This is a genomic window from Pelosinus fermentans DSM 17108 (assembly GCF_000271485.2).
Classification (GTDB): domain Bacteria; phylum Bacillota; class Negativicutes; order DSM-13327; family DSM-13327; genus Pelosinus; species Pelosinus fermentans.
Map to the genome: position 1 here is coordinate 420,686 of NZ_AKVN02000001.1, position 461,373 is coordinate 882,058.

General features: G+C 40.5%; 409 protein-coding genes, 2 tRNA genes, 1 riboswitch and 1 other annotated feature (1 of these 413 running past the window's edge). Of the genes, 355 read left to right on the forward strand and 56 right to left on the reverse strand.

Annotation, left to right across the window (positions count from 1 at the left end; genetic code table 11):
* Positions 1–43 precede the first annotated feature (43 nt).
* The gene (locus FR7_RS01970; RefSeq protein ID WP_007938279.1) at positions 44–391 is read right to left on the reverse strand and encodes a helix-turn-helix domain-containing protein; all 348 of its coding nucleotides are present in this window, start codon (positions 389–391) and stop codon (positions 44–46) included.
* Between the two features lie 304 nt (positions 392–695).
* Here FR7_RS01970 and FR7_RS01975 point away from each other — a divergent pair, with 304 nt between their 5' ends.
* Positions 696–1,244: a CBO0543 family protein gene (locus tag FR7_RS01975; protein ID WP_007951759.1), complete on the forward strand. Its 549-nt coding sequence runs from the start codon at positions 696–698 to the stop codon at positions 1,242–1,244.
* A gap of 61 nt (positions 1,245–1,305) precedes the next feature.
* Here the strand turns inward: FR7_RS01975 and FR7_RS01980 are convergent, their stop codons facing one another.
* Positions 1,306–2,205, reverse strand: coding sequence for an MYG1 family protein (locus FR7_RS01980; RefSeq protein ID WP_007951761.1), 900 nt, complete (start codon positions 2,203–2,205; stop codon positions 1,306–1,308).
* A 714-nt stretch (positions 2,206–2,919) separates the two neighbouring features.
* Between FR7_RS01980 and FR7_RS01985 the strand changes: the two genes are divergently transcribed.
* On the forward strand, positions 2,920–3,342 hold the full coding sequence (locus tag FR7_RS01985; protein WP_007938284.1) for a nucleoside triphosphate pyrophosphohydrolase family protein: 423 nt from the start codon (positions 2,920–2,922) through the stop codon (positions 3,340–3,342).
* A 200-nt stretch (positions 3,343–3,542) separates the two neighbouring features.
* Here the strand turns inward: FR7_RS01985 and FR7_RS01990 are convergent, their stop codons facing one another.
* Positions 3,543–4,130 (reverse strand): LOG family protein, encoded by a 588-nt coding sequence (locus FR7_RS01990; protein WP_007938290.1) that lies wholly within the window; start codon positions 4,128–4,130, stop codon positions 3,543–3,545.
* A gap of 47 nt (positions 4,131–4,177) precedes the next feature.
* Positions 4,178–5,035, reverse strand: coding sequence for a radical SAM protein (locus tag FR7_RS01995; RefSeq protein WP_007938291.1), 858 nt, complete (start codon positions 5,033–5,035; stop codon positions 4,178–4,180).
* A 476-nt stretch (positions 5,036–5,511) separates the two neighbouring features.
* Here FR7_RS01995 and FR7_RS02000 point away from each other — a divergent pair, with 476 nt between their 5' ends.
* The 5 genes from FR7_RS02000 (at position 5,512) to FR7_RS02020 (ending at position 20,161) form a co-directional block, all read left to right on the forward strand.
* Positions 5,512–13,863: a glycoside hydrolase family 94 protein gene (locus FR7_RS02000; protein ID WP_007951763.1), complete on the forward strand. Its 8,352-nt coding sequence runs from the start codon at positions 5,512–5,514 to the stop codon at positions 13,861–13,863.
* A gap of 431 nt (positions 13,864–14,294) precedes the next feature.
* On the forward strand, positions 14,295–14,696 hold the full coding sequence (locus FR7_RS02005; protein ID WP_007938306.1) for a hypothetical protein: 402 nt from the start codon (positions 14,295–14,297) through the stop codon (positions 14,694–14,696).
* A 245-nt stretch (positions 14,697–14,941) separates the two neighbouring features.
* A riboswitch (cyclic di-GMP riboswitch) is annotated at positions 14,942–15,027 on the forward strand.
* Positions 15,028–15,171: 144 nt separating this feature from the next.
* Positions 15,172–17,193, forward strand: a complete 2,022-nt coding sequence (locus FR7_RS02010; RefSeq protein WP_007951765.1) for a methyl-accepting chemotaxis protein — start codon at positions 15,172–15,174, stop codon at positions 17,191–17,193.
* A gap of 362 nt (positions 17,194–17,555) precedes the next feature.
* Positions 17,556–18,809: a C4-dicarboxylate transporter DcuC gene (dcuC, locus tag FR7_RS02015; protein WP_007951767.1), complete on the forward strand. Its 1,254-nt coding sequence runs from the start codon at positions 17,556–17,558 to the stop codon at positions 18,807–18,809.
* 53 nt (positions 18,810–18,862) lie between these two features.
* A complete protein-coding gene (locus tag FR7_RS02020) occupies positions 18,863–20,161 on the forward strand; it encodes a CapA family protein (protein ID WP_007951769.1) in 1,299 nt (432 codons plus the stop codon).
* Positions 20,162–20,319: 158 nt separating this feature from the next.
* Here FR7_RS02020 and FR7_RS02025 read toward each other — a convergent pair whose 3' ends face one another.
* Entirely contained in the window at positions 20,320–20,733 is a 414-nt protein-coding gene (locus FR7_RS02025; protein ID WP_007938310.1) for a hypothetical protein, read from the reverse strand.
* Positions 20,734–21,032: 299 nt separating this feature from the next.
* On the opposite strand from FR7_RS02025, the gene FR7_RS02030 reads away from it, so the two are divergent.
* From FR7_RS02030 to FR7_RS02040, 3 genes are all read left to right on the forward strand, one after another.
* Positions 21,033–21,497, forward strand: a complete 465-nt coding sequence (locus FR7_RS02030; protein WP_007938313.1) for a MarR family winged helix-turn-helix transcriptional regulator — start codon at positions 21,033–21,035, stop codon at positions 21,495–21,497.
* A gap of 11 nt (positions 21,498–21,508) precedes the next feature.
* A complete protein-coding gene (locus FR7_RS02035; protein ID WP_007951770.1) occupies positions 21,509–22,087 on the forward strand; it encodes a cyclase family protein in 579 nt (192 codons plus the stop codon).
* A 106-nt stretch (positions 22,088–22,193) separates the two neighbouring features.
* A complete protein-coding gene (locus FR7_RS02040) occupies positions 22,194–22,715 on the forward strand; it encodes a peptide deformylase (protein ID WP_007938320.1) in 522 nt (173 codons plus the stop codon).
* A gap of 325 nt (positions 22,716–23,040) precedes the next feature.
* On the opposite strand, the gene FR7_RS02045 is transcribed toward FR7_RS02040, so the two are convergent.
* The 3 genes from FR7_RS02045 to FR7_RS02055 form a co-directional block, all read right to left on the reverse strand.
* Positions 23,041–23,937 (reverse strand): dihydrodipicolinate synthase family protein, encoded by an 897-nt coding sequence (locus FR7_RS02045; RefSeq protein ID WP_007938321.1) that lies wholly within the window; start codon positions 23,935–23,937, stop codon positions 23,041–23,043.
* A gap of 75 nt (positions 23,938–24,012) precedes the next feature.
* Positions 24,013–25,356 (reverse strand): GntP family permease, encoded by a 1,344-nt coding sequence (locus tag FR7_RS02050; protein ID WP_007938324.1) that lies wholly within the window; start codon positions 25,354–25,356, stop codon positions 24,013–24,015.
* 34 nt (positions 25,357–25,390) lie between these two features.
* Complete coding sequence (locus FR7_RS02055) at positions 25,391–27,364, reverse strand: YjhG/YagF family D-xylonate dehydratase (protein WP_007938326.1); 1,974 nt, start codon at positions 27,362–27,364, stop codon at positions 25,391–25,393.
* A 335-nt stretch (positions 27,365–27,699) separates the two neighbouring features.
* On the opposite strand from FR7_RS02055, the gene FR7_RS02060 reads away from it, so the two are divergent.
* From FR7_RS02060 to arsA, 4 genes are all read left to right on the forward strand, one after another.
* The gene (locus tag FR7_RS02060; protein ID WP_007938327.1) at positions 27,700–28,449 is read left to right on the forward strand and encodes an IclR family transcriptional regulator; all 750 of its coding nucleotides are present in this window, start codon (positions 27,700–27,702) and stop codon (positions 28,447–28,449) included.
* A gap of 229 nt (positions 28,450–28,678) precedes the next feature.
* Positions 28,679–29,038: an ArsR/SmtB family transcription factor gene (locus tag FR7_RS02065; protein WP_007938329.1), complete on the forward strand. Its 360-nt coding sequence runs from the start codon at positions 28,679–28,681 to the stop codon at positions 29,036–29,038.
* A gap of 94 nt (positions 29,039–29,132) precedes the next feature.
* Positions 29,133–29,507 (forward strand): arsenite efflux transporter metallochaperone ArsD, encoded by a 375-nt coding sequence (arsD, locus tag FR7_RS02070; protein ID WP_007938331.1) that lies wholly within the window; start codon positions 29,133–29,135, stop codon positions 29,505–29,507.
* Between the two features lie 20 nt (positions 29,508–29,527).
* Entirely contained in the window at positions 29,528–31,279 is a 1,752-nt protein-coding gene (arsA, locus tag FR7_RS02075; protein WP_007938334.1) for an arsenical pump-driving ATPase, read from the forward strand.
* 54 nt (positions 31,280–31,333) lie between these two features.
* Here arsA and scpB read toward each other — a convergent pair whose 3' ends face one another.
* On the reverse strand, positions 31,334–32,113 hold the full coding sequence (gene scpB, locus FR7_RS02080; RefSeq protein ID WP_007938336.1) for a methylmalonyl-CoA decarboxylase: 780 nt from the start codon (positions 32,111–32,113) through the stop codon (positions 31,334–31,336).
* 643 nt (positions 32,114–32,756) lie between these two features.
* Between scpB and FR7_RS02090 the strand changes: the two genes are divergently transcribed.
* The 5 genes from FR7_RS02090 (at position 32,757) to FR7_RS02110 (ending at position 37,947) form a co-directional block, all read left to right on the forward strand.
* Complete coding sequence (locus FR7_RS02090; protein ID WP_007938340.1) at positions 32,757–34,361, forward strand: ABC transporter substrate-binding protein; 1,605 nt, start codon at positions 32,757–32,759, stop codon at positions 34,359–34,361.
* A 97-nt stretch (positions 34,362–34,458) separates the two neighbouring features.
* Positions 34,459–35,466 (forward strand): ABC transporter permease, encoded by a 1,008-nt coding sequence (locus FR7_RS02095; protein ID WP_007938341.1) that lies wholly within the window; start codon positions 34,459–34,461, stop codon positions 35,464–35,466.
* The gene (locus tag FR7_RS02100) at positions 35,459–36,325 is read left to right on the forward strand and encodes an ABC transporter permease (protein ID WP_007938343.1); all 867 of its coding nucleotides are present in this window, start codon (positions 35,459–35,461) and stop codon (positions 36,323–36,325) included. The genes FR7_RS02095 and FR7_RS02100 overlap by 8 nt, the downstream gene beginning before the upstream one ends.
* Before the next feature lie 13 nt (positions 36,326–36,338).
* Complete coding sequence (locus FR7_RS02105; protein WP_007938344.1) at positions 36,339–37,274, forward strand: ABC transporter ATP-binding protein; 936 nt, start codon at positions 36,339–36,341, stop codon at positions 37,272–37,274.
* Between the two features lie 13 nt (positions 37,275–37,287).
* Positions 37,288–37,947, forward strand: a complete 660-nt coding sequence (locus FR7_RS02110) for an ABC transporter ATP-binding protein (protein WP_007938345.1) — start codon at positions 37,288–37,290, stop codon at positions 37,945–37,947.
* Between the two features lie 331 nt (positions 37,948–38,278).
* Here the strand turns inward: FR7_RS02110 and FR7_RS02115 are convergent, their stop codons facing one another.
* The 3 genes from FR7_RS02115 to FR7_RS23765 all read right to left on the reverse strand — a co-directional run bounded on the left by FR7_RS02115 (position 38,279) and on the right by FR7_RS23765 (position 40,716).
* Complete coding sequence (locus tag FR7_RS02115; protein WP_007938346.1) at positions 38,279–39,079, reverse strand: SDR family oxidoreductase; 801 nt, start codon at positions 39,077–39,079, stop codon at positions 38,279–38,281.
* A 208-nt stretch (positions 39,080–39,287) separates the two neighbouring features.
* Positions 39,288–40,130 (reverse strand): nitroreductase family protein, encoded by an 843-nt coding sequence (locus FR7_RS02120; RefSeq protein WP_007938347.1) that lies wholly within the window; start codon positions 40,128–40,130, stop codon positions 39,288–39,290.
* 409 nt (positions 40,131–40,539) lie between these two features.
* Entirely contained in the window at positions 40,540–40,716 is a 177-nt protein-coding gene (locus FR7_RS23765) for a hypothetical protein (protein WP_007938348.1), read from the reverse strand.
* 656 nt (positions 40,717–41,372) lie between these two features.
* Between FR7_RS23765 and FR7_RS02125 the strand changes: the two genes are divergently transcribed.
* The 8 genes from FR7_RS02125 (at position 41,373) to FR7_RS02160 (ending at position 48,580) form a co-directional block, all read left to right on the forward strand.
* Positions 41,373–42,155 carry a hypothetical protein gene (locus FR7_RS02125; protein ID WP_017531502.1) on the forward strand — a complete coding sequence of 261 codons (783 nt, stop codon included), beginning with the start codon at positions 41,373–41,375 and terminating at the stop codon, positions 42,153–42,155.
* Positions 42,156–42,173: 18 nt separating this feature from the next.
* A complete protein-coding gene (locus tag FR7_RS02130; protein ID WP_007938350.1) occupies positions 42,174–42,710 on the forward strand; it encodes a hypothetical protein in 537 nt (178 codons plus the stop codon).
* Positions 42,691–43,488, forward strand: coding sequence for a hypothetical protein (locus FR7_RS02135; protein WP_007938351.1), 798 nt, complete (start codon positions 42,691–42,693; stop codon positions 43,486–43,488). The genes FR7_RS02130 and FR7_RS02135 overlap by 20 nt, the downstream gene beginning before the upstream one ends.
* A 319-nt stretch (positions 43,489–43,807) precedes the next feature.
* On the forward strand, positions 43,808–43,984 hold the full coding sequence (locus FR7_RS23440; RefSeq protein ID WP_139181554.1) for an efflux RND transporter permease subunit: 177 nt from the start codon (positions 43,808–43,810) through the stop codon (positions 43,982–43,984).
* 152 nt (positions 43,985–44,136) lie between these two features.
* Positions 44,137–45,561, forward strand: a complete 1,425-nt coding sequence (locus FR7_RS02140; protein WP_007938352.1) for a DHA2 family efflux MFS transporter permease subunit — start codon at positions 44,137–44,139, stop codon at positions 45,559–45,561.
* A gap of 867 nt (positions 45,562–46,428) precedes the next feature.
* The gene (locus FR7_RS02150) at positions 46,429–47,130 is read left to right on the forward strand and encodes a hypothetical protein (protein ID WP_007938355.1); all 702 of its coding nucleotides are present in this window, start codon (positions 46,429–46,431) and stop codon (positions 47,128–47,130) included.
* Positions 47,131–47,234: 104 nt separating this feature from the next.
* Complete coding sequence (locus tag FR7_RS02155) at positions 47,235–47,819, forward strand: nitroreductase family protein (RefSeq protein ID WP_007938356.1); 585 nt, start codon at positions 47,235–47,237, stop codon at positions 47,817–47,819.
* 14 nt (positions 47,820–47,833) lie between these two features.
* A complete protein-coding gene (locus tag FR7_RS02160; RefSeq protein WP_007938357.1) occupies positions 47,834–48,580 on the forward strand; it encodes an SDR family oxidoreductase in 747 nt (248 codons plus the stop codon).
* 21 nt (positions 48,581–48,601) lie between these two features.
* Here the strand turns inward: FR7_RS02160 and FR7_RS02165 are convergent, their stop codons facing one another.
* Entirely contained in the window at positions 48,602–49,309 is a 708-nt protein-coding gene (locus tag FR7_RS02165) for a DUF421 domain-containing protein (RefSeq protein ID WP_007938358.1), read from the reverse strand.
* A gap of 135 nt (positions 49,310–49,444) precedes the next feature.
* Positions 49,445–50,038, reverse strand: a complete 594-nt coding sequence (locus tag FR7_RS02170) for a rubrerythrin family protein (RefSeq protein WP_007938359.1) — start codon at positions 50,036–50,038, stop codon at positions 49,445–49,447.
* A gap of 258 nt (positions 50,039–50,296) precedes the next feature.
* On the opposite strand from FR7_RS02170, the gene FR7_RS02175 reads away from it, so the two are divergent.
* The 21 genes from FR7_RS02175 (at position 50,297) to FR7_RS02275 (ending at position 74,285) form a co-directional block, all read left to right on the forward strand.
* Positions 50,297–50,812: a GNAT family N-acetyltransferase gene (locus FR7_RS02175; RefSeq protein WP_007938360.1), complete on the forward strand. Its 516-nt coding sequence runs from the start codon at positions 50,297–50,299 to the stop codon at positions 50,810–50,812.
* A gap of 294 nt (positions 50,813–51,106) precedes the next feature.
* Positions 51,107–51,499 carry a LysR family substrate-binding domain-containing protein gene (locus tag FR7_RS02180; RefSeq protein WP_255348811.1) on the forward strand — a complete coding sequence of 131 codons (393 nt, stop codon included), beginning with the start codon at positions 51,107–51,109 and terminating at the stop codon, positions 51,497–51,499.
* Positions 51,496–52,860: a hemolysin family protein gene (locus tag FR7_RS02185; RefSeq protein ID WP_007938362.1), complete on the forward strand. Its 1,365-nt coding sequence runs from the start codon at positions 51,496–51,498 to the stop codon at positions 52,858–52,860. Before FR7_RS02180 ends, FR7_RS02185 begins: the two co-directional genes overlap by 4 nt.
* 344 nt (positions 52,861–53,204) lie before the next feature.
* Positions 53,205–53,801 carry a LysE family translocator gene (locus FR7_RS02190; RefSeq protein WP_007938363.1) on the forward strand — a complete coding sequence of 199 codons (597 nt, stop codon included), beginning with the start codon at positions 53,205–53,207 and terminating at the stop codon, positions 53,799–53,801.
* A gap of 5 nt (positions 53,802–53,806) precedes the next feature.
* On the forward strand, positions 53,807–54,583 hold the full coding sequence (locus FR7_RS02195; RefSeq protein WP_007938364.1) for an AraC family transcriptional regulator: 777 nt from the start codon (positions 53,807–53,809) through the stop codon (positions 54,581–54,583).
* Between the two features lie 514 nt (positions 54,584–55,097).
* Positions 55,098–56,387 carry an ArsB/NhaD family transporter gene (locus FR7_RS02200; protein WP_007938365.1) on the forward strand — a complete coding sequence of 430 codons (1,290 nt, stop codon included), beginning with the start codon at positions 55,098–55,100 and terminating at the stop codon, positions 56,385–56,387.
* 530 nt (positions 56,388–56,917) lie between these two features.
* Complete coding sequence (locus FR7_RS02205) at positions 56,918–57,763, forward strand: NADH:flavin oxidoreductase (protein WP_255348812.1); 846 nt, start codon at positions 56,918–56,920, stop codon at positions 57,761–57,763.
* Positions 57,764–58,316: 553 nt separating this feature from the next.
* On the forward strand, positions 58,317–59,666 hold the full coding sequence (locus FR7_RS24535; RefSeq protein WP_007938369.1) for a YadA-like family protein: 1,350 nt from the start codon (positions 58,317–58,319) through the stop codon (positions 59,664–59,666).
* Positions 59,667–60,176: 510 nt separating this feature from the next.
* The gene (locus tag FR7_RS02215) at positions 60,177–61,094 is read left to right on the forward strand and encodes an MBL fold metallo-hydrolase (protein WP_007938370.1); all 918 of its coding nucleotides are present in this window, start codon (positions 60,177–60,179) and stop codon (positions 61,092–61,094) included.
* A gap of 825 nt (positions 61,095–61,919) precedes the next feature.
* Positions 61,920–63,275, forward strand: a complete 1,356-nt coding sequence (brnQ, locus tag FR7_RS02220; protein WP_007938371.1) for a branched-chain amino acid transport system II carrier protein — start codon at positions 61,920–61,922, stop codon at positions 63,273–63,275.
* An 826-nt stretch (positions 63,276–64,101) separates the two neighbouring features.
* Entirely contained in the window at positions 64,102–65,295 is a 1,194-nt protein-coding gene (locus FR7_RS02225; protein ID WP_007938372.1) for an arabinose transporter, read from the forward strand.
* A gap of 656 nt (positions 65,296–65,951) precedes the next feature.
* Positions 65,952–67,235, forward strand: a complete 1,284-nt coding sequence (locus FR7_RS02235; RefSeq protein ID WP_007938373.1) for a glycosyltransferase — start codon at positions 65,952–65,954, stop codon at positions 67,233–67,235.
* A complete protein-coding gene (locus tag FR7_RS02240; RefSeq protein ID WP_007938374.1) occupies positions 67,193–67,948 on the forward strand; it encodes an HAD-IIB family hydrolase in 756 nt (251 codons plus the stop codon). The genes FR7_RS02235 and FR7_RS02240 overlap by 43 nt, the downstream gene beginning before the upstream one ends.
* A gap of 107 nt (positions 67,949–68,055) precedes the next feature.
* Entirely contained in the window at positions 68,056–68,193 is a 138-nt protein-coding gene (locus tag FR7_RS24605; protein ID WP_081489996.1) for a reverse transcriptase N-terminal domain-containing protein, read from the forward strand.
* A gap of 400 nt (positions 68,194–68,593) precedes the next feature.
* On the forward strand, positions 68,594–69,778 hold the full coding sequence (locus tag FR7_RS02245; RefSeq protein ID WP_007938375.1) for a quaternary amine ABC transporter ATP-binding protein: 1,185 nt from the start codon (positions 68,594–68,596) through the stop codon (positions 69,776–69,778).
* A gap of 1 nt (position 69,779) precedes the next feature.
* Positions 69,780–70,616, forward strand: coding sequence for an ABC transporter permease (locus FR7_RS02250; RefSeq protein WP_007938376.1), 837 nt, complete (start codon positions 69,780–69,782; stop codon positions 70,614–70,616).
* A gap of 15 nt (positions 70,617–70,631) precedes the next feature.
* Positions 70,632–71,525: a glycine betaine ABC transporter substrate-binding protein gene (locus FR7_RS02255; protein WP_007938378.1), complete on the forward strand. Its 894-nt coding sequence runs from the start codon at positions 70,632–70,634 to the stop codon at positions 71,523–71,525.
* Between the two features lie 276 nt (positions 71,526–71,801).
* Positions 71,802–72,083, forward strand: coding sequence for a hypothetical protein (locus FR7_RS24090; RefSeq protein WP_237769479.1), 282 nt, complete (start codon positions 71,802–71,804; stop codon positions 72,081–72,083).
* 64 nt (positions 72,084–72,147) lie between these two features.
* Positions 72,148–72,498, forward strand: coding sequence for a hypothetical protein (locus FR7_RS02265; RefSeq protein ID WP_007938380.1), 351 nt, complete (start codon positions 72,148–72,150; stop codon positions 72,496–72,498).
* Positions 72,499–73,150: 652 nt separating this feature from the next.
* Positions 73,151–73,426: a CD3324 family protein gene (locus FR7_RS02270; protein ID WP_007938381.1), complete on the forward strand. Its 276-nt coding sequence runs from the start codon at positions 73,151–73,153 to the stop codon at positions 73,424–73,426.
* 133 nt (positions 73,427–73,559) lie between these two features.
* Positions 73,560–74,285 carry an SAM-dependent methyltransferase gene (locus FR7_RS02275; RefSeq protein ID WP_007951776.1) on the forward strand — a complete coding sequence of 242 codons (726 nt, stop codon included), beginning with the start codon at positions 73,560–73,562 and terminating at the stop codon, positions 74,283–74,285.
* 284 nt (positions 74,286–74,569) lie between these two features.
* On the opposite strand, the gene FR7_RS02280 is transcribed toward FR7_RS02275, so the two are convergent.
* On the reverse strand, positions 74,570–75,484 hold the full coding sequence (locus FR7_RS02280) for an AraC family transcriptional regulator (protein ID WP_007951779.1): 915 nt from the start codon (positions 75,482–75,484) through the stop codon (positions 74,570–74,572).
* A 125-nt stretch (positions 75,485–75,609) separates the two neighbouring features.
* Here FR7_RS02280 and FR7_RS02285 point away from each other — a divergent pair, with 125 nt between their 5' ends.
* The 7 genes from FR7_RS02285 (at position 75,610) to FR7_RS02315 (ending at position 80,977) form a co-directional block, all read left to right on the forward strand.
* Entirely contained in the window at positions 75,610–75,912 is a 303-nt protein-coding gene (locus FR7_RS02285; protein ID WP_007951781.1) for a hypothetical protein, read from the forward strand.
* A 21-nt stretch (positions 75,913–75,933) separates the two neighbouring features.
* Positions 75,934–76,608 (forward strand): HAD family hydrolase, encoded by a 675-nt coding sequence (locus FR7_RS02290; protein WP_007951782.1) that lies wholly within the window; start codon positions 75,934–75,936, stop codon positions 76,606–76,608.
* A 40-nt stretch (positions 76,609–76,648) separates the two neighbouring features.
* Positions 76,649–76,765: a DUF2992 family protein gene (locus tag FR7_RS23445; protein WP_139181555.1), complete on the forward strand. Its 117-nt coding sequence runs from the start codon at positions 76,649–76,651 to the stop codon at positions 76,763–76,765.
* 252 nt (positions 76,766–77,017) lie between these two features.
* Positions 77,018–77,194 (forward strand): hypothetical protein, encoded by a 177-nt coding sequence (locus FR7_RS02295; RefSeq protein ID WP_237769480.1) that lies wholly within the window; start codon positions 77,018–77,020, stop codon positions 77,192–77,194.
* 255 nt (positions 77,195–77,449) lie between these two features.
* Positions 77,450–77,884 carry a MarR family winged helix-turn-helix transcriptional regulator gene (locus FR7_RS02300; protein WP_007951786.1) on the forward strand — a complete coding sequence of 145 codons (435 nt, stop codon included), beginning with the start codon at positions 77,450–77,452 and terminating at the stop codon, positions 77,882–77,884.
* A gap of 148 nt (positions 77,885–78,032) precedes the next feature.
* Positions 78,033–78,653, forward strand: a complete 621-nt coding sequence (locus FR7_RS02305; RefSeq protein ID WP_007951788.1) for an HXXEE domain-containing protein — start codon at positions 78,033–78,035, stop codon at positions 78,651–78,653.
* A 965-nt stretch (positions 78,654–79,618) separates the two neighbouring features.
* Complete coding sequence (locus FR7_RS02315) at positions 79,619–80,977, forward strand: MATE family efflux transporter (RefSeq protein WP_007951790.1); 1,359 nt, start codon at positions 79,619–79,621, stop codon at positions 80,975–80,977.
* 439 nt (positions 80,978–81,416) lie between these two features.
* On the opposite strand, the gene FR7_RS02320 is transcribed toward FR7_RS02315, so the two are convergent.
* Positions 81,417–82,256, reverse strand: coding sequence for a 4Fe-4S binding protein (locus FR7_RS02320; RefSeq protein ID WP_007951792.1), 840 nt, complete (start codon positions 82,254–82,256; stop codon positions 81,417–81,419).
* Positions 82,257–82,274: 18 nt separating this feature from the next.
* On the opposite strand from FR7_RS02320, the gene FR7_RS23075 reads away from it, so the two are divergent.
* The 13 genes from FR7_RS23075 (at position 82,275) to istB (ending at position 98,763) form a co-directional block, all read left to right on the forward strand.
* Complete coding sequence (locus FR7_RS23075; RefSeq protein WP_082918266.1) at positions 82,275–82,418, forward strand: helix-turn-helix domain-containing protein; 144 nt, start codon at positions 82,275–82,277, stop codon at positions 82,416–82,418.
* Positions 82,396–82,722: a LysR family transcriptional regulator substrate-binding protein gene (locus FR7_RS02325; RefSeq protein ID WP_007951794.1), complete on the forward strand. Its 327-nt coding sequence runs from the start codon at positions 82,396–82,398 to the stop codon at positions 82,720–82,722. The genes FR7_RS23075 and FR7_RS02325 overlap by 23 nt, the downstream gene beginning before the upstream one ends.
* A gap of 617 nt (positions 82,723–83,339) precedes the next feature.
* The gene (locus tag FR7_RS02330) at positions 83,340–83,735 is read left to right on the forward strand and encodes a hypothetical protein (protein ID WP_007951797.1); all 396 of its coding nucleotides are present in this window, start codon (positions 83,340–83,342) and stop codon (positions 83,733–83,735) included.
* Between the two features lie 305 nt (positions 83,736–84,040).
* A complete protein-coding gene (locus FR7_RS02335; protein ID WP_007951798.1) occupies positions 84,041–85,150 on the forward strand; it encodes a pyridoxal phosphate-dependent aminotransferase in 1,110 nt (369 codons plus the stop codon).
* A gap of 563 nt (positions 85,151–85,713) precedes the next feature.
* A complete protein-coding gene (locus FR7_RS02340; protein WP_007951800.1) occupies positions 85,714–86,901 on the forward strand; it encodes a hypothetical protein in 1,188 nt (395 codons plus the stop codon).
* A 557-nt stretch (positions 86,902–87,458) separates the two neighbouring features.
* Positions 87,459–87,707, forward strand: a complete 249-nt coding sequence (locus FR7_RS02345) for a hypothetical protein (RefSeq protein ID WP_139181556.1) — start codon at positions 87,459–87,461, stop codon at positions 87,705–87,707.
* A gap of 1,035 nt (positions 87,708–88,742) precedes the next feature.
* Positions 88,743–89,969, forward strand: coding sequence for an SIR2 family protein (locus FR7_RS02350; RefSeq protein ID WP_007951805.1), 1,227 nt, complete (start codon positions 88,743–88,745; stop codon positions 89,967–89,969).
* A complete protein-coding gene (locus tag FR7_RS02355) occupies positions 89,959–91,779 on the forward strand; it encodes an ATP-binding protein (RefSeq protein WP_007951807.1) in 1,821 nt (606 codons plus the stop codon). Before FR7_RS02350 ends, FR7_RS02355 begins: the two co-directional genes overlap by 11 nt.
* Entirely contained in the window at positions 91,772–91,987 is a 216-nt protein-coding gene (locus tag FR7_RS02360) for a KTSC domain-containing protein (RefSeq protein ID WP_007951815.1), read from the forward strand. Before FR7_RS02355 ends, FR7_RS02360 begins: the two co-directional genes overlap by 8 nt.
* A 558-nt stretch (positions 91,988–92,545) precedes the next feature.
* A complete protein-coding gene (locus FR7_RS02365; protein WP_139181557.1) occupies positions 92,546–93,391 on the forward strand; it encodes a hypothetical protein in 846 nt (281 codons plus the stop codon).
* Between the two features lie 594 nt (positions 93,392–93,985).
* Positions 93,986–96,298: an nSTAND3 domain-containing NTPase gene (locus FR7_RS02370; RefSeq protein ID WP_064448898.1), complete on the forward strand. Its 2,313-nt coding sequence runs from the start codon at positions 93,986–93,988 to the stop codon at positions 96,296–96,298.
* A 148-nt stretch (positions 96,299–96,446) separates the two neighbouring features.
* A complete protein-coding gene (gene istA / locus FR7_RS02375) occupies positions 96,447–97,997 on the forward strand; it encodes an IS21 family transposase (RefSeq protein ID WP_007951521.1) in 1,551 nt (516 codons plus the stop codon).
* On the forward strand, positions 97,987–98,763 hold the full coding sequence (istB, locus tag FR7_RS02380) for an IS21-like element helper ATPase IstB (protein ID WP_007951519.1): 777 nt from the start codon (positions 97,987–97,989) through the stop codon (positions 98,761–98,763). Before istA ends, istB begins: the two co-directional genes overlap by 11 nt.
* A 209-nt stretch (positions 98,764–98,972) precedes the next feature.
* On the opposite strand, the gene FR7_RS02385 is transcribed toward istB, so the two are convergent.
* On the reverse strand, positions 98,973–99,362 hold the full coding sequence (locus tag FR7_RS02385; protein ID WP_007951826.1) for a helix-turn-helix domain-containing protein: 390 nt from the start codon (positions 99,360–99,362) through the stop codon (positions 98,973–98,975).
* A gap of 149 nt (positions 99,363–99,511) precedes the next feature.
* On the opposite strand from FR7_RS02385, the gene FR7_RS02390 reads away from it, so the two are divergent.
* From FR7_RS02390 to FR7_RS02415, 6 genes are all read left to right on the forward strand, one after another.
* A complete protein-coding gene (locus FR7_RS02390; RefSeq protein ID WP_007951827.1) occupies positions 99,512–99,706 on the forward strand; it encodes a helix-turn-helix transcriptional regulator in 195 nt (64 codons plus the stop codon).
* Between the two features lie 269 nt (positions 99,707–99,975).
* Positions 99,976–100,992, forward strand: a complete 1,017-nt coding sequence (locus FR7_RS02395) for a zinc-binding alcohol dehydrogenase family protein (protein ID WP_007951829.1) — start codon at positions 99,976–99,978, stop codon at positions 100,990–100,992.
* 86 nt (positions 100,993–101,078) lie between these two features.
* Entirely contained in the window at positions 101,079–102,134 is a 1,056-nt protein-coding gene (gene iolC, locus FR7_RS02400) for a 5-dehydro-2-deoxygluconokinase (RefSeq protein ID WP_064448899.1), read from the forward strand.
* Complete coding sequence (locus FR7_RS02405) at positions 102,125–103,444, forward strand: gluconate:H+ symporter (protein ID WP_064448900.1); 1,320 nt, start codon at positions 102,125–102,127, stop codon at positions 103,442–103,444. The genes iolC and FR7_RS02405 overlap by 10 nt, the downstream gene beginning before the upstream one ends.
* Before the next feature lie 85 nt (positions 103,445–103,529).
* The gene (locus tag FR7_RS02410) at positions 103,530–104,384 is read left to right on the forward strand and encodes an SDR family oxidoreductase (RefSeq protein ID WP_007951849.1); all 855 of its coding nucleotides are present in this window, start codon (positions 103,530–103,532) and stop codon (positions 104,382–104,384) included.
* Between the two features lie 329 nt (positions 104,385–104,713).
* Positions 104,714–105,901 (forward strand): arabinose transporter, encoded by a 1,188-nt coding sequence (locus FR7_RS02415; protein ID WP_007951852.1) that lies wholly within the window; start codon positions 104,714–104,716, stop codon positions 105,899–105,901.
* A gap of 110 nt (positions 105,902–106,011) precedes the next feature.
* Here FR7_RS02415 and FR7_RS02420 read toward each other — a convergent pair whose 3' ends face one another.
* From FR7_RS02420 to FR7_RS02430, 3 genes are read right to left on the reverse strand one after another with little or no spacing between them, the layout of a single operon-like run.
* Entirely contained in the window at positions 106,012–106,521 is a 510-nt protein-coding gene (locus FR7_RS02420; protein ID WP_007951854.1) for an ECF transporter S component, read from the reverse strand.
* Between the two features lie 60 nt (positions 106,522–106,581).
* Entirely contained in the window at positions 106,582–108,522 is a 1,941-nt protein-coding gene (locus FR7_RS02425; RefSeq protein ID WP_007951856.1) for a TonB-dependent receptor plug domain-containing protein, read from the reverse strand.
* Positions 108,523–108,552: 30 nt separating this feature from the next.
* A complete protein-coding gene (locus tag FR7_RS02430) occupies positions 108,553–109,569 on the reverse strand; it encodes a methyltransferase (RefSeq protein ID WP_007951859.1) in 1,017 nt (338 codons plus the stop codon).
* 188 nt (positions 109,570–109,757) lie between these two features.
* Here FR7_RS02430 and FR7_RS02435 point away from each other — a divergent pair, with 188 nt between their 5' ends.
* Both FR7_RS02435 and FR7_RS02440 read left to right on the forward strand, forming a co-directional pair.
* A complete protein-coding gene (locus tag FR7_RS02435) occupies positions 109,758–110,303 on the forward strand; it encodes a MarR family winged helix-turn-helix transcriptional regulator (protein WP_237769482.1) in 546 nt (181 codons plus the stop codon).
* A 13-nt stretch (positions 110,304–110,316) separates the two neighbouring features.
* A complete protein-coding gene (locus tag FR7_RS02440; protein ID WP_007951862.1) occupies positions 110,317–111,750 on the forward strand; it encodes an ATP-dependent DNA helicase in 1,434 nt (477 codons plus the stop codon).
* A gap of 91 nt (positions 111,751–111,841) precedes the next feature.
* On the opposite strand, the gene FR7_RS24095 is transcribed toward FR7_RS02440, so the two are convergent.
* Positions 111,842–112,006 carry a hypothetical protein gene (locus FR7_RS24095; protein WP_237769483.1) on the reverse strand — a complete coding sequence of 55 codons (165 nt, stop codon included), beginning with the start codon at positions 112,004–112,006 and terminating at the stop codon, positions 111,842–111,844.
* 226 nt (positions 112,007–112,232) lie between these two features.
* Between FR7_RS24095 and FR7_RS02445 the strand changes: the two genes are divergently transcribed.
* The 11 genes from FR7_RS02445 (at position 112,233) to FR7_RS02495 (ending at position 121,615) form a co-directional block, all read left to right on the forward strand.
* A complete protein-coding gene (locus FR7_RS02445; protein WP_007951864.1) occupies positions 112,233–113,753 on the forward strand; it encodes a sigma-54-dependent transcriptional regulator in 1,521 nt (506 codons plus the stop codon).
* A gap of 327 nt (positions 113,754–114,080) precedes the next feature.
* Positions 114,081–115,325 carry an ATP-binding protein gene (locus FR7_RS02450; protein WP_007951866.1) on the forward strand — a complete coding sequence of 415 codons (1,245 nt, stop codon included), beginning with the start codon at positions 114,081–114,083 and terminating at the stop codon, positions 115,323–115,325.
* A gap of 353 nt (positions 115,326–115,678) precedes the next feature.
* A complete protein-coding gene (locus tag FR7_RS02455) occupies positions 115,679–116,251 on the forward strand; it encodes a YSC84-related protein (RefSeq protein WP_007951868.1) in 573 nt (190 codons plus the stop codon).
* 31 nt (positions 116,252–116,282) lie between these two features.
* Entirely contained in the window at positions 116,283–116,576 is a 294-nt protein-coding gene (locus FR7_RS02460) for a YtxH domain-containing protein (protein ID WP_007951870.1), read from the forward strand.
* Between the two features lie 100 nt (positions 116,577–116,676).
* Positions 116,677–117,585 carry a hypothetical protein gene (locus FR7_RS02465; RefSeq protein WP_007951871.1) on the forward strand — a complete coding sequence of 303 codons (909 nt, stop codon included), beginning with the start codon at positions 116,677–116,679 and terminating at the stop codon, positions 117,583–117,585.
* Positions 117,586–117,646: 61 nt separating this feature from the next.
* Entirely contained in the window at positions 117,647–117,934 is a 288-nt protein-coding gene (locus tag FR7_RS02470; RefSeq protein WP_007951873.1) for a sll1863 family stress response protein, read from the forward strand.
* A 52-nt stretch (positions 117,935–117,986) separates the two neighbouring features.
* Positions 117,987–118,451, forward strand: coding sequence for a hypothetical protein (locus tag FR7_RS02475; RefSeq protein ID WP_007951876.1), 465 nt, complete (start codon positions 117,987–117,989; stop codon positions 118,449–118,451).
* A gap of 48 nt (positions 118,452–118,499) precedes the next feature.
* The gene (locus FR7_RS02480) at positions 118,500–118,730 is read left to right on the forward strand and encodes a GlsB/YeaQ/YmgE family stress response membrane protein (protein WP_007951878.1); all 231 of its coding nucleotides are present in this window, start codon (positions 118,500–118,502) and stop codon (positions 118,728–118,730) included.
* Between the two features lie 176 nt (positions 118,731–118,906).
* A complete protein-coding gene (locus tag FR7_RS02485; protein ID WP_007951880.1) occupies positions 118,907–120,061 on the forward strand; it encodes an ABC transporter ATP-binding protein in 1,155 nt (384 codons plus the stop codon).
* Positions 120,058–120,687: an ABC transporter permease gene (locus FR7_RS02490; protein ID WP_007951882.1), complete on the forward strand. Its 630-nt coding sequence runs from the start codon at positions 120,058–120,060 to the stop codon at positions 120,685–120,687. Before FR7_RS02485 ends, FR7_RS02490 begins: the two co-directional genes overlap by 4 nt.
* Positions 120,688–120,718: 31 nt before the next feature.
* The gene (locus FR7_RS02495; RefSeq protein ID WP_007951884.1) at positions 120,719–121,615 is read left to right on the forward strand and encodes a glycine betaine ABC transporter substrate-binding protein; all 897 of its coding nucleotides are present in this window, start codon (positions 120,719–120,721) and stop codon (positions 121,613–121,615) included.
* Between the two features lie 238 nt (positions 121,616–121,853).
* On the opposite strand, the gene FR7_RS02500 is transcribed toward FR7_RS02495, so the two are convergent.
* Positions 121,854–122,438: a cyclase family protein gene (locus FR7_RS02500; protein WP_007951890.1), complete on the reverse strand. Its 585-nt coding sequence runs from the start codon at positions 122,436–122,438 to the stop codon at positions 121,854–121,856.
* A 124-nt stretch (positions 122,439–122,562) separates the two neighbouring features.
* Here FR7_RS02500 and FR7_RS02505 point away from each other — a divergent pair, with 124 nt between their 5' ends.
* A complete protein-coding gene (locus FR7_RS02505; RefSeq protein WP_007951892.1) occupies positions 122,563–123,039 on the forward strand; it encodes a MarR family winged helix-turn-helix transcriptional regulator in 477 nt (158 codons plus the stop codon).
* Between the two features lie 248 nt (positions 123,040–123,287).
* Complete coding sequence (locus FR7_RS02510) at positions 123,288–123,779, forward strand: hypothetical protein (protein WP_007951893.1); 492 nt, start codon at positions 123,288–123,290, stop codon at positions 123,777–123,779.
* A gap of 203 nt (positions 123,780–123,982) precedes the next feature.
* Here the strand turns inward: FR7_RS02510 and FR7_RS02515 are convergent, their stop codons facing one another.
* The gene (locus FR7_RS02515) at positions 123,983–124,798 is read right to left on the reverse strand and encodes a nitroreductase family protein (protein WP_007951895.1); all 816 of its coding nucleotides are present in this window, start codon (positions 124,796–124,798) and stop codon (positions 123,983–123,985) included.
* Between the two features lie 281 nt (positions 124,799–125,079).
* Here FR7_RS02515 and FR7_RS02520 point away from each other — a divergent pair, with 281 nt between their 5' ends.
* From FR7_RS02520 to FR7_RS24540, 11 genes are all read left to right on the forward strand, one after another.
* Positions 125,080–125,967 carry a LysR family transcriptional regulator gene (locus FR7_RS02520; protein ID WP_007951896.1) on the forward strand — a complete coding sequence of 296 codons (888 nt, stop codon included), beginning with the start codon at positions 125,080–125,082 and terminating at the stop codon, positions 125,965–125,967.
* A gap of 247 nt (positions 125,968–126,214) precedes the next feature.
* On the forward strand, positions 126,215–126,958 hold the full coding sequence (gene pxpB / locus FR7_RS02525; protein ID WP_064448901.1) for a 5-oxoprolinase subunit PxpB: 744 nt from the start codon (positions 126,215–126,217) through the stop codon (positions 126,956–126,958).
* 15 nt (positions 126,959–126,973) lie between these two features.
* A complete protein-coding gene (locus tag FR7_RS02530; protein WP_237769485.1) occupies positions 126,974–127,894 on the forward strand; it encodes a 5-oxoprolinase subunit C family protein in 921 nt (306 codons plus the stop codon).
* Positions 127,895–128,150: 256 nt separating this feature from the next.
* Complete coding sequence (locus FR7_RS02535; RefSeq protein ID WP_007951903.1) at positions 128,151–128,915, forward strand: LamB/YcsF family protein; 765 nt, start codon at positions 128,151–128,153, stop codon at positions 128,913–128,915.
* Between the two features lie 23 nt (positions 128,916–128,938).
* Positions 128,939–130,174 (forward strand): NRAMP family divalent metal transporter, encoded by a 1,236-nt coding sequence (locus tag FR7_RS02540; RefSeq protein WP_007938511.1) that lies wholly within the window; start codon positions 128,939–128,941, stop codon positions 130,172–130,174.
* A gap of 29 nt (positions 130,175–130,203) precedes the next feature.
* Positions 130,204–130,995, forward strand: coding sequence for a putative hydro-lyase (locus tag FR7_RS02545; RefSeq protein ID WP_007938512.1), 792 nt, complete (start codon positions 130,204–130,206; stop codon positions 130,993–130,995).
* Positions 130,996–131,064: 69 nt separating this feature from the next.
* Entirely contained in the window at positions 131,065–131,799 is a 735-nt protein-coding gene (gene pxpB / locus FR7_RS02550; RefSeq protein ID WP_171904332.1) for a 5-oxoprolinase subunit PxpB, read from the forward strand.
* Positions 131,796–132,800 carry a 5-oxoprolinase subunit C family protein gene (locus tag FR7_RS02555; protein ID WP_007938517.1) on the forward strand — a complete coding sequence of 335 codons (1,005 nt, stop codon included), beginning with the start codon at positions 131,796–131,798 and terminating at the stop codon, positions 132,798–132,800. The genes pxpB (FR7_RS02550) and FR7_RS02555 overlap by 4 nt, the downstream gene beginning before the upstream one ends.
* A 124-nt stretch (positions 132,801–132,924) precedes the next feature.
* Complete coding sequence (gene accB / locus FR7_RS02560; protein ID WP_007938519.1) at positions 132,925–133,398, forward strand: acetyl-CoA carboxylase biotin carboxyl carrier protein; 474 nt, start codon at positions 132,925–132,927, stop codon at positions 133,396–133,398.
* A 48-nt stretch (positions 133,399–133,446) separates the two neighbouring features.
* Positions 133,447–134,808 carry an acetyl-CoA carboxylase biotin carboxylase subunit gene (gene accC, locus FR7_RS02565; RefSeq protein ID WP_007938521.1) on the forward strand — a complete coding sequence of 454 codons (1,362 nt, stop codon included), beginning with the start codon at positions 133,447–133,449 and terminating at the stop codon, positions 134,806–134,808.
* A 42-nt stretch (positions 134,809–134,850) separates the two neighbouring features.
* Positions 134,851–135,699 carry a methyl-accepting chemotaxis protein gene (locus FR7_RS24540; protein ID WP_007938523.1) on the forward strand — a complete coding sequence of 283 codons (849 nt, stop codon included), beginning with the start codon at positions 134,851–134,853 and terminating at the stop codon, positions 135,697–135,699.
* Positions 135,700–135,993: 294 nt separating this feature from the next.
* On the opposite strand, the gene ilvD is transcribed toward FR7_RS24540, so the two are convergent.
* A complete protein-coding gene (gene ilvD / locus FR7_RS02575; protein WP_007938525.1) occupies positions 135,994–137,646 on the reverse strand; it encodes a dihydroxy-acid dehydratase in 1,653 nt (550 codons plus the stop codon).
* 51 nt (positions 137,647–137,697) lie between these two features.
* Positions 137,698–137,956 (reverse strand) — a binding site (T-box leader).
* 287 nt (positions 137,957–138,243) lie between these two features.
* Here ilvD and FR7_RS02580 point away from each other — a divergent pair.
* The 5 genes from FR7_RS02580 to FR7_RS02600 all read left to right on the forward strand — a co-directional run bounded on the left by FR7_RS02580 (position 138,244) and on the right by FR7_RS02600 (position 145,018).
* Positions 138,244–139,530 carry a methyl-accepting chemotaxis protein gene (locus tag FR7_RS02580; protein WP_007938529.1) on the forward strand — a complete coding sequence of 429 codons (1,287 nt, stop codon included), beginning with the start codon at positions 138,244–138,246 and terminating at the stop codon, positions 139,528–139,530.
* A gap of 247 nt (positions 139,531–139,777) precedes the next feature.
* Entirely contained in the window at positions 139,778–140,734 is a 957-nt protein-coding gene (locus FR7_RS02585) for a DUF1858 domain-containing protein (RefSeq protein ID WP_007938539.1), read from the forward strand.
* Between the two features lie 10 nt (positions 140,735–140,744).
* Entirely contained in the window at positions 140,745–141,416 is a 672-nt protein-coding gene (locus FR7_RS02590; protein WP_007938540.1) for a hypothetical protein, read from the forward strand.
* Between the two features lie 320 nt (positions 141,417–141,736).
* Positions 141,737–143,341 carry a peptide chain release factor 3 gene (locus FR7_RS02595; RefSeq protein WP_007945111.1) on the forward strand — a complete coding sequence of 535 codons (1,605 nt, stop codon included), beginning with the start codon at positions 141,737–141,739 and terminating at the stop codon, positions 143,339–143,341.
* A 138-nt stretch (positions 143,342–143,479) separates the two neighbouring features.
* Positions 143,480–145,018, forward strand: a complete 1,539-nt coding sequence (locus FR7_RS02600) for a CYTH and CHAD domain-containing protein (RefSeq protein WP_237714936.1) — start codon at positions 143,480–143,482, stop codon at positions 145,016–145,018.
* Between the two features lie 147 nt (positions 145,019–145,165).
* On the opposite strand, the gene ppdK is transcribed toward FR7_RS02600, so the two are convergent.
* The 3 genes from ppdK to ccpN are packed head-to-tail and all read right to left on the reverse strand — an operon-like array spanning position 145,166 to position 149,323.
* Positions 145,166–147,823 (reverse strand): pyruvate, phosphate dikinase, encoded by a 2,658-nt coding sequence (gene ppdK / locus FR7_RS02605; protein ID WP_007938546.1) that lies wholly within the window; start codon positions 147,821–147,823, stop codon positions 145,166–145,168.
* Entirely contained in the window at positions 147,820–148,653 is an 834-nt protein-coding gene (locus FR7_RS02610) for a pyruvate, water dikinase regulatory protein (RefSeq protein ID WP_007938548.1), read from the reverse strand. Before FR7_RS02610 ends, ppdK begins: the two co-directional genes overlap by 4 nt.
* Before the next feature lie 37 nt (positions 148,654–148,690).
* The gene (ccpN, locus tag FR7_RS02615; RefSeq protein ID WP_007951906.1) at positions 148,691–149,323 is read right to left on the reverse strand and encodes a transcriptional regulator CcpN; all 633 of its coding nucleotides are present in this window, start codon (positions 149,321–149,323) and stop codon (positions 148,691–148,693) included.
* Positions 149,324–149,607: 284 nt separating this feature from the next.
* On the opposite strand from ccpN, the gene FR7_RS02620 reads away from it, so the two are divergent.
* From FR7_RS02620 to FR7_RS02670, 11 genes are all read left to right on the forward strand, one after another.
* Positions 149,608–150,246 (forward strand): ABC transporter permease, encoded by a 639-nt coding sequence (locus tag FR7_RS02620; protein WP_007951907.1) that lies wholly within the window; start codon positions 149,608–149,610, stop codon positions 150,244–150,246.
* A 19-nt stretch (positions 150,247–150,265) separates the two neighbouring features.
* A complete protein-coding gene (locus FR7_RS02625; RefSeq protein ID WP_007951908.1) occupies positions 150,266–151,186 on the forward strand; it encodes a glycine betaine ABC transporter substrate-binding protein in 921 nt (306 codons plus the stop codon).
* 47 nt (positions 151,187–151,233) lie between these two features.
* Positions 151,234–152,211 carry an ABC transporter ATP-binding protein gene (locus FR7_RS02630; RefSeq protein WP_007951909.1) on the forward strand — a complete coding sequence of 326 codons (978 nt, stop codon included), beginning with the start codon at positions 151,234–151,236 and terminating at the stop codon, positions 152,209–152,211.
* Between the two features lie 18 nt (positions 152,212–152,229).
* Positions 152,230–152,712: an ABC transporter permease gene (locus FR7_RS02635; protein ID WP_237769486.1), complete on the forward strand. Its 483-nt coding sequence runs from the start codon at positions 152,230–152,232 to the stop codon at positions 152,710–152,712.
* 260 nt (positions 152,713–152,972) lie between these two features.
* On the forward strand, positions 152,973–154,025 hold the full coding sequence (locus FR7_RS02640; RefSeq protein ID WP_007951912.1) for a M48 family metallopeptidase: 1,053 nt from the start codon (positions 152,973–152,975) through the stop codon (positions 154,023–154,025).
* A gap of 280 nt (positions 154,026–154,305) precedes the next feature.
* Positions 154,306–154,569, forward strand: a complete 264-nt coding sequence (locus FR7_RS02645; protein ID WP_237769487.1) for a DUF554 family protein — start codon at positions 154,306–154,308, stop codon at positions 154,567–154,569.
* Positions 154,570–154,718: 149 nt separating this feature from the next.
* On the forward strand, positions 154,719–156,080 hold the full coding sequence (gene brnQ / locus FR7_RS02650) for a branched-chain amino acid transport system II carrier protein (protein WP_007951915.1): 1,362 nt from the start codon (positions 154,719–154,721) through the stop codon (positions 156,078–156,080).
* An 8-nt stretch (positions 156,081–156,088) separates the two neighbouring features.
* Positions 156,089–156,952, forward strand: coding sequence for an MBL fold metallo-hydrolase (locus FR7_RS02655; RefSeq protein WP_007951916.1), 864 nt, complete (start codon positions 156,089–156,091; stop codon positions 156,950–156,952).
* Positions 156,953–157,227: 275 nt separating this feature from the next.
* A tRNA-Thr gene (locus FR7_RS02660) sits at positions 157,228–157,303 on the forward strand.
* A 245-nt stretch (positions 157,304–157,548) separates the two neighbouring features.
* Entirely contained in the window at positions 157,549–157,764 is a 216-nt protein-coding gene (locus tag FR7_RS02665) for a hypothetical protein (RefSeq protein WP_007951917.1), read from the forward strand.
* Positions 157,765–157,874: 110 nt separating this feature from the next.
* The gene (locus FR7_RS02670; protein WP_007951918.1) at positions 157,875–158,114 is read left to right on the forward strand and encodes a hypothetical protein; all 240 of its coding nucleotides are present in this window, start codon (positions 157,875–157,877) and stop codon (positions 158,112–158,114) included.
* Positions 158,115–158,220: 106 nt separating this feature from the next.
* On the opposite strand, the gene FR7_RS02675 is transcribed toward FR7_RS02670, so the two are convergent.
* The 7 genes from FR7_RS02675 to FR7_RS02705 form a co-directional block, all read right to left on the reverse strand.
* Positions 158,221–158,697, reverse strand: a complete 477-nt coding sequence (locus FR7_RS02675) for a manganese catalase family protein (protein WP_007951919.1) — start codon at positions 158,695–158,697, stop codon at positions 158,221–158,223.
* 319 nt (positions 158,698–159,016) lie between these two features.
* Positions 159,017–159,319: a spore coat protein gene (locus tag FR7_RS02680; protein ID WP_007951920.1), complete on the reverse strand. Its 303-nt coding sequence runs from the start codon at positions 159,317–159,319 to the stop codon at positions 159,017–159,019.
* A 15-nt stretch (positions 159,320–159,334) separates the two neighbouring features.
* Positions 159,335–159,565: a hypothetical protein gene (locus FR7_RS02685; protein ID WP_007951921.1), complete on the reverse strand. Its 231-nt coding sequence runs from the start codon at positions 159,563–159,565 to the stop codon at positions 159,335–159,337.
* Positions 159,566–160,231: 666 nt separating this feature from the next.
* Positions 160,232–161,704, reverse strand: a complete 1,473-nt coding sequence (locus FR7_RS02690) for a rhamnulokinase (protein WP_007951922.1) — start codon at positions 161,702–161,704, stop codon at positions 160,232–160,234.
* 31 nt (positions 161,705–161,735) lie between these two features.
* On the reverse strand, positions 161,736–162,521 hold the full coding sequence (locus FR7_RS02695) for a DeoR/GlpR family DNA-binding transcription regulator (RefSeq protein WP_007951923.1): 786 nt from the start codon (positions 162,519–162,521) through the stop codon (positions 161,736–161,738).
* A gap of 201 nt (positions 162,522–162,722) precedes the next feature.
* On the reverse strand, positions 162,723–163,328 hold the full coding sequence (locus tag FR7_RS02700) for a class II aldolase/adducin family protein (protein ID WP_007951924.1): 606 nt from the start codon (positions 163,326–163,328) through the stop codon (positions 162,723–162,725).
* A 36-nt stretch (positions 163,329–163,364) separates the two neighbouring features.
* A complete protein-coding gene (locus FR7_RS02705; protein ID WP_007951925.1) occupies positions 163,365–164,300 on the reverse strand; it encodes a 1-phosphofructokinase family hexose kinase in 936 nt (311 codons plus the stop codon).
* 283 nt (positions 164,301–164,583) lie between these two features.
* Here FR7_RS02705 and FR7_RS02710 point away from each other — a divergent pair, with 283 nt between their 5' ends.
* From FR7_RS02710 to serC, 42 genes are all read left to right on the forward strand, one after another.
* Positions 164,584–165,564 (forward strand): sugar phosphate isomerase/epimerase family protein, encoded by a 981-nt coding sequence (locus FR7_RS02710; protein ID WP_007951926.1) that lies wholly within the window; start codon positions 164,584–164,586, stop codon positions 165,562–165,564.
* Between the two features lie 118 nt (positions 165,565–165,682).
* Positions 165,683–166,750 (forward strand): zinc-dependent alcohol dehydrogenase, encoded by a 1,068-nt coding sequence (locus FR7_RS02715; protein WP_007951927.1) that lies wholly within the window; start codon positions 165,683–165,685, stop codon positions 166,748–166,750.
* A gap of 29 nt (positions 166,751–166,779) precedes the next feature.
* Positions 166,780–168,021 (forward strand): oxidoreductase, encoded by a 1,242-nt coding sequence (locus tag FR7_RS02720; protein ID WP_007951928.1) that lies wholly within the window; start codon positions 166,780–166,782, stop codon positions 168,019–168,021.
* 248 nt (positions 168,022–168,269) lie between these two features.
* Positions 168,270–169,241: an ABC transporter substrate-binding protein gene (locus FR7_RS02725; RefSeq protein ID WP_007951929.1), complete on the forward strand. Its 972-nt coding sequence runs from the start codon at positions 168,270–168,272 to the stop codon at positions 169,239–169,241.
* Positions 169,242–169,360: 119 nt separating this feature from the next.
* Positions 169,361–170,860, forward strand: a complete 1,500-nt coding sequence (locus FR7_RS02730; protein ID WP_007951930.1) for a sugar ABC transporter ATP-binding protein — start codon at positions 169,361–169,363, stop codon at positions 170,858–170,860.
* A 39-nt stretch (positions 170,861–170,899) separates the two neighbouring features.
* Complete coding sequence (locus tag FR7_RS02735) at positions 170,900–171,841, forward strand: ABC transporter permease (RefSeq protein WP_007951931.1); 942 nt, start codon at positions 170,900–170,902, stop codon at positions 171,839–171,841.
* A gap of 88 nt (positions 171,842–171,929) precedes the next feature.
* Positions 171,930–172,844, forward strand: a complete 915-nt coding sequence (locus tag FR7_RS02740) for a sugar phosphate isomerase/epimerase family protein (protein WP_007951933.1) — start codon at positions 171,930–171,932, stop codon at positions 172,842–172,844.
* A gap of 41 nt (positions 172,845–172,885) precedes the next feature.
* Positions 172,886–173,275, forward strand: a complete 390-nt coding sequence (locus FR7_RS24015) for a Gfo/Idh/MocA family protein (RefSeq protein WP_007951934.1) — start codon at positions 172,886–172,888, stop codon at positions 173,273–173,275.
* Positions 173,275–174,042: a Gfo/Idh/MocA family protein gene (locus FR7_RS24020; RefSeq protein WP_007951936.1), complete on the forward strand. Its 768-nt coding sequence runs from the start codon at positions 173,275–173,277 to the stop codon at positions 174,040–174,042. Before FR7_RS24015 ends, FR7_RS24020 begins: the two co-directional genes overlap by 1 nt.
* Positions 174,043–174,246: 204 nt before the next feature.
* Positions 174,247–175,107: a PHP domain-containing protein gene (locus FR7_RS02750; RefSeq protein ID WP_007951937.1), complete on the forward strand. Its 861-nt coding sequence runs from the start codon at positions 174,247–174,249 to the stop codon at positions 175,105–175,107.
* Positions 175,108–176,423: 1,316 nt separating this feature from the next.
* A complete protein-coding gene (locus FR7_RS02755; protein WP_007951940.1) occupies positions 176,424–176,948 on the forward strand; it encodes an N-acetylmuramoyl-L-alanine amidase family protein in 525 nt (174 codons plus the stop codon).
* 147 nt (positions 176,949–177,095) lie between these two features.
* On the forward strand, positions 177,096–177,812 hold the full coding sequence (locus FR7_RS02760; protein ID WP_007951941.1) for a L,D-transpeptidase family protein: 717 nt from the start codon (positions 177,096–177,098) through the stop codon (positions 177,810–177,812).
* A 394-nt stretch (positions 177,813–178,206) separates the two neighbouring features.
* Positions 178,207–179,505, forward strand: coding sequence for a CitMHS family transporter (locus tag FR7_RS02765; RefSeq protein ID WP_007951943.1), 1,299 nt, complete (start codon positions 178,207–178,209; stop codon positions 179,503–179,505).
* Between the two features lie 33 nt (positions 179,506–179,538).
* Complete coding sequence (locus FR7_RS02770) at positions 179,539–180,879, forward strand: acyclic terpene utilization AtuA family protein (RefSeq protein ID WP_007951945.1); 1,341 nt, start codon at positions 179,539–179,541, stop codon at positions 180,877–180,879.
* A 1-nt stretch (position 180,880) separates the two neighbouring features.
* Positions 180,881–181,192 (forward strand): AtuA-related protein, encoded by a 312-nt coding sequence (locus tag FR7_RS02775; RefSeq protein ID WP_007938578.1) that lies wholly within the window; start codon positions 180,881–180,883, stop codon positions 181,190–181,192.
* Positions 181,193–181,353: 161 nt separating this feature from the next.
* Complete coding sequence (locus tag FR7_RS02780; RefSeq protein WP_007951947.1) at positions 181,354–183,333, forward strand: methyl-accepting chemotaxis protein; 1,980 nt, start codon at positions 181,354–181,356, stop codon at positions 183,331–183,333.
* An 89-nt stretch (positions 183,334–183,422) separates the two neighbouring features.
* Positions 183,423–184,838 (forward strand): sigma-54 interaction domain-containing protein, encoded by a 1,416-nt coding sequence (locus tag FR7_RS02785; RefSeq protein WP_007938581.1) that lies wholly within the window; start codon positions 183,423–183,425, stop codon positions 184,836–184,838.
* Between the two features lie 314 nt (positions 184,839–185,152).
* Entirely contained in the window at positions 185,153–185,812 is a 660-nt protein-coding gene (atoD, locus tag FR7_RS02790; RefSeq protein WP_007938592.1) for an acetate CoA-transferase subunit alpha, read from the forward strand.
* Positions 185,812–186,486, forward strand: a complete 675-nt coding sequence (locus FR7_RS02795; protein ID WP_007938594.1) for a 3-oxoacid CoA-transferase subunit B — start codon at positions 185,812–185,814, stop codon at positions 186,484–186,486. The genes atoD (FR7_RS02790) and FR7_RS02795 overlap by 1 nt, the downstream gene beginning before the upstream one ends.
* A 78-nt stretch (positions 186,487–186,564) precedes the next feature.
* Entirely contained in the window at positions 186,565–187,746 is a 1,182-nt protein-coding gene (locus FR7_RS02800; RefSeq protein WP_007938597.1) for an acetyl-CoA C-acetyltransferase, read from the forward strand.
* 283 nt (positions 187,747–188,029) lie between these two features.
* Positions 188,030–188,443: a VOC family protein gene (locus FR7_RS02805; RefSeq protein WP_007938599.1), complete on the forward strand. Its 414-nt coding sequence runs from the start codon at positions 188,030–188,032 to the stop codon at positions 188,441–188,443.
* Positions 188,444–188,798: 355 nt separating this feature from the next.
* On the forward strand, positions 188,799–191,417 hold the full coding sequence (locus FR7_RS02810) for a diguanylate cyclase domain-containing protein (RefSeq protein ID WP_007938601.1): 2,619 nt from the start codon (positions 188,799–188,801) through the stop codon (positions 191,415–191,417).
* A gap of 434 nt (positions 191,418–191,851) precedes the next feature.
* Positions 191,852–193,039: a glucose-1-phosphate adenylyltransferase gene (locus tag FR7_RS02815; RefSeq protein ID WP_007938603.1), complete on the forward strand. Its 1,188-nt coding sequence runs from the start codon at positions 191,852–191,854 to the stop codon at positions 193,037–193,039.
* 1 nt (position 193,040) lies between these two features.
* On the forward strand, positions 193,041–194,156 hold the full coding sequence (gene glgD, locus FR7_RS02820) for a glucose-1-phosphate adenylyltransferase subunit GlgD (RefSeq protein ID WP_007938605.1): 1,116 nt from the start codon (positions 193,041–193,043) through the stop codon (positions 194,154–194,156).
* 65 nt (positions 194,157–194,221) lie between these two features.
* Positions 194,222–196,651: a glycogen/starch/alpha-glucan phosphorylase gene (locus FR7_RS02825; protein ID WP_007938607.1), complete on the forward strand. Its 2,430-nt coding sequence runs from the start codon at positions 194,222–194,224 to the stop codon at positions 196,649–196,651.
* 249 nt (positions 196,652–196,900) lie between these two features.
* Positions 196,901–199,336, forward strand: coding sequence for a glycogen/starch/alpha-glucan phosphorylase (locus FR7_RS02830; protein ID WP_007938614.1), 2,436 nt, complete (start codon positions 196,901–196,903; stop codon positions 199,334–199,336).
* A gap of 29 nt (positions 199,337–199,365) precedes the next feature.
* Entirely contained in the window at positions 199,366–201,264 is a 1,899-nt protein-coding gene (glgB, locus tag FR7_RS02835; protein ID WP_007938616.1) for a 1,4-alpha-glucan branching protein GlgB, read from the forward strand.
* A 78-nt stretch (positions 201,265–201,342) separates the two neighbouring features.
* The gene (locus tag FR7_RS02840; RefSeq protein WP_007938618.1) at positions 201,343–202,554 is read left to right on the forward strand and encodes a glucose-1-phosphate adenylyltransferase; all 1,212 of its coding nucleotides are present in this window, start codon (positions 201,343–201,345) and stop codon (positions 202,552–202,554) included.
* 3 nt (positions 202,555–202,557) lie between these two features.
* A complete protein-coding gene (gene glgD / locus FR7_RS02845) occupies positions 202,558–203,676 on the forward strand; it encodes a glucose-1-phosphate adenylyltransferase subunit GlgD (RefSeq protein ID WP_007938619.1) in 1,119 nt (372 codons plus the stop codon).
* Between the two features lie 2 nt (positions 203,677–203,678).
* The gene (gene glgA, locus FR7_RS02850) at positions 203,679–205,145 is read left to right on the forward strand and encodes a glycogen synthase GlgA (RefSeq protein ID WP_007951955.1); all 1,467 of its coding nucleotides are present in this window, start codon (positions 203,679–203,681) and stop codon (positions 205,143–205,145) included.
* A gap of 81 nt (positions 205,146–205,226) precedes the next feature.
* Positions 205,227–208,694, forward strand: coding sequence for a bifunctional glycogen debranching protein GlgX/4-alpha-glucanotransferase (locus tag FR7_RS02855; RefSeq protein ID WP_007951957.1), 3,468 nt, complete (start codon positions 205,227–205,229; stop codon positions 208,692–208,694).
* Between the two features lie 247 nt (positions 208,695–208,941).
* Entirely contained in the window at positions 208,942–209,364 is a 423-nt protein-coding gene (locus FR7_RS02860; RefSeq protein WP_007938622.1) for an RrF2 family transcriptional regulator, read from the forward strand.
* Between the two features lie 9 nt (positions 209,365–209,373).
* Entirely contained in the window at positions 209,374–210,762 is a 1,389-nt protein-coding gene (locus FR7_RS02865) for a cytochrome ubiquinol oxidase subunit I (RefSeq protein ID WP_007938623.1), read from the forward strand.
* A complete protein-coding gene (gene cydB / locus FR7_RS02870) occupies positions 210,753–211,757 on the forward strand; it encodes a cytochrome d ubiquinol oxidase subunit II (RefSeq protein WP_007938625.1) in 1,005 nt (334 codons plus the stop codon). Before FR7_RS02865 ends, cydB begins: the two co-directional genes overlap by 10 nt.
* Before the next feature lie 143 nt (positions 211,758–211,900).
* Positions 211,901–214,765, forward strand: coding sequence for an FAD-binding and (Fe-S)-binding domain-containing protein (locus tag FR7_RS02875; RefSeq protein ID WP_007938627.1), 2,865 nt, complete (start codon positions 211,901–211,903; stop codon positions 214,763–214,765).
* 548 nt (positions 214,766–215,313) lie between these two features.
* Complete coding sequence (locus tag FR7_RS02880) at positions 215,314–216,504, forward strand: L,D-transpeptidase (RefSeq protein WP_007938629.1); 1,191 nt, start codon at positions 215,314–215,316, stop codon at positions 216,502–216,504.
* Positions 216,505–216,861: 357 nt separating this feature from the next.
* Positions 216,862–218,592, forward strand: a complete 1,731-nt coding sequence (gene cydD / locus FR7_RS02885) for a thiol reductant ABC exporter subunit CydD (protein WP_007951963.1) — start codon at positions 216,862–216,864, stop codon at positions 218,590–218,592.
* Positions 218,589–220,316, forward strand: coding sequence for a thiol reductant ABC exporter subunit CydC (gene cydC, locus FR7_RS02890; protein ID WP_007938633.1), 1,728 nt, complete (start codon positions 218,589–218,591; stop codon positions 220,314–220,316). Before cydD ends, cydC begins: the two co-directional genes overlap by 4 nt.
* A 101-nt stretch (positions 220,317–220,417) precedes the next feature.
* Positions 220,418–221,128 carry a DUF2225 domain-containing protein gene (locus tag FR7_RS02895; protein ID WP_237715497.1) on the forward strand — a complete coding sequence of 237 codons (711 nt, stop codon included), beginning with the start codon at positions 220,418–220,420 and terminating at the stop codon, positions 221,126–221,128.
* 469 nt (positions 221,129–221,597) lie between these two features.
* A complete protein-coding gene (serA, locus tag FR7_RS02900) occupies positions 221,598–223,184 on the forward strand; it encodes a phosphoglycerate dehydrogenase (RefSeq protein WP_007938637.1) in 1,587 nt (528 codons plus the stop codon).
* An 11-nt stretch (positions 223,185–223,195) separates the two neighbouring features.
* Positions 223,196–224,449, forward strand: a complete 1,254-nt coding sequence (locus FR7_RS02905; RefSeq protein ID WP_007938640.1) for a DUF1015 domain-containing protein — start codon at positions 223,196–223,198, stop codon at positions 224,447–224,449.
* Positions 224,450–224,451: 2 nt separating this feature from the next.
* The gene (gene serC, locus FR7_RS02910) at positions 224,452–225,540 is read left to right on the forward strand and encodes a 3-phosphoserine/phosphohydroxythreonine transaminase (protein ID WP_007938641.1); all 1,089 of its coding nucleotides are present in this window, start codon (positions 224,452–224,454) and stop codon (positions 225,538–225,540) included.
* Between the two features lie 221 nt (positions 225,541–225,761).
* Here the strand turns inward: serC and FR7_RS02915 are convergent, their stop codons facing one another.
* The gene (locus FR7_RS02915; protein WP_007938643.1) at positions 225,762–226,073 is read right to left on the reverse strand and encodes a hypothetical protein; all 312 of its coding nucleotides are present in this window, start codon (positions 226,071–226,073) and stop codon (positions 225,762–225,764) included.
* A gap of 63 nt (positions 226,074–226,136) precedes the next feature.
* Between FR7_RS02915 and FR7_RS02920 the strand changes: the two genes are divergently transcribed.
* On the forward strand, positions 226,137–227,003 hold the full coding sequence (locus FR7_RS02920) for an NAD(P)/FAD-dependent oxidoreductase (protein WP_007938645.1): 867 nt from the start codon (positions 226,137–226,139) through the stop codon (positions 227,001–227,003).
* Here the strand turns inward: FR7_RS02920 and FR7_RS02925 are convergent.
* Positions 226,979–228,031, reverse strand: a complete 1,053-nt coding sequence (locus FR7_RS02925; RefSeq protein WP_007938647.1) for a YkvI family membrane protein — start codon at positions 228,029–228,031, stop codon at positions 226,979–226,981. The two genes, FR7_RS02920 and FR7_RS02925, sit on opposite strands and share 25 nt — an antisense overlap.
* A gap of 168 nt (positions 228,032–228,199) precedes the next feature.
* On the opposite strand from FR7_RS02925, the gene FR7_RS02930 reads away from it, so the two are divergent.
* From FR7_RS02930 to FR7_RS02945, 4 genes are all read left to right on the forward strand, one after another.
* Positions 228,200–229,198 carry an HD domain-containing phosphohydrolase gene (locus FR7_RS02930; RefSeq protein WP_007951964.1) on the forward strand — a complete coding sequence of 333 codons (999 nt, stop codon included), beginning with the start codon at positions 228,200–228,202 and terminating at the stop codon, positions 229,196–229,198.
* Between the two features lie 206 nt (positions 229,199–229,404).
* Entirely contained in the window at positions 229,405–230,679 is a 1,275-nt protein-coding gene (gene serS, locus FR7_RS02935) for a serine--tRNA ligase (protein WP_007951966.1), read from the forward strand.
* Between the two features lie 563 nt (positions 230,680–231,242).
* Complete coding sequence (locus tag FR7_RS02940) at positions 231,243–231,542, forward strand: hypothetical protein (protein ID WP_007951969.1); 300 nt, start codon at positions 231,243–231,245, stop codon at positions 231,540–231,542.
* A gap of 166 nt (positions 231,543–231,708) precedes the next feature.
* Positions 231,709–233,781: a putative bifunctional diguanylate cyclase/phosphodiesterase gene (locus FR7_RS02945; protein ID WP_007951971.1), complete on the forward strand. Its 2,073-nt coding sequence runs from the start codon at positions 231,709–231,711 to the stop codon at positions 233,779–233,781.
* 262 nt (positions 233,782–234,043) lie between these two features.
* Here the strand turns inward: FR7_RS02945 and FR7_RS02950 are convergent.
* Positions 234,044–234,119, reverse strand: a tRNA-Gln gene (locus tag FR7_RS02950).
* 249 nt (positions 234,120–234,368) lie between these two features.
* Between FR7_RS02950 and FR7_RS02955 the strand changes: the two genes are divergently transcribed.
* The 4 genes from FR7_RS02955 (at position 234,369) to FR7_RS02970 (ending at position 240,362) form a co-directional block, all read left to right on the forward strand.
* On the forward strand, positions 234,369–236,348 hold the full coding sequence (locus FR7_RS02955) for a DNA topoisomerase 3 (RefSeq protein ID WP_007938669.1): 1,980 nt from the start codon (positions 234,369–234,371) through the stop codon (positions 236,346–236,348).
* A gap of 111 nt (positions 236,349–236,459) precedes the next feature.
* On the forward strand, positions 236,460–236,909 hold the full coding sequence (locus FR7_RS02960; RefSeq protein WP_007938670.1) for a hypothetical protein: 450 nt from the start codon (positions 236,460–236,462) through the stop codon (positions 236,907–236,909).
* Between the two features lie 98 nt (positions 236,910–237,007).
* Complete coding sequence (locus FR7_RS02965) at positions 237,008–237,616, forward strand: response regulator transcription factor (RefSeq protein ID WP_007938671.1); 609 nt, start codon at positions 237,008–237,010, stop codon at positions 237,614–237,616.
* 178 nt (positions 237,617–237,794) lie between these two features.
* Positions 237,795–240,362 (forward strand): ATP-binding protein, encoded by a 2,568-nt coding sequence (locus FR7_RS02970; RefSeq protein WP_007938672.1) that lies wholly within the window; start codon positions 237,795–237,797, stop codon positions 240,360–240,362.
* Between the two features lie 40 nt (positions 240,363–240,402).
* On the opposite strand, the gene FR7_RS02975 is transcribed toward FR7_RS02970, so the two are convergent.
* The 4 genes from FR7_RS02975 to FR7_RS02990 all read right to left on the reverse strand — a co-directional run bounded on the left by FR7_RS02975 (position 240,403) and on the right by FR7_RS02990 (position 243,323).
* Positions 240,403–240,657, reverse strand: a complete 255-nt coding sequence (locus tag FR7_RS02975) for a hypothetical protein (protein ID WP_007938673.1) — start codon at positions 240,655–240,657, stop codon at positions 240,403–240,405.
* A 90-nt stretch (positions 240,658–240,747) separates the two neighbouring features.
* A complete protein-coding gene (locus FR7_RS02980) occupies positions 240,748–241,116 on the reverse strand; it encodes a P-II family nitrogen regulator (RefSeq protein WP_007938674.1) in 369 nt (122 codons plus the stop codon).
* A gap of 382 nt (positions 241,117–241,498) precedes the next feature.
* Positions 241,499–241,870 (reverse strand): P-II family nitrogen regulator, encoded by a 372-nt coding sequence (locus FR7_RS02985; RefSeq protein WP_007938675.1) that lies wholly within the window; start codon positions 241,868–241,870, stop codon positions 241,499–241,501.
* Positions 241,871–241,892: 22 nt separating this feature from the next.
* The gene (locus FR7_RS02990; RefSeq protein ID WP_007938678.1) at positions 241,893–243,323 is read right to left on the reverse strand and encodes an ammonium transporter; all 1,431 of its coding nucleotides are present in this window, start codon (positions 243,321–243,323) and stop codon (positions 241,893–241,895) included.
* Between the two features lie 605 nt (positions 243,324–243,928).
* Here FR7_RS02990 and FR7_RS02995 point away from each other — a divergent pair.
* The 10 genes from FR7_RS02995 (at position 243,929) to FR7_RS03040 (ending at position 257,509) form a co-directional block, all read left to right on the forward strand.
* A complete protein-coding gene (locus tag FR7_RS02995; RefSeq protein WP_007938679.1) occupies positions 243,929–245,320 on the forward strand; it encodes an NAD(P)/FAD-dependent oxidoreductase in 1,392 nt (463 codons plus the stop codon).
* Positions 245,321–245,700: 380 nt separating this feature from the next.
* A complete protein-coding gene (locus tag FR7_RS03000; protein ID WP_007938681.1) occupies positions 245,701–246,963 on the forward strand; it encodes an NAD(P)/FAD-dependent oxidoreductase in 1,263 nt (420 codons plus the stop codon).
* 351 nt (positions 246,964–247,314) lie between these two features.
* Complete coding sequence (locus FR7_RS03005) at positions 247,315–249,117, forward strand: carbon starvation CstA family protein (protein ID WP_007938683.1); 1,803 nt, start codon at positions 247,315–247,317, stop codon at positions 249,115–249,117.
* Positions 249,118–249,483: 366 nt separating this feature from the next.
* Positions 249,484–250,161 (forward strand): hypothetical protein, encoded by a 678-nt coding sequence (locus FR7_RS03010; protein WP_007938685.1) that lies wholly within the window; start codon positions 249,484–249,486, stop codon positions 250,159–250,161.
* Between the two features lie 33 nt (positions 250,162–250,194).
* Positions 250,195–252,039, forward strand: coding sequence for a two-component system sensor histidine kinase AtoS (gene atoS, locus FR7_RS03015; RefSeq protein ID WP_007938687.1), 1,845 nt, complete (start codon positions 250,195–250,197; stop codon positions 252,037–252,039).
* Positions 252,026–253,405 carry a sigma 54-interacting transcriptional regulator gene (locus tag FR7_RS03020; protein WP_007938688.1) on the forward strand — a complete coding sequence of 460 codons (1,380 nt, stop codon included), beginning with the start codon at positions 252,026–252,028 and terminating at the stop codon, positions 253,403–253,405. Before atoS ends, FR7_RS03020 begins: the two co-directional genes overlap by 14 nt.
* A gap of 205 nt (positions 253,406–253,610) precedes the next feature.
* Positions 253,611–254,270: an acetate CoA-transferase subunit alpha gene (gene atoD, locus FR7_RS03025; RefSeq protein WP_369794439.1), complete on the forward strand. Its 660-nt coding sequence runs from the start codon at positions 253,611–253,613 to the stop codon at positions 254,268–254,270.
* Positions 254,270–254,932 carry a 3-oxoacid CoA-transferase subunit B gene (locus FR7_RS03030; RefSeq protein WP_007938690.1) on the forward strand — a complete coding sequence of 221 codons (663 nt, stop codon included), beginning with the start codon at positions 254,270–254,272 and terminating at the stop codon, positions 254,930–254,932. The genes atoD (FR7_RS03025) and FR7_RS03030 overlap by 1 nt, the downstream gene beginning before the upstream one ends.
* A gap of 20 nt (positions 254,933–254,952) precedes the next feature.
* Positions 254,953–256,275, forward strand: coding sequence for a TIGR00366 family protein (locus FR7_RS03035; RefSeq protein WP_007938691.1), 1,323 nt, complete (start codon positions 254,953–254,955; stop codon positions 256,273–256,275).
* A 52-nt stretch (positions 256,276–256,327) separates the two neighbouring features.
* Positions 256,328–257,509, forward strand: coding sequence for an acetyl-CoA C-acetyltransferase (locus FR7_RS03040; RefSeq protein WP_007938692.1), 1,182 nt, complete (start codon positions 256,328–256,330; stop codon positions 257,507–257,509).
* A gap of 82 nt (positions 257,510–257,591) precedes the next feature.
* On the opposite strand, the gene FR7_RS03045 is transcribed toward FR7_RS03040, so the two are convergent.
* Positions 257,592–258,650, reverse strand: a complete 1,059-nt coding sequence (locus FR7_RS03045; RefSeq protein ID WP_017531247.1) for an HD-GYP domain-containing protein — start codon at positions 258,648–258,650, stop codon at positions 257,592–257,594.
* A 380-nt stretch (positions 258,651–259,030) separates the two neighbouring features.
* Here FR7_RS03045 and FR7_RS03050 point away from each other — a divergent pair, with 380 nt between their 5' ends.
* From FR7_RS03050 to rsmI, 18 genes are all read left to right on the forward strand, one after another.
* Positions 259,031–259,645: a YdcF family protein gene (locus FR7_RS03050; protein WP_237714927.1), complete on the forward strand. Its 615-nt coding sequence runs from the start codon at positions 259,031–259,033 to the stop codon at positions 259,643–259,645.
* 465 nt (positions 259,646–260,110) lie between these two features.
* Positions 260,111–261,280 (forward strand): putative heme d1 biosynthesis radical SAM protein NirJ1, encoded by a 1,170-nt coding sequence (gene nirJ1, locus FR7_RS03055; RefSeq protein ID WP_026084512.1) that lies wholly within the window; start codon positions 260,111–260,113, stop codon positions 261,278–261,280.
* A gap of 207 nt (positions 261,281–261,487) precedes the next feature.
* On the forward strand, positions 261,488–262,315 hold the full coding sequence (locus tag FR7_RS03060) for a GNAT family N-acetyltransferase (protein ID WP_237769488.1): 828 nt from the start codon (positions 261,488–261,490) through the stop codon (positions 262,313–262,315).
* Between the two features lie 138 nt (positions 262,316–262,453).
* Positions 262,454–264,127 (forward strand): methyl-accepting chemotaxis protein, encoded by a 1,674-nt coding sequence (locus FR7_RS03065; protein WP_007938699.1) that lies wholly within the window; start codon positions 262,454–262,456, stop codon positions 264,125–264,127.
* Positions 264,128–264,330: 203 nt separating this feature from the next.
* Positions 264,331–265,344, forward strand: coding sequence for an alpha-hydroxy-acid oxidizing protein (locus FR7_RS03070; RefSeq protein ID WP_237769574.1), 1,014 nt, complete (start codon positions 264,331–264,333; stop codon positions 265,342–265,344).
* 262 nt (positions 265,345–265,606) lie between these two features.
* Positions 265,607–266,758, forward strand: coding sequence for a type III PLP-dependent enzyme (locus tag FR7_RS03075; protein ID WP_007938703.1), 1,152 nt, complete (start codon positions 265,607–265,609; stop codon positions 266,756–266,758).
* Positions 266,759–266,910: 152 nt separating this feature from the next.
* The gene (locus FR7_RS03080) at positions 266,911–267,771 is read left to right on the forward strand and encodes a YitT family protein (RefSeq protein WP_007938705.1); all 861 of its coding nucleotides are present in this window, start codon (positions 266,911–266,913) and stop codon (positions 267,769–267,771) included.
* Between the two features lie 260 nt (positions 267,772–268,031).
* Positions 268,032–269,162, forward strand: coding sequence for a sensor histidine kinase (locus FR7_RS03085; RefSeq protein ID WP_007938707.1), 1,131 nt, complete (start codon positions 268,032–268,034; stop codon positions 269,160–269,162).
* Between the two features lie 298 nt (positions 269,163–269,460).
* Positions 269,461–271,245, forward strand: coding sequence for a diguanylate cyclase domain-containing protein (locus FR7_RS03090; protein ID WP_007938708.1), 1,785 nt, complete (start codon positions 269,461–269,463; stop codon positions 271,243–271,245).
* A gap of 98 nt (positions 271,246–271,343) precedes the next feature.
* Positions 271,344–272,813 carry an aminotransferase class I/II-fold pyridoxal phosphate-dependent enzyme gene (locus FR7_RS03095; protein WP_007938710.1) on the forward strand — a complete coding sequence of 490 codons (1,470 nt, stop codon included), beginning with the start codon at positions 271,344–271,346 and terminating at the stop codon, positions 272,811–272,813.
* Positions 272,814–273,497, forward strand: coding sequence for a dTMP kinase (locus FR7_RS03100; protein ID WP_007951981.1), 684 nt, complete (start codon positions 272,814–272,816; stop codon positions 273,495–273,497).
* Between the two features lie 300 nt (positions 273,498–273,797).
* Entirely contained in the window at positions 273,798–274,322 is a 525-nt protein-coding gene (locus FR7_RS03105; RefSeq protein WP_007938714.1) for a guanylate kinase, read from the forward strand.
* A gap of 206 nt (positions 274,323–274,528) precedes the next feature.
* Complete coding sequence (locus FR7_RS03110) at positions 274,529–275,887, forward strand: MATE family efflux transporter (RefSeq protein ID WP_237769489.1); 1,359 nt, start codon at positions 274,529–274,531, stop codon at positions 275,885–275,887.
* A 259-nt stretch (positions 275,888–276,146) separates the two neighbouring features.
* The gene (locus tag FR7_RS03115; protein WP_007938717.1) at positions 276,147–276,593 is read left to right on the forward strand and encodes a YaaR family protein; all 447 of its coding nucleotides are present in this window, start codon (positions 276,147–276,149) and stop codon (positions 276,591–276,593) included.
* A gap of 10 nt (positions 276,594–276,603) precedes the next feature.
* The gene (gene holB, locus FR7_RS03120; protein WP_007938719.1) at positions 276,604–277,593 is read left to right on the forward strand and encodes a DNA polymerase III subunit delta'; all 990 of its coding nucleotides are present in this window, start codon (positions 276,604–276,606) and stop codon (positions 277,591–277,593) included.
* A gap of 2 nt (positions 277,594–277,595) precedes the next feature.
* A complete protein-coding gene (locus tag FR7_RS03125; RefSeq protein ID WP_007938721.1) occupies positions 277,596–278,411 on the forward strand; it encodes a PSP1 domain-containing protein in 816 nt (271 codons plus the stop codon).
* Positions 278,404–279,153 carry a tRNA1(Val) (adenine(37)-N6)-methyltransferase gene (locus FR7_RS03130; RefSeq protein ID WP_007938723.1) on the forward strand — a complete coding sequence of 250 codons (750 nt, stop codon included), beginning with the start codon at positions 278,404–278,406 and terminating at the stop codon, positions 279,151–279,153. Before FR7_RS03125 ends, FR7_RS03130 begins: the two co-directional genes overlap by 8 nt.
* A 227-nt stretch (positions 279,154–279,380) precedes the next feature.
* Positions 279,381–280,271, forward strand: coding sequence for a 16S rRNA (cytidine(1402)-2'-O)-methyltransferase (gene rsmI / locus FR7_RS03135; protein WP_007938725.1), 891 nt, complete (start codon positions 279,381–279,383; stop codon positions 280,269–280,271).
* 196 nt (positions 280,272–280,467) lie between these two features.
* On the opposite strand, the gene FR7_RS03140 is transcribed toward rsmI, so the two are convergent.
* Positions 280,468–280,722 (reverse strand): AbrB/MazE/SpoVT family DNA-binding domain-containing protein, encoded by a 255-nt coding sequence (locus FR7_RS03140; RefSeq protein WP_007938727.1) that lies wholly within the window; start codon positions 280,720–280,722, stop codon positions 280,468–280,470.
* 346 nt (positions 280,723–281,068) lie between these two features.
* Here FR7_RS03140 and metG point away from each other — a divergent pair, with 346 nt between their 5' ends.
* The 5 genes from metG (at position 281,069) to rsmA (ending at position 286,737) form a co-directional block, all read left to right on the forward strand.
* Positions 281,069–282,988, forward strand: coding sequence for a methionine--tRNA ligase (gene metG / locus FR7_RS03145; protein WP_007951989.1), 1,920 nt, complete (start codon positions 281,069–281,071; stop codon positions 282,986–282,988).
* 245 nt (positions 282,989–283,233) lie between these two features.
* Positions 283,234–283,998, forward strand: coding sequence for a TatD family hydrolase (locus tag FR7_RS03150; protein ID WP_007938730.1), 765 nt, complete (start codon positions 283,234–283,236; stop codon positions 283,996–283,998).
* 277 nt (positions 283,999–284,275) lie between these two features.
* Positions 284,276–285,262 (forward strand): 3D domain-containing protein, encoded by a 987-nt coding sequence (locus FR7_RS03155; RefSeq protein ID WP_007938732.1) that lies wholly within the window; start codon positions 284,276–284,278, stop codon positions 285,260–285,262.
* A gap of 91 nt (positions 285,263–285,353) precedes the next feature.
* Positions 285,354–285,878, forward strand: coding sequence for a ribonuclease M5 (gene rnmV / locus FR7_RS03160; protein WP_017531244.1), 525 nt, complete (start codon positions 285,354–285,356; stop codon positions 285,876–285,878).
* A 16-nt stretch (positions 285,879–285,894) separates the two neighbouring features.
* Positions 285,895–286,737: a 16S rRNA (adenine(1518)-N(6)/adenine(1519)-N(6))-dimethyltransferase RsmA gene (gene rsmA, locus FR7_RS03165; RefSeq protein ID WP_007938743.1), complete on the forward strand. Its 843-nt coding sequence runs from the start codon at positions 285,895–285,897 to the stop codon at positions 286,735–286,737.
* A 56-nt stretch (positions 286,738–286,793) separates the two neighbouring features.
* On the opposite strand, the gene FR7_RS03170 is transcribed toward rsmA, so the two are convergent.
* Positions 286,794–287,579, reverse strand: a complete 786-nt coding sequence (locus FR7_RS03170; RefSeq protein ID WP_007938751.1) for a glycosyltransferase family 2 protein — start codon at positions 287,577–287,579, stop codon at positions 286,794–286,796.
* Between the two features lie 195 nt (positions 287,580–287,774).
* Between FR7_RS03170 and yabG the strand changes: the two genes are divergently transcribed.
* Entirely contained in the window at positions 287,775–288,650 is an 876-nt protein-coding gene (yabG, locus tag FR7_RS03175; RefSeq protein ID WP_007951993.1) for a sporulation peptidase YabG, read from the forward strand.
* 230 nt (positions 288,651–288,880) lie between these two features.
* Here the strand turns inward: yabG and FR7_RS03180 are convergent, their stop codons facing one another.
* A complete protein-coding gene (locus FR7_RS03180) occupies positions 288,881–289,489 on the reverse strand; it encodes a DUF1836 domain-containing protein (protein ID WP_007938753.1) in 609 nt (202 codons plus the stop codon).
* A gap of 279 nt (positions 289,490–289,768) precedes the next feature.
* Between FR7_RS03180 and FR7_RS03185 the strand changes: the two genes are divergently transcribed.
* The 11 genes from FR7_RS03185 to FR7_RS03235 all read left to right on the forward strand — a co-directional run bounded on the left by FR7_RS03185 (position 289,769) and on the right by FR7_RS03235 (position 299,723).
* Entirely contained in the window at positions 289,769–290,377 is a 609-nt protein-coding gene (locus FR7_RS03185) for a TerD family protein (protein WP_007938754.1), read from the forward strand.
* A 22-nt stretch (positions 290,378–290,399) separates the two neighbouring features.
* Complete coding sequence (locus tag FR7_RS03190) at positions 290,400–290,981, forward strand: TerD family protein (RefSeq protein WP_007938755.1); 582 nt, start codon at positions 290,400–290,402, stop codon at positions 290,979–290,981.
* Positions 290,982–291,012: 31 nt separating this feature from the next.
* Positions 291,013–291,588: a TerD family protein gene (locus FR7_RS03195; protein WP_007938756.1), complete on the forward strand. Its 576-nt coding sequence runs from the start codon at positions 291,013–291,015 to the stop codon at positions 291,586–291,588.
* A gap of 176 nt (positions 291,589–291,764) precedes the next feature.
* Complete coding sequence (locus FR7_RS03200; RefSeq protein ID WP_007938757.1) at positions 291,765–292,400, forward strand: hypothetical protein; 636 nt, start codon at positions 291,765–291,767, stop codon at positions 292,398–292,400.
* 44 nt (positions 292,401–292,444) lie between these two features.
* Positions 292,445–293,122: a TIGR00266 family protein gene (locus FR7_RS03205; protein WP_007938758.1), complete on the forward strand. Its 678-nt coding sequence runs from the start codon at positions 292,445–292,447 to the stop codon at positions 293,120–293,122.
* 37 nt (positions 293,123–293,159) lie between these two features.
* A complete protein-coding gene (locus tag FR7_RS03210; protein ID WP_007938759.1) occupies positions 293,160–293,885 on the forward strand; it encodes a TerC family protein in 726 nt (241 codons plus the stop codon).
* Positions 293,886–293,947: 62 nt separating this feature from the next.
* Complete coding sequence (locus tag FR7_RS03215) at positions 293,948–295,054, forward strand: HpcH/HpaI aldolase/citrate lyase family protein (RefSeq protein WP_017531297.1); 1,107 nt, start codon at positions 293,948–293,950, stop codon at positions 295,052–295,054.
* On the forward strand, positions 295,020–297,527 hold the full coding sequence (locus tag FR7_RS03220) for a phosphoribosyltransferase (RefSeq protein WP_007938762.1): 2,508 nt from the start codon (positions 295,020–295,022) through the stop codon (positions 297,525–297,527). Before FR7_RS03215 ends, FR7_RS03220 begins: the two co-directional genes overlap by 35 nt.
* Positions 297,527–298,354, forward strand: a complete 828-nt coding sequence (locus FR7_RS03225; RefSeq protein ID WP_007951996.1) for an HAD family hydrolase — start codon at positions 297,527–297,529, stop codon at positions 298,352–298,354. Before FR7_RS03220 ends, FR7_RS03225 begins: the two co-directional genes overlap by 1 nt.
* A 104-nt stretch (positions 298,355–298,458) precedes the next feature.
* On the forward strand, positions 298,459–298,692 hold the full coding sequence (locus FR7_RS03230) for a hypothetical protein (protein ID WP_007938787.1): 234 nt from the start codon (positions 298,459–298,461) through the stop codon (positions 298,690–298,692).
* 371 nt (positions 298,693–299,063) lie between these two features.
* Complete coding sequence (locus FR7_RS03235; RefSeq protein ID WP_237769490.1) at positions 299,064–299,723, forward strand: CAP domain-containing protein; 660 nt, start codon at positions 299,064–299,066, stop codon at positions 299,721–299,723.
* A 282-nt stretch (positions 299,724–300,005) separates the two neighbouring features.
* On the opposite strand, the gene FR7_RS03240 is transcribed toward FR7_RS03235, so the two are convergent.
* On the reverse strand, positions 300,006–300,320 hold the full coding sequence (locus tag FR7_RS03240; RefSeq protein WP_007938791.1) for a hypothetical protein: 315 nt from the start codon (positions 300,318–300,320) through the stop codon (positions 300,006–300,008).
* A gap of 205 nt (positions 300,321–300,525) precedes the next feature.
* Between FR7_RS03240 and FR7_RS03245 the strand changes: the two genes are divergently transcribed.
* From FR7_RS03245 to FR7_RS03255, 3 genes are all read left to right on the forward strand, one after another.
* Entirely contained in the window at positions 300,526–301,215 is a 690-nt protein-coding gene (locus FR7_RS03245) for a DUF3794 domain-containing protein (protein WP_007938798.1), read from the forward strand.
* A gap of 38 nt (positions 301,216–301,253) precedes the next feature.
* Positions 301,254–302,201: an SPOCS domain-containing protein gene (locus FR7_RS03250; protein ID WP_007938800.1), complete on the forward strand. Its 948-nt coding sequence runs from the start codon at positions 301,254–301,256 to the stop codon at positions 302,199–302,201.
* Positions 302,202–302,515: 314 nt separating this feature from the next.
* Positions 302,516–303,307, forward strand: coding sequence for a HipA family kinase (locus FR7_RS03255; protein ID WP_007951997.1), 792 nt, complete (start codon positions 302,516–302,518; stop codon positions 303,305–303,307).
* Here FR7_RS03255 and FR7_RS23080 read toward each other — a convergent pair.
* On the reverse strand, positions 303,269–303,904 hold the full coding sequence (locus FR7_RS23080) for a L,D-transpeptidase family protein (protein ID WP_007952000.1): 636 nt from the start codon (positions 303,902–303,904) through the stop codon (positions 303,269–303,271). The two genes, FR7_RS03255 and FR7_RS23080, sit on opposite strands and share 39 nt — an antisense overlap.
* Before the next feature lie 230 nt (positions 303,905–304,134).
* Between FR7_RS23080 and FR7_RS03265 the strand changes: the two genes are divergently transcribed.
* From FR7_RS03265 to pth, 11 genes are all read left to right on the forward strand, one after another.
* Positions 304,135–304,605 (forward strand): chemotaxis protein CheW, encoded by a 471-nt coding sequence (locus FR7_RS03265; protein WP_007938810.1) that lies wholly within the window; start codon positions 304,135–304,137, stop codon positions 304,603–304,605.
* Between the two features lie 6 nt (positions 304,606–304,611).
* Positions 304,612–305,481 (forward strand): 4-(cytidine 5'-diphospho)-2-C-methyl-D-erythritol kinase, encoded by an 870-nt coding sequence (gene ispE / locus FR7_RS03270; protein ID WP_007952002.1) that lies wholly within the window; start codon positions 304,612–304,614, stop codon positions 305,479–305,481.
* The gene (locus FR7_RS03275; RefSeq protein ID WP_007938812.1) at positions 305,481–306,176 is read left to right on the forward strand and encodes a GntR family transcriptional regulator; all 696 of its coding nucleotides are present in this window, start codon (positions 305,481–305,483) and stop codon (positions 306,174–306,176) included. Before ispE ends, FR7_RS03275 begins: the two co-directional genes overlap by 1 nt.
* A gap of 98 nt (positions 306,177–306,274) precedes the next feature.
* Positions 306,275–307,033: a nucleotidyltransferase family protein gene (locus FR7_RS03280; protein WP_007938813.1), complete on the forward strand. Its 759-nt coding sequence runs from the start codon at positions 306,275–306,277 to the stop codon at positions 307,031–307,033.
* A gap of 331 nt (positions 307,034–307,364) precedes the next feature.
* Positions 307,365–308,174, forward strand: a complete 810-nt coding sequence (gene purR, locus FR7_RS03285) for a pur operon repressor (RefSeq protein WP_007938814.1) — start codon at positions 307,365–307,367, stop codon at positions 308,172–308,174.
* A gap of 79 nt (positions 308,175–308,253) precedes the next feature.
* Positions 308,254–309,465 carry a threonine ammonia-lyase gene (ilvA, locus tag FR7_RS03290; RefSeq protein WP_007938815.1) on the forward strand — a complete coding sequence of 404 codons (1,212 nt, stop codon included), beginning with the start codon at positions 308,254–308,256 and terminating at the stop codon, positions 309,463–309,465.
* A gap of 422 nt (positions 309,466–309,887) precedes the next feature.
* The gene (gene glmU, locus FR7_RS03295; protein WP_007952005.1) at positions 309,888–311,249 is read left to right on the forward strand and encodes a bifunctional UDP-N-acetylglucosamine diphosphorylase/glucosamine-1-phosphate N-acetyltransferase GlmU; all 1,362 of its coding nucleotides are present in this window, start codon (positions 309,888–309,890) and stop codon (positions 311,247–311,249) included.
* Positions 311,250–311,362: 113 nt separating this feature from the next.
* A complete protein-coding gene (locus FR7_RS03300) occupies positions 311,363–312,310 on the forward strand; it encodes a ribose-phosphate diphosphokinase (RefSeq protein WP_007938817.1) in 948 nt (315 codons plus the stop codon).
* A gap of 282 nt (positions 312,311–312,592) precedes the next feature.
* Positions 312,593–313,255, forward strand: coding sequence for a GNAT family N-acetyltransferase (locus FR7_RS03305; RefSeq protein ID WP_017531299.1), 663 nt, complete (start codon positions 312,593–312,595; stop codon positions 313,253–313,255).
* Positions 313,248–314,075, forward strand: coding sequence for a polysaccharide deacetylase family protein (locus tag FR7_RS03310; RefSeq protein WP_007952007.1), 828 nt, complete (start codon positions 313,248–313,250; stop codon positions 314,073–314,075). The genes FR7_RS03305 and FR7_RS03310 overlap by 8 nt, the downstream gene beginning before the upstream one ends.
* Entirely contained in the window at positions 314,072–314,629 is a 558-nt protein-coding gene (gene pth, locus FR7_RS03315; protein ID WP_007952009.1) for an aminoacyl-tRNA hydrolase, read from the forward strand. Before FR7_RS03310 ends, pth begins: the two co-directional genes overlap by 4 nt.
* A gap of 152 nt (positions 314,630–314,781) precedes the next feature.
* Here pth and FR7_RS03320 read toward each other — a convergent pair whose 3' ends face one another.
* The 5 genes from FR7_RS03320 to FR7_RS03340 all read right to left on the reverse strand — a co-directional run bounded on the left by FR7_RS03320 (position 314,782) and on the right by FR7_RS03340 (position 319,123).
* On the reverse strand, positions 314,782–315,210 hold the full coding sequence (locus tag FR7_RS03320; protein WP_007938827.1) for a universal stress protein: 429 nt from the start codon (positions 315,208–315,210) through the stop codon (positions 314,782–314,784).
* A 263-nt stretch (positions 315,211–315,473) separates the two neighbouring features.
* Entirely contained in the window at positions 315,474–316,838 is a 1,365-nt protein-coding gene (locus FR7_RS03325; RefSeq protein ID WP_007938829.1) for a fructose-specific PTS transporter subunit EIIC, read from the reverse strand.
* Positions 316,839–316,938: 100 nt separating this feature from the next.
* Positions 316,939–317,385, reverse strand: coding sequence for a PTS sugar transporter subunit IIA (locus tag FR7_RS03330; protein WP_007938830.1), 447 nt, complete (start codon positions 317,383–317,385; stop codon positions 316,939–316,941).
* Between the two features lie 6 nt (positions 317,386–317,391).
* Positions 317,392–318,339, reverse strand: coding sequence for a 1-phosphofructokinase (gene pfkB, locus FR7_RS03335; RefSeq protein ID WP_007938832.1), 948 nt, complete (start codon positions 318,337–318,339; stop codon positions 317,392–317,394).
* Complete coding sequence (locus FR7_RS03340) at positions 318,332–319,123, reverse strand: DeoR/GlpR family DNA-binding transcription regulator (RefSeq protein ID WP_007938837.1); 792 nt, start codon at positions 319,121–319,123, stop codon at positions 318,332–318,334. The genes pfkB and FR7_RS03340 overlap by 8 nt, the downstream gene beginning before the upstream one ends.
* 419 nt (positions 319,124–319,542) lie before the next feature.
* Here FR7_RS03340 and rpmE point away from each other — a divergent pair, with 419 nt between their 5' ends.
* From rpmE to glyA, 10 genes are all read left to right on the forward strand, one after another.
* The gene (gene rpmE / locus FR7_RS03345) at positions 319,543–319,746 is read left to right on the forward strand and encodes a 50S ribosomal protein L31 (protein WP_007938839.1); all 204 of its coding nucleotides are present in this window, start codon (positions 319,543–319,545) and stop codon (positions 319,744–319,746) included.
* A 150-nt stretch (positions 319,747–319,896) separates the two neighbouring features.
* Positions 319,897–320,763: a DUF1385 domain-containing protein gene (locus FR7_RS03350; RefSeq protein ID WP_007938841.1), complete on the forward strand. Its 867-nt coding sequence runs from the start codon at positions 319,897–319,899 to the stop codon at positions 320,761–320,763.
* Between the two features lie 90 nt (positions 320,764–320,853).
* Complete coding sequence (gene prfA / locus FR7_RS03355; protein ID WP_007938843.1) at positions 320,854–321,921, forward strand: peptide chain release factor 1; 1,068 nt, start codon at positions 320,854–320,856, stop codon at positions 321,919–321,921.
* 1 nt (position 321,922) lies between these two features.
* Positions 321,923–322,789, forward strand: a complete 867-nt coding sequence (gene prmC / locus FR7_RS03360) for a peptide chain release factor N(5)-glutamine methyltransferase (protein ID WP_007952011.1) — start codon at positions 321,923–321,925, stop codon at positions 322,787–322,789.
* Between the two features lie 185 nt (positions 322,790–322,974).
* The gene (locus FR7_RS03365) at positions 322,975–324,024 is read left to right on the forward strand and encodes an L-threonylcarbamoyladenylate synthase (protein WP_007952012.1); all 1,050 of its coding nucleotides are present in this window, start codon (positions 322,975–322,977) and stop codon (positions 324,022–324,024) included.
* Between the two features lie 51 nt (positions 324,025–324,075).
* Positions 324,076–324,675 (forward strand): manganese efflux pump MntP, encoded by a 600-nt coding sequence (locus FR7_RS03370; RefSeq protein ID WP_007938865.1) that lies wholly within the window; start codon positions 324,076–324,078, stop codon positions 324,673–324,675.
* 60 nt (positions 324,676–324,735) lie between these two features.
* Positions 324,736–325,206: a low molecular weight protein arginine phosphatase gene (locus tag FR7_RS03375; RefSeq protein ID WP_007952013.1), complete on the forward strand. Its 471-nt coding sequence runs from the start codon at positions 324,736–324,738 to the stop codon at positions 325,204–325,206.
* A gap of 75 nt (positions 325,207–325,281) precedes the next feature.
* The gene (rpiB, locus tag FR7_RS03380; protein WP_007938869.1) at positions 325,282–325,719 is read left to right on the forward strand and encodes a ribose 5-phosphate isomerase B; all 438 of its coding nucleotides are present in this window, start codon (positions 325,282–325,284) and stop codon (positions 325,717–325,719) included.
* Positions 325,720–325,739: 20 nt separating this feature from the next.
* On the forward strand, positions 325,740–326,288 hold the full coding sequence (locus FR7_RS03385; protein WP_007952014.1) for a TIGR01440 family protein: 549 nt from the start codon (positions 325,740–325,742) through the stop codon (positions 326,286–326,288).
* Between the two features lie 18 nt (positions 326,289–326,306).
* On the forward strand, positions 326,307–327,542 hold the full coding sequence (glyA, locus tag FR7_RS03390) for a serine hydroxymethyltransferase (protein WP_007952015.1): 1,236 nt from the start codon (positions 326,307–326,309) through the stop codon (positions 327,540–327,542).
* 260 nt (positions 327,543–327,802) lie between these two features.
* Here glyA and FR7_RS03395 read toward each other — a convergent pair whose 3' ends face one another.
* A complete protein-coding gene (locus tag FR7_RS03395; protein WP_007938873.1) occupies positions 327,803–328,669 on the reverse strand; it encodes a MurR/RpiR family transcriptional regulator in 867 nt (288 codons plus the stop codon).
* 883 nt (positions 328,670–329,552) lie between these two features.
* Here FR7_RS03395 and FR7_RS03400 point away from each other — a divergent pair.
* The 14 genes from FR7_RS03400 to ilvB all read left to right on the forward strand — a co-directional run bounded on the left by FR7_RS03400 (position 329,553) and on the right by ilvB (position 348,046).
* Positions 329,553–330,887 carry a GntP family permease gene (locus FR7_RS03400; protein WP_007938874.1) on the forward strand — a complete coding sequence of 445 codons (1,335 nt, stop codon included), beginning with the start codon at positions 329,553–329,555 and terminating at the stop codon, positions 330,885–330,887.
* Between the two features lie 181 nt (positions 330,888–331,068).
* Positions 331,069–332,163, forward strand: coding sequence for a zinc-dependent dehydrogenase (locus FR7_RS03405; RefSeq protein ID WP_007938882.1), 1,095 nt, complete (start codon positions 331,069–331,071; stop codon positions 332,161–332,163).
* A 112-nt stretch (positions 332,164–332,275) separates the two neighbouring features.
* Positions 332,276–333,793: an FGGY-family carbohydrate kinase gene (locus FR7_RS03410; protein ID WP_007938884.1), complete on the forward strand. Its 1,518-nt coding sequence runs from the start codon at positions 332,276–332,278 to the stop codon at positions 333,791–333,793.
* Complete coding sequence (locus tag FR7_RS03415; protein WP_007952016.1) at positions 333,794–334,825, forward strand: 2-hydroxyacid dehydrogenase; 1,032 nt, start codon at positions 333,794–333,796, stop codon at positions 334,823–334,825.
* 19 nt (positions 334,826–334,844) lie between these two features.
* A complete protein-coding gene (locus FR7_RS03420) occupies positions 334,845–335,657 on the forward strand; it encodes a Cof-type HAD-IIB family hydrolase (RefSeq protein WP_007952017.1) in 813 nt (270 codons plus the stop codon).
* A gap of 11 nt (positions 335,658–335,668) precedes the next feature.
* Positions 335,669–337,201, forward strand: a complete 1,533-nt coding sequence (locus tag FR7_RS03425) for a gluconokinase (protein ID WP_007952018.1) — start codon at positions 335,669–335,671, stop codon at positions 337,199–337,201.
* 40 nt (positions 337,202–337,241) lie between these two features.
* Complete coding sequence (locus FR7_RS03430; RefSeq protein ID WP_007952020.1) at positions 337,242–338,204, forward strand: phosphoglycerate dehydrogenase; 963 nt, start codon at positions 337,242–337,244, stop codon at positions 338,202–338,204.
* A 165-nt stretch (positions 338,205–338,369) separates the two neighbouring features.
* On the forward strand, positions 338,370–338,915 hold the full coding sequence (locus FR7_RS03435) for a beta-class carbonic anhydrase (RefSeq protein ID WP_007952022.1): 546 nt from the start codon (positions 338,370–338,372) through the stop codon (positions 338,913–338,915).
* 86 nt (positions 338,916–339,001) lie between these two features.
* Positions 339,002–341,179, forward strand: coding sequence for a DctP family TRAP transporter solute-binding subunit (locus FR7_RS03440; protein WP_007952023.1), 2,178 nt, complete (start codon positions 339,002–339,004; stop codon positions 341,177–341,179).
* Between the two features lie 820 nt (positions 341,180–341,999).
* Positions 342,000–342,545: an acetolactate synthase small subunit gene (ilvN, locus tag FR7_RS03445; protein ID WP_007938910.1), complete on the forward strand. Its 546-nt coding sequence runs from the start codon at positions 342,000–342,002 to the stop codon at positions 342,543–342,545.
* A 98-nt stretch (positions 342,546–342,643) separates the two neighbouring features.
* The gene (ilvC, locus tag FR7_RS03450; protein WP_017531259.1) at positions 342,644–343,639 is read left to right on the forward strand and encodes a ketol-acid reductoisomerase; all 996 of its coding nucleotides are present in this window, start codon (positions 342,644–342,646) and stop codon (positions 343,637–343,639) included.
* A gap of 18 nt (positions 343,640–343,657) precedes the next feature.
* Positions 343,658–345,202 (forward strand): 2-isopropylmalate synthase, encoded by a 1,545-nt coding sequence (locus tag FR7_RS03455; RefSeq protein WP_007938914.1) that lies wholly within the window; start codon positions 343,658–343,660, stop codon positions 345,200–345,202.
* A gap of 72 nt (positions 345,203–345,274) precedes the next feature.
* A complete protein-coding gene (gene leuB / locus FR7_RS03460) occupies positions 345,275–346,348 on the forward strand; it encodes a 3-isopropylmalate dehydrogenase (RefSeq protein ID WP_007952039.1) in 1,074 nt (357 codons plus the stop codon).
* A 24-nt stretch (positions 346,349–346,372) separates the two neighbouring features.
* Positions 346,373–348,046, forward strand: a complete 1,674-nt coding sequence (gene ilvB, locus FR7_RS03465; RefSeq protein WP_007952041.1) for a biosynthetic-type acetolactate synthase large subunit — start codon at positions 346,373–346,375, stop codon at positions 348,044–348,046.
* Between the two features lie 189 nt (positions 348,047–348,235).
* On the opposite strand, the gene FR7_RS03470 is transcribed toward ilvB, so the two are convergent.
* Both FR7_RS03470 and FR7_RS03475 read right to left on the reverse strand, forming a co-directional pair.
* Positions 348,236–349,405 carry an aminotransferase class I/II-fold pyridoxal phosphate-dependent enzyme gene (locus tag FR7_RS03470; protein ID WP_007952043.1) on the reverse strand — a complete coding sequence of 390 codons (1,170 nt, stop codon included), beginning with the start codon at positions 349,403–349,405 and terminating at the stop codon, positions 348,236–348,238.
* Entirely contained in the window at positions 349,402–349,881 is a 480-nt protein-coding gene (locus tag FR7_RS03475; protein WP_007938938.1) for an Lrp/AsnC family transcriptional regulator, read from the reverse strand. The genes FR7_RS03470 and FR7_RS03475 overlap by 4 nt, the downstream gene beginning before the upstream one ends.
* A 452-nt stretch (positions 349,882–350,333) precedes the next feature.
* On the opposite strand from FR7_RS03475, the gene FR7_RS03480 reads away from it, so the two are divergent.
* From FR7_RS03480 to FR7_RS03900, 87 genes are all read left to right on the forward strand, one after another.
* The gene (locus tag FR7_RS03480; RefSeq protein ID WP_007938940.1) at positions 350,334–350,750 is read left to right on the forward strand and encodes a deoxycytidylate deaminase; all 417 of its coding nucleotides are present in this window, start codon (positions 350,334–350,336) and stop codon (positions 350,748–350,750) included.
* 21 nt (positions 350,751–350,771) lie between these two features.
* On the forward strand, positions 350,772–351,431 hold the full coding sequence (locus FR7_RS03485; protein WP_007938942.1) for a nucleoside triphosphate pyrophosphohydrolase family protein: 660 nt from the start codon (positions 350,772–350,774) through the stop codon (positions 351,429–351,431).
* A gap of 94 nt (positions 351,432–351,525) precedes the next feature.
* Positions 351,526–352,554: a glycosyltransferase family 4 protein gene (locus FR7_RS03490; RefSeq protein ID WP_007938943.1), complete on the forward strand. Its 1,029-nt coding sequence runs from the start codon at positions 351,526–351,528 to the stop codon at positions 352,552–352,554.
* 182 nt (positions 352,555–352,736) lie between these two features.
* Positions 352,737–353,912, forward strand: coding sequence for a non-hydrolyzing UDP-N-acetylglucosamine 2-epimerase (wecB, locus tag FR7_RS03495; protein WP_007938945.1), 1,176 nt, complete (start codon positions 352,737–352,739; stop codon positions 353,910–353,912).
* Between the two features lie 299 nt (positions 353,913–354,211).
* Positions 354,212–354,424 (forward strand): AtpZ/AtpI family protein, encoded by a 213-nt coding sequence (locus FR7_RS03500; RefSeq protein ID WP_007938946.1) that lies wholly within the window; start codon positions 354,212–354,214, stop codon positions 354,422–354,424.
* A 28-nt stretch (positions 354,425–354,452) separates the two neighbouring features.
* The gene (locus tag FR7_RS03505) at positions 354,453–354,836 is read left to right on the forward strand and encodes an ATP synthase subunit I (protein ID WP_007938947.1); all 384 of its coding nucleotides are present in this window, start codon (positions 354,453–354,455) and stop codon (positions 354,834–354,836) included.
* 65 nt (positions 354,837–354,901) lie between these two features.
* Positions 354,902–355,573 (forward strand): F0F1 ATP synthase subunit A, encoded by a 672-nt coding sequence (gene atpB / locus FR7_RS03510; protein ID WP_007952047.1) that lies wholly within the window; start codon positions 354,902–354,904, stop codon positions 355,571–355,573.
* 69 nt (positions 355,574–355,642) lie between these two features.
* The gene (atpE, locus tag FR7_RS03515; RefSeq protein ID WP_007938949.1) at positions 355,643–355,894 is read left to right on the forward strand and encodes a F0F1 ATP synthase subunit C; all 252 of its coding nucleotides are present in this window, start codon (positions 355,643–355,645) and stop codon (positions 355,892–355,894) included.
* Positions 355,895–355,969: 75 nt separating this feature from the next.
* Positions 355,970–356,473, forward strand: coding sequence for a F0F1 ATP synthase subunit B (gene atpF / locus FR7_RS03520; protein WP_007938950.1), 504 nt, complete (start codon positions 355,970–355,972; stop codon positions 356,471–356,473).
* Positions 356,467–357,033, forward strand: a complete 567-nt coding sequence (locus FR7_RS03525) for a F0F1 ATP synthase subunit delta (RefSeq protein ID WP_007952048.1) — start codon at positions 356,467–356,469, stop codon at positions 357,031–357,033. The genes atpF and FR7_RS03525 overlap by 7 nt, the downstream gene beginning before the upstream one ends.
* Before the next feature lie 2 nt (positions 357,034–357,035).
* Positions 357,036–358,562 carry a F0F1 ATP synthase subunit alpha gene (gene atpA, locus FR7_RS03530; protein WP_007938952.1) on the forward strand — a complete coding sequence of 509 codons (1,527 nt, stop codon included), beginning with the start codon at positions 357,036–357,038 and terminating at the stop codon, positions 358,560–358,562.
* 5 nt (positions 358,563–358,567) lie between these two features.
* Positions 358,568–359,416: an ATP synthase F1 subunit gamma gene (gene atpG / locus FR7_RS03535; RefSeq protein ID WP_007952049.1), complete on the forward strand. Its 849-nt coding sequence runs from the start codon at positions 358,568–358,570 to the stop codon at positions 359,414–359,416.
* A gap of 22 nt (positions 359,417–359,438) precedes the next feature.
* Entirely contained in the window at positions 359,439–360,848 is a 1,410-nt protein-coding gene (gene atpD / locus FR7_RS03540; protein WP_007938954.1) for a F0F1 ATP synthase subunit beta, read from the forward strand.
* A 3-nt stretch (positions 360,849–360,851) separates the two neighbouring features.
* Positions 360,852–361,265: a F0F1 ATP synthase subunit epsilon gene (locus tag FR7_RS03545; RefSeq protein ID WP_007952050.1), complete on the forward strand. Its 414-nt coding sequence runs from the start codon at positions 360,852–360,854 to the stop codon at positions 361,263–361,265.
* Positions 361,266–361,385: 120 nt separating this feature from the next.
* Complete coding sequence (locus FR7_RS03550) at positions 361,386–362,141, forward strand: YwmB family TATA-box binding protein (RefSeq protein ID WP_007952052.1); 756 nt, start codon at positions 361,386–361,388, stop codon at positions 362,139–362,141.
* A gap of 62 nt (positions 362,142–362,203) precedes the next feature.
* Entirely contained in the window at positions 362,204–363,481 is a 1,278-nt protein-coding gene (murA, locus tag FR7_RS03555; RefSeq protein WP_007938958.1) for a UDP-N-acetylglucosamine 1-carboxyvinyltransferase, read from the forward strand.
* A gap of 351 nt (positions 363,482–363,832) precedes the next feature.
* Positions 363,833–364,825, forward strand: coding sequence for a stage II sporulation protein D (spoIID, locus tag FR7_RS03560; RefSeq protein ID WP_007938960.1), 993 nt, complete (start codon positions 363,833–363,835; stop codon positions 364,823–364,825).
* A 56-nt stretch (positions 364,826–364,881) separates the two neighbouring features.
* Positions 364,882–365,607, forward strand: coding sequence for a M23 family metallopeptidase (locus tag FR7_RS03565; protein WP_007952054.1), 726 nt, complete (start codon positions 364,882–364,884; stop codon positions 365,605–365,607).
* Positions 365,608–365,760: 153 nt separating this feature from the next.
* Positions 365,761–366,027, forward strand: a complete 267-nt coding sequence (spoIIID, locus tag FR7_RS03570) for a sporulation transcriptional regulator SpoIIID (protein WP_007938964.1) — start codon at positions 365,761–365,763, stop codon at positions 366,025–366,027.
* Between the two features lie 152 nt (positions 366,028–366,179).
* Positions 366,180–367,208 carry a rod shape-determining protein gene (mreB, locus tag FR7_RS03575; protein WP_007938965.1) on the forward strand — a complete coding sequence of 343 codons (1,029 nt, stop codon included), beginning with the start codon at positions 366,180–366,182 and terminating at the stop codon, positions 367,206–367,208.
* 47 nt (positions 367,209–367,255) lie between these two features.
* The gene (flgF, locus tag FR7_RS03580) at positions 367,256–367,999 is read left to right on the forward strand and encodes a flagellar basal-body rod protein FlgF (RefSeq protein ID WP_007938966.1); all 744 of its coding nucleotides are present in this window, start codon (positions 367,256–367,258) and stop codon (positions 367,997–367,999) included.
* Between the two features lie 187 nt (positions 368,000–368,186).
* The gene (gene flgG, locus FR7_RS03585; protein ID WP_007941519.1) at positions 368,187–368,975 is read left to right on the forward strand and encodes a flagellar basal-body rod protein FlgG; all 789 of its coding nucleotides are present in this window, start codon (positions 368,187–368,189) and stop codon (positions 368,973–368,975) included.
* A 9-nt stretch (positions 368,976–368,984) separates the two neighbouring features.
* A complete protein-coding gene (gene flgA, locus FR7_RS03590; protein WP_007938968.1) occupies positions 368,985–369,977 on the forward strand; it encodes a flagellar basal body P-ring formation chaperone FlgA in 993 nt (330 codons plus the stop codon).
* A 62-nt stretch (positions 369,978–370,039) separates the two neighbouring features.
* Positions 370,040–370,639, forward strand: a complete 600-nt coding sequence (locus FR7_RS03595) for a flagellar basal body L-ring protein FlgH (RefSeq protein WP_007938969.1) — start codon at positions 370,040–370,042, stop codon at positions 370,637–370,639.
* A gap of 13 nt (positions 370,640–370,652) precedes the next feature.
* The gene (locus FR7_RS03600; RefSeq protein ID WP_007938970.1) at positions 370,653–371,765 is read left to right on the forward strand and encodes a flagellar basal body P-ring protein FlgI; all 1,113 of its coding nucleotides are present in this window, start codon (positions 370,653–370,655) and stop codon (positions 371,763–371,765) included.
* A gap of 14 nt (positions 371,766–371,779) precedes the next feature.
* On the forward strand, positions 371,780–372,157 hold the full coding sequence (locus tag FR7_RS03605; RefSeq protein ID WP_007938971.1) for a rod-binding protein: 378 nt from the start codon (positions 371,780–371,782) through the stop codon (positions 372,155–372,157).
* Between the two features lie 54 nt (positions 372,158–372,211).
* Complete coding sequence (locus tag FR7_RS23630) at positions 372,212–372,412, forward strand: hypothetical protein (RefSeq protein ID WP_007952059.1); 201 nt, start codon at positions 372,212–372,214, stop codon at positions 372,410–372,412.
* Positions 372,399–373,805, forward strand: a complete 1,407-nt coding sequence (locus tag FR7_RS03610; protein WP_007938972.1) for a phosphodiester glycosidase family protein — start codon at positions 372,399–372,401, stop codon at positions 373,803–373,805. The genes FR7_RS23630 and FR7_RS03610 overlap by 14 nt, the downstream gene beginning before the upstream one ends.
* Positions 373,806–373,855: 50 nt before the next feature.
* Positions 373,856–374,164 carry a biotin/lipoyl-containing protein gene (locus FR7_RS03615; RefSeq protein ID WP_007938973.1) on the forward strand — a complete coding sequence of 103 codons (309 nt, stop codon included), beginning with the start codon at positions 373,856–373,858 and terminating at the stop codon, positions 374,162–374,164.
* 7 nt (positions 374,165–374,171) lie between these two features.
* The gene (locus tag FR7_RS03620) at positions 374,172–375,986 is read left to right on the forward strand and encodes a SpoIVB peptidase S55 domain-containing protein (RefSeq protein WP_036667623.1); all 1,815 of its coding nucleotides are present in this window, start codon (positions 374,172–374,174) and stop codon (positions 375,984–375,986) included.
* Between the two features lie 335 nt (positions 375,987–376,321).
* Positions 376,322–377,095 carry an MlaE family ABC transporter permease gene (locus FR7_RS03625; RefSeq protein ID WP_007938975.1) on the forward strand — a complete coding sequence of 258 codons (774 nt, stop codon included), beginning with the start codon at positions 376,322–376,324 and terminating at the stop codon, positions 377,093–377,095.
* Between the two features lie 15 nt (positions 377,096–377,110).
* On the forward strand, positions 377,111–377,875 hold the full coding sequence (locus FR7_RS03630) for an ABC transporter ATP-binding protein (protein ID WP_007938976.1): 765 nt from the start codon (positions 377,111–377,113) through the stop codon (positions 377,873–377,875).
* The gene (locus FR7_RS03635; RefSeq protein WP_007952060.1) at positions 377,872–379,146 is read left to right on the forward strand and encodes an MlaD family protein; all 1,275 of its coding nucleotides are present in this window, start codon (positions 377,872–377,874) and stop codon (positions 379,144–379,146) included. Before FR7_RS03630 ends, FR7_RS03635 begins: the two co-directional genes overlap by 4 nt.
* Positions 379,147–379,274: 128 nt before the next feature.
* Positions 379,275–380,576, forward strand: coding sequence for a TolC family protein (locus FR7_RS03640; RefSeq protein WP_007952061.1), 1,302 nt, complete (start codon positions 379,275–379,277; stop codon positions 380,574–380,576).
* Positions 380,577–380,901: 325 nt separating this feature from the next.
* On the forward strand, positions 380,902–385,215 hold the full coding sequence (locus FR7_RS03645; RefSeq protein WP_007952062.1) for a translocation/assembly module TamB domain-containing protein: 4,314 nt from the start codon (positions 380,902–380,904) through the stop codon (positions 385,213–385,215).
* A 17-nt stretch (positions 385,216–385,232) separates the two neighbouring features.
* On the forward strand, positions 385,233–385,871 hold the full coding sequence (locus tag FR7_RS03650) for a sigma-70 family RNA polymerase sigma factor (protein WP_007952063.1): 639 nt from the start codon (positions 385,233–385,235) through the stop codon (positions 385,869–385,871).
* 155 nt (positions 385,872–386,026) lie between these two features.
* The gene (locus tag FR7_RS03655; protein ID WP_007938982.1) at positions 386,027–386,584 is read left to right on the forward strand and encodes a hypothetical protein; all 558 of its coding nucleotides are present in this window, start codon (positions 386,027–386,029) and stop codon (positions 386,582–386,584) included.
* An 18-nt stretch (positions 386,585–386,602) separates the two neighbouring features.
* Positions 386,603–388,345: a BamA/OMP85 family outer membrane protein gene (locus FR7_RS03660; protein WP_007952065.1), complete on the forward strand. Its 1,743-nt coding sequence runs from the start codon at positions 386,603–386,605 to the stop codon at positions 388,343–388,345.
* A gap of 174 nt (positions 388,346–388,519) precedes the next feature.
* Complete coding sequence (locus tag FR7_RS03665; RefSeq protein WP_040543801.1) at positions 388,520–389,728, forward strand: hypothetical protein; 1,209 nt, start codon at positions 388,520–388,522, stop codon at positions 389,726–389,728.
* Between the two features lie 103 nt (positions 389,729–389,831).
* The gene (locus FR7_RS03670) at positions 389,832–390,305 is read left to right on the forward strand and encodes an OmpH/Skp family outer membrane protein (RefSeq protein WP_007938988.1); all 474 of its coding nucleotides are present in this window, start codon (positions 389,832–389,834) and stop codon (positions 390,303–390,305) included.
* 67 nt (positions 390,306–390,372) lie between these two features.
* Positions 390,373–391,314 (forward strand): hypothetical protein, encoded by a 942-nt coding sequence (locus tag FR7_RS03675; protein ID WP_007952069.1) that lies wholly within the window; start codon positions 390,373–390,375, stop codon positions 391,312–391,314.
* A gap of 104 nt (positions 391,315–391,418) precedes the next feature.
* A complete protein-coding gene (locus FR7_RS03680; RefSeq protein WP_007938991.1) occupies positions 391,419–391,835 on the forward strand; it encodes an OmpH/Skp family outer membrane protein in 417 nt (138 codons plus the stop codon).
* Positions 391,836–391,866: 31 nt separating this feature from the next.
* The gene (gene lpxD / locus FR7_RS03685) at positions 391,867–392,889 is read left to right on the forward strand and encodes a UDP-3-O-(3-hydroxymyristoyl)glucosamine N-acyltransferase (RefSeq protein WP_007938992.1); all 1,023 of its coding nucleotides are present in this window, start codon (positions 391,867–391,869) and stop codon (positions 392,887–392,889) included.
* Between the two features lie 266 nt (positions 392,890–393,155).
* Entirely contained in the window at positions 393,156–393,782 is a 627-nt protein-coding gene (locus FR7_RS03690) for a YjbH domain-containing protein (RefSeq protein ID WP_007952071.1), read from the forward strand.
* A gap of 36 nt (positions 393,783–393,818) precedes the next feature.
* Positions 393,819–394,688 (forward strand): lysophospholipid acyltransferase family protein, encoded by an 870-nt coding sequence (locus FR7_RS03695; RefSeq protein ID WP_007952073.1) that lies wholly within the window; start codon positions 393,819–393,821, stop codon positions 394,686–394,688.
* A gap of 394 nt (positions 394,689–395,082) precedes the next feature.
* Entirely contained in the window at positions 395,083–397,434 is a 2,352-nt protein-coding gene (locus FR7_RS03700) for an FUSC family protein (protein ID WP_007952075.1), read from the forward strand.
* A gap of 206 nt (positions 397,435–397,640) precedes the next feature.
* Positions 397,641–398,414, forward strand: a complete 774-nt coding sequence (locus tag FR7_RS03705) for an amino acid ABC transporter ATP-binding protein (RefSeq protein WP_007938997.1) — start codon at positions 397,641–397,643, stop codon at positions 398,412–398,414.
* A gap of 159 nt (positions 398,415–398,573) precedes the next feature.
* Positions 398,574–399,404, forward strand: a complete 831-nt coding sequence (gene lpxC, locus FR7_RS03710) for a UDP-3-O-acyl-N-acetylglucosamine deacetylase (RefSeq protein ID WP_007938999.1) — start codon at positions 398,574–398,576, stop codon at positions 399,402–399,404.
* Between the two features lie 6 nt (positions 399,405–399,410).
* Positions 399,411–399,839 (forward strand): 3-hydroxyacyl-ACP dehydratase FabZ, encoded by a 429-nt coding sequence (gene fabZ / locus FR7_RS03715; RefSeq protein WP_007939008.1) that lies wholly within the window; start codon positions 399,411–399,413, stop codon positions 399,837–399,839.
* Between the two features lie 179 nt (positions 399,840–400,018).
* Complete coding sequence (gene lpxA, locus FR7_RS03720; RefSeq protein WP_007939010.1) at positions 400,019–400,837, forward strand: acyl-ACP--UDP-N-acetylglucosamine O-acyltransferase; 819 nt, start codon at positions 400,019–400,021, stop codon at positions 400,835–400,837.
* Between the two features lie 11 nt (positions 400,838–400,848).
* The gene (locus FR7_RS03725) at positions 400,849–401,652 is read left to right on the forward strand and encodes an LpxI family protein (RefSeq protein ID WP_007952079.1); all 804 of its coding nucleotides are present in this window, start codon (positions 400,849–400,851) and stop codon (positions 401,650–401,652) included.
* 183 nt (positions 401,653–401,835) lie between these two features.
* Complete coding sequence (lpxB, locus tag FR7_RS03730; protein WP_007939013.1) at positions 401,836–402,993, forward strand: lipid-A-disaccharide synthase; 1,158 nt, start codon at positions 401,836–401,838, stop codon at positions 402,991–402,993.
* Positions 402,990–404,714 carry a lipid A export permease/ATP-binding protein MsbA gene (gene msbA, locus FR7_RS03735; RefSeq protein ID WP_007952080.1) on the forward strand — a complete coding sequence of 575 codons (1,725 nt, stop codon included), beginning with the start codon at positions 402,990–402,992 and terminating at the stop codon, positions 404,712–404,714. Before lpxB ends, msbA begins: the two co-directional genes overlap by 4 nt.
* A 28-nt stretch (positions 404,715–404,742) precedes the next feature.
* On the forward strand, positions 404,743–406,038 hold the full coding sequence (locus FR7_RS03740) for a 3-deoxy-D-manno-octulosonic acid transferase (protein ID WP_007952082.1): 1,296 nt from the start codon (positions 404,743–404,745) through the stop codon (positions 406,036–406,038).
* 17 nt (positions 406,039–406,055) lie between these two features.
* A complete protein-coding gene (lpxK, locus tag FR7_RS03745) occupies positions 406,056–407,222 on the forward strand; it encodes a tetraacyldisaccharide 4'-kinase (protein ID WP_007952083.1) in 1,167 nt (388 codons plus the stop codon).
* Positions 407,223–407,404: 182 nt separating this feature from the next.
* Positions 407,405–408,127 (forward strand): 3-deoxy-manno-octulosonate cytidylyltransferase, encoded by a 723-nt coding sequence (kdsB, locus tag FR7_RS03750; RefSeq protein WP_007952084.1) that lies wholly within the window; start codon positions 407,405–407,407, stop codon positions 408,125–408,127.
* A gap of 179 nt (positions 408,128–408,306) precedes the next feature.
* The gene (gene kdsA, locus FR7_RS03755; protein ID WP_007939019.1) at positions 408,307–409,131 is read left to right on the forward strand and encodes a 3-deoxy-8-phosphooctulonate synthase; all 825 of its coding nucleotides are present in this window, start codon (positions 408,307–408,309) and stop codon (positions 409,129–409,131) included.
* A gap of 144 nt (positions 409,132–409,275) precedes the next feature.
* Positions 409,276–410,244, forward strand: a complete 969-nt coding sequence (locus FR7_RS03760) for a KpsF/GutQ family sugar-phosphate isomerase (protein ID WP_007939021.1) — start codon at positions 409,276–409,278, stop codon at positions 410,242–410,244.
* On the forward strand, positions 410,244–410,789 hold the full coding sequence (locus FR7_RS03765; protein ID WP_007939022.1) for a KdsC family phosphatase: 546 nt from the start codon (positions 410,244–410,246) through the stop codon (positions 410,787–410,789). Before FR7_RS03760 ends, FR7_RS03765 begins: the two co-directional genes overlap by 1 nt.
* 267 nt (positions 410,790–411,056) lie before the next feature.
* Positions 411,057–411,989, forward strand: coding sequence for a lysophospholipid acyltransferase family protein (locus FR7_RS03770; RefSeq protein WP_007952088.1), 933 nt, complete (start codon positions 411,057–411,059; stop codon positions 411,987–411,989).
* Positions 411,986–412,540 carry an LPS export ABC transporter periplasmic protein LptC gene (gene lptC, locus FR7_RS03775; RefSeq protein WP_007952089.1) on the forward strand — a complete coding sequence of 185 codons (555 nt, stop codon included), beginning with the start codon at positions 411,986–411,988 and terminating at the stop codon, positions 412,538–412,540. The genes FR7_RS03770 and lptC overlap by 4 nt, the downstream gene beginning before the upstream one ends.
* Positions 412,537–413,250 (forward strand): LptA/OstA family protein, encoded by a 714-nt coding sequence (locus tag FR7_RS03780; protein ID WP_007952090.1) that lies wholly within the window; start codon positions 412,537–412,539, stop codon positions 413,248–413,250. Before lptC ends, FR7_RS03780 begins: the two co-directional genes overlap by 4 nt.
* A 239-nt stretch (positions 413,251–413,489) precedes the next feature.
* The gene (lptB, locus tag FR7_RS03785) at positions 413,490–414,212 is read left to right on the forward strand and encodes an LPS export ABC transporter ATP-binding protein (protein ID WP_007952091.1); all 723 of its coding nucleotides are present in this window, start codon (positions 413,490–413,492) and stop codon (positions 414,210–414,212) included.
* Positions 414,213–414,225: 13 nt separating this feature from the next.
* Complete coding sequence (locus tag FR7_RS03790) at positions 414,226–415,314, forward strand: LptF/LptG family permease (RefSeq protein WP_007952092.1); 1,089 nt, start codon at positions 414,226–414,228, stop codon at positions 415,312–415,314.
* Between the two features lie 169 nt (positions 415,315–415,483).
* Positions 415,484–416,716 (forward strand): DUF3084 domain-containing protein, encoded by a 1,233-nt coding sequence (locus FR7_RS03795; RefSeq protein ID WP_007939030.1) that lies wholly within the window; start codon positions 415,484–415,486, stop codon positions 416,714–416,716.
* 418 nt (positions 416,717–417,134) lie between these two features.
* The gene (locus FR7_RS03800; protein WP_237769492.1) at positions 417,135–418,226 is read left to right on the forward strand and encodes an S-layer homology domain-containing protein; all 1,092 of its coding nucleotides are present in this window, start codon (positions 417,135–417,137) and stop codon (positions 418,224–418,226) included.
* A 351-nt stretch (positions 418,227–418,577) separates the two neighbouring features.
* Positions 418,578–419,846 (forward strand): UFO1_4202 family uranium-binding S-layer protein, encoded by a 1,269-nt coding sequence (locus tag FR7_RS03805; protein WP_007952094.1) that lies wholly within the window; start codon positions 418,578–418,580, stop codon positions 419,844–419,846.
* A 225-nt stretch (positions 419,847–420,071) separates the two neighbouring features.
* The gene (locus tag FR7_RS03810; RefSeq protein ID WP_007952095.1) at positions 420,072–420,494 is read left to right on the forward strand and encodes a RuvC family protein; all 423 of its coding nucleotides are present in this window, start codon (positions 420,072–420,074) and stop codon (positions 420,492–420,494) included.
* A gap of 209 nt (positions 420,495–420,703) precedes the next feature.
* Positions 420,704–421,990, forward strand: a complete 1,287-nt coding sequence (locus FR7_RS03815; RefSeq protein ID WP_007952097.1) for a UFO1_4202 family uranium-binding S-layer protein — start codon at positions 420,704–420,706, stop codon at positions 421,988–421,990.
* Between the two features lie 439 nt (positions 421,991–422,429).
* Positions 422,430–423,704, forward strand: a complete 1,275-nt coding sequence (locus FR7_RS03820) for an S-layer homology domain-containing protein (RefSeq protein WP_007952099.1) — start codon at positions 422,430–422,432, stop codon at positions 423,702–423,704.
* 461 nt (positions 423,705–424,165) lie between these two features.
* Positions 424,166–425,443: a UFO1_4202 family uranium-binding S-layer protein gene (locus FR7_RS03825; protein ID WP_007952101.1), complete on the forward strand. Its 1,278-nt coding sequence runs from the start codon at positions 424,166–424,168 to the stop codon at positions 425,441–425,443.
* Between the two features lie 511 nt (positions 425,444–425,954).
* Positions 425,955–427,259 carry a UFO1_4202 family uranium-binding S-layer protein gene (locus FR7_RS03830; RefSeq protein ID WP_007952103.1) on the forward strand — a complete coding sequence of 435 codons (1,305 nt, stop codon included), beginning with the start codon at positions 425,955–425,957 and terminating at the stop codon, positions 427,257–427,259.
* A 198-nt stretch (positions 427,260–427,457) separates the two neighbouring features.
* Complete coding sequence (locus FR7_RS03835) at positions 427,458–427,889, forward strand: hypothetical protein (RefSeq protein WP_007939040.1); 432 nt, start codon at positions 427,458–427,460, stop codon at positions 427,887–427,889.
* 258 nt (positions 427,890–428,147) lie between these two features.
* The gene (locus FR7_RS03840) at positions 428,148–429,065 is read left to right on the forward strand and encodes a hypothetical protein (protein WP_007952109.1); all 918 of its coding nucleotides are present in this window, start codon (positions 428,148–428,150) and stop codon (positions 429,063–429,065) included.
* 275 nt (positions 429,066–429,340) lie between these two features.
* On the forward strand, positions 429,341–430,759 hold the full coding sequence (locus FR7_RS03845) for an LPS-assembly protein LptD (RefSeq protein ID WP_007952111.1): 1,419 nt from the start codon (positions 429,341–429,343) through the stop codon (positions 430,757–430,759).
* A 23-nt stretch (positions 430,760–430,782) separates the two neighbouring features.
* Positions 430,783–431,781 (forward strand): bifunctional heptose 7-phosphate kinase/heptose 1-phosphate adenyltransferase, encoded by a 999-nt coding sequence (locus tag FR7_RS03850; protein WP_007952112.1) that lies wholly within the window; start codon positions 430,783–430,785, stop codon positions 431,779–431,781.
* Positions 431,782–431,891: 110 nt separating this feature from the next.
* Positions 431,892–432,356 (forward strand): D-glycero-beta-D-manno-heptose 1-phosphate adenylyltransferase, encoded by a 465-nt coding sequence (gene rfaE2, locus FR7_RS03855; protein WP_007952113.1) that lies wholly within the window; start codon positions 431,892–431,894, stop codon positions 432,354–432,356.
* A gap of 60 nt (positions 432,357–432,416) precedes the next feature.
* On the forward strand, positions 432,417–432,812 hold the full coding sequence (locus tag FR7_RS03860) for a GxxExxY protein (protein WP_007952114.1): 396 nt from the start codon (positions 432,417–432,419) through the stop codon (positions 432,810–432,812).
* Positions 432,813–432,878: 66 nt separating this feature from the next.
* Positions 432,879–433,901: a lipopolysaccharide heptosyltransferase II gene (gene waaF, locus FR7_RS03865; RefSeq protein ID WP_007952115.1), complete on the forward strand. Its 1,023-nt coding sequence runs from the start codon at positions 432,879–432,881 to the stop codon at positions 433,899–433,901.
* 18 nt (positions 433,902–433,919) lie between these two features.
* Positions 433,920–435,056: a glycosyltransferase gene (locus tag FR7_RS03870; protein WP_007952116.1), complete on the forward strand. Its 1,137-nt coding sequence runs from the start codon at positions 433,920–433,922 to the stop codon at positions 435,054–435,056.
* Positions 435,034–436,008, forward strand: a complete 975-nt coding sequence (locus FR7_RS03875) for a glycosyltransferase family 9 protein (protein ID WP_007952117.1) — start codon at positions 435,034–435,036, stop codon at positions 436,006–436,008. Before FR7_RS03870 ends, FR7_RS03875 begins: the two co-directional genes overlap by 23 nt.
* Positions 436,008–436,160: a glycosyltransferase family 4 protein gene (locus tag FR7_RS23455; protein WP_139181559.1), complete on the forward strand. Its 153-nt coding sequence runs from the start codon at positions 436,008–436,010 to the stop codon at positions 436,158–436,160. The genes FR7_RS03875 and FR7_RS23455 overlap by 1 nt, the downstream gene beginning before the upstream one ends.
* Positions 436,133–437,098, forward strand: coding sequence for a glycosyltransferase family 4 protein (locus FR7_RS03880; RefSeq protein ID WP_082918268.1), 966 nt, complete (start codon positions 436,133–436,135; stop codon positions 437,096–437,098). Before FR7_RS23455 ends, FR7_RS03880 begins: the two co-directional genes overlap by 28 nt.
* A 32-nt stretch (positions 437,099–437,130) precedes the next feature.
* Positions 437,131–438,177 carry a glycosyltransferase gene (locus tag FR7_RS03885; RefSeq protein WP_007952119.1) on the forward strand — a complete coding sequence of 349 codons (1,047 nt, stop codon included), beginning with the start codon at positions 437,131–437,133 and terminating at the stop codon, positions 438,175–438,177.
* A gap of 11 nt (positions 438,178–438,188) precedes the next feature.
* Positions 438,189–439,382, forward strand: coding sequence for an O-antigen ligase family protein (locus tag FR7_RS03890; protein ID WP_007952121.1), 1,194 nt, complete (start codon positions 438,189–438,191; stop codon positions 439,380–439,382).
* A 7-nt stretch (positions 439,383–439,389) separates the two neighbouring features.
* Positions 439,390–440,301, forward strand: a complete 912-nt coding sequence (locus FR7_RS03895) for a WlaTC/HtrL family glycosyltransferase (RefSeq protein ID WP_007952124.1) — start codon at positions 439,390–439,392, stop codon at positions 440,299–440,301.
* 271 nt (positions 440,302–440,572) lie between these two features.
* Positions 440,573–441,466 carry a radical SAM/SPASM domain-containing protein gene (locus tag FR7_RS03900; protein WP_007952125.1) on the forward strand — a complete coding sequence of 298 codons (894 nt, stop codon included), beginning with the start codon at positions 440,573–440,575 and terminating at the stop codon, positions 441,464–441,466.
* A gap of 17 nt (positions 441,467–441,483) precedes the next feature.
* On the opposite strand, the gene FR7_RS03905 is transcribed toward FR7_RS03900, so the two are convergent.
* Entirely contained in the window at positions 441,484–442,374 is an 891-nt protein-coding gene (locus tag FR7_RS03905; protein ID WP_007952126.1) for a polysaccharide deacetylase family protein, read from the reverse strand.
* Between the two features lie 355 nt (positions 442,375–442,729).
* Here FR7_RS03905 and FR7_RS03910 point away from each other — a divergent pair, with 355 nt between their 5' ends.
* The 18 genes from FR7_RS03910 to FR7_RS03995 form a co-directional block, all read left to right on the forward strand.
* Positions 442,730–444,613 (forward strand): polysaccharide biosynthesis protein, encoded by a 1,884-nt coding sequence (locus tag FR7_RS03910; RefSeq protein WP_237769493.1) that lies wholly within the window; start codon positions 442,730–442,732, stop codon positions 444,611–444,613.
* Positions 444,614–444,637: 24 nt separating this feature from the next.
* Positions 444,638–445,219: a sugar transferase gene (locus FR7_RS03915; RefSeq protein WP_007952128.1), complete on the forward strand. Its 582-nt coding sequence runs from the start codon at positions 444,638–444,640 to the stop codon at positions 445,217–445,219.
* A 29-nt stretch (positions 445,220–445,248) separates the two neighbouring features.
* On the forward strand, positions 445,249–446,259 hold the full coding sequence (locus FR7_RS03920) for an NAD-dependent 4,6-dehydratase LegB (protein WP_007952130.1): 1,011 nt from the start codon (positions 445,249–445,251) through the stop codon (positions 446,257–446,259).
* On the forward strand, positions 446,256–447,437 hold the full coding sequence (locus tag FR7_RS03925) for a LegC family aminotransferase (protein WP_007952131.1): 1,182 nt from the start codon (positions 446,256–446,258) through the stop codon (positions 447,435–447,437). Before FR7_RS03920 ends, FR7_RS03925 begins: the two co-directional genes overlap by 4 nt.
* 6 nt (positions 447,438–447,443) lie before the next feature.
* Positions 447,444–448,607 (forward strand): UDP-N-acetylglucosamine 2-epimerase, encoded by a 1,164-nt coding sequence (gene neuC, locus FR7_RS03930; protein ID WP_237769494.1) that lies wholly within the window; start codon positions 447,444–447,446, stop codon positions 448,605–448,607.
* 5 nt (positions 448,608–448,612) lie between these two features.
* Positions 448,613–449,698, forward strand: coding sequence for an N-acetylneuraminate synthase (neuB, locus tag FR7_RS03935; RefSeq protein ID WP_007952137.1), 1,086 nt, complete (start codon positions 448,613–448,615; stop codon positions 449,696–449,698).
* Complete coding sequence (locus tag FR7_RS03940) at positions 449,695–450,336, forward strand: acetyltransferase (RefSeq protein WP_007952138.1); 642 nt, start codon at positions 449,695–449,697, stop codon at positions 450,334–450,336. The genes neuB and FR7_RS03940 overlap by 4 nt, the downstream gene beginning before the upstream one ends.
* Positions 450,333–451,385, forward strand: a complete 1,053-nt coding sequence (locus FR7_RS03945) for a nucleotidyltransferase family protein (protein ID WP_007952139.1) — start codon at positions 450,333–450,335, stop codon at positions 451,383–451,385. The genes FR7_RS03940 and FR7_RS03945 overlap by 4 nt, the downstream gene beginning before the upstream one ends.
* Positions 451,386–451,410: 25 nt before the next feature.
* Positions 451,411–452,427, forward strand: a complete 1,017-nt coding sequence (locus FR7_RS03950; RefSeq protein WP_007952140.1) for a Gfo/Idh/MocA family protein — start codon at positions 451,411–451,413, stop codon at positions 452,425–452,427.
* Positions 452,428–452,438: 11 nt separating this feature from the next.
* The gene (locus tag FR7_RS03955) at positions 452,439–453,194 is read left to right on the forward strand and encodes a cytidylyltransferase domain-containing protein (protein ID WP_162271133.1); all 756 of its coding nucleotides are present in this window, start codon (positions 452,439–452,441) and stop codon (positions 453,192–453,194) included.
* A 2-nt stretch (positions 453,195–453,196) separates the two neighbouring features.
* The gene (locus FR7_RS03960) at positions 453,197–454,507 is read left to right on the forward strand and encodes a glutamate-1-semialdehyde 2,1-aminomutase (RefSeq protein WP_007952142.1); all 1,311 of its coding nucleotides are present in this window, start codon (positions 453,197–453,199) and stop codon (positions 454,505–454,507) included.
* A gap of 28 nt (positions 454,508–454,535) precedes the next feature.
* Complete coding sequence (locus tag FR7_RS03965; protein WP_007952143.1) at positions 454,536–455,312, forward strand: nitrilase-related carbon-nitrogen hydrolase; 777 nt, start codon at positions 454,536–454,538, stop codon at positions 455,310–455,312.
* Positions 455,305–456,135, forward strand: a complete 831-nt coding sequence (locus FR7_RS03970; protein WP_007952144.1) for an SDR family oxidoreductase — start codon at positions 455,305–455,307, stop codon at positions 456,133–456,135. Before FR7_RS03965 ends, FR7_RS03970 begins: the two co-directional genes overlap by 8 nt.
* Positions 456,136–456,157: 22 nt before the next feature.
* Positions 456,158–457,147, forward strand: coding sequence for a Gfo/Idh/MocA family oxidoreductase (locus tag FR7_RS03975; RefSeq protein ID WP_007952145.1), 990 nt, complete (start codon positions 456,158–456,160; stop codon positions 457,145–457,147).
* Positions 457,132–458,103 (forward strand): Gfo/Idh/MocA family protein, encoded by a 972-nt coding sequence (locus FR7_RS03980; RefSeq protein WP_007952146.1) that lies wholly within the window; start codon positions 457,132–457,134, stop codon positions 458,101–458,103. Before FR7_RS03975 ends, FR7_RS03980 begins: the two co-directional genes overlap by 16 nt.
* 33 nt (positions 458,104–458,136) lie before the next feature.
* Complete coding sequence (locus tag FR7_RS03985) at positions 458,137–459,399, forward strand: UDP-N-acetylglucosamine 2-epimerase (protein ID WP_007952147.1); 1,263 nt, start codon at positions 458,137–458,139, stop codon at positions 459,397–459,399.
* A 65-nt stretch (positions 459,400–459,464) separates the two neighbouring features.
* Positions 459,465–460,169 carry an SGNH/GDSL hydrolase family protein gene (locus FR7_RS03990; protein ID WP_007952149.1) on the forward strand — a complete coding sequence of 235 codons (705 nt, stop codon included), beginning with the start codon at positions 459,465–459,467 and terminating at the stop codon, positions 460,167–460,169.
* 7 nt (positions 460,170–460,176) lie between these two features.
* Positions 460,177–461,373, forward strand: partial view of a lipopolysaccharide biosynthesis protein gene (locus FR7_RS03995; protein WP_007952151.1) — the 5' portion only. Its footprint extends 75 nt past the window's final position; only the first 1,197 of its 1,272 coding nucleotides appear in the window; it begins with the start codon at positions 460,177–460,179; its stop codon lies off the right edge, out of view.

Genomic DNA, 461,373 nt, shown 5'->3' on the forward strand with positions numbered 1-461,373 from the left:
TTAGAATATTGATAGAAATACTGAAAACAGAGAGGTAACAATGTTACCTCTGAGTCGCCGCTGGAAGTTCCCCATGGTTAACAATGAGTTTAACTACATTATAAATTAATTGAAGCCTTTCTGGCGGACAGTCCCGTAAAAGACTTGCCAGGTCAGATTTAAGATAATCCTGGGTTTGATAAGCCACGCCGGCAAGGAAATAGCCAGGGTCTGTATCCAGCAAGCCTGCTATGCGTACCAGCATTTCCAGATTGATTCTAGTTTTACCGTTTTCAACCTGACTAATATAGACCGAGGAAACGTCTAACTTTTCCGCAAGTTTTTCTTGCGTGAAGTGTTTTTTGCGAATTTTTCTAATTCGTTGCCCAATAGCAATATAATCTATATTCATTTACATCACCTAGTTTAATATTAACATAACAGGAAAAAATTTACATACTTTTATTGATTAATATTAACTGATAACTTAAAAAATAATTCATAGGTTAATATTAATCACTGTAGAATGTCTTTAATGATGGGGGGAAGAAAAATCAAATTATATATATTACAAGAATGTCCAATTTTTAATCTGAAAATTGGAACGATTGCATAAAGGGGTAAGAGTCACAACAGAGATTTTTAAGCAAATTGAAACGACGCTGGGGGATTTTATCGCTCAGAAGGAGTTCAAGAACGGTGGGGAGGATAAATGAATGAATTATCCGTCTGACGAACAACTCGCAGAAATGATGCGTCAATTAACTCAAGCTCGAATTGAAAATTTCCTGGGCCAGCATATTGGTACCTGGAGATGGTGGGTTCTTGTTATATTACTGATTGCTCCCTGGTTTATTTGGTATAAATTAGTCGATAAAAAGAGGATTCTCGAAGTTACCCTGTTCGGGGTAATCATTATGGTATTTACAATTACATTGGACGAAATGGGTTTCGTGCTCTCCTTGTGGAGTTATCCGGTAGAAGTTATCCCAATACTTTCCCGGCTTACTTCGATCGATTATACGATGCTGCCAATTATCTTTATGCTGGTATACCAGTACTTCTCAACCTGGAAGCGTTTTTTAGGGGCGCTGGTTGTCCTATCAACGGTATTTTCATTCGTGGCCGAACCTATTGTTGTATATTTTGGATTTTACGTACTGCTTAAATGGTTGTACTGGTATTCATTCCCTATTTATATCATTATGGGCTTACTGGCAAGATGGATAGTTAAAAGGTTGATTGACATAGAACGAAAAGGTTAGAAAAAATTGCAATTATTGCTTTAGATTACATGAGACAGAGGGCAGGTTAAGCCAGTGTTTTTCAAGTGCTAACTGATAATTTTGCTATTTTTAAAGCGCTCTCCATACTTTTAGTTGATGCTATAAATCCTGCTTTGTGACAAAATATCGCATCATCTATCTTAATGATGGAATTGATTTCTTCACTTGATTTTCCTCTAATGGATTCTAATATATCTTTTCTTGCTTCGAAAGTATCGGCATTTTTCTTTACAGACTGAATCTTATATTCTGCATTGGTCTCATCTGGAGAAATAACGAACAATATTTCACTATTTACATCGATTTTAAGCAGCTGCTGGAGCCAGGGGCAACCGTTTTTTAAAACCATTATTTCATTAATAGTTCTATTTTCAAAGGCTTCATTTACTATGATCCTTGCTTTTATAACAGAAACCTGTCTGCTTATTATTCTTTTTATAACCTCAGTAGCATATTGAACAGCTTTTTCAAAAGCCTCATCTATGGAATCATTTGAATCCCATGTAGGATTAAAATTTTGGATAATATCACTTATTGAAGTGACTTTAATGTCTGATTTTATATCTATGCCATTATCTGTAGCATCAATCCCCTGCACTAAATTTTTATCAACAGAATCAAAAATTGAGATGATATCATTTTCTTCAAGCTGAGAATCAAACTTTTGTATTATTCTTGAACCAAACTCTCTCCAGATTAAACCACAAGCAGCATACGGAATATTATTTTCTCTTATTTCTTTATTTAGTTGGTGATGATCGAATTCTCCCAAGGATATGTCATAAACAAGATCTAGAGTTCTAAGTATATTTTCATCTCTTGTTCTTGTTACCTTTATATCGCCGAGCAGTAACCTGAACATAGCGGTAGCCATAACATCGTCTGCATGAAATTTCCCGCTATGTGTTCCTATCGTTTTAATATTCTTTTCATTAATCATTATTTACCCTTTCCTATTCGAATTAATTATTGCGATTCACTATTTATAGTATCAATATAGTATAGCATTGTTTAGGCAAATCCTATTCAACAATATGAATTCTGGCAGGTTCTTTGATCTTGATTTATCATGGGGATATGGTTATTGGCACTTATTTTTTTATTTATTAAAAAAGTATTGACCTTTCCTGATAATAGGTGTATATTTAAATCAACAGATGAGAATCAATATCATTTGAAAACAAAATATACATTTTAGGAGTTGAACAATATGAAAATTTTCTATAAAGAATTTGATGATTGTTGTGAATGTTGTTGTTGTTGTTGCTGCGAGAGCGAAGAAGAGTGTTGTGAATAAGCTGACTGTATAGTTAGTGGAGGTGAGTCCAGTGTTTAAAGATGTTGATGAACTAATGATTGATACGTTCTGATTCTTAGTCACGTTGGATAGTGAAAACACCAATAACCAGAACCTGTCAATGAATTGAGGAGGTAAAAGATACTTGAAAACAGAATGTAATTGAAAGCTGCCTTTGAAATAGAAGGTAGCTTTTTTTGTATTCATTAAAATATTAAAAATATAAATAGCAATTTTAATATGACATACTGTTGTCCTATTTTCTTATGTACAATAAAGAAAAAGCATAATTGGGAAGACTAAAAAACATGATCAATTATTATGCAAATAAAATATAAAATAAAGGAGATATATATCATGAGTACAAAGCTGCTAGAATCTAGTGCAATTGATTTCACCGCGGCAAGCGAGCGCGCCGTGCGTGTGCGCAGTCTTTACCAACAGCTTGAAGAAAGCAATCACAACGGTGTGTGGACCACTGAAGAGGATATGCTTGCTTTTGCCACCGATATCGGCGCTCTCGGCCGCCTGGTCATGGCCGCTGAAGGACGATGGGTATATAACGGAGAAGTGCAGCCTGACCTTAGGTCTAAACTTGCGGAATGTCTCTGGTGGATACTGGTGCTGTCCGACCGTCTTGGAGTCGATATTACTGAAGCGTTCACGTCATTCATTGACAGGCTTGATAACGATCTTACAAAAAGCGTAGCAGCTACATCCATACAAGAAGTAGCAAAAACCAATGATTATCCTCACCGCCCAAGTTTCCGGAACCTTTGAGGGGAGTCCGATCCCACTTGAGTTTCACTTCACTATCAATGACGATAAGATTATCATGTTGAGCATTCGACTAGCTTGTTATTGATGATTAAAATATAGAAGCTTTAGCATCTATAAAGAGAAGCTGCCCATAATAATTTACGAACTAAGTTATTATGGGCAGCTTCTCTTTTATTTGACATACCTGTCCCTGTTTCCCATTAATCCTCCACATCTGTAAGCCAGCGCTTTTCAAACACAGGCGGCTCATATGAATCAATATAATCTAGAGCAGAAGAAATATCCCCTGTCACAAAGTAGAGTTCACTGCATTCTATTTTTGCAAATTGCTGGCAAATGACCTTCCCAAAATGTTCCAGCAGTTTGTCATAGAAATGATTGATATTCAAAATGACGATTGGTTTATTATGATACCGCAGCTGTTTTAATGTTATTATTTCCAGAATTTCTTCCAAGGTACCGTATCCTCCGGGTAATGCAATAAACGCATCGGAGCGTTCGTCCATGATTGCCTTTCTCTCCCGCATGCATTTTGTCACAACCAGTTCATCACACCTGTCATATACAATTCCCTTGACATGTAATGCCTCCGGGATGATCCCTATAACATGCCCATGGTGCTGATGCACCGATCGGGCGCAGGCCCCCATAAGACCGGTAAGCCCGCCGCCGAAAAGAAACAGATCTCCTTTCGCTGCGATTTCACGTCCCAGAGCTGAAGCTGCATCGAAATAAACCGGATCGATAGCCGCACTGGAAGAACTATATACACAAATAACCTTATTCATCGATACCTTCTCCTATTTTGCCAAAGTATAAGAAGCTCAAAAACATTTTATACTACCATCGTTTGTTTTAACTGCCCACATCCGCCCTGGATATCACTGCCGAAGTTATGGAATATCTCCGAGTCTATAGCTGTACTTATTGTATTATAAAATTCTAAAACTTCCAACCGTCCCGATGGTATCAAGCCCTGTATATTATTTTCATTATATTGGGAAATAATCAATTTCATAGGCTTACCCTCCAGAAGATCTGTAAGCCTTCTAATATCCTCTGCCTTGCCATTGAAGTCCCTAAACAGCATATATCGTATCCGCACCTTTACACCAAAGGCTATTGCATAATCGGTTGCAGCCTGAATAATCTTATACATGCTGTACCTTTCGGTCATGGGAATAATCAGACGTCTTTGATCATCAGAAGATGCATGAAGAGAAATATTCAAGCGGATAGAAATATCAGTTCCCTGAAAGTCTTTGATTAGTTCATATATTTTCGGAACAATTCCTACCGTAGCCAGCTCAAAATGACTGATACCTAAGCGGGAGCGCATCACCAGAATCGCAGCCTTTACCTGTTCATAGTTTAGCAGCGGTTCCCCCATACCAGCAAAAACCACTGCATCAATTGGTACAGTCCGGGCATTTTCACGGGTTGAATTACATACATCTACCTGTCCGACGATTTCCTTCATAGAAAGATTTCTTGTGAATCCCTGCTTTCCTGTAGCGCAAAACCTGCATCCCATGCCGCATCCAACCTGGGAGGAGACACAGACCGTATTGTGAAAAGTCAATTGACGCTTTTCATCAAACATGTATAGCGTTTCTATCGTGTTTCCGTCCTCCAACTCCATTAAGTACTTTTCGGAATGATCTTGGCCGATTCGTTTTCGTAATACCTTCATATGTCATCCTCCAGTAATAGAACTGATATTAGCAACAGAGAAATTTTCTTACTGCAATTACAGCGGCGGGACTGCACAGGATTTGTATCTGCTGTCCTTTTAATCAATATAATATTGACACCTGTATGGTAAAGTATTCAATTATTTCAATTTTACTATAAAACCACCCATGCTTATATATAAAAAAACTATCAATTGTTGTACTATTTTTTACAAGGTCTTGGCAAGCTTACCTGGACAGCCTCCGAAATCTGTCCCTTCTTCTGCCGACTTTTTCAGTGGTTTTTAACGTCCCAAAGTGTCACATGTGCCATCACTGTCCTATGAATTGGACGTGACGATAGAAATTACCGAAATTTACAACTCATAATTAGTGCCCTAAAGGGGCATAGTTGTAATGATTCTAATTTTACCAGCAGTATCGTATGGAATAAACGATACTTACTTTTTAATCTTTGATTGTCTTTGGGAGGCCTATGCTTTTAAATACAGAACAACTCCGACAAAAAGCTCATGAGCTTGCATTGACCCATAACCCTTATGTGAGACGCTTACCATCAAAGCGCCTGTGGCGGGAGTTTTATGCCGACATCGAAAAATTACGCACGTTTATTACCACTCTGCAGGAAGGTGATGCAAGTTGTTTGCAGCCCGCAGAAGAATGGCTTTTGGATCATGCTGAATTCATTGAAGAACAGGTGATGGTTGTCCGTCATCAGCTTCCTGGTGCCTTTTTGCGAAATCTGCCCGATTTACGCAAGACAGACAAAGCAAGGATACTGTCTATTTGTGCTGATTATATTGAACATGTGGACGGGAACCTGGATGAGGATTCGTTCATCTCCTATGTGAATTTTTACCAGGAAGTATCCGTTTTGACCATAGCAGAAGTGTGGGCGGTTCCGCTTATTTTGCGTATCGCTTTAATCCAGCGCCTGGCCGCACTCATGGAACTGGTTCGCGAACGGCGAGAGGTGTGTATCGTAGTCGATGGGCTGCTGGCACGCCTGCAGTCGGCGAAGTTAAACCCTGAGGTACTAAAGGATGCCCTTGAAGAAGCTGGTCAGGATATGCTGCTCTCCGGCTGCCAGATCGCCTACTTGGTCAGGCGTCTGCGCGAGTGGGCGGACGATTCGACAACCGTGAGGGAATGGCTAATGTGTAAATTAGAAAATGGACCCGACAGCCTTGACCGAATTGTCTCTTATGAGTATCAGCTTCAGGCAGCCCATCAGGTATCAACAGGAAACCTTATGGGAAGTCTGCGTAAAATATCACGCTTGGACTGGCAAGAGCGGTTTGAACAGATTTCTATGGTTGAGCGTACGCTGCGTGGAGAAAGCACAAATACATATCAGTTTCTTGATTTCTCAAGCCGCGACGTGCTGCGTAAGCGGGTTGAGAAGTTGGCCTCCCGCCTGCATTTGCCGGAAAATCTAGTGGCGCAGCAGGCTGTCGGGCTTGCTGGGAAGGAATATGAGCAGGCGTGTACAGAGCGTGCAAAAGTAGTTGAAGCAGTACGCGGTCCGGTTATGCTGGAAGAACTGCCTCGCAAGGTATTTGCCGCATACTATCTGCTTGAAGCCGATGGCATCAAGGAACTGCGGCAGGCGCTAAAGATCTGCGGCGCTCCTGCGTATTTACCCGAATTGGAAATGCTGCGCCGCTCTACTGGTACATATTTTACCGCCCTGACAGGATTATTCACGGTTTTCCTTCTTGGAATTGCCTGGTGGGTATCCAGGGGCACAAGCTTTACCGTCGGTCAGTGGGTGATCGTTATACTGGCGCTGTCCTTGCCCGTGAGCGAGTGGACCATTACGGCTGCACACTGGCTTATAGAATGCGTCAGGCAGCCACGACCGCTGCTCCGATACGATTTCTCCCGGGGTGTTCCACCGGAAGCAACCACAATGGTGGTTATACCCGTTATTTGGTCAACGGTCAAAGAAGTGGAGGAATTGGCGGATCGGCTGGAACTGCACTACCTGGCAAACCGCTATTCGAATATTCATTTTGCTCTCCTGGGGGATTTTACCGATGCAGGAGAGGAAGAACTGCCGGAAGATGCTGCTATTCATGCTGCAGCCCGGGCAAGCATTGAGGCATTAAACCGCACATACTCCGATTCAGGCGAGAGCATTTTTCACCTCTTTCAGCGCCGCAGGATGTGGAACCCGTCCGAGGGAGTATGGATGGGGTGGGAACGCAAGCGGGGTAAATTGGTGGAATTTGTCGAGCTGCTTAAAGGCAAGACAGATACGACCTATGATTTTGTAGTTGGAGACACAGACATCTTGCCCCGTATCCGTTACATCATCACCCTTGATGCGGATACAGAGCTGCCCCTGGAAAGCGTGCAGCGGATCATCGGCACCATGCATCTTCCCTATAACCGGCCACGGCTAAACCTCACCCGGACAAGAGTTGTCGAAGGATACGGCGTACTGCAGCCGCGTATCGGCATTAGCCACGACGCGGCCTTGCGCTCGCGCTTCGCTTATCTGTGGTCGGTGAATCCGGGAATTGATCCCTATGTCTTTGCTGCCTCCGATCCGTACCAGGATGGGCTGGGGCAGGGAATATTTACGGGGAAGGGTATATTCGATGTTGATGCATTTGCTCAGGTGTTATGCGAGCGCATCCCGGAAAACCGGGTGCTTAGTCACGATTTGTTAGAAGGTGGATTTTTACGCGCCGGCCTACTGTCGGATATCGAATTAATTGATGAGCATCCAGCTGTGTTCAGTGCCTATCAAAAGAGAATGCACCGCTGGGTGCGCGGGGACTGGCAGCTCATTCCATGGCTGCTGCACAGTGTGCCTGACCGTCGGGGAACCTTTCTGCCGGTTGATTTATCCTCTCTCACCCGTTGGCAGATCATTGACAATTTACGGCGCAGTATACTGCCTCCTGTGTACCTGGCAGTACTGCTCCTTGGGATGAACGTACTGCCAGGTGCTTCCGGCCGCTGGATTGTCTTTATGGTCGCTACCTTGCTGCTGCCGTTACTTCGCCAGCTGGTGGCGGTGAGGTGGATTATTGGTCATCCACGGAGTTTTTTTGGTACAGCCGCTCAAGTTTTGGTAAACATAATGACGATGCCGTTTCAAAGTGTGCTTCTGTTGGACGCAATCGCCAGAACTCTGTACCGTTTAGTTGTGACAAAACGTCATTTACTGGAATGGGTGAGTGCGGCGGAGGTTGAACGCAGGCAGCAGGGCGGGCGCTATCCAGTGTTGCTGGGAATGTACGGAGGGTATGGAGTAGTGTTTCTTTTTGTGCTGGCAGCAGTGAATAGTACCGTTCCGGCTCTGGGGTGGACAGGCCTGGCATTTTGCACTTTATGGGCCATTGCTCCTTTGGCGGTCCGCTGGTTGAATCGCCCTGTACAGCAGTCTGAGACCCCGCTTACCGCAACTGAGCAGGAAGAGCTGCAAAAACTGTCAGGACAGATTTGGACGTTCTTCGAAGATTACGTTACGGAAAAAGAGAATTGGCTGCCTCCTGATAATGTTCAATTGGAGCCGCCTAACGGAATCGCTCACCGCACTTCGCCGACTAACATCGGACTTTACCTTACCTGCACACTGACTGCGCGGGATTTTGGGTTTATCGATACACCCGGTTTGATCGAGCGCTTGGAGCGTACGCTTGGCACAGTGGAGCACCTGGATAAATGGAAAGGTCATCTTTATAACTGGTACGATACTGTCACGTTGGAGCCGCTGCCGCCGCTGTACGTGTCAACGGTGGATTCCGGCAATCTCGTTGTCGGTTTGGTAGCCGTCAAAGAAGGGGTAGCGGAGTGGCTCAAGTCCGATCTGGAAGGGGATGGCTGGTCAGGTGAAGTCCACGGTAAGACGACAGAAGCATTAGATGTTGCTTTCGCTGAAGAGTTAGCTCCTGTACGAAAAGGGGAAGCTAAAGACCAATACGGAACATCATCCCAGAGCGTCCGGGAGGAATGGCTTTTTCGCGGGAAAAAACTGCTTGCCCGCCTGGAAGTGCTGATCAATGAGACGGACTTTCGTCCGCTTTATGACCATAAAGCGAAATTGTTCCACCTGGGCTACAACGCAGGGCCGGGTAAACCTGATCCAATCCTATATGACCTGATGGCGTCAGAGGCTAGACTGTCAAGCTTTATTGCCATTGCTCTCGGTCAGGTATCCGTGTCGCACTGGCATGCCCTCGGTCGGACAATGACCCGGGTGGGAAGACGAACCACGCTGCTCTCTTGGTCTGGGACAATGTTTGAATACTTAATGCCATGGCTGTTTATGCGCACCTATCCGAAAACCATCTGGGACAGCACCTACCGTGGGGTGGTTCAGCGGCAAATGGAGTACGCCCACCAGCGGGGAGTTCCTTTTGGCATCTCTGAATCCGGTTATTATGCCTTTGATCATCAGATGAACTATCAATACCAGGCGTTTGGTGTTCCCGGTCTGGGTTTCAAACGTGGTCTCGAGCAGGATTTGGTTGTGGCACCCTACGCCACAATCCTTGCCTTACCCTTTGCCAAGGATCAAGGACTGCTGGATTTACGCAAGCTGGATGAACTTGGCGCCCGGGGAAAATACGGCTACTTTGAAGCCATTGATTTTACGTCTGGGCGACTGCCGAAGAAGCAGGCCAGTACAGTCATCCGCAGTTTTATGGCCCATCACCAGGGAATGAGCCTGATCGCACTTGCTAATTTGCTGGCACCGAGAACAATAACCGAGCGCTTTCACCGTGACAAGCGGGTACGAGCAGCGGAACTGCTTCTGCAAGAACGCACTCCAGCACGGCCTAATATTATTAAACATCCTGCTATGGTACGTGAATATGTGTCTTATAAGAAGTCGACAGAGATGGTCACGCTGCGGGAATACCCCAGTGCAGACACGCTTGCACCCGAGGTGTGCGTTCTGTCAAATGGGACATTTACGACCATCGTGACCAACAGCGGCAGCGGGTTCAGCCGTTACGAAGGCCTGGCCGTTTCCCGCTGGCGGGAGGATCCGGTATTGGACAACTGGGGAAGCTATCTATATATTCGTGACGTTACCCGGGATGTGGTATGGTCGCCGGCGTTTCAGCCCTGCCGTGTCCAGTCTGATGAACAGCGTGTGCAGTTTGCTCTTGATCGGGCCACCTTCATGCGTGTGGACGAAGACGTGCAGACAAGCCTGGAAATATGTGTATCGCCGGAATGGAATGCTGAAGTCAGGCGGCTGACGCTTACGAATAACGGAAATGAAGAGCGGATCATGGAAGTAACAACCTTTCTTGAACTGGCTCTGGCATCTCCTATGGCCGACGATGCCCACCCGGCTTTTAGTAAATTGTTCATCAAAACAGCATATGTTGAGGATGCCCAGTGCTTGCTGGCCCGGCGCAGGCCCCGCCGGGACGGCGAAAAATCATTATGGGCGGCCCATTCTCTGCTGACCCCAGGACGAACCCTTGGATCAGTGGAATATGAGACCGATCGATCCAGCTTCGTAGGCCGGGGACATACCCTTGCATTACCCATGGGAGTCCGTTCCCGCTTAAAGGGAACGGTAGGTTCTGTGGCCGATCCTGCATTTATCATGCGGCGGCGGATGAGCATCAAGCCTGGTGAACAGGTGCAATTGTTCGCTGTTACTGCTGTGGCTGGCACGAAAGAAGAGGCGTTGGACATTGTCAGCCGCTTCGCTGGAGACCTGGTAGTGGAACGAACATTTCAACTGGCCTGGAATCGCAGTCAAATCGAATTTCAGCACTTGCATTTGACTGCTGCTCAGGCTATGGCTTTTCAAGCTTTCGCTGGCCGGATTGTGTATACTCCGATGCTGCGGCGGGAGCGTGCGCAAAGTATCTTGTCGAATGTAAAAGGGCAGTCCGATCTCTGGGCATACGGAGTTTCCGGCGATGTGCCGATGATTCTGGTACGGATCGAGAACCGGGCCAACATACAGTTTGTGGTCAATCTGCTTACCGGGCATGAGTATTTGCGCCGCCTGGGGTTGCTTTTCGATCTGGTTATTCTGAACGAATCAGCGGGAGGCTACCAGCAGGATTTACAGGAGGCACTGCGGCGAGGGGTTGAACAAGTCGTTGGCTGGCACAGCCCGGGCGGGATTTCTATCATAAGTTCCAGTCAACTTTCTGAAGAAGACAGAACGCTGCTTCTAGCCACCGCACGTGTTGTACTCAGGGCAGACGGTCCCAGCTTTCAGGCGCAGTCCAGTCTGCTGCGGAGGGCTGTGGTTTTTCCGGCGCCTCTCAAGCTGACGGCGCCAGTAAAAAGGTTCCCTGAGCCTGCGCTAGAAAATGGGGAAGATTTATTATTCTTCAATAGTTGGGGAGGATTTTCACCCGATGGCCGGGAGTATCGGATTGTACTTAAAAACGGCAATTATCTGCCGGCACCATGGATCAATGTGCTTGCCAATCCCCGTTTTGGCTGCCTTGTCTCCGAACTGGGCACGGGCTACACCTGGTGGCAGAGCAGTCGTGAGTACAAGCTCACCCCATGGTCTAACGATCCTGTGCTTGATCCGCCGGGCGAAATATGTTATCTGCGGGATGATGAGAGCGGCGAACTGTGGTCTGCTGTACCAAAACGAGGGGACGCCGGGCAGGCGGACGGGTCTTCTATCTTAGGCTATACCGTAACCCATGGCAGGGGGTTCACTTGTTTTGGTCACGAGGAACACGGTATCAGGTCCGAAATGACGGTTTTTGTTCCCCTCGATGACCCTGTCAAAATTATTCAGTTGCGGCTGCAGAATAAAAGTGCCGAGCAGCGGCAGCTTTCCATCACCTATTATGCGGAATGGGTACTGGGTGTACAGCGCTCCTCCAATGCTTCTTTCATCATCACGGAGTGGGATGACTCTGCCCGGCTGCTGCTGGCACGTAATGCGTATCAGAAAGAGTTTCATGGGACTTACGCCTTTTTGGGTGTATATTCCCAAACAAAATCTTCTGTCAGACAATCGGTTTCCATAGAAGTTGAAGCACAGCCGAACACCGATTTCGGCGATGTATCCTGGACGGCAGACCGCAGTGAATTTCTCGGCCGCAATGGTACCTGGGAAAATCCGGCAGCTATGAACCGGGAGAGTCTTTCAGGCCAAACAGGACCGCTTTATGATACGTGCGGCGCGGTACAGAACAAGCTTATACTGGAGCCTGGGGCCGAGCAGATGATCTACATCCTGCTCGGTGCGGAACATTCCCGGGACGCCGCCGTGAAGCTGGCTAAAAAGTACAACCAATCCCAAGTTTGCGATCAATCCTTAGAACATATACATGAATTCTGGGATGGTGTTTTAGAACAAATCTCGGTTTCCACGCCCTGTCCGGAGATGGATTTACTAGTAAACGGCTGGCTCTTGTACCAGGCTCTTGGCTGCAGAATGTGGGCACGTTCCGCCTTTTACCAAGCGGGAGGCGCATACGGCTTTCGCGATCAATTGCAGGATTCTCTGGCACTTTTGCATTCCCGCCCCGATTTAACGCGAGCGCAGATTTTGCTGCATGCCGCGCATCAATATGAGGAGGGCGACGTGCAGCACTGGTGGCATGAAGAGACGCAGCGCGGCATTCGCACACGTTTCTCCGATGATTTAATGTGGTTGCCCTATGCAGTCGCACGGTATGTCGAGCATACAGGAGACCGCGGTATACTGGAAGAGGTGGTACCCTTTCTGTATAGTGAACCTTTATCGGCGGGTGAACATGAACGATATGAGCCGACCCAAATTTCTGCTCAAAACGGCACGATTTTTGAACATTGCTTACGTGCCATTGACAGGGCTGTGCAGCGCTTTGGCGAGCACGGGCTGCCGCTGATCGGGATCGGCGACTGGAACGACGGTATGAGTCATGTCGGCGCTGAAGGCCGCGGTGAGAGCGTATGGCTTGGTTGGTTTCTCTGTGACGTGCTAAATCGGTTTGCGGATTTATGCCGGCAGCGCGGTGCTGTAGAGCAGGCAGAACGCTGCCTGGACATATGCAGGCAATTGACAGCCTCTCTTGATCAGCATGCCTGGGACGGACAGTGGTACCGGCGGGCTTTCACTGACGCCGGACAATGGCTGGGTTCTATCTATAACGAGGAGTGCCGTATTGACGCCATCGCCCAGTCATGGTCGGTTATTTCAGGGGCGGCGCCACAAGAAAAGGCACTGCAGGCAATGCAGTCATTCGACCGTGAACTGGTGGACCGGGATCTTTCGGTTGTGCGTCTTTTAACACCGGCTTTTGACAGCACAGATCCGAGCCCCGGCTATATTCAGGGCTACCCGCCCGGTATCCGGGAGAACGGAGCCCAGTATACTCATGGCGTTATCTGGAGTATTATCGCCTGGTGCGGGCTTGGCAACGGAGATAAGGCTTTAGAATTATTCCAAATGTTAAATCCTCTCAATCACACACGCACACCTAATGAAGTACGGCAGTATGCGGGCGAACCCTACGCCATTGCGGCGGACGTTTATACAGCGGAGCCGCACCGGGGGCGCGCCGGCTGGACGTGGTACACTGGTGCTGCCGGATGGATGTATCAGGCGGGAGTTGAATCGATTCTCGGCCTTCGTCGCCGTGGTGACCGCCTGTACATTTGCCCGTGTATTCCTTGCGAATGGCCAGGGTTTTCCGTCAGCTACCGTTTTGGTAATAGCTCCTACCATATTACTGTTGAAAATCCGTCCCATAAGTCCGTTGGTGGGATTGCTTTACAAATTGATGGACAGGAAGTTGTACTTACGGAGCGAGATATGAAGGATGGTCCTTACGTTATAATGGGCGATGACGGGCAGCCCCATCACGTTGTTATGACGATGTAATAAACTTCTCAAGGGAACGACTAATTCCATCGGTATATCCCATCTTTTATGCAAATCGTAGACAATGAAAGTAACAAAAGCAGTGAGTCCAGCTAACTAAAGTCATTGACCTTAGTTAGCTGGACTCACTGCTTCTTCAGGCGGCAACCAGCGCCAGAAGGAGGGTGATTGCGAAGCATGGGGGACGGTTCCGTCGCTTCTCCTACTTTTAAGGCGTAATTTAATTATGAGAAGCAAGAGAACCGTCATCATCGCTTCTGCAAAAATTTACAAAGAAGTAAAGATAGTACACACTTTATACGATAATAATAATAGAAGGTGTCAAGTCATTCTACGTGATGATTGTTTTTACGCTATCAGGTCAGTAAAAATAGCGAAGCATTGATTGTTTGCTTTTTAAATAAATTTGATAAAGGGAATGGTGATTCGTTATGAGTTTGGGTATAACTGGGGTTTCTTTTTCGCCACAAAGGAAGTCTAGTCTGGAGCAAAGTGATAAGAGCGAGGTGAATAGTAATCAGGGTAAAAGGCAATACGTTACGCAACAAGAAGGAGACTATGAATGCACTTATGTAGTTATAGGAGAAGACTTCAAGATTTTGATAGGCAGGGTTGCTAAAAATAAGGACGAAGACAAAGATGCGTCAAAAACGGAAGCGGTGGATGATAAGAATATTCATGGACTTATGAATAATGATCAAACATTGATGGGGTATCAACTGACAGCAAAGACGGCGCTTCCTGATAATAAATTACAAGAAAGAATACAAGCTGAAGAAAATTATGCTGCAAGTTCTTATTATGATATTGCTAAAGTCGATGCCAGAGGATAGTAAGCCTTTATGTAGTAAGAATGTCTTTCTAGCCTAAAGTTTTATCTCAGCGGTTTGGCAAGTAAAGTAATGGCAAATCAATCATGATTGCCAGCACAGAAGGCAATCAATTTATACCTAGTAATGATGAGCTAAAGATTGGGTTAATTATTTTGGGACACGGAACCTGTCCCTGTGTCCCAACGCTGTATTTCTGCGTTCATTGACGAAACAGGTTATTGGGTGTAGAATAAACAATATTGAAAAGAATATTTTGGCAAACCAATTGAAAGGTTGGGACGCAAAGCTATGGGTCTAAAGACGAGTTGTCTATGATTGCCAGGTTGCTAGTGAATCATAAATTAAGTGAATCGTGATGAGTTAATTAGCACCTGCCTTGGGCGGGTGCTATTTTTTTTGGCGGGATAGGTCGGGTTTCATATAGTAATTTGGCAATTTGGATGATAAGTGAAAAATGGATGGAGGAGAATTATTTATGAATTTGCTTATATGGATAAAGAAAAGTATTCAGGTAAAGGTTACAGCTGTTTTAGTAATTGGACTATTAATAACATTAAGCATTCTAGGAGTATGTAATTTCTACAATGCAAAAAGCATATTGGTTTCAGGTGTTGAGGAGGATCTTGTTCATCGGGCAGATGCCTATGCTGAAGACATTGGGACGTGGAAAGATACTCGTGAAATTGAGGTTTCCATATTGGCAACGAATCAAAGTGTTGTTAACGGAGATACCCAGGGGGCACTTGCTTATTTAAAAGAAGAGACCAAGCGAAATCCTATTTATTCACGGTTTTGGCTTGTAGATGCAAAGGGGCAATCCATTCATACATCAGGGGATAGAACAAATATCGCTGATCGTGAATATTTTAAACAGGTCATGTCAACTGGTAAAGTGACAACTACCGATCCAATTATCTCTAAGGCTGATGGTAAATTGGTGGTTTCTGTGGTTGCGCCAATCAAAAAGAATAACCAGGTTATAGGGGCTCTTGGCGGTACAGTGCCTATTGATGCTCTCATTTCACGTGTGAATCAAATTAAGGTTGCACAAAGCGGTTATGCCTATGTAATTCAGGGCGATGGTTTAACCATCATTCATCCTGATAAAGACCAAATCATGAAGACGAATATATTAAAGGATCCTAATGCAAAAGATCAGCTTAAAAATATAATGAATAAAATGGTCAATGCGGAAACCGGAACTGGTAATTACGCAGACGAGGGCGTTACGAAGTACATTGCTTTCGCTCCTATTCCTGGAACGAATTGGAGCTTGGGGATCAATGTACCGGAAGAAGAAATTCTTGTGAAATTGGCCCCCTTTCTAAGATCCTCCTTTATTACAATTGGTTTGATTCTTATTGCTGCTTGTGGTTTTGGTATTTTAGTTTCAAGGAAAATAACAAGGCCGATTATAAGAATGAATAAAGCAATTGAAAAAATGGCAGAAGGTGACTTAACCTTACAAGTAGCTGCTCTAGGTATGACGGCCGCACAGAGTGCCGATGGTAAAGACGAATTAGATGCAATGGAGATCCATTTTGATACGATGGTAAAAAAAATACGCAGTTTGGTTCAACAAATTGCTACTTCAGCAGAACTGGTAGCAGCATCATCCGAGGAACTTACGGCAAGTGCAGAACAATCCTCTGTAGCTGCCAATCAAATCGCTGAAACGATAACGGAAGTAGCTTCAGGCAGTACACTACAAATAAAAGCAGTAGATGTTGCCGAGGATGCTGTTGAAAAGATGTCTGCTAGTATACAGCAGGTAGCTGCTCACTCTGGAAATGTAGCAGCTACTGCTGAAAAGACGGCGCTTGCTGCTCAAGATGGCGGTAAGGCAATCGAAGATACTACAAAACAGATGGAGAATATTGAGAAAACAGTAATGAACTCAGCTCAGGTAGTCGAGAAACTTGGCAATCGTTCAAAAGAGATTGGTCAAATTGTCGATACCATTGCTGGAATTGCCGGTCAAACAAATCTCCTTGCATTGAATGCTGCAATCGAGGCAGCACGTGCTGGTGAACAGGGCAGAGGGTTCGCGGTGGTAGCGGAAGAAGTTCGTAAACTAGCTGAACAATCCCAGGACGCAGCAAAACATATTGCAGTACTAATTGGTGAAATTCAAGGTGATACTGATAAAGCAGTTAACGTAATGGCCGAGGGGACGAATGAAGTCAAGCGAGGTTCAGAAGTAGTTCATATTGCAGGCAAGGCTTTCGGGGAGATATTGAAATTAATTGAACAGGTTTCCAATCAAATCCGGGATATTTCTGCTGCAATTCAACAGGTAGCAGGCGGCAGTGAGCAAATTGTTTCCTCAATTAAAGAAATCGACAGAATTAATGGTGAGACAACTGGATATACCCAGACTGTTTCTGCCTCAGCCCAAGAGCAGTCTGCATCAATGGAAGAGATTGCTGCCTCTAGTGAAGCGTTAGCTAAAATGTCTGAGGAACTTCGCTCTATTATAGCCCAATTTAAAGTATAAATATTTCTTTCAAGGCTACTCATCATCTACCTTATTAGTAGATGATGGGGATTCTCTTTAAATTTAATATAAAGATTAGCGTTAGATTTGTTATGTGGATAGCGAACCTGTCCCCGTGTCTCATTGAAAAGGGATTCACCCCTTGACTATATGAGGCTGACTGACAGTAATGTCTGCAGATGTTGTAGATTTTTGTCTAAACATATGATATAATTATGTCAATAGCAAGGGCGCTGTTTTCTTAAGAAAAAACAGCGTCTTTTTAGTTTAATTCAGCAAGAAAGGAAGGGGGATAGATTTATTTGAAATAAGAAGTTACATAAATGTTTTTATAAATTTTTTTAGAGGGAGAGAATTTTTTTATGATGACTGCTGTTGGTATTATTGTAGTAATTGTTACAGTTTACTTTTTGATCAAGCGTTATGATGCGCGACTGGTATTATTAGCTTCTGGTATTATTATGGCTTGTGTGGCGGGGACGCCGATGGTTTCTTTAAATGCTTTTGCAAAAGAAATGACCAATAGCGGGCTGATTCAAGCAGTTTGTTCCGTTATGGGTTTTGCAATGGTAATGAAGTATACAGAATGTGATAAACATTTAATTAATCTTATGGCAAACGGTCTTGCCAAGGTTCGACCTCTTTTGATTCCGGGTGTGGTTTTGGCTACCTATGCAGTCAATGTAGCACTGCCAAGTGCTGCGGGAACGGCAGCGGCTGCAGGGGCGATTTTTGTACCGTTGATGATGTCGGCAGGTGTACATCCGGCGATGGCGGGAGCAGCGGTAAAATGCGGTACATATGGCAGTATGCTGAATCCAGGTTTGGCACATAACCCGTTTGTAGCCAAGATTGCCGGTGTGGGTGTTATGGAGGTTATTGCATTCCACTTTAAAGCGAATATTGCGTCTTTGCTTACAGCAACAATTTTGATTACGTTAATCGCTTATTACAAAAAAGAGCATAAAGGGTATAAAGCCGAAGGTTTTGAGGCAGAGGCATCTTTCAAGGTAAACATTCTATACGCATTGATGCCGATTTTTCCGATTGTCATTTTAATCTTAGGTGCAATGGCAATTGTTCCGGCATTTAAGATGGGTGTTCCAGAAGCCATGGTTATCGGTTCTTTACTTGCGCTGTTAGTAACGAGAAAAAATCCTGTTAATTTGAGCAATGCATTCTTCGATGGTATGGGAAAAGCGTATGGTGAAATTCTTGGTATCATCATTGCGGCAGGTGTATTTGTTTCTGGATTGACAGCAATTGGACTTGTAAAAGCTTTTACCGATTCAATGCTGAGCAATCCAGCAATTGTTAAGGTTTGTGCAGCAGTGGGTCCATTTATTTTAGGATTGGTTGTTGGTTCCGGTGATGCGGCAACTTTCGCATTTAATCAAGCTATTACACCACATGCAGCCGATTTTGGCATGTCAGTGGTGCAAATGGGCAGCATGGCCACACTCGGTGGTACGCTAGGGCGCACAATGTCACCGATTGCCGGTGCCACAATTATCATAGCTGGTATTGCTGGTGTCAATCCGATGGAAATCGCAAAACGTAACTGCTTGCCAATGGTAGGCGCTATGATAGTCGGTATGTTATTCTTGTTAGCGTAGAGATTGTCATCCTTCATTTGGAGCAGTAATTTTTTAAAAGGTGTTGAGGTGTTGTGTCGAAAATTACTATTGTAGCAGCAGGAGACTCTTTTATTACGCAGCGATTACCGCAAGATGATCATTTTACTACATTGAAAAACTACATAGAAGCTCATGATGTTCGATTTACAAACTTTGAGATTTTATTACATGATTTTGAAGTGTATCCCGCTCCAACAAGTGGAGGTACCTGGGCGGTTGCACGTCCGGAAGTTTTGGAAGATATCAAGCAGCTTGGTTTTAATATGATGGCCTGGGCCAATAATCATACCATTGATTGGAATATCGACGGTGTTTTAACGACGATGAAACATCTCGATAAAAATAAATGTATCCATGCTGGTGTTGGCAGGAATTTGGCAGAGGCTTCGCAACCGCGATATCTTGATACCCCTCAAGGAAGGGTTGCGCTGATTGGTATTACATCTACGATATCGGAGTGGGGTATGGCAAGTGCGCAAAGACCTGATGTGCTTGGGCGGCCGGGGGCGAATGTCCTTCGTTATCAGTCGATTCACAAGGTACGCCACGAGGACTTTAAGAAGTTAAAGGAAATCGTTGAGCAGACAGAGGTAAATTCGAATCGAATTTTAGACGAAAAGGAAGGCTTTGCAAAACCGGTTGAAGGCGGCTATTATGTTGGTAATATCAGGTTTGAACCATGTGATGAGCCAGGCACGGCAACCAAGATGAATTCCAAAGATGCTGAACGTATTGTACGATCTATACGCGAAGCCGTAAGGCAGGCAGATGTTGTCTTAGTAAGTCATCATACACATGAGCGTAAAGGTTTGGAGAAAGACCGTCCAGCCGATTTTGCCCGTGATTTTGCAAAGTTGTGCATTGACAGCGGTGCACATGCTTATATTGGCCACGGCCCGCATATTTGGCGAGGTATTGAAATCTATAAAAATCGTCCAATTTTTTATAGTATTGGCGATTTTATTTTCCAAAATGATTCAGTGGAACGACAGCCAACAGAATTTTATGACCTTTATGATTTGGGTGTAGAAAATACTGTATCTGATGGACTGGATGCCCGCAGTGCCAATGAAACAAGAGGACTGGTTGTCGATCCTAAAGTATTTGAATCGGCCATGGTTTCTTTTGCTGTGACGGCTGGGAAAATTGATGAAATTACTTTAAAACCGCTTTCACTGGGATTTGAATACGGTAGAGCGCGTCGCGGTCGTCCTCAATTTTCCGATAAAGAAAACGGAGAACGAATTTTGCGTGATATTGCTGATTTATCGACAGCATTTGGCACGAAAATTATGATAAAAGATGGCGTAGGAACGATTGGATTAAAATAAGGCGTTTTGCCATTAAACCGTATCGGTCAAATGTAAAAAAATAGCAAACAAATAGTAGCCTACAACCGTTCAATGGTTGTAGGCTACTATTGTTGCGTAAGCGAATACCACATGCTCAGCAAGTGATTCTAAAAGCTTATATAGCTATCCCTATATGTTTAAACGGGAATTTCCTGAGCCTGGTGCGCGGTGATCCAGCTTTTGCATTCGCCTGGTGCGGCGGGAATGATTAGAACATTGTTGAGGTTAGGCATTTGATCGATTTGATTGAGAAGAACCGGGTTGGGATGAATAGCCAGCACGCTGCCGGTATGATCCACCGGGAAATTATTCTTGGTGGTCATAATTTTAAGTGTGACGGTGCCAATTTTAAATTCAGCGGCAAGGATGGATTCCCGAATCTGAAATTGAGTTAGTTCTGTATCTTGCAAGGCGGCTTCCAGCGTACTTTTTTGGACGCCAGCTAAGATGCCATGATGCGGGATATGATAAATACATTGCCTTGTCAGCCAGATTATACCAGCATTAATGGCTTCTGGATGGGAGTTGTTGTTAATGTAATAATATTGCATATTCATTCCACCTCGTATAGTCTCATAAAGGTTATCAGGACTTCGTTCTAAAAGAAGTATATCAAGAACCATGAATATGTCAATAATTAATGTTCAAATTGTGTTATAAAAGGTAATTTGTGTCAATAAGACGAGTATCGACTAATGCATTGCAGAATTTTATTTTTTTATATGAAACCAAATCATATAGTATGGGATACATTTTCGATATGATTTTAATAGGGTGTCCAGATTAGAGGAACATATGCTTATCCTGCTTTTTATTGACAAATAAATAAGATTGTCATATTATTGTGTCCATGGATACAATAATTAAAGCTTTATTATTACAATTCGCGGAGCTATATGAAAAACAAGATATTTTATCTAAGATTACATCACAGGAATTTCTTCATGGCTACGGCTATTCAGAAATTCACTGTATTGATGTAATTGGTCGTATGGAAGATTCCAATGCTACTCGAATAGCAAAAGAATTATCTATGACTAGAAGCGCCATCAGTAAAATAACAAAAAAACTGGTACAAAGAGGCGACATTATCAATTATCAAAACCCTAGTAATCAAAAAGAAATTTGTTTTAAATTAACAAAGAAAGGATATTCTTTATTTAAAGAGCATGAGCAACGTCATTTGGCTTGGGAAAAGCGTGATAGAGAGTTTTTAGAAAAAATCAGTACTAAAAATCTAGAGACTGTTAGTACTTTCCTAGTCGATTTCAACAGTTATTTAAATGAACAAATTAAGACGTTAAATAAGAAATAGGAGTGAAACACATGTTAGTCGATTTAACCGTCAAAATCTCACCAGAGATCAACAAAAATGCTGCCGATAATGAGAAAAAGGTATCTTATGGTCATTTAGGCACTCACTTTGACGTCATGAACCAGGAATTTCCTTTGGAATTTGTAAAAAGAAAAGCAATTGTTTTTGATGTCAGAAATATCTTGAATCGAGATATCTCGATTCAAGATATAAACATTGAGCTAGTACAAAAAAATATGTTTGTTGCATTTTATACAGAGTTTATTGAACAAGAACCTTATGGATCGAAAGCCTATTTTACAAAGCATCCCCAGTTATCGGATGAATTAATTAATATACTTTTAGAAAAGGAGATCTCCATTATTGGTATTGATTGTGCGGGGGTAAGGCGTGGTAAAGAGCATACCCCAAAAGATCAATATTGCGCAGACAGGGGGGTTTTTATCGTAGAAAACTTATGCAACCTGTCGGAAATCTTAGAAGAAAGAAAATCAAACACATTCGTAGCAAATACTTACCCGCTAAACTTTTCCGGAATGACCGGTTTACCATGCAGGGTTGTTGCTGAATTTAGGAAAGAATCATGTTGAAAATTAATTTGACGATTAGAAGCATTCCTGCAATTCTGTGGGGAGAGTCATCGGATAAACTAGTTATTGCTGTTCACGGAAACATGTCCAGAAAGGATGTTGAAAAATGGCTGTACGAGAAATATTACTCTTAGGAAATGAATCTCTTTATAATGTTTCACGCGAAGTTACCGAAAATATGGATAAAAGAATTCAAGTAGTTAATGATTTACACGATACAATTATAAATTTCAGAAAAAAATATGGCTTTGGCAGGGCGATTGCTGCTCCTCAAATTGGAGAATTTTTAAGAATTATCTATATGAATTTTGATAATAAATCATATGCCCTAATTAACCCCAGATTGGAATTTGGAGAAGAACAGTTCCAAGTGTGGGATGACTGTATGAGTTTTCCCGGATTGGAAGTAAAGTTAAATAGATATAAAAAATGTAGAATATTTTATAAGGATCTACAATGGAGTGATTGTTTTTTAGAATTTGAGGATGATTTATCTGAACTAATTCAGCATGAATACGATCATTTAGATGGGATCTTAGCAGTACAAAGAGCAATAGATAATAAATCATTTAGAATTAACCCTGAGAGATCGGGATGTTTTTTATCATATCCTAATTTACACCTTTGATAAAACCTATTATGATCCTAATCCCCAAAATCATGACGTTAACAGTCAAAGAAAATAAATCCAATCGTTTAATTTACAAAATTTAGTTTGCATGCCAATGGTGGCAAGTAAATCGATAATCTAAAATATAGAAGTCTTTAGCATTCATAATTTGGGCAGATGGGACAAGGAACCTGTCCCCGTGTCCCATTCTAGCATCAAATGAAAAAGGCTAAGAAAATTTTCAGACGAAAATTTCTTAGCCTTTAATCTTTTTGATCAGCTTTTATTAAACATAACAAAAAGAATATCGCCTGTCAATAAGAATGATGGTGACACTAAGCTCCTATTTATTACGCCATAACTGATCAGCAAAACCAGACAAAGAAGCTTTTGTATCTTCGGTCAGTGCAGTCAATGGTGCTTTGCAGTTTTCCTGCATACCCAAACCTAACTCTGCCATAGCCCACTTCATCACAGGATTGAATGGTGTATGGACTTCATAAAAGCGCATTCTTTCATCAATCGATCGTTGTGTCTTTATAATTTGACTCAAATCTTCCTTGCGAAGAGATTCTATGACCTCAGCACATAGAGACGGATATACATTCGATAACGCACCGATACAACCGTCACCACCGGAAATAACCGTTGGAATGCAATTATTATCATATCCAGTATAAACAATGAAATCCGGATACTTAGATTTTACGAGCTGAATATACTGTTGCGTATGTCGAAGCACGGCATGTGTATCTTTCATGCCCTCTAGATGGTCATGCTTAGCTAGTAGGCGCAAAAAGGTGTCCACTGTTACATCATAACCAGTACGGTCTTCGTAATTATAGATATAAACTGGTCCTTTTACATCTGTTAAAAGATTATCATAATAGTTAAATACATCCTCCTGGTTGCAAGCACTATAATATGGACCTACTACAAGTACTGATGTTGCACCTGCTTTTAAAGCCAAATTTGATAAATCCACCGTTTCCTTGTATGCCATACGTCCTGTGCCTGCCATCACAATGGCTCGATTACCAATATATGAAATCGCATCCAATATAAATTCCTTAATCTCCTCATACGTAAAAGCATAGAACTCTCCAGAACTGCCTCCAACCAAAATTCCATCAATTCCTGCATCAATCAATGTGTCGTACAGCTTATGCATCGTTTCATAATCTACCGTACCATCGGCATTGATCGATGTCAAAATCGGACTAATATATTTACAATTCAATTCAAATTCCTCCTATATCCTACAATTAAATATCTACTTTGTTGGTTACCCTTAAAATATCTATTCGGATCATCACTATTTAATGATTGCATCTAACGCCAAAATAAACATCAGCCCTACAACAGAAGTAATTGTCGATAACAATGTCCAGGTAGCAAACGTTTCTTTCAAAGTTAAGCCGAAATATTCCTTAACCATCCAAAATCCAGCATCATTAACATGTGATGCAATGGCACTGCCGCAACCTGTTGCTAAGGTGACCAATGCCAAATTAGCATCATATTGAGCTAACATCGGAATAACTAAACCAGCCGTAGATATCGCCGCAACAGTTGCTGAGCCTAAAGAAATACGCAATATCGCTGCAACAATCCATGCTAAAAGAATGGGAGACATAGATGTCCCAGCAAATATAACTGCTATATACTTGCCGACTCCGCCATTAATAAGCACTTGCTTAAAAGCTCCGCCGCCGCCAATAATCAATAACATCATACCGATAGAGGCTGCTGCTGACGAACAAGATCTGGTAATTTCTTTAATAGAAATATTTCTATTAATTCCCATCGTATACACTGCAATCACTAAAGAAATTAGCATTGCTACGGATGGATCGCCAACAAATGCAATCACTTTAAACACAACATTTGTGCCAGCATTGCCGATTACCATTTTTACACCAGTAGCGATCAGCATTAGAATCACCGGAAACATGGCTGTTAATAAACTAATATTAAAACTTGGCGTATCATCGAGATTAAATTCTTTTTGATCGCCCAAAGAATCAATACTTCCTCTCTTCTCAAATGCCGAAGGAACTATCTTTTTTGCCAGTCGAGTAAATATTGGACCGGCTATAAGAACGGTGGGGATAGCCACAATAATACCATATAACAAGACTTTCCCAATATCAGCTCCATACTCCCCAGCGATTACTGTAGGACCTGGATGTGGCGGAAGAAAACTATGTGTAGCCAATAATGCTGCCAGCATTGGGATACCCAAAGATAATAGCGACACCTTCATTTCTTTTGCAATCGAGAAAACAATAGGAATCAACAATACTAACCCGACTTCAAAAAACATTGCGATTCCAACAATAAATGAGGAAACTACAACGGCCCACTCTATTTTAGTCTCGCCAAATTTATTAATTAAGGTCATTGCAATTCGTTGCGCACCACCAGCATCAGCTACCAGTCGGCCGAGCATAGCACCCAAACCAAATATGAGCGCAATATGCCCCAGCGTTCCACCAATACCGGTTTCTATCGTGGAAACAACTTTTTCCATAGGAATTCCCAGTGTAAGGGCTACACAAAATGATACTATCAGGAGTGCAACAAATGTATTTAATTTAAATTTAGAAATTAAAACAATTAATAGAATGACGCCTATTGCAACAATTACTAATGGCATAGATTTACCTCCTAATTTTTACTGGTGTTGTTATTTATTTTTTATCTGCTAAAACCTTTTTCCCAGCTTCGATAACTTCGATGATTTTATCCACATCATAGACACAGCCTCTCCATATTCCACCACTAATGGACTGAAGTTCTGCCCACAATTTAGTATCATCAGGTAAATCCGGATCTGGCTGCAATCCTGGATGCATCTCTCGTTTTTTCAATACTTCGGCAGCCTCATCATAGGAAAGCTGATTTTCTTGGGTTCCGATGAAATTAAGTGAGCCTTCGAACTGATTTCCATCAACAATAATCTCTATCAAATCCCCATCTCGCAATTTACCCAGTGGCCCGCCAACCAATGCTTCAGGTCCTACATGTCCAAAGCAAGCTCCTGTAGAAACACCAGAAAATCTAGCATCCGTAATCAGAGAAACATGTTTGCCAAAAGGTAGTTTTTTCAATGCTGAAGTTAACTGGTAAGTTTCCTCCATACCGGTTCCCTTCGGACCTCCACCCATAACAATCATGATATCGCCAGCTTGTATTTTCTTATCTTTTATTGCTTTAATTGCTGACTTTTCGGATATAAATACTTTAGCCTTGCCAGTGTGTCTGAATACGCCATCTTCATCAATAACCGTTGGATCAATGGCTGCAGATTTAACAACAGATCCCTCCGGTGCAATGTTTCCAACAGGAAATGTTACGGTAGATCTTAATCCCCTCTCTCTGGCTTTGGCAGGGTTCATAATTACATCGTCAGGATTTACCCCATCTAATGCTTCTAAACGCTCCCTGCATTTTTTACGTCTTTCAGATTTTTCCCACCAATCCAAGTTAGCTCCTAACGTATCACCTGTAACTGTCATAACATCTTCATGCAGCAAACCAAGTTTTCTTAAGCGAAGCATAACCTCTGGAACTCCACCAGCTAAAAAAACACTTACTGTTGGATAGTTAACCGGACCAATTGGCATAACACTTACTAAACGAGGAACTTTTTTATTAACAGCGGCCCATTCATTTACTGTAGGAACTTTGCAATTTGCTGCAAAAGCAATAGCTGGCAAATGAAGAAGTAAATTTGTCGAACCGCCAAATGCCGCATGTAAAACCATTGCATTTTCAATCGCCTTATCAGTAATAATATCCCTTGTTGTAATACCCTTTTCCTTTAATTGCATCACAGCTCTAGCAGACTGTCTTGCAATTTCTTCCCAAATAGGCTGACCCGAAGGCGCTAAAGCAGAATGTGTAATTGCAAGTCCCAGTGCTTCGGCGATTACTTGGGAGGTACCTGCCGTTCCAAAAAATTGACACCCGCCACCGGCAGATGCGCAAGCACTGCAGCCCACTCTTGCCGCTTCATCAAAAGAAATTTCATCACTAGCGAATCGAACACCAATGGTCTGAACCGTTCCAGCATCTTCACCTTTTACAGGTTGAAGCGTTGCACCCCCTGGTACAAGAACAGTCGGCAAATCATGCATCGATGACAACGCCATCATCATTGCTGGCAATCCCTTATCACAAGTAGCAATACCCATTACCGCTTTTCTTGTTGGAAGAGACCGCGCCAATCGTCTAAACACGATTGCAGCATCATTGCGATAAGGCAATGAATCAAACATACCCGTAGTTCCCTGGCTTCTCCCGTCACACGGATCCGTAACATAAGCCGCATACGGTACGGCACCATGGTGTGCCAATTCATCTGCGGCCGCACGCATCTGCAAACCTAATTCGTAGTGGCCTGTATGCAACCCCACGGCTATGGTGCTGCCGTCTTCACCACGAATTCCCCCTTGAGTGCTTAAAATGAGTACATCATCATCATTAAGTTTTTCCGGATTCCAACCCATACCAGCATTTAGAGTCATTCCAAAAATATGTCCACTTGGCGATTCTTTTAAAAACTTTTCACTAAAAGGTAATTTTCCTTTTGGCCCTTCAGCATGAGTGTAGATGTTATATACAGATACATCTTTTACATCATAAATTGATTTCATTGACATAAACAGTTTCCTCCTTACAATTTCATGATATTCCAAAGACTATGACCTACATGATGGGATTTCTTTCTGGTGTTAACCACTCCTTTTATAACTTTTAAATCGAATTACAGTAATCATGCGCATGTTAATAATTCTTATATACGAACATGATTCCTTTATAAGAATTATTAACTAGATAATAGCACACTTATGCCATTATTCGCAATAGTCTTTTAACTTTTCATTGCCCCTGATTGTGCTTAGCGAGTAAATCACAATTCATATTTAAGTAGACAATCTTTTTTAAAATCAATAGAATGGTAGTAATACAAAATTTATTTATATAAGGAGTATTTATGTCCCATAAACCTACAGAACGAGTATTAAATATATTAAATCTTTTATCTGTTAATACAGATGGATTAACTCTTACAGAAATATCTAAAGTTATCTTGGTTCCTAAGAGCACGCTTTACCCTATCTTGCAAACGATGACTGATATGAATTACATCCAACTCGGTAAAGATTCTTTTCGCTATAAACTAGGCATTTCCACTTTTTGCATTGGATCTTCTTATTCTCAAGATGAATACATGCTTGAATTCGTCAAGTCGATAATGAAAAGTATCGTTACTGAAATTAAAGAGATTTGCCAAATGGGGGTTTTAGAAGGAAACAATGTTTTATACGTCTTAAAAGAGGAACCCGAAGTGGGCTTGGATATTCGCATTATCTCTCGTGTCGGAAAAAGACTTCCTGCATATTGCACCGCATTAGGAAAAGCTTTATTAAGCAACTATGACATTGAAGAAGTAAAAAAATTATATCCAGAGGGCTTAATTCCCTATACAGAGAATACAATTACGGATTTCGATATTTTAAATAATCACTTATCAACAATTAGAAAAGAGCATATTGCTAAAGAATACGAAGAAATCACCAAGGGACTATGTTGCTATGCTGTGCCTTTGGAGTCCAACGGCAATATAATTGCTGCCCTAAGCGTTAGTATTCCTAAATTCCGGGCGACTAAAGAAAAATTAAATTCTGTAACCGAATTGTTATTAAGTGCCCGCAGACAGTTCGGGAATGTTAATTTCAAATAAAAAAATTTGTAAAACGAACTTTAAAAAAAATACCCTATAGAGTAGACAATAAAAACGTCTACTCTATAGGGGAGAATTATGTATAAATTACAAGAACCACCATATTGACAAATTGAAATATATGTTATATGATCAAAATTGAATATAATCATATAACACATATTTCAATCAGCTAACATACAGTATAGTAATTGACGGAATAGGATTGCTGGCAAGGAGGTAGAAAACATTGAATTTAACACGGGTATTAAAAGCATTAGGTGATGAAACTAGACTTAGCATTGTGAGTTTATTGCGAGTTGAAAATTTGTGTGTATGCGAAATTGAAGCCATAATGCAAAGCAGTCAGTCCAACGTGTCTAGGCATCTGGCTAAACTTCGTGACGCAGGGATTATCTATAGCGAGAAAAAAGCACAGTGGGTATACTATGGCATAAACAAAGATATCATTAAAAAATATTCATTTATCAGAACATTATTAGAGGAAGATCTTGCCAATCATCCCCAATATCAACATGATATAGAGAAGCTTAAAATCTATCGGGAACAAAACGATGAATGCGGGGCTTTAGAAAATACAGGTGCTTAACACCTTCTTATTAAAGAGTACATGCATATATTCGCATATAAGGATATGCGAATAACATAAGGTAATCAAATTACTAAAATAAGGGGAGATAGAAATGAGTAAAATTGAAATTTTTGATCCAGCAATGTGTTGTGCAACAGGAATCTGTGGACCAGGGATTGATCAAGAGCTTTTAAGGGTGGCTACAACTATCAATACTCTCACTAAAAAGGGGATCACAGTCATCCGTTATGGTCTTTCTGCTGAACCTCAAGCTTTTATAGATCATAAGAAGGTAAATGAGTATTTAATGAAAGAGGAAGTAGAAGTCTTACCCATTACAGTAGTCGATGGAGAAGTAGTTAAGACTAGAGAATATCCGACACAAGCTGAATTTGCTAAATGGGCGGGTCTGCCTATAGAAGAATTAGCAAGCATAGTTCTTGAAAAACAACAAGGATGTTGTTGTGATGAAGGTGGATGCTGCTAAAAAAAACTAGGAGGAACTACATGTATAAAATATTTAATCCTGACACTATAAATCTGACGAAGTATTTATTTTTCACAGGCAAAGGGGGCGTTGGAAAAACGTCAACTGCTTGTGCAACTGCCATTACTTTAGCAGATCAAGGGAAAAAAGTATTGTTAGTCAGTACCGATCCTGCATCCAACCTGCAAGATGTTTTTGGTATTGATCTGGATAGTAAAGGTACTCCCATTCAAGAAGTACCTAATCTTGTAGTAGCAAATCTAAATCCGGAAGAAGCCGCCAAGACATATAAAGAATCAGTAATCGCACCCTATAAAGGCAAATTGCCACCCAGTGTTATAAAGAATATGGAGGAACAGCTTTCAGGATCATGTACTGTGGAGATTGCGGCTTTTAATGAATTTTCTAACTTTATAACAGATGAAAAAATACAAACAGAATATGATCATATAGCATTTGATACAGCGCCAACAGGCCATACCTTGCGAATGCTGCAGCTGCCATCCGCGTGGAGCAATTTTATTAGTGAAAGTACGCATGGGGCATCTTGTTTAGGTCAATTATCGGGACTGGAAAGTAAGAAAGAAGTATACAAGAATGCTGTTAATACCCTAGCCGATGGGGCAAAGACAACACTCATCTTACTGGCTAGACCTGAATATTCTCCCCTGCAGGAAGCGGAAAGAGCTTCTAAGGAACTACAAGACTTAGGGGTTAATAATCAGCTATTAGTTGTAAATGGTGTATTGGAGCTAGATGTTGAAAATGATGAAGTGGCAGAACAATTATATGCGAAACAACAAGGAGCATTAGAAAATATATCGGAACATTTACAAGGAATCCAAACCTATCAGATTCCACTGCGGGCCTATAATATCACAGGAATCAAAAATATAAGAATGCTATTAAAAGAAGATTATTTAGAAACGCAAAGCTATAAGTTAAATAAAGAAGAGTTGCCAAAAGTTAAAGAGTTAATTGAAGATCTCTACCGATCACAAAAAAGAGTGATTTTCACTATGGGCAAAGGTGGAGTAGGAAAGACAACGTTAGCAGCGGCTATTGCCATTGGTCTTGCTGCAAAAGGTATAAAAGTCCACTTAACCACTACGGATCCAGCAGATCATCTGAAATTTGTCGTAGAAGAAGGCCATGGAATTAGGTTAAGTAAGATTGATGAGAAAGAAGAACTTCGTAATTATACAGAAACCGTTTTGGCAAAGGCAAGAGAGACGATGAAAGAAGAAGATATTGCTTATGTGGAAGAGGATCTTCGTTCTCCCTGCACACAGGAGATAGCTGTATTCCGTGCTTTTGCTGAGATTGTCGATAAGGCTGATGATGAGGTAGTAGTGATTGATACAGCACCTACAGGTCACACGTTATTACTATTAGATGCCACACAAAGTTATCATAAGGAAATACAAAAATCTCATGGAGATATACCAGAATCAGTAAAGAAGCTGCTGCCTAGATTACGAGATAAAAAAGAAACAGAAGTGGTCATTGTAACTCTTCCAGAAGCGACTCCTGTATATGAAGCCATGAGGTTACAAGACGATTTAAAAAGAGCAGGGATTCATAATAAATGGTGGGTTATTAATGCAAGCTTGTTAATGACGAATACACAAAGCCCATTGTTAAAAACAAAATCCTTGCATGAGATTCCTTGGATCAATAAAGTGGATGAAATCGCACAAGGGAACTTTGCAGTAATACCATGGAAAGCAGAAGAAATAAAAGGCGAAAAGTTAGCAGAATTAATCACATGATATTCTTATCATTTTAAAATTTCTACTCCCCGTGTCCCTAGTTGTGAAGAAAGCTTATTCGCCTTTAAAATTTGCCGGGCGTTTTTCTAAAAATGCAGTAATCGCTTCTTCATAATCATGGCTGTCATAAACCTTACGCCGCATCCCCTGTACTCGTTCAAAAGCGGATGGAGTGATGGCATATGCTTTTGATAAAACACGGAACTGTTCTTTAATTACCGCAATCGATAACATCGACCGGGTGCTGATTGTCGCAGCTAAATTTAATGTAAAAGAGAGAAGTTCTTCTTCTGCAACTAAATGATTGATAATGCCTACGTTTAAAGCCCGTTCCGCAGGTACTAATTCAGCAGTAAAAAACATCTCCTTAGCAATATTAATCGGTAAACGATTCATAAAATGTAAAATACCTGTAGAATTATAGGGAACTCCAAGCTTAGCAGGAGTCATGGCAAAATTAGCCGTCTTATCGGCAATCACCATATCACAAGTCATTATTAAGTCACAAGCACCACCCCAGACACTGCCGTGTACCATTGCAATAACCGGACCCGGGTATTCTTCCACAGCTCGTAAAAGTACCTCAAGTGAATCATAATAACTTAAAGGATCTCGCATTTTTGACGGTAATTCTTTAACATCATGACCTGCTGACCATACCTTAGACCCCTCCGGAGCACGCAAAATAATGATATGGATCTTCTGTTTTTGAAAATTATCAAGTGCTTCAATAATATCATCGACGAGCTGGGCACTTAATGCATTTAGTTTCTGGGTATTATTTAGCGTAATAATACCCACTTTTTCTGAAAATTCTACCTTGACTAATGACATAATTAATCCTCCTAAATAAGTAAAAATTATAAAATGATTGTATTACTCAGTTGCGATAGGGTTTTAGAAGCCTGATCAATAGTGATATGGCAGCTATACATTCTTCTTAAAGAAATCTTTGCTTCTCGACCTGGGAATAAGGCACCACAGTGGAGTACATCGTCTCCTTTTGAATGTATTAAAAATACAATATACTGAATACTAGATGTATTTTTATCTTTATTATATTCCTGCTATGAAAATAATTGAAATATTGAATAATCATGATATGATAACTATAGGTTATGATTATAATGAGTTTGACATGCCATCTTTACAGAATTATTATTCACTGTTATAATTTAGTAAAAATAGAATTATGGAAATTTTATAAATATGGCAGAAGTCATATTCTAACTTTTAGTAGTAAAACACATAAATATATAGATCTAAAATTGTGGTATGAAACCATTGGGGAGAAAGTTCACCCCGGTTTTCTGCTACATTTTTTTTGCAAAAAATTAAAAAAGGAAGAAATTACGAAGCTTTGGCGTTTGAAAAGCACCTTAATGGTGCTTGAAAAGGAGGTGAATGGCTCGGGAGTTTCTACTATTGCATGTAAGGCAATGGATCACGTAAAAGGAAAAAATGTTTGGAGGAAAGTATGAAGAACAAAAGAATTTTAGCGTTGTGTTTAATAGTAACTTTCTTATTTACATTAGTTGGCTGTGGTAAAGCAGATAAGACTGACGCGGGTACGGCGGCAAAAGACAGTGTCGTAATTGCCATGGATGCCGAATCAGAGCCTGCTGCCGGATTCGATCCGATTATGGGTTGGGCTGCCGGTGAGCATACACACGATCCTTTAATTCAAAGTACCTTATTAATTACAAAAGATGATATTACTATTGGATATGACCTGGCAAAAGAGTATACGATTTCGCCGGATGGTCTCACATGGACTTTTAAAATTCGTTCGGATGTAAAATTTACGGATGGTGTGCCGCTTACTGCAAAAGACGTGGCTTTTACCTATAATAATGCTATGAAGCAGGCCACTGAGACCGATTTGTCTATGCTAAAATCGGTGGAAGCCATTGATGATACGACTGCGGTTTTTCATTTTAATACACCTTATTCAGCGTTTGCTTATACGGCTGCTGTTGTTGGTATTGTTCCCGAACATGCTTATCATGCTGCGACCTATGGTAAAAATCCGATTGGTTCCGGCCGGTATATTCTGAAGCAATGGGATAAAGGCCAGCAGGTAATTTTAGAAGCCAATCCTAATTACTATGGTGAAAAACCAAAAATGAAGAAAGTTTCAATTGTCTTTATGTCGGAAGATGCTTCTTATGCGGCGGCTCAAGGCGGACAAGTAGATGTGGCCTATACAGCTCCGTCTTATACCGTTAATCCGATAAAAGGATATAATATCCTTGCATTCAATACCGAAGATATTCGCGGACTGAATCTCCCTGCTGTTCCTGCAGGGAATAAGACACCTGCTAAGAGAAATGGAGAAACCTATCCTGCCGGCAATAACGTTACTTCCCATCTAGCAATTCGCCAGGCAATTGCCTGCGCTATTGACCGGGAGGCCATCGTAAAGAATGTTCTAAACGGCTATGGCTCAGTGGCTTATAGTGACAGCGTTAATGAACCTTGGGAAAATGAGGCCATGAAAGTAGCGTATGATCCCGCAAAAGCAAAAACCATTTTAGAAGCAGACGGCTGGAGATTAAATGCAGAAGGTATTTATGAAAAACAGGGCTTAAAAGCCGAGTTTGATCTTCTCTATATTTCATCAAACTCCGTTCGAACTGGAATTGCAATGGCTGTGAAAGAAATGCTAAAACCAGTAGGGATAAAAGTAAATCCGATGGGCTCAAGCTGGGATCAGATTGCAACTTTATGTTATGCCACGCCCCATGTTTTTGGTGCCGGATCGCATTCTCCTACTGGAGTTAGGAGCCACTATTATACTGGTAAAAACTATGCATCTTATTCCAATCCAACTGTAGATACATACATTGACGAAGCATTAGCAGCTACTTCTGTGGAAGCATCGTATCCGTTGTGGAAAAAAGCACAATGGGATGGTGCTGCAGGTGTGACTCCTCAAGCTGACTCCCCTTGGGTGTGGCTGGTGGAAATTAAACACATTTATTTCGTCAGAGAAAATCTCAATGTAATTGATAAGAAAATTCATCCTCATGGTTATGGCTGGACAATTGTTAATAATGTTCACCAATGGTCTTGGAAGTAATCGATAGATTAGCAAGTTATTTCTGTTCTATGGTACAGAAAAATAAGATGTTGTCTGTACCATAGGCTTATTCTTTTTTGAAAATGAGGTATTTCTTATGGATGTAGGACCTTATTCCGGCATTTTAAAATATATCGGAAAAAGTATAATCAAAATAATTTCACTGTTAATTGCCGTAAGTATTCTTTCTTTCATTCTGGTTTCAGTATCACCTGTCGATCCAGTTCGTGCATTCATTGGCGAAGTTGGTATGGCTAATATGAGTGCAGAAAATCTGGCTAAACTCGAAGCTTATTTTGGCGTAAATACACCGCCAATCGAAAGGTACTGGAATTGGTTTACCGATTTTATTCAGGGAGATATGGGAACATCGCTGCTTTACCGTCAGCCTGTTACCAGTGTTATCCATGTAAAATTTATGAATTCAATGGTTCTCATGACGACTGCATGGATTTTCTCGGGTTTCTTGGGATTCATATTTGGGATTGTTGCTGGCTTATATCGCGACCGATGGATCGATAAAGTAATTAAAGGCTACTCATTACTGATTGCCAGTATGCCAACTTTTTGGCTGGCATTGGTTTTAGTAATGATTTTTTCTGTATGGCTGCAGCTCTTGCCTATCGGATTGAGCGTGCCAATTGGGGTAAATGCCGCAGAAGTCTCCATTTTGGATAGCATAAAGCATTTGATTTTGCCTGCTTTAACGTTGAGTGTAATTGGAATTGCCAATATTACTCTGCACACCAGGGAGAAAATGATAGATATTATGGGGGAAGACTACATACTTTTTGCCAAAGCCCGGGGGAAAAGCAGAATTTCGATTATACGGAATCATGCCCTTCGTAATATTATGCTTCCAGCCATAACGCTGCAATTTGCATCTATCAGTGAAATTTTCGGCGGTTCTGTTCTGGTGGAACAAGTTTTTTCCTATCCGGGTTTAGGGAAAGCTGCTGTTTCTGCCGGTTTGGGCGGCGACGCGCCTCTTTTGCTTGGTATTGCAGTGATCAGCGCAGCATTAGTGTTTGGCGGTAATTTAATTGCCAATCTTTTATATGGGATTATTGACCCTAGAATAAGGCGGGGAAGCGCATATGAATAATACCGGTTCTGTAACTGTTTTGCAGAAATATCAAAGAAAACGATTGAATCAACGAGGCCAGACCCTTATGTATCTGACTTTTGGCAGTATCTTTTTATTGGCCATTACGGTGATTGGTACTTTGGTGGGAGATATAGCGATAACAACGAACTTTACCCAGAAAAATTTATTGCCGCATATGGCTCACCCCTTCGGTACCGACTGGCTGGGCAGAGACATGCTCGCCCGTACCTTGAAAGGGATGTCCATCAGTATTTATATTGGACTTTTTGCTTCGGTTATCAGTACTGTTATAGCAGCCATTTTGGGAGCGGCTGCCGCAACGTTAGGAAAAAAGGTAGATGCCGTCATAACCTGGTTTATCGACTTAGTGATGGGCATTCCTCACCTTTTACTGCTGATTTTGATTTCCTATGCTTTAGGAAGAGGCACATTTGGAGTGGTTGTCGCTGTTGCCATAAGCCACTGGCCGGTTTTGACCAGGATAATCCGGGGAGAAATCCTTCAGTTAAAAGAAGCAAATTATATAAAGATAGCCGGAAAGTTAGGGCAAAGCAAAATGAAAATCGTGGTGAAACATATGATTCCTCATGTATTGCCACAATTTCTGGTTGGGTTAGTGCTACTTTTTCCCCATGCCATTTTGCATGAAGCAGCTCTTACCTTTTTGGGTTTTGGCCTGCCGCCAGAACAGCCCGGTATTGGCATCATTTTGTCGGAAAGTATGAAGTATTTATCACTGGGGATGTGGTGGCTGGCACTTTTCCCTGGAATGGTCTTGATGACTGCAGTTTTACTTTTTGATTTGGTCGGAGGAAGTCTGCGCAAAATCATTGATCCTCATAGTGCCCAGGAGTAAGGAGGTAGAAGCGTTGTCCTGCATGAATCATAAATACATTTTACAGATTAAAAACTTGTCTGTTTCTTTTACGCAATATGAGAATGGATTGCGTAAAATTGATTTAAAAGTCATTCGAAATTTAAATGTTTCCGTGGGCGAGGGAGAGCTTGTTGCTGTGGTAGGGGCCAGTGGCTCGGGAAAGAGCCTGTTAGCTCATGCTATTTTGGGAATTTTGCCGCAGAACTGTGATGCTGAGGGCAATATTTGGTTTGAGGACGAATTGTTATCGCCAGAACGTATCAAGGAGCTGCGTGGGGAAAAAATCGTATTGGTTCCGCAGAGCGTGACCTATCTGGATCCTTTAGAAAAAGTTGGCAAGCAAGTGAGGAAAGAACAAAACGAAAAGAGTGTTCGCAAAAAACAAGAAGAACTGTTTGCTTTCTATAAGCTGTCACAAAACACCGCTGATCTGTATCCTTTTGAATTATCAGGCGGTATGGCACGAAGGGTTCTTCTCACTACCGCAATGATGGAAAGTCCGCGCTTGATCATAGCCGACGAACCTACGCCCGGTCTTCATTTAGAAGCAGCTAAAAAAGCCATGGGTCATTTTCGTGAATTTGCCGATAAAGGGAACGGTGTGCTTCTCATCACCCATGACATTGAATTAGCGTTAGAAGTAGCTGATCGTATTGCCGTTTTTTATGCAGGAACCACTGTGGAAGAGGCTCCAGTAGCAGACTTTCAATCAGACGATACCCTTCGGCACCCGTATACGAAAGCGTTGTGGCGAGCTTTACCTCAAAATGGTTTTCATCCTTTTCCCGGAAAGCAGCCATATGCGAAAGATATGCCCAACGGTTGTCCATTTGGTCCTCGATGTCCTCAGCTTACGCCGGAATGTGAAGGGAATATTCAGGAACAACTGATACGTTTCGGAAGGGTTCGCTGTATACATGCAAAGTGAGGAGTGAATGACAATGATTTTAGAGGCAAAGGGGATATCTTTCGGTTATAAAAAAGGCGTAAATATACTCGATCAGGTTCAGTTCACGGTAGAAAGTCATGAACGAGTCGGTATTGTGGCACCCAGCGGTTTTGGAAAAACTACGCTGTGCCAAATTTTAGCAGGCTATATAAAGCCTGCAAGTGGCCAGGTACTCCTAGACAGAAACGATATTCACAAAACCCAAGGCTATTGTCCGGTACAGATGATATGGCAGCACCCGGAGAAAGCCGTTAATCCAAGGTTACGCATGAAAGACATAATTGGGGAAGGCGATGAAATCGAAGAGCGGATTATCAATGGATTGGGGATTGAACGTGATTGGTTTCATCGTTTTCCCAGAGAATTATCCGGAGGAGAGATGCAGCGTTTTTGTATTGCCAGAGCATTGGGTAAACGGACAAAGTTTCTCATTGCTGACGAAATCAGCACAATGCTTGATCTAATTACCCAAAGTCAAATATGGAATTTCCTGTTAACTGAAGTGACAGAAAGAAAGATAGGACTTATTGTTGTAACTCATAGCAATCCCTTGATGGAGCGCATTGCTACTCGGCAAGTGGTATTAGATACCCAATTAGGTGTTAAACACCACGGCGCTAGCCTTTCTTGCGGTCAATCACAAATGACTTAATGCTGCGTTTAGCACCGTTGTAAGAATTAGTATTTATAAAGAGAAGCTACCCACAATAACTTAGTTAGTAAATGGGCAGCTTCTCTTATAGCTGATATGAGCGATAGAAAGACAAGTGAAAGCGTATTAATTTTAAATGGGACAAGGAACCTGTCGTTCGCCACGAAAGTAATGATTGCCGAAAAGCAAGCATGAGCTATGCTTAACTAAAGATGGAGGAAGGCCCTCCGAACCACCATTCAGGTGGAGGTCTCAAACCACCGTAAGCTGATGTGGTCAAAAGCTCAACCTGATTACCGTCCAGATGGCGACCGGTATAGAGGCGGAACAGCTAAATTTCCCGCAAAGTGCCGCCATCGATGACATGTTCACAGCCGGTAATATAAGAAGCGCGGTCGGACACTAAAAAAGCGACCAGTTCAGCAACTTCTTCAGGACGGCCTGGACGATCTAAGGGAATACCCCCAAGCGACTTTACCATTTCACGCATGGCACTATCATAGTCGGTGCCGGCATCCTTAGCCAATCGGTTAATAAGTCTCGTTGCAGCCTGAGTTTCAATAAATCCAGGTGAAACTGTATTCACACGCACTCCATAAGGCGCAACCTGATTTGCAAGTCCCTTGCTGTAGTTTGCCAAAGCAGCTTTCGCAGCCGAATACGCCATCGTTTCAGTTGCCGGCAAACGGCATCTAATCGACGTAGTGTGAATGATCACGCCGAAACCCTGCTCTATCATTTTCGGCAATAACGCCCGATCCAGGCGAACTGCAGGAAACAAATTGGTATTAAAAATCTGCTGCCAGTCATCATCACTCATCTCAAGCGCCCCTCCCGTAGGTGCAGAAGAGCCGCCGACATTGTTAACCAGGATGTCTATACCACCTAAACGTTCCAGTGCCTCCTTAACGACTTTTTCCACACCGGCAGGTGTACTAATATCCGCCTGAATAAATAAAACAGGCGATAACGATTCAGTGGGAACAGTACGTGCTGTGGTAATAACCGTCGCTCCAGCATCGGCAAGACGCTTAACAACAGCTTCACCCATACCGGTTGTCCCGCCTGTAATCAGAACCCTCTTGCCTTTTAGTTCATACCTGTCAAATGAGTTAGTAGTTGGATTGCTCATTATTTCCTCCTATCCTACCATTTAGTAAATTAATAATGTATCTCTATTGTTAGTACTAATTATATTTTCGACAATTTATATTCTTCCGTTCATATTTTCTCTAATCCTGCCATTTCTATCCACTGAATATCTGCTAATCTCTATAAATGGGAGAGACCGTTGACATGGCAGCGTTTTTAAACCTATAGCTGGGTTAGCTTTGCTGTGACTACTGCCATGTAACTTGCAAAGGGTTTCTATCCACTAATCGTTGATAGGTATATTTCGGATAGCCTACCATTAGTCCACTGATGACACGCATGTCTGCCGGCATGTCCAACAGATTAAGGAGCGGTTCATAACCGGAAGCGGCGCAGTATTCAAATAATCCGGCCCAGCATGTCCCCAGTCCGATTGAGGTTGCAAACAGTTGCGCATACGCTAAGGACAAATAAGCATTGTCCCGGACAGGAGCCGGAGAATTCTTGTCTGCTATTGCCACGATGAAGCACGGAGCGGACCTTAGTACGATATCCTCACTGGTTTGATGATAGATTTCAATCTGAGCAGCAGAATTTGGCGCCCACGGAGAAGCTGCCATTGCGGAATCTCTATTCAACTCGCCTTCCGCCCACTGGGTGACAACAGTAGCAATCGCCCGCAGTGTATCAGAATTAGTCACGACATGGTAGGCGATTCCCTGAGAATTGCAGGCGGTCGGAGCCATACGGGCAATATCGAGAAGCTGCAGTACTTTTTCCCGAGGTACAGATCTTTGGTGATAGTCACGGATGGATCGACGAGAACGTAAGAATTGAGCTGCTGTAGCCGCATCAAGAACTGGCATTTCTTTTAAAGGCATTTGCTTGATGAGCGGGGACTTTGCATTATCAAGTGCACTCTGTGGGCAAATGGCCACACATTGACCGCAGCCAATACAAACTGACCGTATAACTTCCAGCCCATCATCGCCCATACTGAGAACGCCTCGACAAACAGCAATGCAAAGACCGCATTGCGTGCATTTTTCCTGGTCAACTTGAATCAAATCTGTATTCTTTACTTTTATCACCTCCTATTTCCCTCATTATATATAAGGCAATAAGACAATAGTATGTCATATTAGAAATCATATTTTATAAATTGGAGGCGACGCTTGAAATGGGATAGAGGGGCAGGTTGTTTGACCCGAGAGATGGGAGAGGAATAATAAGAAAAATAATCCTAGTATAACGCTTTAAACGTAAGAATTTAGCAGGATTTAGCATTGATAAAGAGAAGCTGCTCATAATAACTTATATGGGTAGCTTCTCTTTCATTTAATCTATCGATAAGATAAAAAGGCAATTTAGATTTAGCGTCTTAATATGGGACAAGGAACCTGTCCTAATGTCCCTACATTGAAAATACGTTAAGGCATTCAAAATCAAACCGTAGGTACGGTGCAATTTTTTGCATTATAAGGTTTGGTTTTGAAGGCCTTATTTTTGTGTGATTTTTCCTTTTACTTTTTCTAAGAATGTATTCATGAGTGCTGCTTTATTAGGATGATTAGTAGGTTTATTGCTGAAACTGGTATCATTCTTTTGATTGTTTTGTTCTCTAGACTTTTTTAGTCCAAAAGCATCATTAGCCTTATTTACTTTTTTTTGACCCATAAGTATCGCCTCCCTAATTATTATCTGCATTACAATAAATTAAATTCAAAGAGGAAGGCTACTAGTTTAATAAATAAGCAATCCCTCAGATTTCGAGTCATATACGGCAGTCATAACCATAACAGAAAAACACGATAAATTCAAGCAGAATCGATTCTAATTAAGATAAACCTATGTTGCGATTCTTATTGGGATTAAAGAAACTGTCAATTGATAAGAAACTTGAAACAGAGCCTTGCTTTGGTAAAATAATGCTTAATAAAAAATATAGCAGGGTTTAGCATTATGAAAGAGAAGCTACCATAATTAGCTAGTTAGTAAATTTATGAGCCATAGAAAGACAATTGAGAATGTATCATTTTAAATGGGACAAGGAACCTGTCTCCGTATCCCTATTCATTTCATTAGCTTATCAGCTGGGATTGAGATAATCGGTTAACTTGCGCTAGTCGGCTAATGTGTATAGAAATTCCCTTTGATGGAAGAATAAAGACTATATTGGCAAACAACACGCGAACCGTTAAATATTAGGAGACCAGCAATATAATTCGATGGCGCCGACCTGCCGATCCTAAGCCTATTCTAATCATTTTTGTCATAACCCTCGTGACTGTGATCGCCTGGCGGCATTCCTATCGAATATGAAAGTGTGTAGAATGACTGAAAAAAAACAGCACGAATCAATAAGAAACCAACGCCGTCCAAAGGGAATCGTGAATCCGATTTCTATGAATTTCATCCACCTCAGAACGCCGTGGGTAATTACCTGGTGGTCAGCTTCTTACCTTGGCTATGCTTATATGATCCTGGGAAGTTATGTAAAAGGCTTTATTTTAATATTCCTGGAAGCTTTTATAAATGTCAATAGCAATTTGAACCTGGGGATATTGTATAGCTTCACAGGGCGCTTTGAGATGGCCAAACAGGTGGTAGATGTCAATTGGTTGCTCTTTTATGTACCGATATATATCTATTCCATTTGGGGAGGATACGGGCTTACTGTAGACCTAAACAAATACTCCATTCTGGCTGACAGGGAAAATTCCAGCATGATACCCTTTAAGATCAGTAGTTGGGAAATCGCCTTTTTAGATAAGCGGAAGCCCTGGATGGCGATGGCGTTGTCCCTTTTAGCCCCCGGCCTGGGCCATTTATACACCCATAGAGTCCCTGCCAGTTTCTATACACTGACGTGGTGGAGTTTCATCGCTTACAAGGGAAATCTATTTCCCTGTATACACCTCACTGCAATTGGTGACTTTGCTGGCGCCACCATGGTAGCTGATCCTTTATGGCTGATCTTTCTGCCCTCCATTTACGTGTTCTCAATTTATGATGCCTATGTAAACACAGTAGAGTATAACAGATTGTTCGAGCAAGAACAGAAGCGATTCTTAATTGACAACTATCAAAGTGCAAATTTTCCAGTACCAGAATAAATATAAGGTGGGTTCTAATTGTACGTTTACGCGTCCTTTGACTATTCGGCCTTTCTTGAATTGGCCATAACCGATCTGGAGAAGCGCGGGATCGCTAGAGAACATATCTTGGCAGTTCCTTTGGACAAAAGGGTTGAGGAAAAAATGGTCCTGGATAGCATTCATCGGGCAGATGGGATGAGCTTATTTGACGGGGCTATGGTTCTGGGAGCAATACTTATGGAGTTAGGCGTTATATATGGCTTTGTCTTAGCTTGGGGGCCGATTATCTGGGGGTTGATAGGACTACTGAGCGGAGCAATTATCGGATTCCTGCTTGATTACTTTTATGGAAGGATATTCGGGCACAAGAAAAAAAGATCACCTCGCAACCGGGTTAAAGCCGGGGATTGCAAGAATACAGAAGTAATACTTACAGTTTACTGCGACAACAGTCAATACGAAATGGTAGAGAAAGTGCTATGGGACAATATGGCCTTTGGGGTAGGCAAATTAGACCGACTGCATACTACGATAGGAAATGGGGCGGCAAGTGATGGAAAAGAAGCAAGCTGAATCCATAAGAAATCAACGCCGTCCTAAAGGAATTGTGAGCGAACTCACAATTAATCTGCTTCACGTAAAAAATCCTTGGATAACGGCCTTCTGGTCAGCAATGTTTCCGGGTCTAGGATTCCTCATCATGGGGAGTTATATAAAGGGCTTTCTGTTGATTATCGGGGCGACCATCGCAAACTCCATGGCACATATTAACGAGGCGATTATCTATGGGTTTACCGGTCAAACTGCATTGGTTAAACAGGTCCTCGATACCAGGTGGCTGCTTTTTTATGCGCCTTTGCAGCTTTTTGCCACTTGGAGCAGCTACCAGCTCACTGTTGATTTAAACAAATATGCACTCCTTGCCGCACGAGAGGATTCAGCAATTATTCCCTTTAAAATCGGTACATGGGACATAGGATTCATCGATAAACGAAATCCCTGGGTGGCGGCAGCTTGGTCCCTTCTCATGCCTGGCCTGGGTCATCTTTATAGCCACCGAATCCCTACCAGCTTTTATTTGCTGACCTGGTGGATTGGGATGTCTTACATGGCCCATCTCCTCCCGGCCATCCATCAGACGCTTTTGGGCAACTTTCCCCAGGCCATTGCCGCGATTAGGCCGGAATGGTTCTTATATTTGGTGGCCATTTACCCGTATTCCGCTTATGATGCCTATGTTAATACGGTTCAGTATAATACATTATTTGACCAGGAACAGAGCCGGTTCCTCATTGACAATTATCAAAATCCCAAGTTTCCCATGCCCGTAATGGATGATAACAGTCATTAAACTCGTTCCGGCATTGAGCAATTTTTGCTGCGATCGAACTTTTTTCTGCATATAAACGATCTTTAGTCTTATTCTATAAGCAAGATAGTTTTTACCTGACGGTAATACTAAACAGGGACAGTTATTTGGCTTGAGATGGGAGAAGCAATATAGAAACCTGAAACAGAGCCTTGCTTTGGTAAATGCTTATAAAAAATATAGCAGGATTTAGTATTATAAAAGAGAAGCTGCCCATAAATCTACTAATCGTAGATTAAGGGTAGCTTCTCTTTGGGTTGACATACCAATAGAAGGATAATTTAGAACGTATCCGTTTTAAATGGGACAGGGAACCTGTCCCCGTGTCCCAATTAGTGCCCCGTCAACCATTACCAGGTTTAACGGCCTCCCCGCCGTCCAATTGAGTGGCAGCCCGGCAGCAGGCTACAGCTCGGGCCAGGCCTTAGCAGCGCTGGAAGAAGTGGCAGCGCAAACAGTAAGGTTAGCAACACGCTAATTACGAAAGGTGCTATGTAAACCTGCTCAGAAAAATTATACAGTTAAGTTTTGGGTTCATGCTAATCAGTTTTGGATAAGATATAAAAATGACATCTAGGTATAAGAAGTATTACTTAATTCAACTGTGAGAGGGAGCGTAAAAAGCTGATCATGGACCAATCTAATCAACAAGTAGAAAAAGGTATACTCCTATTCATTTTAATTTTAGGGGCGTTTTTATCGCTTTTGAATCAGACGATACTAAATGTTGCTTTACCTGATTTGATGAAGCAATTTGAGGTTTCTACAACAACCATTCAATGGCTGTCAACTGGCTTTATGTTGGTGAATGGTATTATAATTCCGGCGACGGCTTTTTTTATAAAACGATTTACGACTCGGCAGCTATTTGTCAGTTCAATGGTTTTGCTGTTAGTGGGAACTTTCATTAACGCCACTGCACCAAACTTCGCTTTTTTATTAACAGGTCGGCTGATTCAAGCTGCAGGTGCCGGTATCATTATGCCTCTATTAATGGTGGTTATACTTGCGGTGTTTCCTGAGGAAGGCCGTGGAGCTGCAATGGGAATAATTGGACTTGTAATGATAGTCGCGCCAGCAATTGCTCCAACCTTGGCAGGGTTCGTTATCGGGCACTTCTCATGGCGATGGTTATTTATCGGCATGTTCCCGCTTGTCGTCATCGTCATTGCTTTATCGCTTAGATATCTGGTGAATGTATCGGAAACATCTAAGCCAAAACTCGATATCATCAGTATCCTTTTGTCGACAGCAGGGTTCGGAGGAATCCTTTTTGGATTTAGCAGCGCAGCTGACAAAGGCTGGGGAAGCGTCGTGGTGCTGGGCTGTTTAATTCTCGGTACTATTTGTCTTGTACTCTTCGTCTGGCGTCAGCTTATGTCGAGTGATCCTTTGCTAAATCTACAAGTCTTCAAGAATCGAATGTTTACTATAACGACAATCATTCTTGTTTTGAGCACGATGGTTATGTATGCAGATATAATTTTGCTGCCTATTTACTTGCAGGAAAGCAGAGGATATACAGTCCTTGAAACAGGATTACTGCTATTGCCAGGCGCATTGTTAAGTGCTTTGATGTCACCTATATCTGGTCGCTTATTTGATAAAATCGGAGCAAAGCCGTTAGTCGTCGTAGGGCTGCTCTTTTCTATCACTGCGATAGGGGGATTTACCAATTTGAGCGAGACAACCAGTTATCACTATCTCATGACAAATACTATCATATTACGCATTGGTATGTCTCTCATTACGATGCCTGTTAATACGGGGGGACTGAATGCACTTCCGAAACACCTAACTGCTGACGGTACAGCAGTTAGCAACACGGTTCGACAAGTAGCCGGTTCGGTCGGAACGGCCCTTCCTGTAACGATTATGACAATGAGAACACAAAGTCATGCCGCTGAATTGCTTCAATCTGGCGATATTTTGTCCCAATCTCAGATTATTAGACAAGCTTCAATACTTGGCATAAGTGATGCTTACATTTTTACTGCGGTTATCGTTATTACAGCATTTCTTGTGACTATCTTCATGCCAAACCAAAAGGAATAAGAGAAAAATCACAGAGGAAGTGGGGACTGCCATACTAGCCCAATGAAGGTGCTAACTAAAAAATTAAAATGGCTTTTCATGAATCAATAAAATAGTAAAAGGAAAGGTGATCTGCTTCATGGGTATTTTGGAAGGTAGAACAGCACTAGTGGTCGGAGCCAGTTCCGGCGTGGGTTATGGTTGTGCGTTACGCTTTGTTGAGGAGGGCGCCAATGTGCTAGCTCGCGCCAGCGGCTCCCAGAATAGGTTGTTAAGATAAGCCCGGTGGCCTACAGATTCTTGCTTAACAAGAGTACTGGATCCTATTGTACGAAATCAGAAGAAAAAAAGCCATTTCAATCAATCTGAGGGGAGTGAAATTAGGAAATCTCTATTAATTGAATGAATGAAACGATACCAATATTATGTAAAAATGAGTGTACAAAAATAATTTGACAAGAGGGCAAAATGTCTAAAAATACAGCGTATACGCAGAAAGAAGTCGGATATCATGTCAAAGGTCTGACAGATATTTTAAATGAAACTTCAATTGAGTACTTTTTACTTAGTCGGCCATTGATCTGTGAAAGCAATTTGATCAAATGATGGGAACAAGATACCGCGCCGGCAAAGTGTACTTCTTGCAATAAATGTTTTCGATTTGACGGAACGGTTTGTATTTTTAACCGTTAAACGCTTATAAAAAATATAGCAGGATTTAGCATTATAAAAGAGAAGCTACCATAATAAATTAGTTAAATAGGCAGCTTCTCTTTTAGTTGATATGAGTGAGCGAAAGACAATTGAGAACGTATTGGTTTTAATAGGGACAAGGACCTGTCCCCGTGTCCCTATATTCCTCTATTTTATAATAATGGGAGTGGAATTATGGAAGAAACCATAAAAAATCTTCAAAAGAAAATTGAAGCAAGATATGAGGCTAATATTCTGCATGTGCTTAATGGTTTTCATATGCTTGAAAGATTTAAAAACAATAATCTTATTAAAGAAAATCAAACCTATGTGCCATTTAATGAAGCAATGTGCTGGGGAGAAGCTGATACTAAAATATTCTCTGATTCTTTTATAGAGAAAAGAGTTAAATCTTTAAAAACGACAGAAGCGGAATATCGAAAAATTGTGCTTGGATCATTAAAACCACTTTTTAAAGAAAAATTTGATAGTATTGTTTTGTGGTTTGGCGATGATATGTTTTGTCAGATGAATTTGATTACAATTCTGGCATATCTGGAACAAAGCGGGTATAAGGGTGATGTCCTTTTTTGCATGGTGCTTGAAAGAGTTGATGACATCTTACCTGATGCATTTAAAATAGATGTTGAGGGTTATTCAGATATTTATAAGACCGTTATATATAACCATGAAATGCCTGATCTAAAAATAATACCTGTTACGTATCAATCCATAAAAATGTATTTAAATTATCAGACAGAAGAAAGCCCGATTATAAAGTATATCAGGAACAACTTAGGCAAAGAACATCTAGTAAATGATTTATTATGTCGGTTTCCTGAGTATGGACTTGGTGACTTGCAATATCAAACTATGATTGAGGATAACCGCAAATAAGAAAAAGCAAAGGAACACGTCCCGCGCTTCTTCTTGATCACAATGATGTGCAAGCTGTTTATTGAGTAATAACTAAAAAAATAACAGAGGAGAGTGCATTCATAATGAATGAAATAATCAAAACAATTCTAACACGAAAAAGTACACGTTCTTATAAGGAAGATCAAATGTTGGATTCAGACCTGGAACTGCTTATTGATGCGGCGATTCATGCACCTACTGGAGGAAATTCGCAGAGTTGGAACTTTACAGTTATACAAAACAAGGAAAAGCTTTTGGAACTGAATAGCCTGGTAAAAGAGTCGTTTGCAAATTTAATCGTCGATGAGAACACCTATCGTTCTAAACGAACAGGAAAAATCTCATCTCAGCAAGAGACGTACAGCTTTTATTATAATGCCCCTACATTAATCATTGTGTCCAATGCGAGAGAATACTCGAATGCCATGGCAGATTGTTCGGCTGCAATTGAAAATATACTGTTGGCAGCTAAGTCATTAGGGCTGGCTTCTTGCTGGATCAACCAGTTAACTTGGTTTTGTGATGAAGAGAAAATGAGAAAAACTTTAACTGATTATGGCATTCCTGAAAACTATATAGTCTGCGGAGCGGTTGCTCTTGGTTATAGTGCGTCCAATGATGACAAACTAGTGCCACGAAAGAAAGCGGATGTAAATATTATACGGTGAGGTGGTCCTAACGGATGGATTATGCTGAGAAAGTTGTTTTAGTAACAGGCGGTGTTAATGGTATTGGAAAGTCTGTCAGCTACGAATTTTTAGTTGCAGGTGCTACCGTCATTATTGCCGATATTGATGAGAAAAACGGCGAAGTATTAGTTCGTGAATGGAGACAAAATAATTATAAGGCAGTTTTTTATAAAATAGACTTAACAGACGTTTCAGCGATTAGAACCATGTATCAATTCATTGTTCGCAACTATAAGAAGCTCGATGTTCTTATTAATAATGCAGGAAAAGGAATTTTTAAACCGATTTGTGAACTGAAAATAGAGGAATGGGACGAGGTTATCCATCTCAATCTCAGAGCTGCATTTGTTACTGCACAGGAGTTTGCAAAATACCATAAGAGTAATAGTTACGGCCGGATCATTAATATTGCCTCTACCCGCTATGTAATGTCCGAACCGAATTCTGAAGCGTATGCAGCTTCCAAAGGTGGTATCGTAGCGCTTACTCACGCATTGGCTCTTTCACTTAGTGCCAAGAATTTTACCGTTAATGCCATCAGTCCAGGCTGGATTGAGAATCATCACTATGAGAAGCTAAGTGTGGAAGATCATGAGCAACACCCCTCTAAACGAGTAGGAAAACCGGAGGATATTGCTAGAGCTTGTATATTTTTAGCTGATGATCAGAATGATTTTATAACCGGCCAAAATATTGTAATTGATGGCGGTATGACCAAAAAGATGATTTATATTGAATAGAGAATTGATAAAGATATCCCATTAATTTTGTTCGCTGTTGACATGGAAGGGCGATATGTAAACTTGTCGATTGCCGTCCACAGTAGCGAAAAAGACGGCTTTAGCGGTATCAAACCCTTGGTTTTTTAGTTGGGCATAAAGCCAATCCTCCGATAGGTGGAGGTCCTTTAATACCTGCCGTAATACCTTACCTTCCTTAATTACCGGATAGGCAATTCCACCGCTTGGTTTTGTGATGCCTAAATCCTGGGGGGTTACCGGAGTCAGTTCCGGTTTTTTGTAAACCGATAATCGTCCGTTTGCTTCGATCAGTGCGATGCTAACCTCCGTTATATTAAATATCCCATATTCTCTTAATAGCTCTAAAATATTTTCCAGTGAGTATTTAATTTTTTTGATGTTCTTTACAATTAAAATTCCGTCTTTTATCACAACTACCGGATCAAAAGTTGTTAACCCTTTAAATTTTTGATTCCGGATTGTTAGTTCGGCAAAAAGCTTTTGCAGGATTCCAATTACTATAACGGCAAATGCAATATAGATATGGTTGATTTCAGGCTCGGCAATGTCTGCACCCACTACAGAACCTAGAGTGATAATGATCAAATAGTCGAAAACAGGCAGTTCTCCGACGGATCGTCTTCCCATAAATAAGGTCACGAATAGCATCAGTGGCAAAATAGTAAAGATCCGTACTGCTATTTTGAATAAATCAGACGCAGTTTCCATAACTACTTACTCCTTCCCCATCCAGTAAACTCTTCCTTACTAATTTACCCAAAAGGGCGCGTCGCTTTGCGTTTTTTTTAAAAACATTTTGCGACACGCCCTAGGCGGCATTATGCTAAAAATAAGGACACGCTTTTATTTTCCAAATGGCGAGTCCTCTCTTCGAACAAAGAATCCCTGATTATGGCTGCAAACCGGACAGATTTGCGGCGCCCCGGCAGCTTTATGGATGTGGCCGCATTGTAGACAGATATATTCGGTGGGAGTGTCGTTTTTAAATAGTTTATTGTTCTGCATTAGCTGTGCATACCGAGAAAAACGCTGACTATGTACTTTTTCAATCTCAGCGATCATATAAAAAGAATTTGCGATATTGGCAAATCCCTCCTCCTTAGCCTTGTCACCGAAGGATTTGTAAATTGTGTCATGCTCAGCAGCTTCATGCTGGGCGGCAAGCTGCAAAAGCTCCTGGATGTTATTCGAATTATCGATGGGGTAGTTGGCGCTTAGCGAGATTTCCTGTCCATGAAACTCCTTTAAGTGATTATAGAATACCTCAGCGTGTTCCTTTTCCTGATTACCAGTATAATGGAAAAGCCAGTATAAGACCTCAAGGTTTTGCGTTTTTGCCTGGGTCGCGGCAAATTCGTAGCGCCGCCAAGCTTGGCATTCTCCTGCAAAAGCCCTTAAAAGGTTCTCTTTTGTGATGCTGTCTTTCAATGCGACCATTTTTTATTCCTCCTAATTTCTTATATCATTAGTATTACCAAATTTCTCATGGTATATAAGAAAAAATGGAACGTATGGTAACCTTCATATTTAGTTCCTATTTTTACTATAGGAAAATATTTTGAGCAGAATAATAAAATATTTACAAGGGAAGCATTTGGCTTCCCTTAAAAGGGGCAAGGAACCTGTCCCTGTGTCCCATTCATCAACGTAGCTTGTAAAATGGTGGCCGTGGCTATCGGTACAGGAGGAATATATATGATTATTAGACCAATAATAGACAATAACATAGAAGCTATTGCTAAAATATATACTGATAATTGGAAGACCACATATCAAGGGATTTTACCAGATTCTTTTTTGAAAGGTATAACATATGAACATTCAAAAGAAAAGTGGCTGTCATATATTCATAAGGATAAGCAAGGAGCCTTTGTTGCAGTAGATGAAAATGATATGATAATTGGTTTTGCTGCATACAAGCCGTATGAGGATTTGAAGAAATGTCTGTTGCTTGATTCATTGCACATTTTACAATCAGTGCAAGGTGGTGGAATTGGGAAAAAATTGATTTTTACAATTGGTAAATATGCTTACAATAATGGATATGAAAAAATGTCTATCTGTATCGTAAAAGGAAATGATAGGGCAGAAGAAATATACACTCATTTAAGTGCGAAGCCCTACAAAGATTTTATTGACGATTTTGAAGGAACGCCATCTAATTCATCGGTTTTACTATGGGATCATTTGAATATATTTGTTTTCAAATAACATTTCAGTATATTAAGAAACCTGAAGCAGAGCCTTGCTTTTGCAAAATAATGCTTATAATGTAAAAATATAGCAGGATTGGGCATTTATAAAAAAGAAGCGATAAAGTAAAAGCAATTTAAAGCTAGCGTCTTTAGGGACAAGGAACCTGTCCCCGTGTCCCATTTCATACGTAGATTTGGTTTTTCATGAGATGTCTACACCAATGCAAATTGAGGCACTTCACAATAAGGATATCGACATTGGCTTTGTAAGAACCCCTGTGATTGATCCGTTCATATCACTCTGGTCAGTATCGCCGTCGTACCGAAGCTGCATCCACTTGCGCAGCGCGCTTCAATATCCATGAGTGATCTGAGCACAGAACGATTTATATTAGTAGAGAGGGAGGTTTGGCCGAGCTGGTATGATGATATCCTCTCAAAATGCCGTGATGCCGGGTTTAGCCCAATCGTTCGTCAACATGTGAAAGAAATCCAGACAGTTGTTGGGTTGGTAGCGGCAGGACTATGTATAAGTATCGTACCAAGATCAACAGCAAAATTACATGCGCGGGACGTGGCCTATGTTACTATTGAAGGAGAAGCCCCACGCGTAGAAATGAGTATCGCTTGGAGAACGGATGACAGTTCAACCTTGGTAAAACAATTTCTCGATACAGCAGCAGGTTATAAAAAAAGGAGGTGAACCGATTCTCCCGGGATTTTTCGGGAGATCGGAATTTATTGGACCCTGCGTCTATTGTGTGGAATTTATTTCTGGTTATGTTTTTAGTGTTATTAAATGGTTTTTTTGTTGCGGCTGAGTTTGCTATGGTTAAGGTGCGCAGTACGCGGATTGACACGCTTTTACAGGAAGGGAATACGCGTGCCAAATATGCGAAGAAACTGGTAGACAATCTGGACGCCTATTTATCGGCCTGCCAGCTGGGAATTACCCTGGCATCCCTAGGTCTCGGCTGGATTGGTGAGCCAGCGATTGCCCATCTTATTGAGCCGATATTGCTGACGTTCGGATTTTCAGCCGCTATGATTCAGACCGTTTCTTTTGCAATTGCATTCTCGGTTATTACCGCACTGCATATCGTTCTTGGTGAGCTGGCCCCGAAGTCGTTGGCCATCCAAAGATCTGCTAGTGTAACTATCTGGACATCGGTGCCGCTCATTGCCTTTTATAAGCTGATGTATCCGGCAATCTGGGTATTAAATAATCTGGCGAACTGGATTCTCCGGATGGTAGGCATTCAAGTGGTAAGTGAGCATGAAGCCGCTCATACTGAGGAGGAAATTCGTATTCTCATGGAAGAGAGTCATCGGCAGGGTTTTATCAATAAGACGGAACTCACGTTTGTCGATAATATCTTTGATTTTGCTGAAAGACATGCCAGTGAAGTGATGATTCCCCGTACCGATATGGTCTGCTTATATGTACAGGATTCCTTTAGTGTTAATTTAGAAAAAGCGGTGAATGAGCGACTCACTCGTTTTCCTGTCTGCGACCCGGATAAAGATAACATCATCGGGTTTGTTCATAGCAAGGATTTGCTTGCAGCGCTTTCGAAAGGCGAAAATACTACACTGCAAGAAATGGTACGGGAAGTCATCGCTGTTCCCGAGTCCATGCCCATTAGTGATTTATTGAAACTTTTGCAAAAGAACAAAGCGCAAATCGCGATCGTGATTGATGAATACGGCGGTACTGCCGGTTTGGTGACGATCGAAGACATATTGGAAGAAATCGTAGGCGAAATCCAGGATGAATTTGATGAAGAGCGGCCAGTTGTCGAAATCCGGGAGGAGAATACCCATTCTGTTGACGGCCGTCTGCTCTTAGGGGAAGTTAATGAAGTGTTTGGGCTGGGGCTGGATGCTGAGGATATTGATACTCTTGGCGGCTGGGTGACATCCCAAGTAGAGATGCCACCCCGGGTTGGACAGCAGGTCGACTATGCAGGCTATGCGTTTATTATCGAGGAAGTCGACAACATGCGCGTTAACCGGGTGCTGCTGCGCAAAATTTCAAATGATGAAGTAGAATCGGCAGAGTAGCGGCTGCCCAAGGCGGCAGGTGTTGTCCATCTCTTGTGAAAAGCGGACAAGCGTTCTCATAATCACCGTCCCCTGTAATAGGTTCTGGAAGGATTTGGCATATATAAAGAGAAGCTGCCATAATACATTAGTTAGTGAATTTATGGGAAGCTTCTCTTTTAGTTGATATAGCGATAGAAAAACAATTAAGAACTTATCGGTTTTAAATGGGACAAGGGACCTGTCCCCGTGTCCCATTGCAGCTATTGAACTAAATAACAAATTTACAGCTTGCAATAATATACTATACGTATTTATTTCTTTGATGTATTATTCATGAGAATAACATTTGAGGAGCGTATAGTATGGACATTACATCTTTTTTAATATACTGCGTTATTATAACCTTTACACCTGGACCTACCAACATTGTTATATTGTCGACGGTGCAGGGTTTTGGAATAAAAAAAGCTATGGAATACACATATGGAGCTACAATTGCCTTTGGTGCCTTACTTGCAATCTCCGCTATATTAAATACCGTGCTTGTGGTTGTAATACCCAAAGTTTTGATTATAATGCAGATAATCGGAAGTCTTTATATTTTGTATTTGGCTTATCAGATATATAATATGGATACATCAGGATCAACTGTAGAACAAGTTGCTACCTTTAAGTCTGGTTTCATTATGCAGTTTGTAAATCCTAAGGTGGTGTTGTTTACAATGACGGTAATCCCAAGTTTTGTTATGCCATATTATACTGAATCCCATATATTAACAATATTTGTTGCGGTTATTACCACTGTTGGTTTTTTAGCATTTGTCACTTGGGTACTTTTTGGGGCGATTTTCAAGGAACTCCTACTAAAGTATCAAAAGCTGGTTAATATAAGTATGTCACTTTTTTTAATCTATTCTGCTATAATGGGGTCGGGACTCGTTGAGATGATTAGGAGATGATGGATATGGAAAAATTCATATATAAAAAATCATCAGATATCACTGCGCTATCAGCTAGTTTTACTGATTTCACATATAAAAAGCATTGTCATGAGGAATACGCATTAGGTGTAACTCTGCGTGGCATTCAAGAATATAATTTAGATGGCAGTTTACATTCATCATATGAGAATGGGGTTATGCTCTTTAATCCTGAACAAATGCATGACGGCAGGGCACATGATAGTACGGGTCTTGATTATGTTATGCTATATATTGAGCCAATGCTGTTCTTGGAGATACTTGGGAAAAGAGATATAGTACGTTTTACATCACCAATTGTCTATAATCAAGCTATTAGAAAAAGTATCCTAAGCCTTTCAAGTGCAATCCTAAGTGAAAAAGATGAAGCCTTATGCAGTGAGTTGCTCCTATCTCTCGTAGATAACTTTAATCCAACTACTATTTGTACAGATTACAAAAAAGATAATAAACGAATTAAAAAAGCAAAGGAAATGATTTATTCTAAATTAGAAGGTGTACTGAGTCTTGATGAAATATGCAAAGAGCTTGCCATATCAAAGTTCCAGTTTATCAGGTTATTTAATGCTAATACTGGAATTACGCCATATCAATATTTTATATTTTGCAAGGTAAATCGTGCAAAGCAATTGCTGGAAAATAACAAGGATATTTACTTGGCTATAGCAGAATGTGGTTTTGTTGATTTATCTCATTTAAATAAGCATTTTAAAAGAATTTATGGAATAACAGCATCTGAATATAAATCAAATTTTAATTAAGGTGGAAATACCTACGTAATAAACAATTTGAAGGAAAGACCAGCGAAAGATGGATAGGGCGAATTTTTATCGGTTTTATGGGTCTCCAAGACATCATTTCACAAGGTTTCATCATGCCAAAGCTTTTGATAAAACTTAGTGATAAATAGATAGCAATTCTTAGAATGGTTTCGGAGATTATAGGATATCATGGAAAAGCTGGTAAGAGACAACTAACCTGTCCCCGTGTCCCATGCGAGGGATATATTTTGGTATAGAATCGTAAATAGACTCACGTCATGCGGAGTCAGTATCGATAGTTAGGCCATGGGAAAATGGCGCCCAACGGACAAAGAGTAATATCGGGTACTGATAAGTCGGTATTATACTGACGTTGATTTGCCTATTCATCTGCTTTATGATATAGTATATATTGTAAATTAAATATTTCTTGGATTTTTTGGAGGAGCCTGTTCACAACGGGTTCCTTTTTGTCTTTTTAGGGGATGATAATAAAAACACAGGAGGGTTAAATATGGAAAAACAGGCAATCTTGGCAATTGGTGTATTTTTACTGACCTATTCATTCATTATTTCTGAAAAGGTACATCGTACTATTGTAGCAATGATTGGTGGCATAATCATGTTAGCCTTGGGGGTTGTTAGTCAAGAAAATGCACTTCACCATATTGATTTTAATACATTAGGCTTACTGGCTGGTATGATGATTATTGTTGCTATAACAGGTGAAACGGGATTATTCAAATATGTAGCCATCGTAGCTGCCAAAAAAGCAAAGGGAGACCCCTTAAAAATTCTTTTTTCTTTAGGTATCATTACAGCTGTGTTTTCTGCATTACTTGATAATGTTACAACCGTATTACTGATGGTTCCAGTAACCTTTAGCATTACCAGGCAGTTAAAAGTCAATCCCGAACCATATCTTATTACCGAAATAATCACATCTAACATTGGCGGAACGGCTACTCTCATCGGAGATCCTCCGAATATTATGATTGGCAGTGCTGTAAAAGAGCTTTCTTTTATGTCGTTTATTAATAACTTAGCGTTTATTTCAGTCATAACATTACTAGTAACTCTGGTTATTTTGCTCTTAGTATATCGTAATCAGCTTAAGACTACAGAAGAACTAAAATCAGGTCTTATGAGTTTGGATGAAAAGGAGGAATTAAAAGATAAAGTCCTCTTAAAGAAAAGTTTAATAGTTTTAGGTCTAACGATTATTGGCTTTTTTTTACACCAAATCCTTCACTTGGAGTCGGCAACTGTAGCGCTTGGGGGAGCCTTTGTCCTTTTATTGCTTACAAGTAAAACCGATCACGACCTTGAGCATGCTTTTAGCCGGGTAGAATGGACTACAATTTTCTTTTTTATAGGTCTTTTTGTAGTAGTCTCCGGGCTCGTCGAAACAGGAATCATCAGTAGTTTGGCTCAAGTGGCTATAGAGTTTACAGGAGGGGACATTAAGATTACGGCTATCTTAATTTTATGGCTCAGCGCAATTGCCTCTGCTTTTGTGGATAATATTCCTTTTGTTGCTACAATGATACCAATGATTCAGGACATGGGAACAATGGGTATTGTTAATTTGGAACCTTTGTGGTGGAGCTTGGCATTAGGGGCTTGTTTTGGTGGAAATGGCAGTTTGATTGGTGCCAGTGCAAACCTTATCGTCGTAGGATTGGCTGCCCAAGAAGGAACCCATATTTCGTTTAAGCGATTTTTTGTCATAGGATTTCCGATCATGCTGTTATCTGTTCTCATAGCGACTATCTATGTATATATTCGCTATCTAACGATATAAGCATTGTAATAAGTAGGGTAAGTAGGAATATACGGTAAAAATAAGCAATGAAACCACCTGTTGTATCATGACTGTACGAGGGGGAGGGTATCATTGCGACCGTAAGCTGGCAGGATGGGCTGCAGTTTATGCATAAACTGCTCTGGCGAAGTGTAGTTTATTTAGTCAATACAAGTAGATGAAATGATTACTGCTATGAAGGAGAGGCAAATAAGATGACCGCAAATGGCATTTTTCTTTTAGCGGTTGGCAATGTTTTGTTTTAGATTTGTACTCGGATTATGGCTTTCCCGTGGATTTTTCGCCTTAAACAAAAAGATTAATTTGGCAGCTAATATGGGCGAGGGTGTGTGATTTCAGTACCGTCGAGGACATCATAGGATTCAAATAAATGTAAATATGCTGAAATGTTGCTGGCTTGCATACAGGCCATTTTCACATTAGCCTGAAAACTTATTTTGATGCAGAAAGGAGAAATCATGGGTTTTCCAAAATTACTATCACCAAATAAGATTGAATCATTGGAACCAATGGGAACAAATTATGCAAATCAAGATGGTAGTGTGTCTCAACGTCTAATTGATTATCACGTTGCAAAGGCAAAAGGTGGATTTGGATTCGTTATCATTGAGGCAACCGCCGTCGATCCATGTGGAAAGACCATAGCGAATCAACTTGGTTTGTGGTCTAATGAGCACATTGCAGGGGTTAAAAAAATAGTGGATGAATGCCATAAATATGGTTCTAAGGTCTCTGTACAACTTTGCCATGCTGGCAGAGAAACCAACGCTTTAATTACGGATATCCATCTTGTTTCTTCATCTGCTACTCCCAGCCCCAAATGTTTGGAAATTCCAAGTGAACTTACAACGGAAGAAGTTTATGGGATCATTCAGAAGTTTGTGGATGCAGCTAGAAGATGCTGGGATGCCAGTGTTGACGCCGTTGAAGTGCATGCTGCATATGGTTATTTAATTGACCAATTTCTGTCGTCGCGTATGAATAAGAGAGTAGATGAATTTGGTGGTAATCTCGAAAACAGGATGAGATTCCTCCTTCTAATTATTCAGGGTATCAGACAGCAAGTTGACAACGCATATCCTATCATCGTTAGAATTAGTGACGAGGAAGGTTCTAGTGGAGGGTTTAGTATTACTGAAATAAGCACTATAGTCAGGCACCTGGAAGACGCCGGGGTTAATGCTATACTCGTCTCAACAAGGCCTGGATATTTAGCTTATTTAGCAGAAAAGATCAAAAAATCAGTTAAAATTCCAGTTATTATAAAGTTCCTGTTATTACCATTGGCAGACACACTGAACCTTATATCTCAGAGGATATTTGGCAGGTTGGCAAGGCGGATCTGGTCTAATTAGGAAAACAATATTATGAACTTTGCAAATAAAAAATCTTCATAGCAAATACGGCATCAAAAAATAAACAATAGTTTCATTGCAAGTTTGTTTGAATGGGACAGGGACAGGGCATCTGTCCCCGTGTCCCATAGCTAATTAGTATTTAACTTACTAACAGTAATAGTGTATACATATTTTACAAGATAAGATTTATCAACACAGTTACAAATTAATATCACATATAGAAAAGTTTAAATAGAAGAACTTGAAAAAGCATCAAGATCTTCTATTTAAACTTTTTTTGTATGAAAAATACTTATTTGTAATAATATTCCATCGGATAAATATAATAGTACAGACCATTGGATCCTTCATTATTGCAAAGGTCTTCAAGTCTAAGGTGCATCTAAGCTTCAGTGCAACTTGGAAAAGGATTCAAATTGACAATTTCTTATAGCAGTTATAGCAAACGTTCATGGAAAATCTTTGGAGGTGGTTGATGTACAACCCTTACAGATAACAAAGTAATGTGTTCAAGATACCTATGTGACTCATTATAATATGGAGGTACATCATGAAAAAAAATAACTGGGTAAAAATTTCTGCACTGGCCTCATTTTTATTTCTGCAAACGATTTATGCAACCCCTAGCTGGGCTGACCCCGTAAACTCGATCGAAGTTACCGATACTGATACCGCTGTGGGTCATAATTCTGATGCAGGTTTTGTTGATAAAATTTTTTGTGATGAAGAAAAAACTAAAAATAATACTGCGATTGGCTCTAATGCAAAGGCTGCTGTTGGTAATAGTACCGCAATTGGTTCTGGAGCCCAGGCCAATAAAAAAGGTAGCGTTGCATTAGGAGATGGTTCCATCGCAGATCGTGAAAATACTGTGTCAGTTGGTAAGGTGGGGAAGGAACGGCAAATTACTAATGTGGCTGCTGGTACTCAAGAAACGGATGCTGTTAATTTTGGACAGTTAGATAAGAAAGCTGACAAAAGCTACGTAGATGAGAAGGATGCAGCCCTTGATAAAAAGAAAGCTGACAAAAGCTACGTAGATGAGAAAGATGCAGCCCTTGATAAAAAGAAAGCTGACAAAAGCTACGTAGATGAGAAAGATGCAGCCCTTGATAAAAAGAAAGCTGACAAAAGCTACGTAGATGAGAAAGATGCAGCCCTTGATAAAAAGAAAGCTGATAAAAGCTATGTAGATGAGAAGGATGCAGCCCTTGATAAAAAGAAAGCTGACAAAAGCTATGTAGATGAGAAGGATGCAGCCCTTGATAAAAAGAAAGCTGACAAAAGCTACGTAGATGAGAAGGATGCAGCCCTTGACAAAAAGAAAGCTGATAAAAGCTATGTAGATGAACAAGATGCAGCCCTTGATAAAAAGAAAGCTGATAAAAGCTATGTTGATGAGAAGGATGCAGCCCTTGACAAAAAGAAAGCTGATAAAAGCTATGTTGATGAAAGAAATACGGCTCTCGACAATAGAATTACCAACGAAACTCAGCGTTTAGATTCTCGTATTGACAATCTATCTTCCCGTGTCGATAAAGTAGGTGCCTTAGCAGCAGCCTTCTCAGCGTTAGCTCCTATGCCTTATGATCCCGCTGGACCTACACAAATATCGATGGGTGTAGGAACTTATAGTGGACAGCAGGCAATGGCTATTGGTATTTATCACTATACAAAAAATGATGTTTTATTGAATGCTGGCTTTGCTATTAGTGGTAGTGAAAAAATGGGGCGCGCAGGTGTGACATGGAAAATTGGTGGTCCTAAAGAAAAAAAAGAATCTAGTGTGAATAAAAAGATGATTACAGGAAATATCAATTCCAATGTGACATTAGGTAATGATCAGCAAGTAACAGATATAAATATTGGTGTGGCAGATACTGAGAAAAATGCATTCTAGGGTATGGTAAGCATCAAATTGAAGGAGAAGTTACCCATAAAGTAATGTGTACCCTTTGTCAAAGACAGTAAAAAAAGCCTATGCAGTTTTAAGAAGATGATTCTTGTATTGAGCAGGAGTCATCTTTTTTTATGGGCAGTTTCTCTTTTGGTTGACATACCGATAGAACGATAATTTAGAACTTATCGGTTTAAAATGGGACAAGGAACCTGTCCCCCCTGTCCCACGTATCGGCATATACAGTTCTTTCAGGATAACTAATTACGCTAAGATATCAGAAATCTATGCTAGTGAGTTTGTTTAATACCTGCAAAGACAGCATCTACGCCCCGACTGTGAATTTTTCTGGAAACAAAAGGGGAATAATGATAATATCATAGTGGGCTTCAAACATCAAAAATGAAATCATATTGGTTGATAAATTGATTTTCACATAAAGCCCTCGGCATTAAATTTTATGGGTTTTGATGAAAAAGAAATGTATGTATTAGAACAAAGGATGTACACTACATGAAGATACCATTTTGGCTATTTAAAAGATTCTTACACAACTATCCAAATCGAAGACCGCATCAGCCAATTCCTGTGGAAACCTTAAATCTGGATGACATGTTACATGCGGAGCAGTCTAAAACCGTATGGTTTGGTCATTCCACGGCTTTTATGCAGCTCGGAGGGAAGACGATCCTGTGTGATCCGATCTTTTCAAACCTTTTCTGGTTTTTTTCTCTATTTACGGGAAAACGGTTTACAGAACAATTGCCGATTGTACCGCAGGAACTCCCGGAAATAGATGTTGTTCTGTTGTCGCATGATCATTACGATCATATGGATTATCGTTCTATTATGGAAATCAAAGATAAAGTACATAGGTTTTGTGTGCCCCGCGGCGTTGGCGCTCGGCTGCGGCAGTGGGGGATTGCAAAGGAAAAGATTGCAGAATTGTCCTATGGAGAAACCTCGTGCTTTGACAAGCTGATAGTTACCTGTACGCCAAATCAGCATTTTTCAGGAAGAAGCTTGTTTGACCGCAATAAGACCTTATGGTGCTCCTGGGTAATCACCAGTAAGGAGGAGAAAATTTTCTTTAGTGGTGACGGTGCCTATGGTCCGCATTTTAAGGAAATTGGTGACCAATATGGTCCATTTGACTTGACTCTTATGGAATGTGGCCAAGCTATTGAAAGCTTCGGGGCGATTCATATGACTCCTGAAAAAGCAGTGCAGGCACAACTTGATTTACAGGGGCAGCTCATGCTGCCAATTCACTGGGGAATGTTCAGCCAATCGAATATTGAATGGACACGGCAGATAGAGCGACTGCTAATAGAGGCCGAAAGGCGAGGGGTAAAAGTAGCTACACCGAGAATCGGTGAAATTGTCACCATTGGCGCTGAGCGATATCCTTGTACGTCCTGGTGGAAATAAATTAGATTCAAAAGACTACAAACAGGTACCCTGTTTCATAGAAAAGCTGGTAAGAGACAACTAACCTGTCCGAAACCAATGAAAAAGTCTATATTTCAAAAATTATACTAAAAGTAAAAGATTGCAATGGCGCTAAAATGCGCTGTAAGAATCTTTTTTCGTATGTTATACATTTCAGTACCCCTGAATTTTGTTTGTAATTTTAAATGTAATACTTTTTCAGTGGTTTCAACCTGTCCCCGTGTCCCTTGTGATTTGTAGTGGCGGTTGCTTTTTCTCAAAGACGGTAGATGTGAAGGAAAGGCAAGGCAAGGCAAGGCAAGAGTAACGGGACTACAGATGATGCCCAAAAGAGAATTCACTGAGTCCTGTTTCTCTCTTGTTTTTACAGAGAAGAAAATAGAGACGGAAGTATTAAAAATATAATACAAAAAAGTTGACGGCTAAAGGTTTTCGTGTTAATATGCAAATAACCTAGTAATGAATTATAAAGGTAATAGTGGAGAGAAACATATATATTTTCTGTTCCAGAGAGCCGATTGTTGGTGGGAATTGGTAGCAGTAGTATATAAAATAGTCACTCTTAAGTTGGCAGTTGAATGTGAAAAGTAAACTGTGCCGGATTTTTCAAAGCATCCGTTATTGTGCTAAGGTTCAGTGATCTGATGAGATATCATTATTCCCAGATATAACTGATAGTAATAAGGGTAGTACCGCGGATTTTACTTCTACCCCTTGCTTTGGCAAGGTGTAGAAGTTTTTTATTGCTCCAAAGTATATAAGTTGAGTTAAAGAATGATAAAGAATATGTAGGAGGCTATTTCTATGTCAAATAAGATATCATTAAAGGATATGACTGCTATTGGATTGATGCTGTTTGCTTTATTTTTTGGAGCAGGAAATTTGATTTTCCCCCCTAGTTTAGGACAAGGGGCAGGAGGTAATTTATGGCCTGCCATTTTTGGTTTTTTAATTACGGGAGTTGGTCTTCCTTTGCTTGGGGTATTGGCGATCGGTTTATCGGGAAGTGAGGATTCACAAGCTTTAGCTTCAAAAGTGCATCCGATATTTGCTACAGTATTAATGGTGAGTATTTATTTAACAATTGGACCCTTATTTGCGATTCCTCGTACGGCGGCTGTTTCTTATGAAATTGGCATACGTCCATTTATGCCTAATGATAGTGGCGTGAATACGATAGGATTATCGCTATATACCTTACTATTTTTTTGTGTTACGTATGGGCTATCTCTGAATCCTAGTAAATTGGTAGATCGAATCGGTAAGATTTTGACGCCCTTATTGCTGATAACCTTGGTAGTGATATTAGTACAACCGATTATAAATCCATTAGGAACCATTCAAATGCCATCTGTAGAGTATGCTAATTCCCCTCTATTTACAGGCTTTAAAGAGGGATATTTGACAATGGATACATTGGCATCTGTGGTATTTGGGATTGTGGTGATTAATGCAATTAGGGATAAAGGTGTTACAAAGTCCAAGGATATTACCAAGGTCTGTGCAAGAGTTGGTTTGATTTCCGCGGGATTTTTAGCAATTATTTATGCAGCTTTAGCTTATGTTGGGGCGACTAGTGTGGAAACACTCGGGCAAGTTGCCAATGGAGGGATTATTTTGTCCAGTGTAGCAAATCATTTTTTTGGGCCACTAGGGAATGTAGTTCTTGGTTTGGCGATTATCTTTGCTTGTTTAACCACAAGTATCGGATTGATCACTTCCTGTGCAACTTATTTTACAAAGATATTTCCTCGTTTTTCCTACAAACAACTTGTCGCAGGTTTTACGCTATTTAGTGCGGCTGTGGCCAATATGGGTTTAAATCAATTAATTGCCTTCTCGGTTCCTGTATTGGTAACGTTGTATCCTATCGTTATTGTCCTAATCCTATTAGTATTTTTGGAACCCTTATTCAATGGTAAAAGGGAAGTTTATGTCTGTAGTATCTTTTTGACAGCTCTTATTAGTCTGCTAGATGGTATGCAAGCAGCAGGCTTACAATTAACCCTAGTTCATCAGTGGTTAAACAGGGTTATGCCACTGTATGCGGAGGGGTTTGGCTGGGTTGTGCCAGCAATTGTTGGGGTGGTTTTGGGATATTGTATAAATGTAGCTCGTAAGTCGAATTCGTTATCAGCAGTAGGAAATGAGCGTGGATAGCTGTGATAAAAGGAGGACTTATTAAATAGTCTTTTTCAAAAGAGATGCATTAAAATAAGAGTACCGTCTTGCCAAGGAGTATCTTAGCAGGAAGGTACTCTTATTTTCACCTAATGAAGGAAACTTTTTAAAAGGGACAGGTTGTTTGTATCGAGAGATGGAAGAATTAAGAGTCCTGGACTACAATTCTTATTGGGATAAAAGCAACTGTAGATTGACAAGCAGGATTTCGCATTTATAAAGAGAAGCTACCCATAATAACTTAATTAGTAAATTTATGGGCAGCTTCTCTTTTAGTTGACTACGGATAAAATAAGAACAATTTAGAATTATCGTTTTTAAATGGGACAATGAACCTCATGAAAGCGTTTCATCTCACCGTTTTTCCATAACTGCTTTGGTGTATTTTTAAGCATTTTGTTTTCTCTCATAATTGATATAATCTACTTTAAATTATATCAGATTACTGGATTTTCCTACCACGTTTCTGACTTTTTCAGTGGTTTCAACCTGTCCCCGTGTCCCTTTCATAGTGACATTATCACAAGTTAAACACAGTAATTTATTTTAAAATATTGATTTTATTTGAAAAGCAGGATATAATAGCCGTACGATATATCGTAAGCGTTCACGTCAGCCAACGCACTGTCCGACCTGTAAAGGGAAGAGAGTGCGTTTTTTTGTTGCTCTTTTATAAAGAACTCCACACTATATTACATCAAAATAACGTAAGCGTTCACGTCAGCCAACGCACTGTTTTGCCATGTGCAGAAGTACGTTTTTGTACCTTCTTGCTAGGTGGTGGTTACAGTCATAAGGAGATCATATGTCAAAAATATCATTAAAGCAAAGTCTCTCAAAACTAGGCATTGCAATTTTTCTCACTTATTTATCCGTTGCGATGGCGCTTCCGGTCGTCTCTGTATTCGTAAAAGAAGTTCTCAATCTTCCTAACTGGTTAGGAGGAGTTGCAGTCGGGGTATCTTTTGTTGCAACGATTCTTTCCAGAAAGTACGCAGGAGATTTTGCTGATACAAAAAGTAGTAAAAAATGTTTTATGATCGGTTTTTTCTTTTACATGGTTGCTGCACTTGTTTGCATGGCTGCTTCAATAACAGGATTGAGTGCTTCAGTATCATTCACTATTCTTATTGTGGGGCGACTTTTGCTCGGCATAGGAGAAAGTATGACGACCGTCGGGATTCCAAGTTGGCATTTTTTATATCTCGGTCCTGTACATTCAGGAAAGATACTTGCGGTTCTTGGAATGGCTATGTACGGTGCATTTGCATTGGGAGGGCCTGTGGGGCTTACACTCTATCGGTATTTTGGCTTTGATTCGGTTATGCTGGCCTCATCTATTGTGCCAATTATCGGTGTGATCATGTTTGTCACTTCTCCTGAAGTTGCTCCGCATAAAGCGCTTGAAGCGAAAAAGTCATTTTTCAAACTTTTAAGATCAATATGGAAACAAGGAATGACTGTTACACTTCAAGGCATCGGATTTGCGGTCTTAGGAGCCTTCATCTCGCTTTATTTTAAGGATCAAGGATGGCCATATGCTGGTATTGGTCTTTCGTTATTCGGAATCGGATTTGTGATAAGCCGTATTCTTTTCGGCACTTTACCCGATAAAATTGGAGGAGTAAAGGTCGCACTTGTTTCGCTTGTGGTTGAAACAGTGGGGCAGGGATTACTTTGGCTTGCACCTCATTACAGTCTTGCTTTACTTGGAGCTTTACTTACTGGTCTCGGCTGTTCAATGATATATCCGGCTATGGGGGTAGAAGTTATAAAGAGAATTAGTCCGGAACAGCGTGGTGCCGCTTTCGGAGGGTTTGCAATGTTTCAAGATGTTGCCTATGCCTTTTCTGCACCAATTGGAGGCGTGATTGCTGATAAATTTAGCTATTCTTCAACCTTCCTTTTCGGGTTTATTGCTGCAGTTGGTGGTATTATTATAGTTCGCTCAATGATGATCAAGAATCTGCCAATAAACAATACTGATAGCACACTATAATGGATGATATACAAAGCCTTGCTTTGGTAAAATAATGCTTATAATGTAAAATTATAACAGGATTTAGCGTTTATAAAGGGAAGCTAACCATAATAAACTTAGTTAGTAAATTTAAAAAGAGAAATCATTCATAAATCTAGCAGATTATGAATGGTTTCTCTTTTTTTTTGACATATCGATAGAATAAAGATTATTTAGAATTATCGTCTTTAAATTGGGACAAGGAACCTGTCCCCGTGTCCCTTCCCCGTGTCCCTTCAATTGAAAATCCATAGGCAAATTCACCGCGATTTCCTTTTTCGGGGCAAAAAAAAATTTTGCACGCAGATAGTTCAAGACTCAACTTGCAGTATTTTACTACTTGTTGAGCCTTTTTTCGCGCAAAACTTCCGATTGAACCCTGTACAAACCGTCCCGTGCGCCCACGGCAAGCTACTGCCTGGCACACTTTCTTTTGCTAGTAATCCACCTCAGCCTATCCCTTATTCTGTTAATCAAATGAAATGCTAAATTTGACAAACTAAAAACTTTATTTTAAAATGAGGTTGTTAGTTAAAAAATTCCATAATCATTTCACAATAATAAATACTTGTAAAAATTATTATAAACTTCAAAAAAAGAGCCGTTTTGAGACTGAATTTTTTTAGGAGGGATATATGATGACGAACAAAAAGAAAGTTATGTTCATTTCTTACCACGGTGATCCGTTAGAGAAACTTGGTGGAATCCAGTCTGGCGGGCAAAACACGTATGTAAAAGAAGTGGTATCCTCATTAGAATCGCTTGGTCTTGTGGCAGATGTATTTACTCACTGGTCAGATCCTGCCGCTCCACAAATACAGTTGATTGGTAAAAAGTCACGGGTTATCCGCCTTGAAGCTGGACAAAAAGGATTTCAGCCAAAGCAGCTACTCTATACCATGCTTCCTAATTTTATTAAAGATATTACAGCATTCATGCAGAGTCCATATCAATACTCCTTAATTCATAGTAATTATTGGCTATCGGGTACTGTAGGCAGATATCTGAAAAATAAATATAGCTTGCCACTTGTTCATACTTCTCACTCGCTTGGTATTGTAAGAAAAAACGCTGTAGGACAACTTCAAAACAACATCAGTGCAATTCGCATTGAATCCGAAAAAGAACTACTGCAAAAAGCAGATTGCATAATTGCTACAACATCAACGGAAGAAAATCTATTGCATGAATTTTATCAAGTCGAACTCAAGAAAATAAAAATAGTTCCATGTGGAGTAAATACTGATATTTTTCGTCCCCTTCAACATGATGCTGCAATAGGCTATAACAGCAATAATCACAAAATATTATTGTTTGTAGGACGTTTCGAAGAAAACAAAGGATTAGCAATTCTGTTACAGGCAATCGTAGCGTTAAGAAAAAAATATCCGCAAGCTATTAATAATTTACGTCTTTTGATCGGCGGGGGTGACCCTCTTAACATACCAGAAACATCAATAAGTGTCGAAAAAAAACAATACCAACATTTTATTAATCAACACTCTCTAGCAGATCATATTCAATTTCTAGGACCTCTCAAACACGAAGAATTAGCCCAATACTTGTCTGTAGCCAGAGCGACAATTGTACCATCTTATTATGAATCTTTCGGGCTAGTTGCAATTGAAGCCATGGCCTGCGGATCCCCAGTTATTGCTTCTGACACAGGAGGGCTAGCTCATAATGTTTTACATGGGAAAACAGGGCTATTGGTAGAACCTAAGAATCCATTATTGCTGGCTGAAGCAATTCACGAACTGCTCATCAATGATTCTTTAAATAAATGGATGAGTAAAAATGCTGCTGCTCATGCCAAACGATTTTCCTGGCTTCAAGTAGCGAAAGATTTAACAAAAATATACCGTGGGGTGGTAGCATGCCAAGAAGATGTGTTGAACATTCGACAAAGTATGTATTAGCAACAGATCTTGATGGTACTCTGATTGGTTGTAAACAATCTTTGAAGAATTTAAATCAGATTATCGAAAAACAAAGATCAAATATCCTACTAATCTATATTACAGGTCGAACTTTTTCTTCGGCTTGGCAGCTTGTCCAATCCGAGACCTTACTTATCCCTGATATCCTAATCTCAGACGTTGGTACTGAAATACATCTAGCCCCCAATTTTATCCGCAATGCAGGCTGGGAAATCAAAATAGGGTCTAAGTGGAAAATAGCTGAAATACGTACTCTACTATCAAATATAAAAAATTTAAAACCGCAACCTATCCATCCCAAATTCCGACTTTCTTACTTAACGGAAAGCGCTGATTTCGCCAAAGTTTTATCAGAAATATATAAACTAAAACGCGAATTACAAATTCCCATTGAAATCGTTCCTTCATTGGGACATCTGATTGATATTTTGCCTGAAGGAGCAGGTAAAGGTCCCGCTTTACAGTTTGTACAATCAAATTTTGGGATTGCTGAAAAACAAATATTTGTATGTGGTGATAGTGGTAACGACTACTCTATGTTTATCCATGGATTCCAAGGGATTGTCGTTGGCAATGCATGTTCTGATTTCAAACAGCAATTAGATAGCATACGCACTTGTATTTATTTTTCTAAAGCTCACTATGCAGCCGGAATTTTGGAGGGCTTAAAAACATATGGCTTAATTTACTAACTGCTTTGTTTATTCTGATGTAGTCCCGTTTGTGTGGAAGATAAATAGTCAGTAGAAGTGAACACGTTATGAACACGGCGTTACAACCGATGTATGACTGAAAACGCATCCCATGGACGAAAGTCTTTCGGGAGGTTTTTAAGCTCCAAAAACGAGTTTATCAAGCTTCTCTTCGTGGTGACAAAAAGACAGTACGTAAGTTGCAACGACTTCTCATGAAATCATGGTATGGACGACTTCTATAAGAAAGTTGCCAAGGCACTCAAGAAACAACAAGGTAGTGTGCCATATGCGACCTTTACTTTACTGAACTAGAACTGCCAAATACCGTGACAATTACGAAAAGCCAAATAATCGAGGAGCCGGATGACAAGAAATTGTCACGTCCGGTTCTGGAGCCGAGCCGGAGAGGGTTACCTTTTCAGCTTAGGTAGCAGCCTGAGGGTGAAATTCCCCCGGGCTACTTCTCCCGTGTCCCATAGCAAAAAAGAACTACTTGGAAGAGTCGCAAGGCATACCCCGGAAATATTATAACAATCTCCATATATTATAATAATATGTAAAATATCTCAATGCGTTTTGACTAGTAACAACTTCTAAAATATAATGGAATTGTTAGATTGAAAACTGCTTAAGGAGGGACTTATGTCAAAAGTAGAAGTAATTAATTTATATAAAGTCTTCGGAATCCAACCTCAATCTATTTTGCCAATGATAAAAAAAGGTGCATCCAAGCGTCAAGTGATGGAAGAGACTGGCCATACAGTGGGAATAAACAACGTAAGTTTTCAGGTAGAGCAAGGAGAAATATTTGTTATTATGGGACTGTCAGGCTGTGGGAAATCTACCTTGGTGCGATGTATCAACAGGTTGATTGAGCCGACTGCGGGGGAAATCAGGATTGATGGTGAAAATATTATTGGTGTTGATCCTAATCGGCTGCTGGAAATTCGTCGCAAGAAAGTAGCCATGGTATTTCAGCGTTTTGGTCTTTTGCCTCATCGAGATGTTTGCTCAAATGTAGAGTATGGACTTGAGATTCAGGGGGTTGATCCGGCTGTCTGCAGGGAAAAAGCTCTTCAGACCATTGAACTCGTCGGTCTAAAAGGGTATGAGTTTAATATGCCTAGCCAGTTAAGTGGCGGAATGCAGCAGCGGGTGGGACTTGCTCGCGCTTTAGCGACAGAACCGGATATTTTGTTAATGGATGAGGCATTCAGCGCGCTTGATCCACTTATTCGGAGAGAGATGCAGGAAGAGTTGCTTGAACTGCAGGCAAAGATGAGTAAAACAATTATTTTCATTACTCATGATCTGGATGAAGCACTAAGGCTTGGCGACAGGATCGCAGTCATGAGAGATGGTCAGATTGTCCAAATCGGGAATTCAGAAGAAATATTGACCCATCCTGCTGACGATTATGTGCGGGCCTTTGTCCAGGATGTTGATAGAACAAAGGTGCTTACGGCAAGCTCGATAATGAAGCGCCCCGACCCTTTGGTTATCCCAAAGGACGGGCCAAGGGCGGCAGTGCGCCGTATGCAGGAAGAAGGGATTTCCAGCCTATATGTTGTTGACTCTCAACGACGGTTTCACGGGATTGTGCGAATCGAAGATGTTACACGCCTTGTTCATCAGGAAATACATAATCTCGAAGAAGTTATTGTTAAGGATGTTCCTATTGCTAATCCTAACATGCAAATAATTGAACTATTACCAATCGCATTCAATGCTAAGACGCCAATTGTTGTACTAGATGATCAAAATAAAATGCGGGGGATTATTAGAAGAGCGGCAGTAATATCCAGTATCATGGGGGAGGAAAAATAGCATGTTTACGATTCCAATCGGGAAGTACTTTGAAACCATCATTATATGGCTGCGCTTGCATTTTGATGGCTTTTTCAATATTACGCGCAAAGCGTTGACATCCTTTATCAATGGATTTGAAGATACACTACTGTTTCTCCCCGCAGGCGCTGTTATCCTTTTAATGGCGGGCATTGCCTGGCGGGCAGCAGGAAGGGGCGTAGCTATTTTTACGGTCCTAAGCATGGGACTGATTTACAGCATGGGGTTATGGACTCAAACTATGCAAACTCTTGCTTTAGTTCTTACATCGGCACTCATTGCTCTGGTAATTGGGATTCCATTTGGTATTTTGGCGGCAAGAAACGACAAGTTTGACCGGATAGCTCGTATAGTGCTTGACTTTATGCAGACAATGCCTGCCTTTGTTTATCTAATACCTGCAGTGCTCTTTTTTAAGCTGGGCAAAGTACCGGGAGCGGTTGCCACAGTGATTTTTGCTATGCCGCCATCTGTTAGACTGACCAATCTAGGTATCCGGCAGGTGCCGGAAGATGTTGTTGAAGCGGCGAGGTCCTTTGGTTCTACGACTAGACAACTGCTGTTTAAGGTTCAACTGCCTATCGCTATTCCAACTATCTTGGCTGGAGTAAATCAGACCATTATGCTTTCATTATCTATGGTTGTAATTGCAGCAATGATTGGAGCAGGTGGTCTCGGCGAAGAGGTTTTAAAAGGAATAACTCAATTAAAGATTGGAAGGGGGTTCGAAAGCGGAGTTGCTGTGGTTCTTCTTGCAATGGTTCTGGATCGAATTACCCAAAGCCTAGCCAATATTAACCGCAACAGAAAAATGTGAGGAGGAATTTATAGTATGAAAAAAAGTATCAAAAAATGGATGGTTGCAGTAATGGCAGTTCTTCTAGGTCTCAGTCTAATCCTTGTAAGTGGCTGTGGCGGCAATTCTTCGGGAGACTTAAAAAAAGGCAAAAAGGAAGTTAAGCTGGGCTATGTTAACTGGGCTGAAGGAGTAGCCATGACTCAATTAGCAAAAGTTGTATTGGAAGATAAGATGGGATATAGTGTACAAGTCACAATGGCTGATGTAGCGCCTATTTTTACCTCCGTGGCAAATGGCGACTATGATGCATTTATGGATGCATGGCTTCCTGTTACTCATGACAGCTATATGAAGGAATATGGTTCCAAACTTACTGACTTAGGAATAAATTTTGAGGGAGCGCGTATTGGCCTAGTAGTTCCTGAATATGTCGACATCAAAAGTATAGAAGAATTAAACAATGCAAAGGAAAAATTTGATGGGAAAATTATAGGGATTGACTCTGGAGCAGGAATAATGAAGGCTACTGATAAGACAATTAAAGATTACGGTCTTAATTTAAGACTCATCCCTGGCAGCGGTCCGGCAATGACTGCAACGCTTAAGGATGCTGTTGAAAGAAAAGAATGGATGGTAGTTACTGGCTGGAAACCCCACTGGATGTTTGCACGCTGGAAGCTGAAGTTCCTGGAAGATCCCAAAGGGGTTTACGGTAAAGTAGAGAATATACATACTGTTGCGCGTAAGGATATAGATAAGGATATGCCTGAGGTAGCCCAATTTTTACGTAATTTTAAGCTTAACGACCAGCAGCTAGGCAGCCTAATGGGTCTCATTGCCAATAGCGATGACTCATCAAAAAGCGCAAGACAATGGGTTAAGGATAATGAAAAGCTTGTGGATTCCTGGGTGCCCAAGAAGGATTAATTTCAAATAAATGATAGTAACCGTTCCTGCTAAGATATTCCTTGGCAGGACGGTTACTATTATTTTATGTCAGACCAATAGGATGTCATAAATTATATTCCTGAAATTGGATTTTATGAAGACCGGAAATATATAACATTGTCCAAATGCGAAACAGATTTTATAAAGAGAAAGCTGTTACAATCTGAGGAAAACCGAAGGATTATTCGGGTCCTTCGAGGAGAAGGACGGCGCGACACTATTAAAAGATATATTTACAACAGTTCTGTTTTTTTCTTGTACGGTTTAAAATCTCCGCATGCAACAGTTCAGGCTAGTAATTTAGCAGATCTTTTGAGTCCCGTTGTAAATTTTAAAAAACAGGATATGCTAGAGTTTCTTCCTACCTTAATTGATGAACTTAAAGGACAGTACAATAGGACTTCTCCTGTGAATCTTCCAAATGATGTAGAGGAAAAACTTGGAAAATTCATTTCCGAGAGTAATGATATGCAATTTGTTAGAGATTTTTTTGCAAGCATTTTACATACTTCGGGAAGAAGCAGAAATTTTCGCTAGATGTAGAAATACAGTTAATGATTATATCCTTATTGACTATTGGGTTAAACGAAGCAGGAAGGATATGATACCTGCGTACTATTTGACGAGAAACATTATCTCTAGATTAAAATCTTTCTCTATAGATTGGTATCCAGATCACAATAAAGAAATTATGATAAGATACGGTTTATTTCCCCAAAATATAGTTGGTTATTATGTATATAAGGATGGTAAGCTGTGTTCTTATGTGATAAACCCTTATTATTTGTGTAAATGGCGAGCGGATAGTTCTTTTGATATAGGAGACGGTGTTTTCATAGATCAATCGGAAGTTAACCTTAAAAATTCGGATGGTTTATTTTTACGAATTTATCTTGCTGACCCGAATGGACAAATTGGAATTTTTCAAGAAGAAGGGCAAGGTACTACTTGAAAAAACGTTAATTAGAAATAGGACAAGGGGACGGAGGACGTGTCCGAATGGAATTTCTTTTGACTTTCGGTAAGACACAACCACCGTCCCCTCGTGTTATGGTTACTGTGATATAACGGAATTGGAAGAATCAAATGGTTAAACTCTCTGCAAGATAAATCATTCAGCGATTAAAAGAAGACGGGCTATCGATACGTCAAATTGGGCGTGCAACAGGAATATCGCGAGGTATAATAGCAAAAGGGTGACAAAAAGGAACGTCCCCTCTGTCATATTCATACATCGAATGTTTTTCGGGAGAATTTCAGCAGAATTATTTAAAGGATAAACCGTTTTCCATACCTTTTTTAGGTCGCGGGTACCAGCATATCTATAAAACCGTCAATATCCAATACTCCGATAAGAGACTGGAGGAATTTTTAGGACACAAAGTGGAACGCGCTAATTATGGATAAATTTAGCAGGACTTTTTGTATTTTATCAGAATAAATTGCTAATGTACGGGAAAGATAAAATCTTTAAGAAAGGAAATTGGCTTATGATCCTATATTATTTGGAGTCGGTGTTATGCGGAGCAAAGGCTATCGCATAACAAATATGCTGTGAGATAGCCTTTGCTCAATCCTAAAACTACAATTTTAGGAGGAGCATAATGGGCTACAAGAACGCAGTTAGTGTATTTCCCGCTGATTTGTTAGAAGCAATACAACAGTATATTGACGGTGAATATATTTATATCCCACGAAAGGCAGAAAATAAAAAACGGTGGGGGGAAGTAAAAAACAGCAGGCAATCTATTCAGGAACGCAATGAAAACATTTTTTCCCAGTATCAAGACGGTATTTCCGTTGAGGATATTGCAAGCTGTAATTACTTATCACCCAAAACAATCTACAAAATATTGGCTGCTATGAAAAGCAAATGCTAAAGTGAGAGCGACATGGTAATTTTGCCGTGTCGCTTTTTTGTTTCTGAAGTATCTTGCAGGGTGCATTGTAATAATATAATTACTATAATTGATTTATAGCAGCAAGATAAAGGATTAGCGGAGGAAGGATATTATGTGCACATTTACCAATCAATTTATTTCCAGTCAGAATAACATGGAATTTTTGAAAGCTGCCATGATGGGGCCTAATGCCATGCGAGTAGCAGAGGAATTAGCGTCATGCCTAGACATCAATGAGAATATGCGTATACTTGACCTCGGCTGTGGGTGCGGTCTTTCCACACTCTTGCTGACACAAAAATACGGCGCAAAAGTTTTCGCCGCCGACTTGTGGATTTCACCGACTGAAAACTATGAGCGTTTCAAATCAATCGGGATTGACGATAAAGCCATTCCGATTTCAGTAGACGCGACCAAAGGATTGCCTTTCGCAAACGGATATTTTGACCTGTTGTTTACTGTGGACGCTTACCATTATTTCGGTGATACGGCCCAAATGCTCCCGTCCCTCGTTCCTTTAGTGAAAAAGGGCGGCTATATCGCCGTGGCTATTCCCGGCTTAAAATACGAATTTGGGAAAAATGTTCCCGATGATATGCAGCCGTTTTGGAATAGCGAGATGGAAAGAACCCTGCACTCTCTTGATTGGTGGAAAGACTTGTGGAAAAGGGCCGAGGGCATTGAAATGGTAGACTGCCGCGAAATGGCCTGCTGCAGACAGGCGTGGAAAGAATGGCAGACCGGTTATCATCCCATTGTCGCTGAGGATATCAAAATGATGGAGGCTGAGGGCGGAAAGTATTTTAATCTTGTTCAGTTGATTGCTAAAGTCATTTGAATGGCAACCACATAATAAGAATCCTGCCGCTTGACGGTCAACAAAAAAACGTGGGGCGGCGGGTCATTCTCCATGCCTAACTGACTGACCTCTGGACATTTTGTCCAGAAGTGGCAGAACGGCAAAAGCGGACGGTTTAATCACCGTCTGCTTTTTTTGCCCCCTTTTCACGTTGCAAAGCCCGGATACAAAGATGTCATAGGGACGGGGTGTCGACCATGCAATCGTTGAAGGTAGTGTCAATAACCCCGTCCCCGTGGCACGTCTGCTGAAAATAGCAACCGTTAAAATAACCGTTGTCTTTGTCGTTTCCGGTAAGCAATGGGCGTGAAGCATATAAACCGTTTAAAAATCTTGGAAAAATAGCTGGGGCTGTCAAAACCAATCTGATTGCAAATTTCTGTGATGGGGGCATCCGTATCCGTCAGCAATCGTGCTGACACTGACACTCGGTATTTAAGCAGATACTGTATGGGTGTCATTCGAATGGTTTTTTGGAAGCAGCGCAGACATTCTCGCTCGCTGATATTGGCTGCTGCAGCAATCTGCTGAAGCTCGAGCGGTTCGGCAAAGTGCTGATGTAAAAAATCCAGCATTGCATTAATGCGTACTGTGTCCTGGCTTTCACTCCGGTTTTGCTGTTCAAGAAGTGACTGCATATTTTTAACAATTAAGTACCACATACGGGATAGTTTTTCACGCATAAGCAACTCATAACCAAAATTATCTAAATCGTAAATTTCAGTAGCTTCTCGAATACACTGCACGGCTTGGCACTGCCATTCAATTTCGCAATAGAATGGAACACCAGGCAATATATTGCAGTCTAGCAACGGGCGCACATAACGCTGCTCAAAAACACTTTCCGTCGTACCCGATATCAGATTCGCATGAAAGACAAGTGAATTCAATGTGCAGCCTGCATCACCTATAATCTGCATTGAGTGCAATACATTGGAATTGATAAAAGCACCTTCGCCTTTCTGCAAGGTAAAATCCATTCCGTTTAGACTTACATGCATGGCACCACTGCGTACTATCACTACTTCAATTTCTTCATGCCAATGCCAGGGAATATCGCCAGTCACATTATTGCTTAAATCAGAAAAATAGCCCCCACAAGGGAACATCGGTGTACCTCGTGCTTCCAATTCGCGTCGGTCTGTGTCAAGAATCAACTTACACAATTGTTTAGACATTTTGTCTGCCTCCTAATCGATGTGGCGGTTTTGTTACAGTATAAGTCCTTACTGTTATTGTTGCAAGTAATAAATGGCGATATAATTATAGTGATAAAACGCTTTTGTAAAGTGAGTTGATTTATATGCAAAATGAGGTAACTTATCTGACGTTTTTTGATATTCAGCATACTCAGCAATTTTTTGATATGGTGAATCGTTGTGCTGCACCGGTTATTTTTTATCTTCCAAATGGTCAGGCAAAGGATCTACGCTTCAATTTACTAGTACAAAATTTTTTAACTTGGATGGATTTATCTGGAAATATTCCTGAGTTGAAATTGGAATGTAATAACTCGCAAGATGTGAAAGAGATGATTCAGTTTATGATGGAAAGTGATATGATGAAAACTGATTTATCTCTGCGTACTAAAAGGAGAATATATTAAAAAATATAAAGGTAGGTTTGCATGAAGTATTTAGGTATAATCTTTGATTTTAATGGTACTTTATTTTTTGATTCAGATAAACATGAAGAAGCATGGAGAATTTTTTCAAAAAAACTACGTGGAAATTCTTTAGATGACGAAGAATTACAGAAAGTAATGCATGGAAGAACAAATAAATCATTAATAGAGTATTTATTAGGTGCTTCAATAGATGATGAAAAGCTATTTCAATTAAGTGAACAGAAGGAACAAATTTATAGAGAGATGTGTATAAAGGATATAACAAATTTTAAGTTAACACTTGGCGCTATTGAGTTGTTAGATTATTTAAAGGAAAAACAAATACCATATACGATAGCTACTGCATCAGGAAAAACAAATCTTTCATTTTATTTTGAAAACTTAAATCTTAATAAATGGTTTGACTTAAATAAAATAGCTTTTGATGATGGTTTAATTTTAAGTAAACCAGAACCTGATATTTATTTAAAAGCTGCAGCTAAGATAGGCATTAAGCCAGAAAAATGTATTGTAGTTGAAGATGCAATTTCTGGAATAGAATCAGCTTACAGAGCTAATATTGGTAAAATTATTGCAATTGGCCCTGAAAATAAACATGAAAATTTGAAGAATTTGAAAGGTGTAAATTATGTAATTAGCAATTTTAAAGAGTTTGATAGAAATATTTTTTGGTAATAAACATTTTTAAACCTGTAGGGGAATAAATCAATGGGACATGGGGCAAGTAGATCAAAGAATCAACCCTAAACGACTCCAGCGTTTAGTGCAAAAAGAAATCAAAAATGTTGGCATTGGTACAAAAGCCCAACAAGCTCTCAAACTAGATCAATAGTGACGAAAGGACGTTCCCTTTTGTCCTTGATCTAATAATTATAGTTTTTGACTAAATATAAGAAAATGCTGCTAAAAGCTGGGGTAAGATAGAAACCTAATCGTGCCATTTTTAATTATGGGTAGCAGACTAAAGGTCGTCGAATATACTAACTAAGAGGAGTAGAGTCTGAGGTGCGATATGAACTGTGAGAACGTAAATAGATGGATTATACTAGGGTTGGCGCTAGCTTTGATATCAGACGTAATATTTTTGATAGTTGAGGTAATAAGTCAAAATTGTGACGAACAGGAAGAAAAGAAGAGAGTAGAGCAAGAAAATAGAACAAAAGATGAAATCAGCGAACTTCAAAAAGAAGTATTAGCTTTAAGAGAGCAGCTAAAAAAGCAGGAAAAACTTGTTGCGAATCTTGCCTCTTCTGTCCGTTAAAGATGTACATATCGAACCCCTGTCCAATATCAATAAATGTTAGGAGCTTCTCATAGCCGTTTGGCATGAGAAGCTCTTTTATTTTGTTGTCGACTAACTCTCATAATAGGTCCACTAACTAATTTGCCACAAAACAACCTCATTTTGGTCAAAATAATGTGAAAAGTAACAATTTGGCTTTAAAAGAAAATTGACTTTTATACTGATTTAATGTATTATTTGATTGTCAATGACAATCAAATAAAGGAGAAAATAATGTATATTCTAAATGATGCCATTAGTTTTATTATTAGTAGAACATATTCTAGAATGAAAAACATATTTCTAAAAAAACTAAAAAGGTATGGAATTACTCTTGAGCAATGGGTTTTACTTGCTCAACTTTCAGAAAAAGAAGGAATTTCACCAACTGATTTATCTTTAGTATCACTTAGAGATAAACCATATACAACAAGACTTATTGATCGATTAGCAGAAAATGGGCTTATTTTTAAGGAAGAAAGCAAGATTGATAAACGTTCGTCATTAATTTATCTAACACAACAGGGAGCGGAAATAAAAAAAGAGATTATTCCCATCGCTGATGAAATTAATGAGTGGTTAGTTGAGAATATGGATGAGGAAGAAGTAAGAAAGCTTAAGGTTGTATTGTATAAAATGTATGAGAATATCCAATCTCATAGTCGATAGTTAGAGAAGAATTCAACTAACTTTAATTTTTTCACATATAGTTGTCATTGACAATTATATGTGAAAAATTGATATAAATATTATACTTATTCTCCATTGATTATGAGAGAGTAACACGGAAATTAGTTGATAAGAGAGGCGTGAGGTTATGAATTATTTAAGGAATTATTGGCAAGATATCGGTGGTATTGTAGGGGTAGTAGTATGCATTGGTTTATTTTTTCGATACCAACACATACAAGAACTCCAAGTGATTTTATGGCTGAGTTTTGTTGCAATTCTCTTTCATCAGTTTGAGGAGTATCGATGGCCAGGATATTTCCCCGGTGTTTTTAATATCGTCTTATTCAAAAGTGCAAATCCAGATAAGTATCCTTTAAATAGCCATTCAGCGATGGTTATTAATATTTTAATTGCCTATGGTTTTTATTTGCTTCCCATCTTTTTTATAGATCAAATATGGATTGGATTAGCGCCAATATTTATGGGATTTTTTCAATTGGTATGGCATGGGGTTTTTGCTAATCTTAAAATTAAAGGTATTTATAATCCTGGTCTGTTTGCTGTTATTTTTCTGCATATTCCGATAGGGGCTTGGTATATCAACTATATTATGGTGCATAATTTAGTAACTGTGTACGATTGGATATTGGGAATTGCATATTTTGCTGTAGCTACTTACGTGTTAATTGTAAAAGGTAATATGTGGATGAAAAATGAGAAATCAATTTACAGTTTTAATCAAAAACAACTAGGTCCTTATCGTTGATGGTAGAGCTGTATAATAATAATTACTTACCCATTTGGACTAATAAGAAACCCCTGAAGCGGAGTCTTGCCTGGTAGAATAATGCTTATAATGTAAAAATATAGAAGGATTTGGCATTCATAAAAGAGAAGCTACCATAATAAATTACTAACTAATTTATTATGGTAGCTTCTCTTTAGTTGACACTGGGCGGTAGAAAGATAATTAAGAACTGATTGGTGTATTAAATGGGACAAGGATCCTGTCCCCGTATCCCTTTATAAAAAAAGATGCAAGGGTAGTCGTGGCCAAGAAGTTCTAAAATATAAATTTGATAAAGTTATATGTAAAGATTGTCCAAATAGAGTGGAATGTGCTGGCAAAAATAAATCGGTTAAATGCTTGGAACTTGAAAAGGATAGCAGCCCTAGTATTCTTTTTAGTCGAATATTTATTGCTGATTTTTAGAGAGATTACTCAATTAGCAATTATAGAAAACAAAAATCTTCTAATAGCTCAAAAATAGTAAGCTTTTTCAGTAGTTTCGGACGGTTCGGTCGTCTTCAAACACAATCGTTGATAATTCCCGTAAAGTGCTTTATGATATAATTAAAGTTTATGAAAGGGTGAATACAATGAAGTTATTTGGAAAATCCGGTATTGTAAAAGGCTCCACACAACTCGATATGATAAAACATTGTGCGGAGCCCAATCAAATTAAGTAAATGTTTATTTGATAGATGATTTCAGCACAATCAATTTAAGCTTAAGCTTATGTTGATTGTTTGTGATGCTCTTTTATAAATATTGAATTTGAATATTTGGCCGTAGACAATGTTTTGTCTACGGCCTTTTGCTAGCTTTTTTCAAGGACATATTATGTCTATTGGCATAGTTAGTATAAAAGCAGAGGGCTTGCACCTACGGGTGTATAGTTTCCTCTACTTTTTTGTTTATATTTTAAAAGAAAAGGATGTAGTCTAAAAATGGAAAACTCAGAACAGGATTTAACAATTGGAAGTGTACAAAAAAAACTTATAAAATTTGCAATGCCCTTATTTGTTGCTAATTTGCTCCAATCATTTTACAGCATTGTAGATATGTTGGTTGTTGGCCGAATGGTTGGGAGCACTGGGCTTGCAGCAATCAGCAATGCTTCAGTGATTAGCTTTATCATTAACTCAATTTGTATTGGCGTTACAATGGGCGGCACAGTATTAGTTGCTCAGTATAAAGGAGCTAATGATGAACAGGGTCAGAAAAAGACGGTAGGAACCTTGTTTACTATATCTGCCATTGCTTCGATTATCGTTACCGTGATAGGGCTACTTGTATATAAGCCCGTGTTTGAACTTCTCGACGTGCCGTCTGCTTCTATGAAAGACGCTTGCGATTATATGCTGATAATATGTTTAGGAACATTTTTTGTGTTTGGATACAATGCTGTCTGCTCAATTATGAAAGGATTTGGCGACTCAAAAAGTTCACTCTATTTTATTGCGGTGGCTACTGTCGTTAATATTTTTCTTGATTTGATTTTAGTTGGGCCTTTTGGATTGGGGACAAAAGGTGCCGCTTATGCAACTGTTTTTTCACAAGGCATTTCTCTCATAATTTCAATTATTTGCTTGCGGCGCAGCGGTTTTATTTTTGATTTCAAGTTGCAAAGTTTTGGCATTGATAGGGACAAACTGATTGCCATTTTGAAAGTAGGATTACCTACTGCAATTCAAATGGTAGTTGTTAATATTTCGTATCTCTTGATTACAGGTATGCTCAATCACTTTGGTGTCTCGGTAGCAGCAGCTTCGGGCATTGGATTAAAAGTAAATACTTTCGCCGGTATGCCCTGTTGGGCGCTTGGTCAAGCGGTTACGGCTATGGTAGGACAAAATATAGGAGCGAAAAACATTGAACGTGTTCAAAATACTACGACAATAGGACTGCGTCTGAATATAATCATTACTTTACTTGTCGTGATACTTGTACAGATATTTGCAAAACCCATTGTAATGCTTTTTGAGCCGAAAAATTTAGAGGTGATTCAAGAAGGTGTTTTATATTTAAGAATATGTTGTTCTATAAACAGCTTGATTTACGCGGCGATGTATACTTTTGACTCCTTTGCTATTGGTATTGGGGCTGCAAACATAGCCATGTGTAATGCACTGTTAGACGCAGTCATTGTACGTTTACCTGTAAGCTGGTCTTTAGCTTTTATACTTCATTATGGTTTTACAGGAATTTATATAGGACAGGCACTTTCTCCGATATTGCCGGCTATCGTTGGTGCAATTTATTTTTATCGGAAAGGATGGAGACATAAAAAGTTTTTACATAGTTAATCAGTAAAAATCGAAATCACCTGCTGAATGGCAATAAAAAAAGCCGTAATTCGGTTGTCGCTCCCCGCCTCTGTTTCGATTTGCACCATTCTTATCACAAAAATCGAAACGGAGGAAAAATACTATGTCAAAATCAATCTACGGGATTATTACCCGTTTTATTCATCGGACTGCTTTATCGAAGTGTCGGACGAGCTGGCAGTGTTTTTAGAGGGCTGCGACAAAGCAGAGAACGTCCTAATGAAGAGTGTGTAACATAAGTAGAATTTAACAGTTATAAAGAGAAGCTACCATAATAAATTAGTTCGTAAATTTATGGTCAGCTTTTCTTTTATTTGATATGAGTGATAGAAACACAATTGAGAACTTATCGATTTTAAATGGGACAAAGAACCTGTCCCCGTGTCCCACCTTTCTAGCTAAGTTGAAAATAGCAATGTTAGTAGGTATTTCGCAGGGGAATTTTACTTTCACACGGAACACCTGTTTGGCATTTGCCGCAACCATATCTTGGAGCATATTTTTCAATAATTTTATCCGAAAATGCCGAGCAGGCCATATGATCTTTTCCTTCTTCAATAGAGATTGCTCCAGCGGGGCATTTTTTTACGCAGGCACCGCATAGGCAGCAATATTCATAAATAGATTTGTAGTTTCTTGTGTCAGGGGGGAGTTCCAGTTCGGTAATAATGCTGGCGAATCTTCCGGCAACACCTTTAGCTGTTATTAGGCCTTTAGAAAGCCCGAATGTACCCAATCCGCAAATAAAAGCGACATGTCTTTCCGACCAATTGCTGGTAAAGGCGGCTTGGGGATGGGGTGTATTGGGGTTGAACCCGGCTTTTGACCAAAAATTTTCATCAAGCGACGGCACTATGCTATTATAACCTGCGCGTAGCAATATGGAATTTAAATAGGTGGTTAATTTATTTAGAAACGCTTGTCCTTCAATACGACCATGCAGCCATGCGTCGGCAGGCCAGACACTGTCTTTAGTATTTTCTCTTTTGATTTGCTGACTAAAGGGAAGGAAAAAAGAGATAACTGTTTTTGCTTCTGGCAGCCATTGCTGTGGATGTCGGACATGATCGCCAATTGCAGTTGGCTTTTTTAATTCATCGAAATATGGATCAGCCGCAGAGCCAAAGGCAAAAATAGGATCTTCAAATATTTTCATACCGATTACCTGTGTAGAAAGAGCAAATTCTTTAGTTATATAATTGTCTTTTTCGTTTTCTACAAAGTGCGCAGCGGCTTTACATATATTTGTTTTATTCATTTTCATCACCTTTGTTGTATGTATTTTTCTAGTATATTTGTTTACAGTTTTAGTTATGCTGCTAAAATTCTCGGGTATGCCCAACCTACGGTTACTATGCATATTCAATTATTGGAAGAAGAATTCCAGGTAAAGCTTTTTGAACGATTGGGACTTTTCTGAAGAGGTGAAGTTTGGTTCGATTCAGGAAGAATCGATTGTGGTGGTCATTGCGCCCGATCACCCTTTTTGCAGGTATTCGGCGCTAGGTATTCAAGATTTTCAAACCGAGAATTTGATTATAACCCAGGAGAATTGCACGTATCGGGCTATGATTGATGAACTTTTACAGGAAGCGGGGGTTCAGCCTCATTCTCTGATTGAAATCAACAATATTCAAGCCATTAAACAATTGGTTATGAGTGGCTTGAGGATTACTGTTTTGCCACGTGTTTCCGTAGAATATGAGCTACGCAAAATTTGCTGACAGAAGTGCCGTGGAAAGGACCTCCTTTAAGGGTTTTTACTCAAATAGCTTATTATTGAAAAAATCAAATTGGAATGTTCCAATATATGTTTATAAAGGTGAATCAGAAGACGAATTGATTAATAAATTGGAAGAATTGGCAAGATGAATAAAAGATTATGAAAGCGTGTCTTTCTTATTAAAGGACAGTTTTCACGGATGGAATATCATCTGCTCAGGTGTTGCATTACAATATATGAAACTAGAATATTAAATATGCAAAAAGTAGCAATAGTCAAGGTAGATAGTTTTGATTACATTTACGAAGATGTAGAAAAAGGCGTAAATCAGTAACTACCCATCCATAGGTAGTTACTGATTTACAATTAATAAGAAACCTGAAACAGAGCCTCGCTTTGGTAAAATAATGCTTATAATGTAAAAATATAGCAGGATTTGGCATTTATAAAAGAGAAGCTACCATAATAAGTTAGTTAGTAATTTATTATGGTAGCTTCTCTTTTAGTTGACTCTGACGATAGAAACACAATTGAGAACTTATCGATTTAAATGGGACAAGGAACCTGTCCCCGTGTCCCATTTAGGTATAGGATTAAATAAATATAAGGAGGAAAAACATGGGGGAATATGTAGTTGGCATTTTAATTGCCGGAGGAATCTATAATATATTACTGGCTGTTTTTCATATCATGTTCTGGCGCATGGATAAATTTAACTGGAAAGAAGAATTACCAAAGATGTCCAGTATAAATATGGCAGTCATTCAGTTGTTGAATGTTGCTGTCATCGTATTCTTCTTTTTAATCTCATATATCAGCATTTTTCACACACGGGAACTGTTGAGTAGTGGGCTGGGTAAAACTGTCTTATTAGGTGTATCGTTATTTTGGTTGATCAGACTAGGCGGGGAATTTACCTTTAAAAAAGGAACACCAGCTAATCCAGTATTAGTGGTCATTTTGGTAATAGGAGCGTTATTATATTTAATTCCTGCGTTATCAGTAACGGCATAGATAAATATAGGACAGGGGGACGTAGGAAGTGTCCGAATGGAATTGTCTTTTGACTTTCAGTAAGACATACCTACCGTCCCCTTGTCTTATGTGAGATTATAGATAATTATGGACCTTATATTGGAAATGAAAATAGTGTGTGTATGAAAAAGAAGTTAATATAATAGTAGCATTGCTTGGATGATCTTAAATAATGAATAAAGTTCAGCAGTTAAATAAATTTATAAATCCAGGTGATAAAGTTCTATTAAAGCCCAGTTCTCAAAAAGAACTTAATTTATAAAATTGGAGATAAAAACTAAGTTATGAATAGTGAAGATAGAATATATGATATAGTTGATGCTCGTAAAAAAGACACAGTAGATTTGAGTGTTAACACAAACCCTTTAGGAATGCCAGAGTCGGCTAAAATAGCTATTATAAGAGGAATGGAACTGTATGCACAGTATCCTGACGAAAAATGCACCATTTTATCTGAAGAAATTGCACAACATTGTTCAGGTATATCTGCGAAGCAAGTTTTATGCGTCAGTGGTGTGGATGATGCGATCTATCGGATTATATTTGCGCAACATCCAAGAAAAGCGCTTCTATTGGCTCCTACCTATGAAGACTATGAAAAAGCATTACGTAATGATGGATGTACTGTGATATATCATTTTTTACAAAAAGAGGAAAAGTATCAAATTACAGAAACGATTTTGGATTCATTAACTAATGAAGTAGACATGTTTTTTTTATGTAATCCGAATAATCCAACAGGACAAGTCATTGGAAGAAAATTTCTCAGTCGGATATTAGATAAGTGCCAAGAGAATGGAACTATCTTGGTTGTAGACGAGAGTTTTATTGATTTTTTGGATGAGTCAGAACAATATACTGCTAAAGGATTAATTAATACATATCCCAATCTTGTAGTTCTAGACGGATTTACTAAACTATATGCTATGCCGGGCTTGCGGTTAGGATTTTGCATATCTAGTAATGAAGAATTATTAGGAAAAATATTTGCAGCAGGACAACCTTGGGGTGTGTCTATTCCAGCACAAATAGCTGGGATTACGGCATTAAAAGATAGAAAATATTTAAAGGAAACTCATGAATTAATCCAGACAGAAAAAAAGTGGTTGCTTAAAGAATTGGGCAATTTGAAAATTGATGTATGGGGTAGTTGCGCCAATTATCTCTTTTTTCCAGCACCTTTGCCTAATATGCGACAGCTTTTGGAAGAAGATAATATTCTTTTGCGAAATTGTGAAAATTTTGTTGGGTTAAACGGAGAATTTTGTCGGGTTGCGATTAGAACGCATCAAGAAAATGAGAAGTTTATTGCTACAATTCGAAAACGTGTTATATTAAAGCCAAACATGGTCGAAGGTGTCGACAAAGGTATTGGAGGAACTACCCATCCATAGGTAGTCACTAATTTACAACTAATAAGAAACCTGAAACAGAGCCTCGCTTTGGTAAAATAATGCTTATAATGTAAAAATATAGAAGGATTTGGCATTTATAAAAGAGAAGCTACCATAATAAATTAGTTAGTAATTTATTATGGTAGCTTCTCTTTTAGTTGACACTAAGCGATAGAAAGATAATTAAAAACTGATTGGTATTGAATGGGACAAGGAACCTGTCCCCGTGTCCCTTTCCCGTGTCCCTTTCCCGTGTCCCTTTCCCGTGTCCCTTCCAATGAGTAAATAAGCAAGTGAAAATCTCTGAAAATACTTTGCTTTTGGATAAGGAAACCTTCGGAAAAATAAAGACGGATTCCTTAAAAAATCCCAACAAGATATGTGGGCTCTGTCATTTTCAAGAATTTTTGTCAGAGATAACAATAAAATTAAGTGTCGGCCACTATTCATCTTAGATATGTTGGGATGTCGCAGGGACGGGGTTGTCGACAATGCAACTGGCTTGAAGGTTAGTGTCAGTAACCCCCGTCCCCATGACACCTTGATTTAAAGGAGGCTCAAGAATGGATATTACCGAAGTGGTAAAGACAATAAAAGATAGTTATGAGAATGTTGATGTAAAAGTTGATGACAACAAAATTAAAATAATTAAAAAGGAATGGAAAAGGGAAGTTGAATTTGAGTTTAATACAGATAATCTTAATGAGACAATAGATGATATAAGCTATTTTCTCTCTTATGTTTACATACCATTTAAAGGATGTCTAAATAAGAATAAAGTAGAAATTGCTATAACCATATCCAATACTATTTTTCCTATGCAGTTTAGCGGAGAAGAAGTATCTGATGATGAGAAAAAAGAAGAAAATATATGCTTTGACATTGGTTGTGTAACTAATGATTTTATAAAAATACTGGATTCGAGACATGATTTTAGATGGGCTTCTCCAGATGAGTTTCTTTCCACTCTTCAAATATTTAATTTGGATAAAGTAACAAAAAGATCATATGATGAAGAAAACTTCTTTGAAGATGTAGTTTTAAAAGTTGCAAAAGATATTATTTTTGATTTGTCGACTAGGTATTCTTTAAATCTAAAGCTATATGAGGTGCCTGAAACAGAAGAGATTGATAATGATCCTTTTTATGAAGCAGCAGATATCCTAAAAACACAGGAACACTTTTCACTTAAAGTTAGTTATGATGAAGATTTGACTAATTATTATTACCGAGCATTGCAGATGGATAATAGTGAATTTAAGTATCTCGCGTATTATCAGGTAATGGAATGTATTTTTGATGAGGTATATCTTGAGGAAACCATTTATGATGTTAGACAGATTATTAACTCGAGTGGTTTTTCAAGTTATAAAAATGATGATGTTATGTCAATTATAAAGGTAGTTGAGCAATATAATAAGAACAAAACCGATCGTGAAAAAATGAAGGTTATACTCGAAAAATATTTTAGAGGTAGTACACACGATGAGGCCTACTTTATTGCTAACAAAGAGATTATTGAGTTACTTACCAAAAAAGGTGAAATTCAAAAAAAAGAAGATATAAAAGACATACAAAAGTTAACAAATGTCATTTATGATTTTAGATGTAAATGTACACATTCAAATCGTAAATTCCCTTTCCGAAAAACTTTTGATAATACAGATAATGAACTTGGTATTTATATATCTATAATTAAAAAAATCGCAGAAAGGGTAATTAGCAACTATAATGTAATGTTATTAAAATAAATGTGGTAAAAATACAATAGTGTAGGATTAGATTGGATATTCTTGCTAACTTCGCAAGTGTTTTGATAATTGTGAAGTTAGAAAAATCTGGGCCTTACAGACGGCAATGTCAACTTTCCAGCTGATAAGGCTCGTGAACAATCGGGTTTTGATGGGATTTGTGAGGTCACGGATCAGTTTTTAGAACTCCAGTCCAACGTCGTTGTAAACTAGGTTTTAAAGCGTGAAATTCCTAGGGTTATGGGATCTGTTTCTAAATAATTGTAAATACACATAACTGTAGCTTCTAGGGGACGGTTCCTCTGAGTTTGTTGTGGTGTGAAAAAGGAAGTGCCGAATCAATATATTGTGAATACAAAATTCCTGCAGGAATTTGTTTTTTAAGGATAAATTAATTAGAAATATGAGAATTATTTAAAAAAAAGATTATAAGTAGAATGGCAGACAATAAGATAAGAGGTAGAACTGACTCGATGGAACCGTCCCCTTGAGTTTATCCTATAGAAAAGATATCATTTCATAATCCGATTATTGCCTCTGAAAAATTAATGCGATATTTGGGGATTGATATTTTACATGGTATTAGCGAAAAGGATAAAGAATTTATTAAACAAAGGTTTCTTCGTAGACATATTTATGAACACAATGCAGGAATTGTAGACCAAGAGTATCTTGACAAGTCTCAAGATACTTCTGTTAAGCTTGGTCAAATTGTAAGAGAAAAGAGTAGTAATGTAACTTCCCTAATTAAATTAGTTAGACAAATTGCAGTTAATTATGATAAGGAATTTCATGCAATTAAATAAGGGATTAAGAAAAGATCCCTAGACAATTAGGGCGTTTTTATGCTGTTCTGAGCTAGTAAATGTTACAATAAAAATGCCCAGCACTAAGGCTGGGCAAATACTTATTAAAATGCTCCCATTATAATGAAGGAAACTTTTGATATGTTCTTTAATTACCTCCACACAACAGGTATGTGGGAACATATTGTTGTCTGGTGGTTTATATTTCTAGTTTAAATATTTATATGTGTAAGACAGGGACAGGTCTTTGTCCTACAAGAGTGCATGTTATTATCCCAACATGTTGGATGCTGTAAAAAAGGTATTACAGTAACTACCCATCCATAGGTAGTCACTGAGTTACAACTAATAAAAAAACCTGTAACAGAGCTTTGCTTTGGTAAAAAATGTTTATAATGTAGAAATATAGAAGGATGTGGCATTTATAAAAGAGAAACTACCATAATAAATTAGTTAGTAATTTATTATGGTAGTTTCTCTTTAGTTGACACTGAGCGGTAGAAATATAATTACGAGCTGATTGGTATTAAATGGGACAAGGAACCTGTCCCCGTGTCCCTCTTTAATTCCTGCGTTATCAGTAACGGCATAGATAAATATAGGACAGGGGGACGGAGGAAGTGTCCGAATGGAATTGTCTTTTGACTTTTAGTAAGACATACCCACCGTCCCCTTGTCTTATCGGTTTAAAATATATACGCACACTGTCCCCCGCGTCTCAATCAATAAAAAACCAAGCAATCAAATCATATTCTGGGTTTGATTGCTTGGTTTTTATGTTGGTTATTTCTCTTTTTTTATATAATTGGCTTATGATGAATTTTTTGTAAGTTTTGGTTAATTCAGGGCGAAAAATGCAGGACTCTGGTCCTGTACTGAAGAATTGGTAATATATTCATAGGAAGATCAAAGAAGTTATTATTTATGTCACAGGGACGGAGTTGTCGACAATGTAACGGCTGGTTAGTGTCAATAACCCCGTCCCCTTGACGCTTAAAGCTTATTGGTAGCGATAAAACGATTGGGGATGATGGCATGATACAATATGACCCTTATACCGTTGCAGCAGAAATTAGGGAACAGATATCATCTGCTAAACGCCGACTTGGCTTTCTAACTGGGGCAGGTTCATCCATGGCCGTTGGATTACCTGGAATTATTGATCTGACCAACCAGGTTGAGGAGAAGTTTGATGGCCTACTAAAATCTCAATTCCAATCTATTAAAGCAAGTATGGGAGGCACGCCTAATGTTGAATATATTCTTAATTGTGTGAGACTTTACTGTGAAGTAATCGGCGATAGCGAGGAACGTGAAATTGATGGTATCAAAGGCAGGACTGCAATTAAGAATTTAGATACGTCTATTTGTCGTGCGATACACGATATAGTTAAGAGTGGATCAATGGTTGAAACAAAGCCTCATCAAACCCTCGCTCAGTGGCTACATGCTCTACATAGTATTAGGGAAAAACCCGTTGAGGTATTCACCCTTAACTATGACTTATTGTTTGAAAAGGCAATGGAAGAAGTGGGTGTACCCTATTTCGACGGTTTCATCGGTTCTGTTGAACCATTTTTTATGCCAGAAGCGGTGGAGGCAGAAGGGGAGAAGGAAGACGAAAATGTATATCCTCCTAGATCTTGGACTCGCCTTTGGAAACTACATGGGTCTATTGGTTGGCGTACCAGGTGTGGTAATGGGGATGGAAGAAAAAGAATTACGAGGGTTAGTGGTGGCGAATTGCCTATTGGCGAAGAACTGATGATTTTTCCGTCACGTGATAAATATGCGGATTCACGGAAACTACCTTTCCTTACATTGCAGGATAGATTGCGGCGTTTTCTTATGAATGGAGAGGTTCTTATGGTAATCCATGGTTATAGTTTCTCGGACGAACATATCAATGAAATATTATTTCAAGGTTTGAGATCGAATCCGCGCTTATCTATTTTATCATTCTACTATGGCAACCTACCGGATAATCTTACTAAATTTGGGCGTAGTTATCGAAATTTAACATTGCTTGCTGCTGATAAGGCTTGCATAGGAGGTCTGGTTGGAGAATGGGTTATAAGCCGATCTCCACAAGCAGGCGAAATATGGTCATTTTGGGACGAAGAGGCTAAAAGATTCACATTGGGTAACTTTAATTGTTTTGCTGAATATCTAGAGACGTTTATTGGATTTAAGGGTTTACAAAGGTATTCTGATAGTTCTTTTCAGCCGACACTGAAGGGAGGTGAACCTAGTGAAGGATGAAGTTACTTTTCTAGGGAATGTTCGTCGGGTAGTTGGTGCGAAGGTTTATATAGAAATTAGTAGTAGCTTACCGTCGGCATCTCCTATTATTAGTGGTCGTACATATAGGGTTGGGCAGGTTGGATCTTTTGTTCGTATTCCGCTCGGCTTTCTAAATCTTTATGGTATCGTATCTTTGGTTGGAGCATCAGAGATTGCTGAATCTAACGAATTATTACCAGGAGCTAATAATGGGCAGCGTTGGGTTGAGGTTCAGCTTGTTGGAGAGTCATATGCTAATGCTAAATTTCAGCGCGGTGTCGGCATATTCCCGACCATTGACGACGAGGCCCATATAGTTACAGAAGAGGACCTTGCTATAATTTATGGTACTGCCGAAGGAACCATGGTTGAGATTGGGAGTCACGTTGCTTCAGAAGGACTAAAAGCCTTTATTGATCTTGATAAACTTGTTAGCCGCCATGGGGCGGTAGTTGGGTCTACTGGGTGTGGGAAATCAAATACTGTTGCGGCGCTATTAAGAGCATTGACCAAAGGGGAATATCCTAACGCTCGAATTATAGTGATCGATCCGCATGGAGAATATCATGCTGCATTTCCAGAAAAAAGTTGTGTCTTTCGCATTAATGATATTCTTTCACCTCTGGTTATTCCCTATTGGGCACTGTCGTTCGATGAATTAGCATGGTTTTTATATGACCGTAGAAGCACTGGGGAGTCTAATCAAGATGCTATCATACGTGAGCGAATATATGAAGAGAAAAAGTCCGTATGCAGATCTCTGTGCGCTGGCCAAATTCAACCAGAGGAGATTACCGTCGACGCCCCGATACCATTCAAGTTAAAGGAACTGTTCTTTGACCTTTACGAGAAAGAATACGCGACTTTGAAAGTAAAGGATGACTTTACTACTATTGCCTATAAAGTGGAAAATGGGCAAGAGCTAAAGGGGAATATTCAAACTCTAGTTCTACCACAATATCAGCCTCCCGGGGCTGGAGCAGCGCCGCCATTTAAGTCTCCACGGCAAGCGGGATTAGGTTCAATTCTAAATAAGATCTATGGCAGACTTAAGGATAGGCGATTTAGCTTCCTACTCGATCCTTCTGGATACGATGGACATACTAAGGATTTACATGATTTGGTTAATGGTTGGCTAAACCATGATAAACCTATCACTATCTTTGATTTTGGTGGAATACCATTTGAGGTAATGGATCTTGTTGTAGGAGTTTTGACTAGAATTCTATTTGAGGGTTCTTTTTGGGGGCGAGATTTGCCAGGCGTTGGGAAACAACGTCCGATACTGATGGTGTTTGAAGAAGCTCATGCATACCTACCCAGGGGGACAGACTCCCAATTTGTATCTGGTTATGCTGGTCGCGCTGTTAGACGGATATTTAAGGAGGGTAGAAAGTATGGAATTGGGTCTTTAGTAGTAAGTCAGAGACCATCAGAACTAGATGACACTATACTTTCTCAATGTGGTACTTTTATTGCGCTACGTTTAGCAAATAGTGAAGACCAAGGTAGAGTGCGGGCGACAGTTCCTGATTCATTGACAGGTTTAATTGAGATGCTACCTGCCCTCCGAACTGGTGAGGCTATTGTAGTTGGTGAAGCGATGCAGGTTCCTAGCAGAATAAGACTGCCATTAGTAGAACCAAGGCCGAATAGCAGTGATCCTTTAATATCGGATAGGTGGGCAGAAAATCCTATGACAACACCGGCTTATGGCCTTGCAATTACAGGATGGAGGTGCCAACAGATGTTAACAGCGGAAAACCAAGGAGGTGATAATAATGAATAGAATTTCAGTTAGTTCTACTAATATATCTTCTATTGGGCACTGTGCAGATTCTTCAGTACTAGAGGTGGAATTTCTCAAAGGCGGAATTTACAATTATTACGGCATTTCAGAACAGTTGTATCATGACTTGCTGAATGCTGGTTCCAAAGGCCAGTTTCTCAACCAATATATAAAGAACGCAGGATATACGTATACTAAAGTTGGTTAACTAGTTAATCAATTTTAATTGTAAAGTAGGAGATTTCATTTCATTATTTTTGGGACTTGGTGAATAATTTGAACATAGCCCAGTGAGGGCGATTCAATATTCATCAAGTTCGCTTTGTATAGATAACTTCTATAATAAGTTGAAGGACCCTGTGATATGATACTTATAATTAATATGAAAATAAATATCACTATGGTGGCATAACGTAAGATATTAGAATAAGGTGTATCATTCCTATCCGAAGGACTTAAACGACGCTACCCCCGAAGGAGGAGCATGCAACTTAATTAGTAATTCGTAGCACGTGGTGGGTTTTGAATTGAAGTCTGGACACCAGAATAGAGTTGATTCTAACAATTTGTGTTGTGGTCTACTTACGTGTCCTTGATTGCTTTCTATATTGCTAGATGGAAGTTGTACATACGATTCGGTACGGCTCAGTGAACCGAACCCCTGTCTAATATCAATGGAGAAGCTGGTAAGAAACAACTAACCTATCCCCATGTCTTAAACAATTAAACGCCCCTTCTTAGATCAAGTTTTAGAATCAGTTAGGAGATGGAGAATATAAAATACATTAAAGATAATTGGAGTGTTATGCTTTTTGGTGGTTCAGCAATATGTTACATATTTGGATATATCAAATCCTTAATCTTATTTCGAGCAATTAGTTTGACCGCTATTCCGACGGATATCTATACACCTTTCGATTTATTAGTTTCAGGGCTTACATTTATAATTAGTGCATTAAGCGTGCCTATTATTATTTGGGGATCTTATCAGTTAACTACTCTAATTATTGATAGTTTTCCATTTTTACGAGATATAGTAGATAGGTACTTGAAAAGATCTTTCTCTATTGGGTTTGCACTAGCGGCTTTTTTAGTAATTATTGTTGCATCATCTATTCAAATAACTCCAGTCTTGTTAAACATAGAGTACAAGGTGTATATAGCTTTACTTACAGCAGTTATATTTACGATACTAGCTTTTGGAATATATACCTTCACATCTAATCAACAAAGAGGGGTTAAGCAATGGCTTGCTTTGGCTTTCTCTACTTTTATTTGGGTGATAACAATGTTTTTTGGACAATTTTATGCAATAAATAATATATCAACAGGCGAGTCTTTTCAAATGACTCGTTTAGGACAACATCCGGGCATAACTGGATACCTAATCTTAAAAGATAATATAAATGGATCAAAGAGTAGTTATGAAATTCCTGGAGCGTATAAAGTCTATGGAGTATTACTTGCTAAGAATGAAAAGTTATACTATTTTGCGGCACTACCACATTCGGCTACCGGAAGCAGTTTATATATATTACCTGAGAATAGAGTTTATGGTTTTCAGGCTATCATCTCATTCGAACAATTCAAACCACAAAATATACCTAAATGATGAAATCTTAATTTAAGGCGAATCTGTTTTATAGAACTATCTTTTAATTTAAATAAGACCTAACCACCGTCCTTGCTTATTTGGTGAATTTTAGTAAACTCATGGGTAGCTTCTCTTTTGGTTGACATACCGATAGAAAGATAATTTAGAACGTATCGTTTTTAATTGGGACAAGGAACCTGTCCCTGTGTCCCATTATAACTTCATCACGCAAAATAGCCCAAATGGTCTGAAAGAGTTCATATTGTAAAAAATATATATGGTAAAGGAACAGGTTATTTGTCTCATATATAAGTTGAGACAAATAACCTGTTCCACCGTATCATTTGTAATAGCGAAGAATGAGAAATCCTGCCAAAATTTGTTTATTTCGCAGGAGTTTTTTGTTTTTTTAGAGAATAGGAAACACGGTATTCTGTTATTATTTGAGTTAAAGAAGTGACAACTTAGTACCATCGATATATTAAACGTTAATATATCGATTTTTTTAGCCGAGTATTTTATAATAACTAAAACCCGACTCCTCTAGTGTCATCCTCCTATTTTTTTGCTATACTCTAACGACGAAATTCAGCGAATAAGAAGGTGTTTAAAGTGTTCCATTATGCAAATTTAAATGATGTTGAATTTGAAAATCTATGTAAAGATATAATGGAAAAACAATTATCAACAAGCTTGAGGCTTTTTGCCAAAGGCAGAGATGGTGGTATTGATTTTACTGATAGTACAATTACTCATAATATCATTGTGCAAGCCAAGCATTATATTGGAAGTAAGTTTTCAGATTTACGTACTACTTTAAGAAAGGAAATTGATAACGTAAGAAAATGGAATCCTAATCAATATTATATATGCTGTGGCATGCAACTCACGGATGCAAACATAAAAGAAATTTATGATCTATTTTCGATTTATATGAAAACAGATAAAAATATTATTACATTAAGGGAAATTGATGAGTTTTTACAAAAACCGGAGAATTCAGATGTCGTAAGAAAGCACTATAAACTATGGTTGTATGCATCAAATATTTTAAACGAGATTTACAATCAAAATATTTTTATAGACTGTGAGTCACTTCTCAGTGACATAGATGAAGAAAGTAAGTATTTTGTGCAAACTAATATTTATGAACAATGTATTGATCATTTGGACAAAAATGGATTGCTTATGATAACAGGAGGTCCTGGTGTTGGTAAAACAACTACTTCAAAGATGTTGGTTCTATATTATGCCACCCAGGGATTTAGGGTAAGGTATACAACCAACGGGGATATAACTGATATTAAAAAATCACTATCACACGAAAAAGAATGCAAAGAAATAGTATTGCTAGATGATTGTTTAGGGCAACATTACTTTAATATGAAACATACTCAAGAAAATGAATTACTTTCTTTGATTAAGTATGTGAAATTATCAAAAAATAAGAAGATTATTTTAAATTCAAGAATCACCATCTTCAATGAGGCAAAAGAGCGTTCTAGAGACTTTAATATTTTTTTTCAAGAAAAAAAAATAAGAAATTATACTATAGATATGGATGATATCTCCCTCATAGAGAAGGCTGAAATCTTTTATAATCATCTCATTTCTAAATGTATTCCAAAAGAGTACTATAATAATATAAAGGAAAATAAAAATTATTTAAAAATTGTTCAACATAATAATTACACGCCTCGTATAATTGAACACGTCACTTATGAATCTAATTATTCCAAAGTCACTCCAGAGCAGTACTTTAACTATATAATTGAAAACCTAATAGAACCCAATAATATATGGAAAAATGAATTCGAAAGACGACTTCAAGATGTAGATAGGGCTTTTTTATCTACAGTATACTCATTAACTGATACTAACATAGAGTATAAAGTACTAAAAAAATGCTTTGAAAGTCGCTTATATAATATGAAAAATATTGACTCTACAATCGATAATTATGAATCAATTTTATATCGATTAAATCAATCTATTATAAATGTTATTGACAATAAAGGAGGAAAACATATTGGAGTAATAAATCCTTCTGTGAATGATTATTTAAAGTCGATTTTTTTTCATAATAAGTTAGAATTACAGGAAGTACGTAAATCTATTTGTCATTTCAAACAATTTGAACGATGTTATAAAAAGGAAGAATTAGATAACGTATATCTATCATTAATTAATAATCACAAAGTAGAGGGGGTTGATTTCTCAAATGAGAAACAAAAACTATACTTTATAGTAGCACATATGTGCAAATTCAATATTAAAGACGGTTTTTATCAACAGACCATTTTAAATTATTTATGTGATGCTTATTTTTATTATTCTAATCAAAAGGATTGGTTATCACATAGAGAAATATTTAGTCTCTTGATTAATGGAGATTTTTACTCATATTATTCTATCAGTAATTTTATTTTGGATGAGGATTACGTTTCAAATTTGTTATGGGATTTAGATCTAGAAGAATTAGTTTTTACTGTAAAGCTATTAAATGAATGCTATAAAAAGAATGGTTTAAAAGTTTTATGGTTTAAGTCTTTATGCAAAGATATGCTTAACGATGCAATCAAAGATCATGTAGAAAACATTGATGCAGCTGAGTACTGCGATAATTATAATATTGGAACATTGATTGAGCATGATGAAGATGGAAATTTTGATAGACGCGCAATAATCAATAACTTAAGGAGTCGTGTTGCAGAAAATATCGAACAAGAGATTCAAGAACATTTGTTAGATTTAGATAGTGATATTTATAGTGACACTATGTTATCGATAACTGATTATGTTAGTACTGATGGAATTGATAACTATATCGACTCCTATTTTGAGCCAGATTACGATGATGAGCACAGAGAACGTGGTCGTAGCTCCTCAGATGGGATTTCTGAAATAGAAGCCATATTTGAATGAGTATTCTGGACTAAACTGTACCACCTGTCCGGTCTAACGATACCGCAATTCCGATGGAATGATACCGGCATTCCGCCAGTGAGTACCACCATCCTATAATAGAAATATGCATTTAATGATGCAAATTTTATTATGGGAGGTCAGAATAATGACCAAGTACCGGGAAATCTTAAGGCTTCATTCACTGGGATTGAGCCAAATGAACATTGCTTTAAGCTGCAGTGCTTCCAAAACAACAGTGAATCGAGTTTTAAAAAGAGCTGCTGAACTCAGTTTATCGTGGCCACTTGATGATAAGCAAACAGACTCTGTTCTCTCCGAAATGTTGTTTTCATCAACTCAAAAGAACGTTTCGGAAAAACGACTACCAAACTACGACTACATTCGCAACGAACTTTTAAAAAACGGCGTCAGCAAGAAATTGCTCTGGGCTGAATACATGGAGGAATGCAGGCTTAACGGTGAAGAACCTTTTATGTACTCACAGTTTTGTCATTATCTTCAACTTGATGAACAAAAGCGTCGTGCGACCATGCACATCAGTCGCAAACCTGGTGAGCAGGTTGAAGTGGATTGGGCCGGTGATCCAGCTAAAATTATTGATCCCGATACAGGCGAAGTCACTGAAGCCTATCTTTTTGTTGGTGTTATGACCTATAGCCAGTACGCTTATGTAGAAGCTTTTATCAATGAAAAGCAACGAGCATGGATTACAGCTCACGTTCATATGTATAACTACTTTGGGGGTGTGACAAAAATCCTCGTTCCTGATAATTGCAAGACGGCTGTGATTCATACGAAAGATTGGTATACGCCAAAGCTTAATGCAACCTATCATGAAATGGCTGAACATTACGGCACTGCAATTATTCCAGCTAGAATTAGAAAACCAAAAGACAAAGCAAATGTTGAAGGCGCTGTTGGCAACATTTCCACATGGATAACCGCTGCGCTTAGAAATGAACAATTCTTCTCATTGTTAGAGCTTAACGCTGCAATCCGAGAAAAACTTGAAACATTTAATTCAAGGCTTTTTCAAAAGAAAGAAGGTAGCAGGTGGAGTCTCTTCCACCATGAAGAGTTGCCCTTTCTAAGCCCACTACCAGCTACCTCTTACGAACTGGCTGAATGGAAACAAGCCACAGTTCAGTTTAATTATCACATATCACTTGAAGGAATGCTATATTCTGTACCATACGAATATATCAAACGTAAAGTTGATGTGAGGGTAGCTGATCGAGTGATAGAATTATTTTATAATCATAATCGGATTGCATCTCATAAGCGTCTTTACGGCCGCAAGGGGCAATACAGCACTACCTTGGAGCACATGCCTCCAGATCATCAAAAATATTTAGAATGGAATGGAGATCGTTTTAAGCATTGGGCTCAGCGAATTGGCCCCAATACCCATAAAGTCATTACTGCCATTCTAGTCTCCAGTCGCGTGGAGCAACAAACCTATAAAAGTTGCATGGGGTTACTTAAGTTGGCTGAAAGACACTCAGAATCACGTCTTGAAGCAGCTTGTGAAAAAGCTTTGAGCTATACAGCAAGTCCAAGTTATAAGAGTATCAAAAATATTCTTGTTACCGGGATTAAAGAAATCTCAAAGTCGAATACTGTGGAACCCTCAAAGAACAATTATGGTGTAACACGCGGTGCCAACTATTACGGAGGTAGAGGCAATGATAAATAATTCTACCATTGATAAACTCATAGAAATGCATTTAACAGCAATGGCCGATGCCTATCGTCAACAAGTGTCTGACCCTAAGATGAAGGATATCGATTTTGAAGACCGCATAGGAATGATGGTCGATATTGAGTATACAAGAAGAAAGAACAATCGCTTGTATCGACTTATAAAAAATGCTGATTTTGAACAACCTGATGCTAGTATCATGGCAATTAACTATTCATCTGGTCGAAAGATCAACAAAGATTTGATTAAACGCCTTGCGACTTGCGAATACATCACAGAATTCAGAAATATTTTTATCACTGGCGCAACTGGTTGTGGTAAAACTTACCTTGCAAATGCCTTCGGTATGGAGGCGTGTAAGCATTACTATAAAACTCAGTATGTGCGCCTTCCTGATTTGCTTTTAGATCTTGAACATTCAAGAAGCGAGGGCAATTACAAAAAAGTAATGGTGAAATATTCAAATCCGATTCTGTTGATTATTGATGAATGGCTACTGTTAAAGCCTACTCCAAGTGAAGCAAAAGACATTTTCGAACTTTTGCATCGGAGAAGAAAACGATCTTCCACAATCTTTTGTTCTCAATACCGCCATGAAGGCTGGTATGAGCAGCTTGGCGGCGACGATTCGCCACTTGCCGATGCCATTCTTGACCGAATTGTTCATGATTCGTATAAAATCAACATCGAAAGCGTTGATCCAACAAAAGACATATCTATGAGAGAAGTCTACGGACTGGATAAGCAATTAAGCGAATAATAATTTAGCGGTATCGTGTGTCCGGACAAGCGGTATCCACCGCACCGGACGACCGGTACCGGTCAACAAGAATATTCATTTGAACGGTAAATACTAGAAAGACCGTGCAGGTTAATTATTGTAAGCAAAAGATGTGTGGAAAAAAATTAATGAGGATAGTTTATAACCTTATAGTTTGTAATGTTAAGAAATAAGCAAGGAAGATCGTTTTACGATTTTCCTTGCTTATTTCTCTTATTAAGTTCTTTGGCACGTTTGTATAATTGAAGTTCGACTATATCAAGTATAGCTTGTTTATCTTCATCCGTAATGGGAGAGCCCTCAAACGTTAGTCCACTCTGTGCAAGAATTTTTTGTAAGTCCTTGGAATTTCCTTCTGCTTTAGGCGTTAAATGGTTATAAAAGAAATCTATAGAGATTTCGAAGTACTCAGCCATTTTTTTTATGAGCTCAGGACTTGGCGTCCTGGCATCTGTTTCGTACTTTGATAATGATGGATATTCTATTTTTAATATATCAGCTAATTCATAACGTGTTAATCCCTTTGATTCCCTAAGTTGAATGATTTTGCTACCAAAAGCGATTTTGTTAATAACCATAATATCACCACCAATATAAATTATACTATATGTCTAAAAAATATATATAAATTTATACAAAATGGGCAATTTAAGATTGACATTAGCCATAATGTCTACTATAATAAAAATAAATTAGACGAATTGGATAATTTTAATGAGGTGATTAAATGAGAAAAGCATTGGAGAAAGCAAGAATAATAAAAAAGTTTTCTGTTGAACAAATAGCTGAAATGGTTAAAGTATCGCCGTCTACTTGGTATAAATGGGAGGCGGGTACACGTGATCCTTCATTAAAAAACGCTCAGAAGATAGTTGATCTTCTAGGAGGGACTGTTGAGGAGCTTTTTTTACCAACAGATTAGACGAATCGTATAATTTGTGTTTCTCCCAAAATAGAATTAGCAAAGGAGGTGATAATTTGTTCTCTACTAATCAGCCATACCAAGAAAGAAAGGTAACAATCAGAAGCCCTTCTGGTTGCCAAGTAGCAAAACAGTAGTCTTAAAATCGCACTACCTAGATTATACCAGTAATATTTGTAAAATTCTGCATTTTATTCTCAAAAAGGAGGGAATTCATTTCAGTCCCGGTCCATACCATCTAAATCTTAAATCAAAAGGAGACCAAAAACATGAAAGCAATAACCCTAGATTCACCCCTCAAAATCGGTATCAAGAACATCCCCATGCCAGAACGCAAAAATGACAGCGAAGTTCTCATCAAGGTCCGTGCCCTTGGCATCTGCGGATCAGACATTGGTGCCTATCGGGGCGTTAATCCCACAGTGAGTTATCCCCGTATCATCGGTCATGAGATCGGCGGGGAAGTGGTGTCTATTTCAGATAACAGCAAGGGCATTATCGTAGGAGATCGAGTCGTCCTAGAACCCTATCTGCCTTGCTATCAGTGCTACCCTTGCAGCATTGGCAGAACCAACTGTTGCGAACAGTTAAAAGTCTTAGGTGTCCAGACGGACGGAGGCATGGCGGAGTATGTGACCCATCCACTCAACTTAGTACATCTAGTACCTCGTGAAATGGAATGGCAGGAGGTTGCCATGATTGAGCCGTTGACCATCGCTCTTCATGCCAATCATCGCTCCAGAGTCAAAGAAGGGGAGCATGTTCTCATCATCGGGGCGGGAGCCATTGGGCTATTAGCTGCTCAGGTCGCCATGGTCTATGGAGCAGTTCCCATTGTAGTCGATGTGGAAGAGAAACGGTTAGAACTGGCAAAAGAGATTGGCATACCTCATACCCTGCATCCGGCACAGGGGAAGGTGATCCAAGAGCTCTCTGCCATCACCAAGGGCCGGATGGCAGAAGTCGTCATTGAAGCCTCGGGAGCTAAAGGAGCCATTCATGGCATGTTTGACTATGTATCCGCCGCAGGGCGCATTGCCTTGGTCGGCTGGCCCAATGGAGAAACGCCGCTCCCTACTGCCGTAATTACCAAGAAAGAACTGGATATCGTTGGTTCTCGCACCAGTGTCAATGAATTCCCCGAAGCCATTGCCTTACTGCAAAACAAGCAGGTACAGGTACGTGAGATCATCACCCGCGTAGTGACCTTTGACGAGATTCCCGATGCCGTCATGAACATGGCTGGCTTTCCTGACAAGTTTGTGAAAGTAATAGCGGTGCTGTAGGAATCTATCAAAACCGTATGTCCTTAATTATTTGTATTTTCAAACGATTTTCTTAAAAAAATTATAAATCATAGGAGGTTGTAATCGTGAAAAAGTTTACCTTTGCCCCTGAGAAAGATATTGATGTCATTGCCGTAGGCCGCATTGCCATTGACTTAAACCCTAATGAAATCCATCGCACCTTGGATAAGGTCAACACCTTTACCAAATATGTAGGCGGTTCCCCTGCCAATATTGCTGTAGGGCTAGCCCGTCTTGGCAAGAAGGTCGGATTTATCGGCAAAGTGTCCGATGATGCCTTTGGCAAGTACGTTACCGATTACTTCATCGAAAAAGGCATTGATGTATCCCATGTTACCCCGTCATCAGACGGAGAAGTCTTAGGTCTGACCTTTACGGAAATCTCCAGTCCCACCGAAAGTCAGATTCTCATGTACCGGGAAGGCGTTGCTGACCTTGCCTTAGCCCCAGCAGATATTTCCGAAGACTATATCAAGCGCGCCAAATTCCTCTTAATCTCAGGAACCGCCTTAGCGGCCAGTCCTTCCAGAGAAGCCTGCTTTTTAGCCATGACCTATGCCAAGAAGCATGATACCAAGGTCATCTTTGATATTGACTACCGCAGCTACACCTGGAAGTCCAACGTGGAAATCGCCGTATATTACTCCTTAGCAGGGCAACGAAGTGATATCCTCATGGGTTCCCGGGAAGAATTTGAACTCATGGAAATGCTGGAAAAAGACAATGACATTCCTGACTACTGCCTGGCAGACAACTATCTCTTCCATGGGAATCAGATTGTCATTATCAAACACGGCAAGAAAGGTTCCCTTGCCTATAGCAGTGATCGCGAAGCCTATAAAGTAGGCTCCTTTTCCGTAAAGCTCTTAAAATCCTTTGGCGGTGGGGATGCCTATGCTTCTGCCTTTCTCTATGGCATCTTAGAAGGATGGCAAATGCCCACTTCTCTGGAATTTGCTACCGCCTCAGCAGCACGAGTGGTATCCAGTCATAGCTGCTCAGATGCTATGTCTACCGCCGAAGAAATCATACGCTTTATTGCCGATAGTCAGGAAAAAGGAACGGTCATCGAGGAAATTCCCTGGAACCAGTCCATTGAAGGAGGGAGATCATGCCGTTAGTCATCTTAGCCTTAGGCATTGTCGTCCTATTTATCCTCATTATCGGTGTGAAGCTCAACAGCTTCCTATCCCTAATCCTAGTTTCCTTAGGTGTAGGCTTAGCAGAAGGACTGCCACTCTTAAAAGTAGTAGACTCCATTGAAAGCGGTGTGGGAGGAACCTTAGGGCATTTAGCCTTAGTCATCAGTTTCGGTTCCATGCTGGGAAAACTCATGGTAGACAGCGGGGGAGCCCAGCGCATTGCCATGCACCTCATTGATCGGTTTGGCAGGAAATATGTGAAATGGGCAGTCTGCTTAACCGGCTTCATTGTGGGAATTGCCTTATTCTATGAAGTAGGCTTTGTCCTTCTCATACCCTTAGTCTTTACCATTGCCCTATCCGCAGGAGTGCCCTTACTGGAAGTAGGCGTACCCATGGCAGCCGCTTTATCCGTAACCCATTGCTTCCTGCCGCCCCATCCGGGGCCTACGGCCATTGCCGTTATCTTTAATGCTGATATTGGGCTCACCTTAGTGTATGGCTTTCTCATTGCCATCCCGACCATCATTGTAGCAGGACCCTTCTTCTATGAAACCATGAAAGATCTCAATCCTGCTGTACCGCAAGGATTGCACAGCCATCAGTCCTTTAAGGAAGAGGACATGCCCAGTTTCGCCTCCAGTCTGTTTACCACCTTGATTCCCGTATTCTTAATGGCAGCCGCTTCTCTTACTAAGTTAACTCTTCCCAAGGAATCGTATATTACCCAGTTCTTTGCCTTTGTGGGTAATGCGGATATGGCCTTACTCATTGCCGTTCTCGTTGCCTTCTATACCTTTGGCATTAAACGGGGGAAGACCATGGCCGACATCATGGAGTCCGTGCAGCAGTCCGCCATGACCATTGCCATGATCCTCTTAGTCGTGGGGGGCGGCGGTGCCTTTAAGCAGGTGCTCATTGATAGCGGCGTGGGAAAATATATTGCCTCTTTGATGGCAGGTTCCCAGCTTTCCCCCTTAGTACTGGCATGGATGATTGCCGCTGTTCTGCGTCTTGCCGTGGGATCGGCAACGGTAGCTGCCTTAACCACAGGGGGTATGGTACTGCCCCTCGTTGCAGCTACAGGTGTTAGTCCCGAACTCATGGTTCTGGCGACCGGGGCAGGCAGTGTCATGGCAGGACCGCCCAATGACCCGGGATTTTGGATGTTTAAGGAATTCTTCAATCTTTCCGTAAAAGAGACCATACGATCCTGGTGCGTGATGGAGACCGCCATTTCCTTTATGGGGTTGGCTGGCGTACTGTTGATCCATTACGTGATCTCGTAATGAATGGGTATACAGGTTAAGAAGCCGAAAGGAAAGATGATGGAACAGAAAGAACGATGGAACAAAAAGAAAGGATGGATGAACGATGAAGTTGCCATTTATGATGGATCTAACGAGTAAAGTAGCCGTTATCACGGGAGGCGGCGGTGTGCTGGGCAGTGCCTTTGCCAAGGCCATTGCCCAATGCGGGGCAAAAGTAGCCATTGTGGATCTCAATCGTACCAGTGCCGAAGGGGTAGCGGCAGAAATTTGCCGAGAAGGAGGCGTGGCTATCGCCGTAGAGGCCAATGTACTGGTTAAAGACAGCCTGACAACGGCTCTTGTCAAAATTCATAAGGAATTAGGGCCTTGTGATATCTTGCTGAATGGAGCAGGAGGCAATCACCCCGCAGGGACAACAACGAAAGAATATTTATACCTTGAGGATATGGAGAAACGGGAGAGCATTCAAACCTTTTTTGATCTGGAACGGGAGGGGGTAGAGTTCGTCTTTAACCTGAATTTCTTAGGAACCTTGCTGCCCACGCAAATTTTTACCCGGGATATGGTAGCACGAAAGCAGGGCATTGTCATCAACATTTCTTCCATGAATGCCTATACTCCCTTAACCAAGATCCCTGCCTACAGCGGGGCCAAAGCCGCAGTCAGCAATTTCACCCAATGGCTGGCAGTCCATATGTCGAAGGTGGGCATACGGGTCAATGCCATTGCCCCTGGATTCTTCTTAACAGAGCAAACGAAAGGACTCTTGCAGCGTGAGGATGGTACGTTAACCGAGCGGGCCCAGAAGGTGATTTCTCAAACGCCTATGGGACGGTTTGGTGAACCGCAAGAATTGATTGGAACCTTATTGTGGCTGCTCAGTGAACCCGCTTCCGGCTTTGTCAATGGAGCTGTGATTCCCGTGGATGGCGGATTTTCCGCTTACTCTGGTGTGTAGGAATAGACTGTACAATGTAGAGAGAGTATACCCCTCATGATAAAAGGAAGAAGTCCTGCAGGCAATTACTATGCAGAACTTCTTCTTCATTTGTTATTCTCCAGGATCTACTTATTTGGAATAGGAGCTATGTTTCTCTTTTTGGATATATGATTGCAAAACAACGTATGTAAAAAAATGATTGCTTTTTTGCAAAAAAATAACTATACTCTATATTATAATAAATAACGTAAGCGTTCACGTAAGTCAACGCACTATTTTGCCATGTGGCAGAGAGTGCGTTTTTTTTGTACCCTCTTGCTAGGTGGTGCATAGTATCAGGGGGTCATATGTCTCAAGTATCATTAAAGCAAAGTCTCGCAAAACTTGGCTTTGCACTTTTTCTCACTTATTTATCCGTCGCGATGGCACTTCCTGTCGTTTCTGTATTCGTAATAGAAGTGCTCAAATTTCCTAATTGGCTAGGGGGGGCCGCTGTCGGTGTCTCCTTCGTTGCAACGATTCTTTCCAGAAAGCACGCGGGAAATTTTGCTGATGCAAAAAGTAGCAAAAAATGCTTTATGCTCGGCTTTTTCTTCTACATGGCTGCTGCACTTGTTTGCATGGCTGCCGCTATAAGTGGAATGAGTGCCTCAGTAGCATTGGCAATTCTTATCGCAGGCCGACTCCTGCTCGGCATTGGAGAAAGCATGGCAACCGTCGGGCTTACAAATTGGCATTTCTCACGCCTCGGCCCTAGCCATTCTGGAAAGATACTCTCGATTTTTGGGATGGCGATGTACGGCGCATTTGCATTAGGCGGTCCTGTGGGACTTACACTCTATAAGTATTTTGGCTTTGCTTCGGTCATGCTAGCGTCATCCATTGTGCCGATTATCGGCGTTATCATGTTTCTCACCTCTCCTGAAGTTGTTCCTCATAAAACTACCGAAGCGAAAAAATCGTTTCTCAATCTTTTGGGAACAATCTGGAAGCAAGGACTTGCCGTTACGCTTCAAGGAGTCGGTTTTGCGGTTCTCGGAGCGTTTATCTTGCTTTATTTTAAAGAGCAAGGATGGCCGTATGCTGGTGTCGGTCTTTCATTATTCGGAATCGGATTTGTGATAAGCCGGATTCTTTTCGGTGCTCTACCCGATAAAATTGGAGGAGTAAAAGTCGCTCTCGTTTCGCTTATGGTTGAAACCGTTGGGCAAAGTTTACTTTGGCTTGCACCTCATTATAGTCTTGCATTGATTGGTGCTCTACTTACGGGTCTCGGCTGTTCAATGATATACCCGGCTATGGGTGTAGAAGTTATAAAGAGGGTTAGCCCAGAACAGCGCGGCACCGCTTTCGGAGGATTCGCAATGTTTCAGGATATTGCCTATGCCTTTTCCGCACCGATTGCGGGCGTTCTTGCCGATAATTTTAGCTATTCTTCAACCTTTCTTTTCGGGTTTATCGCTGCAGTCGTTGGTATTATCATAGTTCGTTCAATGCGCATCAACAATCTGCCAATAAAGAATACCGAGAATTAGTAATCTCGGTATTCCGCAAGGACTCACTACAGATTGCATCCTATCATATGGGACAGGGACAGGTTCGTTGTCCCGCAAGATAGACGAGGCGATATCATAGTTAGGTCGATCTATTTATTTATCGTACTTGCTAATCGTTTTAACAGGAGCATACAAAGGATTCCGCCAATGATTCCGGTGACTAGCTGCGGCCAGCTCATGAGGGCTTTTAATATAGTAGCCTGCTTCTCTGGAAGAGCAACGATGGAAAAAGCCCAGGAGCTTGAGGCATAAAGAATCAGCATTCTACCGATGGAAGAAAGGATGATCGCCAGCCAGCGATTGTAAGATAAGGTCATATGGTAAATCAGTACATATGCCATATTGGTGAAAGCCACTGGCAGAATAAAGATGGGTAAGGGCAGGGCTTGCTGAAAGAACGCTACAATGGGAGCGAGAACAGCCATTCCGAGGGCCGCTTTTGGGCCTGTGATTTCCAATGCTATCAGGAGGCATGCGTTGATGGCGCTGCCCACCACAAACATGGATATAAAAGGCGGTACTGGGACAAGGAGTCGAAGAGACTGCAGTACAATCATTAAGGCTAAAAGTAGAGCCGTTCGCACAACTTTCTGATGCATGGTTTTACCTCCCGGTCGTGTGAAAGCGTCTGCTATAGATAAAGACGCTTTTAAGTTTTTTTATAATTTCATTGTTAAGTCTACGTGAATAAAGGCTCCAGGCAAGGATAGGGCATCGTCCTTGTGGTTGAAGATATTATCGATGCCGAGTAAGAGCGTTTGGTTCTTCGTAAGCTGTTTTTCTACATTCATATTCCACAGGGTATAAGATGTATTGGTTGATATGTTGGCAGCAGGCTGGAACCAATAATGCAGATAGGAATCCACCCACAGGTTAGCAGTCAGCGTTTCTGACTGGCGATAGGAAACACGGGAAGAGAGCTTGTGACGTGCACGGTTGTAGAGCCTAGTATTCGTCAAGTCGTTGGTAGCATCCAGATAGGTATAATTGCCGGACCAGGATAAGCGGTCGGATAGAGGTACAGAGATTTCGCCTTCGATTCCCTGAATCGTCGCACGGTTAATATTCTGGTATTTGACCGTAGCAGAGTCGACCCAAGCCTCATCGATCATATCTGTGATTTTGCTGGTGAAGAAGGTCAGTTTGCTCTTCACGTTGCCGACATCCCGTTCAACAGACAGATCATAGGAGGTGGAGTCTTCCGGTTTTAGAGACGGATTTCCAAGGAGACTGACTAAATTTCCGTTTCTTGTGACATTCAGTTTTAGGTACAATTGATTCGGTGAAGGAACCCGGAAACCTTGTCCCGCGTTAAACTTCACGCGCCAGCCCGGTTCGGGAGTATAGGTCACGCCAATTTTGGGACTCACATTGCTTTCAAACTTGTTGCTGTCGTCATAGCGAGCCGATGCTACGGCAAGGAGTTTCGGGGATACAGTCCATTGGTCCTGCAGATAGACGGCAGAATAGTTGGTTTTGACTTCAGAACCTTCATAGACTTTGCCATGAAATACTTTGGTGAAGGTTCCTTGTCCTGTCTGAATTCCCGTACCGCGAAACAATTCGGGGCGATATTCACCGCCTAAGGTTAGCAGGTGATCGTCTGATACTTTTTTGCTAATACGGGCTTCCAGACCGGATATGGTGGTATAACCATAGACCGAGTTTATGTATTGCCCGCTTGTCCGGTTAACCGTGTCATTGTATTTATCCCAAACGGAGCGGTAGGCATTGAAATAGAGTTCACCATCAGACAGGTCTTTCGTATAGCTGAGGGCATATTGACTGCGGTCGTTATTATCGCGAACATCGGTACGAACGTTCCCCATTGCGGTTTGCAGGATCGCATATTCTCGAGTATCTTCTTCCATACGTGAGGCCGTAAAGGTAAGAGTTTCTTTGTCTGTAGGAGAGTATTCAAAGCGGGCGTTCATATTCTTTCGCTCGCCAAAAGGGGAATAGGTTGTTCCGTTACTCTTAAGGGATGCATCCGAATCAGAATAAGAGCCAGAAAGAGTCATGCCGAATTTTTCCTGTTTCCCGGAGTCATAGGTAAAGGAATAACGCCCGTTTCGGTCACCTGTACGAGACAGAACGCCTTGATTGAGCCGCAGTGTAAAGGTTTCCTTTGATGCGGTTTTTGTAATAATATTAACCACACCGCCAAGGGCATCCGCACCGTACAGGGAAGTTACCGGTCCGCGAACGATTTCAATGCGCTCTACATTTTCAAGGGAGATTCGGTCCAGCTCATAATAGGGGTCCGGTTCTGCAGGAATTCGTTTCCCGTCGATCAAGATCATGGAATAACGCGCGTCAAATCCTCGAATGGAAAGAGCTTCCCGTCCGTTTGCTCTCATGATGCTAACTCCGGCTGCGGAACCGATCACATCTTTTAGAATATGTGCTCCATAGGACTGGATGTCTTCCGCGGTGATCACTTCAACGGCAGCAGGAACGTCTTGAATGTTCATTACCGTTTTCGTTGCGGTAACGACGACTTCCGGCATGTCAAACTCATGAGAATCTGCCGTTTCAGCATAGCTTTTCCCAGTGGATAGGAGTAAGGGAACGAGAAGGAGTAACAGTTTTTTATTCACGAAATGCCTCCTGTAATACGTTATAGAAATTTACTTCGATAGTGTATAAAATTCGCCCATTAGATTTTGGATAGCACCATCCAATGGTTTGATTTCCGTTTTCCGAAAACCTGCACTTGTAAGGGCGAGCTCAATGTTCGATCTGGTTTGTAAGATGTCAAGACCTGCAAGATGACTCGACAGCCAGCCAACAATGGATTCTTTTGGCGATATATAGTCGTCGCTTACTCTATGGCTGACCAGATAAAGATAGCCTGAAGGGGTGAGAGCCTGTGCTATTTTCGCGGTCAGCTCTTTTAGATTTGCATTGGCAAAATCTAAGATTCCCGACGCGATAATCAGGTCATAATTGCCACCGATGGGATCAGTCATAAAGTCACCGCGCATGATGGATAGGCGGTGTTCCAGATGCCCCTCTGCCACAAACTCTTCAGGAACATCGGCCACTCCGGGCTGTTCAAAAATGACGCCGGAAGCCAAAGGGAACTGGCGGACAAATTCGATAGCCATCATTCCTGACCCTCCGCCAAGATCCAAAATCCGAAGGGGGGCAGTAGGCTCTACGAATTGTGCGGCAGCGCGCAAAAATGACTGAACGCGGCCTGTACGGGCCTCTACTGCTGTTAAGCGTGCTAGCTTGCGAAAATCAAATAGCTCTTTGCCTTGATTCTGTTCTTGAATGGCTGGATCGGGTCCGAGGCGAACCAGTTCTTCCACTTGGTCGAGTCCTGTCATCTTGTTCCAGAAGGTCAGATATTCCCCTAAATAGTAAGGGCTGTTTTGATTGAGGAACAACTCTGTTTCTGGTGTATTTCGGAATTGGTGATTGTTTTTTTCCAGTAGACCGATTGCTGCCAGACTGTTTAGAAAGAGTGTAAGGTTTCTTTCATCATATCCGGTCATCGACGCGATTTTTTCTGCCGACGTATCATGTTTTAGGTAATCAAATACCTTAAGGGAAATGCCAGCGAATAGGAGCTGTGTTTCTCTATACTGTTGCAGCATTCCAATAAATTTTCTTGGACTATGGGTAGGATATTCCATCATAAACACCTCTTTCAAATTTTATTTGTATGCTTGGCATACAAATGAGTTAAAAAAAAACAGCTTCTACTAAGCCGGGACAAAATGAAATAAAGACCGCAGGTATTTCACCGGACTTCCCTATTAAGCCCCTGAGGGCACCTATCTCAACAGTATGAAATTCATTCTCATCGTAGCAAATAATAATACGTTTGTCAACGAGATGTTATGATATAGATCATGATCTTTTCTATAATTTGGCAGCGGTAACAGTTGTTATAGTTACTGAATTTCGATACAATAAGGTCATGAAGAAAAAATCATATGCAACGATGAGTAAGTTTATGCGGTTGATTGAAACAATTGCTAACAGCAAAATGAAACAGCTGGATTTTGGTGATGGTATCGTTCTATATCGAGGTGAGATTCACATGATTAGGGCGATCGGCGATCATCCAGGCATGTTTATTTCTGAAATTGCACGATATTTTGGTGTTACCCGGGCAGTTGTTTCGAAAAGTGTTTTGAAGATCGAAAAGAGCGGCTATGTGCGCAAAGTGGTAGATCCTTTAGATAAGAAGCGTGTTCAAGTATACCTGACAGAGCGGGGAGAGGCCGCATATCAGGCTCATAACGCATTTCACTTGGAGAAAGACGATTATATTTTTGCGCATTTGGAGGGCTTGAGCGCAAAAGAATTAGAGGCAGTCAGTGTGTTTTTAGACAAAGCACAGCAAATGATCGATCATCATTTTTGAAAGGGAGGCCGATATGAAGCAGATTGAACTCATTTCACTGCCATTTCATTCTGAACCGAAACCGCAAAAAAGAGCCAGTGCAAAACCTGCTATTGAAAGGGAGGAACAAGGCAAGGAAGAAATCACCCCACCAAACATACCACAGGTTGATATTCTCGATCTTCGCAAACATCCTATAACCTATACGGCTCATCAAGAAACAGCCCTCAAGGAAATCGCTTCCTTCTTATGCAGCAGTCAGGAATCGGTATATATCCTTTCCGGTTATGCCGGGACTGGCAAAACGACCATCGCTGAAAACATCGTCAAATATGGACTGGCTCTAGGCAAAGAGTGCATCATTACAGCCCCTACCAACCAAGCCGTCAAGGTACTAAAGGACAAATTCGGTGAAATCAAGGTTCTTTTTAAAACCCTTCACTCCACCTTGTATGGTTCACCTGATGCTGATACTGGTGAATGGATAGCCAGTGTCAAGTTTAAAGCTCACCATGTCATTCTCGTTGACGAATCCTCCATGATCAGTAAAACTGTCTACGCCGATCTCATCAAGGAGGTTCAGCCTGCCCATGCAAAGGTCATCTTCTTCGGGGACAGCTTCCAACTCGAACCCGTGGGCGATGATCCAGAGATATTGCGCAACCAAAATTTTGAACTCACCGAAGTCAAACGGCAGGGAGCCGGCAGTGAAATTCTGCTTTATGCAACCTGCCTCAGAAATCTAAAGCAAGTCGTCATTCCCAATGCGTCCCGAGGAGAAGTACAGATATTAGGCAAGCAAGCCACCGCCAGAGCTTTTCTCCAGTCCGTCGTTCATAATGAAAACAGCATCTTCATCATTGGCACCAACAAGGCAAGGCTTATCCTCAATCAAAAAGCCCGTGAGGTCAAATTCGGCAAAGAGATAACGGATGAACCCCAAGAGGGGGATCGAATCCTCTTTATCGGCAATGGCACCTATTTCGTCAATGGCGATAAAATGACTTTGGAGCAAGTCACCATCATTACAGAGAAGGTTCTTCCCATCAAAGGAACTTCCAAAGATTCTCCCAGCTTTGTTCGGGCTTATCTCATTATGAACTATAATCACAAGATTCTTCTCCTGCCTGCCATAGAGAAGTCTTCTGTTTATCATGCGCAATTTCTGGAGGTCAATCAGCATTTTCCTGATGACTGGTACAATAAAAACCCTATTACCTACAAATTTGAACTGTCCAAAGAGGTGTCCATTGCAACCTACGGCTACGTCATCACTGCTCACAAAAGCCAAGGCAGTCAATGGGAAAAAGTCTTTGTCCACCAAGATGCGTTTAGGAGTAACCCCCGCTGGCTCTATACCGCAGCGACCCGGGCAGAAAAAGAGCTTACACTGACCATGGAATCAAGCCCCTGCAAGTGGACTTGGGATCAGATTATGAAAGCAGCAAATCATGCCTACAAGGAATGACAGCCTTGCACCAATTTTCATTGCTGCAGGGCTGTCTTTCTAAAGTTAGTGTTCCTAGTTAGGAGAACTATCCGTTACGATATCTCTGCATTTATAAAACACCTCTCTGCCGATAATCAATGATCAAATAGGTTGCAGGAGTAACCACCAAACTTGCAGAACTAGAAAGTATAATAAGCACTACGCTGATGGAATGAACGGATTCGTGCAATGTGTGCGTAAAGGTAATTCGTAAACGTACAACCCTTCCTGCCATACAAGGGAGCTGCGGTGATAAGGGTATTGGCACGTTTACTGCATAAGTAATTGATGATGAACAAAATTAGCAGGCTAGTCCCAGAGCTAGAGTAATTGTGATAGAAAATTTGTAACTGGTATCGATGTATTTCACAATTTTGTCTAAGATGTACATACGTAAACTGACGGCAGTATTCCCATAAAGACCCTTGAACAAGGGGGCCAGTGGGAGAAAGGAGTGTAGTATGAACATTTTACTTGTTGATTATGCTACGGACAGCAGAGCGGGGATTGCAGGATTCTTGCGGGAAATGGGGCATCATGTCACGGAACGAGGCGACGTGGATGAAGCATATGCCACCTATACTGCAGGTGTTTTTTCCATGGTATTAACTGATATAAGAATGCCGGCAAAGCTGGGGGAAGATTTACTGCATCGTATAACGGCCCTGCCTGGTGAAAAAGCAGATGTTGTTTTGTTTACCAATTATGATGATCGAGGTTCAGCTGTCAATATTTTGCGGGAAGGGGCGTATGATTATCTATTAAAACCGGTTAACGTAATTGAATTGGCGGCGATTACGGATCGGATTGCGGAACATCATTCCTTGCTTCGCGAGAATAAAGTGCTCACTGAGCGGTTCGGTGAAGAAGTGCAGGCTGCAACAGCTGAGACTCAGCGTGAAGTAGCCAGGCTCAAAAAGGTACTATCCCAAACAGCTGGGCTCGATACGATAGGATTTTTCTCCGCAGAAATGAACCAGATTATGCGGTTGGCAAAGATATTTCATGAAGATCGATCCATACCGGTGCTTATCCAAGGAGAAACAGGAACGGGTAAGGAAATTATGTCAAGAATGATTCATTATGGTGACATGGCTACCCAGGAACCTTTTATTGATTTGAATTGCGCAGCGCTCACCGCCAATTTATTTGAAAGTGAGCTGTTTGGTTATGAGCCCGGATCTTTTACCGGTGGTCTAACGAAAGGGCAAAAAGGGAAACTGGATGTGGCGCAAGGCGGTACTTTGCTGCTGGACGAGGTGGGTGAAATACCTTTGGAGCTGCAGGGGAAATTGCTGAGAGTCATACAGGAGAAGGAATTTTATCGCGTTGGCGGTTTAAAGAAAGTAAAAACAGATGTGAGGATTATTTGTGCTACTAATGCGGACTTGGAGCAGCGGGTAGAAGAGGGGACGTTCCGCCGGGATTTGTTTTTTCGGCTAAAAGTGGGGCATTTAATCATTCCCCCTCTTCGCGAGCGCACGGATGATATTATTCCTCTTGCGCAGATGTTTCTAAAGCATTTTGCCAAGGAAAAAGGCAAGCACTTTCTTCGTATCAGCCCAAGTGCCGTTGATCTATTATTGGCTTACGAATGGCCGGGAAATGTGCGTGAGCTCAGGAATGCAATGGAGTTGGCAGTGCTGATGTATGACGATGTAGAGCTTAAAGCCATGCATGTGAATTTGAATATGCAGCAGAAGGTGGCATCATCCCCAATCCCAATTGTAATATCTTCCGACTCTCTGCCCATTGATCCCAATCGTTTTTTCTTACCTGCAACAGGGATTGATTTGGAAGACTTTATCGACCGGATTGTCCATCAGTCTCTAGAAATGTGTCATGGCAATAAGACGGAGGCGGCTAAACATTTAGGAATCTCCAGGCGTTCCTTTTACTGTCGTTTGGAACGAAAAAAGGCAGCCAAGAAGCCTCTCCAGTTACAAACCGATTCTGTGAATGCTATAGTTCCAACAGCATAGATATTATAGTTGTTCTATAAAGAAATGAACCGCGAAGGCCGCGAAGTTGTAAACTTCGTATCTCGCGGTTTGATTTTTTTTTTAGGGAGATGCGTTAGCGGTTTTTATCCAGCCAGAAAAGTATATTATTTAGTGGGACATGTAGGAGAAGATTAAAAAGATGTCGAATGTATATATATGTAATTTTTTTGAAGTGAATTGTAAGGGAAAGCGATAGTCTGGGATCTGCAGCTTTTTTGTTGATAACCAGATTTTCTGGAGACCGACAGCTCATGCAACCAAGTAGCTAATGATACTCTAAAATGTTGGAAATGAGGCGGTTCATAGATGGATAAACAAAGAGAAAACCTAACTGCTGCAGATAAAAAATCAGAAGAAATCATAGAAGACAAGAGGGTTGTGCAAATTGCTGATCCTTCTAAAAATAGTGTTGCTGGCAAAGATACAGAGTTAGCTGCCAGTCAGGTCGGATACCAAGATCTGTTTGATAACATGCCCAATGGGTGTGTATACTACAAGGTACTACTTGACGAGGCAGAAGACCCTGTTGATCTCGTATATATAAAAGTGAATTCTGCCTATGGAAGAAATATAGGCCGTTCCCTTAGTGAACTGATTGGCAAACGAGTGACAGCGGTTTTTCAAGAGTTGACTGGAGAAGGCTTTCCATGTATGGCGGCATATCTGAATGTGGCCTTGTTCGGGGAGCCAGTGAACTTTACGCAATATTTTGATCAGCAAGACAAGTGGTATTCCATTTCTGCGTACAGTCCTCAGCCTGGTTATGTTGTTGAAATATCGGAAGATATTACTGAGCAAAAAAAGGCAGAAGGTGAAAGACGTGAAAGAGAAAAGCAAGTGGCGTTAATCGAAAGAGTAGCTTCCTTGGGTGCCCTGGCTGCAGGAGTGGCCCACGAGATTAATCAACCGCTGCAAGCCTTGAAAATTATGGCAGATAGTATGATTTATTGGTATGATAAGGGGAAAGAAACGAGTATAGAAAAGGTGATTGAGAGCTGCCGGAAGATTTCGGTACAGGCTGGCTATATAACTTGTATTGTTGAATGGATGCAGGATTCGGTAAATAAGGCTTGGTCTGACGCACCAGAAGAAGTAGATGTAAAGAAAATGATTCAGCGGGTATTAATTCTGGTTCAAGAAAGATTAAGAGCCCACGGCATTCAATTGCGTGAAAACAGTTGCGACAACTCCCTTATGGTATGGGGTGACAGCAGACGTTTAGAAGAAATCGTAATCATTATTTTGGTGAATGCAATAGACTCCTTTGTTTGCGTTGATCAAGGCGCAAGGGAGATTCGTATTACTACCTCGTGTGTAGAAGATCGCGCTGTAATAGAGATTAGCAACAATGGACCTGCTATTCCTGATGACATCATAGGGAAAATATTTGAGCCCTTTTTCTCCTCTTCAAAGTCTGGTACGAAACTAGGCATGGGACTTGCCATTGTAAAGTCTGTTGTTAATGCTCATAACGGTACAATTCAAGTCTTTAGTTCTAACCAGCAAGTGACATTTCGCATTGAGTTTCCGCTATATCGGCAATCGGTATAGCAGTCAGGATATAGAATTTTAAAATCACACCAAAGATAACCTGTGAGGGAGTCTTTGGTGTGATTTTTTCTGCTTAAATGAACCGTTACGTACAATGTTGTACGTTTTTGTTGAACGAATCGGTTCAATGCTTGTTTGATGATCAAGGGCCCAATGTGAATATATACCAGTTATAGGAGTGGCATGGTTATTGCATAGTTAATAAGTAGTAAAAGCTTTGGGGGAGTTATCCGATGGAAGAAAACATTGGATGAATGGTGAAAGGCCTTATAGCTGCAAGAAAAAAATAACCTTAAGTACTATATTCCGCCGGATCGATGATGCGATTTAGGCAATATAAAGGAGATTATATTATGCGTATGAAGACATTTATGAAAACCTTCACCATATTGACGGTGTTGATGGCAATGACGGTCGCCGTGGTGAGCGCGGCGACCGTTGAAGAGAAGCGTCAGAAAATCCGGGATGTAACCAATGAAACCTTAGGCGAGGTTTATAGTGCTCAACCGAAGGCGAGAGACGCTGTTGCAAACGCAGCAGGATATGCTGCCTTCACTATCACCGACGCTAAAGTAGTATTTTTAGGCGGCGGGGGCGGTAAGGGCATGGCAGTCAATAACAGCACAGGGCAAGAGATTTTCATGGGAGCAGACGATGTGCAGGTTGGTTTTGGGCTGGGAGTAAAAAAATATGATGTACTTTTTGTCTTTAAGACTGAAAAGGCTCTCATGGATTTTACCAATAACGGCTGGGATATGGGCGGGCAGGCTACTGTTGCTGCGACAGACGGTGTAGGCGGGGATTCATTAGAAGGCGCTGTTTCTGTGGCTCCTGATACTTGGATGTATCAATTGACCGACAAGGGGCTCGAAGCAAGTATTACAGTCAGAGGAATCCACTATTTCCAGGTTAAGGAATTAAATTAAACGTACATACAAAAATATTGGAGGTAGAGATATGTCGATTATGAATCTAATTGAAAAAGGAAAGAAATCTTTCAATAAGAGGCAGGAAAGAAGAACAGTAAAAGATACAGGGATTGGAGCTGCCATCGGGTTGGCAGTTGGGGCAGTTGCCGGCGTACTTTTGTCACCTAAGTCTGGACAGGAAACGCGGGAGAACATTGCCGCCTCTGCCAAGGAACTTTCTGGGAAAGCTAAGGATGTCTTAGAAAGGGCTAAAGAAAAGGTGGAAGAAGCCAAAGAAGAACTAAAAGAAATTAAGGACAATCCTTTGAAGATTCAACAGTAGGACGATAGATATTACTTTGATAGAAGAATGATCAGCTAGTAGATAAATGCAAATTTCTATAGGTGTCATAGTAGAAACTAAAATGTAGGAGGAAATAAAAATGAAAAAAATGATTTTACGCTTATTATTAACAGTAAGTCTGATCCTGGTGGGGGCCACTAGTTCCGTCTGGACGGCGAGTGCTGCCGAACCATCCGTCAATTTAACAACTCCCCAATGGACAGGAAATGGCTTCACTTTTCTTGCTTTGCCAGCTGATAAGCAAGCTGCTGGCTACGAAATCTTTGGAGTCGAGCAGGCAGAGCAGGGATTTCAAGGGGATCGTTCCCTTCGCCTTCCCTATGCTAGTCATGTCGGCAAAGAAGTTACCGTTACTGATATCGTATCCTTTCCGGCTGGTAATAGCCAGAATGAATATATGGCTTACATGACGGTAAATGACACTGGGGAAAAATTGGTTGGACGCACCATGCGTGGACAATTAGAAGGCTTAGTACTAACAGCCGATCTTGTGAATGCCAGACAACAGTTCTTGGGTAAAACCATTTATCCTAAGTTTAGAGAGCTGACAGGCGTATATGATCCAGGTTCGTATGCAATACCAACGAGCATCTCTACTCCTATTGGCGGTCCTGCTACAGTCGTGGATGTTTATGCTGGTAATCAATCCCAAGAACCCATCTGGTTAATTGTCACTGTAAATGGGGAAAAGGCAATTTTGCCAATTGCTTATAGCTATACCAATGTATCGGTAAGTACTTTGACACAAAGCCCTCCTTGGCAAGATGCCTTATTTATGGAAGATCCGCGGTTAGCTTTCGGCTGGTCTCAAGAGGTATGGAATGCAATTGAAAGCTCCATTGTAGAGGAAGGTATGACAAAAGAACAGATCCGTCTTAGTTGGGGTAAGCCTAACAGCATAGATGGAAATGGCACAGCTTGGATTTATGGAACCAAAAAACTTAACTTTTCTGGCGATGTATTGCAATCCCTTGAAACCATTGAATAAGTTTTCCTAGTTGTTAGTTACTGTTCAATAGGTGATAAGCACACAATAGGGAGAGCAAGAAATGAAAGAACGTAATATATACATGGATAATATGAGTGCAAATTTAGTGCAATATGATGCTAAATTGATTGCAATGAAATCTAGAATTGCTGAAGTTCAGTCAGATATGAAGATAGAGTATCTTTCTCATGTAGACCATCTTGGGGACAAAAGAGATGGTCTCATGGCAAAATACAGACAGCTTCAAGAAACCAGAGGACGCAGGTGGTATGATATCAAAATAGGAACGGAAATCCTATGGGATGATTTAGATGAGTCAATTGCAAAGACGGCATTTCGATTTCGGTAAGCCTCATCTTTAAATGCCAGTTTAACAAAAATAATTTAAGGAGTTTTTACATATGAAAAAAATTATACTTACTGCTGCCGCTTTTTTCGCTTTCGGCATCGGCACAGGTTTTGCCGCTCCAATGAACAATCTGGCAAATGGTCAAACTGCTGTCGGTTACTTACATGATTCGTTCTATATAGAACATAAATTAACGAATAATCTGACCTTAGGTCTCCAAGAACACGATATCTATGGACAGTACGCTATCACCAATACTATTAGAGCCATCATTGGCAGCCGGGATTACCATTCTGACTCGAGTATTTATTTAGGTGCTGCGTACAGTACTTCCTTGGCTCCTAACGTTAATGGCTATGCATCTCTGGTTGGCAGCAGTGACTTTGCAGAAGCTCAAGTCGGTGCCAATGTGAACGTAGCTCCAAATGTGGATATCAATGTTGATTATACTGCCTTTATGCCCGACCATGGCAGCGATCGAAACCGCTTTGGTTTGGGAGCAACTTTTAAATTCTAAGAATAAAGGGATCGATTTTTTCACTCAGCAAAAAAAGGAGGGGCAAGTATGCTTTGGTTTTTAATCATTGGAATGATTGCTGGATGGCTAGCCGGAAATATTACAAAAGGCAGTGGATTTGGTCTTATCGGCGATCTAGTCGTAGGTATAATTGGATCATTTATCGGTGGCTTCTTGTTCAGCCTCATGGGTTTAAGTGCCTATGGAACAATCGGTGAAATCACTATGGCAACGATCGGGGCAATTGTTTTACTGTGGATTGTACGATTGATCAAATAGATACAATTACTTATGAGCTATTCCTAGCAACAGCCCTGCCTTGGAAATACTAAAAAAATACTCTAAAAAAAAACCTAACTAAAGTATAAAGGGGTAGTATTAACTGCCTCTTTATACTGTTTTATGGGAAATTCGTTGGAATGAAGTGTGCGGGTGGCAAGAAAGAGGAGAATACTATGATAATTTTTAAAAATGTCAGTAAGATATATAACGATGATTTTCACGCTGTGGATACGATTGACCTTCACATTAAAGAAGGTGAGTTTATTGCCCTGATTGGTCCAAGTGGTTCAGGAAAATCCACTACAATGAAAATGATCAATCGGTTGATTGAGGCGACATCAGGCACTATTTTGATTCATGGTCAAGACATAGGCGACCAAGATCCTGTGCTACTGCGACGAAATATTGGATATGTGATACAGCATATCGGTTTGTTGCCCCATATGACAATCGGGAAAAATATTGCACTTGTACCTAAACTGAAAAAATGGGATAAGGCAAGGTGCGACAAACGGGTAGATGAGTTGTTAGAAATGGTTGGACTTCCTGCCAAAGAGTACAAGAACCGCTTTCCCGCTGAACTAAGTGGTGGTCAGCAGCAGCGCGTAGGTGTAATTAGAGCCCTAGCAGGCGATCCGCCCATTGTACTCATGGATGAGCCCTTTAGTGCACTTGACCCCATTAGTAGGGAGCAATTACAAGATGAGTTATTAAACTTGCAAACTAAAATCCGCAAAACCATTGTATTTGTTACCCATGACATTGATGAAGCCATTAAACTTGCAGATCGCATTGGTATCATGCAGGATGGAAAATTAATTCAATTTGATACGCCAGAGCAGATTTTACGCCATCCTGTTAATGAGTTTGTTAGAACCTTTTTTGGTGCTGAGCGTATGAATCCAGTAGAATCTTTGCCCACGATTGAGGAAGTTATGATTCCACCGATTAGTTCATTCCCTAAACGTGGCCTGGCAGAAAGCCTTACGAAGATGAGAAAATATAAAATTGATTCATTGCTCGTCATTGATAGAAATAAAACATTTTTGGGAGTTGCTGGAGTGGGAGAAATTCAAAAGAACTTTTCCAATGAGAATATGGTATTGGAAGACGTAATGAACAAAGAGGTGCCGACGGTAAGAATTTCCCAGCAGCTAGATGATGCGATCAATTTAATTAGCGACAACCATATAGCATTTCTTCCGGTGCTTGATGAAAGTCATAAACTAAAAGGACTTATTACCAGAGCTTCCTTAGTCGATGTAATGGCAAATCAATTGCGCAGCAACAATAATGAAGTCGCTCCAGTCGGAGGTGAGGGATTATGATGTTCAATAATTTTTTAGTCATGCTGCAAAATCGCTGGCCCGAGATCATGATAGGAACCTGGGAACATATCCAGCTTACTTTGGTGGCCTTATTTATAGGAAACCTGATTGCACTACCCCTTGGTATTCTACTTACGCGAAAACGGAAATTAGCCGAAGCCGTTATCGGCATAACCTCGGTGTTTCAAACCATTCCCAGTTTAGCCTTGTTAGGCTTTATGATACCTTTTTTCGGTATTGGCTTTGGCCCGGCCATCGTGGCCTTGTCAATTTATGCTCTTCTGCCGATTTTACGTAATACCTATACTGGAATACTGGGTGTTAACCAAGCCGTTGTTGATGCCGGTACTGGTATGGGAATGACTTCTCGCCAAGTCTTATTTACGATCGAGATTCCCTTAGCTCTGCCTATCATCATGGCTGGTATTCGTACTGCCACCGTTATGGTAATCGGTGTTGCCACCTTGGCAGCCTTGGTTGGGGCGGGAGGACTGGGAGATATTATTTTTAGGGGCATAGCTATGGCAAGGCAGGATCTTATTTTGGCTGGCGCCATACCAGCTGCCTTACTATCCATGATATTTGATTATATTTTGAAGAGAATCGAAATTGCAGTACAACCCTAATCCGAATCATACAATACGAAAGGAAGGTTCTATGAAGAAAATCACTTTACTCCTGCTTTCCATCCTGCTTTCCATGAGTATAACAGGCTGCTCTTCCTTTTGGGAGAAAGATAATAATACTGTCGTAATCGGTGGAAAAAATTTCACTGAACAAGATATTCTGGTGTATATGATGAAAGGGATCATTGAAGAAAAAACAGGCATAAAGGTAAAAGCAAAAGCGTACTTGGGAGGAACGAATGTAGTATCCCAAGCCATTGACCGGGGCGATCTAGATATTTACGCTGAATATACCGGGACGGCTCTCGTGAGTGTTCTTGGTGAAGAATATTCTCCTAGTGATCCAGAGGTAGTCTATGAAAAAGTCAAGACGATCTATGATGCAAAGAAACAGATTGTATGGCTGAAACCATTCGGTTTTAATAATACCTATACGTTATCCATGAGGACGGAGCAGGCAAATGCACTTGGTATTGAAACCTTCAGTGATTTAGCCAAGCAGTCTGCTGCTCTAAGATTGGGTGCTACTCATGAATTCTTGGAACGAATTGATGGATACCAAAATGTTAAAGCGGTTTATAACATGCAATTCTCTTCCCCTGCTGGTATGGACCCAGGTTTAACCTATACTGCCTGCCGTGACAGCAATGTGGACGTAATTGACGCCTTCTCCACAGATGGTCGGATTTTAGCATTCAATTTAAAAGTATTAGCAGATGATAAGAAGGTGTTTCCTCCTTTTTATGCTGCTCCTATTATTCGGGCCGATACCTTAAAAAAACATCCCGAAATTGGTGAAGCCTTGAACTTGTTAGCAGGTAAACTAACCAATGAGGAGATGATGGCTCTTAATGCTAAAGTGGATTTAGAGGGAAAGAGCCCCCAAGTTGTAGCCAATGAATGGCTGAAAGCAAAGGGACTCATTTAAGGCATCTCCCATCTCAAAAGGGCTGACGCACTATTTTTGGTGCGACAGCCCCTTCTTTCTCATGGTATGGAAGTATACGTTTTGTAAGTGAAAAAATATAAAATATTATGAACCACAAAGGCGCAATGCCGCTGATGCGGCACACAAAGGAATAGACAAAATAAGTTATTCATATAACCCTTTGTGTACTTTGCGCCTTTGTGGTTCGATTGTTTGGAAGTATTTTCCTGAATTCGATTTACTGTATTTCTGCGATTAGGCGAACGGGCAAGCCGCTGGAATTCTTTAAGGGAAGGGGGAAGCAATAGAACTTGAAGGTATCTTGCTTTAATTGATTGAGGTTGATGATATTCTCAATGACGAAAACATCGTGGTCTGCGCAGTACATATCTGCTTTTAGGTGGCCTTCTTTTCTCTTTACTCCTGCAGCATCAATGCCAATAAAATTAACTTCTTTTTGGATTAAATATTCCAGGGTTTTATCAGACAGCTCAGGATGACCTGCCTCAGGATGCCCTGTGACATAAAAATCTGTTTCATAATATGTTGGCAGCCAGTCGGTTTTAAAGATAATAAAATCACCTTTTTGAATATCCACCTTATTTTCAAAGTCGGCAGGTTCAATTTCACGACTGAAGATATTTTCGACATGGACTACTTTAGCTGGCCCAATAAATCTGTTTATATCTAGATTCGGTACGTTCATAATATCGAGATGGGTGCCTAAATGTCCTAAACGGGCTACGTTGATTCCATCTTTCTGGTTAAAAAACGGATTGTTCTTGTCTTGTTCATCAATGGGAAGAGTTAAATCGATTAACATAGCGTTCACTCCTTGTTTGGATTTTATTTTTGTTTCACAAGTAAACTATAATACGAGGAAACAATAAAGTCAAGAGTTTATATAATATCTTGATTTTATCTGAAATTTGGTGAATAATAAGATTATGAAAAAAGATGATATGAAAGAATTCTTGAATACGTTAAAACGCCTTACGATTAAAATGGGAGAACTGAGCAGACACGCCAGCGATATTGCACCAGTGGGCAAGCTGAGCTTTTCTGAACTGGGTCTTATGACGTTAATTGGAGATTTTAATAATATTAGAGTCACCGAATTAGCATTAAAATATGGCGCTACCAAAGGTGCTATTTCAAAGATGGTTAAGAAATTAGTTCAGAAAGAGTTGGTAACCAAGTCCAGAACCCGGGAAAATGAGAAGGAAGTACTCTTATCATTAACAGCTATGGGGATGACAATTTATAATGAAAAGGAAGCACATTTTGAAAAATTGTCTGCCGACGTTTCGAAAGAACTTGAAAGCCTGACGAAGGAGCAGCGAATATCTTTGTTCAATATCCTGGATCTTGTGGAAGCTCACATTGATGAGCATCTCCATGAGCCCAATTCGGAGCAGGATTAGCAAGCCCGTAGTATTTTGGCATGCTTGAATCGAAAAATTTATCAAGATTGTATAATAAATCATTCATTTTAAGATCTATATTTATTAATAAATATAGAAAAAAGAAATGGCATTGACAAACAATAGGGATCATACTATAATTCAATTAATAACAATTATTACCAAGTAATAATAGAGAGTATAATTTGACAAACTATAATTAAAAAGTATAAAATTAAAAAGAGTAGAGGATGAAGGAGGTTGTAATCATGAAAAAAGTATTATTGGGCGTAGGTTTACTTCTATCAGTAAGTGTAGGAACGGGCGTTGCTGCTCCTATTAACGATTTGGATAGAGGGCAGACTGCAGTTGGCGTGCTGACTGACACAATTTACTTAGAGCACAAAATTGGCGATAATCTTACAGTTGGATATCAAAATGTAGATCGAAAACATGGTAGTGATATGGATGATTTTTATGCGCAGTATAAATTACCTTTTAGCAGTGTTCGAGCCATTCTTGGTCATCGGGATCTTGGTTCTGGTTCAACCTACATAGGTTTATCCGTAAGTGAGGGACTGGCTCCTAGAGTCGATGGCTATGCTTCTGTGATTGGCAGCGACGATTTCGTTGAATATCAAGTTGGGGCAACTATGGAATTAACGAGAGCAGTTGACTTGAATCTTAACTATCGCAACTTCAGACCTGATCATTATCGCAATGAAAGTCGTCTTGAAGTCGGTGCGAGCTACAAATTCTAAGACTGTTGTTTAAAGAAGATGTATGTCACATCTTTTGGAATATCGTCAAAGTAAAATCCTCCTATTGCCATAGCAATAGGAGGATTTTATATAAGAATCGTCAGATTATGGAGATTATTTCCTGGAAATATCAAAAAAATTATAATTTTGTCGCTAATCGTTTTTTTGTATCAATAACAGGGCTGCTGCAATTTCAATGCTGATTACTCCCAGACTACCTGCAGTGGTTTGCGATCGACGAGGCGCTTGTATGTATACTTGGGGTAGCCTACCATGATTCCCCCGGTTACCGTCATGTCTTCCGGCAGTTTTAGAAGGTCGAGAAGGGGTTGATAGCCGGATAAAGCACAGGCTTCAAAAAATCCTGCCCAGCAGGTTCCCAGTTCAATTGCTGGTGCATATAATTCCGCGTAGGCCAGAGAGAAATGTGTATTATCCCGTGCCCGAGGCATAACATTTTTGGGTGCGATGGCTGCGATTAGACAGGGAGCTCCCCGCAGAATGCCATCATGACCCGTTTTACGATATTTGTTTACAATTCCCTTGAAGTAGGGTGCCATGGGAGACGCAGTCTTAATGGCTTCTTCCATCCAATCGATGGTAGTGGCGGTAATGCCCTTTAGTGTCTCCGGATTGTTAATCACATAATAGGTAATTCCCTGGGTATTTCCGCCAGTCGGTGCCATTCTGGCTACGTTAAGAAGCTGCAGCAGCTTTTCTTTGGGGACGGTTGATGGCTTATAACAGCGGACAGATCGTCTGGAGCGCAGAAACGTAGCGGCGGTTTTGGCATCGAATACGGTAGTGTTTTCCAAGGCAACTTGATTGGAGAGAGGTGCTTTTACATTATTCAAGGCCTCTCGCGGACAGACGGCCACGCAATGACCACAGGCGATACAGGGATTTCCTGTATCTTCAGGGCCATGTTTTCCCATTTTGATTACATCTGTGGGACAGACGCTGGCACAGATGCTGCAGCGGATACATTTTTCCTGGTCGACTTGAATGATGGAGTCCATATTCATGATTCCTTCTTTCTATCGTTTTTTTACTAAATTTCAGCCTCTTGCTGTTGCAGGCACAATTAGCTTGTTTCCCTGCTGATGGAACTATACATCTGATATCCATTGACCAAAATTTAGCTTATGATTACTATAACATATAATGGAAAACAAGAATATGCGGATTTCATACTGGGTAGACTTTATTTGTATTTTACGGTACTATTAAACTTAATTTTGATCCTATTTAAATTTGGTATATTGCATATCGGTTAGTTTGTGAGAGGAAGTGATGTGTTTTGGAATTTCGGCAGCTAAAGACTTTTATGAGCATAGTGAAATTAGGGAACTTCTCACAAGCAGCTCAGTACTTAGGGTATACGCAATCGAGTGTAACGACTCATATTCAGCTGTTGGAAAAAGAATTAAATACGATTCTTTTTGAACGATTTGGACACCAGCTGATGCTTACAACGGATGGGGAAAGACTTTATGATTATGCAGAAAAGATTACTAAATTAGCTGAGGATGCTAAAAATGAGTTTGACCATTTCGAAATACCCAAGGGACCGATCATGATTGGTATGCCAGAGTCATTATGTGTATATTATTTAACGGATTTGCTGCAGGAATATACATTGTTATATCCAGATGTGCAGTTAAAAGTGAATTTCGGCATAGGCAGTGACTTTCGAAATCTGCTGCGGAAAAATATGATGGATCTTGCTTTTTTTCATGAGAAACATTCATCCGATGCGGATTTGATCAGTACGTTTTTATGGGACGAGCCAATGGGGATGTTAGCGTCCCCGGATCATGCTCTTGCGGCTTATCAGGAAGTGAAAATTAAAGATCTGGAGGATCAGCGGCTGATCTTCATGGAGTCGGGAACCGCTTATCAAACGGCTTTGGAAGAAGGTTTGGCAAAGGCTGAAATTGCACCTAAAACCATTTTGGAAATCTGTCATATTCAGACCATCAAACAGATGGTAATCAATAATTTAGGAATCACGATATTGCCTTTAGCTGCTGTAGCCCAAGAGATAAAAACAGGTTTGTTGGTCAAACTGCCGTGGCAGGGAGTCGAGCTTGAGACCAATGCGTATTTGGCCTATCATAAGGATAAGTGGCTGTCTCATGGTATACGGGCTTTTATCCGGCTGGTTGAAGAACGATTGTTAAAATAGTGCACAGGTATTGTGTTTCCAATGATCCTATGGTAAAGTATTTAATAATTTAGTGAACGAATAGCGATGGAGCTATAAATGCATGCATTTATGGCTCTCTTTCTTATAAGTAAAGAAAGCTTTGTATGTGAGAAAATATAAATAAACCCCTTTGTGTATTTTGTGTCTTTGCGGTTCGATTCGTTTTATTTCTTTTAAAGGACAAATAGTAAGAATAAAATTTTCATGAAATGGAGTTGAGCTGAGAATGACTGAAAACATTCATTCGATTCGGATTCTGGTTGCTGGTGAACATGGGCTGGTAATTGAATTTGGGAGCGTTATTGCACCTGAAATCAATCTGCGGGTTCAGCAATTGGCGAGATTGCTCCATTTCGAGCCTATTCATGGAATCATGGAGGTAATTCCTACCTATCGATCTGTAAGTATTTATTTTGATCCGTTAGTGATTACCCGCCAGGAACTGTCCAGACAGGTAATTCATATGCTAGGAAGGATTGAGCATCAGGATGTAGAGGACTTGCTGTCATCTAGAGTCGTACATGTCCCTGTTTGTTATGGGGGCGTGTTAGGACCTGATTTGGAATATGTATCACGATATACTGGTTTTTCGCCTCAGGAAGTGATTGGGATTCACACTTCCAAGCCCTATATGATCTATATGTTAGGCTTTATTCCTGGTTTTCCTTATCTGGGGGGGATGTCCAGCGAGATTGCAGTACCTCGTCAGGAAAGGTCCCGGGAGCGAATTCCAGGAGGATCTGTGGGGATTGGCGGCAATCAAACAGGCTTTTATCCGATTGAGAGTGCAGGGGAGTGGTGGCTGATTGGACGTACTCCCATAAAAGCTTTTGATTTTACCAGTGACAACCCCTTTTTATTCTCAGTGGGAGATTATCTGCATTTCGAAGAGATTTCCACAGCTGAGTATTTTGCAATTCGCAGATCCGTAGAAAAAGGGACATATATACCAGAGGTTTCTTATCTGTAATGGGAGGTGAAGATTGTGATCACAACGATAGAGCCGGGTTTATTCACTACGATTCAGGATCAGGGGCGCTGGGGATTTCAGGCCTATGGTATGCCCATTTCCGGAGCAATGGACCGATATGCCAGTCAAGTGGCTAATCTGTTGGTGGGCAATCGTCCCGATGCGGCTGTGCTGGAAATGACGGGCGCAGGTGGAACGTTTAAGTTTGATGAAAAGCAGATGGTGGCAGTTTGCGGCGGGGATATGCAGGGGCTCTTAAATCACATGCCTATTTCCAATTGGTCGGCTTTTATCGTTCCCAGAAGAGGTATACTTCGCTTTGATACTGCAGTCAGCGGTTATCGAACGTATGTGGCTGTTCGTGGAGGTTTTGAGGTTCCTGTTGTTTTAGGCAGCCGTTCAACGTGTACTCCAGTAAAGATTGGGGGACATGAAGGACGAGTGCTGCGGCAGGGGGATGTTCTGCATGTGGGGCGGGATATGGAGTGTAAAACACAGCTTGGGAGTCTGGCAGAGGGATATATTCCTCAGTATGTCAGCCAAGTGCAGCTGCGAGTCATTCTGGGGCCTCAGGATACGATGTTTGGATCAGCAGCACTGGATGCTTTTTTTTGCAGTTCCTACAAGGTGACAAAGCAATCGGATCGGACGGGGTATCGGCTGAAAGGTCCCAAGATCAAACATCTTGGCAGCGCTGATATTATATCTGAGGCTGTGTGGCTGGGAGCGATTCAGGTACCGGTTCATGGCATGCCTTTTATTATGACGGCAGATCATCAAACGACCCGGGGATATGCCAAGTTAGGATCAGTGATTCGGGGGATTTGTCCAAGCTGGTCCAGGCCAAGCCGGGTGACTGCATTCGTTTTCTGCGCAGTACAGAAGAAGAGGCAATTGAAGTCTTGCAAAAAGAGCAGGAAAGTTATAGAAATATAAAACGGGAATGGGAAATGAAGTGAGTATGACTTGCCATTTCCTTAGGATAGATCGGGGCTGAGGGCACTTTCGATAAAATTGAAGTGCCCTATTGTTTTTTTCAATTTTACAAAAGAAGTTATAGAATGGTATGATAAATCACAAGTTATAGGTGGGTTCACAAAAGCCCATTGAACCAAGAAGCAAAGGCGCTTCAGACAAAGATTACTCTTTGTTTGAGGCGTCTTCTTGTCATTGTGGTGAAGGAGGGACTGCTATGTATCGAGTGGATTTGAATTGTGATTTAGGAGAAAGTTTTGGTGCGTATACCATGGGAACGGATGAGTTGATTTTGCCCTTTCTTACATCGGCTAATATTGCCTGTGGCTTTCATGCAGGTGATCCTCATGTGATGTTTAGTACAGTGAAGCTTGCAATACAGAATGATGTGGCGATTGGTGCCCATCCAGGGCTGCCGGATCTCATCGGCTTTGGCAGGCGGAACATGGATATATCTGCCCAGGAAGCCTATGAGATGGTTGTCTATCAAATCGGAGCACTTTATGGATTTGTGAAAGCGGCTGGAGGAAACATGCGGCACGTAAAGCCCCATGGTGCTCTTTATAATATGGCAGCAAAGCGGTCGGATCTTGCCGAAGCGATTGCAGAAGCTGTGTATAAGGTCAATCCGGATCTTATTTTATTTGGCCTGTCTGGCAGTGAGCTGGTTACTGCAGGGGAGAAAATTGGTCTTAAGACAGCTCATGAAGTATTCGCCGATCGTACCTATCAATTGGATGGAACATTGACGCCGCGAAATCAGCCGGGAGCCTTGATTACTGACCAAGAACAAGCTGTTTCTCAAGTTATTCGTATGGTCAAAGAAGGAAAAGTGCTGTCGCTGCAAGGAAGGGATATTCCCATCAAAGCAGATACGGTCTGCATTCATGGTGATGGTTCTCATGCATTAGCATTTGCTCGTCTGATTCGAGAAATTCTTGGAAAATCTCAAATTGACCTTCAGGCAGTCGGTTTTAAATAAAGGGAAAATTAGGAGGAATAGAGATGGAAACAAATAACAAAGTAACAAATACAGAGAAGCAATCACCTGTGAGGGCACAATCCAATTTAAGCTTATTATTAGGCGCCGCGTTCTTGATGGCAACTTCTGCAATTGGTCCTGGTTTCTTAACGCAGACCACAGTATTTACTCAAAAATTGGCTGCAAGCTTTGGTTTCGTGATTCTGATGTCTATCATCTTAGATATTGGCGCACAAATGAATGTATGGCGGATCATTGCCGTTTCAGAAAAACGCGGGCAAGATATTGCAAATATGGTTTTCCCAGGTCTTGGTTATCTGGTAGCATTTTTGATTGTATTGGGAGGTCTTGCTTTCAATATTGGTAATATTGGAGGCGCAGGTCTTGGTATGAATGTCATATTTGGCGTTACACCCGTGACTGGTGCGATCATTAGCGCCGCTGTTGCGATCACTATTTTCCTAATCAAAGAAGCAGGTAAGGCGATGGATCGAGTTACTCAGATTGCTGGGTTTGTCATGATTGGTCTTACAGTATATATTGCTATTTCTTCGGCACCGCCTGTAGGGGAAGCGATCATGAAAAGTTTTGTTCCCGACCAGATCGATATGTTTGCAATTATTACACTTGTTGGTGGTACTGTTGGTGGATATATTACATTTGCCGGCGGGCATCGACTCTTGGATGCAGGAATTCGTGGTGTTAAAGCGCTGCCGCAAGTAACACAAAGTTCTGTTTCAGGTATTTTAATTACTTCCATTATGCGTGTGGTGTTATTTTTAGCGGCTCTTGGTGTTGTATCCCAGGGTTTGACAATTGATCCGACAAACCCACCTGCATCTGTATTTAAGCTGGCAGCCGGGAATGTCGGTTATAAAGTATTTGGTGTAGTTATGTGGGCGGCTGCTATTACCTCTGTAATTGGTGCTGCTTATACCTCAGTATCTTTTATTAAAACTTTCAGCACCAGCATTGCAAGACATGAAAAAGCTGTCATTATTGGTTTTATCTTAGTATCAACCTTAGTATTTTCCTTAGTTGGACAACCTGTTAAAATCTTGGTTCTTGTTGGATCGCTAAATGGTCTTATTCTTCCCATCACATTAGCGACGATTTTGGTTGCTGCCTACAGGAAAAACATTGTTGGCGATTACAAGCATCCTCTATGGATGACTATCTTTGGTGGTTTAGTAGTTGTAATGATGGCCTATATGAGTGGATACACTCTGATCAATACGTTGCCTAAAATGTTTCAATAATCTAGAGAGTTAATGGGAGGGGCTAGAAAATGAAGGATACTGCAAATATGAGTCCGGCAGAAATTCGTGCCATGATTCGGAATAACGAGTGGATAAAGCCAACATCAGGGATGGCAAAGGGGTTTACCCAGGCAAACTTAGCTATCTTAAAAAAGGATCTTGCTTTTGAGTTCCTCTTATTTTGTCAGCGCAATCCTAAACCTTGTCCGATTCTTGATGTAACAGAACCGGGCTCTCCGATCCCAAGGCTGATCGCACCTGAGGCTGATATCAGAACTGATATTCCAAAATACCGGATCTATCGATCTGGTGAGTTAGCGGAAGAAGTAACGGATATCATGAAATATTGGGAAGACGATATGGTCGCCTTTCTGATTGGGTGCAGTTTTACCTTTGAGCATCCCTTAATGAATAATGGAATTCCTGTTCGTCATATTGAAGAAAATTGTAATGTGGCAATGTATAAGACCAATATCCCTTGCGTAAAAGCAGGCCGCTTCGAAGGACCTATGGTTGTGAGTATGCGTCCGATTCCTGAGAAGGATGTGGTTCGCGCGGTTCAAATTACGTCTCGTTTTCCCGCAGTTCATGGAGCACCTATTCAGATTGGCAATCCAGCAAGGATTGGTATTAAAGATATTAATAAACCTGATTTTGGTGATCGAGTCACGATTAGGGAAGGGGAGGTACCTGTTTTCTGGGCATGCGGTGCTACTCCCCAAGCCATAGCAATGGAAGTGAAACCGGAGCTGATGATTACTCATGCTCCTGGACACATGTTTATTGCCGATGTATTAGATGAGCAATATAGTGTTTTTTAAGATGCAGTGAAATAGAAAGGTTCTTTTTCAAAGATAGAGGTGATAAACTTGCATCCAATAACTAGTAATATGGAATGTAGTGCTACGATGCTTCCCTTAGGAGAATCAGCTGTTTTAGTGGAATTTGGCGGAGGAATACATCCCGACACACACCGAAAAGTAAAAGCATTTACAGAATACCTTGATTGTCATTGCCTGCCAGGGATGGTTGAATATGTATCCGCCTTCTCCAGTGTTACGGTATTTTATGACTCTCTTCTGGTGAAACAATTACATCAGAATCATGTAGAGCTAAAAGAAGAGCCCTCTTATAGGATCATTTCTGTCATCCTGCAGAAAATTGTTACAGAGCTTAGGATTGGCGAGGGTCAGGAATCGAGAATTGTTGAAATACCAGTCTGTTATGGTGGAGAGCTTGGACCTGATTTAGCATATGTAGCCGAATATAACAAACTTACTGTAGATGAGGTAATCGACATCCATAGTAAGGGTGATTATCTGGTATATATGATTGGCTTTGCTCCAGGATTTCCGTATTTAGGCGGTATGTCAGAAAAAATTTCTACTCCAAGGCGTCAGTCACCGCGCACGAAAATTTCGGCAGGATCTGTAGGCATTGCAGGTATGCAAACGGGTGTGTATCCTATCCCAACGCCAGGAGGATGGCAGTTAATTGGCCGTACCCCTTTAGCGCTTTTTCGTCCGAATGAAGATCCTCCCAGTCTCCTCCAAGCAGGAGATCGGATACGCTTTTATCCTATTTCCCAGAAAGAATATGAAGAATATAAGAGGGAACCGATATGAGTATAAAAGTTCTTCAGCCAGGTCTTTTGACAAGTATGCAGGACTTAGGGCGATATGGGTATCAAAAACATGGAGTTATTGTTAGCGGGGCAATGGATGCCTATTCCCTGCGCATCGCCAATATTTTAGTGGGCAACCAAGAGAGTGAAGGGACATTAGAAATGGCTTTGCTGGGGCCATCTCTTGAAATAGAAAAAGATAGTCTGCTAGCCATTACGGGCGGGAACTTATCTCCGACTATCAATGGTAAAGTCGTTCCAATGTGGAGGCCTGTTTATGTGAAAGCAGGCAGTATTCTGCAGTTTGGTGTTTGTAAGTCAGGCTGCCGCTCCTATTTAGCCATTGCAGGGGGCTGTGATCTCTTAGAAGTGATGGGCAGTAAAAGTACGTATTTGCGGGCTGGCATTGGAGGTTTCCAGGGAAGGGCACTGCAGCGAGGAGATGTGTTGGCAGTAAATTCACCCCAAGGAGCTATTCTAGAGCGGATGGAATATTTCAAAAGGATACATTCACTAGAATCCTTTGTTCCCTCATCCTGGTACGCAGGCAGACAGCCAATGCCTCATGTTTTGCGCCTCACTACGATTCGAATGACCCGAGGGCTCCAGTTTGAATATTTTACTGCAGAGAGTAAAAGTCAATTGCTGAATGCTTCTTTTCAAATCACTGCACAATCCGATAGAATGGGATATCGTTTGTCAGGGGTAAATTTACAGTTGAAATCACCTTTAGAAATGATTTCGGAGGCTGTAGCTCTAGGGACTGTTCAGGTACCGCCAGATGGAAATCCCATTATATTATTAGCCGATCGACAAACTGTAGGGGGATATCCTAAGATTGGGCAGGTAGCGATTGTCGATGTTCCTATTCTTGCTCAAGTTAGACCAGGAGCAGCAATTCAGTTCCAGGAGATTACTTTGGAAGAAGCAGAACGGCTTTATATTGCAAGAGAAAATTATATACAAGAATTAAAAACTGCAATCCAGTTGAAATTTTTATAGACTATATCTGGATGTAACTAGTACCTTGTCAGCTTAAAACGGTAGGAGAATAGACCGTCAGTATTCACTGATTTAGGGCTGATAAGGTACTAGGTTCACGGTATGAATACGAGGAGTGAAAGTCATGCTTACATTTGATGAAATAAGAGAAATTATAAAAATGATAGACCAGTCCTCTATACAGCATTTTGAATTGAACCAGGATGGGACCAAAATTATTGTTGGGAAGTATGCTGTATCATCGCAAAACAATACACCATTAGACTCTAAGGGTATTAAAGAGACTATTTCACAACAATCTACTGTAGTGATAAAAGAAGAATCTGCCAAAATGATGGAAGAGATTGAGGGCAGCCATTTGCACAAGATCCTGTCTACTACTGTAGGTACGTTTTATTCCGCTCCAGAACCAGGCGCAGATCCATTTGTGAAAATTGGTCAGCAAGTGGACTCGGGCACTGTGGTGTGTGTGCTAGAAGCTATGAAGCTGTTTAATGAAGTGGAAGCAGGTATCAATGGAGAAATTGTGGAGATTTTGTTTAAGGATGGGGAGTTTGTTGAATATGGGGCACCTCTATTTCTGGTGAAACCAGAGTAAAAGCTGGTGATAATGAGGGAATAGAATCACAACAAAGGGGCAGAAAAGATGTTTAAAAAAGTGATAATTGCCAATCGGGGAGAAATTGCGGTGAGAATCATCAGGTCTTGCCGCGAGATGGGCATTGCAACTGTTGCTGTGTATTCAACAGCAGATCAAAAAGCATACCATGTAAAACTGGCAGACGAAGCATATTGTATTGGCCCTGCCTCTTCCAAGGACAGTTATTTAAATATAAGCAGATTGCTGAGTATTGCTCAATTTACTAAGGCGGATGCCATTCATCCCGGCTATGGGTTTCTGGCAGAAAATCCAGAGTTTGCCCAAGCTTGTGCCGATTATCAGATTGCCTTCATCGGCCCTGAGGCCGATGCCATTCGTAAGATGGGAGCGAAAGCCGTTGCCAGAGAAACGATGAAACAGGCGGGCGTTCCTATTGTTCCAGGCACTGATGGTATTATTGAGGATGTAAATACGGCAGTTGAGGTAGCCAAAGGAATTGGTTATCCTGTTATTGTCAAGGCAACCGCCGGCGGCGGCGGAAAAGGTATGCGAGTGGCTCAGGATGAGGAAGAATTAATCAAAGGAATTCGCCAAGCCCAGAAGGAAGCGGCGATTACCTTCGGCAATGCAGGTGTGTATCTGGAAAAGTATCTGGAAGAGCCCCGGCATGTTGAGATTCAGCTTATGGCTGATAAATATGGAAATGTGGCATATCTTGGCGAGCGGGATTGTTCCATTCAGCGTCGGCATCAAAAGCTGGTAGAAGAAGCACCTTCCCCTGCTCTTGATCAGGCATTGCGAAAGCAGATGGGAGATGCTGCCGTACTGGCAGCGAAAGCTGTGAAGTATCATGGAGCAGGTACGGTAGAATTTTTATTAGATAAACATGGACAGTTTTATTTTATGGAAATGAACACTCGCATTCAAGTTGAGCATGGGGTCACGGAGGCGATTACAGGAATTGATCTGATTCGAGAGCAGATTGCGGTTGCTGCAGGAGAGCCGTTGTCCTTTTGCCAGGAAGATGTAAAAATCAATGGCTGGGCGATTGAGTGTCGAATTAATGCGGAAAATCCAGCAAATCATTTTATGCCGTCACCGGGCAGGATTCAAGAGTATCTGCCTCCAGGTGGATTTGGTGTGCGAATTGATAGCGGGGTATACCCGGGATATGAAATTTCACCTTTTTATGATTCCATGGTAGCGAAGGTTATTGTTTGGGGAAAAGATCGCCAAGATGCTATTGATAGGATGAAACGCGTGCTAGGTGAATTTGTTATTGAAGGAATTCATACCACCATTCCATTTCATCAACAATTGCTGAATCATAACATGTTTGTTAAGGGTGATTTTAATACTGGCTTTCTGGAAAAGTACAAGAGTGATTTTGCGGTAGATGCAAAATAAGACGATTTTGCAATCTTAAAATCCATGGGTGAGGTGAAGAGAATGTCCAATCTTTCGGGACGGGAAATCGTAAGAATGTTTACAGAACTGGCGCCTTATATCAATGAAATATTCGTAGAGGATGTAGGCGTGTCAGTTATCCAGGACGGGACGTACACTGCGTATGTGCCAGGCAAAAGTTTTGATTTAGGGGTCAGGGCTGGAGAGCCTATGAAAGGGCAGGTTTGCGAACAATGTATCAATACGGGAAGTCGTGTGATTCGTATGATTTCCCGGGAACAGTCCGCTTTTGATATTCCCTATATTGCTTGCGCAATTCCGATAAAAGAAGGCAATCAGGCAATTGGTTGTCTGATTACAACCCAGGCTGTCATGAACCAGGAAAAGGTTCATACCATAGCCGGAACGCTGGCTAATTCTTCTGATGAATTCACGGCGAGTATGGATGCACTGGCAGCAGGTGCCAAGGAGTTGTCGGATATTTGCAGTGACCTGGGTTCATTAAGTAAAGAGTTGGCTGAAACGATTCATAAGACGGATGAGATTGTGGATTTTATTAAGAACGTATCCAATCAGACAAATCTGCTGGGACTTAACGCCGCAATTGAAGCAGCCCGTGTAGGAGAAGCTGGCAGAGGATTTAGCGTAGTCGCTGAAGAAATTCGCAAATTGGCTTCTGTAAGTGCTCAGTCCGTACAGAATATTAATTCGTCCTTAAAGAAAACGCAGGATTCAATCGAGATCATGAACCGAAAAGTAGTGAATATTGATCATACGGTTCAAAGCCAGGCAAGCTCCATTCAGGAGATGGCTAAAGCCAGTCAGGAATTGGCATCTATGGCCGGGGAACTATCCAGTGTTTCTGAAAGTATGATACAAGGTATGAAATAAAAGAAGCCCAAAAGATCGTTGTCAGCCGGACGCTGTCAGGATCTTTTGGGCTTCTTTTTAGTATAGATATAAATCTCATAAACGGAAGAACATGGAAATTTATGAACCACAAAGGCACAATTCGTTCAGTCTTTCAAAGGTTTAATTTTAACAGTGTTTTAACTTTTAACAGGTAAATCACTTTCTGTTTTTTCCTTTTTAAAGTCCATTTAATGACATGGTAAGTCCCATACATAATGAGTCCCAGTAAATAGGAGATATAGGTTCCAAGAGGTTTGAAGGGGGCTGGCCTCCTTATTCTAATACGGCACCTTTATTGGCGGATGTGACAAGACGGGCGTAGCGAGAGAGATAACCTGTTTTGATTTTTGGTTCAGGCTGTATCCAATTTTGACGACGTTTTGCCATTTCTTCATCGCTAATATTAACAACCAGGGAGCGCTGAGGAATATTGATGGAAATCACATCGCCATTTTCTACTAAGGCGATGGGGCCTCCCTCCATAGCTTCTGGCGACACATGACCAATGCAGGCTCCTTGCGTAGCACCGCTGAAACGTCCATCAGTAAGCAGAGCAACCTTTAACCCCATGCCAGTAATAATAGCTGTTGGATTTAGCATTTCTTTCATACCGGGACCGCCTTTGGGTCCTTCGTAGCGGATAATCACCACTTCGCCGTCTTTTACTTGTTTTGCTAACAGAGCTTCAATGACTTCTTCTTCTGAATTAAAAACATGGGCAGGGCCTTCAAAGACCAGCATGTCTTCCTTTACGGCACTTTCTTTTACAATGGCATTGTCGGGAGCCAGATTGCCGGCAAGAACAGCGATACCGCCAGTTTTCCGATAGGGATTGTCAATCGTGTGGATGACATCTGCGCGTGTAATTTCAGCTTGCTCTAGGCGTTCCGATAATATTCCCGTTACTGTCAACGCATCCGTATGCATGACACCAGCTTTGGCAAGTTCTTTCATAACAGCATTGATACCGCCTGCTTCGTTTAAGTCCTGCATGTGGTGGGTGCCGCTAGGACTTAACTTGGTAATGTAAGGAGTTTTGGCACTGATTTCTTCAAAGAGGGAAAGGGGCAAAGCAATTTGGGCTTCATGAGCAATGGCTGTTAGGTGCAAAACCGTGTTAGAAGAACCACCGATTCCCATATCTACGGCAATGGCGTTTTCAAAGGCTTTACTTGTCATGATATCCCGAGGGCGAATGTTATTCTTGATTAAGTTCATAATGACAGCGCCAGCTCTCTTGGCAAGGGTTTTCCGTGCTCCTGTATAAGCAGCAGGAATGGTGCCGTTGCCGGGAAGACCCATGCCCAGAACTTCTGTCAAACAGTTCATGGTATTGGCAGTAAAGAGACCAGCACAGGAGCCGCAGCCAGGGCAAGCGGATTGTTCCATGGTGTCAAGTTCTTCAGCACTGATTTTCCCTGCTTCAAATTTTCCTGCTGCTTCAAACATCGTACTAACACTAATATCTTTTCCTTGGTAGCGTCCTGCCAGCATAGGACCACCGCTTACTACGACACAGGGAATATTGATTCTCGCAGCTGCCATGAGCATAGCAGGCACGATTTTATCACAGTTGGGGATTAGGATCAAACCGTCAAAGGCATGGCCGCCAGCCACAGCTTCAATGGAATCGGCAATGAGTTCACGGCTGGGTAGGGGGTATTTCATACCTTTATGTCCCATAGCAATTCCGTCGCAGATACCAATAGCCGGGAATTCCATAGGTGTTCCGCCAGCAGCAGCAACGCCAAGCTTAGCCGCCTGTACAATGTCTTTTAAGTGTCCATGCCCAGGGATAATCTCGTTGAAGGAATTGACAATACCAATGAGGGGTTTATTCAAGTCGTCCTTGTCATACCCCATGGCATAAAATAAGGAACGGTGGGCTGCTCTGGTTGAACCTTTTTTTACAATGTTACTATGCATAATGATTGCCTCCTTTAATTGTAGATAAAAAAAATAAACCTGCGCCTCCTAAAAAGGGGCAAGAGGTTTCTCTCGCGGTACCACCCTTGTTGTATTCAAAAGTATGAATACATCTCTCATCAGGTCTATTGCTAAACCCTAGCAAGTTAACGGCTGCGTTCCATTACGAACTGATTCCGGCGCGGCCTACTCAATGCTTTCAGCCTTGCAGTTCAGGAGTGACTCAAGAATATACATATGTTACCGGCTCCCACCTTACCCGGCTCTCTGAAACATAGGGGCATTTCTCTTTCTCCATCATCACTTTTAAAGTGTAAAGTTGTAAACTTATTGTTAGACTTATTATAATAGAATTTTTAAATATGTCAACAGTAAAAATACAAAATTACATATTGAGAATACCTCCCATAACAATGTATAAAAAAAAGACGCATTGTGTTACTTGTAGTTTTTGGTTGTTTATTAGATAGAATTTGTTATTCCTGACTTATTTCGACAAAAAAATCACAAAAAGCTGTATATAATAAAGTGAATTATGTAAAAATTCACGCAGTTAACCATTGGTGGCACTGCGATAAAGGAAGAGGGAGTGGAAAAGTGGATAGGCGAGGTTTTTGGGGAATCAGAAATCGGTTAATTGCAGCTTTTATAGGGGTTATACTAGTTCCTTTAGTACTAATGAGTTTTTTTCTTGGGACGACGACACGATTGCAGAATCAAGAAGACGTCAGCAGCGTGATGATTGCAATTGCATTGCTGTCCATCGTGCTGGCACTTTCTGTGGCGTTTTTTGTGTCCAGGCATTTCCTACGGCCTCTTATTGCCGCCATTACTCATCTTGGTGAATTTGGAGCTGGTAACTTTAAGACGAATGTAGTACAGCCGTTCAGCACCCGTACGGATGAGCTAGGGGAATTGTCTAATGCAATCATGAAGATGCAAAAGGATATGATCATCTTACTGAGCCAAGTACAGCAGATCGGTCAAGGTGTTGAAATCAATTCGGATAAAATGAAAGCCGCAGCAGAAAAAAACAGTCATTCCATTAAAGAGGTGGGTTTGTCTGTCGGGCAGATTGCGAGTGTATCTGTGAATCAATCCCAGGAGATGGAGTCCGGTGTGGGGCGTATGCATGAGCTTGCAGATCACGTTAAAGCTGTGCAGGCTTATACTGATGAGATGGGGCAAAGCTATGGGGAGATGTGCAGTTTAAATGACAAAGTGGCTGGGATTATATGTTCCTTAACAGAAAAGATGACAGAAGGCAGGCAGGCTTCTCAGGATGTGGACAGTGTAGTACGGAAGGTAAATGAAATGATTGGACAAATTGGTTCAATCACTACGGTGATCGAGCAAATTGCTGCTCAAACCAATTTGCTGGCGTTAAATGCTTCTATTGAAGCTGCGCGGGCAGGAGAACAGGGACGGGGATTTGCTGTAGTGGCGGAAGAGGTTAGGAAGCTGGCAGAGCAATCCGGCAGTGCAGTTAACGATATTAAGGTATTGATTCAGGATGTTCAGCAGCAGTCTAAGATCGCTGTGTCTTCCATCGAAAAGGCACAGCAGGTTGTCAGCGATCAGGAGGAAACCGTGAATGCGACATGGACTATTTTTGAAGAAATTGCTGTAGCTGTTGAGTCTCTTACAGATAAAATGTCTGAAATGCAGAGCCGATTTACGGTTATGAGTGGAAAAAGCGATGAAATTGTAACTGTATTCAGCAATATATCAGCAGGATCAGAGGAAACCTCTGCTATTACCGAGGAGGTCCACACGGTCACAGAAAAGCAGATCATGGATATGGATGAGACCATCGTTTGTGTCACTGAGCTGCGTAACATGGTAGGACAATTGCAGGAGAAAATATCGAAATTTGCTTTATAGTGATACCAGAGCTTAGGGTAAAAAAACGATGAATCACGAAGGCACAAAGAAGTGCGAAGAACACGAAGGGATTTGCGATTTATTCCTTCGTGTTCTTCGCATCTTCGCGTTTCAAAATGTTTTATTTTTAGAGTTGCAGCATTTTTTGAGAAGAAAAGTGTTAATATTTTTGAAAAACTTGATATAGATCACAGATAAGATGGTAATTATGGGGTATGATAAAGATAATATTTGAGGAGGTGGCACAATGTTACCTAAAGGTGCTAATTTACAAAAAATTCATAATGGCAATCGTACGTATGCAATTACACCCCATTTGCCTGGAGGTTTTATAAAACCGGATGTTTTGAGAAAGTATGCTGATATAGCGGAAAAATATCATGGAGTATTGAAGCTGACATCTGCCCAGCGGGTGATGATTACCGGGCTTAAAGCTGAGGATATTGATAAAATATGGGAAGAGCTTGGCATGCAGCCCGCTATGGGTTTTGCCAATTGTGTGCGCAGTATTAAAATATGCCCTGGTAATATCTTCTGTAAAAGAGGTAAGCAGGACAGTATTAAACTGGGTATGGAACTTGACAAGCTGTATCATAAAAAAGAAATGCCGTCTCGCATGAAATTTGGCGTAGCAGGCTGTGCGAATTCTTGTTCAGAGGTGCATGTAAAAGATATTGGCGTCATGGGTAGCGATATTGGCTGGGATATTTATGTGGGCGGTACGGCTGGTGCCCATCCCCGTTTGTCAGATCTCTTGATAGAAGGTCTGGAGTATGATGAAGTAATACGCATCGTAGACGTTATTGTTACGTATTATCAAAAGAATGCGGATATAGAGCGCATGGGGCAATTTATCGATCGCGTCGGGTTTAAAAAGTTTAGGGCGGATGTGTTAGCTGCTTTTTATCAAGGAGTCAGCCAGACGACAGAACCTCTAGTACCTCAATCTGCAGAGGGAAAAGTGCTTGTTCCGGTAGCGGGTGGTCTCACAGAAGGTACATTGGTATTTGGCGATAAAATTACAGAAGAAAGCGTAATTAGTGATATTATCAGGGTTTATCCTCAAACCGTTCCTGTATTCCGCTCCTTTGGGATGGGATGCCTAGGATGCCCGTCGGCAACAGGAGAAGCGTTAGAAAAGGCAGCAGGAATACATGGGCTTGATGTAAAAGAAATTTTAGCAGGATTAAATAAAGTAATTTAGGAGGCTCATTATGAGTGCATTTTTAGGTCATATTCATTACTGGTTATATCATAAAATCGGGCGGGTAGTAGAACGGGAGCAGCTGATCTTTCAGAAGGCTGAGGAAATGTGTGGAGCTACGGCAGAGGAACTGCAGTCTCAGGTCTGGCAGATTTATGGTCAGCCTTTACCGGATACGGAGCTTGGTGAGTTAATTGATCATACGAATATTCATGGCTGGCTGCAGCGCCAGATTACGATAGCAGAGACGCGGGAAGCTGCTTTCATTAAAGAATTGGTGGATACTTGTGGCGGTGCTGCACAAGATATTGTATTATCCGCTTATGCTGAACATGGCAAGCTGTGCGGTGAACATGCCAAAGCCCAGGGGAAATATGATGGGCAAAGAGCAGCGGGGATTTATCAGGCAGTGAATGACTATGTACTAAATGGCATGCCTTGTGATCAGGGCGACGTAGTAACGGTAAATGAAGATAATAAAGTGATTTGGGAGGGTGAAATCTGCCTGCAGGAACGAAATTGGACGAAAGCTGGCGTAGATAAAGCCTTTATGAAAGAATGCTATCAGAAATGGGTTGCTGGTTTTGTGAAAGCTCTAAATCCTGCATTTGCTTATAGCCAAACTGCTGATACTTTAAAGGGGAGTCCGGTGAATCGACACCAGATTGCGAAAGAAGCATAGTACAACAAAAAAGAACGCTGAATCGCGAAGAACGCAAAGATGTGCGAAGAACACGAAGGGATTTTTAACCGCAGAGGGCACAGAGGGCACTGAGGGGGAGATAACGCTAGCTTAAAACCCCTCTCTGTGTTCTCTGTGCCTCTGCGGTTCGGTCTTTAATATGTTTTTTTCGCGTCTTCAATGGATTTTTTAAAAAAAGCATGAGAAATAGGAGTATAGGGTAGGATAATATTTGACATTTTAGATAGGTAAACATATAGTAATAGAAGAGTAATTTTGCATAGTGCAGGTATGAGTGTAGGGGGTTTTTTACGATACATATGGAAGAGTTAGAATTGACGATTAATAAACGACGAACATTTGCGATTATTTCCCATCCGGATGCTGGGAAAACGACATTAACGGAGAAATTATTATTGTACGGCGGTGCCATCCGTTTGGCAGGATCAGTAAAATCTCGTAAGGCAGCAAAACATGCTGTGTCTGACTGGATGGAAATTGAAAAGCAAAGAGGTATTTCTGTAACTTCTAGTGTGCTGCAGTTTGATTATGATGGATATCGGGTGAATATCTTGGATACACCTGGTCACCAAGATTTTAGTGAAGATACATACCGTACTCTTATGGCCGCAGATAGTGCTGTGATGCTAATTGACGTGGCAAAAGGGGTAGAGGATCAGACGAAGAAACTGTTTCATGTATGCCGCCAGCGGGGGATCCCTGTATTTACCTTTGTCAATAAGCTGGATCGCTATGGCAAGAATCCTTTTGAGCTAATGGAGGAAATTGAACAGGTATTAGGGATAAGGGCATATCCTATGAATTGGCCTGTAGGTATAGACGGCAGTTATGTTGGTGTTTATAATCGCCAACAGGCGCAAGTGGAATTGTTCGCCAAAGATGGCGCCCATGGGCAGTCTGTTTTGCCTTCCACGATGGGGAGTGTTAGTGACCCTGCTTTTCGTGAATTGTTAGGTGAGAGTGTTCATGCTGCGTTGTGTGAAGATATTGAACTTTTGGATATGGCTGGCGATGCTTTTGATTATGATCTCGTAGCTGCTGGCGAACTTACACCTATGTTTTTCGGTAGTGCCATGACCAATTTTGGTGTACGACCTTTTCTGGAAGAATTTTTGAAACTGGCACCTGCGCCTGTAGCACGTATGTCCAGTGAAGGAGAAATTAATCCTGCAAGTGAGGAGTTTTCTGCCTTTGTCTTCAAAATTCAGGCGAATATGAATCCTGCTCACCGTGATCGTCTCGCATTTATTCGCATCTGTTCCGGTAAGTTTACCAGAGGGATGTCTGTGTATCATGCTCAGTCAGGTAAAGCCATTAAGCTGGCTCAGCCTCAGCAGTTCCTGGCTCAGGAGCGTACCATTATTGATGAAGCGTATCCTGGTGATATTATTGGTTTATTTGATCCTGGAATTTTTGGAATTGGAGATACGTTGTGCCAGGAAGGGGCTAAATTTACGTTTCAGGATTTCCCGGTATTTCCACCGGAGCAGTTTGCCAAGGTCCAGCCCAAAGATACAATGAAGCGGAAACAATTCGTTAAAGGGATGACCCAATTGACCCAAGAGGGGGCTGTTCAGGTCTTCCGCCAGAGCGAGTTTGCATCCGAGGCCTTTATTATTGGTGTAGTTGGCTCGCTGCAATTTGAAGTGCTGGAGTATCGATTGAAAAATGAATATGGTGTAGAGCTGCTTATGGACCGTTTATCCTTTAGCGTTGCGCGCTGGTTAACCGGCGATGAGCAGGCTATTAAATCGATGAAGAGCATAGACAGCGGTATGATGATTCGTGATATCAAAGATCGCCCAGTGCTTCTGCTCAGTAATGAATGGGCAATTCGCTGGGTTAGTGAGCGAAATCCCGGTGTGGAATTCCTGGAAATTCCACCAAACTCTGCAACCTTTTAACAAAATGCCTCAAAGTCAGCTAAATGCTAGCTTTGAGGCGTTTTTCTTAAAGCAAGAATCTTTTCATGGAAGACATTGACAAGCTATGGGGCATGCTATACTCTGGGATAAAGAGAATATGACGATTTTGGTAGGATGGTGATCGAATTGCCTAATCATATGGAAACGGAATTGAAACTGGGTTGTGCCGATGAGAGTGTATGGGAAAAAATCATGACAGCAGAGGCGTTGGCAGCAGTGACTGTTCCTGGATCAGAGATTACCCAGCAATTAGAAGCTCGTTACTTTGATACGCCTAGTCATGCATTGCAAAAAGCACAGTTGGCTTATCGTCTGCGCCGTGAAGGTGAGAATTGGATTGCTACTGTCAAAAGCGGTGGTTCTTCTAAGGGAGGGCTGCATGCCAGGTTAGAATGGAACGTAGTTGTTTCCGATAATGAACCTGATGCAGGAGCCTTTGCTCATACTGAAATTGGTGAACGATTGCAGGAAGTAGTGGGTGATGAAATATTAGAGCCTATTTTAATTACTTTCTTTGAGCGGCGAATGGTAGAGGTTGTTATGCCTGACAGCAGTACGATTGAAGTAGCCGCTGATAAAGGTGCTATTATTGCGGGAGAGAAGACATCACCTATTTTAGAGATCGAATTAGAATTAAAAACAGGAGAGTCTAAAGCATTATTTATGCTGGGCGCTGCTTTATCCAGGGAGTTTCCGCTGCTGCCAGAACCTGATAGTAAGTTTTATCGGGGACTTTTACTGGCAGGTCTGGCGACTGTACAGCAAAAGAAGAATTCTGTACCTCAGGTGGATACAGCCAAGCCTGTTAGTGAGGCTGTAGCCGTACTGCTGGTAGAGCTGATTCATCATGTTCTAACGGCACAGCGGGCTTTTCTTGAAAATCCCCAGCTGCCGGAATTAGTTCATGAACTGCGTATTTGTCTGCGGCGTCTGCGATCGGTATTGGAGTTTGCCGAACCCTTGAATGTAATCAAACAGAACACTTGGTATCAGGATGAATTAAAAAAGTTTGGTCAAAGACTGGCCAGATTGAGGGATTTAGATGTAGCCTATGCCAGCTGGCGTCAATTACAGGATTATCAGTCTGAGGAAAGAAGCGCCAAAGTCTGGTTGGGAGATGTTCTTGCTGACAGCCGCAATCAGGAAATGGAGAAGATTGCAAGTGAATGCAGTTCCGGTTTGGCAACGCCCTTATTATTAGGTTTGTGGGGCGAGATTTTAGATAACGACTGGCAGCAATCGATCCTTTCTGATCATACAACAGAAAAGTTTGTTAGCAATGGTTTAGTCAATTGGATCAAGATGGTGAGAAAAGAAGCTGAATCTATAGTTTGGGCGGATGTCAACGATGTTCATAATTTACGATTGGGAATCAAGAAACTTAAGTATGTAGTAGAAGTAATGCAGCCGCTGTTAGGTGATAGAGCTTCTATTGCAGAACAGCTGGAAAAACTGCAGGATACTTTGGGGATGATAACAGATACCCGTAGTACAGAGATATTGCTAAAGGCATTATTGCGAAGTAAATCCAGCAGGGCGGTACATTTAGAGGCAGGCATGCTGATCGGCTGGCAAATATGTGAACAGCTGCAGCTGCAAAAGAAAGCAAATAAAATTTGGAAGAAATTCAATCGTGCAGCGAAAAAGTGGAAATAGGGCAAAAAAGATAATGAAACGCGAAGACGCGAAGATTATAAAGAACACGAAGAAGTAACAATATTACTCCTTCGTGTTCTTCGTATTTCTTCGCGCCTTCGCGTTTTCAAATTGTTTTTTCTTTTAACAAGTACGTAGCAGTATTACTTATTTTGTTCCATAATTTTCGCCTTTGCTTATGGCGGCTTGTGCTGCGGCTAAGCGGGCGATGGGGACTCTATAAGGAGAGCAGCTGACAAAATCAAGGCCAATCTGGTGGCAGAATTCGATGGAGCGAGCCTCGCCGCCATGTTCGCCGCAAATACCAATTAGAATATCCGGTCTGGTTTTGCGTCCGCTTTCTACTGCGATTTCCATTAGTTTTCCTACGCCTTTGCGATCGATGGTGATAAAGGGATTATCGGGTAATAGTTTCATATCTAAATAATCATTCAGGAATTTGCCTTCCGCATCATCACGGCTAAATCCTAAGCAGGTTTGTGTTAAATCATTGGTGCCAAAACTAAAGAACTCCGCTGCTTCTGCTAATTCACCAGCTAAGAGGGCTGCCCGCGGCAGTTCAATCATAGTACCGGATGTATAATGGAAGCTTACTTTATATTTTTCCATAGTAGCTTTAGCAATTGTATCAATTTTCTCTTTGAAGAAATTCATTTCTGCGCTGCCGATGGTTAATGGAATTTCAATTTCAGGTAAGACTTTATAACCTTCGGTGGTGAGGCGGGCAGCTGCATTGCAGATGGCTTGAATTTGCATTTCGTATATCTCAGGGAATGTAATGCCAAGGCGGCAGCCCCGATGTCCTAACATTGGATTGGATTCATGAAGTGCACGCACTTTTTTAAGCAAGGCTTCTTTTTGCGCAAGGAGTGCCATATTTTCCTGTGTAATTTGCAGGGTAGTCGTTTCAATCAGCAGCTCGTTCATACTGGGAAGGAACTCATGAAGAGGCGGGTCTAAGAGACGAATGCATACGGGATAGCCAGCCATGACTTTTAAAATACCATAAAAGTCTTCTTCCTGCATTGGCAGTAAATGAGTTAAGGCGGTTTGGCGTTCCTCAAAATTCTCTGCCAAAATCATTTCCTGTACATGAGGCAGGCGGTCCTGGCCCATAAACATGTGTTCCGTACGAGTTAATCCAATGCCCTTGGCACCAAAATCTAATGCTTTTTGTGCATCCGCAGGATTGTCGGCATTGGCTCTAACTTCTAGTTTCTTATATTCATCGGCCCATTGTAACAGGGTTAGGTATTCCGTAGAGAGTTCAGGATCTTTCATGGGGACAACGCCTGCGATGACCCGTCCTGTTGCGCCGTCAATGGAGATTAGATCTCCTTCTTTTATGATTGTTTCTCCAATTGTGAAGGTCTTAGTATGATAGTTGATTTTTACTGCTTCGCAGCCGCAGACGCAAGGTTTCCCCATACCGCGGGCTACTACTGCTGCATGGCTGGTCATGCCTCCCCGGCTGGTTAAGATGCCTTGTGCGGCAATAATGCCATGAATATCGTCAGGTGTGGTTTCCGTTCGCACCAACATCACTTTTTGCCCTTTTTTGCCCAGCTCTTCTGCATGATTGGCATCAAAGACGACAATGCCGGAGGCGGCACCGGGTGAGGCTGGTAACCCCGTAGCCATAATATCCAGTTTGGCGTTAGGGTCAATTTGGCGGTGAAGCAGCTGATCAAGCTGGCCCGGTTCGATCAATAACAGGGCTTCTTGTTTGGTGATCAAGCCTTCTGCTGCTAGATCATGAGCGATTTTAATACCGGCTTGGGCAGTGCGTTTGCCATTTCTGGTCTGCAGTATATATAAAGTGCCTTTTTCAATGGTAAATTCAATATCTTGCACATTTTTATAATGTTTTTCTAAGATTTTTGCCGTCTTAGCAAACTGAGCATAGACTTGAGGCATTTCTGCGGCTAATTTTGCAATGGGCTGGGGAGTGCGAATGCCTGCTACGACGTCTTCCCCTTGAGCATTTGTTAAGTATTCTCCATATAACAGATTTTCACCATTGGAAGGATTTCTGGTAAATGCCACACCCGTACCGCAGTCATCACCCATGTTTCCAAATACCATCGACTGAATATTAACAGCAGTACCCAGGTCATGATCAATCTTATTCAGATTGCGATAGATAAAGGCTCGTTCGTTATTCCAAGAGCGAAACACCGCTTCAATGGATAAGAATAATTGTTCCATTGGATCTTCAGGGAATGCTTCGCCTGTTTTTTCTAATATGAGTTCTTTATAACTGTCGATTACTGCCCGCAAAGTATCTGCAGACATTTCTTGGTCAAAGGTAACACCTTGCTTCTTTTTGTGCTGCGTCAAAAGCTGTTCAAATTCATATTTGTGAATTTCCAATACAACATCGCCAAACATTTGGATAAAGCGGCGATAGGAATCATAAGCAAATACCAAATTGTTTGTACTTTTCGCTACCGCTTGTACTGTTTTTTCGTTTAATCCAAGGTTTAAGATAGTATCCATCATACCTGGCATGGAAAATACGGCTCCAGAGCGAACGGAAACTAACAGGGGATTTGTTACATCCCCTAGTTTTTTACCAATGGTATTTTCCAGATGTGCCAAATTCTCGCGCACCTCTTCTATGATCTGGCTTGGAAGCTTTTTGCCATTTTCATAGTATTCTTTGCAGGCGGCTGTGGTAATGGTCATACCTGGTGGTACAGGCAGACCAATATTGGTCATTTCTGCCAGATTTGCTCCTTTTCCTCCTAAGAGTGAACGCATATCGGCGCTGCCTTGATCAAATAAATATACGAATTTTTTCATTGTTCAACGACTCCTTTACGGTAAAAATCTAAAACTCTCTCAGCAGTTTCTTCTGTTGCTTTATTTGTAATGTCAATGACAGGGCAACCGACTCTGCGCATAATATCCTGAGCATAATCGAGTTCTTCAATAATACGTTCTAAATTCGCATAGCTGCTGGAAGGCTGCAGCCCCATTGCTTTTAGCCGCTCTCTGCGTATTTCAAATAATAAAGACGGTTTGATAGTGAGCCCGACAATTTTATGAGCAGCCACCTGAAACAGTTCAGACGGCGGCGGAATTTCTTTTACCAAAGGTACATTGGCAGCTTTAATGCCTTTATGTGCCAGGTACATGCATAAAGGTGTCTTCGAAGCCCTGGATACACCTGTAATGACAATATCTGCTTGTAAGAGACCGCGGGGATCTTTTCCATCATCAAATTTTACGGCAAATTCAATTGCTTCAATTTTTGTGTAGTAAGCTTGATCTATTTTGCGAATGAGGCCCGGTTCGTTGCGAGGAGACAGGCGAGTGACTGCCTGCAGACCATCAATGACAGGTCCCATAATATCGACATGTGTTATTCCTAAGGCGTGAGCTTTGGTTTCTAAAACCTCTTTTAAGTCCGGACGGACTAAGGTATAGAAGATCGCTGCGTTTCTTTGGGCTGCTTTTTCTAATATGGCATCAATTTGTGCAGCGGATTTTAAATAAGGCTTGCGTTCAATCTCGATGCTGGCACCATTAAATTGACTAATCGCTGCTTTTACAACCAATTCTCCTGTTTCGCCAATGGAATCAGAGAGTATGTATACGACGGGAACTTGGCTGCTACGTAGAGTATCCAAAGAGGGCCTCCTTTGTCTTGGAATTTTGAATAAACGATTATTTTTCTGCCAATTGAACAAAAAGTCGTGTAATGTTGGTTTTGGTAAAACGACCAACTACCTGATATTTTGTGGTTTCACCTTCTTTTATGATTTTTACTACCGGCAGGGCATCTACTTGATGATACAAAAGCTTCTGAGCAGCTGACAGCACCGATTCCTCCGGCGTTGTTAAGATGATTTTTGGCATTCGTGTCATGATAATATTGACGGGCAGATCGTTATTATTTTTGCCTCCCATCGCTGCCTTTAACAGATCTTTTCGTGAAAGGGCCCCTTCTAGGAAATTGTCTTCGGATACTACGAAAATCGTTCCGACGTCTTCTGTGAATAAGGTAAGGATCGCATCATAGACGGTGCTGTTTTCTCTTACCACAATGGGCGCAGAAAGGGTATCGGCAATAAGAATGGCATCAAAGGACATGGTGTTTAGCTGCTGCAGGTCGCGGCCTGTAAAGTAATAGCCGACTTTCGGTTTTGCGCTGACGAGCTGTGACATCGTCAAAATAGCTAAATCAGAACGAAGAGCTGCCCGGCTGAGGTTTAGTTTTTCTGCAATTTTGTTGCCGGTAATTGGACCGAGGGTCTGTATTATTTCTAGAATATTAGTCTGTCGTATGGTAAGTTGCATAATAAAATCACCTTCTACAGTATATAGTGCGCACTATATATAGAATTTATATTATATAGTATACTACATTGATCAAATAATACCTGCTTATATAGGCACAAAGTATAAATTTTTTTACTCGGTGTTAGAAAGTATACGTTTTATAGGTGGAAAATATAGAAATTTGCTTGGTCTTTTTATTTTATTTTTTAATGGGATGGAAAATAAACGGTCTATAAAATAGTCTTGCTCCATAAAGAATGATAAATGCAAGAAATTCATACTGTATGAGAAAGGGAAATAGAATGATAAATGAGAGCATTGCATATCTATTACTCAATATTGATAAATATTATGAGGCTGTCATTGTGCACATTGAGATCAGCCTGGCTGCGATTGCTGTCAGTTTCATAATCGCCGTACCTTTAGGAATCTGGTGTTCCAAAAATGGCAGCGTATCTTATTCTGTGATCAATGCTTTTACCATTCTGCGCATTATACCCAGCTTGGCTGTACTTGTCATTGCCATGCCCATATTAGGTACGGGTTTTGTACCTGCTTTGTTCGCACTTACGTTACTGGCAGTTCCGCCAATATTGATTAATACGTATTCGGGTTTTAGAAACATTGACCCTTCTGTGCTGGAATGTGCAGCAGGCATGGGAATGAATGCTGGCAAGATTCTTTTTGCTATCGAAATTCCTTTAGCAATGCCCCTCATACTCACAGGATTGCGGACCTCTGCTACGGAGGTTATCGCCAGTGCCACATTAGCATCCTATATCGGTGCCGGCGGACTAGGCGATTTTATCTTTACCGGTATTGGAATGAATGATGTAAGGATCTTATTGATTGGAGGGATGTCAGTAGCATTGTTATCCGTTTTGACAGAGGTATCCTTAACAGCTGTACAGCATATGGTTACGAGGTATCAACGGGATTAACGCAATAGGAGTGTGGAAAATGATTAAAAAAATATCGGGACTCAGAATGTTTTTGTTGTTATCCATGGCAGCCGTATTACTGGTTGTAATGGGATGCAGCAGTAACTCTGCCAGCTCTGATCAAGCAAAAGGGAATAAGGTGACGATAAAAGCAGGTTCAAAGGATTTTACAGAATCCTTGATCCTAGGTGAGTTATACAGCTTAGCTCTGGAACATGCAGGCTATAAAGTCGAGCGCAAGTTAAACCTGGGCAGCGCGATTGTTCATAACTCGCTAATCAATGGTGATATTGATTTTTATCCTGAGTACACGGGGACAGGTTTGATAACGGTATTAAAAGAAGCTCCTAAATTTGATTCAAAAGAAGTCTATCAGGAAGTTTCTGCTAAATATAAAGAAAAATTCAAATTGATTTGGCTGGACCCTTCTGCCGCCAATGATTCCCAAGGTCTGGTGATGAGTAAAAGAGCAGCGGAACAATATCAGATCCGTACGATCTCTGACTTGCAGAAACATGCCAGTAAAATCCGGTTTGCTTCCCAAGGTCAATTTGACGAAAGAGCAGATGGACTGCCAGCCTTAGTCAAGGTATATGGTTCTTTTGATTTTAAAGATCGCAGGCTGTATGACAACGGTATTAAATATGATGTACTTCACAATGATAAGGCAGATCTGGCGGTAGCATATACCACAGAAGGAGAGCTGAGCAAGGATGAATTTGTTGTATTGGAAGATGACAAGCATGTATGGCCGCCTTATAACATTGCTCCTGTTATCAGGCAGGATGTAGTGGAGAAGCATCCTGAGATAAAGGATATCTTGAATAAAGTGACAGCAAAGCTGGATAACAAAACGGTGATTATGCTAAATGCTGAGGTGGATATTAAGAAACGGGAATACAATGAGGTCGCAAAGGAGTTTTTTAATACAATCAAATAGATTGGGCAGCGGTGCCGAGACTTGGGAGAAGAAAAGGAGGTAATAAAGTGGCTAGAACTGCAATTGAGTTTCGTAATGTAAGCAAGCAGTATGCCAATACGTCTCAATACGCTGTAGCAGGGGTCAATATGCGTATCAGCGAAGGAAGCTTTATTACTATTTTAGGAACTTCGGGATCTGGCAAGACGACTCTTCTAAAAATGGTGAACCGAATTTATGAGGCAACATCCGGGGAAATCTTGTATTTCGGAGAGTCCATTAAAAACTTAAAATTAGAAGAGTATCGACGTAAAATTGGGTATGTCATTCAGCAGGTTGGTTTATTTCCTCATATGACAGTTGAAGAAAATATTGGAACCATCCCTCAAATTTTAAGATGGGATACAGATGCAATTGCCAAGCGGGTGGATGCGCTTTTAGAGCTGGTATGCCTATCACCCCGGGAATTTAAAAAGCGGTATCCAAGACAATTATCGGGAGGGCAGCAGCAGCGAGTCGGCTTGGCCAGGGCTATGGCAGCTGATCCGGACATTATGTTAATGGATGAACCTTTTGGTGCGATTGATGCCATCACGCGGCAGAACTTACAGGAGGAGCTGATTCGCATTCAAAGGAAGCTGAACAAAACCATATTGTTTGTGACCCATGATGTTAGTGAAGCATTTAAGCTGGGTGATAAAGTGGTGATCATGCATGAGGGGGAAATTCAGCAATTTGATACACCTTATGGGATTATTTCAAAGCCGGCTAATGAATATGTTGCTCGCTTGATTGCAACCCAGGATATTGTGCAGCGATTAAAAGTACTAAAGGCACAATCGGTAATGCTGCCAGTTGATGCCCAGGTCAGTGATCGTGCTTTTCGTGTGGGTACAGAAGAATCCTTGCACAATATATTAACTTATTTTTTAGAACATGACCAAAATCATGTACTGGTAGAGGATGGTGGAAGAGGTGTGGTAGGAAAAATCACATGGGAGCAGCTTAAAGTGAGTACTAGGCAGGGGAAGATTTTATCTGCTTAATGAACAAGGTGGCTGAATATGATTACGTACCTATTAAAATATTATGATCAAATGCTGATACTGCTGTTGGAACATTTGTATTTGGTTTGTCTGAGTATGATAATCTCGCTCTTATTGGCAATACCGGCAGGATTGTTAATTGCAAGGTCAAAATGGCTGTCCACGGCTGCATTATCTTTCTTTGGTGTTGTTTATTCCATACCCAGTTTAGCCTTGTTTTCTTTTTTGCTTCCGGCATTCGGTTTGGGGAAGATGACTGCTATTACCGTGTTAGTCATCTACAATCAATACATTTTGGTCAGGAATACAGTAACGGGCTTTCAGTCGATCGATGCTTCTATTATCGAGGCCGGATATGGGATGGGGCTTAGTAACAGGTATATGTTCTTTAAAATACAGCTGCCTCTAGCCTTGCCGATTATTTTAGGAGGCATTCGCATTGCAACCGTTTCTACCATTGGTATTGCAACCATTGCAGCCGTGATTCATGCGGGGGATTAGGCGTCCTGCTATTTGATGGGTTACGGATGAATTATTTGCCCAAAATTCTCTGGGGGACGATTTTGTCCTCTCTTTTGGCATACCTGGCTAATCATCTTTTATTGTCATTTGAGACGAAAGCCATAGAAAAGGCCAGGGGCGAATGCAGGGGAGATACGGTATAGACGGCTGGGAAATTATTTCTGTGAGTTATTTTGTGCCAGATATGATAGAATATTCATGAGATGCTACATCATGATGTATTCGATTGGAGGGCTCAAATGGTACATAGAATGATACTTCGCGTAGGAGTGGTTTTTGCTGCAATTGTTTGCATTGTTACGCTGTATGGGGTACCGTGTGCTCAGGCCGCTATGATCAGTACGAAGAGTGAAATCAGTATTGGCCGTGATGTGGGCAAGCAGCTTGAGAAAAAATATGGCGTGGTGGATGATCCAGCACTGCAAGAACGGGTAACTAAAATAGGTATGAACATGGTAGCTGTTAGTGACCGAAAAGATTTACCCTATTCGTTTAAAGTTTTAAACTCCAAAGATGTCAATGCCATGGCAGCACCTGGCGGGTTTATTTACATATTTAAGGGTTTGGTGGATCTGATGCCATCTGATGATGAATTAGCTGGCGTTATCGGACATGAAATAGGACATGTGGTCAAACGGCATTCGGTAAAACAAATTGAAAAAAATCTACTGCTCAATATCGGTTTCATTGCAGTATTTGGTGATAAAGCTGCGATACTTCAGAATTTAGCCATGAATGCGATTATGGCCGGCTATAGCCGATCTGATGAGAGAGAAGCTGATTATCTGGGATATATTCATTCTTCTAAGGCGGGCTATAATCCCTATAGTATGAAAATGGGTTTGATGAAACTTGCCAGTTTGGAAAAAGGTTCGCAGAGTGATCTGTTTTCCGATCATCCTGAGAGTAAAGAGCGAATTGCTCTGGTGCAAAATTTTCTGGATAAGGACAAGATCCATCCAAAAGCTCAATTAGCGCCCGATGGTACATCGGGGCTGGTTGTAGATGGTGCTTGGCAATTGCCGACGATTCGTGCGGAGTATGGCGGCTATAAACCATTGTATCGAGCATATTTTGTAGCTGGTTCCTTATACCGTATCAGCCAGTTGGCAAACTATAATCCGGATAAATATATTTTGGATTATGACGGGGAAAATGTCATTTTATTTTATGATGACATTCAGATTCTCACCATTACTCCTGAGGACGCAATGTTCCATGGGATGAGTGTCATGGATCTGGCTGGTTCCCATGTTGATAAGTTAAAGGAATGGAATCCCAAAGCATTATAATTGTGAGTTACATTGAACTAGGCAGTCATAGATCTATGGCTGTCTAGCTTTTTTATAAGTATAGAGCGTAGCAAAGACGCAATGCCGCTGACCGCAGCAAACCCTTTGTGTACTTTGCGCCTTTGTGGTTCAAATCTTTTATTTTTAAAAACGTTTTTTCTTACCTGATGTGGAGATATTGGAACGTATTTTGTAAATTGAAATTTGGGCCAATAAAGCTCGAGGGCCGGTTGAAAAGTTGTTTTCCAGTAAAGCAGGGACAGAGAATCCAAAAGAATTTATGGATCAGTTTGTTGGTATTGTGATTCTGTTTTGTGCAAGCGGTACAGGGGTATTTCTGATTTTGTTTTTGGCGGCATCTTTCATTATGCCGTTAACCACACCTGCTATGCTGGCTGATGTTACTGCATGTGGCGGTATTCTTATGCTGGCTACCGGGTTTCGTATTTGTGGGATTCAATCTTTTCCGATTGGGAATATGCTGCCTGCTATGGTGATTGTTATGCCATTATCTTGGATTTGGATTACATATTGCAAATTTTAACCCAGTGAGTACTGGGCTCAGAAAGGCATTCGCTGACATCCATTAGGAAAATATCGTATGGAATTGATAATTTTTTCGAAATGTTATATACTTCAATAATGTGCTAGCCTAAGATGCAAAGATATAACTTAGAAAGTAGGAGTGGATTTATGGATAAACGTTTGACGTTATCATCCTATATATTGATTGGTTCCATGTTATTTGGGTTATTTTTTGGTGCCGGTAATTTGATTTTCCCTGTACATATGGGACAAGAAGCTGGCAGTAATGTTGTGAGTGCAACCATCGGGTTTCTCGTCACAGGGATAGGGCTGCCCTTTTTAGGCGTTGTAGCCATTGGCGTTTCAAAAAGCAGCGGCTTGTTTGATTTAGCCAGTCGTGTCCATCCTATTTATGGATACATCATGACGGTCTTATTGTATTTAACCATCGGTCCTTTTTTTGCACTTCCCAGAACCGGGACGGTTTCATATGAGGTTGGGCTGGCTCCCTATATTGCAAATGAATACCAGACACTTGGGCTGGCTGTTTTTACAATCCTATTCTTTTTTGTTGCTTTGCTTTTTTCATTGAAGCCCAGTAAAATTTTAACTTGGGTAGGGAAGATTTTAAATCCTCTATTCTTAGTATTTTTAGCTTTTTTAGTAATCGTGAGTTTTTTAAAGCCAATGGGCAGTATCTCTGACGCTGCGATCCATGGGATCTATGCTACAGATCCTTTTTTCAAAGGATTCACTGAAGGGTATAATACCATGGATGCATTGGCCTCCCTGGCCTTTGGCATTATTGTTGTTCAGACGATTAAAGGGCTTGGGGTTCAAAGCCCGCGCAATATTGCGATTGGCACGATTAAAGCAGGCAGTGTAAGTGTTCTTTTGATGGGGGTAATCTATGGCTGTCTGGCTTATATCGGAGCGACAAGCATTGGTCAATATAAGCTGTCAGAAAATGGCGGGATTGCGTTAGCGCAAATTGCCAATTATTATTTTGGATCCCTGGGAAGCGTTCTATTAGCAATTATTGTAACCCTTGCTTGCTTAAAAACGGCCATCGGTTTGATTACTGCCTGTTCAGAAACCTTTCAGGAACTATTTCCTGCTTCTCTTAGTTATAAATCCTATGTAGTGTTATTTACCCTTTTGTCTTGTTTGATTGCCAACATTGGATTGACACAGATTATTTCTTTATCCATTCCGGTATTAATGTTTTTATATCCATTAGCCATCACATTAATTCTCTTGGCGCTATTATCGCCCCTGTTTAAAGACCGGCAGATTGTATATATGATGACAACTCTATGTACCTTGCTGGTCAGTATCGCCGATGGGATCAATGCAATGCCGGAGAGTGTTAAAAATCAGGAGAATGTTCAGGGGTTTCTTATTATGTATCGTAATTTTGTACCATTCTTTGATATTGGAATGGGTTGGATCATACCGCTGGTGGTCGGCTTGGGGGCGGGATGGATTATTAGCTGTTTTTATGGCTCAGTAAATACAAGGAAGGTATAAAAAGAATAATGGATAGAATTATAGATGTCACAGGCGGAAAAGGCGGTAATGCTTTTTTACTAGTGGGAGCGGAGAAAGCGGCATTAATTGATTGTGGCATGGCCTATTGTGCTTCAAATCTCATTAAGAATAGTAAGCAAGTACTACGCAATAGACCGTTAGATTATATTTGTATCAGTCATTCCCATTATGATCATATCGGTGCCATTCCGTATTTAAAAGCACAATGGCCTAATAGTCAGGTATTAGGGGCAGAATATGCAAAACAGACTTTAAATAAGCCAAATGCTTTAAAGCTGATTCGAAGCCTTAGCTTTGAGGCGGCCCAAATTTATGGTGCAGATTCCATCGTGGACTATGATGATGCAATGATGAAAGTAGATAGGATTATTTGTGACTCAGATGTGCTGGAGCTAGGGGGCCTCAGCATTCGGGTACTTGAAACACGAGGTCATACCAAATGTTCATTATCATTTCTGATTGATAATGACACCCTGTTTCCTAGTGAATCAACAGGATATATGAGTAAATCGGGAAAAATTTATCCTGCTTTTTTAACCAGCTGTTCTGAGGCAGTGGATTCAATCCATAAATGCCAAAAACTAAATCCTCAATTCATCATTTCACCTCATTACGGTCTGGTCAATGAAAGGGATACGGGGAGCTACTGGGAAAATTGTCTCTTGGCTGTGAAAGAAACCAAGGAGTTTATCCTTCGTCTCGCCAGCCAGGGATACGATGAAGAGCACATTTTAACTGAATATGAAAAAGTGTTTCGCGATGAGCAGAGCAAGTTAGAGCAGCCAGCTCAGGCGTTTCAAATCAATGCACGGAGCATGATAAAAACGGTGCTGCGAGAGGAAGCTCTTTGAGCGAAAAAAATGGGCTGGAATTTTTCCAGCCCATTCTCTATTGTTATTATGCTATTTATCATGGCAGGCTGCCTGTGATATGAATTAGATACTGCTCTTGACAATGACATAGGTGTCATACTTTATAATGTAATTACAGATGCCAGAAAGGAGGGTGGCGTAAGTGCTTTGGGAGAAGGATAAAATTGAGGAATATTATAGAATTTTACCAAATTAAGTACGGGCAGTATTCTTGACTATGAGGTCGTATTGCGATAAAATAGTAGAGGTAGATTGCCGGTATAGCTCAGTTGGTAGAGCAACTCATTCGTAATGAGTAGGTCTGCAGTTCGAATCTGCATATCGGCTCCAGTGAAATTAATAGCTGTGCCGCGTGGTGCCGAAAATGAGCGGATTCTAGTGGTGCTAAAGTGGTGCAATTACCTATAAAAACGAAACCAGACAAAGATTATTTGTCTGGTTTTTTGTTGTGCCTTAATCCGTGGCGATACGAGTGCCTTTTGCAGCATTTAAAAATAGCTGCAGTAAGAATTATTTTTTAAATTATAGAAACCAGGACATACTAAATGCAAAGCTAACATCGAAGGAGGTACAAGATGGCTGATCACATAGATGAATGGTCAGAGATCAATAAATTTGTTCAAAAACTATCTGAAGAGAATCGATTAAAATTATTCCAAGAACTGAAACGTTCCGGATCAGTTGAAAATCCTATTCAGTATACCGAGACACACCTAGAAGGTGGTATAGAGGAACATCGTGATAAAGGAGAGAATTTGCTCTCAAAGAGCCTAGATGGTAGATGGACATAAAAAACCGCTCCTTTGGGGGCGGTTTTAACTTGTAAGTATATATCACTTGATTTCGCATTCCAAAACTTTATAATTTATGAAAACGTACGTTCGAAATGGGAGCGTTGAAAATGAGTGATTATAAGGTGTTTATTGAAGTTATAGCAAAGCATGATACATACGGCAACATCCATCCACTATCAATTAAATGGGAAGATGGCAGAGTCTTTGAAGTGGATCGTCTTATTGACGTGCGCCAAGCTGCATCACTAATAGGTGGCGATGTAGGCATACGCTATACTTGTAAGATCATGGGTAAGCAGGTTTATTTATTTGATGATATGGGCAAGTGGTTCATGGAAAGGAAATAAGAAAAACTATTGAGGAAGTTGAGTAAAACGCAATAAAGTTGGTTCTTTAAGAAAAGTATTTGAAAGTAGCCAAGATGGCAGTTCATCTTGGCTACACTGTTGCAAATTATTGAATAAGAGGATTGGGAGATTTTGGAGGATTGGCATTAGGATCTGGATTCTGAAAAGCTGGTGGCTGAGGGTTCTTAATATCAAAATACTTTCCAGGGGTAGAGAGATCAAAATAGAGACGTGCATTTTCATCCACACCCCAATCTTTAGTGGAACCGGTTCCCTGTATTTGATTAAATGCTTGTCGGAATAAGGTGTTATGAGCTTCTTCTCGATTAAGTAGAAAGTCAATGGTATTTTTGACATGTTGATCTTCAATTTGGCGATAAAGATATTCATAAACAACTTTAGCTCGCTGCTCTGCTGCAATATTTGATAACAGATCTGCTGCCAAATCTCCTGTGACATTTACATAGGCTGCAGTCCAAAGGTAACCTGAGGCATTTGCCATTAAGGGATTTAGTCCAGTTAGAACGTGACTTTGAATGTGCCCTGCTTGTACGCCTTCTGTATCCAAATCATGACCGTTCAATAATAAGTGGGATTCGCTTTTTCCACCCGAACTTCTTGTAAAAGTTGCTTTTCATGTTTAAACATTGATGCATCTCCTTATAGTTTTATTGTTTGTCATTGAATAACGGTAGTATGACTATTAATACCTTCAATAATACGGTACTTTGCTGTTAAATTAAGAAAATAATAAGAAAAAGTAAAAATAGATATTGCAATCCATCAATAATATGAGCATTGTTTAAAACATTAAAAATAGGAATAACATTACAATTTGAACAAAATAAAATAAACCGGGATGCTTCCCGGTTTTCTTATGGGCAAATCAAAATCGTAAGATTTTATTGGGAGGCAGAACTTTGTTGAGCCTGACTGATAACGGATTGAAGCTGTTGCGTTGGTTCGTCATAAGGATTAGCCCAGCCTTTTTGTATCATTAAGCCTAAGAGAGCTTCATGCCCCATCACTGCTTGAGATGAATACTCCGCAAATAATCTTCGCACTTCTGGAGTTGTTGCAGTTAAAGTAGCAGAAAAATATGCCTGTGCTGCAGCAGCTGCACCTGAGGCTGAAGCATAGGCAAGAGTTTGATCTGCGGAACTATCTGCAGTATTTGAAAACATGCTATTAATAATAGATGACATAGTCAGAAATCCTCCTTACTGCATCTGCGGCTGATTTGCCGTGGATGAAGATAATATATTTTCCGAAACAAATTTTTGTAATCCTACAATTCTACTTTCAGTTGTTTGAATTCCAGTTTGCGCTAAAGCTTTCAGCTGTTCATCGGATATAGCCATTATGCTGGTTTTTGCTATAGCCAATGAATTGTTTTCCATCTCCAGAAGCTTTGTTAGGGCTAAAACTTCTACATCACTTACTTGTCTCAATTGAATTCCTCCTAAATTTATATCCAAGATAGTGATAAAATTGCTTTCCAACTTTATCACTATCTTCTAATAGTATGTTTAGGGGAGGGGAAAAACATGATTGGTAATTAAATGTAAATATGAGAAATAGAGTCATAAGGAAGGATATTACATTGAACAGGATGATTTGGTTTATACTTAGTAAATAGTTGAAATGCAGATGAAGTTATCCACAGTAAAAATCACCGTCTGCCCAAATGGTGAACGGTGATTTTTTATTTAAGGTATGCTGCATTTCATAGATGTTCTTAAATTGCAGGATTTTGTAACTTTTTATCAAATAACTCTTCAATTTTTTGGTGTGCAATTGGTGTGCAACCTGATGCATTTTTATTGATTTATTTTAATTTTTATGAACTTTTTAGAAATGATAAATCCTTATATGATGCGTGGTTACTGGATTTAGAGGAAATCTAATATCACATTCGTAATGAGTAGGTCTGCAGTTCGAATCTGCATATCGGCTCCAGGGGAAATTAGTGGTTCCCAGAGATGGGAGCCTTCTTATTATGTCAAATTAGTGACAATTGGGTGACACTTGATTTTAGGAATATCTCAAAATGAAAATTTGAGATATTCCTATGACAAGCCGAGAGTTGGAACAGACCTGCCAAAGAAACATTAATATTAATCTAAGTTTAATAAATTTTTAAATTTTAGATATTCTTTTTCCCAAATTAGGATATCTTCCGGAAAAAATTCCTGCGTTGGAAAGGATGCCCGTATGATTTTTTTCCCTTCACTAATGTCAGTAATTTGTTTATTGGCAATCAATTGAACAAGTATATTTCCTAAAGCGGTTGCTTCAGATGGACCTGCTGCAACGGGTTTATTGCAGGCATTCGCTGTAAATTGGCACATCAGATTTGATTTTGAACCACCGCCGACGACATTAATACTTGTTAATGGTTTGAAAATCATGTGTTCGAGCTTTTCGATAGTCCAACGATATTTAAAAGCTAAGCTTTCATATACACAACGTACTAACGCACCGATGGTTTGCGGTGCTTGTTTGTAATGGTTTGAACAGTAAGTACGGATTTTTTCGGGCATATTTCCAGGAGAAAAAAACAAAGGGTCATCGACGTCTATTAGATAGGCAAAGGGTTTTGCTTCAGTTGCAAAAATCTCAAGTTCAGCATAGCTATATTCTTGATTGTTCTCTTTGTAGTATTCACGAATTTCCTGAATTAGCCATGATCCCATTACATTGCGCAGCAGACGATGTCTCCCTGGATAGCCGCCTTCATTAGCAATATTATATTTTAATCCCTGCTCCGTGATAATAGGTTCTGGTATTTCTGTTCCAACCAAGGCCCAAGTTCCACTGCTAATGATAGCGCAATCTCTATCATTAACAGATGCAAGAAAAGCAGATGCTGTATCATGTTCGCAAACAGCGATAACTTGGAATCCTTTCGTTTGCAGCTGCTTATTGTACTCTTCTTTGGTGGGACCTATAATAGTACCAGGTTGAACTAACTTTCCCAGCATGTCTTTAGGAATTTGAAATGTATCCAAAATGATGTCACACCAGTCTTGGTCTTTAAAGCTGTACAATTGGCTCACCGAAGATATTGTGTATTCTGAGACAAATTCGCCGGTTAAGAAATTAATAAGTAAGTCAGGGGTAAAAAGCATTTTGTAAGAGTTGTCCAAGATATGGCCTTGCCCTGCCTGCCTCATTGCGGATAATTGCATTAATGTATTGAATAGTGCATTTTGATTTCCGGTAAGGGAATATAGAGTCTCAGGAGACATTTTCTGATAAGTCTCTTGTTTGTATTTTTGCGTTCGATGATCACGATAACTGCGTACTGGAGAGAGCAATTCCCCGGTTCGGTCAATAAATGCAAAATCATTAGAAAATGTATCAATACCTAATGAAACAATCGTATCATTCGTCATAGAAATTGCTTTTCTTATGCCGATGTTCATTTGCTGATAAATATTGATAATATTCCAATAAAGGCCGGAGTTAATAGGAATAGGGCTGTTTTCAAATCGATGAACACTTTCCAGATGTATGTTAGTTCCATCATACCGCCCTAAAAGGACTTTACCGCCGCTTCCTCCTAGATCAAAAGCTAAGACATTCACAAAAAATGACCCCCTCTTTTGCAATGAACTACTAGTCGGCTACAATCAGTTTTACGTTTGTTGCATCTAAATATTCGAGATTGGTTTTATCCGTTTGAGTATCTGTAATAATGTAATCAATAGCTGAAAAGCTAGATAAGAAAATCTGACTTCCTTTCTGAAATTTAGTGTGATCAGCAAGTATAAAAACTTCCTGGGCATGTTCAATCATCATACGTTTCACATCGATTTCATGAATACTAGAGTCAGCAAGCATATTGTGTGAGCTTATACCTGCACAAGATAAAAAGGCTTTATTAGGATAGTATTCCTCGGCACTTTTTAAAGTGCCGTTTCCATATACCGAAAGATTACGGTCCTTAAAAATACCGCCCAAGCAGATTATAAGGTGATTGTAATTAGGAGATTTTATAGACTCTAATAAGAATTTAATTGAATTTGTGATGATCGTCACATGAATTTCAGGCGGAATATACTTACTTAGATAGATTGTAGTCGAACTGTTATCGACAAAGATGGTATCTCCTTCTTGTATAAATGAAGCCGCTTTTTTACAAATTTGATTTTTTTCATTAAAGCGTTGTATTTCACGTATGCCAACGGGATATTCGCTAGAATTAGATGTGTTATGAGATTGCTCAACAAGTACAGCGCCACCGTGAGTACGCTTTAGTACTCCATCTTTTTCAAGATCTCTAAGATCACGACGTATTGTTTCCTTGGAAGTTGCAAATTTAACTGCAAGAACATTAACGTCGACGCTTCCTGTTTCTTCTAGCATAGTTATAATTTCCGATTTTCTTTCAACACTGTACATATTTATCAACTCTTTATATTTATTGGTGTAAGCATAATAACAATATTATTTCTTAACAGTACCAATCATTTTGTGTTTAGTCAACTGTTTCTGGAATAATATTTTTGTTTGTGACCGTATGGTTTAACGGAAATATGGTTTCATTTAAGAAGTTTTTATAGGATTAGTAATTAAAACACCTGTCAAACAGGTGTTTTAATTTTATATGCAATCTTTAGTAATCGTACAAAAGGCATCTGTCTCAATTCTTTCTAACATGCTGTAAGCCATGTAGATGTTTGGTCCAGAGACAACAACGCCGTGAAGAGGAAGAATAACACCAATGGGTTTCTTTTCAGCAAGTGCCCTATTTTTTTCAAAATAATTATATACATTTTGTGATAACTCAGGAGTATATGCTTTTGTGTATTCAATACAACCTACATAGCCTCTTCCTAAAGTGGCTTCTGTTACATTTGGGATTGGTTTTGCTTGTGAAACAAATGGCATGCAATAAAATGGGTGAGCATGAATTGTACATCCGATTTCTTTAAAATTTTTTAGAATCAGCATATGCATTAATCCTTCACGAGAAAGTTTTCCATTACCTTCAAGAAGATTTAAGTCATAGTCGATTAATAACATATCCTTTGGCTGTATGTTGCAGTGAAAGCATTCAGACATTAAAGATGGAGAGATAAGAATGCGATTTTCATCCACTTTTACAGCGAAATTGCCGCCAGCTGCATTCGTTAATCTTCGGTCCCACATGTTTTTGGCGACGATCGCCATTTCTTCTCTCGTTTCAATATAGGATAAATTGCTCATTATAAACGCTCCTTTTTCTCTTATGTATAGTTTATTTTAACGAATTTTGTTTACAGTCACTGAAGAAATAAGCTCGTATGCTCTTTTTGGTTTAAACCCAACTGACAATGATGATTCGGCAGTTGCGGCAGATACAGCGGTTGCAAGCTTTATCATGTCAATCGTGGAAAGCTGATTATGAATACCATAAATTAAGCCGGATAAAAAACTGTCACCGCAGCCAATGGTATTTATAACACGGATCTTGGGAGGGGTTGCTTTAAAAATACCGTCAGATGTTTTGATAATTGATCCAGCACTGCCAAGTGATACGGCAATGATTTCAATATTATATGGCGCAAGTGAATCAATTGCGGATACAATATCATTTTCATCGCAAGTAAGAGCGCGGTTACACAGCGTGGACAGCTCATCAAGGTTTGGTTTAATTAGGAAAGGCGACTCTGTAATACACTGTTTTAATGAATCACCACTGGTGTCCAAAAAGATTTTTAACTTTTTGTCCTTTAGTTCAGTTAATATTTCATTATAGACTGCTGTATCAGGGGAATTTGATGCATCGCCAGATAACACAAGATAATCATTCGTTTGGATTTCATTTTTCATGCATGATACTATATCTTGTAAATCGCAATTGGATAGTTGAACTCCTTTCTCAGCTATGATAGTACAGTCGCCGGTTTCTTCCACCAATAAATAATTAGTGCGGCTATTAGGAGTTGCCTTATGAATGAAGCGAACATCTACACCGAATTTAGCCAAGGCATCAATAATTCTTTGACCTGTTTTTCCGTGAGAGATACCAAAAGCTTTGCTGTTTTTCCCAAGGATATTTAAATTAATTGATACATGGGTACCTTTACCGCCGATAACTTCTGCAGTATCTTGAATGCGGCTAGTAACATTTTTCTCTAGTTTTTCAAGATACAGAACTTTATCGATGGCAGGATTTAGCGTTAATGTGTTTATCAATGCCGTTCCTCCTTTTTGCTTAGTGCAAACAAACAAATTTACTGGATTGTTTTGTTTATGACTGAATGATAACATCAAACGGAAACAAAATCAAATATTTTTTTGGAATTGTGAGTTTTGTGAAAAAAAGTGAAGAATTTTGAATTTTATGTTGTGATTATTATGTTGTGATGCTATAATAAACACAAAGACAGAAGCAAACAAAATTAAACGGAATATAAAATGCAAATTTTATCAAACGCTATTTTATTATTATTAAAACTACGATTAGGAGGAATAAAAAATGAAGCTAGGCTTTTTTACTGCAAATTTTACGGAGAGATCTTTGGAAGAGGTAGCCAAAATGGTCGCTGGCTATGGTTATGAAGCGTTAGAAATACCCGCTTATGAAGGTAACGGGCAATTGGAGACAGAGGACGTTATAAAGGGAAATAATGCAGAAAAAATTAAGAAGATGGTTGCCGGTTTTGACCTATCGATATCAGCACTTAGCAATCATGCGGATTCATTCTTAATCATGGGTCCTACGGGAATAGAAACAGATTTCATATATAAAGGAAGTGCCCAAGAAAAGATTAAACATGGCACAGAAAGCTTAATACGAACAGCTCAAGCAGCAAGTGCTTTGGGAGTTCCGGTTGTAGTAGGATATCCTGGAGTAGAAAACTGGGGACGCTTTTTCTTTTTCCCCTATGGGCACGGCTGGAGTGAATATGAAGAACAATTTGTAGAACGTTTTACGCCAATATTAGATAAATTCAAAGAATACGGTGTGAAATTCGCAATTGAACCTCATCCAAATAGTTTTATATATGATATACATACAGCTGAAAGAGCTCTGGAATTAGTAGATTATCATCCTTGCTTGGGATATAATTTTGATCCGGCAAATGTAACGTATCTTTCTTTAAGCCCTGAAATTTTTGTTGATCGATTGAAAGAGCGGATTTTTCATGTTCATGCGAAAGATGCTGAATTAGTAGCACATAACTTACCTACAGGCGGCACGTTGATGCAGGGTGATATGAGCAGGCTGGATCGATCATTTCGTTTTCGTATCCCTGGCTGGGGCGATGTAAATTGGAAGAGGCTGATTACAGAGCTTTCAATGACAGGATATAATGGGGTTCTTAGTTATGAGCATGAAGATGTTACCATGAGTCGTATGGATGGTGTAGAAAAAACAGCGGCATTTTTAAAGCCATTATTAATCAAAGCACCTTATGAAGGTCGTTCTGATAAATTATTCAGCAGCAAAGATTAATAGTTTCAAATAACAGACTATTCAGAAATGAGGTAATAAATGAACAAGGCCAAAGACCTTGCTCACTATAACTCTTGGATTTCCGAGAGAGTACATTTAAAGTAAGGGGGAAAAACCAATGACAAAATTGATGCGTGCTCAAGTTGTAAAAGCTCCGGGGAAAATGGAAATTGCACAAGTGCCTATTCCGGAAATAGGTGATGATGAAGTATTAATTAAAGTCAAGATGTGCGGTATCTGCGGTACAGACTTAAAAATTTATGCAGGAGAATATGCCAAAGAATATCTTCCGCTTATTTCAGGGCATGAATTTTGGGGCATTGTAGACCAAGTCGGCAAAAATGCGAAAGGGATTGAAGTAGGAGATCGAGTATCCGCGGATATATGTATGACCTGCGGAACATGTTATTTTTGCAGGCGAGGAGAAGGATTATTATGCCAAGACTTTACACAGTTGGGTATACATACTAATGGCGCATTTGCTGAATACGTAAAAGCTCCCTGGCAGAATTGCTATCTTATTCCAGAAGAAGTAGATGATTATTCGGCAGCGTTTATTGAACCTATGACAGCTGTATTGCAGGCATCAAAAGTCATGGATTGTAAAATTTCTTCTAGTGTAGTTGTGCTTGGCTGCGGGTTAGGTATGCTTCATGCAGCTATGGCTAAAGTGAGAGGTGCAGCGCCCGTTATCATTACTGGCGACAGTAGAAGTCGTTTAGAATTAGCAAAACAAATGAATGTCGCTGATTATTATATAAACATCAATGAAGTAGATGACGTGGTAGCAGAAATAAAACGTATTACGGGCGGAGTCGGTGCAGATTATGTACTTGAGGCCATTGGGCAGACTGCAACTTATGAGCAAGCATTTAAAATGGTTCGTAGAGGCGGTGTTGTCGAAGCATTCGGCGTAGTTGGGCAGGGGAAGACTGCCTCATTTGAACCCTATGAATTTGTTTTAGGCGAAAAGAAAGTTCGGGGTAGTTGTGCAGGGATTGGCAACGACTGGGCTGAGGTTATTAATCTTTTAAAATACAAACGTATTAATCCTACACCGATGTTTTCTCAAGTTGTCCCATTAGAAGACTTAGAAGATGCACTTCATGAGCTGAAGAGCAATAAAGAGTTGATCAAAATATTTGTGTCACCTGAAATTACTGAGAGAATTTTTATTAATAAATAAAAATATTTATTCAAGAGAGGATGTAGAAAATGAGTTATAAAGAAACATTATTAAATCCGATCCAAATTGGAAACAGAACAGCACAAAACAGATTTTTTATTCAGGCAATGGAATGTAATGATGAGGATGAGACTGGTAATCCATCCGAAATTACAACCGAGAGATATGTCAATTTAGCTAAAGGTGAAGCTGGATTAATTTCTTTGGAGGCGATTTCGGTTACAAGAGAAAGCCGTGCAAGGGATAATCAGTTAATGATTAAGCCCGTAAATGAAAAACCGTTAACTGAATTTGTTAAAAAAGTAAAAGATGCAAATCCAAAATCGCTGTTTGTTTTCCAATTGACACATTCAGGTGAAATTTCAAATCCGGCATTCTCAAGAAGAGTAACGGTAAAGTCACTTCCTGGCTATGGTGGGGATCTTTTATCAGAAGAAGAAGTAGAGCAAATTATGGATGACTATGTGGTAGCGGCCAAGATTGCTCATGCAGCGGGTGCTGATGGTATTGATCTGAAATTATCACATGGTTACCTGGGATCACAAATTTTGAGACCATATAACGACCGAAAATGGAAATTTGGCGGTTCTTGGGAAAACCGCAGCCGCTTTGCCTTTGAGTTATATGAGCGCATTCAAAAAGAAGTAAATGATAAGAATTTTATTCTTGGCTCTAAAATCTCTGCGTGGGAAGGATTTCCAGGAGGCTTTGGCACAGATGCGCCAGATTCACCGATTATTGATTTAAGCGAACCAATTAAATTAATAAAAGGCTTAGAAGAGCGGGGCGCAGGTTATATTATTCAATCCGCAGGCAGCCCATCCATTACAGTTAGCTTAACGCAGGTTGATAAACACATTCCATATTATGCGTACTTGCACCAATATTTTGCCAAAGAGTTTAAAAAGAACTTAAAGCTTGAAACGGTACTGATTGGTTCTAACTTCTCGCCCTTTCGCAATGGTAAAAACGGGCTTTGTGCTGTTAGCGAAGAAGAAAGTTCTCTGCTTCCTTATGGTGCGCAATGTGTTGAACGTGGTGTAGTAGATATGGTTGGGTTAGGACGTCAATCTTTTGCTGATCCATTTTTGCCAAAGAAACTTCGCGAGGGCAAAGAAAATGAAATTAAATATTGTACATTATGTGATAATTGTTTAGAATTGCTAATTCAACAAAGTAAGGTTGGCTGCTGTACATTTGATAAACGTTATGCCCAAGAATTAGCAAGGACTCGTAAAGAAAAAGGAAAGCTTGCAATTTTTCATACCTAATTAGATCAGCGATAACCATTATGTAATAGTAATGGTTTCATGACAAAGCTATAGAGAAGAAGAGTTTTTTTCTTCTCTATAGTAATAAGTAGGAAGATCTTTAAGGTACTATATGTAATAAATATCAGTCTCTTCTAAATATATTGAATTTTTAATTAAATATGGCGCTGAAAGCCTTTTTTAAGTTAGATTTAAATTTCAAAAAAATGATTATCGAGAAAGTAATATAAAATTGGGGGGAAATAGACATGAAGAAAATGATGAAATTAGTAAGCGTTTTTCTTGTTCTCTCGGTGTTACTTCTTGTGGTAGGTTGCGGCAATAGCCAAAAAAAAGCAGAGACTGTGGCTGACAGTGGGAAAAATGATCTGATTGGCATTTGTGTAGTGGGTGCTGATCATGGGTGGAGTGCTGCTTTATCTTATTACGCGGAGAAAAAAGCAAAAGAATTAGGACTTAACTATAAGCTGGTCACTTCGTCTAATGCGAATCAACAAGTTAGCCAGATGGAAGAGCTGATTAATCTAAAAAGTAAAGCGATTGTTTTTTTGCCTCACAATAATGAATTAGATGTTATTGCACAGAAAGTGGTTGACGCAGGAATACCTTTAATTAACTTTGATCGGAAAGTAAATGTTAATACAACGAGTTATGTTGCTGGCAATAACTATAATATGGGGGTTAAAAGTGCCGAATATATTGGCAAAAAACTTGGCGGTCAAGGAATCATTGCTGCCATTGAAGTTCCCAATGTTGGTTCTGTAAATGTGGAACGAATGGAAGGCTTTAAGAAAACGATTGCTGAAAAATTTCCTAATATTAAGTATCGCAGTTACGCATCAAACTCAATGAGCCGGGAGGATGCTTTAAAGGTAACGCCGGATGTTTTGACTGCTAATCCCCATCTGGATGCAATTTTTACTATCGACGATGAGGTTGCACTAGGTGTGTATCGTGCCATAAAAGAGCAAAAGAGGACAGATATAAAAGTTATAACCGGTGGTGGTGGGTGTCAGGAATATTTTAATTTAATGGGTAGTGAAAAAGAAATCTATTTGGAGTCAGCTACTTACAGTCCTGCGATGATTATGGATGCTGTACAAATTGCTGCAGATCTAGTTAAAAATGGCAAAAAACCAGAAAAAGAAGTTATTTTGGATACCGAAATTGTAGACAGAGATAATGTAGCTAAATATCTCGATCCCAATTCCCCATATTAAATTGGCTAACATACACAGCGAGATATGATTTGATCAATAGGTTATTAAGAGCTATTTGGATAAGTTTTCAAGACTTAACTAAATAGCTCTAATAAGTAGTGGTAATGAGGCGGTGTAATATGTCAAACTATATTTTAGAAATGCGAGAGATTAAAAAAGCATATGGGTCGACGAACGTTTTGAAAGGTGTAAATTTTCTTCTTGGGCGAAATGAGATTCACGCGCTGATTGGCGAGAATGGCGCAGGAAAGTCAACTCTAATGAATATTCTAGGCGGCATAGTATCCTTGGATGAAGGTGAAATTACAATTGATAATCAGAAGGTAAGCATTGATTCCCCTCATGAGGCCAATGCATTGGGTATTTCATTTATTCATCAGGAATTAAATCTTGTAAATGATTTGACGGTGTATGAAAATCTTTTTTTAGGTAATGAAATTACTCTGCATGGACTAGTTGATAAGAAAACAATGTGCGAGAAAACCACAGAAGTTTTAAAAAGGCTTCATATCAACCTTGACCCTTGTACAATGGTCAAAGATTTAGATGCTTCTTACAAGCAGGTTGTAGAGATAGCCCGTTCTTTATTGATGAATGCTCGCGTTATTATTATGGATGAACCGACAACGTCCCTCAATGAAACTGAGATTAATTACGTTTTCCAAGTTATGAGGGTTCTTAAAAATAACGGTGTTAGTATCATTTTCATATCCCATAAACTTACCGAAGTTTTAACGATTTGTGATTCTTACTCAGTATTAAGAGATGGCTGTTTGGTGACGGAGGGAAAGGTTGACGACCAGGTCACGGAAATTGACCTCGCCTGCTCTATGGTAGGACGGGAAATTGGCATAAACAAAGTGTATTGTCCCCGCGTGATGGGAGAAATCGTCTTAGAAGTTCAGGATCTAGCTTACGGAAGAGAGTTTAGAAATATTAATTTTCAACTCAGAAAGGGAGAAATTGCAGGGTTCACTGGACTGTTGGGAGACGGGCGAAGTGAGTTGTTTAGTACTATCTTTGGATGTAAAGAGTGTTATGAGGGGCGCATTTTAATTAACGGCAAAGAGGTTAAAATGACTGGTACGGATAAAGCCGTGGCACAGCGTATTGGCTATATACCGCGTAATCGTAAAGAAAATGGCATCATTAAAGATCTCAGCATTTTGCATAATATGTCGATTGCAACCTTAAAAGCGTGCTGTCGCTGGGGGATAATTGATGGTCAGAAGGAAACGGCTATTAGCAATAAACATATTAATGAATTTAAAATAAAATTAGCGAGTGCCAATGATCTTATTACAAGTCTTTCTGGGGGGAACCAGCAGAAAGTGATTCTTGCCAAATGGATTGAAGCGAAACCAGATATTCTTATCTTTGATAATCCAACCCAGGGTGTTGATATTAGTGCAAAAATCGAAATATATCAAATCATTATGAAGTTGGCTGAAGAGGGTATCTGTATTGTTATTCTTTCAAGTGAGGCCCAGGAAGTATTGAAGTTATGTGACAAAATTTATGTTATGTACCATGGAGCCATTCGAAGTGTGCTGGATCGATGTGAAATCGAAATTGATGAAGAAAAGATTATGATTTCAGCAACTGGAGGACAACTTTAATCATAATAATTGGAAAAATATCGTTAAAGGGGCATTGCCATGATGATGCAAAAGAATATAAAAAAAATATTTTCAGACTATAGTGTGCTTGTTGCCTTAATCATCTTATTTGTTATATCTTCTATTATAAGAGGCAATGAATTTTTATCTATTAATAATATAACTAATATTCTGCGAAATAGTGTAAGTATTGGTATTATTACCATTGGGATGACTGCAATTATTATTCTTGGCGGTATTGACTTATCGGTTGGGTCGATGATGGTTCTTTGCGGCGTAGTTATCCTTGCAGTGATTAATATGACCAATAGTATTGTGCTTGGTATTATGGCAGGAATCCTCCTTGGAGTTGTTCTTGGAGCTCTGACCGGTGCCATTATTGCCAAAGGCAAACTGCCGGCTTTTATTGTTACTTTGGGAGCTATGAGCATTTACCGCTCAGTTGCTCAATACGTATTAAAAGGCGGCGGGATTATTAGTGCCAATAAGGAATATCAGCTAATTTCCAATTATGAAATATTTAATTGGAGCTTATCCATTTTTTATTGGATCATTCTTGTACTTATCGCAATGTTTTTCATGAAATATACTCGATTAGGCCGCTATATTTACTCAGTCGGCAGCAATGAAAAAGCAACAAGATTTTCAGGGATTAATGTAGATAAAGTCAAAATTGCGACGTATGCACTTGGCGGCTTGTTTGTTGCTTTAGCGGCTGTCGTTGAATCCTCCAGGCTTGGCAGCATTAATTCTTCCTCGTCCGGTGTGGCATATGAAATGGATGCCATAGCTGCAGTCGTAGTTGGCGGCACAAGTATGGCTGGTGGTAAAGGCGCGATATTCGGTACTTTTGCGGGTATGCTGATTTTGGGGATTATGAATAATATGATGACGTTGCTTGGTATTCCGCCGTTTTTAGTTGGTGCAGTAAAAGGAAGCATCATTATTCTTGCCGTACTTTTCCAGAAAAAAGATCAATAGGCTGTCAGTGATTCATTAATATAGTTGTTGTATGAATGTGAGAAATATAAAAGCACAGTTCCATTTTTTAAAAAAAGGAGTTGGCAGGATGAAACTTGGCTTAGTAAGTGCTATATTGAGTGATCTGAGTTTCGAAGAAGTAATAACCTGTGTTGCGGAAAGAGGTTTTTCATGTGTGGAATTGGCATGTTGGCCAGTCGGAAAGGCTGAAAGAAGATATGCCGGTGTAACCCATATCGATGTAACCAGCATCAATGATGAAACAGCAAAGTATATTAAAGAATACTGTAAAGGGCAAGGTATAGAGATATCTGCTTTGGGCTATTATCCGAATCCTTTAGATCCTGATCTGGAAAAAAGGGAATTTTATATCCACCATATCAAAGAAGGGATAAAAGCAGCAAACAAGTTGGGTATAAAAAACTATAGCACTTTTATCGGCAGAGATCAGTATACAAGTGTGGAAGAAAATCTAAAATTATTTGAGCAAGTATGGAAACCGATTATAAAAATGGCAGAGCAGTATGATATTAACGTTTTAATCGAAAATTGTCCAATGTACTTTAGCAATGACGAATGGCCAGGTGGTAAGAATTTGGCAACAACTCCTGCTATCTGGAGAAAAATGTTTGAAATGATCCCCAGTAAAAATTTTGGGCTTACGTATGATCCTTCGCATTTCTTGTGGCAGCATATGGATTATATTAAGCCGATTTATGAGTTTAAAGAGAGAATACATCATATTCATATTAAAGATATGAAAGTATATCAAGATAAGCTTAATGAAGTGGGCAGTATGGCCAAACCGTTAGAATATATATCGCCTAAGATTCCGGGGCTTGGACAAATCGATTGGGGGAAATTTATTTCTGCTCTTACAGATATAAAGTATCGTGGTGCAGCCTGCATTGAAGTGGAAGATAAAGCCTTTGAGGACACGTTGGAATTAAGAGAACAAGCAGTTATTCTCAGCAAGAGGCATATTAGCTCGTTTATAATATGACATCAAGAGGTTTATCTAGGTGAAAGCCAGGAGGGATAAAGATGGATAAGGTAAAAGTCGGTATTATAGGAACGGGTTTTATTGGACCGGCGCATATAGAGGCACTAAGAAGACTAGGGTTTGTTGAAATTGTAGCACTTGCTGATAGTAACGAAGCAGTAGCAAAACAAAAAGCAGAAGTATTACATGTTGATAAATATTATGGTGATTACATGAATCTATTGGCTGATAAAGAGATTGATGCAGTACATATCTGTACGCCGAATCATCTTCATTACCGGATGGCAAAAGAAGCGCTTTTGGCAGGAAAGCATGTTGTATGTGAAAAACCACTGGCGGTGAATACGGAACAAGCCAATGAATTAGTGGAAATTGCCAGGGAAAAGCAACTCGTCAATGCGGTACATTTAACTTACGATTTTATCCCTTAATGCATCAGGTAAAAAAAATGATAGAAAATCATGATTTAGGACAGATCTTAGCCGTAAATGGCTCTTACCAGCAAGATTGGCTATTTTATGAAACTGACTTTAATTGGAGATTACAACCTGAGTTCAGTGGTGATTCACGGGCGATTGCAGATATCGGCTCTCATTGGCTGGACTTAGTGGAATTTATTACAGGTATACAAGTTAGCGAAGTATGTGCTGATTTTGCTACCTTTCATCCTGTTAGGAAAAAACCACTGAAGCCATTGGAAACGTATTCCAATAAAGTGCTTGATGCTAAGGACTATGAAGATATTCCGATTCATACGGAAGATTATGCGACGGTACTGTTACGATTTAATAATGGTGCTCATGGTGCTATGACAGTAAATCAAGTTGCTGCCGGAAGAAAAAATAGACTGTACTTTGAAATTTATGGTTCTAAGAAATCAATAGCCTGGAATTCTGAAAGACCAAATGAGCTTTGGGTTGGAAGACGGGATGGCAATAACGAAATTATGATGAAAGATCCTTCGCTTGTGGATGATTATGCAAAAGAAATCATGGATTTCCCAGGTGGACATAACGAGGGCTTTCCAGATACTTCGAAGCAGATGTTCAAAAAGGTATACAACTATATAGTAGAAGCGGGTCATGATAAAAATAAAAAAACGGATTTTGCTACCTTTGAAACGGGCCAAAGAGAATTAATGCTTTGCGAAAAAATCGTAAAGTCAGCACATGAGAGAAGTTGGATTGCTGTTACATGATTTTGCAGGCACATCACAATGTGATTTCGCATGTTCGTTATTATCTTCGGACGGTTCTACTTGCTTAAGAAAGCATGTTAAGAACTAGTACAACAATAAATTTAGTATGATTTAGTCGAACATTATAGACTGATTCAATGGAGGCATCTACAGTTTCTATTATATGCTAAGCTTGATATGGGCCAATAAGCTGGAGGCGATTATATGCAAAAAATAATAGATTTGCATGTACATTCCTATATGTCTGATGGAACATGTAGTCCAAAAGAAATAATAGAACTTGCAAATCAAAAGAAAATAAGAGCAATTGCTTTGACGGATCATGATAGCATTGAAGGAGTTGCTGAAGCAGAGAAAGAAGCCCTAAAATATGATATTAATTTTCTAAAGGGCATAGAGATGAGTGTTTCATATGAGAAGGAAAGAATCTTACATATTATAGGTCTTGGAATGGATATCAATCATTCTTATTTTATAGAACATTATATTAAAATGAAAAAGGCTAGAGATGACGGTGCAATGAATATAATAGAGCTGATGAGAAAAAAAGGAATTGATATCGACTCCAACTTATTGAGGAACGGCTGTATGACAAGATATCTTGATAGATATACAATTCACCAATATCTTATAGAAAAAGAACTATGTTGTGATGCACAGGAAGTCTGGGACGTATATTTGAATCCCATACCTTACGGTGATGATGAATTATTGGAAGTAGAAGAGGCATTGGATTTGATCAAAAAGACAGGAGGTCTTGCTTTTTTAGCACATTATAATAAAAAGATAGGATTATTAGGATATTCAGAAAGTGAAATGGAAAAACACATAGAAACCTTGAGAAATATAGGACTTACTGGGATAGAGAAATACTACCCTTCTTATACTCAAAAAGATACTCTATATGCAGAATACTTAAGTAACAAATATGATTTAATTCCTTCTGGAGGTACTGATTTTCATGGCAAAAATAGACCGAATATCCAGCTTGGAACAGGTGGAAATTCTTTTTTTGTTCCTTATAGCATTTATGAAGGTATAAAGACAAAACTGACTCGTGAATAATTCATCATATTTATAAAATAAAAGTATAGACTAGATGCGTAAAATAGAATTTAGTGCCTACTTATTTGTGAAGAACTCTGGACAATCTACAGTTTAGTTTTTTATGCAGTTGTTGCATAGTGCCGAGTAGGAGCTCTATTTTTGATTTCATAGTACAAAAGAGTTCTAAACTAAGCCTAATAAGCGTAAAATAAAGCATTGAGCGTCCTCGTTGAAGCAAGGGCGCTCAGTTTGGAATGTTAGGGGGTTCAGTGGAGAAACTCAACAATAATGCGTAATAAAACTAGGAGAACCCAGTCTGAGACGGTAAATCGAAGATGTTTCGTCTCAAAACGCATAGTAGTCGCCTCCTATATTCCGTTTGGGGTAGAGGTGATCACTCTACCCTTATCAATATATGCATATTTATGGAAATTTAGAAGAATAAATAAAGTGTCTAGCATTGGAATGGCATCCGATGCTTTTTTTATTACATAAAAAAGAGCCCTCCCAAAGGAGAGCTTAGATGGGAGAGAAGTTGTTGAACGACATGAGAGGTCGTCATAAATAATATGTCCGATTTAGAAGGATTATATACAGTTAAGGGAAAGGGTAGGATTGACAGGGGATTAGCGTGGCCAGCAGCCTTGCCAGGGCCAGCAAAACTAGACCTATAAACACTCTTTCTATACATAATATGTTCTAGGATAATAAGGGTGAATTAGTCGGTTAGCAATTGCCTCGTCATATTTTTGTCATATCTTTTTTCTATAATAGAAACAATAGAAAACAACAGATCAGCATAGTCGTGATTAAGGCACCTCTTATAAAAAAGCCCATGACTATACTGATCGTTTATATAGATCTCCGCAACTTTTTTATTAAGGAGATGGTATTATAGTGATGTTTGGGTATTGGGTAATGAATCTATTTCAGTTTATTGTGATTGTAGGATTCTTGTTATATTTGTATCGGGTTAATAAATTATTAAGTGAATGATTGCGGGTATTGATAAAAATGCTTTTTACGCCGCTGGAGATAAATAAGAAATTCATAATTGTCCGTCTTGCCTTTATTTGGTGAGACGGATTTTTTTGCCTATTTTCTATACTTTTGATAATAATAGGAATTTTTCCATCAGATCATTGATAAAATGTTCTGAGGAAGGTACAGCGTTTCATCATTCCGATTGGTAAGAGAATTTAGTATGATAGGAACTTATACTCACTTGTAAAAGTTCTTAAGGCGAGGCAGACAGAGCAGACGGTATTTTGCTGCAAATATAATATATTGGAGTGTTAAAAGAAGAGGAAAAATGATGAAGGGGTGTCTTTAAAATGAAGATAACAATTAATGGTGGGCACTATCCAGGTCATGATAGTGGTGCAGTTGGCCGTACAGGATTGCAAGAAGCAGATATCAATCTTGATATTATGGCAAAGGTCGCGAATTTTCTTCGTGCGGTATCCTTTGATGTGCTGGAAGTACAAGTAAATGCATTGCGTCACATTGTTGATGCATCAAAAGAATTTGGATCGGATTTGTTTATATCCATACATTGTAACGGATCTTATGATGCAGAGGCGCAGGGCACAGAGACCTTTTGCTATACATTGGGGGGCGAAAGTGAAAGATTAGCTGCTTGCATTCAAAAGCAAATCATTGATCATTTAGGGACTGTGGATCGTGGCGTAAAAACAGGGAATTTCTATGTTCTTCGCATGTCGGAATGTCCGGCAGTTCTTGTAGAAACAGCCTTTGTTACAAATGAAAGCGATGAAGCTCTGCTTGCTGATGAAGTGAAGCGTGATGAATTTGCTGCAGCAATTGCGCGAGGGGTTACTGATTATCTCAGTGCATAAAGAAATCAGCGTTTACAGTGACATTTCATTTTCTCTAAATCGTTGCTTGCCATAGGATCGTAAGCAATAATTTTGATGGTTTTTGAAACTTCTATTCTGACTTTTTCTACATATAGTAGAAAGGTAAAGTGGATAGGGGGAAATCGTGTGCTTAGAATGCATTCAATAATCATAAACTGGCGAAAGACCTATTTCGCAATTGCGTCTGTGATGATATTTGGCCTATTGATTGGCATGCTGGGATTTGAGTATTTAGATGAGCTGGAATTGGCTGCTATTTCAGGGCAGACAGAGAAAGCACCTACAGGGAAAGTAACCATTGTTGTAAAAATATCCGATCGCATTTTAGAGTTGCATAATGATGGGAAATTATATAAAACGTATCGCATTGCTGTTGGTAAAAGGGATACGCCGACACCGATCGGCGAATGGATAGTGATTTGGAAGTCATTTCGATCAGGCGATATTTTCGGTACACGTTTCTTAGGCTTAGATGTTCCTTGGGGGGGATACGGTATTCATGGTACCAATCGGCCCTGGAGCATTGGTCATTTCATCAGCCATGGCTGTATTCGTTTGCGTAATAACGACATTGAAGAGCTTTTTGAATGGGTGCCGGTAGGGACCCCCGTACGGATTGAAGGGAAGATCATACCCATGCAGCGTACTCTGAAATATGAAACTACTGGTACGGATGTAGTTCAATTGCAAGTAAAGCTGAAAAAACTGGGCTATTTGGAAGGAAGAGCCGATGGATTTTTTAATAGGGATACAGAAGAGGCTGTCAAACGATATCAGCATGATCAAGGGTTGAAAGCAAATGGTATTGTTGATAGAAAAATACTAGAGCTACTAGGACATTGAGTCATTTAAAACATTGGATAGTGACGCAATGTACTGAACTTTAGGTTATAATAAGATACGGATAAAAATAATAGGAGCATCCTGCGGGATGCTCCTATTATTTTTTTATCCAAAGATGTAATCTATGGGGAAATTTCTAAAAATTTAGTAGAATTTCTAAAAAAATAGAAATACTGCTAACCTAGGCGGGATATGGAATGGAATGGTATGGGAATGAATTATTCTAAAAATCCAGAAAGCAGCGAGGCAAGATATGGGGCGATATCCTTGGATATACTCATTTCTTAAGGATTTAGGATTTGGCATGATTCTTGCAATTATAATTATTATCATTTGAATAAAGAGAAAATCATACATTTTATTCATTTATTTTAAAAAACAAGGAGGAAAGTAGATGTTAGCACTTTTAGGTTTATTAACAATCGTAATATTACTGGCAGTAATTATTACAAAACGGATGTCGCCTTTAGTTGCCTTAATTGTAATTCCTATTATAGCCGCATTACTTGGCGGTTTTGGCTTAGGCACCAGTAAGTTTATCATCAGCGGCATTCAGAATATTGCACCAGTAGCTACTATGTTTGTTTTTGCAATTTTGTTCTTTGGTGTAATGGGTGATGCAGGATTATTTGATCCGATTATCAACAGGGTTTTAAAAGCCGTAGGTGCAAGCCCGCCTAGGATTTTAATGGGCACTGCTCTTTTGGCCTTACTCATTCATCTTGATGGTTCAGGGGCAGTGTGCTTTTTAATTACGATTCCAGCCATGCTCCCTATCTATGAGAGACTGAAAATGGATAAGAGACTGTTGTGCTTAATGGTATCTATGGCGGCGGGGATTAACTATCTGCCTTGGACAGGACCAACTCTGCGAGCTGCTGCAGCCTTTAAGGTGCCAGTTACTGAGGTATTTACACCCTTAGTTATTCCTCAAATCGTAGGTCTAGTCTACATGTTTACAGTGGCATATTTATTAGGGAAAAGAGAAGCTCGCCGTCTGGGTATTAAAGATGGTGAAGTAACGGATATCGTTTTAACCAGAGAATTAAAGGATGAAGAAAAAGTCCTTAGACGTCCGAAAGTGTTTTGGATCAATGCTGTTCTTGCCCTAGTGGTTATGGGGGTAATGATTGCAGGCATCGTTGATCCGGCACCCATGTTTATGATTGGTACTGTATTGGCATTGATGATTAATTATCCAAAAGTCACAGAGCAAAAGGCTCGTGTAGATGCTCATGCCAAAGCAGCCTTAATGATGGCAAGTATTTTGCTGGCTGCAGGGTCTTTTGTGGGGATTATGAGCGGTACAAAGATGATCACTGCTATGGCTCAGGTGGCTGTTTCCTTCGTTCCTCCTGCCCTGGCTCAACATATTCCTTTTGCCATGGGGATTATATCCATGCCCCTTAGTTTAATTTTTGACCCAGACTCCTTTTATTTTGGTGTTTTGCCAGTAGTAGCTGAAGTAGGACAGATGCTAGGTGTTCAGCCTCTTGCTGTAGCGCAGGCAGCTCTTATGGGACAGATGACGGTAGGTTTTCCAGTGAGTCCGTTGACTCCTGCCACCTTCTTAATTATCGGTCTTACGGGAATTGAATTAGGAGAACACCAAAAGTTTTCGATTCCGTATCTTTGGCTGGCTTCTATCATTATGACGATTACTTGCGCAATTGTTGGGGTTTTCCCATTTTAGGAATTTTACGAAAAAATAGAGAGGTGTGATTGTATGAGAACAATTAGAATCGGCTCAGGTGCTGGTTATTCAGGTGATCGAATCGAACCGGCAGTTGAGTTAGTAGAAAAGGGAGATATTCAATATTTAATATTTGAGTGCTTGGCAGAAAGAACCATTGCAATTGCTCAACAAGCTAAAATGAAAGATCCTAATGCAGGATATGATGGACTGTTAGCCCAGCGTATGGAGGCTGTATTGCTCGGCTGCAAGGAAAAAGGCATCAAGATTATAACCAATATGGGCGCTGCCAATCCTATTGCAGGGGCGCAAAAGATCAAAGAGATTGCTCAGCAATTAGGGATCAGCGGGCTGAAAATTGCGGCAGTGACGGGTGATGATGTTGTAGACGTTGTACGGGGTGGAGAGTACACAATTTTAGAAACTGGTGAAAAATTGTCAACGATAAAAGACAATATTGTTTCTGCGAATGCGTATCTTGGTACAAGGCCAATTGTGGAAGCACTTCGTAATGATGCGGATGTCATTATTACCGGGCGGGTTGCTGACCCGGCGCTGTTCATGGCGCCTTTGCTGTATGAATTTAACTGGTCCGAGGAAAATTGGGATATCATGGGGCAAGGCACTGTGATTGGCCATCTGCTGGAGTGTGCCGGGCAGATTACAGGCGGATATTTTGCAGATCCAGGTTATAAAGATGTACAAGGATTGGCTCGTTTAGGTTTCCCTATTGCCCAGGTGCAGGAAGATGGAACCTTTGTGATTACAAAAGTTCCAGGATCAGGCGGCAACGTTACGTTGGCGACTTGCAAAGAGCAGTTGCTTTATGAAATCCACAATCCAGCAGCTTATATCACACCGGATGTAGTGGCTGATTTTACAGGCGTTGCGTTTACCCAGGTTGGGGAAAATGAAATACAAGTCACAGGCGGAAAAGGACAGCCTAAAACCGAATCCCTAAAAGTTTCTATTGGCTATGTTGACAGCTATATGGGCGAAGGACAAATCAGCTATGCTGGGCCGGGAGCCGTAAATCGTGGAAAACTGGCGTTGGAAATTGTTGAGGAAAGACTTAAGCTTATAGGCGTTTTGTATCAAGAGCTGAAACTGGATCTCATTGGCATTGATTCTCTTCATGGTTCTAACCTATCGAAAACGGATCATGAACCTTATGAAGTTCGTGCCAGAGTGACTGGTCGTACGCAAAACATGAAGGAAGCTGTTCGTATTGGTAATGAAGTAGAGACTCTCTACACAAATGGTCCGGCTGGAGGCGGTGGAGCTACCAAATCTGCTAAGCAGGTGGTAGCCATGGTATCTGCCTTGGTTCCTCGTTCATTAATCAATTATAAACTGCATTATGAGGTGATCTAAGATGAAATTAAGAGAACTTGCTCACTCACGAACTGGAGATAAAGGTAATATCTCCAATATTTCGGTAATTGCTCATGATCCAGCACAATATCCCATTCTTGAAAAATATGTTACTGCCGAGGTTGTTAAAGAATTCTTTGCAGAAATTGTAAAAGGTGATGTGATTCGTTATACACTTCCTAACATTGGTGCCCTCAATTTTGTACTTTACAGTGCACTGGGCGGCGGAGTAACTCGTACTTTATCTCTAGATGCTCATGGAAAAGGTCTTAGTTCTGCTTTAATGAATTTAGAAATCCCACTGGAAGAGTAGCGACAATTAAAATAATAAACTGTTGTGATTATGACAACAGACAAAAGACATTTATTGTAAAATAAATGTCTTTTGTCGTGCAATAAACAGGATTTCAGCGACTAGCTTGTGTAGATTATTGTTGAAAAATGTAAAAAAATATCTTTTTAAGGAGTGTAAAAATGAATTCAATTCGAACAAAATTGCTTGTGGGTGTTGGTTTACTGATTTCAATATCATTAGGTATATTATGGGCTTTTAATTACTGGAACACTAAACAACTGCTAATCAAAGACACTGAGGAGTATATCACTTTGCAGGCTGTAACTACAGGAAACCAAGTTGGTGAATTTTTTGCTTCCCGCATTGCAGAGATTTCTTTAATGGCTAATTCTCCTACGATGGTGGAGGGAGATCGCCAAGCTATCATTGGTTATTTAAAAACAGAAGAACAGCGCGAGCAAAAAAAATATATTCGATTCTTTTTCACAGATCAAGTGGGGAATGTGTTTTATACAGACGGATCAAGTGCGAATATTGCACAGCGGGATTATTATAAACAGGTTATGGCAACGGGACAGGCATTTGCTCCTGATCCTGTAATATCGAGGGTAGACGGAAAGCCGATTATAACAGTGGTTGCTCCTATTAAAAAAGGCAATGCAGTAGTGGGGATTCTGGGAGGATCGGTCCCATTAGAGAATGCAGCAAGTGATGTGGTAAAAATTAAGATAGGAGAGACAGGACGCGCTTTCATTATAAAAAATGATGGTGTGGTGATTGTCCATCCTGAGACGGAAAAAATAATGAAAGCAAATTTACTGACAGATGAAGAGAGTGATGTCAGTTTGAAAGATGCTGCCGGCAAGATGGTGAAAGGAGAAAGCGGCATTGCCCATTATAGCGATAAGATGATTGATAATTACATTGCTTACGCCCCGGTTAGCGGAACGGATTGGAGTATTGGTGTAAGTGTTCCTGTTGCAGAGGTGATGGGGAAGCTGCAAAAATTTATGTTTTCTGCAGGGATTAGTTTTGTTATTATATTGTTGATATCCATCAGTATTGTTTTCTTTTTCGCTGGGTACTTGGCCAAGCCGATTCAAGCATTAAGTGAATTTGCGAATCGTATTGCCAAGGGTGATTTAACAATGGAAGGATTGGAGATTCATTCGAAAGATGAAATTGGGGCCTTGGCAAAGGCTTTTGCACTAATGGTGAAAAATCTGCGTGATCTCTTAAGAAAAATCGGGCAGACGGCAGAACAACTGGCGGCATCTTCCCAGGAGCTGACGGCTAATTCGGAACAATCCGCTCAGTCTTCAGGCCAGGTAGCCTCATTGATTGTTGAAGTGGCAGCGGCAGCAGAAGGACAGAAGTCATCTACCAGTGAAATGTTAAAAACAATGGAATTTATGGACGGTGGAATACAAAAGGTGGTAGAAAAAAATAGCTTTATGACAGGTGTTACCGAAAAAACTGCAAGCTCTGCCTCTGAAGGGGATAAGGTTGTAAAAGAGGCAATCCACCAAATGCAGAGCATTGAAGATACAGTAGCAGATTCAGCCCTTGTTGTAGAAGTGCTGGGAGAGCGATCAAAGGAAATTGGCAATATTGTTGGTGTAATTTCAACACTTGCAGGGCAAACTAACCTTTTAGCTCTAAATGCTGCGATAGAGGCGGCAAGAGCTGGTGAACAAGGGCGAGGTTTCGCGGTAGTAGCTGATGAAGTACGAAAATTAGCTGAGCAGTCTCATCACGCTGCAGAGCAAATTGCTGAATTAATTAAGGAAATTCAGATAGAAATTGATAAAGCAGTCGCAGCAATGAAGAAAGGCACAGAAGAGGCTGCATTGGGGACAACTGTAATTCAGCATGCCAAAGAGCGATTTGGGGAAATTACTCATTTGGTAAATGAAGTAGCAACGCAAGTAAGAGATATTGAAAGTGAAATCCAAGGTATGGCAAAGAGCAGTGAAAAAATTGTGTATGCAGTGCGTGATGTGGATACGGACAGCAGGCGTACGGCTGCACAAACACAGGAAATTTCTGCGAGTATAGAAGAGCAGTCAGCTGCATCGGAAGAACTGGCTGCTTCCAGCAAGAGCTTAGCAATCATGGCAGAAGAGCTGCAAGAGGCGGTACATAAGTTTACATTCTGATGGTTGTTGTTATCTGATGGTTGTTGTTATAGGTAATTGGGATTTTACAAGATAGATGATTAGAAATAGAGTAAGGTTAGGAGGATAGTATGGTTCATGAAGGGCACGATGACTTAAATGATCTTAAACATGTGTTTGCGTCTTCCGAATATGCTGAAAAATGGTATATTCAAATCTTAAATTCTATTAATAATGGGATTTTAGTAACGGATGATCAGATGATTGTTCGGTACGTTAATGCACAATACACCCGTATTACAAGTATTAAAGAAGAGGACATACTCGGACAGCCTCTTAAAAAGGTCCGGCCAGGTGCTAAGCTTCCCCAGGTCATTACGACGGGAGAAGCACTTGTTGGAGTATACAGGCGTGAAGGGGATACGGAATATATTGTAGATATGGCTCCGATTATTGTTGAAGGAGCAATCATTGGCGGCGTGTCAGTCGTAAAGGATATTACGGAAGTTCGACGATTGTCAGAAGAAATAAAGACCTTTGCCAAAAAGACAGGCCGGCTGAAAACCCTGGTAGATCGCATTTATAAAGCCAAGTATACATTTGATGATATCATAGGCAGCAGCAGTCCCATTCAGGAAGCGATACGGGTGGCAAAAAGGGCAGCTCAAGGCAATGCGGATATCTTAATTACAGGAAAAAGCGGCACCGGCAAAGAGCTTTTTGCCCAAGCCATACATAATGCCAGCAATCGTGAATTTGGCCCTTTTGTCGCTTTGAATTGTGCTGCGATTGCTCCTTCTTTAATTGAAAGTGAATTGTTTGGTTATGAAGAGGGAGCTTTTACAGGAGCAAAAAAAGGTGGCAGGGTTGGACTATTCGAAATCGCAAGCGGCGGAACGATTTTCCTGGATGAAATTGCAGAGCTGAATCTGGAAGTTCAGGCAAAATTATTGCGTGTACTGCAGGAACGGTCCATACGGCGTGTTGGTGAAACCAGTGAGGTTTCCGTTGATATTCGGGTGATGGCTGCTACCAATAAAGATTTATATCAGATGGTGCAGGACGGTAAATTCCGTGCCGATGTTTACTATCGCCTGAATGTGTTAAATGTACATTTGCCGCCCCTTGCAGAACGAGGGCAGGATATTATTTTACTGGCCAATCAATTTTTCCAATTTTATTTTCAAAAGATTGGCAGGACCTTTGAGGTGGATAAGCAGATTCTAAAAGCACTATTGCATTATTCATGGTCTGGTAATGTACGGGAACTGCGCAATGTGATTGAATATGCTGTTAATATGTGTGAGGATAATGTGATCACAACTCTTCATCTGCCTAAATGGTTTAAAGTGGATGATGAAGCAAGAAATTCAATCCACTCCTTGTCCCAGATGGTTCAGGAATTTGAAAGAAGAACGATACAAAATGCCATTGCCCATTATGGAACGAGTGTGGAGGCGAAACAACGGATTGCCAAGGAATTGGGAATTTCTGTTGCCACCCTTTACAATAAAATCAAAGTAGACCCGATACCAGACAATAAATAGGTTTCTAATTATTAAGAAAATCAGAAGTGAAATTCTTAATAATTAGAAAGGTTCTAAATGTGGTTTTTAACGGGGGTATTTGCTGCAGAAATGCAGCGATTGCGATTTGTTCAGCCCCTGGATAGGAACGGTTAAGATTCAGGTGGAGCCAATCGATCCATTCTTCTTTATAAAAAAATAGAAATCAGTGAAGGAGCCATTTTTTATGGCTCCTTTATTTATTGGCATAGAGGGGTTGGCATGATTTTTGCAATTCATTTAAGCTACAAGAAGTGATGGGATGAACTGCTTTTTAGTTAAAGGAGGAGCACGGGATGAGTAAGGTTATAAGTCAAGAAGAACTAGCTGATCTTTTTGAAGATAAGGCGACAATCATGATGGGCGGATTTATGGGGGTTGGAGCACCAGCAACCTTAGTCCGTATATTAGTAGAGCAAGGCGTGAAAGATCTTACGCTGATTACCAGTGATACAGCTACACCTGATACAGGTGTAGGACCATTGATTGTAAACCGGCAGGCGAAAAAGATCATTGCCTCGCATATTGGGACAAATCCGGAAACCGGCAGGCAGATGATTGCTGGCGAGACCGTAGTTGAGCTTGTACCCCAGGGGACTCTTGCTGAAAGAATTCGAGCGGGTGGTGCCGGTCTAGGAGGAATTTTGACTCCTACAGGGTTAGGGACAGTAGTGGAGGAAGGCAAAGAAAAATTGCTGGTCAATGGTAAAGAGTATCTCTTGGAATTGCCTTTAAGAGCCGATATCGCTTTGTTGAAAGCATATAAGGCTGATAAAGCTGGCAATTTGATATATCGTCAGTCGGCGCGGAATTTTAATCCGATTATGGCTTTAGCTGCAGACTTGGTGATTGTGGAAGTGGAAGAAGTGGTTGAAGTGGGAGAGCTTAAGCCGGATGAAGTAATGACTCCAGGGATTCTGGTTGATAAAGTTGTCTGCTGCGGGAGGATTTCGTAATGAAAACATACAGTGCAAAAGAATTAATCGCTTGTAGAGTGGCTGGAGAAATGCGAGATGGGGATGTAGTAAATTTGGGAATTGGTTTACCTACACTCGTTTCTAATTATTTGCCAGAAGGCATCAACATAACCTTGCAGTCAGAAAATGGTTTTGTCGGACTGGCTCCTGTTGGCAGTGAGGTCGATCCTGATTTAGTGAACGCCGGAGGGAAACCTTCCGGTATTTTTCCAGGAGGAGCTACTTTTGACAGTTTCATGTCTTTTGCCTTGATTCGGGGCGGTCATGTAGATGTGACTGTGCTCGGTGGATTGCAGGTTGATCAGAATGGTAATTTGGCAAATTGGATGATCCCTGGGAAAATGGTTCCAGGCATGGGTGGTGCCATGGATTTAGTAGCTGGAGCTAAGAAGGTAATTGTTGCCATGGAGCATACAGCAAAAGATGGGGCAGCAAAAATCCTGAAAACATGCAGCCTTCCTTTAACAGGTAAAGAGGTTGTATCCCTAATTGTTACAGAGCTTGCTGTAATTAAAGTAACATCAGAGGGGCTGCTGCTGGAAGAAATCTCACCTTTTACAACCGTGGAAGAAGTGGTTGCCAAGACAGAGGCACAACTTATAATTTCTGATCATGTTGGGGTGATGAAGGGTTTAGAGCAATTAGAAAAGTAAGTATGAGAACAGGATTCTGTTATGAAATAAATTGTAATACGGGTTTATATAGAAAAACTACAAAAGGTGGCTGGTAAAATGAAAGAAGTTGTAATTGTGAGTGCAGTTCGTACTGCAATTGGTGCTTATAATGGCAGTCTTGCGAATGTTTCTGCTGTGGAACTGGGAGCATTGGTCATTAAAGAAGCGATTAAAAGAGCTAACATTGATCCATCACAAGTAAGTGAAGTCATTATGGGCAATGTGCTGCAGGCTGGATTAGGACAAAATCCTGCTCGTCAAGCTGCTCTTAAAGCAGGAGTGCCGCTTCAGGTTCCTGCCTTGAGCATTAATAAGGTATGCGGTTCCGGTTTAGAAGCTGTGAATTTGGCAGCACGGACTATTTTAGCTGGCGATGGGGATGTGGTAGTAGCCGGTGGTATGGAAAGCATGAGTAATGCTCCTTATTTACTGGAAAAAGCTCGGCGTGGTTATCGGATGGGGCATAGCGAATTAATTGATTCCATGATTAAGGATGGTCTATGGTGTGCAACAAATGATTATCATATGGGTATTACTGCAGAAAATGTAGCACAGCAATATGGCATTACTCGTCAGTTGCAGGATGAGTTAGCAGTCAGCAGCCAGGAAAAGGCACTGCATGCCATTCTGGAAGGGCGTTTCGAAGATGAGATCGTCCCTGTAGTGATTCCCCAGAAAAAAGGTGACCCAATTGTTTTTGCTGCTGATGAACATCCCAAAAAAGGAACTACCGTTGAGAAATTAGCAGCATTACGTACTGCTTTTAAGAAAGATGGTACTGTAACAGCAGGAAATGCCTCCGGTCTGAATGATGGAGCTGCTGCATTGGTTGTGATGTCCTTGGATAAAGCGAAGGAACTAGGTCTTACACCAATCGCTCGTTTTGTTTCTTCCGGTTCTGCTGGCGTTGATCCTGGTATTATGGGGATCGGACCAGTGCCTGCGACGCAAAAGGCACTGGATAAAGCGAAACTGACGGTAGCAGACTTAGATTTAATTGAGGCGAATGAGGCCTTTGCCGCTCAATTTCTGGCAGTGGGTAAGGAATTGGGTTTTGATCAGAGCAAGGTAAATGTAAATGGGGGGGCTATTGCTCTTGGACATCCAGTGGGCGCGAGTGGTGCCAGAATTTTAGTAACACTGTTGTATGCTATGAAACAACGAGATGCGAAAGTGGGATTGGCAACACTATGCATTGGCGGAGGCCAGGGCGTAGCAACAATCGTCGAAAAGATGTAATACACGAGTGGCTGTCAGATTTCTATGCAGCCACTCGTTCTTTTTTTTAGTAGTAGTCTACATATTCTGCTATAAGGGGTTTAAGAGCGGTTTCTGGTTGTTCACGCTGCCTATAGAACTGTTTTCCGCGCAAGCGCTATGTTCTTTAGAAGGACTTTAGTGTATAATGGTGAATAAATACTATAGTGTCATATATAAGAGCGGTTATTTTGATAATACTTGTATATTGGCTTGATATAAGGACAAAAATATGGAATGTCTATAGTGAGAGGAGAGATTTTTTATGCAAATAAAACGTGTTGATTCAACTATTAATACAAATAAACTGCAAGAGTCGAAGGAATTCTATATGAAGCATTTTGACTTTCAATTAGTATATGAAAGCGACTGGTACATAGAGTTAATTGCAAAGGACTTGCCGACCAATGGTATTAGCTTTACATTACCCCAACGAGAAGAAGGGGAGTTTTTTAATGGAAAGGGTTTAATTATTTCCTTCCAGGTGGATGATGTAGACGCTGAATATAAGCGCCTAAAGGAAGAAGGCGTCATTATATATCAAGAGATGCAAAATAAGCATTGGGGTGAAAGAAGTTTTGTAGTCAATGACCCAAATGGTATTCATCTCTACATTTATACACCGATTTGCCCGACACCCGAATATCAAAAGATTTATGACTCTTTTAAACAAGAGTAGAGCGTTGAGAAAGCAGCCATTTTGAAAAGTGGCTGCTTTTTTAGGTTCCGAATTTATACGTTTATTCCTTCGTGTCCTTCCTGCTCTTCGCGTCTTCGCGTTTCGTTGCTATTTTTTGATATTGATAAGAGGAACGGTTATGTTTTTAAAGACATGTCAGTATTTTTCCATTTCAAAATCACTAAAATAGGGTCCAATGAATGATTAGAAAAATTTAACAAGCAGTATAGGAAAAGCAAAATAAATGTCGAAGATTATGTAATAATAATTCTTTTATTTCAAAAATTTCCTAAATTGCCAGTTTTTGATGTTTTTTTATGTCAGTTATGAAGATGCTGAATCAGGAGTGAGTATAATGAATAGAGAATCTATACCAAAAAGTCCATTGGGTATTGCAATTATTTATATTTTATTAGGCAGTGTATGGGTATTGTTTTCAGATAGCATGATTGAGCAGATATTTAATGATATAAAGATCATCACTGCTTTATCCATATCAAAGGGCTGGTTTTTTATTTTGTGCACGGGGTGGTTACTCTATCGTCTTATTAAGCAGTCTCAGAAAACATTAATGACACAAAACATTGCTCTTGAGGTTTTAGGAGAAGAGCGTTTAGCGTCAGAAGAAGAATTGCGGCAGCAGTTAGATGAACTACTCAGCCGCGAAGAGGAAATTCGCAGACAAAACTTAGTGCTGTTTTCACTGAATGAAACTGCGTTGGGGCTTATGAATCGTTTAAATTCAAATGAGTTATTACGGGATATCGTTGTAAGTGCAGCAAAACTTATTAATACGCCTCATGGATATGTATGTTTAATCGATGAAGAACAGGGAGTTTGCAGAAGGCTGATCGGTACAGGTGCCTATGAAGGGGAAACTGGCCGCCTGGATAAGCTGACGGATGGTCTGGTTGGGGAAGTGTACAGGATCGGGAAAATGAAAGTGGTTGATGATTATAGTACATGGGAGAAACGTTTTACAGACCCTTATTTTGACAACATGCATTGTACAGTACAGGTGCCTTTTAAATCAGAAGAAAAAGTATTTGGTACTTTAGGTCTGTCCTTTGCTGATCCAGAAAGAAAGTTTACGGTAAGTGAAATTGATTTATTAACACGTTTTGCTGAATTAGCTTCGATTGCTCTTGATAATGCCAATTTATTTACTACCTATAAGAATGAGCTCATAGAGCGCAGACAGACCCAAAAAGCTTTGCAGATTTCTCAAGCCAATTATCGGGCGATATTTGATGCAGCCAGTGATGGAATTATTGTTCATGATGCTGCTACAGGAGAAATTATCGATAGTAATCAAAAAGTTGAAGAGTTATATGGTTTTTCTCGTGAGGAAATGATTTCACGAGGTTTAGATGGACTGGGTAATCATCAATTACCCTATAGTGGAAATGATGCTTTAGAATGGATTCACCGAGCTGCTGAGGGAAAATCCCAGCTTTTTGAATGGATGATTCAAAGGAAAAACGGAGAAAACATCTGGGTGGAAATTAATTTAAAAAATGCCGAAATTGCTGGTAGACAGTGTATATTAGCTGTAATTCGTGATATTCGGAGACGAAAGCGAAGAGAAATCGAGCTTCATAAAATTCAAAGTAATAATCAAGCACTGATTAATGCCATTCCGGATAATATGTTTCTTATACGGTGTGACAGTATTATAATGGATTGCAAAATAAATAGTCCCCATTTGTACTATTTATGCTCAGATGAAATCATTGGGGAAAGTGTTTTTCAAGTCTTTCAGCCAAACCTTGCCGAACAGACGATGGACGCAGTCGTGGAAGCGATTACGCGGGGAAAGCTGCAAATCTATGAATTTCAAATGACAAAGGAGCAAAATCAATATTATTTTGAAGCACGAATTGTACCAAGTGGTGACGAGGAAGTTCTGGCGATTGTCCGTGATGTAACGGACCGAAGGCAAATTGCGGAAAAGCTGGCTTACTTGAGTCATCATGATGCAATGACTGGTTTATACAATCGGGCCTATTTCGAAGAAGAAATGAGAAGAATGGGTGCTATACGCAATGTGGCGGCAGGGATTATCATTTGTGATTTGGACGGCTTAAAACTTGTGAATGATACGTTAGGTCATAGTATGGGCGATGAAGTTTTGAAAGCTGTCGCTGGTGTTCTTAAAAAGGCATTTCGTCCACAGGATGTAATTGCGCGAATTGGCGGAGATGAATTTGCTGTACTGCTTCCTTCTAACTCCCGATCCGCTTTTAAAATTGCTTGTTCTCGTATTCATAAATTAATCGAAGAGTACAATGGCGGCAGGCCTATTGTACCTCTTAGCTTGTCGATCGGATTTGCTGTAACCAAAGAAACTCTTACAGATATGAATGCTTTATTTAAAGAAGCAGATAACTATATGTACAGAGAAAAACTGCAGCGTCATCAAAGTAACAAAAATACAATTGTTCAAGCATTAATGAGTGCCTTAGAAGCTCGAGACTTTATTACAGAGGGACATGGCGAACGTATGAAGGAATTCATAGTGTCTTTGGCAAATGCCGCAGGCGTACCTAAGCAAAGCTTTGCAGATCTTCGCCTTTTTGCTCAATATCATGACTTGGGAAAAGTTGGAATATCTGATGAGATTTTATTTAAGCCGTCTCTGTTCACTAAAGAAGAATTTACAATTATGAAACAGCATTCAGAAATTGGTTATCGTATCGCCCAAGCCACTCCGGAATTAGAACCAATTTCGGAGTGGATATTAAAGCATCATGAAAGGTGGGATGGAACAGGATACCCTTTGGGTATTGGAGGTAATGAAATTCCTGTGGAATGCCGTATTTTATCCATTGTAGATTCTTATGATGCTATGACCAATGATCGTCCTCAACGCAAAGCAATGAGTCATGAAGCTGCAATCACCGAACTGCGCAAATGCGCAGGCAGCCAATTTGATCCTCATTTAGTGGAGTTATTTATACGATTGCTAGATTGAAAAAGATATTTTAAAACGCGAAGATGCGAAGAAAATGAAGGTTATAAAAAATATAAAGATTATTTTTACCGATGTAGTGAGACCGTTACATCGGTATTTTTTATAAGATTTTATAAACCACAAAGGCACAAAACCGCTGGCGCGGTACACAAAGGGAAACACAAAAAATATAAAACCCTTTGTGTCCTTTGCGTCTTTGTGGTTCAATTGTTTTTATGTTTTAAAGAGTACGCAGCATTTATAAAAAATAAAATAAATCAAGACAGGAATATGATAGGAGTATGTCCAATAATAGAAAATAGGAAAAATTTTACAATTAAATAAACCTGCTCATAAAAAAATAGTCATGTTTGGAAATGGTCGCGCATAGTATAGGAAATGGGCTGCATGAGTTTTTGTGGCATGGGTAGAAAATGAATGGGGGATTATATGTTATGCGTAAAAAGGAATGTATTGCTATGATATTAGCAGGTGGGCAGGGAAGCAGGCTGGGAAGCTTGACAAGCAAGATCGCGAAGCCAGCCGTGCCTTTTGGCGGTAAGTATCGTATTATCGATTTTCCTTTGAGCAATTGCCACAACTCTGGAATTGATACGGTGGGAGTGTTGACCCAGTATCGTCCTCTGGCTTTGCACAGCTATATCGGAATCGGTAGTCCATGGGACTTGGACCGCAGAGATGGCGGGGTGTATGTTTTGCCTCCTTATGCCCAGGAAGGTGGTGCAGAATGGTATAAAGGGACAGCGGATGCAATTTATCAAAATTTAAATTTTATTGATATGATCAACCCTAACTATGTATTGGTCTTATCAGGTGATCATATTTACAACATGGATTATTCGCTAATGCTGGAGCGCCATAAGAAACAAAAAGCAGAAGCTACTATTTCGGTGATTGAAGTACCTTGGCATGAAACCTCACGCTTTGGCATTATGGATACGGATGAACAGGGCAGAATTACAGAATTTATTGAAAAACCTAAAGAAGCGAATAGTAATTTGGCCTCCATGGGAATTTACATTTTTAACTGGCGTTTATTGCGAAAGTGCTTAGAAGACGACCGCAAAAATGCCCTTTCCAGTCATGATTTCGGCAAAGATATCATTCCTAAATTATTGATGGATGGTCATCGTTTATTTGCATATTATTTTAAAGGATATTGGAAGGATGTAGGCACAGTAGAAAGCTTTTGGGAAGCGAATATGGATTTATTGGCGGATGAGCCGGAGCTGGACTTATATAATCCTAATTGGCGGGTTTATTCTGTAAATCCTACCAGGCCGCCCCATTATATTGGCGCTATGGCAAAGATCACTCGTTCTTTGGTGAGTGAAGGCTGCTCAATTTTAGGCGAGGTGGAGCATTCTGTCATTTTTCCCGGTGTACATATTGAGGAAGGGGCTATAATTAAGGATTCCATTGTTATGCCCTATGTTACCATTGGCAGAGACGCGCAGATTTACCGGGGAATTATCGGACGAAAAAGCTTAATTGAAGAAGGTGCTTTGATTGGTTCAATCAATCACGAAGGGATATGTGTCATAGAGGAAAACATCATCATACCCAGTGATGCTCAAATTCTAGAGAATCATATGATAAGTAAACAAAAACAGGTGGGATAAGATGCAAAACGTTATGGGAATTATTAATTTGAATCTTGGTCAGGATCTCTTAAAAGAGCTAACTATGGGAAGACCATTGGCAGCTCTTCCTTTTGGCGGCAGGTATCGGCTGATTGATTTTATTTTATCTAATATGGTGAATTCAGGAATGCAGAATGTAGGGATTTTGGTGCAAGATAAATACCGGGCATTAATGGATCATTTGCGTTCGGGGAAGGAGTGGGATTTAGCCCGAAAAAGGGATGGTTTATTTATTTTACCTCCCAGTCCTAATCCATGTTCATCCGGGGGATGCCGGGGAAGTGTAGAAAATTTTTATAATAATTTAGACTACATTGAAAGCAGCAGGCAGGAATATATGCTGATTGCCGGCAGTCATATTGTCTGCAACTTGAATTATCGTAAGGCTTTTAAGTTTCATAAAGATATGAATGCAGACATTACAATCTTATACAAGGAATATGATGCAGACGATGAACTTTCCCAATATACCATCCTGGATTGTCAGCCTGACGGCCGAATTAGCGACATGGGCAGTCAATCATCTAGAACCGCATCCCGTAAAGTTTCCATGGAAATGTATCTGATTGAAAAAGGATTATTGGTAGAGTTGATCAAAGACTGCCAGGCACGAGGCGGCTGGGATTTTGTAAAGGACGTTTTAATTAAAAATATAGATAAATTAAAGATGTTTGGTTATCCTTACAAGGGTTATGCGGCCAGGATTGATTCAATCAAAAATTATTATCGTCACAATATGGATTTGCTTAGGCCGGAAAAGTGGGAAGAACTATTCTTCAAATCAGGACTTGTGTATACGAAAGTAAAGGATGAAGCCCCGGTCAAATATAAGGAAAATGCCAGAGCCTTTAATACGATGATTGCCAATGGCTGCATCATTGAGGGACGCGTGGAAAACAGTATATTGTTTCGTGGCGTCAAGGTACATAAGGGTGCATATATTAAGGACAGTATTCTTATGCAAAAATGTGAAATAGCTGAAAATGCAATTATTGAAAATGTAATCTGCGATAAAAATGTTTGTATTACCCAAGGGAAATGGTTAAAAGGGGAGAAGAACTATCCTCTGGTAGTGGCAAAGGGGACCATCGTATAAGTACAGTGGAGTGAGCAAAAGATTATCCTTCAGAATTAGTCATTTTCAGGAGGTTTTTTTTGTTGATGGATAAAGAAGGATTTAAAGAAGCGTATAGTAAAAAGTTACAAGCCCTGCATGGCAAAAGTCTTGAAGAATCCAGTATTCATGATCAATATATTGCGCTGGGGAGCCTGCTGCGGGATTATATCAGTCCAAATTGGATAAAGACCAATCAGCAGTATAAGGCCAACGGCGATAAACAAATCTATTATTTTTCAATTGAATTTTTATTAGGTAAATTGCTGGATATGAACCTGCTCAATCTAGGAGTGAAAGAGGTTTGTCAAACCGGGCTTGCAGAACTGGGGATTGATTTATCTGTATTATTGCAGGAAGAGCCGGATGCAGGACTTGGCAATGGGGGGCTTGGGAGACTTGCTGCTTGTTTTCTGGATTCCATGGCAGCCTTATCACTTCCGGGGCATGGCTGCGGTATTCGATATACCTATGGATTGTTTGAGCAGAAAATAGTAAAGAATTATCAAGTGGAATTACCGGATAACTGGTTGAAAGATGGTTATATATGGGAATATCGTAGAACGAATAAAGCAGTAGAAGTTGCCTTTGGCGGTCATGTAAGAAGCGTAGTCAAAGCAGATGGCAGAACCTATTATTTTCATGAGAATGCGGAAGTGATATTAGCGGTTCCTTATGATATTCCTATGATCGGATATCAAAATAATACGGTCAATACTCTTAGGTTATGGAGCGCAGAATTGGCACATAACGACTGTTATTTTGCATTCCGTAACCGGAATGATTTCTTAAAAGCGATAGAATATAAGAATTCAGTGGAGCGAATTTCTAAGTACTTATATCCCGATGATACCCATCCTGAAGGGCGTCTGCTGCGATTAAAACAGGAATATTTTTTTGTTTCAGCCGGATTGCAAAGTATTCTAAAAAGATTTAAGTCTGCAAATCATAGGATTCAACTATTCCCTGACAAAATTGGTGTACATATTAATGATACACATCCAGCCTTAGCTGTTCCGGAATTGATGAGAATTTTAATTGATGAGGAGAATCTTGGTTGGGATGAGGCTTGGCAGATTACAACTAAGACCATATCCTATACCAATCATACTGTACTGCCTGAGGCTCTTGAAACATGGCCCGTGGAGATGTTTCAAAACTTGCTGCCCCGGATTTATATGATGATCGAAGAAATCAATCAGCGATTCTGTAAGGAACTTTGGGAACGATATCCTGGACAGTGGGGGCGTATCAGAGATATGGCAGTGATTGCTGATGGCGTAATACACATGGCACGTTTGGCGGTAGTAGGCAGCCATAGCGTTAATGGGGTGGCGAAGCTGCATTCGGAGATTTTGCAGCAATATCTGATGCATAATTTTTATCAATATGATCCTGCTAAATTTCATAATAAAACCAACGGCATTACTCACCGTCGCTGGTTACTAAAAGCCAATCCGCTGCTTACGGATTTAATTAATAATGCAATCGGAACCCACTGGATTGCTGATCCAAAAGAACTGCTGCTGCTGCGTAAGTACTCCCAAGATACTGTTTTTAAAGAACAATTAGCGAATATAAAGCTTAAGAATAAAATAAAGCTGGTTGATCATATTTACAGTCATTATGGGATATCTGTGAATCTTCATTCTATCTTTGATATACAAATCAAACGGATTCATGCTTATAAACGCCAAATATTAAATGTATTGCATATTATGCATCTATATAACGAATTAAAATTAAACCCTCAATTAGACATGGTGCCGCGCACGTTCATTTTCGCAGGAAAGGCTGCACCAGGCTATTATATAGCCAAACAAACGGTCAAATTAATTAATATCCTGGGATCTGTCATTAATCATGACAAAACAATACAAGATAAACTAAAAGTAGTTTTCATGGAGAATTATAGTGTATCCTTAGGGGAAATGCTGTTTCCTGCAGCCGATGTGAGTGAACAAATTTCTACTGCCAGCAAGGAAGCTTCTGGAACCGGAAATATGAAGTTTATGATGAACGGGGCTGTTACAATTGGAACATTAGATGGTGCTAACATTGAGATCAAAGAAGCAGTTGGCCCGGAAAATATTATTATTTTTGGTCTCACCGCCCAGCAGGCGCTTGATTACTATAAACATGGAGGCTACAATGCCTGGGATGTATATAATGAAGATATGCGGGTCAAAAAAGTAATTGAGCAGCTGGTAAATGGGTATCTGCCTGATGAAAAAGAAGAATTTAGACCCCTGTATGATTACTTGCTGCGTAATAATGATGAATTCTTTGTTTTAAAGGATTTTGCATCGTATGCCGATGCTCATCGACGGTTAGACGATACGTTTCGTCAGAGACAGCATTGGCAGTCTATGTGTCTGGAAAATATCGCTCATTCCGGTTTGTTTTCCAGTGATAAAACAATACGGGAATATGCTGCAGAAACCTGGCATCTGGGAGAGTCAACTATAAGAGGATGAAAAGGCAGCGAGAGTATACTTAAACGTAAAGTATGCTCTCGTTTTATAATGAGCTTACGAAATATTGTAATGATGCAGCATGAATTTACACAAAAATGCAAAAATTTCCTTTGAAAAAAGAAGGGTTTTTTCGGGCAAATGGACAAGTAATACGATAAGAGAAATCATATAATTTTTTTACAAAACAACAAGATTATCCAATACCATTACATATAAATATTGTAATTTTGAATAAGGGGGATAGGCTGCATGTTAATGGATAAAGATGAATTCAAAGCCATTTTTGTAAACAATCTGCAAACGATGTTTGGTAAAGGGATTGAGGAAGCGTCTATTAATAATAAATATATGGCCCTAAGCCGAGTTATTCGTGATTGCATTAGTAAGAATTGGATGGAGACGAATAAACAGTATAGTGAGACAGGTGTAAAGCAGGTTTACTACTTTTCCATGGAGTTTTTACTGGGAAAAGCACTGGATATGCACTTAGTCAATGGGGGAGTCAAGGAAATCTATCGAGAAGCCTTGGAAGAACTAGGGATTGACTTAAACGAACTGGAAAAACAAGAAGCAGATCCGGGTCTGGGGAATGGTGGATTAGGTCGTTTAGCAGCCTGCTTTATGGAGTCCATGGCAGCTGTTGGTATACCGGGACATGGCTGCGGCATCCGCTATACTTATGGTTTATTCGAGCAAAAGATTGTAGATCATAATCAAGTGGAATTGCCCGATAATTGGCTCCAGGATGGATATGCCTGGGAATTCCGTAAAGCGGATAAAGCAGTAGAAGTCAAATTTGGCGGCACCATTAACAGTAGCCAGCAAGGAGAGCGATGGGTATTTACTCATGAAAATTATGAGGCTGTATTGGCAGTACCTTATGATGTTCCCCTTGCTGGTTATCATAATAATACGGTGAATACGCTGCGGTTGTGGAATGCAGAATCGTTACATGACACTTTTGATTTAGCTTCCTTTAATCGGGGTGAATATTTGGAAGCAATGGAGTATCGGTCCTCCGTTGGTTTAATATCAAAAATATTATATCCACAGGATAATTTTTATGAAGGACGTCTCTTGCGTTTAAAACAGCAGTACTTCTTTGTTTCTGCTGGACTGCAGAGTATCATCCGGCGTTACAAGAAGAGGTATAGCTCCATGAAGCAATTGCCGAAAAGAGTAGCTGTTCATATTAATGACACCCATCCGGCCATCGCTGTACCTGAACTGATGCGTTTATTAATGGATCAGGAGGAATTATCTTGGGATGACGCCTGGAAAATTACTACGGAAACCATTTCCTATACCAATCACACCATTATGCCGGAAGCCTTAGAAACATGGCCAGTTGAGATGTTTAAGTCGCTGCTTCCAAGGATGTATATGATTGTACATGAAATTAATGAACGCGTGTGCCGCAGTTTATGGGATGCCTATCCCGGAGACTGGGAGCGAATCCGAAGCATGGCAGTGATTGCTGATAATATGGTGCATATGGCCAGGCTTGCTGTAGTCGGCAGTCATAGTGTAAATGGTGTTGCTCAAATACATACAGACATCTTAAAAGAACACATTATGTCAAACTTCCATAAATTTTATCCTAAAAAGTTTAATAATAAAACAAATGGCATTACCCATCGGCGGTGGCTGTTAAAAGCCAACCCTGAGCTTGCCGGGATTATAACCGATTGTATTGGATCAGGCTGGATCACTGACCCTCAGAAATTAGAGGAATTTGGGCGATTTGACACGGATAAGATCATACAAGAAAAAGTCCGGAAAGTGAAACACAATAATAAAAAGATATTAGCGAAGTATATTAAGGAAAAAACAGGTGTTACCATAGATGCCCGTTCAATCTTTGATGTTCATATCAAACGCATTCATTCTTACAAACGCCAAATACTGAATGTCTTTCATATTATGGATTTATATAACCGATTAAAGGAAAATCCTTCTTTAGCCATTACGCCGCGGACTTTTATTTTCGCTGGTAAAGCAGCACCAGGTTACTATATTGCAAAACAGACGATTAAATTGATTAGTGTTCTGGCTTCGTTAATTAATAAGGATAAAGATATCAAAGGTAAGTTGAAGGTCATCTTTTTAGAAAATTATAGTGTCTCCTTAGGAGAACTGCTGTTTCCAGCAGCTGATGTGAGTGAGCAAATATCAACAGCCAGTAAAGAGGCTTCAGGGACAGGTAATATGAAGTTTATGCTGAACGGAGCGGTAACCATTGGTACGCTGGATGGAGCAAATGTGGAAATCCATGATGCGGTGGGCGATGATAATATCTTTATTTTCGGACTGACCAGCCAACAGGTGTTTGATTACTATAATCACGGCGGATACGATGCTTGGCAGGTGTACAGCAGCGATATCCGGATTAAGACCGTTTTGGAACAATTGGTTAACGGCTTTTTGCCCTATCAGAGAGAAGAGTTCAGACCCTTGTATAATTCTTTACTTGCAGATAATGATGAATTTTTTGTCTTACGAGATTTTGATGCCTATGCAAAGGCGCAGGTCGAATTAGACAAACGCTATAAGCAAAAAAATAAGTGGATCGAAATGAGCATTCATAACATTGCGCAAGCAGGTATTTTCTCAAGTGATCGCACCATTTGTGAATATTCTCGCGATATTTGGCATACGAAACCTGTAGTCATTACCAAACCATAGTCTGTAAGAAATGATAGGGGAGGTATTATATGGCAGTTCCTATTTCACCAATCAGTCAAGAGGATTTGTATCTGTTTCATGAAGGCAGTAACTTTCGAAGCTATCAGTTGCTGGGGGCTCATGTTCTCACCGAGAATGGCAAACAAGGTGTGCGCTTTGCGGTATGGGCACCAAATGCGCAAGGGGTACGAGTTGTCGGAGATTTTAATGCCTGGCAGGGCGAGGGTCATAAGATGAATCGCGTAGGGGAATCAGGTGTATGGCTGCTGTTTATTCCAGATCTTATGGCAGGAGATATCTATAAATATGAAATCCAGACTGCTGGCGGACAGACGCTTATGAAGGCGGATCCTTATGCTTTCTATGCTCAGCTTCGACCGGAAACCGCTTCGGTGGTCTACAATTTAAACAGCTATCAATGGAAAGACACAAAATGTCAGTCAAGGAAGTCGAAACCCGTGAATCAGCAGCCTTTATTGATTTATGAGGTGCATTTAGGATCGTGGCGGCGAGGTGCAGACAACGCTGTGCTGACATATCGTGAGCTGGCAGAGCTCCTTCCGCAGTATGCATCTGCTATGGGCTATACGCATATTGAGATCATGCCGGTTGCCGAACACCCTTTTGATGGGTCTTGGGGCTATCAAGCGACGGGATATTATGCCATTACCAGCCGCTACGGTACGCCAGAAGATTTTATGTATCTGGTTGATGTATGTCATGAATATGAAATTGGTGTGATCGTAGACTGGGTACCAGGGCATTTTTGCAAAGATGATCATGGGCTTAGGCAGTTTGATGGTACTGCATTATACGAGTATGCTGATGCCCAGCGGGCGGAGAATAAAGGCTGGGGTACTGCCAATTTTGATTTAGGACGCACGGAAGTGCTGAGTTTTCTTATCTCTAATGCTGTATTCTGGCTGGATGTCTATCATATTGACGGTATTCGGGTGGATGCGGTTTCTAACATCCTGTATTTAAATTATGGCAGAGAAGCTGGGGATTGGACGCCCAATCAATATGGGGGTGATGGCAATCTGGAAGGGGCAGCTTTTCTGCGCAAGCTGAATGAAGTCGTGTTTGCTCAGCGGCCTAATGTGCTTATGATGGCAGAAGAATCAACTTCCTGGCCCATGGTATCTTGGCCGACCTATAGCGGCGGCTTGGGTTTTAACTTCAAATGGAATATGGGCTGGATGAATGATATGCTGCGATATATGGAAATTGATCCAGTTCATCGAAAATGGAATCATCATTTATTAACCTTTTCGTTTATGTATGCTTTTTCGGAAAATTTTATTCTGCCTTTATCTCACGATGAAGTGGTCCATGGAAAGAAATCAATGCTCAATAAAATGCCTGGCGACTATTGGCAGAAATTTGCCAATCTGCGCGCTTTTTATGGGTATTGGATGGCTCATCCAGGAAAGAAATTATTATTTATGGGCAGTGAGTTTGGTCAATTCATTGAGTGGCAGGATCATGAGAGTCTGGATTGGCACTTAGTTGAGTCCCCTATGCATGAAAAACTGCAGGAGTATTGCCGCAGGTTAAATCATTTTTATAAAAAGGAACGATCTTTGTGGGTTGTAGATGGCAATTGGCAAGGATTTGAATGGATTGACTGCAGCGACTATACGCAAAGCGTGATTTGTTTTATGCGTAAGACTGCTAATCCAGAGGAAACGTTACTTGTGGTGTGTAATTTTACACCTAACGTGCATCAGGCTTACCGAATCGGCGTACCTGCCGAAGGATCTTACCTGGAAATCTTTAATAGTGATTGGGAGGAGTTCGGAGGATCAGGACAAAAAAATACAGGAGTATTAGCTGCAGAAGAGACGGCTTGGCATAATCATTCTCACTCCTTGGCGATCACCCTTCCGCCTTTAGCTACTATCTACCTAAAAAAGACTGAGAAATGAGCGGAAGGTAGCGTCCTAAATAAACATAAAGGTGTTGGAAGAAGTTATGAAAGACTTTTAATAGTAGGGGGCGTTATTATGCACAAAAAAGCGTGCGTAGCTATGTTATTGGCAGGTGGACAAGGAAGTCGTCTTGGTATTTTGACGCAGAAGTTAGCCAAACCAGCAGTTCCCTTTGGCGGTAAGTACCGTATTATTGATTTTCCCTTAAGCAATTGTAATAACTCGGGAATTGACACGGTTGGTGTGCTTACCCAGTACAAGCCTTTGGCCTTAAATAGTTATATCGGTATTGGCAGTGCCTGGGATTTGGATCGAATGAACGGCGGTGTATTTGTACTTCCTCCTTATGTAAAAGAGCAGGGGGGAGAATGGTATAAGGGTACGGCAGATGCGATTTGTCAGAACAGCAATTTTATCGATCGGTTTAATCCGGAAACCGTACTCATATTATCAGGAGACCATATTTATAAAATGGATTACTCTTTGATGCTGGAATTTCATCAAAAACAGCAGGCGGATGCTACCATTGCGGTTATCGAAGTTCCTCTTGATGAAGCCAGCCGGTTTGGAATTATGAATACAGACAACGAACAGCGTGTTATTGACTTTGAGGAAAAACCTGCAGAACCAAAAAGCAATTTGGCATCTATGGGAATCTATATATTTAGTTGGCCGGTTTTAAAGAAATATTTGTTCGAAGATGAAGTTAATCAAAATTCAACTCATGACTTTGGTCATGATATAATTCCTAAAATGCTGGCAGATAAGCGCAACTTGAGGGCCTATTCTTTCAGAGGATACTGGAAGGATGTGGGGACCGTGGAAAGCTATTGGCAGGCCAATATGGATTTGCTGGGAGAGAGACCGGAGCTGAATTTATATGATTCAAAGTGGCGCATTTATTCCTCGAACCCTCCAAGACCGCCCCATTATACTTCTACTACGGCTAAAATAACGAATTCGATTATTGCAGAGGGATGTTTGATTTTAGGTGAAGTAGAAAATTCGGTTCTTTTTCCGGATGTTTATATCGGACCAGGTGCTAAGGTGAAAAATTCCATTATTATGTCAGGTGCACATATTGAAGATCATGTTGTGACCGATAAGGCGATTATTGGACGTAAAACAGTACTGAAACAAGGAACAGTAGTAGCGGCTAAGAAGCTGGATGGGCAGCAGAAGATTGTAGTATTGGATATTGATATGATTATTCCACCCCATACTACGATTGAGGCAAGTCTTTCCTGCAGTCCGCCAGAAGATGCGCTTTGCAAAAGGGAGGAATAAGATATGATTGATTTAATGGGGATTATCAACCTCAATGAAGCAGAAGAACATGTAGGAGAATTAAGCCGTTCTCGTTCATTGGCCTCAATTCCCTTTGCTGGGCGCTACCGGTTAATTGATTTTGTTTTATCAAATATGGTGAATTCGGAAATTTCCAATGTGGGGATCTTTATTCAGCATAAGTATCGTTCTTTGGTGGATCATTTACGTTCCGGAAAGGATTGGGATTTAGCACGTAAACGGGACGGACTCTTTGTTTTGCCGCCGGCTTATACCAGAACGCCGATGCAGGTTCATCGGGGCGATGTAGAAAACTTATACAGCAATTTAGATTATATTTATCAAAGCCGTCAGAAGTATGTTATCATTGCTGGCGCCAATATTGTAAGCAATATGGATTATCGAGTGATCTTGGAATATCATAAAAATACAGAGGCTGATATTACCGTTTTATATACAAAGGCAAATTGCGGCACTCATGATTGCGTAAGATCTAATATTTTAGGACTTGGTCCAGAGGGGCGGGTTCTTACTATTAGTGAATTTAAAGATACAGGCGGTTATCAAAACATGTCCATTGACATGTTTATTATGAAAAAAGACCTGCTCATTGAATTAATCAATCAGTGTATTGCCCGTGGCGATTATGATTTTGTAAAGCATTGTATCATTAAGAATGTTAAGAAGTTAAAAGTATATGGATATCATCATCCAGGTTATGCAGCGCGGATTAGTTCTCTGCAAAGCTACTTTCAGCATAGTATGGAATTGCTCAATCCTCACATTTGGAAGGAGCTGTTCTTCAAATCGGGATTAATTTATACAAAGGTCAAGGATGAAGCACCTGCCAAATATATACATGAAACGGAGGTGACAAATTCTTTAATTGCCAGTGGATGCTATGTGGAAGGAAAAGTCGAAAATAGTATTTTATTTCGGGGCGTAAAAGTACATAAGGGAGCATATATTAAAAATAGTGTTATTATGCAGAAGGGGAATATCGGTCCAGGAGTGATCCTCGAAAATGTTATTTGTGATAAGGATGTTCATATTACCGCTAATAAGCAGTTAAAGGGTGAGTACAGTTATCCCCTTGTAATAAAGAAAGGACGGGTGATTTAACTATGATAAAAGTATTAATCGCAGCCGCCGAAGCGGTACCTTTTGCAAAAACAGGTGGATTAGGAGACGTTATTGGCTCATTGCCGAAAGAGCTGATTAAGCAAGGTGTGGATGCCAGGGTCATTATGCCTAACTATCAAGATATACCCGAGGGCTTCAAGTCACAAATGGTGTTTAAAAATCACTTTTTTGTGCAGGTTGGCTGGCGGCAGCAATATTGCGGGATTTTAGAATTTGTTTATGAAGGTGTGACCTTCTATTTTGCGGATAATGAATATTATTTTAAACGCCATGGCTTTTATGGTTATGGGGATGATGCGGAGCGCTTTGGTTTCTTTTGCCGTGCGGTATTAGAGGCTTTGGACAAAATCGATTTTACGCCAGACATCATTCATTGCCACGATTGGCACACTGGAATGATTAGTGTGTTGTTAGATGCTCATTATCGTGAGAAGCCAAAATATAAAAAAATCAAGACCTTATTTACCATTCATAATTTAAAATATCAAGGTGTATTTTCCCAAGATATTATACACGATATATTGAGTCTAGACTGGAAATATTTCACCCCTGAAGGTGTGGAATTCCACAAAGCTGTTAACTTTATGAAGGGCGGTCTGGCATATGCGGATATGATTTCTACGGTCAGCAGAACATATGCCAAGGAAATTCAAGATCCTTATTTTGGTGAGGAATTAGATGGATTTTTACGGAAGCGTCAAAATCGTTTAGTGGGCATTGTAAATGGCATTGATTATGCTGTATATAATCCAGCGACGGATAAGCTGATTTCCGCTACGTACGATGTGGATACCATAGAGAATAAAAAGAAAAATAAGATGGAACTGCAAGCTCGCCTGGGTCTGCCTGTCAGGGAAGATGTACCGGTTATTGCTATCGTTTCCCGCTTAGTGAGTGCCAAGGGATTGGATTTAGTCGAAAGAATGTTTCAGGATGTGGTGAAACAGGCCGCTATTGCTGGACGGGATACCTATGATATCCAATTAGTGGTTTTAGGGACTGGCGAAGCGCGGTATGAGAATTTCTTTAAATACATGGCCTGGCAGTATCCTGGTAAAGTATCTGCCAATATTATGTTTGATGAAGATTTAGCTCATCAAATTTACGCCGGCGCCGACATGTTCCTAATGCCTTCCTTATATGAACCTTGCGGTATTGGGCAGCTGATCGCTATGCGTTATGGCTGCTTGCCAATTGTGAGGGAAATTGGCGGCCTGCGCGATACGGTACGGTCATATAATCAAGAGATCTGCGAAGGAAATGGTTTTACTTTTGTAAACTATAATGCTCATGAGATGGCAGATACAATCAATTGGGCACTAAAAACATTCCAAGATAAGGAATGCTGGAATAAAATAGTGAAAAATGCAATGCTGAGCGATTATAGCTGGCAAAAATCAGCTAAAGAATACAAGGAAATGTATCAAAAATTAATAAAGCAGGTGTAATGGCAGGGGATTCATGAGAAAGACAAGAATGGCTCTGATGGTCTTGTCAGTAGGTATTTTCTAACAAGTGAGGGATGTAATATGAAGCAAGAATTAATTCTTCATGATTCACAATTGGAGTTTTTTCGCAGCCCCTTTGGGGCTGTTTGTTGTAATCAACCTATTGTTCTTCATTTGAAAATACAGAATTCTGTTACTCCTGTAAGTGTTGTACTTCGTTTATGGCGAGAGGACCGGGGTGAAGAGAAAATCCCGATGAAGCAGTTAGACGATTCAGGACAGACGATACTCTATCAAGTACAGCTGAATGCTCCCTTAGCTCCTTGCATTATGTGGTATTATTTTATTATTCGGCTGGAGGATAAGGTATATTATTATGGAAATCAGACTGACCGTCTAGGTGGAATCGGTCAATTATATGAGGCAGAACCTCCCGGTTATCAAATTACTGTATATAAGAACGGAGCCGTTACTCCTGACTGGTTTAAAGGTTCTGTAATGTATCAAATTTTTCCGGATCGCTTTTATAAGGAAACAGCAGATGGACAGGTTTTAGCAGCCCCAAAGGGAAGCGTTATTCACGCCCATTGGGATAATCATCCTTATTATATTCGTGATGCAGATACAGGACGGATTGTATCCTATGACTTTTTTGGGGGAAATTTGCAGGGAGTCATTGCAAAACTACCCTATTTGAAGGAACTTGGTGTTAGTGTCATTTACTTTAATCCTATCTTTGTATCCCCCAGCAATCACCGCTACGATACAGGGGACTACAAAACCATAGATGCCATGCTTGGTGACAACCAAACCTTCAGGGCATTGTGCGAAAAAGCAAAAGAATATGGTATTGCTGTAATTTTAGATGGTGTTTTTAGTCATACGGGCAGTGACAGCATTTATTTCAACCGGGAAGGAAATTATCCTGTGGTGGGTGCTTATCAATCCAAGGAATCTCCTTATTATAATTGGTATCGCTTTAAAGAGTATCCCCACTCTTATGAGGCTTGGTGGGGGATTGACACAATGCCCAATGTGGAAGAGAATGAACCTTCCTATGTTGATTATATAATTGAAGGAAGGAATAGTGTGATTAGGCAGTGGCTGCAGCTGGGAGCTAAGGGATGGCGTCTGGATGTGGCGGATGAGCTGCCGGATGAATTTATAAAAAGGATCTATAAAACCATGAAAAATGTGGACCCGGACAGCGTACTCATTGGTGAGGTCTGGGAAGATGCTTCTAATAAAGAGAGCTATGGAAAACTTAGAAAGTATCTGCAGGGGGATGAATTGGATTCGGTTATGAATTATCCCTTCCGCGGGATTGTACTGGATTTTATTCTTGGCGCGATTGGTGCTCCTGCCGTTCATCGACGATTTATGAGCCTGGCAGAAAATTATCCTCGTCAAAACTTTTATGCCATGATGAATTTAATTGGCAGTCATGATGTAGCCAGAGTATTGACCTTGCTGGGAGAGGCTCCCTCTCCGGACAGTCTGACTGTTGCTCAGCAGGCTGTATATCGTCTGCCTGCTGACAAACGTCAATTAGGAATTGCCAGATTGAAAATATTGGTTTTATGGCAGATGACCTTTCCCGGTGTTCCCTCCATTTATTATGGGGATGAGGCTGGTGTAGAAGGTTTTAAGGACCCTTACAATCGCAGAACGTATCCATGGGGCCAAGAAGATCAGGAACTGCTGGCTTGGTATAAACAAGTGATTGCAGTACACAATCGCTACGATGTTTTCAAAACAGGAGAATGGATTTCCCTGCCTGTCCATGAACAGGTATATGGATATATTCGCAAAATTAGCAATGGCAAGAATGTTTTTAGTCAATCAGCTCAGGATAATACGGCAGTGATTTTGTTAAATTCGAGTGTAGATCAATCCATAACCGTGGAACTTCCTATTCGCAAGTGGTGCCATGGTGTCATGATCGATATGCTGAATAACAATCAGGAAATACGGATTGTAAAAGGAATGTTGACGGTATGTTTACAGCCTTTGGAAGGTAAGGTTCTCTTACAAGTGGAAAAAAGCTTTTTCCCGCGCCAAGCAGGAATACTCTTGCATCCCACATCATTGACTTCTAAATATGGCATTGGGGATTTGGGAAAAGAAGCCTATGAATTTATTGATTTTTTACATAAGAGCAAACAGAAATTGTGGCAGGTACTTCCGTTGAATCCAGTAGGGGATAGTCATTCCCCCTATCAATGTCCTTCTGCCTTTGCGGGCAACCCTCTGTTGATATCCTTAGATAAATTAGTGAGCTTAGGGTTTTTGAATGCTAAAGATCTAGGACAGGTTCCTGTCTTCCCTGATGAGCAGGTTATATTTTCTAAAGTAAAAGAATATAAGGAATCCTTATTGTATAAAGCTTTTATGACATTTAGGAAGCAACGTATATCTCAGGATTATGAACGTTTTTGTAAGGCAAATCATGGTTGGCTTTCCGATTATACGTTGTTTATGGCGCTAAAAACCTATTTTAAGGGGCAGCCATGGCACCTTTGGTCTAGAGAAGCTGCTTTGCGGGAACCGGCAGCGCTGAAAAAGTATAAAGAATTACTGGCGGATGATATTGATTATCATACTTTTTTGCAATTTATCTTCTTTAGTCAATGGGAGGAGGTAAAAAAGTATGCGAACCAGCAGCAGGTCAATATTATTGGTGATATACCTATTTTTGTGGCCCACGATAGTTGTGATGTCTGGGCAAATCAGCAGCTGTTTGATCTAGATGAAAATGGCAGGGCAAAAACAGTGGCGGGGGTTCCGCCTGATTATTTTAGTAAAACGGGTCAATTATGGGGGAATCCTCATTATCGCTGGGCAGAAATGGCCAAAGATGATTACCGCTGGTGGAGAGAACGGCTGCAAGTTTTATTTTCCTTAGTTGACATCATCCGTGTAGACCATTTTCGCGGTTTTGAATCCTTTTGGGAAGTTCCCGCTATAGCAGAAACGGCAGAGCAGGGGCAATGGGTAAAGGGACCGGGAGAGAGATTTTTTCGTATTTTGCAAAAGCATTTAGGTCCATTGCCTATTATTGTAGAAGATTTAGGGATCATTACACCGGAAGTGGAGGATTTAAAATATGAACTTTCTTTTCCGGGAATTAAGGTGCTGCAGTTTTCGTTTTATTTTGATGAACAGGGAAAATGCATACCCTTTACCTGTGAAAAGAATGTGGTTATCTATACAGGAACTCATGACAATGATACAATTAGCAGCTGGTATGAAAAACTGCTGGCAGAAGACCTGACGTTAGCAGCATGCATACAGCAGGAAATTGGTCTGGATGAGGAAGACGGGATTGCGCCTCATTGGAAATTTATAGAATTTTTATATAAGGCTAATGCGGATACTGCTATTGTTCCCTTACAGGATATTTTAGGGTTATCTGGTATAGCCCGAATGAATCTTCCAGGTACAGCAGGAGGAAGCAATTGGGCTTGGCGGCTGAATAAGAAGCTGCTAACCAATGAGGTCAGTAGTCAGCTGGCTGGACTTACAGAAAAATATGCAAGATATTCATAGTCTGTTGGAGAAGCTCATTTACAACGGCAAAGGATGAGCATAGCTAACGCTTCGCCGTTGTACTTAACCTACGCTTATAGTTAGGCTCATCCTTTGCCTGTCTGTAGCTATAGATAGTTATTTTCGAGAGACTACATTCTTTCAGAGGGAAAATATTGTAAAAACTATTGACGAAAGGATAGGATCAATAGTAATATTAAATTAATACCGAACCGGTATGGTATTGATTATAAAAGGAGGTGTGTACGTGCAGTTCAACCAAGCCACAGACTATGCTTTCCGCGTCATTCTGCATTTGGCGGAACTGCCTGAAGGAGAATTAGCCAATAGCCAGACAATCGCTGAGCAACAAAGTATACCAGCAGGTTTTTTGCAAAAGATAATGCGTTCTTTAGTAAAAGGAGAATTGGTAAAATCCTATCGGGGAGTAGACGGAGGTTTTGTCTTGGCGATGTCGTCTGAAAAGATCAGCCTTTTGGATGTAATTGAAGTAATGGAAGGGCCTTTGGATTTGCAACGGTGCTTAAAAGAAGATTCCGCCTGCACGAAAGGGTGCGGAGGAAAATGTCCTGTACATGCTTCACTAGCTGTGATTCAAGCAGATTTTACAAAGGCTTTGCGTGAAGTTAACTTTGCTGGATTAGTGGGAAAAGATAAAGAGGAGAGGTAGGGGAAGAATATGGAAGAAGTGCTTTTGGCACGATGGCAATTTGCTATTACGACAGTGTACCACTTTTTATTCGTGCCGTTGACATTGGGATTGTCCGTATTAGTGGCCGTAATGGAAACCATGTATGTCAGAACAGGCAATGAAACGTACAAAACAATGACCAAATTCTGGGGTAAATTGTTTTTAGTCAATTTTATTATGGGTGTGGTTACTGGAATTGTTCAGGAATTTCATTTTGGTATGAATTGGGCTGAGTATTCTCGTTTTATGGGGGATATTTTTGGTGCGCCCTTAGCTTTAGAAGCCTTATCAGCGTTTTTCCTGGAATCGACTTTCTTAGGATTATGGATCTTTGGCTGGGATCGATTATCAAAAACAATGCATGCAGCTTGTATGTGGCTGGTTGCCTTTGGCAGCAATTTATCGGCGTTTTGGATTTTGGTAGCCAATTCCTTTATGCAGTCTCCAGTGGGGTATGCACTTCGCAATGGTCGGGCGGAAATGACTGATTTTATGCAGGTAATTACCAATCCATATGTATGGGGACAATTCCCGCACACGATTTTAGGAGGCTTAGTAACTGCCGGTGTATTTGTAACAGCCATTAGTGCTTACTATTTATTAAAAAAACGTCATTTGCCTGTGTTTAAACCTTCCATAAAGATTGGTTTGGCATGCATGTTGGTAAGCACATTGTTAGTCATGGGTACAGGACATTTACAAGCTCAATTTCTTGCTACAAAACAGCCTATGAAGATGGCAGCCATGGAGGCATTGTGGGAATCTGCTGATCCGGCCCCTTTCGCAATTGCAGTAGTGGTGGATGAGAAAAACAAAAAGAATTCTTTTGAAATCGGTATCCCAGGGGCATTATCTTTTCTGGCTTATGATAAGTTTTCAGGAGAAATCAAAGGGATTAACGAATTGCAGGCAGCTGCGGAGAAAAAACATGGACCGGGCAACTACACTCCGAATATTGCCCAATCCTTCTGGACATTTCGCATCATGGTATTATCCGGATTGTGGATGATGCTCGTGGCAGCATTAGGTGCGTTCTTCTTTTATAAGAAACGGTTAGAAGAAAATCCTTTTATTCTCAAGTTGTTGTTGTGGAGCCTGCCTTTTCCTTATATTGCGAATTCTACAGGCTGGATTCTGACAGAAGGCGGAAGGCAGCCTTGGATTGTAGTAGGTTTGCAAAAAGTCAGTGAGGGTGTGTCCACTAATGTAACCAGTACCGAAATCTGGATTTCGATGATTGGTTTTACGGTACTGTATGGAGCATTAGCGGCAGTAGCTATTTACTTAGTGCGTAAATTTATTATAATCGGACCCTTGGATGAAAAACCCGTTCTAAGTGTGCTGACGAAGAAGAAGGAGGCGACATTATGGAACTGAATATCTTGTGGTTTATCTTAGTAGGAGTCCTATTTACCGGCTTTTTTTTCCTGGAAGGTTTTGATTATGGCGTGGGTATGCTTTTGCCTTTTATCGGGAGAAATGATGTGGAACGACGCATTGTAATTAATACCATAGGTCCATTTTGGGATGGTAATGAAGTATGGATGATTACTGCAGGCGGAGCTTTATTTGCAGCTTTTCCCCATGTTTATGCTACTATGTTCAGTGGGTTTTACATGGCATTATTTTTAATGCTGGTAGCGTTGATTCTGCGAGGTGTAGCCATTGAGTTTCGCAGTAAGGACGAAAGTTCTAAGTGGCGCAGTACATGGGATTGGATGATCTTTATTGGAAGTACTTTGCCAGCACTGCTTTGGGGTGTCGCCGTTACGAATTTGATTCAGGGTATACCCATTAATAGTAAGATGCAGTATGCCGGGACTTTCTTTGATTTGTTGAGCCCTTATACCTTAGTAGGCGGGGTTGCCTTTTTATTAGTATTTTTATTCCATGGAGCATTGTTTCTGACTCTTCGGGTGGAGGGAGAACTCATTGAACGATCCCGTAAAGCAGCGGTGAAAATTGGCTTGCTTGCAGCTTTGGTTTTTTTGAGTCTTGTAGGTTTAACTTACACAAATACGGATTTATTTAAAAGTGCATTAGCCAGCAGCGCCTTATGGGGGGCAGTAGCAGTCTTTGTCGCCGGTTATGTTCTGCTTTGGTTAAAAAGATTTGGCTGGGCTTTTGCCATGAGTGGATTGGCAATTGCTTTTACGACGATAGCCTTCTTCAGCGGTTTATTTCCCCGGATTATGGTATCCAGTATAAATCCTGCGTGGAGTTTAACCATTCATAATGCCGCTTCCAGTGCGTATACGTTAAAGATTATGTCCTTTGCAGCCCTGGCCTTAGTACCGATTGTGCTGGCCTATCAGGGGTGGACCTATTGGGTATTTCGTAAACGGGTTACAGCGAAAGAGTTGGAATATTAATTATGAATAAGGGCAGCTGGTAAGCTGCCCTTATTCATAGAGTTAAATCAAGTCTCTTTATTAAAATATTGTGTATATTTTGTAGACTTATGGTATAGTGATAATAGGAGTCTTTGTTTCATTTAAAAAAGGGGGCGATGGGTATGGTAATGAAAGTTGTAGAGAGTGATATTGCGAAACTTCCCGATAATTATAGGAGTTTTTATCATGATGTTATAAAATTTATCCCTAGGGAACGAGTTTTTGTTGACCCGATTCGCACATTAGCATATGGTGCTGACGCTAGTTTTTACAGCATGCTTCCCAAAATCGTAATTAAAATAAAAAATGCAGAAGAAATGTCCAATATTTTAAAAAAGGCCAATCAGGTGAAAATTCCTGTGACTTTTCGTGCAGCAGGGACGAGCTTATCTGGACAATCTATTACGGATTCCGTGCTCTTAGTTGCTACAGAAGGCTGGCATAATTACTCCATTAGTCCTGGCGGTGAATCCATTGCGTTAGAGCCAGGGATTATTGGTTCTGAAGCCAATTCATATTTAAAATCCTATTCGCGAAAAATCGGACCGGACCCTGCAACCATTAACAATGCTATGATCGGTGGCATTGCAGCGAATAATGCCAGTGGTATGTGCTGTGGTACGGCTGATAATAGTTATAAGACAGTTGAGAGCATGAAGCTTATTTTTGCAGATGGTTCAGTGCTGGATACGGCAAGCGCAGCTTCGCGAGAAGAATTTAAAAAAAATAATCCTTCCATTATAGAAGAAATTGAAAAAATCCGTGATGAAATTAATGCAGACGCAGAGCTGACAAAGCTTATTAAGCGTAAATATAAAATTAAAAATACCACTGGATATGGTCTGAACTCTTTTGTCGATTATTCAGATCCTTTTGACATTATTAATCATTTAATGATCGGCTCAGAAGGCACATTAGGTTTTATTACGGAAATAACCTATAAAACAGTCATTGAACATGAGCATAAAGCATCGGCATTAATGATTTTCCCTGATATGAATACCACTTGTCTGGCAGTAATGGAACTTGACCGTGATTTGGTCGCTGCTGCTGAACTGATGGATCGTGCATCTCTTCGTTCTGTAGAGGATGAACCGGGAATGCCGGATTATTTAAAAACTTTATCACCGGATGCAGCTTCTTTATTGGTAGAAGTGCGGGCAGGAGATAAGGCGGCCTTAAATCAGTTAATTGAAGATGTAAAAGCACGCTTAGCAGATCTTCCTACTGTATTGCCAATTACTTTTACGGATGTTAAAGCAGAATATGAAGTTTTATGGCATATTCGTAAAGGAATTTTCCCTGCCGTTGGCGGTATGAGGAGACCTGGCACCTCTGTTATTATTGAGGATGTGGCTTTCCCGAAAGAACGAATGGCTGAAGCTGTGCTGGAACTTCGTAACATTATGAACAAATATAACTATGACGACGGCATCATTTATGGACATGCTTTAGATGGCAATGTGCATTTTGTTGTAACGCAAACCTTTAAAAATCAAGAAGAAATTGAACGCTATCAGTCCTTAATCAAAGATGTTTGCGACATGGTAGTCAATGAGTATGGCGGATCGCTGAAGGCTGAGCATGGTACAGGCCGTAACATGGCACCATTTGTGGAAATGGAATGGGGCAAAACGGCTTATAGTTATATGCGCAAATTGAAAAAGGTATTTGATGCGGAACATACCTTAAACCCAGATGTTATTATCACGGATAACCAATTGCTTTATATTCAGAACTTGAAGCCCATGGCTCAGGCTCATGAGATCATTGATAAATGTATTGAATGCGGTTTTTGTGAAATTAATTGTCCTTCGAAGAATCTTACAGCTACGCCTAGACAGCGTATTGTGGTGCAGCGTGAAATTGCCAGATTGCGCCAAACCGGCGAAGATCAGGAACGTCTGCGTCGTTTAGAAGAAGATTATGCCTATTTTGGTGATGAAACCTGTGCTACAGACGGATTGTGTTCTACCACCTGCCCTGTGGGCATTAATACAGGAGAGCACACGAAGCATTATCGGGCCCAATTAATGGGAGATAACGGAAAATCCATTGGACGTTTCATTACGAAAAATTTTGCCGGTGTAACAACTATGGCACGTATGGGACTGTCTAGTGCTAAAATAGCACATTCCGTACTCGGTACTTCTTTGATGGGCGGTATTGCTGGCGGACTTCATTCCATCAGCGGCCATAAAGTGCCTTTATGGAATCCTTGGATGGCAGGACCTGGTCAGACCCCTGATCCTTCCCGTTCCAAAAAGGGTGTAGATGGCCGTAAAGTCGTGTATTTCCCAAGTTGTGTGAGTCGTACTATGGGTGGTTCTGCTCCTGGCGATCGGGATAAACGTCAGCTTAGTCAGGTAATGATTCAATTGATGGAAAAAGCCGGTTATGAAGTGATTTTCCCTCGTGAGATGGATAAGTTATGCTGCGGTATGCCTTTTGAAAGTAAAGGGTTATTTGAGTCGGCAGATAAGATGAGCAGTGAATTGGAAAAAGAATTAATAGTTGTGAGCAATAATGGGGAGTATCCTATTGTTTGTGATACAAGTCCTTGTATTTATCGTATGCGAAAAGTAATGGATAAGAAGCTGAAAATGTATGAACCCGTAGAATTTATCCACGACTACCTGTTTGACTTGCTGGAATTCAAACAACAGCCGGAAACCATTGCTGTACACGTAACTTGTAGTTCAACTAAATTAGGTCTTAAGGAGAAGTTTAAGAAATTAGCAGAAGCTTGTGCGACGAAGGTGGTCATGCCAGAGCGGGTTAGATGTTGCGGATTTGCTGGTGATAAAGGCTTTGAAGTACCAGAATTAAATGAATCTGCTCTAGCTGAGCTCAAAGACAGCTTACCTGCAGATTGTACTTCTGGTTATTCCAATAGCCGTACCTGCGAAATGGGTCTGGCCCATCGCAGCGGTCTTAGCTATCAATCCATGGTGTTCTTGGTTGATCGTTGTACAGTAGCAAAATAACAAGTACTTTAGTACTATAATATGAGTTTCAAAAAGTTATGCTTCCTATTAAACAGTAGGGAGCATAACTTTTGCTACTATTAAAACTCTATGAACCACAAAGGCACAATGCCGCTAATGCGGCACACAAAGGAGAACACAAAAATAAGTTTTAAATACCCCTTTGTGTACTTTGTGTCTTTGTGGTTGAATTCGTTTGGTTTAAATATTTTAAGAAAAAAGGGCAAGAAAAAATGATTGAACCGCGAAGGTGCGAAGAGATGCGAAGAACACGAAGGGGGATATCGGCCTGTCATTGCGAGCATAGCGAAGCAATCCCCTGCCTCTTACAAGATTGCTTCGCTATGCTCGCAATGACAAATCAATGTTACATCCATCCTTCCGAAGGAATATTTTCATTCTTTCTGTTCTTCGCGTCTTCGCGGTTCAAAATATCTTTTCTCCGATATTAGCAGGTAATTTTTTTACAGAGAGAGGAACGGTTAGGGAGCATCGTGAATATATTGATGAATATACGAGAAATGTAGAAGATATTGGAGTCTGATATAATGGATGACATGGAACAGGGGTATTCCCGGTTACTAAAGAAAAAGCAGAAAAAAGCAATCCATTTATCTAAGCAAATTGCTTTCGTGCAATATACTTTAGCTATAGTAATTAGTTTTTCCATCCTGTTAAGCCTAGTGTGGTTAGGGTGGCAGTATGGAGGCACTAGCGTGACAGTTGCTAGTTCATCTGGGCATCAGGTAATTACTTCGCAGCAGCCTGTGGCTGGACCTAGTTATTTAAAGGCATTCCCGATGGTCGATGGGATGGCAGGAGCTTCAGCAACCTTAAAAGGAGCATTGCCGGCTTGCCGAATTGTCATTAATTTGCCTAGTCGCACTCTTGATTTTTATAATGAAAATCAGTTGGTGAAAACCTATCCTGTAGCGATTGGCAAACCTGCTACACCGACACCTATTGGCAGTTTTACTATTCAATATAAAGAGATTAACCCTTGGTGGTATCCTCCTAAAGGCAAGAAGATTGTACCTTCTGGTCCTGATAATCCTTTGGGATACCGCTGGATGGAGTTTGCTCCTTTATATGGTATTCATGGCACGAATGAACCGTGGGCAATTGGAGGCTGGGTTTCAAACGGCTGTGTCCGCATGAATGAATTTGATGTGGAAGAATTATTTGAAGCTGTTCCTTATGGAACTGGCGTATACATACAGTATGATCTGGTGAGAATAGAAAAAAATACCACGGGCCAAGTTTCTATAGGAGTCTATCCGGATTTATACGGTTTAAAAAGACAGCCCGTCACAGTTCTTGAGATCGAACATAAGCTGCTTGAAGCGGGTATACCTAACTTCGCCGACTCCAGTACCCTGCAAAGTATAATTGCGCAGCGTCAAGGGCATCAAAATCCTTTGTTTCAAGTTCATAATTTCAAAGTGAATGGAATACTTCTGCCAGATTCGATTATTGCCAGCCAGGGACAAAACTTTGTTCCAATTTGGGCAGTAGCGAATTTTTTTCACACGGATGTAGTATGGGATGAACAGCAGCAGTTGGTATATAGTCATCAGCAGGCTGTGCCTGGTTTTGTAAAAGGAAAGATTCTCTATGTAACCCAACATGATGTACAGTCTTTGTTTGGCGGTATGTGGCTTTGGAAAGAGACTGATAATTGCTGGGAGTTATCGGCTTTTGCAATTGGAAAGAGCGGCTCGGCAGGGCAGCAGAAATAAAAATATTGCATGTTAGGAAAAAGCTCGTTATTATAGAATAAGATCGTTATTGCGCTGATAAATCCTTTGGTCTGTGAAAAGAAACTACTACGGCAGCATGATGACATGCTGCCGTTTTTCCAGTAAGTAGAGAAAAAATAAAGGGAACGTTAACACAGAGGGCACAGAGATCCACGGAGAACACAGAGAGTGTACGCTGAGGGGATGCTTTTATTCTATCGATCCTTTCTCTGTGCCTCTGTGGTTCGATTATTTATGTTTTAATTTTCATATTCTTCGCATCTTCGCGTTTAAAATGTTTTATTTTTTAGGACAAGCTTATGGTAAGAGCAGATCTAGAAGGACGGGAGTATACGTATGGTTGATAAACGACTTATGAATCAGCTGAAGCAGCATCGACGGCAGTTTTCTGTATTGGTTGGCCTGGGGCTGGGTGGTGGAGTGCTCGCTGTATTGCAGGCTGATTTCATGGCTAAAATTATAAATGGTGTTTTTTTAGCCCAATTGGATTGGGCAGGAGTCAGCCAGTGGATGGCTGCTTTATTTGTTGTAATGACTATGCGCAGCATATTTGTTTGGTTAATTGAAGTGACGGCCCATTCTTTGGCTGCTTATATAAAAAAGTCTATGCGGCAGAGGATCTTGACTTCGCTTTTTGCTTTAGGACCCATGTATATCAAAAGGCAGCAAACAGGAGAATTAATTAATGTACTGGTGGAGGGTGTAGAAAATCTGGAACCTTATTTTGCTAAATTTCTGCCCCAATTATTTACTGCGGTTACTGTTCCTCTCGTTGTGCTGTCAGTAGCATTTCCTCTTGATATCACTACAGGTATTATTTTATTGCTGACTGCGCCGCTGATTCCCGTTTTTATGATATTGATAGGACGTACAGCAGAACAGGTTAATAAGCGTCAGTGGGAGACCTTGTCCCGCCTGAGTGCTCATTTTCTGGATGTGCTGCAGGGCTTGACGGTGCTGAAAATTTTTGGACGCAGTATTGAGCAGATACAGGTCATTCATCGTATGAGTTCAGAGTTTCGTGATAAGACTCTTGGCGTGTTAAAAATTGCATTCTTATCCGCTTTGGTATTGGAATTAGTCGCAACGATTAGTACGGCCTTAGTGGCTGTAACCATAGGACTGAAGCTGCTGTATTATAAGATGGAGTTCAGCCAAGCATTTTTCTTATTGCTCTTGGCTCCTGAGTTTTATTTGCCTTTGCGTCAATTAGGTACTCATTTTCATGCAGGAATGGCTGGAAGTGCAGCAGCAGAACGTATCTTTGGAATTTTATCCTTGCCTAAAAGTTGGGATGTGAAGGAGAGGACGATCCCTCTGGCCCGGCAGCAGCAAATAAGTATTGCCTTTGAAAATGTACATTATGCTTATGACAATGGGGAACGCCTGGCATTAAATGGCGTATCTTTTGCAATAAAGCCAGGAGAGACCGTGGCTTTAGTCGGAGCCAGCGGCTCTGGAAAAAGTACGATCGCCAGTTTATTATTAGCATTTATGCACCCTGATAAAGGGCATATCACAGTCAATGATATGAATTTGACCGATATAAGACTAGAAGACTGGTTATCTCAGGTTGCTTTTGTGCCTCAGTCCCCTCACTTATTTTATAAATCAGTGGCGGATAACATTCGATTAGGGCGAGAGAATGCCAGCTTGGAGACGATCATGCAAGCGGCAAAAAATGCTGGTGCTCATGAGTTTATTATGGGGCTGCCAGAAGGCTATGATACTCTGGTGGGAGAAGGCGGACATGGATTAAGCGGCGGAGAGTGTAAGCGCTTAGCCATTGCCAGGGCATTTTTGCAGGATGCTCCTTTTTTACTGTTAGATGAAGCGACTGCAGGCCTGGATCCGCAAAGTGAAGCTGTAATTGATGAAGCGTTAAGCAGACTGATGCAAAAACGTACTGTATTAATTATTGCTCATCGACTAAGTACTGTGTACAAAGCTCATTGTATCGTGGTGCTTCATGACGGAAAACAGGCTGAAGCTGGACCCCATGAGGAATTAATGAAGAATCAGGGTTTATATTCTCAGCTGGTGTTGGCCTTTAGAGGTGAAAAATGAGTATATTCCTACGTTTATTGCAAATTATGGGTTCTTCTTGGCGGACCATGGTGATGGCAGGTCTCTTTGGTTTTTTAACCGTTGGGAGTAATATCGGATTGATGGCAGCATCTGCATATTTGATTTCTGGTGCTGCTTTGCATCCTTCCATTACAGAGTTATCCATTGCCATTGTGGGAGTGCGTTTTTTTGGAATCGCCCGGGCGATTTTTCGTTACTTAGAACGTTATGTTTCTCATGATGCCACATTTCGTTTGTTAGGTACCGTACGGGTATGGTTTTATACAAAGTTAGAAGGTTTAGCGCCAGCCCGGCTTTTGGAATGGAGAAGCGGTGAGCTTTTTAGTGCTATCGTTAGTGATGTGGAGACGCTAAAGGAATTTTATCTTCGGGTATTGGCTCCCCCTTTCATTGCCATTTTAGTGGTAGTTGGCACATGTTTGTTTCTGGCACAATTTAATTTGGTCTTTGTGTATGTACTAACCGGCGGAGGGATATTCCTTGGGGTACTCTTGCCCCTGGCCGTTTCTCGGGTACAAAAATCCTTGGCAGAGGAGTTAGTGACGGCGAGGATGCAGATGAAAGCCCAATTGGTGGATAGTATTACAGGCATTGTGGAGCTTGCTGCTTTTGGTCAGACTCACCGCCAAGCTCAGAATATTGCTGAACTTGATGAAGAATTGGCAGGGATTCAGGGCAAAGTGGTGAACCAGGCAGGGATGATCGATGCCCTGGGGTTATTTATCGTAAATGCTACGGTGTGGCTAGTCCTGTGGTTTGCAATACCCTTAGTACACAGTGGCCAGTTGGAGGGTATTTATTTAGCAGTTGTAGCCCTAACGGTGCAAAGCAGCTTTGAGGCTGTACTGCCCCTGCCATTGGCAGTACACTTTTTGGCTGAAAGCATGGCAGCCGCCAGACGGCTGTTTGGGATTGTCGACCGGGTACCGGCGGTTATTGAACAGACCGAAGGTATTTTAACCGGGACGGATGGGACGCTTACAGTAAAAGACTTGAGTTTTCGTTATCGTGCAGATGGGGCGGCAGTTTTGCGTAATATTTCCTTTACTGCTGCTTCTGGACAAAGTGTGGCGATTGTTGGTCCAAGCGGGGCAGGGAAAAGTACATTATTATACGTTTTGCTGCGCTTTTGGGAGTATGAAGAAGGAAGCATCCTTCTTGGCAGTCATGAGTTAAAGAAGTATCAGTCTCAAAATCTGAGGACGATGTTTAGTGTGGTATCCCAGCAAAGCCACATGTTTAATGCCAGCATTCGGGATAATATTTTACTGGCAAAGCCTGATGCCAGTGAAGCAGAGTTTGAGCAAGTAATAGAGAACTCAGAGCTGACAGAGCTGCTAAAATCTCTGCCCCAAGGTTCGGATACGATGGTGGGGCAGAATGGTTTTGCTTTATCCGGAGGGCAGCGTCAGCGCATTGCTATTGCCCGGGCTTTACTGCGGAATGCTCCTATTCTCATTTTAGATGAACCAACTGTTGGACTTGATTCTTTAACAGAAGAGGCTGTTATGGGGACTCTTGCCAAGTTAATGGCTGGGCGTACTACGATTTTGATCACCCATCGATTGACAGGTCTTAAGCATATGGATACTATTTTTGTGCTTGAGGCTGGGCGAATTATTGAGCAGGGGACTCAGGAAGAATTACTCAAAAATGAAGGTTTATTTTATCAGTTATGGCATTTACAGCATGATGTGGTATAATATTCAAGAAAAAGATTATATACGATGCATTAAAAAACTTGTATAGCAATTGTTATGCAATTAGAAATACATGTTAATTAGCAGTATATTATAGATTGCTTATGATAGGAGATGGAGTAGGAGATATGCTAGAGGCCTTATTTTCTGTAGAAAAAAATTGCCCTATTTGTCAAGAAACTTTCCAGGTAACACGGGTGCGGTCCCGCTTGGTAATGATGAAGCAGGATTCGGATTTTTGTTCTTATTATAAAGATATCAATCCTTATTATTATAAAATCTGGATGTGTCCCCATTGTGGCTATGCAGCACAGGATAATTATTTTGAAGAAATTCAGCCTGCGGCGGCAGAGCGCATACAAGGATTTTTTGCAGACCGGAATATAAAAATTGATTTAAGCGGGACACGCAGCAGGGAACAGGGCATTGTAAGCCATCAATTGGCGATTGTTTGTGCTGAATTGGCATCCGTTCCTGCCAGCAGATTGGCTGGACTGCATATGCGATTAGGCTGGCTGTATCGGGAGGCTAAAGCGGTAGAGCAGGAACAAGCTACTTTGCTTAAGGCAGTTGATTATTATGAGCACGCTTTGGACAATGAAAGTATGCCTGTGGGTCCAATGACGGAGTTGACGATTACCTATTTGATTGGTGATTTGCTGCGTCGGACAGGTCAGAGCGAGAGAGCATTGCTGTATTTAAATAAAGTCGTTAGCAGCCCTAAAGCCAGGCAGGAAAAAAGGATTGCTGATTTAGCCCGGGATGCTTGGCAGGAAGTGCGTGCCCAAAGACGTGAAAAAGAGGAAAATGCATAAGCAAGATGCAGCATTTAGCCCTTTAAGTGAAAAATAGTCAAGTGGATGCAGTGAGTGTACAGTTTCAGAGAGTAAAACCTTAAAAACTGAGGAAGGACTGGGAAAGTGTTTTCTGTAAAAATACACTTGACTTTCATAAGGTGATAAAATATAATATGTTTAAATTGATACATGAACATGAGGAAAGGGAAATTAAGTGTACAGAATGTACAGAGAGCCGGCGGGTGGTGTAAGTCGGTCATTTTGACAGTTGATTCCGCCCTGGAGTGGCTAATGATGAATTATGACGGGTGTCGCCCGGTATAGCGATAAGAGTTGGCTATATATGTAGCAATTTGGGTGGCAACGCGGGAATATCTCTCGTCCCTGGTGGGATGAGGGGTTTTTTTATATCTTTTTTTAAGATAACGTGTTTATTTATATTGAAAATGTATAACAGTAGGATGATAATTGTATGGAGGGAATGTAAATGAGAATATTAGTAAGTGATCCGGTTTCAGCACAAGGGGTAGAGCTATTACAAAAAGAATATGAGGTAGATGTTAAGATAAAACTACCCATTGAGGAGTTAATAAAAATTATTCCTCAGTATGATGCTTTAGTAGTACGCAGCGAGACGAAAGTAACTAGAGCGGTTATTGAAGCAGCGGTTAATTTAAAAGTAATTGGCCGTGCTGGAGTAGGCGTTGATAATATTGATGTAGAGGCAGCTACCCAAAAAGGCATAATTGTACTCAATGCACCAGAAGGAAATACGATTGCAGCAACAGAACATACGATGGCAATGATGCTGGCGCTGGCCCGGAATGTTCCCCAAGCTCATGCCAGCTTGAAAAATGGACAGTGGCTGCGCAGCAAGCTGATGGGTGTGGAAATGCGCGGTAAAACATTAGGAATTCTAGGACTGGGGCGTATTGGTTCAGGTGTGGCAAAACGAGCTTTAGCGATGGAAATGAACGTTGTAGCTTATGATCCTTTTATTAACGCAGAGCAGGCCTCAGCTATGGGAATTCAACTGCTGGAACTAGATGAAATTTTCCCGTTGGCTGATTTCATTACGTTGCATTTGCCTTTTACCTCTGAAACGAAATATCTGTTAAATAAAGAGCGTTTTGCTAAAATGAAGCCCAGTGTACGGATTATAAACTGTGCACGAGGCGGCGTCATTCATGAAGGGGATTTGGCAGAGGCTGTTGAACAAGGTATTGTAGCAGGTGCAGCAATTGATGTATTCGAAAAAGAACCCGTCAATCCGGACAATCCGCTATTAAAGCTGGATCAGGTAATCGTGACACCTCATTTAGGAGCTTCTACAGCAGAAGCGCAAGTTGGTGTGGCGGTGGATGTGGCAAAAGGTATTATTGCAGCGCTGAAGGGGGAACCTATCGCTACGGCAGTAAATATGGCACCGATTCAGTCGCATGTGTTAGAGGTTATTCGTCCGTATTTTAACTTGGCAGAAAAAATGGGTTGTTTGGCCATTAATTTGGCCGAAGGACGTATAACAGCAGTTGATGTAGAATATAATGGGGAAATTAGTGAAGTCGATACAAAAATGCTGACCACAGCCATGATTAAAGGTTTGCTAAATTCCATTTTGACAGAGCATATTAATTATGTGAATGCTCCAGGGGTTGCAAAATCCCGCGGTATTAAAATACGCGAAGTAAAAAGTAAAGAAACGGCTAACTTTGCTAATTTGATTACTGTGCGAGTGCATACGGATAAAAAGACCCATGTTGTAGCCGGAACTTTGTTTGGACATGAAGAAGGCCGTATCGTAATGATTGATGGATACCGGGTGGATGTTGAGCCTCAGGGCTGGCTGATTGTGGGACTTCACTTGGATCGTCCGGGAATGATCGGCTATGTTGGTACTATTTTAGGTACTGATGGGATTAATATTAACAGTATGCAGGTTGGCCGTACAGAGGTTACGGGAACCAATATTATGGTGATGAGTGTAGATTCTGACGTACCAGCAGCGACTATGCTTAAAATAAAAGCTGTGGATGGAATCTTGGGAGCAAAAATGATTAACTTTTGTGTAATTTAGGAGGAAAAAGTATGGCTAGTGTAAAACCTTTCCGCGGTCTTAGACCGGCACCCGAATTGGCAGATAAAGTTGTTTCTCTGCCCTATGATGTAATGGACTCTGCTGAGGCAAGAGCCATTACATCCCAAAATGAATTGAGTTTTTTGCGCGTTACGAAATCGGAGGTGGACCTTGCTCCAGATGTGAATCCCTATTCAGAAGAGGTATATCAAAAAGCCAATGAAAATCTTCAGGAGTTTATAAAAAAAGGAATTTTAATCCAGGATGAGAAACCTTGTTTTTATATTTATAAGCAGCAGATGGGAAGCCATACCCAGGTAGGATTAGTGGCAACGGTATCTGTTGTTGAATATAACAATAATATTATAAAGAAGCATGAATTGACCAGACCGGATAAAGAACAGGATCGAGTCAATAATATTACAGCTACAGGGGCGCAGACGGGAGCTGTATTTATAACTTATAAAGCAAATGATCATATGAATGCTGTTATAGCCCAGGGAATGACAAAACAGCCGGTATATGATTTTGTCACCGAAGATGGAAACAGCCACACGCTGTACATTGTGGATGACGCTGTTAAAATAGAGGCAATTGAACAGGCTTTTGCCCGTGTTGAGTCCTTATATATTGCTGATGGACATCATCGTTCTGCTGCTGCTGCCAGGGTTTATGAAACCTGCAAGGCAAATAATCCTGAGCATACTGGTGAAGAAGCATATACCAGGTTTCTGGCAGTCATTATCCCTCATACAATGACAAAGATTATGGATTATAATCGAGTTGTAAAAGATTTAAATGGATTAACTGAAGAAGCCTTTCTCGAAAAAATCCAAAATAAATTTACTATTGAACCGTGTACTCGAATCTCATGCAAAGCGGAATATCCCCATTATTTTGGCATGTATCTGAATAAAGCATGGTATAAATTAGTGGCGAAACCAGACAGTTATGACGAGACAGATCCCGTAGGAAAGCTGGATGTTAGTATCCTCCAGAGCAATCTGCTAGAGCCTGTCTTGGGTATCGGCAATCTTCGTACAGATAAACGCATTGATTTCGTCGGAGGCATTCGCGGCATGGGAGAATTAGAGCGTTTAGTAGATAGCGGTGAATATGTTGTTGCTTTCTCCATGTTCCCGACATCGACTAAGGATTTAATGGCAATTGCTGATGCTGGCCAAATTATGCCGCCTAAGTCAACTTGGTTTGAGCCGAAACTTAGGGATGCGATCGCAGTACATTTGATAAATGGAGGAAACTAAAGATGGCACAGCGTGTTTTTAATTTTAATGCAGGTCCGGCAATACTGCCTTTAGAGGTGCTGGAAGAAGTACAAGGTGAATTACTCAACTATCACGAAACGGGCATGTCCATTTTAGAAATGAGCCATCGTTCGAAAGCATATGAAGGGATTAACCGTCAAGCCGAGGCCAATCTGAAAGAGTTGTTGGGCTTAGGTGATAACTATAGAGTACTATTTCTGCAAGGAGGAGCAAGTACCCAATTTGCGATGATACCAATGAATTTCCTGCCCCCGGGACGGACAGCAGACTATATATTGACAGGTTCCTGGTCAGAGAAGGCTTATAAGGAAGCCAAATTATTTGGAAATACCCATGTAGCTGCAACAACTGCTGAGGGCAACTACAAGCGTACTCCTAATTTGGATGAAATTCAGTTAAGCGATAATCCTGCCTATGTACATATCACTTCAAATAATACGATTTTTGGTACCCAATGGAAAACCCTGCCTTCCTTTGGTGAAGTACCATTGTTTGCCGATATGTCATCGGATATTTTGTATAAGCCTTTTGATGCAGAAAAATTTTCTTTAATTTATGCCGGAGCACAAAAGAACTTAGGTCCATCCGGAGTTACCGTTGTTATTGCCCGCAAAGAGCTATTAGAGAATAATCCGAAAGATATTCCTACGATGCTGCGATACGAAACCCATGCTAAGAATGATTCCCTTTATAATACGCCACCGGCTTTTTCTGTGTATGTACTAAACTTAGTGCTGCAGTGGATTAAGAAGCAGGGCGGATTAGTGGGAATGCAAAAGCGTAATGAAGAAAAAGCTGCTTTGATTTATCATACGATTGACAACAGCAATGGTTTTTATATAGGGCATGCGCAAAAGGACAGTCGTTCTTTAATGAATATTACCTTCCGTTTGCCGAGTGAAGAGCTGGAGAAGACCTTTGCCAGTGAAGCTGAGAAGGCTGGTCTTGTCGGTCTTAAAGGGCATCGTTCTGTAGGCGGTTTACGGGCTTCCACGTATAATGCCATGACGGTAGAAGGCTGCCGGGGACTACAACAATTTATGCTGCATTTTCAGCAGAAAAACGGGTAAACTACAGGAAGAAAAGTTAGAAAGCGGGAGTACAGGTTGACTGTATCCCGCTTTTCATCTTATTCTTTTTACTCTGACGCTCAATTGCCATTTCTACTGTCGACCAACGAAGGTGGAATCTCGTTGAACTTTTTCTATGAGAGCGGCAGGATTATTTCCAGGAGACCGTGAAGTAGTAATGATAAAAAAGATAAAGATTATTAAATAATAGGTAAGATTTATTATAATTTACTCTGCTGCAGGTTTAAGGAGGATTGATCTTGTTCAGATGAATCCGGCAGAGGGGTAATTTGGAGGGGAATACCTCCAGCAGTCGGTGCCAGGGTATTAAAAACGAAGGTGTAGATTAAGCCGAATAAGCCTGAGGCTAAACCTGCTAAAAGCGTGATAAAAGCTCCTCCAAGGAAGCCGAGAGAACTTCGGTCCATAATGAAAAAGAGCAAACCGACAATACTTCCCGTACAAATACCACCAGCAAACATTAGATAAAAAACAGGTCTATAGCCAAGGCGAATCAGTTTATAATTAAACATACGATCAACTGCCTTTCGATCCGAGTCTTTCAGTGTGGAATATAAAATCTAGGAGGAATGAAAATGTCTAATGAAATATTTGATATTGGGATTATTGGAGGGGGACCAGCGGGTTTATCGGCTGCTTTAACAGGGCGGATTCGCAATAAGAGTGTTGCTTTATTTGAGCATATGGATTTTAGCCTGAAATTGCAGAAAGCTCACATTGTGGATAATTATTTAGGAGTACCACAGGTTACAGGCCAAGGGATGATGCAGCAATTTTTGGCTCATTGTACTGCCCACAATCCCAGCATTATAAAGGAAAAGGTTGTAAATGTCTTTCCAGGAGATGATTTTTTCACTTTACTGACACCTGGGGCAACGTATCAGGCACGTACCGTGATTATTGCTACGGGTGTGGTAGCGACTACTTTGTTTCGTGGGGAAAAGGAATTCTTGGGTAAAGGTGTAAGTTACTGTGCTACTTGCGATGGGATGATGTATAAAGGGAAAGATGTGGCTGTTATTTCCTACACCAGTGAGGGTGAGCATGAAGCGGAGTATTTAAGTGAACTATGCCGCAGTGTATACTATTTGCCTCAGTATAAAGATATGGCTCCATTGCGTTCTGGTATCAAAGTCATCCATGAGAAGCCCCAGACGATTTCAGGTGATGTAGTAGTAGAAAAATTGCAGATGGGAAAAGAGGAGCTAAACGTTCACGGAGTATTTATTATTCGCATGTCTGATCCCGTGGAAAATGTGCTTCCAGGCCTTGCTCTTGACGGTGAAGTTATTAAGGTAAATCGCGACATGTCTACAAGCATTCCAGGGGTTTTTGCAGCAGGTGATTGTACCGGAAAACCTTGGCAGATAGCCAAAGCTACAGGAGAAGGCTTAGTAGCAGTATTAAGTGCTATTACTTATTTAGGGAAAAAGGATAAATAAAGCAGTCTTAAGGTAAACCATAGTGTGACGTAACCAAATAAGGTGAAGACAATGGAAACCAGAGAAGTAAAGCCAATATAACTAAAAAGTACACTGAATGTTATGACGATGAGTAACGCGGCAGTCTTGGATAAACTTGTGACTGCCGTTAATTTTGTAGTGCATCCATATAGGCATGCGAGGCCCGTGGTATACATGGCAGCCGCAAAGGTAAAAATATAAGCTGCATGATGAACAAAATGCTGTGATCCTGCAATATGCAGCATGGGAATTTCATATTCTGGAGATAACGGATAGTGAATCATAACTACCAGGATGATTAAACCTGCTAATAATAATAGCAGCAAGCTGCCGATTATGCTTCCGATTATGCGGATAGAAGGTTCGGGGGTACGGGCGCCTAGAGGAACTAATAGAGTAGCACTCATGACTAAGTTGTAAGAAAGATAGAGCAAGCTGGAGAGCAGCCAATGAGAAGTTGATATGTTGATGGCTGCCGATGAAATATGCAGTATTGTAAAATTCCAGTCATGATAAGACAGTGAGTACATAGCAACAAAGCTTGTAATGGCTGCCAGCAGCGGCGTAATAATAAGGTTTGCCGTGGCGATACCGTTAATACCCCAGAGTGTTGTGAGTAATAGGCTCAAGGCTATAGTGCCGATACCCAAACCATAAGGCAGGTGCAGCGTATCTCGGAATAAAGTGCCATTGCCTGCCAGCATAACCGTTAGAACACCAAAGAGGGACAAGGTAATGATACAATCTAATACAGTACCAATTCTTTTCCCGCATGCATAATATAATAATTGATGGTAACTGGTAGCTTTAATGGTATGACTGATCTTTAGAATCGTAATACCGAGCCAGGCAAATAAAATGGTTGTGAACAATAGACCAACTAATCCCATACTGCCGTAGACGACGAAAAACTGGGTAAGTTCTTGTCCGGAAGCAAACCCTGCTCCCATAATGGTTCCTGCATAGATAGCGGCGATTTTGGCTATCTTAAGTACATGATAGGACATTGCATCACTCCTTAGAACTTGGCAGTTCTCTTATTTTTTCTATGTAAAAACTTGGGATATTATGCAGGATATATTAAAAAAAGATTGAATTTTTCAGTAGAGAGTATGGGATTATTAATTAGGAAGAAAAGAGCTGGATAAAATGCACTAAGAGGAGTTTGCTGCCAGATGAGAAAAGATATAGCGTATCGAATCGCCCAAGCTGTTCATGAGGGCCTATTTCATGGCGTACTTGTGATTGATAGTGAGTTTAGGTCAGTTTTTCTCAATCAGGCATTATGCGATATGTGGAAGGTAAAGCAGCAGGACGTCTTACATCATTCTGTGCTGGACCTTTTCTGTAATGGCAATGTGAAGAAGTTCGGCGGTGCTTATCAGGGCCCTTTAATTGAAACGATGGTTACTGGCCGGGAAATAAGTGGCTCTGAAGTATATATTAATATGCCTGGAAATAAGGAAGGTAAATGGTTTTTGGTCAATACTTTTATCTTGCGGGATGAAAGCGGGCAGCCAGAATATGCTTTAGGGAATTATATTGTAATTGATAAGTTCAAAGTGTTTGAAAATAAGCTGAATGCTGTGAATATGAATATTATTAAAGCCTTTTGCAAAGCCATTGGAGTGAGAGATATCTATACGATGCAGCATAGTGAAAATGTTGCTGCACTGCTTGTAGGCTTAACGGAATACATGAGGTTATCTGATAGTGAGGTAACGATGGCGTATTTAGCAGGGATCGTGCATGATGTAGGTAAAATCGGTATTTCGGAAGAGATTTTAAATAAGCCAGGTCGTTTGACAGAGGTAGAGTATGAAATTGTTAAACGCCATCCTTCCAAAGGGGCGGATATTTTGCAAGAGGTAGATGAATTTGCGACATTGGCTCATATTGTCCGCCATCATCATGAGCGATATGATGGAAAAGGTTATCCTAATGGATTGCAGGAGGAAGCGATTCCCCGGATTAGTCGTATGCTGACAATTTGCGATGCTTACGATGCTATGACCAGTGTACGGTGTTATTGTAGTCCTCACAGTGTTGAAGAAGCCTTAGAGGAAATAAAAAAATGTGCTGGTGGACAGTTTGATCCAAAGCTCAGCAGCATTTTTATTGATTTTATTCGAGAGTGTAATTCTGGGGGTGGTATGAGACCTGCTTTACAATAAATAGTGAATATTGTAGAATATAATGGTATACGCTATTTATGTATAAGAACAGATTTATTCCGTTGTGTATCGCATAGCAGTGTTGATGCGGAAAAATACTCTCGTTTCTGGATAGCAGGCGGGAGTTTTTTATTATTATCTCCGTGTTCTCTAGTTTTTAAGAGAATGCGTTACTATTTTTACTAGGAGTAGGAGGAGGGTTTAGCATGCTTGATGTTAAATTTGTTAGGGACCATACAGAAGAAGTGCAGCAAGCCTTGGTAAAGCGTGGAATGAATCTTAGTTTAGATGAATTTTTAACCTTGGAAAAAGAACGCCGGGAGCTATTAGGGCAGGTAGAAACGCTTAAAAATACGCGTAATACTGTTTCTCTTGAAATCAGTCGCTTGAAAAAAGCAAAAGAAAATGCGGATAATTTAGTATCCCAGATGCGTCTGGTCGGTGACCAAATTACTGAATTAGATGGTAAGGTAAAAGAAGTAGAGGGAAAATTGCAGGCCATTATTATGGATATCCCGAATATACCTCATCAATCAGTCCCTGTCGGACGTGATGAAAAGGATAATGTAGAGGTACGCAATTGGGGAACTTTGCCTACATTTGTGCAGCCACCACTCCCTCACTGGGAAATTGGCGAGAAGCTTAATATTCTTGATTTTGAACGAGGCGGCAAGGTGACAGGTGCACGTTTTACTTTTTCTCGCGGTCTAGGTGCCAGGCTGGAACGCTCACTCATTAGTTTTATGCTGGATGTACATACGAGCGAGCATGGCTACACTGAATTTTTCCCTCCTTTTATTGCGAATAAAGAGAGTATGACAGGTACGGGACAGCTGCCTAAATTTGGCGAGGATATGTTTAAGTTAGAGGGACTGGATTATTATTTGATCCCTACGGCTGAAGTGCCAATTACCAATTACCATCGTGGTGAAATTTTGGATGCGAAAGATTTACCTTTATATTATACTGCTTATAGTGCTTGTTTCCGCGCGGAGGCAGGGGCTGCCGGCCGCGATACTCGTGGACTAATTCGTCTTCATCAGTTTAATAAGGTGGAGATGGTAAAGTTCTCTTTACCTGAAAATTCCTATGAAGAGTTGGAGAAATTAACACATAATGCAGAACGTATTTTAGAACTATTAGGTCTGCCCTATCGTACGGTAGCTTTATGCAGCGGTGATATGGGATTCTCTTCTGCTAAGACCTATGATATTGAAGTATGGCTGCCTAGTTTCAATGCCTATCGGGAGATTTCATCTTGTTCCAATTTTGAGGATTTTCAAGGTCGTCGTGCGGATATTAAATTCCGTCGGGAAGCAAAGGCTAAACCAGAGTTTGTACATACTCTCAATGGATCGGGCTTAGCAATTGGTCGTACCGTAGCTGCCATTTTAGAGAACTATCAGCAGCCTGATGGCTCCGTTATTGTACCAGAAGTATTAAGGAAATATATGGGCGTTGATGTTATTGCTGCTAAGTAAATGATACTAGACAGAATAAAGATTCTTGTAGATAATCGTACTTTCCATTCTACTTTGTAGGAGGAATAAGGGCGCAAATCTATTATAGTAGCGATGAAAAGCAACTAACCGCGAAGATGCGAAGAATAAAAGAGACACGAAGAGAGCCATAAATGTTCCTTCGTGTCCTTTGTGTTCTTCGCATCTTCGCGTTTCAAAAGGTTTTTATTTTTTTAAAGACTTAAATTCGTACTTCGAAGTTGCCTTTTATTTTGGATGATGCTTTCTTCTTTATCAGTACCATTTTCTGAGGAGAAGGAGAAGCGGTTGCTGAGGAATTCATTAAATTCAGAAGATCCTGTTGACTGTCTGCAGAATAATTAAGAATGGTTCGCTGCTTTTGCTGCGTGTTCTTCCATAGGCGAAAGCAGGCAAGAGAAATGGCAATGAGTAATACAAGAGAAAAGAAGAAGCCGAAACCAAAAGGAGAAGGTTTATTCTTAGAGGTGGATACAGTGGGGGCAGAGGTGGTTTGGGATGAAGTTTCCTGATATGTTCCTAAAAAAGGTTGCGCAGGGACAGGAGTGTTATCGGTCGAGGAGGGAGAGGCTGCCTTCTTTGTAGCTGCAGGAGGCGGACTAGTCGTTTTGCTTTCCGCTGGTGTCTTTACAGCTGCTGATTTGTCGGCGTTAATCGAATTAGATGCGGGTGGTGATGAAGGTACATCGGCAGCACTATTCTCAGAAGATTTAGGATTCACACTGGGAGGCGTAGGAGGCGTTGGTCTCGTTGGCGGGGTTGGAGTTTGCATAGCAAAGAAGCTCCTTTCTCATTCATATCTTACTCTATTGTATCAAATATCACCGAAGCTTGTACATCATTAAAGTGCATTGCCGATTAGGGAATTTTGGTTTTTATTTTTAGTCCCGCAATCATAGGTTTTATTATAGGAATTATGTGGTATCTTGTCGAAGTATAAGACTAATCCTTAGAATAGAGCTGCAAGTGCTCCTATATATACAGAGAGTTAAAGAGCGGAGGTAAAGTGTTTTGAAAGTAGAGTCGGGCACGTCTATTGCTCAAGAGATTGTTGCTTTAATTTATAATATAAGTGGGTACCCTGTTATGATTTGGGATCAAACGGGGGTACTTCTTGCTGAGTCTGGTGCTTTGGGATTTGGAGAAAAGTGCAGGCTTTCTGGTGATGAACATACTAGAAGTTTACAGATGAACACATCTTGTGATTATATAGAAGAATTTATTTTTCTGGAGGATACCAGAAGGGGCAAAATTGCGATTGGCAGTACTACTGATACTGCAAAAATATTGATTGTGCTGGCGACGGAATTGGCTGTTCTTTTATGGCGGAAAAATAAGGCTTATCAAAAATTGAATCATCAAATGGGAGAATATGAGACATTATTTAATTTGATTCCTGTACAGAGTAAGATGATTGAAAAACAAATGCCGATCTGGGCTAAGATATTTGAAAGCAGCGGTGAGGCGATTTCAGTTACGGATAAAGAGAATCGCTTTGTTGCCGTAAATCGCGCCTTTTCTTTAGCTACAGGCTACTCCTCTGATGAAGTCATTGGAAAAGAGCCGAGCCTTTTGAAGTCTGGCTGCCATGATAAGATCTTTTACCAAAATATGTGGGCGGCAATTATTCAAACAGGTTCTTGGGAAGGAGAGATCTGGGAGAAGCGAAAAGATGGTGTAATTTATTTAAAATGGCTGCGCATTGATCAGATTAAAGATGAAGAAGGCAATTTGATTAATTATTTGGCACGATTTACCGATATGAGTGAAAAAAAGGCCGCCGAAGAGCGGATTCATTATTTGGCAAGGCATGATGCGTTAACGGGGCTAGCCAACCGGGAAGTCTTAGGTAAACAATTAGCAAAAGATATAGAAAGGGCTCGGCACAGCGGCAGCGGCGTAGGAGTTATTTCGCTTAATTTGGATCGGTTTAAAAATATTAATGATTCTTTAGGGCATAAAGTGGGGGATGAAGTCTTAAAGGAGCTTGCTGACCGGCTGGAGACCTGCTCTAAGAGAACAAGTCTAACAGCGCGTTTTGGTGGCGATACCTTTAACTTTATTGTACCAAAGATTTCTCAGAAAGAAGAGATTATAAAAGTAATTCATGAGGTCATGAGTGCTTTGGAAAGACCTCTCTTGCATGGTGGATTGGAGTTAATCATTACTGCAAGTATTGGCGTCAGTGTATATCCTGATGATGGAGATACGGCAGAAGTGCTGATTCGCAATGCTGATACAGCCATGCATAAGGTGAAGGATAACGGACGTAATTTTTATGAGTTCTTTGAAGCCAATATGAATGAATATGCATCGGAACGTCTTATGCTTGAAAATAATTTACGGCGTGCATTGGCAAGAGAAGAATTTGTTTTATTTTATCAGCCCCAAGTGGACAGTCGAACAGAAGCTCTCATTGGAGTGGAAGCTCTGATCCGCTGGATGCGTCCTAATTCCGAAATCGTACCTCCAGGAGATTTTATTCCAATTTTAGAAGAGACAGGCCTTATTATTCCCCTTGGTGAATGGGTTTTGGCTGAAGCGTGCAGGCAGCATAAAGAGTGGATTCGAAAGGGCTTACCGCCAATTCCCATCTCCGTGAACATTTCTGCCATTCAATTTCAGGAAAAGGAATTCTTGCCGATGCTTTCTAATATTATAAAAGAAAGTGGTATTGAACCAGGATATCTAGATTTGGAACTAACAGAGAGCGTTGTCATGCAAAAACCGGAATTTGTTATCAAGCAGCTGAAGTTTATTAAAGAAATGGGAATCAATTTATCCTTAGACGATTTTGGAACCGGGTTTTCCAGTCTGAGTTATTTGCGCTATTTCCCTCTGGATCGGCTGAAAATTGACCAATCTTTTGTACGTGGTTTGTCGACGGACTCGGTGAATGAAGCGATCATTGAGGCAGTAGTGGCTTTAGGGAAGAGTTTGAAGATAAAAACCATTGCAGAGGGTGTTGAAACAAAACAGGAATTGGAGTTTCTGCGAAAGCTGGAATGCGATGAGATACAGGGATATTATTTTTCGAAACCCTTGCTCAGTGAGGATTTTATAAAATGGTTTACCAATCGGTAAAGAAAAGTCTTGAAAAGGCTTTTGTTCCTGGAGTGAGAAGTGTAAGAGAGCATAAAAGCGAACAGGGGGAAAAAACGTTTGAAACGCGAAGGCGCGAAGAGTAAGAAGGACACGAAGGGAGGAAGGGCATGTTATATTCCTTCGTGTTCTTCGCCTTCTTCGTATCTTCGCGTTTTAAGTATTTTTTCTTTTCAAAATAATAAAAACCCTGCAATGAATGCAGGGTAAATTTACATAATAATGTATTGCTTTTGAAATTACATGGCTAGGGCGGCAGGACTCGAACCTGCGGATGCGGGAATCAGAATCCCGTGCCTTACCAGCTTGGCGACGCCCCAATGAAATTTCCTATATGCATTATATACTATTTTCTTCAGAATAGCAAATCGTTTTACCCTAGTAGACGGCTCTTTTTTATAATTATGTAGTGTAGCTGTTGATATCTTGTCAATGTTCTTTCTTCTTGGCAGAAAATCATTGCGGTAATTAGAAAGAATCGTGTAAAATAAAGGTTCAGGAAAGTTTAATCCGGAGCTAGATCAAATTAACTTAATCATAGATTTAAAACAGATGACAGGGAGAGTCGCATGAAATTATTTATTGCAGAGAAACCGAGTATGGCAGCAGAACTTGCAAAATGCCTGCCTGGCCCTCTCGTTCGCAAAGATGGATATATTGAAACCGGCGGCGGGGTGGTGACTTGGGTATTTGGTCACATTCTTCGTCAAGCAGAACCGGGAGAATATGATGAAAAATATAAAAAATGGCGGGCTGCAGATTTACCCATTATTCCTGCGGAGTGGAAGCTGTTAGTGGCTGATTCCTGTATGAAGCAGTTTAATATTATTAAGACTCTCATTGGTAAAGCCGCAGAAATTGTTCATGCAGGTGACCCGGATCGGGAGGGACAATTGCTGGTGGATGAAGTATTAGGATATACTCATAATGAAAAACCAGTTATGCGTATTCTTGTAAATGCACTGGATGAAAAAAGTATAAAAAAAGCACTTACAAATTTGCGCAGTAATCAGGATTTCTTTAATTTAAATCAGTCGGCTTTAGCTCGTTCACGGGCTGATTGGCTTGTTGGAATGAACCTGTCTCGTGCGTTTACATTAGCCGCTCAAAGCGCTGGTCACGACATTACATTACCCATCGGCCGGGTTAAGACTCCTACTCTTGCGCTGGTAGTGAGACGGGAGCGGGAAATAAAAAACTTTAAAGCAGCAGATTACTTTCTAATTAAAGCAGACATAAAACATGAGAATGGACCATTTAAAGCATCGTGGAAAGCAAAAGACGAACAGCCAGGCAGGGATTCAGAAGGACGTTTAGTTGATCCTGTTATTGCACAAGCATTGATTGAGAAACTGGAAAAAGCACAAGAAGACGTTTCTATCGTATCTTGTGATACCAATGAAAAAAAAGAACCCCAGCGCCTCCCCTTTTCTTTGTCGGCCCTACAGGTTCTGGCTGGAAAAAAGTACGGATATGATCCTCAGGCTGTTTTGACTGGAGTTCAGAATTTATATGAAAAGAAACTTACCTCCTATCCCCGTTCGGATTGTGATTTTTTGCCAGAGTCTCAAAAAGCAGATGCCACTGTCATCCTGGCTAATTTACGCAATAGTCATCAGGAAGAGCTGGCAGTCTGGTCAGGGAAGGCTGATCTAACAATTAAGAGCCGTGCCTGGAATGATAAAAAGATTACGGCCCATCATGCGATCATTCCTACGGAAGTACCCTGTAAAATGAACACATTGCCAGAAATCGAAAGAAATTTATATTTCTTAATTGCTCAGGCTTATGTAGCGCAATTTTATCCTGTTCACGTGTATAATCAGACTCGCGCAGAGCTTGAATATGCAGGTGAAGATTTTGTTGCTAATGGCAGAGTCATTGTGACAATGGGCTGGAAAGAACTTTATGGCGGTGAAGTCAAAGAAGAAGAGGATGAAGATAGTAAGACTCTGCCTAATATGCAAAAAGGTGATAAGGCTGATTTTATCAGTGCTTCGTTAGAAAAAAAGACAACAAAGCCGCCAGTACGTTTTACCTCTAGTACGCTGCTGCAGGCTATGAAGGAAATACATAAATATGTTAAGAATCCTGAATTGAAAAAACATCTCAAAGATGTTTCTGGAATAGGCACAGAGGCCACTCGGGCTTCTATTATAAAAGAACTGACAGTACGGTCTTTTTTAGAAGAAAAGAAAAAATACCTCTATCCTACGGAATCGGCTTATCTTCTCATTGATGCATTGCCGGAAGAATTAACCTACCCTGATTCCACAGCTATATGGGAGATTATCTTTAATCGTATGGTGGAGGGAAAAGCTGAGCTCAATAGTTTTATTGGTCAGCAGACAGAATTTATTACGAGCTTATGTTTAAAGGCCAAAGAAGTTCAGATTGAAAATAAAGATGCAAATGTAGTGAAGTGTCCGAGATGTAAGCAGGGTGTATTAAAACTGCGCAATGGCAAGAATGGGGCATTTTGGGGATGCTCCCGTTTCCCGGAGTGCCGGGGTACTTGTAATGACAAAGATGGACAGCCTCAGCTATAAAAAGACTCGATTCGAGAATATAATAGTCGAATACAAACGATTTTCAAAGAATACTACCATTTTTGATCCTTTTATGGTATTATTTTCTTATTGGCATAAGGAGGTAAACAGATGAAGTGGTTTCAGAAAAAGGCTGTTATACTGATGATATCCTTCTTGGGTTTAGGGATAGGGCTGTCTGTTACTCAGGCTGCACCTATACAAAATAGTGACCTCATAAAGGTAACCGTAAATATAACCATTGAGAATCCGGATTATTTCTGGAAGTACCCTTTTTTAGGAAACGAAATTGATGGCATTCGAATTTCTGGCATGGGGCAAAGTTTTTTTATACAGCCAGCTTCAAGCGGTGAAAGAGTTGAATTTGATGTACCTAAGAACTACCGATTAAAGATTGCTCTTGAATTGCAAAATAATAATGAGACTGTAAAAGAAACTCGTTACTCTACAAAACGAGGCGTAGATGACAAGAAAAATACGCTGGAAATCCTTTTAAAAGCACCAGAACCTCAATCGATTATTCTTACTACAGCAGATTTCGAAGAAATACGAGGTAAGTAACAAAGGTTAAGAAGCAGTGATTTGATTCATAGATTTCCAAAAATCTTTTTTACTATATAGCGGGATTCGTACATCTAGTTATATAGGGAGGTTCATGTATGAGAAAAGAAAGAGTACTATTGGTTGATGATGATGGTATAGCTCTATTAGTGCACAGTAAAATGCTGGAACAGCATGCGGAAATTGTTACTGCGGCAAATGCAAATGAAGCTTTGGAAATTATAAAGAAGGATAAGGCATTTGCTGTCATTATATCGGATCAATATATGCCGGATATGAATGGAGCTGAACTGCTGCAAATTGTAGGTGTCATGGTACCGAATATGGTTCGGATCATGATTACTGGTTTTGCAGATTTAGACGTTGCCATGCAAGCGGTGAACTTAGGAAATGTATTTCGGTTCCTGGTTAAGCCTTGCTGCCAGGAAGACTTAGTGCTGGCCCTTGCTGCTGGTCTTGATAAATATCGACAATCTGCAGGCGAAATATCCCAAGAGGCTGCATTAACAGAACCATTAACAGAAAGGGAAAGAGAAGTTCTGCGTTTATTAGGCATTGGTTTTACCAGTGGAGAAATTGCCTTAGCTATGGGAATTACCATTGGTACTGTTAAAACGCATGTGCACCACATTTTTGGTAAATTAGCAGTAAATAATCGGATTAAGGCAGTGGCGAAAGCAAAAAATATGGGACTTATATCCAGGTAACATAAGTGGAATATCTAAGAAAGATATTCCTATTTTATTTCGCCTTCCTACAATTTTGTGAAAGATGAAATAATATCTTTTAAGTTATTGCAAAACTATATCTTTTGGCAGATGTGGTTTAGAAGTAAATCATCTATATTATGAATAAGTGGTAATCGTATTTGAGAAGGTGATTTTCATGGAACATATAAATGTGTCATTAATACTACTGCTAATTATAGTGGGCATGTCATATGCGATGTCCTTTTATGCTTGGCGATATCGCTTTATATATGGATTATGGCTTTTTTGGAGTGTAGCTTTTATTGGTATCACATTACAAATTGTCGCTTTCTTATTATATGAAGGTTTAGATATTGCAATGATAAGTGCTGGTATCGCCCTTTTATGTATTCTAGTTAGTCTTATTGCGTTTAAGTTCTTTGAGATTGTTCCAGCAGCAAAAAGCTTAGCTGTTGAGAATATGGAGGATGGTATTCTCGTACTTGATACAAAGGACCGAATATTGGACATGAATGCCCAGTTGGAGAAAATCTTAGGCATTAAGAAAGTCAATGTTGTAGGGGTCGTTGTGGAAAGAATTGCAGCAACGTGGCTAGTGGAAGCGATACAAGGCGAAAAGTTTCAAAAATACACGACGATGCTTCAGCAAGGCGAAAGCTATTATGAAGTCAACTCTACGCCTTTGCAGCATCGGGGAAAAAATTTTGGCAGGGTGATTGTGCTCTGTGATGTTACCAGCCGTATGCTGGCGGAACAACGCTTTCAGCAATTATTACAGTCAGAAGAAAAATTACTGCAAACGGAAGCCTTAGCTCATATGATGTTTAATCACCATCAAGCCATGATGATGATTATTGAGAGTAAGACGGGTCATATATTAGAAGCCAATGCAGCAGCAGAAAATTTCTATGAATCACCCTTAATTGGCTGTCTGATACAAGAATTTATTGAATATCCCCCTGATGAACATGGAGAAAAGAACAGCAGTCAATATGCAAATGTCGGAGAGTATCAGTTTATGGCAAGGCATGCCTTAGCTTCAGGAGAAGTAAAAGATTTATCTGTGAATCTTACAACGAAAGTGATCGGTGAGATGGTATTATCTTTTTTAATTTTAGAAGATTTTACCGAAAAAATGCAGTTGGAAAAAGCGCTGCGGGAAGCAAAAGAGAAAGCTGAAAAAGCAAATCAGGCAAAGGATGATTTTTTAGCAATTATTAGCCATGAGCTTCGCACACCGATGAATGGTATTTTAGGAATGGCGAAACTGGTGCTAGGGACAAAATTGCAGCCCGATCAGCGGGAGTGCTTAGAATTGGTACAGGTTTCAGGAGAAAAACTCCTGGTTTTATTAAATGACTTACTTGATTTTTCAAAAGTTCGGGATGGAAAACTGGAATTGGAAAATATTTGTTTTTCCCTGCGGGATGTAATGAGTGAATTTCATCGTATCTTAAGAATGAAGGCAAAGAAAAAGGGATTGCAGTGTGTGATTCATATCGCCCAGGATGTACCCGATGGATTGTATGGTGACCCTCGGCGTCTGCAGCAAATTGTAATGAATTTAGCAGATAATGCGGTAAAGTTTACGAAGACCGGCTTAGTTTCGATTGCTGTGAATGTTAAGCAGCATCTTGATAATCAGGTGAATTTATTATTTGTTGTACGGGATACGGGAATCGGGATTCCCCCAGAAAAAATCAATATTATTTTCCATAAATTTACCCAGGTTGACTCTTCCACCACGAGAAAATATGGTGGCACCGGCTTAGGACTTAGTATTGTGAAACACTTGGTTGAAATCATGGGTGGCAGAGTATGGGTTGAAAGCAGCTTAGACAAAGGCAGTTCTTTTTATTTTACCGTTTCTTTTGAGGTTTGCCAAATAACTTTGAGCAATCACCCATTAGAGCAGCTCAAACAGCCCGAAAGCAACAAGGAATTGCAACGTATTGAGAAGCTGCAGGTTTTATTAGTCGAGGATGAATTTATCAATCAAAAGGTAGCTGTAAAAATGCTGACCAATCAAGGTCACAATGTTACATTAGCCTCCAATGGACAGCAGGCGATAGAATTTTTTAACAAAGAACAATTTGATATTATTTTTATGGACATACAAATGCCTGAAATGGATGGGGTACAAACGACGGCTGCCATTCGTGATCTAGAAGAACAATGGGCGGATGAGCGGCATATTCCGATTGTGGCTATGACAGCTTATGCGATGAAGGGGGACCGTGAACGTTTGATGTCTTGCGGGATGGATGAATATATTAGTAAACCTCTGGATGCTGAGGTATTAAATAATGTAGTCAGAAAACTGTTTTATGGGCGGTATGCAAAGTCTAAGGGGCAGGGGGAAATGGACAAAGAGTCGAGCCAAGTGGCAGCTAATCCCTACTTGGATCAGCTTTTGAGCATTTGTCAGGGTGATGTGGATACAGTGAAAGCTGTTATTAGCTGCTTTTTGGACAATGGTACGCAATATATGCGACATATAGAGCAGGCTGTAAGCGAAAAAGATGCCAACCACTTGAAGCTCAGTGCTCATCGCTTAAAAGGTGCAGCAACGTATTTCGGAAATCAGACAGTTGTGGAATACGCTGCTCAGCTGGAGCAGATGGGAGATGCAGGTCAGCTAATTGATATTGAGCAGGTCTTTGCCAAGTTGCAAGCAGCTGTTAAAGAATTAGAAGATGGGCTGCAGCAGGCATGGCGAGAATTACCCAATAGGAAAGAATAAAAAAAATACACGGCAAGGAGCCGTGTATTTTTCATTGCTTTTAGTGATGTACGGAATCATTTGAAAAAACTTTAAGAATTTCAAAGTTAAGTCTTTGCGTTTCTAATATAGCAGTAATTTTGGCATCCATTCGATATAAAGTGTTGACAATATCATCTTGCTGATCCTCTGATAATAAATCAATGTTTGCGTGTAACTTTTGCAATTCTCCTGAAGTTAATTCTTCCAAGCTGTCAAGACGTTTAGTAATATTCTCCATCGAAACTAATATTTTGTTTAGTATTTCTTCGTTCATATAATTCCCCTGTCTTTATCAATGATATAAATATATGTAATTTTTGGTTGACTTATTATACATTTTCCACTGCTGCTGCGTCAAGGCGTGTTATGGGATATCTTTAGGGGCAAGGATAGCCCCAGGTCCTTCTTCTCCTGTACGAATTCGCACTGCGTTTTCAATAGGATAAATAAAAATCTTACCGTCGCCGATTTTTCCCGTGGAGCAGACTTTCTTTGCAGCTGCCACTACTTTTTCTACAGGAACTTCACAGACAACAATTTCTATCTTGATTCCAGCTAAAAGATTGATGTTATATTCTCTGCCACGGTATATTTCAGTATGACCTTTTTGCAGCCCGCAACCAAATACTTGACTTACGGTCATACCTGTAACTCCGATTGCATTTAATGCTTCTTTCAATTCCTCCAGCTTGCCAGGACGGGTGATAATATCGATTTTGGTCATGATCGACATGGTGGCTACCGCCTTTCATCATAATGTAAGAAGCAACGAAGTGAAGATGCTGCATATACTGATAATTAGCTATTTACGGTTAGATTCCTCCTGACCATTGATAATAAAGTGTGGGAAAATTCAATTATAATGCATAAAGTGAGGGATATTCAGGCAAGACTCTAAAGTAGATACAATGTGTAAAAAACATTTTGAACCGCGAAGATGCGAAGAACATGAAGAGCTTATAGCAATCTTATTATTTCTTCGTGTCTTTTACATTTCTTCGCGATCTTCGCGTTTAATGGCTTTGAATTTAGTATACCAAGAAAGAACCTGACAGTCGAAACTGTCAGGTTCAAAAGGAGGATTATCGAAAAGAGGAATGTTATTAATCAATGTATCAAGAGTTATCTTCCTGGCGATCCATAATGGCAATGTCGCCTTCTTCGCCAGTACGGATTCTAACGGCATTTTCAATGGGATAAACAAATATTTTACCATCGCCGATTTTACCGGTGCGACATACTTTTTTTACCGTTTCGATTACAGCTGTGACAGGAACTTCGCATACTACGATTTCCACTTTTATGCCGGCTAAAAGATTAATATTATATTCTTTACCACGGTATACTTCAGTATGGCCTTTTTGCAAGCCGCAGCCAAATACCTGGCTTACTGTCATACCCATTACACCAATGTCAGCTAAGGCTTCTTTTAACTCTTCCAATTTACCGGGGCGAGTCACTACATCAATTTTGGTTATTTTTTGCATGAAGGATTACCACCTTTCTGATTTAGTGAGATTTAGTATGTGAGGCTTGTAAAATTGAACTATTGATTGGTTCTGATTGACTGGCAGCATGAGAAAAGGCTAGAGGAGAACCAGCAGTTATATCTTGATAACTATAACCCCGTTCACCGTGTTCTGCAATATCCAGACCAATGTCTTCATGGCTTTCATCAGAACGTACTTGCATGAATATGCTAATTACTTTTAATATCACAAAGGTCATAACAGCTGCAAAAACCCAGGTGACTGCAACGCCGAATAATTGAGTCCAAACAAGATCAGGATTGCCAAAAAATAATCCATCAGCACCACCTGGATTTACAGCTGTAGAGGCGAATAGGCCTGTGGCGATTGCACCCCAAGTACCGCCAATTCCGTGAACGCCAAAGGCATCAAGAGCATCATCATAACCAAGTTTTGCTTTTAGAATACTAACAGCAAAGAAACAAATAGCACCGCCAGCTAAACCGATCACAATAGCAGGTATTACACTAACAAAACCGGCAGCAGGAGTGATTGCCACAAGACCGGCCACACAACCGCTCGCTGCGCCTAGTATAGTGGGTTTGCCATTGTAGAGCCATTCGGTTAAAACCCAAGCGAGTGTAGCAGCGGCTGCCGCTACGTGAGTAACAACAAAAGCGCTGACTGCTAAGCCACTGGCAGACAATGCACTTCCGGCATTAAAGCCGAACCAGCCGAACCAGAGAAGAGAAGCACCGATGAGGGTCATAGGCAAATGGTGAGGCAGCATAATTTCCGTGCCGTATCCCTTGCGTTTGCCAATAAACAAAGCCACTACTAAACCAGAAATACCTGAGGAAATATGAACAACCGTTCCGCCGGCGAAATCCAGGATGCCCATTTCCCGCATCCAGCCACCGACACCCCATACCCAGTGTGCAAGAGGGTCATATACAAAGGTAGCCCAAATGACAATAAATACAGCGAAAGCAGAAAATCTCATACGCTCAGCAAAAGATCCTGTAATTAAAGCAGCTGTAATAATGGCGAACATACATTGAAAAACCATAAAAAGCAGATGAGGTATCGTTGCAGCATAGTCAGGATTTGGTAATTGGCCAACATCGTTTAAGCCGAACCAGGCTAAGCTGCCGATGATATGGTTGATATCAGGTCCAAAAGCGAGGGAATAGCCCCATAGTACCCATTGTACAGTAATAAGTCCGATGATAAAAAAACTTTGCATAAGAGTGCTCAGTACGTTTTTAGTTCTAACCATACCACCATAAAATAAGGCTAAGCCAGGTGTCATAAGCATTACTAGTGCAGCACTTAGCAGAATGAAAGTAGTATCACCTGTGTCGATGGCAGCAACCTCGGCGGCGGCTTCTGCGCCATCTGCAAAGGCTGTTCCGAGACTAAGCAGCATCATAAGGACAGAAGTGCTCATAATAGTCAGTAGCTTTTTCATGTTAAAACCTCCCATGATTAAATTAGATCGTAAGATATAGTATTTTATACTTTTAGGCAAACAAAAAGGCGCCTAAAGGTGGTAAGACCTTTAGGACGCCATTGTCCCTGATAAACAGTAAAAGCCTCCGCGAGTACTTTGCGAAGGCATCATTGCCTATTTCGTATAAAATTTATAAATGAATTATATCAATGTTTTATAGCCATGTCAATAAAGAAACGCAAAATAAAAATCCGAACAAAAATAGTGTATTCCTATATAAAATTCGATAAAAATAGGTTATAATAGTTTCTGGATTTGTAAAAGCGTAAAAGTACAAGTCTATTTTTAATGTTGTATTTATATATATAGAAGCTTAATTATAAAGATTTTATTTTGTGAAGCCTGGCACCAGCCAAATTTTCTAATAAGCATAGAAAGTATAAGTTCTTTTTGGAGCAAAAATACGGAATCGCGAAGGCACGAAGAGACGAAGTTAATAGGTTAGAGAGTATGTTTACTTCGTGTTCTTCCTATTCTTCGCGTCTTCGCGGTTCAAAAGGTCTAATTTTTTAAGGACGCGTAGCGTTTTTCTAACGTAAATATGGATGAGAAGGAGCAAGGTAATGCAAAGCAAATATGATGTAGTGATTATTGGCGGAGGTCCGTCGGCAATTTTTGCCGCCTATGAACTAGTGTCCAGCAATCCAGCTATTTCTTTAGCTATGATTGAAGAAGGCCATGATATTTATCATAGAACATGTCCTATAGCAGAAAAGAAAGTGAAACATTGCATAAACTGTAAACCATGCAGTATTATGCGCGGCTTTGGTGGGGCAGGAGCCTTCTCTGATGGTAAGTATAATTTCACCAGTGAATTTGGAGGCTGGTTAAATGAGTATCTTACAGATGCGCAAGTGGAAGAGTTAATTGATTATGTAGATTCGATTAATATAAAATATGGAGCACCTAAAGAATTCTTCACGACCAAGAACAGCAGTATTCGCAAAAGTGCAATTGCTCATGATTTGCATTTGCTGCAAGCAAAAGTTCGCCATTTAGGTACGGAAAATAATTTACATATTTTAAAGTGTCTTTACGAATTTTTAAAAGAGAAAATCACGATCGTTTTTAATAAGCACGTAGAAGATTTCCAAAAACAAGAAGAAGGCTTTATTGTAAAAATGAAAAATAGTCAGGAAGAGATTTGCTGTGACTATTTAATTGCAGCTCCGGGCCGTGCCGGCTCAGAATGGTTTTCTGAAAAATGCCTAAAGATGGGACTGACGATTTCCAGCAATCAAGTGGATGTTGGTGTACGGGTGGAAATTCCAGCAGAAGTGTTTCAGCATATTACAGATGAGGTATATGAAGCGAAGTTAGTGTATCGCACAAAGCAGTATGGTGATTTGGTTCGTACATTTTGTATGAATCCCAAAGGATATGTGGTAGCGGAAAATACAGATGGTATTATTACAGTGAATGGTCACAGCTATCGTGACGAAAAACTTCATAGTAAGAATACGAACTTTGCTTTATTAGTCAGTAATCGCTTCACAGAGCCTTTTAACGAACCTCAGCAATATGGTAAGCGAATTGCTTCTTTTTCCAATATGCTAGGTGGCGGAGTGCTAGTACAACGTTTTGGTGATTTGATAAAAGGGCGCAGAACCAATGAACATCGATTAGATCAAAGCTTTACCAAGCCAACTCTTGCCGCGACCCCGGGAGATCTGAGTTTGGTTTTGCCAAAACGTCATCTGGATAATTTAATTGAAATGATTTATGCCTTGGATAAAATTGCACCTGGGATGGCCAATGATGATACCCTCCTATATGGTGTAGAAGTAAAGTTTTATAGTTCCCGCTTAAAGTTGACAGAACAGCTAGAGACGGAGATTCCGAATATGTTTGGTATTGGAGATGGGGCAGGTATCACACGCGGTCTATCTCAGGCCAGTGCCAGCGGCATACATGTTGCTAGAGTGATTCACCAGAGAATGCAAAAAGATATATAATATTCACCAATAAAGAAAGCATAAGTTTCATTAAAATGTGTAGCATTTATAAAAAAAAATGAACCGCGAAGAATTACATCTTCGCGGTTCAAAATATTTTAAATAAAACCCTTTGTGTCCTTTGCGTCTTTGTGGTTCGATTCGTTTTCACAAGCTGAATCCAAATTTTACAAGGCTACGTGAAAAAATAGACAGAATTCATTGAAAAAAGCTATAAGATAGATAGCCTTTTGTTATAGCGAAAAAACGAGAAAAAAGACGATTGATTGAGATTTAAGGAGTAAAAATATATGAGACAGCCTGTCAGCGGGAGTGAATGTTATTTATGAATATGTTATTGTTATAGAGAAGAGAGAGGAAGAGACGGAGGAACATAAAAAATGCAAAATGAAACAGCGTTAAAACCACCCCATATTGTAATCATTGGGGCTGGTTTTGGCGGAATTCGTACAGCTCGTGCATTAGCAAAGCATGAAGTGAAAATTACCCTTATTGATAAGTATAATTATCATTTATTTCAACCGTTACTATATCAGGTAGCAACAGCTGGATTATCTGTAGATGACATTGCGTATCCTGTTCGTGCTATATTTAGGGATCAGAAAAATGTAGACTTTCGTTTAGCAGAAGTATCGGATGTGGATTTTGATAATAAAGTCGTTACCATGAATACTGGTGAAATTGGTTATGACTATCTGGTGATCGCAGCAGGTGGTTCGACAAATTATTTCGGTATGGAGTCTATGGAGAAAAACGGATTTGGCATGAAAACCTTAGATGAATCCGTTATGATCCGTAATCATGTACTGCGCATGTTTGAATTGGCAGCTCATGAGAAAGATGCTGATAAGCGCCGAGCATTATTAACCTTTGTGATTGTAGGCGGTGGCCCTACTGGTGTGGAATCTGCAGGTGCTTTATCGGAATTGATTTACCATGTTATGGTGAAAGAATACCATACCCTGAATTTTAAAGAAGTACGCATTATGTTAGTCGAGGCTTCCGACAAATTATTTGCAACCATGCCAAAAGAGTTGCGTGATGCTACTGTAGAAACGTTAATCCGCAAACATGTAGAAGTACGTTTGTGTGTTCAGGTTACAGATTATAATGGGGAAAAAATGAGTCTAAAGGGCGGCGAAGTGATTCCAACCTATACTGTAGTTTGGGCAGCAGGAGTAAAAGCCAATTCTTTGATCGATACATTAAAGGTTGAGCAGGCCAGTATGAGGCGGGCGATTGTAAACGAATTTTTGCAGCTGCCTAACCGTCCTGAAGTATTTGTGATTGGTGATTCGGCTCAATTTATGCAAGGGGAAAGGCCTTTGCCGATGGTTGCGCCTGTAGCAATACAGCAGGCTGAAGTCACGGCAAAGAATATACGCAGCCTAATACGCGGTAAGGAACTTAAGAAATTCACATATAGAGATGTGGGAAACATGGCAACCATTGGACGTAATGCAGCGGTTGTGCACATGGGTAACTTTAAGACTCATGGATTTATTGCCTGGGCTATCTGGTCCTTTGTACACATTTTACGACTCATTGATTTTCGTAATCGTGCCGTTGTATTTGTAAAATGGATGTGGGACTATCTCGTATATGAAAGAGTCGTGCGCATTATTACCAGGCAGCGGCAATAAGAAATTATAAGTTTCTTTTAAAGAAGAACTTGAATCATAGAAGATTGGGTAAATAAAACCTTTTGAAACGCGAAGACGCGAAGAGTAGGAAGGACACGAAGAGGATTATTCCTTCGTGTCTTTTATACCTTCGCACCTTCGCGTTTCAATTGTTTTTTCTTTTTAAAATAGCGCGTATAAACCACAGAGAATAAGAGGGGAAAAATGGCTATTTCCAATGAACCCTGATTCCTTTCTGATTATCGACTAATTTATTCCATTGAACCATTTTTTGTTTCCCGATGGTAGTACTTGAGGTATGGTATAAGTGGAATCTTAAAGAGTATTCAAAAAATAAGGAGGAGGTTTATTGTGAACGGTATTTATCTTGTTATTATTGCCGCGCTTTGGTTAACCCTTGCGTATCGCATTTATGGTTCCTTTATAGCTGCCAAAGTGCTTACGCTGAATTCAGAACGGGTTACTCCTGCGGTAAGTATGGACGATGGGCGGGATTACGTTCCCACAAACAAATGGGTTACCTTTGGTCATCATTTTGCAGCCATAGCTGGTGCTGGCCCGTTGGTAGGTCCGGTTATTGCTGCCCAATTTGGTTATCTGCCAGGCACGCTGTGGTTATTAATTGGTGCTGTTTTTGCTGGGGCTGTCCACGATATGGTAATATTGTTTGCCTCAGTTCGCCACAATGGTTTATCAGTGGCGCAGATAGCAAAGAAGGAAGTCAGTAATTTATCGGGTTTTTGCACTTCAATTGCGGTGTTATTTCTGCTGGTGATTACCCTGGCTGGTATGGCTGTAGTAGTAGCAAATGCTTTGTACAATAGCCCTTGGGGTACATTTACGGTTGCTGCCACTATTCCGATTGCTATTTTTATTGGTATTTACCTGCGCTGGCTGCGCCCTGGGAAAATCCAGGAAGCTTCTATCATTGGTGTGCTATTGGTTTTGGCTGCTGTTTTTGTTGGTCCGTGGATTCAGCATTCGCCATTGGCACCGTATTTTACATTTGATGTAAAGCAATTATCAATTATGTTAGCCTTTTACGGTTTTTTTGCCGCTGCATTGCCAGTGTGGCTGCTGCTGGCACCACGGGATTACTTGAGTACTTATATGAAAATTGGAACCATTGCTGCATTGACTATCGGTATTATTGTAGTTAGACCTGAAATCCAAATGCCTGCATTCAGTCAATTTGTGAATGGCGGTGGACCCGTTATTGGCGGTCCAGCCTGGCCGTTTGTCTTCATTACCATTGCCTGTGGTGCGTTATCTGGGTTTCACTCTTTAATCAGTACAGGTACGACACCTAAAATGATCATGAATGAAAAAGAGATTCTTCCTATTGGTTTTGGTGCTATGTTAGTCGAAAGTTTTGTTGCCTTAATGGCATTGATTGCTGCTACCAGCTTGAATCCGGCTGATTATTTTGCCATCAACTCTACTCCGGCAGCATTTGCAAAATTAGGATTAGTCGTAGACCAATTACCCCATCTGTCAGAAATGGTTGGTGAAGATATAACCGGGCGTCCCGGCGGTGCTGTTTCTTTGGCTGTCGGTATGGCTCATATTTTCTCTAAAATACCAGGAATGGAATCACTCATGTCCTTTTGGTACCATTTTTGTATCATGTTTGAAGCCTTATTCATTTTGACATTAATTGATGCTGGTACTCGTGTTGGTCGTTATCTATTGCAAGAAATGGGTGGCGTAATCTATAAACCACTCAAAGATACTCACTGGTGGCCCGGTATCGTCTTTACTAGTGCTTTAATTTGCTTTGCTTGGGGCTACCTGGTACTCCAGGGGAATATTTCTACGATTTGGCCTCTATTTGGTGTTTCAAATCAGCTGTTAGGCACCTTGACGTTAGCAATTGGTACTACCATGCTCTTCCGTATGGGACGGGGCCGCTATGCCTGGATCACCATTATGCCCATGATGTTTTTAGCAACAGTTACATTTACCGCTGATTATATGAATATTTTCAATACCTATTTACCAGCAAAAAATTACCTTCTGGCTGGTGTCAGCGGTGTCATGTTTATACTAGTTGTCGTTGTTCTCATTGACTCTATCATTCGCTGGGTGCATCTGTCACGAACGGTTCCACCTGATTATAGCGAAGCACCCGACCCTAAATCCATAATAAATTAGAGAGAAAATAAAAAAGCAAATAAGCTCCGCTTGTTCGGGGCTTATTTGCTTTTTTATAGGGGAAACAAAAAAAGGTTTAGCAGAACCACAAAGGAATGCACAAAAAAATATAAATAAAACCCCCTTTGTGTCCTTTGCGTCTTTGTGGTTCAATTCGTTTTTATACTTTAGCCGACCTGTTCTTCGTAATCTTCGCGTCTTCGCGGTTCAAAATATTTTATTTTTACCATCTTTATCTTTTCTCTGTGTTCTCTGCGCCTCTGTGGTTCGATTCTGTTTTGACTTTTCGCATATTGCATAGCCGATGTGATTTATATATAATGAGCTATAAAAAAGGATGGTCCGTTCTAAGGGGGAATAGATAAGATGATGGATATGCCGGTTGTTATTTCAGATCATGTAATGGATAGCGTGAAGGGATGGAGCATCGAAAAGTCAATACCGAATTTTTCCCGTGTTATTGGGGTGTTAAAAGAAACTTGGGATTTACAGACATTTAGAAATTTGGAACGAGGGAAAGTAGCGGTTCCTGATGATGTGATGAATGAGTACTTAGCTTCAACGATAGAAGATAGTGAAGAAATAAAAGAATTGTCCGTCACGTCCTTAGAGGATCATAAGCTGAAAATTACTGCTTTAACGAAAAAAGCCGGGCGTATGGCTTTTATATGCCATATAAAGCAGTTTGAACATAATAAAGATAGTTCTGTTATGAAATTAAAAATCGTAGATAAAAAATTGCCTGATAAACCGATTGTATCCTGGATTTTTTCTAAAGTCAGTTTGGCTATGGTTACAAAATTTGTAGGTCATGTTGAACCTGGTTATGGCTTGGGAGTTAAAATCGTGGGGAATGAGGTAACCATTGATTTCCATCAGGCGTTATATAACTCTGATATAGGCACGATTGATGTATTGGGGTATAAACCGTTGGATGCTGTGATCATTAAAGAGGCTGTACCGGAAAAGGGATTTGTCAACTTCACAACGGCTGTGGATTTACCGGATGAAATTAAAGACAGGATTAAAAATATACTGCCCTAAATACATCATGTACAAGCAGTGAGGATGAGAAGGATGAGACGCTTTTTTCCAAAAACATTACGTTATCAAATATTATTATTGATATTAATGATTGTCAGTATACCTATCTTACTGATCGGATATACGGTTAAAATACAGGCTGAAAATGCGTTGCTGCAAGAAAAGCAGATAAAGCTGTTTGGTATTGCCAGGCTGCTTGATCATCATCTTGGCAATGGTTTTGATACAATTTTATCAGAAAGGCACATGCTGGTTGAGAAACGCTCTGACAAGATAAAAGCTTTGAATGAAAGGTTGGCCAGCTATACCGACATCGTTGCAGCTGTTAATGCGGGAGTTGGTGTGGGCTATTATAGTAAAGAATTTGATGCTATTATTACTTACGGACCCAGTGATACATATGCTAATAAAGTCGGTATTTCCATTGAAGAGCTGCATCCAGGGCGAAAAGTAATGGAGACAGGGCATAGCATGGTGCAATTTGGCAAGTTAGTTCGGGGCAATATTATGAACGTTATGCTTCCCATTGAACGGAATGGACAAATAGTGGGATATATATGGGCCAATGAATTGACAGATGATGTTCAGGCCCAGTTAAAAGTCATGGACAAAAATATATTTTGGTCTGTTTTGATTGGCATTTTGGTTGGTATGATGTTGACGGTGGGGCTGACAAACCGTTTCGTAAAAGATGTAGAAGAAATTAAAAGGGGGCTACAACGTCTGCGATTTAACTTGAAGAAACCGATTATATCTATGGAGGGTGAAATCGGTGAAATTGTTGATGAGATTAATCATATGGCCCAAGCTCTGATTGATGCCCGTTCTCTGAATGAGAATATTATGTATAGTATTGCTGACGGCGTTGTTACTGTGGATACAGAAGGTATGATTACGACAATGAATCAGGCGGCTCAGCAAATAACTGGTTTTACCCTGGAAGAAGTGATTGGAAGACGATATAAAGAGATATTTCGTGAAAATGATCAGTTTCACAGTTTATTGTTAGACACATTGGTATCAGGAACAAATCATATTGGCATTGAAATTAATTATCCAGTCAAGGAAAAGTATATTTATATTAGCATTAGTACGAGTATACTCATCGACAGTCATAATAAAACGATTGGCGCAGTTGTTGTTTTTAAGGATTTAACCCAGCAGCATAGTTTGCAGGAGCAAGTATATAGAGCGGAGCGGTTAGCTGCCTTAGGCGAACTTATGGCAAGCATTGCTCATGAAATACGCAATCCGTTGACGGCGATTAAAGGGTTCGTGCAGTATTTGCAAAATGTGGATAGTGACGAGGAACGACAAGAATATATGCCGATTATTATTAAAGAAGTGGATCGGGTCAATCGTGTCATTGAACAATTATTATATTTTGCAAGACCTTATAAAACCCACTATATGTGGGTTAATATCAATGAATTAATTGAAAGCACTTTAGTGCTGGTTCAAAATAAAACGACTAGACATAAGGTGGAATTTCGTTTATTTCTTGCGGACAGTTTACCCCAGGTAGAAGCAGATGCAGAACAAATTAGGCAGGTACTGCTGAATCTTCTCATAAATGCGATGCAGGCTATCACTGATAAAGGATCTGTGATAATCGATACATGGCAGCCTGATCCATCCTTTGTTTGTGTCAGAATCACCGATACAGGAAACGGTATTACAGAAGAAAATCGAAAAAAAATATTTGACCCTTTTTTTACGACGAAGTCAGCAGGAACTGGCCTAGGATTGGCAGTAGTCCAACGTATTATCAGTGCCCATTATGGACAGGTGGAGATTGAGAGTCAAGTCAACGAATGGACGGCAGTGACCTTGAAGCTCCCTGTTGTTCATCAAGGAGGCAAGCATGATGAAGCATAACTACACCATATTGGTAGTTGATGATGAAGAGAGTGTACGAAAATTATTAACAGCTGTGCTTAAGCGGGAAGGTTACCATGTAGAGAGTGCAGTAGATGGACAAGATGCCATAGAAAAATGCGCTACAGTTAAGCCTCATGCGATTCTGATGGATATTCGAATGCCTGTCATGGATGGGATCACTGCGTTTAAAGAAATGAAAAAGGTCCATCGCGGTGTGACAGTCATATTAATGACAGCTTTTGCTGCAGTTGAAACAGCGATAGAGGCGATAAAGCTTGGAGCTTTTGATTATCTCATTAAGCCTTTTGATATTGATGAAGTTACCTTATTGGTCAATCGTGCGATCCAGATACAACGTATGGAAAAAGAAATTACAGTACTGCATCGCGAACTTAATGATTCGTATCGTTTAGATAAAATATTGACAAACAGTCCCAAAGTGGAGGAATTATATAGAATTATTGATAGGGTCGCCCAAAGCAATGCAAGTGTCTTGATAACAGGAGAAAGTGGTACCGGTAAGGAATTAATTGCAAACACCATTCATTATAATAGCCATCGTCGTAAGGGACCGTTTATTAAAATCAATTGCAGCGCATTGCCGGAAGGGTTACTAGAAAGCGAGTTATTTGGACATGAAAAGGGCGCTTTTACTGGAGCGATGATGCGTAGAGCAGGGCGGTTTGAGCAGGCTGACAAAGGGACTCTCTTCTTGGATGAAATTGGGGAAATTTCTACGAAGTTACAGGTTAAACTATTACGTGTACTTCAAGAACGGGAGTTTGAGCGGGTAGGCGGCAATGAGACGATCAAAATTGACATTCGTGTCATTGCTGCAACGAATCAAAATCTGGAAAAAATGGTGAAAGAGGGACGCTTTCGTCAAGACTTATACTATCGTATGAACGTAGTCTGTCTCAATTCTGTGCCTTTACGTGAGCGCAAAGAAGATATCAGGTTATTAGCGGATCATTTTTTGCACAAGTTTTCTTACGAAAATGATCGAGGAATTCTTAGATTTGATGATGGAGCAATGGCTGCATTAGAAAAATATGATTGGCCAGGTAATGTACGGGAGTTAGCGAATGTCGCTGAACGGGCAGTGATCATGAGTACTGGCAGTGTAATTTTTATTGAAGATTTACCTTTGGTCTTACGGGATAAGAGCGTCATTGCACAGAATGAAATTGAAAAAGACAGATATACAGGGCATACTCTCAAAGAAATGATTAAGGAAGAAGAATGTAAACTGATAAAACAAGCACTGCTTCGCAATCAGGGTAACAAGATGAAGACTGCGAAAGAACTGGGAATCAGCAGGCGTGCTTTAATTTATAAGACGCAAGAGTATGAGATTGAATAGTGTGAAAATTGGCGTAAAAGTGTGAAAGAAAATTCACACTTTCATTTAAAAAATAAATAAGCTTAGTAAACGAGTCGTAGGATTACTAGCAGTGTTTATGCTATGTGGGCAGCCTTATCAAAAAAGATAAGGCTGCTTTATTTTTTTGGCATGTATCTTGCGTTAGATAAGGATGTTAAAAAATAAAGCAGGGAGGTTTGTTATGATGAACAAACATGTGACCATCGAAGAAGTAGGCCAATCATTTAAAGATGGTATGACTGTAATGGTTGGTGGTTTTTTAGGTGTTGGAACACCTGAAGTATTAGTGCAAGCGATTCTAGATAGAGAAATTAAAGACCTTACCTTGATCGTGACTGATACTGGTTTTATTGATAAAGGAGTGGGACCTTTAATCGTTAAGCGCTTGGTTAAGCACGTAATTGCCTCCCATATTGGTACCAACGTCGAAACCGGTAAACAAATGATTCAGGAGCAACTATCTGTGGAGTTAGTACCTCAAGGGACACTAGCAGAAAGAATACGTTGTGGTGGATCAGGTCTGGGCGGTGTCCTTACTTCAACTGGCATTGGTACGATTGTAGAGGCAAATAAAGAAAAAATCTGGGTTGATGGTGTGGAGTATTTAATAGAGAAGCCTTTAAGGGCTGATCTTGCACTGCTAAAAGCTAAAAAAGCAGATAAGGCTGGAAATTTAGTGTATGACAAATCTGCTCGCAATTTTAATCCGGTAATGGCCTTAGCCGCTGATCTTGTTATTGTGCAAGTGGATGAAATTGTGGAAATTGGTGAAATTGATCCTGATGAGGTCATGACGCCAGGCGTACTTGTAGATCAAATTATATGTATTGGAGGGGCTAGGTAATGAATGCAAAAGAGATAATTGCCAGACGGGTAGCAGTGGAAATGCAAGATGGAGATGTTGTAAATCTAGGCATTGGTCTGCCTACAATGGTGGCAAATTACCTGCCAGAGGGCATAAATGTGGTTTTGCAGTCGGAAAATGGTTTCGTTGGTCTAAGCAGCGTGGGTGAAGTTCCTGACAATAACTTAGTTAATGCAGGTGGACAGCATTGTGGTATTAATCCTGGCGGTGCGGTATTTGATAGTGCCATGTCCTTTTGTCTAATTCGCGGCGGGCATGTGGATGTCACTGTGCTGGGCGGATTGCAGGTCGACCAATATGGTAATTTGGCTAACTGGATGGTTCCGGGGAAGATGGTTCCTGGCATGGGAGGAGCAATGGATTTAGTGTCAGGTGCAAAAAAGGTTATTGTGGCTATGGAACATTCTGCGAAAGATGGTTCTGCAAAAATTTTAAAAGAATGCACTCTGCCCCTTACTGGTAAAGGGAAAGTCAATCTTCTTGTGACGGAATTAGGTGTATTTCGTGTAATTCCAGAAGGTCTTTTGCTGGAAGAAATTGCTCCTGGTGTAGAAGTTGAGACTGTGGCAGCTAGAACAGAGGCTGTACTCATCATTAGTCCAAATCTTAAAGTTATGCAGAATCTTGCATCACAAATCTAACTATAAAAGGAGAGTCAGAAATGGTAAATGCAATCGCAAAATTTTTTACCAACTTAGTAAATCGTTTTTTACCGGATCCGTTAGTTTTTGCCATCTTACTTACGATTATCACATTTGTGTTGGGCATTGCCATGACCCCAAACAGCCCACTAGATATGGTTAAGCTATGGGGGGATGGATTCTGGAATCTATTGGGTTTTGCCATGCAGATGGCTTTAGTATTGGTTACTGGGCATGCTTTAGCCAGCTCAGCACCCATTAAGAAGGGAATGACTAAACTCGCATCCATTGCCAAGACACCGGCTCAGGGAGTTATGTTAGTGACATTTATGTCTGCTGTTGCTTGCATTATTAACTGGGGATTTGGCTTGGTTGTTGGTGCTATGTTTGCCCGGGAAGTGGCTCGCCGCATTCCAAAATCGGATTATCGATTGCTCATTGCATCAGCCTATATTGGATTTTTGACATGGCATGGCGGTTTATCTGCTTCGATTCCTTTGGTGGCTGCGACAAAAGGCAATCCCATGGAAAAAATATGCGGTCTGATTCCAATTTCGAGCACGATTTTTACGCCGTATAATATTTTTATTACAGTAGCCTTAATTATTACTTTACCCTTTTTGACTCGCATGATGATGCCAAAGGAAAGTGAAGTCGTTGCAGTGGATCCTGCCCTTTTGCAAGATGAGGTGGCAGTTACCAAAGTGGTAGGGAAAGATGCCACTTGGGCGGAAAGAATTGAGGAAAGTCGTTTATTGGCCTTTGTCGTAGGAGGCTTTGGTATTGTGTATCTAGGTATGTACTTTCTTCAAAAAGGTTTTGATATTAACGTGAATACTGTTAATTTGATATTTTTAACGGTGGGCATTTTGCTGCATAAAACTCCTATGGCCTATGCCAGAGCGATTACCGCTGCAACTCGTGGCACCTCTGGTATTTTAATTCAATTTCCTTTTTACGCCGGCATTCAGATTATGATGGAGCATTCTGGCTTGGGCGGCATTATTACAAACTGGTTTGTGCATATAGCCACTAAGGAAACATTTCCGATTATGGCCTTCTTTAGTTCGGCATTAATAAATTTTGCAGTCCCATCAGGTGGTGGACACTGGGTAATACAAGGGCCGTTTGTTATGCCAGCAGCTCAGGCCTTAGGTTCCGATTTGGGGAAAGCGGCTATGGCGATTGCTTATGGTGAAGCGTGGATGAATATGGCTCAGCCATTTTGGGCATTGCCTGCATTGGCAATTGCTGGTTTAGGTGTTAGAGATATTATGGGATATTGTGTAACGGCTCTGCTGTTTTCTGGGATTATTTTTGTTGTGGGATTACATTTTTTCTAAGCCGGGCTAATGGGTGAAGTAATTACATATAAAAAATGGAGGTAGATGAAATATGAAAGAAGTAGTAATTGTAAGTGCTGTACGTACTCCTGTAGGTAGTTTCAATGGTGCCTTGTCGCCTTTTACAGCCGTTGACTTAGGAGCCATTGTGATTAAAGAAGCAATTGTTCGCAGTGGCATTCGTGCAGAGCAGGTTGAAGAAGTTATTTTTGGTAATGTATTACAAGCTGGTCTGGGACAAAATCCTGCCCGACAAGCGGCAATTAAAGCAGGTATTCCTGCTGAGGCGTCGGCTTATACCATCAATAAAGTGTGTGGCTCTGGACTGAAGTCTGTAAATATAGCAGCCCAGACGATTATGACAGGTGATGCGGATATTGTAATAGCAGGTGGTATGGAAAGCATGACCAATGCTCCTTATGTTTTAGATAGTAAGGCACGCTGGGGATTGCGTATGGGACATTCAAAGATTGTTGATACGATGATTCAGGACGGTTTGTGGTGCGCATTTAATGACTATCATATGGGGATTACCGCTGAAAATGTGGCTGAGGCCTATGGTATTAGTCGTGAAGAGCAAGATCAGTTAGCAGCTGAGTCACAGCAAAAGGCGATCCAGGCAATTGCTGAGGGTGTATTCAAAGAGGAAATTGTGCCCGTTATTATAAAGAATAAGAAAGGTGAGAGTGTTTTTGATACAGATGAATATCCTAGAGCAGGAACGACTGCTGAAACCTTAAAGGGCTTAAAACCTGCCTTTAAGAAAGAGGGTACAGTAACTGCGGGTAATGCTTCCGGCATTAATGATGGGGCGGCAGCTATTGTATTAATGTCTGCCGATAAAGCGAAAGAATTAGGGATTACGCCTTTAGCTCGTATCCGCTCCTTCGGTTCAGCAGGTGTTGATCCAAGTGTTATGGGAATTGGTCCTGTTCCAGCCACTCGGAAAGCCTTGGCTAAAGCAGGTTTGACTGTAGCTGATTTGGACTTAATTGAAGCCAACGAGGCTTTTGCAGCTCAGTTTTTAGCGGTAGGCAAAGAGCTTGGTTTTGCAAAAGAAAAGGTAAATATCCACGGTGGTGCAATTGCCCTTGGACATCCTATAGGAGCTAGTGGAGCGCGTATATTGGTAACACTTTTACATGGAATGAAGCAAAAGGATGCAAAAGTAGGATTGGCAACCTTATGCATTGGCGGCGGACAGGGCGTAGCAACAATTGTAGAGTTGATATAAACATTTAAAAAATGAAGAGTATCATTTAGAACTTTCTATCCTAATAAAAACAGGCTTTGTACAAAGACAAAGCCTGTTTTTATTAGGATAAGGGATAATCAGGAGTGCACATTCGATTGATGCTGCGGGTTTTATCGGCAGATAGATCAATCAGCTTTTGATCGAGAGTTTTAACAATTGGATCATTTGAGTTAGGCGAAAAGAAAATAATCGTTGCTTCTTGTCCATCGCTTAAGATGACATTACTATTTAATAAAGAATCACGAACCTGTTTCGTAAACATTTGACAGATGGTAGGGTCAAGTTTGCCAAACATATCCTTTGTTAATACATTAAGAGCATTAAAAGGATTGCAATAGTCTTCTATATAGGAATGGTAATGAAATATATCGGCAATGGCAATAATTTTAGCATAGGGATGAATTCTTGGACCGGAAATACCCATGGGGAAGCCAGTACCGTCCAAATATTCATGATGTTGTAAAACGCTCAAGGTTACTTCGTCAGAAATGCCTTTAACATTCTTAATCAGCTGGGCTCCATTTATAACATGCGCTTTTTCGGAAGTGGAACTGTTTTCATGACTAATAACCATTTTCCCAATATCATGGAGCAGTCCGGCTAAGGTGAGTGCTTTAAGCTCCGTTTCATTATAATGGAGCTGCCTGCCGATTAATCCACAGATATAGGCTACCATGGCAGTGTGGCGTGCGATCTTGCTGGCTAGTTGATAATCGCTAATCAGCAGGTAATCCATAAGGGCGGGTCCTGTTGTCAGTATCGAAGAATAGATAGCAAACGAAGTGCTCTTAAGAGCTAGAACAGGAACCTTATTTTGGTTGCGCACAAATTCAAAAGAACTGTCTGTAGAGGTTAGGATTGAATCATATTCTTGAAAGAACTGCTTGCATTCAGCAGATATATCAAATGAAGAGGATGGAGACGGCAATATAGCTTGTCCTTCCAATGGCTCATGGTCATCCTCACCATTTATATAAACATAATTGACACCCCACATGCTAAGGAGTGAGATGGCTCGCTGACTTAAAACTCCCCCTGCATTCAACAGCGTTTTTCCAGCGGGAGTGATGACAGCATCACTGAGTACCAAACCTGGGCTTAGATTTTTAACGGCGACCATTTTAGTAGCGATAAGAACCAACTCCTTTTTTAAAAGACTATATAAGTAAGATCGAATCATATGCAAAAAAAAATAAGTACTATATAGTAAGATTATACATGTTATAGCGAATATCTCAAAGATATTTTCGAGAAAATACTGAATAGTAAAAATACGCTTTTTTTTGCATAATGCAAGAGGGCGAGTTATAATGAGGCTAAACGAGTCCAGAATGTCATTTACCGAGCATGGAGGAGAAAATATTGGTATATTTCATTAAGTTTATATATAGCACCTTCTTGTTCCCCCCGGGAATTATTTTAGTAGGCCTATTTTTTTTATGTTTGTATGCATTCCAAAAACATCGTAAATTAGCAAAAATAATAGGGATATTTACAGTATTGTTTTATTTATGTACGATTTCCCTGGTAAGTGATCGATTAATAGGATCTTTGGAAAAAGAGTATCCAGTTCCCAGTTTGGTAGAAGGGGATGTTATTGTCATGCTGGGAGGAGGATCAACCCTTGATACACCGAATGTCAACGGATTAGGACATTTGTCAGGCTTTGCTGCCAATCGTCTTTTAACTTCGGCTCAGCTGTACCAAAAGCTGCATATTCCTATTATCTTATCAGGCGGAAAAGTCTTAGAGACTACAGGGTGTGAGGCACAGATCAGCAAGCTTATTTTGCTTGGGTTAGGAGTTCCGGAAGAGAAAATTATTATTGAAGATAAAAGTTTAAATACTACGGAAAATGCGATGTATACGAAAGTGCTGCTGGGAAAGTATGGATTTAAACGGCCTGTTCTGGTGACCTCAGCTTTTCATATGAAACGGTCTGTATTGCAATTTGAGAAGACACAGGTAACTGTTCTGCCTTATCCAACGGATTATCAAAGTAATATAAAAAATCAATTTGAGCTACATCAATTATGGCCTTCGGCAGGTGCTCTGCTGAATACAAGTTTAGCATTGAAAGAATACGTAGGTATTTTAGCAGTTAATTGGTATTAGTACCTTACCAGCCCTAAATCAGTGGATACTGACAGTCTATTCTCCGTACCCCTTTGTTGTCGTCGGTCGGCATACTCCCGGTATGCTTCCCTCCTTCGCCTTGTGCTGCGAAAAATAGCCTTGCCATTATCCTACCGTTTTAAAGCTGACAAGGTATTAGGGCGTGTCTGGAAACTATCAAAACGGCCATTGACGGCACTTTTTGCACCATACTTCGTTAAAACTTCTTGAAATAAGAACCATTATTCCTGCGAAGTTTTGCCTCGTCTGGCACAAAAATCACTCGTCATTGACCATTCCGCTAGCTTTCAGACACGCCCTAGTACAAAAAAAGGATGTAATTTAAAAAGGACTAAGTATAGACATCTCCTATATAAGACTGTTACAATATGCTAAGAACGTATACGTTGGCAGGTCATTTTTGCGATGCTGCTAATGAAAAATATTGAGAAAAGAGTGAAAAATATGATTGGTGTAAGCAAATTGCTTTGTGATACGGAAAATTTCGGGGATTCATTGCGTTATGCTCCCGGTGTCCATGGACAACGTCATGGTGCTGCTCAAGGTATGGGACCGGTACTTTCTTGGAATATTACCCGAACCTGTAATTTGAGATGTGTACATTGCTACTCTGATTCCGATGGGAAAAAATATGATGGTGAGCTGACAACGAAAGAGGCTAAAAAATTTATTGATGACTGTGCTGCCTTTAAGGTCCCTGTTTTGTTGTTGTCAGGAGGAGAACCACTCATTCGTCCTGATGTTTTTGAATTGGTGGAACACGCCAAGAAATATGGCATACGTTCTACTTTTTCTACCAATGGCACATTGATTGACAAACAATTAGCAAAAGATATTAAGGCACTAAATGTAGGTTATGTGGGTATTAGCCTTGATGGTCTGGGTGAAGCCAATGATAAATTTCGTGGTAAGCAAGGGGCCTTTGAGAAAGCCCTGGAAGGCATCCGCAACTGTCTGGATGTGGGACAACGCGTTGGTTTGCGTTTTACCATTAACCGCTATAATTTTCATGATTTAGAAAATATTTTTCGCTTGATAAAAGAAGAAAAAATTCCACGGGTCTGTTTTTATCATTTGGTGTATTCAGGAAGAGCTTCTCAGATGATGGAGCATGATGTTACTCATGAGGAGTCTCGTCAGGCTATGGATCTTATTATGGCTAAGGCGCAAGAACTTGATAAAACCTGTGAAATACTTACTGTTGATAACCATGCGGATATTGTATATTTGTATTTGCAGGCTCTTAAGAAGGATCCTGTGCGGGCCGAGAAGGTATGGAATCTGATGATGCGCAATGGCGGCAATCGTTCAGGCATCGCTTTTGGCAATGTAGATCCTTTAGGCAATGTTCATTCGGATCAATTTACCCAGAATTATACCTTTGGAAATGTTCGTGATCGAGCAATTGGTGACATTTGGACAGATGAGTCCAATCCCATTCTTGCAGGGTTAAAGGATCGCAAAGCATTATTAAAAGGCCGCTGTGGTATCTGTAAATGGCTAAATGTCTGTAATGGCAATTTCCGTGCCCGGGCGGAAGCTGCCACAGGTGATTTCTGGGAATCAGATCCAGCCTGTTATTTGACAGACGAAGAGATCGGTATCGTAAAATAGCGAGACTTTCGATAATCCTGGATATTTTGCTGTCACCATAAGGTGGCAGCATTTTTTTGACTCCAGAAAGGTAAATATAGAATCTAGGGGTATTGAAAACGTAACCAAGGAAAACCTCTTGTTTTATAAGCGGATCATGTAATGTTTGCAGGAATATAAAGTTCATTACGGAATTTTCTTAAAAGGACAGCCTATTAAGGGGGTATGATGATGATTTCATTGCTTAGGGGGAAAGATACAGATGAGGTAATAGAATTTTTAAAGCAAGATAGTATAGCAGGTGCTTTTATCATAGGAAATGTGCTGGAATTTGGCTTGGATAATCGTAAAGATCAGAGAAGATGCGGCGATTATTACGGATATTTTTCAAAGGGTCAATTAACCGGGATATTGCCTTTTTATAACATGGGCAGCTGTATCCCTTTATTTCATGAGGAGGAAGTGATTGAGCCTTTTGCTCAGATTATGGTGCACCGTCCCCTAGAGATGTTAATCGGCATGAAGAAGTTTATTCAGCCTTTGTATGATATCATTTCCGGAGAGAAAAACACGTTAACGTATCAGGAGAGCAGTTATTTTGTAAATAAGAGCTTAACGCCTTTTCCGTTAGGAGACAGCAGTTTTGCCGAAGCAAATGAGCTTGATCATCATCGTGTAGTAGCTTTTGTAAAGGATGCCTACTGGCACGGTTTCCATCAGCAATACAGCCTGGAAGAAGTCGAAGCATTTGTGGAGCAGCGTGCCATTGAGGAAGAACTATTATTTCTTATGGCAGAAGGTAAAATGGTTGCCCAGGCATATATCCAAGCGGCTACGGATGAAATTAATCAGATTGGCGGTGTGTATACCGTAGAAGAAGAACGGGGGAAAGGATATTGCAAGGCCCTTGTATCTAAACTATGTCAAAATATTATCAAGCGTGGAAAGACGCCGACGCTAATCGTACGTAAAAATAATTTTTCCGCAGTACGAGCTTACACCTCTTTAGGATTTACGTACTTTGATGATTATCTTCTGATCAAACTTCAAGTATAGCTGGCATGATGTAAGGTGCTGTTTTACGAAATTAGAATAAAAAAAGTATATTTCAGATTGAATCTTAAAAATGAATGAGTTAATATAAGAACATTACGTCATTCATGCAAGTAAGAATCTTAATAAGAGGAGAATTCCGTGAAGATCAAAACAAAATTAATTATAGGATATACTGTTTTATCATGTTTAGTTATTGCTGTAACCATATCTTCCATTTACGGATTTAAAAATTTACAAACTGCCTATGAGACAATTACCAACCAATCAGACGTTACGGTGATTCATTTGCGGGAGATACAATATTATTTTACCGGGCAGGCCAATGATGAACGCGGATTCTTGTTAACTGGCAGTCAGGAATTTCGCAAGGAAATCGGCGAAAAATCCGACAATATAAAAAAACGTGTCCTATTGCTTCAAGGACTGATTACGACAAAGGAACAGCAAGAGCTATTAAGTAAGATTGATGCCGCACATACTCGTTTTACGCAAAGCAATTATTCTGTAATGGATCTTTATTCGACTGGACATATAGAAGAAGCAAAGCAAATGTCATTTGGAGATGGTCGAAAAACTCGCAAAGATTTGGAAACCGCTTTTAACCAGTTGGTAACATTTACGTTGGAAAAGGCTGCTGATCAAAAACAGCAGGCTCTGGAGCTGGCAAAGAACATTATGATTGGCATACTAATCGCTTCAGCTATTGCAATTAGTATCGGTATTCTATTAGGTCTCTACATGGCACGTACCATAACGAAACCGATCATTCAAATGACGGATCATATGGTAAGGGGTGATTTGCATTTTGCTGCGAATGTTACGTCTGCAGATGAAGTTGGTCATTTAATTCGGGCCTTTGACAAAATGATAACAACTTTGCGTTCTATGGTTACCGGTGTACAATCCAATGCAGAACAAGTTGCTGCTTCGGCGGAAGAATTGACAGCTAGTGCCGAAGAATCTGCCCATGCAGTCAATCAGGTTGCCACCTCTATTATGGAGGTAGCCCAGGGATCGGATGAGCAAGTCACGATTGTGAATGAAAACATAGCGGGTATTGAGCAGTTAGCTGCCAGTATTGGGCAGGTTGCTGTTAAAACGACTCAGGTATCTTTAAATGCCCAGCAGGCTGCTATTTCTGCGAAATCTGGGAGCGACGCTATTGAGGCTGCCATTAATCAAATGCTGCAAGTGGAACAGTCTGCGGTCAAATCGGCAGAAGTTATTGCTAAATTAGGAGGGCACTCTCAGGAAATTGGGCAGATTGTCGATGCCATTGCCAATATTGCGGGTCAAACCAATCTTCTTGCTCTTAATGCTGCAATTGAAGCCGCAAGGGCAGGAGAACACGGCAGAGGTTTTGCTGTTGTTGCCGAAGAAGTACGAAAACTGGCAGAACAGTCCCAGCATGCTACCAAAGAGATTGGGGATCTCATTCATGAAATTCAGGGAGATACTGATGAAGCAGTGCAGGCTATGCGAATTGGATCGCAAGAAGTGCAAAAAGGCAATACAGTGGTCAATCTAGCAGGGCGGTCTTTTAACGAAATTGCTGGTTCAGTAGAGCAAGTTTCTTCCCAGATGCAGGACATTTCAGCGCTCACCCAACAAATTCTTGACAAGAGCCAGCACATTGTTGCCTCAATCGGCAACATCGCTGCGATTAGCAAGGAAAATGCCAGTCGAACCCAAACTGCATCGGCAGCAACAGAGGAGCAATCCGCATCACTAGAAGAAATTGCTTCTTCCAGCCAGGTATTGGCAAAGTTGGCTGAAGAACTGCAACGTTCTATTTCTCACTTTAAAAGTTAATTCATCTGTATCAAGTTGAACCATAAGAACACACCGGCCTCTTGAGGCAAGTGTGTTTTTTATTTTCTTGTAATATAAGAACTTATAGGTTTTTGTGGTTCATCGTTTAATTTTTATGTTTGTTTCTGGGAAAGATCTGATGTACTATAGGTTTTATAGGATAAAAGTAAGATAATTTAAAAGTAGGGGGAATTATTGTGGATATGAGAGAAGTAAGAGAAACTGCAAGGAAACAGATGATTGGTAAATGCCGGGTGTGTCCAGTTTGTAATGGACGGGCTTGTGCAGGAGAAGTTCCCGGCATGGGAGGAACGGGGACAGGTGAAGCCTTTACTGAAAATGTACGGGCTCTTGCCAGGCTGAAGTTGAACATGCGGGTCATACATGATGCTTTGCAGCCTGACACAACAGTTGAAATGTTTGGTCAGCAGCTCAAAACTCCTATCATGGGAGCACCGATTACTGGTGCAGTGATTAATGCAGGTGAGGCATTGACAGAACTCAATATGGTTTCAGCTCTTGTAGAGGGCAGTCATTTGGCGGGAAGTATCGGATGGATTGGTGATCCGGCTAATCCTAGTATGTATGAAGATGGTTTAGCATCCATTCGCAGGGCCGGTCAAGGCATTGCTATCATAAAACCTCGTGTGGATAATCAGGAAATTATTGCGCTTTTTAAATTGGCTGAAAAAGCTGGTGCCATCGCATTAGGAACAGACCTTGACGGAGCAGGTCTGATTACCATGGCTTTAAAGGGGCAGCCGGTTGGTCCGAAAACTACAGAACAGCTTATAGAGTTGATACAATCTACTGCCCTGCCCTTTATTATCAAAGGAATTATGACGGTGGATGAGGCTGTTACATGTGTAGAAGTAGGAGCAAAGGCGATTGTCATCTCGAATCATGGAGGCAGGGTACTGGATCATACTCCTGGTGTGGCAGATGTGCTGCCGGAAATTGCCAGGGCAGTAAAGGGGAAAATTACGATATTAGCTGATGGCGGGGTACGTTCTGGAGCCGATGTATTAAAATTACTGGCGTTAGGGGCAGATGGAGTGTTAGTCGGCCGGCCACTCATTATGGGGGCCTATGGCGGAAATGCAGAAGGCGTAAAAACCATTATTGATAAATATACCAGTGAATTAAAGGCTGCTATGATTTTAACAGGCTGTAAGAGCGTTAAGGAGATCCCGCCAGAGGTTTTATGGAATAAATAATGGTTTATAGGGGAAAATAGTTGGAGGATAAGTTTATTACATACGTTTAGATTGATGATGAAATGCAATAAGATGAGTTTATTTTTTAGACCCGCGATAGCGGGTTTTCTTATTCTTTGAAGTGGCGAATAAGTATTTTGTAAATTTATATATTTTCTTATTGCACTTTTGCTACTGTATGGTACAATCATATAGTTACTTTTCTTGCTGCAACCAGCGAAGACAGGTTCCAACGAAATAACAAACAGGATGGGAGAGGGATATGAATAGTTATTTTAAATTATCAAAAGCAGCTGTTGAAAGTTTGGCACAACAATATGATACCCCGTTGTTATTGGTGTCAACAGAACAAGTAGAACGTAATTATTCTTTTTTGGCGAGTTATTTACCGGGAGTGAAAATGCATTACGCGGTAAAAGCCAATCCTCATGAAGCAATTATCCGGAAATTGGCTGAATTGGGTTCGTATTTTGATGTAGCATCAGATGGAGAAATGCAATTTTTAACGGATATGGGCATTCCAGCAGAACGTATGGTATATGCCAATCCGGTGAAGACGGCAAGCGGACTTAAGATAGCCAAGCATATCGGTGTATATAAATTTACCTTTGATAGTGAAAGTGAAATAAGTAAAATGGCCAAGGCAATACCTGGTGGGACGGTGCTGCTCCGGGTTAGAGTGGACAATCCTAATGCCTTGGTCGATCTAAATAAGAAATTTGGTGCTCATCCTGATGAAGTATTACCCCTTCTTACCTTGGCTCGTCAGCAAGGTCTTGATGTGGCTGGCCTATGTTTTCATGTGGGCAGTCAATCTTCCAGTGCTGATGCCTATGTAGAGTCATTAGAAATATTTCGGCGTTTGTATGATCAGGCAAAAGAAGCAGGTTTTGATTTGCGCATCCTAGACATCGGAGGCGGTTTCCCTATCCCAGTAATTGATGGTAATACGATTGATATTGTTGCTATGCTGCAAACGATTAATAAAGCCATTACCCACTACTTCCCTGATACGGAAATTTGGGCTGAACCTGGGCGTTTTATCTGCGGAACAGTAGCGAATCTAATTACTCGCGTGATTGGTACTCAAAAGCGCAATGGGAAACAATGGTATTTCCTGGATGATGGATTATATGGTACTTTTTCAGGAGTTATTTTTGATCATTGGGATTTTGAATTAGAAACCTTTAAAAGTGGCGAGAAGGTACCTGCTACCTTTGCAGGACCAAGCTGTGATTCCTTGGACATTTTGTTCCAGGATAAATGGATTCCTAGCTTAGAAATGGATGATCTGATATTAGTGCCAACTTGCGGGGCTTATACCTCAGCGTCGGCTACTGAGTTTAATGGTTTTTCTAAAACCCGGATCCTAGTATGGGAAGAAGTAAAGGATAGTTTAAAAATAAATACATGAGACAAAAAGAGGCAGAAAACCTAAGGGGTTCTGCCTCTTTTTTATCCAAATTAAATAATAATTAAGAAATATCCATTTTTTCTCAAATTTGACAAAGTATTATATTCTTAGTAAAATAATATAAATCTATACGTAAAAAAGGGAGGAATTATATGCCGGGAAAGAAAATTTCAACGAAAGAGTATATCCGAAGGTATGTTTTCATGTTTATTGGTTCCATTTTAGCAGCGGTAGGGTTAGAGGTTTTTTTGGTTCCCAATCAGATTATTGATGGTGGAGTAATTGGTATCTCTATCATGGCAAGTCATTTAACTGGATGGCCGCTAGGGTTATTTATCTTCGTATTGAATTTTCCATTCATCTATTTAGGGTACATGCAGATTGGAAAAAACTTTGCGATATCAACCTTGTTTGCCTTGACTTCTCTGTCGATCTGGGTAAGTGTTTTGCTGCCTATTCCAGGCTTTACAAATGATGTGTTTTTAGCAGCCATCTTTGGGGGAATTATCCTTGGAATTGGTGTAGGACTCATTATTCGCTATGGCGGTTCTTTAGATGGCACTGAAATTGTTGCCATTATATTAGATAAACGTACAGGTTTTTCTGTAGGCGAAATTATTATGTTCTTCAATATATTCATTATTGGAAGCGCAGGACTAGTATTTAGCTGGGATAAAGCTATGTATTCTTTAATTGCCTATTTTGTTGCTTATAAATTAATAGATATTACGATCGAGGGCTTGGATGAGTCAAAGGGTGTCATGATTGTTAGTGACCATCCTCATGAAATAGCCGAAGTGCTGATGGCGCGGCTGGGGCGTGGAGTCACTATTTTACATGGTCAGGGTGCCTATACGGGTGAGTCTAAGCAAGTGCTTTACTCTGTTATTACTCGTCTGGAGATTGCCAAACTGAAAATCATTATTCAAGAGATTGATGAAAATGCTTTTGTAACGATTAATGAGGTTCATGATGTAATGGGTGGAAAAGTAAAAAAACGCGCAATACATTAGACTATTTTATACAAAACTTGGCGAAAGCCAAGTTTTTTTGGTGGAATCAGAATTTATAAGTTTAGGGGAACGTTGAACACAGAGGGCGCAGAGGTTTTAACCCTAATTATCTTTTCTCAGTGTCCTCTGCGCCTCTGCGGTTCATTATTTTATCACAAAATCAATTTAATTATTAGGCAAGGATTTTTGCAGGTGAAAAAATCTGTATTGGCGAAGTAGATTAATCCATACTATTTTTAGGAATTGTTAAGGTGGGTTGTATGAAAAATATTGATATTAGTGACCTTGATAGGATTGTCAAAACCACAATCGATGCCGTAGAGCAAGGAAAGACACAAATTTTTGATATTTATGAGGCGGCTCGTAATGAAGTTGAAAATATAAAAAAGGATGTAGAACGTACAAAGCAGGAGACAGTTGCTATCATCTTTACAGTGGATGATTTAGAAAAAAAAGAGCGGCGTTCCAGGATCAAGTTAATGGAAGTCAGCCGTAATTTCAGCATATATTCAGAAGATGATATTAAAGCAGTATATGATGATGCGAGAAACTTACAAGTTGAATTAGCGGTAGCTCGCGCACAGGAACAAAGCTTACGTCAGCAGCGTGATGATTTAGAGCTTCGTTTACGCTCTTTAAAAGATACGGTGTCTAAGGCAGAAGGTTTAACAACCCAGGTAGGAGCAGTTTTAGGGTATTTAGGCGATGAAATGGGAAATGTAGTAGTAAAAATTGAATCCTTGCAGCAGAGTCAAGTGTTTGGTGCCAAAATTATCAAAGCCCAGGAAGAAGAACGCCGCAGAGTGTCGCGGGAAATTCATGATGGACCAGCTCAAGCTATGGCAAATATTGTGTTTCGGGCGGAAGTTTGTGAGCGATTGATTGATATTGATGTGCTGCGTGCAAAAAAAGAACTGGCAGATCTTCGTGCACAAGTACGTCTTTGCCTAAAAGAAACGAGAAAAATTATTTTTGATTTACGTCCAATGACATTAGATGATTTGGGATTAGTACCTACAGTGAAACGGTTTTTAGATACGGTAAAAGAGCGCAGCGGTATGATTTATGATATTAGGATATTAGGTGAAGAACGGCGCTTAGATTCTTATGTGGAAATTGGTGTCTTTAGAATTTTTCAAGAAGCAATTACAAATATTGAGAAACATGCCCAGGCTCAGACGATCTCCATTGCTATGGAATTTCGCAGGGATACTTTCTTAGCTACCATTGCTGATGATGGTAAGGGTTTTAATACAGCAGATAATTTTGGCAGCGAAAGTTTTGGTTTACTGGGGATGCGGGAGCGAATTCATCTGCTGAATGGTGAGCTGACAATAAAGTCCGAAATTGGGGTAGGCACAAAAGTCATTATTAAAGTAGTATTTAAATAATAGAGGATATACCTGAATCTTCCGAACAAAGAAATGGAATTTTCTTGGGTATATCTCTATTATTTTAGCAATATAGAAGATTTGATGCTGAGGGAAAATGGGCATTTGGATTTTATTTTTTAAAGAATTTTCAAAGAGATTAATTTATCCCTATTGTTGAAGGATTATAGTGGATTTATATAGAGATTTGTTATATTATAGCAATTAAAAGCTGTGTATACTGAGTTATTGCATGATAAGAGCGGGGAGTCAATAAAGATATCCATAGAGGAGTATATTATCACAAGGGATGGATGCAATGAATCAACAATTTAAAATTCTTATTGCCGAGGATAGCAAATTAGAACGCCGCATGCTGCGCAATAACCTTGCGTCTTGGGGCTATCAGGTTTATGAAGCCGTGAATGGCAAAGAGGCAATTGTGATGTTTGATGAGGTGAATCCTGACTTAGTCATTTTGGATGGTATCATGCCGGAAATGGATGGCTATGCTGTGTGTGAGTATTTGCAGGAGCAGAAAAGAAGAAGTAAGACTCCGATTATCCTCATTACTGCCTACGACAATGAAGAGGCGGTGGAACGAGCCTTTGCAGCAGGTGCTGGTGAGTATTTAACTAAGCCTGTGTATTGGAATGTTTTGAAATATCGCATTAAAAGAATTCTGCAAGCAAGGCAGGCGGAAATTGCCTTGGGCAAAAGTGAAGAAAAGCTGCAGGGCATTTTAAATAATGCGGTAGTCGGTATTGGGATTCTTGATGAACATGGTAATTGCATTTATGGGAATCAGAGGTTAGTGGATATGCTCGGCTATTCTTTGGACGAATTACATACAATTGGTTTAAAACAGGTAACGCACCCTGAAGATTGGCCAAGAAGTGCAGAAGGACTGCGGAAAATGGTCAATAAAGAAAAGCTGGAATATCATGTGGAAAGACGTTGCATTCGTAAAGACCGGACTGTCTTTTGGGCCAGATTGTCTGCGGCGGTTGTATATGATGAAGATCATGAAGTCAATTCGATTCTTGGCATCATGATTGATATTACAGATCGCAAGGCAATGGATGTGCAAATTAGTTTGCAAAATCAATATTTATTGGCTTTAAACGAAGTATCGCTGCAGTTGTTGAATCGTTTAGATTTGGATGATGTATTGGCCATGATTGTGACCCATGCGGTAAGTTTATTTCCTAATGCCAGTGGCAGCCTGTTTCTTTTAAAAGAAAATAATTCCCAAGTCGAACTGAAATTTGCTATCGGGCTTGATGAAAATAGCATCGGTACAGTTCAGAACAAAGACGAAGGAATTATTGGGGAAGTATTTCGCACGGGTGAGACCGTGATAGTGAATGATTATCAAAATTGGGCAAAGCGCATCAATAGTCATGGTATGGTACACTATGGAGTATTTATTGGAATGCCTTTGTTCTCTGACAAAAAAGTGGTTGGTGTCGTTTATATTTATTTTGATGATTCTGCCTGGGGATGTACTCAGGAACAAAAGTTCTTATTAGAGCGTTTTATTGGTCTGGCTTCTATTGCTTATGATAATGCAATTTTATATAAACTTGCTCAGGAAGAAATTGGTGAACGTAAGTTGGTAGAGGAAAAGCTCAGATATGTAAGTATGCATGATTCCCTGACTGGCCTTTACAACCGTACCTATTTTGAAGAAGAATTTCAAAGAATTTCGAGTGGATCATACCCATCTGTCGGGATTATTGTGTGTGATGTTGATGAATTAAAAGTTGTGAATGATACATTAGGACACGCTTTTGGAGATGCATTGATTGTCGCCGCAGCAACGGCGCTAAAACAGGCTTGCCGCCCAGGCGATACGGTTGCTCGGATTGGCGGTGATGAATTCGTAGTATTGCTGCCTGGTGCGGACCAAGAAGTTATGCAAGACGTATGTCATCAAATTAACGAGAAAGTACAGCGCTGCCGGAAAAACTTAAATGGCACCATTGTACGCTTATCCATAGGCTGGGCTCTGCATACTGGACCAGATGTAAATCGCAAAGAGCTGTTTAAAGAGGCTGATAAAAAAATGTATCAAGATAAAATGCTTCATAGGATCGGTTAAACCACATAGTAGTATTTGTATTATGATTCCCTTTAAATAGGGCATAATAGGTAAAGAGCAGCGGCAGGTTTTACCTATTATAAAAGGAGGCGATAGGGTTGCGTTTGAGGCAAGCAGACACCCCTTTACTGGCTGCAATGCAGCATTATGTACAAGAGGAAGTGATTCCTTTTCATACTCCAGGGCATAAGCAAGGTAAAGGAATGCATCATACATTAGAAAGAATAATAGGCAGAGGTACCCTGGCCTTGGATTTGGCTTTAATGGAAGAATTAGATGATTTTCACGAACCCTATGGCTGCATAAAGGATGCTCAGGAGCTGGCTGCACAGCTTTATGGTGCGGATCATAGTTTTTTTGTTATCAATGGTACAACGGGCGGAATTTATGCAATGATATTAGCTGTTGCCGGTCCAGGAGAAAAAATTATCGTGCCCCGTAATGCTCACCGCTCTATTATTGGCGGGATTATCTTAAGTGGGGCGATTCCAATCTTCATGCAGCCAGAAGTTGATAATGACTTAGGGCTGGCTATGGGAGTTACGCCAGAAACGGTAGAGAATACAGTGCGCCAGCATCCGGATGCTAAAGGAGTACTCATTATTAACCCTAATTATTATGGGGTTGCTGTAGATTTAAAAAAGATTGTAAATCTTGTTCATGAACATAACATGGTGGTGCTGGTAGATGAAGCTCATGGTCCTCACCTGCGTTTTAGCAATCGTCTGCCGATACAAGCTTTGGATGCCGGGGCTGATATTTGTGCCCAGAGTACTCATAAGATTATTGGTGCATTGACTCAATGCTCCTTAGTTCATTGCCGGGAGGGACGTATTCGTGTTCCTCATCTGAAAGCAATGCTGCAGTTGACTCAGTCTACCAGCCCTAACTATATTATGTTGGTATCCTTAGATGTAGCTCGTATGCAAATGGCTTTAGAAGGTACGAAGCTCATTGAACGATCCATTGCCTTAGCCAATTGGACAAGGCAGGAAATTAATAAAATACCTGGTTTATACTGTTTTGGTTCGGAGAAAAAGGGGAATCCCGGAATATATGATTTAGATCCAACGAAGGTTACTGTTACAGTTAAAGGACTGGGATTAACAGGTCCTGAGGCAGAGCGGATTTTACGTCATCAGTATAAAATACAAGTTGAGCTTTCGGATTTATATAATCTTCTTTTTTTAATTACCTTAGGGGATCGGGAAGAAGAAGTACATCTGTTGGTGGCAGCTCTTCGGGACATGGCAGAAAAATATGCAAAGGCTTATGACTTTTCCTTATTAGAACGCTGCATTCATGCACCATATCCAGTAGCGCCTCAAGGTATTTTATCTCCTCGTGAAGCTTTATTCGGCAACACCTGCATGGTACCTTTTGCTCATTCTGCAGGAATGATTTGTGCTGAAATTGTCACCTTTTATCCTCCCGGTATCCCTGTGGTATGCCCGGGAGAGAGGATAACCCAGGAAATTATCGATTATTGTCAACTGCTTCAGCAAAGTGGCATGCATGTGTCTGGACCAGAAGACTATACATTAAAAACAATTAAAGTGGTGGATTAAATGAATGGTAAATTAATTATTATTGAAGCCGGAGATGGCAGCGGCAAAGCAACGCAGACAGAAAAACTATATCATCGTTTGAAAGAAGAAAAAAGAACAGTACGCAAAGTGAGCTTTCCGGACTATAAAAGTAGTTCTTCAGCACTAATAAAAATGTATCTCAATGGTGATTTTGGCAATCGTCCTGATTCGGTAAACCCTTATGCTGCTTCCAGTTTCTATGCAGTAGACCGCTATGCATCCTACAAGCAGGATTGGGGTGATTTTTATAAACAGGGCGGCATTATCATTGCCGATCGTTATACTACGTCCAATATGGTGCATCAAGCTGTAAAAATTCATGTACAGGAAGAAAAGGATGCTTTTTTAGATTGGCTCTGGGACTTAGAATTTGTGAAATTCGGTTTACCGATTCCAGATGGTGTGATTTTTCTCGATATGCCGCCAATGTACAGCAAAATTCTTAGAGAAGAGCGTGCTAAAAATAACGGGGAGCAAACTCCTGATATCCATGAGCGAGATGAGCAGTATTTAGAGGACTGCTATAGTAACTATTGTGCTATCGCCGATAAGTATCATTGGCATAAGATTTCCTGCATTCATCATACACAATTAAAGACAGTGGACGAGATTCATGAAGACGTCTACCAATCGGTACAAAATATACTGGCAAGGAACAAGTAAAGTTTCAGCTTATTGAAAACAGGGCTTACGCAGAGAACGTGTACTGCTATAAAAAGTAATGAACCGCGAAGACGCGGAGAAATGCAAAGAACGCGAAGGACGTATTGTGGATAGTTCGTGTTTGACCCAGCCTTCGTTGCTTCGCGTCTTCGCGGTTCAAAATGCTTTATTTTTTAATAGTTAATTTTCTAAAAATTGCGTTTATTAATGAAAACAAGCAGGATTATCGATAATATATGTACAATGTAATACTATACGATACATTTAGATAATAATGGAATTTGCATGGGGGGAATGAGTATGCTGATTGTTCTGCTTGGTCCGACTGGATCGGGAAAAAGCACAATTGAAAAGAAAATAGGACAGAGTGGAATACATAGGCTGAGGTCCCACACTACTCGTCTGAGGAAACCCGGAGAGTCTGAAGATGCCTATTATTTCGTCAAAAAAGAAGAATTTAAAAAAGTGGATTTAGTAGAAAGTGTACTGTATAAAAATAGCTTTTTTGGACTGAGTCGGGAAGAAGTAGAAATTGCAGAAACCAAGGATTGTGTAGTGACTCTCGACTGGAATGGAGCTCAGCAAATTAAACATCGCATTCCATTTGCAGTTACCATATTTATTGATTGTCCAATGTACCAGCTGGAAAAACGCTTGCCAATTGAGATAGATAGTGAAAAACGCAAAAAAATTATGGAGCAGGTAGTGCTGGATTCAAAATGCGCTGCTAACTGTGATTATATTGTGAGAAATTATGATGGGCAGCTGGACGAAGCTTGTGCTCAAATATTAGAAATTTGTCGCCAAAGTAAAAAAAGCGACTAATTCAGGTAACGGATGGTTAATATAAAAGGTAGAAACTATTAAATTATATAGTTTCTACCTTTTTTACGAAGAATAGAAAGTATGCTTTCTTATCTATTTTTTCTTTGTGCTCTCTGCATCTCTGCGGTTAAAAAAGGTAGAAATTTTTAAAAATGGAGACCATTATTTTATAATAGGGAAAGCTAGTGTTATAATAAAAAGGATGAATGACAGAAGCTGGAGGTACCATGGATCGCTCACATTCTCTCGGGGAAGAAAAGATATCAACTCTATTGTGGAGATTTTCGCTGCCAGCAATTATCGGGATGGTAGTTAATGCTTTTTATAATGTTATCGATAGTATATTTGTAGGGCGTGGCGTAGGTGAAATTGGTCTTACGGCAGTTACGATAGCCTTTCCAATTATGATTGTATTAATGGGTTTTGGGATGTTGGTAGGAGTAGGGGCCGCTGCAGTTGTTTCTTTGAGAATGGGAGAGAAGCAGCAGGAGCAAGCGGAAAAAATATTAGGGAACGCCTTTACTCTTTCCATGCTATTATCGGCAGCTTTTACGGGATCGGTCTTGCTGTTTCTAGATCCGATCTTAATAATGTTAGGCGCAGAGCAGGATGTGCTGCCTTATGCCAGAGAGTTTACAAGAATTATTGTCCTTGGCAGTCCATTTATGTATATTGGTTTTGGTTTGAATAATATAGTACGTGCTGAGGGAAATCCTCAAATGGCCATGTCCACTACACTCATCTCTGCAGGATTAAATATTGTGTTAAATCCTTTATTCATATTTACGTTCCATTTAGGAATTGGTGGCTCGGCCTTAGCAACTGTGATATCCCAAGGAGTATCAGCCATATGGGTGTTAGTCTATTTTTTGCGGGGCAAAAGTGTATTAAGGCTGCGAAAAAAGAATTTCTCCTTAGATAAAAAGATTGTTCGCAGTATTTTCGAGATTGGAATGTCGCCTTTTTTAATGCAGATTGCTTCAAGTTTGACCACGGTTTTGTTCAATTATACGTTATTACGGTATAGTGGAGAATTGGCAGTCGCTTCCATTGGAATTATCAATCGAATGGGCATGCTCATGTTAATGCCTATTTTTGGGATTAGCCAAGGGCTTCAGCCAATCATTGGCTATAATTATGGAGCAGGGAATTATGATCGGGTTAAGAAAGCTTTAAAAATAGCAATCGGTGCTGCAACTTTATTTTCGACAGTCGGCTTCTTAGTCATTCAGATTTTTGATAAACAGATTATTATGCTGTTCAATGATAACCCTGAGCTGATTTTATTAGGGTCTGAGGCGATGCGGATTAATTTGTGTATGCTTCCGGTCATTGGTTTTCAAATTATTGGTGCTAATTATTTTCAGGCAGTGGGTAAGGCTGGTTATGCCATTGTACTTAGTATGTCGCGGCAATTACTTCTATTAATCCCTTTAGTCTTGCTATTACCAAGGCTGCTGGGCTTACAGGGGGTTTGGCTGGCAAGTCCGATAGCAGATTTCTCGTCCGCTTTGTTAACTGGCATATTCTTATTTCGCGAGCTTCGTAAGTTGAGCCAAAAGTAATGGATAGTTGGCACTGAAGTAAGATGAGTCATGTAAATATGACAAAGATAATTTTGCAAGTTAAAAGCATAAATTGATTATTTGCTGGAAAACAATTATAATTTAGATGCAATCCTATGTTTGTCTAATGATGAAGTTCATAAGCCCGAATGGTGCTTGCTCAAATAGAGTTAGCACTCCAGCAAAGAGCAGATCTTTTCTTTATGAAAGTATTATAGTAAAGCTAGTGTATATTATAGCTTGAAAGGCAGTGACCTACATGAAAATAAATAATCTAGGAGCTACCCAAATACCTTCACTGGTGGAACGGGATGGGGGGAGCAAGGCGGAAAGATCCTTAAGTCATTTTTCTTCTGATCTACTTAAAAGCCAAGATGGGCAATCTCGTGAGAGGTTAAATCAATTATTGGCGGAAATAGATAAACGCGGTAAGCGTTTAGGGGAAGTGCCAACCTATGCTGAACTCAAGAAATATCGGGAAGTCATAAGGCAATTTGTCGGTGAAGCTGTGGGACGTATGTATACATTGCAATCCCAGCAGGGGTGGGATCGCCATGGGAGGCAGAAGGTGTATACAATCATCAAAAAGGTAGATGCTACCTTAGATAGTCTGACAGAAGATGTACGCCTGGGAGAAGAACGTCAATTGGATATTCTGGCGAAACAAGATGCGATTCGTGGCATGCTAGTCGATCTGTATACATAGAGGTGCAACAATGAAGTGGACCGATATCATTGGGCATAAAGAGCAGGTAACCATGCTGCGTCATATGGAGAGCAGCAGACGTATGCCTCATGCTGTTTTATTTGCAGGACCTAGAGGCATTGGGAAAAACCTGGTGGCGAATGTCACTGCGGCAGCTTTATTATGCAGCGATCAAGAAGAGCGCCCTTGTGGCCGCTGCCATTCTTGTCAGCAAATATCCTATGGCAGTCATCCCGATTTTCTCCTCATTGCCCCTGATGGAACCAATATTAAGATTGAACAAATTCGAATGCTGCAGCAGGAATTGTCAATGGCATCTTTTAGTGGAAAGCGACGCGTCTGCATCATTGATGGTGCTGAGCTCATGACGACTCAAGCTGCCAATAGTCTGCTAAAAGTTCTAGAAGATCCTCCTGGGGAAATTATCTTTCTTTTATTAGCAGCCAATAAGCAAGTGCTGCTGACTACGATTATATCTCGATGCATGGTGATTGCTTTTCAGCCTTTAGCAGACGAGCTATTGGCTCAGGATTTAATGGCTAAAGGCTATTTGCCAGAAACATCGGAAGTGGCCGCCCGCTTAAGCGGCGGTCGAATGGGAATTGCACTTGCTCTTTTGGAACCTGAAGGTCTTGCCCTGCGTAATCAGGCTCTGGAAATGATCCAAAATCTAATGGATTCCAAACTGGAAACGGTTTGGCACTCAGCTGGAGTATTGGAGAAAATGGAACGTAATGATATTTTGGAATTTATAAAGTATGTAACTTATATCTTGCGTGATATACTATTGCTTGTTACTGGACAGGGCAAGCAATTGTTATTTAATATAGATGTTGCAGAAGATTTGTGTGAAGTAGCGGATATGTGGAGCGAAAGGCGGCTAGTAACAGCCATTAGGGCAGTGGAGTCAGCTAGGCGGGCTTTGCTGGCCAATGCAAATACAAGGCTTACAAGTGAAGCGTTATTGATAAGAATATATGACTTAGCAAGGGAGGTTTGAAGGTGGAGACAGTAGTCGGAGTACGTTTTAAAAAAGCTGGCAAGGTATATTATTTTGCACCTGGTGAAATTGTCCTGGTGGCAGGAGATTTTGTAATTGTTGAAACTGCCAGAGGGTTAGAATACGGAGAAGTTGTTATTGGACCGCGTCAGGTAGGAGAGGATGCTATTGTAGCACCATTAAAAACCGTACAGCGTAAAGCCACTGCCGAAGATGGCGCTAAAGTGGAAGAGAATAGAGAAAAGCAAAAAGAAGCCTTCTCTACTTGTGAGCAGAAGATCAAGGCTCATAACTTAAATATGAAGTTAGTGGATGTAGAGTATACCTTTGATGTCAATAAAATCATTTTTTATTTCACGGCAGAAGGACGTATTGATTTTAGGGATCTAGTAAAAGATTTGGCAGCTGTATTTCGTACTCGGATAGAACTTAGGCAAATTGGAGTTCGGGATGAAGCAAAAATGATGGGGGGAATTGGTTGCTGCGGCAGACCTTTGTGCTGCTCAACGTTTCTCGGAGATTTTGAACCAGTGTCTATTAGAATGGCTAAGGATCAGAAGCTTTCATTGAATCCAACCAAAATTTCTGGCATATGCGGGCGATTGATGTGCTGCTTAAAATATGAGAATGATTCCTATGCACCTTGCTGCAAGAAAATTCCTGCACCAGTGGTCGGGCGGGAAGTCATAACTGTAGATGGAGAAGGAAAAGTTACATTTGTAAATCAAGGGAAGAAGAATGCAACGATTCTGCTGACAAATGGTAATACTGTTATTATTCCATGGGAAGAAGTAGTGGAAAAGGATATAAATGTGTAATCCGGTGGTGATTGGGGCGGAAGAACGTATCGATGATTTGCTGATCGGTCAGTTGAAAGTGATTCAGCATGAAAAAGAATTTTGTTTTTCCTTAGATGCAATACTGTTATCGCATTTTGCCACCGTGAGACCAGGTGCTAAGGCCGTGGATTTGGGAACAGGAACAGGTGTGATCGCCCTTCTTCTAACGGCAAGGGGTGCGGCTCATGTAACTGGCTTAGAGTTAAGCCAGGCTATGGCGGATATGGCAGAACGCAGTGTTCTCTTGAATCAGTTGGATGAGAAAGTAAAGATTATACAAGGAGACTTGTGTAAGATAAAAGATATATTGCCCTCAGAAGGATATGATTTGGTAGTGTCGAATCCTCCCTATCGTCCAGTGGGTGGTGGTTATATGAGTCCGAATGATAATGTGGCTAGAGCAAAGCATGAGGTTACAGCTGCCCTAAAAGATGTGGTGGGCGCTGCACGGTATTTGCTGAAGTATCGTCGTGGGCGCTTCGCAATGGTCCACTTACCGGAACGTATGGCTGAGATTTTAACTGCGATGAGCCAAGCTGGTATTGAACCTAAGTTATTGCAGTTAGTATACAGCAGTATCGATAAAAAGCCTACCATGTTATTAGTAGAAGGGGTTAAAGGGGCAAGTCCGGGTCTTACAATCCTGCCGCCTCTTGTAGTTTATAAGCCTGATGGCACTTATAGCGATGAAATCGCGAAATATTACAAAGAATATCGATAATAAAGTTATTGGCTTTAGGAATTATAAAACGAAGCACAAAGGTCACACAAAGACTTTTTTACTATCATCTCTCTTTGTGTCCTTCGTGCTTTTAAATATTTCATTTTTTTTGCTATACTGAGCAATTTATAATTTTTTTTACCTTATCTATCTTTTCTCAGTGTTCTCTGTGCCTCTGTGGTTTTTTTACTTTATATGTTTCAAAGAACGCATCAGCGTTTTTAAAAATGTGGTTAATGCCTTATAAAAAGGAAGTGGATGTATTGCTGGAGAATGCTGGTGTCTTATATTTGTGTGCAACACCCATTGGGAATTTGGAAGATATGACGTATCGAGCGGTGCGTATATTAAATGAAGTGGAAGTGATTGCTGCAGAAGATACGCGTCATACGAGGAAACTGCTCAGTCATTTTGAGATTCATACTCGGCTGATCAGTTATCATGAACATAATAAAGTGGCGAGAGGACCGGAAATCATTGAGCGATTAATCACAGGTGAGAATGTAGCGGTAGTGAGTGATGCTGGATTACCGGGAATTTCTGATCCAGGATCTGACTTAGTAGAATTGGCGGTACAAGCAGGTATTCGGGTAGTGCCTCTGCCTGGTGCAAATGCAGCATTGTCTGCACTTGTATCTTCTGGTTTAGATACAACCTTATTTTCTTTTCTTGGTTTTTTGCCCAAAAATAAAAAAAAACGGCGTGAATTATTGGCTAGTTTTGCAAACTCGCCTTATACAATGGTTTTTTACGAGTCACCCCACCGCATAAAACAGACATTGGCTGAGCTAAAAAATGCTTTTGGCGATCGCCCTGCGGTGGCAGCTAGGGAATTGACTAAAAAATTCGAAGAGTTTATTCGTGGTACGATAGAAAGTTTAGTAACTCATTTTACTGAAAATGATCCAAGAGGGGAGTTTACCCTTATTGTAGGAGGTCGCAAAACCGATCAAAGTCTTGAAGCAGATACGGATGAACAGGAACAGCTTTCTATTGAAGATGCTGTCATTGAACTAATGGAAACTGGTGTGGCTAAAAAAGATGCCATTAAAACCATTGCCCAACAAAGAGGCCTACCTAAAAGGGAAGTCTATCAGGCAACATTAGAAATAGAGTAACAGCTGCGAGTATTGTATAAGTTCTTTTGGAGAAAAAACACGTAACCGCGAAGGCGCGAAGAGGCGAAGTTAATAGGCCGGGAGAGTATGTTTACTTCGTGTACTTTGCATTTCTTCGCGTCTTCGCGGTTCAAAAAAGTTTTTTCTAATTTTGGGCAAAAAAAAGAAGAGGTTATTTATAACCTCTTTAAAATTCTTAAACAGCTTTTGTTACCATTGCATCCAGGCATTCTTTGCAGATATTTTTATTTTTAAAGACAGTCACTTCATCCGCATTGCCACAGAAAACACATGAACAAGCTGGTTCATATTTGCGTAAGATGATACGGTCGCTGTCTACATATATTTCTAGAGCGTCTTTTTCTTCAATGGAGAGTGTACGGCGCAATTCTATTGGAATAACGACCCTGCCAAGCTCGTCCACTTTTCTTACAATACCAGTTGATTTCATTATAATTAATTCTCCTCTCATTTCAACAACATTCGACAAAATATGTCCAACTAAATAATACCAAATTCTGATGGGGTTGTCAACCTATTTTTACCATATCAGTAAATATGTTGTACGGTATTACAATAATTATTGTCAGAAAAAGACGAATGGTGCAAAGTCTCTAGAATAGTTCGACATAAGTGTATATTCTTGGTAAAATAGGGACAATAATAAAAAAGTATGATATTTTTATGTTTGTCGAATTATGACATGGATTTTTATCATTTTTAGTTATGAAAAGTACAATTATAAAAAGACCATCTTTTGTTACCAATTTAACATTATGGGGAGGCTTATTACAACCGTGGAAAAGAAACCATTTTATATTACAACGCCTATTTATTATCCGAGTGATCGCTTACATATTGGTCATGCTTATACAACGACCATTGCTGATGCGGCTGCCAGGTATAAAAGACTGGCAGGATCAGAAGTACTCTTTCTCACTGGATCAGATGAACATGGTCAAAAAATTCAGCGCAAAGCGGCAGAACAAAATGTGACACCGATTGCTTATGTTGATAAAATTGTTGATTCTTTTCAGCAATTATGGGAGAAATTAAATATTTCTCATGATGATTTTATTCGTACAACAGAGCAGCGTCATCATGATGTTGTACAAGCTATTTTCCAAAAAATTTATGATAAAGGTGATATTTACAAAGCTGCTTATGAAGGCTGGTATTGTACGCCTTGCGAGACCTTCTGGATGGAACGCCAGGTTGCAGAGGGGAAGTGTCCTGACTGCGGACGACCAGTAGAAATCGTGCAGGAGGAAAGTTATTTTTTCCGCATGTCTAAATATCAGGACCGATTGCTTGCCTATATTGAAAACAATCCCGATTTCATTCAGCCTGTATCTCGCCGTAATGAGATGCTGAATTTTATTAAGGGGGGTTTAGAGGATCTTTGTGTTTCTCGCACAACCTTTGACTGGGGGATTCCCGTACCCTTTGATACCAAGCATGTCGTATATGTATGGTTTGATGCATTAACCAATTATATTACTGCTGCAGGTTATCTAGATGATCGGGAGAAATTTGCTAAGTTCTGGCCGGCTGACATACATTTAGTCGGAAAGGAAATTGTACGTTTTCATAGTATTATCTGGCCGATTATTTTAATGGCTTTGGATCTCGAAATACCCGCAAAGGTATATGGACATGGGTGGTTAATCATGGAAGGCGACAAAATGTCCAAATCCAAAGGCAATGTAATTGATCCGGTTACCTTAATTGAAGAGTTTGGTCCAGATGCAATTCGTTATTTTCTGCTGAGAGAGATCAATTTAGGAATGGATGGGAATTTCTCCAGAGAAGCTCTTATTAATCGAATTAATGCTGATTTGGCAAATGACTTAGGAAACTTATTACATAGAACGTTAAACATGATTGGACGTTTTAATAGTGGTGTGATTAAAGCAGCTGGAGATGTAGAAGAACTAGATCACCAGTTGGCACAATTGGTACAGAGTACTGTGATCCAATATGAAAAATTTATGGATGTTATGGATATTAATGCAGCAATCAAAGTCGTTTGGGCATTGATCAGCCGCACCAATAAATATATTGATGAAACGGCTCCCTGGGCATTGGCTAAGGATGAGGCGAAGCACTCCCGCTTAAATACGGTGCTGTACAATTTGGCAGAGACGCTGCGAATTATAGCAATTTTGATTACTCCTTTTATGCCGGTTACAGGACCAAAGATTTGGGGGCAATTGGGGTTAACCACTGATTTTAAAGCTGTTACCTTAGAGGATGTTAAGGGTTGGGGAAAACTATCCCCAGGTATTGTCGTATCGAAACCTGAACCGATCTTCCCGCGAATTGAAGATAAGGTTGTTGAAGCTGCGTCAGACCAAGGGAAGCAGCAGTCAGCAGCGGTACCTGATGAAAATATCTCTGAAGTTAGCATTGATGAATTTGCAAAAATGGATCTTAGAGTCGTCACCGTACTCGCAGCCGAAAAAGTGGAAAAGGCTGATAAGCTCTTGAAATTGACGGTGGACTTGGGCACCCAGCAGCGCACTATTGTTTCAGGCATTGCCAAGCATTACACACCAGAGGAATTAGTAGGTCAGAATGTAGTCATGATTATTAACTTAAAGCCAGCGAAAATTCGCGGTATCGAATCTCGTGGCATGGTTTTAGCGGCTTCTTGTGATGATCAATTAAAAGTAGTCACCGTTCCCGGAATGCCCGCCGGCAGCAAGGTGAAATAAGATTACATAAGAAAGCGCCTGCTATAGGCGCTTTCTTATGTAATAGGATAAAAATTTATGTTGTCAGGTGGCAAGATGGAAAACGTTATGAACCACAAAGGCACAATGCCGCTGACGCGGCACACAAAGGAAAAGAAAGCGCCAAATTATAAATAACCCTTTGTGTCCTTTGCGCCTTTGTGGTTCGATTGTTTTATAGTTCACGTCCCATTTTCTTAACATAACAAGTACGAGGAGTGTTAACCATGTTATTTGATTCTCATGCACATATTGATGATGAAAAGTTTGATATCGATCGTGAAGAAGTAATCCAAAGAGCGATCGATAATGGTGTAACAGGGATTATTAATGTTGGGGCCTCGATGGAGTCCTCTGCTCGTTCCATTGCCCTGGCAGAAAAATATGAAGGTATTTATGCTGCTGTCGGTATTCATCCTCATGATGCTAAAGATGCTTTAGATACAGATTATGAACAATTAGTCCGTTGGACTGCTCTTGATAAGGTGGTTGCCATTGGAGAGATTGGTCTGGATTATTATTATGATTTTTCACCGCGAGAGGTACAACGTTCGGTATTTATTCATCAACTTGATGTAGCTCGTCAAACAAATATGCCTTTTATTATTCACGACCGAGATGCTCATGGTGATGTATTGGAGATTTTAAAAAAAGAAGCCAAAGGTTTAAAAGGTGTGCTGCACTGTTTTTCAGGGAGTTTGGAGATGGCAAATGAAGTCATAAAGATGGGGCTGTATGTTTCCATAGCCGGTCCTGTTACCTTTAAAAATGCAGCAAAGCTTCCGGAAATTGTGACCAAAGTTCCATTGGAATATTTATTAGTAGAAACCGATTCCCCGTATTTAACACCTCAGCCATACCGAGGCAAGCGTAACGAGCCAGCTTATGTAAAATTGGTGGCCGAACAGGTTGCTAATTTACGTGGTATTGAGTTGGATGTTTTGGCAAAAGCGACGAGTGAAAATGTAAAAAGATTATTTGGAATATCTTAAGAATAACAGAATATATTAACCTATGGGAGAGTATTTTTAATAAAAGATATTCTCTTTATTTTTTTGTAAATTTTAAGGAAAGGACATTGTAGTTTTATATTCTATTTAAGGGGGCTGACGTCAGAAAATACGTTGGGTTCAAAATATTGACAAGTATGTAACGCAGGAGGTATAAAAAAGGATATTTTGGTAAATAATATAGGGAAAGCTAGAAAAAAACTAGACAATACGAATAAGTCATGGTATAATACTCAAACGTTTGAAAAGGAGGTATTTTATGACTTATATTGAGTTGAAAAAAGTGTTTTTTCGACAAAAAATGCTACCCCTATTTCTCGCGCTGTTCACTGTTTTATTGGTGGCGACAGGGTTCATGTTTGCCAACAAAAAAGTACACATTGCCGTTGACGGCACTACCATAATGATTAGCACACTACATAGCAAACCTCAAGATGTTTTAGTACAGGCTGGAATTCATTTAGATCCGAAAGATGAATATCGTCTGTCAACAAAGAAATTAACGGATGGTAGTACCATTTCGGTATATCGTGCTGTACCTGTTACGGTAACCTATCAGGGAAAAACTGAGGTGATCGTCACAGGGAAGCCTACAGTGGGGGAATTGGCAGAAAGCTTAGGAATGAACATGGAAAATACTAAGCTGGTGCCAGAGGGGCAAAATAAAATAGAAGCCGATATGTTTATTCAAGCCATTACGCTAACCCAGAAAGAGGTTGAACGTGATGTGGTAGAGCGATTTACTGTTATGAGGCAGCCGGATTCAACCTTGGAAAAGGGGGTTGAGAGGGTCATTGAAGAAGGGCAGGATGGAGTTAAAACGATTGTTGCTCGTATTCATTATGCTGATGGTGTGGAAGTAAGTGCAGAGCAACTAAGTGAAAAAATAAAAGAGCCGCCAAAACCACAGGTTATTCATGTAGGTACTCGTGATGTGGTTGATACATCACGTGGATCGATGCGATTCAGCCGAGTAATGGCAATGGAGGCCAGTGCGTATCTGCCAACAGATGGTTCTGTTGAGGGAATAACTGCAACCGGTGTGAAGGCGCGTCGCGGTATTGTAGCCGTTGATCCCGATGTTATACCTTTGGGAACCAGAGTGTATGTTCAGGGATATGGTTTAGCTACGGCTGCTGATGTTGGTGGTGCAATTGTTGGCAATCGTATCGATTTGTGTATGGAAAATGACAGTGAAGCCTGGAGATTTGGTAGAAGATCAGTAAAAGTTTATATTCTTGACTAACAGGGGGTATACTCCCTGTTCTTTTTTTGATACTATAATATGGATACTTTTGATTGCAAAGTAAGTAGAAAGAGAGAAAGTGGTAGGTAAGATGATTAAAGAAGTAATTATTGTTGAAGGTAAAAATGACATACATGCGGTGAAAAGGGCAGTAGAGGCTGATTGTATTGCAACAGGCGGTTTTACATTGGCACCTCATAGCCTGGAGAAGATTTCCCAAGCTTATACGAAGCGTGGTATTATTATTTTGACAGATCCGGATAGTGCTGGTGAGCGGATACGCAATTTTTTAAGCCAGCGTTTTCCTGAAGCCAAGCATGCCTTTGTTCCCAAAGAAGACGCCATTGCCAAAAATGATATTGGCATTGAACAGGCATCGAGTGAAGCGATACGCGGTGCTCTTGCCAAAGTGCGGTATTTGGAGTGGCAGCCAAGTGAGGAATTTATGTGGTCTGATATTATGCAGTATGGACTTAGCGGTACCCAAGATGCCTCGGCCAAACGGGCAATTGTGGGTGCCAAACTTGGCATTGGCTATGCGAATGCTAAAACCTTTTTACAGCGTCTTAACCATTATGGCGTAACCCGCGCCGAATTTGAACAGGCGGTACAATAACATTGGAGGCAGTAATATGAAACAGCCGACTATAGCAAATAAAGATGTAACCTTACATATTTTAAAGCGATTTGGAATCCGGATGAGCAAAAAGCTCGGACAGAATTTTTTAATTGATGAGCATGTGGTTCAAAGTATCGTGAAGGCCGCCAATATTACCCAGGATGATGCTGTGCTGGAGATTGGTCCGGGAATCGGCACTTTAACCCAAGGATTGGCAGAAGCTGGTGCGGCTGTCACGGCTGTGGAAATCGATCGAAGATTGATCGAGGTACTGGCAAAGACACTGGAAGGTTATGAAAACATTCGAGTTGTTCATGGTGATATCTTGCGTATTGATATTGGAAAAGAAGTAGCGGCCCCCAGGTATAAGGTGGTAGCAAACTTACCCTATTACATTACAACACCAATTATTATGGGGCTGCTGGAAGCGCACATGCCTGTAGATATTCTAGTCACCATGGTGCAGAAAGAAGTTGCTCAGCGTATGGTTGCTGTCCCTGGCACGAAAGATTATGGCTCCTTATCCGTGGCAGTTCAATACTACACCAAGCCTGAGATTATGTTTATTGTACCACCGGCTTCCTTTATTCCGCCTCCCGCTGTTGATTCAGCAGTGATTCGCTGTACTGTGAGAGAAAAACCGCCAGTAGAGGTAAATGAAAGAATTTTTTTCCGCGTGGTAAAAGCCGCTTTTGCTCAACGTCGTAAAACCTTGTCGAATACTCTTAAAACGACAGGTGTACCTGCTGAGACCTTAAAAGTAATATTAGAAAAAGCTGGTATTGATGGTGGGCGTCGTGGTGAGACGTTATCCTTAGAAGAATTTGCTGCGATTGCTAATGTATGGATACAGTAAAAATAATAGCTGAAGAGCCCCTGCTTGTTTTTGCGGCAGGGGCTCTTCTTAATTTTTTATGGATTTAAAAAATGATCTAATACATCGAAACGACGTTCATTATGGTAGCCGGTATAGGTCTTGTTTTGCCACTGACGAGTTCGAGGCGCATTTTGGAAGACGCTGATAGCCTCTAAACAATCGCCTACAATGGTTTCAATGATTTTTGCACAATGGATATGAGTTTTTAGGGATGAACCTAATTGATAATGAGGAATGGTAGTAGCCACGTCAATTTTTAGTTTATTCATTCTGGATAAAGCCATAGTTACAGGTGGAATAGCCAATTCGCGAAGTGGGATTGTGGATAAAAAACGTCGTGAAACAGCATGAGGACCGTGAGAAGGCGTTGCTAAATTAATTTTTTTGTCTAAACCAAGTTCTTTATTTAGATTGAGCCTCCATTGAAAGGTGGGGTTATAACGTTCAATATGTCGTGGTGGTGCAGGATAGCAATTCGTTAGCGCCAAATCTAAATGTTTGATTAAGATCCCGTCAATGAGTTCGGTTAGGTTTTCTGCAAATGTCCCTACCATGTCGCCGTCCACAAAGGCCACTACATCGCTGCCTAATGCTAATGCTACCTTTGCGCCGATAGCCCGAGGGATGTCAATACCTAGACGTTCGTGGAAGTAAAGAATTTGTAATTTTGGGATGCCAATTTGTAATACTTCATGCATGGTAGAATCATTGGAACCGTTTGCGACTAGAATAATGTGATCAATTTGGAGTGTACTTAAGTTTTGTAGAACTGTTGCGATACGTCCAGCTTCGTTCTTGGCTGGAACAACCACAGTGATCATGCGCCATCACCTCGAAGATTTTGAGTGCGGTGCATGTGGCTCCTAAAGGCCACAGGTGTAATACAGTATATTGAGAAAAGGTCTTTTTGGTTACCCGCCAAATGCAGAAGTTACTGAAATATATTGGAAGGTTTTTTGGGTGTGGCACTTTTTTTTTATGCTACATAGTATGTAATAAGTAAGGGGGGGATAGGGGTGGCTAATGTAGCAGTAGGGGATTTAGTAATTCGGAAATCTCATGGCGGTGATATTGTTTTTAAGGTAACTAATATTTATGAGGATAATACAGGGCAATCACATTGTACATTAAAAGGAATGCATTTGCGGTTAGTAGCAGATGCGCCGTTAAGTGATTTAGAACGAGTGGGAGCAGAACACCTGCGTAATGAAATATTGCATATGGAAAGTGTGCATAATGATACATTGAAAAGAGTCTTGATGCGTCGCAGTATGGAAAGGGAAAAAGTGAATAACATCCGAGCAGAGCACGCGAAAAAGTATGAATACTTTGAATTGCCGGGTCGTGTACTGCATCTGGACGGAGACGAAGAGTATCTTGCCATGTGTTTAAAAACCTATAATCAAATGAATATCGATGCAGTTGGTCGATGTATTGAGGAATCAAAGCAGCCAGAGCATGTGATTGCTTTAGTGGATGAGTATCGTCCTGACATTTTAATTTTAACTGGTCATGATGCGTTATTAGGAGGTGGCAAAAAGGATTTCAAAGATATTAATAATTATCGTAACTCCAGATATTTTATAGAATCCGTCAAGAAGGCTAGAATTTTTGAACCATCAAAGGATGATCTGGTGATTTTTGCTGGTGCCTGCCAATCTTACTTTGAAGCCATTTTAATAGCAGGGGCTAATTTTGCCAGTGCTCCGACTCGGATTTTTATTCATGCTTATGATCCTGTGTTTATTGCAGAAAAAGTTGCATTTACTCCTATCAATCGAACGGTCGATATTGGTGATGCCATCACTGCATCCGTAACAGGTGCTGATGGTGTGGGAGGGATTGAAACCCGGGGGAAATTTAGATTAGGCTTACCAAAGACTCCTTATTAAAAATAAATACTTATGTGAAAAAAGAAAGCCCTAGCAATGATGCTGAAAATCATTGACAAGGGCTTCTCAATAGTCTAGAAAGTTGATAATAAAATGCATAAGGTTATAAAAACAATCAATCGCGAAGGTCGCAAAGAAATGCGAAGAACACGAAGGATATTATGAATACTTTATATTTCTTCGTATTCTTCGCGTCTTCGCGGTTCAAAATGTTTTATTTTTATACATCGTCAGTCTTGCACTTTAAAATAGGTATCGATCATTTCTTCGGCAAGCTGTTTGGCGGCAGTAGCTTCGGCTACCAGCAGTAATACCGTTAAAAATTTTTCTACCATATCTTTATTTGCGTTGTTTTCGAAGGGATTATTGATTTTTTCGCAAACTCTATTAAAGCGATCCTCATAATCATTACAAGCATCGAAGTACTCTTCTTTTTGAAACTCTAAAAATGCTCTGTAAATATCATCAAGGGCAATAATGGATGTTTTTTCTTCCGGATGGCCTAGGGTTCTTAAAATTGGATTAAAGATGGTTTTCACATCATCTAGAGAAAGAACTTGTTTGAGGTGGTAGATTAGACTTAACAGGATAATGTGATTCTTGTCATATTTCTTTTTGTCCGAAGGATTGAGTAAGCCATTCTTAGTATAATTATTAATCATTGCTTTCGTGATTGCAACGCTGGTTTCATCTCCTTTACGGCGATGGTTCAGTTTGCTGTTTAGTAATTCTGTTACTTGGTCTGCATATTGTTTAATAGAAGGGATATCTTCCACTTTTAACTCATTATCAAGTAGTTTTGTTGCAAAACCTTCTAAAACTGATTTTGTTATTTCCATGTTATACACCTCATTTGTATTATAATATTTTCTAATGCTAGATGTCAAAATTATTATAATTATATTATATGAATATAAATACTAGGTATTGAGATACTAATAGAAAAATAGCTTAAAATGGAGAAAAAAATAGATAATTATGTTGAATTGTGACAACTACATCTAGAAATAATACAAAATAAGTATTGTAGTTTTTAAAACTACATGATATTATATTTATATTACAATTTTAAATGGACAAAACCACGTAATGGGATTTTGACATGAAGGGGGTCAATTATGGCAATTAGTTTACAAAAGGGTCAAAAGATTGATTTGACCAAAGGCAATGCTGGACTTTCTGAATTAGTTGTTGGTTTGGGATGGGACCCAGTAGAACAGTCTGGTGGCGGCGGTTTTCTAAGTGGCTTATTTGGCGGTAAAAAGGCTGAATTTGATTGTGATGCCTCTGTTTTATTGCTGGATGCTAATGGAAAATTTACGACCAAAGAAAATGTTGTATTCTTTAACAACTTAAAAAGCCCTTGCGGCAGTGTTACTCATTTGGGGGACAATCGTACTGGCGGCGGTGATGGTGATGATGAGCAAATCTTAATCCAGTTACCAAAGGTACCAGCAAATATTCATAAAATCGTATTTGTCGTCAATATCTATGATTGTCAGAAACGTAAACAAGACTTTGGCATGATTAAAAATGCTTTTATTAGAGTCGTGAATAAATCGGACATGCAAGAGATAACCCGTTATAATTTAACAGAAAGTTATGCTGGTAAAACAGCACTGATTGTGGGCGAAGTGTATCGCCATCAGGGAGAGTGGAAGTTTGCCGCTCTTGGCGAGAGTACGCAGGATCTTTCGATTAGTGCTGTAGTTAAGCGATATAGTTAATAATAAACAGGGGGGTAATGAAATGGCAGTAAGCTTAAGTAAGGGACAGAAAGTAGATTTAACCAAAAGCAATCCTGGTTTGAAGAATATTATTGTGGGGTTAGGCTGGGACACCAATAAGTATGATGGCGGCCATGATTTTGATTTAGATGCATCTGCATTTATCTTAGGAGAAGCCGGAAAAGTGAAAGATGAAAAGGATTTTATCTTTTACAATAATCCGACAGGGGCACAAGGAGCAGTGGTACATACTGGTGACAACCGCAGCGGTGTGGGCGACGGAGATGACGAGCAAATCAAAATTGATATTTCGAAAATTCCTGCTGATGTGCAGAAACTTGCGTTTACCATTACCATTCACGATGCGGATGCTCGTAAACAAAATTTTGGACAAGTTGCCAATGCTTACGTTCGCGTACTCAATGAAGAAACAGGTGCAGAGCTCATTCGCTATGATTTAGGAGAAGATTTCTCCATTGAAACGGCGATTGTCTTAGCGGAAGTGTATCGCAATGGCAGTGAATGGAAATTTAATGCCATCGGCAGCGGTTTCCAAGGCGGTTTATCAGCACTTTGTACAAACTTTGGTTTAAGTGTTGCTTAATAGAAATTTAACTTAATTTAGGAGGTAGTTTATGGGTATCAATTTAAGTAAAGGTGAAAGAATCAATTTGTCTAAAGAAGCACCTAGTTTGAAAAAAGTTGGTGTAGGTTTGGGTTGGGATACAAACAGCACGGATACGGGAGTTGATTTTGATTTAGATGCTTCTGTCTTCATGTTGGGGGCAAATGGGAAAATACCAAGTGAAAAAAGCTTTATCTTTTATAACAACCTAACTTCTCCTGATGGTGCAGTTAAGCATACTGGCGATAATCTTACGGGTGAAGGCGATGGAGATGACGAAACTATCCTTGTAGAACTGGCCAAAGTGGATAGTGGGATTAATGAATTGGTGTTCGTTGTTACCGTTCACGAAGCAGAAAAGAGAAGACAGAATTTTGGTCAGGTACGTAATGCTTTTATTCGTCTTTATGATCAAGATACGAATAAAGAAGTTGCAAAATATGAACTGGATGAAGATTTCTCTAAAGAAACTGCCATTGAGTTTGGCAAGTTATACAAAAAAGATGGACAATGGAGATTTCAAGCTGTAGGCCAAGGGTACAATTCTGGTTTGCAAGGATTTGTTGATAAGTATTTTGAAGGTTAAATAGCAGCTGCTATAAAAAGGCACGAGGCGTTAGGCCGCTACCGCGGACACAAAGAATACAAAGAGGATTGGTGTCTGCTTTGTATTCTTTGTGTTTTCCATTATTTACCTTATGATGTGATAGTGGTATAATGCAATAAAGTCGAATTGAAAAATAGATAGAAAGGATTATGGATATGAGCTTTTTTGATAAAATCGACATGACGAAGAAAACTAAAATTCCAGCAGCAATCAACCTTTCCAAAAGCGGCGACTCTCATGCAATTGATCTTAATAAGAAAACCGGGGAGCTGCGAGTTAATTTGCAATGGGATTCAACGATAGAGAAAAAAGGTATGTTTTCTTTTTTGTCCAAATCCACCCTGGATCTTGATTTAGGTTGTATGTATCGTTTAAAAGACGGCAGTCAGGGCGTGATTCAGGCATTGGGAGAATTATTTGGCTCTTTGTCCTCTTCTCCCTATATCGCTTTGGATAAAGACGATCGAACAGGACTGAGTGCAGATGGTGAAAACTTACGATTTACCAAAATGGAAGCATTGGATTTTGTTATCGTCTTTGCTTACATCTATGAAGGAGCCCCTAATTGGGAATCTGCTAAAGGTGTAGTTACGGTCAAGCAGCAAAGCGGTGCTGATATTATCATTCGTCTCGATAATCCGGATAAAGGTAAAATCATGTGTGGTTTAATAAAAATTGAAAATAAAAATCAACAATTAGTTGTGACAAAATTAGAAAAATATTTTGGTGGTCATAAAGAATTAGATAAGGCTTATGGTTTTGGCTTTAATTGGACTGCTGGCAGAAAATAGTGATGAAATGACCAAGAACAGTTGATTTACGGTGGAGGTTTATTGTGGATTACGAGATTTTATATCCGGGTGCTTTTCCATTATTAAAAGTTCAATTAAGGCAGGGCGATTTTTTAAAAGCAGAATCGGATGCTATGGTGTCGATGTCCACAAGTATTGATGTGGAAGGTAAAATGGAAGGCGGGTTTTTAGGTGGTATTGGGCGGATGCTGGCAGGAGAAAAGTTTTTCTTTCAGACTCTTACCGCTCGGCGTGGTTCTGGTGAAGTGACCTTAGCTCCATCCATACCTGGTGATATTATCGATGTCGATTTAGATGGCAGTTATAGTTTGGTTGTGCAAAAAGATGGCTTTCTGGCTGGTTCTACGGGAATTGAAGTCTCCAGTAAAATGCAGAATTTAATGCAGGGGATGTTCTCGGGAGAGGGCTTTTTCACGCTGAAAGTGAGCGGTAAAGGAACGGTATTTTTAAACTCCTATGGAGCGATTCATGCCATTAATCTGGAAGCGGGAGAAGAACGGATTATTGATAATAATCATCTGGTTGCCTGGCCGGATTATATGGATTACAAAATTGAAAAGGCAACATCCGGTTGGATATCTAGTTTTACATCGGGAGAAATGCTGGTCTGCCGTTTTAAAGGGCCGGGGGTAGTGTTGATTCAGACGCGAAATCCGAAAGCTTTTGGTGAGTGGGCAAAAAGCCTGATTCCTGCCAAGTAAAAAATAAAATTTGAAGGATTAAGAGGAGCATCAATAAATGATTGAATTTATTACAGGAATTGCAGGGAGCTATTCCCATTTTTTTAATATGACGGAGTTTCTCGGGGTTATTTATAATCCGGTGAACTGGGCTATTATTGGCAGCCTGATTGTATTGGAAGGGCTTTTATCAGCGGATAATGCTCTAGTACTGGCAATTATGGTAAAGCATTTGCCGAAAGAGCAGCAAAAAAAGGCATTGTTTTATGGTATTCTAGGTGCATACCTCTTTCGTTTCATTGCCATTGGGGTGGGAACCTATTTAATTAAGATCTGGTGGATAAAGGCCGCTGGTGCTTTATATCTACTGTGGATGGCGATTCAGTTCTTTATGAAAAAGAATAAAGAAGATGATGAAACAGCAGTTCCCGAAGCGCCCCATGGTTTTTGGCGTACGGTATTAGCCGTTGAGATCATGGATATTGCTTTTAGTATTGACAGTGTATTGGCCGCTTTTGGGGTTAGTGATCAGGTATGGGTATTGTACCTGGGGGGGATCTTCGGGGTCATGATGATGCGAGGGGTGGCGCAGATTTTCTTGACACTGATTGAACGTTATCCTGAACTGGAAACTACAGCGTATCTTATAATTGGTATTATTGGTGCGAAAATGATGGCATCGGTTTTTAATTATCATGTCAGCCAAGTTGTGTTTTTCTCTACGTTGATTGCTATATTCCTTGGTACTTTTGCGGTCCATCATTTACGTAAACGTACTTCATAATGCGCTACTTCAACTACCTTTCTCCTGAAGAGGAGCAAGCTATCTTTTATTTGTCACCCCAATTGATAAGGGTAGATGATCAGTCTTTGCTAGAGTACGCTTTGGGTGCAACCTTGTATATGCCTGCTACTCGCAAAACCATTGCACAAGATGTAATTAGCGGCAAGTTAAAAGGTTTAATGTCCATGGTTCTGTGTCTGGAAGATGCGATTGGTGACAATGAGGTATCAGAGGCAGAGAGTATGATGAAGCAGCAGATGCAGCAGCTCGCTTTATTCGTCAGCCAAGGCAGTATCACGGCAGCTGATATTCCACTTATTTTTGTGCGAATACGGGATGTAGAACAAATGTGGCGAGTGACTCATTTGTTAGGGCGGGATGCAGCCTTATTAACAGGTTTTGTTTTTCCAAAGTTTACAGCAAAGAATGGCGTTCTTTATTTTGAGGCTCTTGATAAGATTAATAAATGCCAGACGAAGCCTATTTATGGGATGCCTATTTTGGAGTCACCAGAGATTATGTATATGGAGAGCAGGCAAAACAGCCTGCTTGAAGTGAAACAATTGCTGGATTCTTATCGCGAGCTAGTACTGAATGTACGTATTGGTGCAACGGATTTCTCCGGGCTATTTGGTTTAAGGCGCAGTCCCGATATGACGATTTATGATATTTCCGTAATTCGCAGCTGTATTGACAATATTATTAATGTCTTTACTCGATTAGATAGTGGTTATGTGGTATCAGGTCCTGTTTGGGAGTTTTATTCCAGTGAACGTGTTTTAAAGCCTTTATTGCGCCAGGGACCTTTTACGGATAATTTGGGACAAGCAGGGGAAAAGATGCGGGATGCACTTTTAGATCGTTACATGGATGGTTTACTGCATGAGATTGTTTTAGACAAAGCCAATGGATTAATCGGTAAGACAATTATTCATCCAAGTCATATCAAACCTGTACAGGCCTTATGTGTTGTTACCCATGAAGAGTATATGGATGCATGCAGCATCCTGGCGGAATCTCATGGGAATATAGGAGTTGTTTCTAGTGCCTATGGGAATAAAATGAATGAAATCAAGCCTCATACGCGCTGGGCGCAAAAAATAATGACAAAATCAAAAATATATGGGGTGTTTCATGAGCAACATAACTTTACCAGCTTGCTTACCTAAGATGTATTCCTATGATATTTTGGAAAATTTAAAGGTTGAGGTACATGTTGTTACGAATGTTTACAAAATTCCTATCGATAATTTATTTCTTATGGCCGCGCGAAAAAATACAAAACGCGGCTTTTTGTTTGTCAGTAAAATATTGGGGAAGCACATCCCGGTTCATCCACTGATTCCCTTACTTGGAGGTGGGGCTTTGGCATCGCGCTATGCCAGTGTGATGTATCAACAAAGGGATTTTGAGGAGCATTGTGACTTTTCTAAAGCTTTCACGAATTCATCCCTCATGACAGCGACTTGGGAATATATAAAGAGCAATCCTTTGCCCCTGCCGGAAAAAACCTTATTTATCGGCTTTGCAGAAACCGCAACTGCTTTAGGGCATGGCGCTTTTAGCTGCTTTGCCCAGAACGCTAAGTACATCCACACAACCAGGGACAATATTTTAGGTGCCGATATGGTATTGAATTTTGCAGAAGAGCATAGCCACGCCGTGGATCATTATTGTTACGGGATTGAAAGAGAATGGTTTGCCAATGACGAAACAATCGTATTAGTCGATGATGAGATTACTACTGGCAAATCAGCTTTAAATTTCATCCGTGCCATACAGCAGCAATATCCTCGTAAGAAATATGCTGTACTGTCTCTTTTGGATTGGCGTTCAAAAGCAGATAAAAAAAAGTATCTTGAGGTGGAAAAAGAACTGCAGATACAAATTCATACGATTTCCTTGTTATCCGGGGAAATTGCTGTAGAAGGAGAACCTATGACCGATGGGCAGCAGTCTTTTTCTTATGCCGTCCAAAAACATGGAGAGCCGATTGTAGAGAAATTGATTATCAAAGATGATTTAGGTATGGTGAAGAATTTTTCCTCGTTGAATACGAAGAGTGAGGAAAATAATATTCCTTATTTGCATGCCACAGGGCGATTTGGTATTACCAGCCAGGAGCAGAATGATATAGAGAAAGCATATTGCAAGGTTGGCAATTGGCTAAAGCAAAAAAGACAAGGCAAAAATACTTTGTGTCTGGGGACAGGGGAGTTTATGTATATTCCCTTTCGCATCGCGGGCTATATGGGGGAAGGGGTGAATGTACAGTCCACCACCAGAAGTCCGATTTTCCCTGTGCAGCGGGAAAATTACGGAGTACAGCAGGCGATTTGTTTTGCCAATCCAGAGGATGGTTCCATTGTCAATTATGTCTATAATATTCCTCCTGATCACTACGATGACGTCTTTATTTTTTTTGAAAGAGAAGTAGAGGATAACCATTTAGAATCTTTATTGCAGGCTCTAGCGCCAATTGGCGTGAGTAGGATTTATCTTGTAACCTGTGTTAGCCGCAATTTGATCAAACCGGTGATTCCTCATCCTAAATCGATTGGCAGCTACAGCTCCAGGGATGTTGTTTTCCTGCTTAAAAATATTAGTGGACTTGTTCCTGAACTGAATAATCAAATCAGGGAGGCTGCGATACAAGGCGGCAGGCATTATTCAGAAATGCTGCCTGTAGAATATCAGCCTAAGCCTGAATATATGACGTTATTTCAACACATGCTGCAGGAAACTGCCGAGAAGATTGCTTTGGCTGCTGGTAGTGTGGCAGAGCAGATTATTCAGCTTAAAGGGACTGGTATTGTCTTGGTATCACTGGCTCGTGCAGGGACACCCATAGGAATTTTAATTAAGCGTTATATAGAAGAGAAATTTGGTATTTCATTGCCTCATTACAGCGTTTCCATTATTCGCGATAAAGGTATTGATGAAAATGCTTTGCTCTATATCAGGCAGCAGCATCCTGATGCCACCCTACAATTTATCGATGGCTGGACAGGTAAGGGAGCCATTACGAATCAACTCATAAACGCATGTACTATTTTTAATCAAAAATATAGAGAAACAGTTGAACCCGATTTAGCTGTTTTAGCAGATCCGGGGCATTGTGTACGTTTGTATGGGACAAGAGAAGACTTTTTGATTCCCAGCGCCTGCTTAAACTCTACTGTATCAGGGTTAGTGAGCCGTACTGTCCATGTGGCAGAGTTGATTGATAAAATTGACTTTCATGGTGCAAGGTTTTATGAAGAATGGATCAAGGAAGATGTTTCTCTGCTCTTTATTGAGACTATAGTCGACAAGTATCCCCTGATTGCCCATAAAGCCAGCCAGATGGCCCAAAAACATATTCGTGACTTACAGGTACCTACTTGGGCAGGGCTGAATACAATAAAGCAGTTGCAAGATATATTTCATCTGCCTGATATCAATCTGATCAAACCTGGAGTGGGTGAAACCACCCGAGTGTTATTACGGCGCGTTCCTTGGAAAATACTAATCGACAACAAAGAGAATCCTAATTTGCAGCATATTCTCTTATTGGCAAAAGACCGAGGTGTGGCAGTAGAAGAATTTACTGGCATGTCTTATTCTTGCTGCGGCTTGATTAAAACGATGGGAGGAGACTAATGTTATTTGCCAGTGATCTGGATCAAACACTCATCTATTCTGCCCGGTCCTTTCGCTTATTGCCTGATCATAAATCGCCGGCAATGAGTGTAGTTGAAACGTATAATGATCAGGATATCTCCTATATGACCGATGATGCAATCAAACAGCTTTTGCAGCTGGCTTCTCAAGCCTCCTTCGTTCCCGTGACCACACGTACGATAGAACAATTTCGGCGCATTTCTTTATTTCGCGATGCAATTCTTCCTGCCTATGGAGTGGTAAGTAATGGGGGGAATGTACTTGTAAATGGCGTAATAGACCAGGAGTGGAATCAAAAAATAAAAAGCAATGTGTCGCAGATGTGTTTATGTACCCAAGATATACTGTCCCAGTTTGGTGAGATTAGCCATGCTTCATGGACCGGATCTTTAAAATTGGCAGATGATTGTTTTCATTATTGTATCGTTGAGCGAGAGAACATACCAACGGAGGAGCTTGCCAGTTTTTCGTTATGGGCAAAATCTCAAAACTGGAAAATATCATTACAGGGCAGAAAATTATATCTGGTACCGGCGGTAGTAAACAAGTGGCATGCTGTATTATATATACGAGATTTATTAGAAGAAAAGACGGTTGTTGCTGCGGGCGATTCTCTATTAGATCTGTGTATGCTGGAGCAGGCTGATTACGCAATCGCGCCAAGGCACGGGGAAGTCTGGGAGAGTTACTCCAGGGGGACGCTGCCCATTTCATCCGTTCAGTTTACAAAGCAGGCTGGTATTTTGGCGGCAGGGGAAATTTTAGATTATGTTAGTCAGTTTACTGCTTATAAAATGCAGGCCTAAGGAGATAGAAGCATAACCATTTCTGCGCTAGTGATAGTACCTTCTATGCCGTATAACTCATAAATTATAGTGATGCTTCATCATATAATAAAAGGGGTGAGGTCGTGGGAGGGAAAGAAATTCATCTATGGCGATATTGGCCTTTCTGGGGATTGCATTTCGGTGTTCACCTGGCAATCGGCATACTGGCAATGGCAGCTGGTCTGATTGTAGTGGCTAAAGGTCAAGTTTTAAACGGTCTGGCACTATGTGGAGCAGCATTGTTTGCAGTACTAAATGGATGGGCAGGATACAAGCAGCTCTGGAAAAGCAAAAAGCGTAGAATCAATGCTACCTAAGATAAAACAAGCGGCAGATGTCGCTTGTTTTATTTTTTGTACCCATAACTATAGGTTTGTAGACGAAAAGAATATAAGAATTTATGAACCACAAAGGCACAATGCCGCTGATGCGGCACACAAAGGAAACACAAAAGTATAAACCCTTTGTGTCCTTTGCGTCTTTGTGGTTACGTCATATTCTTCGTATCTTCGCGGTTCAAAATTTTTTATGTTTAAGTAACATTTATAGTTATGTAAACATTACCATGAAATAAAAACAGGAATTATTAATAAAAACGCGAATATATATAACCGTATCCAAGATTCAAAATATATTATGTTAACTAGAAAGAGAGGTAATTGCATTGAGACACCGTAAATTATGCAGTATGGCAACTTTGGGATTCATGACAGTTTCCTTGATTACGACATCCTTTGGCAGCATTTTTGCTACTCCTGCTTTTGCAGCTGAACCGGAAACTGCTGCTGTGATTAAGGAAGAGAAGAGTAAGAATAATAAAGACTTGTGGGGAGGACTTTTAGCCGTTGGCGTAATTGCATTAATTGCGGGAAATCATGGCGGAAGTCATGATAATGACTCAGCCAGCAAAAATAGCAATTCGACTTCTGGAAATACTTCCACGACTACTCCTTCCAGTCAGAATGTCACAGCAGATCAAAAGCTGGCTGTTGAGTTACTAAATGCTGACCGAGCTAAAAATGGCTTGAGTGCTTTGAAAACGAATTCGCAGCTAACAAGTCTTGCTGGAGATTATGCGCAAGATATGATTGATCGTAATTTCTTCGCCCATAATAATCCTGAGGGTCAGACACCTTTTGATAGAATGAAGAATGCTGGCATTAGCTATACCTATGCAGGCGAAAACTTAGCTATCAATAGTAATGTGACTGCAGCAGAAACTGCTTTTATGAACAGTTCTGGACACAGGGCAAACATTCTTAATCAGAATTACACAGATGTTGGCGTTGGTGTTCGTTATAATAACAATGGATCAGCTTATGTGGTACAAGAGTTTATTGCTAAATAAATAAAAAAGGATCCTACGGCTTAGCGGCTGTAGGATCCTTTTTACTTATATGATACACTATTTTTTAATTACAAGTATAGAGAATATAAAAAATACTGAACCGCGAAGGTCACGAAGAAATGCAAAGAACGCGAAGTCATATTATATATTTTTAAAGTATATTAAGCTGTTACCAGCGAGCATGACGAAGCAATCCTTTGCACCTTTGTATCCTTCGCGTCTTCGCGTTTCAAACCGTTTTACTGTTTTAATTTGTCCTATTGTGTATGGACCGCTTAAAAACTAGATCGAAACGCCGCATTTTGGACACATGCCGCGATGTCTGTGATAATCAAATTCATGACCACAGCAAGGACATAATTTATAGAGTCGATATTGGCATACTCGATACAGTTTGTAATATGTTTTATAGGTTTTCACACATTCTTTTTCCGTTTTACATTTCATTTTATCCATATCAGAGCACATGGTAGAATAGCAATCATGCTCAGGTTTTTTTTTCATACAAGGCTTTTCACAGTCATCCTGATCATCATCGTCATCCATTTTGCAATAATGAGGTTTGGGTTTATAACAATCATATTTAGGATAATTCATTGAACTAAATCCTCCTTTTATTTAAAAATTTGACATTGGGTTGCTATATTCTATGCACACCAAGGTAAAAGTGTTATGTTGCAATTTCAAAATAGTAAATTATTGATGGGGGTAAAACAAGGAATATCTTTTGCAAAACACTTTTTTGCACATAAAATATCCCACTGGCATATATATAAATAGAACATAAAAGGGGGGGATATGTGTGGATGAGAAAGATACACGCTTAGCTGGTTATAACCAATGTACATTGGGTACTGAGACTGGTCCACAGACCATTATCGTTCGACAGGTAATCGGTGCGGCTGAAGAGCAAAAGGTATTGGATATTCATGTAGTCGTACCAGATAGAAAACCAGCTATTGAGCAAATTGTAGATGTTTTTGTCAAAGATGTATGTATCGATTGTGTTGATGTTATTCATAATAAGGTAATTGTACGCGGGGAATTTGAAATTAAAGCGATCTATGTAGCATATTTGCCTGACCAGCCAGTGCATGCTGTTGAAATTAAACATTTTAAATGGACTCAGGATATTGAAATACCTGGCGCACGCAGAGGTATGGATGCAGATGCAAATGTTATTGTAGAATTTGTTGATTATGATGTAGATTGTCACAGCCGTGCTTACAAGTACAAATATGGTGATAATGATTGTGACGGTAGTTGCAATGACCACCACCATCACAATGATGATTGTGATGATGATTGTGACGATGATTGCGATAATCATCATGATGATTGCGATGACAATGGCCACCACCATCACCATCACAGATGGACTCGTCACTTTGATGTATCCGTAGTGCTTAAGATTGTGGCTAAAGTTATGGCGGATCGTCAAGTGCAAATTGGCGGCACAAGCGGTACGATGCCAACTCAACCAAAAGGATGAGCTTGAAAAACCTATTTCGTTAAAAGGGGGGGAGTTTAATGAGTGATGATACAAGGCAAGATTCTGATGAAACTATTGAAAGAGCAATTAATGATGAAATGATTTGCGGATGTCCAGAACCGGGTCCGGAAACTATTTCCGTAGAACAGGTTCTAGGGGCAGAAATGAAACAGAAGGTTGTCGAATTTGATATGTTTGTACCGGATCCTAAGCCTGATATTGAACAAGTTATTGATGTATATGTAAAAGACGTCGACATCGATAGTGTAGATGTTATTATGAACAAAGTAATTATTCGGGGAGATCTGGAAGTCAAAGTCATGTATGTAGCCGATTTGCCAAACCAGCCTGTTCATGCATTTGAGAGACGTCATGTACGCTTTACCCGAGATATCGAAATTGAGGGTGCTGAACCTGGCATGGATGCTAGTGCTGATGTTGTCGTTGAATATGTGGATTATGATTTTCATTGCCATCATGACAGGCGCAAAGTGCATATCACCATTGTTCTTAAATTCTGGGCACGTGTTCTTACTACTACGGAAATGGACGTATATGGATTAACACCTATACCTGGTGCTGGACCAGTGGAATATACCAGCGCAAATGCACAAAATGGCACATATTCTTCTGGCATGCTCGGAGATGATGATTATGTTTCTGCATCCCAGACAGGCGGTGGAGATATAGAGGGCACCGGTATTGACAATGTGATTGTCACAGGACCTGGAATTACGCAGACGGCTGGAACAATGATGGGCATTAGCGGAACGGCTACGATCACGGGAAATTCTGTTAATATCCGAACCGGCCCAGGTACAAATTTCCCTGTAGTAACCAAGGTCAATACAGGGGAACGAGTAACGATAAAAGAACAGGCTTTTGGTTGGTATAAAATAGTTCTTTCCGGTGGTACGACTGGATGGGTTGCTAGCTGGTTAGTTAATACTGGCACTGGTACTGTACCGACAGCCCCTAAAGGGTAATGAGTGCATTAAAATACCGCACAATCTGCTTGCGATCAAGTAGATTGTGCGGTGTTTGTTTCTAAATAGAGAATTTTCAAGGAGAACGTTAAACGCAGAGGGCACAGAGTTCGCAGAGAGCACAGAGATTTTAACCTTATCTATTTTTTTCTCAGTGTTCTCTGCGCCTCTGCGGTTCGGTTTACTTTCTATGTTTTAAAGGACGCGGAGCATTTTTCTTATGAAATAATTTTTAGGGTAGGAGCATATAGTGTATCATGTGCTTTTGAAAATGGATTGATCTGTCATATTTTTAAAATTAAGGGGGGAAAATAGTGCTTACTGCTGTTGAATATCTTGGCTCAGTGGGAGTGGGAGTAACAGTACCCCGTGTATTTCGTGCGGATGATGGTAATATTTATGTTGTTAAATTACAAAGTAATCCCATGGGTACGAAAGTATTGGTGAATGAATATATAGCATGCTGGTTTGGTGAACGAATGGAGCTGTGTTTCCCTCCAAGTGATCTCATTCAGATCGAGGAGCAGGTCTTAAAAAAAAATAAATCGCTGCGAGCTACTGGTTTACGCGCTAAGATTCATTTTGCCAGTCAATATATACCAAGTAATAAATATGTTGTAAGGACAAATCTATCTAAGGCAAGTAATAAGAGCGCGATGGCAGGAGTGATGTTGTTTGATCATATGTTTCATAATATTGATCGAACAAAGAACCGTAAAAATCTGTTAGTACGTTTACAAGATTCTGCTTATGTGCTATACGCTATCGATAATTCCCATTTGTTTGTACGTGGACGATGGAATATTAAAACGTTAGAAAAATTGGCAGAAAAAATTGTTGTAAACCGGCGTAGAGCATATGGCTGGCTGTTGACTTATTTTTTTACTTCTGGAGATTTTAGCCCTTATGCTGCTAGAGTTAGGGAGATTAAAAAGGAAGATTTAGTCCAGCTAGTAGAATCGATCCCCCAGGAATGGCTGCCTAAAATTGAGGAACGAGATGCACTTTTCAATTATATGCTTAGAAGATGTCAGATGGTGGATCAGATTGTTTTACGGTTATGCCAGTCAATTCCGGATGTAAACAGGCGTACCCACTTTTACTAAAGGGTAGATTTGCTCTACATTTTGATTATGCATGCGAATACAGCCATTTGAGACCATGGTGCCAATCAGCCAGGGACGATTTGTTCCATGAATTCCATACGAATCATAATTGAGACCTAACCAGCGAGTTCCTAAGACGCCTCCAGGATTCATGACTTTGAGTGCAATTGCATAGTTTCCCAGTGGCGTGGGGGTTGTTAGTTTACCAATACCTACCGGATATTGATGTATTGGTGTATTGCCATTAAATAGTGTTAGTTGACGAGATGAGGTTGTAATTAGAATATTAGCCCTTGGCAAAGAGAAATCCGCTCTTTTGGCGGCTGGTGATAGGGGAGTAATGGTCGTGGTAGTTGCCTGATGCAAACGGCAATAGGTGAGAGGATCTACGATGCCAGTTGCGGGTAAGTTTTCTTTTTCTTGAAATAAAGTAATTCCACGAATGGTCTGGGTATCGTATTTCTGATGAATCGGTCCCTGGTATAGATTCTTATGGAGCAACAATTGTTGTATTTCCCCAATGAGGGGATGTTCACTTTCTTCTTCAAAGGCAATGGATGCTAACCTGTGAGACAAATAGAGTGTACGAACATTCACAACATACACCTCCTGCAAGATCTTTAGTTATTATATGTAAGTAGAGTTTGGCTGGTGCCATGCATCTTTAACCAAGGACTTGCAGGAATAAAGAGGGGTACATGCAAAATAAAGAAATTGGACAAAATAATTGTATAAAATATTACTGGTATTTGCAGGCAAACACCGCTATAATATCGAATATAATAATAAATTTGATCTTTTGATGAATTATGGAGGTGCATTGCCATATGGAAGATATAAAATTAGAAAATGAATTGCAGTTGGTCACATTTAAACTGGCCAGTGAGGAATATGGGCTTCCGATTACGAAAGTTCAGGAAATTAACCGTTTATTGCCAATTACCAAATTACCTCAGACACCTTCGTTTATGGAGGGAATTATTAATCTTAGAGGCCGTATTATCCCTGTTATCGATTTAAGAAAAAGATTTCAATTGCCGATTACGGAGCATAATGATGATACACGTATTATCGTTGTAGAAATTAATGGACAAACAGTAGGTGTGACTGTTGATGCTGTGACAGAAGTCGTGCGGCTAAGTGCTGCAGATGTAGAGGATCCTCCTGCTTCCATCGCTGTAGATTCTCGTTATATTAATGGCGTAGGTAAGATTGACGATCGCTTAATTATTTTATTGGATAGCAATCAAGTTTTAACAGCACAAGAGGAAATTGCTGTTAAACAATTAAATGATTAGATGAGTATGCTAACGGTAAAGGGAAATGCAAAAATTAATCTAACGTTAGATGTTCTTTATAAGAGAGAAGATGGGTTTCACCAAGTAGAAATGATTATGCAAGCCATCGATCTTGCCGATGTGCTGCGTTTAGAAGAAAGGTCATCGGGTAATATTAGTATTACAGCTACAATTGCTCGCCTGCCTTGTGACCAGAGAAATCTGGCATATCGTGCAGCAGCTCTTATAAAAGAGACTTGCCAAGTAAAAAGCGGTGTACATATTTTTATTGATAAAAAAATTCCGGTGGCTGCTGGCTTGGCGGGCGGTAGTACAGATGCTGCCAGTGTCTTATTAGGCCTAAATCGTTTATGGAAACTGGGCTTAACCATTCCTGAATTGGAATTGTTAGGAAGTAAGCTGGGGTCGGATGTGCCTTTTTGTATAAAGGGAGGAACCATGTTAGCTACAGGGCGGGGCGAAATTCTCCAGCCTCTTGCCGATATTAAGCCTTGTTTTGTAATATTGGCAAAACCTTCAGTAAGTGTTTCTACGGCCTGGGTATATCGTCAGTACCAAGGACAGAATGTGAAAGTTCATCCGAATACCGCTGGAGTAAAATCCAGTCTGGATCAGGGAGATTTAGTGGGAGTAGCTAAGGGATTGTGTAATGTCTTAGAATCTGTAACCATTCCAGTCCATCCTGAAATAAGAAAACTGAAACAAGCTATGGTGCAACATGGAGCAATGGCTAGCTTAATGTCAGGCAGCGGTCCTACTGTTTTTGGTCTGGCAGAAGATCAGGCTAAGGCAGAATACATTGCACAGAAGCTTAAAAGTCAATATGCTGCTGACATATTTGTTACTAAAACAGTAGGAAGAAGTGAGGGAATATAATGGAACGCCGATTATTGCCAATAAAATTAGACAGTTATCAGCCCCTCAGGGAAGTGGTCTGTGAAACCTTGCGTAATGCAATCGTTTCAGGTGTTTTGCAGCCTGGTGAGCGCTTGATGGAGATTCAAGTAGCCGAAGAGCTGGGGGTAAGTCGCACTCCTGTACGGGAAGCCATTCGTAAATTGGAACTGGAAGGATTTGTGGTCATGATACCCCGTCGTGGTACGTATGTATCCGATCTTTCCATTAAAGATATCACGGAAGTCTTTGAAGTGCGTACTTCTTTGGATATTTTAGCCGCAGGACTGGCTGCAGAGCGTATTACGGAAGAAGAACTTGAACAGATGGAACGTCTGCTGGTGGAAATTGGCGGCTATATTGAACAAAATGACATGGAAAAGATTGTAGAAGCCGATAGCCAGTTTCATGATATTTTGTATCGGGCCAGCCGCAATGAACGTCTTGTGGGTATTATCAATAATTTGCGGGAGCAATTGACTCGTTTTCGTTCATTGTCGATGTCATATCCAGGGCGTCTCAAAGCGATGTTTGCCGAACATACTCGCATGGTAGAATCATTAGGGCAGCGCAATGTGGCTTTAGCTCAGCAGTTTGCCGGAGAGCATATGGCGAATGCGGAACAAGTTTTATTAAAAAATATGCTGGAACGCGGAGCGGATTCGAGTGAAGAATAGTTTTTAGGTTTTTGGGATAGTATATAGAAGACTTGTGTTTTACCTGATGATCAAGTCTTCTGTATTTATACGCATATTCGCATGGGAGGTTTGGGTTTATGTATGATGCCATTATACTGGCTGGCGGTGAAAATAATGAACATTTGACTAAGTTTTCATCTCAGCCGTATGAGGCGATGATTGAAATAGCTGGTAAGCCTATGGTGACCTTTGTGGCAGATGCATTGGCTGCTTCCCTCCAGGTGAAACGGATTTTTATCATGGGACCAATTCTACAATTAAAAAAATGTACCTTTCCTAAAGATACTATTTTACTTGAGGGAGGCCGTACCCTTATTGAAACGATTCAACTAGGGATCAAGGCTCTTGGACATGAGAATAAGGTATTAATCGTTACGGCTGATATTCCTCTTTTAACACCAGATGCCATTACTGATTTTCTTCGTCAATGTGACGAGGTCGAGGCCGATTTGTATTATCCGATTGTGAGTAAAGAAATCAATAATAAATGTTATCCCCAAAGCAAACGTACGTATGTGAGATTTAAAGATGGAACCTATACTGGCGGCAATATTTTTTTGGTGAATCCGGCAATTGTACCTCAATGCCTGACTGTAGCTGAAAGATTGATCAATAATCGCAAGAATCCATTTAAACTTTGCTGCTTATTAGGATGGGGATTTGTTTTACAATTTTTACTGGGCACATTAAGCTTGACTAAAGTAAAAGAAAGAGTGGAGATCTTATTGGGTATCACCGGCTCTGTGGTTCAGTCCAGCTATCCTGAGTTGGGGATTGATGTAGACAAACCTAGTGACTTAGAGTTGGTACGGACTACCTTTTCTTTCCGTATATAATATAGACCAGCAAGACTTGGCATACGCCAAGTCTTTTCTTATAAGCAATGACAGGTAAAAGAACGGTTGAAACGCGAAGACGCAAAGACGCTGGCGCGTACACGAAGGACACAAAGGAGGGGATTTTTTTATTTTTCTCTGTGGATCTCTGTGCCCTCTGTGTTCAAAACGTTCTTTTTATGTTATATTTTTTATAACTTTTTCAAAAATAGTGATATAATATAAAAAAAGTACATATCTTGCAGGTATTTCATTTTTTGCGGAGAAAGTGAATGAAAATATTAAAAAATATAATAATATTCGGTGTTTTCATGATGGAGGATAAAAAGTAATGACTAAGGTACGGAGAGTAGAAAGAATCGTAGCCCTCACCAAAATGCTAATGGATATGCCAGGGCATTTATTTTCATTAGGACACTTTAGTAACTTGTTTAGTACAGCAAAGTCAACTTTAAGTGAAGATATGGTAACAATAAAACAATCCATGCAGGAATTCGGCTTAGGAACAGTGCAAACCGTATCAGGAGCATCTGGTGGCGTAAAATATGTGCCATATCCTTCGGAGGAACGCATTAATCATATGTTGACGCAGATGGCAAAGCAGCTTTCCGATCCAGACAGGATCATTCCTGGAGGATTTTTGTACATGTCGGATATTTTATTCACGCCTGAATTAATGATGCAGGCTGGCGAAATTTTCAGGGCAAGATTTTCCAGTGTAACCCCTGATTATGTTATGACCGTGGAAACCAAAGGGATTCCCTTGGCATTTTCTACTGCCCGGGCTTTTGGTCTGCCTTTGGTCATTGTGCGGCAAGGGAGTAAAGTTACAGAGGGACCTTCAGTAAGTATCAACTATGTGACGGGCTCTACCAAACGGATTCAAACTATGTCTCTGCCTAGACGGGCATTGCCATCCGGATCTAAAGTATTAGTGATTGATGATTTTATGAAAGCTGGGGGTACAGCTCAGGGAATGATTGATCTGGCAAATGAGGTGGGGGCTCAAGTGGTAGGTACCGGTGTACTCATCGCAACCATTGAACCGGAAAAAAAATTAATAGAAGATTATTTGGCATTATTGATGCTCCACGATGTTGGGCAGCATACTAAGATGATTGACATTCGACCCGTATTGTAGAAAGAATTGTATATCCATTCATAAATTGGGGAAAACGAGTTAAAAATAAGGATGCTCTTACATATGGAGGAAAAGTGATATGCAAAAAAATATTAGTTTGGCAGATGTTCAGCAAGCTCATCAAGCAATGTACAATGTGGTTCATCATACACCTCTGGATAAAAGTGTTACATTTAGCGGCATGGCTGGTTATGATGTATATTTAAAACTAGAAAATTTGCAAAAAACAGGGTCATTTAAATTACGCGGTGCTTATAATAAGATCCATTCTCTAACGACAGAGGAAAAAGCGAGGGGGGTTATTGCAGCTTCCGCAGGTAATCATGCACAAGGGGTAGCTTATGCTGCCAGAATGATGAAAACAAAGGCTACGATTGTAATGCCTGAGATCGCACCTTTAGCTAAGGTGATGGCTACCCGGGGGTATGGTGCTGAAGTTGTTTTGAGTGGAACGGTGTATGATGATGCTTTTCATAAAGCCCAGGAATTAGAAGTAGAGACGAAACAGACTTTTATTCATGCTTTTAATGATGAAGCGGTCATTGCCGGGCAAGGGACCATCGGGCTTGAAATACTCCAGGAACTTGAAGATGTTTCTGCCATCGTAGTTCCCATAGGTGGCGGGGGATTGATTGCGGGTATTGCATTAGCCGTAAAAGAATTGGCGCCTCATGTGAAAATTTATGGTGTGCAAGCTCAAGGCGCTCCGGCAATGTATATGTCGAAACATGCTCATGTGCTTAAAAGTACGCCAGATGCTACGACAATTGCCGATGGTATTGCTGTTAAAATACCTGGGGATATTACTTTCCCTATTGTAGAGCAGTATGTGGATGATATTGTTGTAGTGGATGATGAGGCGATTGCTGGTACCATTTTAATGATGTTAGAAAGAGCAAAGTTAATGGTAGAAGGTGCTGGAGCCATTGCTTTGGCTGCTATACTCAATCATAAAATTCCAGCCCATGGCAAAGTGGTTAGCGTGGTGTCTGGAGGAAATGTTGATGTCAATTTCATTTCTCGCATTATTGAACGGGGACTGGTTAAGGCTGGCCGCCGTATTAAAATTTCTACGCAAATTACAGATCGCCCGGGTTTATTACAGCAATTATTAACGGTAATTGCAAATTCAAGGGCAAATGTAATTGCTGTTTTTCATGATAGGGTAGAACAGAATGTGCCAATCGGGCAGGCGATTATCGAGATTAGCTTAGAGACACGGGATGCACTGCACACGGAGCAGATTTTAACCAATTTACGTAAGCATGGATATAGCGCTAAGATTATCTAGTACCTTGTCAGTCTTAAAGCAGTAGAGAATGGCGAGGCTATTTTTCGCAGCGCAAGGCGGAGGAAGGAGGCATACCGTTAGTATGCTAACTGACGACAACGAAGTGGTGCGGAAAATAGACCGCCAGTATTCACTGGATTAAGGCTGATAAGGTACTAGTACCTTGACCGAGTTAAACAAAATATAACTTTGTCAAGGTACTAGAATATTCATTATTATTAAACTTTAGTATTTTAGGCAGGAATGTTGAAATTGATGTCGAAAATTAAAGAAGTTTGGGGGGAATGGATACAAAATTCATTACCCAATGATTAGGTGAAGATCGGATAAGTTCGGCTGCGACTGGCGGTGGCGTTAAAACTCCACCGCCAATCAAGTCTTCTTTAAGAAGGATCGAGTCTGGATGGAATGGAGGAAGGTTAATGTCTGATTTACTAGCGGTGGTTTTAGCGGCAGGTAAGGGTACACGAATGAAGTCGACCTTGCCCAAGGTGTTACATCAGATTGGTGGTAAGCCAATGGTGCAGCATGTGCTGGATGCAGCTCATATGGCTGGAGCTAAAGAAAAAGTTGTGATTGTTGGCTTTGGAGCAGAATGTGTTGAAGCAACGTTAGGAAAGCAAGCAGAGTTTGTTGTACAAAAGGAACAACTGGGAACAGGCCATGCTGTTATGCAGGCCAGGGATTTCTTGCAGGAATTTGATGGAACCGTTATGGTGTTATGTGGTGATACACCCTTGCTAAAAGGAGAAACCCTTGAAAGACTCTATGCTGAGCATAAAGCTGCAAACGCATCGGCTACAGTGTTAACAGCTCGCATGGAGAATCCAACGGGTTATGGACGTGTGGTTCGTGATGCCAGTGGGCGAGTCTTAAAGATTGTAGAACAAAAAGATGCCAATAGCAGGGAACTTGCTGTTAATGAAATTAATACAGGAATTTACTGTTTTGAGCGTGCTGCTTTGTTTGAAGCATTGCAGAATACCAATTGCGATAATATGCAGGGCGAGTATTACTTAACTGATGTAATTGGTATATTAGCAACATCTCATGCTAAGGTATGGGCTGTGGGCGTAGATGATTTCCAGGAAACACTTGGAATTAATTCTCGTATGCAATTAGCTGAAGCAGAAAAGATATTTAGAAAGCGGAAGTTAAAAGAATTAATGGATCATGGTGTTACCATCATGGATATTGACAGTACCTTTATTGACCAGGAAGTTTCTATCGGTGCTGATACTGTAATTTATCCTTTTACATGGATTGAAGGATCTACGGTGATTGGAGAGAATTGTCAGATCGGGCCAAATAGCCGTATTAAAAATAGCAAGATTGGCGATTGCGCTACCTTGCATTTTATCTATGCCCATGATTGCGAAGTGGGTGATGATGCGATAGTGGGTCCTTATGTTCACTTGCGGCCCAATACGGTGTTAGCAAAAGGTGTTAAAATTGGGAATTTTGTAGAGGTTAAGAATTCTCAAGTTGGAGTAGGGAGTAAGATTCCTCATTTAAGCTATATTGGTGATACGGATATGGGAGAAAAGGTTAATATTGGCTCAGGCACCATAACGGTAAATTATGATGGTAAGAACAAGAATCGCACTACGATTGAGGATGGAGCTTTTATTGGTTGTAATACCAATTTAGTAGCACCTGTGACGGTAGGGAAAGGCGCTTATGTAGCTGCGGGCTCAACAATTACGAAGAATGTGCCAGCAGACGCATTAGGTGTAGCCAGATCTCGCCAAAGCAATATTGAGGGCTGGGTAACCAAGAAATAGTACTGTGTTGCAAAAAAAATAGGTAGCATTAGAGAATCGATAATAGCCCTTTAATGCGTTTATGATAGATGTATTCTGTGACAAAAAGCATAATCAGGAGGTAACGTTTTACAATGGAAGATATGAAGAGATTGCGGATTTTTTCCGGTAATGCCAATCCAGGGTTGGCCAAGGAGATTGCTGACCATTTGGGTCTTACTATGGGGAATGCTTTTGTGGGGCATTTTAACAACGGAGAGACGCAAGTCATCATTGATGAGAGTGTGCGCGGTAAAGATGTATTTATTGTGCAACCTACTTGTAATCCTGTGAATGACAGCATGATGGAACTTTTAATTATGGTAGATGCTGCTAAACGGGCTTCTGCGCGTACAGTTACGGCGGTAATTCCTTATTATGCTTATGCGAGGCAAGATCGCAAAACCCGGGGACGTGAGCCCATTTCTGCGAAACTCATTGCGGATTTATTGACGACCGCTGGAGTGAATCGTGTCTTGACAGTGGACTTGCATGCAGGGCAGATTCAGGGATTCTTTGATATTCCTGTAGATCACATGCCGGGTGTGCCTTTATTAGCTGATTATGTTCGTTCTAAGAATTTAGATGATCTGATTGTTGTATCGCCGGATTTGGGTGGCGTTACCCGGGCGAGACAATTAGCAGATCGACTGCATGCACCGATTGCAATTATTGAAAAACGCCGCCCCATGCCTGGTGTAGCAGAAGTCATGAATTTGATTGGTAATGTAGAAGGAAGAACCGCTGTTATGATTGATGATATTGTAGATACGGCTGGATCTTTGACAGAAGGTGCTAATGCATTAATTAAATTTGGTGCAAAGGAAGTCTATGCCTGTTGTACACATGGTGTTTTAAGTGATCCTGCTGTGGCTCGCATTGAAGCATCCACGATTAAAGAACTTGTAATTACCAATACGATTCCTTTACCTCCAGAAAAAGAAAATGCAAAAATAAGGGTATTATCGATTGCGCCTCTTTTGGGTGAGGCCATTCTTAGGATTTTTGGTGAACTTCCAGTAAGTAGAATGTTTGACGAATAATCCATATCGCAAAGAAACAGGGCGCATCATGCGTCCTGCTTTTTGCTATACTAGAAATTATAAGTTATAAGAGAAAAAAATTGAAACGCGAAGGCGCGAAGATGCGAAGGACAGGTAGGATATAATATGGTTCCCGACCTGTCCTTCCTACTCTTCGTATCTTCGTGTTTCAAAAGGTTTTTGCCTTTATCCTCTGGTTTAAGTAAGATATTCCAACCTGCGTTTCTGATGTTTTTTCTCTGTCTGTCATATGATATAATTCCAGTAAGGTTGGTGATGATAATGGAAAAGTGGGGAGCAAATGGGGAAATAAGCATAGAGCAGGCTGGGATCGCTGATATTTCAGCTATTGCAGCTTTATTTACCGCAAGTTTTGATGAGAGTGTACGGCATCATTGCGGAGGGAAGCTGCCAAAACCCCAGGCCATGCAGGATGTATTTACATTAGTATACCAGGCAGAACCCCAGGCTGCATTAGTGGCTCGCACGTTATCAGGAAAAGTGGTTGGTTACTGCTTTGCCCCCACACAATTATCGAATCTATGGTTCAGGGCATTATCAAGAGGGCATTTGCTGCGATGGGCGTGGCGCTGGCTAACGGGACAGTATGGGTTTGGCTTGCACCCTGTGAAGGTGATTGTCATGAATAAAATAGCATTTCTCTCTTCTGCTGTAACTCCTATGAAAAGGGCCAATGCTCGGATTTTATCCATTGCTGTAGCACAGGAGGTTCGGGGGCAAGGGGTGGCTGGTAAGCTTTTAGACAAAGCAATTCAATATTTCTCCCAAAGAAAGGCAACCCTCGTGCGTTTGGAAGTGCGTCCTAATAATGCTGCTGCTCTTTCATTATATAAGAAATGGGATTTTATCCCTGCTGGTTATACAGAAGATTCTCAGGGCAAGTGGTTGATTATGTTTAAAGAAATGGAGCGTCATCATGTTTGATCTAGAAATACGCTTGATTAATATGCTGGGACTACTAACCATAATTGTAATCGTTGGTTTAGTGCTAGATTATCGTAATGTTTTAAAAAAGCCGATGCGTATGGGAATGAGCTTAGCTATATTGGGGATTACGGCGGGTATTTTTTTAACTTTGAGCGCTGTACTGCCAGAAAATGATGTGTTTGGCAGAGTGTTTTCCAATACTAAAACTACGCAGAAGGTGGTAGCACTTACTTTTGATGATGGTCCGTACCCGCCATATACAGAGCAAGTACTGGATGTGCTAAAAGAATATCATGTACCTGCTACTTTCTTTGTTGTTGGGCAAAATGTTGAAAAATATCCTGAACTGGTAAAACGTATTGCTGATGAGGGACACCAGATTGGAAATCATACCTATCATCATATTGACTTATTAAAAGCAAATCGCAAGGATATTGCAAAAGAAATCGATAATACCAATAAGGCGATTTTAGCAGCTTCAGGTGTAAAACCGCACCTTATGAGGCCGCCTCATGGCTTTCGTGATCCTGTAGTCATGGAGATGATGGCAGAACGTAACTTGAAGGTTGTGGAGTGGTCTGTTATGAGCCGTGATTGGACCAATCCGGGTGTGGATGTTATTGTGGAGCGTACCGTAAAGAAAGTGAAAAATGGTTCCATTATTCTTCTGCATGACGGAGATGGCATAACGTCTCAGGCTTCTCGTATACAAAGTGTAGAAGCGGCGCGACATATTATTCAAATTCTGTCGGCGCAGGGGTATAAATTTGTAACCGTGGATGAAATCTTAGAAAAAACGGAGGACGTGAAAGGGTGAAAATCGTAGTAGGCCTTGGTAATCCAGGGCAGCAATATAGCGCAACTCGCCATAATATAGGTTTTATGGTTGTTGATGAATTGGCTCAGCGCTTAGGCATTGATAGATGGAGAAATCAGAAAGAGGCATTGGTTGCTGAATATAAAGGAAATGACACCATATTACTGGTTAAGCCTCAGACATATATGAATTTGAGCGGCGTGGCTGTGGGAGAACTGGCTCGTTGGTATAAGGTTGCCGTAGAAGATATTATTATTATTTTTGATGATATGGATTTGCCTACAGGTCGCTTGCGTTTACGAATGAAAGGGGGTTCAGGAGGACATCGGGGCATTGAATCTTTATTAACACATTTAAGCAAGGATTCTTTTCCCAGGGTTCGTGTAGGTATCGGTCGTCCTCCTGCAGGATGGCAGGTAGTGGACTATGTTCTGAGTTCTTTTACTGCTGAAGAACAGCCTTTAGTGAAATCAGCCATTGAAAAAGCTGCTGATGCAACGGAGAGTATCCTAGAGCAAGGCATGAATAAAGCTATGAATTTGCATAATAAATGATCAGAAAACGAGGAGCATTCTGTAAAACAAAGCAATTAACCGCGAAGGGCGCGAAGTATTACAAAGGGCGCGAAGGGGTATTTAATTTTCCCCTTCGCGCCCTTCGTGTCCGCGTAAGCGGCTTTGCGTCTTCGCGTTTCAACCGTTCTTTTTTACTTAACGACCAATACCGGTATTTTCGAGTAGGTTACCAATTTGTGGGCGACGCTGCCTAACAATAAGGCACCAAATCCGCCGTGTCCTCGGGTGCCGCAAATGATAATGTCTGCATTGATTTTTTGAGCATACTTGATAATCGCATCCGCAGGATTGCCTTCTAAAGTAACCACTGTAGCTGGTACATTATGCTCTGTATAAAGGGACTTAGCCAAATCTGTTAACTCGCTAATGTGAGCACGACGAGATTTTTCCAGTGCTGTCACATTCGAAGCTGTTTCAATTGCCAGTAGGGCCATTGATTCAAAAATAGTGGTGATATGTGTCTGGGCTCTATTTTCTTTGGCGAAGTCAATGGTCCACCGTAATGCCTTGTTGCTGCCATCAGAACCGTCAAAGGCTAAGACTATGTTTTTGATAGACATAGCAAGACCTCCCTTATCGTAATACATAAGAGTTCTTCGCAGAAAAAAGGAACTCCTTCCAGATTCAAAGAAGAAATCGATTAAAATTCAGAAATTTACGACAAATAGAAACAGACTCATAAAACATAGCCGTTGAAACGCAAAGGCACAAAAGACGCTTATGCAGGAACAGAGAACACAAAGGCGTAGAATCAATACGTCTTTTGTGTTCTCTGTGTTTGTTTTCTAGCAGCGCTGAAAAACTTGAATATAAATTGTGAGTCTTATTTAGCAGGACTCTTTTTTAAGAGGATAATCAGAAGAGCCGTGAGAATCGTTCCAATGGCAATAGCTGCAACATACATGCCAAGATTACTTACAGCGTTTGGAATTAAGAGGACAAAAATACCACCGTGAGGTGCGCGTAAAGCACAATTAAATAACATGGATAATGCTCCTGTAATTGCAGAACCAGCTACAAGTGCGGGAATAACCCGGAAGGGATCTGCTGCTGCAAAGGGAATAGCACCTTCTGTAATAAATGAGATGCCCATAACAGAGGCCGCTTTACCAGCTTCTTGTTCTTCTGGCGTAAACTTGTTTTTAGCCAGAACGGTAGCTAAGGCCAACCCTAAAGGAGGTGTCATGCCAGCAGCCATAATGGCTGCCATTGGTTCAAACACACTGCTGCTTAATAAAGCCACGCCAAAGGCATAAGCAGCTTTATTGATAGGGCCACCCATATCAAAGGCCATCATTCCGCCGAGGATAAGCCCCAGGAATCCTGCATTGGCAGAAGTCATGCCTTTTAATGTTTGAGTCATGAGATCCATAATGGCTTTGACTGGGGTGCCGATAACATAAACCATTAAAAGTCCGACCAGTAGAGTAGAGAAGAATGGAATAATAAGTACAGGTTTTAAACCTTCTAAGCTTTTGGGAAGTTTTACATAATTTCGAATCCATAAAGCAATATAACCAGCGCAAAAACCGGCAATAATGCCACCCAGGAATCCAGAACCGATTTGGGCCGCCAGCATGCCGCCGACAAGACCGGGAACCAGACCAGGACGGTCGGCGATGGAGTGGGCAATGAAACCTGCTAATAATGGTACCATGAGGGCAAAAGCAGCACCGCCGCCAATGTCCATTAAAGCTGCAGCTAATGTTCCCTTTTCTTTAGCAGCATCAATACCGAAAATGAAAGATAAAGCAATAATTAAACCACCGGCGGATACTAGGGGAATCATATAAGAAACGCCGGTCATAAGATGTTTGTATGGACCGCTGCGTTTATTCTTCTCGGGCTCTTTTGACGCTGTAATTTTCTCATCCGGGCTGTTTGGTTTTTTTGCGTTCATTGCGCTTTCGATGAGTCCTTTCGGATTTTTAATGGCTTCTTGTACAGGAGCATTAATAATAGGTAATCCCGCGAATTGTTCTCTATCGACTTGGGTATCTGCTGCAATAATAAGCGCATGAGCTTCTTTGATGTCTTGTGGGGTGATTTCATTTTCCACACCCACAGAGCCTCTTGTTTCTACCTTAATTTCAATTCCCATGGCTTTTGCAGCCATCTGCAGAGATTCCGCCGCCATATAGGTATGGGCAATACCTGTTGGGCATGATGTAATGGCTAATAATTTCATGATACAATCCTCCTCTATTCATATTAGGGAAAATAAGGAGTTTATAACGAGGCTATGTCCTGGTGGAAAAACTTCGCTATAAACCAGATTCTTGTTTGGTCTAGTCTTTGAAGGCCGCTAGTATTTCTTCGTAAGTGGCGGCGGATAATAAACGGTCTCTGATTTCCTGATGCATGAGTTTTCGAGAGATATAGGATAATACTTTCAGGTGGACATCATTGGATTCGGCAGGGACGGCAATTAGGAAAAAGATATGGGCCAGGCTGCCATCGAGTGCTTCATAATCAATTCCCGCCTTTGAGATGCCTAGTGTTAAAGCCGCCTCTTTAACGCTGCTGTCTTTAGCATGAGGAATTGCAATTCCCATACCGATTCCAGTAGAAAATTCCTTCTCGCGACGTAGCACAGCTTCTTTATACTTGTCTTTATCTGAAAGCTTGCCATCTTGATTGAGAACTTCAATAAGTTCATTGATGACGTCCAATTTGTTATTGGATGTTAAATGGAATTTAACTCTTGAGGCTGATAATAATTCTTGTATATTCATAGTTGATTACCTCCACTCTTCTATTTGTATTTTATGGATCAATTTATTTACGTCTGATAAAGAGGCTGCCTGGGTACCAGGAAGTATTACGGATGCACCGGCAGCAGCAGATGCTAAACGAATGCTGTCGGCCAGAGATAAGCTGCGTGCTTGCCCTACGCTAAAGCCTGCAACAAAAGCATCGCCAGCTCCTACAGTACTGCTGACAGGGACGACAGGGGCTTTAGCTCGTAGGATTTGCTGACAATCACCAACTAAGGAACCTTTTTCTCCCAGGGAAATTGCTACTTGAGAGATTCCCTGACGGAGCAGCTGTTTTACGGCTCCTAATATATCGTTATCAGATTCCATAGGTGCCTGCATGAGTTGGCTTAATTCCGGCAGATTTGGTTTGACTGCGAAAGGTTTGGCAGCAATACCTGCAGATAAGGCGGGGCCACTGGTATCTAATATAACGTTACAATCATATTGATGCAGCATTTCGATGAAGGTTGCATAGATATCGGTAGGGACTGTTAGCGGCAGGCTGCCGGAAAGTACAAACCATTTATGGTTGACAGCCAGTTTACGCAGAATGTCTTCGAGGTTTTTCAAATCGGCTGTTGTTGGCATTATGCCGGGGAAGTTTAGTTCGCTCACTACATCCGTTGCAGTATCAACGATTTTAATGTTTTCGCGATTTTCTCCGGAGGTCTTTACGAAACGGTCAACAATATTTTCCTGTTTAAAATAGTCTTGGAATGTATACGCATTTTTCTTTCCAAGAAATCCTGTTACAACTACGGGATGTCCAAGGGCAGTTATAACCTTAGCTACATTAATGCCTTTGCCTCCAGGGTCCGTACGCTCCGTATCCACTCGGTTTACTTTTCCTAATGTAAAGCTAGGCAGATGCAAGGTGCGGTCAAGGGCTGGATTTAAGGTAACGGTTACAATGGGGAGCGTATTATTCAATGAGATTCACCTCCCTTATTAAATGGGTGCTTTCAGGAATTATAACCTGAGTATAATTTCGCAGAGTTTCTAAGGTATCTTTATTAATGCTGTTATCGGTGATGATTGCAGATAATTCATCTACATTGCAAATTTTAGAAAATGTTCTTTTTTCAAATTTAGAATGATCTGCTACTAATATAATCGATTGACTGGCCGCAATCATTGCTCTTTTTGTTTCTGCTTCTGCAAGATGTTTTGTTGTGACTCCTAAGGTACAGTCGATTCCATTGGCGGCGAGAAACAATTTGTCAAAGGAAAAGAGTTTGAGCATGGAATTGGTGAGTGGACCAATGAGAGAATTAATGGACTTTCGCCAAGTGCCACCTAATAACAGTACTTCGATATCCACCTCTTCGGCAAAAACAGAAGCCACATCCATACTGTTTGTTGCAACCGTTAATTTTTTCCCGCATAATGCGCGAGCGATTTCTCGGGTGGTTGTACCGGCATCTAATAAAATTGTTTCACCATCTTGTACCATGTCAGCAGCTAGAGCGGCGATAGCCCTTTTTTCCTCTAAGAAAAAGACTTCCCGGTCGTGGAAACTAAGCTCTGAGCCTAACTGAGATGATACGGCGCCTCCATGGGTTCGCTGGACAAGACCTGAGTTTTCAAGTTCTTGCAAGTCTCGGCGTATGGTAGCTTCAGATACGGCGAATAATGAACTAAGATCAATTACTTTAACGGGCTGTCTGGATTGAATCATTTTTATAATTTTATTACGTCTTTCTTCAGCAAACATATACGCACCTCTCCAAATAAACTGTATTTTCAGTAATGTTCGATTGATTTCATTATAAAAGTAACATTGCAAAAAGTCAATCATAAATAAACTAAAACGATCACAAACGAATAATTTATTGTAAATTTATGAGTAAATAGAGTAGTTATGTAAAAATTATTGAAACGCGAAGACGCGAAGAAAACAAGGGGTGGATTGGAACATAGCATAGCTCCCTTCGTGTTCTTCCTATTCTTCGTATCTTCGCGTTTCAAAATGTTTTTTTAATTTTATAACGTTTTTTCTAAACGAACAGAAATTAGAAGTGGTTTGGAAAATATTTAAAGTGATTAACAGAAAAACAATATTGCTTAGGAGAAATTGGTATGCTATAATAATGTGGTAAAAGCTACAAGGTGCTTTAAAGTGAGGTGCAATAAATGAAAGATAAAATTCATCCAAATTATGGTGAAGCAAAAGTAATGTGTGGTTGTGGCAACACTTTTGTAACTGGTTCTATCAAAAAAGAACTGCGTATCGATGTTTGCTCAAAATGCCATCCGTTCTTTACTGGTCAGCAACGTAATATCACTGCTGGTGGACGTATTGAGAAATTCAATAAACGTTACGGTCAACAGGCCTAAAAACGGAGTAGCAGAGCAGAAATGCTCTGCTACATTTATATCTGTCATCTGTATGGGAAAAGCAATCCTATTAGGACGTCGAAGGATGAGCTGTTTACAGTTATATGGTTGTTTTAGAAGAGTATACTAATAATACAAGGAGGGGATACCATGAAACCGAAAGTTAGTATTGGTGGGCAAGCTGTCATTGAAGGTGTAATGATGCGCGGACCTGGTATAATCGCTACTGCGGTCAGAGAACCATCAGGTGAAATTATTGTAAAACAGGAAGCTTTTACACCTGTTAGTGATCGGTATCCCATTTTAAAAAAACCGATGCTGCGGGGTGTTGTTGCATTGGTTGAATCATTGGTGCAGGGTCTTAAGGCTTTATCCTTTTCTGCTCAGGCAGCTGGGGATGAAGGGGAGGAATTATCAAATAAGGAAATTGCCGTTACCATGATGTTTTCTTTGGGATTGGCCATTGTTTTATTTGTAATTATTCCAACGTACGCAGCCAAATATATTCATAGTGCGGTAACGGATCCGCGTTTATTAAATCTAATGGAAGGTGTGCTGCGTTTAGCCATCTTTTTAGTGTATATAATTGGGATATCCAGGATGAAGGATATTCGCCGAGTGTTTGAATATCATGGTGCGGAACATAAAACGATCCATGCTTACGAGGCAGGGGTACCATTGGATGTCGAGCACGTTAGAACCTATACTACGCTGCACCCTCGCTGCGGTACCAACTTTTTATTTATCGTAATGATCGTAAGTATTGTTATGTTTGCTTTTTTAGGCTGGCCTGATTTGTGGATTCGGATTGTATCCCGTATTATATTGATGCCGCTTGTGGCAGGTCTTGCCTATGAGATTATTCGTTTTGCAGGAAAGAGTGAGGCGGCTTGGGTGGGAATTGCTATTATGCCAGGTTTATTGCTGCAAAAGTTAACAACTAGAGAACCTAGCGATGATCAATTAGAAGTTGCGATAAAGGCATTGGAAGCAGCTCGTCCCGTAGAAGAAATGTAATAATAGAACAATAGAATAGATAGCGTTATGTAAAAAAACAATGGACCGCGAAGGTCGCGAAGAAATAAAAGTTTTTAGAGGAGAATGACCATGCTGGATAAATTGCAGGCCATTGAAGATAGACAGCTTGAATTGGAGAATTTAATTAGTGACCCTTCGGTTATTGCCAATATGGCAGAGTGGCAAAAACATACGAAAGCTCATTCTAAATTGCTTCCTATAGTGGCTAAATTTCGAGAATATAAAGAGGTACAGCAAGGTATTGCCGATGCCCTTGAAATGCTGAATGATAAACTGGACAATGATTTTCGTCAAATGGTTACGGCAGAATTGTCAGACTTAAAAGCACGGAATGAAGTATTGAATGAAGAATTACGTATTTTATTGCTGCCTAAGGATCCAAATGATGAAAAGAGTGTAATTGTGGAAATTCGCGGTGGCGCTGGCGGTGATGAGGCGGCTTTGTTTGCTGGCGATTTATTTCGCATGTATACTCGGTATGCGGAAACCCAAGGATGGCGTACGGAGTTATTAGATGCCAATGCACCTGATTTAGGTGGTTTTAAAGAAGTCGTTTTTACCATTGATGGTGATGGTGCTTATAGTCGTTTGAAATTCGAAAGTGGTGTGCATCGTGTACAACGCGTTCCTACCACAGAATCAGGCGGGCGTATTCATACTTCTACGGTAACCGTGGCTGTATTGCCGGAAGCGGAAGAAGTAGATGTAGTAATTAATCAAAATGATTTACGAATTGATACGTACTGTGCCAGCGGCGCAGGTGGTCAGCATGTTAATAAAACGGAATCCGCAGTACGGATTGTACATTTACCTACGGGTATTGTTGTACAGTGTCAAGATGAGAAATCCCAGCTGAAAAATAAGGACAAGGCTATGCGGGTGCTGCGTGCCAAGGTATTAGAAAAAGCCGAAGAAGAATCCCGGGCTGAACTGGCTGAAACACGGAAAAGTCAGGTGGGAACAGGAGACCGCAGTGAGCGCATTCGTACCTATAATTTCCCCCAAGGCAGGGTAACGGATCATCGTATTGGATTAACTTTGCACAAGCTGGATTTTGTTCTAAACGGTGATATTGATGAAATCATTAATGCTTTAATAGCGACAGATCAAAGTCAGCGCATGCAGCAAGGTGAATAACATGGCAAATAAGAAAGAAATTTGGACCGTACAGGCAATTTTAAATTGGACTCGGCAGTACTTTTTGGATAAAGGTGTGGAAAATCCGCGTCTTGATGCGGAAGTACTGCTTTCCCATATCCTTGAGAAAGAAAGATTGTATTTGTATGTGCATTTCGATCAGCCTTTAGAGGATAAAGAACTGGCTGCATTTCGCGCAGCTGTGAAGCAAAGGGCTGCACGTTTGCCCGTGGCCTATATCATTGGAAGTAAGGAATTCATGGGGTTGGACTTTGAAGTTACGCCTGCAGTACTGATTCCGAGGCCTGATACGGAAATTCTAGTGGAGGCTGCGATAAGCCGTCTTGCTCTAGTGGAAGAACCTTGTATTTTAGATCTTGGCACAGGCAGCGGTGCTATTTGTATCAGCATGCTGAAAAACTTGCCAGTAGCGAGAGGGACGACTGTAGATATTTCTCCAGAGGCTTTGATTGTGGCGAAAAGAAATGCTGCCAAACATCAAATCGAGCAACGGCTGACTTTTTATCAAGGGAATCTATTTATTCCCGTTAAGGGGCAAAAATTTACAGCGATTGTATCAAATCCACCTTATATTCCCGAAGGAGATATACCGGGACTTACTCCTGAGGTACAGCAAGAACCTAATTTAGCCTTGGCAGGCGGTGAAGATGGTTTGGATTTTTATCGCCGAATTGTTCAAGAAGGCAGGAACTACCTGACGGACAATGGCTTCATTGCTATGGAGGTTGGTATTGGTCAAGCTCGTCTAGTTGCTGACATGGCAGAAAAAACAGGCTATTATAAGGTCAGTGACATCATAAAAGACTACGGCGGAATCGAGCGTGTTGTGGTGCTGGAAGGACTGTAAAAGAGAATGAACCACAAAGACGCAATGCCACTATCGTGGCACACAAAGGAGAACGCAAAATATAAATAACCCCTTTGTGTCCTTTGCGTCTTTGTGGTTCGATTCGGTTTATCTGTTTTGAAGAATGCGTTAGTGTTTTCTTCCTTGTATAGTAAATGTTTTATTTCATAAAGGTAGGGGTTATTATGCATACTGAATATTTTATAGTGGATAAAGATCATCCGGATCAAGGAGTATTAGGGCAGGCAGCGGAACTCTTAAAACAAGGCAAGTTGGTAGCTTTCCCGACAGAAACCGTTTATGGGTTAGGTGCAAATGGTCTGGATGAAAAGGCGGTAGCCAATATTTATGTAGCAAAGGGAAGACCTTCAGATAATCCTTTAATCTTACATATTTCTCACATAGAAGAACTAAAACAGCTTGTTGCCCATATTCCTAATAATGCGAAAGTTTTGATGAATGCGTATTGGCCAGGGCCTCTTACCATTGTATTTCGAAGAGCTGCAATTGTACCGGATATTGTGACTGGAGGGTTAGAGACTGTAGGGATTCGTCTGCCAGATTCTGTTGTTGCTCGTGAGCTAATCGCTTTGGCGGGTACGCCGATTGCCGCGCCCAGTGCAAATATTTCAGGAAGGCCGAGCCCGACTAATGCCCAAGCTGTATTAGTTGATCTGGAGGGCAAAATTGATGCTGTAGTGGATGCTGGCAATTGTCAGATTGGAGTGGAGTCGACGGTTATTGATTGCACAACGCCAGTGCCCACCTTGCTAAGGCCGGGAGGGGTTACGTTGGAAATGCTGATGGAGACATTAGGGGAAGTGGAAATGGATCCGATTCTTAGCGGGAGTTTTGAACTTGCCCCTCGCTCACCGGGGATGAAATATACTCATTACGCTCCTGATGCACCAATGGTGTTAGTGGAAGGCGAATATCCTCAAGTGCTAGAGCTGCTTTTGAAGGAGGTTTCGGCAGCATTGACAGAGGGAAAAAGGGTGGGCGCCTTAATTTCTGGCCAGACAGCCGACAAATTGCCTGTAGGCACCATACCTTTTGTATATGGCATGCGGGAGAATGTAGAAGAGATAGCTGCAAATTTGTATCTGGCTCTACGCAATTATGATGATCATTCGGTAGATGTGATTTTTGCAGAGGGTATTTCCGAAGAGGGCTTAGGATTGGCAGTCATGAATCGCCTGCGAAAGGCTAGCGGCTACCGGATTATCAAAGGATAACATATACACTATATCCCCCACATATATATTATAAAATGGAGGTGGGGGTTGGTGACGAGTTTAGAATTATTGATGTTAAGTGCAGCCCTGGGTACAGATTTATTTTCTGTGGCTGTTCCTATTGGCATGAATCCTATGAGACGTAAGATTATTTTTCGGGCAGCAGTTGTTTTTGCTTTATTTCATATTGTTCTCATATTGACAGGTTATTATATTGGTAATTTTCTGGGAGCAGTGGTAGAACGATTCGGCAGCTACCATAGTGAATATCCTCTGCTGGTTATGGAAAATTGGGCCAGTATTTTAGGAGCATTGGTTTTAATCGGTTTGGGCATATATATGATTAGAGAAAACTTGTTTGTATCTGAATCAAATCAGAGTAAAGCTCATCCCTTGCAAGGCATCTCCTTGCTGGTATTGGCAACTAGCGTAAGCATTGATGCCTTAGCCGCAGGATTTAGTATGGGGATGATGGATGTTGATCTGGTCAGATTAAGTTTTATTTTGGGAAGCGTTATCTTCTTAATTGCCTTGTTTGGGCTGAGTTTAGGGCGTAAAGTAGGACGTTATATAGGTGGTAAGGCGGAGTGTATCGGAGGAATTGTACTTGCTTTATTAGGGATGCACATTCTATGGACGATGCTGCATTGATAATAAACTAGCTTGGTTAGGTAGTGCAATAATATAGCAGAAAGGCAGTGGGAGATTAAAATGCTGCAGATATTAATTATTTGTACGGGTAATACTTGTCGAAGCCCTATGGCAGAGGTATTGCTGCAAGACAAAATAAAAAAATACAATGTTGCGGAGCAGATTGCTGTGGCGTCTGCTGGTATCGCAGCATGGGATGAGGGACGGGCATCAAAAGGAGCACAATGTGTCATGAAACAGCGGGGAATTGATATCTTGGGTCACCGCTCCCGTCGTCTGTCAAGAGAGGATATTGTAAGGGCAGATTTGTTGCTGACTATGACGGCCAGTCATAAAGAAGCTGTGCTTTCTATCATGCCTGAGGCATGGAATAAGGTATTTACATTGGCTGAGTTTGCTGGTGAAAAGAAAGATGTTTCTGATCCTTACGGTGGAGATACCGCTATTTATGAGGCCTGTGCCGTTGAAATAGAAAAGATTCTGGAAAAGTCCTGGGGAAGAATCTTGGAACTTGCAGGAAAAATGAGTTGAGTATAGAAAAAAATGACGAAGAGAGTGTTTGAAGGAATCGATACTCTGCATGCAAAAAAAACTGGAGGTTTATACATGTTGGTAGCAATTGGTAGTGATCATGGTGGTTTTTTGCTGAAGGAAGAGATTAAAAAATTATTAACAGAAGAAAACATTGCATTTGAAGATTTTGGAACTCATTCCATAGCGTCAGTTGATTATCCTGACATTGCAAAAAAAGTGGGAGAAGCTGTGGCTGCTGGTCAATACACTAGAGGTATATTGATTTGTGGTACAGGCATTGGCATCAGCATTGCAGCAAATAAAATAAAAGGAATTCGAGCGGCTCTTTGTCATGATGTTTTTTCAGCTAAAATGACGAGAGAACACAATGATGCGAATGTGTTAGCAATGGGAGAAAGAGTCATCGGACCAGGATTGGCACGTATGATTGTTTCAACTTGGCTTGCAACGGATTTTGTCGGTGGTCGTCACGGTGATCGAGTTGCAAAAATTTCTCAGTTAGAATCATAATGATCCTTAGGGGGAAAGACATGAGCAGCGAAATAGAGGAGATACGAAGCCAGACGATAAAAGCCGCTGAAGAGCTGCTGCAAATAGCAGGAGCTGCTTCAGGGCAGCTTATGGTCGTTGGTTGTAGTACGAGCGAGGTAATGGGCGCGCGAATTGGTTCATCGGGGTCTTCTGATGTGGCCCAAGCTATTTTAAGCGGCTTAATGACTGTTTGTGCAAAATTTGATGTATATTTAGCAGTACAGTGCTGTGAACATTTAAATAGGGCATTGGTGGTGCAAAGACCCGTTGCCGAAATCTATCGGTTAGAGCCTGTAATGGTCGTTCCTGTTCCCAAAGCGGGAGGCGCATTGGCAGCTATGGCGATGAGTTCCTTTGAATGTCCGGTGGTAGTAGAACATATTCAGGCCCATGTTGGTTTAGATATTGGCAATACTTTGATTGGTATGCACTTAAAAGCAGTAGCTGTACCAGTGCGTTTGCAGCAAAAGAATATTGGAAAAGCATTCTTGACCGCAGCTCTTACTCGTCCCAGGCTGATTGGTGGTCCGCGGTCTGTCTACGAATAAAAATATGGGGGAAATAAAATGAGTGTACTTACTAATTTTGATCCAGAGATTGCTAAAGCTATTCAATTAGAAGGGCAGCGTCAGGAGAACAAGCTTGAATTGATTGCTTCTGAGAATTTTGTCAGTAAAGCAGTCATGGAAGCTCAAGGATCCGTCTTGACGAATAAATATGCTGAGGGATACCCAGGAAAACGTTATTATGGTGGCTGCGAGCATGTAGATGTGGTGGAACAACTGGCAATTGACAGAGTGAAAGAACTTTTTGGTGTAGAACATGCCAATGTGCAGCCTCATTCCGGTGCTCAAGCCAATACTGCAGTATATTTTGCTTTTCTGCAGCCAGGTGACACCATTCTGGGTATGAATCTGGCTCATGGCGGACATTTGACTCATGGCAGTCCTGTGAACATTTCCGGCAAATGGTTCAATATTGTACCTTATGGCGTAGATGCGCAAACTCATTTAATTAATTATGATGAAGTTGCAGAACTTGCTGCGAAGCACCGTCCCAAAATGATTGTTGCAGGTGCCAGTGCTTATTCCCGGATTATTGATTTTCAACGTATTGGCAAGATTGCTCGTGAAGTAGGTGCCATGTTAATGGTGGATATGGCTCATATTGCTGGCTTGGTAGCGGCAGGGCTTCATCCGACGCCTGTAGGACATGCCGATATTATTACAACAACGACTCATAAAACCTTACGCGGGCCTCGCGGCGGCGTGATTATGTGCCGCAGTGAATTGGCTGCTAAAGTGGATAAAGCTATATTCCCGGGAATTCAGGGCGGACCTTTGATGCATGTCATTGCAGCAAAAGCGGTTGCGTTTAAAGAGGCTTTATCAGAAGAATTTAAAGTATATCAGCAGCAAATTGTTAAAAATGCAGCGACATTAGCAGAGGGGTTAAAAAAGGCAGGGTTTACCTTAGTCTCAGGTGGTACCGATAATCATTTATTGCTGGTCGATTTACGTCCCCAGAACATGACTGGCAAAGAAGCAGAAAAAATCCTGGATGAAGTAGGCGTTACTGTCAATAAAAATGCGATTCCTTATGATCCGGCCAGTCCCTTTATTACAAGCGGCATTCGGATCGGCACAGCAGCACTTACGACTCGCGGCATGAAAGAAGCTGATATGGAGATCGTAGCTGCTATTATTGCCATGGTGCTGAATCATCCGACTGATGATGCTGAAAAAGCAAAAGCAGTGAAGCTAATCAGCGAACTGTGTAAGAAACATCCCCTGTACGCTTAAGATGGACAAGCAATCCTGTATAAATAGATAGAATGTTAAAAGTCGAGATTATATGAAAATATAATCTCGACTTTTTATGTAAGAAAATTGAAACGCGAAGGCGCGAAGATGTGGGGCGCAGGTGGAATATGCCAAAATCCCCTTCGCGTCCTTGCTGCTCTTCGTGTCTTCGCGTTTCAAAATGTTTTTAGTTTTTCACCTAACTCCTGTATTTTTTTATAATTTGGTTTATGAATGAAAAAGACGTACCGGCACTTTTCTTATAAACGAGTTTTAGCAATGGATTGACGAATCTTTTGCATATTGTGGGTAATCCGGTCGGGCTGCCTTAACATGGCTCCGACATAAAGCACGTCAATGATTGCCAAATGAATTAAACGTGAGGACATTGCCTCGGATCGATAATTAACTTCTTTCGCCATACCATTTAAAGTGATATGTGATATCTGGCTTAGGGGAGATCGGATGTGACTTGTGATACCGATAATCGTTGCGCCATTTTCTTTTGCGATTTTTACAGACTCCAGAACGCTTTGATTAGAACCGGTGTGAGATATGGCCATTACGACATCGCCAGGATGCAAGAGTGAGGCAGAAATTGCTTGCATATCCTGGTCGGCATAAGCTCTGACAGAAATGCCAAAACGTGAAAAGCGATGTTCCACATCGGCAGCAATAGGTGCTGAACCTCCTGTGCCGTAGACTTCAATGCGGCGAGCGGCCAAGATTGCGGTGATTGCGTTTGATAAAGATTCTGCATGGATGATTTTTAAGGTGTCATGCAATGCCTCGTTGATGTTTTGAAAAACCTTGCTGGCGACTTCGTCAATAGGATCGTTTGCATTGACTTCGTTGTATATGGATTCAAAGGGTTCGTATAAGTCGCTTGCCAAGGCTATCTTAAGACTTTGAAAACCTGGAAATCCTAATTTGTTTTTGCAGAATCGTGAAATGGTAGCCTCGGCGCTCCCTGTAATTTCAGCCAGTTCGGTGATTGTCATATGAATGACTTCAGATGGATTGGAAATGATGTACTCTGCTAATTTTCGCTCTGTTTTAGTTAAGGATTGAAACATATTATGGATGAGTGCTAAGCACACATTTGGTTTAGGCTCTCGTGTAGTCATATTTTTCTCCTTGTGAACTCGTACTTTGTAGCTGAACATATTATATTGAACAAGTTTTTTTCGAACCAGAAAACTCTCTTTGCAGCAAGGTTGCCTCGCGATTGTATAGATAAAAAACATACAGTAAATGTAAAGCCAACTGTTGACAATGTAAGTATAACAAATGACGGGGAACTATAACAACAATTCTTTAATTGAAAATGAAAATAATATTAAAAAAGCATAGAAGATTGTGAAAAAAGTAATGAGGCAGTGGAAATTGCGAAGAAATACAGAGAATACCAAGGATATTATAGTTATTCTCCATATTGTTGGAGCCAGAGTGGTTTATTTTCAAAGCCAATTGTTCTTGTGTTTTAAGAAATGAAAATAATTTCACAAAAGACAAATAAAATCAAAAAAAGATACATAAATATGAATAACAGCAGTTGAAAACAATAAATTGCTATTTTTTAAAAAAATGCTCTATGCTGAAAATATCAGGAAATAGCGCCTTGTTAATTAGATATGGTTAAGGGGTGCGATATGAGTAAATGCTGAAAAATTAAAATGAAAATAATTACGAATTGAATAAAAATATTGAAAATTACATTTAAAGTTATTGATTTTATTCTTTGCAAATTATATAATACATATGAAAATAATTTTGAAAAGATAATAATCAATGAAAATAATTTGCGAAAAATGATTTAAATAAACCTGATTATTGTTTTCGCAGATAGTCATAAGAATTGATCCTCGTTTTAAAAATGGAGTTAAACGAAATAGAAAGGCGGTGGGAAGGGGTTAAATAACAGAATTTTCTTTGTTTAGAAAACAAAGGATAAGGATTAGTCCCACGAAGGGAACAATGCTTAGTAGGATAAAAAGAGGAGGAATATTAATGTTAATCGGAGTTGCTATTGCGGCTGTTCTTTTGCTCTTGGTTATGATTACTTATTTTAAAATTAATCCTTTTGTAACCTTAATGATTGTGTCGGTATTCTTGGGAGTGGCAGCGGGGATGCCCTTTGATAAAGTCCTTGCCTCCATTCAAGCGGGTTTAGGCAATACCCTTGGTTTTATTGCAATTGTTTTAGGACTTGGCACCATGTTAGGAAAAATGTTAGAAGAATCTGGTGGAGCAGAGAGAATTGCCAAAACCTTAATTAATTTGTTTGGATTGAAAAAAGTTCACTGGGCAATGATGATTGTTGCCTTTATTGTTGGAATTCCTGTTTTCTTCCAAGTGGGTGTTGTACTTTTAATTCCTCTCGTGTTTACGATTGCAAAGGAAACAGGAATTTCTTTGCTGAAAGTTGGTCTTCCGCTCGTTGCGGGGTTATCCATTGTGCATGGTTTGGTTCCCCCTCACCCTGCAGCAATGGCAGCTGTAGATATATTTAAGGCAGATGTAGGTAAAACGATTTTATATAGCCTTATTGTTGGTTTGCCTGCAGCAGCTCTTGCCGGGCCTTTATTTGCCAGTTTTATTTCAAAACGTATGCGAGTGGTTGGGGTACCTGAAGGTTTTGCTGACCAGATTAAAGCAGGACGGGAAGACCATGAAATGCCGGGATTCGGCATTACCGTTTTCACGATATTACTGCCAGTTATATTAATGCTATTTGCCACAATTGCTGATTTAACAATGGATCGTACGTCTCAGATGTTTGCGATTTTGAAATTCATCGGCAGCCCGTTTATGGCACTCTTAATTGCATTATTGTTTGCTTTTTATAGCTTTGGTTTTAGTCGTAATTTTAACTTGACGCAAATTGGTAAGTTCTGCGATCAATCGCTGCCAGCTATGGCCAGCATTTTAATGGTCATCGGCGGCGGCGGTGCGTTTAATAAGGTATTATTAGATAGTGGTATTGGTAATGAAATCGCTAAGATGGCTTCCACGATGGGGTTAAGCCCGATTATGTTAGCTTGGACGATTGCAGCTATGATTCGTGTCGCTACAGGTTCTTCTACGGTTTCGATGATGACTGCAGCTGGTATCGTAGCACCTCTTGTTGCAAATACGGCAGGTGTTTCTAAAGAGATCATCGTGCTGGCTGTGGGATCAGGAGCACTGGTTCTTTCTCATGTGAATGATGCCGGATTTTGGATTGTAAAGGAATACTTCGGTATGACGGTTACTGAAACATTAAAAACGTGGACCGTTCTGGAGACGATTCTTTCTGTATCTTCATTGGTATTTATATTGCTTCTATCTAAGGTAGTCTCATAGAACATAAAGATGCATGGACGTCCAGGTGTACATTAACTACAGCTGGACGTCCAACTATGGTGGAGAGATCGAATCATAAGTTTCAAATAGATTCAATTACTAAAAAAATGCTCATAAAGAGTAATTTCGGTTCGGCTTTGTCAACTGTTGATTATTCTTATAAGACAAAGGAGGAAGTAGTATGAAAGCAGCGATATATCAAGGCATTGGAAAAATGACAGTTGAGGAGATTGAAACACCTCAGGTTCAGCCTGGAACGGTTTTGATTAAAGTAAAGGCTTGTGCAATTTGCGGCGGGGATTTAAGAACCTTTCGTCATGGTCATGCGGCGATTAAACCGCCGATTGTTTTAGGGCACGAAATTGCAGGAGAAATTGTAGAGGTAGCATCGGATGTTACTGCGTATTCAGTAGGTGAACGTGTCATCGTTGCACCGGGTATTGGGTGCGGAACGTGCTCCTACTGCTCATCCGGCTGGCAGAATATGTGTTACACCCGTAAGACCATAGCCCATCATTATAATGGTGGCTTTGCTGAATATGTGCTTGTTCCGGCAGGCGGCGTGCGGGTAGGTAATATCAATCGCATTCCCGATGAGGTTACCTATTTGGAGGCATCTCTTGCTGAACCGCTAGCTTGCGTATTGAATGCACAAGAAGTAATGAATATTGGTTTGGGTGATTCAGTGGCGGTGATCGGTGCAGGGCCAATCGGCATTATGCATGCTGAGGCAGCCAGAGCAAGAGGAGCAGGCAAGATCTTTTTAATTAACCGGAGTCCCAGACGTTTGGAAGAAGCAAAGTCATTTGGCTTTGATGGATATATTGACCTGAGTTCCCAGGATGGGGCGAAGGCTGTGATGGAGCTGACAGGTGGCTTGGGAGCGAATGTAGTGATCGTTACAGCGGGTACACCGGAAGCTCAAGTTTTAGGTATTAATATGGCTAGCAAAATGGGCAAAGTTTGTCTGTTTGCAGGATTGCCTAAAGATCAGCCTACGATTACAATCGATGCCAATTATGTACATTATCGGCAAATTGCTATTTATGGTGCATTTTCATCAGCGCCTCGGCATAATGCATTAGCCTTGGAGCTGATTCGTAATGGTAAGGTATCAGCTAAGAAAATTTTGACTCATTTAGTGACATTGGATGAGATCTGCCAAGGGATGGATCTGGTTACTAATCGGGCAGGGCTGCGTGTGTCGGTAGCTCCATTCCTGGATGAGCTAAAAGATGAAATCAGCGAACATTCGGAGATCATCGTTATAAAATAATCGTATATAGCGTGTTAAAGAAACTTGGATAGAGTCTTTTTTGTTCTTGCGGTTTCCATGTAACATTTACTTCGACCTATGTACAAATGAATAGAAGCAGGAGGGGAAGGAATTGGCTTGTTTAATCGGCATAGACATAGGAACTACGAATTGTAAAGCTGCAGCCTATACAGAAGATGGTATGTTTAAAGCAGTAGCTAGTCGTCCAACTGTGACTCATTATTTAGAAAATAATTGGGCTGAATTTGATCCCGGACAAATTTGGGATGCGGTACAGGATATATTGCGAGATATTACCCGTCAATTGGGGGGAGAAAAGATTGACGGCATCGCAGTGGCTAGCATGGGGGCTGCTGGTGTTCTGCTTAATGAGAACGATGAATGGATCCATCGTTCAATTGCTTGGTTTGATACCCGGACGGAAGGAATTGCTGCCGAGTGGCGCGAGGACTTTGGCAGTGAAGAAGTATTCAGCATTAGTGGTTTTGTACCGAATCCCATGGCGGGTATTACAAAAGTGCAATGGATTCGAAAGCAAAAGCCTGAATTGTTTAAAGGTGTGAAGCGATGGGTTTCCATGCAGGATTACATCGTGTACCGGCTTACTGGCGAGGCGGTAGTCGATTTATCCGTAGCTTGCCGGACGATGGCAGTTGATCTAAAGGAGCGCTGCTGGTCCGATAAGATTCTGGATCATGCACAGATTCCGCGGGAAATATGTTCGACCATAAAACGATCGGGAGAATTGGCAGGAACTGTCACGAGCCATTCAGCTGGTTTAACCGGTGTTGAGGCGGGAACTCCTGTTTTTGCTGGTGGGATGGACTATGTTTGTGGTGCCTTTGCTTGTGGTTTGACGCAAAGCGGTCAAGTACTAAGTGCCATAGGGACGAGTGAGCAGATTCTTATGGTTGTTGATGAGCCAGCCAATGATGTAAAGCATATTGATACCAATTTTACTTGTGTAAATTATGTTGTAGATGACAAGTATTATATCGCAGGACAAGTGATTTCATCAGGTGTAATTTTAGATTGGTTTCGCACTGAAATGACCAAGGAGGATTTGACTACCTTGCTTGATGAGGCAGAAAAGTCGCCATTGGGAGCAAAGGGAGCGATATTGTTGCCTCATTTTCGCGGGAAATATGCACCTGGAGCTGATCCCTTATCCAAGGGAGCACTCATCGGATTGACTACTTCTCATACAAGAGGCGATTTGGCAAGAGCGATCATAGAAGGACTCTGCTATGAATCTACAACGATTATAGAAGGAATACAAAAGATAGTAGATTATGAGATTGAGACTGTGAATGTAGTAGGGGGAGCAACAAAGTCACCTTTTTGGATGCAGATCAAAGCAGATATCTTAGGGAAGCCTGTCGTTTGTTTAAATGTGCCTGAGGCTGTTACACTTGGTGCAGCGATGTTGGCCGGACTTGGTGCCGGGATATACAAAGATCCTGAAGATGCTGTACGACAGACAAGGCGTGATGATACGGTTTATCTTCCAGACCCAGTGAGGCATGAAGCATATCGTACCATGTTTGAAAATGTATATCAGAATGTTTATCCTGCGCTTCAAGGGATACATCACAAAATCGATGCTCTAATTAAGAAGGAGGAGAAATAAATGAAATTTTTAGTGGTAGGAGATCCAATGCTGACAGCAGATACGCTGGCAAAAGCAGTACGTGATGTCTTCGGCGATGAAGCGATTGTAAAAGGGGTAGATTGGAAACCAGAAAGTGAGGAAGAATTTTGGTTCTTACGCAGTCAAGTTGAAAAATTTGGTCCTAGTGCCGGAAAACCTCCAGCGGAATTGATTGAAGCAGGCAAAGATGCCGATGTGATTATTACTCATCATACCCCGTTGAATAAAGAGCTGATTGAGCAAAGCAGTGCATCTTATGTTGGAGTATGTCGTGCTGGCACCGAAAATGCAGATGTTAATGCTGCAACAGCAAAAGGCACTAAAGTAATGAAAACCATGGGGCGGAATGCAGAGGCTGTATCCGATTTTACAATTGCACTGCTGCTGGCGGAGCTGCGTAATTTGGCAAGAGGTCATGCTGCATTGATGCAGGGAGACTGGAAAAAGAAATATGCTAATTCTGGATTTATGGGTGATGTGCGTGAAAAAACGATCGGTTTAGTAGGCTTGGGCTATATTGGGCGTCTGGTTGCCCACAAATTGGCAAACTTTAATGTTCGCGTTCTGGCATATGATCCATATATCAAGGCGGAAGCGGTGCAAGGATCGGGAGTGGAATTAGTTTCCCTGGAAGAACTATGCAGGCAATCTGATTTCATTAGTATTCATGCCAGACTTAGTAAAGATACGGCAGGTCTGATTGGCAAAGAAGCGCTTTCATGGATGAAGCCAACGGCGTATTTGATTAATACTGCACGAGCAGGTTTGATTGATGAGGAGGCATTAGTAGAAACCTTGAAAAATAAGCAAATTGGCGGAGCGGCTCTGGATGTTTTTTGGACAGAACCAATCGCAAAAGAACATCCTCTGTTAACCATGGACAATGTTACTCTGACTCCTCATTTGGCTGGTGCGACAAATGACACATTTGCTCAAACACCCTATTTATTATTGCGTGAATTGAAACGTGTTTTAGATAACAAAGAAACTTCCAGTTGGATTGTTAATTAATTTGTAGAGAGGTAGCTTTATGATGTATCCTCCTGTTCGACTGATTGCTCTTGATTTGGATGGAACGTTATTAGATGAAGAGAAAAAGATTCCCGATCAGGCTGTACAAATGATTGCCAAGGCCAAGGAGAAAGGAATCATTGTTACGCTGGTATCGGCAAGACCTTTTTGTTCTATACTGCCTTATGCCCGCCAATTACAGTTAGATGCACCGCTGATTTCTTTGAGTGGTTCCTATGTGACAGATGAAAGAGAAGAAAGAATATGGCTGAAAAAACCAATGAATTTGCTGAAGTTTAGAGAAATGATTCGCATTTTTGAAGAAGATAATTACTATGTCAAAGTGTATTTAGAGAATCAGCTTATTGTTCAGGAAGCCATCAAAGAAACGGTCAACTATTCTCGAATCTTTGGGGTGCCTTATACTGCCCTGGGACCAAAGAAATTAAGAACATTGGATAAGGCGCCTTTGCGCATTGCATTATTTGATGATTCTGTACGGATTCAAAATGCGCAGCAAATTTTAAAAAGGTGGTCAGATGATTTTGCTGTCATTCGGGATACCGATCATGGTTTAGAAATTGTAGAACCGACTGTCAGCAAAGGAGCCGCTTTAAAAACAATTTGTTGGGATTTGGGAATTCCTATGGAAAATGTGATGGCAGTTGGAAATGAAGGCAGCGATATTTCTATGATTCGAGAAGCGGGTATTGGAATCGCTATGGGCAATGCCTGCGAGGAACTAAAGCAGTGTGCTGATGATGTAACAAAAACAAATGAAGAATGTGGTGTTGGGTATGCAATACAAAAATTTGTTTTTAAAGATAAGTGAGGATGATGAAGATGAAACCTTCTGTATGGATTGGTATTGATATAGGGACGACAGGAATAAGAGCCGTGGCGTATCAAGCTGACGGGCAGTCTCTTTGTGCTGCTTCTCAGGACTATCCGCTGTATACGCCTCATCCTGGCTGGGCTGAACAAGATCCTAACGAAATTATTGGTGCAATGGAAAGTGTCATCAGCGATGTAGTGACCTCATTAACCCAGACTGGACGCAAGGCGGAAGGGGTTTCCATCAGTTCCGTATTTCACAGTTTTCTCGCCTATGATAAAGAGGGAGAGCCGACTACAACGCTAATGACTTGGGCAGACAACCGCAGTCAGGAAATTGTGCGAGAGATGAAAAGGATATATCCCGATTTCCTGTCCATATACCGCCGCACAGGATGTCCGCTTCATCCCATGTACCCTATGGCTAAGATTGCTTGGCTTCGCAAGGAACGTCCTGAGATATTCAATAGTTCATCGTATTTTGGTTCGATCAAAGATTATGCCTTTCGAATATTGACTGGGCAATGGGTGGTAGATCGTTCTATTGCCAGCGGTTCCGGTTTGTATAATCTATTCAATTTGGAATGGGATCGGGAGTTGTTAACATATCTCTCTATTTCGGAAGAGTCGCTGCCGAGTGTTGTGTCAACAACATACAGTCAGCCCTTAAGAGGTGAGATGGCTCGCCGGACAGGTCTGCAGCCGGGAATTCCTGTAGTGATTGGCGCTGGTGACGGCGTATTGGTAAATGTAGGCATCGGTGCGGTAAGACCTGGGGATATGAGTGCCACGATTGGCACAAGCGGTGCAGTGCGTATGCTGACAGATAAACCGTGTACAGATGAAAAAGGACGGACTTGGTGTTACAATCTTACGGATACCGTATGGGTTGCAGGCGGAGCCATTAATAATGGTGGAATTGCACTGCGCTGGATGCGGGATCATTTTGGTGAGACAGAACAAAGAGTGGCAGAAAAACTTGGCATCGATTCCTATGACTTGATGTCTAGCTATGCAAAAAAAATAGCGCCCGGCTCAGAGGGGCTCATTATGCTTCCTTTCTTTACCGGTGAGCGAGCTCCAAACTGGAATGCGGACGCCAGAGGTGTACTGTTCGGTCTTACCCTGCAGCATGATAAACGGCATATGATTCGCGCCACTATGGAAGGGGTATGTTATCGAATGAACAGTATCCTGCTTGCCCTGCAGGAAGTGACGGGACCAGCTCGTGAAATTAGAGTAAGCGGCAGTTTTATCAGGTCAGAATTATGGCTGCAAATTTTAGCTGACACATTGAATCAGGAAATAAATGTTCCAAATGTAAACGAAGGGGCAGCTTTTGGTGCCGCGGTATTAGGCTTCGTTTCTGCGGGAATTATAAAGGATATATCTTCCACCGCGGATTTTGTAACAATTGAAAAGACTTATAAGCCGGGAGCTTCGGCAGTTAAAAGCTATCAAGAACTATATGATATTTATAACCGTATATACTGGAATCTGCAGCAGGAATTCACGGATATTGCTGCTTTCGGTAAGAAATGATACAGCTATTACAGCCAATAATCGCTAGGGGGCATAGAGTATGGCAAAGGTATTAATTACGGCCCGTTCAGTTGCTGCTAATAAAGAAGGCAAGGCAATACTGGAAAATGCAGGGCATGAAATTATCACTCATGTTAGTGATGGTGTTAAGTCAGAGGCTGAGATGATACGCATTATTCCCGGTATGGATGCGGTTATTGCCGGTCTGGATGAAATTACTGACAAGGTCATTGAAGCAGGAGCACCTGGATTAAAAATAATAGCCAGAAATGGTGTGGGTTATAACAAAGTAGATGTAGAAGCTGCTGCAAGGCTAGGTATCCCCGTAACCCTCGCACCAGGAACCAATACCATATCGGTTTGCGAATTAGTATTCGGCTTGATGTTGTCTCTGGCAAGAGTAATACCGGGTCAGGATGCCCAGGTTCGTCAAGGCAGTTGGAAACGTAACTTAGGTTGTGAATTATATGGAAAAGTATTAGGAGTGCTGGGCACAGGAAATATCGGCAGTGAAGTGATAAAAAGAGCACATGCTTTTGGTATGGAGATTATAGCCTTTGATGTTTGGCAAAAACCTGAGTTATGCCAGAACTATAATGTGAGATATCTTTCGTTAGATGAAGTAGTGGTAAAGGCTGATTTTTTAACATTGCATTTACCTGTTACCCCTGATACAAAGTGCCTTATGAATGAACGTACTTTGACAGATATGAAGAAGAATGCTTTCATCATAAATACAGCAAGAGGTGAACTGGTGGACGAGAAAGACCTTTATACTGCATTGAAAACAGGAACGATAGCGGGCTATGGCGCGGACACTTTGACACAAGAACCGCCGGCGCCAGATCATCCGCTGCTTACACTGCCAAATGTAGTGCTAACACCTCATTGTGGAGCATACACGGAAGATGCAGTTACACGGTGCAGCGTTACGGCCGCCCAAGAGGTTGTACGTGTTCTAAGTCATCAGGAACCTAAATATGCTGTTGCAGTAAAGGCATAGAATAAAGGATTATCATATAAGAGTTACTTGTAACTTGTTAGGAAAAAACGACTAAAGGTTGGATCGTATACTTGGCTCAATGAGCGCTTCTGATACTATATCTGAAGCGCTCATTAAATAACTTTTGGAATATTTGTTGTGAAATGATGCCTGGAGGAATTGTAAATGATAGGGCTAGAACAACTAATCAAAGCAAACAGCAGTTTTCTTTTAAAATCAGCAGCTAATGGGGATGGTCTTTCTAAGAACCCAAAACATCATATCGCTATCGTTACTTGTATGGATACCAGACTGGTTGAACTCTTAGAGTCGGCACTTGGAATAAAAAGAGGAGAGGCCGTTGTAATTAAAACCGCCGGAACATCGACAGATGGAAATTTTGGTACTATTTTGCGAAGCTTAGTTATCGCTATTTACGCCCTGGACGTGGAAGAAATTGTTGTGGTTGGTCACGAGGATTGCGGTGTGACGCAAATATCCCCAAGTATGCTGAAACAAAAGATGCAAAAGCGAGGGATTGATAAGAGGCACATCCGTAAATTCGAGGAAGAAGCAATTGCTTGGCTGGACAAGGTTCACAATAGTGAGGAAGAGGTTAAGAAGCTGGTGGATGCACTGCGTAAAACGACTATTATTCCAAGGAATGTTCCTATTCACGGATTAATGATTCATCCTGATACTGGTAAAGTGTCACCTTTGTCAGATGGCTAGTATTGTTGTCTTTTAAAATTTGTTATGAATGATGTTATGCAATCAGTTGTATTGTTTAATGAACAAATCGGAGGAGGCGTTAGGTTATGAAAGAAAAATATATGAAATTATTTTTTGTATTACCGCCCATATTAGTACTTGTTTTACTAATGTATATCATTTTATCCGGATTTGATGTGTATAGCATATTCTTAACCATTGGTGTTTTACTGTCTTGTTCCTTCAACTCAATACTATTGCATCGAATCATGCGGCCGTTGAAAACAGTTTCAGAACAAGCTTCCCGTATGAAGGATGGAGATTTGACAGTTTCGCTGGAATGTGGGGGTAATAACGAACTAGGAGAGATAACAACATCAATTAACTCTGCATTGGAATATCTGCGTACACTCTTGAGTTTAGTTACTGATGAAGCGGCAGAAGTGTCAAGTAAGAGCGTGGAAATTGCATCTGTCTCGGATGGAGCTAGTCGAGATATAAGGCTGATATCAATGGCGGTAGCTGAACTTGCTTCAGGTGCTCAGGAAACGGGTACTATGGCGCAAAATGCTGCCAGCAAAACAGATCAAGTTTCTGAATTAGCAAAAAATACGGCAGCAGGGTTGCAATCTTTATTGCAAATTACACAGCAAATTATGGCGTCAGTCCATCAGGGGAGCGAAGCAATCGGGCGGTCTAAAAATATTGTCAATGAAATTGCAGCAACTGCTCAGTATAATGTGCGTTTGGGTGGGGAACTTAAGGGGAAATCCCAAGAAGTAAGGGAAATTATCAAGCTTATCAATAGTATTACGGCACAAACGAATTTACTGGCATTGAATGCAGCGATTGAGGCAGCAAGAGCTGGAGAGCATGGCAGAGGATTTGCAGTTGTCGCAGAGGAGGTTCGTGAGCTTGCCAATCGATCTCACCATGCCGCTGGTCAAATTAATGAAATTGTCGAAAGTATGCTTTCCGATATTGGACATGTAGTGGTAGCCTTTGAAACAACGCAGGAAAGTATGAACACAGGTGTAAATACAATTACGGCGGCCAATGTTAGCTTTGCAGATATAAGATCCGATATTGAAAAATCCCGTATTAAATTACAAGAGGTAACATTGCTTGCCGATAATCAAGCAGATGCTGCTGCTGATTTGATGTCAACTGTGCACGGTGTGGCTGCGATTGCTGAGCAATCTGCTGCAGCAACGCAAACAGCGGCTGCTAGCAGCGAGCAAATCACCACGTCGGTTGCCCAAATCGCTAGTGGTACTCAACAGTTATCCCGTTTGGCCGGAAATTTGGAACAAGCAGTTTTTCGATTTCATTTTTCGAATACGAAAACCTTACGCGTTGGGTTTGAAATGACAGATAAGTCTGTATGCTATGCGGGTATGGAGAGATTTGGACAAATCTTGCATGAACGCACTCAGGGGCGTTATAGTCTAAAAATCTTTCATAGTGCTCAATTAGGGACAGGCCTTGATATGATTGAAAAGCTAAAAGAAGGAACTCTGGAGATGACATTTCCGGCTTTGCCGACGCTGGCAGGCTTAGATAAACGATTTATGGTTTTTGATTTCCCATTTTTGATTAGAAATGAGAGCATAGCAGATTACATACTTCACGGACCTTTTGCCAGAAAACTGCTGGATATGCTTGATCAATACGGATTTTACGGTCTGACATTTGCTGAAAGCGGATTTCGCAATACGACCAACTCGCGGCACGCTATTATGGGCTTAGAGGACTTTCGCGGACTGAAGATTAGAACCATGCAGAATGATCTTCATATCGATACTTGGAAGGCTTTGGGGGCAGATCCCATACCGCTGCCTTTTGCGAATTTATACAATGCTATGCGGTTAAAAGAGGTAGATGGTCAGGAAAACCCTATTGCTACGATCTATGACGATAAATTTTATGAAGTACAGAAGTTCTTAACGCTCACCAATCATGTGTATTCACCTTTTATACTGATGTACTCGAAGAAGCTATGGGACATTGTGCCGGCTGAAGATAAACCTATTATCGAGCAGGCTGCGAAGGAAGGTGCCTTATATACCACTGAGGTGAATCGGAAAAGGAAAAAGGATAATTTGCAGGCATTAGAAAGAAAAGGTATGTTCGTAGGGCAAATTAGTTCGATGGAGATGGTTAAAATTCAAGAAATGGTTAAGCCGGTAATTGATCGATATAAAAATCAAATTGGCAAAGAGCTGGTAAACGAGCTTTTTGCAGAGATAAAAAAAGCAGAAGAAAAAACAGTATACAAAAGTTAAAAATGGTCTAATATTTCGAATTTTTATTTGCTGCTTATATTTAAAATGATTATGAGTTATTATTCACGCTATTTTTATAATAATGATACAGTAGAAAACCCTTGCTGTCCTTTTAAAACACAAAGGAACAGTAAGGGTTTTCTGCTATGCTGGTATATATTTGGGAGGGATTAGCTGGTCATTAACCCGGTTGACTGAATGGGCTTCTGCCTGGCAAGCAATGGGATGCTTTCTCTATACGAAAAGGTGTAATATATTTTTCTTTTAAATATTATGGTAAAACAGTAAAATAATCTTGCTTTTTCTCTATGATGACTGGTATAATGGCTTAAAATGTTACACATGGGTAGTTGCGCAGAATAAGTTTGTATTTCTGCGGAGGATATTTTTCTTATTTGTTCATGCTGCAGGTTCATATTTACTGAAGGAGGACTTGTATGCATTGGCATGAGAATGTTTAAACTAAGTATAATCTGATGTGTAATCGCCAATAGAAAAGGTGACCAGTAAAAAGTTGAGTATACAGCCGATTGGTCTTGGCAATAGAGTAACGTTGTCGTTTGAAGTGTAAAAAAAGTTACAACGTCGTAACGAGAAAGAGTATCTAGGGTTCCGCTGTAAAAAGGACTGGACCAAGCGATACAAATGCGCGTATGCGGATTACACCGTGAGTATAAAAGACTCTGCGGAAATTTTCTCACTGCTGAAGCCTGTGGTATACATGATTGTTTCAGCAAAGAATAGACAAATCTATTCTTATAGTGGGAACCTTTCGGTGGCTTTTTTGTTTTTATTAAGCAATAAAATGGAGGTGGATGGAATGGGTCATCATACAATCTCAATTTTAGTACTGAATCAATCAGGGGTATTGGTACGAGTGGCTGGAATGTTTTCACGCCGGGGGTTTAATATTGAAAGTTTGGCCGTAGGCACTACGCATGTTCCAGAATACTCACGTATTACAGCAGTCATGCAAGGAAGTGACGCGATTGTAGCCCAGGTGGTGAAGCAATTAGAAAAATTGGTAGAAGTAAGGGCCGTTGAGATCCTGCCTGTTAATACTGCAGTGGTAAGGGATATGGCGATGATAAAAGTTAAAGCAGAGCAAAATAAGAAGTTAGAAGTTTTGCAGCTGGCAGAAACTTTTGGAGCTAAGGTCGTGGATATTTCAAATGAGACTTTGATGGTGGAAATAACCAGTGGGAAAACCAATACGGATGCATTAATTGCTGCGTTATCCTCCTATGGAATCTTAGAGATGATTCGAACAGGAGTTGTTGGTTTGCAGCGAGGTGACTGTAGTATCTATGAAAAAGAAAAATGTGAAATTAGTGATTTATTCGATGCAGCTCAAGTTAAGGCATAGGGCAAAACCACCTCTCATATTCTAAAGAGGCTATCTCTAGAAAGTAAGAGGCTGTTTTATATAACACAAGAATATTAAATGTAGGAGAGATGATGAAAATGAGTAAAATGTATTATGACAAAGATGCGGTAGTAGACTTAATTACAAAAAAAACGGTGGCGATTATTGGTTATGGCAGCCAAGGGCATGCCCATGCATTGAATTTGCATGATAATGGCGTAAAAGTAATCGTGGGTCTGTATGAGGGCAGTAAATCTTGGGAGAAAGCCAAGAATGATGGTCTGGAGGTTCAGGAAGTTGCTCAAGCGGTAGCTGCTGCTGATGTCGTTATGATTTTAGTTCCTGATGAAAAGCAAGCTAAAATTTACAAAGAGCAAATTGCACCAAATTTGAAAGCTGGCTCTGCCCTGGCTTTTGCTCATGGCTTTAATATTCATTTTAACCAGATTACTCCGCCTGGGGATGTAGATGTATTTATGGTGGCTCCTAAAGGTCCTGGGCATTTAGTGCGCCGTGTATTCCAGGAAGGGGGCGGAGTGCCATGTCTGAAGGCTGTATATCAAGATGCGTCAGGTCAGGCCGAAGCGTTATCCTTAGCTTATGCATGGGGTGTCGGCGGTACAAGAGCAGGAGTGTTGACAACAACTTTCAAAGAAGAAACAGAAACCGATCTATTTGGTGAGCAAACGGTCTTGTGCGGTGGTACTACTGCTTTAGTTAAGGCTGGTTTTGAAACGTTAGTGGAAGCTGGTTATCAGCCTGAGATTGCTTATTTTGAATGCCTGCATGAATTGAAATTGATTGTAGACTTAATGTATGAAGGCGGCATGGCAGCTATGCGTTACTCTATCAGCGATACGGCTGAGTATGGTGATTATATGGTTGGTAATCGCATTGTAACAGATGCAACAAAAGTAGAAATGAAAAAAGTCTTAACGGAAATACAAAATGGTGTATTTGCGAAAAACTGGATTTTGGAAAATCAAGCAAATCGTCCTGAATTTTCTGCAACCAGACGCCGTGAAGCAGAACATCAAATTGAAACGGTGGGTAAAGAATTGCGCGGTATGATGAGCTGGCTGAAGAAAAAATAGTAGGACAGAGGTGTTGGTATGGAACGAAGAATTAAGATTTTTGATACCACACTACGTGACGGTGAGCAGACGCCTGGCGTATGTTTGGATATGCATGAGAAACTGGAAATTGCCCGAAGTCTGGTAAAATTAAATGTGGATATTATTGAAGCGGGTTTTCCCATTGCTTCTCCAGGGGATTTTAAAGGTGTCAGTCAAATTGCAGAATGTATAAAAGGTCCTGTAATTGCAGGCTTGTCCAGAGCCAATAAAAAAGATATTGATGCCGTGGTGGAAGCTTTGAAGAAAGCTGAGCGCCCTCGGGTTCATACATTTATAGCCACTAGTGATATTCACATGGAATATAAATTGAAAATGTCCCGTGACCAGGTATTGGCGGTGACAGAAGAATCAGTACGGTATGCGAAACAATTTATCGAGGATATTGAATTTTCCGCAGAAGATGCTTCTCGGTCTGACTGGGGTTTTCTCTGCCAGGTATATGCCAAAGCCATCGCAGCAGGTGCGACGGTTATTAATGTACCTGATACAGTAGGGTATACGACACCTGATGAATACGGCGCCTTAATTCGCCATTTACGGGAACATGTGCCTGGTATTGATAAGGTCGATATTAGTGTTCACTGTCACAATGATTTAGGGCTGGCTGTGGCGAATTCTCTGGCTGCTGTGCAAGCTGGTGCTACCCAAGTGGAGTGCACGATCAATGGATTGGGTGAACGGGCTGGAAATGCTGCATTAGAAGAGTTGATTATGGCCTTTTATACTCGCCGGGATTACTATAATGTAACTACTAACATTGATACAAAACAAATTTATCGTGCCTCTACCCAAGTGAGTGCATTGACAGGTGTGGATGTGCAGATTAATAAAGCGATAGTGGGTGATAATGCTTTTGCTCATGAGTCTGGCATACATCAGCACGGTGTTATGAATAACTCGCTGACCTACGAAATTATCTCTCCGGAAGTGATCGGGATGAGTCGTAATTCCATTGTGCTGGGAAAACATTCAGGCAGACATGCCTTTGAAGATCGTTTAAAGCAGCTGGATTATAATTTAGATAGTGAGACTGTTAATATACTGTTTGCCAAATTTAAAGATTTGGCGGATCGCAAAAAAGTGGTGTTTGATCAGGATATAGTAGCCTTGATTATTGACAAACCTTCTGTCCATCCTGCCTGGTATCGTTTAGTTTCCTATCAAGTGGTGAGCGGCGGCAGTGCAAATGCTGCAACAGCTTCTGTACGATTAGAGACAAGTAATGGTATCACGGAAGAAGCAAGCTGCGGTGATGGTCCGGTAGATGCAGTATTTAAGGCGATTGAACAGGCGGTAGGTTTCGCTGTTGGCTTAAAGGATTATCAATTAAAAGCCATTACTGCCGGCGAAGATGCTCTGGGAGAATCAACTGTATGGATCGAGTACAATGGTGCAGTATATAATGGACGAGGCTTAAGCACAGATGTGATTGAAGCAAGTGCCAGAGCGTATGTTAATGCGATTAATAAACGATTGACAGCATGTGGTTATCCCGAGGTTCGAAAAGCCGCCGCGGAGTGATGCTGGCGAAGTAAATAGCAGCTGCAGGATGATCTATGCTGCAGTTGATTTAGTAGGTCAAGGAGAAAAATGATGAGCGAGAAACGAATTGTTGTGATCCCTGGTGATGGTATTGGGGAAGAAATAACAGCTGCAGCAGTCTGTATACTGAAAAAAGCAGCAGGAAAGAGTGGAATACAATTACATGTTGAGCGCCATCTGGCTGGCGGTGCGGCCATTGATGCATATGGTCTTCCTCTGCCGGATAGTACCATTCAGGCTGCCAAGAGGGCAGATGCCATACTGCTTGGAGCAGTTGGCGGTCCTAAATGGGATGGGGTTGCTCCTGAGATTCGAGCGGAAAAAGCGATTTTAGGATTGCGCAAGGAATTAGGGCTATATGCGAACCTGAGACCCATCCGCGTAGCAAAAGCATTAATTGAATTTTCCCCTTTAAAACCAGAGGCAATTTCTGGTGTGGATATTTTATTAGTACGAGAATTAAATGGCGGTATTTATTATGGCGCGAAAAATGAAGCGGCAGTGGTAAACGGTGTGGAGCAAGCATCGGATCTAGAGATTTACAGCACTCCTGAAGTGGAGCGGATTGTAAAGCTGGCCTGCCAGGCAGCCCAATTACGGCGCAAACAGGTAGTATCTGTAGATAAAGCCAATGTCTTGGCTTCCTCTCGCTTATGGCGTAAAACAGCGCAAGAGACTGCCGCCCAATATCGGGATGTCACCTTGAGTCACCTTTATGTCGATAATTGTGCGATGCAGTTAATTTTGGCACCGAAGCAGTTTGACGTAATTGTAACTAACAACCTGTTTGGAGATATATTGAGTGATGAAGCTGCTGTCCTAACGGGATCGATTGGCATGTTGCCGTCGGCTAGTCTGGGGGATGGAACCGGTTTATATGAACCGATCCATGGTTCGGCTCCTGACATCGCAGGTAAGGGCTTGGCCAATCCGGTAGGGACCATCTTGTCAGCAGCCATGCTTCTTCGTTATTCATTAGGCGCTGAAGAAGCAGCGGCAGCAATTGAAAAGGCCGTGGATCAAGTTTTGGTTCAAGGATATCGTACAGTGGATTTGTATAAGCCGGGTTCAACTAAAGTTTCAACGGAAGAAATAACGAGTTTGATTGAGAAACAACTTGGTTAACGTCTTCATTAGGAGGTAACTTGTATGAAGATATCTGGTGCCCAGGGGATCATAGAATGCTTATTAGAGCAAGGAGTCGACACGGTTTTCGGTTATCCGGGAGGGCGTATTCTGCCTCTGTATGATGCGATATATGAAGGACAGATACGCCACATCCTTACGGTGCATGAACAAGGGGCTATCCATGCAGCAGATGGTTATGCCCGCGCTAGCGGCAAGGTAGGAGTTTGTATTGCTACCAGTGGTCCGGGAGCTACCAACTTAGTAACCGGTCTTGCCAATGCCTATTTAGATTCAGTACCCTTAGTCGTTATTACCGGGCAGGTTTCTACAGATCTCATTGGTGCTGATGCATTCCAAGAAGTGGACATCACTGGGATTACGATGCCGATCACAAAACATAATTTTTTAGTGAAAGATGCTGCAGCCTTGCCTGAAATCATGCGATTTGCTTTTCGGATTGCCTCTTCAGGACGTCCAGGTCCCGTATTGATTGATGTACCTAGTGATATTCAAATGGCTTTATTTACCTTCAACAAAGAAGAGGAGCAGGAAAAAAATAAACCCAGGTTTCAATGGGAGTTGTCAGAACTGGGAAGTTCGCTGATTGATAAGGCGGTAGCGGTGCTGGAAGCAGCAAAACAGCCAGTGATGATCGTTGGAGGCGGTGTGGTTTCATCTGGAGCTTATGAACAGGTTGTTGCTTTGGCTGAAAAGATGAATGTTCCCGTTGTGAGCACTCTGATGGGACTGGGATCATTTTCTTCTGAACATCCATTATTCTTAGGATTAACAGGGATGCACGGACATAAAAGAGCCAATCTTGCCGTTCATGGTGCTGATGTGGTCATTGCTATCGGCAGCCGTTTCAATGATCGGGTAACAGGTAATAAGTTCAAATATGCAGAAGGAAAAACGCTCATTCACATTGATGTAGATCCTGCCGAATTGGATAAGAATGTTTCCACCCATATTCCTTTAGCGGGGGATGTGAAACAATTGGTAACGACACTGTATGAGCGGATGGAATCTCTTAATCCCTGTCTATGGTGGAAGGTGATCCAGGAATGGAAACGGGAATTTTCAGCAAAACCGGATGGAGATGTTCTTTCAGCCCCATGGATGCTAAAGCAAGTGGCCGAAAGAACAAAGGGAAAGCCATTCCTTTTTGCGACAGATGTAGGGCAGCATCAAATGTGGGCGGCTCAGAATCTTCACATAGAGACTCCCCGGTCTTGGATTACCTCTGGCGGCTTAGGTACGATGGGATTTGGTCTTCCTGCTGCTATTGGTGCTCAGATCGCCATGCCGGCGAAGCGGGTGATTGCCATTGTTGGTGATGGGGGCATGAAAATGACGGGCTGTGAACTTTTTACCGCAGCCAGTCAGGGGTTGCCTTTGATTACCATTATTGTGGATAACAGTTCCTTGGGAATGGTGCGCCAATTGCAGCAGCTGTTTTATAAACAGCGGTATTCAGAGTCTTTATTGCCGGTGCCTATGGATTTTGTCTGTTTTGCAAAAGCCTTTGGCATTGAAGGTACATTGACTACGACCCAGGAAGAATTCCTGGCGGCATTTTCCGCTGCAGTGGAAAGCAGCTGTCCACGGGTGATTATTGTCAAAATCCCTACGGAACAGATCGTTACCCCCATGCTGAAGCCGAATTCACCATTGGATACATTTATGGATATATAGTAAAACAAAGAGACCTAAGCATTATAGCTTGGTCTCTTTGTTTTATAGTATCACCAGAATGTATAAAGTTCTAAGAAAAACGTTAAACGCGAAGGCGCGAAGAAATACAAAGGACACGAAGCGGTTTTGTGGTTCATTCAAATTCTTCGTGTCCTTCCTAGTCTTCGTATCTTCGCGGTTCAAAATGTTTTATTTTTTAATACTTTCAATAAATCGTCCAATGCGTTCAAGGGCTTCTGTGATATTTTTAGTAGAGGTAGCATAGGAACAGCGGACGAAGCCTTCGCCGCTTTCGCCAAAGGCATCGCCTGGCACTAAGGCTACTTTTTCAGTCATGAGAAGTTGTTCGGCAAATTCTAAAGACGTTAGACCTGTCTTTTTAATGGAAGGGAAAATATAAAATGCTCCTTTGGGTTCAAAACAATCCAGACCCATTTGGCAAAATCCATTGAAAATTAAACGACGGCGATAATTGTATTCTGATACCATATGTTCTACGTTCTTTCCGCCGCTCTTTAGGGCTTCAATCGCTGCAATTTGTGCTGTGATGGGAGTACATAACATCGTATATTGATGGATTTTCGTCATGGCAGCAATGAACTCAACATTGGAAACTGCATAACCAATACGCCAGCCTGTCATGGCATAAGCTTTGGAAAAACCATTTAACACGATGGTGCGATCTCGCATGCCAGGTAAACTGGAGAAGCAGGTATGAGTTCCGTCATAGGTTAATTTGGCGTAAATTTCATCAGAAATAACAATGAGATCATGTTTTAGTGCAAAAGCAGCAATGCCTTCTAAATCTTCTCTGCTCATAATCGCACCGGTGGGATTATTGGGATAACCGATCAGTAATATTTTGGTGCGAGGCGTCACATATTCTTCTAATTGCTCTGCTGTGATCCGAAATTCATTTTCTACTTTGGTGGGTATGGTAATGGGAGTGCCGCCTGCCAATGCGACGCAGGATTTATAAGATACGTAGCAAGGCTCGGGAACAAGAACTTCATCACCAGGACCTAGCAGGGCCCGCATGGCCAAATCAAGACCTTCGCTGACCCCAACGGTTACAAGAACTTCTTGGCGGGGATCATAGGTTACCTGATAATCCTTATGCAGGGATTTTGTAATTTCTTCACGAAGCTCGAGAAGTCCATAATTGGAAGTATAGGAAGTATAGCCGCGGTGCAAGCCATGAATACAGCTTTCCCGTATATGCCATGGCGTGATAAAATCCGGCTCCCCGACACCCAAGGAGATTACGCCTTTCATTTCGGCAGCGATGTCAAAGAAGCGGCGGATGCCTGAAGGCGGAATGGCTTTAACCGCTGGTGCTATGCGATCAGACCAATTCATGGTGAAATCACCAGCCTATGTTCTTCTTCTTCATCCTTAATGATAACGCCGGCATATTTATATTTTTTCAACATAAAGTGAGTTGTAGTACTGACAACCCCGTCAATGGTAGATAATTTAGTAGAAACAAAATCGGCGACTTCTTTTAGGCTGGTTCCTTCGACAGTAACCGATAGATCGTAACCCCCTGACATTAAATATAAGCTGCGTACTTCCGAATAACGATAGATGCGTTCAGCGATGGCGTCGAAGCCTACTTCACGCTGAGGGGTAATTCTTACTTCAATTACAGCAGTAACATTATCCACCCCCGCCTTTTCCCAATCAATGATGGTTTGGTATTTTATAATGACTTTTTCATCTTGATATTTTTTTATCAGTGCGGCAATTTCCTCTGCAGGTTTATTTAGCATAATTGCCAATTGCTCCGGGGTTTGGGTATGGTCTCTTTCTAGACATTCTAAAAGTTCTTTCATCGAAATATTTCCTCCTTGCTATTTTAAAGAACACTGTATTTTTTAGAATACCACATATGCTGAAAAAAAGTACATGGATTTACAAAAATAATATGATGATTCTTGAAAACAATGCGCTTATTGAAGAAAAAAACAATGAACCATTATATTTATTGTTAAAAAAAGTGCCAGTATCCTTCTTATTTTAAGCAAGAAAGATTTTATAGGTGGAAAAAAAGATGAGATTGATGAACCACAAAGGCGCAATGCCGCTGTCGCGGCACACAAAGGAAAACACAAAAAAATATATTAACCTTTGTGTCCTTTGCGCCTTTGTGGTTCAATTCGTTTTCTTTTTTAAAGAATGCGTTAGCATTTTGTATTCGCTAATTCTTTTTTTTCCTTTTTTATAGTATAATTGGAAAGACGTATGTATAGCATTTATAATGAATCGCTAATTAGAGGGGACATGTATGCGGAAGAACTGGGATTTATATTTTTTGGATATTGCATTTCAGGTAGCGGAGCGCAGTACCTGCTTAAGACGGCAGGTGGGCGCTGTGATCGTAAAAGATAAAAGAATCAAAGGTACTGGCTATAACGGCAGTCCAGCGGGGTTGCCTCATTGCATCGATGATGGCTGCGCTATGCTGGATGGACATTGTATACGCTGCATTCATGCGGAGCCCAATGCCCTGCTGGAATGCACTCCTGATGAAAGGCGAGGAGCTACTTTGTATTGTACCGACAGGCCCTGTCCTGAGTGCCAGAAGCTCATCATTACTTCTGGTATTACAAAAGTAGTATATGGGAGAGATTATAATCCCCATACAGATTGGTTTGCACTATCTTCTATTGAAGTAGTATACATGCCAAAAGAGGAAATGTAATTTTATCCTAGGAGGAGCATTGTGATTGAGTCGATTTATCTGCCAAAGCTGAATAATCTAACTCCTACCTTAGATTCAACGCTGCTGAAGATTATGGAAGAAGCTGGTGAATTAGCTCGGGCGGTGCTGCACTTCTTGCCATATGAGAATATGCTGTCTGCTAAGGAAAATATTCCAAAAATCGCAGAAGAATTGTTAGAAGAAGTAGCAACTGAGTTATTAGATGTAGCGCAAACCTGCGTTACCATGCTGTTTGTGATGGAAGAATCCTATGGTATAGAAGTGGATGCCTTAATTGATGAACATATTGGGAAATTGACACGTAAAGGATATTTGTTTGATCATACGCTGTTATATAGTATTACAACGGTAGGTGCATTTAAGTATTTAAATTTACCCAGGCTCATTTTAGATGATGTGACTCTCCTAACGACGGTTTGCAAAATTCAAGAAGAAATAGGAGAATTTACGCAATTTTTGGGAAAAAGATCAGGGGCATCAGGTGAAAAACCGGAATTAGAGATGCAGGCTGCTTTGTTAGGCTGTGCTTATGAGCTGTTAGATGTGGCGCAATGTTGTTTTACCATGATGTATATTCTGGCAAAAAAGTATCAGGTTAATATGGAAGAGTTATTAGCAGGACACATAGCCAAACTCAGACGAAAGGGCTATTGTATTTGATCGAAGCAAAGAATTTTACTAAAGTAGAATCCGTTTGACAAGGGTATTAGCGTGATGTAAAATGGGATTGTTGCGTAGAAATGAGGTGCTGATTATGCAAACATATATTGTGGCGTTTACGATTGCTTTAGCGGTTGCTTACTTTGCAACACCGCGGGTAAAAGATTTTGCTATAAAAGTCGGAGCATTGGATGCTCCAGATGATCGAAAAGTGCATACGAAACCCATTCCCCGGATGGGCGGATTGGCTATTTATGCAGCCTTCGTGTTGGCTGTGTTAGCAAGTATGTACGTAAGCCGTGAAGTTATGGGGCTGCTAGTAGGCGGTACGGTCATTCTAATCGTAGGTATTATTGATGACTTAAAACCATTGCCGGCGAGGGTGAAGCTGTTAGGTCAAATCATAGCAGCGGCTGTGCTGGTCATGTTCGACATTAAGATTGAGTGGCTAACCAATCCTTTTGGAGAAATGATTTATGTAGAATACTTGGCAATACCATTGACTATTTTGTGGGTGGTTGGCTTAACCAATACAGTTAACTTGATTGATGGATTGGACGGATTGGCTGCAGGAGTATCTACCATTGCGTCAGTTACGATTCTATTAGTGGCGCTGCAGCAAAATTTTTGGACTGTGGCTGTGTTAACCGCAGCGTTAGCTGGGAGTGCGTTGGGTTTTTTACAGCATAATTTCAATCCTGCAAAAATATTTATGGGTGACACAGGAAGTATGTTTTTAGGATATATGTTAGCTGCGATATCCATTCTCGGTACTGTGAAAAGTGCGGCTACCATTGCCTTGATTGTACCGATTGTAGCTTTAGGTTTGCCGATTTTGGATACGGCTTTTGCAATTATTCGCCGTTACATGAGTGGACGTCCTATTTTTAAACCCGATAAAGGGCATTTGCATCATCGATTATTAGAGATGGGGCTTACGCAAAAGCAAGCTGTATTATTAATGTATGTTATGAGCGGCTGTTTAGGTTTGAGTGCTATTGCCTTAACCGAGGTGAATAAATCCTTTGGGGCGTTTATTATTGTTGCTTTGCTGGGTATTGCCTTTGTTGGCGCGAAAAAAATAGGTGTCCTAAAGGCAACGAAGTCAATTGAAAGTCACTGAGGATACATTTTGGGCGGGCATTATGCCTGCCCATTTTTATTCATTGTTCTTATATAGCGTGTAGAAAAGCAAGAATTTTATATTTGATCTTCGCTTCTTCGCGTTTCAAAATGTTTTTTGTCTTGCTGAAAGATAATATAGCCTTTTCAAACAATAAAGTGGATTTAAAGGGGAGTATGTATATGTCACGTATTAAAGTCATGACTGTATTTGGGACAAGGCCAGAAGCGATTAAAATGGCTCCGGTTATTTTAGAACTCAACAAGCATCCAGAACATATTATACCGATTGTAGCAGTTACTGCCCAACATAGAGAGATGTTAGACCAAGTACTGCAATTGTTTCACATTGTGCCAGACTATGATTTGGATATTATGTCTCAAGGACAAACCTTATTTGATATCACTTCCCGGGCTATGTACGGGCTAAATGAAGTGTTGAGTAAGGAAAAGCCTGACATTGTTTTGGTGCATGGAGATACAACCACTACTTTTGCGGGAGCGTTGGCTGCCTTTTATCATCAAACAGCTGTTGGTCATGTAGAGGCTGGCCTTAGGACCCATAATAAATATTCACCATTTCCGGAGGAAATGAATCGGAAATTAACAGGTTCCTTGACCGATATCCATTTTGCTCCAACAAAAACAGCAAAAGACAATTTAATAAGAGAAGCAATAACAGCCGATGCTGCTTTTGTTACGGGCAATACTGTAATCGATGCGCTGCTGACGACTGTGGAGAAAAACTATCGATTTGCCGAGGACGTTTTGGCGAATATTGATTATACGAAAAAACGGGTTATTTTAGTAACGACTCATCGGCGTGAAAACTTAGGGGAGCCCATGAGACATGTATACCAAGCCTTACGGGATATTGTGACAGAGTTTGAAGATGTGGAAGTTGTTTTTCCAGTCCATAAAAATCCTCTTGTGCGGGATGTTGTCAATAGTGAATTAGGCGGTATCGAAAGGGTGAAATTAATTGATCCTTTAGAGTATCAGCCATTTGCCAACTTATTGGCTCGTTCTTACCTTGTCCTCACTGATTCAGGCGGTGTGCAGGAAGAAGCTCCGGCATTGGGAAAACCTGTGTTGGTGCTGCGGGATAATACAGAACGCCCAGAAGCGATTGAAGCCGGAACGGTAAAGTTGATTGGTACAGATAAGGAACGAGTGCACCAAGAGACACGATTATTGCTGGCTGATTCGGGGGAATATGATCGTATGGCAAATGCTTGCAATCCTTATGGCGATGGACAAGCTTCCAGACGAATTGTAGAAACGATTTTATGGAAATATGGCTTTTCCCAAGAGAAACCAAGTCAGTTTGGTGATTCTTGCGAACTTAGGAAAAAATAAGATTGATACAGGTGAAGACTACTCCTTTTGAGTGCTAGGAACGCCTATTCGCCGGATTTGTGGCTCTGAGGCTCCCGCTAATTTAAAGAAGGGAATCTTAGAGCTGTTTATTTATGGCATTAGATTGGCAGCAATTTGTGTAAAAAAGACAAAAAAAGGATAAGAAAATACCATTGTATACATAGATAATGGCAGGAGTTTCCTAGTGATTGTCGAAACTTAAACAAATAAAATAGAAAAAACTGACTCTGTAGTCAATTTTTTAGAATCATTTTATAATTCTCATAGAGGTGGATGCCATGGGAAAAGATAAAAATACATTGTTAAGTGCATTCAGTACAGCGGCATCCATTGGTTTTTATTTGGTATCCTCTGTAGCAGCAGGCATATTGTTAGGCAGGTTAGTAGATGGATATTTTACGATTGCTCCTTGGGGAACCGTGTGGGGCATTGTGCTGGGTATGATAGCGGGAATGTGGTCCATATATAAGAAAGTGGTAGGAGGAAAATAGAGAGTAATTCTTTGCTTTCTGGATCAATATGCAAGAATATGTTGTTGAAATAAAAAAAACAATCATGCAAATGATGATATGGGGCAGTTTGATCTGTGCTGCGGCTTACTTTACAGGATATTCTGGAAAGATAGCCGGATTGATGATCGGGATTTTCACAAGTGTGATTTATTTATTATTGATGAGTTATCGTGTAAAAAGAAGTTCTGAAATGCCTGTAAAACGGGCAATACTATATACGCAAATCGGTTGGCTCATACGGCTGGGTTTTATCATTGCGATGCTGCTAATGTCCATAAAACTACCGGGAATTGATTTTCAGTCAGCTGTATTGGGCTTATTTACTCTGCAGATTGTTTTATTCTTGCAAGCTGTTGTGCTTGTTACCAAAAGCTTTTTCGTAAGATCATAGTTGCATAGACGCAAAAAAAAAGCAGCGTTTTAGCATATTTGTATTAAAAAGAAAGGAGGGAGGATATGGAACACGGTCATGAAATTGGAAGTCATTCCTTAGCCCATTTTGCAGGTTTAACCTTTAATATGGATACGCTAATCATGACTTGGATTACGATGGCAATTGTCATTGTACTAGCAATAGCTGCGACCAGGCGAATGGAACTTCGTCCGCGGGGCTGGCAGAATTTCTTAGAAATGGCTGTCATGTATTTGCTCGAGCAAATGGAAACAAATATGGGATCGAAAGGTCAAAAATTAGCGCCGCTCATTATTACACTATTTTTGTTTTTAGTAGTAGGTAATGAACTTGGACTAATACCGGGTTTTACATCGCCGACTAATGATATTAATACGACACTGGGATTGGCATTAATGATTATTGTAATTGTTCATGTTCTGGCAATCAAAAACAAAGGGTTTACAAAGTACATCAAACATTATTTTGAGCCTTATATACCTTTTGTAGTTATTAATATTATTGAAGAGGTTGCCAAGCCAATTACATTATCATTTCGTTTATTTGGTAATATTTTGGCTGGGGAAATTCTACTGCTGGTCTTAGGTATGCTGGTGCCCTATTTTGTACCTACGTTATGGCTGGCTTTTAGCGTGTTTGTTGGTATTGTGCAAGCATTCATCTTTACCATGTTGTCAATATCCTATCTTTCAAACTCGATGCAAGATGGTCACTAGTAAGGTGTAAAGACTGTTAATACAGATGTTAATCAAATAAATTAAAAGATTTTTAAGGGGGATTTTATTGTGGAACATGCAATTATCGTAGCTGCTTCCGTTTTAGGGGCAGGACTTGCCATTGGTTTGGCTGCAATTGGTGCTGGTGTAGGTAATGGTACTGTAACGTCAAAAGCAATTGAGGGGATGGCTAGACAACCAGAAGCTAAAGGTACAATTTTGGTTAATATGTTGATTTCTGTAGGTTTGATTGAAGCAATTCCAATCATTGCTGCTGTAATTGCCATTGTATTGGTATTTGCCAATCCGTTTATAAAATAAGGTTTTATAAGGTTGCTGGCATGAAGCTTTCTTGCCAGTGTCTTCTTTATACCGTTCAAAGAGGAGGTGCTCTCATTGGTTGAATTGAATGGAACGCTACTAGCGCAAATTGTAAATTTTCTGCTTCTAGTTGCCATTCTTGCAAAATTTGCATATAAACCGCTAATGCAGATTTTGGCAGAACGTCAAAAAAAGATTGCTGATGCGATTGATGCTGCAGAATGTGAAAGGCGAGAAGCGGAGCAGCTGAAGCTGGAGTATAAACAACAGTTGGTAGAAGCGCGGTCTAAAGCACAAGTGATTGTGGAAAATGCTGAGAAATTGGCAGAAGAAAATAAAGAAGAAATTTTAAAATCTGCGCGAGCAGAAAGTGCTTATATTTTGCAAAAAGCACAAGAAGAAGTGGCGAGAGAACGTGAACTGGCTTTAGCACAGCTTCGAAGTGAAGTAGTAGCTTTATCTATGGCAGCTGCAACTAAAATTGTAACAGAAAAGATGGATACAGAACTAAATGCTAGGATGGTGTCTGATTTCATTGAAAAACTCGATGATCAGAAAATAGGTGGTCTGCCATGCTAGCCAATCAGTTAGCCGTGAAATATGCTCAGGCCCTTTATGAATTGACCGCTGAAAAAGATATGCTGGATATAACGGAACAAGAGCTGCGTTTAGTGGAAAGTACGATTGCTTCTTATAATGACTTATCAACATTGATTTATCATCCCCAGGTACTGGCCCAAGCAAAAAAAGAAACGATACATAAAGTTTTTGGACAAGATGTTCATGAAGTTGTCCTTAACTTTTTATTGTTACTGGTGGACAAACGGCGGGAAGGAATTTTACCAACGATTATTTATGAATATGTAAATCTGGCAAATCAGGCTCGAAATATTGTAGAAGCTGAAGTAACCTCAGCCTTGCCTCTAGACGAAGACCAGCATACAGCACTTGTAAATAAATTAAGTTTGGTAACTGGCAAAAAAATCGTATTAAAAATACAAATTAATAAAAAGATTATTGGAGGAATCATTGTCAAGATAGGTGATAAGCTCATCGATGGCAGTGTTGCCCGCCAATTAGCGACATTGAAAAAAGCGCTTTTAAATAATGAAGTGACGGGGATTGAGGTGACAGACTAAATATGAACATCAGGCCAGAAGAAATAACTGCGATTATTAAACAGCAGATTGAAAATTATCAAGTAGACCTTAATGTCGATGATATTGGTACTGTTATTGAGGTTGGAGATGGTATTGCTCGTATTCATGGCCTCGCCAAAGCAATGGCAGGTGAATTATTAGAATTTCCTCATGAAGTATATGGCATGGTACTGAATCTTGAAGAAGACAATGTAGGTGCGGTTTTACTAGGGGGAGAAACGTTAATCAAAGAAGGCGATACAGTACGCCGTACAGGTCGTATTATGCAGGTTCCTGTTGGCGAAGCAATGGTTGGACGAGTTGTCAATGCCCTCGGTCAGCCCATTGATGGAAAAGGTCCTATTCAGACCACTGAGTTTCGCCCCGTTGAATTCTTGGCTCCCGGCATTGCAGCTCGTCAATCCGTTAAGCAGCCGCTGCAAACTGGTATCAAGGCCATTGACTCGATGGTTCCCATTGGGCGCGGACAGCGTGAGCTCATTATCGGAGACCGTGGTACCGGAAAAACAGCCATTGCCGTTGATACAATTCTGAATCAAAAAGGGCAGGACGTAATTTGCATCTATGTGGCAATTGGGCAAAAAGCATCTACGGTAGCTCGTGTAGTGCATACTCTAGAAGAAAGCGGCGCTATGGCTTACTCTATTGTTGTTGTTGCCTCGGCATCAGACAGTGCACCGCTGCAGTACATAGCCCCTTATGCCGGTGTCGCTATCGGTGAGTATTTCATGTATAAAGGTGGTCATGTACTTTGCGTATATGATGATTTATCCAAACATGCCGTAGCCTATCGTGCCATGTCACTATTGCTGCGTCGTCCTCCAGGACGTGAAGCGTATCCAGGTGATGTTTTCTACTTGCATTCCCGCTTGTTAGAGCGGGCCGCCAAACTATCCGATGAATTAGGCGGCGGTTCTATTACCGCATTGCCAATTATTGAGACATTGGCAGGCGACGTGTCCGCATACATTCCGACCAATGTAATTTCCATTACGGATGGTCAGATTTTCCTGGAAAGTGAAATGTTCTACGCGGGTGTCAGACCGGCGATTAATGCTGGCTTGTCAGTATCACGGGTAGGGGGTTCTGCTCAAATTAAAGCCATGAAACAAGTCGCAGGACGTTTGCGTCTTGATTTGGCGCAGTATCGGGAATTGGCAGCTTTTGCTCAGTTTGGCTCTGATCTTGATAAAGATACGAAAGCTTCTTTAGATAGAGGACAACGTACCGTTGAAATATTAAAACAGCCTCAATACTCTCCGGTAGTGGTGGAAGAACAAGTCATGATTATTTATACGGCCATTAATGGCTATATCGATGATGTTCCTTTGGCGGATGTGGCTAAGTTTGAACGGGATTTTATCAAATTCTTACGATCGAACCATCCTGCTATTGGAGAAACCATCAGGGAATCAAAAGTTCTGTCTACGGATACGGAAAATGCCCTGAAAGAAGCGATTAAAGAGTTTAAAGAAACATTTCTGACTGATGATAAAACGGCGAGGTGATGTAAATGCCTAATGCACAGGATATACGCCGCCGTATAAAAAGCGTAAAAAATATTGAACAAATCACCAAGGCTATGAAAATGGTGGCGGCCGCAAGGTTGCGCAGGGCCCAAGAAAAAGCTGCTGCAAGTCTTCCTTATACACAAAAAGTACGAGAAGTGCTGGCAAGCGTAGCGAGTCATGCAAGTGATCTTTCTCATCCTTTGCTGGAAGTAAGAGAAGTCAAAAATATTGCTTACTTAGTGCTGAGCGCTGATAAGGGATTAGCAGGAGCCTATTCTTCTAATGTGATCAAAGAGGTGCTGCCCCGTATAGCAGGTAAAAAGAACAGCAGTGTGATTGCCGTTGGGCGTAAGGCAAGAGATTATTTTAAACGCCGGGGCTATCGCATTGATGAAGAATTTACCGGCTTTTCGGAAAAACCTACCTTGCAGCATGCGATCAACATCGCCAGATCTGTAGGGGAAGGGTTTAAAAGCGGCAGATATGATGAGATTCATTTGGTCTACACTGTGTTTCATTCTGCCATTACCCAAAAGGCTACCAGTGTAAAACTTCTGCCTATTGAAGATGTGGCGGGAGCAGATGCCAATCCTTCAGACTACATTTTTGAGCCTTCAGCGGAAGAAGTTCTGAGTCACTTAGTTCCTCAATATTTAGAAACGACGATTTATGGGGCATTACTTCAGGCATCCGCTAGTGAGCTGGGAGCTCGTATGACAGCCATGGGTTCTGCGACTGATAATGCAGAAGAATTAATTGCAAAATTGATTTTAAATTATAATAAAATTCGCCAGGCTACCATTACTCGGGAAATTTCCGAGATCGTGGGCGGCGCCGAAGCGTTGAAGTAAAAAGAAAAGGAGGGGGAACCCTTTGAGTACAGGTAAAGTGATACAGGTTATTGGACCTGTTGTTGATATTGAATTCCCTCCGGAGCAGCTACCTGCCATCTATAACTCTGTTAAAATCGCAGATACGTCTACAGACGTAGAAGTCAGCCTAACAGTAGAGGTTATGCAGCATCTTGGAGACAACCTTGTTCGCTGCGTTGCCATGTCTTCTACGGATGGTTTGACTCGCGGTATGCAGGCGATAGATACTGGCGCCCCAATTAAAATTCCTGTGGGTAAAAGTACGCTGGGCCGGGTATTTAATGTACTAGGTGATACAGTAGACAATAATGAAGCCCCGGTAGAAGCGGAAGATTATTGGCCCATCCATCGTCCGGCACCAAGTTTCGAAGAGCAAGAGACATCGACGCAGATTCTGGAAACGGGTATTAAAGTCGTAGATTTGATCGCTCCTTATTCCCGGGGTGGTAAAATTGGCTTGTTTGGCGGCGCGGGTGTAGGAAAGACCGTACTGATCATGGAGCTTATTCGCAACATTGCAACGGAACATGGCGGGTACTCTGTATTTGCGGGTGTAGGTGAACGTACCCGTGAAGGGAATGATCTTTGGGTAGAAATGCAAGAGTCTGGTGTTATTGAAAAAACCGCATTGGTATATGGACAGATGAATGAACCGCCAGGAGCCAGAATGCGGGTTGCTTTGACAGGTCTTACTATGGCAGAATATTTTCGTGATGTAGGCGGTCAGGATGTATTGTTCTTCGTGGATAATATTTTCCGCTTTATTCAAGCAGGCTCAGAAGTTTCTGCATTGTTAGGACGTATGCCGTCAGCAGTAGGCTATCAGCCAACATTGGCGACAGATGTAGGGGCATTGCAGGAACGTATTACCTCCACGAAAAAAGGTTCGATTACTTCTGTACAAGCCGTATATGTACCTGCAGATGACTTGACAGATCCAGCTCCTGCGGCAACCTTTGCCCATTTGGATGCTACGACTGTACTATCCAGACAAATTTCTGAGCTGGGTATTTATCCTGCAGTGGATCCCTTGGATTCCACATCCCGAATTGTTGATCCTAACATTATTGGGGAAGAGCATTATCATGTGGCCAGGGGGGTACAGGAAGTGCTGCAGCGTTATAAAGAGCTGCAGGATATTATTGCCATCCTGGGTATGGAAGAATTATCGGATGAAGATAAACTTACCGTATCCAGAGCACGTAAAATACAGCGTTTCTTAAGTCAGCCTTTCTTTGTGGCAGAAGCTTTCACGGGTACGCCAGGTAAATACGTGCCATTAAAAGAAACCATTCGAGGCTTTAAAGAAATTTTAAGCGGCAAATATGATGCTTTGCCGGAGAACGCCTTCTATATGGTTGGTTCCATTGATGAAGTGGTGGAAAAGGCACGGACAATGAAAGGGGAATAATAAATGGCGAAAACAATTCGGCTGGATATTGTTACCCCAGAGAAAATAGCTTTTTCTACTGAGGTTAGTATGGTGATTGCTCGAACGACAGCTGGGGATATTGGTATTCTTCCAGGGCATGCTCCCCTGATTGCTGCATTGGCGATTTGGCCTCTTCGCATCATCACAGATGGTGAGGAGATACCAATATCCATGTGTGGCGGCTTTATTGAGGTGCAGCCTGAAAAAATTACAATATTGGCAAATTGTGCGGAGCTTCCAGAGGAAATTGATGTTGAACGGGCCGAAACGGCCAAAGCACGTGCACAGAGTCGTTTGCGTGATAGTGACTCAGACGTTGCCAGAGCGGAAGTCGCCCTCAAAAGAGCTATGGTTCGCTTGCGGGTTGCAGAGCATAAGAAACAAAATAAAATGTAAATCAAATACAAAAAGCAGACTGGGTAATCAACTCAGTCTGCTTTTTGTATATCCCATCGAACAAGTGGCAAGAATAGGCATATAGAGTAAAAAGATAACCTGCTTTAAAGGATGGGAAGAATGAAAACTATTTTTAGATTGGGAATAATAATCGTATGCTTATTGCTAGTCTTATTTTCTACCATAGGATATGCGCCTGCTGCCTCTTCAGAACCATTACCTGCTGCCATGAAAGCAACTGGGGCACAATTGGAGGAATACAGCATAAATGCATGGGTGAAATTGCCGGAAGATCATTACAGTGATGAGGAATTGCAAAAGGTAGTAGAACAAGTTATGGAACAATTAGCAATGGACTTTAAAAGCGATGAGATGACTCACCAGCAAAAAAATAAAAATCGAATTGTAAAGGCAGAGCAAATTCGATCCGGTGATCATCTTGTTGTAATGGTTCAAGTTGTTCCCAATCCGAAAATTAGTGCAGGAGAAGAAGCCTATTTAGTGATCAATATGGAGTCATTAACAACAGAATATACCTCTATTATCCTCTTACAAGAAAAAATAAATAGGATTGTTAAAAAATTTGGTGATTCACCAAGGATTAGCACTTGCTTGATTGGTTGGCTTGATGGTAAACTAGTGGATGGAGAGTCAGAAAGTATGTTAAAAAGTGCTTTTTTGGCAATTGATGGCGTCATTGTTGATCAACTCCAGCAAGAGCAGTATGTAAGTGTTACTGGTTTTTCATCTGCAATGCAGGATTATCTGCAAGTTGGCGGCAAAAAAATCAATATCAATATTGCAATTCGCTATAGTCAGTATGATAATCGTACCTATGTGATTGTCGGGTCACCGATTATTACTCGGGAATATTAATTTGTAAACTTGAACTTTTTCTACGATCTATTTTAGTAGTGTTTTTGGGAGGATATAACCTTATGGAGAAATTAGTTATCCGCGGAGGTAACAAATTATACGGAACCATTAAAATTAGTGGTGCTAAGAATGCAGTGCTGCCTCTGATCGCAGCAACATTACTTGGTACATCACAAAGCACTCTTGAAGGCATACCTGATTTGGAAGATGTACGTACCTTCAGTCAAGTTCTTAAGCATTTAGGAGTAGCAGTACAATATAATAAAGAAGAGCAGATGATGTTTGTTGACAGCACGGTAATCAGCAATTGCGAAGCACCTTATGAATTGGTGCGCAAAATGCGTGCTTCTTTTTTGATTATGGGTCCTTTGCTGGCTCGTTACGGGCATTCTAAGATATCATTGCCAGGTGGCTGCGCCATTGGCACTCGTCCTATTGATCTGCATTTAAAAGGTTTTGAGGCATTAGGTGCTAAAATTGATATTGGTCATGGATATATTGAAGCTACAGCGCCGAATGGATTAACGGGAGCACGAATTTACCTGGATTTTCCCAGTGTAGGTGCTACAGAAAATATTATGATGGCAGCTAGTATGGCCAAAGGGCAGACAATTTTAGAAAATCCGGCTCATGAACCGGAGATTGTAGATTTAGCCAATTACTTAAATACCATGGGAGCAAATGTTCGGGGCGCAGGTACAAATGTAATCAAAATTGAAGGTGTACCTGAATTAAAGGGCAAAGTGTATGAAGTGATTCCTGATCGCATAGAAGCTGGAACCTATATGGTAGCAGCAGCTATGACAGGGGGCGACTTATATGTGGAAAATGCCTTGCCTGAACATTTAAAACCAGTGATTGCAAAATTAAAAGAAGCGGGTGCGACCATTGAAGAGGATATAAATGGTATACGCGTTAAAAGTGATGGCAAACTGCGAGCCATTGATATCAAAACCTTGCCGTATCCTGGTTTTCCTACAGACATGCAGGCTCAATTTATGGCAATGACGACAATATCTCAAGGGACAAGCGTAGTGAGTGAAACTGTATTTGAGAATCGTTTTATGCATGTAGATGAACTAAAACGCATGGGGGCCAATATCAAAATTGATGGGCGAAGTGCAGTAGTGGAGGGCGTAGCCGCATTAACTGGCTGTCCGGTGAAAGCTACAGACCTTAGAGCCGGAGCTGCTTTAGTACTAGCAGGTTTAGTGGCCGAGGGGGAAACCGAAGTGGGATATCTTCATCACATTGACCGTGGCTACGATGGTCTAGTAGAAAAATTATGCGGTGTTGGCGCCGATATCAAACGTGTTTGTACAGTGCAGTCTAAAAAATAATAAATAAATTTGAAACTGGCGGGATATGAATCTCGCCAGTTTTTTTAGGGTACGTAAATTTGTCATTGCGAGCATAGCGAAGCAATCCCCTCCTTGTTAGAGAGATTGCTTCACTCTGTTCGCAATGACAAAAAAAATAATTGAATCGCGAAGACGCGAAAATTACGAAGAACACGAAGACTACATCTATAATGTTCCTTCGCGTCCTTTGCAATTCTTCGTGACCTTCGCGGTTCAAAATGTTTATTCTTTTTGTTCGGAAGGATGCGTTAATGATTTGGTTCCCAGTCATACTTACCCCAGGCTTGGCATAGGATGTAGTACTTATGTAGAGCAAGAGGAGGGGCATGTGTGAAGAAGGTACTAGCATGGACGGTTTTGTTGGTGCTGGTGTTGGTGATTGTTATTCCGATTCTAGTGATAGGCGGTTTTCATGGAGAGCCAAGGCAGGGTGGGAGTGCTAAAATGGCAAAAGGCGATCATATCATCATCAAAGTTTATTTTCATGAACAGCAGAAAATTGTTGAAATGAAGTTAGAAGACTATTTAAAAGGTGTAGTAGCGGCAGAAATGCCTGCTGAATTTGAACTGGAAGCTTTGAAAGCCCAGGCAGTGGCAGCGCGGACGTATGCTGTGAAGAATATGACAGCCTTTGGGGGCAGCGGTCTGGCAGAACAGCCTGGCGCTGATGTGAGTACCGATTACAAGCAAAGTCAGGCATGGGCAAATGAAGAGACGCTAAAGAAACGATGGGGGAGTAACTATACAAAATTCTGGAACAAAATTAGCAAGGCAGTTGAGGAAACAAGTGGTGAAGTTGCTACTTATAATGGGGAATTCATTCAGGCAGTATATCATTCAACCAGTGGGGAAAGGACAGCAAGTGCAAAAGAAGTATGGGGGTTTGACTATCCTTACTTGCAAAGTATACCCTGTACATGGGATCAAAAATCTCCCCGATATTATGATAAAAAAGAATTTTCTTTTGCGCAGGTGGAACAACTATTAGGCCCAGAAACGCAAGTCGTAGCTGCCATGCAAAATAATAGCAGTGGAGCTATGGCTATTTTGAATACCACGGAGTCTGGGCGAGTTGGTCAAATTCGCATTGGCAGCAAAGTATTGTCTGGAGCAGAGGTGAGGGAAAAGCTGGATTTGCGCTCTAATAATTTTAATGTAGAGCTAAAAGATAATAAGATCGTTGTCAATACAATCGGTTATGGGCATGGTGTGGGTTTGTGCCAATATGGAGCCAATGGCATGGCGAAAGAAGGCATGGATTATCGGCAGATTATTACGAAATACTATACTGGCGTGGCTCTTAAGAATATAAACGCCTACTAAATAGAAGACTGTTTAAAAACATTTTTTATCGGACATACTGAGTATGAGGTGATAGTATGTCAAAATTAAAAATTCCTGCCTTAGCTTTTATCACGCTGCATTTAAAAAAAATAAATACAAGTTTATACAGACGACGTTTTTATCGAGAGCAGATCCCCTTTAAAAGCCTGTATACTGGTGCATGTTTGTTAATGCTGGCAAGTGTACTAGTAGCATCTGTGTTTATAACGATACATAAGAAAGAGCAGAATATTGTTGTCATACCCCAGCAGGATCAGGAAGAACAAGTTTCTGCTCCTGCTGGGGTATTGATCGTAGACGAGAAAGCAGCTTTACCTCAAGAAGCAGCTTCGGCATCTGCGCCAGTGGCAAAAGTCCAGCCTTCTGCAGAGGATTCAGGGCGCTTTCTAGGAGTAAAAGGTGAGATAAAAGTAAAGTTCGGCTGGTATTTACATCCATTGTATAACGATTGGCGTTATCATACAGGAATTGATGTAATGGGACATAAGGGGCAGAGCGTATCGGCCATACAGAATGGGCAGGTAACTGAAATATACCAGGATGCAAATAGCGGATTAACCGTAGTGGTAAAACATAAGGATTATCAAGTGTACTATGGATCTCTTTTGAAGGCTGCCGTTGAGAAAGGAGACTTTATTCAGGCAGGACAAGAAATAGGAAAAATGGGCAGCTGTGATGCCGAACCGTATGATCATCTACATTTAGCAATCAAAGAAAATGATGACTATGCAGATCCTTTACTGATAATAAACAAAGACTGATTCTTATGCGCGTAATAGGATGCCACTTTCTAGATCAGTTCGTAAATAACAAGCTAATAAAAAAGTAGCCTTTAAAAAGCACAGTAGTGCTTTTTTTTATTTTGTCCGCATATATATATGTTAGCAAAGCAAGGGTGAGGGGGCAGAAAGGTTATGAAGGATTATATCCGTAAAAGGGTATTGGACATTTGTCAGCACATTTTGGAGAGCAAGCATACGGTGCGGCAATCAGCCATAGTGTTTGGGGTAAGTAAAAGTACGGTGCATAAGGATATGATAGAAAGATTGCCGCTCGTGAATAAAAAAATGGCAAACCGTGTAAGGGTGATATTAGAACAAAATAAGGCGGAACGTCATATCCGCGGTGGAGAAGCCACGCGAAAAAAATATAAGGAAGCGGGAGAAAATAGCAAAAAATAAAGGATTTTTTTTATTCATGTAGAATGGAAGCAAGTGAAACTATTTTTTAAGGCGTTAATTAACCACAAAGGCAATGGCTGTAGTTTCGTAGTCTTTGTGGTTTAAATAAAAACTAAAGAATGGACAAGTAGGAGTAGGAGAGGGGATTATTCATGTTTGGAATGTCAATGGACATTGGTGTAGATCTAGGGACTGCCAACGTTTTGGTGTACATAAAAGGTAAAGGGATTGTATTGCGGGAGCCATCAGTAGTGGCGATCGATCGTGATTCCAATACAGTATTGGCCGTAGGAGAAGAGGCACGACGAATGCTTGGACGAACTCCCGGCAACATTATTGCTATTCGGCCACTGCGAGAGGGCGTTATTGCAGATTATGATACAACGGAAACCATGCTGCGTCATTTTATCAGCAAAGTGGTTCCCAAGAACTTCTTTTTTAAACCTCGTATCATGGTTTGCATACCTTCCGGTGTCACAACAGTTGAAAAACGGGCAGTCTTAGAGGCTGCAGTGCAGGCTGGTGCTAAAAAGACTTATTTGATTGAAGAACCCTTAGCTGCAGCTCTTGGTGCAGGATTGGATATTTCAGAACCATTTGGTTCTATGGTGGTTGATATTGGCGGGGGTACGACGGATGTAGCAGTATTAAGTTTGGGCGGTATTGTAGTGAGTGAATCACTAAGGGTTGGCGGAGATAAGTTCGATGAGGCTTTAGTGCGTTATGTGAAACGCGAATATAACGTGATGATTGGTGAGCGTACTGCGGAACAGATCAAAGTGACGATTGGCACAGCATTGGTCTCGGGTCGTAATGAAAGTATGGAAATTCGCGGGCGGGATTTAGTTTCTGGCTTGCCGAAAACGTTACGCATTACATCAGCTGAAACCTTTGAAGCATTAAATGAGTCTGTGTCCTTGATTGTTCAACGGGTGAAAACGGTACTGGAAATCACTCCTCCTGAATTGTCATCAGACATTATGGATCGGGGCATTGTCATGACTGGCGGTGGTTCGATGCTTTATGGTTTGGACAAGCTGATTCAGCAAGAGACTGGTATTCCTACCTATTTAGCAGAAGATCCCCTTTCCTGCGTGGCATTAGGTACAGGAAAAGCCTTGGATTCTTTAGGTTCTCTAGAAGATAGTCTGACAACATTAAAAAGAGGCAGTATCGCCTAGTCAAGGGATGTCCGTAAAATTTTTGAGAAGGAAAAAGGAGTGATTACATGATTCGCGGTTTATATACAGCTGCTTCTGGTATGCTGGCAGAGGCAGAACGTATTGATGTTACCTCCAATAATTTAGCAAATGCGAATACTGCTGGATTTAAAAAGGATGTAGCTGTTACTAAAGATTTTGCTAACATTTTAATTACTCGTGTTAATGATGGTGATGAGGCCCCTGCTATTGGCCGTATGGGGACGGGAGTTATAGTGGATGAAGTGGCAACGACCTATACTGGCGGCTCCATAAGAACGACGGGGAATGCCTTTGACTTAGCAATTGAAGGAAGAGGTTTTTTTGCAGTGCAAACTCCTCAGGGCTTGCGATATACACGCAACGGCACGTTTGCAAAAAGCATACGAAACCAATTAGTTACAAGTGACGGATATCAGGTGTTAGGCGAAAATGGTCCGATTGTGATCGATGGCAACAAAATGTCGGTTGACGGAAATGGACGTGTGATAGTTGATAATGAGGTAGTAGGACAGCTAAGAATGGAAGAATTTGCCGATGAAAAACAGCTTTCCAAGGAAGGGTCGAGTCTATTTGCTGCAGCCCAAGGTGCACAAGTACAGCCGGCAGCTGGTAGTGTAATACAAGGAGCTTTAGAAATGTCTAACGTGAATGTTGTTGGAGAAATGGTGAATTTGATTACTAATTATCGTTCCTATGAAATAAATGCTAAAGTAGTACGTTCTCATGATGATTTATTGGGAAAGGCTGCCAATGATATCGCAAAACTATAAAACTTTATTTTTTATTTAAGATTTTGCTCTATTGTGGCGATATTATAAGTAGGATTAGTTAAGATCCTGCTGTTATAATTTAGTATACATATGTGGAATTAACGTTTAATGTTTTAGGAATTAAGTTTGATAGCGGGTAAGGTTTTTTAGCAATATATTTCATGTGATTAGGGAGGATTTTTAGACTATGATGAGATCATTATGGACTGCTGCGTCAGGAATGGTTGCCCAACAGGCGAACATTGATGTGGTTTCCAATAATTTGGCAAATGTCAATACGACAGGATTCAAAAAAAGCCGTACAGATTTTGAGGATCTAATGTATCAGACTATGCGACAGTCAGGAACGGCCACTGGTGCAGATACAATGCTGCCTACAGGGATTCAATTAGGCAGTGGTGTTCGTCAGGTAGCTACTCAAAAAATTTATACAGAAGGTAGTTTTCAATCAACAGGAAACGAATTGGATATGGCGATTGAAGGGGATGGTTTCTTTCAAATTACTATGTCTGATGGTACGATTAATTACACTCGTGATGGTGCGTTTAAACGAGACGATCAGGGACGAATTGTTACTTCAGAAGGGTACCCTCTGGAGCCTGCCATTACCATTCCTGAAAATTCCTCCAATCTTGCTGTATCATCTGATGGCCGCGTATCAGTCATACTAGCAGGTGAAACTGAGGCGCAGGAATTAGGACAGCTGCAATTGGTCAAATTTGTAAATCCGGCAGGTTTAGATAGTGTTGGTCATAATTTACTAAAGGAAACTGCAGCTTCAGGTACTCCGGTTGCCAGTGATCCTGGAATAGATGGAACAGGCACCGTTATACAAAAATATTTAGAAATGTCTAATGTTCAGATTGTGGATGAGATGGTGAATATGATTGTAGCGCAAAGAGCTTATGAAATCAATTCCAAAGCCATTACGACATCTGATGAAATGCTTGAACAAGCTGCTAACTTGAAACGTTAGGTGAAAGTAATGAGTAAGAAGGTATGTCTGCTTATCTTATTCCAAATTTGCGTATTGATCACTTCAGCTTTTGCTGAGGGCACCCGGGTTGTCATTGATGAGCAGGTTAGAGTGAATGGTGCAGCCATCAGCCTTGGGCAAGTCGCTAAGATCAGCGGGGATGATGAAAAAATCAATCAAGAACTGCGTCAGCTAAAAATTGGTGATGCACCTGCCCCGGGCAGCAGTTTTGTATTAACCAAAGAAATCATTACTATGCGATTAGCAGCAGCGGGTATCGATTTAGCAAGTGTTATGTGGAGCATTCCTGATCGTGTGACTGTGATTGGCGATTCGCAGGTTATAAGTGCGCAAACATTGATTGATAAAGGAATCAATGCGATTCGGGATCAAGTGGGACCTAATGTTAAATATGATGATTTACATATATTTTATGTTGGACGTGAACAAGAGGTAACAGCACCTGTAGGGACTGTTGCGCTGGCTGCTTCTTTGCCTTATGGAATTCGTTATAATACTCCGACTACTATAATAATTTCTGTAAGTGTGGATGGACAAGCTGTTACCAAAGTAAGTCTGAGATTTAAGGTGAATTTATATCGTCAGGTAACGGTGGCAGCCCGTCAAGTGAATGCTCGTGAGATCTTTACTGAAGATGATTTGCGGTATGAACGGATGGATACAGGACAAATTGCAGCGGGTTTTATTACTGATAAGAATAAGATACTTGGATTAATGGCCAGACGATTAATAACTCCGGGTATGGTGATAAGCGATTCCATGGTAAATAAGCCTGTAATTGTTAAACGGGGTAATATGGTAACTCTAACTGCTTTTATTGGCACCATAGAAGTAATAACCTCGGGGCAGGCTTTGCAGGACGGCTATGAAAATCAATTGATCCGCGTTAAAAATATCAGTTCTAATAAAATTGTTTTCGGTAAGGTTATCGAAGAAAACAAGGTGCAAGTATTAACATATAAGAGTGCTTCTGCCTCTTAAAGAATAGTTGCTCTGGATGAATAAAAATTTCGTAGAGTGAGTAGAAAGTGAAGGTGTAGAATATGTTTAACCTAACAAAAAAAAATATTGGTTTCCTGTTAGGTTTCCTGTGCCTAATGTTCTTAGCAGCAACTCCGGTCTCTGCGATGTCCTTGTGGAGTGATAGTGGGGCTAGCAGCAGCTTGTATGGTGATTATAAAGCTCGTGCTGTTGGTGATACCCTTACAATTATTATCAGTGAAAATTCTAGTGCAAATCGTGCAGGAAATGCTGCTAATTCTAAGTCCACCAACGTAAATATGAATGCTGGGACAGGGATCTTCCATGGAATTGCATCTGCTACAGCAGGTAATTCTGACAGCTTTCAGGCCAAGGGTTCTCTTGTCAATACCAATAATGTTACGGCAAGAATGACCGCTCAGGTTCTTGAGGTGAAGCCTAACGGGGACTTAATTGTTTCTGGAACACAAAGTATCAAACAAAATGGTGAAGAACAGAAGATTACAATTTCCGGAATTGTACGTCAAGCGGACATTTCAGCTGATAATACCATATTGTCTACTTACATAGGGAATGCTCAAATCAAAATAGACGGCAGTGGTCCAATTTCTAGAAAGCAGCGTCAAGGGATCGTCAGCCAATTACTGAACTTCTTGTTTTAAAACGGAGGATATTATGCGCAGGTTAATCATCATGATAACGATTTTATCTTGTGTTATGGCGATTGTGCCAACAGCACTGGCAGCCAGCTCAATAACACGGATAAAAGATGTAGCAAAAGTGCAAGGTGTTAGAGCCAATCAACTTGTGGGATATGGATTGGTAACGGGGCTGGCTGGTACAGGTGATTCAAATACACTTGTTCAAACCAGACAGTCAATTGCCAATATGTTAAAGAATTTTGGGTTAACAGTAAATGATGCTCAGCTTAAATCAAAAAATGTAGCTGCAGTCATGGTTACTGCTCAATTACCAGCTTTTGTAAAGCCTGGTGATACCATTGATATGACAGTATCCTCCATGGGAGATGCGAAAAGTCTTCAAGGCGGTATTTTGCTGCAAACACCCTTGAAGGCAGCGAATGGACAAGTGTATGCCGTAGGGCAGGGACCCATTTCCACAGGTGGTTATAGTGCAAGTGGCGGTGGCAGCAGCCAGCAAAAAAACTTTCCGACTACTGGCACTACCCCCAATGGTGCAATTGTAGAACGTGAGGTACCTACCCAATTGATATCGCCCAGTGGTTCCATTACACTGGCTTTGAGTCAGCCTGACTTTACTACTGCAGCTCGAATTGGCGAGGCCATTAACAATCGGTTTGGTAATATTTCCACGACACGGGATCCCGGTACGGTAGTGGTTTCAGTTCCTAGTACTTATGATAACGACGTGGTGGGATTTGTCGCTTCTATAGAAGAACTCTATATTAATCCTGACAATATTGCCAAGATTGTTATTAACGAACGCACAGGTACCATTGTGATGGGTTCCAATGTTACGATTGATGAAGTAGCTGTAGCGCAAGGCGGACTTAGTATTCGTATTGACAGAACGACAGATGTATCGCAGCCGCCGCCTTTCTCTGGTGGATCTACAGTGGTTACAAATAATACTTCTGTTGATGTGAAAGAAGATAAAGCAAATGTTATGGTATTGCCTTCTACGGCGAGTGTAGGCGATGTTGTAAATGCACTAAATGCCATTGGTGCAACACCACGGGATATTATCTCTATATTGCAGGCCATGAAGGCTGCTGGAGCCTTACATGCTGAATTGCAGATTATTTAGGCAGGTGGATACGAGTGCAGATAGCAGGAATTAGTTCATCAAGTATGATAAGTAATTTGGATTCTGTGCAGACTAAAGCTAAAGGCGATTTTGCTGCTCATTTAGCACAGGAAACAGAAAAAGCACAACAGGCAAAAGATGATGCGAAGTTAAAAAAGACTTGTCAGGATTTAGAGGCTGTATTTCTAAATATTATGATGACGAATATGCGTAAAACGGTGGATAAGTCCAAATTAGTAGATAGTTCTCAGGAAGAGACGATGACATCTATGCTGGACGCGGAAATGACAAAAGATATGGCAAAGGCTGGAGGTATTGGATTGGCGGATATGCTTTACCGCCAATTACGTACCCCGGATCCTGTCAGCAATAAGTCCCAGGCACCGAAATAGTGCCTGGGTTTTTCTCATCAGTAAGGAAAGTGTAAGTTTTATAGGTGGAAAAAGATGAGGTTTTATGAACCACAAAGGCACAATGCCGCTGATGCGGCACACAAAGGAGAACATAAAAAAAATAAAAACCTTTGTGTCCTTTGCGTCTTTGTGGTTCGATTCGTTTTTACATGTTTTCAAGGACGTGTTAGCTTTTTGATATTAAAAATAGTATTAGTGGTTTTCTTAGGGGGATATAACAATGAAGATTTTTAAACGTGTGTACATATTGATGATGCTGATCATTTTTTGTTCGCAGATGGTGTGGGCAGCTCCAGCTAAGTCTGTGCTGCAAAAAATTCGTTACAGCCAAAGCGCAGAGCAAGTGCGTATTGTATTTGATGTAAATGAGCTGCCTGAATATACCGCTCAGCTTTCTGCCAATCAGGATCAGATTATCATTGATTTTACGAATACAGATAGCAGTAAAATGCCAATATTGCAATTAAAGGACCCGATTGTCAGTAATGTGCAAGTGATTCAGGTTCAGCCAGGTAAACAGCGAGTAGCCATTACACTCAAAAAACCGATTGTGTCTTATAAATTGTTTACACTATCGAATCCCAAGCGGGTTGTAATTGATATTGTAAAAGAATTTGACCGTAAATATGAGGAACAAATTGGAACTGGTTTAAAGTATACTTCATTGTATCGTAATACGAAGGCAGGCCCTATTTCTGCATATATGGTGGATCTGGCGCCAGACAGTAATTATGTCATAAAGCCAGTATTATCCAATAATGCGATTGTGGATTTAGAAAAAGTACAAGCGATGGCAGTACGTAATAAAGGCATCGCTGCCGTGAACGCTTCTTATTTTGCTCTTAATGGAGAAATCCTAGGCCTGCTGAAAATGAATGGTGAAATTGTGAGTTCTCCTACGATTGGACGAACTGCCTTAGGAATCTTGCCTGATGGTAAGATCTTAATTGACCAGATTGACTATAAGGGGACGGTTACCTTACCGGATGGAGCTGCAATTGCTATTACGGGGGTGAATCATGAGCGGGGGCAGGATGATTTAATGTTATACACTAATGATTACGACAATATGACGGGCACGAATGAATATGGTACGGATTATATTGTGAGTCAAGATGTTGTTACTGCAATCGTACATGGCAATGCTGTTATTCCGCCGGGAGCAGTTGTGCTTTCAGCTCATGGCAGCAACGAAAAGGCGTTATCCAGTTTGAAAGTGGGTGACGCAGTAAAAATTAACCAGACACTTGGTTCTGTTTGGGATAAGACAATATATGCCATTGGGGCAGGTCCGCGGTTGATTAAAAATAACAGTGTATTTTTAACCAGTAAAATAGAAGAATTTCCTCCGGATGTAGCAGTCGGAAGAGCACCTCGTACCGCAGTCGGTGTAACGAAAGATGGGCATGTTCTGCTTGTTGTAGTGGATGGTAGGCAGCAGCATAGCATGGGACTGACGTTGTTAGAATTAGCCTTATTAATGCAAGAATTTGGAGCTGTCGATGCGATGAATTTGGATGGCGGAGGCTCTAGTGAGATGGTCGTAAAAGGTAAAATTATGAATAAACCCTCTGATGGCCGGGAGAGATCAGTGGGAGATGCATTAATTATTGCCCCTAAGGATTGATAATTCATGTTAATGTTGTATAATGAAACTAAGTAAGGAGGTGGCTTACCATGCTTCATAGAAAAAGCATAGCAGTTTTGGTAATCGGTTTTGTGCTAATCGTCGGCAGCTTATTAGTTACTGCAAATAGTGTTGTAGAACAAAAAGCATCTCTGGCTGGCACCATTACAAGTAATGGCTTGGTTAAACCAGGGGATACTGTTCGTGAAGGTGACGTTTTGGTGAAAATCGACACAATAACGGGAGCTATACCAGCATCGAGAGCCACAGCCAATGGCGTTGTAAAAGCAGTATTAGTTTCACCAGGAGTTTCAGTGGCTGTTGGTGATGTAGTTGCTCGTATTGAAATCGGTAAATAAAGAAAGGATGATATATTTGGTAAAACTATGCAGGCAGTGTCGTCTGGCACTGCTTATTTTTTTATTAATGCTGCCTATGTCTTTAGTATGGGCTGCACCCGAGATCATGCCAGTAGAGAATATAAAGGTAGGTATGCAGGGAATTGGCAAAACAGTAGTTTCTGGTACCAAGTTAGAAGAATTTGGAGTAGAAGTATTAGGGATTATGAAAAATAAGGGACCATCAGGGGATTTGATTTTGGTGCGAACCTCTGGAGATGTTATTGATCGAACGGGAGGAATTGCCCAAGGAATGAGCGGCAGTCCCGTCTATATCGATGGTAAGCTGGTCGGAGCGGTGGCCTATGGCTGGTCATTGACTGATCATAAAGTTGGCATGGTCACTCCTATTGGGGATATGCTGAAATTATGGGATATGCCTGACAATTATAATGATACGATGCAGTTTATGAAGGAAGTACCGGATTTTGAGCCAATGACCACACCATTGATGGTATCTGGTTTTAGTGAACACGCTTTAACAATGCTGCAAGACAAGCTTAAACCTTTTAATTTAGTACCGCAAGAAGTCGGGGAAGCTCCTTCAGATGTTGTGTTTTCTCCTCTAGAACCAGGGAGCGCTGTAGGTCTTGAGTTAGTTCGCGGTGATGTGAGTGTGGGGGCTTTGGGTACTGTTACTTACGTAGAAGATAATAAGGTCTTGGCGTTTGGTCACCCCTTTCTGAAGAAAGGGAATATTGGCTACTTCATGACCAATGCCTACGTGTTTTCCACTGTTAATGGCTTAGAAAATTCATTTAAAGTGGGTACAATGGGAGAAGCTGTTGGTGTTATCAACCAGGATCGAGGAGCAGGAATTGCTGGATATCTTAGCCGATATCCTACGATTATTCCGATACGCATCATCGTGAAAGATAATGATACTGGACAAACCCAGGATGCAGCAGTGCAAGTGGTAAAAGATGAGCAGCTCTCATCCATTTTATCGGCTACCACCATGTTCAATGTCATTGACAAGGCCATGGACCGGGTAGGACCGGGAACAGCTAAAGTTAGTTTTGAAATTTCTGGTCAGAATATGCCCGGAGGGATTATTACTCGAGAAAATATGTTTTACAGCCCTGCCAGTATCGGTGAATTGGCTGTAGGTGAGTTTTTGGAAGCCATGACAATGCTAACGGGGAATCCATACAATCCAGTTAATCTGATGGATGTTAAGGTTCATGTTTCTGTTAGTGAAGAGCGTCGTACCGCTACTATTGTGGAAGCTCAGACAAAAACCCCTAGTGTAAAGCCTGGGGAAAATGTTGAAATTGGCGTAAAAATAAAGCCTTTCCGCGGCGAGCCGATTCAACGCATCGTTTCCTTTACCGTTCCTAAAGATCAGCCGGAAGGGCCTCTTACCTTAGAAGTGCGTGGAGGCGGCATGGTGCCTTTAATCCAGCTGCTAGCTAAGAATCAGGGGATGGACGAAGGATTACTGCTGCTTGGCAATCCAAAACCAAAAAATCAGGAATTCGCTGATGTGGTTAAAGAATTTATGGAACGTGACCGCAACAATGAAATTGTTGTAGAAGTTCTGGATATGGGAATGGAGAATCTATTCGGTAATGCTGCATTAGGAAAAGATAAGAATAATAGCAAGAAACAAGAGAAAGATATAGTAGAAAATACAGTTTCTCTGAAAACGGATATTAAAGCTATAAATGCTAAGGATAAGAAAAAGCAGGGAAAAGTGAAAAACAGCATTACCACAGATTATATTATTGACGGTGATACACAAGTCGTAGTCAACGTGGTAAAAGACCCAGTGAAAAAATAGATAAAGAAGACTCTGATTGCAGAGGGGACTCAAACCTCCTCTCAATCGAAGTCTTCTTTATTTTTTACCTATGAAGATAGAATATAGGTTATGCAAAAAAACGTTTGAACCGCGAAGGTTGCGAAGAAGTACGAAGAACACGAAGGGATATTACTCTTATTCTTCGCGTCTTCGCGTTTCAAAGTGTTTTACTTTTTCGATCCATGTTTTACTATTCCATCAATTTCCCCTTCACTAGGTGCAGGGAACTTACGTTTTTTATGGAATACTTCATAATAAGACAATTTTTTAATATAATCGTAATATAAAGTTTAATGTCAATGTGAGGGATTATAATGTTGCTAGCTATAGTAGAAAGCATTGGACGGCAAGTGATTCTTTGGATGGAAAATAGCGGTCGGATTATTATCCTGGTAGGCAATACTCTATTTCATTTGCGGGAAAAGCCTAGAATGAATCATGTACTGCATCAAATGGCGCATTTAGGTGTGGATTCTTTGCCGATCGTATTGCTGACGATTTTATTTACAGGAATGGTAATTACACTGCAGACTGCCACTGAATTTATTAAATATGGTGCTCAATCGTCTGTGGGAGGCGTTGTGGCAATTGCTATGGCACGGGAACTGGCTCCTGTTTTAACAGGGGTGGTAGTTGCAGGACGTGTAGGAGCAGCTATTACGGCAGAGATTGGTTCTATGAAGGTCACAGAACAAATTGATGCACTGCGGGTGATGGCGATTAATCCTATCAAATATTTAGTAGTACCCAGGTTATTAGCTTGTGTGATTATGGTACCCATATTAGTCATCTTTGCTGATGTTATTGGTACAGTAGGCGGGTACTTGGTAGCCACCTTATATGCTGGTATCAGCTCTTATACCTATATCCATTCCATTACACTTTTTACTGTAGTCAATGATATCATAGGCGGTTTGGTTAAGGCCATGTTTTTTGGCGGTATTATTGCGATTATCGGCTGTTATAAAGGCTTAACAACAGGTGAGGGTGCTGAAGGCGTGGGGCGGGCTACAACTGCATCCGTAGTTAGCTCGATTATTCTGATTTTTATTAGCAATTATTTTTTGTCGTTAGTGCTGTATCGGTAAGAGGATGGTGAGTGAATGATAAAATTAGAAAATATTAGCATGAGTTTTCATGGAAAACATATATTGCAAGGCATTGATTTGGAAGTGCAAAAAGGAGAGACTTTAGTCGTAATCGGTCCCAGCGGCTCGGGGAAAAGTACGCTGCTGCGTTTAATGGTAGGACTTTTAAAGCCTACTCAGGGAGAGGTTTGGATTAAAGGACAAGAAATATCTCATTTATCAGAGGATAATTTAAACAAAGTTCGTATCGGCATGGGGATGGTATTTCAGTACTCTGCCTTATTTGATTCCATGACAGTAGGAGACAATGTGGCCTTTGGACTTCGGGAACATACTGCGATGACCGAGGCTGAGATTCAGAGGATTGTTGCTCGCAATCTTCGCATGGTAGGACTGGCGGGGCAGCAAGACGTAATGCCTAATGAGTTATCAGGAGGCATGAAGAAACGGGTAAGCTTAGCCAGAGCCATTGCAATCAGACCGGAAATTATGTTATATGATGAACCGACAGCAGGTTTAGACCCAATTATGTCAGGAACCATTGACCGGCTGATTATGAATGCCAAGCGTGTGTTATGTGTCACTTCTGTAGTAGTTACCCACCATATGTCCAGTGCTTTTAAAATTGCTGATCGTGTTGCGATGATCCACGGCGGACGAATTATTGAGGTGGGTACGGTGGAACAAATCAGGCAGTCTGAAAACCCTGTGGTACAGCAATTCATTCTTGGTCTAAAATCACCTAGTGCATATGTAAGAAGGAGGTCGGAAATGAGATGAATATAAGTACGGAAGCGAAAGTCGGTTCGATGAGCCTGATCGCCTGTATGTTATTGATATATATTATGATTCATTTGAGCGGCTTTACCTTTGGCGATAAAGGGTATCCGGTGCAAGCTGTATTTAGGCAGGTAAATGGACTTAAAGAAGGCAATATAGTACGATATGCCGGCGTGGATGTTGGACGGATAAAAGAAGTACGTGTCTTGCCTCAAGAAGGTGTACAAGTGACGATGTTAATGGATCCGGGAGTTAAGATCCCTGAAGGAGCAAAATTTCTCATTGGCGCTGATGGGTTAATGGGAGAAAAATACATTAATATTATCCCGACAGATAGCAGCTCTAGTTATTTATTACCGAATGCCAAGGTAAAAGGGGAAGAGATCCAAGGCTTGGATGAGCTCATTGCTTCATCAGATCGAGTATTGGCAGAGGTTCATGATTTAGTAAAATCCCTAAATGAGATCGTAGGGGATGACAAAGTCAAAGCTGCCATGAAAAATACCATTTTGAATGCGCAGGAAATCACGGTTAATATGAATATCATGATGGGAAATCTTGCACGTATGACACAAGAAAATGGTGACATTGATGTCACAGTAAAAAATTTAAGTGCGATGTCGCGCAGCTTGCGGGAAGCTGCGGCAAGAGCAGAAGTCATGATGCAGGCAGTAGACAATGATGGGCAGACGGCAAGAGATCTGCAGGAAACCCTTGTTAATATTAAAAATACCAGCATCCGTGTAGAAAAAATGGCAGCAGCCTTAGAAGGAGTAGTAACAGATCCTGAGACTGCGCAAAACATCAAAGACACATTAAAAAATGCTCGCATGGCAAGTGAAAGAGCGAACAAGATGTTAACAAAGGTATCTTCCATTGACACGAAAGTGGGATTTGAAACATTATATAATCAGGATACTGGAAAATATAGCAGTAATGCGGATTTGAAAATTAATACCTCACCTACGGATTTTGCTATTATTGGCGTAAGTCATATTGGTGACGGCAGCAAAGGAAATTTCCAGGTTGGCAAAGGCAATGAAGAGTTTGCCGGCAGAGCTGGCGTAATTGACAGTAAAGTAGGAGTGGGAGTAGACACCAAAATCGGCAAACAGATGTCATTATCATTGGATGTCTATGATCCTCAAGATGTACGGGTGAAATTACGCTCGTTATATCAAGTCGCTCCAGACACATTTATTGTAGGACAGAGTGACGGGATTAATAAGCAGGATGAGCAGACGTATTTCGGCGTACGAAGAAATTTTTAAAAAAACGAATCATATTCGCAGTGATCTTTGATTGACAATAACTGGACTTCGTCCTATAATTAATAATGAATAATAATACGTGACTAACTAGTCACAGCTCTTTGATGAATTGAGGGGGATTTTTTTACATGTTGAAACAAACTCATTGGAAAAAACAATTAATGGCAGCACTGACAGGTGGATTTTTGATATTAAACACGGTAAGTGCATTCGCAGCACCGATAGAGTTATCTTTGGAAGAAAGTATTGCAAGAGCTTTGCAGAACAATCCTGCAATTAAGATAGCAGATGCAGATAGACAGGGAGCCGAGTATGATATACGTGTAGCAAAAGGTGGAAAATTACCTACATTGAAGTTAGAACACTCTGACGGTCGTTCGAAAACATATGTAAATGACACTGCAAGTATTGGGAATCAATTTGACAGTTCTGTTACTTTGGGAATGAATCTATATACCGGGGGAGAAGTCGAGGGGAACATAGAAAAAGCCAAGATTGGCTTAAAAGTGGCTGATTTGGATGTTGAGAAAAGTAAACAGCAAATAAAATTAGATGCTACCAATGGCTTTTTTACGATTCTGCAAACGAGAAATACCGTAAAAGTAGACCAAGAATCCGTAGATCAAATGGCAGCTCACTTAAAAAATGTAGAAGCGCAATATAATGTAGGAACCGTAGCAAAATCTGACGTACTACGTTCTCAAGTAGAACTGGCAAATAATCAGCAAATACTAACTAAGGCGCAAAATGCTTATGAAATAGCAGTTTCCAATTTAAATAATGTAATGGGGCTGCCATTAGATACAGAAATACAAATAAAAGATGAACTGGTTCATGAGCCTTATAACTTATCCTTAGAGGATAGTATTAATTATGCCATGGGCAATCGTCCGGAAGCAATCCAAGCTGATCACAATATAGAGATCGCAAAACAATCCGTCAAGATTGCAAAAGCTGGTAAATTACCTACTGTGGCTGCTAGTGCCAGCCAAAGGTGGGCTGATGATGATTTTCCAGGAACGGATGAAAATGGTTGGTCAGTTGGTTTAACTGCTACCTGGACTCCTTTTGATTCTGGCGTAACCAATGCTCAAATTAAAAAGTCCAACTCTGAGGTAGAAAAATCATTGCAGACAGCCAAACAAACGAAGGATGCAGTTCAATTAGAAGTACGTCAAGCGTACCTAAATATGATAGAAGCGGAAAAGCGGATTAGTACCTCTCAAGTGACAGTAGAGCAGGCAGAAGAAGATTTCAAAATTGCTCAAGTCCGCTACAGTGCTGGGGTGGGAACGAATACAGATGTAATCGATGCACAAGTAGCCTTAACCCAAGCGAAGAATAACTACATTCAAGCAATGTATGATTTCAATACAAGTAAAGCGAATCTGACAAAAGCTATGGGAGTACCTATAGAAACTGTACAATAATAGAATATAAAAAGAGCTGGGAATATCCCAGCTCTTTTTGGTAGGCATCAGAAAATATACCCCCCTTGTGTCCTTTGCGTCTTTGTGGTTCAATTCGTTTATATGTTTTAGTTACCTTATTCGACTTATTCTTCGTGTTTTCGTAGTTCAGGTTTTATTTTTAGAAGAATGTGCAGCGTTTTTCGTAACCATCATTATACCATTGGAATAAATTACTGTATCAAGGTTAAAATAATTTCAGCTAAAAGATAGAGGAAGCTGGCAGTGCCATGTAGAAGTATATGCTGTTATGAACGCCTTATGAGGTGGAATCAGGAGGCTAAGAATGAAAGAAAGAGTCATTGCAGTATTAGCAGTATGTATGATCCTTTTAATTGGCAGTGCCTACTGGCTGACTAAAAGCCAAACGGTTATGACGGGGGCACAAAATGCGTTAAGCATAGAATTGGCTAATGTACTGGGAAGTTTAGTCACTGTAGGGGACATTGAGGTTACCTCTTATAATCAAGTCACCATACATAATGTGGCTATTTATGATAAACAGTCAGAAATTCTGGCTGCAAGTGACAAGATTATTGTTTCCTATAGTCCTTGGAGTATTTTGACTGGTTGGAATGTGGTAAAATCCATTTCCGAGCTAAGGGTAGAGGAACCTACTCTTTGGCTGGCACAGCGAGATAATGGGCAGTGGAATATTCAAGATATCGTTATTAAAGATGATGCATCTGAGTCATCTTTATCTGCTAAAGTAAAAGTAGTGAATGGCAGAGCTGTTGTGAATGCCTACCATTCTCAATGGACTTTGGAAGAAGTAAATGGAAATTTAGATCTTGCCAATGCTCCTAGAATAAAGATGGATCTGGAAGGATTGTACAATGGTGCAGCCGTGAAAGCAAAGGGGACGATTCATAGTAAGGGGCGCAGCACTCTCACTTTGCATGCAGATCAACTCATGTTAGCTGACTTTCAGATGTTAGTGCCAGAAGACGGATCGATTCAGTTAGTGGGAGGCAGCGCCAAGCAGATCGAAGCAACCATTGCCTATGAAAAAGGGGCTATGGAGTGGGCTGGTGAAGCGCGTCTGGAAAAAACCGATATCAATCTTGATGAGATTCCTTTACGTCAAATTGATGGAGGTATTGCTTTTACCAATAAGAAGATATATATGTTTGTGGCAGGAAAAGTATTTGAACAGCCTATTGATGTACGGGGCAGCGTAGATACGGATGCTAGTGAGCTGATTGTGGATCTAGCGGTGGCATCTGCTGCTTTTGATCCCAGCGCAACAAACTATGATATTCCTGTTAAAGGTATAACGGCATTTAAGGCTGGTATTACGGGGGTTATCTCAAATCCTGTTGTCACAGGGGAAATCCAGATGCCGGCAGGAGAAATAGCTGGTTACCAGGCAGCCAATGTACAGACCAAAATCAATCTGGTAAATAAGACAATTACAATTCAGCAATTGGAAGCAGATGTCTTTGAAGGACATATTTCTGCTTCCGGGCAATTCCAGCATGAGATAGGCAGTTATCAACTTTCCCTTAATGGTCAGCATCTTAATATTCAAAAGTTCCCTGAGTTAGTGCCGGATATGAGCGGCTATATCGATGCTGCTGTGGCGATAAAGGGGACGGGAGATTTAGCGGGGGCTGAAATTCAAGGAACCGTGTCCATGGGACCTGGTGAATTTAGCAATATTCCCTTTACCTTTGTGACCAGTGGATTTTATTACCATAAAGGAAATGCTGCCGTAGACTATTTGAATATTGGGATCGGTCAAGGCATGGTAACGGCTCAGGGCACGGTGAAAGAACAAGAGCTTGCCTTGCAGATATATGGTCAAGGTATACCATTAGACCTGTTAGGCAAAGGTATAGAAGGCAAGACTGCCGGCGTCGGTCAATTTAATGGTAACGTTCATGGAACCTTATCCGCTCCTGAAATAACCGCTGATTTTATGGCATTCAATGGAGAAATTTTATATCAGCCTTTTACCCAGGCAGCAGGTAGGATTCATATAACACCGCAGCAAATAACACTGCAGGATGCTGAAATGATTCATGGTGTAACCAGGCACAAAGCCCAGGGAAGGATTGGATTATCTGGTGGGCATGAACTGAGTATGTCCATTATTTCTGAGCGGGCCAGAGCAGAAACATTAGTACCATTATTAGTGCCCGGGGAGAATCTAACAGGAAATGTAGACAACAATATGGTCATTACAGGTTCTTTGGAGAATCCTACGATAGCGGGTACGGTTACTTTGACAGATGGCAGTTTCCGTGGTCAGCTATTGGCCAAAGCAGCTGGCTCTTATAAAAGAGAACAAGGCATAACCACCATCCATGATTTTGTTATCCAGTCCCTCGGTACTCAATTGCAGCTTTCAGGCACGATCTCACCCAATAATGATTTGGATTTTGATGTTACAGCCCAAGATATTGATTTAGAACAATTAAATAGGAACAATAGTGATTTTAGCGCTGCAGGCAAGGCCAACTTTATAGGTAAGCTGACAGGTACTCCCTCAGTCCCCATTTTTAAGGGGCAGCTATCTGCGGCTGCTCTCAGCCTTAATGAGCAGGAGGTTACAGGTGTAACCGGAACCATTGCTGTCACAGGTGATGAGATTGAGATTCCCGTCCTTTCTTTTGCTCAAGGAAAAGGAAAATTTACTTTTTTTGGCGGTCTTGACCAAGGAACAAATGAAATTTATGGCACGTTGACTGTAGAAAATGGAGAATTGCAGCCCATACTGGCAGCCAGTAAGGTGGGGCACAAAGAAATTATGGGAACATTAAATGGCCGGATAATAATAAGTGGAACTCTTGGTAAACCCAATGTGCGGCTGATTGGGGATTTAAAAGCAGGCAGTGTGAAAAAATATCCAGTAGAGTCCATCGTCGTGGATGCTGCATTAGAAAATAACGTTCTGACCATTTCTGAGTTTTCGGTTAAACAAGGCACAGGAGTCATGCTGGCGCGAGGGAGAGCGGATTTAAATACCAACGGACCTTTGAGCCTGGAAGTAGGCGGCAGAGGCATAGATGCCGGCTTAGTTGCCTCCTTCTTTGATACTTCCATTCAGCCTACAGGCAAACTGGATTTTGCCGCTCAAGTTTCAGGGGTGTCGGATAATCCTCATACCGCTTTATCCTTGGAGCTTGTTAACGGAGGAATCGGTGATACAACCGTTGATTCCTTATATGGATTATTGATCCTGGATAAGAATGTGATACATGTGGATCAAGTCTTACTGAAAAAAGGTCCTTATCAAGCCAGTGCCTATGGTATTATTCCTGTAGCTGCCCTTAGCTCCGAAGGCAGACGGCAGGCAAATGCTGCAGAGCAAATGAATCTGAATGTGAAACTAGACAAAGCAAATTTAAGTATTTTGCCATTGTTGACAAAACAGGTTGCATGGGCAGAGGGAGCGACACAAGGTGAAATTACCATAGCTGGTACCTTAGAGCAGCCAGTCCTTAAGGGGATGATTACTGTTAACAATGGTACGCTGAAGCTGGCAGCTTTAAAAGACCCCATCCAAAAAGTGGGGGTTGCTATTGCCTTTGAAGGTGATACAATTAATGTAAAGCAATTTGATGGGTATATGGGAAATGGTTCTTACCGTGCAACAGGTACTGCGAAATTAGATGGATTGAGTTTGACGGATTATAACCTGTCTTTAATTTTGGATAAGCCTATGATTCGCAGCAAATATTTTACCGGTGCTGTTGATGGGAATTTGACCATTAGCCAAGGTAATGTGCGACCAAAATTAACAGGTAAATTGCTTTTTGAAAATAATATCATCGACATTCCTTCCCTTCCTGATATGGAACCATCCAATCTAGACATGGATTTAGACGTTGATATACAAGTCGGGAAGAAAGTACGCTTATACAATCCGTACCTATATGACATGTTAGCTGTTGGCAGAGTAAAAGTAGGCGGCAGTATTGCGCAGCCGGATGTTTCAGGGCGTATTGTGGCGATTCGCGGCACCGTGAGTTATCTTAGAACGCAATTTAAGGTGGAAGAAGGAAGTGTGGAATTTCGGCAGTTTTCTTCCTTTGAACCAATTATTAAACTCAATGCTAAAGCAACTCTGCAGCAAACGGTGGTATATTTAAATGTCAATGGTCCTATGGGGGAAATGGAATTTAAATTAACGTCAGAACCAGCCATGAGTCAGCAGGAGATTCTATCCCTTCTGACGCTGCGCAGCCGTTATTTTGAAAAGCAAAACGACGGGGATACAGGGCTTGGAAGAGACGAACTCATGGCGGCCCTTGATGCTGGCCTGCAAATGCGTTTTATTAGTGAAATAGAAGGAAATGTCCGCAGTGCCTTGGGGTTGGATGAATTCCGTTTTGTTCGGGATACTAGTTCTAGTATTGTGAAAAAGAATAACAACAAAAACGATGAGGGCTCTACAGTCAATAAAGAAGTGTACAATCTGGAAATGAGTAAATATTTGACAGATCGATTACTAATAAGCTATGTTATGGGTGTTGATCATAGTAAAAATGAAGTATCATTTCGTTATAGCTTAAATCGAAATATTAGTTTAACGGGCTCTATCGATGATGAAAAAGAGACATGGATTGGCGCAGAGGCTAGATATAGGTTTTAAGAAGAAGGATGATCCACATGATATTAAGTCAATATGTAAAAGAACTTAAAAAAATACACATGCTGTCACGGGAAGAAGAAGAAGCCTTGTGGCTCCAGTATAAAGAATATGATGACATGGACTGCCGCAGCAAGATTATTGAACACTATCAACCCTTAGTATTTAAGATCGCTACTGGCTGGCGCCTGAATGAAACGGTGATTATGGATATGATTCAAGAAGGGACAGTGGGACTGATTGAGGCGGTAGAGAAATTTGATCATCAAAGAGGCGTGGCTTTTAGCCTATATGCTTCCCAACGAATACGAGGACGTATTCTCAATTATATGGAAAAAGAGGGAAAGTTTGGTGTTGCCTCTATGGATAGTCCTTTATCAGCTGGGGAAGACATTACCTTAAGAGATTTGTTAGTCGATGGGACGGCAGGCGTCTCCAGCCAGGCAGAGCATAACTATCTTGTGGCCCAGGTTAAAAATGCCATGGATCGCTTACCTCATAACGAACAAGCAGTGTTAAGCGGAGTATTCTTGGAAGATTGTGAACCAAAACAATTGGCGGAAAACTTAGATCTGAGCATATCTCATATCTATAAATTACAAAAGCAGGGCATCAGACGTATTCGCGGCATGCTTTCCAAATTTATGCAGCACTGGTAACCGTAAAAAAGCGAGAAAAAAGGCACATATAGCACGCATTGTAATAGAAAACACGATTAATCGCTAAAAAACAAAGATTTTTCAAAGGAAATCAATGACCATAATCTGGCCTCTTTTCAGGATTGTATATATTGTTTATAATAGGGGTGTTGTATATGGCTCATTTTAGAAAAAATGTATACCAGCATTTGTCTTCTGCAAAAAAGTGGTTGACGAGGGCAGAGGAAGCTTTTGACAAAGAGCGAGATATTCGCGGTGAGCTTGATCTAATGTTAGCCCAAGCTGAACTTCAGCATGTAAAAGAAGTCAGCCGCTCTAAACATTGGCGTCACAAATATACGATGGTTCGTCATGGAGTCGCTTTGACCTGCGCTGTAGTAATGGCAGCAGGATTAGGGGGAGTCTATTGGTGGACGTCTAAGCCAGATATCGTTGTACCTGTTCCCCTGGTGCAAAAAGTAAGTGTGCCAGTGGAATCCCAGATACAAAGCAGCAGTAATGGTGGACAATTGCCAGCTGTCTCTACAGAGGTAAAGAAAGTAGTCGTAATAACAGAAGCTGCTCCGCCAGTACAACGTGTTGCTGCACCAAATCCAATGAGTCAGGAAAAAAAAGCTGAATCTTCTCAGCAGGTGGAACCGGCGGCGGCCATCTCGCCTGATGAAATGCAGAAATTGGTGCGGGCCGCCGGAAAAACATTACGCGGCCAGTAAGACAAAAGGAGGTAATGCATGAAAATTCAAAAAAACTATAAGCATATACTGCTTGCAGCTATCTTTAGTATCAGCCTTATATTTTCTGTTTCAGCTCCAGCCTATGCTGCTGATCCTACAGGTAAAACTGTGACTTCTATAACTGTCACTGGCAATACAACCGTACCAGAAGCGACGATCATGGAAGCAGTGAAGTTGAAGCCGGGTGAAGCGCTGACAGCGGATAAAGTGAAACAAGATATGCAAGCTATCTATGAATTGGGTACTTTTTTTGATGTAGTATCCAACTTCAATGAAGTTCCTGAAGGGGTACAAGTAGTCTATACCGTGATGGAAAATCCAGTATTGCAGGAAATTATTATAAAAGGCAATACCAAGGTATCATCTGATAAGCTAAGCAGTATGCTGACAGTTAAAACAGGCAGTATTTTAAATTCCAAGGCGTTAAATGAAAATGTACGATCCATTGAAGAGTATTATCATGATCAGGGTTATATCTTGACCAAAGTAAGCGATGTTGCAATGGGAACCGGCGGTGTACTGACAATTACTATTAACGAAGGTATGCTGGAAGGCATCGAAGTAAAAGGCAATGAAAAGACACAGACCCATGTTATTACTCGTGAAATGAAATTAAAGCCAAATCAGCCATTTAACGTAAAAGATGCAAAACGCAGTATGCAAAAAGTGTACAACCTAGGCTACTTTGAAGATGTAAATATGAAACTGAACCCAGGCAAAGAGCCCAATGCCATTGTTCTTGAAACCACAGTTGTGGAACAAAAGACAGGCAGGTTCTCCATAGGGGGCGGCTACAGTAAAAATGATGGTATGATTGGGATTATTGAACTTGGTGATGACAACTTCCGTGGTACGGGAGATAAAGTGAAGCTTCATTGGGAGTTTGGCGGCAGCGCCAGCAACAAGAACTATGAAGTGAGTTATACTCGCCCGTGGCTGGATGACAAGCAGACTTCACTTGGTTTTAGTTTTTATGACATGACCAATGAGTATACTGACTATGATGACGATGGTCATGAGACGGCTTCCTACGATAAAAGACGTAAAGGGTTTGATCTTACTCTTGGTCGTCCGCAAGGTGAATATGTGCAAAATTATGTCACGTTAAAACAGCGAAAAGATCAGTATGTTGAATGGGTATCGGGAGATAATTATGAAACCGATCAAGACTATATTGACAGAAATTATCTTGAGAATAATTTTGGTACAACCCGCAGCATTAGCTTAATGCGGGTATATGATTCTCGGGATAATGTATTTAGTCCTACAGAAGGAAATCGCGTGGCTTTAACAGCGGAATTTGCCGGAAAAGCTTTAGGCGGCGATTTTAATTTTAATAAATACACTGCTGAAACAAGGAACTATCTGAAGGTAGGTCATGCACAAATCGTAGCATTACGGGGAACTGTCGGTTATGCAGATGGCAAGATGCCAGACAGCCAACGTTTTGCCGTAGGTGGCTCTGACTCGCTGCGTGGTTACCGTGATGATCAGTTCAAAGGTAATAAAATGCTGGCCGCTACAGCGGAATATCGCTTCCCAATTGCCAAAAAAGTAGAGGGCGTAGCCTTTACTGATATTGGTAAAGCATGGTCAGGCGAAGGATACAAGCTGAATGACCTAGAGGCTAGTGTGGGTGTGGGGATTCGTGTTTCTACACCAATCGGTCCGATTCGTCTTGATTATGCGCAAGGCAGTCAAGGCGGCAGAAGCCACTTTAGCTTTGGCGGACAATTCTAATCCGAGGTTTATCAGAGTCAGGTCATTGACCTGACTCTGATATCTATATAATGCGGCAAAAGTCTTACTTACAGGATATGGAGCATTTTCGCCGGGAGGTGCATTGTTATTCCTCTATACTGTTTCCGTCTCATTTTTATAAGCGCATTGCTTAGTTTACTATTGCTGTCAGGAGTGGTTTATGCTTCTGATGACATAGTGGAAAAAATCGATGTGACCATTGTTTCCAGTCAGATGCCTCCTTCTAAAATTGCAAAACGCATGACGGCTAGCGTGAGTACCGTAGGCGAGCAAATGATTGCAGGACGTAAGGTGAATGAAGTACAAGACAATCAGATTTCCTATGAAAAACTGATCAAGGAAATATTTGATCGCGTATTAGTAGGATATTCTGTCCAGTCCGTCGATATTAGACCTGGCCCCAGCACTGCGCTTACTATCGAGATCGCTCCCTGGGGAGACGTGGTGCATGAGGTAGCTATAGCATATGACTTTGGTACTCTTTCCCCGGATATCGTAAATCTGATAAAAAAAGATATGGGAAATGTAGATGAAAAATTAAATGATGTATTAATCGGACTGCCCATTGATGCTGTAGATTGGGCGGGAGGATTATCGAAAGTCGCAATACGTGAATTATTGGCAAATCAGCTGCCTGAATTTCACGCTAATATCGATATCATTCCAGGGGAACGCACATTAGTAAAGCTCTCCTTATCACCATTGGGGACGACTGTGCAGGATGTTCATGTGTCACTTCGTTCTACCACCATTCCAAATGTCGTGTTAGCCGCAGTGCGTCCGACAATGAATGAGACCAGTAAGATCCTTATTGGTCTGCCTGTAGCTTTTGTGGAAAGACACCGTGACTATTTTACCGATAAGCTGATTGCAGAACAACCTTTAACAAAAAAATATGGAATTACAGCAACTCCTCTGCTCAATGCCGGAGCAGATACTGAAATTGCGCTGGATGTGGAAACCGATAAATATAACATCACTCTGGAAGCTTACTTGGATATGGGGCGTGAGGAAGACAATGCTTCTGCCAGATTACATGCCGGAAAGATTATCAGTAAACGGGACGAAGTCTTTTTGGAAGTGAATTTTATTCCCAGTTCTGTTTCCTGGGAGTTTGTGCCTGGGTGGGGGCATAAAATTGGTTCCAGCATGATAGCGGGAATCAAATATAATACATCAAGCTCAGAGAATATGCTGTGGCTAAGCAAAGAACTCAGCCCAAGCTGGACAATGCGGCTGGAGAGAAATCCCCAAAATCGTAATAATGAACTAGGACTTCGCTATAAACTTCATGATTTCTTGAGTGCCGAATACATTATTACAAAAGATGAACAATGGCTGCGACTGGTTGGTCATTTGTAAAATTTAGGAATGCCTTTTCACAGCAATATCTTGAATATGTGGATATACCCTGTTATAATAAAGAGGTAAAATTTGATGCCAATAGGCAGAGAGAAGGTTTTTTATGCTGAAATTACAAAAGAAGCAAGTGAAATTTGTATCCCTAGCAATAGCAGTGATGTTTCTGTTAGGTATAGTTGGTTTGGCTGTATCACAAAGTAGTACATCCTATGCAGCGGAGTCCAATAATTCCTCTAAAATTGGTGTCGTGAATCATCAGCTGTTAATCTCACAGCATCCAGATATGGAGAAAGCACAGCAAACAATGCAGGCTGAAGTAGAACAGGCAAAAAAAGACTTTGAAGAAAAATCAGCGACAATGAACGACAAAGAAAAGCAAGATTACTATGCACAAGTTCAACAGCGCTTGACCTTAAAAGAACAAGAGTTAATTAATCCAGTATTTGAAAAGGTAGATGCGGCTATCAAAGCAGTTGCAGATGCTAAAGGATTATCGGTAGTTATGGATAAAGGCAATGTCGTTTATGGCGGCCAGGACATTACGGCTGAAGTTGGCAAAAAAATTAGTGGCAAGTAATTAAAAAATGCAGTATGGCCGAGCAGGTTTCACCAGCTCGGCCCTTTATTAGAAAGAGGGTGATGGGGTGTCAAATTATAAGTTTCTTATCATGATACTGGCTTTAATGATGCTTGTTGCCGGATGTAGTACCAAAAAAGTGCAAGACGCTAAGGAACCTCAGCCCCTAGTAGGTATTGTTGATATGAAAAAGGCCGTACAGTCACATCCTAAATATAAAGAAGTGCTGGCTTTAGAACAAGAAGTAAGAAGCATCTCGGCTCAGGCTCAGGCCCAGCAGGCTGCTATGGCGCAAAGCGCCCAGAAAACGTTGAGTCTGCCAGAAACATCCCAAGGAGATTTGGCGGAGTTAAACAAGGCTTTTCAACAAGAATTTACGGAAAAGATGTCCTTAAAGGAACAAGAAATCAACACGAGGCTTGCAGCAAAAGAAAATAGCATTCATCAGACTCTGTCAGATGAATTTAAAGTTTATACCGATGAAATTGATAAAGAATATCAACCACAAATTTTTAATTTACAGCTTAAATTAAAAACCGTGCAGCTAACGAAGGAAGAAGCTGCTTCACTGCAAGAACAATTAGAAACATTGCAAACCCAGCGTGCCGAAAAAATCGCTGAGAAGCAAAAACAGCTGAATGTGCAAATGACAGAAAAAATGGCTCCTGATAAGGCTGCTGCACAGCAGGAATTAGAAGCTTATAGTAAGCAGGTTAACCAAGAAATTTCTCAAAAAGCTGCTGCTAAGCAAGAAGAAATCGTAAAACGGAATATGCAAACCTTCTCCCTGCCGGGGAATACGGCACAAGAGTCTGGCAATGGTCAGCAGCAGGCAATGATGAAGCAGCAGGAACTAAAAGCATTGCAGGATTGGATCATTCAAGATGTCAACGATAAAACAGGTAAAGTTGCAATTGAGTCAGGTCTGGAAGCGGTGTTGACTAATGTGACTGTGAATGTGAGTGGTGTGGATATAACCGCTGCTGTTATTGCAGAGTGTAATAAATAGTAAAGTTGTATATAATAATACTGTTTCACCGAAATAGTAAAGTATTTCTTGAGACAGTATTGATTTCGCAAAAAATTTGAAGCAAAGGAATGGGAGGACTTACAATGAAACAAGGAAGAAAATTAGCATTATTGTTCTTATTAGTATTTACAGCTGCTCTTTTAGGCGGTTGTAATTCAAGCGGTAATGTGGGTGTAATTGATGTAAATAAGGTAATGACAGAAAGTCCTAAGGTAAAACAATTTCAGGAACAATTGAATGTCAAAGGCAAAGAACTGAGTGATCAATTGGAAAAAGATAAAGCATCCCTAAGTGCAGCTGATTTTCAAAAGAAACAAGAGACACTTTATGCAGAGTTCATGAAAGTGAAGCAAGAGATGGAAGGACAAATTGACAGCAGCATTAAAGAAACCTTAGATGGTATTGCTAAAGAGAAAAAATTAGGTGTGATTTTATATAAGAATGGTGTAGCCCAAGGCGGCACCGATATTACAGATGATGTGATTAATAAGCTACAATAGGATATTGATAGCAATTCAGGAGGATTTCTCATTGAAGAAGACATTAAGAGAAATTGCTGACTTGGTAAATGGTGTGTTACTAGGTGATGGTGACATTGAAATAACGGGTGTAACGAATCTGGAAGATGCAGGTACAGCAGATATTTCCTTTGCTGTACCGCCTCATTTAGAGAAGGCGGCACGGTCTAGTGCCGCTGCCGTTATTATTCCTATGACTGCCACAGAATTTAGTAAGCCTGCCATTCAGGTGGAAAATCCAAGAGCAGCATTTACAGAATTACTAAAAGTATATGCGCCTAAAGTCATGATTGAACCTGGTGTTCATCCTACGGCTGTGCTGGGAAAGAATGTTACTCTTGGTGAAAATGTGGCGATTATGGCCTATGCAGTAATTGATGATCATGTAAAAATCGGGAATCATACAATCCTTTATCCCCATACTTACATAGGGAAAGAAGCTGTCCTTGGCAGTGACTGCATCCTATATCCGAATGTGACAGTGCGGGAGCGTTGTCATATTGGCAGTCGATCCATACTTCACAGCGGTGCGGTAGTTGGCAGTGATGGTTTTGGTTTCGTTACAGTAGGCGGCCGTCATCAAAAAGTTCCTCAAATAGGCAATGTGATCATTGAAGATGATGTAGAAATAGGAGCAAATACGACAATTGACCGGGCGACTACAGGCAGTACAGTTGTTAAGCAAGGGACTAAAATTGATAATTTGGTGCATTTGGCTCATAATGTTGTCGTCGGTGAAAATTGTTTCTTTGTGGCACAGGCAGGTATTGCGGGCAGTGTCAAAATTGGCAATAACGTTACCTTTGCCGGACAAGCAGGCTGCGCTGGTCATATAACGATTGGCGATAATTCCGTCTTTGCAGCTAAAGCGGGAGTGATTGGTAATGTACCCGCTGGTTCCTTCTATTCCGGATTTCCAGCCAGACCTCACAAGGAATGGCTGCGAGGAGAAGCCAGTTCCAATAAAGTCCCTGATTTACTAAAGAAAGTCAAAGACCTAGAAAAGCGCTTAGCCGCTATGGAAAACAAAGGATAAGAAATACTAGTAAAAAGTTTATAGTGTTATGAAAAGCATAATGAACCGCGAAGACGCGAAGAACACGAAGAGTATGAGATATCCCTTCACTCCTTCGTGTTCTTCGCATTTCTTCGTGCCTTCGCGATTCAAAATATTTTATTTTTTTATTATGCCACCCCTCTTAAAGGGCAATTATTACCTAAGCAGTTTTGGCAGGATTGTAGACCGTTATGAAGAATATAGGAATATTGGACGAAAAGTAATTGATCTTAAGGAGGATCCTCGTGAAAAAAGTTTTATTTGGAATTAGTTGTGCATTAGTATTAGCATCTGCACCTGTTTTTGCAGCACCATCTGTGAATGGATCTACCGGTTTAATTAACAATCCATCTTCAGATGTACTGCGGGAAGGTGAATTTTCCTTAGGTTATTATCACCTAAAAGATGGTGGTGTAGGTATATTTAATACGAATATATTGCCTAAGTTAGAAATTGGTGTGGCAGGATTTCGTTATGATGATCAGGATAATGAAAATTATGTAAATGCCAAGTTTAGTATCCTATCAGAAAGTGTAATGAACCCAGGGTTAGCGGTGGGAATAGAAGACATAGCCAATACTCGTGAGCGTTCGGCATACGCTGTAGCAAGCAAGGCACTGCCTTTTGGGTTTCGGATGCATGTAGGCGCAGGTAATGGACGATTTGACGGCGTGTTTGCCGGTATTGAAAAAACTCTTAATCCTATTAGCGTCGTAACAGGTAATAATGTTTTCCCCGCGACAACATTGATTGCTGAATATGATGGTAAGCATATGAATTATGGCGCGCGTATGGCCATTATACCAGGGCTTAAACTGGATGCAGGCTGGCGTGATCATGACGGATATGTTGGTGTGAGTTATACCTATTAATCTTTGTTGGGAAAAGTCTGGTGAGGAGGAGCATACATGCTATATAAATTTGTGAAAATGATGAGTAGTATTATCAGTATGCTGCCTCGGGCTGTATGGCAAAATATTGGAAATGCACTAGGAGAAGTGTGCTGGGTATTAGTGCCGCGTAAACGAAAACGCATGGCAATTGAAAACATTATGTGCAGTTTATCTCTTGAGCGAAAACAGGCGTATCAGATTGCAAAACAAAGTACGACACGATTTGGTAAGATGTTTATGGAAGTTCTGCGTATACCTACGATTAATAAAGATAACATTAAGCAATATGTAGCGATTGATCATCCTGAATATTTGACAGAGGCCCTGTCACATGGAAAAGGCGCAGTATTGGCGACTGCTCACAGCGGAAACTGGGAGATGCTCGGGGCTTCCTTAGCGATGTATGGTTTTCCTTTGGTAGCCGTGGTACAAAAGCAGACCAATGGAGATATGGATAAGTTTATAAATGAGAATCGTACGAAAGCCGGTATGCATGTAACTTATAAAACCGGTGTGCGTGAAATGGTTAGAATGCTGGAAAAAGGACAGATTATTGGTCTCTTAATGGATCAGGATGCTCATAGTGATGGTGTTCCTGTTGAATTTTTTGGGCGTTTAGCTTCAACACCTTCTGGGGCTGCAGCCTTAGCCCGCATGAAAGGCGCTCCCATTATTCCGGCATTCATTACGGCAAACCCAGACGGCACTCATAAAGTAATATTACATCCTCCCGAGTGGGTAGAAAAAACAAATAACCGGGAAGAAGACCTTCTTCTCATGACACAAAAATTGACAAACATTATTGAACAGCATGTGAGAAACATTTCCCATGAATGGTTCTGGCTGCACAATCGGTGGAAAAGCACACCGAAAATAAGTAAATAAATACAAAAAAGTAAACTTTGCTTCGTTCCTGTTAATTGACATCCGTGTCACCAGAAACATAGCAAAGTTTTTTTATAATCCGTCATTGCGAGCAAGCGAAACTGCTTTTTTTGTGTGTGGCTTGTTTGGGTAAAAGCACGTTGAACCGCGAAGATGCGAAGAAATACCAAGAACACGAAGAAACATTATGGTCACTTCGTGATCTTTGCATACTTCGCGTCTTCGCGGTTCAAAACGTTTTTTTTCTCTCCGTACTCTCTACGCCTTTGCGGTTCAAAAAGCGGCTCTTTTTTTCACTTCCAGTATATACATTATTGCAAAATAGTATATACGTATTTAGTTTTTTTGATATACGTGATATAATTAACCCTTGAAGGGAAGGGGTGAATAAGTCATGTCTACTAGTCCAGCCAAAAGAAAAATCATGAATCTAAGAAAGGATTCATTTTATTATGATGTCATCACCCTCGTGGTAATTAGTATCGTGATTGGTTCGCTGCTTGCTACTTCTATATCTATGGCAGCTAATTCCTATTTTTCCAAAACTTTAGCGAGTTTAGTAGGTGACTATGGTGAATATGATATTCTCATTCAATCCCGGGAGGAAATGAAAGAAGATACTGCAACCCATATTCAAAAAATTATTGAAGAAGTTTTTCCGGGAGCAAGAATGAAAGAAGGACCAACGATTACAGGTAAAACTTCTTTCTTTATTGCTATACCTGAAGAATATAGAACCAAGCAAACCTATGAAGAATTAGGAAAGACCTTTGGTGGTATCCCAGGTGGTGCAGGAGTTGGTGTTCTAACAGAACCAAGACTGACGATTCGCGGTGTGCCCGAAGGTGCAAGAAACATGATGATGGATGTTATCACCCAAATTGACGGTGTACGCTTCGCTTTCCATGATGGTTCATCCATTGGTGTGGTGTTATCATCTCTTGATAAATCCAGTATGGTAACAGAGGAAATTAAAAAAGTTTTAAAACAATACCAAGTAATTGAAATCAGCTTCCCTGTAGGCAGCGAACCCCAAAATCCGATTCGCATGGGGGAGTCTATCGGAGAGGCTATGAAAAGTCAATTGAAGCTGGAATACGCTAAAAATGTATCCATTGACGGAAAAAATGATGATATGACCTATATGGTTAGTACGATGATGGAGCTAAAGCGATTTTTAGTAGCCTATGCTTCTCAAGTGACGATCACGCCAAATGGAAGTGGAAAGTTAGTAAAAGGAGATACCATTGCATTTGCAGGTACTGGCCCGGACTTGACCCTTGGCAGCCCTGTAGATAAAGGAAATGTAATGGTGCAAATTACAGCTGTCCACACGGATGGCAAAGGGGAAGGGACGATTACCCAAGGAGATGCGGCTCTTCTTACGAATAATCAAGGATATCGGGTAACCAATGGTGTAATTAGTGATTATGTTGGTACAGCTGCGTATCAGAATCCAAGACAGCAGCTGGGGACAGCGTTAACTGAAACTACCAAGATTGTAGATCAGATTCCAGGATTTGCTCAGGATAGTCAAAACTTAAACAAAATTGCAACCCTTACCCTGGACAATTACAGCAATAGCATTACTGCCATGGAGCAAACCCTAACGAGTTTGAAAGCAGCAGGTACGACCATTCAAACAGCTACCAGCGGTCTTGCCAATATTGATACTACATCTGTACAAAATCAGATCGATAGTTCTTCCAGATCGATGGGAGGGCTGATTAATACCTTACAGGTGGTAAAACTAGTAGATAGCAGCGTTGGTGGGACAGTGGACAATCTAGTTGCCTCTCAGAGAAACTTAAGTACTTTAAAATCAGGATTAGCAGCATTGGATACCGTTGCTGCTGATGCGCGTCAGGCTAAAGGATCGATTGACAATATTGTAGCCAATGGAAACAATACCATTGGAACCTTACGTGCATTTGACGTGGATGGTACTAAGAAAAATATGAATAGCATCAATACCCGCTTAAATCAGCTTGGACAGCTGGATACACCTCTAGTGAGTGGGCAATTGCAATATCTGGCAGTTTCTGTGCCGAACCTTAAGGATGAAGAAATTACTCGTTCCATATCTGTGTTAGATAAGTTTATTGCTGGACAAGCGATTCCAGGAGAACGGATTCAAATCCTCACCACCAGCAATATCAGCACAGATGCAGTAGCACCTATTGTATATACGCAGGTAGGTCATCAGAATGTGTCTTTATATTCTACTGATCTTGGGATTATTGAACCTAATGCACGTGGTGAGCTGTACAGTGTATTAAATGAAGTGAGAGCGGTTCTGTCTGGAATGACCGCAATTATTGTCACGATACTCTTTTTGGCCCTGGATCATACAGCCATTATGACGGTTATCCGTTGCAGCAGAATCAATAAAAGACAACCAGTCAAAGGCTGGCGCGGGTTACTGCGTTCAGCAGCAGCTATTTTTACGGGTGCTGAACGAATCTATGGTATGGTAATCGGCGCTGTATTATTAACCAGTATATTTGTCCTAGGGAGAAGCGGAATTCCTTATTTACCATGGATCGCTGTACCTTTTGTAGGTGCATTCATTGGACTGATCGTTGCTTGTTATACGGAAAAAATTAGTCCAATGTCAAATGATGAAATGATGGCGGGTCAATCATTAGGATTGTCTATCGATGAGATCATGCGAGAGATTGTCATCCCCGGCGGCCGCCCAGGCCTATTGCAAAAGCTAAACCAGCGTAAAATGAAATTTAAGTAAAAAGATTGTAGGGGTAAAGCCGATTAAACGCGAAGGTGCGAAGCTGCTAACGCAGATACAAAGAACACGAAGGGATACTTCTCCTTTTATTCTCATAATCTTCGCGTCTTCGCGGTTCAAAATGTTTTATGTTTTATTTTTTACTGATCTTTCTTTTCTCTATGGTTCCTTCTCTTTTAGATTTGAAAATGAAAGGGGGTGATTCTATGCTTACAATTGAAAATCTGTATAAAAGTTTTGGAAAGCTGGTGGCCGTGAATGATTTCAACTTGCATGTGAAAGAAGGAGAAACAGCAGTTCTTATGGGACCATCTGGCTGTGGGAAATCAACGATGATTCGTATGATCAATCGTCTAATTGAGCCTGATAGTGGGAGAATCTGTGTTTCCGGTACGGAAATAACGAAACTTGACCTAGAAGAATTGCGCCGGGTTCGTAAACGCATCGGTTTTGTCTTTCAGCAATTTAATTTAATTGGACGTTTAACCGCAGTAGAAAATGTTATGCTGGGATTAGTAATGGATGGCATATCACGGGAGGCGGCATATGATAAAGCGATGGAGGCATTAGAAAAGGTTGGACTGGAAAAGCGTGCTCAGCATAAATCTGCTGAAATGTCAGGGGGACAGCAGCAGCGGGTAGGTATAGCAAGAGCACTGGCTTTTGAACCTGAACTTATGCTATGGGATGAACCCACAGCTTCTCTTGATCCTATTTTAGTTAGGGAAGTTCTAGTCATTATGGAAGAACTGGCAAAATACCGAGCGAGCAGCATGTTGGTTGTAACTCATGAAATATCCTTTGCCATACACGTTGCTGATCGAATTATATTGATGGATAAGGGCAGTATTGTAGAAGAAGGAATACCAGAAGACGTATTTGGCAGCCCGGAATCCCATATCGGCCAGCAGTACAAAGAACTCATCGAGTATCAGCAAATGACCAATGCCCGAACCCTAAACAGCAAAAATATTGCTTGAAAAGGGATATTTGAAACGTTTATTGTATCTTCTTCGTGTGCTTCGTGCCCGCGTAAGCGGCTTTGCGTCTTCGCGTTTCAAAAAAAAATAAAAATAATTCTTGCAGGGAGAAGAAATATTCTATAGAATGTATAAAGGTTATTATATCAGGAGGATATCATGCAGCAAACAACAATAGCAAAAGCTATAACATACACGGGTATCGGATTACACTCGGGTCAAGACGTGACGATTACGATCAAACCGGCGCCTCCTGATACGGGAATTGTATTTGTAAGGATCGATTTGCCAGGAGCACCACAAGTGGCAGCGATGGCTAACAATGTTACGAATGCCATGCGAGCGACTACATTAGAGAAAGGCTTGGCAAAGGTTTTTACGGTGGAACATCTGCTGGCAGCTTTTTTTGCCATGGAAGTGGATAACTGTCTAGTAGAAATTAATGCGGTAGAGCCTCCCGTAGGAGATGGCAGCTCCCTGCCTTTTGTTCAGATGATTCAAGAGGCTGGTGTGATAGAGCAAAATGCTTCTCGTCGGTTCGTTGCCGTTACAGAAGCCCAAACAGTGAGAGTGAATGACAAGTTTATTACAATATTGCCTTATGATGGATTTAGAGTCACTTTTACCTCAATTAATTCTCATCCCATGTTAGGTGTGCAATTTGGTGATTATGAAATTACAAGAGATAGTTTTATTTCTGAGATTGCATCAGCGCGGACGATTGGTTTTATGCATGAGGTAGAGCAGCTTAAGTCCCAAGGCCTTGCTTTAGGCGGCAGCTTGGAAAATGCAGTGGTATACGATGATGTAAAGGCTCTCACGCCTCTGCGGTTCCAGGATGAGCTGGTTCGTCATAAGATTTTAGATATTATTGGCGATTTGGCATTAGCAGGTCGTATTAGAGGTCATGTTATTGCCGTAAAGTCAAGCCATGCATTAAATACCGCATTGGCAAAAAAAATAGTGGACCATATTTTGGTAAGGAGCTGAATACACATGTTGTCTGCAACTGAAATACAAGAAATCATTCCTCATCGGTATCCATTTTTATTGGTGGACCGTATTCTTGAACTTGATCCTATGAAACGGGCGGTTGGCATTAAGAATGTCACTATGAATGAAGAATTCTTCCAAGGGCATTTTCCAGGGAAACCTATTATGCCTGGTGTATTACTACTAGAGGCTATGGCACAAGTGGGTGGCGTAGCAATGTTATACCCGGAGGAATATCGTGGAAATCTGGCATATTTTGTCGGCATGGACCGCGTTAAATTCAGAAAACCCGTAGTTCCTGGTGATCAAGTGCGAATGGTCGCAGAAATTATTAAAATACGCAGCAGCATGGGGAAAATATGGGCGCAAGCTTTTGTTGATGATCAATTGGTGGCAGAGGGAGAATTTTTATTCGCATTATCTGCCAGATAATGAAAAAAGAAGTAAAATAGTGATAATCAGAATTATCAGTGAGATAATACCGAAAAAAAGGCTGTAAACGGTAAAAATTGGCGTAAAATTGTCTGCCATGTTTAGACTGGTCAGTCGGATTATAAGTATAGTAGCATGTAATAAAAATGTATTTAGTCTAGTAAGGAGATGATGAGCAGATGAAGCCGGAAAAGGTTGTCGTACCTCTGCGTAAAATACATGAGACAGCAGTCGTTCATCCCAATGCTCGTATCGGCAAGGATGTTGAAATTGGCCCATATGCAGTGGTTGGTGAGAATGTAGTAATTGGTGATGGGACTAAAATTAGTGCCCATGCTATTATAGATGGCTGGACCAGTATTGGAAAGAATTGTGTAATATTCCCGAGTGCATCCATTGGTTCAGATCCTCAAGATTTAAAATTTGCTGGTGAAAAAAGCTATGTTTTTATTGGCGATAATACCAGAATAAGAGAATTTGCTACGGTAAATCGCGCTACTGGTGAAGGTGAGGAAACCCGAATTGGTCACGATTGCTTACTAATGGCTTATACCCACGTGGCTCACAACTGTATTGTTGGGAATAACGTGATTATGTCTAATGCAGCGACATTGGCTGGTCATGTGGTTGTAGAAGACCGAGCCGTTATTGGTGGTTTAACTGGAGTTCACCAATTTGTAAAGATTGGCATGAATGCAATGGTAGGCGGCGCATCCAAAGTGGTACAGGATATCCCTCCTTTTGTGATTGCAGATGGACATCCAGCCCGTGTATCAGGACTCAATAATGTGGGGATGGCTCGTTCTGGTATCAGCCGCGAAGCCCGCAACAATATCAAAAAAGCATATAAAATATTGTATCGTTCCGGACTGCCGCTAACGCAAGCCATTGAAGTCATGGAACAAGAATTAGAATCCTATCCTGAAGTGGAACATTTCCTGCGTTTTCTGCGTAATGTAGAACGGGGTGTCTGTCGCGGTCGTCGGGACGGAGAATAGGAGTTTAGCAAATGAAAATAATAGGTTTATTAGCTGGTATTGGAAGATTGCCAGTAGAATTTGCCCGTGCCGCTCGCGGCATGGGCTTTACCGTGATTGCTGTCTGTGTGGTGCCTGGTACAGATGAAGAATTAGATCGGGTGGCAAATAAAACCCACCATATTAGCGTTGGACAATTACAAGCAATTATTACTACCCTTAAAGAAGAAGGTGTTACGGAAGTTACTATGATTGGCAAAGTCACTAAGGAATTAATGTTCTCAGGTGCAGTTGCTCTTGACAGCCGGATACAAAAACTGCTGGCAAGTCTTACTGATAATAGTGATGATACCATTATGTTAGCTTTTGTTCGTGAATTGGCAATGGAAGGGCTGGGGATCTTAGATCAAACCGCTTTGATTCGTTCATTGATGCCTGGAGCTGGTGTGCTGACGGATCGGAAGCCAACACAAGAAGAACAGGCCGACCTGGATTTTGGTTTTACTATGGCTAAAGAGGTTGGCAGGTTGGATATTGGTCAGACGGTAGTGGTGAAGAACTGTGCTGTCATGGCTGTAGAAGCCATTGAAGGTACAGATGCATGTATTCGCCGCGGCGGTGAATTAGGTCGAGGCGGTGTGCGAGTAGTAAAAGTCGCCAAACCGAATCAGGACATGCGTTTTGATGTACCAACTGTTGGGCCGAATACCTTAGAATCCATGCTTGCCGCAGGAGCAACAGCTCTCGCCATGGAAGCAGGCAAAACTCTTCTGGTAGATCGCCAAACCGTTCTAAAAATAGCCAACAATCATGGCATAACAATTCTGGTAATGTGATAAAATAAGAAGAAACAATGCAAAAACAATTAACCGCGAAGATGCGAAGATACGAAGGCGCTATCGCGTACACGAAGAATCTTATCCAAATTTTCTTATTGTGCCATCCTTCGTATACCTTCATATCCTTCGTGTCTTCGCGTTAAAACGTTTTTTTGATCTACTATTTGTTGGAGGATTTGTATGTGTAAAATCATGATTTCAGTAGGAGAAGCATCAGGTGATTTGCATGGGGCCAGTGTTGCTCATGCATTAAAAGCCATACAACCTAACATCAAAATGTTTGGCATGGGCGGCAAGGCGATGGCAGAGGCTGGTGTGGATATTGTGTATGACATTGCCGATTTAGGTGTTATCGGCTTTGTGGAAGTCATAAAAAACCTGCCGAGATTATTTAAACTGCGCGATGATCTGGCCGAACTCATGGAACAGGAGAAACCTGATGCCCTAGTCATTATTGATTATGCTGACTTTAATATGCGATTGGCTAAAATTGCCAAAGAAAAAGGTATTCCTGTAATATCTTATATTAGTCCTTCCGTCTGGGCATGGAGGAAAGGCAGAGCAAAAGAAGTCGCCAAAATTGTAGAAAAAGTGGCGGCTATTTTTCCATTTGAAGCGGAGGTTTATAAAGAGGCTGGAGCGAATGTTACTTTTGTAGGACATCCATTGCTCGATATTGTCAAACCAACCATGTCAAAGCCAGAGGCTTATCAATACTTTGAAGCTGATTCCGAAAAGCCAATTGTCCTGCTATTACCAGGCAGCCGCCAACAGGAAATCATCAGTTTATTACCTGTTATGCTTGCAGCTGGGGAGAAAATAGCAGAAAAGGTACCAGAATGTCAATTTTTTCTGCCAGTGGCTTCGACAATTTCCCGGGAAATGCTGCATAGTATGATCAAACCATATAAAATAAACGTTGTTTTAACGCAAAAGAACACGTATGATTTGATGAATATTGGCAATGTAGCGATTGCAGCTTCCGGTACAGTTACCCTAGAGGCAGCTTTATTAAACCTGCCTACCGTAATTATATACAAATTAGCAATGTTTACTTACCTTTTGGGTAAGTTATTAGTGAAAATCCCATACATCAGCCTGCCTAACATTATTGCGGGACGTAAGGTAGTACCAGAATTATTGCAGTCTGCAGTAACAGCAGATAATATTGCGAATGAAACAATACCTATATTATTGGATTCCCATTTGCATGAGAACATGCTGCAGGACTTGGCTGAGGTAAAACGCAAGCTGGGTGAGGTTGGTGCTGTTGAGCGTGTAGCAAAGGAAATTTTAACCGTAGCTAAAGGTCAAGGGTTAAGTGGAGGACAAAGATGACAACCTATATGCGCCTGATACAATATATAAGGCCCTACTTACCGCGAATGGTCGTAGCCGTTCTTTGTATCATCTTAGCGGCAAGTGCCACTTTATATGTCCCTTGGATATTACGAGATGTAATTGATGAGGTGCTGACAACAAAAAATATGTCAATGCTCAATACGATTACAATTGGCATTGTGATTGTATATTTTCTGCGAGGCATTTTTTTCTTCGGACAAACCTATCTCATGTCCTATATTGGACAGAAAATCATTATAGACATTCGCGGAGACGTGTACAAGCATATGCAGCGCCTGTCTTTATCGTATTTTGAAAAGCGTCAGACAGGTAAAGTTATGAGTTATATTACGAATGATGTAGCTGCAGTACAAGGTGCTTTGGTGGAGAGTATGATTGAACTGCTTACCGAGGGGATGACCTTAATTGGATCATTGGGAGCGATGTTTTATCTTCACTGGAAACTATCTTTTTTGACACTGGTGACTTTGCCGTTAGTAGGGCAGGCAATTAAGATTTTTGGCAAAAAATTACGAACATCCAGCAGGACTGTCCAGGAAAGGACGGCCGACATTACCTCTTTTTTACAGGAAAGTATTTCCTCGGTACGAATCATTAAATCCTTTGCCAGAGAAGACTATGAAATAGACCGTTTCCAAAAGGAAAATAGTCATAATTTTAGAGCGCAAATGAAGAACTCTCAAATTATGGCGACTCTAACTCCCGTCATTGAATTTTTGGCTGCCATTGGCGTTACCTTAATTATATGGTACGGAGGAAAAGAAGTTATTGATAATAACTTGACAGCTGGTTCATTGATTGCCTTTTTAATGTATGCAATCAATTTGACTAATCCCCTTAAACGCTTAAGTCGCGTATACGGCAATATTCAAAAGGCGTTATCTGCCGCGGATCGAGTATTTGAAGTCCTTGATACCAAGCCAGAAATCGAAGATATGCCAGGTGCCATTGCATTGCCAACCATAGATGGGTATGTAGCATTAAATAATGTAACTTTTGAATATAAAGCAGGTGAACCTGCCTTACGTCAAGTGAACCTTAAGGTCACTCCAGGTCAGGTAGTGGCAATTGTAGGGCCAAGCGGTGCAGGAAAAACCACCATTGCCAATTTGATACCAAGGTTTTATGATACGACTGATGGCAATATTACCATTGACGGTATTGATATAAAGACAGTGACCTTACAATCCCTGCGAGAACAAATTGGCATTGTTCCCCAAGAGACGATTTTGTTTAATGGCAGTGCATATGATAATATTTTATATGGGAAATTAGATGCTGGTCATGACGAAGTTATGAATGCTGCTAAAGCGGCCAACGCTCATGAGTTTATCATCAATATGCCTGACGGCTATGATACGCAAATTGGCGAGCGGGGCTCAAAGTTATCCGGTGGTCAAAGGCAGCGCATTTCCATTGCCAGAGCGATTTTGAAAAACCCCCGGGTGCTGATCTTGGATGAAGCCACATCAGCATTGGATACAGAAAGTGAAAAATTAGTGCAAGAAGCGGTGGATAAATTAATGATCGGGCGGACATCCTTTGTGATTGCCCATCGTTTGTCTACTATACAGCGTGCCGATTTAATTGTAGTCATGGAAAAGGGAAAAATTGCTGAGCAGGGAACTCATGCAGAACTTTTATCAGCAGATGGCTTATACAGTAAGTTATATCAAGTTCAGTTTGAAAAACGGTAAAGAGGAACGATGAAAAAGAGGTATTAACATGCATTTTCTTTACAATTTATTAGTTACATTGCTTGTTGTACTGGCTGCTCCAGTATTCCTCTTCCGTTTTATTCGTGAAGAAGGATTTGGCCGGCGCTTACGGCAAAGTTTTGGCTTTATACCAGAAGAAGAGCTGGCACCGGTGCTGCAAAAGGATTGCATTTGGCTGCACGCAGCATCAGTAGGTGAGATTGTTGCAGCAAGCCCCATTATAAAAGAGATTAGTCATGAACTTCCTGATAAGCCCATATTAATATCTGTAGTAACTTCCAGCGGGTATGACATGGCTAAAAGAATTATTAAAGATGCAGACAGCATTGTCTTCTTCCCTTTGGATCTGCCCTATCTTAGCCATAGCGTGGTGAAACGGGTTCGGCCCAGTGTGTTCTTATTGGTGGAAACGGAATTGTGGCCTAACTTTTTAAAGGCTGCAAGACATTTTTCTATCCCTGTTATGATGGTGAATGGCAGAATCAGCGATAAAAGTGTGGAACGATATCATTATATGCGCAGCATGCTAAAAAGTATGTTGAATACTGTGGAGAAATTCTGCATGCAATCTACCATTGATGCCCAGTATATTATTCGTTTGGGGGCAGATGTACAGCGTGTTGTTGTTACGGGTAACACAAAATTTGATCAAACGTATACCAATGTTACCCCGGAAGAACAGCAAACCCTGCGTCAGGGAATGGGTATTGAAGAAACAGTTCCTGTTTTGGTGGCGGGAAGTACCCATCCTGGAGAAGAAGAAATGTTACTTACTGCTTTTCAAAAGGTGCGGGAATCCTACCCCAGTGCAAAGCTTTTAATTGCACCACGGGATATTATACGCAGTGAAGAAATTGTTAACTTAGCTGAAACCTATGGTTTTAAAGGAATACTCAGGACTAAATTTTCTCAGCAGTCCCGTGAGCAGCATGATATTATTGTGCTGGATACCATTGGAGAGTTGGGGAAGGTATATAGCATTGGTATCACTATTTACGTAGGAGGCAGCCTTGTGCCGCGAGGGGGTCACAACATTCTGGAACCTGCAGCCCATGGCAAACCGATTTTGGTTGGTCCTCATATGTTTAATTTCAAAGAAACCTATGCATTATTTTCTGGCAGGCAGGCATGTGTGACAGTATATGATGCGGAAACGTTGGGGACAACGTTTTTAGAGCTTTTAAATAATGAAGAATTACGGTTAAAGATGTCTCAAGAAACATTGACGATTATTGAAGAAAATCGTGGAGCTTCGCGCAAAAGTGTGATGTATCTAAAAGAGTTATTGGGACGAATAAATTGAACAAAGGCGGAACAAGTATGCGCCAACGTGAAGAAATACAACTTTATTTATATCGATTAATACATGGTGAAGAACCAGGCATTCTTACAGATTTTCTGCTGGGTGTACTGCATATTTTCTCTGTTATTTATGGCTGGGCTGTGCTTTGTAAGCTAGCCTTATATAAGTATGGAATTTTAAGGCAGCACAAGCTGAATTGCCATGTGATTAGTCTGGGGAATATTACAGTAGGCGGAACTGGTAAAACTCCTACTGCTCAGCGATTGGCTACGATCATTCGGGACATGGGGTATCGAGTAGTCATTTTAAACCGCGGCTATCGGGCTGGGTGGAGAGGGCAGATTGGTTTGGTGTCAGATGGGGAAAAAATCTATATGTCGGCAGCGGAAGCTGGGGATGAAGCCTATTTGTTAGCAAAAAGCCTGCCTAAGGTTTCAGTAGTAATCGGGAGCAATCGCATTATTACAGGGGAATATGCTGTGAATGAGCTAAAGGCAGATGTTATTATCTTAGATGATGGATTTCAGCATTGGCAATTGGCACGTGATTTGGATATTGTATTAATTGATTCTCTCAACATGTTTGGCAATCAATTTATGCTGCCAAGGGGAACTCTGCGAGAACCTTTGTCCAATTTATCCCGGGCACAAATCTTTTTACTGACAAAAATCGATCAGTCAAGCCTTGAGGCGAGGGAAATGATTTATAGTACCTTGGATCAATACAATAAAAAGGCCTTAGTTGTGGAAAGTATTCATAAACCCCGGTGTTTCGTGGAAATTGAAGAATGGTATAAAGGAACAATAGGGCGTAAGAACGTGCCGTTAGAAAGTGTCCGGGGTCATAAAGTACTGGCTTTTTCGGCTATCGGCAACCCTTCTTCCTTTGAACAGACCATTTTGGATCTTGGCGTATCCGATGTATGCGGCGTAAGATATGTTGATCATCATGATTATACGATGGCAGAAATGCAGTATATTATGCAAAAAGCCGTAGATGAAAATGTATATGCCTTGGTTACCACAGAAAAAGACGCAGTAAAGATTCCTGCAGAATTCATTCACTCAGATCGTCCATTGCCTTTATATGTCCTGAGCATTGCTGTATTCTTTACAGAAGGCTATGAAGATCTAATGGGTTTAATTAAGAAAGTAGAAAATAAGCAGGATGCTGCTGAAATATGATGTAATTACAGAATGGAGATACGTTAAAAAGAAACGTTGAACCGCGAAGGTCACGAAGTTATATGAAGAACACGAAGACGAGTATTATAACCACTTCGCGTTCTTCACTTCCCGGTCGGCAGCTTCGCATCTTCGCGTTTTAAACAGCTTTTTTATACTGTTAGATAAGGGAGGTTTATTCTATGAATATAGTATGTGTCATTCCAGCACGGTATTCATCAACTCGGCTTCCTGGTAAGCCCTTAGCGGATATAGCTGGCAAGCCAATGATACAACATGTATATGAAAGGGCTGCTCTGGCAAAGCGCCCCCAGCGTGTGATTGTGGCAACTGACCATCCGTTAGTATTAGAAGCAGTTAAAAAATTTGGCGGTGAGGTTTTGCTGACATCTGCGGATCATCCTACGGGCACCGACCGGCTGGCCGAAGTTGCAGAGCAATGTCCCGATGTGGATTTAATTATTAATGTCCAGGGGGACGAGCCTATGATCGAGCCAGAGGTGATTGATCAATTAGCCAGCGCTTTTGATAACCAGCCTGATCTCAATATGGCTACGTTAATGACTCAAATGGATACGAGTGAGTATCAGGTTCCAGGTGCCGTAAAAGTAATCACGGATTTACAAGGCTATGCCTTATATTTCTCTCGTTCCCTGATTCCTTTTCCTCGTGTGGAAGTCGGTTTGCCAGTCTTTAAGCATATCGGGATATATGCGTATCGGCGGGAATTTCTGCTGAAATATGCAAAATTAGCTCCAACCCCTTTAGAAAAGACGGAATCATTAGAACAATTACGAGCCCTGGAACATGGCTATCGCATAAAAGTAATCGAAACCAATTTCAAATCCATTGGCGTAGATACCCTAGAAGATTTGGAAAAAGTAAATTTGCTGTTAAAGAATTAGAATTGTGGGGTAACCGAAAATTATAACCTGAGAAAAAAACGCTGAACCGCGAAGGCACGAAGAAATGCAAAGGACACGAAGAGGTATTATATATCCCGTTTCTTCGCATCTTCGCGTTTCAATATTTTTTGATTTGTATTTCAAATTTGTTAATTAACATTAAGCAGGAGGTTTTTTCTATGAATACAGTTAATATTGGTTCTATTACAGTGGGGGCAAAAAATCCTATTGCTTTGATTGCCGGGCCTTGCGTGATTGAAGGAGTAGAGCGTACGCTAAAAATTGGTAAGGCGATCAAAGAAATCACGGATAGACTGGGTATTCCATATATCTTTAAAGCATCCTTTGATAAAGCCAATCGCTCCTCTTATTCCTCTTTTCGCGGGCCAGGTCTTACAGAAGGCTTAGCAATACTGAGCCACATCAAAAAAGAGCTGGGTGTTCCTGTCGTAAGTGATATTCATTCCAGTGAGCAAGTAAATCCTGCTGCAGAAGTATTGGATATCTTACAAATTCCAGCTTTCTTATGCCGTCAGACGGATTTACTAAATGATGCTGCAAAGACAGGGAAAGTCATTAATGTGAAAAAAGGGCAATTCTTAGCACCAAACGATATGAAAAATGTAGTTGCCAAAATTCGCGAGGCAGGCAATGAGAATATTCTTCTTACAGAGCGAGGTGCAAGCTTCGGCTATAATAACCTGGTTGCCGATATGCGCTCCTTGCCCATTATGCGTTCCTTTGGTTATCCGATTGTTTTTGATGCGACTCATAGTGTACAATTACCTGGAGGGGCAGGTACGACTTCAAGCGGACAGAGGGAATTTGTACCCTATCTGACTCGGGCAGCTGTAGCAGTAGGGGTTGATGTTTTATTTATGGAAGTTCATGATAATCCCGCCGAGGCGTTATCCGATGGACCTAACATGCTATATATTGAGCAACTAGAAGACTTGCTCAAAGATGTCCAAGCTCTCGACAATGTAGTCAGAAAACATAAGTAATTAAAACTTGATCTAAGTGTGTTAGCTTTATAACAAAAATGAACCACAAAGACACAATGCCGCTATCGCAGCACACAAAGGGAAGTAACCCTTAGTGTCCTTTGTGCCTTTGTGGTTCACTAATTTTATTAGGGAGGCATTACCATGATTATTGAACAAGCAAAAGAAGTATTGGCAATTGAGGCTGCAGCGATTGAGAGTCTGATTCCTCGAATCAATGGTCAATTTACAGCAGCGGTGACAATGATTTTAGAATGTTCAGGAAGAGTGATTGTTACGGGTATGGGAAAATCCGGTCATATTGGCAGAAAGATTGCTGCAACCTTTGCCAGTACAGGAACCCCTGCTTACTTTCTTCATCCTGCAGAAGGAATTCATGGAGATTTAGGGATGGTCACACCAAACGATATTGTACTGGCTTTATCAAATAGTGGTGAAACTGCAGAAGTAGTCAGCATCTTTCCTGCCATTAAGCGAATCGGTGCCAGGATTATTGTCATGTGTGGCTGCGAAGATTCTACAATGGGGAAAAATGCAGATGTTTTCTTAGATACAGCTGTGGAAAGAGAAGCGTGTCCATTAGGGCTAGCGCCAACAGCCAGTGCCATTGCAACATTGGCTATGGGGGATGCCTTGGCTATCGCTTTATTATCGGAACGTAAATTTACTCCAGAAGACTTTGCGGTCTTTCATCCAGGAGGTTCATTAGGCCGTAAATTACTCTTAACAGTGGAAAATGTAATGCATGCAGGAGAAGACAATCCTGTTGTTACTCTGGATAAAACAGTGAAGGAAGCCTTGTTTGTTATTACCGGCAAGGGGCTTGGTGCGACCAATGTTGTAGATCAGCAAGGTCATTTAGTGGGAATTATTACCGATGGGGATATTCGCAGAGGATTGGAACATGGTCACGAATTCTTGGATAAAAAGGTAGATAGTATCATGACTAAAAATCCTCGTACCATTACAGCCAATAAGTTAGCGGCTCAAGCTCTTTCTGTTATGGAAAAAAATCATCCTCGTCCCATTACGGTGCTGCCAGTGGTGGATGAAGATAATAAAACGATTGGTATTATTCACCTTACTGACTTATTACGTCAAGGAGTGGTATAATGGGTATAGAAGCCCGTGCTAAAAATACTAAGCTTCTGGTGCTAGACGTAGATGGTGTACTGACAGATGGACATATTATCTTTGGCAGGGATGGCGAATTGATGAAGAATTTTCATTCTCATGATGGATTAGGCATTGCACTTGCACATCAAGCAGGCATGAAAACGGCTATCATCACGGGACGAGAAAGTCAAATCGTTCATTTGCGCAGCATTGAACTAAAAATTATGGATGTACACCAGGGAGCTAGGGATAAGGTAGAAGCGCTTTCTGTTTTGCTAACTAAATATAGCTTGCGCTCGGAGGAAGTAGCCTATGTAGGAGATGATTTGCTGGATCTGTCCATCATGAGACAAGTTGGCTTAGCCTGCGCAGTAGCCAATGCTGTACCGGAAGTCAAACAGCATGCTCACTTCATAACCACTAAGCAAGGCGGCCAAGGAGCCGTGAGAGAAGTGGTGGAATTCATTCTAAAAACCCAAGGCAAATGGGACGACATCATCAACACCTACTTGCAAGGCGGCAGAATAGAAACCAAACAATAGATGGATACCTAGTTAAAGCCCGGAAACGCGAAGTTGCGAAGAGATATGAAGAACACGAAGTCGTGTTTATGAGATCCCTTTGCGTGCTTCGTTTCCGCGTAAGCGGCTTTGCGTCTTCGCGGTTCAAAATGCGTTATTCTTTACCCTATCTTTTCTCGGTGTTCTCTGCGTCTCTGTGGTTCGATTATATTTTTCTATAAATTCCCCTCTATGAGAGGGGTGCCCGTAGGGCGGGGTGTATTCATCCCCTACGAAAGGAGGTCGCCAATGTCTAACGCTTGGCAGTACTATTTACTAAAAGTATTGAGTTTTTTAATCTGTTTATTACCGTATAAAGGTGTTTTATGGCTAGGGAAGATTCTGGGCAAACTATATTATCGTATTGCTGCACGGCAGAGGCGGCGAGCTTTACTGCAGATACAAGATTCGCTGGGAATTTCCTTAGATGATGCTCAAAAGCATATTGACAGCTTGTTTGTTAAATTGGGGCAAACCTTTGTAGAGATGCTGTATATGCCTGCTCTCACGTTAGAAAATTTGCATCAATATATTACGATAGAAAATCGTCATTTTCTTGCTGAAGCAGTAGAGCAAGGACGAGGTGTGGTTCTGCTTACGGCTCATGTGGGAAATTGGGAATGGCTGGGAGCTTGTTTGGCAATGGATGGTTTTCCACTGGCGGCTGTGATTAAGCGTCAGCCCAATGACCAGCATACCAGGATTTTAAATGAATACCGTGAAATGGCGGGGATTGAAATTTTTGCCCGGGGTACTACCGAATTAGTCAGTGCGGCTAGAGCCCTGAAAAAAGGTAAAATTCTTGGATTCTTAGCAGATCAGGATGCAGGTACTACGGGATTATTCATTGAATTTCTAGGTAAAATGTCTTCTACTCCAATCGGACCGACAGTATTTGCTAAAAAATTTAAGGCTCCCGTTGTACCGGTTTTTATGGTTCGTAAACCCGAAGGCGGTCATCGAGTTATCATTCATGAACCGTTTTATTATGAAGATACAGGTAATGAAGTAGAAGATAACTATAAAATTACAGTTAAGATGACGAAGATTATTGAAAATACCATTCGAGAATATCCTGATGAATGGCTATGGTTTCAAAAACGCTGGAATACAGCTTATTCTGAGACTGATGTGAAGTATGAGCAAAGTATATCCCCGGAAAGGATCGGTAAGCAGGCATGAAAAAGAAAGCAGGAATGATTCTTGCCTGTATCATAATAGCAGCAAGTGGTTTGTATTACTTTTTAAAAGATGAACCTCTTGCTCAAACTCCTCTGGAGCAGCCAAAGGATCAGCAGACCTCGAAACTCGCTTATGTGGGAAATTCGATTGTGGAACAAAAGGATGGAAAACCCCTGTGGGAGCTAAAGGCTGAGCTCATTGAAATTGATGTGGATACAAAAAATGTACAACTAAAAAACCTGGTAGGAACCTTTTATCAGGAAAAAGGCGGTAAAATTGAAATCACAGCCCCAGAGGCATTTTTGGACAGTAAAACCAAGGACATTACCATGTCTGTAAAAGTGCAGGCGACAGCAAGTGACGGTACAACGTTTACAGCCAATGAGGCTCGTTGGTCGAGTACAGAACAAAAAGTATATGGTTCTGGTAATGTCATTCTTACGAAAGATGATACGGTGCTTACAGGGGATAAAATAGAGAGTGATTCCAATATGGAGAAAATAAAAGTGTTTGGCAATGCTAAGGTAGTAAAAGGAGGAGTGTCCAGATGAAGTCTAAAATAGTGCATATAACTCTTGGTTTTGTACTCTCCCTTAGCATAATTTCCTACAGTTATGCGGCTTCTAACAAACCCGTAGAGTTGGCTGCTGATACCATCGAATATGATTCAGTAAAAGGTGTTATGACAGCCCAAGGCAATGTCCGCATGGTGCAGGAAAATGCTGTCATGACGGGTACTAATGCAGAATATAACAGCAAAACCAAAGAAGCTCATGTATATGGCGGCGTCCAGGTTGTGCAAGAAGATGCCACTTTGTTAGCCGAAGAAGTGAGATCCTATGATAATAATCACATCATTGCCAGCGGTAGCCCAATATTAACGAAAGGGAGCAGTCAATTGGAGGGGCCTCAAATTGATTATTACTCAGATAAGCAGTATGCTATTGTTAATGGCTGGGCACGTTTGCAAACAGAAGACAGCATCCTGACAGCCAACCAAATCGAATCCTTCTTTAGTGAAGATCGTGCCGTGGCTCAGGGAAACGTACACATTGTCAGTGACGTACGTAAGTTAGATGCTGTATCGGATCATGCCGTATATTATGGCAGTAAAGAGCAGCAGGGCAAAACGGTCTTAACAGGTAATGCCAGAGCAGTACAAGAGGGTAATGTACTGACTGGAAACACCTTAACCCTATACATGGACAATAAAGTCATAGACGTCCAAGGCCGCAGCAAGCTAGTCATAACTCCTCAGTAAAGTGTATAAGTCTATAGACTTATGAAAAAGCGATCTAAACGCGAAGGGCGCGAAGAAATGCAAAGAACACGAAGGATTATTATGGATAATGACTATTTCATATTCTGTCCGGTCTTCGAATCTTCGCGCCTTCGCGGTTCAAAATGTTTTATCTTTATTCTATCTTTTCTCTGCGTCTCTGCGGTTCAAACCAATATATCTCTCAAGAAGTATCTTAGCTTTATGCAAGGAGTTTTCATATGTATATTGAAACATTTAACTTAGTAAAAACCTATAAAGATCGCAATGTGGTAGATGGTGTCAGTCTTAGAGTCAATCAGGGCGAGGTTGTTGGTTTATTAGGACCAAATGGTGCTGGTAAAACCACTACATTTTATATGATTGTTGGTTTAGAGCGCCCCAATGATGGTATGATTGTCATTAATGATCAAGATGTAACTGATATGCCCATGTACCGTCGTTCGAACTTTGGTGTAGGATATCTCCCTCAAGAAGCATCTGTATTTCGTAAACTTACAGTAGAAGATAATATTATGGCAATACTAGAAACGACTAAACTTACTGCTTCTGAGCGTAAGGAAAAAGCAGTAAGTTTGCTAGATGAATTTAATATTAATCATGTTGCAAAACGAAAGGGCTCCCAGCTATCTGGAGGAGAGCGTCGCCGTGTGGAGATTGCTCGCTGCTTGACTACGGATCCAGCCTTCATCTTACTAGATGAACCTTTTGCTGGGGTTGACCCCATCGCTGTAGCCGATATCCAGCAGATTATCGGATATTTAAAACAACGGGGAATTGGTGTGCTTATTACGGATCACAATGTGCGGGAAACATTAAGCATTGTCGATCGTGCATATATTTTAAACGAGGGACAGATTTTGATTCACGGTGATGCCATAACCATTGCAAACAGTGAAATTGCTAGGAAATTCTACCTTGGAGAGAATTTCAGCTTAAAATAGTAGGGAGAATTGTATGCGTATACTTGATAAATATATAATCAAAGAACTACTAGGTCCTTTTATATTTGGTATTGCTTCTTTTTCTAGTGTTTTTATTGGCACAAGTACTTTGATGAAAATTGCCCAATATGTAACTCAATACGGAGCATCCTTGAATTCGGTAGTCAAATTATTCATTTATAGCCTGCCAGCGATTGTTGTTTTAACTTTTCCCATGTCGATGCTGCTGGCAGCATTGCTAGCTTTTGGCCGATTATCTGGTTCTAGTGAAATCACCGCGATGCGTTCCGGGGGTATTAGCTTTTATCGTTTATCCGCTCCTGTGTTTGTTATCGCCTTTTTTGTCAGTATCTTTGCTGTCTTTTTCTCTGAAATGGTAGTTCCTCAATCCAATTCAGCTTATAATTATGTAGTGCGCTATGAAATTCAAAAAAATACGGCACCCAAGTCCCAGGAACATATTATTATTAAAGATGTCAAAGGCGATATATTAGAAAGACTAACTTACGCTCGTAAATTTGAAGAAGAGACCAATACCATGTATGCGGTATCGATGCAGGAGTTTGATAATGGCACTTTAGTACGGGTAGAAAATGCAGAAAAAGCCGTGTGGCAGGATAATCGCTGGATCATGATCAATGGGGTCATACATGATTTGACGGCGGAGGGAAACCTTGAGCGTACCATGCACTTTGAACAGCAGATTATGCCAATGGCAAAAGCGCCAACTGCCATTTCTCGGGAACAGAAAAAACCAGATGAAATGACAATTAAAGAATTAAAGCAGCATATTAAAATATTAGAAAGAGAATATGTCAACGCAAAAAAATACGAGATGGAATTGCAGCAGCGATTGGCGATTCCCGTAGCCAGTTTTGTTTTTGCATTGATTGGCACACCATTGGGGTTGCAGCCTAACCGCTCAAGTTCCTCCATAGGTCTTGGAATTAGTATTATTATCATCTTTGTATATTATGCGATTATGACAGTTTTCACAGCATTAGGACAAGGCGGTGCCCTTCCTGTGGTTCTCGCTGCCTGGATACCCAACATCGTCGGCATCATCGCCGGTGCTCTCCTGGTACGCAAAGCCTCACGATAGGAGGGTTGAACGAACCGCAGAGACGCAGAGAACACAGACCCAATTCCTCCGCGCCTTCTGTACCTCTGTGGTTCAAAACCCCTTCGTGCTCTTCACCCTTCTTGGCACTTCGCATCTTCGCGTTTCAGAACAGTTTTTCTCAGTAGAATAGAAAGGAGGTACACACATCATGTATGGTTTTACACTCATTGCCGTTTTAGCCATTACAGGCGGAGCGATTGCCTATATTGGTGATAAATTGGGTACAAAAGTTGGCAAGAAGAAATTGAGTATTTTTGGTCTGCGCCCCAAGCATACCTCTATTGTCGTTACAATTATTACCGGCATTCTGATTACTGGCTCCACTATTGGTGTATTATCATTAGTATCCAAGGATGTGCGTACCGCTCTTTTTGGTATGGAAGCTTTAGCCCAAAAGCTGTCTACTTTATCCCAGGAAGTAGCCAGTAAAAATATTGAATTGGATACCAGTCGTGTTGCCCTTGAATCTAAGAATGCAGAATATGCCGCTCTGACTCTGAAAGTAAAAGATACGGCAGAGCGTTTGCGGGCTATTAGCAGTGAGCTGGCAGAGGTAATTGCCCAGCGTGACCGTACTGCATTGGAATTAGAGCAAGCAAAAGGAGATTTAGACACTTCTAAGCAAGCCTTAACGACCTTGCAGGAGACCAAAAATCAGCTGGATCTGCGTGTACAATCACTGAACCAGTCCAAGGTTACCTTGGAAAAGGACGTGGATCGCTTAAATCAATTAACAACCAAGCTAGGGGAAGGCATTCAGGTTGTGCGGGAAGGTTCTATTATCTATCGGGCAGGTGAAATTCTATCTACCTTTACCCTTCCTGGTGGTGAAAGTAAAGCGGATACCGAATTAGCGTTAAAAGAAGCCATTTTCACAACCAACCAAGGTATTATTGAGAAATTGGGGATTGAAAATAAAAACCTGGGAGTCTTATGGATTGCCCAGGAAGAGTTTGATAAAGTTGTAGCTGCCTTAGAGAAACACCCAGAAGATGTGATTGTCCGTATCTCAGCAGGGGGCAATACGGTATATGGTGAACCTGTTATTGGTCAATTTGGGCTTTTCCCAAATCGACTGATTTATGCCCAGGAGGAGACCATTTACATGTCTATTATCGAAAGCGGCTCTAAAGAGGAGCATCCAGAGCAAAGTGTTATGGCTTTTTTACAAAAAGTGAATGCCTCAGCAGTCGAAAAAGGGATATTGCCAGATCCCATTCAAGGGACAGTGGGTGCCATCAATGGTGCAGATTTTTATGATGCGGTCAACAAAGTAAAACGGTATAGCGGTAAAGTAATGATTACGGCAACAGCTAAAAATGATATATATACAGCTGGTCCTTTAAAGATTGAACTGCATGTTCAAGAAGTCTCTAAGTAAGGCCGGAGCGATTTTACAGAAAGTACCAGCGGAGAATCCTGCTTTAAAAGCAGGATTCTTTTTTCTTTTGGCGAAATAGATAGTTATAAAGTTTATGTAAACAAAATATATTTTTTTATCATTCAATGACTAAATAGTCATGCGTTGTAGATAAAGGAAATTACCAATATTTACACATGGGTATTAAGCAGGAATAAAAAAAGATATATAGAATTATGTAAACTAGAACCTGTAAAAAGCGACAGGGGCATGAAAGGGATAGATGATGCAAGGATGACTGTTCTTATGAGGAAACGTGGAAACTCATGAAGCACTCCTTGATTCAATAGCTCTTAGCATGTTGGTGATAGCACCCGCGAAAAAAACAACATTTTAAGGGGGATCTTTCCAAATGAACAAGAAACTTTTAAAAGTAGCAGTGACTACTGCACTGGCTGCCAGCATGGCAGTACCAGCATTCGCTAACCCATTTTCCGATGTACCTGCAAAACACTGGTCATACGATGCAGTAAACAAATTAGCTCAAGCTGGTGTGGTTGAAGGCTACGGCGATGGTACTTTCAGAGGAGACAAAACCGTTACTCGTTATGAAATGGCACAAATCGTAGCAAATGCTATGACTAAATCCCTGAATGCAGACCAAAAAGCAACTGTAGATGAATTATCCAAAGAATTTGCTACTGAATTGAACACATTGGGTGTAAAAGTAGAAGGTATGCAAGATCAACTTGACAAAATGGTGAAAATTTCCGGTGATGCTCGTGTACGTTATACAAATGTAGAAGATGAAAACGACAAAACAGATCTTCGTACTCGTGTTTCCTTTGATGGCAACATCAATGAAGACGTTAGGTACAATGCTCGCTTAAGCGGAACCTTCCAACCTAACGAAAACAACCAAACAGTTGGAATTAAATTAGACACTGCTAACGTAGCTTTCAATGCTCTTGGTGCTGATGCTACTGTGGGTCGTCAAGATGTTCTTTTAGGTTCAGGTATTATGTTTGATGACAAAATGACTGGTCTTGGATTGCAAGCTGGCGGTTTGAAATTGTATGCAGGTAATAACACTGGCATGGATGATTTGGATTCAGAACGCATGTATGCTGCTGAATACGGTGCTAATATTTTTGGTGCAACAGTAACTGCTGATTACCTGAAAAATGGCGATGAAAAAGCATACGGAATTAATGGTTCTGCTCCTATCACTAGTAGCTTAACTGCTCTTGCTGACTATGTTAAAAACGATTCCAATGATGCTGACGCTACTGCTTTTGGTGTGAAGCTTAACAAACTTGGATTGACTGTTCTTCACAGAGATGCAGATGCAGGTGTTTACAACGCTTACTCTAGTGCAGATGTAATTGCTCTTCCTACCGATCAAGCAATTAAAGGTATGGAATATCAATTTGACAAATCACTTACTAAGAATGCTGACTTAAAAGTTAAATACCAAGATTTCGATAACATGAATGCACGTACTTCTGCAGCTGTTAACGTAAAATTCTAAAACGACTCTTTACAAAAGCACCCTTCGGGGTGCTTTTGTTTTGACCTGTAATCTTAGCATCTTCGTGGTAAAATGCTCTGTTTTTAAAAGTCTCACCAATATTTTCTCAAGAAAAGTAAAAAAAAAGCTAAAAGCAGCAGGATATTTTAAATATTTGTAGAATGATTATCAATATCAAATTACATAATGTATTTGATAACAGTTTGTTTGCTGCAATCCTTGTATTGTAGTAAATGAAAACAGAGTGAGGATTTTTCTAAAAAGTGAGAGTTGAGGAAACTTGGACACTCAAGACTAGCTTTTTAGATTTCACTCAAGGTAAAAAAAATTAACCTTAAGGAGAAATCGAACATGAACAAGAAAATGGTAGCATCCCTTGCAGCTGCAATGGTACTTGGTATAGCCGGTACATCATTCGCTGCATCCAATCCTTTCGTAGATGTCCCTGCAAAGCACTGGTCTTATGATGCAGTAACAAAACTGGCTAATGCTGGTATTGTTGATGGTTATGGCGACGGCACTTTCAGAGGAGACAAAACCATCAGCCGTTATGAAATGGCGCAAATTGTTGCAAAAGGACTGGCTCATTCTGACAAAGCAAACGCTGAACAAAAAGCTTCTCTTGACAAATTATCCGTAGAATTTGCGGATGAATTGGAAGGACTTAATGTTCGCGTAACGAAATTGGAGAAAAATTCTTCCACTATAAAAGTTTCTGGCGAAGCTCGTCTGCAATATGAGGATTTTTCCGATACCGCTAATGGCTTAGAACTTCGTACTCGTATCCATCTTGATGGCACGATTAATGATCAATGGTCCTATTATGGACGCTTACAATCAGAAAACAATCTTCGTGGTGAAAGCGGCGATGATAAAGTGACCATGGATAATGCGTATGTCAAAGGTCAATTATTCGGTACGACTGCTACGATAGGGCGCTTTGATTACATACCAAATAATGGATTGATGATTGATAGTACGTTAAATGGTGTAAATATTGAAGTGGGTAATGTACTAAAAGCAAATGTATTCTATGGCAAGGACAATAATAAAGATACCTGGGGCGCAGATGAAGATACTGCTACCAAACATTTAGAAGTAACAGGTTTAAATCTGAATTATGATGCATCAAAAGCTACTGCACTAACAGGTGGTTACTATCAATTTAAGAACAAAGACAATGATGTGCTGAATAATGGAAACTACTTCAACTCAACCGATGATACCCGCAAAGTCTGGGAAGCTGGCTTTAATACAAAATTCAGCAAAAACTGGGCATTAAATACATCCTATGGTCAATCGGATGCAGATACAGAAGATAAAGCATACTATGCTGAATTTGCATATAAAGGTGCTGATCAAGCTGAGGTTGGTTCTTTTGGCGCATGGGTGAACTACCGTCACCTAGAAGCCAATGCGGCTCCTAGCACCACCTTTGATGGCCCATATGCATTCGATTCCCAAGCGAATGGCGGCAAAGGGTACGAGATTGGTGCAAGCTATACACCGGTTCAGAACGCCGTTCTTACCGTTAAATATGCTAATTTGAAACCAACCACAGATGGTAGTGGCTCCGAAAAGTCAAAATACTATCTAGCACAAGCAGAATTTTTCTTCTAAAATATTATCCCCAAACCGTTGGCTCTATGCCAGCGGTTTTTTTCGACTCCTTCGTGTCCTTCATAGTCTTTGCGTCTTCGCGTTTCAAAATGTTTTTAAAGCAACTTATATAAATCAAAAATTGTCAAAATCCTCAAAGGAATCCAACCTATCCAAATAGAAGAGTAACCCTATTATATATAAATTTCCCTCTTAGAGAGGGATGCCTGAAAGGCGGGGTGTGTCGTGACCACGAACCAAACCATTATCAGCATCGACCCGGGGCGGGAAAAATGCGGCCTTGCTGCAGTTCATCCAGAAAAGGGCGTATTACAAAAAAAGATTATATCAACTCAAGATTTACCCTCTATCATTAAAGAGTGGATTAGTAAATACAAGACGAATACAGTGATAATGGGGAATGGCACCTCCAGTAAAGAAGCTAAGAATCTATTAGAAAAGATCCTGATAGATGGACAATCTCTTGTAGTGAATTTGGTAGATGAATACCGGACTACCGACGATGGCCGCCGTCGTTACTGGCAGGAAAACCCCCCCCAGGGCTTTCGGCGATTGATTCCAGTGACCATGCAAACACCGCCTAAACCTGTTGATGATTATGTTGCTGTAATACTGGCAGAACGCTATATGGTAATTGTTAATAAATGATTAACCAGAAATTAACAATTCGTTAACGAGAATACGAAGGAAAATAATATATATTGTGGAGAATATACTAACAAGCAAGGTAAGATCTAACAGTATTAAGATACTAAAAGAGGAGATTGAGGAAACATGGAAACTCAATTAGAAACCCTTCTTAGGCTTATGATGTGAGATTACCGAGCAAATAAAAAAACCTAAGGAGAGATTTCAACATGAAAAAGAAACTCGTAGCTTCCTTTGCAGCTGCAATGGTACTTGGCGTAGCTGGTACTTCATTCGCTGCATCCAACCCTTTCGTAGACGTTCCTGCAAAACATTGGTCCTATGATGCAGTAACAAAACTAGCTAATGCTGGTATTGTTGATGGTTATGGCGATGGCACTTTTAGAGGCGACAAAACCATCAGTCGTTATGAAATGGCTCAAATCGTAGCAAAAGCAATGGCTCATTCCGACCAAGCAACTGCTGAACAAAAAGCTGCTATCGACAAATTGTCCGTAGAATTCGCTGAAGAATTAGAAGGCTTAAATGTTCGTGTAACCAAATTGGAAAAAAATTCTTCTACTGTAAAAGTAACCGGTGAAGCTCGCTTGAGATATGAAAACTATGATAATGATAATGCTGCTGTCAAGAATACAAGTGATTGGGTTTTACGTACTCGTATACACCTTAATGGTCAGATTAATGACCAATGGTCATACTATGGTCGTTTGCAAGCAGAAGAGAATATTAGCGGTCATAAAGATAATGATGATACAGTAATCATGCACAATGCATATGTAAAAGGTGCTTTATTCGGAACTACAGCAACCATCGGTCGTTTTGACTATATTCCTAACTTTGGATTGGTCATGGATGGCAGATTGAATGGTGTGAAAATTGGATTCGGCAATGCCTTGAAAACCGAGCTATACTATGGTAAGCAACAAGAAACAGGTGGCGATATGTGGGGGAACTGGGGCAAAAACACTGCCACACATCTAGAAGTAATTGCAGGTACATTAAAATATAACACTTCTAAGACAACTACTTTGAATGGTGGTTACTACCAATATAAAGATAATGATAACGATAACTATTTTGGTGGAGAAGACACTCTTAAAGTTTGGGAAGCTGGTTTCAGAGCCCAATTGGCTAAGGATTGGGCTTTGAAAGGTTCATATGCGGATTCTGACGCTGATCAAGATGACCAAGCATATTTTGCACAACTTGATTACAAAGGCGCTAACAAATCCAAAGTGGGTTCCTATGGAATCTGGGTTGGCTATCGCAATTTAGAAGCCAATGCAGCTCCAAAGCCTACAATGGATGGAAAATGGGCTGAAAAAAATGGCAGAAATGGTGGTAAGGGTTATGAAGTAGGATTTAACTATACTCCAGCATTAAACACTGTTCTTCGTGTTAAATATGTTGATATGAAAAAAGCTACTGATTCTGCTGCTGTTATTGGTGACAGAGACTCAAAATTCCTTCAAGCACAAGCTGAATTCTTTTTTTAAAAAGCACAATAAAAAAATCGCTGATATAAAGTCAGCGATTTTTTTATTGCGGTTTAACCAGCATGGGTGATAACTTGATGGTGCAAGTCCATTACACATTTGGTAGAAGTTGTTGTTAGTCAATGGCAAGAGTGTTCATCGTGTTCTGCCTTGAAAGCTCATGTGTTACAAATGACCTGGCAAAACAAAGTAAAAATGTTATTTGGAAATTGTTAACAAATGATTAATAGAAAGTTAACATTTTTTTAAAAAATACATAATCCAAGAAGGAAAATAATATAATATGGAGAATATACTAGAAAGCAAGGTAAGATCTAACAGTATTAAGATACTAATAAGGAGAGATTGAGGAAACATGGACACTCAATTAGGAACCCTTCTTAGGCTTATGATGTAAGATTACCGAGCAAAAATAAAAAACCTAAGGAGAGATTTCAACATGAAAAAGAAACTCGTAGCTTCCTTGGCAGCTGCAATGGTACTTGGCGTAGCTGGTACTTCATTCGCTGCATCCAACCCTTTCGTAGATGTTCCTGCAAAACATTGGTCCTATGATGCGGTAACAAAATTAGCTAACGCTGGTATTGTTGACGGTTATGGCGATGGCACTTTCAGAGGCGACAAAACCATCAGCCGTTATGAAATGGCTCAAATCGTTGCAAAAGCAATGGCTCATTCTGACCAAGCAACTGCAGAACAAAAAGCTGCTATCGACAAATTGTCCGTAGAATTCGCTGAGGAATTAGAAGGCTTGAATGTTCGTGTAACAAAATTGGAAAAAAATGCTTCTACTGTAAAAGTAACTGGTGAAGCTCGTTTGAGATATGAAGATTACTCTACTGATGACAAGAATAATGGTAACACTCTCAAATTGCGTACTCGTATTGGCTTGGGTGGTCAGATCAATGATGAATGGTCATACTATGGTCGTTTAGAATCTACCACTAATTTGCATGGTGATGGCGCTGATAGTGCTACTGATAAAAGTAACGATACTGTAACAATGCAAAATGCATATGTTAAAGGTGCCTTATTTGGAACTACAGCAACTATTGGTCGTTTTGACTATGTACCAAATTTCGGTGTTGTAATGGATGGTCAGGTAAATGGTGTAAAAATCGGCTTTGGTAATGTAGTAAAAACTGAACTTCTTTACGGTAAACAAAACAATAAAAATTTATGGGGAATAGATCCTCAACCTAACTTAGAAGTAACTGCAGCTACTCTAAGCTATGCAGCTTCCAAAGCAACTACTTTAAATGGTGGTTATTATCAATATAAAAATACATCAAATGATACTTTCTTTGATGGTGATGATAAACGCGATGTATGGGAAGTTGGTTTCAAAACTCAGGTTGCTCCTAACTGGGCGTTAAAAGCTACATATCTTGAATCTGATGCTGATCAAGATGATAGAGGATATTGGACAGAGCTAGGTTACAAAGGTGCAAATAAAGCCAAAGTTGGTTCTTATGGTGCATGGGTAGGCTATCGTGATATCGAAAGCGATTCAGCTCCACTACCAACTTTGAATGGTACTTATGCTGAAAACAAAGGAAGTAATGGTGGTAAAGGTTATGAAGTAGGATTTAACTATACACCAGCATTAAACACTGTTCTTCGTGTTAAATATGTTGATTTGAAGAAATCTTATGACGGTGCTGATGATGCAAAAACCAAATTCGTTCAAGCACAAGCTGAATTCTTCTTCTAGAAAATGCAAAGGATCGCTGACTTTAGTCAGCGATCCTTTTTTCAGTACGAGTAAATATTTCTTGATTGGGAAGAGTACTTCCCTTTTAATGCAATGCAAAAAGAAATAAAGCCAATTCCAATAAATCTCAAAAAAAACTTGACTTATTAGTCAAAAATGTGTAATATTGGGAATGTAAACAATTAGTTAAATTTTTCTTTAATAGTTAATAAAATCATAACATAATTTACATAGATATAGTAGTTTATGTGAGTAATAGTATTTTGATGGTCTTTCACTGCTTAGAAGCAATTAAGAGTAAAAGAACTCCTTTTGCGAATAAATGGTTCTAGCAGTAGTGAATAGATATGAACAATAAGCCTGGCAAGGATAACCTTGAGGGAACATGGATACTCAGAGATGTCCTTTCTTAGGTGGAGTTCATAGTAAGACAAAAATAAAACCTAAGGAGAGATTCTAACATGAAAAAGAAACTAGTAGCTTCCTTGGCAGCTGCAATGGTACTTAGCGTAGCTGGTACATCATTCGCTGCAACTAATCCTTTCACAGATGTTCCTGCAAAACATTGGTCCTATGATGCAGTAACAAAACTAGCTAATGCTGGTATTGTTGATGGTTATGGCGACGGAACTTTCAGAGGCGACAAAACCATCAGCCGTTATGAAATGGCTCAAATCGTAGCAAAAGCAATGGCCCATTCCGATCAAGCAACTGCTGAACAAAAAGCTTCTATCGACAAATTGTCCGTAGAATTCGCTGAAGAATTAGAAGGACTAAATGTTCGTGTAACCAAATTGGAGAAGAATTCTTCCACAATTAAAGTTACTGGTGAAGCTCGTTTGAGATATGAAAATAATGATGCTGATGTTCTTTCTGATAATAGCCTAGTGCTTCGTAGCCGTATTCATTTAGATGGTAATATCAATGATCAATGGTCATACTATGGTCGTTTACAATCTGAAAATAATTTACGTGGCGGCGATGATGGCAAAGTAACTATGGATAATGCTTATGTTAAAGGCAATTTATTTGGTACAACTGCAACTATCGGTCGTTTTGACTACATACCAAATGGTGGAATGATGTTTGATAGTACACTAAATGGTGTTAATCTTGAGTTTGGTAATGTTCTTAAAGCGAATGTGTTCTATGGTAAAGACAATCATCAAGATATTTTAGCTAATGGTAACTCTAATTGGACAAATGCGGAGCATCCTGAAGTAACTGGTTTAACTTTAGATTATGCAGCCTCTAAAGCCACTAGCATAAATGGTGGTTACTACAAAGTTAAAGATATTTATAACACAGATACTACAGATTTCTGGGAAGCTGGTTTTGCAACTCAATTAAATTCTAACTGGAATTTAACGGGATCTTATGGTGAATCTGATATTGATGTGGAAAACACTGCATACTATGCTCAATTGGGCTATAAAGGTGCAGATAAAGCAAAAGTAGGTTCTTATGGTGCGTGGGTTAATTACCGCAACATAGAAGGGTTTGCAGCTCCTAGAACTACATTTGATGGAGCATATACAGTAGGTGGTCAAAGTTATTACGACGGCGTTGATTCAATTTATCCACTTGGTGGTAAAGGTTATGAAGTCGGATTTAACTATACTCCAATGTTAAATACTGTACTTGGTTTCAAATATGCAGATATTAAAACAACTGCAAATAATGCTTCGAATAGCCTCAAAACTAAATTCTATCAAGCACAAGTTGAGTTCTTCTTCTAAGAATTACTCAATAGCAAAAGCCGCTAACTTTTCGTTAGCGGCTTTTTTGTTGCTAATCCTAGGTAATTATTTGTTTTATATAAGATATATTCCAATCATATTTAGAGTAGTAAAAGGTCCATCGCTCATTTAGTTGAGTAGAGGACCTTTTATTCGATTAATAGATTCTTAATTAGAGTATTTTTTGCACCGATTAAACAAAATATTAAGATTATTCAAAAAATAATTGACATATTCATAACTATTATATAAAATTGAAATGTAATAAACTGGTAGTTAAATGTTGGTGTTAGAAATATACTGTAGTAAGTAACGGGTGATTTTATTGATGGTCTTTCACTGCTTAAAACAGAGATAAAAGAAACTCTTTTATCTTGTTTAGCAGTAGTGAATAGATATGAACAATAACCTGGCAAGGATAGCCTTGAGGAAACATGGATACTCAACAATATCCTTTCTTAGGTGAAGTTCATAGTAAGACAAAAAAATAAAACCTAAGGAGAGATTTAACATGAAAAAGAAACTCGTAGCTTCCTTGGCAGCTGCAATGGTACTTAGCGTAGCTGGTACATCATTTGCTGCAACAAATCCTTTTACAGATGTTCCTGCAAAACATTGGTCCTATGATGCGGTAACAAAACTAGCTAACGCTGGTATTGTTGACGGTTATGGTGACGGAACGTTCAAAGGTGACAAAACCATCAGCCGTTATGAAATGGCTCAAATCGTTGCAAAAGCAATGGCTCATTCTGATAAAGCAACCGCAGAGCAAAAAGCTTCTATTGACAAATTATCTGTAGAATTTGCTGAAGAATTAGAAGGCTTAAACGTTCGCGTAACGAAGTTGGAAAAGAATTCTTCCACTATTAAAGTAACTGGCGAAGCTCGTTTGCGGTACGAAAACTATGATGCTGATGTTAATGGTTCTAACTCTTTAAAATTACGTACTCGTGTACACCTTAATGGTCAGATTAATGATGAATGGTCTTACTATGGTCGTTTGCAATCCGTTAATAACCTAAGAGGCGAATCCGGCGACGATAAAGTTACTATGGATAACGCATATGTAAAAGGGCAATTGCTAGGCACTACAGCTACCATTGGTCGTTTTGACTATTTCTTAAACAATGGTTTAATGATTGATAGTACATTAAATGGTGTTAACTTCGAATTAGGTAATGTTGTAAAAGCTAATGTATTCTACGGTAAAGAGAATAATACAGATGTATGGGGTAATATTCCTAATGTTACTGGCTGGGATTCCCATTTAGAAGTTACTGGTTTAGGTTTGAATTATGCAACTTCAAAGTCTACAAACCTGAATGGAGGTTTCTATCAGTTCAAAGATAAAAATGATCCGCTTGGACCATTTGGCGATGATACAATTAAAGTTTGGGAAGCTGGTTTTACTACAAACTTAACTTCTGATTGGAAATTAAGCGGATCGTATGGTGCATCTGATGTAGATGATGAAAATAAAGCATACTATGCTGAATTTGGATATAAAGGTGCAGATAAGAAGAAAGTCGGTTCCTATGGTGCATGGGTTAATTATCGTCACTTAGAGGCTTTTGCAGCACCTAAGACGACTTTTGATGGCGCATATACTGCTTTTGGTCAAAATGGTTACGATTTGACTAGTCTTGGAGCAAGTGAGTATGGTTATGGTGCTAAAGGTTATGAAATAGGATTTAACTATACTCCAGCATTAAATACCGTTCTTCGTGTAAAATACGCTGATTTAAAACCTGTTTCAGATGGTGCTCCTACAGATAAAACTAAATTCTATCAAGCGCAAGTTGAGTTCTTCTTCTAAGAATGACTCAAGAGAAAGCTGCTAACAATTTGTTAGCAGCTTTTCATTTTGTATTCTTTTAGCGAAGGGAACCTGGGAAGTCAGAAGGTGTGTTTTGCAGAGTAACTTTCAGCAATTCCTGTCATTTCCAGCAGGAGATGCCCTGTAAAATAGCGAAGATATAATAATTCCAAATCATCTTGAAAGGTGGGGATAATCATGAAGAAAAAGTTTATCATTGGTCTCTTGGCATTCTGTATGCTATCGGTAGCGGTTGTACCCGTTACGCAAGCTGCTATTTTTGGTGATCTTTTAAAGGTAGGCGGTATTTCCATTTTGATTGATAAATTCGCGGGTCAATTAAATGGTTTTATTAATACACTGACCTTTAAACATGGTGCCGGCTCAGACTTTGCTACCAAAGTCGTTCCTATTCTCAGCTTTGGCAGTGGTGGTTACATAGGGGCAGCTCAGGTTATTGGTACGCAGGATCTGATAGACAGAACCCAAGCAGTTGTACAAATTGAGGGCGATTTTAGTGGAAAGACATTCCGCGTAAAAGCCCTAATACCAATTGACAGTAAAAACCCTGTAAACTTCTCCCGTGTCAATGGCGTAGGCGTATCAGCCATCATTGATGTGAAAATTTAAAGAGAATTGAATTTCTTGAACCACAAAGACGCAATACTGCTATTCGCAGTACACAAGGGAACGTAAACCCTTTGTGACCTTTGCGCCTTTGTGGTTCAAATTTTTTAATGATTTCTCAGCGCGCTCTGCATCTCTGCGGTTAAGCGATTCATTTGTTTTTCTTCTCTCAGAGCTAAATCCAGCAGGAAATTTTTGTAGTGATCGCGAATGAGTTATAATTAAACAGACAATACAAAACAAAAGGGGGATACACAATACATGTGGCGCAAATTTATAAGTTTAACAATACTTACATTATTTATATGTTCGAATATGGGGTTCGCTTTTGCCAACAATGTTGGGGAAAAGACAGTGCTAAACAAAGTGGCAGCAGTAGAAAGATTCTTTTATGGTACAGAAATGACAGGGGCTTTAGTAGATCGTGTTAGCACACTGGAAAAGGATATATTTGGTAAAGGGAGCTCGGATCCATTGCTAACCCAAGCAGATGCGCTGTATTCCTCGACTTTTGATAATTTTATTGATCAACCTTCCTTTCTCATTAAATTGAATGCTATTGAATGGTCTCTGACTCATACTGTGACCATACAGCCAGCTAAAAATCGGATTGAAAATCTAGAACATGTGTTAACGGGAAAGAGTACGACAGGATCACTCAATGATCGTCTCTCAAAATTGATGAATCTTGCTTATACAAATGGTGAAGTAATGATTAACAATGTAACATTGAATCAAGATAGTTTGCTAAAAATCAAACTAGTTACCCCTTTAAGTACAAGTACGAATCGTCAAGGAGATCCAGTTCTATTTGAAGCAGCCGATGATATCTATGTGGATGGACACTTGGTGATTCCAAAAGGATCTAAAGGGCAAGGACTTGTAAACAAAGTAAAAGGTGCGAAAAACTTTGGCCGCAATGCAGAGTTAGAAGTAAGCTTTGATACGATAGAGACAATTGATGGCACTACCATTAATACTCTATTAGGAGATAAAGCCAAAGAAGAAAATAAGTCCTTAGTCACAGCTGCAGGGGCATCCTTGGCAGGTATGGTGATCTTAGGACCTGTTGGCATTGTTGGCGGAGCTTTCGTACATGGTAAAGACGTAAATATTCCAGCTGGTGTCGAAATGTATGTTCAGATCAAAGAAGATACCAATGCTTATGGTATACAATAAGAAATAGGTTTATTTTTACAAAAGCCGTCAAAAGACGGCTTTTTCTACATATTGCCGTATGGAGTTATACAGGAAAAGTGGTATAATAATAGAATAAAATTAGATTAACACTATCTATCTTTTCTCTGTGTCTCAAATAGAGATATTTAGTATTTGTAGGTGGAAAAAGATAAGATTAAAGGAAAACAAAAATAAAACCCTTTGCGTCTTTGTGTTTCGATTCTTTTTGCATGTTTTAATCTTGATAGGTAAATATTTTTCGATAGGAGAAAGTAATGCAAATAAAGAAATTAATGGTTTGTGCATCTGTATTGATGCTAGTTTCTAATGCTTCCATGATAGGACAAGCTGCCAATAAAGAAAATAATGAGACAGCTAAAACGAAGGCTAATTCTCAACAAAGTGTTGAAACTAAAGTGGAGAAAAAAGCTCCAATTGTAATTGAAGCTGATAATCTATCATTTAGTGAAGAAACTGGTGATGTTTTTGCTGAAGGTAATGTAGTTGTCAAACAAAATACAGATGTTATTTTAACTGATTTTATGCGTGGTAATAATAAGACGACTGAAGTATGGATTGATGGTGAAGCAACCTTGCAGCAGCCGGGAACAGAGTTGATAGGGACTGGTACCCATTACAACTATACCACTCGCCTGGGCAATATGCATGATGTAAAAGGTTTAGTAGGTAAAGAACATATTACAAGTAATAATTTGGAATTCTATCCAGAAAAGTTGGTAACTCACCAGTCCACAGCAACAAAATGTCCAGCGATAGTGCCTGATTATCACATGAGTGCTGATAGAATTGAGATTTGGCCTGAAGATAAAATGATTGCTTATAACGCTAAATTTTGGATTGGAAAAACGGTTATATATTCTATGCCTAAATACCAAACATCCTTAAAAAAAGGTGAATCGCAAAGTGCTTTTCCAAGAATTGGTTATCATTCGGGAGATGGCTTGACAATTTCGCAGCATTTAGAATATCCAATCGAGAATAATTTAACAGCTTTTGCTGATTTGGATTATTATTCTAAACATGGTCTTAAACCCTCCTATGGTTTTATTAGCAAACAAAAAGGGTACAGCTTAAAATTGTATTCAAGTTATGAAGAAAATAGTGACGATGAATGGATCAAGAAAGAGCCGGAGCTTCTTTTCACGTTAGATCCTATAAAATCCGGTAAAGTAACAGGCTACTTTACCGCTAGCGCAGGTAAGTGGAAAGAAGGAGATATTTCAGGCTGGCGGCAAGATCTTAAGATGCACGTAAATCGCAATCCAATTCAGCTTAGTAAAGTAGTTACCTTAAACGTTGGTGTAGGTTATGAGAAAGTATATTATGGTTATGATAAATCATCCAATAATATATGGAGCTTTAATACCAATCTAACTGCAAAGCCTAATGACAGATTAGAAACCTGGTTAGGATATGCTTATTATGATCAATCGGGTACGTCTGTATATGAGTATGATAAAATTGATAATGATCGTGTACTATATACCGGATTTATGTACAAAGTGGATAAAATGAATTCTTTTGGTGTGAAAATGGAATATGATCTTGATCATAGTAAGGTTGAAGACGTAGACTATACTTGGCGCAGAAACTTACATTGCTGGGAAGCGGACATTACCTACCGTGAAAAACGCAGCCAAGTAAATGTTAAACTTTCGACTATTGCATGGTAAGAGAATAAAGGGGTTAATTTGTTTTGAAAGAATCTCTACTAACTATTATAGAAAAAATACAAAAATGTAACATTATGGTCATCGGCGATATCGTTGCTGATGTATATCTAGAAGGAAAAATTTCTCGCATATCCCGTGAAGCTCCTGTATTAATATTAGAGCATGCAGAAGAGAGAGTGGTACCAGGCGGTGCTGCTAATGTTGTGCATAATACAGCTGCTTTGAGAGGAAAAGTGCTTGCAGTAGGGGTTATAGGCACTGATTATGCAGGACAGGAATTAACTAGAATACTATCAGATAAAGATGCAAATACGGCTGGTTTAATAATGGATACCAGCCGCCCAACAATTACTAAGACTCGTATTATGGCAGGTGGTCAGGCAACTGTTCGTCAACAGATCGTACGTATTGATAAAGAAAAGAAAGAAGCTTTAAGCCTACAAATTGAGAAAGACGTAAAGGCATATATATCGGCACATATTGCCGATATGCATGGTGTGGTGCTGAGTGATTATGGTAGCCATACGGTTACAACAGACATCTTGCATTATGTAATTCAAACGTGCCAGGATAAAAATATCCCTTGTATTGTCGATTCAAGGTATAATATAATGGAATATAGTGGAATTCAAGTTGTCAAACAAAATGAATCAGAGGCAGCTGCGGCAGTTGGGTATGAGATTACAGATGAAATCACACTACTGTCTGCTGGTAAGACTATTTTAGAACATTTGGATGCCAAGGCTGTTCTTATCAGCCGTGGGCCAGATGGTATGACTTTATTTGAAAAGACAGGTACCGTTACGCATATACCTGTGACTAACAAAAGTGAGGTATACGATGTCACTGGAGCAGGAGACACCGTGGTAGCCACCATGATTCTGGCATTAGCAGCAGGAGCATCTTATGAAGATGCGGCCCGCTTGTCCAATTTCGCGGCAGGAATTGTAGTAAAAAAACCAGGTACAGCAACCACAACCCCAGAAGAACTCCGCCAAGCCATCGGCGAACATTTCGAGTGAAAAAGATAAGATTTTATGAACCACAAAGGCACAATGCCGCATAAAACCCTTAGTGTCCTTTGCGCCTTTGTGGTTCAAATTCTTTTGATATTTTTAAAAGCAGGTGCAATATGAAAATAGTAGATACTAACCATATAAAGACTATAGCTGAACAACTGAAAGCCGCTGGTAAGACAATTGTGTTTACCAACGGCTGTTTTGACATTCTTCATGTGGGCCATGTTCGATATCTCAATGCAGCCAGGGAGCTAGGGGACTGTTTGATACTAGGTCTCAACAGTGACCAATCTGTGCGCGCCCTCAAAGGTCCAACCCGCCCAATTAATACCCAAGATGACCGAGCCGAAGTCCTATCGGCTCTTTCTGCTGTTGACTATGTAGTGATCTTTAATGAATCTACAGCGGAAAATCTAATATCGCAAATCAAGCCCTCCATCTACGTCAAAGGCGGCGACTACAATATCAAAGACCTCCCCGAATCCTCCATCGTCTCCCACCACGGCGGCCAAACCATCCTCATCCCCGAAGTAATCGGCAAATCATCAAGTAATATAATAAAAAAAATGCAGAAGTAAAACAGTACGAACCGCGAAGACGCAAAACCGCTAGCGCGGTACACGAAGGGAGCATAAGATATGGATTGGCGTGGGAGTTTAGATGATGATATAGAAAGGCTAGCCAGTCAAATGATTGGCTCAGCTATTGAAGTTCATCGAATTCTAGGACCTGGCTATATTGAACATGTCTATGAAGAAGCTTTAGCAAGGGAATTACATTTAAGAACGATCCCTTTTGAGCGGCAAAAAATAATTGATATTAGATATAAGGGCTTTCCAATAGGTGAGGGTAGGTTGGATTTATTAATTGATCAAAGAATAATAGTAGAATTAAAATCTGTAGAAAATCTATTGCCTATCCATAATGTTCAAGTGCATTCTTATCTAAAAGCTACAGGACTACAATTAGGCTTACTCATCAACTTCAATGTGCCTCTTTTACGTGATGGCATTAAACGAATAATCTTAACATAAAAACCTTCGTGTATCTTCGTACCTTCGCATCTTCGCGGTTCAAATCTTTTATCCGAGGTATCTTACATGACTTACAAAAACATTCTTATTGTAAAACTTAGTGCCATTGGTGATGTCATTCATGCCTTGCCTGTGGCGCATGCTTTGAAGCAGACTTACCCTGATGCCCGTATCACTTGGGTAGTGGAGAAGCCAGCCTATGATCTTTTAACCAACAATCCTGATATCGATGAAATTATCATCTTCGATAAACCAAAATTCAAATCCCTAACAGGTTTGCTATCAAATGGTTATGCATTCTCCAAACTACTCAAATCCTATAAGTTTGATCTAGCCATTGACCTGCAAGGGCTATTCAAAAGCGCAGCTATTTCCTATCTGAGTGGCGCACCCAAGCGTTTAGTCTATTGCAATGCGCGAGAGCTAAGTGACAAAATTGGTCAGCGAATTTGCGGTAATCATGAGAATGGTCATATAGTAGACCGATACCTCGATGTTGCACAGCACCTTGGATGCAAAATCGATCAAGTTCAATTTCCGATGAACATCACAGAACGAGAAACTCAAAAAGCAGAGGCAATAGCGAATCATGCAGGATTACGACTGGAAAATCCCTATGTCACCCTTGCGCCAGGCACGAATTGGCCTTCCAAGTGCTGGCCAACGACTCATTTTGCCAAATTGGCAGATCATCTTTATGATAATAATATGATTCCAGTGCTAATTGGTGGACCCAATGATAAGCATTTAACGGAAGAAATTATTGCGAATACCAAAATACCACCAATTGATCTTACAGGCAAGACATCTTTGAAGCAATTATCTTATATTATAAAAAACGCAAAGGCCTTTGTGGGCGGTGATACAGGACCTATGCATTTAGCCGCAGCCGTTGGTGCGAAAATAGTGACGATATTTGGACCTACTGACCCTAAGCGCAATGGACCTTACGGAGACAAACATCGTATTTTAACACCGGATGTACCCTGTATCTGCTGCTGGAAACGAAAATGTACAAATACGCCAATGTGTCTTGAAACAGTAAAACCAGAGGTAGTGTTTCAGGCGATTGAAGATAATGTGAAATGAAGGTAGGGAGCTAATACGTTGAACATTTTAATTTTGTTTTCTCAGCCATGGCGAGTAGGTGGTGCTGAAACTCATGTGGAAGCTCTTATAAAAGGTTTAGCAGATCATAAGATCATTCTCGCAGTAAATCGCGGCAGCAATAACGAAAAACTGCAAAAAATCAGGCAAGAATATGAAAATATAGAAATTATAGAAGTGCAAGCACGGGGAATTAATATTTTTCAGTGGATTATGGATTTATACAAATTAGCCGGCATTATCAAAAATAAACAAATTCAAATCATTAGTGCTCAGCAAAGAACGGCTGGAATCTGGGCATGTTTTTTAAATAAGTTTACAAATGTGCCATTTATCGTAACAATGCACGATCCTTGGCATCGAGCTTTATGTAAACAAATCTATTCAAATATATTCCCAATTATGATTGTTGTGAGCCAAAGTTTGAATAATTTATTAATGGATAAATTTGGATTTAAAGCTGAACAAATACACTTTGTAAATAATGGTATAGACTTTGACTTATTTGTACCCCAAGATAAGATTCTGGCTCGAAATATACTGGGCTTATCAAAAACAGATGAAATAATTTTGCATGTAAGCCGTTTAAGTAATGTGAAGGGGGCAGTATCCTTAGCGCTAATTGATAGTATGTATCGTGTAGTATCTCAACGAGGTCTAAGTAAGCTTATTATTATTGGAGAAGGACCATTGCGGGCAGAACTTGAGCAAAAAGTAGAAACGTTCAATCAAAAATATGGGAATGTCATTGAAATAAAAGATTTTGTAAATAACATTTCAGACTGGTATAACGCATCTGATGTGATTGTTGGTGAAGGTCGTGTTGCAATTGAAGCCATTGCCTGTGGGAGACCAGTAGTGGCTATTCGTAATGGGAAACATTTTTTTGGTATCGTTGATGACGAGAATATTTCCATGGCAACGGAAGTAAATTTTGATGGGATTACTTATCAAGTTACTCCGGAGCAGGTTGCAAAGGAAATTGATAAAGCATTTCAAGCGACAAGGATACAGGCAGAAAAGATTAGTCGGTATATTCGTGAACGGCTAGGCATAGCGGAAATGGCGCAAAAATATCAGGATCTCTTTAAAAAGCGGATCAGAGGGAATGCATATGAGAAAAATTCTAGTGATTAATCGTTTGGGTATTGGTGATGTGGTCTTATCCACTCCTCTAGCCCAGGTAATTAAAGAAACAGTATCCACCCAAGTGGGATTTATGGTTGCGCAAAAGGCAGTTGATGTTGTTACCAATCATCCTTATATTGATGAGGTTTTTAGTTATCACCGTTCATCAAAAAAAATGATTCTACAGCAGATAAAAGATAAAAGTTATACAGAAGCTTTGATCTTAGATGAAAGGCTTACTTCTACGTTACTGGCTTGGCAGGCGGGATGCAAAGCTATAAACAAAGGTTTTGAAATATCAATAGGAGCCAAACGATTATTTAGTGGCAAACAGCTTAATGAACGGGCAGATCTGCATTATACAAGCTATATTAGATATTTAGATAAACATGCAGATGTTCCGGAATATTTGCCCACAATGGGCTGTATTGATACAGCAGGTGAAGAAAAAATTAATACCTGGATATATAAAAACAATGTTGCAGCAAAAAAACTTGTACTTGTTACAGCCCGGGGATTATCTGATAATAAGAATTGGCCACCAGAACATTTTACTGCACTGAATGACTATTTAAATAAACAAGGAATAGTGCCTGTTTATCTAGGGGCAAAGCAGGACGCCGATTATATAGAAAGCATTTCAGGAACAAAAATAAATGCAGCAGGGGATTTTTCATTGCGGGAAGTAGTAGTTTTAGCTAAATATGCTTCATTGTGTATAACTTTATGTACTGGTACTATGCATATTATTACTGCAGCGAATATACCGATTATCGCTTTGTATGGTCCGACATCGCCACTCAGATGGGCACCAAAACATGCTGATGTACTTCAAGCTGATTTACCTTGTGTTCCATGTGAACGTTTAGATTGCACAAATACGGTATATAAACAGTGCATGCAAATAATCACGCCACAACAGGTAATTGCTAAAATAGAGGCTGAAGGCTGGTTGAAATAATGGATAAAGAAAAACGTAAGATATTATTGGTAGTACCTCGCCTGAATATTGGTGGTGCAGAATCCTATGTGTATACTGTAGCATTGGGTTTAATGCAGCATGGTCATCATGTGGTGGTAGCCTCATGGGGGGGCAGCTGGCAAAGATGCTGACGTGTGAAGGGATCCAACATTATCTTGTCCCTATCCGTTTCAATGCATACTTGGCATCTTTCATGCTAGAGCGAATTATTAAGAAAAATAAGATTGAATTGGTACATGCTAATTCAGCTGCAGCTGGGCTAGCTTCATTATATGCTTGTCAGCGACTGGGCATACCTCTAGTGTATACTGCTCATGGGATATTTGGGAATAACGATATGGAAATGAAGCTTTCCCAAGCTGATAAGATTATCTGTGTCAGCGAATTCTTACGCAAGGTTTCTATTGAACGAGGAATTGACTCAGAAAAATTGATTACTATTTATAATGGAGTTAATACCACGAAATTTAAGGCTGATTTAGAAAAGCGATCTCAAGTTCGCAAGGAACTAGGAATTGAGAATGGAGAATTTATAGTAGGGATTGTTTCTCGGATAAAAAACATTCATGATAAAGGACATTCTGACCTACTGGACATGATGAATACGTACTCGCAAACAGCAAATTGGCGTTTATTAGTAGTTGGAAAAGGCAATGGACTTTCAACATTGAAAACTAAAATAAAGCAAATGGGGTTAAGTAAGCGGGTATTATTTGCTGGATATCAATTTGATGTACCCAAAATGATGCAAGCCGTAGATGTAGTAGTACTGCCATCCAAATTTGAAACATTTGGTTTAGTGCTTGCAGAAGCGATGGCTATGAAAAAGCCAGTTGTTGCCTATGCGGTAGGTGGAACACCTGAGGCGATAGAGGATGGGCAGACAGGATTTTTAGTACCAAAGGACAACCTTTCAACACTATTTGAAAAAATTAATAGGATATATTCGGAACCGAAGCTAGCAGAAATTATGGGTGATCAGGGTAGAGTAAAAGTACAACAGTTTTTTAATAATGAAGATATGTTAATTGAATTACTTGAGGTATATGACAGTGTCTTAATAAAATGATTTAATAAATACCATCTTTGAGGAGTGGGATTATGCCCCAAAAAACAGTATTGAATATCGTGTCTGGAGCACCGTCGGGTGCACTTAACATCGCAATAATAGTAAGTGACTACTTTAGTGGGTTTTATAATTCAAGAGTAATATTTAGAAAATATAATAAAACGAGTATCAAAAACGCCAATGTGGTGAAAGATGTTTTCATTTTTGATTATATTTTTAATTTATGCAAAAAAATTGATGAGATTAAACCAGAGCTGATTCTTGTACATGGTTATAGTACTCATTTGTGGACCAAAATAGCAGCGGCAATTAAAAAGGTCCCTTTGATACATATTGAACACAATACGGAAAAATATACATGGTTCCGACGTTGGCTGCTTCAAAAACTGGACAAATATACGCAAGTATATATCTGTGTATCAAAAGGGGTGGCGAATCATTTGATTGCACAAGGCGCAGATCCGCAAAAAGTTCGTGTAATCTATAATGGAATCGATATTGAAAAATTTCAGGTTGAAAAACAACTGCAAACCCAATTTACGATTGGCATGACCGCCCGGTTTTCTAAGCAAAAGGATCAACTTACCTTAATAAAAGCCGTAGAATTTTTAATATTTAAGAAGAAGCTGCCAATAAAACTTGTTTTGCAAGGTGATGGCAAACAAAAGGCCAAGTGTGAAGAATATGTACACAGAAAAAAAATAGAAAAATACGTGCATTTTGAAACCGGGAAATTAGTAGAATTATTGCCACGGCTCAATTTATTTGTATTGTCTACATTTTATGAGGGACTTCCTTTGGTTGTTTTTGAAGCAATGGCCGCAAAGGTACAAGTAATAGCTTCTAGGGTACCAGGGGTTGATGAAATTATTGAGCATGGGCATGATGGCTATTTAGTATCACCTAACAAATATATGGATTTGAGCGAAACGATTGAAGAATGTTATCATCAACAGCAAGAGGATGAACAAAGTTATAACAATATGATAAATAATGCCTATCAAAAAGTGAATCGGTTATTTTCAGTTGAAATCATGTGTGAACAATATTACAGTGTATCTAAAGAATTTATAAGGTAGGAGAAAAAATCTTGAATATTATAACAATATTATTTATGTTATTTGCCGTTATGATGCCTTTATCTAAGAGTATAGCTAACGCTTTTATGATCGTAGCAGTTATTGTTACCATATGGGCAATTACCAAATATAAGAGTGATCACTATCTGCAAGGATTTTTACTGCAGCCATTTATAAAACCCATATTTATATTTTTGGGCTGTGTTTTAATAACAATCCCCTTTTCCTCCAATATATTGATAAGTCTAAGGGAATACTATCACCTTATAGGGGATATGGTATCATTTTTTGCATTTATTTTTTTAATGACTATTCGTACCAATTATGCAATTTCCACTAAGCATATTATTCATAGTTTTTTTGTCGGGCTATTTTTTTCCTGTGTGTATCTGTTCTACCAATGCTATGTTACAAAAGAAATTGGCTTAAGCGGGTTATATGGCAATCGTGCGTTTTTAGGATTTATATTAGAAGTGGGAATTCCTTTAGTATTAAGCATGGCGCTGGCAGCAAAGTCGATAAAGGATCGACTTATATATGGAATCCTATTTTTCATATATACAATTGCAATTTTGTTGACACATGCGCGGGGACCGTGGTTGGGTACTTTGGTTGGTGTCGCTGTAGTCTTCTATTTATACCGCAATATATTTAGTAAGAAAATGATTGTAGCAGCACTTATTGGAATTTCCTTGTTAGCAGTCTTAACAGCTCCCTTTTATTGGGAAAGAGGCAAGACATTATTTGATATTCATCATATTACTAATGCACAAAGAATACATATATGGCAGTATACGTCACAAATGATTAAAGACCATCCTCTAACTGGAATAGGTCTTGGACAATACCCAGTTACGTATCCGACTTATATTGATTCTAATGAAAATTTAATTAGAGAAACTCCCCATGCGCATAATAGTTATTTAATGATATTTGCTGAGGCTGGAATACTAGGGTTTTTGGCATTTATAAATTTATTGGTATTTATTGGGCTAAGGCTAAGAGTGATATTGCTGCAATATGCTTGCAAAGATTGCGCAGTTGGATTCATTGGCATATTTTCAGCGATATTAATCACTTCGGCTGTTGACAATGCATTTTTCTCAGCCTATATTAGTAAAATGTTCTGGTTAATATTAGGCATATTAGTTTACTCTGCAGAAAATGAGAAAAAGTTTGGTGAATATACAACAACATTGGAGTGAATCATTTGTGGAAGAGCTTACTATCGTTACGGCATTTTTTGATATTGGTCGAGAAAAGTGGACTGGTTTCGAACGCGATAACAGCAAATATGTAGAATTTTTCAAGTTTTGGGCAAGAATGAAAAATAAGCTTGTGGTTTATACCGATTCAAAAACTGCTCAACAGGTTATAGAAATCCGGGATTCATTTGGGTTAAAAGACCGTACTCATGTCATCTGCATTGATGAAGTTACAAGCATAGCTCCGGATGTATATCAAGCAATAGAACGCGTGCTGCTAAATCAAGCAGCAGTCAAGTTTAGACGCAAGCCGAAATATCCGGAGTCATGCAACCCATTATATAACTATATCATGTATTTGAAGTCCCATCTGATTACAGATGCAATTCAACGTGGTTTGGCTGATGGAATGATTACCTGGATGGACTTTGGTTACAATCATGGCGGTGCATTTTATACAAATCCTCAAGAATTTGATTTTTTATGGAAGTATGATTTTTCGCCGAAAGTTCATCTGTTTGCTGTTGAACCCTTGGATACAATGCCAGTCTTTGAGATTGTCAGAACGATGAGGATATACTTTGCTGGCGGCATTATTGTTTCCCCAGCTTTCCTTTGGCCCCAGCTCCTGGATTTGGTTCGCAATGCTCTGTTTAGTTTGGCCAATTGCGGTCTAGCTGATGATGATCAAACATTGCTGATTATGGCGTATCGCGCCGATCCTGATTTGTTTGAAATTCATTCGATTGATGATTTCTTTTGCCCGCTGATGGATTGCGGAGCATCTCATTTGACTTTTCAATTTAGACAGTCTAAGCGAACTCGTTTGGAAGCAAGAAAATTTTTGCAAATGGGACAGTATTGGAAAGGGATTCAAGGCTATTTCAGATATGGTGTGGAAAAACTGCAATCCCGATAGGTAATAGAGCGATTTCAGATTTTTCTTCCTTATATTTGACCGCGCTATTCGCTGTCATAATAAGTATGATAGGAAAATAATCAGGGCTAAAAAAGAGGAGTGCTGCTTTACGTTTTTTAACGTAAAGCAGCACTCCTCTCCAGAGAAAAACAGTAAAGCTTCGATGGAAATTCTGCCAAATTAAAGTGGTAAAATATGGTCAATAACAATTTTTAGTGATACAATTATACGAGTATCAAAGGAATATCAAAGAATCGGGAGATGCAAAACTATGCTAATCAATTATGAAAATATAGTGAAATACTATGTAAAGGCACATTTACCAGGTCTCTTTAATCTGTATAATGATCGTAAAAAGAAAAAATACAAAATGCATATAGAAAGAATTATTGCAGAGCGCGAAGCTTTCTATAAGTGCAATGGTTCCTACCCTTTATTTGATACTATTGAAATTGAAACGCATAATCGATGTAACAGTACGTGCTCATTCTGTCCAGTGAACAAAAATGATGATACTCGTGAATATAGGAAAATGAGTATAGAACTATTTACAAGCATTATTGAACAATTAGAAAACCTAAATTATCATGGTACAGTAGGCTTATATTCGAACAACGAGCCATTACTAGATGAAAGATTAGTAGACCTAGCACGGATTGCGAAGCAGCATTTACCCAATGCAACCATTCAAATCTATACCAATGGTACATTGCTAACCGTGGAAATGTTTATGAATCTTATGCAGCATTTAGATCGTATGTATATCGATAATTATAACGATAAATTAAGGCTCATTAAACCCGTTCAGTCAGTACATGATTATTGTGTAAAAAATAAAGTATATCTTGATAAAGTACGGATTCGCCTGCGAAAATTACACGATGTGCTTAGTACTAGAGGGGGACAAGCTCCGAATCGTAAGGAGGAGCAAATTCAATCTTTAGATGTGTCCTGTTTATTGCCTTTTAGGCAATTGATAGTACGACCTGATGGGAAAATAAGTTTTTGCTGCAATGATGCATTAGGGAAGCATACATTAGGTGATTTAGCAGTTCAGAGTGTCGAAGAAGTATGGAATGGAGAAATCTATACCAATATACGTAAAAATATTATACAAAGTCGTTCTTTATTACCTCTTTGTAAAGGTTGTGATTCTTTATTGTAGAGTAACAATCAGTTATGCTATCTATCTTTTCTCTCTGTCTTTGTGGTTCGATTCGTTTTATATGATTTTAAAAATATGTGGTTTTTTTCGTATTGCCTTTTCAGCAGATTTCGGTATTGTTTTATTCGGTATTCCAAAATTCTCATTCCAATGAAAAGCATATGTAGTGAAGAAACTTTAAAAGCAAATTCCCATAAGGGTTGGCGTGAAGAAATAACTACTCGTTTTAAAGATAATAAATCTCTTTCCCAAAAGTGAGTGTCCTTAAAAATACCTAAAGCGGCTTTATACCCCACCTGATCAGCCATTATTTTTACCCTATCGTCGAAATCTCCATAAGGATAGCATAAAAATTCAATGGGGATATGTAGCTGCTCTTCTAGAGTACTCTTACAGTTTATTAGTTCATGGAGAATTTCTTCGTTATCCAGTTTAGATAAAAATGGATGATTGGCAGTGTGGGCACAAATTGACATTCCTTGCTTTAGCCACTCTTGGAGTTGACTCAAGTCCATCGTTCGGCAATGGGGTTTATCTTTATATTGTTCCCAACCATTCTCTTTTCCGATCCAATTGCTAATGACACATACTGTGGCAGTCATGCCATATTTTTTTAATAATGGTAAAGCATTAATAAGATTATCCTCATAGCCATCATCGAATGTGAGAAGAATCGATTTTGATGGAAGCGGTGAGTTATTGGTGAAATGATAATAAAGATCTTGTAATGAAATAGTTGTATAACCATGTTTTTTTAAATACTGTAGCTGCTGTTCAAACATGAGGGGAGAGACGGTATTACGATCGTTCGGTATAAGAGCAATTCGATGGTACATTAAGATAGGAACTTCTTTTTTTAGATGCTGATAAATGAAAAATAATAGTATTATAATAAATAAGATAAACATAAATAGAAATCCTTTCTGTTTTGATATATTTTATTTTATCATTAGTTTAGTTTTATGTAAAAGAAGCATTTACGTGTATTGGACATTGACGATCCCAATGACTATTAAGAAAGAAAAAACAAAAAGTTTGTAATTGTCAATTCAATCATGTTATGGACTTGTGTTGTAATTATTATACATATCGAGGTATAATAAGACCTAGATAGTAAAAATTACTGTCTAGGTTTCTGTCTTTTTTTGCAGGGACTTGTATTTTTTTGATGAAATTAACAGTTAGGTAGATTTTTAAAAGAATAGGTGAAGAAAGTGCGGTGATTTTGTGCAACAAAATATTAAATTAGCCTTTTTAGTTTTTATGGATTTATGCATAGTATCTATATCGCCATACTTATCCTTATATCTTCGTTTAGATGGTGCATTCAGTAGTCATTTTTATTTTAATTTATTTAATATAATACCTGCAATTGTTGTTATAAGGCTTGCTACTTTTTATATTTTTGGTTTATACAAGAGATTGTGGCGGTATGCAAGTATTAATGAAGTATTGGTAATTGTTAGTGCGGTTACAGTAAGTTCAATCTTGATTGCTGGTTATATCTATGCAGTAAGCGCACCCTTGCCGAAGAGTATTCATTTTTTGGACTGGTTCTGTACAATCCTATTTATCGGCACCAGCAGATTTTGTGTGCGTTTAGTACATTATTGGCGTAAGCATAAAAATAAAAATTGTTGTGTAAATGTATTGATTGTAGGTGCTGGTGATGCTGGAGCAATGATTGCAAGAGAACTGCAGCAACGGTATTATGCAAGTAAAAATTTAATCGGTTTTGTTGACGATGATCAGTATAAACATCGTCAAAGGTTATTTGGAGTAAAAGTATTGGGTGTATGTAAAGATATCTCAAGCATTGTAGACAGATATCAGGTTGATGAAATTATCATTGCTATGCCATCTCTTGAAGGCAGAGTATTACGTAAAATTATAAATGAATGTAAGGCCACAAAATGCTCGGTCAAAACCCTGCCTGGAATGTATGAATTAATTGATGGCAAGGTAAGTGTGCAGCAGTTGCGCAATATTGATCTAGAAGATTTATTACGGAGAGACCCTGTGAAACTTGATTTAGAGGAAATTGCTTCTTATTTATCTGGCAAACGTGTTTTAGTTACAGGAGCCGGGGGTTCCATTGGTTCAGAGCTTTGTCGACAGATTGCTAATATGTCACCGAAAACACTTACTCTATTAGGAAAAGGTGAAAATAGCATTTATGAAATTGATCGTGAGTTACAGGGGAAATATCCAGATTTGGCAATTGAAGCAATCATTGCAGATGTGCGTGATGAAAAAAGAATTGATTCTATTTTTAAGCAATGTAAGCCCCAAGTCGTTTTTCACGCTGCTGCTCATAAACATGTACCATTGATGGAGGCACAACCTTCAGAAGCCGTTCGTAATAATATTTTCGGAACAAAGGCAGTAGCAGAGGCAGCTGATCGTTTCGGTGCAGAAATATTTGTGATGATTTCAACTGATAAAGCGGTGAATCCGACAAGCGTTATGGGTGCTACAAAAAGGATGGCTGAACTGGTCATTCAAAATATAAGTAAAACTAGCTATACCAAATTTGTTGCTGTACGGTTTGGTAACGTTCTTGGCAGTCGCGGTAGTGTGATTCCTTTATTTAAGAAGCAAATCGCCCAAGGTGGACCTATTACCATTACTCATCCTGACATGGAACGTTACTTTATGACAATACCAGAAGCATCACAGTTAGTATTACAGGCAGGTGCTTTAGCGAAAGGTGGAGAGGTATTTGTTTTGGATATGGGAGAACCCGTAAAGATTGTAGATATGGCATCTGACTTAATTCAATTATCTGGCCTAGTTCCAAATAAAGATATCAAAATACAATTTAGCGGTCTACGTCCGGGGGAAAAATTATTTGAAGAGTTGCTCACTGCAGAAGAAGGCACAACCTCGACAAAACATCAAAAAATTTTTGTAGCTAATTTAAGAAAGGTAGATGAGCAAAAGCTATATCATGGATTGACAATGCTCAAAAATGAGACAAGAGCTGATCAAGTGATTACAATATTGATGAATCTCATACCAACTTATAAAAGCGCTAGATTGCAATTTTGCTCTTCTACTGAAAAAAAAGAAATTGAAGTGGTGAAAAGCTACTACGATACAGGTGAACAATGGCGCCAGCCCGTAGCTAATGAAGGAAATTTATAGATCATATCTTTAGTTGGAGGTTGTATGATTAAAAGAACAGTAGATATTATATTTTCTTTAATTGCTATTACGATATTAATGCCATTTTTGGTAGTAGTCGCAATATGGGTTCGATTGGATTCACACGGACCGATTTTATTTGTCCAGCGTAGAATAGGTGTTGATGATGTAGAATTTCTGATGTACAAGTTTCGAACAATGAAAGTAGGGACTCCAGAAGTTGCAACCGATAAGCTGCAAGACAGCCAAAGTTATATAACAAAACTAGGATATTATTTGAGAAAGTATAGTGTGGATGAACTTCCTCAGTTTTTTAATGTACTTTTAGGGGATATGTCCCTAGTTGGTCCGAGGCCAGCGTTGTATAACCAATCTGATTTACGTCAAATGAGAAAATACCTGGGAATTGATAAAATTAAACCAGGGGTCACTGGATGGGCTCAAGTAAATGGAAGAGATGAAATTCTGTTAGACCAAAAAGTGCAATTGGATTCATACTATTTACAAAAACAATCATTATTCTTCGATCTGAAGATATTAATAATGACAGTGCTGAAGGTTTATTCTGGAGATGGAGTTAGCAAGACAACACCAGTACAACGTTAAAGTATTTGAAGACTAATGGAGGGATCATAATGTCATTAAGTAACAAAAAAATATTAGTTACTGGCGCAGATGGATTTATAGGTTCGCATCTTACGGAAGAATTAATCAGGCAGGGGCATGATGTCCGCGCATTTTCTTTATATAATTCTTTTAATTCATGGGGGTGGCTTGATCATTCTCCTAAAGAAATTAAAGAGAACATAGAAGTTTTTTCCGGAGATATACGTGATCCTTATGGTGTAAAGGAAGCTATGAAAGGATGTGATGTAGTTCTACATTTGGCAGCACTTATTGCCATTCCGTATTCCTATCACTCTCCTGATACTTATATAGACACCAATGTAAAAGGAACTCTTAATATAGTACAAGCAGCACGTGAATTAGGGGTTGGAAAAGTAGTGCATACATCCACAAGCGAAGTGTATGGTACGGCTCAATTTATTCCAATTACAGAAGAACATCCATTGCAAGGTCAGTCACCATATTCGGCTAGTAAAATTGGTGCTGATCAAATTGCAATGTCTTTTTATACCTCTTTTGGTACTCCTGTTGCAACGATTCGTCCTTTTAATACTTATGGTCCACGACAATCGGCAAGAGCAGTTATTCCTACTATCATTACGCAGATTGCTAATGGAATACGTAAAATAAAGTTGGGTTCAATCACTCCAACCAGGGATTTTAACCATGTAAAAGATACAGTACATGGTTTTATAGCTGTGGCTGAGGCAGATAATTCTGTTGGTCAGGTTATCAATATTGGCAGTAATTATGAAATTTCTATTGGTGATACAGTGCAATTAATTGCTGAAGTAATGGGTGTAGATATTCAAATAGAAACAGATGATCAACGTTTGCGTCCAGAAAGAAGTGAAGTAGAAAGATTATGGGCTGCTAATGCGAAAGCTAAACAACTTCTAGGTTGGGAACCAGTTTACGGCGGACGTGATGGCTTTAAACGGGGTCTAAAAGAAACTATAGAATGGTTTACGGATCAGGGAAACCTAAATAAATATAAGGCAGATGTGTATAACATATGAAAATAGAACAAGAAAAAAATATTCTTGATTTAAATTTAATTGTTAAGACTATAAAATCAGCATTGCCTCAGGAAAAGGAATACATACCACTACATGAACCGTACTTTGGTGGAAATGAATGGTGCTATGTTAAAGAATGCATAGATACAGGATGGGTTTCTTCAGTCGGGAAATTTGTTGATTTATTTGAAGAAAAACTGGCCGAATTTACTGGCGTAAAACGAGCAGTAGCTGTTGTTAACGGAACGGCAGCATTGCAAATTTGTTTACAATTAGTGGGGGTAAAAAAAGAGGATGAGGTGCTGATACCAGCGCTTACGTTCATTGCCACAGCTAATGCAGTCACATACTGTGGCGCTGTTCCTCATTTTGTTGACAGTGAAGAACGAACTTTAGGACTTGATGCGCTTAAACTACGCAGTTATTTAAAAGATATTGCCGAAGTGCGGGGCAATACTTGTTATAATAAAATTACCCAAAGACGAATTAAAGCTGTTGTGCCTATGCATACATTTGGACATCCAGTTGATCTGGATGAACTAGTTATTGTATGTAAAGAGTTTCATCTGGAACTTGTTGAAGATGCAGCAGAATCTCTTGGATCTTATTATAAGGGACAGCATACAGGAAATTGGGGTAAAGTATCAGCAGTAAGTTTTAATGGAAATAAAGTCATCACTACAGGCGGTGGTGGGGCAATACTGACTAATGATGTAGAGTTAGGTAAACTAGCTAAACATTTGACTACCCAAGCTAAGTTAGCTCACAGATGGGCGTTTGAACATGATATGGTTGGTTATAACTATCGTATGCCCAATATAAATGCAGCTCTCGGCTGTGCTCAGCTAGAACAATTACCAGAGTTCTTAGCGAAAAAACGTCAATTAGCAAAAAAATACCAAACGATATTATCTAAGATAGAGGGTGTTCAGGTTGTAGTAGAACCTAGCTTTGCTATAAGCAATTATTGGTTAAATGCAATTCTATTGGCACCGGAACATGCGGGGAAAAAGGATGACCTTTTAGCATTAACAAATGATCTTGGGATATTAACTCGCCCTGTATGGAATTTGATATATACTTTGCCAATGTTTACTGAATGCCCACGTATGGACTGTCAAATGGCGGAAAGCATCGCTACCAGATTGATTAATATACCTAGTAGTGTGAATTTGTAAAGTGTGGTGAATATTGTTTTGCGGAATCTTTGCGTTGTTACCAGTACACGTGCAGATTATGGACTTTTGTATTGGTTACTGAAAGACATTCAGAATGATTCTGATTTAGAGTTACAATTAATTGTTACAGGAATGCATTTATCGCCTGAATTTGGTTTGACATACAAAGTGATAGAGCAAGATGGGTTTCATATAGATGCAAAAGTAGAAATGCTATTATCAAGTGATACTCCGGTTGGTATCACAAAATCGATTGGTCTCGCTGTAATAGGATTTGCTGAAGCCTTAGATAGATTGAAGCCTGATGTTATGGTAGTATTAGGTGATCGTTATGAAATACTGGCAGCTGCCCAAGCAGCTATGGTAGCTAGAATACCTATTGCCCATATTGCAGGTGGAGATACGACTGAGGGAGCAATTGATGAGGCTATTCGTCATAGTATAACCAAGATGTCACATTTGCATTTTGTAACCAACAAGCACTCAGCAAAGCGCGTTCAACAATTAGGTGAAAATCCACAAAATGTTTTTTGTGTAGGCAGTCCAGGGATTGATTATATAAAAGGAATTAAATTATTAACCAGTGAAGAATTAGCACTATCGCTGGAGTTTAATTTTAGACCTAAAAACCTGTTAATTACCTTTCATCCAGTTACTTTGGAAGATAGATCATCTCAGGAACAATTTGCGGAGCTTTTAACCGCATTAAATTCTTTAGGGGATAGTATTGGCCTGATATTCACAAAACCTAATTCTGATACTGATGGAAGAATTATAATCAAAATGATAGATGAATTTGTTGCTAGTCGTTCTAATACCAAGGCATATACTTCACTGGGACAATTGCGATATCTAAGTACTATTGCTCAGGTTGATGCAGTGGTTGGTAATTCTTCTAGTGGACTTTATGAAGTACCGTCGTTTAATAAGCCTACGGTAAATATTGGCGACAGGCAAAAAGGGCGGTTGCAGGCAGAATCAGTGATACAATGTGGTAATAATGCGGAAGAAATACATAACGCAATTCAACATGCGTTAAAGGTTAACCTTATTAATGTACAAAATCCTTATGGTGATGGTAATTCATCAAAACGAATAGTAGATAGATTAAAAAGTTGTAGTGATTATAAGAGTTTACTTAAAAAACATTTTTATGAAATGGGTTGTTAATAGATATGCAACAAAATCGTGTGTACATCATTGCTGAAGCAGGTGTAAATCATAATGGATCTTTAGAGATTGCCAAACAATTAATTGAAGTGGCAGCAGGAGCTGGGGTTGATGCAGTAAAGTTTCAAACCTTTAAAGCTGAAAATCTAGTAAGTAAAGATGCGCCTAAAGCGGCTTATCAGCAAAAAATGACTAACAATCAGGAAACCCAGTATGAAATGTTGAAAAAATTAGAACTTAGTGAAGCGTTTCATGATACATTGGTGAAATACTGTCAGCAATTTGGCGTTCAATTTTTATCGACACCATTTGACGAAGATAGTTTAAACTTATTGGTTAAGAAATTTAATTTGCCATATATTAAAATTCCATCAGGTGAAATTACGAATGCACCGTTTTTATTAAAGATTTCGAAAACAGGGAAATCGGTAATTCTTTCTACAGGGATGTGTACCTTGGGAGAAGTAGAAAATTCACTAAAGATAATGGCTTTTGGCTATACGAATGACAATAGTAACTTTCCGTCTTTATTGGACTTTGAACAGGCATATGTTTCAGAACAAGGCCAGAAGGCATTGAGAGAAAAAGTATTATTATTGCATTGTACGACCGAATATCCTGCGCCTCTATCAGAAGTAAATTTGCGGACAATGGATACTTTGCGTCATGCTTTTAATTTGCCTGTTGGGTACTCAGATCATACAGAGGGTGTTGCAGTTCCTATTGCTGCTGTAGCACGAGGTGCGGTTATTATTGAAAAACATTTTACTTTAAACCGTGATCTTCCTGGCCCTGATCATAAAGCATCTTTAGAACCAGAAGAATTAAAGAGTATGGTGCATGCTATCCGTCAGATTGAAGTAGCTTTGGGGAATTCCGTGAAATTACCAACAGTATCAGAAGTAAAGAATAAACAAATAGCCAGAAAAAGTATTGTTGCAATGAAAGAAATCAAAAAGGGGCAAGTTTTTACCGAAGATAATATTGGTGTAAAACGTCCAGGAGACGGAATTTCACCAATGTATTATTGGGAGTTGTTAGGGAAAGTTGCGGATAGGGACTATAGCATAGAAGAGAAGATTGTGCCATGAATACTTTACCAGTAATTATCATTGGAGCTGGTGGACATGCCAAGGTATTAATAGATATTTTGAAGATGAATGATGCAAAGGTTATTGGCATGACAGATGAAAATATAATAAATTCTAATTTTGATATAATGAATGTACCGATAATCGGCAATGATAACGTTATTTTAGACTATTCAACGCAAGAAATTTCATTGGTTAATGGTGTTGGTTCTATTGGTTCAACAAAGCGTCGCCAACATCTTTTTGAGAAGTTTAAAGACGGTGGCTATTCTTTCCACAATACGGTGCATGTCTCAGCTATTTTAGCCAAGGACATTAGTTATGGAGAAGGCATACAAATAATGGCTGGAGCAGTGATTCAGCCAGGCTGTAAATTAGGTAGTAATATAATAATTAATACAAGGGCCTCAATAGATCATGATTGTATTATTCATGATCACGTGCATATAGCTCCTGGGGTCACTATTTCAGGTGGGGTTGTGATAGGAGAAGGCGCACATATTGGGACAGGAGCAGTAGTGATTCAAGGAATTAAGATAGGAAAAAATGGTATTGTTGGTGCTGGTGCGGTAGTAATTAAGGATGTAGCGGACAATCAGTTGGTTGTGGGTATACCAGCTAAGGCGGTGGAAAAGTGAAGAACTGGAAAGATACATTAGTAAAAAAGGACGACTCGATTTTTACTACAATGGGTATTATTGATGCTAGTGCAGTGCAAATTGCTTTAGTTGTTGATGAACAAGGAAAGTTATTAGGTACAGTTACCGATGGAGATGTTCGTAAAGCTCTTTTGAGAGGGATTTCCTTAGAAGAAAAAAATGAGAGCATAATGAATCGTAATCCAGTAGTTGCTCGAATCAATGAGGGAAGAGAGAGTTTGTTGGCCAAAATGAGGAATAAGAGGCTACACCAGATTCCTGTTTTGGATCAACAAGATTATTTAGTTGGTTTGGAAATCCTGGATGAAATGGTAGAAACAAATGAAAGTGATAATTGGATTTTCTTGATGGTAGGGGGGTTAGGTAGCAGATTAGGTGCATTGACTGCAAGTTGTCCTAAACCATTGCTAAATGTTGGTAATAAGCCTATTTTAGAAACCATAATTGAAAGTTTTGCAGAATGCGGCTATCGGAAATTTTACCTATCCGTCAATTATAAAGCTGATATGATTCAAGAGTATTTTCAGAACGGAGAAAACTGGGGAGTTGAAATACGTTATATTTGCGAAAATAAGCGTATGGGAACAGCTGGAGCTTTGAGCTTACTATCGGAAAGACCAAATAGTCCAATGATTGTTATGAATGGTGATATATTAACGAAAGTCAATTTTAATCAATTAATCAACTTTCATGAAAGTCACAAGGCTAAAGCTACTATGTGTGTACGAGATTATAGTGTTCAAGTACCATATGGTGTAGTACAAATAGATGATCATAAATTGACAGGCATTGTTGAGAAACCACAGCAATCGTTTTTTGTCAGTGCGGGAATTTATGTATTAGATCCATCAGTATTAGATTTAATTCCTAAAAATGAATATTTAGATATGCCGGACTTATTTAAAAAGCTTATTAGTGAACGAGATAATATTTTGGTTTTCCCAGTAAGAGAGTACTGGCTTGATATAGGTAATAAAATAGATTTTGAAAAAGCAAATGGAGATTATGAATTGATTTTTAATTGGTAGTTAGAGAATCTGGGGGGATGTAGTTATGAAGTTTTTAGTTATTGGTCTCGGATCTATGGGAAAGCGACGGATAAGATGTTTAAAAGAATTAGGATTCACAGAAATTTATGGTTTTGATATACGTGAAGATAGGCAGAAGGAAAGTAAAGCGGTATATGGTATAACGGCATATAGCAATATAGAACAGGCCTTAAAAGAGGTACAGCCGGAAGCTTGTATTATTTCAGTACCACCAGATGTACATCATTATTATATAAAATTGGCCATAGAACATAATATTCATTTTTTTGTTGAGGCCAGCGTGGTTGATACAGATATGGATTTTATAAAAGAGAAGCTTAGCCCCAATACAATCGTTGCTGCTCCTTCAGCTACTTTATGCTTTCATCCAGCAATTAAAATTATTGCTGATATAGTTAAAAAAGGTGAATTGGGTAAAATATCCAATATAATGCTTCATTCTGGCCAGTATTTACCAGATTGGCATACCTATGAAAATGTTGGTGACTATTATGTTTCTAATCCTTCCACTGGTGGTGGAAGGGAGATTGTTCCTTTTGAACTAACTTGGTTTACTAAAATTTTTGGTTTTCCTCAAAGAGTTTGTGGGAATTTTAGAAAAACCATTACTATTAATAATGCAGAAGCGATTGATGATACATATAATTGTCTATTAGACTATGGTAGTTTTTTGGCAGCAGTTACAGTTGATGTAGTTTCTCGTCATGCTACTAGACGTCTTATGATAAATGGCGATCAGAAACAATTGATATGGGATTGGGATTTTGCCTATGTGAAAATATATGATCCCGAAAAGAATAAATGGGTAGAGTTACCGTATGAAATGAATGCAGCAACAGATGGATACAACTCAAATATAGGTGAAAACATGTATATTGATGAGGTTAAGAGTTTTGTAGATGCTATTAAAGAGAAGGGTATGTTTATTAATACTATGGAAAATGATCATAGAGTTTTGAAACTTTTATACTCTATTGAAGAAGCTGATAAAACATCAAGATATGTGGGTGTAAATTTATGAGGACTGGGATTTTGCTTACTGCTAGGTTAGGCTCTAGTCGATTAAAAAAGAAGCATTTGCTAAATATCAATAATCAGCCGATTTTGTCCTATTTAATAAATAGAATCGGTAGAGCCTTTCGGCTTGAGATAAATGAGGGGAAGGTTGCAATTGTTATTGCAACCGCTGATCAAGAGGAGAATAAACAGTTTGAAATGTTTTGTAAGCAGCAGGTAAGTGTCTTTTATGGCGCATTAGATAATATTCCGTTGAGGCATTTGCAAGCAGCTGAACGATATAATTTTGATAATTTAATTTCAGTAGATGGTGACGATATACTGTGTTCGGTAGAAGGAATGAGGCAAGTATATCATGAATTGATTAACAAAAAAGAATTTGTAAAGACGATTGGATTGCCATTTGGGATGAATGTTATGGGGTATGCAACAGAGTTTCTAAAAACTTCGTTAGAGGATGTCAAGGATCAAGTACTTGAAACTGGCTGGGGAAGAATTTTCAATGAGACTGATAAGACAGTATTAACCTTTGACATATTCAATTGCAATGATTATATGAGATTTACTCTAGATTACCCTGAAGACTTTATATTTTTTGAAAATTTCATTACCCAATTCCCGGGTGATTTAAATAATAGTACGGATCAGGAAATAGTAGATTTTGTGATAAAAAAGAAACTTTATGAAATTACTAAACCTATCACCTCGGAATATTGGAATAATTTTAATAGTGGGGTAGAGGAAGAAATTAATAAAAAGGTGAGATGTTAAACATGAAATTTGATGAATCTGATCATTTAAGGATAAGGGCACAAAAAATAATTCCAGCAGGGGCACATACTTATAGTAAGGGCGATGATCAATTTCCGCAGTTGTCTCCCGGATTTATTGTAAAAGGAAAAGGCACAAAAGTATGGGATCCAGATGGTAATGAATTTCTGGACTGGGGAATGGGCTTGCGTTCTGTATCATTAGGACATGCATATCAACCGGTGCTTGATGCTGTGCAGGAGCAAATAGCCCTTGGTGTAAATTTTACTCGACCAAGTATCCTTGAGGCTCAAATCGCAGAAATGCTTATCAATTTAATACCATCAGCGGAAATGGTGAAATTTGCCAAGAATGGTTCAGATGTTACCACAGCTGCAGTTAAGCTGGCGCGTGCTTATACTGGCCGGGATATTGTTGTACGCTGCGCTGAACAGCCATTTTTTAGTGTTAATGATTGGTTTATTGGAGATACTGCATGCAATGCTGGGATACCAAAAGCAGTACAAAATTTGACCACTCGATTTTCTTATAATAACATTCAATCCTTAGAAGATATTATGGAAAAAAACAAAGGTGAGGTTGCTTGTGTTATCCTTGAACCGTCATCACTCGAACATCCTAAACCTGGATTTTTGGAAAAAGTCCGTGAATTAACCAAACAACAAGGAATCGTTCTAATTTTTGATGAAATGATTACAGGCTTCAGATGGCATCAGGCTGGTGCACAAACCTATTACGGGGTTACACCTGATCTCTCAACTTTTGGAAAGGCAATAGCTAATGGATTTGCCTTATCTGCTTTGGTCGGACGTCGAGACATTATGGAGCTAGGCGGATTAAAACATGATAAGCCTAGAGTATTCTTGTTATCAACAACAAATGGTGGAGAAACTCATGCTTTTGCTGCAGCACGTGTAACTATGCAAACACTGCTTAATGGTGAAATTGTTAAGCAAAATTGGAAAAAAGGGCAAAGACTAAGTTCGGAATTCAATGCTATCTCGGCTGAATACGGTATAGTTGAATATGTGAGAATGGCAGGCGTAGCATGTAGTCCTTATCAAATCTTTTTAGGAAGGGATGGACAGGTTGACCTTTCTTTGCGTACATTGTATTTGCAGGAAATGATTCAGCAAGGAGTATTGATTCCTTATATTGCAATTGCTCATGAGCATAGTGAGCATGATATTGACAAAACGTTAGAAGCCTCAAGGAAGGCAATGAAGGTTTTACAACAGGCACTGGAAAAAGGCACAACAGATGGTTTATTAGTAGGACCAGCGGTCAAACCAGTGTTTCGCAAATATAATTAAAGCTAAAAATAAAAGTGAAGGTGACAATGTGAAGGTTGCAACAGTGCAAATGCCAATAGTAGATGGTGAGTGTAGTGTAAATCACCTTGTTTTAGCCCAGATGCTTGATAATGCTCCGGGTGCTGACCTTTATTTAGTTCCAGAGTTGTGGACTAGCGGTTATGTTGTTGATAAATGGGAAAAAATAGCGAGAATAGATACTCCATTAACTTTAGATTGGATGGCTAAGCAGGCCAAGTCTCGTAAAATATGGCTAGGTGGATCTGTTATTGCGCAACATAAAGATAGTGCACTATGTAATCGTTTTGTACTTTTTGACCGCAATGGTGAATTAGTCGGTTATTATGATAAAATTCATCGTTTTCTACCAATGGGGGAAGGCATTTTAGAGCCTGGAGATCATATGCCGATTTTTAATATTGAGGGAGTGAGAGTTGCTCCTGCAATATGCTATGACTTGAGATTCCCAGAAATGTTTCGCAGATTAGCTTTGGAAGAGGTTGATCTTTTCTTAGTACCAAGTGAGTGGCCGTGCCCTCGAGAAGTTCCACTCACAATTCTTGCTGGAGCACGAGCAATAGAAAACCAGGCGTATTTATTATTATCGAATCGTACAGGGGTTGATGCGGCCGGGCAACAGTTCTGTGGTTGTTCCGGACTTTTTGGTCCTTTTGGCGTTGTAGATATGTTGCCCGAAAACGAAATTGGTATTATGAGCTTTGAATTGGATATGCAACAAATAAAAAGATCTAGAGAAAATTTGGCAGTATTCGCAGAGCGGCGGCAAGGAGTAGATTATGACTAATACACAGAAATATAAATCACTAGAACGTTTTCGTCTAGATGAAAAGGTAGTTGTGGTTACCGGTGGCACGGGAATATTAGGCAGCCTTTATTGTAAGCGATTGTCAGAAGCAGGTGCCAAGGTAGTGATTGCTGATCTTGATAAATTGAAGTGTCAACAATTGGCTGATGAAATAAATGCTTTACCAGGCTGTTTTGCAATAGCTATGGATGTTGATTTGACTAATGAACAATCCGTTATTACTTGGTCTCAACGTATTATTGAAGCGTTTGGTGTGGTAGACGTGTTATTTAATAATGCAGCTGCGAAATCTCTAAACTTTTTTGCACCATTGGATAATTTCCCTTTAGAAGATTGGAATAAAGTTATGGCCGTAAATGTTACAGGGATGTTTCTCGCCAGCCGTGAGCTGGGGGCGTTTATGGCTAAGCAGGGAAAAGGAAGCATTATTAATGTAAGTTCTGTTTATGGGGTAGTTGGTCCTGACCAGCGTATTTACGAAGGCTCCTGGTATGAGGAGATGGGGGGGGCCATTAATACTCCATTAATTTATTCAGCTACTAAAGGTGCAGTAATTGCGATGACCCGCTATATGGCAACTTATTGGGGGCCTAAGGGTGTTCGTACCAATACATTGACCCCAGGAGGAGTATCATCGGGGCAAAATAGTCTATTTAACGAAAAGTACAGTGCACGTGTTCCGCTTGGAAGAATGGCAGAGGCTGAAGAAATGGTAGGAGCGGTGTTGTTTTTATCATCAGACGCTTCTTCATATATTAATGGTCAAAATATTATTGTTGATGGTGGATGGACTGCTTGGTAAATCTAATTAGGAGAGATGGGTTATGCTGAAAAATGTAATAGCTGTTATCGGTGCAGGACAAATAGGAAGTCGTCACTTGCAGTCCCTGGCTCTAATTAATCAGCCAGTATGTATTGAAGTATTAGATCTTAATAATGAATGCTTAGATTTTGCCAGGGAGAGATTTGAACAGATTGAGGGGACGGGGATGGCAAAATCCGTTAGATATTTCAATAAATTAGAAGAGCTTTCTGACGAAATCAAATTAGTTATAGTGGCAACAAGCGCTAATGTGAGAAAAAAGGTAATTATGGAGCTTTTACAAAAGAAAAAAGTTCAGTTTATTATATTGGAGAAGGTTGTATTTCAGTCCCCGCAGGATTTCTTTGAAATTAATAAAGTATTTAATGAAAAAGGGATTAAAGCTTGGATTAATTGTCCACGTAGGATGTGGCCTTTTTACCAGCAATTAAAAGCCAAACTTAAAGGTATAAAAAAAGTTGATTATCTTGTAAGCGGTGCCAATTCTCGCTTGGGATTAGGGTGTAATGGCATTCATTTTATGGATCTTTACGCTTTTTTAACTGATCAGATTGATATGAATCTTTATACAGATCGATTAGATAGTGAGATTTTTGAGAGTAAGCGGGCTGGATTTATAGAAATCACTGGTACTATTTATGGAAAGAGTACTGATGGTGGGACCGTTATGATAAGCGCACATGCTAATAACGATGCGCCGATTTTGATTACTATACAAAGTGATGCATTGCGTTGCATCATTCGTGAGGAAGAAGGTAAAGCCTGGATATCAGAAAAAGAAAATAAATGGCAATGGCAGGAGATTGAATATACAATGCCTTACCAAAGTCAATTAACGCATTTAGCAGTGCAAGACATCTTGTCCCAAGATGATTGTAAATTAACAAGTTACCATGAATCGTGGAAGTTGCATGATTCATTTTTAAAAGCATTAATATTGCATTTAAGTAAATGCAAAATGGAGGAGATTTCATTTTGTCCGATTACATAGCAAACAAAAAGGTTTGGTTGATTGGTGCGGGAACTATGGCTATAGACTATGCTAAAGTTTTGAAGGCACAGAATATAGATTTCGATGTCATTGGACGCGGGGTTAAGTCAGCTAAGATATTTACCCAAAATACAGGTTCTAATGTCATAACTGGTGGGCTTGATCAATATTTAGCACAATCTAACGGTTTACCTACTGCTGTGATTGTTACAGTTGGTGTTGAACACTTAGCAGAAATAACGATAAAGCTTATAAAATACGGTGTAAAAAGAATATTAGTCGAGAAGCCAGCTGGAATTGATGCTGGTCAAATTCAACGAGTAGCGGAAGTAGCTATGACTAACAATGTAGAAATATATGTTGCTTACAATCGGCGCTTTTATGCTTCCGCTATAAAAGCAAGACAAATAATAGCAGAGGATGGCGGAGTCACTTCATTTAACTTTGAATTTACTGAGTGGAGTCATGAGATTGAGCATCTAAAAAAGGCGCATGGAGTCAAAGAAGCCTGGTTTCTTGCTAACTCTACACATGTTGTTGATTTGGCATTCTTCCTTGGTGGTGAACCAAAGAATATTTCTGCTTATATCAAAGGCGGCCTTGCTTGGCATCCATCAGCTTCAGTATTTGCTGGTGCAGGGGTTACAGAGGGAGGGGCTCTATTTTCTTATCAGGCTAATTGGGCTGCTCCAGGACGGTGGGGTGTTGAAGTGTTAACAAATAAACATCGACTAATATTTAGACCACTTGAACAATTGCATGTGCAAAGAAATGGATCAGTTGAGATTGAAAAAGTTGAAATTGATACACAATTTGACGACCAGTTTAAGCCAGGGATTTATAAGCAAGTACAGACATTTTTAGTTGGCGATAATACAGAGTCATTGCTAACAATTAGTGAGCATTGTGAACGTGTCAATAGATTGTTTAGTGCAATTAATTATGGAAATAAATAGCGCTAAAATCATTGAAAAAAAGGATTATTATGGATGAAGATTATATTTGCAGCATATTATTTTTACTTCCAAAAAGAACTGTATTCGTTAATTATTAATGAATTAAAAAATGATTCCTCAGATTTTAGGTTTCTTGCTACACATAGCCATTATGGAAGAAAGGAAACACTTGTAGGAACTAAGAAAATTAACTTAAAAGGTGAAATTTTTGAGGACGCTACTTGTACTAAAATTGAGCGGATTATTTTGGGCATAAAAAAAGCCGGGTATTATTTTTATGATAGACTAACTCTATTTAGACTTTTGAAGAATTGGTTACCGAATGTAGTTATAATTAATAATGATTTAGCTGGTATTTATATTCGAATGCTACAAGATTTATGTAGTAAATTAGAAATTCCTATTCTTTTGATTATAACAACGAATTTTGTGACATTTGAAGTTCAGCCACAAGCTGAGAGAGTAGGAATACGTTGGGTGTATGGGCAGTTATTAAAGCGACTCGAATGTTATGATGCATATTATTTCAATGGAAATACAATTGGCACCTATATTGATAGTAGTATGATTGCTGTACAAGGGGATTATATAAAAAATATCCTTATAGAGAAGGGAGTTTCCCATGAACGTATAGTTGTTACTGGGAACCCGCTGTTTGATAAATATTTTGCTTTACGAGAGATACAGCGAGCAGAGGCTTTAGCGATCATAAAAAAGAGGAACAAAATTGATATTAATAGTAAACAACAGTTGGTAGTGTATTGTACTGAGGTCATAGAATATGTCTATGGACAGGACTATTTAGAAGAAGCTAACCATGTATTAAAGGGAATATTTGATTCTTTGGGGGAAAATGTAAAAATTATTGTAAAATTACATCCTGCTGAGAACAAAGAGAATGTAAAATATTATAGAGAATTATTTAATAGTGATAGATATTCCGTTATTGAAGATACTGACCTTGGCAATTTATTCAGGGCCTCATCGTTAATGATTGCTCATTTTTCAGCTACAATAATGGAGGCAATTAGTGTGGGGACGCCAGTATTGATGATTGATTTTAATAAAGATACTGAACGACATCAATATATACCATATAACGAAAAAGTTGTGGCTCAATCGGATGTAGAATTTAAAGGTAAGTTGGATAAATTGTTAAATGAGAAGGAATATATTGACGAGGCAATGATTATTTTAGACAAGTGGGTATTATCCTATTTAGATAATTCCCATTCAGTTACTAGTACAAGTCGGGTAGTAGAATTAATAAAAAAAATGAGTAGGCAGCACAATTAGGAAGTGTAGCAGGAGAAACTGTTGTGTTGGTGAATGAGACTTCGCATGTAATAGAGGGATGAAGAATGAGGATATTAATTGTAACTGATTCGCTTGGTATGCCACGTGGAAATGTCGATATTGAAAACACATGGACACGGAGTTTTATAAAAGAATATGGGGGATGTTTTGAAGTATTCACATTCTTAAAGAGTGGTTTAACCTCTAATGATGTTATTTCTGAGGCTGATCAGCTTTTAGGACTTTTTAAACCAGATATAGTGATTTTCCAAATAGGAATTGTGGATTGTGTTAGAAGAGTTTTGTCACCTAATGTAGTAAAAATATTATCAAGAATTCCAATTATATCAAAATATACTAGAGAAATGATTCGCAAGAAGCATTATTTTTTAACAAAAATTCATGAGTTGAAGTATGTGGGTACTGAGCAATTTGTAGCTAATATAGAGAAAATCTCATACATAGCACATAAAAGAGGAATTGTAGTTGCTTTTATTAAAATAGCTGGTCCAGGCAATGCTTTAATAGAGAGTACTTATGGTGTCGAAGAGGATATTGATTTATATAATCAGATAATTAACATGGAAGTTAGAAAACATAGCAATACAATCTTTGTTGATCCATATGAGGGACAAAATTTAAGAGACTATTTATTAGAGGAAGATGGATATCATTTAAATGCAAAAGGAAACGAATTAGTCTTTAATAGTCTTGTAAGTATGCTCGATGAGATAAGAAAACATGATGCATCTAGCAATTTTGAAAAGTAGGTGTTAAATGTTTAAGAAATTATTTTCATCTTCGTTGTTTCGTTCAATGGGGGTATATACAACTAGTAATTTTATAAATATGGCCATACCCTTTTTTTTGATGCCTATTATGACCCGTTACATGTCACCAGAAGATTATGGTATTACTGCTATGTTTCAGGTTATTACTGGGTTTTTAGCTCCATTTATAGGATTGGGAATGCAAGACGCTATTAATAGGAAATATTTTGATCGTGATAGAATTGACTTACCCAAGTATATTGCGAACTGCTTAATGATTGTTGCGATTACTGCTGTTATAGCTTCTTTTACACTTTATTTCTTTTCAAATCAAATAAGTAAAATAGCATTCTTCCCCCAGGAGTGGTTATGGGGGACTTGGGTCGTTGCAATTGGACAATTCTTGGTTTCTCTAGTTTTGGGACTCTGGCAGGTCCAATTCAAATCAATATTATATAGTATATATCAAGTAGTAATGACGCTGGCAAATATGGTATTGTCATTATGGTTTATTGTGGGGCTAGATTTAAAATGGCAAGGACGGCTTGAAGCACAAATACTTGTAGTAGTGGTATTTGGTCTACTCGGTTTATTCATACTCTATAGGCAGGGATGGATGAATTTTACCTTTGACTATGGTTACGCAAAAGATGCTCTTAAGTTTGGACTTCCACTTGTTCCCCATGCATTAGGCGGAATTATTATGACAATGACGGATCGGATTTTTATTACAACAATGGTTGGTATTACTGATACGGGCCTATATTCTGTGGGAGCTCAAATTGGGATGGTAATAGCCTTGATTGAAGGCGCTTTTGGGACTGCGTGGGGACCTTGGTTATTTGAACGTTTGAAGAGAGATGATACAGATAAGACTAAAAGTACTATAGTAAAGATGACGTATTTATATTTTATAGGTTTATTTATTTTAACCATTGGACTATCAATGATAGCTCCATGGTTTCTAAGCTTTTTTATAGGCGAAAAGTTCGTAGGTGCAGGAAAATTTGTTTTTTGGATCGCTTTAGGGAATGCGTTTGGTGGCATGTTTAGAATTGTAGCGTTGTATATTGTATATGTTGAAAAGACTCATATATTAGCAACGATTACGTTTGTTTCTGCAGGTTTGTACACTATTTCAAATTACTTATTTATTTCTTGGCATGGGTCACTTGGTGCGGCGCAATCATTTGCTTTTATTAAG

Excerpts from the sequence above, each read along its gene's own strand:
- FR7_RS01970 (WP_007938279.1), bottom strand. The coding sequence starts at position 391 with ATGAATATAGATTATATTGCTATTGGGCAACGAATTAGAAAAATTCGC.
- FR7_RS01975 (WP_007951759.1), top strand. The coding sequence starts at position 696 with ATGAATTATCCGTCTGACGAACAACTCGCAGAAATGATGCGTCAATTA.
- FR7_RS01980 (WP_007951761.1), bottom strand. The coding sequence starts at position 2,205 with ATGATTAATGAAAAGAATATTAAAACGATAGGAACACATAGCGGGAAA.
- FR7_RS01985 (WP_007938284.1), top strand. The coding sequence starts at position 2,920 with ATGAGTACAAAGCTGCTAGAATCTAGTGCAATTGATTTCACCGCGGCA.
- FR7_RS01990 (WP_007938290.1), bottom strand. The coding sequence starts at position 4,130 with ATGAATAAGGTTATTTGTGTATATAGTTCTTCCAGTGCGGCTATCGAT.
- FR7_RS01995 (WP_007938291.1), bottom strand. The coding sequence starts at position 5,035 with ATGAAGGTATTACGAAAACGAATCGGCCAAGATCATTCCGAAAAGTAC.
- FR7_RS02000 (WP_007951763.1), top strand. The coding sequence starts at position 5,512 with ATGCTTTTAAATACAGAACAACTCCGACAAAAAGCTCATGAGCTTGCA.
- FR7_RS02005 (WP_007938306.1), top strand. The coding sequence starts at position 14,295 with ATGAGTTTGGGTATAACTGGGGTTTCTTTTTCGCCACAAAGGAAGTCT.
- FR7_RS02010 (WP_007951765.1), top strand. The coding sequence starts at position 15,172 with ATGAATTTGCTTATATGGATAAAGAAAAGTATTCAGGTAAAGGTTACA.
- dcuC (WP_007951767.1), top strand. The coding sequence starts at position 17,556 with ATGATGACTGCTGTTGGTATTATTGTAGTAATTGTTACAGTTTACTTT.
- FR7_RS02025 (WP_007938310.1), bottom strand. The coding sequence starts at position 20,733 with ATGCAATATTATTACATTAACAACAACTCCCATCCAGAAGCCATTAAT.
- FR7_RS02030 (WP_007938313.1), top strand. The coding sequence starts at position 21,033 with ATGGATACAATAATTAAAGCTTTATTATTACAATTCGCGGAGCTATAT.
- FR7_RS02035 (WP_007951770.1), top strand. The coding sequence starts at position 21,509 with ATGTTAGTCGATTTAACCGTCAAAATCTCACCAGAGATCAACAAAAAT.
- FR7_RS02040 (WP_007938320.1), top strand. The coding sequence starts at position 22,194 with ATGGCTGTACGAGAAATATTACTCTTAGGAAATGAATCTCTTTATAAT.
- FR7_RS02050 (WP_007938324.1), bottom strand. The coding sequence starts at position 25,356 with ATGCCATTAGTAATTGTTGCAATAGGCGTCATTCTATTAATTGTTTTA.
- FR7_RS02055 (WP_007938326.1), bottom strand. The coding sequence starts at position 27,364 with ATGTCAATGAAATCAATTTATGATGTAAAAGATGTATCTGTATATAAC.
- FR7_RS02060 (WP_007938327.1), top strand. The coding sequence starts at position 27,700 with ATGTCCCATAAACCTACAGAACGAGTATTAAATATATTAAATCTTTTA.
- arsD (WP_007938331.1), top strand. The coding sequence starts at position 29,133 with ATGAGTAAAATTGAAATTTTTGATCCAGCAATGTGTTGTGCAACAGGA.
- arsA (WP_007938334.1), top strand. The coding sequence starts at position 29,528 with ATGTATAAAATATTTAATCCTGACACTATAAATCTGACGAAGTATTTA.
- scpB (WP_007938336.1), bottom strand. The coding sequence starts at position 32,113 with ATGTCATTAGTCAAGGTAGAATTTTCAGAAAAAGTGGGTATTATTACG.
- FR7_RS02090 (WP_007938340.1), top strand. The coding sequence starts at position 32,757 with ATGAAGAACAAAAGAATTTTAGCGTTGTGTTTAATAGTAACTTTCTTA.
- FR7_RS02095 (WP_007938341.1), top strand. The coding sequence starts at position 34,459 with ATGGATGTAGGACCTTATTCCGGCATTTTAAAATATATCGGAAAAAGT.
- FR7_RS02100 (WP_007938343.1), top strand. The coding sequence starts at position 35,459 with ATGAATAATACCGGTTCTGTAACTGTTTTGCAGAAATATCAAAGAAAA.
- FR7_RS02110 (WP_007938345.1), top strand. The coding sequence starts at position 37,288 with ATGATTTTAGAGGCAAAGGGGATATCTTTCGGTTATAAAAAAGGCGTA.
- FR7_RS02115 (WP_007938346.1), bottom strand. The coding sequence starts at position 39,079 with ATGAGCAATCCAACTACTAACTCATTTGACAGGTATGAACTAAAAGGC.
- FR7_RS23765 (WP_007938348.1), bottom strand. The coding sequence starts at position 40,716 with ATGGGTCAAAAAAAAGTAAATAAGGCTAATGATGCTTTTGGACTAAAA.
- FR7_RS02125 (WP_017531502.1), top strand. The coding sequence starts at position 41,373 with ATGACTGAAAAAAAACAGCACGAATCAATAAGAAACCAACGCCGTCCA.
- FR7_RS02135 (WP_007938351.1), top strand. The coding sequence starts at position 42,691 with ATGGAAAAGAAGCAAGCTGAATCCATAAGAAATCAACGCCGTCCTAAA.
- FR7_RS23440 (WP_139181554.1), top strand. The coding sequence starts at position 43,808 with ATGGGACAGGGAACCTGTCCCCGTGTCCCAATTAGTGCCCCGTCAACC.
- FR7_RS02140 (WP_007938352.1), top strand. The coding sequence starts at position 44,137 with ATGGACCAATCTAATCAACAAGTAGAAAAAGGTATACTCCTATTCATT.
- FR7_RS02150 (WP_007938355.1), top strand. The coding sequence starts at position 46,429 with ATGGAAGAAACCATAAAAAATCTTCAAAAGAAAATTGAAGCAAGATAT.
- FR7_RS02155 (WP_007938356.1), top strand. The coding sequence starts at position 47,235 with ATGAATGAAATAATCAAAACAATTCTAACACGAAAAAGTACACGTTCT.
- FR7_RS02160 (WP_007938357.1), top strand. The coding sequence starts at position 47,834 with ATGGATTATGCTGAGAAAGTTGTTTTAGTAACAGGCGGTGTTAATGGT.
- FR7_RS02165 (WP_007938358.1), bottom strand. The coding sequence starts at position 49,309 with ATGGAAACTGCGTCTGATTTATTCAAAATAGCAGTACGGATCTTTACT.
- FR7_RS02170 (WP_007938359.1), bottom strand. The coding sequence starts at position 50,038 with ATGGTCGCATTGAAAGACAGCATCACAAAAGAGAACCTTTTAAGGGCT.
- FR7_RS02175 (WP_007938360.1), top strand. The coding sequence starts at position 50,297 with ATGATTATTAGACCAATAATAGACAATAACATAGAAGCTATTGCTAAA.
- FR7_RS02190 (WP_007938363.1), top strand. The coding sequence starts at position 53,205 with ATGGACATTACATCTTTTTTAATATACTGCGTTATTATAACCTTTACA.
- FR7_RS02195 (WP_007938364.1), top strand. The coding sequence starts at position 53,807 with ATGGAAAAATTCATATATAAAAAATCATCAGATATCACTGCGCTATCA.
- FR7_RS02200 (WP_007938365.1), top strand. The coding sequence starts at position 55,098 with ATGGAAAAACAGGCAATCTTGGCAATTGGTGTATTTTTACTGACCTAT.
- FR7_RS02205 (WP_255348812.1), top strand. The coding sequence starts at position 56,918 with ATGGGAACAAATTATGCAAATCAAGATGGTAGTGTGTCTCAACGTCTA.
- FR7_RS24535 (WP_007938369.1), top strand. The coding sequence starts at position 58,317 with ATGAAAAAAAATAACTGGGTAAAAATTTCTGCACTGGCCTCATTTTTA.
- FR7_RS02215 (WP_007938370.1), top strand. The coding sequence starts at position 60,177 with ATGAAGATACCATTTTGGCTATTTAAAAGATTCTTACACAACTATCCA.
- brnQ (WP_007938371.1), top strand. The coding sequence starts at position 61,920 with ATGTCAAATAAGATATCATTAAAGGATATGACTGCTATTGGATTGATG.
- FR7_RS02225 (WP_007938372.1), top strand. The coding sequence starts at position 64,102 with ATGTCAAAAATATCATTAAAGCAAAGTCTCTCAAAACTAGGCATTGCA.
- FR7_RS02235 (WP_007938373.1), top strand. The coding sequence starts at position 65,952 with ATGATGACGAACAAAAAGAAAGTTATGTTCATTTCTTACCACGGTGAT.
- FR7_RS02240 (WP_007938374.1), top strand. The coding sequence starts at position 67,193 with ATGCCAAGAAGATGTGTTGAACATTCGACAAAGTATGTATTAGCAACA.
- FR7_RS02245 (WP_007938375.1), top strand. The coding sequence starts at position 68,594 with ATGTCAAAAGTAGAAGTAATTAATTTATATAAAGTCTTCGGAATCCAA.
- FR7_RS02250 (WP_007938376.1), top strand. The coding sequence starts at position 69,780 with ATGTTTACGATTCCAATCGGGAAGTACTTTGAAACCATCATTATATGG.
- FR7_RS02255 (WP_007938378.1), top strand. The coding sequence starts at position 70,632 with ATGAAAAAAAGTATCAAAAAATGGATGGTTGCAGTAATGGCAGTTCTT.
- FR7_RS02265 (WP_007938380.1), top strand. The coding sequence starts at position 72,148 with ATGATACCTGCGTACTATTTGACGAGAAACATTATCTCTAGATTAAAA.
- FR7_RS02270 (WP_007938381.1), top strand. The coding sequence starts at position 73,151 with ATGGGCTACAAGAACGCAGTTAGTGTATTTCCCGCTGATTTGTTAGAA.
- FR7_RS02275 (WP_007951776.1), top strand. The coding sequence starts at position 73,560 with ATGTGCACATTTACCAATCAATTTATTTCCAGTCAGAATAACATGGAA.
- FR7_RS02280 (WP_007951779.1), bottom strand. The coding sequence starts at position 75,484 with ATGTCTAAACAATTGTGTAAGTTGATTCTTGACACAGACCGACGCGAA.
- FR7_RS02285 (WP_007951781.1), top strand. The coding sequence starts at position 75,610 with ATGCAAAATGAGGTAACTTATCTGACGTTTTTTGATATTCAGCATACT.
- FR7_RS02290 (WP_007951782.1), top strand. The coding sequence starts at position 75,934 with ATGAAGTATTTAGGTATAATCTTTGATTTTAATGGTACTTTATTTTTT.
- FR7_RS23445 (WP_139181555.1), top strand. The coding sequence starts at position 76,649 with ATGGGGCAAGTAGATCAAAGAATCAACCCTAAACGACTCCAGCGTTTA.
- FR7_RS02300 (WP_007951786.1), top strand. The coding sequence starts at position 77,450 with ATGTATATTCTAAATGATGCCATTAGTTTTATTATTAGTAGAACATAT.
- FR7_RS02305 (WP_007951788.1), top strand. The coding sequence starts at position 78,033 with ATGAATTATTTAAGGAATTATTGGCAAGATATCGGTGGTATTGTAGGG.
- FR7_RS02315 (WP_007951790.1), top strand. The coding sequence starts at position 79,619 with ATGGAAAACTCAGAACAGGATTTAACAATTGGAAGTGTACAAAAAAAA.
- FR7_RS02320 (WP_007951792.1), bottom strand. The coding sequence starts at position 82,256 with ATGAATAAAACAAATATATGTAAAGCCGCTGCGCACTTTGTAGAAAAC.
- FR7_RS23075 (WP_082918266.1), top strand. The coding sequence starts at position 82,275 with ATGTATTTTTCTAGTATATTTGTTTACAGTTTTAGTTATGCTGCTAAA.
- FR7_RS02330 (WP_007951797.1), top strand. The coding sequence starts at position 83,340 with ATGGGGGAATATGTAGTTGGCATTTTAATTGCCGGAGGAATCTATAAT.
- FR7_RS02335 (WP_007951798.1), top strand. The coding sequence starts at position 84,041 with ATGAATAGTGAAGATAGAATATATGATATAGTTGATGCTCGTAAAAAA.
- FR7_RS02340 (WP_007951800.1), top strand. The coding sequence starts at position 85,714 with ATGGATATTACCGAAGTGGTAAAGACAATAAAAGATAGTTATGAGAAT.
- FR7_RS02350 (WP_007951805.1), top strand. The coding sequence starts at position 88,743 with ATGATACAATATGACCCTTATACCGTTGCAGCAGAAATTAGGGAACAG.
- FR7_RS02360 (WP_007951815.1), top strand. The coding sequence starts at position 91,772 with ATGAATAGAATTTCAGTTAGTTCTACTAATATATCTTCTATTGGGCAC.
- FR7_RS02365 (WP_139181557.1), top strand. The coding sequence starts at position 92,546 with ATGGAGAATATAAAATACATTAAAGATAATTGGAGTGTTATGCTTTTT.
- istA (WP_007951521.1), top strand. The coding sequence starts at position 96,447 with ATGACCAAGTACCGGGAAATCTTAAGGCTTCATTCACTGGGATTGAGC.
- istB (WP_007951519.1), top strand. The coding sequence starts at position 97,987 with ATGATAAATAATTCTACCATTGATAAACTCATAGAAATGCATTTAACA.
- FR7_RS02385 (WP_007951826.1), bottom strand. The coding sequence starts at position 99,362 with ATGGTTATTAACAAAATCGCTTTTGGTAGCAAAATCATTCAACTTAGG.
- FR7_RS02390 (WP_007951827.1), top strand. The coding sequence starts at position 99,512 with ATGAGAAAAGCATTGGAGAAAGCAAGAATAATAAAAAAGTTTTCTGTT.
- FR7_RS02395 (WP_007951829.1), top strand. The coding sequence starts at position 99,976 with ATGAAAGCAATAACCCTAGATTCACCCCTCAAAATCGGTATCAAGAAC.
- FR7_RS02405 (WP_064448900.1), top strand. The coding sequence starts at position 102,125 with ATGCCGTTAGTCATCTTAGCCTTAGGCATTGTCGTCCTATTTATCCTC.
- FR7_RS02410 (WP_007951849.1), top strand. The coding sequence starts at position 103,530 with ATGAAGTTGCCATTTATGATGGATCTAACGAGTAAAGTAGCCGTTATC.
- FR7_RS02415 (WP_007951852.1), top strand. The coding sequence starts at position 104,714 with ATGTCTCAAGTATCATTAAAGCAAAGTCTCGCAAAACTTGGCTTTGCA.
- FR7_RS02420 (WP_007951854.1), bottom strand. The coding sequence starts at position 106,521 with ATGCATCAGAAAGTTGTGCGAACGGCTCTACTTTTAGCCTTAATGATT.
- FR7_RS02430 (WP_007951859.1), bottom strand. The coding sequence starts at position 109,569 with ATGATGGAATATCCTACCCATAGTCCAAGAAAATTTATTGGAATGCTG.
- FR7_RS02440 (WP_007951862.1), top strand. The coding sequence starts at position 110,317 with ATGAAGCAGATTGAACTCATTTCACTGCCATTTCATTCTGAACCGAAA.
- FR7_RS24095 (WP_237769483.1), bottom strand. The coding sequence starts at position 112,006 with ATGGCAGGAAGGGTTGTACGTTTACGAATTACCTTTACGCACACATTG.
- FR7_RS02445 (WP_007951864.1), top strand. The coding sequence starts at position 112,233 with ATGAACATTTTACTTGTTGATTATGCTACGGACAGCAGAGCGGGGATT.
- FR7_RS02450 (WP_007951866.1), top strand. The coding sequence starts at position 114,081 with ATGGATAAACAAAGAGAAAACCTAACTGCTGCAGATAAAAAATCAGAA.
- FR7_RS02455 (WP_007951868.1), top strand. The coding sequence starts at position 115,679 with ATGCGTATGAAGACATTTATGAAAACCTTCACCATATTGACGGTGTTG.
- FR7_RS02460 (WP_007951870.1), top strand. The coding sequence starts at position 116,283 with ATGTCGATTATGAATCTAATTGAAAAAGGAAAGAAATCTTTCAATAAG.
- FR7_RS02465 (WP_007951871.1), top strand. The coding sequence starts at position 116,677 with ATGAAAAAAATGATTTTACGCTTATTATTAACAGTAAGTCTGATCCTG.
- FR7_RS02470 (WP_007951873.1), top strand. The coding sequence starts at position 117,647 with ATGAAAGAACGTAATATATACATGGATAATATGAGTGCAAATTTAGTG.
- FR7_RS02475 (WP_007951876.1), top strand. The coding sequence starts at position 117,987 with ATGAAAAAAATTATACTTACTGCTGCCGCTTTTTTCGCTTTCGGCATC.
- FR7_RS02480 (WP_007951878.1), top strand. The coding sequence starts at position 118,500 with ATGCTTTGGTTTTTAATCATTGGAATGATTGCTGGATGGCTAGCCGGA.
- FR7_RS02485 (WP_007951880.1), top strand. The coding sequence starts at position 118,907 with ATGATAATTTTTAAAAATGTCAGTAAGATATATAACGATGATTTTCAC.
- FR7_RS02490 (WP_007951882.1), top strand. The coding sequence starts at position 120,058 with ATGATGTTCAATAATTTTTTAGTCATGCTGCAAAATCGCTGGCCCGAG.
- FR7_RS02495 (WP_007951884.1), top strand. The coding sequence starts at position 120,719 with ATGAAGAAAATCACTTTACTCCTGCTTTCCATCCTGCTTTCCATGAGT.
- FR7_RS02500 (WP_007951890.1), bottom strand. The coding sequence starts at position 122,438 with ATGTTAATCGATTTAACTCTTCCCATTGATGAACAAGACAAGAACAAT.
- FR7_RS02505 (WP_007951892.1), top strand. The coding sequence starts at position 122,563 with ATGAAAAAAGATGATATGAAAGAATTCTTGAATACGTTAAAACGCCTT.
- FR7_RS02510 (WP_007951893.1), top strand. The coding sequence starts at position 123,288 with ATGAAAAAAGTATTATTGGGCGTAGGTTTACTTCTATCAGTAAGTGTA.
- FR7_RS02515 (WP_007951895.1), bottom strand. The coding sequence starts at position 124,798 with ATGGACTCCATCATTCAAGTCGACCAGGAAAAATGTATCCGCTGCAGC.
- pxpB (WP_064448901.1), top strand. The coding sequence starts at position 126,215 with ATGACTGAAAACATTCATTCGATTCGGATTCTGGTTGCTGGTGAACAT.
- FR7_RS02535 (WP_007951903.1), top strand. The coding sequence starts at position 128,151 with ATGTATCGAGTGGATTTGAATTGTGATTTAGGAGAAAGTTTTGGTGCG.
- FR7_RS02540 (WP_007938511.1), top strand. The coding sequence starts at position 128,939 with ATGGAAACAAATAACAAAGTAACAAATACAGAGAAGCAATCACCTGTG.
- FR7_RS02545 (WP_007938512.1), top strand. The coding sequence starts at position 130,204 with ATGAAGGATACTGCAAATATGAGTCCGGCAGAAATTCGTGCCATGATT.
- pxpB (WP_171904332.1), top strand. The coding sequence starts at position 131,065 with ATGGAATGTAGTGCTACGATGCTTCCCTTAGGAGAATCAGCTGTTTTA.
- FR7_RS02555 (WP_007938517.1), top strand. The coding sequence starts at position 131,796 with ATGAGTATAAAAGTTCTTCAGCCAGGTCTTTTGACAAGTATGCAGGAC.
- accB (WP_007938519.1), top strand. The coding sequence starts at position 132,925 with ATGCTTACATTTGATGAAATAAGAGAAATTATAAAAATGATAGACCAG.
- accC (WP_007938521.1), top strand. The coding sequence starts at position 133,447 with ATGTTTAAAAAAGTGATAATTGCCAATCGGGGAGAAATTGCGGTGAGA.
- FR7_RS24540 (WP_007938523.1), top strand. The coding sequence starts at position 134,851 with ATGTCCAATCTTTCGGGACGGGAAATCGTAAGAATGTTTACAGAACTG.
- ilvD (WP_007938525.1), bottom strand. The coding sequence starts at position 137,646 with ATGCATAGTAACATTGTAAAAAAAGGTTCAACCAGAGCAGCCCACCGT.
- FR7_RS02585 (WP_007938539.1), top strand. The coding sequence starts at position 139,778 with ATGTTACCTAAAGGTGCTAATTTACAAAAAATTCATAATGGCAATCGT.
- FR7_RS02590 (WP_007938540.1), top strand. The coding sequence starts at position 140,745 with ATGAGTGCATTTTTAGGTCATATTCATTACTGGTTATATCATAAAATC.
- FR7_RS02595 (WP_007945111.1), top strand. The coding sequence starts at position 141,737 with ATGGAAGAGTTAGAATTGACGATTAATAAACGACGAACATTTGCGATT.
- ppdK (WP_007938546.1), bottom strand. The coding sequence starts at position 147,823 with ATGAAAAAATTCGTATATTTATTTGATCAAGGCAGCGCCGATATGCGT.
- ccpN (WP_007951906.1), bottom strand. The coding sequence starts at position 149,323 with ATGCAACTTACCATACGACAGACTAATATTCTAGAAATAATACAGACC.
- FR7_RS02620 (WP_007951907.1), top strand. The coding sequence starts at position 149,608 with ATGATAAATGAGAGCATTGCATATCTATTACTCAATATTGATAAATAT.
- FR7_RS02625 (WP_007951908.1), top strand. The coding sequence starts at position 150,266 with ATGATTAAAAAAATATCGGGACTCAGAATGTTTTTGTTGTTATCCATG.
- FR7_RS02635 (WP_237769486.1), top strand. The coding sequence starts at position 152,230 with ATGATTACGTACCTATTAAAATATTATGATCAAATGCTGATACTGCTG.
- FR7_RS02640 (WP_007951912.1), top strand. The coding sequence starts at position 152,973 with ATGGTACATAGAATGATACTTCGCGTAGGAGTGGTTTTTGCTGCAATT.
- FR7_RS02645 (WP_237769487.1), top strand. The coding sequence starts at position 154,306 with ATGGATCAGTTTGTTGGTATTGTGATTCTGTTTTGTGCAAGCGGTACA.
- brnQ (WP_007951915.1), top strand. The coding sequence starts at position 154,719 with ATGGATAAACGTTTGACGTTATCATCCTATATATTGATTGGTTCCATG.
- FR7_RS02655 (WP_007951916.1), top strand. The coding sequence starts at position 156,089 with ATGGATAGAATTATAGATGTCACAGGCGGAAAAGGCGGTAATGCTTTT.
- FR7_RS02665 (WP_007951917.1), top strand. The coding sequence starts at position 157,549 with ATGGCTGATCACATAGATGAATGGTCAGAGATCAATAAATTTGTTCAA.
- FR7_RS02670 (WP_007951918.1), top strand. The coding sequence starts at position 157,875 with ATGAGTGATTATAAGGTGTTTATTGAAGTTATAGCAAAGCATGATACA.
- FR7_RS02680 (WP_007951920.1), bottom strand. The coding sequence starts at position 159,319 with ATGTCATCTATTATTAATAGCATGTTTTCAAATACTGCAGATAGTTCC.
- FR7_RS02695 (WP_007951923.1), bottom strand. The coding sequence starts at position 162,521 with ATGTACAGTGTTGAAAGAAAATCGGAAATTATAACTATGCTAGAAGAA.
- FR7_RS02700 (WP_007951924.1), bottom strand. The coding sequence starts at position 163,328 with ATGAGCAATTTATCCTATATTGAAACGAGAGAAGAAATGGCGATCGTC.
- FR7_RS02710 (WP_007951926.1), top strand. The coding sequence starts at position 164,584 with ATGAAGCTAGGCTTTTTTACTGCAAATTTTACGGAGAGATCTTTGGAA.
- FR7_RS02715 (WP_007951927.1), top strand. The coding sequence starts at position 165,683 with ATGACAAAATTGATGCGTGCTCAAGTTGTAAAAGCTCCGGGGAAAATG.
- FR7_RS02720 (WP_007951928.1), top strand. The coding sequence starts at position 166,780 with ATGAGTTATAAAGAAACATTATTAAATCCGATCCAAATTGGAAACAGA.
- FR7_RS02725 (WP_007951929.1), top strand. The coding sequence starts at position 168,270 with ATGAAGAAAATGATGAAATTAGTAAGCGTTTTTCTTGTTCTCTCGGTG.
- FR7_RS02730 (WP_007951930.1), top strand. The coding sequence starts at position 169,361 with ATGTCAAACTATATTTTAGAAATGCGAGAGATTAAAAAAGCATATGGG.
- FR7_RS02735 (WP_007951931.1), top strand. The coding sequence starts at position 170,900 with ATGATGATGCAAAAGAATATAAAAAAAATATTTTCAGACTATAGTGTG.
- FR7_RS02740 (WP_007951933.1), top strand. The coding sequence starts at position 171,930 with ATGAAACTTGGCTTAGTAAGTGCTATATTGAGTGATCTGAGTTTCGAA.
- FR7_RS24015 (WP_007951934.1), top strand. The coding sequence starts at position 172,886 with ATGGATAAGGTAAAAGTCGGTATTATAGGAACGGGTTTTATTGGACCG.
- FR7_RS24020 (WP_007951936.1), top strand. The coding sequence starts at position 173,275 with ATGCATCAGGTAAAAAAAATGATAGAAAATCATGATTTAGGACAGATC.
- FR7_RS02750 (WP_007951937.1), top strand. The coding sequence starts at position 174,247 with ATGCAAAAAATAATAGATTTGCATGTACATTCCTATATGTCTGATGGA.
- FR7_RS02755 (WP_007951940.1), top strand. The coding sequence starts at position 176,424 with ATGAAGATAACAATTAATGGTGGGCACTATCCAGGTCATGATAGTGGT.
- FR7_RS02765 (WP_007951943.1), top strand. The coding sequence starts at position 178,207 with ATGTTAGCACTTTTAGGTTTATTAACAATCGTAATATTACTGGCAGTA.
- FR7_RS02770 (WP_007951945.1), top strand. The coding sequence starts at position 179,539 with ATGAGAACAATTAGAATCGGCTCAGGTGCTGGTTATTCAGGTGATCGA.
- FR7_RS02775 (WP_007938578.1), top strand. The coding sequence starts at position 180,881 with ATGAAATTAAGAGAACTTGCTCACTCACGAACTGGAGATAAAGGTAAT.
- FR7_RS02780 (WP_007951947.1), top strand. The coding sequence starts at position 181,354 with ATGAATTCAATTCGAACAAAATTGCTTGTGGGTGTTGGTTTACTGATT.
- FR7_RS02785 (WP_007938581.1), top strand. The coding sequence starts at position 183,423 with ATGGTTCATGAAGGGCACGATGACTTAAATGATCTTAAACATGTGTTT.
- atoD (WP_007938592.1), top strand. The coding sequence starts at position 185,153 with ATGAGTAAGGTTATAAGTCAAGAAGAACTAGCTGATCTTTTTGAAGAT.
- FR7_RS02795 (WP_007938594.1), top strand. The coding sequence starts at position 185,812 with ATGAAAACATACAGTGCAAAAGAATTAATCGCTTGTAGAGTGGCTGGA.
- FR7_RS02800 (WP_007938597.1), top strand. The coding sequence starts at position 186,565 with ATGAAAGAAGTTGTAATTGTGAGTGCAGTTCGTACTGCAATTGGTGCT.
- FR7_RS02805 (WP_007938599.1), top strand. The coding sequence starts at position 188,030 with ATGCAAATAAAACGTGTTGATTCAACTATTAATACAAATAAACTGCAA.
- FR7_RS02810 (WP_007938601.1), top strand. The coding sequence starts at position 188,799 with ATGAATAGAGAATCTATACCAAAAAGTCCATTGGGTATTGCAATTATT.
- FR7_RS02815 (WP_007938603.1), top strand. The coding sequence starts at position 191,852 with ATGCGTAAAAAGGAATGTATTGCTATGATATTAGCAGGTGGGCAGGGA.
- glgD (WP_007938605.1), top strand. The coding sequence starts at position 193,041 with ATGCAAAACGTTATGGGAATTATTAATTTGAATCTTGGTCAGGATCTC.
- FR7_RS02825 (WP_007938607.1), top strand. The coding sequence starts at position 194,222 with ATGGATAAAGAAGGATTTAAAGAAGCGTATAGTAAAAAGTTACAAGCC.
- FR7_RS02830 (WP_007938614.1), top strand. The coding sequence starts at position 196,901 with ATGTTAATGGATAAAGATGAATTCAAAGCCATTTTTGTAAACAATCTG.
- glgB (WP_007938616.1), top strand. The coding sequence starts at position 199,366 with ATGGCAGTTCCTATTTCACCAATCAGTCAAGAGGATTTGTATCTGTTT.
- FR7_RS02840 (WP_007938618.1), top strand. The coding sequence starts at position 201,343 with ATGCACAAAAAAGCGTGCGTAGCTATGTTATTGGCAGGTGGACAAGGA.
- glgD (WP_007938619.1), top strand. The coding sequence starts at position 202,558 with ATGATTGATTTAATGGGGATTATCAACCTCAATGAAGCAGAAGAACAT.
- glgA (WP_007951955.1), top strand. The coding sequence starts at position 203,679 with ATGATAAAAGTATTAATCGCAGCCGCCGAAGCGGTACCTTTTGCAAAA.
- FR7_RS02855 (WP_007951957.1), top strand. The coding sequence starts at position 205,227 with ATGAAGCAAGAATTAATTCTTCATGATTCACAATTGGAGTTTTTTCGC.
- FR7_RS02865 (WP_007938623.1), top strand. The coding sequence starts at position 209,374 with ATGGAAGAAGTGCTTTTGGCACGATGGCAATTTGCTATTACGACAGTG.
- cydB (WP_007938625.1), top strand. The coding sequence starts at position 210,753 with ATGGAACTGAATATCTTGTGGTTTATCTTAGTAGGAGTCCTATTTACC.
- FR7_RS02875 (WP_007938627.1), top strand. The coding sequence starts at position 211,901 with ATGGTAATGAAAGTTGTAGAGAGTGATATTGCGAAACTTCCCGATAAT.
- FR7_RS02880 (WP_007938629.1), top strand. The coding sequence starts at position 215,314 with ATGGATGACATGGAACAGGGGTATTCCCGGTTACTAAAGAAAAAGCAG.
- cydD (WP_007951963.1), top strand. The coding sequence starts at position 216,862 with ATGGTTGATAAACGACTTATGAATCAGCTGAAGCAGCATCGACGGCAG.
- cydC (WP_007938633.1), top strand. The coding sequence starts at position 218,589 with ATGAGTATATTCCTACGTTTATTGCAAATTATGGGTTCTTCTTGGCGG.
- FR7_RS02895 (WP_237715497.1), top strand. The coding sequence starts at position 220,418 with ATGATAGGAGATGGAGTAGGAGATATGCTAGAGGCCTTATTTTCTGTA.
- serA (WP_007938637.1), top strand. The coding sequence starts at position 221,598 with ATGAGAATATTAGTAAGTGATCCGGTTTCAGCACAAGGGGTAGAGCTA.
- FR7_RS02905 (WP_007938640.1), top strand. The coding sequence starts at position 223,196 with ATGGCTAGTGTAAAACCTTTCCGCGGTCTTAGACCGGCACCCGAATTG.
- serC (WP_007938641.1), top strand. The coding sequence starts at position 224,452 with ATGGCACAGCGTGTTTTTAATTTTAATGCAGGTCCGGCAATACTGCCT.
- FR7_RS02915 (WP_007938643.1), bottom strand. The coding sequence starts at position 226,073 with ATGTTTAATTATAAACTGATTCGCCTTGGCTATAGACCTGTTTTTTAT.
- FR7_RS02920 (WP_007938645.1), top strand. The coding sequence starts at position 226,137 with ATGTCTAATGAAATATTTGATATTGGGATTATTGGAGGGGGACCAGCG.
- FR7_RS02925 (WP_007938647.1), bottom strand. The coding sequence starts at position 228,031 with ATGTCCTATCATGTACTTAAGATAGCCAAAATCGCCGCTATCTATGCA.
- FR7_RS02930 (WP_007951964.1), top strand. The coding sequence starts at position 228,200 with ATGAGAAAAGATATAGCGTATCGAATCGCCCAAGCTGTTCATGAGGGC.
- serS (WP_007951966.1), top strand. The coding sequence starts at position 229,405 with ATGCTTGATGTTAAATTTGTTAGGGACCATACAGAAGAAGTGCAGCAA.
- FR7_RS02955 (WP_007938669.1), top strand. The coding sequence starts at position 234,369 with ATGAAATTATTTATTGCAGAGAAACCGAGTATGGCAGCAGAACTTGCA.
- FR7_RS02960 (WP_007938670.1), top strand. The coding sequence starts at position 236,460 with ATGAAGTGGTTTCAGAAAAAGGCTGTTATACTGATGATATCCTTCTTG.
- FR7_RS02965 (WP_007938671.1), top strand. The coding sequence starts at position 237,008 with ATGAGAAAAGAAAGAGTACTATTGGTTGATGATGATGGTATAGCTCTA.
- FR7_RS02970 (WP_007938672.1), top strand. The coding sequence starts at position 237,795 with ATGGAACATATAAATGTGTCATTAATACTACTGCTAATTATAGTGGGC.
- FR7_RS02975 (WP_007938673.1), bottom strand. The coding sequence starts at position 240,657 with ATGAACGAAGAAATACTAAACAAAATATTAGTTTCGATGGAGAATATT.
- FR7_RS02980 (WP_007938674.1), bottom strand. The coding sequence starts at position 241,116 with ATGTCGATCATGACCAAAATCGATATTATCACCCGTCCTGGCAAGCTG.
- FR7_RS02985 (WP_007938675.1), bottom strand. The coding sequence starts at position 241,870 with ATGCAAAAAATAACCAAAATTGATGTAGTGACTCGCCCCGGTAAATTG.
- FR7_RS02990 (WP_007938678.1), bottom strand. The coding sequence starts at position 243,323 with ATGAAAAAGCTACTGACTATTATGAGCACTTCTGTCCTTATGATGCTG.
- FR7_RS02995 (WP_007938679.1), top strand. The coding sequence starts at position 243,929 with ATGCAAAGCAAATATGATGTAGTGATTATTGGCGGAGGTCCGTCGGCA.
- FR7_RS03000 (WP_007938681.1), top strand. The coding sequence starts at position 245,701 with ATGCAAAATGAAACAGCGTTAAAACCACCCCATATTGTAATCATTGGG.
- FR7_RS03010 (WP_007938685.1), top strand. The coding sequence starts at position 249,484 with ATGATGGATATGCCGGTTGTTATTTCAGATCATGTAATGGATAGCGTG.
- atoS (WP_007938687.1), top strand. The coding sequence starts at position 250,195 with ATGAGACGCTTTTTTCCAAAAACATTACGTTATCAAATATTATTATTG.
- FR7_RS03020 (WP_007938688.1), top strand. The coding sequence starts at position 252,026 with ATGATGAAGCATAACTACACCATATTGGTAGTTGATGATGAAGAGAGT.
- atoD (WP_369794439.1), top strand. The coding sequence starts at position 253,611 with ATGAACAAACATGTGACCATCGAAGAAGTAGGCCAATCATTTAAAGAT.
- FR7_RS03030 (WP_007938690.1), top strand. The coding sequence starts at position 254,270 with ATGAATGCAAAAGAGATAATTGCCAGACGGGTAGCAGTGGAAATGCAA.
- FR7_RS03035 (WP_007938691.1), top strand. The coding sequence starts at position 254,953 with ATGGTAAATGCAATCGCAAAATTTTTTACCAACTTAGTAAATCGTTTT.
- FR7_RS03040 (WP_007938692.1), top strand. The coding sequence starts at position 256,328 with ATGAAAGAAGTAGTAATTGTAAGTGCTGTACGTACTCCTGTAGGTAGT.
- FR7_RS03045 (WP_017531247.1), bottom strand. The coding sequence starts at position 258,650 with ATGGTCGCCGTTAAAAATCTAAGCCCAGGTTTGGTACTCAGTGATGCT.
- nirJ1 (WP_026084512.1), top strand. The coding sequence starts at position 260,111 with ATGATTGGTGTAAGCAAATTGCTTTGTGATACGGAAAATTTCGGGGAT.
- FR7_RS03060 (WP_237769488.1), top strand. The coding sequence starts at position 261,488 with ATGATGATTTCATTGCTTAGGGGGAAAGATACAGATGAGGTAATAGAA.
- FR7_RS03070 (WP_237769574.1), top strand. The coding sequence starts at position 264,331 with ATGAGAGAAGTAAGAGAAACTGCAAGGAAACAGATGATTGGTAAATGC.
- FR7_RS03075 (WP_007938703.1), top strand. The coding sequence starts at position 265,607 with ATGAATAGTTATTTTAAATTATCAAAAGCAGCTGTTGAAAGTTTGGCA.
- FR7_RS03080 (WP_007938705.1), top strand. The coding sequence starts at position 266,911 with ATGCCGGGAAAGAAAATTTCAACGAAAGAGTATATCCGAAGGTATGTT.
- FR7_RS03085 (WP_007938707.1), top strand. The coding sequence starts at position 268,032 with ATGAAAAATATTGATATTAGTGACCTTGATAGGATTGTCAAAACCACA.
- FR7_RS03090 (WP_007938708.1), top strand. The coding sequence starts at position 269,461 with ATGAATCAACAATTTAAAATTCTTATTGCCGAGGATAGCAAATTAGAA.
- FR7_RS03100 (WP_007951981.1), top strand. The coding sequence starts at position 272,814 with ATGAATGGTAAATTAATTATTATTGAAGCCGGAGATGGCAGCGGCAAA.
- FR7_RS03105 (WP_007938714.1), top strand. The coding sequence starts at position 273,798 with ATGCTGATTGTTCTGCTTGGTCCGACTGGATCGGGAAAAAGCACAATT.
- FR7_RS03110 (WP_237769489.1), top strand. The coding sequence starts at position 274,529 with ATGACAGAAGCTGGAGGTACCATGGATCGCTCACATTCTCTCGGGGAA.
- FR7_RS03115 (WP_007938717.1), top strand. The coding sequence starts at position 276,147 with ATGAAAATAAATAATCTAGGAGCTACCCAAATACCTTCACTGGTGGAA.
- holB (WP_007938719.1), top strand. The coding sequence starts at position 276,604 with ATGAAGTGGACCGATATCATTGGGCATAAAGAGCAGGTAACCATGCTG.
- FR7_RS03130 (WP_007938723.1), top strand. The coding sequence starts at position 278,404 with ATGTGTAATCCGGTGGTGATTGGGGCGGAAGAACGTATCGATGATTTG.
- rsmI (WP_007938725.1), top strand. The coding sequence starts at position 279,381 with ATGTGGTTAATGCCTTATAAAAAGGAAGTGGATGTATTGCTGGAGAAT.
- FR7_RS03140 (WP_007938727.1), bottom strand. The coding sequence starts at position 280,722 with ATGAAATCAACTGGTATTGTAAGAAAAGTGGACGAGCTTGGCAGGGTC.
- FR7_RS03150 (WP_007938730.1), top strand. The coding sequence starts at position 283,234 with ATGTTATTTGATTCTCATGCACATATTGATGATGAAAAGTTTGATATC.
- FR7_RS03155 (WP_007938732.1), top strand. The coding sequence starts at position 284,276 with ATGACTTATATTGAGTTGAAAAAAGTGTTTTTTCGACAAAAAATGCTA.
- rnmV (WP_017531244.1), top strand. The coding sequence starts at position 285,354 with ATGATTAAAGAAGTAATTATTGTTGAAGGTAAAAATGACATACATGCG.
- rsmA (WP_007938743.1), top strand. The coding sequence starts at position 285,895 with ATGAAACAGCCGACTATAGCAAATAAAGATGTAACCTTACATATTTTA.
- FR7_RS03170 (WP_007938751.1), bottom strand. The coding sequence starts at position 287,579 with ATGATCACTGTGGTTGTTCCAGCCAAGAACGAAGCTGGACGTATCGCA.
- FR7_RS03180 (WP_007938753.1), bottom strand. The coding sequence starts at position 289,489 with ATGGAAATAACAAAATCAGTTTTAGAAGGTTTTGCAACAAAACTACTT.
- FR7_RS03185 (WP_007938754.1), top strand. The coding sequence starts at position 289,769 with ATGGCAATTAGTTTACAAAAGGGTCAAAAGATTGATTTGACCAAAGGC.
- FR7_RS03190 (WP_007938755.1), top strand. The coding sequence starts at position 290,400 with ATGGCAGTAAGCTTAAGTAAGGGACAGAAAGTAGATTTAACCAAAAGC.
- FR7_RS03195 (WP_007938756.1), top strand. The coding sequence starts at position 291,013 with ATGGGTATCAATTTAAGTAAAGGTGAAAGAATCAATTTGTCTAAAGAA.
- FR7_RS03200 (WP_007938757.1), top strand. The coding sequence starts at position 291,765 with ATGAGCTTTTTTGATAAAATCGACATGACGAAGAAAACTAAAATTCCA.
- FR7_RS03210 (WP_007938759.1), top strand. The coding sequence starts at position 293,160 with ATGATTGAATTTATTACAGGAATTGCAGGGAGCTATTCCCATTTTTTT.
- FR7_RS03220 (WP_007938762.1), top strand. The coding sequence starts at position 295,020 with ATGAGCAACATAACTTTACCAGCTTGCTTACCTAAGATGTATTCCTAT.
- FR7_RS03225 (WP_007951996.1), top strand. The coding sequence starts at position 297,527 with ATGTTATTTGCCAGTGATCTGGATCAAACACTCATCTATTCTGCCCGG.
- FR7_RS03235 (WP_237769490.1), top strand. The coding sequence starts at position 299,064 with ATGGCAACTTTGGGATTCATGACAGTTTCCTTGATTACGACATCCTTT.
- FR7_RS03240 (WP_007938791.1), bottom strand. The coding sequence starts at position 300,320 with ATGAATTATCCTAAATATGATTGTTATAAACCCAAACCTCATTATTGC.
- FR7_RS03250 (WP_007938800.1), top strand. The coding sequence starts at position 301,254 with ATGAGTGATGATACAAGGCAAGATTCTGATGAAACTATTGAAAGAGCA.
- FR7_RS03265 (WP_007938810.1), top strand. The coding sequence starts at position 304,135 with ATGGAAGATATAAAATTAGAAAATGAATTGCAGTTGGTCACATTTAAA.
- ispE (WP_007952002.1), top strand. The coding sequence starts at position 304,612 with ATGCTAACGGTAAAGGGAAATGCAAAAATTAATCTAACGTTAGATGTT.
- FR7_RS03275 (WP_007938812.1), top strand. The coding sequence starts at position 305,481 with ATGGAACGCCGATTATTGCCAATAAAATTAGACAGTTATCAGCCCCTC.
- FR7_RS03280 (WP_007938813.1), top strand. The coding sequence starts at position 306,275 with ATGTATGATGCCATTATACTGGCTGGCGGTGAAAATAATGAACATTTG.
- purR (WP_007938814.1), top strand. The coding sequence starts at position 307,365 with ATGACTAAGGTACGGAGAGTAGAAAGAATCGTAGCCCTCACCAAAATG.
- ilvA (WP_007938815.1), top strand. The coding sequence starts at position 308,254 with ATGCAAAAAAATATTAGTTTGGCAGATGTTCAGCAAGCTCATCAAGCA.
- glmU (WP_007952005.1), top strand. The coding sequence starts at position 309,888 with ATGTCTGATTTACTAGCGGTGGTTTTAGCGGCAGGTAAGGGTACACGA.
- FR7_RS03300 (WP_007938817.1), top strand. The coding sequence starts at position 311,363 with ATGGAAGATATGAAGAGATTGCGGATTTTTTCCGGTAATGCCAATCCA.
- FR7_RS03305 (WP_017531299.1), top strand. The coding sequence starts at position 312,593 with ATGGAAAAGTGGGGAGCAAATGGGGAAATAAGCATAGAGCAGGCTGGG.
- FR7_RS03310 (WP_007952007.1), top strand. The coding sequence starts at position 313,248 with ATGTTTGATCTAGAAATACGCTTGATTAATATGCTGGGACTACTAACC.
- FR7_RS03320 (WP_007938827.1), bottom strand. The coding sequence starts at position 315,210 with ATGTCTATCAAAAACATAGTCTTAGCCTTTGACGGTTCTGATGGCAGC.
- FR7_RS03325 (WP_007938829.1), bottom strand. The coding sequence starts at position 316,838 with ATGAAATTATTAGCCATTACATCATGCCCAACAGGTATTGCCCATACC.
- FR7_RS03330 (WP_007938830.1), bottom strand. The coding sequence starts at position 317,385 with ATGAATATACAAGAATTATTATCAGCCTCAAGAGTTAAATTCCATTTA.
- FR7_RS03340 (WP_007938837.1), bottom strand. The coding sequence starts at position 319,123 with ATGTTTGCTGAAGAAAGACGTAATAAAATTATAAAAATGATTCAATCC.
- rpmE (WP_007938839.1), top strand. The coding sequence starts at position 319,543 with ATGAAAGATAAAATTCATCCAAATTATGGTGAAGCAAAAGTAATGTGT.
- FR7_RS03350 (WP_007938841.1), top strand. The coding sequence starts at position 319,897 with ATGAAACCGAAAGTTAGTATTGGTGGGCAAGCTGTCATTGAAGGTGTA.
- prfA (WP_007938843.1), top strand. The coding sequence starts at position 320,854 with ATGCTGGATAAATTGCAGGCCATTGAAGATAGACAGCTTGAATTGGAG.
- prmC (WP_007952011.1), top strand. The coding sequence starts at position 321,923 with ATGGCAAATAAGAAAGAAATTTGGACCGTACAGGCAATTTTAAATTGG.
- FR7_RS03365 (WP_007952012.1), top strand. The coding sequence starts at position 322,975 with ATGCATACTGAATATTTTATAGTGGATAAAGATCATCCGGATCAAGGA.
- FR7_RS03375 (WP_007952013.1), top strand. The coding sequence starts at position 324,736 with ATGCTGCAGATATTAATTATTTGTACGGGTAATACTTGTCGAAGCCCT.
- rpiB (WP_007938869.1), top strand. The coding sequence starts at position 325,282 with ATGTTGGTAGCAATTGGTAGTGATCATGGTGGTTTTTTGCTGAAGGAA.
- FR7_RS03385 (WP_007952014.1), top strand. The coding sequence starts at position 325,740 with ATGAGCAGCGAAATAGAGGAGATACGAAGCCAGACGATAAAAGCCGCT.
- glyA (WP_007952015.1), top strand. The coding sequence starts at position 326,307 with ATGAGTGTACTTACTAATTTTGATCCAGAGATTGCTAAAGCTATTCAA.
- FR7_RS03395 (WP_007938873.1), bottom strand. The coding sequence starts at position 328,669 with ATGACTACACGAGAGCCTAAACCAAATGTGTGCTTAGCACTCATCCAT.
- FR7_RS03400 (WP_007938874.1), top strand. The coding sequence starts at position 329,553 with ATGTTAATCGGAGTTGCTATTGCGGCTGTTCTTTTGCTCTTGGTTATG.
- FR7_RS03405 (WP_007938882.1), top strand. The coding sequence starts at position 331,069 with ATGAAAGCAGCGATATATCAAGGCATTGGAAAAATGACAGTTGAGGAG.
- FR7_RS03415 (WP_007952016.1), top strand. The coding sequence starts at position 333,794 with ATGAAATTTTTAGTGGTAGGAGATCCAATGCTGACAGCAGATACGCTG.
- FR7_RS03420 (WP_007952017.1), top strand. The coding sequence starts at position 334,845 with ATGATGTATCCTCCTGTTCGACTGATTGCTCTTGATTTGGATGGAACG.
- FR7_RS03425 (WP_007952018.1), top strand. The coding sequence starts at position 335,669 with ATGAAACCTTCTGTATGGATTGGTATTGATATAGGGACGACAGGAATA.
- FR7_RS03430 (WP_007952020.1), top strand. The coding sequence starts at position 337,242 with ATGGCAAAGGTATTAATTACGGCCCGTTCAGTTGCTGCTAATAAAGAA.
- FR7_RS03435 (WP_007952022.1), top strand. The coding sequence starts at position 338,370 with ATGATAGGGCTAGAACAACTAATCAAAGCAAACAGCAGTTTTCTTTTA.
- FR7_RS03440 (WP_007952023.1), top strand. The coding sequence starts at position 339,002 with ATGAAAGAAAAATATATGAAATTATTTTTTGTATTACCGCCCATATTA.
- ilvN (WP_007938910.1), top strand. The coding sequence starts at position 342,000 with ATGGGTCATCATACAATCTCAATTTTAGTACTGAATCAATCAGGGGTA.
- ilvC (WP_017531259.1), top strand. The coding sequence starts at position 342,644 with ATGAGTAAAATGTATTATGACAAAGATGCGGTAGTAGACTTAATTACA.
- FR7_RS03455 (WP_007938914.1), top strand. The coding sequence starts at position 343,658 with ATGGAACGAAGAATTAAGATTTTTGATACCACACTACGTGACGGTGAG.
- leuB (WP_007952039.1), top strand. The coding sequence starts at position 345,275 with ATGAGCGAGAAACGAATTGTTGTGATCCCTGGTGATGGTATTGGGGAA.
- ilvB (WP_007952041.1), top strand. The coding sequence starts at position 346,373 with ATGAAGATATCTGGTGCCCAGGGGATCATAGAATGCTTATTAGAGCAA.
- FR7_RS03470 (WP_007952043.1), bottom strand. The coding sequence starts at position 349,405 with ATGAATTGGTCTGATCGCATAGCACCAGCGGTTAAAGCCATTCCGCCT.
- FR7_RS03475 (WP_007938938.1), bottom strand. The coding sequence starts at position 349,881 with ATGAAAGAACTTTTAGAATGTCTAGAAAGAGACCATACCCAAACCCCG.
- FR7_RS03480 (WP_007938940.1), top strand. The coding sequence starts at position 350,334 with ATGCGGAAGAACTGGGATTTATATTTTTTGGATATTGCATTTCAGGTA.
- FR7_RS03490 (WP_007938943.1), top strand. The coding sequence starts at position 351,526 with ATGCAAACATATATTGTGGCGTTTACGATTGCTTTAGCGGTTGCTTAC.
- wecB (WP_007938945.1), top strand. The coding sequence starts at position 352,737 with ATGTCACGTATTAAAGTCATGACTGTATTTGGGACAAGGCCAGAAGCG.
- FR7_RS03500 (WP_007938946.1), top strand. The coding sequence starts at position 354,212 with ATGGGAAAAGATAAAAATACATTGTTAAGTGCATTCAGTACAGCGGCA.
- FR7_RS03505 (WP_007938947.1), top strand. The coding sequence starts at position 354,453 with ATGCAAGAATATGTTGTTGAAATAAAAAAAACAATCATGCAAATGATG.
- atpB (WP_007952047.1), top strand. The coding sequence starts at position 354,902 with ATGGAACACGGTCATGAAATTGGAAGTCATTCCTTAGCCCATTTTGCA.
- FR7_RS03525 (WP_007952048.1), top strand. The coding sequence starts at position 356,467 with ATGCTAGCCAATCAGTTAGCCGTGAAATATGCTCAGGCCCTTTATGAA.
- atpA (WP_007938952.1), top strand. The coding sequence starts at position 357,036 with ATGAACATCAGGCCAGAAGAAATAACTGCGATTATTAAACAGCAGATT.
- atpG (WP_007952049.1), top strand. The coding sequence starts at position 358,568 with ATGCCTAATGCACAGGATATACGCCGCCGTATAAAAAGCGTAAAAAAT.
- FR7_RS03545 (WP_007952050.1), top strand. The coding sequence starts at position 360,852 with ATGGCGAAAACAATTCGGCTGGATATTGTTACCCCAGAGAAAATAGCT.
- FR7_RS03550 (WP_007952052.1), top strand. The coding sequence starts at position 361,386 with ATGAAAACTATTTTTAGATTGGGAATAATAATCGTATGCTTATTGCTA.
- murA (WP_007938958.1), top strand. The coding sequence starts at position 362,204 with ATGGAGAAATTAGTTATCCGCGGAGGTAACAAATTATACGGAACCATT.
- FR7_RS03565 (WP_007952054.1), top strand. The coding sequence starts at position 364,882 with ATGTCAAAATTAAAAATTCCTGCCTTAGCTTTTATCACGCTGCATTTA.
- spoIIID (WP_007938964.1), top strand. The coding sequence starts at position 365,761 with ATGAAGGATTATATCCGTAAAAGGGTATTGGACATTTGTCAGCACATT.
- mreB (WP_007938965.1), top strand. The coding sequence starts at position 366,180 with ATGTTTGGAATGTCAATGGACATTGGTGTAGATCTAGGGACTGCCAAC.
- flgF (WP_007938966.1), top strand. The coding sequence starts at position 367,256 with ATGATTCGCGGTTTATATACAGCTGCTTCTGGTATGCTGGCAGAGGCA.
- flgG (WP_007941519.1), top strand. The coding sequence starts at position 368,187 with ATGATGAGATCATTATGGACTGCTGCGTCAGGAATGGTTGCCCAACAG.
- flgA (WP_007938968.1), top strand. The coding sequence starts at position 368,985 with ATGAGTAAGAAGGTATGTCTGCTTATCTTATTCCAAATTTGCGTATTG.
- FR7_RS03595 (WP_007938969.1), top strand. The coding sequence starts at position 370,040 with ATGTTTAACCTAACAAAAAAAAATATTGGTTTCCTGTTAGGTTTCCTG.
- FR7_RS03600 (WP_007938970.1), top strand. The coding sequence starts at position 370,653 with ATGCGCAGGTTAATCATCATGATAACGATTTTATCTTGTGTTATGGCG.
- FR7_RS23630 (WP_007952059.1), top strand. The coding sequence starts at position 372,212 with ATGAGGTTTTATGAACCACAAAGGCACAATGCCGCTGATGCGGCACAC.
- FR7_RS03610 (WP_007938972.1), top strand. The coding sequence starts at position 372,399 with ATGAAGATTTTTAAACGTGTGTACATATTGATGATGCTGATCATTTTT.
- FR7_RS03615 (WP_007938973.1), top strand. The coding sequence starts at position 373,856 with ATGCTTCATAGAAAAAGCATAGCAGTTTTGGTAATCGGTTTTGTGCTA.
- FR7_RS03620 (WP_036667623.1), top strand. The coding sequence starts at position 374,172 with ATGATATATTTGGTAAAACTATGCAGGCAGTGTCGTCTGGCACTGCTT.
- FR7_RS03625 (WP_007938975.1), top strand. The coding sequence starts at position 376,322 with ATGTTGCTAGCTATAGTAGAAAGCATTGGACGGCAAGTGATTCTTTGG.
- FR7_RS03630 (WP_007938976.1), top strand. The coding sequence starts at position 377,111 with ATGATAAAATTAGAAAATATTAGCATGAGTTTTCATGGAAAACATATA.
- FR7_RS03635 (WP_007952060.1), top strand. The coding sequence starts at position 377,872 with ATGAATATAAGTACGGAAGCGAAAGTCGGTTCGATGAGCCTGATCGCC.
- FR7_RS03640 (WP_007952061.1), top strand. The coding sequence starts at position 379,275 with ATGTTGAAACAAACTCATTGGAAAAAACAATTAATGGCAGCACTGACA.
- FR7_RS03645 (WP_007952062.1), top strand. The coding sequence starts at position 380,902 with ATGAAAGAAAGAGTCATTGCAGTATTAGCAGTATGTATGATCCTTTTA.
- FR7_RS03650 (WP_007952063.1), top strand. The coding sequence starts at position 385,233 with ATGATATTAAGTCAATATGTAAAAGAACTTAAAAAAATACACATGCTG.
- FR7_RS03655 (WP_007938982.1), top strand. The coding sequence starts at position 386,027 with ATGGCTCATTTTAGAAAAAATGTATACCAGCATTTGTCTTCTGCAAAA.
- FR7_RS03660 (WP_007952065.1), top strand. The coding sequence starts at position 386,603 with ATGAAAATTCAAAAAAACTATAAGCATATACTGCTTGCAGCTATCTTT.
- FR7_RS03670 (WP_007938988.1), top strand. The coding sequence starts at position 389,832 with ATGCTGAAATTACAAAAGAAGCAAGTGAAATTTGTATCCCTAGCAATA.
- FR7_RS03680 (WP_007938991.1), top strand. The coding sequence starts at position 391,419 with ATGAAACAAGGAAGAAAATTAGCATTATTGTTCTTATTAGTATTTACA.
- FR7_RS03695 (WP_007952073.1), top strand. The coding sequence starts at position 393,819 with ATGCTATATAAATTTGTGAAAATGATGAGTAGTATTATCAGTATGCTG.
- FR7_RS03700 (WP_007952075.1), top strand. The coding sequence starts at position 395,083 with ATGTCTACTAGTCCAGCCAAAAGAAAAATCATGAATCTAAGAAAGGAT.
- FR7_RS03705 (WP_007938997.1), top strand. The coding sequence starts at position 397,641 with ATGCTTACAATTGAAAATCTGTATAAAAGTTTTGGAAAGCTGGTGGCC.
- lpxC (WP_007938999.1), top strand. The coding sequence starts at position 398,574 with ATGCAGCAAACAACAATAGCAAAAGCTATAACATACACGGGTATCGGA.
- fabZ (WP_007939008.1), top strand. The coding sequence starts at position 399,411 with ATGTTGTCTGCAACTGAAATACAAGAAATCATTCCTCATCGGTATCCA.
- lpxA (WP_007939010.1), top strand. The coding sequence starts at position 400,019 with ATGAAGCCGGAAAAGGTTGTCGTACCTCTGCGTAAAATACATGAGACA.
- FR7_RS03725 (WP_007952079.1), top strand. The coding sequence starts at position 400,849 with ATGAAAATAATAGGTTTATTAGCTGGTATTGGAAGATTGCCAGTAGAA.
- lpxB (WP_007939013.1), top strand. The coding sequence starts at position 401,836 with ATGTGTAAAATCATGATTTCAGTAGGAGAAGCATCAGGTGATTTGCAT.
- msbA (WP_007952080.1), top strand. The coding sequence starts at position 402,990 with ATGACAACCTATATGCGCCTGATACAATATATAAGGCCCTACTTACCG.
- FR7_RS03740 (WP_007952082.1), top strand. The coding sequence starts at position 404,743 with ATGCATTTTCTTTACAATTTATTAGTTACATTGCTTGTTGTACTGGCT.
- lpxK (WP_007952083.1), top strand. The coding sequence starts at position 406,056 with ATGCGCCAACGTGAAGAAATACAACTTTATTTATATCGATTAATACAT.
- kdsB (WP_007952084.1), top strand. The coding sequence starts at position 407,405 with ATGAATATAGTATGTGTCATTCCAGCACGGTATTCATCAACTCGGCTT.
- kdsA (WP_007939019.1), top strand. The coding sequence starts at position 408,307 with ATGAATACAGTTAATATTGGTTCTATTACAGTGGGGGCAAAAAATCCT.
- FR7_RS03760 (WP_007939021.1), top strand. The coding sequence starts at position 409,276 with ATGATTATTGAACAAGCAAAAGAAGTATTGGCAATTGAGGCTGCAGCG.
- FR7_RS03765 (WP_007939022.1), top strand. The coding sequence starts at position 410,244 with ATGGGTATAGAAGCCCGTGCTAAAAATACTAAGCTTCTGGTGCTAGAC.
- FR7_RS03770 (WP_007952088.1), top strand. The coding sequence starts at position 411,057 with ATGTCTAACGCTTGGCAGTACTATTTACTAAAAGTATTGAGTTTTTTA.
- lptC (WP_007952089.1), top strand. The coding sequence starts at position 411,986 with ATGAAAAAGAAAGCAGGAATGATTCTTGCCTGTATCATAATAGCAGCA.
- FR7_RS03780 (WP_007952090.1), top strand. The coding sequence starts at position 412,537 with ATGAAGTCTAAAATAGTGCATATAACTCTTGGTTTTGTACTCTCCCTT.
- lptB (WP_007952091.1), top strand. The coding sequence starts at position 413,490 with ATGTATATTGAAACATTTAACTTAGTAAAAACCTATAAAGATCGCAAT.
- FR7_RS03790 (WP_007952092.1), top strand. The coding sequence starts at position 414,226 with ATGCGTATACTTGATAAATATATAATCAAAGAACTACTAGGTCCTTTT.
- FR7_RS03795 (WP_007939030.1), top strand. The coding sequence starts at position 415,484 with ATGTATGGTTTTACACTCATTGCCGTTTTAGCCATTACAGGCGGAGCG.
- FR7_RS03805 (WP_007952094.1), top strand. The coding sequence starts at position 418,578 with ATGAACAAGAAAATGGTAGCATCCCTTGCAGCTGCAATGGTACTTGGT.
- FR7_RS03815 (WP_007952097.1), top strand. The coding sequence starts at position 420,704 with ATGAAAAAGAAACTCGTAGCTTCCTTTGCAGCTGCAATGGTACTTGGC.
- FR7_RS03820 (WP_007952099.1), top strand. The coding sequence starts at position 422,430 with ATGAAAAAGAAACTCGTAGCTTCCTTGGCAGCTGCAATGGTACTTGGC.
- FR7_RS03825 (WP_007952101.1), top strand. The coding sequence starts at position 424,166 with ATGAAAAAGAAACTAGTAGCTTCCTTGGCAGCTGCAATGGTACTTAGC.
- FR7_RS03830 (WP_007952103.1), top strand. The coding sequence starts at position 425,955 with ATGAAAAAGAAACTCGTAGCTTCCTTGGCAGCTGCAATGGTACTTAGC.
- FR7_RS03835 (WP_007939040.1), top strand. The coding sequence starts at position 427,458 with ATGAAGAAAAAGTTTATCATTGGTCTCTTGGCATTCTGTATGCTATCG.
- FR7_RS03840 (WP_007952109.1), top strand. The coding sequence starts at position 428,148 with ATGTGGCGCAAATTTATAAGTTTAACAATACTTACATTATTTATATGT.
- FR7_RS03845 (WP_007952111.1), top strand. The coding sequence starts at position 429,341 with ATGCAAATAAAGAAATTAATGGTTTGTGCATCTGTATTGATGCTAGTT.
- rfaE2 (WP_007952113.1), top strand. The coding sequence starts at position 431,892 with ATGAAAATAGTAGATACTAACCATATAAAGACTATAGCTGAACAACTG.
- FR7_RS03860 (WP_007952114.1), top strand. The coding sequence starts at position 432,417 with ATGGATTGGCGTGGGAGTTTAGATGATGATATAGAAAGGCTAGCCAGT.
- waaF (WP_007952115.1), top strand. The coding sequence starts at position 432,879 with ATGACTTACAAAAACATTCTTATTGTAAAACTTAGTGCCATTGGTGAT.
- FR7_RS03875 (WP_007952117.1), top strand. The coding sequence starts at position 435,034 with ATGAGAAAAATTCTAGTGATTAATCGTTTGGGTATTGGTGATGTGGTC.
- FR7_RS23455 (WP_139181559.1), top strand. The coding sequence starts at position 436,008 with ATGGATAAAGAAAAACGTAAGATATTATTGGTAGTACCTCGCCTGAAT.
- FR7_RS03880 (WP_082918268.1), top strand. The coding sequence starts at position 436,133 with ATGGGGGGGCAGCTGGCAAAGATGCTGACGTGTGAAGGGATCCAACAT.
- FR7_RS03885 (WP_007952119.1), top strand. The coding sequence starts at position 437,131 with ATGCCCCAAAAAACAGTATTGAATATCGTGTCTGGAGCACCGTCGGGT.
- FR7_RS03900 (WP_007952125.1), top strand. The coding sequence starts at position 440,573 with ATGCTAATCAATTATGAAAATATAGTGAAATACTATGTAAAGGCACAT.
- FR7_RS03905 (WP_007952126.1), bottom strand. The coding sequence starts at position 442,374 with ATGTTTATCTTATTTATTATAATACTATTATTTTTCATTTATCAGCAT.
- FR7_RS03910 (WP_237769493.1), top strand. The coding sequence starts at position 442,730 with ATGGATTTATGCATAGTATCTATATCGCCATACTTATCCTTATATCTT.
- FR7_RS03915 (WP_007952128.1), top strand. The coding sequence starts at position 444,638 with ATGATTAAAAGAACAGTAGATATTATATTTTCTTTAATTGCTATTACG.
- FR7_RS03920 (WP_007952130.1), top strand. The coding sequence starts at position 445,249 with ATGTCATTAAGTAACAAAAAAATATTAGTTACTGGCGCAGATGGATTT.
- FR7_RS03925 (WP_007952131.1), top strand. The coding sequence starts at position 446,256 with ATGAAAATAGAACAAGAAAAAAATATTCTTGATTTAAATTTAATTGTT.
- neuB (WP_007952137.1), top strand. The coding sequence starts at position 448,613 with ATGCAACAAAATCGTGTGTACATCATTGCTGAAGCAGGTGTAAATCAT.
- FR7_RS03940 (WP_007952138.1), top strand. The coding sequence starts at position 449,695 with ATGAATACTTTACCAGTAATTATCATTGGAGCTGGTGGACATGCCAAG.
- FR7_RS03950 (WP_007952140.1), top strand. The coding sequence starts at position 451,411 with ATGAAGTTTTTAGTTATTGGTCTCGGATCTATGGGAAAGCGACGGATA.
- FR7_RS03960 (WP_007952142.1), top strand. The coding sequence starts at position 453,197 with ATGAAATTTGATGAATCTGATCATTTAAGGATAAGGGCACAAAAAATA.
- FR7_RS03970 (WP_007952144.1), top strand. The coding sequence starts at position 455,305 with ATGACTAATACACAGAAATATAAATCACTAGAACGTTTTCGTCTAGAT.
- FR7_RS03975 (WP_007952145.1), top strand. The coding sequence starts at position 456,158 with ATGCTGAAAAATGTAATAGCTGTTATCGGTGCAGGACAAATAGGAAGT.
- FR7_RS03985 (WP_007952147.1), top strand. The coding sequence starts at position 458,137 with ATGAAGATTATATTTGCAGCATATTATTTTTACTTCCAAAAAGAACTG.
- FR7_RS03990 (WP_007952149.1), top strand. The coding sequence starts at position 459,465 with ATGAGGATATTAATTGTAACTGATTCGCTTGGTATGCCACGTGGAAAT.